The sequence below is a fragment of the Natronoarchaeum sp. GCM10025321 genome (assembly GCF_042663585.1).
Taxonomy (GTDB): Archaea; Halobacteriota; Halobacteria; order Halobacteriales; family Natronoarchaeaceae; genus Natranaeroarchaeum.
Genome location: NZ_JBHTAN010000006.1, coordinates 1,459,638 through 1,898,918, shown reverse-complemented (window position 1 = coordinate 1,898,918; position 439,281 = coordinate 1,459,638). Strand labels below are relative to the sequence as shown.

At 62.7% G+C, this 439,281-nt stretch carries 460 protein-coding genes, 8 tRNA genes, 3 rRNA genes and 2 pseudogenes (2 of these 473 running past the window's edge); 251 read left to right on the top strand and 222 right to left on the bottom strand.

All coding sequences use genetic code 11. The annotated features are described in order from the left end of the window. Both nreA and ACFQL3_RS12540 read right to left on the bottom strand, forming a co-directional pair. Nucleotides 1–621: the start of a DNA repair protein NreA gene (gene nreA, locus ACFQL3_RS12545; protein ID WP_377054781.1), read on the bottom strand. 720 nt of this gene lie to the left of the window's left edge; only the first 621 of its 1,341 coding nucleotides appear in the window; the start codon lies at nucleotides 619–621; its stop codon lies off the left edge, out of view. A gap of 165 nt (nucleotides 622–786) precedes the next feature. Next, complete coding sequence (locus tag ACFQL3_RS12540) at nucleotides 787–1,752, bottom strand: transcription initiation factor IIB (RefSeq protein ID WP_377054779.1); 966 nt, start codon at nucleotides 1,750–1,752, stop codon at nucleotides 787–789. A gap of 175 nt (nucleotides 1,753–1,927) precedes the next feature. Between ACFQL3_RS12540 and rnhA the strand changes: the two genes are divergently transcribed. After that, on the top strand, nucleotides 1,928–2,521 hold the full coding sequence (rnhA, locus tag ACFQL3_RS12535) for a ribonuclease HI (RefSeq protein ID WP_377054777.1): 594 nt from the start codon (nucleotides 1,928–1,930) through the stop codon (nucleotides 2,519–2,521). Continuing rightward, a complete protein-coding gene (locus ACFQL3_RS12530) occupies nucleotides 2,514–3,068 on the top strand; it encodes a DUF7108 family protein (RefSeq protein WP_377054775.1) in 555 nt (184 codons plus the stop codon). The genes rnhA and ACFQL3_RS12530 overlap by 8 nt, the downstream gene beginning before the upstream one ends. Here ACFQL3_RS12530 and ACFQL3_RS12525 read toward each other — a convergent pair. Beyond that, a complete protein-coding gene (locus ACFQL3_RS12525; protein WP_377054771.1) occupies nucleotides 3,065–3,421 on the bottom strand; it encodes a PadR family transcriptional regulator in 357 nt (118 codons plus the stop codon). The genes ACFQL3_RS12530 and ACFQL3_RS12525 overlap by 4 nt on opposite strands. A gap of 210 nt (nucleotides 3,422–3,631) precedes the next feature. Here ACFQL3_RS12525 and ACFQL3_RS12520 point away from each other — a divergent pair, with 210 nt between their 5' ends. From ACFQL3_RS12520 to ACFQL3_RS12510, 3 genes are all read left to right on the top strand, one after another. Continuing rightward, nucleotides 3,632–4,177 (top strand): inorganic diphosphatase, encoded by a 546-nt coding sequence (locus tag ACFQL3_RS12520; protein WP_377054769.1) that lies wholly within the window; start codon nucleotides 3,632–3,634, stop codon nucleotides 4,175–4,177. A 127-nt stretch (nucleotides 4,178–4,304) separates the two neighbouring features. Beyond that, nucleotides 4,305–4,460, top strand: coding sequence for a hypothetical protein (locus tag ACFQL3_RS12515; protein ID WP_377054767.1), 156 nt, complete (start codon nucleotides 4,305–4,307; stop codon nucleotides 4,458–4,460). A 119-nt stretch (nucleotides 4,461–4,579) separates the two neighbouring features. Further along, a complete protein-coding gene (locus tag ACFQL3_RS12510) occupies nucleotides 4,580–5,923 on the top strand; it encodes an alkaline phosphatase family protein (RefSeq protein WP_377054765.1) in 1,344 nt (447 codons plus the stop codon). Between the two features lie 33 nt (nucleotides 5,924–5,956). Here the strand turns inward: ACFQL3_RS12510 and ACFQL3_RS12505 are convergent, their stop codons facing one another. Beyond that, nucleotides 5,957–7,036: a tubulin/FtsZ family protein gene (locus tag ACFQL3_RS12505; protein ID WP_377054763.1), complete on the bottom strand. Its 1,080-nt coding sequence runs from the start codon at nucleotides 7,034–7,036 to the stop codon at nucleotides 5,957–5,959. Nucleotides 7,037–7,147: 111 nt separating this feature from the next. Between ACFQL3_RS12505 and ACFQL3_RS12500 the strand changes: the two genes are divergently transcribed. From ACFQL3_RS12500 to ACFQL3_RS12465, 8 genes are all read left to right on the top strand, one after another. Further along, nucleotides 7,148–8,008 (top strand): DUF7310 family coiled-coil domain-containing protein, encoded by an 861-nt coding sequence (locus ACFQL3_RS12500; protein WP_377054761.1) that lies wholly within the window; start codon nucleotides 7,148–7,150, stop codon nucleotides 8,006–8,008. A 2-nt stretch (nucleotides 8,009–8,010) separates the two neighbouring features. After that, on the top strand, nucleotides 8,011–9,966 hold the full coding sequence (locus ACFQL3_RS12495; protein ID WP_377054759.1) for an ATPase, T2SS/T4P/T4SS family: 1,956 nt from the start codon (nucleotides 8,011–8,013) through the stop codon (nucleotides 9,964–9,966). Continuing rightward, complete coding sequence (locus ACFQL3_RS12490; RefSeq protein ID WP_377054757.1) at nucleotides 9,963–11,672, top strand: type II secretion system protein; 1,710 nt, start codon at nucleotides 9,963–9,965, stop codon at nucleotides 11,670–11,672. The genes ACFQL3_RS12495 and ACFQL3_RS12490 overlap by 4 nt, the downstream gene beginning before the upstream one ends. A 43-nt stretch (nucleotides 11,673–11,715) precedes the next feature. Next, entirely contained in the window at nucleotides 11,716–12,174 is a 459-nt protein-coding gene (locus ACFQL3_RS12485) for a DUF7283 family protein (protein ID WP_377054755.1), read from the top strand. A gap of 48 nt (nucleotides 12,175–12,222) precedes the next feature. Beyond that, nucleotides 12,223–12,651, top strand: coding sequence for a DUF5791 family protein (locus ACFQL3_RS12480; RefSeq protein ID WP_377054753.1), 429 nt, complete (start codon nucleotides 12,223–12,225; stop codon nucleotides 12,649–12,651). Between the two features lie 56 nt (nucleotides 12,652–12,707). Continuing rightward, entirely contained in the window at nucleotides 12,708–13,595 is an 888-nt protein-coding gene (locus tag ACFQL3_RS12475) for an SDR family oxidoreductase (RefSeq protein ID WP_377054751.1), read from the top strand. A gap of 96 nt (nucleotides 13,596–13,691) precedes the next feature. Further along, nucleotides 13,692–14,849, top strand: coding sequence for a DHH family phosphoesterase (locus ACFQL3_RS12470; protein WP_377054749.1), 1,158 nt, complete (start codon nucleotides 13,692–13,694; stop codon nucleotides 14,847–14,849). A 33-nt stretch (nucleotides 14,850–14,882) separates the two neighbouring features. Continuing rightward, nucleotides 14,883–15,971: an aldo/keto reductase gene (locus ACFQL3_RS12465; protein ID WP_377054747.1), complete on the top strand. Its 1,089-nt coding sequence runs from the start codon at nucleotides 14,883–14,885 to the stop codon at nucleotides 15,969–15,971. Nucleotide 15,972: 1 nt separating this feature from the next. On the opposite strand, the gene ACFQL3_RS12460 is transcribed toward ACFQL3_RS12465, so the two are convergent. Beyond that, nucleotides 15,973–16,143 (bottom strand): HVO_0758 family zinc finger protein, encoded by a 171-nt coding sequence (locus ACFQL3_RS12460; protein WP_377054745.1) that lies wholly within the window; start codon nucleotides 16,141–16,143, stop codon nucleotides 15,973–15,975. 129 nt (nucleotides 16,144–16,272) lie between these two features. Between ACFQL3_RS12460 and ACFQL3_RS12455 the strand changes: the two genes are divergently transcribed. From ACFQL3_RS12455 to ACFQL3_RS12445, 3 genes are all read left to right on the top strand, one after another. Continuing rightward, on the top strand, nucleotides 16,273–17,400 hold the full coding sequence (locus ACFQL3_RS12455; protein ID WP_377054743.1) for a glycosyl transferase family 2: 1,128 nt from the start codon (nucleotides 16,273–16,275) through the stop codon (nucleotides 17,398–17,400). A 52-nt stretch (nucleotides 17,401–17,452) separates the two neighbouring features. Then, nucleotides 17,453–17,929: a DUF7109 family protein gene (locus ACFQL3_RS12450; protein WP_377054741.1), complete on the top strand. Its 477-nt coding sequence runs from the start codon at nucleotides 17,453–17,455 to the stop codon at nucleotides 17,927–17,929. A gap of 77 nt (nucleotides 17,930–18,006) precedes the next feature. Continuing rightward, entirely contained in the window at nucleotides 18,007–18,591 is a 585-nt protein-coding gene (locus ACFQL3_RS12445; protein ID WP_377054739.1) for an NUDIX hydrolase, read from the top strand. Nucleotides 18,592–18,597: 6 nt separating this feature from the next. Here ACFQL3_RS12445 and ACFQL3_RS12440 read toward each other — a convergent pair whose 3' ends face one another. From ACFQL3_RS12440 to purH, 3 genes are all read right to left on the bottom strand, one after another. Then, on the bottom strand, nucleotides 18,598–19,362 hold the full coding sequence (locus ACFQL3_RS12440) for a hypothetical protein (protein ID WP_377054737.1): 765 nt from the start codon (nucleotides 19,360–19,362) through the stop codon (nucleotides 18,598–18,600). 43 nt (nucleotides 19,363–19,405) lie between these two features. Next, nucleotides 19,406–20,482: a two-component system sensor histidine kinase NtrB gene (locus ACFQL3_RS12435; RefSeq protein WP_377054735.1), complete on the bottom strand. Its 1,077-nt coding sequence runs from the start codon at nucleotides 20,480–20,482 to the stop codon at nucleotides 19,406–19,408. A 276-nt stretch (nucleotides 20,483–20,758) separates the two neighbouring features. Then, a complete protein-coding gene (gene purH / locus ACFQL3_RS12430; RefSeq protein ID WP_377054733.1) occupies nucleotides 20,759–22,375 on the bottom strand; it encodes a bifunctional phosphoribosylaminoimidazolecarboxamide formyltransferase/IMP cyclohydrolase in 1,617 nt (538 codons plus the stop codon). A 168-nt stretch (nucleotides 22,376–22,543) separates the two neighbouring features. On the opposite strand from purH, the gene purB reads away from it, so the two are divergent. Further along, nucleotides 22,544–23,926 (top strand): adenylosuccinate lyase, encoded by a 1,383-nt coding sequence (gene purB, locus ACFQL3_RS12425; protein ID WP_377054731.1) that lies wholly within the window; start codon nucleotides 22,544–22,546, stop codon nucleotides 23,924–23,926. An 18-nt stretch (nucleotides 23,927–23,944) separates the two neighbouring features. On the opposite strand, the gene ACFQL3_RS12420 is transcribed toward purB, so the two are convergent. From ACFQL3_RS12420 to dapA, 6 genes are all read right to left on the bottom strand, one after another. Next, nucleotides 23,945–24,718 (bottom strand): SIMPL domain-containing protein, encoded by a 774-nt coding sequence (locus tag ACFQL3_RS12420; RefSeq protein WP_377054729.1) that lies wholly within the window; start codon nucleotides 24,716–24,718, stop codon nucleotides 23,945–23,947. 79 nt (nucleotides 24,719–24,797) lie between these two features. Beyond that, a complete protein-coding gene (locus tag ACFQL3_RS12415) occupies nucleotides 24,798–25,877 on the bottom strand; it encodes a M20 family metallopeptidase (RefSeq protein ID WP_377054727.1) in 1,080 nt (359 codons plus the stop codon). 3 nt (nucleotides 25,878–25,880) lie between these two features. After that, the gene (lysA, locus tag ACFQL3_RS12410; RefSeq protein WP_377054725.1) at nucleotides 25,881–27,110 is read right to left on the bottom strand and encodes a diaminopimelate decarboxylase; all 1,230 of its coding nucleotides are present in this window, start codon (nucleotides 27,108–27,110) and stop codon (nucleotides 25,881–25,883) included. A gap of 52 nt (nucleotides 27,111–27,162) precedes the next feature. Further along, complete coding sequence (locus tag ACFQL3_RS12405) at nucleotides 27,163–27,993, bottom strand: 2,3,4,5-tetrahydropyridine-2,6-dicarboxylate N-succinyltransferase (protein ID WP_377054723.1); 831 nt, start codon at nucleotides 27,991–27,993, stop codon at nucleotides 27,163–27,165. Beyond that, nucleotides 27,990–28,763, bottom strand: coding sequence for a 4-hydroxy-tetrahydrodipicolinate reductase (gene dapB, locus ACFQL3_RS12400; RefSeq protein WP_377054721.1), 774 nt, complete (start codon nucleotides 28,761–28,763; stop codon nucleotides 27,990–27,992). Before dapB ends, ACFQL3_RS12405 begins: the two co-directional genes overlap by 4 nt. Beyond that, nucleotides 28,760–29,677 carry a 4-hydroxy-tetrahydrodipicolinate synthase gene (gene dapA, locus ACFQL3_RS12395; RefSeq protein WP_377054719.1) on the bottom strand — a complete coding sequence of 306 codons (918 nt, stop codon included), beginning with the start codon at nucleotides 29,675–29,677 and terminating at the stop codon, nucleotides 28,760–28,762. The genes dapB and dapA overlap by 4 nt, the downstream gene beginning before the upstream one ends. A 335-nt stretch (nucleotides 29,678–30,012) precedes the next feature. Between dapA and ACFQL3_RS12390 the strand changes: the two genes are divergently transcribed. Both ACFQL3_RS12390 and ACFQL3_RS12385 read left to right on the top strand, forming a co-directional pair. Beyond that, complete coding sequence (locus ACFQL3_RS12390; protein ID WP_377054717.1) at nucleotides 30,013–30,840, top strand: M48 family metalloprotease; 828 nt, start codon at nucleotides 30,013–30,015, stop codon at nucleotides 30,838–30,840. Nucleotides 30,841–30,891: 51 nt separating this feature from the next. Further along, complete coding sequence (locus ACFQL3_RS12385; RefSeq protein ID WP_377054715.1) at nucleotides 30,892–31,389, top strand: NYN domain-containing protein; 498 nt, start codon at nucleotides 30,892–30,894, stop codon at nucleotides 31,387–31,389. A 20-nt stretch (nucleotides 31,390–31,409) separates the two neighbouring features. Here ACFQL3_RS12385 and ACFQL3_RS12380 read toward each other — a convergent pair whose 3' ends face one another. After that, nucleotides 31,410–31,586, bottom strand: a complete 177-nt coding sequence (locus tag ACFQL3_RS12380; protein ID WP_377054713.1) for a hypothetical protein — start codon at nucleotides 31,584–31,586, stop codon at nucleotides 31,410–31,412. Between the two features lie 144 nt (nucleotides 31,587–31,730). On the opposite strand from ACFQL3_RS12380, the gene ACFQL3_RS12375 reads away from it, so the two are divergent. Next, nucleotides 31,731–32,225 carry a PUA domain-containing protein gene (locus tag ACFQL3_RS12375; protein ID WP_377054711.1) on the top strand — a complete coding sequence of 165 codons (495 nt, stop codon included), beginning with the start codon at nucleotides 31,731–31,733 and terminating at the stop codon, nucleotides 32,223–32,225. Between the two features lie 88 nt (nucleotides 32,226–32,313). Continuing rightward, on the top strand, nucleotides 32,314–33,375 hold the full coding sequence (locus ACFQL3_RS12370; RefSeq protein ID WP_377054709.1) for a DUF5787 family protein: 1,062 nt from the start codon (nucleotides 32,314–32,316) through the stop codon (nucleotides 33,373–33,375). Nucleotides 33,376–33,457: 82 nt separating this feature from the next. On the opposite strand, the gene ACFQL3_RS12365 is transcribed toward ACFQL3_RS12370, so the two are convergent. Then, complete coding sequence (locus tag ACFQL3_RS12365) at nucleotides 33,458–34,375, bottom strand: DUF4397 domain-containing protein (protein ID WP_377054707.1); 918 nt, start codon at nucleotides 34,373–34,375, stop codon at nucleotides 33,458–33,460. A gap of 186 nt (nucleotides 34,376–34,561) precedes the next feature. Here ACFQL3_RS12365 and ACFQL3_RS12360 point away from each other — a divergent pair, with 186 nt between their 5' ends. Next, the gene (locus ACFQL3_RS12360; RefSeq protein WP_377054705.1) at nucleotides 34,562–34,864 is read left to right on the top strand and encodes a winged helix-turn-helix domain-containing protein; all 303 of its coding nucleotides are present in this window, start codon (nucleotides 34,562–34,564) and stop codon (nucleotides 34,862–34,864) included. Between the two features lie 6 nt (nucleotides 34,865–34,870). Here the strand turns inward: ACFQL3_RS12360 and ACFQL3_RS12355 are convergent, their stop codons facing one another. After that, complete coding sequence (locus tag ACFQL3_RS12355) at nucleotides 34,871–35,368, bottom strand: DUF5797 family protein (protein ID WP_377054703.1); 498 nt, start codon at nucleotides 35,366–35,368, stop codon at nucleotides 34,871–34,873. Between the two features lie 118 nt (nucleotides 35,369–35,486). On the opposite strand from ACFQL3_RS12355, the gene ACFQL3_RS12350 reads away from it, so the two are divergent. Then, nucleotides 35,487–35,744 carry a hypothetical protein gene (locus tag ACFQL3_RS12350; protein WP_377054701.1) on the top strand — a complete coding sequence of 86 codons (258 nt, stop codon included), beginning with the start codon at nucleotides 35,487–35,489 and terminating at the stop codon, nucleotides 35,742–35,744. A gap of 1 nt (nucleotide 35,745) precedes the next feature. Here ACFQL3_RS12350 and ACFQL3_RS12345 read toward each other — a convergent pair whose 3' ends face one another. From ACFQL3_RS12345 to ACFQL3_RS12335, 3 genes are read right to left on the bottom strand one after another with little or no spacing between them, the layout of a single operon-like run. Further along, nucleotides 35,746–36,870 carry an ABC transporter permease gene (locus tag ACFQL3_RS12345; RefSeq protein WP_377054699.1) on the bottom strand — a complete coding sequence of 375 codons (1,125 nt, stop codon included), beginning with the start codon at nucleotides 36,868–36,870 and terminating at the stop codon, nucleotides 35,746–35,748. Nucleotides 36,871–36,898: 28 nt separating this feature from the next. Next, nucleotides 36,899–37,606: an ABC transporter ATP-binding protein gene (locus ACFQL3_RS12340; protein WP_377054697.1), complete on the bottom strand. Its 708-nt coding sequence runs from the start codon at nucleotides 37,604–37,606 to the stop codon at nucleotides 36,899–36,901. A gap of 1 nt (nucleotide 37,607) precedes the next feature. Continuing rightward, the gene (locus tag ACFQL3_RS12335; protein ID WP_377054695.1) at nucleotides 37,608–38,918 is read right to left on the bottom strand and encodes a CARDB domain-containing protein; all 1,311 of its coding nucleotides are present in this window, start codon (nucleotides 38,916–38,918) and stop codon (nucleotides 37,608–37,610) included. 144 nt (nucleotides 38,919–39,062) lie between these two features. Between ACFQL3_RS12335 and ACFQL3_RS12330 the strand changes: the two genes are divergently transcribed. Then, nucleotides 39,063–39,374, top strand: coding sequence for a transcription factor S (locus ACFQL3_RS12330; protein WP_377054693.1), 312 nt, complete (start codon nucleotides 39,063–39,065; stop codon nucleotides 39,372–39,374). 81 nt (nucleotides 39,375–39,455) lie between these two features. Further along, complete coding sequence (locus ACFQL3_RS12325) at nucleotides 39,456–40,025, top strand: hypothetical protein (RefSeq protein WP_377054691.1); 570 nt, start codon at nucleotides 39,456–39,458, stop codon at nucleotides 40,023–40,025. Nucleotides 40,026–40,035: 10 nt separating this feature from the next. Here ACFQL3_RS12325 and ACFQL3_RS12320 read toward each other — a convergent pair whose 3' ends face one another. From ACFQL3_RS12320 to ACFQL3_RS12300, 5 genes are all read right to left on the bottom strand, one after another. Continuing rightward, entirely contained in the window at nucleotides 40,036–40,761 is a 726-nt protein-coding gene (locus tag ACFQL3_RS12320) for a methyltransferase domain-containing protein (RefSeq protein WP_377054689.1), read from the bottom strand. Beyond that, nucleotides 40,758–41,141: a nascent polypeptide-associated complex protein gene (locus tag ACFQL3_RS12315; protein WP_377054687.1), complete on the bottom strand. Its 384-nt coding sequence runs from the start codon at nucleotides 41,139–41,141 to the stop codon at nucleotides 40,758–40,760. The genes ACFQL3_RS12320 and ACFQL3_RS12315 overlap by 4 nt, the downstream gene beginning before the upstream one ends. A 75-nt stretch (nucleotides 41,142–41,216) precedes the next feature. Continuing rightward, nucleotides 41,217–41,411 carry a DUF7333 family protein gene (locus tag ACFQL3_RS12310; RefSeq protein ID WP_377054685.1) on the bottom strand — a complete coding sequence of 65 codons (195 nt, stop codon included), beginning with the start codon at nucleotides 41,409–41,411 and terminating at the stop codon, nucleotides 41,217–41,219. Between the two features lie 50 nt (nucleotides 41,412–41,461). Next, nucleotides 41,462–42,202 carry a hypothetical protein gene (locus tag ACFQL3_RS12305; protein ID WP_377054683.1) on the bottom strand — a complete coding sequence of 247 codons (741 nt, stop codon included), beginning with the start codon at nucleotides 42,200–42,202 and terminating at the stop codon, nucleotides 41,462–41,464. 47 nt (nucleotides 42,203–42,249) lie between these two features. Continuing rightward, on the bottom strand, nucleotides 42,250–43,077 hold the full coding sequence (locus ACFQL3_RS12300; RefSeq protein ID WP_377054681.1) for an aldo/keto reductase: 828 nt from the start codon (nucleotides 43,075–43,077) through the stop codon (nucleotides 42,250–42,252). A 216-nt stretch (nucleotides 43,078–43,293) separates the two neighbouring features. Between ACFQL3_RS12300 and ACFQL3_RS12295 the strand changes: the two genes are divergently transcribed. Beyond that, nucleotides 43,294–44,805 carry a hypothetical protein gene (locus ACFQL3_RS12295; protein WP_377054679.1) on the top strand — a complete coding sequence of 504 codons (1,512 nt, stop codon included), beginning with the start codon at nucleotides 43,294–43,296 and terminating at the stop codon, nucleotides 44,803–44,805. Here the strand turns inward: ACFQL3_RS12295 and ACFQL3_RS12290 are convergent. Then, entirely contained in the window at nucleotides 44,802–44,954 is a 153-nt protein-coding gene (locus ACFQL3_RS12290) for a hypothetical protein (protein ID WP_377054677.1), read from the bottom strand. The genes ACFQL3_RS12295 and ACFQL3_RS12290 overlap by 4 nt on opposite strands. A gap of 71 nt (nucleotides 44,955–45,025) precedes the next feature. On the opposite strand from ACFQL3_RS12290, the gene ACFQL3_RS12285 reads away from it, so the two are divergent. Beyond that, nucleotides 45,026–45,682 (top strand): DUF6517 family protein, encoded by a 657-nt coding sequence (locus ACFQL3_RS12285; RefSeq protein ID WP_377054675.1) that lies wholly within the window; start codon nucleotides 45,026–45,028, stop codon nucleotides 45,680–45,682. 31 nt (nucleotides 45,683–45,713) lie between these two features. Continuing rightward, entirely contained in the window at nucleotides 45,714–46,235 is a 522-nt protein-coding gene (locus tag ACFQL3_RS12280) for a DUF7097 family protein (RefSeq protein ID WP_377054673.1), read from the top strand. Nucleotides 46,236–46,248: 13 nt separating this feature from the next. Here the strand turns inward: ACFQL3_RS12280 and ACFQL3_RS12275 are convergent, their stop codons facing one another. Both ACFQL3_RS12275 and ACFQL3_RS12270 read right to left on the bottom strand, forming a co-directional pair. Beyond that, nucleotides 46,249–46,707: a HalOD1 output domain-containing protein gene (locus ACFQL3_RS12275; protein ID WP_377054671.1), complete on the bottom strand. Its 459-nt coding sequence runs from the start codon at nucleotides 46,705–46,707 to the stop codon at nucleotides 46,249–46,251. A gap of 247 nt (nucleotides 46,708–46,954) precedes the next feature. Continuing rightward, complete coding sequence (locus ACFQL3_RS12270) at nucleotides 46,955–47,158, bottom strand: DUF5800 family protein (RefSeq protein WP_377054669.1); 204 nt, start codon at nucleotides 47,156–47,158, stop codon at nucleotides 46,955–46,957. A gap of 107 nt (nucleotides 47,159–47,265) precedes the next feature. Between ACFQL3_RS12270 and ACFQL3_RS12265 the strand changes: the two genes are divergently transcribed. Then, nucleotides 47,266–48,120 (top strand): polymer-forming cytoskeletal protein, encoded by an 855-nt coding sequence (locus tag ACFQL3_RS12265; RefSeq protein WP_377054667.1) that lies wholly within the window; start codon nucleotides 47,266–47,268, stop codon nucleotides 48,118–48,120. Here the strand turns inward: ACFQL3_RS12265 and ACFQL3_RS12260 are convergent, their stop codons facing one another. Further along, the gene (locus tag ACFQL3_RS12260; protein ID WP_377054665.1) at nucleotides 48,121–48,294 is read right to left on the bottom strand and encodes a hypothetical protein; all 174 of its coding nucleotides are present in this window, start codon (nucleotides 48,292–48,294) and stop codon (nucleotides 48,121–48,123) included. Nucleotides 48,295–48,426: 132 nt separating this feature from the next. Between ACFQL3_RS12260 and ACFQL3_RS12255 the strand changes: the two genes are divergently transcribed. The 7 genes from ACFQL3_RS12255 (at nucleotide 48,427) to ACFQL3_RS12225 (ending at nucleotide 56,362) form a co-directional block, all read left to right on the top strand. Then, complete coding sequence (locus tag ACFQL3_RS12255; protein WP_377054663.1) at nucleotides 48,427–48,756, top strand: 4Fe-4S dicluster domain-containing protein; 330 nt, start codon at nucleotides 48,427–48,429, stop codon at nucleotides 48,754–48,756. A 51-nt stretch (nucleotides 48,757–48,807) separates the two neighbouring features. Continuing rightward, nucleotides 48,808–49,680: an electron transfer flavoprotein subunit beta/FixA family protein gene (locus ACFQL3_RS12250; protein ID WP_377054661.1), complete on the top strand. Its 873-nt coding sequence runs from the start codon at nucleotides 48,808–48,810 to the stop codon at nucleotides 49,678–49,680. A 2-nt stretch (nucleotides 49,681–49,682) separates the two neighbouring features. Next, entirely contained in the window at nucleotides 49,683–51,353 is a 1,671-nt protein-coding gene (locus tag ACFQL3_RS12245; protein WP_377054659.1) for an electron transfer flavoprotein subunit alpha/FixB family protein, read from the top strand. Continuing rightward, complete coding sequence (locus ACFQL3_RS12240) at nucleotides 51,346–53,007, top strand: FAD-dependent monooxygenase (protein ID WP_377054657.1); 1,662 nt, start codon at nucleotides 51,346–51,348, stop codon at nucleotides 53,005–53,007. Before ACFQL3_RS12245 ends, ACFQL3_RS12240 begins: the two co-directional genes overlap by 8 nt. After that, nucleotides 53,007–53,399: a hypothetical protein gene (locus tag ACFQL3_RS12235; protein WP_377054655.1), complete on the top strand. Its 393-nt coding sequence runs from the start codon at nucleotides 53,007–53,009 to the stop codon at nucleotides 53,397–53,399. Before ACFQL3_RS12240 ends, ACFQL3_RS12235 begins: the two co-directional genes overlap by 1 nt. Before the next feature lie 76 nt (nucleotides 53,400–53,475). Next, nucleotides 53,476–54,282 carry a class I SAM-dependent methyltransferase gene (locus tag ACFQL3_RS12230; protein WP_377054653.1) on the top strand — a complete coding sequence of 269 codons (807 nt, stop codon included), beginning with the start codon at nucleotides 53,476–53,478 and terminating at the stop codon, nucleotides 54,280–54,282. 94 nt (nucleotides 54,283–54,376) lie between these two features. Next, nucleotides 54,377–56,362, top strand: a complete 1,986-nt coding sequence (locus tag ACFQL3_RS12225; RefSeq protein WP_377054651.1) for a hypothetical protein — start codon at nucleotides 54,377–54,379, stop codon at nucleotides 56,360–56,362. Between the two features lies 1 nt (nucleotide 56,363). Here the strand turns inward: ACFQL3_RS12225 and ACFQL3_RS12220 are convergent, their stop codons facing one another. The 3 genes from ACFQL3_RS12220 to ACFQL3_RS12210 all read right to left on the bottom strand — a co-directional run bounded on the left by ACFQL3_RS12220 (nucleotide 56,364) and on the right by ACFQL3_RS12210 (nucleotide 61,329). Then, nucleotides 56,364–57,023, bottom strand: coding sequence for a DUF7095 family protein (locus tag ACFQL3_RS12220; RefSeq protein WP_377054649.1), 660 nt, complete (start codon nucleotides 57,021–57,023; stop codon nucleotides 56,364–56,366). 70 nt (nucleotides 57,024–57,093) lie between these two features. After that, nucleotides 57,094–58,683, bottom strand: a complete 1,590-nt coding sequence (locus tag ACFQL3_RS12215) for an ABC transporter substrate-binding protein (RefSeq protein WP_377054647.1) — start codon at nucleotides 58,681–58,683, stop codon at nucleotides 57,094–57,096. A 48-nt stretch (nucleotides 58,684–58,731) separates the two neighbouring features. After that, complete coding sequence (locus tag ACFQL3_RS12210) at nucleotides 58,732–61,329, bottom strand: methyl-accepting chemotaxis protein (protein ID WP_377054645.1); 2,598 nt, start codon at nucleotides 61,327–61,329, stop codon at nucleotides 58,732–58,734. A gap of 430 nt (nucleotides 61,330–61,759) precedes the next feature. Between ACFQL3_RS12210 and ACFQL3_RS12205 the strand changes: the two genes are divergently transcribed. Next, the gene (locus ACFQL3_RS12205) at nucleotides 61,760–62,473 is read left to right on the top strand and encodes an alpha/beta fold hydrolase (RefSeq protein ID WP_377054643.1); all 714 of its coding nucleotides are present in this window, start codon (nucleotides 61,760–61,762) and stop codon (nucleotides 62,471–62,473) included. Nucleotides 62,474–62,500: 27 nt separating this feature from the next. Further along, nucleotides 62,501–63,514, top strand: a complete 1,014-nt coding sequence (gene ncsA / locus ACFQL3_RS12200) for a tRNA 2-thiolation protein NcsA (protein ID WP_377054641.1) — start codon at nucleotides 62,501–62,503, stop codon at nucleotides 63,512–63,514. A 4-nt stretch (nucleotides 63,515–63,518) separates the two neighbouring features. Here ncsA and ACFQL3_RS12195 read toward each other — a convergent pair whose 3' ends face one another. The 4 genes from ACFQL3_RS12195 to ACFQL3_RS12180 form a co-directional block, all read right to left on the bottom strand. Next, a complete protein-coding gene (locus ACFQL3_RS12195) occupies nucleotides 63,519–63,893 on the bottom strand; it encodes a hypothetical protein (RefSeq protein ID WP_377054639.1) in 375 nt (124 codons plus the stop codon). A gap of 63 nt (nucleotides 63,894–63,956) precedes the next feature. Next, nucleotides 63,957–65,150, bottom strand: coding sequence for a cell division protein FtsZ (gene ftsZ / locus ACFQL3_RS12190; RefSeq protein ID WP_377054637.1), 1,194 nt, complete (start codon nucleotides 65,148–65,150; stop codon nucleotides 63,957–63,959). Nucleotides 65,151–65,153: 3 nt separating this feature from the next. Beyond that, complete coding sequence (locus tag ACFQL3_RS12185) at nucleotides 65,154–65,330, bottom strand: ribbon-helix-helix domain-containing protein (protein ID WP_377054635.1); 177 nt, start codon at nucleotides 65,328–65,330, stop codon at nucleotides 65,154–65,156. 218 nt (nucleotides 65,331–65,548) lie between these two features. Further along, nucleotides 65,549–66,070, bottom strand: coding sequence for a double zinc ribbon domain-containing protein (locus ACFQL3_RS12180; protein WP_377054633.1), 522 nt, complete (start codon nucleotides 66,068–66,070; stop codon nucleotides 65,549–65,551). A 146-nt stretch (nucleotides 66,071–66,216) separates the two neighbouring features. Here ACFQL3_RS12180 and ACFQL3_RS12175 point away from each other — a divergent pair. The 8 genes from ACFQL3_RS12175 (at nucleotide 66,217) to ACFQL3_RS12140 (ending at nucleotide 73,298) form a co-directional block, all read left to right on the top strand. Further along, nucleotides 66,217–66,290, top strand: a tRNA-Tyr gene (locus tag ACFQL3_RS12175). Between the two features lie 162 nt (nucleotides 66,291–66,452). Then, on the top strand, nucleotides 66,453–66,704 hold the full coding sequence (locus ACFQL3_RS12170; RefSeq protein WP_377054631.1) for a DUF7563 family protein: 252 nt from the start codon (nucleotides 66,453–66,455) through the stop codon (nucleotides 66,702–66,704). Further along, the gene (locus ACFQL3_RS12165) at nucleotides 66,701–66,907 is read left to right on the top strand and encodes a sigma factor-like helix-turn-helix DNA-binding protein (protein WP_377054629.1); all 207 of its coding nucleotides are present in this window, start codon (nucleotides 66,701–66,703) and stop codon (nucleotides 66,905–66,907) included. Before ACFQL3_RS12170 ends, ACFQL3_RS12165 begins: the two co-directional genes overlap by 4 nt. Then, complete coding sequence (locus ACFQL3_RS12160) at nucleotides 66,904–67,215, top strand: hypothetical protein (RefSeq protein ID WP_377054627.1); 312 nt, start codon at nucleotides 66,904–66,906, stop codon at nucleotides 67,213–67,215. The genes ACFQL3_RS12165 and ACFQL3_RS12160 overlap by 4 nt, the downstream gene beginning before the upstream one ends. Further along, complete coding sequence (locus ACFQL3_RS12155; protein WP_377054625.1) at nucleotides 67,212–68,834, top strand: hypothetical protein; 1,623 nt, start codon at nucleotides 67,212–67,214, stop codon at nucleotides 68,832–68,834. The genes ACFQL3_RS12160 and ACFQL3_RS12155 overlap by 4 nt, the downstream gene beginning before the upstream one ends. A gap of 712 nt (nucleotides 68,835–69,546) precedes the next feature. Further along, the gene (locus tag ACFQL3_RS12150) at nucleotides 69,547–69,996 is read left to right on the top strand and encodes a hypothetical protein (protein ID WP_377054623.1); all 450 of its coding nucleotides are present in this window, start codon (nucleotides 69,547–69,549) and stop codon (nucleotides 69,994–69,996) included. A 92-nt stretch (nucleotides 69,997–70,088) separates the two neighbouring features. Further along, nucleotides 70,089–72,038 (top strand): MrcB family domain-containing protein, encoded by a 1,950-nt coding sequence (locus tag ACFQL3_RS12145; protein ID WP_377054621.1) that lies wholly within the window; start codon nucleotides 70,089–70,091, stop codon nucleotides 72,036–72,038. A gap of 6 nt (nucleotides 72,039–72,044) precedes the next feature. After that, nucleotides 72,045–73,298, top strand: coding sequence for an McrC family protein (locus tag ACFQL3_RS12140; RefSeq protein WP_377054619.1), 1,254 nt, complete (start codon nucleotides 72,045–72,047; stop codon nucleotides 73,296–73,298). A 39-nt stretch (nucleotides 73,299–73,337) separates the two neighbouring features. On the opposite strand, the pseudogene ACFQL3_RS12135 reads toward ACFQL3_RS12140, so the two are convergent. After that, nucleotides 73,338–73,811: pseudogene (locus ACFQL3_RS12135) on the bottom strand (tyrosine-type recombinase/integrase). A 241-nt stretch (nucleotides 73,812–74,052) separates the two neighbouring features. Between ACFQL3_RS12135 and ACFQL3_RS12130 the strand changes: the two are divergent. The 4 genes from ACFQL3_RS12130 to ACFQL3_RS12115 all read left to right on the top strand — a co-directional run bounded on the left by ACFQL3_RS12130 (nucleotide 74,053) and on the right by ACFQL3_RS12115 (nucleotide 76,887). After that, on the top strand, nucleotides 74,053–74,379 hold the full coding sequence (locus tag ACFQL3_RS12130) for a hypothetical protein (RefSeq protein ID WP_377054617.1): 327 nt from the start codon (nucleotides 74,053–74,055) through the stop codon (nucleotides 74,377–74,379). Nucleotides 74,380–74,694: 315 nt separating this feature from the next. Next, nucleotides 74,695–74,976 carry a hypothetical protein gene (locus ACFQL3_RS12125; RefSeq protein WP_377054615.1) on the top strand — a complete coding sequence of 94 codons (282 nt, stop codon included), beginning with the start codon at nucleotides 74,695–74,697 and terminating at the stop codon, nucleotides 74,974–74,976. A 59-nt stretch (nucleotides 74,977–75,035) separates the two neighbouring features. Then, entirely contained in the window at nucleotides 75,036–76,106 is a 1,071-nt protein-coding gene (locus ACFQL3_RS12120; protein WP_377054613.1) for a S8 family serine peptidase, read from the top strand. Then, on the top strand, nucleotides 76,096–76,887 hold the full coding sequence (locus tag ACFQL3_RS12115; RefSeq protein WP_377054611.1) for a hypothetical protein: 792 nt from the start codon (nucleotides 76,096–76,098) through the stop codon (nucleotides 76,885–76,887). The genes ACFQL3_RS12120 and ACFQL3_RS12115 overlap by 11 nt, the downstream gene beginning before the upstream one ends. 59 nt (nucleotides 76,888–76,946) lie before the next feature. Here ACFQL3_RS12115 and ACFQL3_RS12110 read toward each other — a convergent pair whose 3' ends face one another. The 6 genes from ACFQL3_RS12110 to ACFQL3_RS12085 all read right to left on the bottom strand — a co-directional run bounded on the left by ACFQL3_RS12110 (nucleotide 76,947) and on the right by ACFQL3_RS12085 (nucleotide 82,436). Then, nucleotides 76,947–77,330, bottom strand: coding sequence for a hypothetical protein (locus ACFQL3_RS12110; RefSeq protein WP_377054609.1), 384 nt, complete (start codon nucleotides 77,328–77,330; stop codon nucleotides 76,947–76,949). 142 nt (nucleotides 77,331–77,472) lie between these two features. Further along, nucleotides 77,473–78,639 carry a hypothetical protein gene (locus tag ACFQL3_RS12105; protein ID WP_377054607.1) on the bottom strand — a complete coding sequence of 389 codons (1,167 nt, stop codon included), beginning with the start codon at nucleotides 78,637–78,639 and terminating at the stop codon, nucleotides 77,473–77,475. Next, nucleotides 78,636–79,436 carry a hypothetical protein gene (locus tag ACFQL3_RS12100; RefSeq protein WP_377054605.1) on the bottom strand — a complete coding sequence of 267 codons (801 nt, stop codon included), beginning with the start codon at nucleotides 79,434–79,436 and terminating at the stop codon, nucleotides 78,636–78,638. Before ACFQL3_RS12100 ends, ACFQL3_RS12105 begins: the two co-directional genes overlap by 4 nt. After that, nucleotides 79,433–80,005, bottom strand: coding sequence for a hypothetical protein (locus ACFQL3_RS12095; RefSeq protein ID WP_377054603.1), 573 nt, complete (start codon nucleotides 80,003–80,005; stop codon nucleotides 79,433–79,435). The genes ACFQL3_RS12100 and ACFQL3_RS12095 overlap by 4 nt, the downstream gene beginning before the upstream one ends. A gap of 2 nt (nucleotides 80,006–80,007) precedes the next feature. Then, nucleotides 80,008–81,999 (bottom strand): hypothetical protein, encoded by a 1,992-nt coding sequence (locus ACFQL3_RS12090; RefSeq protein WP_377054601.1) that lies wholly within the window; start codon nucleotides 81,997–81,999, stop codon nucleotides 80,008–80,010. Nucleotides 82,000–82,010: 11 nt separating this feature from the next. Next, on the bottom strand, nucleotides 82,011–82,436 hold the full coding sequence (locus ACFQL3_RS12085; RefSeq protein WP_377054599.1) for a hypothetical protein: 426 nt from the start codon (nucleotides 82,434–82,436) through the stop codon (nucleotides 82,011–82,013). A 113-nt stretch (nucleotides 82,437–82,549) separates the two neighbouring features. Between ACFQL3_RS12085 and ACFQL3_RS12080 the strand changes: the two genes are divergently transcribed. The 3 genes from ACFQL3_RS12080 (at nucleotide 82,550) to ACFQL3_RS12070 (ending at nucleotide 84,326) form a co-directional block, all read left to right on the top strand. Then, a complete protein-coding gene (locus ACFQL3_RS12080; RefSeq protein WP_377054597.1) occupies nucleotides 82,550–82,765 on the top strand; it encodes a hypothetical protein in 216 nt (71 codons plus the stop codon). Between the two features lie 206 nt (nucleotides 82,766–82,971). Continuing rightward, nucleotides 82,972–83,484, top strand: coding sequence for a hypothetical protein (locus ACFQL3_RS12075; RefSeq protein ID WP_377054595.1), 513 nt, complete (start codon nucleotides 82,972–82,974; stop codon nucleotides 83,482–83,484). Nucleotides 83,485–83,534: 50 nt separating this feature from the next. After that, a complete protein-coding gene (locus ACFQL3_RS12070) occupies nucleotides 83,535–84,326 on the top strand; it encodes a hypothetical protein (protein WP_377054593.1) in 792 nt (263 codons plus the stop codon). A gap of 274 nt (nucleotides 84,327–84,600) precedes the next feature. On the opposite strand, the gene ACFQL3_RS12065 is transcribed toward ACFQL3_RS12070, so the two are convergent. Beyond that, entirely contained in the window at nucleotides 84,601–85,188 is a 588-nt protein-coding gene (locus tag ACFQL3_RS12065) for a tyrosine-type recombinase/integrase (protein WP_377057096.1), read from the bottom strand. A 1,109-nt stretch (nucleotides 85,189–86,297) separates the two neighbouring features. Beyond that, nucleotides 86,298–87,095 (bottom strand): hypothetical protein, encoded by a 798-nt coding sequence (locus ACFQL3_RS12060; protein ID WP_377054591.1) that lies wholly within the window; start codon nucleotides 87,093–87,095, stop codon nucleotides 86,298–86,300. A gap of 233 nt (nucleotides 87,096–87,328) precedes the next feature. Between ACFQL3_RS12060 and ACFQL3_RS12055 the strand changes: the two genes are divergently transcribed. From ACFQL3_RS12055 to ACFQL3_RS12045, 3 genes are read left to right on the top strand one after another with little or no spacing between them, the layout of a single operon-like run. Further along, entirely contained in the window at nucleotides 87,329–87,784 is a 456-nt protein-coding gene (locus ACFQL3_RS12055; RefSeq protein ID WP_377054589.1) for a type IV pilin, read from the top strand. Further along, entirely contained in the window at nucleotides 87,781–88,359 is a 579-nt protein-coding gene (locus ACFQL3_RS12050) for a type IV pilin (protein WP_377054587.1), read from the top strand. Before ACFQL3_RS12055 ends, ACFQL3_RS12050 begins: the two co-directional genes overlap by 4 nt. A 30-nt stretch (nucleotides 88,360–88,389) precedes the next feature. Then, the gene (locus ACFQL3_RS12045) at nucleotides 88,390–88,881 is read left to right on the top strand and encodes a type IV pilin (protein WP_377054585.1); all 492 of its coding nucleotides are present in this window, start codon (nucleotides 88,390–88,392) and stop codon (nucleotides 88,879–88,881) included. A gap of 40 nt (nucleotides 88,882–88,921) precedes the next feature. Here the strand turns inward: ACFQL3_RS12045 and ACFQL3_RS12040 are convergent, their stop codons facing one another. Both ACFQL3_RS12040 and ACFQL3_RS12035 read right to left on the bottom strand, forming a co-directional pair. Beyond that, entirely contained in the window at nucleotides 88,922–89,194 is a 273-nt protein-coding gene (locus tag ACFQL3_RS12040; protein WP_377054583.1) for a hypothetical protein, read from the bottom strand. Between the two features lies 1 nt (nucleotide 89,195). Beyond that, complete coding sequence (locus tag ACFQL3_RS12035; RefSeq protein ID WP_377054581.1) at nucleotides 89,196–89,510, bottom strand: ArsR family transcriptional regulator; 315 nt, start codon at nucleotides 89,508–89,510, stop codon at nucleotides 89,196–89,198. Between the two features lie 217 nt (nucleotides 89,511–89,727). Between ACFQL3_RS12035 and ACFQL3_RS12030 the strand changes: the two genes are divergently transcribed. Genes ACFQL3_RS12030 through ACFQL3_RS12015 form a run of 4 tightly spaced genes read left to right on the top strand, consistent with a single transcriptional unit; the run spans nucleotide 89,728 to nucleotide 91,491 of the window. Further along, a complete protein-coding gene (locus tag ACFQL3_RS12030) occupies nucleotides 89,728–90,018 on the top strand; it encodes a hypothetical protein (RefSeq protein ID WP_377054579.1) in 291 nt (96 codons plus the stop codon). Continuing rightward, nucleotides 90,015–90,221 carry a hypothetical protein gene (locus ACFQL3_RS12025; protein ID WP_377054577.1) on the top strand — a complete coding sequence of 69 codons (207 nt, stop codon included), beginning with the start codon at nucleotides 90,015–90,017 and terminating at the stop codon, nucleotides 90,219–90,221. Before ACFQL3_RS12030 ends, ACFQL3_RS12025 begins: the two co-directional genes overlap by 4 nt. Next, nucleotides 90,218–90,448, top strand: a complete 231-nt coding sequence (locus ACFQL3_RS12020; protein ID WP_377054575.1) for a hypothetical protein — start codon at nucleotides 90,218–90,220, stop codon at nucleotides 90,446–90,448. Before ACFQL3_RS12025 ends, ACFQL3_RS12020 begins: the two co-directional genes overlap by 4 nt. Further along, on the top strand, nucleotides 90,445–91,491 hold the full coding sequence (locus ACFQL3_RS12015; protein ID WP_377054573.1) for a site-specific integrase: 1,047 nt from the start codon (nucleotides 90,445–90,447) through the stop codon (nucleotides 91,489–91,491). Before ACFQL3_RS12020 ends, ACFQL3_RS12015 begins: the two co-directional genes overlap by 4 nt. A gap of 237 nt (nucleotides 91,492–91,728) precedes the next feature. Here ACFQL3_RS12015 and ACFQL3_RS12010 read toward each other — a convergent pair whose 3' ends face one another. Both ACFQL3_RS12010 and ACFQL3_RS12005 read right to left on the bottom strand, forming a co-directional pair. Continuing rightward, complete coding sequence (locus ACFQL3_RS12010) at nucleotides 91,729–92,694, bottom strand: phosphotransferase family protein (protein ID WP_377054571.1); 966 nt, start codon at nucleotides 92,692–92,694, stop codon at nucleotides 91,729–91,731. Beyond that, complete coding sequence (locus ACFQL3_RS12005) at nucleotides 92,691–93,371, bottom strand: HAD family hydrolase (RefSeq protein WP_377054569.1); 681 nt, start codon at nucleotides 93,369–93,371, stop codon at nucleotides 92,691–92,693. Before ACFQL3_RS12005 ends, ACFQL3_RS12010 begins: the two co-directional genes overlap by 4 nt. A gap of 91 nt (nucleotides 93,372–93,462) precedes the next feature. Here ACFQL3_RS12005 and ACFQL3_RS12000 point away from each other — a divergent pair, with 91 nt between their 5' ends. Beyond that, nucleotides 93,463–94,497 (top strand): Gfo/Idh/MocA family protein, encoded by a 1,035-nt coding sequence (locus ACFQL3_RS12000; protein WP_377054567.1) that lies wholly within the window; start codon nucleotides 93,463–93,465, stop codon nucleotides 94,495–94,497. Nucleotides 94,498–94,573: 76 nt separating this feature from the next. On the opposite strand, the gene ACFQL3_RS11995 is transcribed toward ACFQL3_RS12000, so the two are convergent. From ACFQL3_RS11995 to ACFQL3_RS11975, 5 genes are read right to left on the bottom strand one after another with little or no spacing between them, the layout of a single operon-like run. Continuing rightward, a complete protein-coding gene (locus tag ACFQL3_RS11995; RefSeq protein ID WP_377054565.1) occupies nucleotides 94,574–95,824 on the bottom strand; it encodes a Gfo/Idh/MocA family protein in 1,251 nt (416 codons plus the stop codon). A gap of 44 nt (nucleotides 95,825–95,868) precedes the next feature. Continuing rightward, complete coding sequence (locus tag ACFQL3_RS11990; protein WP_377054563.1) at nucleotides 95,869–96,924, bottom strand: ABC transporter permease; 1,056 nt, start codon at nucleotides 96,922–96,924, stop codon at nucleotides 95,869–95,871. Beyond that, nucleotides 96,921–98,054 carry an ABC transporter permease gene (locus tag ACFQL3_RS11985; RefSeq protein WP_377054561.1) on the bottom strand — a complete coding sequence of 378 codons (1,134 nt, stop codon included), beginning with the start codon at nucleotides 98,052–98,054 and terminating at the stop codon, nucleotides 96,921–96,923. The genes ACFQL3_RS11990 and ACFQL3_RS11985 overlap by 4 nt, the downstream gene beginning before the upstream one ends. Then, nucleotides 98,051–99,631 carry an ABC transporter ATP-binding protein gene (locus tag ACFQL3_RS11980; protein WP_377054559.1) on the bottom strand — a complete coding sequence of 527 codons (1,581 nt, stop codon included), beginning with the start codon at nucleotides 99,629–99,631 and terminating at the stop codon, nucleotides 98,051–98,053. Before ACFQL3_RS11980 ends, ACFQL3_RS11985 begins: the two co-directional genes overlap by 4 nt. Before the next feature lie 30 nt (nucleotides 99,632–99,661). Further along, complete coding sequence (locus ACFQL3_RS11975; protein ID WP_377054557.1) at nucleotides 99,662–100,759, bottom strand: BMP family lipoprotein; 1,098 nt, start codon at nucleotides 100,757–100,759, stop codon at nucleotides 99,662–99,664. Nucleotides 100,760–100,904: 145 nt separating this feature from the next. On the opposite strand from ACFQL3_RS11975, the gene ACFQL3_RS11970 reads away from it, so the two are divergent. From ACFQL3_RS11970 to gfcR, 3 genes are all read left to right on the top strand, one after another. After that, nucleotides 100,905–101,456 (top strand): DUF6663 family protein, encoded by a 552-nt coding sequence (locus ACFQL3_RS11970; RefSeq protein ID WP_377054555.1) that lies wholly within the window; start codon nucleotides 100,905–100,907, stop codon nucleotides 101,454–101,456. Nucleotides 101,457–101,628: 172 nt separating this feature from the next. Beyond that, nucleotides 101,629–102,687 carry a glucose 1-dehydrogenase gene (locus ACFQL3_RS11965; protein WP_377054553.1) on the top strand — a complete coding sequence of 353 codons (1,059 nt, stop codon included), beginning with the start codon at nucleotides 101,629–101,631 and terminating at the stop codon, nucleotides 102,685–102,687. 155 nt (nucleotides 102,688–102,842) lie between these two features. Then, complete coding sequence (gfcR, locus tag ACFQL3_RS11960) at nucleotides 102,843–103,487, top strand: transcriptional regulator GfcR (protein ID WP_377054551.1); 645 nt, start codon at nucleotides 102,843–102,845, stop codon at nucleotides 103,485–103,487. A gap of 21 nt (nucleotides 103,488–103,508) precedes the next feature. Here gfcR and ACFQL3_RS11955 read toward each other — a convergent pair whose 3' ends face one another. Further along, nucleotides 103,509–104,150 carry a bifunctional 4-hydroxy-2-oxoglutarate aldolase/2-dehydro-3-deoxy-phosphogluconate aldolase gene (locus ACFQL3_RS11955; protein ID WP_377057094.1) on the bottom strand — a complete coding sequence of 214 codons (642 nt, stop codon included), beginning with the start codon at nucleotides 104,148–104,150 and terminating at the stop codon, nucleotides 103,509–103,511. A 166-nt stretch (nucleotides 104,151–104,316) separates the two neighbouring features. Here ACFQL3_RS11955 and ACFQL3_RS11950 point away from each other — a divergent pair, with 166 nt between their 5' ends. The 7 genes from ACFQL3_RS11950 (at nucleotide 104,317) to msrB (ending at nucleotide 110,583) form a co-directional block, all read left to right on the top strand. Next, complete coding sequence (locus tag ACFQL3_RS11950; RefSeq protein WP_377054549.1) at nucleotides 104,317–104,904, top strand: DUF7110 family protein; 588 nt, start codon at nucleotides 104,317–104,319, stop codon at nucleotides 104,902–104,904. An 80-nt stretch (nucleotides 104,905–104,984) separates the two neighbouring features. Further along, nucleotides 104,985–105,320, top strand: coding sequence for a DUF7577 domain-containing protein (locus ACFQL3_RS11945; RefSeq protein ID WP_377054547.1), 336 nt, complete (start codon nucleotides 104,985–104,987; stop codon nucleotides 105,318–105,320). A 95-nt stretch (nucleotides 105,321–105,415) separates the two neighbouring features. Next, nucleotides 105,416–106,390, top strand: a complete 975-nt coding sequence (locus ACFQL3_RS11940; RefSeq protein WP_377054545.1) for a phosphoadenosine phosphosulfate reductase family protein — start codon at nucleotides 105,416–105,418, stop codon at nucleotides 106,388–106,390. A 132-nt stretch (nucleotides 106,391–106,522) separates the two neighbouring features. Then, the gene (locus ACFQL3_RS11935; RefSeq protein ID WP_377054543.1) at nucleotides 106,523–109,090 is read left to right on the top strand and encodes a calcium-translocating P-type ATPase, PMCA-type; all 2,568 of its coding nucleotides are present in this window, start codon (nucleotides 106,523–106,525) and stop codon (nucleotides 109,088–109,090) included. Nucleotides 109,091–109,197: 107 nt separating this feature from the next. After that, the gene (locus ACFQL3_RS11930; protein ID WP_377054541.1) at nucleotides 109,198–109,491 is read left to right on the top strand and encodes a DUF211 domain-containing protein; all 294 of its coding nucleotides are present in this window, start codon (nucleotides 109,198–109,200) and stop codon (nucleotides 109,489–109,491) included. A gap of 13 nt (nucleotides 109,492–109,504) precedes the next feature. Further along, a complete protein-coding gene (locus ACFQL3_RS11925; RefSeq protein ID WP_377054539.1) occupies nucleotides 109,505–110,074 on the top strand; it encodes a VIT1/CCC1 transporter family protein in 570 nt (189 codons plus the stop codon). Between the two features lie 92 nt (nucleotides 110,075–110,166). Further along, nucleotides 110,167–110,583, top strand: a complete 417-nt coding sequence (gene msrB, locus ACFQL3_RS11920) for a peptide-methionine (R)-S-oxide reductase MsrB (RefSeq protein WP_377054537.1) — start codon at nucleotides 110,167–110,169, stop codon at nucleotides 110,581–110,583. A gap of 62 nt (nucleotides 110,584–110,645) precedes the next feature. On the opposite strand, the gene ACFQL3_RS11915 is transcribed toward msrB, so the two are convergent. Continuing rightward, nucleotides 110,646–111,083, bottom strand: a complete 438-nt coding sequence (locus tag ACFQL3_RS11915) for a bis(5'-nucleosyl)-tetraphosphatase (RefSeq protein WP_377054535.1) — start codon at nucleotides 111,081–111,083, stop codon at nucleotides 110,646–110,648. Between the two features lie 166 nt (nucleotides 111,084–111,249). On the opposite strand from ACFQL3_RS11915, the gene ACFQL3_RS11910 reads away from it, so the two are divergent. Continuing rightward, a complete protein-coding gene (locus tag ACFQL3_RS11910; protein ID WP_377054534.1) occupies nucleotides 111,250–111,579 on the top strand; it encodes a 30S ribosomal protein S10 in 330 nt (109 codons plus the stop codon). A gap of 52 nt (nucleotides 111,580–111,631) precedes the next feature. Next, on the top strand, nucleotides 111,632–112,933 hold the full coding sequence (locus ACFQL3_RS11905) for an amidohydrolase (protein WP_377054532.1): 1,302 nt from the start codon (nucleotides 111,632–111,634) through the stop codon (nucleotides 112,931–112,933). A 60-nt stretch (nucleotides 112,934–112,993) separates the two neighbouring features. Here ACFQL3_RS11905 and ACFQL3_RS11900 read toward each other — a convergent pair whose 3' ends face one another. Continuing rightward, on the bottom strand, nucleotides 112,994–113,500 hold the full coding sequence (locus ACFQL3_RS11900) for a cupredoxin domain-containing protein (protein WP_377054530.1): 507 nt from the start codon (nucleotides 113,498–113,500) through the stop codon (nucleotides 112,994–112,996). 13 nt (nucleotides 113,501–113,513) lie between these two features. Further along, nucleotides 113,514–114,884 carry a geranylgeranyl reductase family protein gene (locus ACFQL3_RS11895; protein WP_377054528.1) on the bottom strand — a complete coding sequence of 457 codons (1,371 nt, stop codon included), beginning with the start codon at nucleotides 114,882–114,884 and terminating at the stop codon, nucleotides 113,514–113,516. Nucleotides 114,885–114,987: 103 nt separating this feature from the next. On the opposite strand from ACFQL3_RS11895, the gene ACFQL3_RS11890 reads away from it, so the two are divergent. The 4 genes from ACFQL3_RS11890 (at nucleotide 114,988) to ACFQL3_RS11875 (ending at nucleotide 117,953) form a co-directional block, all read left to right on the top strand. Further along, a complete protein-coding gene (locus ACFQL3_RS11890) occupies nucleotides 114,988–115,386 on the top strand; it encodes an acyl-CoA thioesterase (protein ID WP_377054526.1) in 399 nt (132 codons plus the stop codon). A 69-nt stretch (nucleotides 115,387–115,455) separates the two neighbouring features. Then, nucleotides 115,456–115,791 carry a 2Fe-2S iron-sulfur cluster-binding protein gene (locus ACFQL3_RS11885; protein ID WP_377054524.1) on the top strand — a complete coding sequence of 112 codons (336 nt, stop codon included), beginning with the start codon at nucleotides 115,456–115,458 and terminating at the stop codon, nucleotides 115,789–115,791. Nucleotides 115,792–115,794: 3 nt separating this feature from the next. Then, nucleotides 115,795–116,136, top strand: coding sequence for a DUF192 domain-containing protein (locus tag ACFQL3_RS11880; RefSeq protein ID WP_377054522.1), 342 nt, complete (start codon nucleotides 115,795–115,797; stop codon nucleotides 116,134–116,136). A 308-nt stretch (nucleotides 116,137–116,444) separates the two neighbouring features. Then, entirely contained in the window at nucleotides 116,445–117,953 is a 1,509-nt protein-coding gene (locus ACFQL3_RS11875; RefSeq protein WP_377057092.1) for a (R)-citramalate synthase, read from the top strand. A gap of 16 nt (nucleotides 117,954–117,969) precedes the next feature. Here the strand turns inward: ACFQL3_RS11875 and ACFQL3_RS11870 are convergent, their stop codons facing one another. Then, nucleotides 117,970–119,058 (bottom strand): GNAT family N-acetyltransferase, encoded by a 1,089-nt coding sequence (locus ACFQL3_RS11870; protein ID WP_377054520.1) that lies wholly within the window; start codon nucleotides 119,056–119,058, stop codon nucleotides 117,970–117,972. Nucleotides 119,059–119,183: 125 nt separating this feature from the next. Here ACFQL3_RS11870 and ACFQL3_RS11865 point away from each other — a divergent pair, with 125 nt between their 5' ends. Next, nucleotides 119,184–120,125: a polysaccharide deacetylase family protein gene (locus tag ACFQL3_RS11865; RefSeq protein WP_377054518.1), complete on the top strand. Its 942-nt coding sequence runs from the start codon at nucleotides 119,184–119,186 to the stop codon at nucleotides 120,123–120,125. A gap of 12 nt (nucleotides 120,126–120,137) precedes the next feature. Here the strand turns inward: ACFQL3_RS11865 and ACFQL3_RS11860 are convergent, their stop codons facing one another. Together ACFQL3_RS11860 and ACFQL3_RS11855 are read right to left on the bottom strand one after the other, a co-directional pair. Then, on the bottom strand, nucleotides 120,138–120,503 hold the full coding sequence (locus ACFQL3_RS11860; protein WP_377054516.1) for a hypothetical protein: 366 nt from the start codon (nucleotides 120,501–120,503) through the stop codon (nucleotides 120,138–120,140). 289 nt (nucleotides 120,504–120,792) lie between these two features. Further along, nucleotides 120,793–120,878: transfer RNA gene (locus ACFQL3_RS11855), tRNA-Ser, on the bottom strand. 96 nt (nucleotides 120,879–120,974) lie between these two features. Here ACFQL3_RS11855 and ACFQL3_RS11850 point away from each other — a divergent pair. Continuing rightward, the gene (locus tag ACFQL3_RS11850) at nucleotides 120,975–121,934 is read left to right on the top strand and encodes an AAA family ATPase (RefSeq protein ID WP_377054514.1); all 960 of its coding nucleotides are present in this window, start codon (nucleotides 120,975–120,977) and stop codon (nucleotides 121,932–121,934) included. 25 nt (nucleotides 121,935–121,959) lie between these two features. On the opposite strand, the gene ACFQL3_RS11845 is transcribed toward ACFQL3_RS11850, so the two are convergent. Further along, complete coding sequence (locus ACFQL3_RS11845) at nucleotides 121,960–122,319, bottom strand: winged helix-turn-helix transcriptional regulator (RefSeq protein WP_377054512.1); 360 nt, start codon at nucleotides 122,317–122,319, stop codon at nucleotides 121,960–121,962. 217 nt (nucleotides 122,320–122,536) lie between these two features. On the opposite strand from ACFQL3_RS11845, the gene ACFQL3_RS11840 reads away from it, so the two are divergent. Both ACFQL3_RS11840 and ACFQL3_RS11835 read left to right on the top strand, forming a co-directional pair. Then, on the top strand, nucleotides 122,537–123,052 hold the full coding sequence (locus ACFQL3_RS11840) for a redoxin domain-containing protein (RefSeq protein ID WP_377054510.1): 516 nt from the start codon (nucleotides 122,537–122,539) through the stop codon (nucleotides 123,050–123,052). A gap of 254 nt (nucleotides 123,053–123,306) precedes the next feature. Further along, nucleotides 123,307–123,576, top strand: coding sequence for a hypothetical protein (locus tag ACFQL3_RS11835; RefSeq protein ID WP_377054508.1), 270 nt, complete (start codon nucleotides 123,307–123,309; stop codon nucleotides 123,574–123,576). A gap of 20 nt (nucleotides 123,577–123,596) precedes the next feature. Here the strand turns inward: ACFQL3_RS11835 and ACFQL3_RS11830 are convergent, their stop codons facing one another. From ACFQL3_RS11830 to ACFQL3_RS11820, 3 genes are all read right to left on the bottom strand, one after another. Continuing rightward, complete coding sequence (locus ACFQL3_RS11830) at nucleotides 123,597–123,995, bottom strand: hypothetical protein (protein ID WP_377054506.1); 399 nt, start codon at nucleotides 123,993–123,995, stop codon at nucleotides 123,597–123,599. A 76-nt stretch (nucleotides 123,996–124,071) separates the two neighbouring features. Continuing rightward, the gene (locus ACFQL3_RS11825) at nucleotides 124,072–124,416 is read right to left on the bottom strand and encodes a thioredoxin family protein (protein WP_377054504.1); all 345 of its coding nucleotides are present in this window, start codon (nucleotides 124,414–124,416) and stop codon (nucleotides 124,072–124,074) included. A gap of 219 nt (nucleotides 124,417–124,635) precedes the next feature. Then, nucleotides 124,636–125,202 carry a SprT-like domain-containing protein gene (locus ACFQL3_RS11820; protein ID WP_377054502.1) on the bottom strand — a complete coding sequence of 189 codons (567 nt, stop codon included), beginning with the start codon at nucleotides 125,200–125,202 and terminating at the stop codon, nucleotides 124,636–124,638. A gap of 82 nt (nucleotides 125,203–125,284) precedes the next feature. Here ACFQL3_RS11820 and ACFQL3_RS11815 point away from each other — a divergent pair, with 82 nt between their 5' ends. Further along, the gene (locus tag ACFQL3_RS11815; RefSeq protein WP_377054500.1) at nucleotides 125,285–125,704 is read left to right on the top strand and encodes an RDD family protein; all 420 of its coding nucleotides are present in this window, start codon (nucleotides 125,285–125,287) and stop codon (nucleotides 125,702–125,704) included. Here ACFQL3_RS11815 and ACFQL3_RS11810 read toward each other — a convergent pair. Together ACFQL3_RS11810 and ACFQL3_RS11805 are read right to left on the bottom strand one after the other, a co-directional pair. After that, nucleotides 125,701–125,946 (bottom strand): hypothetical protein, encoded by a 246-nt coding sequence (locus ACFQL3_RS11810; protein ID WP_377054498.1) that lies wholly within the window; start codon nucleotides 125,944–125,946, stop codon nucleotides 125,701–125,703. The genes ACFQL3_RS11815 and ACFQL3_RS11810 overlap by 4 nt on opposite strands. A gap of 198 nt (nucleotides 125,947–126,144) precedes the next feature. After that, nucleotides 126,145–126,960, bottom strand: coding sequence for a high-potential iron-sulfur protein (locus ACFQL3_RS11805; protein WP_377054496.1), 816 nt, complete (start codon nucleotides 126,958–126,960; stop codon nucleotides 126,145–126,147). Between the two features lie 288 nt (nucleotides 126,961–127,248). Here ACFQL3_RS11805 and ACFQL3_RS11800 point away from each other — a divergent pair, with 288 nt between their 5' ends. The 9 genes from ACFQL3_RS11800 to ACFQL3_RS11760 all read left to right on the top strand — a co-directional run bounded on the left by ACFQL3_RS11800 (nucleotide 127,249) and on the right by ACFQL3_RS11760 (nucleotide 136,765). Continuing rightward, on the top strand, nucleotides 127,249–129,612 hold the full coding sequence (locus tag ACFQL3_RS11800; RefSeq protein WP_377054494.1) for a type II/IV secretion system ATPase subunit: 2,364 nt from the start codon (nucleotides 127,249–127,251) through the stop codon (nucleotides 129,610–129,612). Continuing rightward, nucleotides 129,605–131,506 (top strand): type II secretion system F family protein, encoded by a 1,902-nt coding sequence (locus ACFQL3_RS11795; RefSeq protein ID WP_377054492.1) that lies wholly within the window; start codon nucleotides 129,605–129,607, stop codon nucleotides 131,504–131,506. Before ACFQL3_RS11800 ends, ACFQL3_RS11795 begins: the two co-directional genes overlap by 8 nt. Continuing rightward, nucleotides 131,506–132,255 carry a DUF7289 family protein gene (locus tag ACFQL3_RS11790; RefSeq protein WP_377054490.1) on the top strand — a complete coding sequence of 250 codons (750 nt, stop codon included), beginning with the start codon at nucleotides 131,506–131,508 and terminating at the stop codon, nucleotides 132,253–132,255. Before ACFQL3_RS11795 ends, ACFQL3_RS11790 begins: the two co-directional genes overlap by 1 nt. Then, nucleotides 132,248–132,697: a DUF7266 family protein gene (locus ACFQL3_RS11785; protein WP_377054488.1), complete on the top strand. Its 450-nt coding sequence runs from the start codon at nucleotides 132,248–132,250 to the stop codon at nucleotides 132,695–132,697. The genes ACFQL3_RS11790 and ACFQL3_RS11785 overlap by 8 nt, the downstream gene beginning before the upstream one ends. Beyond that, entirely contained in the window at nucleotides 132,697–133,374 is a 678-nt protein-coding gene (locus ACFQL3_RS11780; RefSeq protein ID WP_377054486.1) for a DUF7263 family protein, read from the top strand. Before ACFQL3_RS11785 ends, ACFQL3_RS11780 begins: the two co-directional genes overlap by 1 nt. Further along, nucleotides 133,367–133,777: a DUF7262 family protein gene (locus ACFQL3_RS11775; RefSeq protein WP_377054484.1), complete on the top strand. Its 411-nt coding sequence runs from the start codon at nucleotides 133,367–133,369 to the stop codon at nucleotides 133,775–133,777. Before ACFQL3_RS11780 ends, ACFQL3_RS11775 begins: the two co-directional genes overlap by 8 nt. Beyond that, the gene (locus tag ACFQL3_RS11770) at nucleotides 133,774–134,304 is read left to right on the top strand and encodes a DUF7261 family protein (RefSeq protein ID WP_377054482.1); all 531 of its coding nucleotides are present in this window, start codon (nucleotides 133,774–133,776) and stop codon (nucleotides 134,302–134,304) included. Before ACFQL3_RS11775 ends, ACFQL3_RS11770 begins: the two co-directional genes overlap by 4 nt. 215 nt (nucleotides 134,305–134,519) lie before the next feature. Continuing rightward, the gene (locus ACFQL3_RS11765; protein ID WP_377054480.1) at nucleotides 134,520–135,293 is read left to right on the top strand and encodes an SDR family oxidoreductase; all 774 of its coding nucleotides are present in this window, start codon (nucleotides 134,520–134,522) and stop codon (nucleotides 135,291–135,293) included. A gap of 65 nt (nucleotides 135,294–135,358) precedes the next feature. After that, entirely contained in the window at nucleotides 135,359–136,765 is a 1,407-nt protein-coding gene (locus ACFQL3_RS11760) for a carotenoid oxygenase family protein (RefSeq protein ID WP_377054478.1), read from the top strand. Between the two features lie 6 nt (nucleotides 136,766–136,771). Here the strand turns inward: ACFQL3_RS11760 and ACFQL3_RS11755 are convergent, their stop codons facing one another. The 5 genes from ACFQL3_RS11755 to ACFQL3_RS11735 form a co-directional block, all read right to left on the bottom strand. Then, complete coding sequence (locus tag ACFQL3_RS11755; protein ID WP_377054476.1) at nucleotides 136,772–137,347, bottom strand: DUF1684 domain-containing protein; 576 nt, start codon at nucleotides 137,345–137,347, stop codon at nucleotides 136,772–136,774. 144 nt (nucleotides 137,348–137,491) lie between these two features. Continuing rightward, nucleotides 137,492–138,157: an NAD-dependent epimerase/dehydratase family protein gene (locus ACFQL3_RS11750; RefSeq protein ID WP_377054474.1), complete on the bottom strand. Its 666-nt coding sequence runs from the start codon at nucleotides 138,155–138,157 to the stop codon at nucleotides 137,492–137,494. A 42-nt stretch (nucleotides 138,158–138,199) separates the two neighbouring features. Next, on the bottom strand, nucleotides 138,200–138,655 hold the full coding sequence (locus ACFQL3_RS11745; RefSeq protein ID WP_377054472.1) for a molybdopterin-dependent oxidoreductase: 456 nt from the start codon (nucleotides 138,653–138,655) through the stop codon (nucleotides 138,200–138,202). 100 nt (nucleotides 138,656–138,755) lie between these two features. Next, a complete protein-coding gene (locus ACFQL3_RS11740) occupies nucleotides 138,756–140,183 on the bottom strand; it encodes a DASH family cryptochrome (RefSeq protein ID WP_377054470.1) in 1,428 nt (475 codons plus the stop codon). Nucleotides 140,184–140,237: 54 nt separating this feature from the next. Next, nucleotides 140,238–140,834 carry a class I SAM-dependent methyltransferase gene (locus tag ACFQL3_RS11735; RefSeq protein WP_377054468.1) on the bottom strand — a complete coding sequence of 199 codons (597 nt, stop codon included), beginning with the start codon at nucleotides 140,832–140,834 and terminating at the stop codon, nucleotides 140,238–140,240. Nucleotides 140,835–140,910: 76 nt separating this feature from the next. On the opposite strand from ACFQL3_RS11735, the gene ACFQL3_RS11730 reads away from it, so the two are divergent. Continuing rightward, entirely contained in the window at nucleotides 140,911–141,951 is a 1,041-nt protein-coding gene (locus ACFQL3_RS11730) for a zinc-dependent alcohol dehydrogenase family protein (RefSeq protein WP_377054466.1), read from the top strand. 4 nt (nucleotides 141,952–141,955) lie between these two features. Here ACFQL3_RS11730 and ACFQL3_RS11725 read toward each other — a convergent pair whose 3' ends face one another. The 6 genes from ACFQL3_RS11725 to ACFQL3_RS11700 form a co-directional block, all read right to left on the bottom strand. Beyond that, nucleotides 141,956–143,149 (bottom strand): GNAT family N-acetyltransferase, encoded by a 1,194-nt coding sequence (locus ACFQL3_RS11725; protein WP_377054464.1) that lies wholly within the window; start codon nucleotides 143,147–143,149, stop codon nucleotides 141,956–141,958. A gap of 101 nt (nucleotides 143,150–143,250) precedes the next feature. Continuing rightward, complete coding sequence (gene dhaM, locus ACFQL3_RS11720; RefSeq protein WP_377054462.1) at nucleotides 143,251–143,631, bottom strand: dihydroxyacetone kinase phosphoryl donor subunit DhaM; 381 nt, start codon at nucleotides 143,629–143,631, stop codon at nucleotides 143,251–143,253. Then, nucleotides 143,628–144,356, bottom strand: a complete 729-nt coding sequence (gene dhaL / locus ACFQL3_RS11715) for a dihydroxyacetone kinase subunit DhaL (RefSeq protein WP_377054459.1) — start codon at nucleotides 144,354–144,356, stop codon at nucleotides 143,628–143,630. Before dhaL ends, dhaM begins: the two co-directional genes overlap by 4 nt. Nucleotides 144,357–144,399: 43 nt before the next feature. Beyond that, the gene (dhaK, locus tag ACFQL3_RS11710; RefSeq protein WP_377054457.1) at nucleotides 144,400–145,401 is read right to left on the bottom strand and encodes a dihydroxyacetone kinase subunit DhaK; all 1,002 of its coding nucleotides are present in this window, start codon (nucleotides 145,399–145,401) and stop codon (nucleotides 144,400–144,402) included. Between the two features lie 83 nt (nucleotides 145,402–145,484). Beyond that, on the bottom strand, nucleotides 145,485–146,054 hold the full coding sequence (locus ACFQL3_RS11705) for a hypothetical protein (RefSeq protein ID WP_377054455.1): 570 nt from the start codon (nucleotides 146,052–146,054) through the stop codon (nucleotides 145,485–145,487). After that, nucleotides 146,051–146,824 (bottom strand): AAA family ATPase, encoded by a 774-nt coding sequence (locus tag ACFQL3_RS11700; RefSeq protein ID WP_377054453.1) that lies wholly within the window; start codon nucleotides 146,822–146,824, stop codon nucleotides 146,051–146,053. The genes ACFQL3_RS11705 and ACFQL3_RS11700 overlap by 4 nt, the downstream gene beginning before the upstream one ends. A gap of 112 nt (nucleotides 146,825–146,936) precedes the next feature. Between ACFQL3_RS11700 and ACFQL3_RS11695 the strand changes: the two genes are divergently transcribed. Genes ACFQL3_RS11695 through ACFQL3_RS11665 form a run of 7 tightly spaced genes read left to right on the top strand, consistent with a single transcriptional unit; the run spans nucleotide 146,937 to nucleotide 152,694 of the window. Then, nucleotides 146,937–147,578 carry an HAD family hydrolase gene (locus tag ACFQL3_RS11695; protein ID WP_377054451.1) on the top strand — a complete coding sequence of 214 codons (642 nt, stop codon included), beginning with the start codon at nucleotides 146,937–146,939 and terminating at the stop codon, nucleotides 147,576–147,578. A 2-nt stretch (nucleotides 147,579–147,580) separates the two neighbouring features. After that, the gene (locus ACFQL3_RS11690; RefSeq protein WP_377054449.1) at nucleotides 147,581–148,495 is read left to right on the top strand and encodes a CobD/CbiB family cobalamin biosynthesis protein; all 915 of its coding nucleotides are present in this window, start codon (nucleotides 147,581–147,583) and stop codon (nucleotides 148,493–148,495) included. Next, nucleotides 148,483–149,277, top strand: coding sequence for an adenosylcobinamide-GDP ribazoletransferase (gene cobS / locus ACFQL3_RS11685; RefSeq protein WP_377054447.1), 795 nt, complete (start codon nucleotides 148,483–148,485; stop codon nucleotides 149,275–149,277). The genes ACFQL3_RS11690 and cobS overlap by 13 nt, the downstream gene beginning before the upstream one ends. Further along, complete coding sequence (locus ACFQL3_RS11680) at nucleotides 149,277–149,918, top strand: NTP transferase domain-containing protein (protein WP_377057090.1); 642 nt, start codon at nucleotides 149,277–149,279, stop codon at nucleotides 149,916–149,918. Before cobS ends, ACFQL3_RS11680 begins: the two co-directional genes overlap by 1 nt. After that, on the top strand, nucleotides 149,915–150,940 hold the full coding sequence (gene cobT, locus ACFQL3_RS11675; protein WP_377054445.1) for a nicotinate mononucleotide-dependent phosphoribosyltransferase CobT: 1,026 nt from the start codon (nucleotides 149,915–149,917) through the stop codon (nucleotides 150,938–150,940). The genes ACFQL3_RS11680 and cobT overlap by 4 nt, the downstream gene beginning before the upstream one ends. 1 nt (nucleotide 150,941) lies before the next feature. After that, nucleotides 150,942–151,949 carry a threonine-phosphate decarboxylase CobD gene (cobD, locus tag ACFQL3_RS11670; RefSeq protein WP_377057088.1) on the top strand — a complete coding sequence of 336 codons (1,008 nt, stop codon included), beginning with the start codon at nucleotides 150,942–150,944 and terminating at the stop codon, nucleotides 151,947–151,949. Next, entirely contained in the window at nucleotides 151,942–152,694 is a 753-nt protein-coding gene (locus ACFQL3_RS11665) for an adenosylcobinamide amidohydrolase (protein WP_377054443.1), read from the top strand. The genes cobD and ACFQL3_RS11665 overlap by 8 nt, the downstream gene beginning before the upstream one ends. Nucleotides 152,695–152,703: 9 nt before the next feature. Here ACFQL3_RS11665 and ACFQL3_RS11660 read toward each other — a convergent pair whose 3' ends face one another. From ACFQL3_RS11660 to ACFQL3_RS11635, 6 genes are all read right to left on the bottom strand, one after another. Beyond that, nucleotides 152,704–153,402 carry a TOBE domain-containing protein gene (locus ACFQL3_RS11660; protein ID WP_377054441.1) on the bottom strand — a complete coding sequence of 233 codons (699 nt, stop codon included), beginning with the start codon at nucleotides 153,400–153,402 and terminating at the stop codon, nucleotides 152,704–152,706. After that, complete coding sequence (locus tag ACFQL3_RS11655) at nucleotides 153,395–154,222, bottom strand: ABC transporter ATP-binding protein (protein WP_377054439.1); 828 nt, start codon at nucleotides 154,220–154,222, stop codon at nucleotides 153,395–153,397. The genes ACFQL3_RS11660 and ACFQL3_RS11655 overlap by 8 nt, the downstream gene beginning before the upstream one ends. Next, on the bottom strand, nucleotides 154,219–154,941 hold the full coding sequence (locus ACFQL3_RS11650) for an ABC transporter permease (RefSeq protein ID WP_377054437.1): 723 nt from the start codon (nucleotides 154,939–154,941) through the stop codon (nucleotides 154,219–154,221). The genes ACFQL3_RS11655 and ACFQL3_RS11650 overlap by 4 nt, the downstream gene beginning before the upstream one ends. A gap of 1 nt (nucleotide 154,942) precedes the next feature. Beyond that, nucleotides 154,943–155,851: a substrate-binding domain-containing protein gene (locus ACFQL3_RS11645; protein WP_377054435.1), complete on the bottom strand. Its 909-nt coding sequence runs from the start codon at nucleotides 155,849–155,851 to the stop codon at nucleotides 154,943–154,945. 109 nt (nucleotides 155,852–155,960) lie between these two features. Beyond that, a complete protein-coding gene (locus ACFQL3_RS11640) occupies nucleotides 155,961–156,848 on the bottom strand; it encodes an ABC transporter substrate-binding protein (RefSeq protein ID WP_377054433.1) in 888 nt (295 codons plus the stop codon). Continuing rightward, complete coding sequence (locus ACFQL3_RS11635; protein WP_377054431.1) at nucleotides 156,845–157,969, bottom strand: PGF-CTERM-anchored ABC transporter substrate-binding protein; 1,125 nt, start codon at nucleotides 157,967–157,969, stop codon at nucleotides 156,845–156,847. The genes ACFQL3_RS11640 and ACFQL3_RS11635 overlap by 4 nt, the downstream gene beginning before the upstream one ends. 61 nt (nucleotides 157,970–158,030) lie before the next feature. On the opposite strand from ACFQL3_RS11635, the gene cbiE reads away from it, so the two are divergent. From cbiE to ACFQL3_RS11615, 4 genes are read left to right on the top strand one after another with little or no spacing between them, the layout of a single operon-like run. Further along, a complete protein-coding gene (gene cbiE / locus ACFQL3_RS11630; protein ID WP_377054429.1) occupies nucleotides 158,031–158,756 on the top strand; it encodes a precorrin-6y C5,15-methyltransferase (decarboxylating) subunit CbiE in 726 nt (241 codons plus the stop codon). Next, nucleotides 158,753–160,090 (top strand): cobyrinic acid a,c-diamide synthase, encoded by a 1,338-nt coding sequence (locus ACFQL3_RS11625; RefSeq protein WP_377054427.1) that lies wholly within the window; start codon nucleotides 158,753–158,755, stop codon nucleotides 160,088–160,090. The genes cbiE and ACFQL3_RS11625 overlap by 4 nt, the downstream gene beginning before the upstream one ends. After that, nucleotides 160,087–160,749 (top strand): cob(I)yrinic acid a,c-diamide adenosyltransferase, encoded by a 663-nt coding sequence (locus ACFQL3_RS11620; protein WP_377054425.1) that lies wholly within the window; start codon nucleotides 160,087–160,089, stop codon nucleotides 160,747–160,749. The genes ACFQL3_RS11625 and ACFQL3_RS11620 overlap by 4 nt, the downstream gene beginning before the upstream one ends. Before the next feature lie 4 nt (nucleotides 160,750–160,753). Beyond that, nucleotides 160,754–162,301 (top strand): cobyric acid synthase, encoded by a 1,548-nt coding sequence (locus ACFQL3_RS11615; protein WP_377054423.1) that lies wholly within the window; start codon nucleotides 160,754–160,756, stop codon nucleotides 162,299–162,301. Nucleotides 162,302–162,520: 219 nt separating this feature from the next. On the opposite strand, the gene ACFQL3_RS11610 is transcribed toward ACFQL3_RS11615, so the two are convergent. Then, nucleotides 162,521–163,132 (bottom strand): translation initiation factor IF-2 subunit beta, encoded by a 612-nt coding sequence (locus ACFQL3_RS11610; protein WP_377054421.1) that lies wholly within the window; start codon nucleotides 163,130–163,132, stop codon nucleotides 162,521–162,523. Between the two features lie 165 nt (nucleotides 163,133–163,297). Here ACFQL3_RS11610 and ACFQL3_RS11605 point away from each other — a divergent pair, with 165 nt between their 5' ends. Continuing rightward, nucleotides 163,298–164,536, top strand: a complete 1,239-nt coding sequence (locus ACFQL3_RS11605) for a mandelate racemase/muconate lactonizing enzyme family protein (protein WP_377054419.1) — start codon at nucleotides 163,298–163,300, stop codon at nucleotides 164,534–164,536. 807 nt (nucleotides 164,537–165,343) lie between these two features. Here ACFQL3_RS11605 and ACFQL3_RS11600 read toward each other — a convergent pair. Continuing rightward, entirely contained in the window at nucleotides 165,344–165,589 is a 246-nt protein-coding gene (locus ACFQL3_RS11600; protein WP_377054417.1) for a response regulator of citrate/malate metabolism, read from the bottom strand. A gap of 88 nt (nucleotides 165,590–165,677) precedes the next feature. Between ACFQL3_RS11600 and ACFQL3_RS11595 the strand changes: the two genes are divergently transcribed. Continuing rightward, a complete protein-coding gene (locus ACFQL3_RS11595) occupies nucleotides 165,678–167,153 on the top strand; it encodes an RNA-guided endonuclease TnpB family protein (RefSeq protein WP_377054415.1) in 1,476 nt (491 codons plus the stop codon). A 194-nt stretch (nucleotides 167,154–167,347) separates the two neighbouring features. On the opposite strand, the gene ACFQL3_RS11590 is transcribed toward ACFQL3_RS11595, so the two are convergent. From ACFQL3_RS11590 to ACFQL3_RS11580, 3 genes are read right to left on the bottom strand one after another with little or no spacing between them, the layout of a single operon-like run. Continuing rightward, on the bottom strand, nucleotides 167,348–167,920 hold the full coding sequence (locus ACFQL3_RS11590) for a hypothetical protein (RefSeq protein WP_377054413.1): 573 nt from the start codon (nucleotides 167,918–167,920) through the stop codon (nucleotides 167,348–167,350). Continuing rightward, the gene (locus tag ACFQL3_RS11585) at nucleotides 167,917–169,008 is read right to left on the bottom strand and encodes a DUF3179 domain-containing protein (protein WP_377054411.1); all 1,092 of its coding nucleotides are present in this window, start codon (nucleotides 169,006–169,008) and stop codon (nucleotides 167,917–167,919) included. Before ACFQL3_RS11585 ends, ACFQL3_RS11590 begins: the two co-directional genes overlap by 4 nt. A gap of 47 nt (nucleotides 169,009–169,055) precedes the next feature. Continuing rightward, a complete protein-coding gene (locus ACFQL3_RS11580) occupies nucleotides 169,056–169,691 on the bottom strand; it encodes a rubrerythrin family protein (RefSeq protein WP_377054409.1) in 636 nt (211 codons plus the stop codon). Nucleotides 169,692–169,769: 78 nt separating this feature from the next. On the opposite strand from ACFQL3_RS11580, the gene ACFQL3_RS11575 reads away from it, so the two are divergent. Next, nucleotides 169,770–170,282 carry a GNAT family N-acetyltransferase gene (locus tag ACFQL3_RS11575; RefSeq protein ID WP_377054407.1) on the top strand — a complete coding sequence of 171 codons (513 nt, stop codon included), beginning with the start codon at nucleotides 169,770–169,772 and terminating at the stop codon, nucleotides 170,280–170,282. Nucleotides 170,283–170,285: 3 nt separating this feature from the next. On the opposite strand, the gene ACFQL3_RS11570 is transcribed toward ACFQL3_RS11575, so the two are convergent. After that, complete coding sequence (locus ACFQL3_RS11570; protein ID WP_377054405.1) at nucleotides 170,286–171,152, bottom strand: 2-oxoacid:ferredoxin oxidoreductase subunit beta; 867 nt, start codon at nucleotides 171,150–171,152, stop codon at nucleotides 170,286–170,288. After that, nucleotides 171,149–172,903 carry a 2-oxoacid:acceptor oxidoreductase subunit alpha gene (locus ACFQL3_RS11565; RefSeq protein ID WP_377054403.1) on the bottom strand — a complete coding sequence of 585 codons (1,755 nt, stop codon included), beginning with the start codon at nucleotides 172,901–172,903 and terminating at the stop codon, nucleotides 171,149–171,151. Before ACFQL3_RS11565 ends, ACFQL3_RS11570 begins: the two co-directional genes overlap by 4 nt. 194 nt (nucleotides 172,904–173,097) lie before the next feature. Between ACFQL3_RS11565 and ACFQL3_RS11560 the strand changes: the two genes are divergently transcribed. Further along, nucleotides 173,098–173,727, top strand: coding sequence for a ferredoxin--NADP reductase (locus ACFQL3_RS11560; protein WP_377054401.1), 630 nt, complete (start codon nucleotides 173,098–173,100; stop codon nucleotides 173,725–173,727). A gap of 290 nt (nucleotides 173,728–174,017) precedes the next feature. Here the strand turns inward: ACFQL3_RS11560 and dnaK are convergent, their stop codons facing one another. Both dnaK and grpE read right to left on the bottom strand, forming a co-directional pair. Next, nucleotides 174,018–175,910 (bottom strand): molecular chaperone DnaK, encoded by a 1,893-nt coding sequence (dnaK, locus tag ACFQL3_RS11555; RefSeq protein ID WP_377054399.1) that lies wholly within the window; start codon nucleotides 175,908–175,910, stop codon nucleotides 174,018–174,020. A gap of 177 nt (nucleotides 175,911–176,087) precedes the next feature. Then, a complete protein-coding gene (gene grpE / locus ACFQL3_RS11550; RefSeq protein WP_377054397.1) occupies nucleotides 176,088–177,224 on the bottom strand; it encodes a nucleotide exchange factor GrpE in 1,137 nt (378 codons plus the stop codon). 102 nt (nucleotides 177,225–177,326) lie between these two features. Here grpE and ACFQL3_RS11545 point away from each other — a divergent pair, with 102 nt between their 5' ends. From ACFQL3_RS11545 to ACFQL3_RS11530, 4 genes are all read left to right on the top strand, one after another. After that, nucleotides 177,327–178,673: a DEAD/DEAH box helicase gene (locus ACFQL3_RS11545; protein WP_377054395.1), complete on the top strand. Its 1,347-nt coding sequence runs from the start codon at nucleotides 177,327–177,329 to the stop codon at nucleotides 178,671–178,673. Between the two features lie 55 nt (nucleotides 178,674–178,728). Beyond that, nucleotides 178,729–179,610 carry an alpha/beta fold hydrolase gene (locus tag ACFQL3_RS11540; RefSeq protein ID WP_377054394.1) on the top strand — a complete coding sequence of 294 codons (882 nt, stop codon included), beginning with the start codon at nucleotides 178,729–178,731 and terminating at the stop codon, nucleotides 179,608–179,610. 60 nt (nucleotides 179,611–179,670) lie between these two features. After that, the gene (locus ACFQL3_RS11535; RefSeq protein WP_377054392.1) at nucleotides 179,671–181,173 is read left to right on the top strand and encodes a DUF790 family protein; all 1,503 of its coding nucleotides are present in this window, start codon (nucleotides 179,671–179,673) and stop codon (nucleotides 181,171–181,173) included. A gap of 114 nt (nucleotides 181,174–181,287) precedes the next feature. Continuing rightward, the gene (locus ACFQL3_RS11530; RefSeq protein WP_377054390.1) at nucleotides 181,288–181,734 is read left to right on the top strand and encodes a universal stress protein; all 447 of its coding nucleotides are present in this window, start codon (nucleotides 181,288–181,290) and stop codon (nucleotides 181,732–181,734) included. A gap of 3 nt (nucleotides 181,735–181,737) precedes the next feature. Here the strand turns inward: ACFQL3_RS11530 and ACFQL3_RS11525 are convergent, their stop codons facing one another. From ACFQL3_RS11525 to ACFQL3_RS11515, 3 genes are read right to left on the bottom strand one after another with little or no spacing between them, the layout of a single operon-like run. Then, nucleotides 181,738–181,968 carry a HalOD1 output domain-containing protein gene (locus ACFQL3_RS11525; protein WP_377054388.1) on the bottom strand — a complete coding sequence of 77 codons (231 nt, stop codon included), beginning with the start codon at nucleotides 181,966–181,968 and terminating at the stop codon, nucleotides 181,738–181,740. 2 nt (nucleotides 181,969–181,970) lie between these two features. Beyond that, entirely contained in the window at nucleotides 181,971–182,555 is a 585-nt protein-coding gene (locus tag ACFQL3_RS11520) for a DsrE/DsrF/DrsH-like family protein (RefSeq protein WP_377054386.1), read from the bottom strand. Next, entirely contained in the window at nucleotides 182,552–182,797 is a 246-nt protein-coding gene (locus ACFQL3_RS11515) for a sulfurtransferase TusA family protein (protein WP_377054384.1), read from the bottom strand. The genes ACFQL3_RS11520 and ACFQL3_RS11515 overlap by 4 nt, the downstream gene beginning before the upstream one ends. A gap of 239 nt (nucleotides 182,798–183,036) precedes the next feature. Between ACFQL3_RS11515 and ACFQL3_RS11510 the strand changes: the two genes are divergently transcribed. The 3 genes from ACFQL3_RS11510 to ACFQL3_RS11500 all read left to right on the top strand — a co-directional run bounded on the left by ACFQL3_RS11510 (nucleotide 183,037) and on the right by ACFQL3_RS11500 (nucleotide 185,376). Next, complete coding sequence (locus ACFQL3_RS11510) at nucleotides 183,037–184,230, top strand: MBL fold metallo-hydrolase (RefSeq protein WP_377054382.1); 1,194 nt, start codon at nucleotides 183,037–183,039, stop codon at nucleotides 184,228–184,230. 6 nt (nucleotides 184,231–184,236) lie between these two features. Then, on the top strand, nucleotides 184,237–184,794 hold the full coding sequence (locus ACFQL3_RS11505) for a YeeE/YedE family protein (protein ID WP_377054380.1): 558 nt from the start codon (nucleotides 184,237–184,239) through the stop codon (nucleotides 184,792–184,794). 120 nt (nucleotides 184,795–184,914) lie between these two features. Further along, nucleotides 184,915–185,376: a YeeE/YedE family protein gene (locus ACFQL3_RS11500; protein WP_377054378.1), complete on the top strand. Its 462-nt coding sequence runs from the start codon at nucleotides 184,915–184,917 to the stop codon at nucleotides 185,374–185,376. On the opposite strand, the gene ACFQL3_RS11495 is transcribed toward ACFQL3_RS11500, so the two are convergent. Beyond that, a complete protein-coding gene (locus ACFQL3_RS11495; protein ID WP_377054376.1) occupies nucleotides 185,373–186,170 on the bottom strand; it encodes a ZIP family metal transporter in 798 nt (265 codons plus the stop codon). The genes ACFQL3_RS11500 and ACFQL3_RS11495 overlap by 4 nt on opposite strands. 61 nt (nucleotides 186,171–186,231) lie before the next feature. Next, the gene (locus ACFQL3_RS11490) at nucleotides 186,232–188,091 is read right to left on the bottom strand and encodes a bacterio-opsin activator domain-containing protein (protein ID WP_377054374.1); all 1,860 of its coding nucleotides are present in this window, start codon (nucleotides 188,089–188,091) and stop codon (nucleotides 186,232–186,234) included. Nucleotides 188,092–188,435: 344 nt separating this feature from the next. Between ACFQL3_RS11490 and ACFQL3_RS11485 the strand changes: the two genes are divergently transcribed. Genes ACFQL3_RS11485 through ACFQL3_RS11465 form a run of 5 tightly spaced genes read left to right on the top strand, consistent with a single transcriptional unit; the run spans nucleotide 188,436 to nucleotide 195,868 of the window. Continuing rightward, the gene (locus ACFQL3_RS11485; RefSeq protein ID WP_377054372.1) at nucleotides 188,436–189,470 is read left to right on the top strand and encodes a 4Fe-4S dicluster domain-containing protein; all 1,035 of its coding nucleotides are present in this window, start codon (nucleotides 188,436–188,438) and stop codon (nucleotides 189,468–189,470) included. Between the two features lie 4 nt (nucleotides 189,471–189,474). Continuing rightward, nucleotides 189,475–190,746, top strand: coding sequence for an NrfD/PsrC family molybdoenzyme membrane anchor subunit (gene nrfD, locus ACFQL3_RS11480; protein ID WP_377054370.1), 1,272 nt, complete (start codon nucleotides 189,475–189,477; stop codon nucleotides 190,744–190,746). Next, entirely contained in the window at nucleotides 190,743–193,997 is a 3,255-nt protein-coding gene (locus ACFQL3_RS11475) for a molybdopterin-dependent oxidoreductase (protein WP_377054368.1), read from the top strand. The genes nrfD and ACFQL3_RS11475 overlap by 4 nt, the downstream gene beginning before the upstream one ends. 5 nt (nucleotides 193,998–194,002) lie before the next feature. Continuing rightward, entirely contained in the window at nucleotides 194,003–194,773 is a 771-nt protein-coding gene (locus tag ACFQL3_RS11470) for a TorD/DmsD family molecular chaperone (protein ID WP_417579698.1), read from the top strand. A gap of 12 nt (nucleotides 194,774–194,785) precedes the next feature. Further along, on the top strand, nucleotides 194,786–195,868 hold the full coding sequence (locus tag ACFQL3_RS11465) for an Mrp/NBP35 family ATP-binding protein (RefSeq protein WP_377054366.1): 1,083 nt from the start codon (nucleotides 194,786–194,788) through the stop codon (nucleotides 195,866–195,868). 139 nt (nucleotides 195,869–196,007) lie between these two features. Here the strand turns inward: ACFQL3_RS11465 and ACFQL3_RS11460 are convergent, their stop codons facing one another. The 3 genes from ACFQL3_RS11460 to ACFQL3_RS11450 all read right to left on the bottom strand — a co-directional run bounded on the left by ACFQL3_RS11460 (nucleotide 196,008) and on the right by ACFQL3_RS11450 (nucleotide 198,229). Next, the gene (locus ACFQL3_RS11460; protein ID WP_377054364.1) at nucleotides 196,008–196,433 is read right to left on the bottom strand and encodes an OsmC family protein; all 426 of its coding nucleotides are present in this window, start codon (nucleotides 196,431–196,433) and stop codon (nucleotides 196,008–196,010) included. Between the two features lie 92 nt (nucleotides 196,434–196,525). After that, the gene (locus tag ACFQL3_RS11455; RefSeq protein WP_377054362.1) at nucleotides 196,526–197,278 is read right to left on the bottom strand and encodes an SDR family NAD(P)-dependent oxidoreductase; all 753 of its coding nucleotides are present in this window, start codon (nucleotides 197,276–197,278) and stop codon (nucleotides 196,526–196,528) included. A 105-nt stretch (nucleotides 197,279–197,383) separates the two neighbouring features. Next, on the bottom strand, nucleotides 197,384–198,229 hold the full coding sequence (locus ACFQL3_RS11450; RefSeq protein ID WP_377054360.1) for a universal stress protein: 846 nt from the start codon (nucleotides 198,227–198,229) through the stop codon (nucleotides 197,384–197,386). Between the two features lie 341 nt (nucleotides 198,230–198,570). Here ACFQL3_RS11450 and ACFQL3_RS11445 point away from each other — a divergent pair, with 341 nt between their 5' ends. The 8 genes from ACFQL3_RS11445 (at nucleotide 198,571) to ACFQL3_RS11410 (ending at nucleotide 206,129) form a co-directional block, all read left to right on the top strand. Beyond that, the gene (locus ACFQL3_RS11445; protein ID WP_377054358.1) at nucleotides 198,571–198,720 is read left to right on the top strand and encodes a DUF7512 family protein; all 150 of its coding nucleotides are present in this window, start codon (nucleotides 198,571–198,573) and stop codon (nucleotides 198,718–198,720) included. Between the two features lie 3 nt (nucleotides 198,721–198,723). Next, a complete protein-coding gene (locus ACFQL3_RS11440) occupies nucleotides 198,724–199,749 on the top strand; it encodes a sulfite exporter TauE/SafE family protein (RefSeq protein WP_377054356.1) in 1,026 nt (341 codons plus the stop codon). Between the two features lie 100 nt (nucleotides 199,750–199,849). Beyond that, nucleotides 199,850–201,703: a cation:proton antiporter gene (locus tag ACFQL3_RS11435; protein ID WP_377054354.1), complete on the top strand. Its 1,854-nt coding sequence runs from the start codon at nucleotides 199,850–199,852 to the stop codon at nucleotides 201,701–201,703. 74 nt (nucleotides 201,704–201,777) lie between these two features. After that, nucleotides 201,778–202,191 (top strand): helix-turn-helix domain-containing protein, encoded by a 414-nt coding sequence (locus tag ACFQL3_RS11430; RefSeq protein WP_377054352.1) that lies wholly within the window; start codon nucleotides 201,778–201,780, stop codon nucleotides 202,189–202,191. Beyond that, complete coding sequence (locus ACFQL3_RS11425) at nucleotides 202,188–203,420, top strand: M20 family metallopeptidase (RefSeq protein ID WP_377054350.1); 1,233 nt, start codon at nucleotides 202,188–202,190, stop codon at nucleotides 203,418–203,420. Before ACFQL3_RS11430 ends, ACFQL3_RS11425 begins: the two co-directional genes overlap by 4 nt. A 97-nt stretch (nucleotides 203,421–203,517) precedes the next feature. Next, entirely contained in the window at nucleotides 203,518–203,880 is a 363-nt protein-coding gene (gene trxA / locus ACFQL3_RS11420) for a thioredoxin (protein WP_377054348.1), read from the top strand. Continuing rightward, nucleotides 203,877–204,941, top strand: a complete 1,065-nt coding sequence (locus ACFQL3_RS11415; protein WP_377054346.1) for an NAD(P)/FAD-dependent oxidoreductase — start codon at nucleotides 203,877–203,879, stop codon at nucleotides 204,939–204,941. The genes trxA and ACFQL3_RS11415 overlap by 4 nt, the downstream gene beginning before the upstream one ends. Nucleotides 204,942–205,022: 81 nt before the next feature. Next, nucleotides 205,023–206,129: an aminotransferase class V-fold PLP-dependent enzyme gene (locus ACFQL3_RS11410; protein ID WP_377054344.1), complete on the top strand. Its 1,107-nt coding sequence runs from the start codon at nucleotides 205,023–205,025 to the stop codon at nucleotides 206,127–206,129. A gap of 15 nt (nucleotides 206,130–206,144) precedes the next feature. Here ACFQL3_RS11410 and ACFQL3_RS11405 read toward each other — a convergent pair whose 3' ends face one another. Both ACFQL3_RS11405 and ACFQL3_RS11400 read right to left on the bottom strand, forming a co-directional pair. Beyond that, a complete protein-coding gene (locus tag ACFQL3_RS11405; RefSeq protein WP_377054342.1) occupies nucleotides 206,145–206,660 on the bottom strand; it encodes a DUF7122 family protein in 516 nt (171 codons plus the stop codon). Then, on the bottom strand, nucleotides 206,657–207,589 hold the full coding sequence (locus ACFQL3_RS11400) for an RsmB/NOP family class I SAM-dependent RNA methyltransferase (RefSeq protein ID WP_377054340.1): 933 nt from the start codon (nucleotides 207,587–207,589) through the stop codon (nucleotides 206,657–206,659). Before ACFQL3_RS11400 ends, ACFQL3_RS11405 begins: the two co-directional genes overlap by 4 nt. A gap of 114 nt (nucleotides 207,590–207,703) precedes the next feature. On the opposite strand from ACFQL3_RS11400, the gene ACFQL3_RS11395 reads away from it, so the two are divergent. The 6 genes from ACFQL3_RS11395 (at nucleotide 207,704) to ACFQL3_RS11370 (ending at nucleotide 212,241) form a co-directional block, all read left to right on the top strand. Continuing rightward, entirely contained in the window at nucleotides 207,704–208,447 is a 744-nt protein-coding gene (locus tag ACFQL3_RS11395) for a proteasome assembly chaperone family protein (protein WP_377054338.1), read from the top strand. Between the two features lie 129 nt (nucleotides 208,448–208,576). Further along, a complete protein-coding gene (locus ACFQL3_RS11390) occupies nucleotides 208,577–208,813 on the top strand; it encodes a UPF0058 family protein (protein WP_377054336.1) in 237 nt (78 codons plus the stop codon). 109 nt (nucleotides 208,814–208,922) lie between these two features. After that, nucleotides 208,923–210,044 (top strand): pyridoxal phosphate-dependent aminotransferase, encoded by a 1,122-nt coding sequence (locus ACFQL3_RS11385; RefSeq protein ID WP_377054334.1) that lies wholly within the window; start codon nucleotides 208,923–208,925, stop codon nucleotides 210,042–210,044. Nucleotides 210,045–210,146: 102 nt separating this feature from the next. Continuing rightward, complete coding sequence (locus tag ACFQL3_RS11380) at nucleotides 210,147–211,043, top strand: DUF7351 domain-containing protein (protein ID WP_377054332.1); 897 nt, start codon at nucleotides 210,147–210,149, stop codon at nucleotides 211,041–211,043. Nucleotides 211,044–211,145: 102 nt separating this feature from the next. Further along, entirely contained in the window at nucleotides 211,146–211,334 is a 189-nt protein-coding gene (locus tag ACFQL3_RS11375; RefSeq protein ID WP_377054330.1) for a hypothetical protein, read from the top strand. A 55-nt stretch (nucleotides 211,335–211,389) separates the two neighbouring features. Then, a complete protein-coding gene (locus ACFQL3_RS11370; protein WP_377054328.1) occupies nucleotides 211,390–212,241 on the top strand; it encodes a UbiA family prenyltransferase in 852 nt (283 codons plus the stop codon). A 26-nt stretch (nucleotides 212,242–212,267) separates the two neighbouring features. Here ACFQL3_RS11370 and ACFQL3_RS11365 read toward each other — a convergent pair whose 3' ends face one another. Further along, nucleotides 212,268–213,449, bottom strand: a complete 1,182-nt coding sequence (locus ACFQL3_RS11365; RefSeq protein ID WP_377054326.1) for a redox-regulated ATPase YchF — start codon at nucleotides 213,447–213,449, stop codon at nucleotides 212,268–212,270. Between the two features lie 194 nt (nucleotides 213,450–213,643). Between ACFQL3_RS11365 and ACFQL3_RS11360 the strand changes: the two genes are divergently transcribed. Further along, a complete protein-coding gene (locus tag ACFQL3_RS11360; RefSeq protein WP_377054324.1) occupies nucleotides 213,644–213,913 on the top strand; it encodes a hypothetical protein in 270 nt (89 codons plus the stop codon). A 36-nt stretch (nucleotides 213,914–213,949) separates the two neighbouring features. Here the strand turns inward: ACFQL3_RS11360 and ACFQL3_RS11355 are convergent, their stop codons facing one another. Both ACFQL3_RS11355 and ACFQL3_RS11350 read right to left on the bottom strand, forming a co-directional pair. After that, nucleotides 213,950–214,156, bottom strand: a complete 207-nt coding sequence (locus tag ACFQL3_RS11355) for a helix-turn-helix transcriptional regulator (RefSeq protein WP_377054322.1) — start codon at nucleotides 214,154–214,156, stop codon at nucleotides 213,950–213,952. Continuing rightward, complete coding sequence (locus tag ACFQL3_RS11350) at nucleotides 214,153–214,563, bottom strand: DUF2178 domain-containing protein (protein ID WP_377054320.1); 411 nt, start codon at nucleotides 214,561–214,563, stop codon at nucleotides 214,153–214,155. Before ACFQL3_RS11350 ends, ACFQL3_RS11355 begins: the two co-directional genes overlap by 4 nt. Nucleotides 214,564–214,809: 246 nt before the next feature. Between ACFQL3_RS11350 and ACFQL3_RS11345 the strand changes: the two genes are divergently transcribed. Genes ACFQL3_RS11345 through ACFQL3_RS11325 form a run of 5 tightly spaced genes read left to right on the top strand, consistent with a single transcriptional unit; the run spans nucleotide 214,810 to nucleotide 220,184 of the window. Further along, a complete protein-coding gene (locus ACFQL3_RS11345; protein ID WP_377054318.1) occupies nucleotides 214,810–215,274 on the top strand; it encodes a DUF7311 family protein in 465 nt (154 codons plus the stop codon). 51 nt (nucleotides 215,275–215,325) lie between these two features. After that, nucleotides 215,326–215,835, top strand: a complete 510-nt coding sequence (locus tag ACFQL3_RS11340; protein ID WP_377054316.1) for a DUF7283 family protein — start codon at nucleotides 215,326–215,328, stop codon at nucleotides 215,833–215,835. After that, nucleotides 215,813–216,271 carry a DUF7285 family protein gene (locus ACFQL3_RS11335; RefSeq protein WP_377054314.1) on the top strand — a complete coding sequence of 153 codons (459 nt, stop codon included), beginning with the start codon at nucleotides 215,813–215,815 and terminating at the stop codon, nucleotides 216,269–216,271. The genes ACFQL3_RS11340 and ACFQL3_RS11335 overlap by 23 nt, the downstream gene beginning before the upstream one ends. After that, entirely contained in the window at nucleotides 216,268–217,233 is a 966-nt protein-coding gene (locus ACFQL3_RS11330; RefSeq protein ID WP_377054312.1) for a DUF7284 family protein, read from the top strand. Before ACFQL3_RS11335 ends, ACFQL3_RS11330 begins: the two co-directional genes overlap by 4 nt. Then, nucleotides 217,230–220,184: a DUF7286 family protein gene (locus tag ACFQL3_RS11325; protein WP_377054310.1), complete on the top strand. Its 2,955-nt coding sequence runs from the start codon at nucleotides 217,230–217,232 to the stop codon at nucleotides 220,182–220,184. Before ACFQL3_RS11330 ends, ACFQL3_RS11325 begins: the two co-directional genes overlap by 4 nt. 3 nt (nucleotides 220,185–220,187) lie before the next feature. Here ACFQL3_RS11325 and ACFQL3_RS11320 read toward each other — a convergent pair whose 3' ends face one another. The 4 genes from ACFQL3_RS11320 to ACFQL3_RS11305 form a co-directional block, all read right to left on the bottom strand. Beyond that, nucleotides 220,188–220,925 (bottom strand): GNAT family N-acetyltransferase, encoded by a 738-nt coding sequence (locus ACFQL3_RS11320; RefSeq protein WP_377054308.1) that lies wholly within the window; start codon nucleotides 220,923–220,925, stop codon nucleotides 220,188–220,190. 124 nt (nucleotides 220,926–221,049) lie between these two features. Continuing rightward, nucleotides 221,050–221,787, bottom strand: coding sequence for a GNAT family N-acetyltransferase (locus ACFQL3_RS11315; RefSeq protein WP_377054306.1), 738 nt, complete (start codon nucleotides 221,785–221,787; stop codon nucleotides 221,050–221,052). Between the two features lie 75 nt (nucleotides 221,788–221,862). After that, entirely contained in the window at nucleotides 221,863–222,690 is an 828-nt protein-coding gene (locus ACFQL3_RS11310) for a deoxyribonuclease IV (RefSeq protein WP_377054304.1), read from the bottom strand. Nucleotides 222,691–222,756: 66 nt separating this feature from the next. Next, nucleotides 222,757–223,572 carry a lipoate--protein ligase family protein gene (locus ACFQL3_RS11305; protein WP_377054302.1) on the bottom strand — a complete coding sequence of 272 codons (816 nt, stop codon included), beginning with the start codon at nucleotides 223,570–223,572 and terminating at the stop codon, nucleotides 222,757–222,759. Nucleotides 223,573–223,749: 177 nt separating this feature from the next. On the opposite strand from ACFQL3_RS11305, the gene ACFQL3_RS11300 reads away from it, so the two are divergent. Further along, complete coding sequence (locus ACFQL3_RS11300; protein ID WP_377054300.1) at nucleotides 223,750–224,658, top strand: serine/threonine-protein kinase RIO2; 909 nt, start codon at nucleotides 223,750–223,752, stop codon at nucleotides 224,656–224,658. A 363-nt stretch (nucleotides 224,659–225,021) separates the two neighbouring features. On the opposite strand, the gene ACFQL3_RS11295 is transcribed toward ACFQL3_RS11300, so the two are convergent. The 6 genes from ACFQL3_RS11295 to ACFQL3_RS11270 form a co-directional block, all read right to left on the bottom strand. Then, nucleotides 225,022–225,486 (bottom strand): PTS fructose transporter subunit IIB, encoded by a 465-nt coding sequence (locus ACFQL3_RS11295; protein ID WP_377054298.1) that lies wholly within the window; start codon nucleotides 225,484–225,486, stop codon nucleotides 225,022–225,024. Further along, nucleotides 225,483–227,171 carry a phosphoenolpyruvate--protein phosphotransferase gene (gene ptsP, locus ACFQL3_RS11290; protein ID WP_377054296.1) on the bottom strand — a complete coding sequence of 563 codons (1,689 nt, stop codon included), beginning with the start codon at nucleotides 227,169–227,171 and terminating at the stop codon, nucleotides 225,483–225,485. Before ptsP ends, ACFQL3_RS11295 begins: the two co-directional genes overlap by 4 nt. Next, nucleotides 227,168–227,437, bottom strand: coding sequence for an HPr family phosphocarrier protein (locus tag ACFQL3_RS11285; RefSeq protein WP_377054294.1), 270 nt, complete (start codon nucleotides 227,435–227,437; stop codon nucleotides 227,168–227,170). Before ACFQL3_RS11285 ends, ptsP begins: the two co-directional genes overlap by 4 nt. Then, nucleotides 227,434–227,901 (bottom strand): PTS sugar transporter subunit IIA, encoded by a 468-nt coding sequence (locus ACFQL3_RS11280; RefSeq protein ID WP_377054292.1) that lies wholly within the window; start codon nucleotides 227,899–227,901, stop codon nucleotides 227,434–227,436. The genes ACFQL3_RS11285 and ACFQL3_RS11280 overlap by 4 nt, the downstream gene beginning before the upstream one ends. 33 nt (nucleotides 227,902–227,934) lie before the next feature. Beyond that, on the bottom strand, nucleotides 227,935–229,086 hold the full coding sequence (locus ACFQL3_RS11275) for a PTS fructose transporter subunit IIC (RefSeq protein ID WP_377054290.1): 1,152 nt from the start codon (nucleotides 229,084–229,086) through the stop codon (nucleotides 227,935–227,937). A 385-nt stretch (nucleotides 229,087–229,471) separates the two neighbouring features. Further along, the gene (locus tag ACFQL3_RS11270) at nucleotides 229,472–229,663 is read right to left on the bottom strand and encodes a DUF1328 family protein (protein ID WP_377054288.1); all 192 of its coding nucleotides are present in this window, start codon (nucleotides 229,661–229,663) and stop codon (nucleotides 229,472–229,474) included. 325 nt (nucleotides 229,664–229,988) lie between these two features. Between ACFQL3_RS11270 and ACFQL3_RS11265 the strand changes: the two genes are divergently transcribed. After that, nucleotides 229,989–230,579: a 50S ribosomal protein L15e gene (locus ACFQL3_RS11265; protein WP_377054286.1), complete on the top strand. Its 591-nt coding sequence runs from the start codon at nucleotides 229,989–229,991 to the stop codon at nucleotides 230,577–230,579. A gap of 25 nt (nucleotides 230,580–230,604) precedes the next feature. On the opposite strand, the gene ACFQL3_RS11260 is transcribed toward ACFQL3_RS11265, so the two are convergent. Beyond that, complete coding sequence (locus ACFQL3_RS11260; protein ID WP_377054284.1) at nucleotides 230,605–231,327, bottom strand: SDR family oxidoreductase; 723 nt, start codon at nucleotides 231,325–231,327, stop codon at nucleotides 230,605–230,607. A gap of 98 nt (nucleotides 231,328–231,425) precedes the next feature. Between ACFQL3_RS11260 and ACFQL3_RS11255 the strand changes: the two genes are divergently transcribed. Both ACFQL3_RS11255 and ACFQL3_RS11250 read left to right on the top strand, forming a co-directional pair. Then, on the top strand, nucleotides 231,426–232,250 hold the full coding sequence (locus ACFQL3_RS11255) for a VOC family protein (protein ID WP_377054282.1): 825 nt from the start codon (nucleotides 231,426–231,428) through the stop codon (nucleotides 232,248–232,250). 72 nt (nucleotides 232,251–232,322) lie between these two features. Beyond that, entirely contained in the window at nucleotides 232,323–232,952 is a 630-nt protein-coding gene (locus tag ACFQL3_RS11250; RefSeq protein WP_377054280.1) for a DsbA family oxidoreductase, read from the top strand. A gap of 20 nt (nucleotides 232,953–232,972) precedes the next feature. Here the strand turns inward: ACFQL3_RS11250 and ACFQL3_RS11245 are convergent, their stop codons facing one another. Beyond that, complete coding sequence (locus ACFQL3_RS11245; RefSeq protein ID WP_377054278.1) at nucleotides 232,973–234,136, bottom strand: site-2 protease family protein; 1,164 nt, start codon at nucleotides 234,134–234,136, stop codon at nucleotides 232,973–232,975. Nucleotides 234,137–234,254: 118 nt separating this feature from the next. Here ACFQL3_RS11245 and thiD point away from each other — a divergent pair, with 118 nt between their 5' ends. Then, the gene (thiD, locus tag ACFQL3_RS11240; protein WP_377054276.1) at nucleotides 234,255–235,553 is read left to right on the top strand and encodes a bifunctional hydroxymethylpyrimidine kinase/phosphomethylpyrimidine kinase; all 1,299 of its coding nucleotides are present in this window, start codon (nucleotides 234,255–234,257) and stop codon (nucleotides 235,551–235,553) included. Between the two features lie 50 nt (nucleotides 235,554–235,603). Here the strand turns inward: thiD and ACFQL3_RS11235 are convergent, their stop codons facing one another. Next, on the bottom strand, nucleotides 235,604–238,396 hold the full coding sequence (locus ACFQL3_RS11235) for a methyl-accepting chemotaxis protein (RefSeq protein WP_377054274.1): 2,793 nt from the start codon (nucleotides 238,394–238,396) through the stop codon (nucleotides 235,604–235,606). 176 nt (nucleotides 238,397–238,572) lie between these two features. On the opposite strand from ACFQL3_RS11235, the gene mutS reads away from it, so the two are divergent. The 4 genes from mutS to ACFQL3_RS11215 all read left to right on the top strand — a co-directional run bounded on the left by mutS (nucleotide 238,573) and on the right by ACFQL3_RS11215 (nucleotide 246,168). After that, nucleotides 238,573–241,275, top strand: a complete 2,703-nt coding sequence (mutS, locus tag ACFQL3_RS11230; RefSeq protein WP_377054272.1) for a DNA mismatch repair protein MutS — start codon at nucleotides 238,573–238,575, stop codon at nucleotides 241,273–241,275. 90 nt (nucleotides 241,276–241,365) lie between these two features. After that, the gene (gene mutL, locus ACFQL3_RS11225) at nucleotides 241,366–243,540 is read left to right on the top strand and encodes a DNA mismatch repair endonuclease MutL (protein WP_377054270.1); all 2,175 of its coding nucleotides are present in this window, start codon (nucleotides 241,366–241,368) and stop codon (nucleotides 243,538–243,540) included. Nucleotides 243,541–243,715: 175 nt separating this feature from the next. Continuing rightward, nucleotides 243,716–244,669 (top strand): bifunctional 2-dehydro-3-deoxygluconokinase/2-dehydro-3-deoxygalactonokinase, encoded by a 954-nt coding sequence (kdgK1, locus tag ACFQL3_RS11220; protein ID WP_377054268.1) that lies wholly within the window; start codon nucleotides 243,716–243,718, stop codon nucleotides 244,667–244,669. 89 nt (nucleotides 244,670–244,758) lie between these two features. Further along, complete coding sequence (locus ACFQL3_RS11215; RefSeq protein WP_377054266.1) at nucleotides 244,759–246,168, top strand: FAD-dependent oxidoreductase; 1,410 nt, start codon at nucleotides 244,759–244,761, stop codon at nucleotides 246,166–246,168. A 36-nt stretch (nucleotides 246,169–246,204) separates the two neighbouring features. Here the strand turns inward: ACFQL3_RS11215 and ACFQL3_RS11210 are convergent, their stop codons facing one another. Then, nucleotides 246,205–246,975, bottom strand: coding sequence for an MOSC domain-containing protein (locus ACFQL3_RS11210; RefSeq protein ID WP_377054264.1), 771 nt, complete (start codon nucleotides 246,973–246,975; stop codon nucleotides 246,205–246,207). Nucleotides 246,976–247,128: 153 nt separating this feature from the next. Between ACFQL3_RS11210 and ACFQL3_RS11205 the strand changes: the two genes are divergently transcribed. The 4 genes from ACFQL3_RS11205 to ACFQL3_RS11190 all read left to right on the top strand — a co-directional run bounded on the left by ACFQL3_RS11205 (nucleotide 247,129) and on the right by ACFQL3_RS11190 (nucleotide 250,700). Next, entirely contained in the window at nucleotides 247,129–248,004 is an 876-nt protein-coding gene (locus ACFQL3_RS11205) for a basic amino acid ABC transporter substrate-binding protein (RefSeq protein ID WP_377054262.1), read from the top strand. 96 nt (nucleotides 248,005–248,100) lie between these two features. Further along, on the top strand, nucleotides 248,101–248,847 hold the full coding sequence (locus ACFQL3_RS11200) for an amino acid ABC transporter permease (RefSeq protein ID WP_377057085.1): 747 nt from the start codon (nucleotides 248,101–248,103) through the stop codon (nucleotides 248,845–248,847). An 11-nt stretch (nucleotides 248,848–248,858) separates the two neighbouring features. Next, nucleotides 248,859–249,638: an amino acid ABC transporter ATP-binding protein gene (locus ACFQL3_RS11195; protein WP_377057084.1), complete on the top strand. Its 780-nt coding sequence runs from the start codon at nucleotides 248,859–248,861 to the stop codon at nucleotides 249,636–249,638. A 15-nt stretch (nucleotides 249,639–249,653) separates the two neighbouring features. Then, on the top strand, nucleotides 249,654–250,700 hold the full coding sequence (locus ACFQL3_RS11190; RefSeq protein ID WP_377054260.1) for an amino acid ABC transporter permease: 1,047 nt from the start codon (nucleotides 249,654–249,656) through the stop codon (nucleotides 250,698–250,700). 7 nt (nucleotides 250,701–250,707) lie between these two features. Here ACFQL3_RS11190 and ACFQL3_RS11185 read toward each other — a convergent pair whose 3' ends face one another. The 6 genes from ACFQL3_RS11185 to ACFQL3_RS11160 form a co-directional block, all read right to left on the bottom strand. Continuing rightward, nucleotides 250,708–251,112 (bottom strand): DUF5518 domain-containing protein, encoded by a 405-nt coding sequence (locus ACFQL3_RS11185; protein WP_377054258.1) that lies wholly within the window; start codon nucleotides 251,110–251,112, stop codon nucleotides 250,708–250,710. Between the two features lie 67 nt (nucleotides 251,113–251,179). Then, nucleotides 251,180–252,421 carry an RNA-guided endonuclease InsQ/TnpB family protein gene (locus ACFQL3_RS11180; protein WP_377054256.1) on the bottom strand — a complete coding sequence of 414 codons (1,242 nt, stop codon included), beginning with the start codon at nucleotides 252,419–252,421 and terminating at the stop codon, nucleotides 251,180–251,182. 128 nt (nucleotides 252,422–252,549) lie between these two features. Continuing rightward, complete coding sequence (locus tag ACFQL3_RS11175) at nucleotides 252,550–252,867, bottom strand: DUF7344 domain-containing protein (RefSeq protein WP_377054254.1); 318 nt, start codon at nucleotides 252,865–252,867, stop codon at nucleotides 252,550–252,552. A gap of 91 nt (nucleotides 252,868–252,958) precedes the next feature. Continuing rightward, nucleotides 252,959–253,759, bottom strand: a complete 801-nt coding sequence (locus ACFQL3_RS11170; protein WP_377054252.1) for a helix-turn-helix transcriptional regulator — start codon at nucleotides 253,757–253,759, stop codon at nucleotides 252,959–252,961. Between the two features lie 51 nt (nucleotides 253,760–253,810). Then, nucleotides 253,811–255,628, bottom strand: a complete 1,818-nt coding sequence (locus tag ACFQL3_RS11165; protein WP_377054250.1) for a MutS-related protein — start codon at nucleotides 255,626–255,628, stop codon at nucleotides 253,811–253,813. 84 nt (nucleotides 255,629–255,712) lie between these two features. Beyond that, complete coding sequence (locus ACFQL3_RS11160) at nucleotides 255,713–255,952, bottom strand: glutaredoxin family protein (RefSeq protein WP_377054248.1); 240 nt, start codon at nucleotides 255,950–255,952, stop codon at nucleotides 255,713–255,715. A gap of 84 nt (nucleotides 255,953–256,036) precedes the next feature. Between ACFQL3_RS11160 and ACFQL3_RS11155 the strand changes: the two genes are divergently transcribed. The 6 genes from ACFQL3_RS11155 (at nucleotide 256,037) to ACFQL3_RS11130 (ending at nucleotide 260,541) form a co-directional block, all read left to right on the top strand. Continuing rightward, nucleotides 256,037–256,588 carry a metal-dependent hydrolase gene (locus ACFQL3_RS11155; RefSeq protein ID WP_377054246.1) on the top strand — a complete coding sequence of 184 codons (552 nt, stop codon included), beginning with the start codon at nucleotides 256,037–256,039 and terminating at the stop codon, nucleotides 256,586–256,588. Between the two features lie 136 nt (nucleotides 256,589–256,724). Further along, on the top strand, nucleotides 256,725–257,765 hold the full coding sequence (locus tag ACFQL3_RS11150; RefSeq protein WP_377054244.1) for a hypothetical protein: 1,041 nt from the start codon (nucleotides 256,725–256,727) through the stop codon (nucleotides 257,763–257,765). Nucleotides 257,766–257,814: 49 nt separating this feature from the next. After that, entirely contained in the window at nucleotides 257,815–258,273 is a 459-nt protein-coding gene (locus ACFQL3_RS11145) for a CopD family protein (protein WP_377054243.1), read from the top strand. 54 nt (nucleotides 258,274–258,327) lie between these two features. Then, nucleotides 258,328–258,768 (top strand): hypothetical protein, encoded by a 441-nt coding sequence (locus tag ACFQL3_RS11140; protein WP_377054242.1) that lies wholly within the window; start codon nucleotides 258,328–258,330, stop codon nucleotides 258,766–258,768. 107 nt (nucleotides 258,769–258,875) lie between these two features. Continuing rightward, on the top strand, nucleotides 258,876–259,769 hold the full coding sequence (gene gnd, locus ACFQL3_RS11135; protein ID WP_377054240.1) for a phosphogluconate dehydrogenase (NAD(+)-dependent, decarboxylating): 894 nt from the start codon (nucleotides 258,876–258,878) through the stop codon (nucleotides 259,767–259,769). Nucleotides 259,770–259,962: 193 nt separating this feature from the next. Next, on the top strand, nucleotides 259,963–260,541 hold the full coding sequence (locus ACFQL3_RS11130; protein ID WP_377054238.1) for a 2Fe-2S iron-sulfur cluster-binding protein: 579 nt from the start codon (nucleotides 259,963–259,965) through the stop codon (nucleotides 260,539–260,541). A gap of 24 nt (nucleotides 260,542–260,565) precedes the next feature. On the opposite strand, the gene ACFQL3_RS11125 is transcribed toward ACFQL3_RS11130, so the two are convergent. Both ACFQL3_RS11125 and ACFQL3_RS11120 read right to left on the bottom strand, forming a co-directional pair. Beyond that, nucleotides 260,566–261,387, bottom strand: a complete 822-nt coding sequence (locus ACFQL3_RS11125) for a hypothetical protein (RefSeq protein ID WP_377054236.1) — start codon at nucleotides 261,385–261,387, stop codon at nucleotides 260,566–260,568. Nucleotides 261,388–261,424: 37 nt separating this feature from the next. Further along, nucleotides 261,425–261,943 (bottom strand): hypothetical protein, encoded by a 519-nt coding sequence (locus ACFQL3_RS11120; RefSeq protein WP_377057082.1) that lies wholly within the window; start codon nucleotides 261,941–261,943, stop codon nucleotides 261,425–261,427. Between the two features lie 82 nt (nucleotides 261,944–262,025). Between ACFQL3_RS11120 and ACFQL3_RS11115 the strand changes: the two genes are divergently transcribed. Then, nucleotides 262,026–262,589 (top strand): hypothetical protein, encoded by a 564-nt coding sequence (locus ACFQL3_RS11115; RefSeq protein WP_377054234.1) that lies wholly within the window; start codon nucleotides 262,026–262,028, stop codon nucleotides 262,587–262,589. 3 nt (nucleotides 262,590–262,592) lie between these two features. Here ACFQL3_RS11115 and ACFQL3_RS11110 read toward each other — a convergent pair whose 3' ends face one another. Further along, nucleotides 262,593–262,886 (bottom strand): hypothetical protein, encoded by a 294-nt coding sequence (locus tag ACFQL3_RS11110; RefSeq protein ID WP_377054232.1) that lies wholly within the window; start codon nucleotides 262,884–262,886, stop codon nucleotides 262,593–262,595. 152 nt (nucleotides 262,887–263,038) lie between these two features. Between ACFQL3_RS11110 and ACFQL3_RS11105 the strand changes: the two genes are divergently transcribed. After that, nucleotides 263,039–263,758: an SOS response-associated peptidase gene (locus tag ACFQL3_RS11105; protein ID WP_377054230.1), complete on the top strand. Its 720-nt coding sequence runs from the start codon at nucleotides 263,039–263,041 to the stop codon at nucleotides 263,756–263,758. Nucleotides 263,759–264,354: 596 nt separating this feature from the next. On the opposite strand, the gene ACFQL3_RS11100 is transcribed toward ACFQL3_RS11105, so the two are convergent. The 4 genes from ACFQL3_RS11100 to ACFQL3_RS11085 form a co-directional block, all read right to left on the bottom strand. Continuing rightward, nucleotides 264,355–265,071, bottom strand: coding sequence for a 5-formyltetrahydrofolate cyclo-ligase (locus tag ACFQL3_RS11100; RefSeq protein WP_377054228.1), 717 nt, complete (start codon nucleotides 265,069–265,071; stop codon nucleotides 264,355–264,357). A gap of 34 nt (nucleotides 265,072–265,105) precedes the next feature. After that, complete coding sequence (locus tag ACFQL3_RS11095; protein WP_377054226.1) at nucleotides 265,106–265,609, bottom strand: metallophosphoesterase; 504 nt, start codon at nucleotides 265,607–265,609, stop codon at nucleotides 265,106–265,108. Nucleotides 265,610–265,717: 108 nt separating this feature from the next. Continuing rightward, a complete protein-coding gene (locus ACFQL3_RS11090) occupies nucleotides 265,718–266,005 on the bottom strand; it encodes a hypothetical protein (protein WP_377054224.1) in 288 nt (95 codons plus the stop codon). Between the two features lie 215 nt (nucleotides 266,006–266,220). Beyond that, nucleotides 266,221–266,715: a deoxyuridine 5'-triphosphate nucleotidohydrolase gene (locus tag ACFQL3_RS11085; RefSeq protein ID WP_377054222.1), complete on the bottom strand. Its 495-nt coding sequence runs from the start codon at nucleotides 266,713–266,715 to the stop codon at nucleotides 266,221–266,223. A 62-nt stretch (nucleotides 266,716–266,777) separates the two neighbouring features. On the opposite strand from ACFQL3_RS11085, the gene ACFQL3_RS11080 reads away from it, so the two are divergent. Beyond that, nucleotides 266,778–267,188 (top strand): ribbon-helix-helix protein, CopG family, encoded by a 411-nt coding sequence (locus tag ACFQL3_RS11080; RefSeq protein WP_377054220.1) that lies wholly within the window; start codon nucleotides 266,778–266,780, stop codon nucleotides 267,186–267,188. Here ACFQL3_RS11080 and ACFQL3_RS11075 read toward each other — a convergent pair. Further along, nucleotides 267,185–267,640, bottom strand: a complete 456-nt coding sequence (locus ACFQL3_RS11075) for a DUF5814 domain-containing protein (protein WP_377054218.1) — start codon at nucleotides 267,638–267,640, stop codon at nucleotides 267,185–267,187. The genes ACFQL3_RS11080 and ACFQL3_RS11075 overlap by 4 nt on opposite strands. 129 nt (nucleotides 267,641–267,769) lie before the next feature. On the opposite strand from ACFQL3_RS11075, the gene ACFQL3_RS11070 reads away from it, so the two are divergent. Together ACFQL3_RS11070 and ACFQL3_RS11065 are read left to right on the top strand one after the other, a co-directional pair. Beyond that, nucleotides 267,770–267,842, top strand: a tRNA-His gene (locus tag ACFQL3_RS11070). 235 nt (nucleotides 267,843–268,077) lie between these two features. Then, a complete protein-coding gene (locus tag ACFQL3_RS11065; RefSeq protein ID WP_377054216.1) occupies nucleotides 268,078–269,220 on the top strand; it encodes a PAS domain S-box protein in 1,143 nt (380 codons plus the stop codon). A 7-nt stretch (nucleotides 269,221–269,227) separates the two neighbouring features. Here ACFQL3_RS11065 and ACFQL3_RS11060 read toward each other — a convergent pair whose 3' ends face one another. The 3 genes from ACFQL3_RS11060 to ACFQL3_RS11050 form a co-directional block, all read right to left on the bottom strand. Next, nucleotides 269,228–270,421 (bottom strand): CBS domain-containing protein, encoded by a 1,194-nt coding sequence (locus tag ACFQL3_RS11060; RefSeq protein ID WP_377054214.1) that lies wholly within the window; start codon nucleotides 270,419–270,421, stop codon nucleotides 269,228–269,230. A gap of 69 nt (nucleotides 270,422–270,490) precedes the next feature. Next, nucleotides 270,491–270,910 (bottom strand): Hsp20/alpha crystallin family protein, encoded by a 420-nt coding sequence (locus tag ACFQL3_RS11055; RefSeq protein ID WP_377054212.1) that lies wholly within the window; start codon nucleotides 270,908–270,910, stop codon nucleotides 270,491–270,493. A gap of 203 nt (nucleotides 270,911–271,113) precedes the next feature. Beyond that, nucleotides 271,114–272,496 (bottom strand): D-aminoacyl-tRNA deacylase, encoded by a 1,383-nt coding sequence (locus tag ACFQL3_RS11050; RefSeq protein ID WP_377054210.1) that lies wholly within the window; start codon nucleotides 272,494–272,496, stop codon nucleotides 271,114–271,116. A gap of 95 nt (nucleotides 272,497–272,591) precedes the next feature. On the opposite strand from ACFQL3_RS11050, the gene ACFQL3_RS11045 reads away from it, so the two are divergent. The 6 genes from ACFQL3_RS11045 to ACFQL3_RS11020 are packed head-to-tail and all read left to right on the top strand — an operon-like array spanning nucleotide 272,592 to nucleotide 277,657. Next, complete coding sequence (locus ACFQL3_RS11045) at nucleotides 272,592–273,392, top strand: shikimate dehydrogenase (protein ID WP_377054208.1); 801 nt, start codon at nucleotides 272,592–272,594, stop codon at nucleotides 273,390–273,392. A 60-nt stretch (nucleotides 273,393–273,452) separates the two neighbouring features. Then, nucleotides 273,453–274,094, top strand: a complete 642-nt coding sequence (locus tag ACFQL3_RS11040; protein ID WP_377054206.1) for a helix-hairpin-helix domain-containing protein — start codon at nucleotides 273,453–273,455, stop codon at nucleotides 274,092–274,094. A gap of 57 nt (nucleotides 274,095–274,151) precedes the next feature. Next, nucleotides 274,152–275,714, top strand: a complete 1,563-nt coding sequence (gene pabB / locus ACFQL3_RS11035; RefSeq protein ID WP_377054204.1) for an aminodeoxychorismate synthase, component I — start codon at nucleotides 274,152–274,154, stop codon at nucleotides 275,712–275,714. Continuing rightward, nucleotides 275,714–276,385 (top strand): anthranilate synthase component II, encoded by a 672-nt coding sequence (locus ACFQL3_RS11030; RefSeq protein WP_377054202.1) that lies wholly within the window; start codon nucleotides 275,714–275,716, stop codon nucleotides 276,383–276,385. Before pabB ends, ACFQL3_RS11030 begins: the two co-directional genes overlap by 1 nt. A gap of 4 nt (nucleotides 276,386–276,389) precedes the next feature. Further along, nucleotides 276,390–277,250 (top strand): aminotransferase class IV, encoded by an 861-nt coding sequence (locus ACFQL3_RS11025; RefSeq protein WP_377054200.1) that lies wholly within the window; start codon nucleotides 276,390–276,392, stop codon nucleotides 277,248–277,250. 50 nt (nucleotides 277,251–277,300) lie between these two features. Next, nucleotides 277,301–277,657, top strand: coding sequence for a DUF5830 family protein (locus ACFQL3_RS11020; RefSeq protein ID WP_377054198.1), 357 nt, complete (start codon nucleotides 277,301–277,303; stop codon nucleotides 277,655–277,657). Here the strand turns inward: ACFQL3_RS11020 and ACFQL3_RS11015 are convergent. Beyond that, the gene (locus ACFQL3_RS11015) at nucleotides 277,641–278,834 is read right to left on the bottom strand and encodes a DUF7115 domain-containing protein (protein WP_377054196.1); all 1,194 of its coding nucleotides are present in this window, start codon (nucleotides 278,832–278,834) and stop codon (nucleotides 277,641–277,643) included. The two genes, ACFQL3_RS11020 and ACFQL3_RS11015, sit on opposite strands and share 17 nt — an antisense overlap. A gap of 127 nt (nucleotides 278,835–278,961) precedes the next feature. On the opposite strand from ACFQL3_RS11015, the gene ACFQL3_RS11010 reads away from it, so the two are divergent. The 4 genes from ACFQL3_RS11010 to ACFQL3_RS10995 all read left to right on the top strand — a co-directional run bounded on the left by ACFQL3_RS11010 (nucleotide 278,962) and on the right by ACFQL3_RS10995 (nucleotide 281,179). Further along, nucleotides 278,962–279,111 (top strand) — tRNA-Met (locus ACFQL3_RS11010). Between the two features lie 492 nt (nucleotides 279,112–279,603). After that, nucleotides 279,604–280,194 (top strand): PepSY domain-containing protein, encoded by a 591-nt coding sequence (locus ACFQL3_RS11005; protein WP_377054194.1) that lies wholly within the window; start codon nucleotides 279,604–279,606, stop codon nucleotides 280,192–280,194. A 96-nt stretch (nucleotides 280,195–280,290) separates the two neighbouring features. After that, nucleotides 280,291–280,587 (top strand): hypothetical protein, encoded by a 297-nt coding sequence (locus ACFQL3_RS11000; RefSeq protein WP_377054192.1) that lies wholly within the window; start codon nucleotides 280,291–280,293, stop codon nucleotides 280,585–280,587. A gap of 52 nt (nucleotides 280,588–280,639) precedes the next feature. Then, nucleotides 280,640–281,179, top strand: coding sequence for a winged helix-turn-helix transcriptional regulator (locus ACFQL3_RS10995; protein WP_377054190.1), 540 nt, complete (start codon nucleotides 280,640–280,642; stop codon nucleotides 281,177–281,179). Between the two features lie 361 nt (nucleotides 281,180–281,540). Here ACFQL3_RS10995 and ACFQL3_RS10990 read toward each other — a convergent pair whose 3' ends face one another. From ACFQL3_RS10990 to ACFQL3_RS10950, 9 genes are all read right to left on the bottom strand, one after another. Beyond that, nucleotides 281,541–282,941, bottom strand: a complete 1,401-nt coding sequence (locus tag ACFQL3_RS10990; RefSeq protein ID WP_377054188.1) for a DUF4397 domain-containing protein — start codon at nucleotides 282,939–282,941, stop codon at nucleotides 281,541–281,543. A gap of 261 nt (nucleotides 282,942–283,202) precedes the next feature. Beyond that, nucleotides 283,203–283,448 (bottom strand): hypothetical protein, encoded by a 246-nt coding sequence (locus ACFQL3_RS10985; RefSeq protein ID WP_377054186.1) that lies wholly within the window; start codon nucleotides 283,446–283,448, stop codon nucleotides 283,203–283,205. A gap of 51 nt (nucleotides 283,449–283,499) precedes the next feature. Next, a complete protein-coding gene (locus ACFQL3_RS10980) occupies nucleotides 283,500–284,012 on the bottom strand; it encodes a hypothetical protein (protein ID WP_377054184.1) in 513 nt (170 codons plus the stop codon). 45 nt (nucleotides 284,013–284,057) lie between these two features. Further along, nucleotides 284,058–285,236 (bottom strand): MFS transporter, encoded by a 1,179-nt coding sequence (locus ACFQL3_RS10975; RefSeq protein ID WP_377054182.1) that lies wholly within the window; start codon nucleotides 285,234–285,236, stop codon nucleotides 284,058–284,060. A 110-nt stretch (nucleotides 285,237–285,346) separates the two neighbouring features. Next, entirely contained in the window at nucleotides 285,347–286,594 is a 1,248-nt protein-coding gene (locus ACFQL3_RS10970) for a Coenzyme F420 hydrogenase/dehydrogenase, beta subunit C-terminal domain (RefSeq protein WP_377054180.1), read from the bottom strand. A gap of 1 nt (nucleotide 286,595) precedes the next feature. Next, complete coding sequence (locus ACFQL3_RS10965) at nucleotides 286,596–289,010, bottom strand: rhodanese-like domain-containing protein (RefSeq protein ID WP_377054178.1); 2,415 nt, start codon at nucleotides 289,008–289,010, stop codon at nucleotides 286,596–286,598. 339 nt (nucleotides 289,011–289,349) lie between these two features. Beyond that, complete coding sequence (locus tag ACFQL3_RS10960; protein ID WP_377054176.1) at nucleotides 289,350–290,273, bottom strand: DUF7260 family protein; 924 nt, start codon at nucleotides 290,271–290,273, stop codon at nucleotides 289,350–289,352. A 103-nt stretch (nucleotides 290,274–290,376) separates the two neighbouring features. Beyond that, nucleotides 290,377–290,622 (bottom strand): HalOD1 output domain-containing protein, encoded by a 246-nt coding sequence (locus tag ACFQL3_RS10955; protein ID WP_377054174.1) that lies wholly within the window; start codon nucleotides 290,620–290,622, stop codon nucleotides 290,377–290,379. Between the two features lie 239 nt (nucleotides 290,623–290,861). Next, on the bottom strand, nucleotides 290,862–292,037 hold the full coding sequence (locus ACFQL3_RS10950; RefSeq protein WP_377054172.1) for an NAD-binding protein: 1,176 nt from the start codon (nucleotides 292,035–292,037) through the stop codon (nucleotides 290,862–290,864). Nucleotides 292,038–292,139: 102 nt separating this feature from the next. Here ACFQL3_RS10950 and ACFQL3_RS10945 point away from each other — a divergent pair, with 102 nt between their 5' ends. After that, entirely contained in the window at nucleotides 292,140–292,418 is a 279-nt protein-coding gene (locus ACFQL3_RS10945) for a ubiquitin-like small modifier protein 1 (RefSeq protein WP_377054170.1), read from the top strand. Here the strand turns inward: ACFQL3_RS10945 and ACFQL3_RS10940 are convergent, their stop codons facing one another. The 3 genes from ACFQL3_RS10940 to gatD are packed head-to-tail and all read right to left on the bottom strand — an operon-like array spanning nucleotide 292,419 to nucleotide 295,395. Beyond that, entirely contained in the window at nucleotides 292,419–293,180 is a 762-nt protein-coding gene (locus tag ACFQL3_RS10940; RefSeq protein WP_377054168.1) for an enoyl-CoA hydratase/isomerase family protein, read from the bottom strand. It lies immediately after the preceding gene. A gap of 60 nt (nucleotides 293,181–293,240) precedes the next feature. Continuing rightward, a complete protein-coding gene (locus tag ACFQL3_RS10935; protein ID WP_377054166.1) occupies nucleotides 293,241–294,149 on the bottom strand; it encodes a GNAT family N-acetyltransferase in 909 nt (302 codons plus the stop codon). Nucleotides 294,150–294,153: 4 nt separating this feature from the next. Continuing rightward, a complete protein-coding gene (gene gatD, locus ACFQL3_RS10930) occupies nucleotides 294,154–295,395 on the bottom strand; it encodes a Glu-tRNA(Gln) amidotransferase subunit GatD (RefSeq protein WP_377054164.1) in 1,242 nt (413 codons plus the stop codon). Nucleotides 295,396–295,491: 96 nt separating this feature from the next. On the opposite strand from gatD, the gene ACFQL3_RS10925 reads away from it, so the two are divergent. Next, the gene (locus ACFQL3_RS10925; RefSeq protein ID WP_377054162.1) at nucleotides 295,492–295,977 is read left to right on the top strand and encodes a hypothetical protein; all 486 of its coding nucleotides are present in this window, start codon (nucleotides 295,492–295,494) and stop codon (nucleotides 295,975–295,977) included. Here the strand turns inward: ACFQL3_RS10925 and ACFQL3_RS10920 are convergent, their stop codons facing one another. Together ACFQL3_RS10920 and ACFQL3_RS10915 are read right to left on the bottom strand one after the other, a co-directional pair. After that, nucleotides 295,978–296,634, bottom strand: coding sequence for a metalloregulator ArsR/SmtB family transcription factor (locus ACFQL3_RS10920; protein WP_377054160.1), 657 nt, complete (start codon nucleotides 296,632–296,634; stop codon nucleotides 295,978–295,980). Between the two features lie 85 nt (nucleotides 296,635–296,719). Further along, nucleotides 296,720–297,424, bottom strand: a complete 705-nt coding sequence (locus ACFQL3_RS10915) for a hypothetical protein (protein WP_377054158.1) — start codon at nucleotides 297,422–297,424, stop codon at nucleotides 296,720–296,722. A gap of 233 nt (nucleotides 297,425–297,657) precedes the next feature. On the opposite strand from ACFQL3_RS10915, the gene ACFQL3_RS10910 reads away from it, so the two are divergent. Together ACFQL3_RS10910 and ACFQL3_RS10905 are read left to right on the top strand one after the other, a co-directional pair. Beyond that, nucleotides 297,658–298,047 carry a DUF5802 family protein gene (locus ACFQL3_RS10910; RefSeq protein ID WP_377054156.1) on the top strand — a complete coding sequence of 130 codons (390 nt, stop codon included), beginning with the start codon at nucleotides 297,658–297,660 and terminating at the stop codon, nucleotides 298,045–298,047. A 47-nt stretch (nucleotides 298,048–298,094) separates the two neighbouring features. Further along, the gene (locus ACFQL3_RS10905; RefSeq protein WP_377054154.1) at nucleotides 298,095–298,385 is read left to right on the top strand and encodes a transcriptional regulator; all 291 of its coding nucleotides are present in this window, start codon (nucleotides 298,095–298,097) and stop codon (nucleotides 298,383–298,385) included. Here ACFQL3_RS10905 and ACFQL3_RS10900 read toward each other — a convergent pair. From ACFQL3_RS10900 to aroA, 3 genes are all read right to left on the bottom strand, one after another. After that, nucleotides 298,382–298,801, bottom strand: coding sequence for a Rieske (2Fe-2S) protein (locus ACFQL3_RS10900; RefSeq protein ID WP_377054152.1), 420 nt, complete (start codon nucleotides 298,799–298,801; stop codon nucleotides 298,382–298,384). The genes ACFQL3_RS10905 and ACFQL3_RS10900 overlap by 4 nt on opposite strands. 185 nt (nucleotides 298,802–298,986) lie before the next feature. Next, nucleotides 298,987–299,436 (bottom strand): hypothetical protein, encoded by a 450-nt coding sequence (locus ACFQL3_RS10895; RefSeq protein WP_377054150.1) that lies wholly within the window; start codon nucleotides 299,434–299,436, stop codon nucleotides 298,987–298,989. A gap of 58 nt (nucleotides 299,437–299,494) precedes the next feature. Then, the gene (gene aroA / locus ACFQL3_RS10890) at nucleotides 299,495–300,784 is read right to left on the bottom strand and encodes a 3-phosphoshikimate 1-carboxyvinyltransferase (RefSeq protein WP_377054148.1); all 1,290 of its coding nucleotides are present in this window, start codon (nucleotides 300,782–300,784) and stop codon (nucleotides 299,495–299,497) included. Nucleotides 300,785–300,869: 85 nt separating this feature from the next. Between aroA and ACFQL3_RS10885 the strand changes: the two genes are divergently transcribed. Next, nucleotides 300,870–301,091 (top strand): hypothetical protein, encoded by a 222-nt coding sequence (locus tag ACFQL3_RS10885; RefSeq protein ID WP_377054146.1) that lies wholly within the window; start codon nucleotides 300,870–300,872, stop codon nucleotides 301,089–301,091. 351 nt (nucleotides 301,092–301,442) lie between these two features. After that, entirely contained in the window at nucleotides 301,443–302,615 is a 1,173-nt protein-coding gene (locus ACFQL3_RS10880) for a M24 family metallopeptidase (protein ID WP_377054144.1), read from the top strand. 42 nt (nucleotides 302,616–302,657) lie between these two features. Here ACFQL3_RS10880 and ACFQL3_RS10875 read toward each other — a convergent pair whose 3' ends face one another. After that, nucleotides 302,658–303,800 carry an acyl-CoA dehydrogenase family protein gene (locus tag ACFQL3_RS10875; RefSeq protein WP_377054142.1) on the bottom strand — a complete coding sequence of 381 codons (1,143 nt, stop codon included), beginning with the start codon at nucleotides 303,798–303,800 and terminating at the stop codon, nucleotides 302,658–302,660. A gap of 109 nt (nucleotides 303,801–303,909) precedes the next feature. Between ACFQL3_RS10875 and ACFQL3_RS10870 the strand changes: the two genes are divergently transcribed. Continuing rightward, entirely contained in the window at nucleotides 303,910–304,734 is an 825-nt protein-coding gene (locus ACFQL3_RS10870) for an RIO1 family regulatory kinase/ATPase (RefSeq protein WP_377054140.1), read from the top strand. An 88-nt stretch (nucleotides 304,735–304,822) separates the two neighbouring features. After that, nucleotides 304,823–306,334 carry an aldehyde dehydrogenase family protein gene (locus tag ACFQL3_RS10865; protein WP_377054138.1) on the top strand — a complete coding sequence of 504 codons (1,512 nt, stop codon included), beginning with the start codon at nucleotides 304,823–304,825 and terminating at the stop codon, nucleotides 306,332–306,334. Nucleotides 306,335–306,591: 257 nt separating this feature from the next. On the opposite strand, the gene ACFQL3_RS10860 is transcribed toward ACFQL3_RS10865, so the two are convergent. From ACFQL3_RS10860 to ACFQL3_RS10780, 17 genes are all read right to left on the bottom strand, one after another. Continuing rightward, a complete protein-coding gene (locus tag ACFQL3_RS10860; RefSeq protein ID WP_377054136.1) occupies nucleotides 306,592–307,395 on the bottom strand; it encodes a carbon-nitrogen family hydrolase in 804 nt (267 codons plus the stop codon). Continuing rightward, nucleotides 307,392–307,826, bottom strand: coding sequence for an SRPBCC family protein (locus tag ACFQL3_RS10855; protein ID WP_377054134.1), 435 nt, complete (start codon nucleotides 307,824–307,826; stop codon nucleotides 307,392–307,394). Before ACFQL3_RS10855 ends, ACFQL3_RS10860 begins: the two co-directional genes overlap by 4 nt. A 49-nt stretch (nucleotides 307,827–307,875) precedes the next feature. Then, on the bottom strand, nucleotides 307,876–308,100 hold the full coding sequence (locus ACFQL3_RS10850) for a DUF7123 family protein (RefSeq protein WP_377054132.1): 225 nt from the start codon (nucleotides 308,098–308,100) through the stop codon (nucleotides 307,876–307,878). 55 nt (nucleotides 308,101–308,155) lie between these two features. After that, nucleotides 308,156–308,353: a DUF7525 family protein gene (locus ACFQL3_RS10845; RefSeq protein WP_377054130.1), complete on the bottom strand. Its 198-nt coding sequence runs from the start codon at nucleotides 308,351–308,353 to the stop codon at nucleotides 308,156–308,158. 232 nt (nucleotides 308,354–308,585) lie between these two features. Beyond that, nucleotides 308,586–309,617 (bottom strand): PhoU domain-containing protein, encoded by a 1,032-nt coding sequence (locus ACFQL3_RS10840; RefSeq protein WP_377054128.1) that lies wholly within the window; start codon nucleotides 309,615–309,617, stop codon nucleotides 308,586–308,588. A 125-nt stretch (nucleotides 309,618–309,742) separates the two neighbouring features. Beyond that, a complete protein-coding gene (locus ACFQL3_RS10835) occupies nucleotides 309,743–310,846 on the bottom strand; it encodes an ATP-NAD kinase family protein (protein WP_377054127.1) in 1,104 nt (367 codons plus the stop codon). A 42-nt stretch (nucleotides 310,847–310,888) separates the two neighbouring features. Then, on the bottom strand, nucleotides 310,889–311,704 hold the full coding sequence (locus ACFQL3_RS10830; RefSeq protein WP_377054125.1) for a YihY/virulence factor BrkB family protein: 816 nt from the start codon (nucleotides 311,702–311,704) through the stop codon (nucleotides 310,889–310,891). Between the two features lie 201 nt (nucleotides 311,705–311,905). Continuing rightward, nucleotides 311,906–312,604, bottom strand: coding sequence for a competence/damage-inducible protein A (locus tag ACFQL3_RS10825; RefSeq protein ID WP_377054123.1), 699 nt, complete (start codon nucleotides 312,602–312,604; stop codon nucleotides 311,906–311,908). 81 nt (nucleotides 312,605–312,685) lie between these two features. After that, nucleotides 312,686–314,521, bottom strand: a complete 1,836-nt coding sequence (locus tag ACFQL3_RS10820) for an acyl-CoA dehydrogenase family protein (RefSeq protein ID WP_377057080.1) — start codon at nucleotides 314,519–314,521, stop codon at nucleotides 312,686–312,688. Nucleotides 314,522–314,574: 53 nt separating this feature from the next. Next, nucleotides 314,575–315,369, bottom strand: coding sequence for a CBS domain-containing protein (locus ACFQL3_RS10815; RefSeq protein ID WP_377057078.1), 795 nt, complete (start codon nucleotides 315,367–315,369; stop codon nucleotides 314,575–314,577). A 5-nt stretch (nucleotides 315,370–315,374) separates the two neighbouring features. Then, entirely contained in the window at nucleotides 315,375–316,145 is a 771-nt protein-coding gene (locus ACFQL3_RS10810) for a DUF5803 family protein (protein WP_377054121.1), read from the bottom strand. 7 nt (nucleotides 316,146–316,152) lie between these two features. Continuing rightward, entirely contained in the window at nucleotides 316,153–316,821 is a 669-nt protein-coding gene (locus ACFQL3_RS10805) for a DUF2110 family protein (protein WP_377054119.1), read from the bottom strand. After that, nucleotides 316,821–317,351, bottom strand: a complete 531-nt coding sequence (locus ACFQL3_RS10800; protein WP_377054117.1) for a transcription factor — start codon at nucleotides 317,349–317,351, stop codon at nucleotides 316,821–316,823. Before ACFQL3_RS10800 ends, ACFQL3_RS10805 begins: the two co-directional genes overlap by 1 nt. A 51-nt stretch (nucleotides 317,352–317,402) precedes the next feature. Then, nucleotides 317,403–319,925: a DNA topoisomerase I gene (locus ACFQL3_RS10795; RefSeq protein ID WP_377054115.1), complete on the bottom strand. Its 2,523-nt coding sequence runs from the start codon at nucleotides 319,923–319,925 to the stop codon at nucleotides 317,403–317,405. A 114-nt stretch (nucleotides 319,926–320,039) separates the two neighbouring features. Further along, a complete protein-coding gene (locus ACFQL3_RS10790) occupies nucleotides 320,040–320,366 on the bottom strand; it encodes a HalOD1 output domain-containing protein (protein ID WP_377054113.1) in 327 nt (108 codons plus the stop codon). Between the two features lie 140 nt (nucleotides 320,367–320,506). Continuing rightward, complete coding sequence (gatB, locus tag ACFQL3_RS10785; RefSeq protein WP_377054111.1) at nucleotides 320,507–321,997, bottom strand: Asp-tRNA(Asn)/Glu-tRNA(Gln) amidotransferase subunit GatB; 1,491 nt, start codon at nucleotides 321,995–321,997, stop codon at nucleotides 320,507–320,509. Between the two features lie 67 nt (nucleotides 321,998–322,064). Continuing rightward, complete coding sequence (locus tag ACFQL3_RS10780) at nucleotides 322,065–323,258, bottom strand: DUF7345 domain-containing protein (protein WP_377054109.1); 1,194 nt, start codon at nucleotides 323,256–323,258, stop codon at nucleotides 322,065–322,067. A gap of 181 nt (nucleotides 323,259–323,439) precedes the next feature. Here ACFQL3_RS10780 and ACFQL3_RS10775 point away from each other — a divergent pair, with 181 nt between their 5' ends. The 6 genes from ACFQL3_RS10775 to ACFQL3_RS10750 all read left to right on the top strand — a co-directional run bounded on the left by ACFQL3_RS10775 (nucleotide 323,440) and on the right by ACFQL3_RS10750 (nucleotide 331,077). After that, entirely contained in the window at nucleotides 323,440–325,098 is a 1,659-nt protein-coding gene (locus ACFQL3_RS10775) for a PepSY domain-containing protein (RefSeq protein ID WP_377054107.1), read from the top strand. A gap of 63 nt (nucleotides 325,099–325,161) precedes the next feature. Further along, nucleotides 325,162–325,914 carry a DUF7345 domain-containing protein gene (locus ACFQL3_RS10770; RefSeq protein ID WP_377054105.1) on the top strand — a complete coding sequence of 251 codons (753 nt, stop codon included), beginning with the start codon at nucleotides 325,162–325,164 and terminating at the stop codon, nucleotides 325,912–325,914. A 67-nt stretch (nucleotides 325,915–325,981) separates the two neighbouring features. Further along, nucleotides 325,982–326,200, top strand: a complete 219-nt coding sequence (locus tag ACFQL3_RS10765) for a hypothetical protein (protein ID WP_377054103.1) — start codon at nucleotides 325,982–325,984, stop codon at nucleotides 326,198–326,200. Between the two features lie 83 nt (nucleotides 326,201–326,283). After that, entirely contained in the window at nucleotides 326,284–326,589 is a 306-nt protein-coding gene (locus tag ACFQL3_RS10760) for a DUF7518 family protein (RefSeq protein WP_377054101.1), read from the top strand. A gap of 29 nt (nucleotides 326,590–326,618) precedes the next feature. After that, entirely contained in the window at nucleotides 326,619–330,203 is a 3,585-nt protein-coding gene (gene smc / locus ACFQL3_RS10755; protein ID WP_377054099.1) for a chromosome segregation protein SMC, read from the top strand. Further along, nucleotides 330,196–331,077, top strand: a complete 882-nt coding sequence (locus tag ACFQL3_RS10750) for a segregation/condensation protein A (protein WP_377054097.1) — start codon at nucleotides 330,196–330,198, stop codon at nucleotides 331,075–331,077. Before smc ends, ACFQL3_RS10750 begins: the two co-directional genes overlap by 8 nt. A 3-nt stretch (nucleotides 331,078–331,080) precedes the next feature. Here the strand turns inward: ACFQL3_RS10750 and ACFQL3_RS10745 are convergent, their stop codons facing one another. Beyond that, a complete protein-coding gene (locus tag ACFQL3_RS10745) occupies nucleotides 331,081–331,788 on the bottom strand; it encodes a phosphoribosyltransferase (protein ID WP_377054095.1) in 708 nt (235 codons plus the stop codon). A 117-nt stretch (nucleotides 331,789–331,905) separates the two neighbouring features. Here ACFQL3_RS10745 and ACFQL3_RS10740 point away from each other — a divergent pair, with 117 nt between their 5' ends. Next, complete coding sequence (locus ACFQL3_RS10740) at nucleotides 331,906–332,817, top strand: PhzF family phenazine biosynthesis protein (protein WP_377054093.1); 912 nt, start codon at nucleotides 331,906–331,908, stop codon at nucleotides 332,815–332,817. A 36-nt stretch (nucleotides 332,818–332,853) separates the two neighbouring features. Here the strand turns inward: ACFQL3_RS10740 and ACFQL3_RS10735 are convergent, their stop codons facing one another. Continuing rightward, nucleotides 332,854–333,387 (bottom strand): hypothetical protein, encoded by a 534-nt coding sequence (locus tag ACFQL3_RS10735; RefSeq protein WP_377054091.1) that lies wholly within the window; start codon nucleotides 333,385–333,387, stop codon nucleotides 332,854–332,856. 123 nt (nucleotides 333,388–333,510) lie between these two features. On the opposite strand from ACFQL3_RS10735, the gene ppsA reads away from it, so the two are divergent. The 9 genes from ppsA (at nucleotide 333,511) to ACFQL3_RS10690 (ending at nucleotide 345,775) form a co-directional block, all read left to right on the top strand. Beyond that, complete coding sequence (gene ppsA, locus ACFQL3_RS10730) at nucleotides 333,511–335,865, top strand: phosphoenolpyruvate synthase (protein ID WP_377054089.1); 2,355 nt, start codon at nucleotides 333,511–333,513, stop codon at nucleotides 335,863–335,865. 99 nt (nucleotides 335,866–335,964) lie between these two features. Further along, entirely contained in the window at nucleotides 335,965–336,792 is an 828-nt protein-coding gene (locus ACFQL3_RS10725) for a pantoate kinase (RefSeq protein WP_377054087.1), read from the top strand. 245 nt (nucleotides 336,793–337,037) lie between these two features. After that, nucleotides 337,038–340,847, top strand: coding sequence for an ATPase, T2SS/T4P/T4SS family (locus ACFQL3_RS10720; protein ID WP_377054085.1), 3,810 nt, complete (start codon nucleotides 337,038–337,040; stop codon nucleotides 340,845–340,847). Beyond that, on the top strand, nucleotides 340,847–342,904 hold the full coding sequence (locus ACFQL3_RS10715; protein WP_377054083.1) for a type II secretion system F family protein: 2,058 nt from the start codon (nucleotides 340,847–340,849) through the stop codon (nucleotides 342,902–342,904). Before ACFQL3_RS10720 ends, ACFQL3_RS10715 begins: the two co-directional genes overlap by 1 nt. Before the next feature lies 1 nt (nucleotide 342,905). After that, the gene (locus tag ACFQL3_RS10710) at nucleotides 342,906–343,424 is read left to right on the top strand and encodes a DUF7287 family protein (RefSeq protein WP_377054081.1); all 519 of its coding nucleotides are present in this window, start codon (nucleotides 342,906–342,908) and stop codon (nucleotides 343,422–343,424) included. Between the two features lie 2 nt (nucleotides 343,425–343,426). Further along, on the top strand, nucleotides 343,427–344,023 hold the full coding sequence (locus ACFQL3_RS10705; RefSeq protein WP_377054080.1) for a DUF7288 family protein: 597 nt from the start codon (nucleotides 343,427–343,429) through the stop codon (nucleotides 344,021–344,023). A 2-nt stretch (nucleotides 344,024–344,025) separates the two neighbouring features. After that, the gene (locus tag ACFQL3_RS10700) at nucleotides 344,026–344,475 is read left to right on the top strand and encodes a DUF7261 family protein (protein ID WP_377054078.1); all 450 of its coding nucleotides are present in this window, start codon (nucleotides 344,026–344,028) and stop codon (nucleotides 344,473–344,475) included. Further along, nucleotides 344,475–344,978, top strand: a complete 504-nt coding sequence (locus ACFQL3_RS10695) for a DUF7266 family protein (protein ID WP_377054076.1) — start codon at nucleotides 344,475–344,477, stop codon at nucleotides 344,976–344,978. Before ACFQL3_RS10700 ends, ACFQL3_RS10695 begins: the two co-directional genes overlap by 1 nt. After that, nucleotides 344,978–345,775 carry a DUF7289 family protein gene (locus tag ACFQL3_RS10690; RefSeq protein WP_377054074.1) on the top strand — a complete coding sequence of 266 codons (798 nt, stop codon included), beginning with the start codon at nucleotides 344,978–344,980 and terminating at the stop codon, nucleotides 345,773–345,775. The genes ACFQL3_RS10695 and ACFQL3_RS10690 overlap by 1 nt, the downstream gene beginning before the upstream one ends. Before the next feature lie 13 nt (nucleotides 345,776–345,788). Here ACFQL3_RS10690 and ACFQL3_RS10685 read toward each other — a convergent pair whose 3' ends face one another. Then, a complete protein-coding gene (locus tag ACFQL3_RS10685; protein ID WP_377054072.1) occupies nucleotides 345,789–347,021 on the bottom strand; it encodes a HEAT repeat domain-containing protein in 1,233 nt (410 codons plus the stop codon). Between the two features lie 76 nt (nucleotides 347,022–347,097). Then, a complete protein-coding gene (locus tag ACFQL3_RS10680) occupies nucleotides 347,098–347,817 on the bottom strand; it encodes a protein sorting system archaetidylserine synthase (RefSeq protein WP_377054070.1) in 720 nt (239 codons plus the stop codon). A gap of 131 nt (nucleotides 347,818–347,948) precedes the next feature. On the opposite strand from ACFQL3_RS10680, the gene ACFQL3_RS10675 reads away from it, so the two are divergent. Next, nucleotides 347,949–348,365, top strand: a complete 417-nt coding sequence (locus ACFQL3_RS10675; RefSeq protein WP_377054068.1) for a cupredoxin domain-containing protein — start codon at nucleotides 347,949–347,951, stop codon at nucleotides 348,363–348,365. A gap of 45 nt (nucleotides 348,366–348,410) precedes the next feature. Here the strand turns inward: ACFQL3_RS10675 and ACFQL3_RS10670 are convergent, their stop codons facing one another. The 5 genes from ACFQL3_RS10670 to ACFQL3_RS10650 all read right to left on the bottom strand — a co-directional run bounded on the left by ACFQL3_RS10670 (nucleotide 348,411) and on the right by ACFQL3_RS10650 (nucleotide 351,349). Next, on the bottom strand, nucleotides 348,411–349,046 hold the full coding sequence (locus tag ACFQL3_RS10670) for a 30S ribosomal protein S3ae (protein WP_377054066.1): 636 nt from the start codon (nucleotides 349,044–349,046) through the stop codon (nucleotides 348,411–348,413). Continuing rightward, nucleotides 349,043–349,294, bottom strand: a complete 252-nt coding sequence (locus ACFQL3_RS10665; protein ID WP_377054064.1) for a KEOPS complex subunit Pcc1 — start codon at nucleotides 349,292–349,294, stop codon at nucleotides 349,043–349,045. Before ACFQL3_RS10665 ends, ACFQL3_RS10670 begins: the two co-directional genes overlap by 4 nt. Next, on the bottom strand, nucleotides 349,291–350,457 hold the full coding sequence (locus tag ACFQL3_RS10660; RefSeq protein WP_377054062.1) for an exonuclease RecJ: 1,167 nt from the start codon (nucleotides 350,455–350,457) through the stop codon (nucleotides 349,291–349,293). The genes ACFQL3_RS10665 and ACFQL3_RS10660 overlap by 4 nt, the downstream gene beginning before the upstream one ends. Further along, a complete protein-coding gene (locus ACFQL3_RS10655) occupies nucleotides 350,458–350,919 on the bottom strand; it encodes a 30S ribosomal protein S15 (RefSeq protein ID WP_377054060.1) in 462 nt (153 codons plus the stop codon). Nucleotides 350,920–351,043: 124 nt separating this feature from the next. Beyond that, nucleotides 351,044–351,349, bottom strand: coding sequence for a hypothetical protein (locus tag ACFQL3_RS10650; protein WP_377054058.1), 306 nt, complete (start codon nucleotides 351,347–351,349; stop codon nucleotides 351,044–351,046). A gap of 233 nt (nucleotides 351,350–351,582) precedes the next feature. Here ACFQL3_RS10650 and ACFQL3_RS10645 point away from each other — a divergent pair. The 7 genes from ACFQL3_RS10645 (at nucleotide 351,583) to ACFQL3_RS10615 (ending at nucleotide 358,013) form a co-directional block, all read left to right on the top strand. Further along, nucleotides 351,583–351,654, top strand: a tRNA-Ala gene (locus tag ACFQL3_RS10645). Nucleotides 351,655–351,914: 260 nt separating this feature from the next. Next, nucleotides 351,915–352,712, top strand: coding sequence for a 5'/3'-nucleotidase SurE (gene surE, locus ACFQL3_RS10640; RefSeq protein ID WP_377054056.1), 798 nt, complete (start codon nucleotides 351,915–351,917; stop codon nucleotides 352,710–352,712). A gap of 176 nt (nucleotides 352,713–352,888) precedes the next feature. Beyond that, nucleotides 352,889–354,784, top strand: coding sequence for a 2-oxoacid:acceptor oxidoreductase subunit alpha (locus ACFQL3_RS10635; protein ID WP_377054054.1), 1,896 nt, complete (start codon nucleotides 352,889–352,891; stop codon nucleotides 354,782–354,784). A gap of 16 nt (nucleotides 354,785–354,800) precedes the next feature. Next, the gene (locus ACFQL3_RS10630) at nucleotides 354,801–355,742 is read left to right on the top strand and encodes a thiamine pyrophosphate-dependent enzyme (RefSeq protein ID WP_377054052.1); all 942 of its coding nucleotides are present in this window, start codon (nucleotides 354,801–354,803) and stop codon (nucleotides 355,740–355,742) included. A gap of 255 nt (nucleotides 355,743–355,997) precedes the next feature. Next, complete coding sequence (gene lrpA1 / locus ACFQL3_RS10625; RefSeq protein WP_377054050.1) at nucleotides 355,998–356,426, top strand: HTH-type transcriptional regulator LrpA1; 429 nt, start codon at nucleotides 355,998–356,000, stop codon at nucleotides 356,424–356,426. A 72-nt stretch (nucleotides 356,427–356,498) separates the two neighbouring features. After that, nucleotides 356,499–357,005, top strand: coding sequence for an SRPBCC family protein (locus ACFQL3_RS10620; RefSeq protein ID WP_377054048.1), 507 nt, complete (start codon nucleotides 356,499–356,501; stop codon nucleotides 357,003–357,005). A 111-nt stretch (nucleotides 357,006–357,116) separates the two neighbouring features. Then, nucleotides 357,117–358,013, top strand: a complete 897-nt coding sequence (locus ACFQL3_RS10615) for a DMT family transporter (RefSeq protein ID WP_377057076.1) — start codon at nucleotides 357,117–357,119, stop codon at nucleotides 358,011–358,013. Between the two features lies 1 nt (nucleotide 358,014). On the opposite strand, the gene queC is transcribed toward ACFQL3_RS10615, so the two are convergent. Next, nucleotides 358,015–358,743, bottom strand: coding sequence for a 7-cyano-7-deazaguanine synthase QueC (gene queC, locus ACFQL3_RS10610; RefSeq protein ID WP_377054046.1), 729 nt, complete (start codon nucleotides 358,741–358,743; stop codon nucleotides 358,015–358,017). A gap of 455 nt (nucleotides 358,744–359,198) precedes the next feature. Continuing rightward, on the bottom strand, nucleotides 359,199–359,558 hold the full coding sequence (locus ACFQL3_RS10605) for an ArsR/SmtB family transcription factor (protein ID WP_377054044.1): 360 nt from the start codon (nucleotides 359,556–359,558) through the stop codon (nucleotides 359,199–359,201). Nucleotides 359,559–359,668: 110 nt separating this feature from the next. Between ACFQL3_RS10605 and ACFQL3_RS10600 the strand changes: the two genes are divergently transcribed. The 8 genes from ACFQL3_RS10600 (at nucleotide 359,669) to ACFQL3_RS10565 (ending at nucleotide 368,581) form a co-directional block, all read left to right on the top strand. Then, nucleotides 359,669–360,229: a chemotaxis protein CheW gene (locus tag ACFQL3_RS10600; protein WP_377054042.1), complete on the top strand. Its 561-nt coding sequence runs from the start codon at nucleotides 359,669–359,671 to the stop codon at nucleotides 360,227–360,229. A gap of 168 nt (nucleotides 360,230–360,397) precedes the next feature. Then, nucleotides 360,398–360,760 (top strand): chemotaxis protein CheY, encoded by a 363-nt coding sequence (gene cheY, locus ACFQL3_RS10595; protein ID WP_377054040.1) that lies wholly within the window; start codon nucleotides 360,398–360,400, stop codon nucleotides 360,758–360,760. After that, nucleotides 360,757–361,932: a chemotaxis-specific protein-glutamate methyltransferase CheB gene (gene cheB, locus ACFQL3_RS10590; protein WP_377054038.1), complete on the top strand. Its 1,176-nt coding sequence runs from the start codon at nucleotides 360,757–360,759 to the stop codon at nucleotides 361,930–361,932. Before cheY ends, cheB begins: the two co-directional genes overlap by 4 nt. Continuing rightward, complete coding sequence (locus tag ACFQL3_RS10585) at nucleotides 361,925–365,362, top strand: ATP-binding protein (protein ID WP_377054036.1); 3,438 nt, start codon at nucleotides 361,925–361,927, stop codon at nucleotides 365,360–365,362. The genes cheB and ACFQL3_RS10585 overlap by 8 nt, the downstream gene beginning before the upstream one ends. Before the next feature lie 15 nt (nucleotides 365,363–365,377). Beyond that, a complete protein-coding gene (locus ACFQL3_RS10580; protein ID WP_377054034.1) occupies nucleotides 365,378–365,983 on the top strand; it encodes a chemotaxis protein CheC in 606 nt (201 codons plus the stop codon). Between the two features lie 5 nt (nucleotides 365,984–365,988). Next, complete coding sequence (locus tag ACFQL3_RS10575; protein ID WP_377054032.1) at nucleotides 365,989–367,254, top strand: chemotaxis protein CheC; 1,266 nt, start codon at nucleotides 365,989–365,991, stop codon at nucleotides 367,252–367,254. After that, on the top strand, nucleotides 367,251–367,775 hold the full coding sequence (locus ACFQL3_RS10570) for a chemotaxis protein CheD (RefSeq protein WP_377054030.1): 525 nt from the start codon (nucleotides 367,251–367,253) through the stop codon (nucleotides 367,773–367,775). The genes ACFQL3_RS10575 and ACFQL3_RS10570 overlap by 4 nt, the downstream gene beginning before the upstream one ends. Beyond that, entirely contained in the window at nucleotides 367,772–368,581 is an 810-nt protein-coding gene (locus ACFQL3_RS10565; protein ID WP_377054028.1) for a CheR family methyltransferase, read from the top strand. Before ACFQL3_RS10570 ends, ACFQL3_RS10565 begins: the two co-directional genes overlap by 4 nt. 82 nt (nucleotides 368,582–368,663) lie before the next feature. Here the strand turns inward: ACFQL3_RS10565 and ACFQL3_RS10560 are convergent, their stop codons facing one another. Together ACFQL3_RS10560 and ACFQL3_RS10555 are read right to left on the bottom strand one after the other, a co-directional pair. Beyond that, nucleotides 368,664–369,626 carry an asparaginase gene (locus tag ACFQL3_RS10560; RefSeq protein WP_377054026.1) on the bottom strand — a complete coding sequence of 321 codons (963 nt, stop codon included), beginning with the start codon at nucleotides 369,624–369,626 and terminating at the stop codon, nucleotides 368,664–368,666. A gap of 45 nt (nucleotides 369,627–369,671) precedes the next feature. Then, nucleotides 369,672–372,155: a methyl-accepting chemotaxis protein gene (locus tag ACFQL3_RS10555; protein ID WP_377054024.1), complete on the bottom strand. Its 2,484-nt coding sequence runs from the start codon at nucleotides 372,153–372,155 to the stop codon at nucleotides 369,672–369,674. Nucleotides 372,156–372,402: 247 nt separating this feature from the next. Here ACFQL3_RS10555 and ACFQL3_RS10550 point away from each other — a divergent pair, with 247 nt between their 5' ends. From ACFQL3_RS10550 to ACFQL3_RS10480, 15 genes are all read left to right on the top strand, one after another. Further along, the gene (locus ACFQL3_RS10550; RefSeq protein ID WP_377054022.1) at nucleotides 372,403–373,611 is read left to right on the top strand and encodes a 5-(carboxyamino)imidazole ribonucleotide synthase; all 1,209 of its coding nucleotides are present in this window, start codon (nucleotides 372,403–372,405) and stop codon (nucleotides 373,609–373,611) included. Nucleotides 373,612–373,683: 72 nt separating this feature from the next. Further along, nucleotides 373,684–374,325, top strand: a complete 642-nt coding sequence (locus ACFQL3_RS10545) for an AIR carboxylase family protein (protein ID WP_377054020.1) — start codon at nucleotides 373,684–373,686, stop codon at nucleotides 374,323–374,325. Nucleotides 374,326–374,417: 92 nt separating this feature from the next. Next, nucleotides 374,418–374,825, top strand: coding sequence for an NADH-quinone oxidoreductase subunit A (locus ACFQL3_RS10540; protein ID WP_377054018.1), 408 nt, complete (start codon nucleotides 374,418–374,420; stop codon nucleotides 374,823–374,825). Continuing rightward, the gene (locus ACFQL3_RS10535; RefSeq protein ID WP_377054016.1) at nucleotides 374,822–375,529 is read left to right on the top strand and encodes an NADH-quinone oxidoreductase subunit B; all 708 of its coding nucleotides are present in this window, start codon (nucleotides 374,822–374,824) and stop codon (nucleotides 375,527–375,529) included. Before ACFQL3_RS10540 ends, ACFQL3_RS10535 begins: the two co-directional genes overlap by 4 nt. Then, nucleotides 375,526–377,208 (top strand): NADH-quinone oxidoreductase subunit D, encoded by a 1,683-nt coding sequence (locus ACFQL3_RS10530; protein ID WP_377054014.1) that lies wholly within the window; start codon nucleotides 375,526–375,528, stop codon nucleotides 377,206–377,208. Before ACFQL3_RS10535 ends, ACFQL3_RS10530 begins: the two co-directional genes overlap by 4 nt. Further along, a complete protein-coding gene (locus tag ACFQL3_RS10525) occupies nucleotides 377,205–378,293 on the top strand; it encodes a complex I subunit 1/NuoH family protein (protein WP_377054012.1) in 1,089 nt (362 codons plus the stop codon). The genes ACFQL3_RS10530 and ACFQL3_RS10525 overlap by 4 nt, the downstream gene beginning before the upstream one ends. After that, nucleotides 378,290–378,751, top strand: coding sequence for a NuoI/complex I 23 kDa subunit family protein (locus tag ACFQL3_RS10520; RefSeq protein WP_377054010.1), 462 nt, complete (start codon nucleotides 378,290–378,292; stop codon nucleotides 378,749–378,751). The genes ACFQL3_RS10525 and ACFQL3_RS10520 overlap by 4 nt, the downstream gene beginning before the upstream one ends. 830 nt (nucleotides 378,752–379,581) lie before the next feature. Beyond that, the gene (locus tag ACFQL3_RS10515) at nucleotides 379,582–379,857 is read left to right on the top strand and encodes an NADH-quinone oxidoreductase subunit J (protein ID WP_377054008.1); all 276 of its coding nucleotides are present in this window, start codon (nucleotides 379,582–379,584) and stop codon (nucleotides 379,855–379,857) included. A 29-nt stretch (nucleotides 379,858–379,886) separates the two neighbouring features. Then, nucleotides 379,887–380,228 (top strand): proton-conducting membrane transporter, encoded by a 342-nt coding sequence (locus ACFQL3_RS10510; RefSeq protein ID WP_377054006.1) that lies wholly within the window; start codon nucleotides 379,887–379,889, stop codon nucleotides 380,226–380,228. Continuing rightward, a complete protein-coding gene (gene nuoK, locus ACFQL3_RS10505) occupies nucleotides 380,225–380,530 on the top strand; it encodes an NADH-quinone oxidoreductase subunit NuoK (protein ID WP_377054004.1) in 306 nt (101 codons plus the stop codon). The genes ACFQL3_RS10510 and nuoK overlap by 4 nt, the downstream gene beginning before the upstream one ends. A gap of 3 nt (nucleotides 380,531–380,533) precedes the next feature. Further along, nucleotides 380,534–382,570 (top strand): NADH-quinone oxidoreductase subunit L, encoded by a 2,037-nt coding sequence (nuoL, locus tag ACFQL3_RS10500; protein ID WP_377054002.1) that lies wholly within the window; start codon nucleotides 380,534–380,536, stop codon nucleotides 382,568–382,570. Beyond that, the gene (locus ACFQL3_RS10495; RefSeq protein WP_377054000.1) at nucleotides 382,567–384,108 is read left to right on the top strand and encodes a complex I subunit 4 family protein; all 1,542 of its coding nucleotides are present in this window, start codon (nucleotides 382,567–382,569) and stop codon (nucleotides 384,106–384,108) included. Before nuoL ends, ACFQL3_RS10495 begins: the two co-directional genes overlap by 4 nt. Then, the gene (locus ACFQL3_RS10490; RefSeq protein ID WP_377053998.1) at nucleotides 384,108–385,610 is read left to right on the top strand and encodes an NADH-quinone oxidoreductase subunit N; all 1,503 of its coding nucleotides are present in this window, start codon (nucleotides 384,108–384,110) and stop codon (nucleotides 385,608–385,610) included. The genes ACFQL3_RS10495 and ACFQL3_RS10490 overlap by 1 nt, the downstream gene beginning before the upstream one ends. Nucleotides 385,611–385,709: 99 nt before the next feature. Beyond that, on the top strand, nucleotides 385,710–387,218 hold the full coding sequence (locus ACFQL3_RS10485; RefSeq protein ID WP_377053996.1) for a DHHA1 domain-containing protein: 1,509 nt from the start codon (nucleotides 385,710–385,712) through the stop codon (nucleotides 387,216–387,218). Nucleotides 387,219–387,259: 41 nt separating this feature from the next. Beyond that, nucleotides 387,260–388,057 (top strand): CBS pair associated ParBc domain-containing protein, encoded by a 798-nt coding sequence (locus ACFQL3_RS10480; protein ID WP_377053994.1) that lies wholly within the window; start codon nucleotides 387,260–387,262, stop codon nucleotides 388,055–388,057. A 73-nt stretch (nucleotides 388,058–388,130) separates the two neighbouring features. Here ACFQL3_RS10480 and ACFQL3_RS10475 read toward each other — a convergent pair whose 3' ends face one another. Further along, nucleotides 388,131–389,387, bottom strand: a complete 1,257-nt coding sequence (locus ACFQL3_RS10475; RefSeq protein WP_377053992.1) for a Glu/Leu/Phe/Val family dehydrogenase — start codon at nucleotides 389,385–389,387, stop codon at nucleotides 388,131–388,133. Nucleotides 389,388–389,576: 189 nt separating this feature from the next. Beyond that, on the bottom strand, nucleotides 389,577–390,401 hold the full coding sequence (locus tag ACFQL3_RS10470; protein ID WP_377053990.1) for an HpcH/HpaI aldolase/citrate lyase family protein: 825 nt from the start codon (nucleotides 390,399–390,401) through the stop codon (nucleotides 389,577–389,579). A gap of 121 nt (nucleotides 390,402–390,522) precedes the next feature. On the opposite strand from ACFQL3_RS10470, the gene ACFQL3_RS10465 reads away from it, so the two are divergent. The 3 genes from ACFQL3_RS10465 to ACFQL3_RS10455 all read left to right on the top strand — a co-directional run bounded on the left by ACFQL3_RS10465 (nucleotide 390,523) and on the right by ACFQL3_RS10455 (nucleotide 391,559). Continuing rightward, nucleotides 390,523–390,693 carry a DUF7331 family protein gene (locus ACFQL3_RS10465; protein ID WP_377053988.1) on the top strand — a complete coding sequence of 57 codons (171 nt, stop codon included), beginning with the start codon at nucleotides 390,523–390,525 and terminating at the stop codon, nucleotides 390,691–390,693. 75 nt (nucleotides 390,694–390,768) lie between these two features. Then, a complete protein-coding gene (locus tag ACFQL3_RS10460) occupies nucleotides 390,769–391,080 on the top strand; it encodes a DUF7322 domain-containing protein (RefSeq protein WP_377053986.1) in 312 nt (103 codons plus the stop codon). Between the two features lie 50 nt (nucleotides 391,081–391,130). After that, a complete protein-coding gene (locus tag ACFQL3_RS10455; protein WP_377053984.1) occupies nucleotides 391,131–391,559 on the top strand; it encodes a DUF7346 family protein in 429 nt (142 codons plus the stop codon). Nucleotides 391,560–391,585: 26 nt separating this feature from the next. Here the strand turns inward: ACFQL3_RS10455 and rad50 are convergent, their stop codons facing one another. The 3 genes from rad50 to ACFQL3_RS10440 all read right to left on the bottom strand — a co-directional run bounded on the left by rad50 (nucleotide 391,586) and on the right by ACFQL3_RS10440 (nucleotide 396,008). Then, nucleotides 391,586–394,264, bottom strand: coding sequence for a DNA double-strand break repair ATPase Rad50 (rad50, locus tag ACFQL3_RS10450; RefSeq protein WP_377053982.1), 2,679 nt, complete (start codon nucleotides 394,262–394,264; stop codon nucleotides 391,586–391,588). After that, nucleotides 394,261–395,646, bottom strand: a complete 1,386-nt coding sequence (mre11, locus tag ACFQL3_RS10445; RefSeq protein WP_377053980.1) for a DNA double-strand break repair protein Mre11 — start codon at nucleotides 395,644–395,646, stop codon at nucleotides 394,261–394,263. Before mre11 ends, rad50 begins: the two co-directional genes overlap by 4 nt. Nucleotides 395,647–395,738: 92 nt before the next feature. Beyond that, entirely contained in the window at nucleotides 395,739–396,008 is a 270-nt protein-coding gene (locus ACFQL3_RS10440) for a MarR family transcriptional regulator (protein WP_377053978.1), read from the bottom strand. 168 nt (nucleotides 396,009–396,176) lie between these two features. On the opposite strand from ACFQL3_RS10440, the gene pan1 reads away from it, so the two are divergent. Next, nucleotides 396,177–397,391 carry a proteasome-activating nucleotidase Pan1 gene (pan1, locus tag ACFQL3_RS10435; RefSeq protein ID WP_377053976.1) on the top strand — a complete coding sequence of 405 codons (1,215 nt, stop codon included), beginning with the start codon at nucleotides 396,177–396,179 and terminating at the stop codon, nucleotides 397,389–397,391. A 106-nt stretch (nucleotides 397,392–397,497) separates the two neighbouring features. Here the strand turns inward: pan1 and ACFQL3_RS10430 are convergent, their stop codons facing one another. Continuing rightward, on the bottom strand, nucleotides 397,498–397,878 hold the full coding sequence (locus ACFQL3_RS10430) for a cyclic nucleotide-binding/CBS domain-containing protein (RefSeq protein ID WP_377053974.1): 381 nt from the start codon (nucleotides 397,876–397,878) through the stop codon (nucleotides 397,498–397,500). Between the two features lie 105 nt (nucleotides 397,879–397,983). Further along, nucleotides 397,984–398,124, bottom strand: coding sequence for a hypothetical protein (locus ACFQL3_RS10425; protein ID WP_377053972.1), 141 nt, complete (start codon nucleotides 398,122–398,124; stop codon nucleotides 397,984–397,986). Nucleotides 398,125–398,314: 190 nt separating this feature from the next. On the opposite strand from ACFQL3_RS10425, the gene ACFQL3_RS10420 reads away from it, so the two are divergent. Beyond that, a complete protein-coding gene (locus ACFQL3_RS10420) occupies nucleotides 398,315–398,866 on the top strand; it encodes a GMP synthase subunit A (protein WP_377053970.1) in 552 nt (183 codons plus the stop codon). A 237-nt stretch (nucleotides 398,867–399,103) separates the two neighbouring features. Here the strand turns inward: ACFQL3_RS10420 and ACFQL3_RS10415 are convergent, their stop codons facing one another. The 10 genes from ACFQL3_RS10415 to pth2 all read right to left on the bottom strand — a co-directional run bounded on the left by ACFQL3_RS10415 (nucleotide 399,104) and on the right by pth2 (nucleotide 405,877). Continuing rightward, nucleotides 399,104–399,346, bottom strand: coding sequence for a DUF3194 domain-containing protein (locus ACFQL3_RS10415; RefSeq protein WP_377053968.1), 243 nt, complete (start codon nucleotides 399,344–399,346; stop codon nucleotides 399,104–399,106). 9 nt (nucleotides 399,347–399,355) lie between these two features. Further along, nucleotides 399,356–399,739 carry a prefoldin subunit beta gene (locus ACFQL3_RS10410; RefSeq protein ID WP_377053966.1) on the bottom strand — a complete coding sequence of 128 codons (384 nt, stop codon included), beginning with the start codon at nucleotides 399,737–399,739 and terminating at the stop codon, nucleotides 399,356–399,358. 95 nt (nucleotides 399,740–399,834) lie between these two features. After that, nucleotides 399,835–400,104: a KEOPS complex subunit Pcc1 gene (locus tag ACFQL3_RS10405; protein WP_377053964.1), complete on the bottom strand. Its 270-nt coding sequence runs from the start codon at nucleotides 400,102–400,104 to the stop codon at nucleotides 399,835–399,837. Nucleotides 400,105–400,125: 21 nt separating this feature from the next. Beyond that, nucleotides 400,126–400,260, bottom strand: coding sequence for a DNA-directed RNA polymerase subunit P (locus tag ACFQL3_RS10400; RefSeq protein WP_377053962.1), 135 nt, complete (start codon nucleotides 400,258–400,260; stop codon nucleotides 400,126–400,128). A gap of 2 nt (nucleotides 400,261–400,262) precedes the next feature. Beyond that, the gene (locus ACFQL3_RS10395) at nucleotides 400,263–400,529 is read right to left on the bottom strand and encodes a 50S ribosomal protein L37ae (RefSeq protein ID WP_377053960.1); all 267 of its coding nucleotides are present in this window, start codon (nucleotides 400,527–400,529) and stop codon (nucleotides 400,263–400,265) included. Between the two features lie 273 nt (nucleotides 400,530–400,802). After that, nucleotides 400,803–401,012: a hypothetical protein gene (locus tag ACFQL3_RS10390; protein ID WP_377053958.1), complete on the bottom strand. Its 210-nt coding sequence runs from the start codon at nucleotides 401,010–401,012 to the stop codon at nucleotides 400,803–400,805. Nucleotides 401,013–401,480: 468 nt separating this feature from the next. Continuing rightward, on the bottom strand, nucleotides 401,481–402,692 hold the full coding sequence (locus tag ACFQL3_RS10385; RefSeq protein WP_377053956.1) for an orc1/cdc6 family replication initiation protein: 1,212 nt from the start codon (nucleotides 402,690–402,692) through the stop codon (nucleotides 401,481–401,483). A 620-nt stretch (nucleotides 402,693–403,312) separates the two neighbouring features. Continuing rightward, entirely contained in the window at nucleotides 403,313–404,032 is a 720-nt protein-coding gene (locus tag ACFQL3_RS10380; protein WP_377053954.1) for a DUF2103 domain-containing protein, read from the bottom strand. Nucleotides 404,033–404,198: 166 nt separating this feature from the next. Further along, on the bottom strand, nucleotides 404,199–405,539 hold the full coding sequence (gene truD / locus ACFQL3_RS10375) for a tRNA pseudouridine(13) synthase TruD (protein WP_377053952.1): 1,341 nt from the start codon (nucleotides 405,537–405,539) through the stop codon (nucleotides 404,199–404,201). Beyond that, nucleotides 405,539–405,877, bottom strand: coding sequence for a peptidyl-tRNA hydrolase Pth2 (gene pth2 / locus ACFQL3_RS10370; protein WP_377053950.1), 339 nt, complete (start codon nucleotides 405,875–405,877; stop codon nucleotides 405,539–405,541). The genes truD and pth2 overlap by 1 nt, the downstream gene beginning before the upstream one ends. A gap of 150 nt (nucleotides 405,878–406,027) precedes the next feature. Here pth2 and dcd point away from each other — a divergent pair, with 150 nt between their 5' ends. The 4 genes from dcd (at nucleotide 406,028) to ACFQL3_RS10350 (ending at nucleotide 409,123) form a co-directional block, all read left to right on the top strand. Continuing rightward, on the top strand, nucleotides 406,028–406,615 hold the full coding sequence (gene dcd / locus ACFQL3_RS10365) for a dCTP deaminase (RefSeq protein ID WP_377053948.1): 588 nt from the start codon (nucleotides 406,028–406,030) through the stop codon (nucleotides 406,613–406,615). Nucleotides 406,616–406,810: 195 nt separating this feature from the next. Then, nucleotides 406,811–407,053 carry a FeoA family protein gene (locus ACFQL3_RS10360; protein WP_377053946.1) on the top strand — a complete coding sequence of 81 codons (243 nt, stop codon included), beginning with the start codon at nucleotides 406,811–406,813 and terminating at the stop codon, nucleotides 407,051–407,053. A 1-nt stretch (nucleotide 407,054) separates the two neighbouring features. Then, a complete protein-coding gene (gene feoB, locus ACFQL3_RS10355; protein WP_377053944.1) occupies nucleotides 407,055–408,956 on the top strand; it encodes a ferrous iron transport protein B in 1,902 nt (633 codons plus the stop codon). Next, nucleotides 408,953–409,123 (top strand): hypothetical protein, encoded by a 171-nt coding sequence (locus tag ACFQL3_RS10350; protein ID WP_377053942.1) that lies wholly within the window; start codon nucleotides 408,953–408,955, stop codon nucleotides 409,121–409,123. The genes feoB and ACFQL3_RS10350 overlap by 4 nt, the downstream gene beginning before the upstream one ends. Nucleotides 409,124–409,464: 341 nt before the next feature. Here the strand turns inward: ACFQL3_RS10350 and ACFQL3_RS10345 are convergent, their stop codons facing one another. Both ACFQL3_RS10345 and ACFQL3_RS10340 read right to left on the bottom strand, forming a co-directional pair. Further along, nucleotides 409,465–410,358: an ABC transporter permease gene (locus ACFQL3_RS10345; protein ID WP_377053940.1), complete on the bottom strand. Its 894-nt coding sequence runs from the start codon at nucleotides 410,356–410,358 to the stop codon at nucleotides 409,465–409,467. Then, on the bottom strand, nucleotides 410,355–411,416 hold the full coding sequence (locus ACFQL3_RS10340) for an ABC transporter ATP-binding protein (RefSeq protein ID WP_377053938.1): 1,062 nt from the start codon (nucleotides 411,414–411,416) through the stop codon (nucleotides 410,355–410,357). The genes ACFQL3_RS10345 and ACFQL3_RS10340 overlap by 4 nt, the downstream gene beginning before the upstream one ends. Nucleotides 411,417–411,579: 163 nt before the next feature. On the opposite strand from ACFQL3_RS10340, the gene ACFQL3_RS10335 reads away from it, so the two are divergent. The 3 genes from ACFQL3_RS10335 to ACFQL3_RS10325 are packed head-to-tail and all read left to right on the top strand — an operon-like array spanning nucleotide 411,580 to nucleotide 414,616. Next, nucleotides 411,580–412,476, top strand: a complete 897-nt coding sequence (locus tag ACFQL3_RS10335; RefSeq protein ID WP_377053936.1) for a thiamine-phosphate synthase family protein — start codon at nucleotides 411,580–411,582, stop codon at nucleotides 412,474–412,476. Next, nucleotides 412,477–413,181: a class I SAM-dependent methyltransferase gene (locus tag ACFQL3_RS10330; protein WP_377053934.1), complete on the top strand. Its 705-nt coding sequence runs from the start codon at nucleotides 412,477–412,479 to the stop codon at nucleotides 413,179–413,181. It abuts the gene before it with no gap. Between the two features lie 49 nt (nucleotides 413,182–413,230). After that, a complete protein-coding gene (locus tag ACFQL3_RS10325) occupies nucleotides 413,231–414,616 on the top strand; it encodes a hypothetical protein (protein WP_377053932.1) in 1,386 nt (461 codons plus the stop codon). Between the two features lie 39 nt (nucleotides 414,617–414,655). On the opposite strand, the gene ACFQL3_RS10320 is transcribed toward ACFQL3_RS10325, so the two are convergent. Both ACFQL3_RS10320 and ACFQL3_RS10315 read right to left on the bottom strand, forming a co-directional pair. Next, entirely contained in the window at nucleotides 414,656–415,468 is an 813-nt protein-coding gene (locus ACFQL3_RS10320) for a DUF7001 family protein (RefSeq protein WP_377053930.1), read from the bottom strand. A 12-nt stretch (nucleotides 415,469–415,480) separates the two neighbouring features. Next, nucleotides 415,481–416,416: a sulfide-dependent adenosine diphosphate thiazole synthase gene (locus ACFQL3_RS10315; protein ID WP_377053928.1), complete on the bottom strand. Its 936-nt coding sequence runs from the start codon at nucleotides 416,414–416,416 to the stop codon at nucleotides 415,481–415,483. A gap of 190 nt (nucleotides 416,417–416,606) precedes the next feature. On the opposite strand from ACFQL3_RS10315, the gene ACFQL3_RS10310 reads away from it, so the two are divergent. Beyond that, on the top strand, nucleotides 416,607–417,539 hold the full coding sequence (locus ACFQL3_RS10310) for an AMP-binding protein (protein WP_377053926.1): 933 nt from the start codon (nucleotides 416,607–416,609) through the stop codon (nucleotides 417,537–417,539). A 32-nt stretch (nucleotides 417,540–417,571) separates the two neighbouring features. On the opposite strand, the gene ACFQL3_RS10305 is transcribed toward ACFQL3_RS10310, so the two are convergent. The 4 genes from ACFQL3_RS10305 to tatA all read right to left on the bottom strand — a co-directional run bounded on the left by ACFQL3_RS10305 (nucleotide 417,572) and on the right by tatA (nucleotide 419,355). Continuing rightward, the gene (locus ACFQL3_RS10305; protein ID WP_377053924.1) at nucleotides 417,572–418,330 is read right to left on the bottom strand and encodes a 4-phosphopantoate--beta-alanine ligase; all 759 of its coding nucleotides are present in this window, start codon (nucleotides 418,328–418,330) and stop codon (nucleotides 417,572–417,574) included. A gap of 47 nt (nucleotides 418,331–418,377) precedes the next feature. After that, nucleotides 418,378–418,614 carry a DUF1508 domain-containing protein gene (locus ACFQL3_RS10300; RefSeq protein WP_377053922.1) on the bottom strand — a complete coding sequence of 79 codons (237 nt, stop codon included), beginning with the start codon at nucleotides 418,612–418,614 and terminating at the stop codon, nucleotides 418,378–418,380. A 348-nt stretch (nucleotides 418,615–418,962) separates the two neighbouring features. Next, a tRNA-Arg gene (locus ACFQL3_RS10295) sits at nucleotides 418,963–419,035 on the bottom strand. A 26-nt stretch (nucleotides 419,036–419,061) separates the two neighbouring features. Beyond that, nucleotides 419,062–419,355 (bottom strand): twin-arginine translocase TatA/TatE family subunit, encoded by a 294-nt coding sequence (gene tatA, locus ACFQL3_RS10290; RefSeq protein ID WP_377053920.1) that lies wholly within the window; start codon nucleotides 419,353–419,355, stop codon nucleotides 419,062–419,064. Nucleotides 419,356–419,493: 138 nt separating this feature from the next. Between tatA and ACFQL3_RS10285 the strand changes: the two genes are divergently transcribed. Genes ACFQL3_RS10285 through ACFQL3_RS10275 form a run of 3 tightly spaced genes read left to right on the top strand, consistent with a single transcriptional unit; the run spans nucleotide 419,494 to nucleotide 421,143 of the window. Next, nucleotides 419,494–419,985, top strand: coding sequence for a redoxin domain-containing protein (locus ACFQL3_RS10285; RefSeq protein WP_377053918.1), 492 nt, complete (start codon nucleotides 419,494–419,496; stop codon nucleotides 419,983–419,985). A gap of 54 nt (nucleotides 419,986–420,039) precedes the next feature. Further along, nucleotides 420,040–420,846, top strand: a complete 807-nt coding sequence (locus ACFQL3_RS10280) for an HD domain-containing protein (RefSeq protein WP_377053916.1) — start codon at nucleotides 420,040–420,042, stop codon at nucleotides 420,844–420,846. A 3-nt stretch (nucleotides 420,847–420,849) separates the two neighbouring features. Continuing rightward, nucleotides 420,850–421,143, top strand: a complete 294-nt coding sequence (locus ACFQL3_RS10275; protein WP_377053914.1) for a hypothetical protein — start codon at nucleotides 420,850–420,852, stop codon at nucleotides 421,141–421,143. 667 nt (nucleotides 421,144–421,810) lie between these two features. Here ACFQL3_RS10275 and ACFQL3_RS10270 read toward each other — a convergent pair. Then, nucleotides 421,811–421,915, bottom strand: a tRNA-OTHER gene (locus ACFQL3_RS10270). A 102-nt stretch (nucleotides 421,916–422,017) separates the two neighbouring features. On the opposite strand from ACFQL3_RS10270, the gene ACFQL3_RS10265 reads away from it, so the two are divergent. Further along, nucleotides 422,018–422,215 carry a XapX domain-containing protein gene (locus ACFQL3_RS10265; protein ID WP_377053912.1) on the top strand — a complete coding sequence of 66 codons (198 nt, stop codon included), beginning with the start codon at nucleotides 422,018–422,020 and terminating at the stop codon, nucleotides 422,213–422,215. Nucleotides 422,216–422,240: 25 nt separating this feature from the next. Here ACFQL3_RS10265 and ACFQL3_RS10260 read toward each other — a convergent pair. From ACFQL3_RS10260 to ACFQL3_RS10240, 5 genes and pseudogenes are all read right to left on the bottom strand, one after another. Next, a pseudogene (locus ACFQL3_RS10260) lies at nucleotides 422,241–424,080 on the bottom strand (FAD-binding protein). Between the two features lie 9 nt (nucleotides 424,081–424,089). After that, nucleotides 424,090–424,968 carry a succinate dehydrogenase iron-sulfur subunit gene (sdhB, locus tag ACFQL3_RS10255; protein ID WP_377053910.1) on the bottom strand — a complete coding sequence of 293 codons (879 nt, stop codon included), beginning with the start codon at nucleotides 424,966–424,968 and terminating at the stop codon, nucleotides 424,090–424,092. Further along, nucleotides 424,965–425,336 (bottom strand): succinate dehydrogenase hydrophobic membrane anchor subunit, encoded by a 372-nt coding sequence (locus ACFQL3_RS10250; RefSeq protein WP_377053908.1) that lies wholly within the window; start codon nucleotides 425,334–425,336, stop codon nucleotides 424,965–424,967. The genes sdhB and ACFQL3_RS10250 overlap by 4 nt, the downstream gene beginning before the upstream one ends. After that, the gene (gene sdhC / locus ACFQL3_RS10245; protein WP_377053906.1) at nucleotides 425,336–425,728 is read right to left on the bottom strand and encodes a succinate dehydrogenase, cytochrome b556 subunit; all 393 of its coding nucleotides are present in this window, start codon (nucleotides 425,726–425,728) and stop codon (nucleotides 425,336–425,338) included. The genes ACFQL3_RS10250 and sdhC overlap by 1 nt, the downstream gene beginning before the upstream one ends. 93 nt (nucleotides 425,729–425,821) lie before the next feature. Then, the gene (locus tag ACFQL3_RS10240; protein ID WP_377053904.1) at nucleotides 425,822–426,406 is read right to left on the bottom strand and encodes a hypothetical protein; all 585 of its coding nucleotides are present in this window, start codon (nucleotides 426,404–426,406) and stop codon (nucleotides 425,822–425,824) included. A 604-nt stretch (nucleotides 426,407–427,010) separates the two neighbouring features. Between ACFQL3_RS10240 and ACFQL3_RS10235 the strand changes: the two genes are divergently transcribed. The 4 genes from ACFQL3_RS10235 to rrf all read left to right on the top strand — a co-directional run bounded on the left by ACFQL3_RS10235 (nucleotide 427,011) and on the right by rrf (nucleotide 432,153). Next, nucleotides 427,011–428,480: ribosomal RNA gene (locus ACFQL3_RS10235) — 16S ribosomal RNA — on the top strand. Nucleotides 428,481–428,624: 144 nt separating this feature from the next. Next, nucleotides 428,625–428,696: transfer RNA gene (locus tag ACFQL3_RS10230), tRNA-Ala, on the top strand. Between the two features lie 255 nt (nucleotides 428,697–428,951). Beyond that, nucleotides 428,952–431,873: ribosomal RNA gene (locus ACFQL3_RS10225) — 23S ribosomal RNA — on the top strand. A 158-nt stretch (nucleotides 431,874–432,031) separates the two neighbouring features. Then, nucleotides 432,032–432,153, top strand: a 5S ribosomal RNA gene (rrf, locus tag ACFQL3_RS10220). Together the 16S, 23S and 5S rRNA genes with 1 tRNA gene alongside form the textbook arrangement of a ribosomal RNA operon. Before the next feature lie 70 nt (nucleotides 432,154–432,223). Here rrf and ACFQL3_RS10215 read toward each other — a convergent pair. Then, a complete protein-coding gene (locus ACFQL3_RS10215) occupies nucleotides 432,224–432,535 on the bottom strand; it encodes a hypothetical protein (protein ID WP_377053902.1) in 312 nt (103 codons plus the stop codon). Between the two features lie 103 nt (nucleotides 432,536–432,638). Then, nucleotides 432,639–433,718: a succinylglutamate desuccinylase/aspartoacylase family protein gene (locus ACFQL3_RS10210; RefSeq protein ID WP_377053900.1), complete on the bottom strand. Its 1,080-nt coding sequence runs from the start codon at nucleotides 433,716–433,718 to the stop codon at nucleotides 432,639–432,641. Nucleotides 433,719–433,832: 114 nt separating this feature from the next. Between ACFQL3_RS10210 and ACFQL3_RS10205 the strand changes: the two genes are divergently transcribed. Continuing rightward, the gene (locus ACFQL3_RS10205; RefSeq protein WP_377053898.1) at nucleotides 433,833–435,170 is read left to right on the top strand and encodes a RimK family alpha-L-glutamate ligase; all 1,338 of its coding nucleotides are present in this window, start codon (nucleotides 433,833–433,835) and stop codon (nucleotides 435,168–435,170) included. Here ACFQL3_RS10205 and ACFQL3_RS10200 read toward each other — a convergent pair whose 3' ends face one another. Together ACFQL3_RS10200 and ACFQL3_RS10195 are read right to left on the bottom strand one after the other, a co-directional pair. Beyond that, nucleotides 435,171–435,764, bottom strand: coding sequence for a DNA-3-methyladenine glycosylase family protein (locus ACFQL3_RS10200; RefSeq protein ID WP_377053896.1), 594 nt, complete (start codon nucleotides 435,762–435,764; stop codon nucleotides 435,171–435,173). Nucleotides 435,765–435,834: 70 nt separating this feature from the next. Then, nucleotides 435,835–436,986 carry an acyl-CoA dehydrogenase family protein gene (locus ACFQL3_RS10195; RefSeq protein ID WP_377053894.1) on the bottom strand — a complete coding sequence of 384 codons (1,152 nt, stop codon included), beginning with the start codon at nucleotides 436,984–436,986 and terminating at the stop codon, nucleotides 435,835–435,837. Between the two features lie 115 nt (nucleotides 436,987–437,101). Between ACFQL3_RS10195 and ACFQL3_RS10190 the strand changes: the two genes are divergently transcribed. Further along, complete coding sequence (locus ACFQL3_RS10190) at nucleotides 437,102–439,075, top strand: 3-hydroxyacyl-CoA dehydrogenase/enoyl-CoA hydratase family protein (protein ID WP_377053892.1); 1,974 nt, start codon at nucleotides 437,102–437,104, stop codon at nucleotides 439,073–439,075. Between the two features lie 24 nt (nucleotides 439,076–439,099). On the opposite strand, the gene ACFQL3_RS10185 is transcribed toward ACFQL3_RS10190, so the two are convergent. Further along, nucleotides 439,100–439,281, bottom strand: the 3' end of a protein-coding gene (locus ACFQL3_RS10185) for an enoyl-CoA hydratase/isomerase family protein (RefSeq protein ID WP_377053890.1). It continues 580 nt past the right edge of the window; the window shows 182 of its 762 coding nt (coding positions 581–762); its start codon lies off the right edge, out of view — the gene reads right to left on this strand; it ends in the stop codon at nucleotides 439,100–439,102.

The window sequence follows — 439,281 nt, the reverse complement described above, 5'->3', positions numbered from 1 at the left end:
CTCGGCCTGCCAGTCGTCGTCTTCGAGGGTCTTCTTGACCGGTCGCGGGACGTAGGGGTTCTCGGTGAGGTCGACGGAGTCGGCGGCGACGTTCGGGCCGGTCGGGGCCGCGATGTCGTCGACATCGACGCCGAGGTCCGGCCGACCGTCGAGGCCGATTTCGACGTCGACCGGACGGTCCGCGATGGCGACCTCGCGCTGTGCTCCGATCATCCCGTCCCAGGCGTCGGCGACCGAGGGGGTCGTCTGCCCGGATCGGCGTCCCGGCGCGTCCACGTCGACGGTCTGCTGGGAGTTCATCAGGCCGGTGCGGCGCTGGAAGACGTCGTCGATGGAGTAGCCCTTCTGGTACCAGCTATCGTCAGTGACGTAGTCGCCCGCGTGTTCCTCGTCGCCGACCGGCGAGAGCACGCCCGTCGAGACGGATGGGTAGTTCGAGTGCCCGACGAACACCGATGGAGACGTGCTGCCGACCATCGTGTCGTCCTGGATGACGTCCTCGAAGCGGTCCTGCACCCGGTCGAGGTACTCCGTGATCTCGTAGGACTTCTCCTCGGCGAGACGGCGACGCTCCGCACGCTCGTCGCGCTCTAGCCCGTCGATAAACTCGTCGAGGCGCATTCGCTCGTAGTTCGTGTGTCCGCGCAAAGAATCTTCGTTTCACGGATCACCTACACCCGCCGTCAACGGCGGGACTCCCTCGCTGATTTGGGTGGCAGCCACCCGCCGGTCCGACCGAGTAGTCACTGGGAATCAGCGGTCGAGAGCGAGGGAGTCGCTCCGTTCCTAGCTGTGGATGCCCATCGCTTCGATCTGCTCTTGATAGCGGTTCCGGATCGTCACTTCGGTCACTTGCGCGACGTCGGCGACTTCTCGCTGGGTCTTCTTTTCGTTACAGAGCAACGAGGCGGCGTAGATGGCCGCGGCGGCGTAGCCGGTCGGCGACTTGCCCGAGAGGAGTCCTTTCTCGGCGGTCGTTTCGATGATTTCGTTTGCTTTCGTCTGTACCTCTTCACTGAGTTCGAGTTCAGAACAGAAGCGGGGAACGTATTTTTTCGGGTCGACGGGTTTCATCTCCAGGCCGAGTTCCTGGGAGATATATCGATATGTTCGGCCGATCTCCTTGCGCTCTACCCGTGAGACCTCCGAGATCTCTTCGAGACTGCGGGGGATGCCTTCCTTCCGGCAGGCGGCATAGAGTGCACTCGTCGCGACGCCCTCGATGGAGCGCCCGCGGATGAGGTCCTCTTTGAGCGCGCGCCTGTAGATGACCGACGCTACCTCGCGTACAGAGCGGGGGACGCCGAGTGCCGAGGCCATGCGGTCGATCTCGCTGAGTGCGAACTGCAGGTTTCGCTCGCCGGCATCCTTGGTTCGGATCCGTTCTTGCCACTTCCGGAGCCGGTGCATCTGGCTCCGTTTCTTCGAGGAGATGGATCGACCGTACGCGTCCTTGTCTTTCCAGTCGATGGTGGTCGTCAGTCCCTTGTCATGCATCGTCTGGGTTGTCGGAGCGCCGACGCGCGACTTCTCTTGGCGCTCCTGATGATTGAACGCCCGCCACTCCGGACCCGGATCGATCTTCTCCTCCTCGACGACGAGACCACAGTCGTTACAGACCAGTTCTCCGCGATCAGAGCTCTTTACGAGGTTGTCAGAGCTACACTCCGGACACTCCCGGACGCCCTCGCTCTCCTCCTCCCCATTCTCCGTCTCTCGTTCGCGCTCCCGCTGGCGGGTGGACCGTGTCATCGCATTTTTATAGTAGTACTACGAACATACTTAAACCCTTGGTGGGGCCCTTGAGGCTATCGGCCAGGTAGTCCCCCGCAGATTCGGCTATCCCGACGCCGTATGGTGAATACCGATAGCAGCTACTGGACCGAAACGGAAACACATATAACTCGAATAGGCTGACCTTGCGTCAATGCCAGTTCACGAGTGTGACGTCGACGAGGCGCGCGAACGGCTTCGAGAGGAGGGTGTCGAAATCGTCGATGGGAACACGGATCACGAGCAGTGGCGGGCCTCGACGGACGGCGCAACGGCAGTCGCCTACGACGAGAAGGTCGTCGTTCAGGGTTCGACCCCCGAAAAGATCGAAGCGATTCTCAGAGACGAGAGCGGTCGCGCGCACGTCTACTTCGATGGGGCCTGTCGGGGGAACCCGGGCCCAGGGTCGGTTGGCTGGGTACTCGTGAATAGCGACGGAATCGTCGCCGATGGGGGCGAGCGGATCGGAGAGACGACGAACAACCGCGCCGAGTACGAGGCGCTGATTCGGGCGCTGGAAGCCGCTGACGAGTTCGGCTTCGACATCATCGACGTCCGCGGCGATTCGGAACTGATCATCAAACAGGTCAAGGGCGAATGGTCCGCAAACAACCCCGAACTCCGCGAACTGCGGGTCACGGCCCGCGAACTGCTCGAGAAGTTCGACTCCTGGTCGCTCGAACACATACCCAGAGAAGTCAATAGCCGGGCGGACAAACTGGCAAACGAGGCGCTGGACGATGCCTGAACTACCCGCTGCTGTCGTCGAAGAAGCCGAACGGCTGACTCGGCTGGCAAGAGAAGCCAGCGTCGAGCGCGAACAGGCGGCGTACCTGTCGCGGCGGGACGACACGCTCGCGAACCACGAGTTCGAGGCCCGCGTCCGGTCGGAGGATACTCGCGACGTACTGGTTCTCTACCCGACAGAGTGGCTGGACGACGATATGATACGGCCGGACCGGATCGAGGACACCGACCGTGCCGTCGAGATTCCCCTCTCCGGGCCCGGTGATCCGGACGACTGGGACGAAGTGCGAGCCCACAACGACCGGATCGTCGAGCGCGTCCGCGAGGAACACGGGGACGTGCACGGGGACAACGCGCGGGCCCTCGCCGATTTCATGCAGAACCACTACGCGCGCCGGGTCGAGGCGGCGACGGCCGCAGAGCTATCGGAGTTTCGGACGGAGTACTATCTACGGAATGCCTGGCCGTCGGAAGAACAGAGAAGGGCCGTAGATCGGTCGATATCGCTCGTCTTCGAGACGACCGAGACGAGAGTACCGGAGTACTAGGCCGATCCGTCGACGATGGTTTGTAGCTTGGCTCCTCGTCCGTCTGTCGCCCCGAGTTTCGAGAGCGACCATTCGAGCTGTTCGAAGATAGCGTCTTCTCCGTCCGACGTAAGCTCGTACTGGTTCGTCCGTTTGTCTAGCTCGCTCTTTTCGACCAGTCCGAGTTCGACGAGTTCGTCGAGGTTCGGGTAGAGTCGTCCGTGGTTGACCTCGTCGTCGTAGTACGACTCGAGTTCGCGCTTGATAGCGAGCCCGTACATCGGCTCCTCGGAGAGTATGATCAGTATATTTCTCTGGAACGCGGTCAAATCGCGCACTGTTCCTACATCGGCAACTGTCTGTGCCTCTGACATGGCTGGACGTGAAAAAGAAGGCTGGATATTTAACACTTCTTAACCATTGTGCGATATTATTAGATTATATCTTCAGAATATTACGTGGCTGTGGCTCTGGCGTCCTCAGTACGCGGAAAGCTGACGGCGGATCACGAGACGACGTTCTCGGTTACTAGCGTCGAGAGGATCCCGAAAGTACTTTTTGGCCGCCGGAGCAGTCTACGGTGTATGACGAATCTCTGGGAAGACCTCGAAACCGGCCCGAACGCGCCGGACGAGATCTACGCAGTCGTCGAGTGTCTCAAAGGCGAGCGCAACAAGTACGAGTACGACAAGTCCGTTCCGGGCGTCGTCCTCGACCGTGTGCTTCACAGCAACGTTCATTACCCGAGCGATTACGGCTTTCTGCCCCGCTCGTACTACGACGACGAGGACCCGTTCGACGTGCTTGTCCTCGTCGAGGACCAGACGTTCCCCGGGTGTGTGATCGAGGCCCGACCGGTCGCCATGATGAAGATGGACGATGACGGCGAGCAGGACGACAAAGTGATCGCCGTGCCGACGGAAGACCCCCGCTACGACCACATCGAGGATCTGCAGGATCTGCCCGATCAGTTGCTCGACGAGATCGACGAGTTCTTTTCCACCTACAAGAACCTCGAAGCCGGCAAGGAAGTCGAGACGCTGGGCTGGGAGGACAAAGCGGCCGCCAAAGAGGCCATCGAGCACGCGATGGATCTGTACGACGAGAACTTCGACAGCCCTCGTAACTGACTGCGGTTCTTTTCACCTCTTTTCGTCCCGACAGTGCTGGCCGATACTCCGGAGTTATTCTCCGCTCCGGACCCATTCGTTATGAGCATGAGTAATTTTTTACCGATAGAGCGGGTAGTCTCAGGTGATGGCTACCAGTAATTCCGCTCCTGCCGACGTCGACGAAGGGATCAACGGTGACTCGTCGTCCGAGCGGAGTCGCCCGGAGATGTCCTTCGGAATCGACCATCTGACGGTTGTCCCGGAGAACTTCGATCCGGAAACCGGCCGAGTCGAGCAGTGATTGGTTCCCGGAGCATCCGGACCGACCGAGACGACCGCAAGGATTGACGCGATCCGTGACGAGCGGTTGCACTGACAGTGAAAAGAACCTTCTTGTAGCAGTCCAATCTAACCTATCGTATGGGTCTATTCGATCGGCTACGCGGTGACGACGTGCCGCGGGTCGCGTTTTTCGGCATCGACGGCGTGCCGTACAGTTTACTCGCGGACCGCTACGACGAGTTCGAGAACTTGGCAGCGATCGCAGAGGAAGGCGCTGGTGGACCGATCGACAGCATCGTCCCGCCCGAATCGAGCGCCTGCTGGCCGAGTCTGACGACCGGGAAGAACCCCGGACAGACCGGCGTCTACGGCTTTCAGGACCGCGAGATCGGTAGTTACGACACCTACGTCCCGATGGGGCGTGACGTCCAGGCCGAGCGCGTGTGGGACGTCGCCCAGGAGAACGACCGGAAGGCGACGGTGATGAACGTTCCCGTCACCTTTCCTCCCCAGCGGAACGTCCAGCGGATGGTCTCGGGCTTTCTCTCACCGAGCATCGACAAGGCCGCGTATCCGGAGGAACTCGCGACCTATCTCGACGGGATCGACTATAGGATCGACGCGAACGCAAAACTCGGCCACAGCGAGGACAAAGAGGAGTTCATCGAGAACGCCAACGAAACCCTCGACCGTCGGTTCGAGGCGTTCTCACACTACATCGAAGAGGACGACTGGGACCTGTTTTTCGGCGTCTTCATGACGACCGATCGGGTCAATCACTTCCTGTTCGAGGACTACGAACGCGACGGCGAGTACAAAGAGGAGTTCCTCGACTTCTACCGCAAACTCGACGACTACCTCGGCCAGTTACGTGAGATGCTCGCCGACGACGTCACGATGGCCGTCGCCAGCGATCACGGCTTCACGACACTGGACTACGAGGTCCACCTCAACGCCTGGCTCCAGCAGGAGGGCTGGCTCTCCTTCGAGGACGACGACCACGACGAACTGGGCGACATCGCGGACGACACCACCGCCTACTCGCTGATCCCCGGTCGGTTCTACATCAATCTGGAGGATCGGGAGCCACGCGGGAGCGTCCCCGAAGCGGAGTACGAGGAGGTCCGACAGGAACTCAAAGCTGAGCTCGAAGGGCTCGAAGGCCCGGACGGCGAACCGGTTGCAAAACGCGTCGTCGAGAAAGAGGACGCGTTCCGGGGCGACCACGACGACATCGCGCCGGACCTGGTCGTGATTCCGAACGACGGCTACGACCTGAAATCGGGGTTCAAAGGACACGGCGACGTGTTCGGAACGGGGCCACGAAACGGGATGCACACGTTCCAGAACGCCTGTCTGTTCATCGACCACCAGGACGCAGAGATCAAGGACGCCGACCTGCTCGATATCACGCCGACACTCCTCGAACTGCTCGATATCGACTTCGACCGTCCTGACTACGACGGCGCGAGCCTCGTGTAGGAGCAGGTATCGGTTTTGCGGTCGGCCTGACGCTCAGAACAGGTCTTCCAGTTCGTCGTTCTGGAACTGATCGCCGGGAGCTCCCGGCCGCTCCGTTTCGCCGCTGTTCGCCTCTTTTGCGCGCTGCATGAACTCCTCCATTCGCTCGGAGCGCTCGACGCCGGACAGCAAGACGAGCGCTGCAAGCCGGTCCGACTCCAGCGGGAAGTCCCCGCCCCGGACCTGCAAACTCCCGGTCTCGTCCTCGACCATTCGCCGCGCCCGTTCGACGCCCTTCCGGGGGAGCGCCTCCGGCTTGCCGGCGACGACCAGGAGTGCGGCGTCCGCCGTCCGCGCATCGGGAAGGCTCGTCCCGGTAAACAGCGCCTGTCGGGCGGTGCTCATCGCCGTGTTAATGTTGTCGGCGCTGTCCTCGCTTGCGGCCGCACTCGCGTAGCCGAGCGCCGAGATTTCGCCCTCCCGGAACGTGTTGATGACCTCGCTGGAGTCGACGACGCTTTCGCCGACTCCATCGACTGCCTCGCCCGACGCCAGCAAGAGGCCGACGCGCTGTGCGATGGCGTCGTTGATGGCGTCGAAGGCGTCGCCGACGCTGTCGCCCGAGCCGTGCCATGCGTCGTTGTCGACCAGCAGCGTCGACTCCGCCTCCCGGACGAGCGTCTTGAGCGACCGACCGGCGTTGGCCTGATAGAGCGCTCCTTCGTCGCGCCCCGGCAGAACGCCGAGGGCATAGACGGGGACCGAGTAGATCCGGCTGAGTTCCCGCGCGAGCACCGGCGCACCGCCGCTCCCGGTCCCGCCACCGAGCCCGGCGACGACGAAGATACCCTCCGCCTCTGCGGTAATCCGGCCGTCGAGTTTGCCCATCACCTCGCCGACGTCCTCCTGCATGATCTCCGCACCGAGTTCGTTGTCGCCCCCGACGCCGTGTCCGTTTACCCGTGCCTGCCCGACCAGACACGTATCGATCGAGAGCGACTGTAGATCGGCTTTCGCACTGTTGACGGCGAGCGCGCCGCGAACTGCGCCAAAGCCCATTCGTTCGTCGAACTCGGCCAGCGCCTGGGTAACTTTGCCCCCGGCCTGTCCGACCCCGACTAGTACGACCTTCATGACATCAGGGTGTTACTGGACCGGTATCAACCTTCCCCCGCTCCGGATACCGCCGCTGTCCGCGACATCGCTTGCCACAGATTTATACCGCAACGGGCGGCCAACACCGCCGTGACCGACATCGACACCGTCGACGAGCGGCTTCGCGCCGTCGAGCGAGCGATTTCGGACGGCGACGCCGACGTCGAACTGACCGACCCGACGGGCGAACTGGGGGAGCGAATCGAAGCACTCGAAGCCGAGGTCGCAGACCTCGACGCTGCCGTACAGGCCATCAGAGGCTATGTCGGCCACGTCCGGTCGGTCGACGAGTCAGTCGAGCGCGAGGCCGACACGGCGCTCGCCGCCGTCGACGACCTCCGGGACCGAGTTGACCGGCTGGAAGGTGGCAACCGCACCGGAAGCGACCGCTCGCACTCTTCCGAACCCTCGCAGCCAACTGATCCCTCGCAGTCGGCTGACCCCGCCCCTGCAGAGCGACTGTCGGAGGGCCCGGATGAGACCGAACGCGGCGTTGCAGACGGGCCGGGTGCTGCCGACCGCGGTGCTACTGCTCCCGATGCCGATGGCCTCGATGCTGCTGATCCCCCCGCCGAGACGCCCTCCGACCGATCCGAGACGCCGCCCCGCCGGGACGTAGCTGATCGTTCGGAGCCGTCCGGATCACGCGGCGCGCCGACCCGTTCACGCCGGCCTGCCGCGGCGGACGGCGGGGCTATCGACCAGCGACGCCCAGCGCCGGCATCGTCAGGGCGGGGCTCTCCAGCACACTGTCCGTACTGCCAGCATCCACGACAGCCCCCGAAGCGACGCCCGAGAGGCCCAGGGTCGACTCCGGAGCGGGGACCGGAACAGAAACGGGAACGAATTTCCAGCGGGACCGAGGGTAGCGGAGCGTCGGAGAGTACGACCGATCCGGTCGAGGATGTCGACGAAGACGGACTCGTCGACCGACTCCGGGACAGGCTCTGACGATGGGGTCTGACGTCGAAACGACCGTCTCCGCGTTGCTCGACCGAGTGCGTCGGAAGCGGAACGAGGATGGGGAGTCCGCCTGTGGCTGTTGCCCCTCGTTCGAGGCCGACCGACTCGTCCTCGATGCCGCGGATTGCCCGGACGAGGGCCGACTCGCCGGGAGCGAGGCGTGTCGGGCAACGGCAGTCGACGCCCTCACCGACCGTGATGTCGAGACCGTGCTGGCGCGCTCGGACGGCGTCGACCGGATCTACGACGGGCGTGCCGCCGCACTGCTCGTCGCCGCCGGTCGGTTCGTCGAGCGAGTCGCGGTCCACGATGCCGCACTGGCAGATACCGGCCGGTCCGATCCGATCCGGGCGTGCCGGGCGGCGATGGCGAGAACACCCCCCGTCTCGCAGATCGCGGCCGAGACCGGTCTCGCGGCGGTCGTCGAGTCGGTCGAGGGCTACGAGGACGCACTCAGGCCACACCTTCGATCCGTGGTTGCCCGGGCCCGCGTCGAGGCGCGACCGCCGCCGGGCATGGCCCTCGCCGAGACGCGCTCGCTCGGGACCGAGAGCAGGGCCCGCATCTACCGGGACCGGGCGACGGGTAATCGTCGGTATCATCTGGTACCTGCGGCGACGGAGCTCTCGCCTGCCCGGAAGCGGTGCCTCGCCGAGGCCTACGATCGGCTGGCCGCGGGTGCCATCGAGGGCGGTGATCGCGCACCCGGGCGGGCCGTTCGAGCAGTGAGCGAGAGCGACGACGATATCGCGCTCCTCTCGCAAATCCTGACCAAACACACCCGCGAGTTCGGCGTCGTCACCGATCTGCTCTCGGATCCGGCCGTCTCGGACGTGTTCGTGACGACGCCGGTCGAGTCGACGCCGATCAGGGTGCTGTACGATGGAGAGCGACTGGCGACGAACGTTCGGCTTACCGAGGACGGCGCGGCCGCCTTCGCCTCGCGCTTCCGCCGAGCCAGTGGTCGCGCCTTCTCTCGGGCGAGTCCGACGCTTGCGGCCACGGTGTCCGCCGGCGAGTCCGCAGGCTCGGTTCGTGTCGCGGGCGTCACGGACCCAGTCAGCGACGGAACTGGCTTCGTCTTCCGGGATCATGGCGACGAGGCGCTAACGCTCCCAGCGCTCGTCCGAAACGGGACGATGCCGGCCGATGCGGCCGCGTTGCTCTCGGTCGCCGTCCGTCGTTCGGCGGCCGGACTGATCGCCGGAACCCGCGGTGCTGGCAAGACGACCACGCTCGGCGCACTCCTCTGGGAACTCCCGGCTGGGACCCGAACCGTCGTCATCGAAGACACGCCAGAGCTACCGGTCGAGCAGTTACAGGAGACGGGTCGTGACGTCCAGGCGCTCGAAACCGCCGTCGACGTCGAGAACGGTCCCGGAATCTCGCCGAGCGAAGCGTTACGAACCGCGTTACGGCTCGGCGAAGGAGCGCTCGTCCTCGGCGAAGTCCGGGGCGAGGAAGCACGCGTGCTCTACGAGGCGATGCGAGTGGGCGCAAGCGGGAGCGCGGTGCTCGGAACCATCCACGGCGACGACGGCGAGTCGGTCCGCGAACGGGTCGTCTCCGACCTCGACGTCCCGGAGTCTTCGTTCGCCGTCACAGAGTTCATCGTCACGCTCGAACCGTATCAGGGACCGGATGGGCGGGCGCGTCGCGTTCGCTCCATCGAGGAGTTGCTCGTCACCGATGACGGCGTGGCGTTCGCGCCGCTGTACGAACTCGATGCAGGAACGCTGGAACCGACGGGACGGATCCAGAGAGGCGAGAGCCGACTGGTTGACAGTCTCGCCCGCTCGGACGAGTCATACGCGAATATCCGGACGCTCCTCGATCACTGGGAGACTGTCCTTCGAACGCTCGCCGAGGGCAACCGGACCCGCCCGCAGGACGTCGTCGACGCATACGCCCGTCAATCGCCATCGCCCGGCCGTGGTGACGGATGATGTGGGTCACGCTCGTGCAGGCGCTCGCACGGCTGTATCCCCCCTCTGTCAGCGCCGGCGAGGAACTGCGACGCTCGCTGTCGTTTCTGGGCGATCCCGTCGCGCCGGAGACCGTCGTCCGGGCGGGCTACGGTGGTGCACTGCTCGTCGCCTGTCTCCTGACGCCGGTCGGCGCGGCTCTTACGGGGCTTCCCGTACCGGTGGTAGTGCTGGTCGCTCTGACGGCGGCGCTCGGAGTCGCACATCTCGTCCACGAGGGGCCGACGCTGTTGGCGGCCGCCCGCCGCTCGCTCGCACTCGGTGCCGCGCCGGGCATCGTCGCCCGTGCGGTGCTCCGGATGCGGATCACGCCGACCACTGAATCCGCGGCGACGTTTGCGGCGTCGACCGGCGAGGGGCCACTGGCCGACAGCCTCGCGGAACACGTCCGGCGGGCACGAGGCCATCCCGGTTCGGGCTTCGAGTCGTTCGCCGCCGAGTGGGACGACTGGTTTCCCGAACTCGGTCGAGCGGTGACGCTCGTCGCCACGGCGGCGGACGCCCCGCCGGGCGAGCGGCCCCGTTCGCTTGACCGATCGCTCAGGACGGTGCTCGACGGGACACGTGATCGGATGGCTGCGTTCGCAAACGAGATCCAGGGCCCGGCGACCGGACTGTACGCCTTCGGCGTCCTGTTGCCACTCGCACTGATTGCGGTCCTCCCAGCGGCGGCAACGGCCGGTGTCCCCGTCACGGCGACGATGCTCGTAGTCGTCTACTGGCTGGTCCTGCCCGGCGTCGTCCTGCTCGGTTCGGTCTGGCTACTGTTGCGGCGACCCGTCGCGTTTCCACCCCCAGTAGTCGATCGGTCACATCCGGAGGTCGACGGCGAGTGGTGGCTACCCGTGCTGGCGGCTCTCGGAGCCGGTCTCGCCGTCGGCTTCGTCGGTTCCATCCTGCTCCCGCCGTGGTCGGTCCCGCTCGCCGCCGTCGTCACCGGTATCGGCTCCGGACTGGTCGCGTGGTTCCGGCCGGTCGTTCGTGTCCGGAACCACGCTCGGGCGGTGGAGTCGGGCCTCGTCGACGCCCTGTACCTCGTCGGGCGCGAAGTCGGAACAGGGAGCGCAGTGGAGACGGCCATCGCTCGCGCCGGAGAGACGTTGGACGACGAGACCGGTGCGGTGCTCGCGGACGCAGTACGCCGACAGCGCCAGCTCCGCATCGACGTCCGGACGGCCTTTCTCGGCGAGCAGGGCGCTGTCGCCGACGTGCCGAGCCCCAGAGTACAGAGCACGGCAACACTCCTCGCGCTCGCGGCGCGGGAAGGGCGTCCCGCGGGCGGCGCTATCGTCTCGATGGCGTCACATCTGGAGGAGCTCCAGTCGGTCGAGAGCGAGGCGAAACGACAACTGGGCCGGATCACCGGGACGCTCCGAAGCACGGCGACCATCTTCGGCCCGCTCGTCGCGGGCGTCACCGTCTCGCTCGCTGGCGAGATGGGCGGACTCGGCGCGACGAATAGCCAGAGCGCCGCCGTTCCCGTCGCGGTGCTGGGTCCGATCGTCGGTACGTACGTGATCGTCCTGACGACGATTCTGACGGCGCTCGCTGTCGGGCTGGAGAACGGCCTCGACCGTCCTCTGGTCGGCTATCGCGTCGGTGGCGCCCTGCTCTGTTCGGTCTGGGTGTTTCTCGCGGCGTACGTCGCCGGCGGCCTGTTCGTCTGAGCGGTCCGCGGGTTTATCTACGAAGCCGCGGCGATGGCAGGCCATGATCGAACTGGCCGGCGACCTCTGGACCGCGGGAGCGCTCCCCGCGACGGCACTGATCGGACTAGCAGCACAGTCGCGTGGACGCACAACCCACGACGCGAGCGGGCTAGCAGCGGCAGTCGACGTCATCAGTGAGAGTCCGCAGGTCTCGACGGGGACGTACCCGGTGTCCGCGGATGCGATCCGGATCGAACCCGACCGGATAGCAAGCAGACGGGCAGCGACTGTGACCTGCGAGCAGGTTTCGGCCGAGATGACGCCCGTCCGTGACGGGACACTGCTCTGGGAGCTACTACAGGGTGCACGCCCGGACCACCTGTTCGACACGGCCTCGGCGTTCGAGGCGAGCGTCGAAGCGGCCCAGGATCGGACAGCCGAGTGGCAGATGGATGTCGACGAAGTACGCGTCAGACCGGTCCGATGGCAGGGTATCGAGGTGACACTGGTGGGGACCTGAGCGTCCCGAGAGACAACGGCTATGTGCGCCCGGCCGTACCGATCCGATATGTTGCAGGACCAGCGCGTAGACGTCGAGGGGCTCTCTGTCGAGGGGCTTCGGGCGGAGTACGACGAGGAACTTCGAGCCGTCATCGAGAGCGTGGGACGCGACACAGTCGTTGCGGAGACCGAGGTCGACCCCGATACGGTGGCGGCGCTCGCTGATGGAGAGTCCACGTCGATCGCACTTCCCGACGCCGCCGCGATACTCGCACTCGGCGAGGCGTATCCTGACGCGGAGACCATCGAGACGATGGCGTGTGAACATCTGTTGCTCGGGATGTCGATGGCCGTCCTCGACGTGGATTCGCTCGCGGGTGAACTGTCGCTCGACCTCTCCGCAAAAGAGATCCAGCAGAAACTGGAACGACGCGCGCCGATGACGCTTGACGAGTTCGTCGCGATCGAGTACGTCATCGCGGATCGACAGGTCTGAGAACCAGCACTCGCACCAAAACGTGGGATTAACACGTCGTAGCCCGAAGCACCCGTATGCGCGTTGCGATTCTCGGATGTGGTTACGTCGGGATCGAACTCGGTCGACAGCTTTCGACGTCGGGCCACGAGCCGTTCGGCGTCAGGCGCTCGGACGAGGGGATCGATGCCATCGAAGCGGCAGGCTTCGAGGCGGTCCGGGCGGACGTGACCAGCCCTGATGAACTGGCGACCGTGCCGGACGTCGATGCGCTCGTCTTCGCCGCGAGTTCGGGCGGACGCGGTGCCGACGCCGCCCGCGACATCTACGTCGATGGGCTCCGGACTGCGATCGAGACATTCGGTGAGCGCGACCGATCGCCGGAACAGCTCGTTTACACGTCGAGTACCGGCGTGTACGGCGACCACGACGGCGACTGGGTCGACGAGACGACGCCGCTCGATCCGACGACCGAAAAGACCGAAGTGCTTGCGGAGGCCGAAAGGATCGCGACAGAGGTCGCCCGAGAGTACGGAATCGACGGGACTGTTGCCCGGTTCGCCGGGCTCTACGGACCGGACCGGTACCGACTGCAACGATATCTCAACGGTCCCGTTACCGAAGGGTATCTGAACATGGTACACCGGGACGATGCCGCGGGTGCCGTGGCATACCTGCTGGAGACCCGGCCGGCGGCGGACACGTTCGTCGTGGTTGACGACGAACCGGTCTCGAAGTGGGAGTTCGCGGACTGGCTGGCGGCGGAGTGCGGGGTCGACGCCCCGCCGAAACGGACGAAAGCGGAGCGACTCGACGATCCGGGGCTCTCCGAGGCCGCACGGCGACGCATCCTGACGAGCAAGCGCTGCTCGAACGACCGACTCCGCTCGTCGGGCTACGAGTTCGCGTACCCGACCTATCGGGAGGGGTATCGGGCCGCAATCGAGGCGTATCGGGCCGACTGACTCTCCTCGGTAGCGTCGCCAAGATACTTGCTCGAAGCGGATCGTACATATACCCTTGGGCGAACTTTCATGCCCGGTCGGGGTCTCACAACGACTATGCGGTACGCCATGGTCCGTCGTGGCGTCGTTGACGACGCGCTCCGTGCCGTCGACGTTGACACGACGCTCCTGCTCGGCGGTGCCGTCGTAGTGACGCTTTTAGGTCTGACATGGCTGCTGATCCGCTGGTTTCGACGCTCGCCCGGCTACCGCTTCCAGCGCATGCTCGGGGGATACGACAGCGTCGACGTGTTGATGCACCCGAACCCGGATCCCGACGCGATGTCCTCCGCGCTGGCGGTCTCCTTTCTCGCAGACACCGTCGATACCGACACACGACTCCTGTTTTCGGGCCAGATCAGACATCAGGAGAACCGGGCGTTTCGCACTGTTCTCGACGTCGATCTGACGCGGATCGAGTCCGCCGAGGAGATAGAGAGTGAGGGACTCGTCCTCGTCGATCACAACCGCCCACGGGGTTTTTCCGGGGCAGAAGGGCTCTCTCCGGATGCATTGATCGATCATCACCCCGGCGGCGGTGAAGCCGAGTCGTTCACTGATGCGAGGACGAACTACGGTGCCTGTGCGACGATTATGGCGGAGTACATACGTGGGATCGGTGCCCAACCCGATGAGGACGACGACGAGGTCGACCTCCCCGTCCCCTGGGAGGTCTCGACGGGACTGCTGTACGGCATCCAATCGGATACGGACCACCTTACGAAAGGCTGTACACCGTCGGAGTTCGAGGCAGCGGGCTACCTGTTCCCGGGAATCGACGAGGACGCGCTCGACCGGATCGCGAACCCGGAGGTGAGCGCGGAGACCCTCGAGATCAAAGCGCGGGCGATCCGCGAGCGGACAGTGAGGGGGTCGTTTGCGGTCGCGGACGTGGGCAACGTCTCAAATATCGATGCCATCCCCCAGGCCGCTGACGAACTGCTCACGCTGGAGGGGGTGACGGCGGTCGTCGTCTACGGCAACCGTGATGGAGAACTCACACTTTCGGGGCGTTCGCGCGACGACCGGGTCCACATGGGCGATGTCCTCTCCGCGGTCACGTCGGACATTCCCATGGCGAGCGCCGGGGGGCACGCACGCATGGGCGGCGGCCAGATATCGATCGCACATATGGAAGGCATCGGGCCGTCCGAAGGGATCTCGGAGGAGCAGTTCACCGATCGCCTGTTCAGTGCGATGTCGGGCGACATCTAGTGTACTTTTCGGGCCCAGGCCCCAACGTTGGGTATGGCAACGAGCACAGGAACGTGGTCGTACCGCGACCGGTTTCACGAGTCGTTCGGCCGGACGTATTTCCGGCGGTTCGGCGACGGGCTAGTCTCTTCGATCGGGATCGGAACCTATCTCGGTGACCCGACTGACGACGTCGACGAGCGCTATTACGAGGCGATCCGGACGGCGCTGGAGGGGGGGATCAACGTCGTCGACACCTCGATCAACTACCGCTGCCAGCGCAGCGAACGGGTCGTCGGAGACGCACTGGCTGACGCTGACGTGGACCGCGAGGCGGTCGTCGTCGCGACAAAGGGCGGGTTCGTCCCGTTCGACGGTGACCGACCCGACGACCCGGGCCAGTACGTCCTCGAGGAGTACGTCGACAGTGGACTCGTCCCGCGGGACTCGCTCGTCGGCGGGCAACACTCCATCCATTCCGACTTCCTCGACCACCAACTCGACCGGTCTCTGGAGAATCTGGGGCTCGATACGATCGATCTGTACTACGTCCACAACCCCGAGACACAGCTAGCCGAGCACTCGCAGTCAGCGGTGTACGACCAGCTAGAGGCCGCCTTCGAGCGTCTCGAAGAGCGTGCGGCGGCCGGCGATATCCGTCGGTACGGCGTCGCCTCGTGGGAGTGTTTCCGGGTTCCGCCGGACCACGAGCGCTATCTGTCCCTGTCGGAAGTGATCTCGCGGGCCCGGTCGGCGGCCGAGACGGTGGGCAACACGGCGACGCATCTCCGGGCGATCCAGTTGCCGTTCAACGTGGTGATGGCTGACGCGTTCAGCGTCGAGGCGCACGACTCGCCGGACGGCCGACAGAGCGCGCTCTGGTTCGCCAAGGAGGCTGGACTGGACGTCTTCACCAGCGCGAGCATCGCACAGGGAGAGCTAGCTGATAGTCTCCCGGAGGATATCGCGGCCCGTCTCGATGGCGACACGACGGTACAGCGAGCGATCAACTTCGCCCGAAGCGCTCCCGGCGTGACGTGCTCGCTCGTCGGCGCGAGTTCGCCAGCACACGTCGAGGAGAACCTCGCGGCCGGAAGCTACGATCCGCTCGGTGCCGACGCGTTCGACGCCGTCTTCGAGTAACTCAGCGGATCTCCTTCCAGCGGCCATCACAGTCCGGACAGACGCGAACGGAGCCGATCTCGTCGGGATCGTTCTCCGTCTTCAACTTCTCTTCGCAGTCACCGCAGACGACCCGCTCGTACGTGTCCTTCTCCAGACTCCCGTCACGTAACGCTTTGCGGACCGATTTCATACTCCCAACAGATGTAACCAACCTGCAAAAAGACCGGGGGTTGGTGTCACAAAACCGTCCTGACCGGCCTGTCCGGAAACGACGGCCGGAAACGCCGAGGTTTTGAAGCCACAGACCAACTAGGGTTTGATGGAATACGTGCAGGAGCGGATTGCAACGGTGCACGACTTCACCGGTCCCAGACCGACGGCTCCGACGGATAGCAGTGCTGTAGTCGTTCCCATGACCCATCGTGAGTACGGAGCACCCGCCGCCGAACACATTCTCTCGACGCTCGCAACCGTCGGCCCCGACCGTGTCGTCGTTCCGCTCAGATCGCCCCCCGAGCGTGTCGAGCAGTTCCGATCCTGGCTCGACGGGTTCGACCTCGACGGGTTCGACCTCGACGTTCGACTCCTCTGGTGCAACAGTCCTCCCGTCGAATCACTACTCGCCCGGAACGGCATCCCGACCGACCGAGGGAAGGGTCGGGACGTCTGGCTCGCGCTGGGCGTAGCGGCCGCCAACCACGAGTACGTGGCGGTCCACGACGCCGATGCGACGACCTACTCGGACGCACACGTCCCCCGCCTCCTCGCGCCGCTTGCCCAGGGCTACTCGTTCTCGAAGGGCTACTACGCCAGAATCGAGGATGAGCGCCTGTACGGCCGGCTGTTCCGCCTGTTCGTCGCGCCGCTGGTCCGCGCGCTCAGTGATCGACAGCAAGCGCCAGTGTTGCGATATCTCGACGCCTTCAGATACGCACTCGCCGGCGAGTTCGCGATGACCGCGGAGTTCGCCCAATCGATCCGGGCACAGCCGAGTTGGGGGCTGGAAATCGGGACGCTCGGCGAGGCGTTCGACCACTCCGGCTTCGACGGGACGGCCCAGGTCGATCTCGGCTACCACGAACACGACCACCGAGCAGTCGGCGGCAACACCGGTCTCGCCGACATGGCCGAACACGTCGGAGCCGCCCTGTTTCGGGTCCTCGCCGACCACGACATCGACGTCGCGTACGAATCCCTGCCCACAGCGTACCGGACGGCAGCAAACCGGCTGGTCGACCAGTACGCCCTCGATGCCTCGCTCAACAACTTAGAGTTCGATGCCGAGGCCGAGCGCGAACAGATCGAAGCCTACGCCGGAGCCGTGGGGCCGCCGGATGTCGACGGTCGCCTTCCCGCCTGGAACGACGCGCCGATCTCGCCAGCAGATGTCGAACGGGCAGGGCGAAGAGCGCTCGATCGGCCCGCCGTCCCGTCCGGCGAGGAATGAGATCCGAGAAGACAGGGAAACGACTAATGGCCCGCGCGACGGGCCATCGACTATGACTGCAACGCTCGACGACCTCGCAGGCGTCGTCGACCTGTTCGATGGCCTGACGCGGGCCGAACTGGCACAGGCGCTCGTCGAGCTCGGCGCTCGGCGGGGAGACACACCCGACGAGGAGGCGATCGATGCGACGATTCAGGAGGCCGTCGACGCGTACTATCTCGTGCGGTACGAGGGAACCGACGAAGAGCGTCTCGTGACCGGGCCGGCCGCGTTCCCGACGCTTCCCGACCACGCCGAGGACCTGCCACACATCATGGAGGTTCCCGACCGGTCACTGGACCGTGACGATCTGGGCGATATCGTCGCCGATCGTCTCCAATCGGACGCCGACGCGGCCATCGACGCCGGGGACACCGACCGGGTCGAGAGCCTGATCGACGTCAGTTACGACGTCGAGGCGTGGGCTCCAGTCGATCTCGGCGGCGTCCGCGACCGACTCGACGAGCACGCCACGACGACTGCGGAGTAGCCACTGGCGGACGGGGACAGGACGGATTCTGAAACGCTATACATCCGGAGTCCGTATCGAACGGTAGCGACCGATCGATGCAACTGGATCTGGACCGCGTCGCGGCGTACGAACCGTGTGCGATCACCGACGAGCCCCACGATGCGGCAGTGCTCGTGCCGGTGATCGAGCGCGACGGTGAGAGCTATCTCCTGTTTACGAAACGCGCCGACCACCTCGGGGAGCATCCGGGCCAGATGAGCTTTCCCGGTGGCGGCCGCGAGCCAGAGGACGCCGATAGCCGCGAGACGGCGCTTCGGGAGGCGAACGAAGAGATCGCACTCGACCCGGCCGACGCCAGTATCGTCGGGCGACTCGACGACATCCGGACGATCACTGAGTACGCGGTCACCCCCGTCGTCGCACGCGTCCCGGATCGCCAGTACGTTCCCAACGAGTCGGAAGTCGCCGAGATCATCGTCGTGTCGGTCTCCGCACTGCTCGCCTCGGAGAACTACGAAAGCGAGTTCCGCGATCACCCACATTACGGGGAGATCGTGATCCACTACTTCCACGTCGACGGCTACACGATCTGGGGGGCGACCGGCCGGATCGTCGTCGACTTCCTGGAGCGAACGACTAACTGGCGCGCTCCCGAGCGGATCGACCGCGATCTGGCCTGACTGGTGCTACGTTCCGTCCGGTTTCTGCAACATTCCGCTACTCTCGGCCAGTTCGCCACGGTGAATCGCATAGTCGATCACGCGCTCACACTCCCCGGGCGTGACCTCGTAAGCCGAACTGGCCAGCGTCTCGAACTCCGAGCGATCGACCGGAAACTCACGGTTCTGTAGCAGTCTGACGACCCTGTTGTACGTCTCCGTGTCAGGACGTTCAGGGGTGCTCTCCGCTGTCGGGTCTTCGCATGGCTCGTCGGCTCTCTGAGACTCACCCGTATTCTCCGGAGCGGCTATCGGGTCGTCGTGCGCACCTGTGGGCTCGTCATCGACCACTGGCTCGGATTGCTCGTCGGCGTCTGCCGGCGGTATTTCGATCCCCTCGTCGAATCCTGTGGACTGGCTTCCGGTCGAGGCCTCTGCGTCGGCTGTGACAGCCTCGGTAGCGCTTGGAGACGTCTCGTCGGGATTGCTGTCGTCTCTACTCCGCACCGTGGTTGGCTGCCCCGTCGACTGTTCGGCGGCGACTTCGTCAGTATGGCCTCGTGATCTGGTGCTTTCGTCTGCCACGTCGAGCGTTATCTCTGTCTCTGCACCCGGCCAGTCGAGTCTCCGGAGTGCGGGTTCGAACACCTTCTCTAGCTTTCCCTTGCAGGAGGGACACAGCGCCGCAGTCGGCCCCGCCTCGTCGCTCACTGCGCCTGGAACCACGTCGTAAGTGGCTATCGGAGCGTCCACGGCGGTACCGCAGAAGTAACACGCGTCGAAGTCGGACATAGGGGTGACGTGGAGGGAGAGCGACAAGAAACTCCCGGTCGACCTACTCGAACGTGACGCCAGTGAACTCGAATCTGGCTCCGCCGTCGCTTCCGTCGGAGACGTTGATCTCCCATCCGTGACCGTCAGCGACGCTCTCGACGATGTACAGTCCCAGACCGGTCCCCAGTTCATCGGTTGAGGTGCCCGGACTGAAGATATCGCCCTGTACCTCCGCGTCGATTCCCGGGCCGGAGTCCTCGACGTAGAACCCAGCCGGTAGCGGCCCGACTCGAACGGTGACTTCCTCGCCGCCGTGCTGGATCGCGTTCCGGAAGACGTTCTCCAGTAGCTGTGTGATCCGGTCGTAATCGGCGTGGATTACGCAGTCACACTCCGTTTCCAGCGTTCCCTCGGCGGTTTCGGTCGTCTGCCACGCGTCCTCGATGACCGCCGATAGCTCGATCGACTCCTCTTCACCGACCTGACGACCCCTCCGTGCGAGCCACAGCAGGTCGTCGATGATCCGCTCCATTCGGTCCAGCGACTGCTCGACCTCGTGAAGCTCCTCGACGGCTTCGGTATCGCTCTGCTGTGCCAGGCTAAGATACGCGGTCGCGACGCCAAGCGGGTTCCGAAGGTCGTGCGAGACGACCGACGCGAAGCTCTCGAGCCGTTCGTTCTTTTCTTCGAGTTTCCGTTCGCGCTCTCTTCGCTCGGATATATCGGTGAATATGCCGGTGAACAGCTGCTCGCCGTCGTACTCGTGTTCCCGGAAACTGATCGAGACGATCACTTCGTGACCGTCCTTGTGCTGTGCTGGGAGTTCGACGCCGTCCCAGTCGATATGTCGCTCGCCGGTCGCCAGATACTTCTCTAACCCTGCCGCGTGATCGGATCGGAGCCGCTCCGGGATGATCTTCATTTTGGAACTGCCGACCAGCTCCTCCGGACTGTACCCGAGAATCCGCTCGATGGCGGGGTTCGCGAACACGACGGTGCTGTCGCTATCGATCGTAAGTAGCCCCTCGGACGTGTTCGACACGAGCGTCCGGAAGAACCCGGCGTCGTCCCCGGCGACGAGCGACGGATCCACGGCTGGATCGGCCTCGTCTTCGTCACTCGACCCTGGCTCCTTCACAGGAACTCGTAGGACGTGGCTCCGGAATAATGTTCGGATACGACCGGGGTCGATAGCCAGTAAACATGGCGTAACACCATCGTAAAGAGCAATTACGGGTCCGGGCTGGACTCAGGTAGCGGCGACTTCGACGTGCTTGCGGAGTCCGTCTCCGTCGCGGATCAGCGAACTCCCGTCGGAGGAAGCTCTGATGAGTTTCCGACAGTAATCGTGACGGAAACACCGAAAGACTCCCTCTGGTCGTCTTTCCAGCTTTAGACAGTCCTTCGCTGCCGCTCAGTCGTGCCTAAAGCACCGCTGGCCGGTCATCACCATCGCAATATCGTTCTCGTCTGCGGCCTCGATGACGTCCTCGTCGTTGACCGAACCGCCGGGCTGGATCACAGCCTCGATGCCCGCTTCTGCGGCCTTCTCGATGCCGTCCGGGAACGGGAAGAACGCGTCCGAGGCCATCACCGCTCCCTCGGCGGACTTACCGTCCGCGTCTCGGTCCGCTTTCATCGTCGCGATCTCGACCGCGTCGACGCGGGAGACCTGCCCCGCGCCGACGCCGACGGTCTCGGTACCGGTGGCAAAGAGGATCGCGTTCGATTTGACGTGTTTGATCGTCTGCCAGGCAAAGAGCATCGACTCGATCTGCTCGTCGGTCGGTTCCCGCTCCGTGACGACTTCGAGGTCCTCGGCGGAGAGCGTCTGGTCGTCGCGCTCCTGGATCAGCCGTCCACCGACGAGGTCTTTTTGCGTAAGTGGCTCGTACTCGTCGCCGAACTCGCCGACATCGAGCACGCGGAGGTTCTTCTTTTCGGTCAGCACGTCGAGTGCGTCGTCAGTGTAGCCGGGCGCGACGACGACTTCCTTGAACGAGTCGACGACCTTGTCGGCGGTTGCGGCGTCGCAGGTGCGGTTCAGAGCGACGATGCCGCCGAAGGCGCTCTTGGCGTCCGTCGACAGGGCGCGCTCGTAGGCGTCTGCGAGGGTGTCAGCAGTTGCACAGCCCGCCGGGTTGGTGTGTTTGATGACCGCACAGGCTGGCTCGTCGAACTCCTTGACCATGCCCAGCGCGGCGTCGGTGTCGTTGTAGTTGTTGTACGACATCCCCTTCGCGCCCTCGTTTCGCTGTGGCGCGCCGACGACGCTCGCTTCCTCACAGGTGTTGTCGACGTAGACCGCGGCGTCCTGATGCGGGTTCTCGCCGTACCGGAGTTCGGTGTCGCGGTCGGCGGTTTCGACGTGTCGCTCCGGAAGCTGTTCGGCCGTATCCGAATCGACGGTGACCTCGCCGGCCTCGTAGTCGATGTGGACGTTCCCTTCGGCGAACCAGCGCACTGCCCGTGGGTACGCCGCGAACTCGCCCTGATAGAGGATTCGCTCGGCCAGGGTGTCCTCGTCGTCGCCCTCGTAGACGGGCACCGGCTCCTGCGTGACGACGGGCCCGCCGTCGACCTCGCTTTCGATGATTTCGCCCTCGGCGTCCGTCGCGTCCGTGACGACGTGGACCGTACAGCCCGAGACCGAGACGTCAGCTGCCAGCGCGTCGCCCCAGGCGTCCATTCCGGGGAACGAGGGGAGCAGGGAGGGGTGGACGTTCAGCGTCGTCGGCTGTACGCCGAGGAAGGCGTCCGAGAGGATCCGCATGTAGCCATCGAGACAGACCAGATCGAACTCGTACTCGGCCAGCGCGTCGTTGACCCGTGCCTCGTGTTCCTGTCGGCTCTCTCCCTCTTCGCGCTCTACGACTTCGGTGGGAACCCCCCGCTCGGCGGCTTTCTCCAGCACCGGCGCGTCGGCGTCGTTCGTCAGGACGACCGCGAACTCCGCGCCGCCGGGCGCGATGTCCGCGACATGCATGAGGTTTCGGCCCCGATTGCTCGCCATGCCCGCGATCCGTGTCATGACTGAGACGCCGCGCGCATCGACAAAAGTAGTTGCGATACGATCGAGCAAAGTATGCACAAATATGTATATGTGCCGCGTCAGTGTCGGGTAACTGCCTCAGATCTATCCATATCCGTGGCTCATAGTTCCGACACGCTTTTGATCTCAGCCGCGCCAGCATTTCTCATGACAGAATCCCTCTACGCCGTCTCGCCACTCGACGGCCGCTACGCCGGTCGGACCGCATCGCTCTCCCCGTACGCGAGCGAAGCGGGACTGATGCGGGCACGGGTCCGCGTCGAAATCGAGTATCTCGTGACCCTGGCCGACACGGACGGGATCGACATCGAACTCGACATGCAGGAACGCCAGCAGCTCCGCTCGCTGTACAAGAACTTCACCGAGGAGGACGCAAACGTCATCAAGAAGCTCGAAACCGAGGGCTACGCCGGCTACGACGCGACGAACCACGACGTCAAAGCCGTCGAGTACTTCATCCGCCACGAACTGCCCGAGGGGCTCGACGGGCTCTCGCCGTGGATCCACTTCGGACTCACCAGCGAGGACGTCAACAACCTCGCACACCGACTGCTCGTGCGTGACGCCATGGAGGACGTCATACTCCCGGAGCTACTGAGCGCCCGCAACGACCTGACGAAACTGGCCCGCGAGTACCGCGACCTTCCGATGCTGGCTCGGACCCACGGCCAGCCAGCGACGCCGACCACGTTCGGCAAGGAGATGGCGGTCTACGCCGCGCGTCTGGGTCGTGCGAATGCCGAGGTCCAGCGGGCGACCGAAAACCTCGCGGGGAAACTCGGCGGCGCGAGCGGCACCTTCGGCGCTCACGTCGCCGCGTATCCCGAGATCGAATGGCGGTCGGTCGCGGAGGAGTTCGTCACCGGGCTGGATCTGGAGTACGTCTCGCCGACGACGCAGGTCAACCCCTGTGACGACCTCGCGACCCTGTTCGACGCTCTGGGACGGACGAACAACATCATCCTCGATCTGGACCTCGACATGTGGCTGTACATCTCCGACCACTATCTCGGCCAGGAGACGACCGACGGGGAGACTGGCTCGTCGACGATGCCACACAAGGTCAATCCGATCGACTTCGAGAACAGCGAGGGCAACCTCTCGAAAGCCAACTCGGATCTACAGTTCCTCGCCGATTACATCACTACCTCCCGGCTCCAGCGCGACCTCTCGGATTCGACGGTCAAGCGCAACATCGGGGTCGCACTCAGCCACTGCCTGATCGGCTACAGCAAACTGCAGGACGGCCTCTCGAAGGTCGTGCCAAACGAGCAGGTCATGCGCAATGAACTCCGGAACACGCCGGAGATCATCGGCGAAGCCGTCCAGACGATTCTCCGACGGGAGGGTCACGAGGACGCCTACGAGCAGGTCAAAGAACTCACCCGCGGCGAGCGCGTCACCATCGAGGACTTCCGTGCACTGTTCGAGGACCTCGACGTCGACGACTCGGTCGAAGCCGAACTGAAAGCGCTCTCGCCGGAGACCTACGTCGGCATCGCCAGCGAAATCGTCGACGACATCGAGTAGGCGCGCCGACGCCGGATGTCATTCCATCGTGTACCGGACCTCGACCGTGGCGCTCACCGTGACGTCGCCCGGTTCGAAGGAGGTTTCGGGTGGGGACGCCGCTCCGTCTGCCATATCGAACTCTTCACGAACGGGGCTGACCCGACCGCCCGACGTGTCGACGTGTTTCGCCTCGACGATAGTGGCGTCGACCTGTCCGGCGACGAACTCGGCCTCCGCATCGGCGTCCGCCAGCGCGGTTTCGAGGGCGTCCTGTCGTAGCGCTTCGCGTTTCTCCTCTGACAGGGTGAACCGGATACTGTCGACCGTATCCGCGCCGGCGTCGACCGCGGTATCGACGACCTCGCCAGCGTTCTCGACTGCCTGCACTTCGACACGGTAGGAGTGGGTGCCCAGATAGAAGATGTAGGGTTCGAGATCCTCTTCGGAACTCGGTTCCACGCCCTCTGCCCGCATCCGTTCGCGGTCGACCCGCTCGCGGATGCGGAACCGACTGGTCGTGATGTCGTCTTCGTCGATCCCATACTCGACCAGCGCATCGTAGAGCGCGTCGCCACGCTCGGCGAGTTCGTCACGGACCGCGCCGGGGTCGTCGCCGGTCGCCTCGACGCCGACCTGGAGGACGGCCATGTCGGGTTCCGCACTCACTTCGCCCGATTCGGAGACCGTGATTGTCCGCTCGGAATCACTGTCGTCGCCGGGGTCGGTCTCCTCGTCCGCGCTGCCGAGGCAGCCGGCGAGGGCGGTCGATGCAACTGCTCCGCTCGCAAGGAGGACGTTTCGTCGTCGCATACGCGGGGAGAGGAACGGATATACGGTTAAGTTACCGTAAACTAAAACGGCAGTTGTAGTTTTCTGGCGCGGGATCCCGTCACGTATCGAGCACGGACTGTGCCGTCTCGGTCACCGCATCGGCTGCCGCCCGGACCGAATCGAGTCGGACGTACTCGCGCTCGGAGTGGGCGACTGCCCCCTCCTCGTCGGCGAGGACGCCGGGCCCGAAGACGACCGTTGGCGCGTCGCTCGCGAAGTACGAGGCCTCGGTCGCCGCGCCGAATGGCCGGACATCGCCGCCGCTCGCGTCCCGAAGTCGGTCGACAAGCGGAGCCGTCTCGTCGGTGACGAACGGATCGGGAAACGGCGTGTCGGGCCGGATCAGTTCGACGCTCGCGGTGATCGTCTCCGGGACGTTTCGGTCGAGGTGGCTCTGGAGACCGGCCGCGAACGACTCGCTGGTCTCCGGCGGGACGCTCCGCCGGTCGAAGGTGATCGTCGCCCTCCCGGGGACGCGGTTCGGCGCGTCGCCGCCGCCGAGCGCCGTCGGCGTGAGTTTGGGACTCCCGAGGACACTATCCTCGCCCGGCCCCTCGGTCTCGTCGTACGTCTCCATCGCCCGGAGCACCGTGCTGACGGCGTGGATCGGGTTCCGGGACCGGTCGACGTCGGCGGCATGACCGCTCTCGCCCTCGATCACGACCCGCCCCTCACACTGGCCGCGAGCGCCGATACAGACGTCCAGCCCGGTCGGCTCCCCGACGATGTAGCCGTCCGCAGCGAGTCGCTCGCTCAGGGCTTTCGCCCCGGTCTGGGTGGTCTCCTCGTCCGGTGTGATCGCCAGCGTAAGCCGTCCCTGACCGATCTCCGCGCCGAGGAAGGCCGACAGCAGTGCGGCGAGCGGCCCCTTGGCGTCACAGGACCCTCGCCCGCGGACGACCTCGCCGTCGCGTTCGTAGGGGAGATGCGGCGGGACCGTGTCGATATGCGTGTTCAGAACGAGATGTGGGCCGTCGTCCTCGCCACGCGTCGCGACGACGCTGCCGCGGTCGTCGACCTCCGTGTCGTAGCCCTCGCTCCGAAGTCGCTCGATCAGCAGGTCGCGCATGGCGTCGACGGACTCGTGAGAGGGCGTCTTCACCGCGTCGGCGTGGAATTCAGTCAGGTCGAACGCCATCGTTCACTGCTCCACGCGGGTCACGTCGTCCAGCGTCTCACGGCGTCGAACGACGCGGGACTCGCCGTCTTCGAGCGCGATTTCGGGCGGCCGTGGCTGGGAGTGGAACTGACTCGCCAGTTCGTAGCCGTAGGAGCCAGCGTTGCCGATAGCGAGCACGTCGTCGCGCTCGGGCCGCGCGATGGGGCGGTCGTGAGCGAACACGTCCGCGCTCGTGCAGACGGGGCCGCCGACGGTGACTGGATGTGGGTCGCGCTCCGGCGCGGAGACGTTGTACATCGGGTGATACGAGCCGAACATCGCCGGCCGGATCAGCGTCGCAAGGCTGGCATCGACGCCGACGACCGTCGTATCGGGCGCTTCCTTGATCGTGTTCACCGTCGTGAGGATCAGGCTGGCGTCGGCGACGATATACCGGCCCGGTTCGAGTTTGAGCGTCGCGTCGATATCGCCGACGGCCTCGCGAACCATCTCGCTGGCGACGTCGAGGTCGAGCGGCGGTTCGTCCTCGTGATAGGGGACGCCGTAGCCGCCGCCGACGTCGACGAACTCCAGGTCGCCGACGCGGCGGGCCATCTCGCCGACGCGCTCGATGGCCTTGCAGTGCTCTTCGAGGCCATCCGTGAGGACGCCACTGCCCGCGTGGGCATGCAGGCCGACCAACTCGAACTCCTCGCGGACGCGCTCGGCGACCTCGGGCACTCGCTCGTAGGGGATGCCGAACTTCGCGTCCGCGCCGGTGGCGACCTTCTCGTGGTGGCCCGTCCCGATGCCGGGGTTGATCCGGATGGCGATCCGGCCATCGTAGCCGCGCTCGGCCAGTCGGTCGAGCGTGTCGGTCGCGCCGATGGTGATGGTGAGTCCCGGCGCGTCCTCGGCGAGGTCGACCGCGTAGTCGAGGTCGTGGTCCGGTGGGTTGACCGCGGTGTACTGGAGCGTGTTCGGGTCCGCACCCGCCTCGACCGAGCGCTGGAGTTCGCCCCACGCGGCGCACTCGATGTCCGCGCCGGCGTCAAGCAGGGCTTCGAGGACTGCTTTGCCGGTGTGGGCCTTCGCGGCGTACATGACGTGGGCGTCGGGAAACGCCGCAGAAAATCGTGTGTAGTTCTCCGTGACGCGATCGAGATCGATCACGTACTGGGGCGTGCCGTGCTCCGCTGCGAGGCTCTCCAACCGGGCCATATCCCAGTCGGCAAGCCGACGGACGGGCGGCGAATCGGCGAGGTCGGTCATTACCCGGTCCATGGCCGTCGCGGCCCTGAATGTTCTGGTTCGGGGCGGCCGATTACTCCCGTAGCGCGTCCTCGCGCTCGGTCGCTTCGAGCGTCTCCTCCTCGATGTGGGTCGCGACGACTGCCGGCTTGAACGCGCCGCCGTCGATCATCTCGTGGTCGCTCACAGAGGACTCGACGAAGCGCTGGAACGCACGCCGGTTCGCGGGCAGTTCGCCGTAGAGCACTTCCTCTTCGACGAGGTCGTAGACCGGAATCCGCGGGGTGAGTAGCGTGTTCTCGCCGACGACGCTGTTCTCGCCGACGACGAAGCCGCTCGTAACCCGACAGCCAGCACCCAGCGAGACGCCGTCCTCGACGATGACGGGGGCGTCCTCGACGGGTTCGAGCACGCCGCCGATCAGCGTGTTCGCGCCGAGTTTGACGTTCTCGCCGATCTGGGCACAGGAGCCGACGGTGTCGGCGGAGTCGATCAGGGTACCGTCGCCGACGTGTGCGCCGATGTTGACGAAACTCGGGGACATCATGATGCAGTCCTCGCCGAGGTATGCGCCCCGGCGGATCGTCGTCCCGTCGGGCGTGTTGCGCGTGCCGCGCTCGCCCAGGTCGTCGGTCTCGCGTAGTGGGAGGACGTCGTGGTAGGTGACACCGCCGTGGTCGCGGGGGCTGGTGTGGCGAAGGCCGAAGTTGAGCAGGATACCCTGTTTGACCCACTCGTTTGCCTCCCAGGAGTCGCCGTGTTTCTCGGCGGCCCGGATGTCGCCCGCTTCGAGTGCAGCGAGGAACTCTTCGAGGACGGCCAGGTCCTCCGTGCTCGCGTCGTCGGCCGTCAGTCCGTCCTGTTTGCGCTGCCAGAGAGCTTCGACGTCTGTCTGCAGACTCATGAATCGTCGATTACCGCTCCGAAGGTATACCAGTCCGGATTTCGCCCGGCAACCCACGCCGCGGCGTCGATTGCGCCCGCGGCGAAGACGCCCCGGTCCTCGGCGCGATGGGACAGCGAGAGCACCTCGTCGTTGCCCGCGAGCACGAGTTCGTGCTCGCCGCGGATGTCGCCCGCCCGCCGCACGAGAACGCCGATTTCGTCCTCGTCACGGGGGGCGTGGCCCTCGCGTCCGTACACCGGTTCGACGTCACGCTCCTCCTGGACGGTCTCCAGAATCGTGTTTGCGGTGCCCGAGGGCGCGTCTATCTTCTCGTTGTGATGGGTCTCCATCAGTTCGAGGTCGTAGCCGTCGAGCGCGCCGACGGCCTCGCCCACGGTTCGGAGCAGCACCTGAATCCCCCGCGAGAAGTTGGTCGCTTTCAGGACAGGGACGTGCTCGCTCGTCTCGCGGAGGCGTTCCAGTTCGTCCTCGTGGAACCCGGTCGTCCCGACGACGAGTGCGACCTCGTGCTCGGTGCAGGCGTCGAGGACGCCCAGCGTCGCTTCGGGGATGGTGAAGTCGATGAGTGCGTCGGGGGTATACTCGGCGAACGCGTCGGTGGCCTCGTCGGGTGCGACGACTGGCACGCCGTCGACGGCCTCCGCGTCCGCGACGTCGATGCCGACGACGGCCTCCAGATCCGCCCGGTTGGCCACCGTCTCGATGACGGTCTGGCCCATCCGACCGGCCGCGCCGTTGACTGCGATCCGTGTTACGTTCTCGGTCATCGGTCTGCCTCCGCGACGTCGGCCACGGTCTCGCTGTCGAGATCCGCCAGAATCTCGGCGAGTTCGTCCCGATACTCCGCGGACAGTCGCGTCAGCGGCGAGCGGACGACCGGCTTTGCGTGTCCGCGGATATTCATCGCCTCGACGACCGGGATCGGGTTCGTCTCCGTGAACAGCGCCCGAACCAACGGAGCGAGTTCGTGGTGTAGCGCTCGCGCTCGCTCGAAGTCGCCGGAGAGCGCCGCGCCGACCATCGCGCAGGTGCGTTCGGGTTCGAGATTTGCGACGACGCTAACCCCGCCGCTGGCGCCGATAGAGAGCATCGGCACCGTCAGTCCGTCGTCACCCGATAGAACCGTGAAGTCCTCGTCCTGTGTTCGCTCGATGACCTCCGATATCTGGTTCAGATCGCCGCTGGCGGCCTTCAGGCCCGCGATGTTCTCGTGGGATGCGAGTTCGACGACGGTGTCCGGTTCGATATTCTGCCCGGTCCGCGAGGGGACGTTGTAGACGAGTTGTGGCAGGTCGACGGCGTCGGCGACCTGGGTGTAGTGCTCGACGAAGCCGCGCTGTTCGGGCTTGTTGTAGTACGGCGAGATGAGCAGTAGGCCATCGGCACCGGCGTCCGCAGCGCGTGCGGAGAGTTCCAGCGCCTCGCGGGTGTTGTTGCTCCCGGTTCCGGCGATGACGGGCACGTCCTCGACAGCGTCGACGACAGTCTCGACGACCTCGACGTGTTCGTCGTGGCTTAGCGTCGCGCTCTCGCCGGTCGAGCCGACGGGAACAAGCCCGTCGACGCCGGCGGTTTCGAGGCGCTGTGCGTCCGCCCGAAGTCGTTCGTGATCGATGCTCTCGTCCTCGTTGAACGGCGTCACCATCGCTGGCAACACGCCGTTGAAGGGGTTCGTTGTCATGTCTGGTATGTCGTGATCGGTCGGTATCAATCGATCCATCCGCGGCCGGGATCGGACCCGCGACGAGGGTGCCACACTCGCCGGGAGTCCCTATCGGCCGCGTTTTTTAGAAAGGGCTACGGAGCACTCGCTCGGGGATCCGGCACGCAGGTCGATCCGTCGAGCGAGTCCGTACACAGTAGAGACTGTCCGAGCGGCCGAACTTAGGGTTTGTGTTCTCGCCGACGATGGCTGCTCCGTGGATGGCGAGATGCATGGTACGCAATACATGTCGTCTGTTAACACGCATATTCTCTGCCATACGACTTATCAGTTGCCGACAGTTATCGGTAGGCATGCGACATGTAGGTCTCAAGATCAGGATGGCGATCGTCAGCACCATCCTGTTTGCGTTCTTCTCGCTGGCCGCGCTGGTCGCAGTCGTATCGTTCGGCTGGCCGCTCTGGCTGGTCGGCATCCTGACAATAGCCTTCATCGGGATCCAGTATATTCTGGGGACGAAGTTGGCGCTCCGGAGCGTCGGTGCCGAAGACATGTCCGAAGAGAAATACCCACAGATCCACCAGACCGTCGAGTCCCTCTCGCGGGACATGGGGATCAAAAAGCCACGGCTGATGGTCGCCAGCATGGGCACGCCGAACGCCTTCGCGACCGGCCGGAAGGGCAAGGGAACCGTCGTCGTCTCCACCGAACTGATACAGGTCCTCGACCGGCAGGAACTCAACGGCGTGATCGCTCACGAACTCGCGCATATCCGGAACCGCGACGTCGTGACGATGACGGTCGCCCAGTCGGTCGCCGCCATCGTCGGCATCGCGGCCCAGTGGATCGTTCTGCTCACTGGCGAGCGTAGCATCGCTAACTTCGTGCTCGCCTTCGTCGTCGGCATCGTCACGCAGATGCTCGTGATGGTCTTCGTCATGGCAATCTCGCGGTACCGCGAGTACGTCGCCGACAGCGATGCCGCGGACGCCATCGGATCGGGCGAACCGCTCGCGCGAGCGCTCGAAAAAATCCAGCGTAGCGCAGAGGGAACCGACGTCGAGATGGACGATTCGGTCGCCGCACTCTGTATCTTCGGCACCGGCGACGGACTCAAAAAACTACTCTCGACGCACCCTTCGACCGAGGAGCGGATCGCGCGCCTCCGGGATCACCGATAGCACCGACGGCCGACTCCCCTTCTTTATGTACTGGCCCGCATAATACCCGGCATGAGCGAGATCCATCCGGGTCAGCGCGTCGCCGTTCTGGTCGACGCCCAGAACCTGTATCACAGCGCCCAGAGCCTGTACACGAACAACATCGATTACTCGTCCCTGCTCGAAAAGAGCGTCCAGGGCCGCGAGTTGACGCGGGCTATCGCCTACGTCATCCGTGCGGATTCGCCCGAGGAAGAGAGTTTCTTCGAGGCGCTAACCGACATCGGCTTCGAGACGAAGATCAAGGACATCAAGACATTCAGCGATGGCTCCAAGAAGGCCGACTGGGATCTCGGGATGAGCCTCGATGCCGTCACGCTCGCCGAGCACGTCGACACCATCGTCCTCTGTACCGGTGACGGCGACTTCTCGCGACTTTGTTCGCATATGCGCCACGAGGGCGTTCGCGTCGAGGTGATGGGCTTCGAGTCCTCGACTGCCGAGGAGCTAAAAGAAGCCGCAGACTCTTTCGTCGACCTGAGCGAGCGGACGGAGACGTTTCTGCTTTAAGCGGGAACTCGGAGTCGGTCCTATACCGCAGGCCCGTCGCCCGACGTCCCAACTAGCAGGGAGCCAGCGGCCATCAGTATCGCTGCCACGCCTGCCAGCATCACGGGAACGCCCGAATCGGTCGATCCAGTTGCGAGGAGTATGACGCTACTGACCGCGATCAGCACAGCCCCTGCCGCCACTTTCGTAGTATCCATCTGTATATCCCAGATTTTGCGCTTCTAGTTTATATGTTTCTCTCTTTAGTCGACAGTTTGTTACATGGTAGCGTCACACGAACGTCGACCAGCGACTCACTGAATGTCGAAGCGCTTTCACCCGCTGGGACCCAGTAGCCGCCAATGAGCGACGCCGAGGATACTGGACTGGAAAAAGACGAAGCGGGCCTCCGAACCGTCGCCGACTATCAGTTCGGCGGCGATGCGGGCCACATACTGTTCCCGGAGGGCAATCGGTTTACGATCAAGCGAAGCAGTTCGGGCCGTCCACAGCAGGTGCTCGTCGACGCGGGTCGACTCGTCTCCCTGAACGTCGACGGCCGGTTCACCCTCGGGATCGAGGGTGGGCGACGGCTCACTGCGCTCGACGAGCCACGGAACCGGGTCGTCGTCGGCGACGAGAGCGAACCGTTCGTCCGCGACGGCAAGAACGTCTTCGCCAAGTTCGTCACGCACGTCGACGAGGAACTCCGCCCCGGCGACGAGGCCCTCGTCGTCCACGAGAACGGCGACCTGCTCGCGGTCGGGCGGGCGGAGCTGTCCGCCGACGCGATGCGCGACTTCGAGACCGGGATGGCTGTGAAAGTCCGGGAAGGGGCTGACGGCGACGAGGCGTGATGGGTGGGTTGGTGGCCTGCAGGGCGCTCGCCCGACGCCGGTGGACTGTGCACATCGTTTTTGACCGACTGGGCGCATCTCTCTAGCCGTGCCCGACAGCCACCGATACGACTCGGAGTTCGCTTTCGAGCTTCGCGTCTGTTACTGGGCCGAGCGGGACTGGCCGCCAACCGGGTCGCTCGACGACGACACCGTCGTGCTGGTTGCCCGTCAACTCGGGACGAAACGGCGTCGCTGGGACACCATCGTGATCGAGACCTCCCGCGAGGCGCTCGCCCAGCGAGCGAACTTCGGGACCGATCGGCTGGACAGCGACCTCCTCCACGTCGTTCGCTCGGCCCCGGACGAGTGGAGCTACTACCGCGACGCACTCCCCGATCCCGGCTACCCGTGGCGATACGTCCGCGAGACGATTCACGAGGCCGACGACAGGGGTATCCTCGACGTCAGGAAGGCAGGAAATCGGATCGAGATCCGGCGGCGGTTCCGCTACCCCGACTGGGTCGACCGGATCGTCGCCGTCGAGAACAAGCCGGATCTCGACGCCAGTGCGGCCAGGGTTCTCCAGCCACAGATCGAACGCGACGTCGCGCTCGGTCTGGCCGACGAGGCGTGGGTCGCGACCCGGCCGACTGACGACTCGGTGTCGCCGGCCCTGTTCGAGGACCTGCCCGTCGAGGCTGGCGTCCTCGAAATCGATCCGGCCACGCTCTCGGCCTCGGTCGCGTGGCACGCACAGGGGCTCGATCCGGCAGCACCGGGAACGAGAATCACCGATCGAGGTGGCTCGGACTCGTCCTTTGACCACTCCGCCGCGACGTTCGAGTACGTCCCACGCGAGCGGAAAGCGGATCTACGGCTGGCAATCGCGGAGCGCGCATACGAGCGCGGCTGGCGGTCGTTCGTCGACGTGATGCGCTCGGACTGTCGCTGGTTCGGCGCGCGCGAGCAGGCGGGACAGCTACTCCCCTGGTGTGGGGCACACTGTCGGACCCAGACCAGTAGCGAGTGTTCTGGCTCCTGTCCGGAGTTCGAACCGGAACCGCCGGCGTGGCGACAGCGTGGCTGGCCGATCGAGGGCGGCCCCGGTAACGGGATCACGCAGTTGCTCGCCGCTCGCCGTGCACGGACTCGCTCGACGAAAAAATAGCCCGGAAGCAGGCACGTCCGAGCGCGACTCGTATCTCGTTGCCGGTTACTGACGACGAGCGTCGCTAAGGATGCAGTTTACTTCAGCTATCGTCAGTCTCGTTCCCGCCACCGTTTTCTTCACCGTTCTCCATCCCGCTATCCATGCCTTCGTTGTCGACAGTGAGGAGGAGGTCAAAGGCCTCGTCGGCAGGAGCCTCTCCTGGTGCGAGATAGCCGACGGCAAAGGCCGAGTAGACCATCCCAGCCTCGACTGTGGCCGGGAACTCGGCGACTGCTTCCTCCGCGCCGGTCTCCCGGATTCCGAGGGTGTACTCGCCGCCCGGCACTTCGACCGCGCCGGCCTCGCCGAACGCGACGTCTTCGAGCAGGACGTCTCCGCCTGCCGCGATATCGACGTTCGGGGCGTCAGGCGACGCGTGGACGGCACGGATCCGTGCGTTCTCGCCCGGATCGGAGAGGTCGTCCTCGTAAACCTGTACTGCAAAGGCCTGGGACGCGTTCTCTGCGAGTTCGCCGATTGCGGCCGCGGTGAACGCGCCTGCGGTAAGTTCGACGGATTCGTCGAAGACGACTGTCTCCTGGTCGCCGGCCGCAGTGATCTGGATCGCGTAGGAGGCTGGCGATAGTTCCAGATAATCACTGACCCCGCCGAACGGAACGTCTTCGAGCGTCAGTTCGTCGTCGACGTAGACGTCGACGTTCGGAGCGTCGGGCGAGAGGTGCGCCACCCTGAGCATCGCCGTCTCTTCTTCTCCGCCGTTCTCCTCTTCGCCGTTCTCCTCTTCGCCGTTCTCCTCGCCGTTTTCTTCCCCGTTCTCCCCGTCGGTTTCGTTGCCGTTCTCCCCACCGTTGGTTTCGTTGCCGTTCTCTCCACCGTTCTCCTCGCCGTTCTCTCCGCCGTTCCCATCGCCACCGTCGGTACACCCTGCGAGGGTACCGAACAGTACCGCTCCACCGGTCGCTTTTAGAATCGTACGTCTTCCTCTATCTGGTTTCATAACGACGTATACACGTGGGAAATGCGTACGTTTCAAGCATTTCCGAACTCTGCCCCGTTTCTCTCCTAATTCTCTCCGGTATGATTGGCTTGTCCTCACAAACCCTGGCCTACGGAGCAGGCGGCTCTGCCCCGGATCGAGTATTCAGTTTGTACTTATGTCGGATCACCCACTAACTCGCGGCAGATGAACTCCGAGCTCTGGTACGTCTTCGGCAGGAGTCGTGGTGGCCCAAACCGAATCCGACTCGTTCAGGCACTCGACGACCGGCCGAGAAACGCGAACCAGCTCGCGGAGGCGCTTGATCTCGATTACACGACCGTGAGACATCATCTCGACGTCCTCCTGCAACACGATGTCGTCTCCAAGACCGACGACGAGTACGGCGCGGTCTACGAGCCGAGCGACCCCGCCAGAGAACACTGGGAGACCATCGAGCAGATCCGCAAGGAGAGCAACGAGGTTGGTCCGCCGGAGAAAACGTTATAATCGGGCTCAATCGGATTGTTCGACATCTAGTTCCTCACGGTCGAGCGCCAGCCGGAACGTCGGGACACTCCGGTAGATGACGTCGACGACCCCCTTACGCCGCAGACTCTGCAGAGCCGAGCGGACCGCTTCGGTGTCCGGATCGACATCGTGGGCGTCCCGGACCGCATGGAGCACGGACACGACGCTCTGTGACCGCTCGTCGGGGCCTGCCAGCACGTCGAGGATCTGCGCCTGCAGTTCAGGGACCCGAACGAGGCTCGGTACGTCGTCCTCGTCCGACTCGATCCCCGGTTCGACGTCGACGAGGTCGTTTGCCTCGCTCGTCGCGCGGATCAGGCTGTTGTCGTCGCGGTAGTAGTAATCTGATAGCTCCGATTCGAGATAGCTGTGCACCTCGCTGCCGCTTTCCATCCCCCAGCGCTCCTGTAACTCACCGTTCTTCGTCGGCTGTAGCTCTACAATATCAGCCAGACGGTCGCGAGCTTCCTCCGAAAGCGTCATCGAGTCGTGCTATCGATGCCGTGGTACTTGCCAGTTCTGAATCTCACCCCCTGGCTCCGACGGAACTGTCATGCATCCCAGCATATAGACGTATGTCACTCGGTCACGTCCACCATCTATGGGACGCGAGGTCCGACTCAGTCATCTTGACGAACTGCTCGACGAACTCGACTATCCGGTGACGCCGGCGGAGGCGGCGGCCGAACTCGACGACGTCACGCTCCAGCTTGCAGACGGCGAGGAGAACCTCGGTGACCTCGTTGCCGGGATGCCGGGAGAGAGCTATGAGTCGCCGGATGCACTGACGACCGGGCTTCACAACACGCTGCCACGGGGCGCAGTCGGCGAGCCGTTTCAGTCGGAGGGCGACGGCTAGCTTAATCCCGGAGGGCGTCGACCGGGCGCTCGCTCGCCGCCTTCCAGGCAGGATAGAGGCCGCTGAGTAGACTCACCGCAATACCGAACGTGAACGCCAGCGCGAGATAGAACAGGTTGGTCGGGTCCAGCAGGATATCCAGCCCAACGGTCGTTCCCAGATACAGTCCAGCGGCCAGCAGTATCGAGACGACGACGCCGCCGACCGCGCCGACCAGCCCCAAAAGCCCGGCCTCGATCAGCATCATCCGGAGCACCTCCCCTTTCTTGACGCCCACTGCCCGCATGACACCGATCTCCTCGCGGCGCTCGACGGTGCTCATCAGCATGACGTTCAGGATGCTCACGCCGGCGATCACCAGCGATATCGAACCGATCCCGAGCAGGAAGCTCTGTAGCAGCGAGAAGAACTCGTCGATCTCGTCGGTGATTTCCGATAGCTCGAAGACGTCGATCCGCTCTTCGCGGGCGTTGAGTTCGCCTCTGACGGCTTCGGCCGCGCCCGACGTTGCGCCAGCCTCCCCTCCGCGGAGGACGACCTGTTCGTAGCCACTGCCGCCGACGGCGCTCTCGGGCAGCAAGACGGCGTCATCCGCCGAGAGCGGGCCGAACGATTCGACCGGTTCGAGCACGGCGATCACCCGGTAGGTCGTCTCCTCGATAGTGACGACGTTGCCCTCGCCTGCCTCCAGTTGCTCGGCGACGCTGCTCCCGAGGATCGCTCCCTGCGTGTGTCTGTCCGGCAACCGTCCCTCCGCGGCCTCGTAGATAGCGGCGGGATCCTCGATCCCGAACAGTTGCGACGCGGTCGATGCCGTGCCGCGGGTAACTAACCCTCGCTGCGTCTTGATCGGTGCAACCGTCACGTCGTCGGTGACGCGCTCGATCGACTGGACCTGCCGCTGACTGATCTCCTCGTACCCCTCGTCGGCGTTCGGCGTCACGACGACTTCGTTGCCGATGTCGCCGAGCGCGTCGGCCGCACCCAGTGAGAGGACGTTCCCGAAGATTCCCAGGGCGGCGATAGCGACGACGGCGATGAGGATGCCGAGGCCGGCCAGGATCGATCGGAACCGGTTCCGCGAGAGGTTCCGGCGTGCGACGAAGATTGCGGGGAACTTCACCACACGGACTCACCTCCGGTGTGAGCCTCGATCATCGTACTCGTCCGTCGAACAACTCGACGGTTCGGTCGGTGTAGTCTGTGACGAGTTCGTCGTGTGTCACCGCGATCACGCTGACGCCGTCGTTCGTGATCGCCGAGAGTTCGTCGAGCACCTGCCGACTGGTGTCCACGTCGAGGTTGCCCGTTGGCTCGTCGGCCAGCAGGATCCGTGGCTCGTTGATCAGGGCGCGGGCGATTGCGACCCGCTGTTGCTGGCCGCCGCTTAGCTCCGTCGGCGTATGATCGAGTCGGTCAGCCAGTCCGACGCGTTCGAGGAGGTCGATCGCTCGCTCGCGGCGGGGCGGCCCGTCGCCGAAGATGGTCGGAAGCGTGACGTTCTCGACCGCCGACAGCGTCGGCAGGAGATAGAAATCCTGAAACACGAAGCCGAGCAGTTCCTTTCGCATCGTCGTCCGCCGGTCGTCCGCGAGGTCCCCGGTCAGTTGCCCGTCGATTTTGACTGTGCCGGTCGTGGGTTCGTCAAGCAAGCCGAGCACGTTGAGCATGGTCGACTTCCCGCTACCGCTGGGGCCCATGATGGTGACGAACTCGCCGCGTTCGACTTGCAGGTCTACGTCGTCGAGAGCGATGACCGTCTCTGCGCCGCTCTCGTAGCGTTTCGTCACCGCGTCGAGCGCCAGCGCCGGCACGCTTTCGGGATCCGTAGTCGCGGACTGTGGGGCCTCAGTTGCGTCCATTCTACTGCCTCCAGACGAGTGCGCCGCCGCCGAACACCAGGAGGGCAGCACTACCTGCGAGAGCGAACGGCCAGAGAGTCCGTCCGTCCTCGCCGGACGCCTGCTCGCGCGGCACGTAATCTAGCTCGACAGTTCGCTCCTGTTCGACGCCGTCATCCAGATACGTCACCGTGATGGGGACGCTATCGGTCGCGTTCGCGTCGACGCTTGCGGTCAGATCGAATCCGACGAAATCGCTCTCGGGGACGGCACCGACGAAGTAGCTACGCTGGGGGTAGATCGGGTCGACCCCCTCGCTCTCTTCGACCGCGACGACAGCGCCGCTGGCTCCTGCCGTCCCGACGTTCGCGACGTTGCCAGATATTTTGACGACGTCACCGTCGGTGACTAGATCGAGATCAGTGAACTGGAGCGCCGCGGACGGAACCTGCTCTGGCGCGTACTCGTAGGCCGTTGCACTCGTGAGACGCTCCGTTCCCAGCGTGTACCGCGCGGTCACGTCCACGGTGCTTGCCTTCTCGATCCGAGCGAGGTCGACGTAGACTATCTCCTGCTGGCCCGGTTCGAGATCCGCGACCGGGAGTCGCGGCAGGTCGCTCTCGTTCGCCGCCGGTTCGACGACGACCGAGCGGGCAGTCGCGGTCCCGAAGTTCGTCACTTCGATCCGTAACAGCCGGTCACCGACCCTGTCGGCCGAATCCTCTTCCTCCTCTCCGTCGTCCGGTTGCTGAATGTTCGCCCCGCCGAGCGCGCCGCCGAGGTCGCCGACGTTCAGGTCGACCCCTGCTGCGGGCTCTTCCTCGTCGTCCTCGATGCTGCTCGCGTCGACTGCCTGCGCGTCGACCTGCACGTCGTCCTTGATGCCATCGGCGTCGACGCCGCCGACCACGACGGTCACCGGGTAGGTGATCGTTACCGTTTCGGTGATCTGCTCACCGTCGTCGTCGGTGTCGGCATAGGAGCCGTTCACCGTGGCCGTCAGTTCGTGGACGCCGGCCTCATCGAACGCGGTCGATAGCGGCACTGTGACGCTATCGCCGGGCGAGAGGGCGCTCACGTTTTCAGCGGTCGCGTACACCCGTTCCTCGTCGCTGAGAGTGACGCTGTCGATGGTTACGGGCTCCCCGCTTCCGGCGGAGTTAGAGACGCTCAGGTCGACGGTCGTCGTCTCGCCGGGATCGGGGGTCTCCGGCGTCACCGTGGCGTCGTCGACGATCAGGCGCGCGTCGGGGACGGCCGTGGCCAGACCTAACCCCCCAACGAGGAGAACGAGAACGATAAAGACGGATGCTACTGTCCGAAGTCTATCCATAATTACGCTCAGGAGTGAATAAGTAAAGGGGTGTCGGAGGGTTGTCGTTTGCTATCAGAACACAAGAGCGACGACAGGTCTCCGTCGCTGGAACCGGCCAAACGCCGGGCTTATCACTCGTCACTGGTGTAGTCCTGTGTACCAATGGAGTTCTGCGACGAGTGCGGTTCGATGATGAAAGCCGACGAGGAGTTGTGGATCTGTGATAGTTGCGGGAACAAACAGCCGAAGAACCCCGATGCGAACTACGTCGTCACCACCGATCAGGAGGTCAGCGAAGTGATCGAAACGGGCGAGGGCGAGAGCGGTCTGCCGACGACGGACGCCCGGTGTCCGAACTGTGAGAACGACCGTGCGCACTGGTATATGCAGCAGATCCGGGCGGCCGACGAGTCCGAGACGCGCTTTTTCGTCTGTACCGAGTGCGAGCACAAGTGGCGCGAAGACGACCACTAACGCATCGACTTCTCGACGCCTCCTGCGACGGCGATCATAGCCGCGCCAATCCTCAAGTAGGTAGGGAGAAAACTACACTCGATGGCAGATCCGCCGCCGCCCACGGTCCCGGCCGACCGACTCGAAGACGACGGGTGGGAACAGATCGAAGACACCGTCGAGACCCGGTTCCGCATGCCGACGCTGACCGTCACCGGGCGAACGCTCGTCTACGAGGATGCAGATCTGCGCGAACGACTGCGCGACGCGTTCGGCGACGCGACAGTCCGCTTTTTCTTCGCGACACGACTCTCGTTCTCACCGTCGCTCGGACCGGGGTTGGGACAGATGGTCCGGCCGACGGTGATCGCAGAAGCGAAACGGGCGTTCGCCGCCGACCTGGCCGAGCGCGGCATCGAGGATGTCGACCGGACGACCCGCCAGCGCATGCGCGTCGAGAGCGGCGACCGTGCCACGCTACTGGGCTATCGGGGTCGGTATGACGGCAAGAGCGACTCGGTCGGCGTCGAGGGCTGGCTTGCCATCTGGCTCGGTGACGGCTTTCGGATCGCCGGCGGTGCACACCCACGGACTGCCGATCTGGACGGGGTCGAGGCTACGCCAGCGAAGTGGCGCGACGAACTGCTGGATCTGATCCGCTCCGTAGAATGAGTGCGGTCGCTCAGACGTTGCGCGCGAACGTCAGATAGCCGGTGTGACCGACACCGGCGGTCGAGGGCCGGGAGCCGCGGTCGTCGAAATCCATCTCGCGCTGGATGGTCTCCTGCGTGACGACGTCGGAGAGGCCGACCTCTCGTGCAGTGCGACAGGCCTCGCGAGTGTTCTCGACGAACGGCGAGTAGACAGCGAGGTACCCTCCCTGTGCGAGTAGCTCCGGGGCTTGCTCGACGACCGTTGGGGCGTCCTCCGTGTCGAGCGTGATGATGTCGAATCGCTCCTCGCAATCCGTCATGAACTCGGTCACGTCGCCCGCCCGCACTTCGACGGTATCGCTCACATCGGCCAGTTCCATGTTTTCGCGGGCCACTTCGGCGAATCCGGGATCCTGCTCGAACGTCAGGACGTCCGCACCCGCTCGGCCGAGATACGAGGCGAGTACGCCGGTTCCGGTCCCGGCGTCCAGCACGCGGTCGCCCCTACCAGCGCCGACGTGGCCCATGATCAGCCCGATATCCCGGGGCATCATCGGCGCGCCGGTGCGCTCCATGTGGTTGAACAGGTCAGGGCCGCGCAGACGCCGGACCTGAAACTCCTCGTCGAGATGCGTCTCGATCGTATCGCCTGGCTCGACGTCTTCCGGCACCGCCAGTACGCCCAGATCGGTGCCTTGCTCCTCGCCGGGTTCGACGAGGAACTGTCTGCTCCCGCGAACGACGAGAACGGTCACTCTAGCTGGTCGACTGCGGCAGCGAGGTCACCGTCGTTGTCCTCGAGCGCTTCGCGAGCGTCGTCCTCGCTCGCACCCGTGCGCATCGCGACGATTTCGACGTCCTCCTCGGGGACGCCGCTTGCGTCACCGCTCTCGACGGCTGGCGCGTCGCCGCCGGCAGTGCCGGGTTCCTGTTCGTCGGGCGAACCGACGATCTGGTAGGTTTCCTGGCCGCGCGCGTCGATCTTGTTCACCTCGGCGTCGGTGAAGACGAGATCGGCGTCGGGGGTCTGAATGATCACTTTTTCGGCGTCCAGGTCTTCCATGTTGACGCCCATCTGTTCCATCATCTGCTTCATCTTGCGGGGGTCCATGCCACCGCCACCTCCTCCGAACATACTCCGAGGGTGGCTCTACGCGGGGAAATAATTGACGGGATCAGGTCCGCTGATAGACACTCTCGGTCGCGAGAATCAGGCCGTAGTCGCCCGGTACTCGCCGTACTTGACGCCGAGGGAGAGCGTGATCGCACCGAAGGCGAGCATCGAGGGCAGTACCATCATCAGGATCGTGTCCGTTTCCATCATCGGTGCACCGATCAGCGCGCCGACGCCGATCGCGTTGATCAGGAGGAACGCTGCGACGGTCTTGGTCAGATCGAACTCCATACTGGGGCGTCAGTACTGCTGCCTCCTAAGCATACCGAGACAGGGAGGATTCAGGACGGCCGGACGAGTTCGGCAAGCGTCACCATCGAGCCGATTACCCAGCCGAGCGGGACGGCGATACCGAACCACATCCCGAGATAGGCCGCCCCGGCGAGCGTATACTGCTCGGAGAGCCACTGGTCGATCCCGCCGACGCTAAGGACGGTGTCGAGCAGCCAGATCGCGAGCGAGTCACTGCCCGACAGGATGACATCACCGATCGTCGGCGAGAACAGCGCGGCGACGACCGGCGGGAGAAAGAGCGCGGTCATCGCGGCGGGGTACGCGAAGACGACCGAGACGGGGCGGCCGCCAGACTGCGAGGTGACGACGGCGAGTCCTGCGGCGACTGTCGCGACGATTCCGGCCGCCAGTACCGCCAGAAAGCCGTCGGTGCTGAACGCCTGGTGGGCGAGGACTGTCAGCACGCCCCAGACCAGCGCCGCGATGACGACGACGCCGACGACGCCGAGCCCTGCGGCGACCCGATCGATCCGGGTCGAGTAGAATCGGAGCATGAAGCCGAACAGCGCCAGCGGGTACAGCACCGCGACGATCGGCACACCGATGGCGGACCAGAGCCGGTAGCCGATCCAGCCACTCGTCGTGTTCGGCGTCCACTTCCCGAGCACGGAGTGGCCGGTCCCCCGCTGGCGCGGGAACAAGAGTTCCATCCAGCTTTCGTGTAACCGCTGGAGGTCGATCCTGATCGCACCGACTAGCCCGCCACCTCCTGACAACCGCGTACTCATACGGAATACAGAACGAGCGATCCGGTTTCAAGCTTCCGGCTATCGAACTAGTTCCACGGCGCGAAATCGGGATCGACCTTCCGGTCGACCGCCTCGATGGCGTCGATGCGGGCTATCTCCTCGTCGCTCAGGTCGAGCGCAAGCGCGCCCCAGTTGTCCTCAATGTGCGCGCTGCTCGTCGCCTTCGGGATCGGCGTGACACCCTTTTCGAGTAGCCACGCGAGGCTGACCTGCGCTGCGCTGGCGTCGTTTGCCTCGGCGATCTCGGTCAGCGTCTCAGACTCGAAGACGGCCCCGCGAGCGAGCGGCGAGTAGGCGACGACCTCCATGTCGAGTTCCTTTGCTTTCGCCCGGACCTCCTCCTGCGGGAGGAACGGATGGCACTCGACCTGGTTGGCGAAGATCGGCACGTCACAGACCTCTGCGGCCGTCTCCATGTCTTCTGGCTCGAAGTTGCTGATTCCGACGCGTTCGATCAGGCCGCGCTCGTGGAGTTCCTCGAGAGCGAGGAACGTCTCCTCGGGATCGTACGTATCGACCGGCCAGTGGATGTACAGCATATCGAGATAGTCGACGCCGAGTACGTCGAGGCGCTCCTCGGTCGACGCGAGGGCGTCCTCGTACGAGAGGTCGTCGTACCAGAGTTTCGTCGCGAGGAACACGTCCTCTCGGGGAACATCGGCCTGAGCAAGCCCCTCGCCGACGGCCTCCTCGTTGCCGTACAGGTGCGCGGTATCGATATGTCGATAGCCCGTCTCCAGCGCCGTTCGGACGCTCTCGGCGCACTGCTCCGGGTCCTCGTTCTGCCACGTTCCGAGACCGAGCATCGGCATACCGTTCGTGCGCGGACACTCGTCGCTAGTCAGTTGCAACATGGCCGTATATGGGGGCTCTCTCCGGAAAGGGGTTGGGAAATCACCGTGAGGGCATCCCGCCTCCCTCGGTCGGTTATCTCACTATATGGCGGGCCTTCGAGAGCGGATAGATGAGCGCTGGCGGCGCGACAGACTGTGGCTTCGAGTGGACTGTCCGACGTCCGGCCGTCGCGCCGATGCCGAAGGGCTATGACGTGGGCGTCCAATACGACCACAATGACTGATCACACCGATCTGATCCTGCGGTCGCTCTTGCCGGCGACCGCAGAGACGTTCGACGAGCGCGTCGAACGACAGGCGTCGACGGTTGCCGACATGCTGGAGGGCGGCGACCTGAACAATCCGGGTTTCGCGCTCGGTATCGAGATAGAGGCGTACGCGATGGACGATGGCGGGCTTGTTCGGCTTCCCGACGACGTGTTCGACGCGCCCTGCGACCGCGAACTCGGCCTCCACAACGCCGAACTACATACCGATCCGACGCCTTTTGACGAAGACGGGATCGCGGCACAGGCGGACCAACTCCGCTCCAGTCTCGAAGCCGCACGCGCTGTGGCTCGCGAATCGGGGGCCGAAATCGTGCTCGACGCGATGTGGGCCGTCCCGCCCGCCGAAGGGACCCGCTCGTACCTCGGCGACGTGGCCTCCGAGGACGGCGTGACGATAGCCCGAAACATGACTGAATCGACTCGCTACTACGCGCTTGACAACGAGATACTCCAGCAGACCGACGGGAGCGTGCCGATTTCCGTGCCGGGCGCGGACGTGGAGTTCCCGTCGATCCTCTGTGAGTCGCTGACGAGTTCTATCCAGCCCCATCTCCAGCTACCGGACGCCGACGACCTGCCGGCCTACTACAATGCCGCGATCCGGACCCTCGGGCCCGTGCTGGCGCTGGTGACGAACTCGCCGCTGCTGCCCGTCGATCTGTACGACGTCGACGACCCCGAACGCCTGCTCGACGAGACCCACCACGAACTCCGGATCCCGGCCTTCGAGCAATCGATCAACGCCGCCTGGAACAAGGTTCGGGTCCCCGGCGATATCGGAACAACTGCCGACACGCTGGAGTACCTCCTCGACGATCCGACCTGTGCTCCGTTCCTCCGCGAGTGGGTCGCGGACGACGACCGGACGACCATCGACGGTCGGCTCTGGGAGTTCGACCACAAGCGCGGAACCTACTGGCGCTGGGTCCGCTCGGTCGTCGGCGGCCAGCCAGTCGGCGGCGGCGACCGTCGGTCGATCCGGATCGAGTATCGTCCTCTCCCCACCCAGCCAACCGTCGCGGGCAACGTCGGCCTGCAAGTGCTCGTCGCGGGCCTGCTCCGCGGTATCGTCGCGACCGACCACCCGCTCGCGACGCTTGATCACGAGGCCGCCGAAGAGAGCTTCTACGCGGCGGTCGCCGACGGAATCGATGCCGACCTCGCGTGGGTCACTGCCGATGGGGAGCGCACCCAACAAAAAGACGACATCTACGACGAACTGTTCTCGCTCGCTCGGGCAGGGCTAGCGGCTCAGGACGTCCCGAAAGATGTCGTCGAACGCTACATCGATCCCCTAGAAGCGCGCTGGGAGCAACGGACGACACCGAGCACGTGGAAACTCGACCGTGTTCGGGCAGAACTTGCGGGCGGGGACTCCTTCGAGGAAGCCGTCAGCGCGATGCAGCGAGCCTATCAGGAGTACAGCCGATCGGAGACGCCCGTCGTCGACTGGGACTAAAGGTCCTCGTTGCTCCGCATCTCGTTCCGGCGATATCGGTCGGTACGCCCGTAGCCGACCACGTCGCCCGCGTCGTTGAGTTCGATCTGACCACCGATACGGTGACAGTCGAAACGCTTGACAGCGAGCAGACACGTCTCGACTGACATCGCGGATCAGTGCGCTTTACATCAGTTTTGTTGCCAGAAAGGATTTATATACTGACCGGCTTATTACCACTATGAAATTGGGACGACGCGCCGTACTGACGGGAGCCGCGGTCGGGCTGGCTTCGATGGCGGGCTGTATGGACCTGATCTCCGGCGATACCGTCGAATTCACCGCATCGGAAGCCTCCGTCAGCGATAACGGACTTGAGGAGACGGAGTACAGCCACGCAAATACGGAGGAGTTGACGATAGACGAGACCGTCGAAGCGGCAGGAGTCGAGCGCCGGGTAATCGTCGGCAACTGGATCAACACGTACCAGAATGATCTGACCGTTCAGGGTGACTCCCAACAGGCGGCGACGTTCGCGGTCGTGTCGACGCCGAACGCCGAGATAGCGGGCCAATCGCTCAACCCGATCGGCCAGCTATCACACGACGAACTCCTCTCGGAGTTCCAGGGCCAACTCGGTGACGAGTACGATGGGCTGGACGACGTCGAACAGGTCGACAGCAGGGAAGAGGTCGTGCTCGGCGAGGAAGTGAGCATCAGCACCTTCGAGACCACGGCCGAGTTCGAGGGCGAGCAGGTCGACATCTACATCCACGTCACCACCGTCGCGAGCGGCGACGACCTGATCATCGCGGTCGGCGCACACCCCGCCGCGCTGGGTCAGGAACGGTCGAACATCTACACGCTGATGCAGGAGATCGAACACGTCGGGGAGTAACGTTCAACAGTGTTCGCCTCCGACCGGTGATATGGAGAAGACGCCCGCCGGGACGTCAGTCGGCGTCGACGACCCGTACGAACACGTCGAGATCTGTGACTTCGTCACCGACGACGGCCGCTGTCGGTACGCCTTCGAGTATGCCGAACAGGACCCCGAGTTCGCACGGGAACGACGGGCGGACGATTTCGCCTGCCCGGTTGCCGACGGCGACGACTGGGACTGGGCCGATTGTCCACAGTTCCGATCCAGAAACCACGACCGCGAGTGTCTTCGCTGTGGCCTCGAAGAGCGGCGGGTCGCCCACGACGACGAACGCCCGCTACTGGAAGAACATCACCTCTCGTATGCAGGCGATGGGGAGGAGCTACGCCACGAAATAACGGTGTATCTGTGTCGGTGGTGCCATGCGAAGGTCCACGACTCGTGGGCACGGGTCACCGACGACGTCTCGCCGGATCCGGAGGCGCTCGTCGAAGCCGAAGGACGTCGGAGTAAAGAGCGCGACGAACTGGCCTTCGAGTCGGCCGCCGACCGCTACGACGACCTCTAGGCGTCGGAGACACTCATTCGTCGAGCGCCTCGGGCGGGCGAACGCTGATGTGGCCGTGTTTGTGGACGTGGATGTGGTGGCCCTCGAACGTAAACGTCACTTCGCCGACTGCGAGCGTCCCGTCCGACCGCGGACTAAACAGCGTGTCCAGTAGCTCCGGATCGAGCGAATCGTAGAGCGGCGAGAGCTTCATCGGGTCCGTCCCCTCCAGATCGGCGACCACCATGACGATGATCATGCTCATCGGCATGGCGTCGCGCCAGTCGTACTCGATGTGATACGTGCCCGTCTCGGCGTCGAAGCGCGTTCCCGACGCCTCGTCGCCGGCGAGCGAGACGAGTGCGTCCGATTCGATCCAGGCGTCCTCCTCGTCCGGATCGAACAGCGTTCCGGTCTCCGTTCCGTCCTCTCTCACCGCGACGTATTCGACGTCATCGTCGTCTCCCGTCCGGCCACCAAATGAATCGTTCATATATGTCTGTACAGTCTCTCCAACATCATCCAACCTCCCGAGATAAAGAGGCAGTGGTTTCGACTGATCTTTATTCACACTCGTTCCGACAGGACTCGTCGCAGAACGGTTACACCCGAAACTCTCCGTCGTTACCGTCGTCGGCGACAAAGGCGTCCAGTTGCTCCGCGTCGACGCTGCCGTCCTCGCGGACGACGATCCGATAGCCCCGGACGGCGATAATGAGTCATTCCTGTCCGGCCCGGTCTCAGCGGTGGTCGACGACGTCGCCGATCCGCCGTGGCTCGCCCTGCAGGTCCGGGTTCGAGGCGACCATCTGAAGCACCTCGTGATCGGTTACGTCGAAGTAGCTCTTTTCGGTCGCTTTCTCGATCAGTTCCCGCTCCAGTCTGAACTCGGTGCCCTCGTAGACGACGTCGACACCCTGTTCGTCGAACGCGAGTGTAGTCATGAGAACAAATCGGGGCCTCGAAGGTAAAAGTGTGCAGAATGGCGTCTGTCTGACGCCCGTCGGACGCCCGCCGTGGGTTTAATATTCGTGGGGGGAAACCAGGTGGTGTGTCGCTGCGATCGAATCCGCTGGACGAACTATCCATCCCCGACGGTACCACCGTCGAAGAGCATGATCTGGTAACAGGCGGGGACGTCGTCGTCGGGGGGCGGAGTACGGTCGAGTTCGGTGTCCGCGGCCGGAACGTCCTCGCGGGAGAGGGGGTTCGTTTCGGCGGGGATATCGAGGCGGAAGCGGACTGCCGACTCGATATGTGGTGTGACGTCGCCGGCAACGTCCTCGTCGGCCGCGACGCCTATCTCGGCGAGCGGGTCCACGTCGGCGGTCAGTTGATGGTCAGTGGTGACCTCGATATCGGCGACGACGTCGACATCGAGGAAGGGTTCGAGGCGAACGGATGGATCGTCATCCGCAATCCGATGCCGACCATCGTGTTCCTGTTTATCTACCTCTCGCAACTGCTCCGACTCGGCGAGGAGGAAGCCGCCGAGGAGCTATTCGGCGAGTTTGCCGAGAGCGAAGACCCCGATCAAGACCCACTGCTCGTGCCCCGGAACGCGACTGTCAGCGACGACGCCTGGCGCGTCTCGACGCCGGCACGGATCGGCGACGACTGTCGGCTCCACGGAAACGTTCGCGCGGAGTCGATCACCGTCGGCGAGGAGAACAACGTCTTCGGCAGTTTGCGCGCGCGCGAAGATATCCTCATCGGGTCGGGCACGCGGATCCACGGCGATGTGACCACCCGAAACGGCACTGTCGCCATCGCTGACGACGCCCGAGTGCTCGGCGACGTCTCCTGTGGCGACCTCGAACTCGAATCGGGCGCCACTGTCGACGGATCGATGCGGGCAAGCGGGCAAGTAGAGTTGAAACAGGACGTCTCGCGCGACCAGGAGTGACTACTGCCAGTCCTCCGCGGCGTCCTCTATTGGCTCTGCGACGACACCGTCCTGTCGGGCGAGGACTCGCGCATGAGCCGTACAGACGGCCCTGTTCTCGGCCCACGGGATGTGGAGCAACACGGCAGCGGGCCGGTCACAGCCCGCTTCGCTACAGACCTCACGGTCGTTCATCGGCTACACCGACGGGTGCATCACGCACAAACGTTCGGGTCGGCCGTGTACCACTGGACTAATACCCGCCCGGAATATGTTGGTCTTTAATCTAAGATTTAAGTAACCACCACAACTCCATACTAGATAGCAATGGCCATAGATTCAAACTTCGAGCAGAACCGGGACGTGGTCGACCAGCACAATGACCACGACGTCTGGGGACCAGTAGAGGAACCCGACCAGTTAGGAATCCACGGTACACACGTCGCCGTCGACTTCGACATCTGTCTCGCCGACGGTGCGTGTCTGGAGGACTGTCCGGTAGACGTCTTCGAGTGGGTCGACACGCCGGGCCATCCGGAGAGCGAGATCAAGGCAGATCCAGCACAGGAAGAACAGTGCATCGACTGTATGCTCTGTGTCGACGTCTGTCCTGTCGACGCAATTGACGTCGACGCCGGGCGTGCCGGCCGGTCGTAGAACCGATTCGCGGGGGACTCAGAGACGCATCTGACACGGTAATAGATACCAATGTACACACTAACGCTAACCAAGGGAGTACCGGATTTTAGTGAGGGAGCGGTTTCGTTCGACGAGGACGGCCATCTCGAACGTGGAGATACGCCGACAGTGATGAACCCGAACGACGAGTTCGCACTGAAAGCCGCCCTCCAGACGAAGGTCAGAAACGGCGGAACCTCTGCGCTGATGAGCATGGGGCCGCCAGGCTACAAGGACATCCTCCGGGAGGGGATGGAGTCGGTGTACGCCGACGAACTGTTCTTGCTCTCGGACCGAGAGATGGCGGCGGCCGACACATGGGCGACTGCGATTACGGTCGCGACCGGGATACAGAACCTCGACGAGCAGCCGGATCTGGTCTTTGCGGGGTTCAAGACCGCCGACGGAGAGACGGGCCACACCGGCCCCCAGACCTGCTGGGCGCTGGACTGGCCGCTAGTTACGCACGTCATCTCGCTCGAGGTCTACCCCGACGAGGGACGGGTCCGGGCGAAACGCCTCGTCGAAGGCGACATCGAAGAGATCGAGACTGTCGAAGCGCCGATGCCCGCAGTCATCGTCACTGACCCCGAGTTCGAGCCAGTGTATCGCCGGGCCGAACATCGGCTGAAACACCGGGATCTCCGCGAGGAGACACAGGAACGTGCCGAGACCTTCGAGGATCACCTGACGGTCTGGGATCACGAGGAACTGAACCTCGATCCGGACTATATCGGGCTGGATGGCTCGCCGACGATCGTTCAGGGGGTCGATCCGATCCCGAAAGCGCCCTCCGAACGGGAGGCCAAAGAGATCGATCCGGCCGAGGAGGAGTCGATGGACGAACTGCTCGAGGAACTGCGTCCCCATGCGGCCGCTACCGCAGAGGCGGGAGGTGACTGATCATGGTAGAGATAGATCCAACCGAACACGACATCTCCGAACTCGGACCGAAAGTCAACGACATCGAGGACGTCGACGAACTGGAGGCGATGCTCGAACTCGAAGGGGAGGGCGAGGATCGCGTCCCGGTCAAGACGCTCATCGAGAGCCGAATCGAGACGCTAACCGAGGACACCGGGGACGGCGACGAAGACGTAGACGTCACCGAGCTAAGTACGGCCGATGCGGCGAACCTGATCCGCGATATCGACGATCCCGAACGGCTCGAAGAGCTTCGCGACGCGGAGGAAGCCGCCGAGGAGCGCGATACGGTGCTCCGTCTGATCGAACAGCAACTCGACTCCGTGCTGGGCAGCGAGCAAGCAGAGATCGAGATCGAGCCACCGGAAGAGGCCCATCCCCATCTCGATCATCCGACGGCGGACAAGGAGTACGTCCACTCGGTCGAGGACGGCGAGTATCGAGACATGTGGGTCTACTGCGAGACGCAGGGCGGCGAACTCGTCGACGTCTCGAAGGAGTTGCTGGGCAAGGCCCGCGAACTGATGGACGGCTACAACGAAACGTACGACGAGGACGAAAACGTCGTTGCGGTCGTGATCGGCTCCGATATCGAGGGGATCGCGGAGGAGGCAATCGCCTACGGCGCGGATGTCGCCATCTACTACGACGACTCCGAACTAGAACGGTTCCGTCACCAACCCTATACCAAGATCTACTGCGATATGGCCCGGCGTGCGGGTCACCCCTACGTCCGCGAGGACCGCCACGAGGAGGAGTGGCGCGACTACGACGAACCCCGGTACGTCGTCTTCCCGGCGACGAACAACGGACGGGACCTCTCGGCGCTGGTACAGGCCGAACTCGACTCGGGGCTGGCCAGTGACTGTTCGGACCTGTATATCGACGACGTCGTCATCAGCAACCCCGCCAAGACCGGCGGCGAGGGGGGCAAGAAACGGTTCGAGCGCGTCCTGCACATGCCCCGCCCGGACTTCTCCGGGTTCGAGTACTCGACGATCCTCTGTCTGGACTCGCCACGCCGCGAGTTCCACCCACAGGGCGCGTCGGTGATCCCGGGCAAGTTCGAGATACCCGATCCCGATTACGAGCGGGAGGGCGAACTGATCGATCACGACCTCGAACTCGACGACGACTGGCTACCCGTCGAGGTCGAGGAGTACGATCAGCTAGAGAGTGGTGTCGACCTCACCGATCACGAAGTCGTCGTCTGCGTCGGTCGTGGGATCGGCCGGGATCCGACGCGCGGCATCGAACTCGGACTGGAGTTGACCGACGCCTTCGAGGACGCCGCCTTCGGACTGACGCGGGGGATCATCACCTCCTCGTTCCAGTTCGAGGGTCACGTCGAGAGCTACACCGGCGAGGACCGCCAGATCGGTGAGAGCGGTCAGGAGGTCGAACCGGATCTGTACATCGCCGCGGGCGTCTCGGGGGCGATTCAGCACAAGGTCGGCTGTGACGAATCGGATACGATCGTCGCGATCAACACCGATCCCGACGCGGATATCCGTGACTGGTCGGACTACTTCATCCACGGCGATCTCTTCGAGGTGCTTCCGAACCTGATCAACGCACTGGAGACCGGCGACGCCGCCGAGGCAATCGTCGATGCAGGCGTGCCGGCCACTGGGGGTGAGACCGATGACTGAAGACTACGAACACTACGAGGCCATCGTCGTCGGCGCGGGACCGGGCGGTGCCGCGGCGGCGGCCGCCCTCGCCGAGCAGGGTGTCGAGACGCTCGTACTGGAACGCGGCGTCGATGCTGGCTCGAAGAACGTCTCCGGCGGGCTGATCTACGCCGAAGAGTCCGCGCCGTACACTATCGACAGCCTGTTCCCCGACTTTCGCGAGCAGGCGTCCGAACGTCCCGTCGACGAGAACTACATCCACAACATCGCCGGGAACAAGGTCAAGACGTTCGATCTGGGGGGCGTTCACGAGCACGACACGGCGTGGTGTGATTCGGTGCTGCGACGGGAGATGGACTCGTGGCTCGCAGAGCGGGTGCACGAGAAGACTAGAGAGACCGGCGGTGGAGTGCTCACGGAGGTGCGAGTCAACGGACTGCTCCGCGAGAACGGACAGATCGTCGGTGTGACCTGTGACGAACTCGATCCGATCACGGCCGACGTCATAATCGCGGCCGACGGCGTCAATTCCGAACTCGCTCGCGACGCGGGACTGATGGACTGGGACGAACCAGATGAGTGGTTCCAGGGCGTCAAAGCCGTCGTCGACATGGAGCCAGAGGTGATCAACGAGCGCTTCGATATCGACGAGGACGAAGGCGCAGCACACCTCTTCTCGGGCGACCTGTTCGAGGGCGTCCGGGGCGGCGGGTTCCTCTACACGAACGAGGACTCGCTATCTATCGGGACGGTGTTCCACCTCGACTCGCTCGCCGCCGAGGAGGCCGAACCGCACGAACTGCTGAATAGTCTGCTCACCCATCCCGTACTGGACCAGTATCTCCAGGGCGAGTACGAGGAACGGGAGTACTCGGCCAAACTCGTCCCCGACTCGAAGAAGGTTGCCCATCCGTCGCCTCACCGGGGTCGACTGTTGCTGGTCGGCGACGCCGCCGGGCAGATGCAGGCCCAGGGGCCGATCATCAAGGGGATGAACCACGCCGTCTCGGCGGGTGGACTGGCCGCCGAAGCCTTTGCCGAGGCGCGAACCCGCGGCGACGCCTCGCAGGCGGGCGCACTCTACGAACAAAAACTCAACAGCGAGGGCGTGATGGACAAACTTCGCCCGACTCGCTATCGACTGACCAGTGCGGTCTCCGAGAGCGATTTCGTCACCTCGGTCGGCAACAAACTGTTGAACTCGCCGATCGGCCGGGCCGGGATCCGCGCGTTCGACGACACGGCCGAACGGCTGTTCAACTCCCCGTTCGTGCTCGGGATGATCCCCGACACCCGAACCACATACGTCACGGTGCCGACGATCATCGGCGAGGAACTCGGGACGCCGGTCGAGGCCGAAGACGAGATCGAACCGCCCGAACTCGGTGATCGGATCGGCGATCTGACCTACAACGTCGGTGACCCACATATCGAACTCATCGATAGCACCTTCGAGGCCAGCGGCACCGCCGTCACGGCCTGTCCGGTGAGCGCGAAGGACTACGGTGGCGGCTGTTACCGCGAGGAGGAGATCAAAACGAACGGCGACACCGAGAAAGTCGTCAGCCTCGACACCCAGCCCTGCGTCGAGTGTGGGACCTGCGCCATCGTCGCCGATACGGAGTGGGAACACCCGAGCGGCGGCAAGGGCGTCGAGTACAGGGAGGGCTGATGGCGTCCGAACATCGCGAGCGTATCGAGCGGTTGGCCGGGCGTGCGCGCCGTGAGCGCGAGACGTTCGCCCCGCCGACAACGGTACCAGCGCCGGAGCAGGGCCAGGAGTACCTGCGGGACGGCGTCGGCGAACTCGTCTCGCTGTACATCGACGGACGGAGTGGTGGGAAATTCGCCGCGTTCTCCGAGCGGGAGTGGGAACTGCTCCACCGAGCGCTCGACGATTGGCTACAGCTATACGCCCGGTGTTACGGGCGAGAGCTAGAACGCGGCTTTCAGATTCGCACGCTGACAGAGCTAGTCATCGATACCCACAACCTCCACGACGCCGTCGTGATGGCGACCAAGGTGCCGGATCCGAAACGGGAACGGGCAACCGAATCGGTCTGACGGGGACCGGGAGGTTCGCTGTGCGCCCGCGGTCCGGATCGGCCCGCTTTTTACCCTGCCCGGCCCAGTACTCCCCGTGCGCGAGTTCTCCGAGTCGTATCTGCGGGATACCCGTGCGGGGATGTGGGACGACTCACGGCAGGCGCTGGCGGACCTCGACCTGCAGGACTGCGACCGGATCCTCGACGTCGGCTGTGGCACTGGCGAACTGTCGCGTGTCCTCGCCGAAGAGAGCGGTGCGGAGATAGTCGGTCTCGACGCCGACGTCTCCCTTCTTGCATCCGCACGCGAGCACGCCACGCCGGTTACCGGCGACGCGACGCGACTCCCCTTTGTCGACGACGCCGTCGACCTCGTCGTCTGTCAGGCGCTCCTGATCAATCTCCCCGAGCCAGCCGTCGCAGTCAGGGAGTTCGCCCGTGTCGCCAGCGAGCGCGTCGCGGCGGTCGAACCGGACAACGGTGCGGTGACGGTCGAATCGAGCGTCGAGTCCGAGGCCCGACTCGCTTGCCGCGCTCGCGAGGCGTATCTCGACGGCGTCGGGACCGACGTCACGCTCGGCGGGAGCGGGACCAGTTCGCTGTTCGAGCAGGAGGGCCTCGCCCGGGTCACGACGACGCGCTACGACCACGAACGGACCGTCGCCGCCCCCTATTCCCAGCGCGACCTCGACGCCGCGAAGCGCAAAGCGACCGGGGACGGGTTGGCGGCCGACCGCGCCGAGATGCTGGCCGGGGGACTGACCGCCGAGAGCTACGAACGACTCCGAAACTCCTGGCGCGCGATGGGCCGTGACGTCATCGAGCAGATGCAGGCGGGCGAGTACTCTCGTCGCGAGGTCGTCCCGTTTTTCGTGACGAGCGGGCGCGTCAGCGAGGAGTAACTACCCGAAATGTTATATTAGATGCCGCGGCGACCCTCTCTCGTGCTCCTCAGCAGGGCAACATTGACGGTGGATGGTGGCGATAGCCATTTCAATGACAGGAACAGTGTTCGCGCTCCTGGGGGGACGCGACCGGATCGGAACGACAACGGCGGCCGCGTCGGTTGCAGGCTCGATGGCCGAAACCGCGACGCGCGTTGCGGTCGTCGACGCCACCTTCGCCGGTAGCGGCGTTCAGGACGTGCTCGACCTGCCGGAGGGGGGAGCGGGCCTCAGAGACGTACTGCGCGGCGATGCCAGCGTCGACGAGGCGATGATCGACGGGCCACACGGCGTCGAGTATCTACTGGCCGAGGAACTCCCGACGACGACGGACGTCCGAACCCACCGACTCGTTCGGGCGGCGAACACCCTTCGCGAGCGCTACGACTTCGTACTGCTCGACCTCGGGCACGGCGGCGGCGTCGAGGTTGCGATGGGGCTCGAACTGGCCGACGAGGCCATCCTCGTCTCGGGATCGGCCGAGGAGGACCTCGCTGAGACGGCGAAGACAGCGACAGTCGTCCGATATCACGGCTGTCGGATCCGCGGGACAATCCTCTCGCGCGTGCCGTCGGTACAGGCGGTCGACATGGTCGGCGTGACCGAACGACTCCAGACCGAAACGCTCGCGGTCGTCCCAGAGGACGACGCGGTCCGGGAGGCCGCGGCCGATGGCCAGTCCGTGCTCCGGTACGACCCCGACAGCGACGCCGCCATGGTCTACTGGCAACTCGCCGGGAGCCTCTCCGGATCTGGCGGGCTGACCGGGCCTGTACTGCCCGCCAGCGCGACGTCCGAAGCGGCTGTCGAAGAGGAGTCAGAGGCGTCGGACAGCAGGGGGGAAGCAGAGTCGGCGGCAAACGAGGAGACAGAGCCAGTGATAGATGAGGAGGGAGAGCCAGCAACAGGTGAGGCTGACGACCCACTCCAGGACGACGGTAGTGCGAAAGCCGCCCACGCCGGGGACGACGCAGTGAGCGCCCAGCCAGCACCCGAATCGGCCACCACGGAGTCCGAACCGACCGATGCAGTCGCTCGGGGGCCTGCCGAGGAGTCTCCGGAAGAGGCGTCAGCCGAGCAAGCGGACGGGCATTCGACCGCCACCAGCGACAGGGACGGGACGCAGAGTGCGGAGGCGGTAGCCGCTCCCCCCGTGTCGGAGGAGAGCGCTGACGATAGCGACGCGACCAGAGACCAGTCGGTCCGGGAGGAGGACCCCGAGCAGGACGAGAGAGACGACCAGCCGTCACAGTCGGCCGATCAGGACAACGTCTCGGCTGAGGAGCAGGAAGCGGACCTCGACGGGACCGACTCGGAGACGTCGACGGCCGATCCTGCATCCGGCGAGTTCGAGATGGGCGTGGACGACTCGGAATCGGAAACTGGCGGGTTCGAGATGGGTGTAGAGGATTCCGCATCGGAAACTGGCGGGTTCGAGATGGGCGTGGACGACTCGGAATCGGAAACCGGCGGGTTCGAGATGGGCGTGGACGACACTGCTAGCGAGACGGGACCGATGAGCACTGAGAAGCAGGACGGGGACGCCGATGCGGAGGGCGACGAGTTCGAGCTACCAGGGTTCGAGTCTGCGACTGGGGCGGAAGACACGGGAAGCCGGACCGTCGACGAGAGTGCTGGTTTCGAGACTGCGGGGGACGCCGAAGCAACCGATCAATCGGACGAGACGGATGAGGATGCGGAGGCCATCGGAGACGACGCCGAGGCTGAAGAAGACAGCGCAGGGGTGGGTGACGAAGAGGACACGGAAGTTGGAGAATCTGCAGATGGCGACGGGGTCGATCCGGAGGAAGCCGTTACAGATGTCGAAGAGGCTGTTCCTGAGAAAGGCCAAGAAGCGGGGCAAGCGGAGGAGCCGACGCCGGACCCGGACGGCGAGGACGACCCAATGTTCGAGGGAGTCTCGCCCGACCCCGACGACATCCTCGACGACGAAGATTCTGAAGACGACGACGAGATCAACGCCCTGTTCAAAGAGACGATGGACAAGGTTACTGAAGAGAAAGACGACGACGAGTAGCCTAGACGACGTCGCCGCGTACCGTCGTGCCTTCCTGCTCGGTGCGCCACGCCTGGATGGCGTCGGCCGCTTCCTCGGCATCGGCCTCGTCCAGTCCGATCATCGTCAGCGCCTCGGGGAGCGTCGGGAAGGGTAACTCGCCGTTTCTGAGTTTCTCTAGGGCGTCCTCGCTTCGTCTGCCCTCGCCGGTGCCGTCACCGACCCAGAGGCAAGCACCGCGCGGATCGAGCAGTTGTTCCCACGCCCCCCGGGCTTTCGCGCCCTGCATGCGCTGGGTGACGTTGTCCTCGAAACTCGCGTTACAGACCTCGAGGTGGATCGGTTCGTCGTCGTCGAGTAGGTGGGCCGCCAGACACTGCTCGGGCGCGGCGTGGCCGTTCGCGTTCGCTCGCAGGTGCTCCCGATGCTCGTCGGCCCAGTCGGCCCGAACGGTTCGGCCGACACCCTCGACGCCGTGGCTGTCGACGAACTCGGCCTCGCGGTCGGGGGTGCCGTCCAGCAGGATATCCTTGGTGACGTAGACGTCGAGCCGATCGATCGGATCGAGTCCCAGCGCGACGTCGCCGTACACCCAGACCTCGCGGACGGGGACGGGCATGCGCTCGTTCTCGACGGTGTCGACGATCTCCTCGGCCCGGTCGAGTGCCGTACTGCGATCCATCGAGTAAGGCTACTGGCTGCGGGCGCAAAACGGATTCGGTGAGCGCTCGGTCCCGCTGTGCTGGCTCGATTCAGTCGAGATACAGATCGGGGATCTGCTTTGCGTACTCGGTGATCGTCGGTGCGGCCTCTTCGAGCGCGGCCGTCGGCTCTTTGACGCCCCGGACGACGTTGTTCATCGCCACGGCGGCCTCGGTCATGATCGGCATGTTCTGTGGCGTGTCGACCGGTATCGCTGGCGGATCGGTCGGGACCTTGCTCATTCCCTCGATATGGGCGTCGAGGAAACTCTGGGTGATGCCGGGGTGGGTCTCGTCGAGACCGACCGTGTCGTTAAGGTAGTTGAGTCGGGCGGTCCCCGCACGCGGGCCGTGGCCCTGCCACTGCCTGGCAGAGAGCATGTAATTACCCAGTCGGGAGTTGGCCCACTGGATGAACAGCCAGGCTGCCTCCGGGTTCTCCGAATACTGGCTGATCCCGGTCGCCCAGACCCACGTGGCGACTTCCGGATCGCCGCCGTCCGGAGCCGGAAGCGGCGGGATCCAGTGGGTCCGTTCGATCTGCTCTTCGGTGATTGCACCGGACGTCGATGGCGTAGTGTAGACCATCGCGGTCTCGCCCGCCGAGAGCGCGTTGTTCGCCCGGTACCAGTTCTTCTGCCCCGGGTTTTCGGGGCCGTAGTCGCGCATCAGGCGGCCGAACAGTTCGAGCGACTCGACGCCGCCGCTGTCCGGATCCGCGAGCGTCGCTTCCTTTTGTTCCCGGTCGATCCAGTTGCCGCCATGCGTTTTGAACATCGTCGCCCAGTTTGCGCTCGACAGCGTCGTCGTGCTGGTACGGGACGTGATGCCGGCCCGCGGTTCGTCGTCGTACTGACTCGTCTGCTCCGATTCGTGGATCCGCTTGGCCGCGCGTTCGAGGTCCGAAAACGTGGCTATCTCGTCGGCCGGGTCGTCGGCCACATCGTCGACGGCCTCGAACGTCGGGACGTCACAGCCGACCGCGCCGTAGGCCTCGATCCCGTTCGGGAAGCCGGTGAGTTCCGGCCGGCCGTCCGCGTCGGGGAACGACATGAGTTCGATGGTATCGTCCAGGAAGTCGTCCATGGCGAGCCAGTCGCGGTCGGTCAGGTCGTCGTTCTCGATGAACTCGGTGAGGTCGCGCACCCAGCCGTTCGCGTGGAACTCAGCGGCCTGCCAGAGCCCGGTCATCATGCCGTCGTACTCCCGCCTGTTCTGCAGGTCGTCTCTTGCTTCGAGCCAGTAGCGATCCTCGGGGAAAATCTCGTACTCGACGTCGATTCCGGTCAGTTCCTCGAACGCGGGGATCACCGGCTGGGTCACCGTCGAGTAGGGGTGGAGCCCCATCCCGAAGGTGAGCGTGATGTCGTCGTCCGCGAACTGTTGCCAGTCGATATCGGCTCCTGCGTTATCGTAGGGTACGTTCCCCGGGTCGTAGAGCACCTCGCCGTCGGCGTCCGGATCGTATCGGTCGCCGCCATCGGCGTGATCGTTGAGTATTTTCCCCCAGACCTCGGCACCCTCGTCGGCGGGCGGGTAGCCGCTTCCAGTATCCTCGTCGCCGTTGCCGCCGGCCCTGTTTGTGACGGTATCCAGACAGCCGGCGAGGCCGGTGACGCTGGATGCGCCGAGCAGTTTCATCGCGTTTCGTCGTGAGATCGATTGTTCGGGTCTCATTGATAAGGTGTCTCAGTCTTCGTCCCGTGTCGTGTCCTCGACGAACGCGAACATGTCGTCGTCCGTATCGTCGGTAGTGTCGAGGCTGTCGTCGTTCGTGTCCGTCTCCGTGTCGTCCGCATCGACGGCCGCCTCCTCGTCAGCCTGCTCCGACAGCTCCTGGTCGTCCGAGCTACTCTCGGCGTCCTCCGGTGGCAGTTCCCCGACCGGGTCGTCGTCGAATTCAGCCGCGTCCCGGGGAGCCACTTCTGTGTCGAGCGTCGCGGGGTCCCCCTCGTCGCTCAGTCCAGTGGTCTCGATGTCCTCGCCCGTGACGAACCGATCCAGTGCGGCCGACAGCTGTGACGCCCGCATCGAGAGGTCGCCTGCAGAGCGGGACATCTCGGTCAGTGCGGTCGTCTGCTGTTCGGCGGCGGCCGCGACGTTTTCGGACTCGGCGCTGGTCTCCTCGCTGATCGTCGCGGTCTCGTCGAGCACCGAGACGACCTCTCGGGTCGCCGTTGCCTGCTCTTTCGTCGCGCTATCGATGGCCTGAACGCCCTCGTTGGTCTCGGTGGCGTACTCGGCGATCTCTTCGAGCGCGTCGGCGGCGTCTTTCACCGATTCGGTCTGGCTGGAGACCTGCTCTCTGGTCGTCCGGACCTCCTCGGCGGTCCGGTCGGTCTCGGCTTTGACACGCTCCAGTCGCGTCTCGATGTCTTCGGCGGCGTCTTTCGTCTCGGCAGCTAGCTGTTTGACCTCCTCGGCGACGACGCCGAACCCGTCGCCGCTGCCGTTGGCGGCCGAGCGTGAGGCCTCGATGTTGGCGTTCAGCGCCAGCATGTTCGTCTGGGAAGCGATCTCCGTAATGAACTCCAGTAGCTCGTCGATCTGGGTGATCTCTTCCTGGAGGCGCTCCATCGCCTCGACGGTGTCTTCGCTCTCCGCTTCGATCTGGCTCATTCCCTCGATCGCGTTCTGGGCCGCGGACTGTCCCTCACGACCGGTAACTGCGGTCCGCTCAGCGATCTCCGCGACGTCCGTCGACGTCGTCGAGATATCGTCGACAGCCGTCGACAGTTCGCTTAGCTGTACGTTCGCCCGCTGCAGGGCGTCGTTCTGCCGGTCGGCACCGTCGGAAATCTCCTGGATCGATTCGGTGACCTGTTCGCTTGCACCGCGGACCTCCTCGCTGGAAGCGGTCACCTCCTCGCTGGCGGTGGCGACCTGCATCGCGAACTGTTTCAGTTCGCCGATGGTGCCCTCGATCTCGTCGAGCATCGCGTTGAAATCCTCGCCGATGCCGCGCATCTGCCCGTTCTCCGTCTCGACGTCTGCCCGGACCGACAGATCACCGTCCGCGGCCGCTCCCATCACCGCACAGTACTCTTCGGCCGCTGTCTCCAGGTCGTCGTTGATCCGCTCGACCCGTTCGCGCTCTTCCTCCGCTCCTTCACGAGCGGTCTGAGCCTCTCGGATCTGATCCCGGAGCGCGTCGCGCATGCTCCCGAACGCCCGAGACAGGTCACCGATCTCGTCTGCACGGTTCATCTCGAAGTCCTCGTCGAGATTGCCGTTTTTCAGTGCCTCGGCTTTCGTACTCAGTTGGTTGATCGAACGGACCGTCCCTCGGCCGAACGTCACTGCGATCGCACCGAGACCGACGAACGTCGTAAACATCAGCAAGAGCAGGCTCGACGTGATCTCCGATTGCAGTGCAAAGGCCTGATCGCTGGGGACGTGGACGGTGACGAGGAGGTCGACCGTCTCCCCGCCATCGACCGGGGCGAACGCTGTGACGTAGTCCCGGTCGAGTCCTTCTTTTTCGGTTCCGTCGACGAAGCCAGTTTCACCGGCAAAGCCGCGCTGGACGATCTCCGAGTCCGCACCGAGTGGCGAGTACGCGGGGAACTCGCCGAGATTCGCCTCGAGTTGGGTCTGTTCCTGTTCGCCAGCAACGATGTTCCCGTCCCGATTGACGACCTGCGTGAAGACAGCGTCATCATCGTAGCCCTCGGTCACGGTTCGGAGGTTCGTCGTGATCACCAGCGCCCTGTTGGTGTCCTCGCCGGGTATCGGACTCACGAACGAGACGGTCGGTGCACCCTGGATCTCCTCGACTTCCGAGACGTACACCTCGTCGTTTGCGACGTCGAACTCCTCCCAGGCCCACGGCGCTTCGACGATGTTGAGCTGTGTCCCCTCGCGGGCGTTCTCGCTGCTGTTTACGATCTCTCGCTCGTCGAGGTCGACGAAGTGGATCGCTCTGATGTCGGCCGGTAATCGTTCCACTTCACTGCTGAGAAACTCGGAGACGTCTGCGCTCCCGCCTTCCTGAAACCGGTTCAGGTCGGCCGTGCTCCGGACGTTCGCCGATCGTTCGGACTGCCAATCCTCGATCGAGTCGGCGTACCGATCTGCGACGCCGGTGTATTCTGACTCGACGTCTTCGGACAGTTGGGCCGACGTTTGTGCGTATGCCACGGCGCTGACTGCGCCCACGACGACCAAGACGATCAACAGCGTTGCCACGAACTTTCGGACGAAACTACGGCGGATGAAGGCCGGGACGATTTTCCCCGCGAGACCGGGCTTTTGTCTGTTTTCTGGACTATTGCCGCTATCTTCCATAGGCCCGAACCTATCCGTTTGTTATTATACTTTTTGGCTTGTATCTACTATTGAAACTAGTAGCAACAGTAAATATAATGAATGTATGTGAAACTACTTTTTGAGTAAATATAGGTTTAGGTAGCCGGTGTTTTCGAATAGTGGATCTGCTAATACTGCGTTTTAATTCTCTGAGACGGCATAAATGGCACATTACAGAATTAAAATGAACGATAATAAAGGACCGGGCCGCTATTTACTTGATGCGTTATTAGTTACTATGCTTATCTATCCGGATTTTTTGCCTATTGACGATAAATAAGACAATTATTAATTATATATCTATAGTTATACTACATCCGGGGTGCGAAAACCGATCGTACACATCGCACAGCCCAGCCGTTCCTGCCGACAGCTAACGCTTATACTGTTCGTCGATGAAGCTACGCCCGTGCGCCGACAGACTTTCGAGGGGGAATCTGACGACGAACTCGTCTTCGTCCTCGGCTGGGGCAACAGGATCGACCACGAAAACGTCCAGTGGCTGATCGACGAGTTGCGCAGTGAGTATCGTGTGAGCGTCTTCGAGCTCCCGGACACTATCGACGATTTCGTCGAGGAGTACGTGGTCCCGGTAGAGCGGTACGTCGACGGACTCGACTCGTTCCGGCTACTGGGTCACAGCACCGGCGGCCTGATCGGACCGTATATCGAGGGCGCAGAGACGCGGACGTATCTCAGCCCGTGGTGGGGATACGACGAACGCCAGCAAGGCCTCGCCCTGACGCTGCTCCGAAAGCTACCGCTCTCGGTCCCCATCGTCCCGACAGAGGCGAACGACCGGGACGTGATCGGGGAACTGGCGACCGATCGCCAGCTAGCGGAGGAGGGTGGCCGGGCGGCACCCTCGTTCCTCCGTGAGGTACTGTACGCGCAGCGAGCGCTCCCCCCCATCGCGGAGGATACTGTCGTTTTCTGTACGCTTCGTGATCGGCTGGTCAGCACGCGAGCGATCGGGGAGCGAGTCCCGCCGGAGCGAATCCACCTCTACGACGGCGGTCACGAACTGTTCTCCTCGCCCGAGCGCGAGCAACGCCTCGACGCGCTCCTCGACGCCGTCCGGGACGGTCCGGGCGCGCTCGAACGTGTCGAGCCGAAACGGTGATATCGGTCACGCGGCTACGATTCCGCAATGGATTGCACCAAATGCGACCGCGAGGCCGTGATGCACGCGGCGTACTCAGGTTCGCATCTCTGTGAGGAACACTTTCGCGGCTCCGTCGAGAGTCGGGTCCGTCATCGTATCCGCGAGGACAGCCTCGTCCCGCGCTCTGCTACACCCGAGACCCCGGAAACGTGGGTAATCGGCCTCTCCGGCGGCAAGGACAGCGTCGTACTCACACATATCCTCGACGAGACGTTTGCGGAAGACCCCCGAATCGAACTGATCGCACTGACGATCCACGAGGGCATCGAGGGCTATCGCGACAAGAGCGTCGACGCCTGTGAGAAACTGGCGAGCGACCTCGACTTGCGCCACGAAATCGTCAGCTACGAGGAGGAGTTCGGCGTCCAGATGGACGATGTCGTCGAGAAGGATCCCCAGAACATGGCCGCCTGTGCGTACTGTGGCGTCTTCCGGCGTGACCTTCTCTCCCAGTACGCCGCGGATTTTGGTGCGGACAAACTGCTGACCGGCCACAATCTGGACGACGAGGCCCAGACCGCGCTGATGAACTTCCTCGAAGGCGACGTCGAGCAGATGGCGAACCACTTCGAGGCCAGCCTCGGCGACTTCGAGGACCGTGATCTGCCGGATGACGCGGGAGCGGACGGCGAACTCGGCACGCGCTCCGAGCAGGACACCTTCGTCCCCCGGGCAAAGCCGCTCCGAGATATTCCCGAAAAGGAGGTCGCCCTCTACGCCCACCTGACCGACCTGCCCGCACACATTACGGAGTGTCCACACTCCAGTGAAGCCTACCGCGGCGAGATTCAGGAACTACTCTACGACCTCGAAGAGCGCCACCCCGGCACCCGCCACTCGATCATGTCGGGCTACGAGGAGATGGCCGCACTCGCCGCCGACAGCTATAGCGACGACACTGGCGGTGTCGAAACGCAAGAGTGCGTCGAGTGTGGCTCGCCGACGACCCGCGAGCGCTGTCGGAAATGTGCACTGGTCGACGCCGTCCAATCGGTGTAAGACATCACTCGCAGTTGTCGGCGTCGAACTCGACGGCGTCCTCCCCGATCCGTATCCGTAGCTCCTGATCCTCACAGCCGTTCCGTTCGAGTTCGTAGGTCGACGCCTCGCTCTCGACGTTCATCTCGATATCGTACTCGACGCCAGCCAGTACGTTCTCTTCCCGACGTGACGCGCCGGCCCCGAGTTCGTACTCCTGTGCGAGGACGAGTTCACTGTTCGTATACACCCTGAAGTCAACAAGGACGTCGCTCGATCGCTCGTTTGTGATCTCGTACGTCGTATGGCCGTTGTCGGTGTCAGAACAGCCAGCCAGTGCAGTGGCGGCAAGCGCACAGCCACCGGTCAACAGCCGCCGTCGATCGAGGTCGAAAGTCACGGTGACCAAATCTTGTCGTCGCGCACAAATCAGCGTTTCCGAACCGATCGAAAAAGGGATTGGCTACCGGATGACGTCGAGACCGTTCTGCTTCTCGACGGTGCTTTTCCCGCCGTCGCTCTGGGTACCGTAGTTCTGCTGGCTCCCCGAGTCCTCGAGGTTCTGGCTGGCGTCGAACGACGCTTCGTCCGCGCCTTCCAGACTCTGTCGGGACTTGTTGGCCTGCTTCTGGGTCGTCGGCCCGAGCACCTGCGCGCTCTGGACGCCGGTCATGATCGCCATGACGCGGACTTTACCCTTGTACTCTTCCTGGATCCGGGCGCCCCAGATGACATTTGCGCTGGCATCCAGCCGCTCGGTGATGTTGTCTGCGATTCCTTCCGCCTCCTTCAGAGTGAGGTCGGGTCCACCGGTAATGTGGACGAGCCCACCGGAGGCACCGCGGTAGTCGACGTCGAGCAGCGGGTGGTTCATCGCGTCTTTGACCACCTCTTCTGTCTTGTTCTTGTCCTGTGTCTCGCCGACGAGCATGACCGCGACGCCGCCCTGATTCATGATCGTCGTCATGTCGGCGTAGTCGAGATTGATCAGGCTCGGCTGGGTGATCGTCTCCGAGATTCCTTTGACCGTCTCGGCGATGATCTGGTCCATCACCGAGAACGCCTTACCGATCGGGAGGTTCGGGACGTACTCCAGCAGACGGTTGTTGTCGAGGACGATGATCGAGTCTGCCTCGTCGCGGAGTTTCTCCAGACCCTCTTCGGCCTTGACCGTCCGCGCGCGCTCGACGTTGAACGGCGTCGAGACCATCCCGACGACGATTGCGCCCTGCTCTTTGGCGATCTTCGAGACCACAGGCGCCGCACCCGTGCCGGTACCGCCACCCATCCCCGCGGTGACGAAGACCAGATCGGCGTTTCCGAGCACTTCCTTGATGGTCCCCTGGGCCATCTCGGTGGCTCGCTCGCCCATCGACGGATCGCCACCTGCACCGAGTCCGTTCGTCAGGGATTTGCCGACGAGGATCTTCGTGTCGGCTTCGATCATCTTCAGGTGTTGCTTGTCAGTGTTGATCGCAATCGTCTCGGCTCCCTCGACGCCAATGTTGTACAGCCGATTGACCGTGTTGTTACCGGCACCGCCAGCACCGACGATGACGATCCGGGGATCACCGAACTCGTCGTCGTCGGCCGCGGCGTCCATCTCACGCTTCTCCTCCTCGGCGTTTTCAAGTGCGTCTTGAACGATATCTTGCATGCCCTACACCTTGGCCCAGGTTCGTTTGTTGGAGTTCCCGGATGTCTCCTGTTGTTCGTCGACCATCTCCCGGACGGCAGCCCGAATCGCTTCGCTGCGGTTCGGGTACTGTCCGGAGTCGACCATCTGTTCAACCGCGTCGATCTGCTGTTTCGGAATTCGCAGTGTCACACGCTCCATATATTGTATTCCCCTTGTGTAAGACGGCCGTCGTATTCGGATTCTTTCCCCCTGTGTCTTACACTGGACACCGCCCGACAACGTCGAGCAAGGGGGAATCCACCCCATCGTGTAAGACAACCGTCTTACGCGACTGGTACCTCTCGTGCATACATAATAAATGTAACGCCGACCGTGATACAAACAAGTAAATGCCGCGTACGGTCGTGTGTGACTTCCTACCGTGGATCTAGCACGTCTGCAGCGGGCGTTCGGCGGCCACAGCCCGGGCAGAACGCCCAGTCGGACCGGATCTCGTCGCCACACTCACAGAACGCTCGTTTCGAGGCTTTTTCACCACAGTTCGGACAGTAAACGTGGTCCTCGCCCACCTCATCGCCACATTGAGCACACTGCCGGCCCTCGGAGTCACTGTCCTCCCGCGTCACGTCTTCTTCGTCTGTCTTACGTTCCGCGCTCGTGCGCTCGTCGTCGATCGAGACGTTGACTGTAACGTCTTGCGGGTGCGCTCGGGCCTCCCGCAGTCGCTCGTCAAGCCGTTCGTCGATCAGTTCGTCGACGCGGTCGGCCACCAGCGCGTCTAGCGAGTCCGCTGTCGGGGGGGACGTCCCTGCGGAGCCTGATTGTCGGTCCTCGATGTAGCTCCGCAGCGCCTCCCGCAGGACCTCGCTTTTCGAGGCATCGAACGACTCGATCTCCTCGACGAGGTCGTCATCCGCCCGGAACGTTATCTTGCTCATTGCCCGCTCGTCTTGCTCTGTGTCGCCTTTCCATATCAAACTTCGCACCTGTCTGACGCTCGTCTGTCGCAGGCTGGTGCACACTGGCACGGCGCCCGTCGATAATAACCCTTAAGTCCAACAGTGAACGATTCGTAATCGCACGCCCGCCCTTAGCTCAGACTGGTAGAGCAGTCGACTGTAGATCGACTTGTCCCCCGTTCAAATCGGGGAGGGCGGACCTACTTCCTACCCGAATTGCAGTGGACAGCCAAACGGCTGTTTACACTGCTTTTAGAGCCTCTAACCGAGGATATAGACTTTCGAAATCGCGGCGAAAATCTGGAGTTCAGGTGGTAACCAGTCGGGGGTCCGCGCGTTCTTGCGAAATTCACAGTGCAAAATGGAGGTGGTCGTCGTGTTGAAACTCGTCGATAGCGACGAGTCTCCCACCTGCCGGAACTGTGGCGCCCACGTCTCGGCAGACTTCCGGCGCGTCTACGGTGACGAGTCCGACACCGTGCATCGGTGTCGCGACTGTGACACCATGCGGCGGCTCACTCGCGGTAGCGCGGCCGGACTCGACCTCAATATCCCCGATCCGAGCGCAGACGGCCACCACACGGGAAAGGCTGAGACGGGGAGGTCGGCATGAGCCAAAGCCAGCTCGCCGAGTTCGTCGGCGTCCGTCGCGACGATCTCGACAAGCTCACCGAAGCCGAGCGGAAGGCGTACGTCGCCTGCCGGATCAACGGCGTCGGCGTTCGCGAACAGGCTCGTTTCAGTGGTCGATCACCCGGAACGGTGGGGAACCTGCTCCGCCGCGCCGAGGACAAACTCGACGGAGGTACCCGATGAACCGCGAGCGTGGGCTGTGGGCGACACTCGTCGGGCTGGCGGCCGGTGACGCCGCAACGACCATCACGGCGCTGGCGCTGGGCCTGCCGGAAGCGAATCCGCTCTTTGAGGCGCTGATGGGTTCTCTCGGCATCGTCGCGGTCCCGCTGTCGCAAGTCCTGTACGTTGGGCTGGCGAGCGCCGTCATCACCGCGGTCGAGCGTGGCCGCCGGACGCCCGTGTTGCTCGCTGGTATTCTCCCGAGCGCCCTGGTCGTCGCGAACAATCTCGCCTGGATCACGGTGACAGTCACGGGGTGGTCGGCGTGACCCACGTCGCGACGTCTCCCCACGAACTCGAAGGCAACCTGAATTTCTTCGAGAACGGGCTGAGTCCGTACTGGGCTATCTCGAAACTGCTGTTCCACGGTTTCGACGGCTACTCCGGGGAGATGGTCAGGGAGATCGCCGGCGAGGAGTGGACGATCAACCTCAAGTACCAGAAAAGTGGGATCGCCCCGCGCCCTCAGGACGACGTCGAGGAGCGACTGTACGAGTTCCGGATCGGAGCGTACGGCGACGGCGAGCGAAAAGCGAACTTCCACGTTCGACCGCGGTTTGCCGGGATGGAGCACTACGAGGACGGCGATGAGATCACGTCCCCGTGCGATAGCGACGACCTCCCGAACGAGGCGACGAACGTGAAGCTCTCGGGAAGTAATCTGGAGCCCGAGACCTACCCGGTGCTGCTCCGGAAGGTCCTCCAGGAGCTCGCGGACGAAGCCGGGATGGGCATCAATCTGAACCACTTCACGACGATCCACCCGACGAGCAACATCACGACCTACGAACGGTATGTCCGAATACAGCGGTCGATGGCCGAGAAGTACGTCCGATCGACCGGATCGCTCCGGCGGCTGTTCGAGCTACTCGCCCAGCGGGAAGGGTCGAGCGTCGTCTACAAAGCCGACAACAGCGGGCCGAACACGGATATCGTGGGCTACAACCACCGGCTGATTATCCCGAAGGCGGACGCCAGAGAGATGATCCCGATGCACTCGCGGGGCAAGCAGCTGAAACACTACCATCCCGAGTACGTCCACGGTGACGAGGAAGACGCCATGCACCACCCGAAGGTCGGCGTTCTGCTCAAGAAGTCGCTGAACAAGAGCCGGTCGTTCGCCTGGAGCGACCGCGAGGGTCTCCGGCGGGAGATCGACGAGACGCTCATCAACACGCTCCGGTGGTCGGATATCCCGGTCGGTGCTGGCGGAACGACCTTCATCGCCGATGATCACTTCGACGCCGCGCCCGCCGAGGAGGACGTCGAGTTCTTCGAGGATCCGACGCCGGAGATCGAAGCGAAACAGGACGCCTTGCTGATCACGACGCTTCGAGACATGACCGAGGCGGATGTCGATTTTATGGAGGCGCTGGTCGCTGACGGAAGCGGCCAGCATCCCGAGGACCTGGCGAGCAACGCCGAGCGCGGTATCTCGACGCTGTACCGGTTCCTCGACCGACTCGACGGCCTGGTTCGGAACGACAACGCCGCGGTCGAGTTCACCAGCCGGAAGATCGAGCAGGAGATTGCCGGAATCGTCGAGAGCGCCGAGCACCGGATCGAGAACGCAGCAGACCGAGCGGCGAAGCTGATGAACGTGAATGTCCGGCAGTCGGCGTCGAGCGCGTTCCAGAAGTGGATGCAGACGTACGCCGCCACGTTCGATTTCGACCCGGACAGCGACGAGACGACGGTCCGGATCGACACGCGACTCGGGGAGTTCAAATCCTCGTCGTACCCGCGCGTCGAGGACGTCCTCCAGGAGGCGAAGACCGCCTGGGTGAAGGACAGTCGCGACGTCGCCGACCTCCTGGAGGCGAGCGTCGAGTGGCTGAACGCTGACGGTGATCGTCGACGCGGGCGGGTGCGTTCGCTCACCCGGTAGCGCCCGACAGTCGAGTGGCAACGCTATTCTTCGACCCCGACAGTTCAACTGGAGTTGCAGTTTTTAGGTACTTAGGTATAGTTTACTTTACTTGCAGGCAGTGGCTACGCGGTGATCGGGCCGATCGGGAGAGAGTCCGGGACGGGGGTGTTCCCACCGAGCGGGACACACCCCTTAGGGAGTGTGCCTAAGGGCACTTGCGAAAAAAAGTACCCCGCTCCGCAGAGTTCCAGTTGATCCACTGGAAACGGGGGTTGTTCTGTATTGTTGACTTAATTGAAGCCATCAAACAGTTCAGTCTCCCGTGTTCAACTCCACGAAAGTCCGTCTGTAACGCAAGTGGATGACCCTCTGGGACGATCGGCTTCTCGAAATAATCCAGCAGGAAGGTGCTGGATCTCGGGAAAAGCACTCTGAGTAGGAAGAAATTTGCGTGACTAAGTTACACGTCTCTCGAAGGCTCAGCAAGCTCGCCGATCACGATATGCTGAAACACCTCTGTAATCGTGTTTACGTGTGCCGAAGAACGTGCAGTGTCACCTTCTTCTGTATCTCAGTCTCGTCGACGGTCCGCGTCACTCGATTCGGCTGCATCTCGTATTCGCTTGTAAAGCTCACGGCTGACTTAGGGGAACAGAATTTGGATAACGACACGTCGTAATTCTGGCAACATTTTTGTAGCCGGTCTCCATTGTTAGCGGCACCACTATCGATGGATATCGAAGATTATGTCGTTGACAGCGAACGCATCGTAACTGGAACAAAAGCAAAGAAGGGAATGTCCCCAGGAAAGGAATCGGGGAAAGGTAATATCGCTTGTACGACGAACCGAGTCGTCTACGTCGAGGGAAAAGATGTCGTCGACATTTCACTAAATGCAGTGAATTCCGTCGAGTACGAGGCACCAGCGTACCCCGTCAAGATACTCTACCTCGGCGTCGCGCTCGCTTGTATCGGGTTCTTGGGAATCTTCTTCCCGTCTGAATCAGTGTCGACTGCCGGTGGATTTTTTATTGGTAGTGGTGTGCTGACCCTCTTAGCTGGATTGTACTACAGGAGCAGTACACTGAGACTCCACACGCCAAACAAGAGCTACGAGTTCAGCACCCGAGACGACTCGATACAGAACGTTGCTCACGCGCTCCGTGGGTACGAAAACTGAAGACAAAAACATCTCGTAGACACTAACCGGACACTATGTCTACGACCAATTGAGACAATTATACTTACAGTCTAAGAGTTCACTTTGTCAGTATGGGAAAATGGCGGTCACGCGTTCGAAAAGAACTTAGGCGATATCAGGAACAGATTGAAGCGGATCAGATCTCTCTACAAGAACTTGAGAAACAGGTGTTGCCGACGGTTCAGTCCGATTTCCCCGACAATGACAATCCGGATGCTGCTTTTCGTCGCACCTTGCAGGAGCTACGAGATCAAGGAGATGTCGAATTTCTTGGGAACGGAGAATACATTCTCGACTTTGATAGCGACCTTAATCTCAAGGAGGCTTTTTCGACCGTCCTTCGTGATTATAAAGAGGCCAAAGAGAGAGGTGATCAAAGTCACCATGCTGCAGAACTCATCAAAGACGAAATTCCTAGTGAATTAAAACAGCTACTTGCCGATGATCATCTACTATTCAAAGGGTCAGTCGGTGCTGGGACAATGGCTAATATCCCCTGGATTGGCATTTTCGATACCAGAGTCACACAGAGCCCACAGGAAGGATTGTACGTAGTCTACCTGTTTGATACTGATTCGGAAACCGTGTTTCTCACCCTAAACCAGGGGATGACCGATCTTCAAGACTCCTTCGGTACCAAAATCGCCCGTGAAGTTCTCGCAGCACGGGCTGAGGCGCTCCGTGATGTCGTCGACGTAGAACGATTCGAGAATAGCCGTATTCATTTACCCGATAAATTTCTAACCTCTCGAAATAGCCTATATGGTATTTCGACTATCTGTCACCGTGCATACGATCTGGAAGATATGCCTTCAACTGACGTTCTCCGTGAGGATGTCCGCCGACTGGTAGACACCTATCAAGATCTTATTGAGAGTAATGATTATCAGACACTACTCGATGCGTTTGATCCAGATGAACAAGAGCAGCTGAATCCGTTTGAAGGATCTACGGAGGGTGGAAACGACGGCACGTCTGTGCAGGTTCCAAATCCCAAGGAGGCACCGCGCCGTGCGAGCGAAATTGCGGAGCAGCTTGAATCAGTTGGACAGGTAGTTTTGCATGGACCGCCAGGTACCGGGAAGACCTACACTGCACGTCAATTCACTAAGTGGTGGCTTCATGAGCGGAACGAAAACCCGACCACAGATCAGTTCCGTGAGGTAACGTTCCATCCTTCGTTCACCTACGAGGACTTTATCGAAGGCTTAGCGGCTCACACGCAGGGTGGTGACGTCGTATATGAGGTAGAATCCGGTATATTCAAGCAGATTTGTGAGGATGCAAGACGGGAGTATCAGGAGGCTCTTTCAGAAGACCGCACTCCTTCACCGTACGTACTGCTCATTGATGAGATCAACCGTGGAAACCTTGCAAAGATTTTCGGAGAGGCAATTACGCTACTGGAAAAAGACAAGCGAGGTGCTGATCCTCAAAACAGTTCGGTGAGTTTAGCCCACTCGGGAGAGCCATTCGTAATTCCACCGAATCTCTATCTGATTGGGACGATGAATACCGCAGACCGTTCGATCGCGCTGGTTGATGCTGCGTTACGTCGTCGTTTTAGCTTCCACTCTTTTCCGCCCGATTATACGGTACTGTTGGAAGAATATGATTACAACTGGGGTTCAATGCAGGCAGTACAACAAGAGGCCCTACAAGCGGAGTCAGTTACACACCGAACACTACTTGCAGCCTCGATTGCAGCATTGAGTATTATCAATAAACGGATTCTAGATACGGGTGACCTCGGAAAGGGAAAGCGAGTCGGGCATTCATATCTATTGGGGACGAAAGATATTAACGACATTGTCAATGCCTGGAAATATCAGATTCTACCTCTTTTAGAAGAATACTATTTCGAGGATCTCGATCGGCTTCAATCGGACCTTTTCGGCACACCTGTTCCTTTCCTCTTTGATTCGGATCAGTACGAGATAACACGTTTTGAGGCAGGAGAACTGCAAGAGACGCTTACTGATCTTCTAGCTCAGTCAGGTATTGGAAGCCAAGGGCTGTAACAAAGCATGAGTCTATCCGTCAAAGATCCAGAAGAAGCGATCATCCTTCAGGAGAGACAGGAGTTGCGCCTACGGTTACCTAAGAACGATATTGACCGTCTTCAAGAGATCAACCAATTAACCGTAAACCGGGAATCCGCTGAAATAGCAATTGTTGAGTCAAAAGGCTACGTTGGAGCGATCGGTCTCCCAAGCGGTCAGCTTTTAGAAATCTGGCCTAAAGTCGAGTGCAATCTTCTATATCTCTTGGCATATGATGATCGTCTGGATAATGAGTTAGTCTACGGTGATGCCGCTGGCTTCGAGATCGGAGAATCCTTCGTCGAAATCATCGCTCGGCTCTATATACGAGAGCTAAAGCGTGTTCTCAAACGAGGTCTCTATCGAGACTATCGAGAACATACAGGCCGCGAGAAGCATCTACGGGGACGGCTTGACCTTCACCGTCAACTTCAACATCAAGAACCACACGGTACAGAATTTGAGGTTGAATACGATGACCTCACATATGATCTCCCAATAAATCAAGTGATTCTTCGGGCGACCACGATGCTACGACGTCTCGTCAATGATCAGTCTCTCTTGAGCGAACTAAACCGATATCATGGGATGTTACACCAGCGATTAGAACCTCGTGAACTAACTCGGTCTGAGGTTGAGAACATTAGTTTATCCCGACTGAACAGCTATTATCAATCACTTCTTGAGCTTGCTCAGATGATTCTTGAACATAGCTTTATTAATGCGATTGGGACGTCGCAAACTCAATTTCGCACGTTCCTTATCGACATAGAGCAGCTCTTTGAGAAGGTTGTGCAACGATCAGTTCGCGAAACGCTTGGACAAAACTACTCTATGAACACTGGTCAAGTAGGTCACCTCGCGGCGAACACAAACGGCGAAACTATCCAGGGACTTGAACCGGATTTCACGCTCACAAATAAGAAAAGCGGAGCGGTGGTACTTGTGGGTGACGCGAAATGGAAGAGTGATTCCCAGCCTGCTCGTGGTGATCTGTATCAGATCAGCACATATATGGCGAAGTTCGACGCTCCCGGCTTGCTAGTCTATCCAGATCAAGGTGGAAAAGCTACTGACCGATATTCATTCGATACTGACGACGCCGCAAATCCTCACCGCCCACTGCATACGATAGAACTCCCGTTCGACGCAAAGAGTTATGAAGACTTTCCCAAATCCGTCGAAGCCGCTATTTCTAACCAGATACAGCAAATTATGGAAGCCACCTACAATTCCTAACCCCACACGTCACTCGCTTCCTCATTCAGTTGTACACCACTATACTCGATATAGGTACGCACTCGACAGATCGGCGTGGCCCATCGTCTGCCGAATGTACTGCGGCGTCGCTCCCTTCGAGGCGATGAGCGTCCCGTAGGTGTGCCGAAGAACGTGCGGTGTCACCTTCTTCTGGATCTCAGTCTCGTCAGTGACGCGCGTCACTCGGTAGTAGACTGCCTATCGGCCCACGCCCACGGCTTCATTTAGCTTGAAGAACTCGCGGATCACTCGAAGCGTATCGGGATCTCGAACCGGTATCGTTCGAGCAACGTGCTCGGTCTTGGGCGTCCAGTCGTCCTGTTCGGCAGGCACTCGTAGCTGTTCGTTTTGCCAGTCCATCCAGTCGCTTCGGAGCTGCGAGAACTCGCCCGCTCGAAGGCCGGTGTGAACCAGCGTCCGGATCGTGAAGTCATGGGCCAGGTCGAACGTCTCGACGACGTCAAGCAGCTCGGTCAGTTCGTCTTTCTCCAGGGGCTCGCGTTTCCATGTAATTGTACTTCGACGCGAGCGGTGTGCAAAATGATCTACAAAGAAGCTTGGGATTGGGGGGTTTCGAGGAGATTTGACGGCTTCCGTTTAACAGACTTGTAAGACTGTAAACTGACGGTTGGTGATCAATACAGATGGAGCACATGTTGCTCAGTCTACTGGGTCGCTGGTGGTTACCGCGCCGAAATGCTCATGATGTTGCGTTTTTACAGTTGTGAGTGATATGTTAATTGAGTCGCTTCCTGAGTTTCTCATCGTGCATTTGGGGGTGTTTGGTCTGATCATTACAGGATTTCTCGTCGAAAAGCACTACGTAAGCCGGCCAGCGATGTTCGCTAACGGGATCGCGTTGAACGTCCACGTATACGAGTTTCCGATGCCGCCAGAATGGCTGATTTTATATGCCGATGTCGGGATTGCCGTGAGTGTAATAGCGATTTTGTCGTACGCAATGGAGGTCAGACTTCCTGAAGGATATTACAATGTTATCTGGTATACATACTCCTCAATCGCCGTGGGAGGTGTAGTTCTACTTACAATTCCCGCTTAGGTACTGACGGCTAATAGAATAAAAATTATACACGCATCGGTTACCATTCCCCTCATCGAAGGCAGAAATATCTATAGAGTCTACAAACTTGCAGGACTGTAGACGTAGGAGTGCTTTTGTTTATTCAAGATGCTCTATAGGCCACAGAGCCAGATAGTTCATTAACTACGTTTGGGAAAAATAGATACTATAGCACTATTTCGAATCTTTTCAATTTGCCATTGTTATTGAGTCCCCCTGAGTATCACCCCCGTTTTCAATCTGTCTCATCCATAGGTTTCATTACGGAGGCAGTTTTCTATTCAATTGAACACGATGAGCGTCTCCATTGAGAAAGGGGTCAGAGATAGGATTGAGAATCCTACCCCGTCTGAGGAAGTCAAACTCATCGTTGACCTTGACGAGGTTAATAGCCCTGAAAAAGTTGTTGGCGATGTAGAGGCTGTCGGGGAATCCGTCAAGGTTGAGGAGACGCTTCCCTTCCAATGCTTAGCAGTCTCCGCTAGAGAGGACGATCTCGAAGCGCTGAGTGAACTCCGATGCATCTCCCGCATTGAAATTGAAGGTTCGGGTAAGGTGCTCAATTCGGGAAACTGACAATTCCCCGAAGGTTCAATTCCTTCGCGGATCTTAAAGGAGAGTATCTAAACTCCCTTGTGGAGCATTATGAGCTCTTAGAGGGCGGCCCTATAGAAGGAGATACTGCTGACATCGCTATCTTAGACTCAATTAGTGAAGCCAGTGAAGAATTTAGAGAGTACAATACAATTGGAAGAGAACTGGACGCAATAAATGCTGGAGACAGTAACACTCACGGACACGGCGTTGCTCACATCATAGGACGGTATGCAGATAATACCAAATTTCATTTTTATCAAACAATCCATCCAAATGGAAATTTTAAGGATCGAGACTTGTTAAAAACTTTTGGAATTATACAACATGTTATTGGTGAGATAGACGTAATAAACTTTTCTGCCGGTCTTGATCATGCTGCTAACCCTCATAAAGACTGTGACCGGAGCGGGCCGAGTTGCAAAGTGTGTCGTGTTTTAGAAGACCTTCTTGACGATCATACTGTATTTGTTGCAGCCAGTGGCGATCAACTTCAAACAGATGGGTTGGTCTGTCCTGGTTTGTCTTCTGAAGTCCTTTCTACTGGGGGTGTTACTGCTAAATGCACTGCAGAAATCAAACAAGAAGATAAGACAATATCTATTGGACCAGGTACTGATCAGCCCGCACCTAATGCTTTTTGGATCAAGCGATCTGATAATGATGGTGCTCAGGGCACATATTGTACCAACCGAGGATGTTACCCTGGAACGTCTTGTATAGAAAACCGACGGTATGAGCAGTGGGAGCACAATCACGAGCCAGCTGAGAACAGTCCAGATGTGCTAGCACCAGTACATTTGCCTATTGAAGATGAAATTGGGCCGTTACTCGCTCAGGGATCTAGTTTCTCCGCGCCCATTGTTTCTTCTCAAATAGCGAACGTGATTAGCGGTCTTCAGTCTGTCGGCGTGTCGACCACCCGGCAACGAATAAAACAGAATATTATTGAGCATACAAAAGGAGCGTTTTCTTCAGGACCGGGTATGCTATGTGGAGTTGATTTTGCTACTGAAACAGGAAATTCGTACGATCTTGATCTTGAATTTGAAGATACTACTGACTTATTTTTCACCACAACTGGATCAGATTGTAATTGGGATGATTCCTGAGGCTTCGGCTAGTTCACGGTTGAAGATTGAATCTATATTGTCGGAAAAGAATAAATTTACATTTTATTGGGACCGAATTAAAGACTTAGACATCCCAATTCCAAAAACCGAAATAATATTCTTGGAAGAAAAAGATGGTCAATTATGGTGGGATACCAGTGAGATAATATCTACATTGAATACTTGGGGTGCTGAAGAGGCGTTTGTTCGGTCTAATTATAAATCCGCCCCTCACCGCTTAAGAAGCGGGTCTCACATCTCCAAGCGTGAACCAAGTGAGATTAATAGAACTATTGAATCACTTCTATCACAACTGTCTGCTTCCAACTGGGAACATGGTGGGGCTCTTGTTTTGCGCCAGTGGCTTGATTTGAACTTTTGTATGCGCGCAGAGCATCGGGGTTGCCATCCCGAAGTCCGGTTCTTTATTGAAGATGGAGAGATACTGAGCTTTACTCCAAGAGAAATTGGCTCTGAAGATATTTGTGACATGCAGTATGATCATTTAGAAAGAATAATCAATTCCGGCACTAACGAGATACCATTACGTTACGCTCACAGAGTCGCAAAAGAGTTCACGGAGTATACTTGGGCTGTTGATTTTGTAATGGATACGAACGGGAATTGGTTTTGTACTGAAATGGGGCTTAACGCCATTTACTGGAATACGGAAAGTGCGGACTGGTTAAATCATTGTGATCATAATGATTTAGAGGCTTTGAGCCCTCGCGAAATACATTCGTGTGCTCTTTATTATGGTCGCTTGCCTGAGACTCACTGATTACAATTCTTGGATTTAGATCACTCCTATCGAGAACGCGAGATACATCTCTAAAATAGCTAAAAAACCTCTTTAATCGAGATTTTTCCCTGTTTGGTATCACGGTGATCACCGCCCCCATGCCACCGTAGCAGCGGGAGATCGCCCGCTCGAACCATCCTGTCGTCGAGGACGGTACACCCCGATCGCCCGTGTGGCCGATACACTACGAAACAGTACCAGCCGTCGTGCCGTCGAAGCTTCTCGTGGTACTGCCGATACACTTTGAAGTTCCCCGGCTGACCGTCCGAGTGCTCACGCATCGTCGATTTGATCTCGACAGGCGTCCCGTTCCCGAACCGGGCATCGTACCAGCTCGCCCGCTCCAGCGAGAACCGACGCTTCCGCGCCATCCGCTTCTCGCAGAGGGTGCCGAAGTGGTTCGCTCGCTTCGAGCGATTCACGCACACCACGCGCGTCGCGCGCCGATATATATACTCCGCGCCGCCCGCCCATCGGTCGCCCCGCTCCCTCGGAGCGGGGCAGGCTGTGGGCCTCTACTAAAGGGGTGTACGTTGGGGTTGCCACCCTGCCACCGTACCGGAGTCATCCGATTACCTCCTCGACTTTGGCAAGGGTCTCGGAGTGTTTCCCCTCGTCGTGGTACTCGTTCCAGCGCGTTCGCACCCACTCGCGGCTGTACGGGACGAATTTCTCGACTTCACGGTTTGCCATCCCCTCCTCTTTGCATCGGATGGTGGTCCAGATTGCCGTCTGCCGGGCCGCCTCGTCGGCGTCCATCTCGTCGGTCTCCTCGCCGTACTCGGACCAGCTCCAGGCGCTCGCTTCCTTCGTGTTGAACCGCCAGTCGGTCGGCGGGATCCCGTCGATCTCGAACTCGACGTCGGCGAGCTGGCCGCCGCGGATCGCATCCGCGACGACGGCCTTCTTCTTCGAGGTCTTCTTGACGATCGTCCCGACGCGCCACATCATCGGGTGGATCGAGCGCTCGCCGTGGGCGATGTAGATCATCGCGCCGCCGTATTTGCGGATCTTGTAGATGAGCGGGGCCATCTTCTGGGCGGTCTCGTAGCCCTGCTTGCCGCGGCCCGACGCCGCCGAACTGAACTCGTCGCCGATGAACAGCTTCGAGCGCTGGGCGTGATCGAGCGGGTCGCCGTCCTGCTCGACCCACTCGCAGAGGGTGCCGTAGTCGCCGATCCAGCCGTCCCGGACGTCGCCATCGTCGTCGACCCAGCGCGTCTTCTCTTGGAGCGACTGGATGTTAGTGCCGATCAGGCGGTCCTCGGGCTGGTGGTGGTCCCAGCGCTGGCCCAGCAGCCCAGCGAAATCCGTCTTCCCCGCGCCCATCTCGCCGAGCAGCACGATGATCGGCGCGGGACCAGTGATCAGGTCGTCGACCTTACCGATGGCCTTGATCCCGCTGACGTCCGCCCGCTGGTTGGTGTCGCCGGTGAGGTGTTTGAGCGTCGCCATGTCGCCGTTTTCGAGTGCTTCCCGACCGGTCTCGGTGCCGGCAACCCGGCGGATCGCCCGGTGTTTCCGGAGGTCCTTCGACTGGGCGGGCATCTGGTCGGGGCGGTCGGTCTCCTGTGGGTCGTACGCTGTCGCCCGGATCGCCAGCGCTCGCGAGACCTTCTCGTCGCGAACAATCCCAGTGTGTTCGTGGACGTCGTCGTTGCTCCGCTCGAGGAAATCCTCCTGGTACTCGCGGAACGTCGCCGCGGTGAACAGTTCCTGCTCGTCGGTCACTCGTCGACACCCCCGTCAGTGGCGGCCTGCTCGGGCGGGCGGTCCGGTCCGACTGGGTCGGGCGACCAGCTAGCATGCTGTCGCTCGGAGTAGGATTCGAGGTCGTCGACGTCGAGATGGTCGTCGTCCTGTTTGACCTGTTCGAGTGAGTCCTCCCACGCCTCTTTGACCGCGAGTTGGGGCTCCATAAGCCCGCGCTCGTCTGCTTCGGCCTGGGCGTTGATCACGTCGTCCTGGACCTGGAGCCCACGCTTGCTGTCCCGTGCCCGGAGTGCGTTCAGGTCGAGCCACTTCTCGACGAACGTCTCGTGCAGGTCGTGTGCGAGCGTGCGGAAACTGACCAGTGCCGAGTCCTGCATCTGCGAGAGGTGGCTGCCGCGAACCCGGAGCTGGTCGAGTTCCTCGTCGTACTCGAACTCGCGCACCTCGAAGTCCTCGTTCTCGTTGACCCGGTACGGACTCGGCCCGTCGACGTCCTTCTCCGACCAGATATCCGGTGAGACGAGGTACTTCTGGCGGGTATCGGTCGCCGCGTTGATGTGGTAGACGGTGGTCCAGTTGCGGGTTCGGAGCTTCCGAACACCGCTGATGAACACGGCGAACAGCGGCGGACCGAGCAGGAGCAGTGCCGCGAACATCCCGCCAGCGATCGGGGGGATACCCGGCAGACTCGGACGGAACCAGACCAGCGCCAGCCCGATCGAGACCGCGACACCAGCCACGATCAACTGGCCCTCTGCAAGGATGTACGTGATACGATCCGACCAGCCGCCGAAGGTGCCACTCGTGTCTGTCATACTCCTGCCTCCACGACGCCGTTCGCTTCCTGCCTGAGCACGTACGCCGCCGAGAGTGCCGCCAGTACCACGCTCATAGTGACGCCCGTGAACAGGCCACTCGTGCCGCCGAACGCCTCGAAGGGATCCTGCGCTTGCCCGCCAGTCGAGAGGTACGCCCCGCCACCCTGTGCGAGACTCTGCTGGGTGGAGATCGTGACCGCCGTCCCTCTCTGCTGAGCATCCCGTGTGGCAAACGTCACGACTGACTCGCCCTCTGGAATCTCGAACCGATTGTAGTTGAACGCTCCCGACCCTTCCTGGAAGCCGCCCGCTTCGGTGACTGCTACCTTCGTCGGCGCGTCGGCGTCGAGCGTGATCGTGAACACTCCGCTATCATACGACCAGTCCATTACCCGCGTCTCGGTGTCGATCACCTGCTCGGCCTCGTCGCCGAGGTCGTCGTCGAGCGGCTGCGTCTCGTTCTCGGTCTCGTTCGTCGGCGTCTCCTGTGCCGCGACGCCCATCCCGCCCATGCCCACAGCCAGCGCTACCGTTACCGTCAGTAGCACGAAAAAGAAACGTCGCATGGTCAGTTCCCGAGGAACGGAATCGCGTCACTCAGTACGCCCCAGATCACCGAGACTACTACGACCCCGATCACCGCGATCCCGGCGAAACTCCCGCTCAGATCAGGAGCGGATGGCACACCTGGAAGCCACGCACCACCATCATCATCTAGCGACTCTTCCAGGTCGTTGATGAGTTGTGTCTGTTTCTCCAGCCGGTCTAGCGTTGCCTGAGTGTCTACCGTTGTCGCGTCACTAACGTAGTCGTGGCTTCGCTCGTAGTTGACCGGCGGCACTATGTCGATGCTGTCGATTGTCTCACCTTCCGCGAGCGTGGTGGTACTCAGTACGTATTCGGTTCCGTCTTCGGTCACGTTCCCGATGGGTTGGGTGTCGTTCGTCACGTCACCTTTCACCTGCACGGAGTATCCCGAGTGGTCTGCCGGGTACTTTAGCGGGTCCGGTGCGCCGTCACCTGACCAAACGACCACCCGACCGCTCGCGCCAGCCTCCGCGCCCCGGCTCTCGCTGTCCACTGTCTCCTGATTTTTGACACCCTGAACGTCGATTATCTCCAGCGGGTCACTCCCACTCAGGACCATGGTTTCGAACTGAGTTTCTCCGTCTGTGTCTGCTAGCTCAGACTCATAGCCGAAGTACGCTAGATCGTAGTCGCTCGCGGCGATTGTGGTCCCCGGAGAGATCGAGGGCGCAGGGTCTACCGAAAACTGGGGGAAAACCAGCCCCGTGAGTTCGTCGGCCTGAATGTCAGGATGCGAGACCGTCGCCTCGTATCCTGCCGCCTCACTGTCCGGCACATCCGCTCCGATTGCGACCAACTCGGTTGCGAGTCGCGTCATCTCGTCCGAATCGCTGAACTGGTCGATGATCTCTTGCGGGCCGAGAATATCAGCCGGGTCAATCGCCCCCTGCTGAATCCCATCATACAGTGTGCTAACGTAGGTACTCAGGTCCGTGGTGATCTCGTTGTAGGCGGTGTGAATCCGATCGATGATCTCCTCATACGTGCCGACAGACAACCATTCCACGTCTGCGAGGTCCGTATCAGTGACGTAGTAGCTTCCTGAGGAATCATCTCCGGTCGATTTGTTGAGGAAGCCGTTACCCCACGCGATAGGCTTCACCTTGTAGGTGGTCCCGCTAATGTCGATCCCACTAACGAGCATCTTTAGCTCAGATTCTCGCCCGTCGAGATTTGACGCCGGGACCGGGAGGTTCGGTATTGTCCACTCCCACAAAAGGGATTGGGACGTGGTTGCCGCGTCCGTTTGTCCCGCGCTGACCATGCTCGCGTTTGTCTCTGCGGAGAGGTCGAGGAGCGAGAGAGAGTAGTTCGACGATCCGCTAGAGATAGAGCTAAGACCGTTATTCTCGTGAGCGACCATCTGCTCTATCATCGCGTTCATACCGGTATTGTACCGCTCGACGATATTCACAACACTTCGGGTCGTCTGCTTGTCGAGTGCATCCTTCGCCGCCGCGAGCGCCGCCGATTCACTGTTTCCATTGGTGATCTCCCTGACCGCCGCAACCCGCACCTCTTGCCATGCAACACGCCCGTACGGCGTGTTTTGTGGGTCGGTCGGGTTGAGATATTCCTGTTGTAGCTGATTCACGAACTCGTCTCGACCCTGAGACACTGCCGACGCCGCTTGATAGATCTGATTTTGTAGAACGTCGTCCGGGTCGAGTTCCGTATCGCCGTCGACGCGCCACGACTGGATACCAACGCCTGCCGCCGCTCCAGCCGCAAAGAGCGCCGCGCCACCGACTGCTAGCGAGATACCGATAGCCTCACTCTCGCCGGTCATGTGACCACTGCCGAGACCTACTGCCGTCGCCCCAGCCGCCGCAGTCCCTCTCAGGAACATCCGCCGATCGAGCGACCTGTTTGGAACCGGACCTGGGACGTCTTTCTGAGCGCTGGGCGTTGGGCTGGCGTCAGTCGTCGCACTGTCCTGCTCGGTCGCATCGTGAGAGGTTGTTGTTGCCATGTTCGAGGACCTCACTTGTAGGCGATCAGGTAGAACGCGGCGCCGTTGAGCATCACCAGGAACCAGCCGAGGAACCACTGGGAGACGACGGCTCCAGAGACCACCGGAACGAGCGCCATACTGATGTTCAGCACCACGGCGAGCAGGAGCACGATCGTCTCCATATCGGTAAAGTCGTCGACCGACGTCTGGCCGTTGGTCACCCACGCGGTGACGATCGTGATCATCGTAATCACGAACCCGAGGGTGATCTCCGAGCCCCCTGCGGCGTACAGCACGTCCTCGAAGCCCCAGTTGATCGGATCGTAGAGCTGGACCGTCCCGACTGCCGCGGTCGAGAACGTCGCCAGCACGAACAGTGGAGCGAGTAGTGCGTCGATCAGGTCGATACCGTCCTCACGTCGGACCCCGTCAGGGATCCAGTTTGCATAGGACATTGCGATCAAGGCGGCCACACGCGCCCGCTTGAATGTCCGGAATCTGCTACTACTGGGGCCACACTATGTACACAGTATAAACAACTAAGTGGCAAGGTGTGGCCGAGGCTATCATGTTCCGAAAACTAGGAGATCACAGCGGGACGCCAACCGTCTCTCTCAGCAAAGATGAGTTGCAACTCGACGGGATCGTGACCGACGACGGCGAGATTCCCGACGATCAGGAGATGTACGTGAACCGCATCGGTGAGGGTGCGTACCTCGTGCGCGCTGTTGAGGACGGCGAGATTCCCAATATCGATTTGCGAACCAGCCCGCATAATGAGTGATAAAACCTTATTGACCTAATATAATCGCAAGTAAAAATGATCCAAAATAAGTTTAATGCCGTAATACAAACAAGCCAATATGCCAATTTGTCCAGATTGTAAACCGGGAACAGACGTAGAAAATTATAGAAAATCAAATAATACTGACAGCTCAGGTTTGACTTGGAAAACCTGTGATGAGTGTGGGACTCTTTTCATTCCGTGAGATGACTGATGATCAAGACTCCGATCAAGAACCTGCTTTACAAGACGCAGAGTTCCCTTCTAGTACATCTGGACTGGAAGAGGCCCGAAGAAGATTTGACTTAGAACAAGAGAGGAGCGATGTCATCGAAAATAAGGCGGGGACAGTATTTGCACTTAATGCGATTATAATCACTGTTACATCAATAATTGAAGGTCTGTCGAGCCACTCTACAGTAATCATAATTTTCCTATCTATGCTCTCTGCAGGTCAAGCCCTTCGTGTTTTAAGCGTCTATGACTATCAGAGACCTATGCAGAACGCTCGAAATATATCCAGATATATTAACTTCTCAAAAGAAGAGTTTGATAGAAAATTCATAGAACTTTATATAGAAAGCACGGAGAACAATAGGTCGATAAATAATGAGCGCGTGAAAAAATACCGTATTTCTCTATTTCTAATTATACTTGCAGTCACAGTGCTTGCACTACTCACTGTTGAGGCCCAGTTGAACCTATGTTCAGCGATTTAACAAAGAGATGTTACCAAGCCTTTATAACCAATCTACAATGATTATGCTCCATGACAATTTGTATATCTGTCCTGTGTGAAGACCAGGAAGCGGCAGTTGTTGGCGCGGATCGTATGGTAACAGATAGAACACTGCCTATTGAGTTTGAGTCAAGTGATTCCAAATACCAACCATACCGATCCGAAAATATTAGGCTAGTAATATCTTCTGCTGGTCCTGCTTTGGCACCTGCTACGATCAACCGTGCAGTTGAGGATTCTATTGACGATATTGAGAGCGTTCAGCAAGCCGTAGAAATAGTCAAGAATGTGTATATCTCTATGAAGCAGACCAAATTTGAGGAAGAAATCTTGTCCCAGCGAGGAATTAGCTTTGATGAGTTCTACGAATCAGGTATGTATAACTCCGGTAGAGGTGAGGCTTGGGATAAAATGTACAGTGAATTTGAGCTTGGTTTGGATGTAATAGTAACTGGGCATGATGTAAATGGTTCTCACACATACCGCGTATCAGATAAAGGAGGGTACAATGGATTAGTAGAGTCTTTTGCTAACATAGGGTTTGATACTGTTGGAACTGGATCAAACTTAGCTCGTGATACACTCACTAGCAGGTATTCTAGAGACTTAACGATAGAAGAATGTCTTTATGTTGTTTATGCAGCATTGATGAATTCAGCACAAGCGCCAGGTGTTGGAAATAAATTTGATTTGACGATTGTTGACGGAAGTGGACCTCGCGAAGTTTCTGAGCAGACACTAACTGCTATACAGAAGTTGTTCTATGATAACGAAGAAGCCAATCGATATCCGCAAGAAGTCAATAGCAGTATAGAAATTTAATCTCGAATCGATTCCTGAGTGGTGTTGGTGAACGGATTCTCTATATCAACATCTGAGGTATCCGACTCCCTGTTTGCGTCTTCACGACGCAGCTCTTTGAGGGACTTACTGGCATCATTCCCTCTGTGGGGTGCACTGTTCATGACATGTACTTCTTTGCTAGCTCCATAATAAAACTTGGTGTCTTAAGCAGAGCTTGCATGTACATAAAACGTCCTTCACGGGCAAGAACGTGGTGAATAGCCTACAGAGGCTACTGATAGAGCACGGACAGCTAAAGCCAGTCAACCTTTCCTCTTTCTCGCTCTTGGGCTTCGGGCGAGTACGTCCCCCGATAGTGCTCCAGAAAGGTCTCCAGATCGTTCCACCCTCCCCAGTCGCAGACCAGCAGGGCGTCGACGTCGGCACTGGCAAGCGCGGTCGCCCAAGTCCGCCGGAGATCGTGAAAGCCGAGGTGATCCCAGCCGACCTCTCCGGTTTCGTCCTGGAGGCGATCGGCGGCGGTCTGAATCCAGCGCCGAAGTGAGCGCGTCGAGGTGATGTCGAGCAGCGACGAGCTGGCGCTGGCGTCGCGTACGTCGTCGATCGTGCGGATGGTCGTGGCGAGATCCCGCGGGACCGGCGTCTCGCGGTACTGGTCGCCTTTGCCGTGCCAGACCCGGAGCATCGTTCCGGCGTCAGTGTCGACGACGTCCTCGGGAGCCACGTTGAGGACCTCGTGAGAGCGGAGCCCGCAGCGAGCGCCGAGCGAGAACGCGATCCGCTGCTGGGTGCCGTCCGCCTGAGCGATTAGTTGATCAACTTCGGTCTGACTCAGCCAGACCTTCATGTCGTCTCTGTGAGCGTGGGCTTTCAGGTTCATGTCCGAGTAGCCTGTAACCCGGACGGCCACACGGGAGGTAAAGGGGTTTTCGGTGGGGGTGGGAAGGGTGATCGGGGCCGAATCCGTCCGACTTTCTCCTCATTTCCGGACGCTATTTTCGGGCCATTCGGACTGAAATACGCAGTAAGTAGGTTTGCGTGTGAACTATCCTTTTAGTACCATGATTGACCATGCGCAGATTTGAACCGCAGGGCCGATGAACACATAGTTGTGATGAAGACTAATCCTAGCCCGTCTGGAACGGGACTATATGTTTGTCAAGATTGTGGAGATGGGTTCGAGAACCCCATGAATACGAGCGAATGTCCCACGTGTGGTGGACCACTAAGGAACACGACCTACCCCCACGACTAATATGGAATATTCCAAAATAAGGCAGGTAATCGACCAATCGGTTGAGTTTCCAATCACGCAAGAGAACTTGGTTGAACAATTGGGGACAGTAGAGTTAACGCCCCCTACAGGCGATCCAGTTCCTCTCAGTGAGATACTGACACAAGCTAACGAACCGACATATATCTCAGCTGAGATGCTCTATACGACGATTGTTGGAAACTTGGATGAATCATTCATCGGACGCAAATACTACGATGACCGAAGTGGATCCAATACTCCTCCAGACAAGAGACGCTCTACACAGCAATCCTTCTGATAGTTACAAACTCTGTACGTATCGAAGCCAACTTCCCGACTTTCTCCACATTTCCGGACGCTATTTCCGGGTCGTTTGGACTGAAATACGCAGTAAGTAGGTTTGCGAGTAGCTCATCACCACCACACTGAGTGTGAACTACTGTGAATCCACAGACCGTTCGAGCGCTTTGAGACCAAGATAGACGACTGCTCCGACGAAGAGACCCTCTATAGCTACGCTCGCCACAGTAGATTCGATTGAAGTTATATGTACTATTTGAGCGATTGCTACCCCAAGAGCCGCAAAAATACCGGCGGCAAACGCAAACTTGACTCGGCTCATATTCTAGTTAGAGAATATACTCGAATGATTGTTTCGGTGGTAGACAGTACTCAGTATATTTCCTGTACGTACCGAAGCCAACGTCCCGACTTTCACACTCTTTCCGGACTGCTCACAACGACCGGAACTTTCCGTACAGCGCGTCGGCGGCCTCACTGGAGAGGTAGATGTTCTTTTCGCTGACGGTGACCGGCTCGCCTGCGACGTCTTCGATTAGATTTGCTAACTCCTGGAGGTATGCCTCAGATCGTTCCTCACGAAAGCCCATCATGAAACGCTCGCCTTGGGGTGTCTGTCGGTTCCGAATGTAGACGTCGACGAACTCGTACCGGAGTTCGTCCGAGACGTCGTCGAGATACTCCGGCAGCGAAAACTCCGATTGGTCGCTCTTGTCTCCCTGTGGCGCACCGAGTACGACGAGCGCCCGCCCGAGGACGCTGGCGTGGTCCGTGGGCACGATCTCGGTCGCTCTATCGGATTCATCCGCTCGCTCGCGTCGCCAGTCGATCCCGAGCGTGTCCAGCGCGTCGGTCACGCGCGGTTCGGTCGCGTCGTCGACGGCGAAATGCGGGACGTAGGTCCCCGTGGAGATCGAGCCCCCCGAGAGGATCCACGCGACGAGCTGGTTCAGTGCCGCGAACTCGTCGGAGTCAACGCCCTCGAACCACCCGCGCTGTTCGGCGACTTCGACGGCGCGGGCGGGATCGGGCTTTGCGCCGTTCTCCCACGCGCGGATTCGACCGCGCGGCATCTCCAGTTTCGACGCGAGCGCGCTCGATCCGCTGTCGGGATGCCGGGCGGCGACGTCGAGATACTCCTGATAGTCTTCGACGGCGTCCCAGGGGTCCGCCCGGTTCTGTACGTTATAGGTCCTCGCAAGCGATTTCGGAGTTAATTTAGTTGTTATCATTTACTTATAATTTACATGCAAACTGGGTTACAACTGTGATGTAATATTTCATATCTGGCTTAAGTTTTATTACGGATGAATGTATTCTCTTGTGTAACGCCGACAGCACGCGAAAGGACAGGCGAGGAGGGGTGTCAGATCCCATGAACCCCTTGCCTCATCGTACCCCACGCAAGTGTACGATATTAATCCTTTGGCGGAAATCGGCGCAAACAAGCTACAAAGGATATACAATGGATTTCAAGAAACTACTCGAAACGGACGACGACGAACGCGCGGTCTCGCCGGTTATCGGCGTGATCCTTATGGTCGCGATAACGGTGATTCTCGCGGCCGTTATTGGGGCGTTCGTGATTGGTATCGGTGATGATCAGCAAGAGGTCCCGACTGCTAGCTTTAATTTTGATCAATCTGGTAGCTCTCCGGTAGAGGTAGATGTCACTCATCAATCGGGAGATACCCTTCAACAAGGAAATATAGATGTCACCGTAGATGGAGATCAAGCAGAATCCGGTAGCGGCAATCCCGTTTGGGCCAGCACCGGAGAGATTACCGCTGGTTCTTCTGTCACAGTGGATCACAAAGACGGATCGCAACTGGCCGGTGGCGAAACGATTCGTATAGTTTGGACCTCCGACAGCGGAGGAGACTCCAGTGTCCTAACCGACTACGATGTGCAAACGCCATGAGACTGAATTCCCTAGTCAGTGATGACGCTGCAGTCTCCCCAGTTATAGGGGTTATTCTAATGGTTGCAATAACAGTCATTCTTGCCGCTGTTATTGGTGCATTCGTGATCGGAATCGGTGACGATCAATCAACAGTTCCGCAGGCCAGCTTGGACTTCAGTCAAAGCACGGTGAATTTCACAGATGGAACTGCACCTCCCCACTCATCGAATTTGACCGTTGTCGACATTTCTCACCAGACCGGTGGTACACTTGACGAAGGTAACATCGATATTACCGTAGATGGTGATACGGCATACGGTATTACGCCACAGACTGGTCCTTCAGACGATGATGTTGAGGAACTGTGGTCAAGCAGTGGTGAAATTAGTGCCGGGAACAGTGTCCGTGTTGTCTTTGGATCTGTAAACGACTACGATAATACGGACTCAGTCAACTACGTAGACGCAGCAGACGAAATTAATGAAGTGAACAACCCTGAGGAGGGACTCTCGTCAGGGGATACCATCCGCGTAGTGTGGACAGCTGACGATGGCAGCGACTCCAGCGTCCTGCAGGAGTATACCGTCAACTAATCGGACCCACCACAGTCCGTTCACACGCAAATGACTCACTTTCTTTCAGATGCCGACGCCCAATCATCAGTCATCGGTACGATCCTACTCGTCGGAATAGTGGTGATCCTCGCTTCAGTACTCGGTATCTTCGCGATCGACCTGTACCAAGGTGCGGGAGACGCCGAGCCCTCGCCCGACGTGCGCTTCGACGTCGAGCAGTACGGCAACGGCGACCAGCAGGTCCGCCTGTACCACATGACTGGGAACACGATTGAGGAGGTCGAGACGATCTCGGTCGTCATCGACGGCGAGACGGTGAGCGACACCGGCGCGGACTGGTCGGACTCAGCCGAGGGCTTGCGCTCGCAGAGTTCGCTGTACATCGCCGCCGACGGCAGTGGGAGCTACCTGACTGACGACAAAGCGTCGATCAGTGGGTCGGAAGCCCTTGACGCAGGCACCGAGATATCGGTGATCTGGAACAGCGCCGACACCGACTCGTCGGCGACGCTGTTCGAGTACGAAGTCGAGAAGCGATAGCGCTCCTTCTCTTTACTCTCTCAAAATCCGCAAGCTACAGCTATACTCGCCGGGGACGTGGCTGATGCTCGGCGTCGAGGTCGCCAGCGAGATACCGCTGGCCTTCGCCGGTTAGCTCGAACGAACTCATCCCGACGCGGTGGACTAACCCGGCGTACTCCAGTTTCGCCAGTCGCTCGGCGACGTGATCGGGCGAGACCTTGCGGAACACCTCGCGGGAGATCAGCTCCGCGGTAGCCATATCTTCGGAGTCGAGAAATTCGAGGATACGCTCGTCCTCGCGTTTCATCCAGTGGGCGGACTGTCGGTTCATCTCACACCCCTCCTGGTGACGTGACACCGTCGTCAGTGTCCTCGCTCTCTTTGATCTCGTCGGGTTCGTCCTCGTAGGTCGAAATCTCGCCGTCGAGATATCCCTCTCCCCGTTCCGTGATGATGTAGACGCCGTTGCCGAGATGCTGTACCAGCCCACGCTCGTTTAGTTTCTTCAGTCGTCGCGAGACCTGTGGCGGTTGTACTCGAATCTGTTCACGTTCGGCGAGTTTCGAGGGCGTACCGGAATCCTCGTCCCGGAGGATTTCGAGAATCCGATCATCCCAGATCGTCATCCACGCACCAGACCGTCTCATTGTGCATACAGATGTAGTCTACGTACGTAATTCACGGGTATGTTTCTTTAGTAGAAATTAATGTGCTCGAAGGATGGTCGTTGCATTTATGTAATGGCCATTCTTTGTGTGTCTCACGGGATCACCCCCACCTAGGCTACACCCGTAGCTGAAAGAGGTGGGATACCGGGACGGCGCTAGGACGCCGCCCCGGAGAAGGTGGTTCCGACTGTGTGTGATGAGCGAAACCACGTTCACGGGCGATACTGCCCGCACGAGCAGTGAGGAATCGCTGACTGATAAGTATCCTGTCCTTGAGATCCTCTCGGAGGCGGAACTCGAAGCCTACGAGACGGTCGAACTCGGGACCAGCGGCGTCCGCGAGTTCGCACGCCAGACTGACCGGAAACCGGGGACGATCTCGACGCTACTCCGACGCGCCCGCCGGAAGATCAAACTCGAAGTGCTGGAGGGTGACGGCGACGCGGTGCCGTTCGAGGGTGGCGACGTGCCGGAGGGATCGGCATGAGCCTGATCGGCGAGTGTGACGACTGTGGTATCGAAGGTGCCCAGCTCCGGTACAAGCCGGACGTCCCTGCCGATCGGCAGACCCGCCCGTCGATCTGTTCTCGCTGCCGTCACGATCGGGAGGCGCGGATCGCCGAGCAGCGCCGTGAGCGTGGGCTGGAAATCCCGCCCCACGTCGACGCCAGCGGAGGTGTCGAGAAGTGAACCCGCTCGACAAGCGCCACTGGACACGGGTGCAGACGATCGCCCGCGCGGCGGCCTACCAGCTCGCCAGTGGCGCGGCCGAGGACCCGGCGAGCGCGGTCGCGCAGGTCGACGACTCGGTGAGTCCGGCTCGCCGTGCTGATGCCGAGTGGCTGGTCGACCAGTTCAAAGACCAGATCGCCGAGGACGACTTTCCGGCGGCGAGCGTCGGAGGTGGGTCAGCGTGAGTGAGGACCTGGAGCCGATTGCCCCGAACAAGGCGGTCGATCTGTATCTCGAAGCCCGTGATGACACGTCCGAGAAGACGATGGAGACGCAGTATTACCGCCTTCAGGCGTTTCTGGCGTGGTGTGACGAGGAGGGCGTTGCGAACCTCAACGACCTCACGGGACGTGATATGTACGCCTACCGCATCTGGCGTCGAGAGGGTGGCTACAGTGATGTAGACGAAGAACTCGCCCCGAGTACGCTTCACGGCGACATGGCGACGATGCGCGCGTTTCTACGGTTCTGTGGAGAGATCGAAGCCGTCCCGAAGCAGCTCTACGAGCAGGTGCCGCTGCCGAGTGTGGACGGCCATGACGTGAGCAAGTCCACGCTCGACCCGGACCGAGCGGTCGAGATCGTTGACTGGCTTGGTCAGTACGAGTACGCGAGCAAGAAGCACGTGATCATGCTGGTCCTTTGGCACACCGGGTGCCGGACCGGTGGATTGCGTGGGCTGGATCTTGGAGATCTCGACCTGGACGGGAGCCGTCCCGGCGCGAGTGGTCCGGCGGTCCATTTCGTTCACCGGCCGGAGACGGGGACGCCGCTGAAGAACAAGGAGAAAGGCGAGCGCTGGAATGCGATCAGTGCGTACGTCGCGACGACGCTACAGGACTTTATCGACAGTCCACGGAAAGACGTTGTCGACGACGAGGGGCGCCAGCCGCTCCTGACGACGAGACACGGTCGAATGAGTCCGTCGTCGATTCGAGACGCGGGGTATCGGACTTCCCAGCCGTGTTATCGGGGGAAACCCTGTCCGCACGACCGTGATCCGGAGACCTGCGAGGCGACGGACTACGCGAAGATCAGCACGTGTCCGTCGTCCCGGTCGCCCCACGATGTCCGCAGTGGCCGGGTGACCGCGCACCGACTGGCGAATGAGGACCGATCGCTCGTTTCGGATCGGTTGAACGCGAGCGAGGATATCCTCGATAAGCACTACGATCGACGAACTGAGCGGAAGAAAGCCGAGCAGCGACGCGACTTCTTGGAACTATGAAATCGACACACGATAAGCCGAATGCAACGACGACGACGTACCGTAATACGGGGAGGGCGGACTTTTCTTGCGAATAACGTGAGCAGTGAAACGTCCAACCGAGCCGATTTGAGCAGCGAGTGGGAGGTGAGCGAACGGGAACGAGTGAGTTCAACATCGGGGAGGGCGAACTTTTCTCACACTCGAACTGCAAATAGACCGAGCGAGCAGACCCGCGTTCACACCTGCCACGCCCCCTCACACTCCCGCCAGCACGTCCTCCAGCGTCCCCCGGTGAAACGCCACGGCTTCGTCCCTGCCGACGGGCGGATAGCGCGGGTTCGTCACCCTTCCCGAGGAATCGACGGCGCTCTCGGCGATGGCGGCGGCGCGATGGACCGGACGGATCGACGGGTAGTCGTTGACAGCGGTGTATCCGTCCCGGAACGCCTGCCGGAGCGGTTCGGGGTCCTCGACGTACCAGTCGGCGATGAGATACTCGGATTTTGCGACCGAGAGCGCAGGGGCGGCCGCAAGCGGCGCTTCCCAGTCCAGCACAGCGGTAATCGAGCCGTTGGCGATCAGCGCGTTACCGGGGCGGAAGTCCCAGGGGAACAGGCGTGCCGCGGGGTCGGCCTCTGGCGGGGTCGCGAACAGGTCCCGCAGGTCGCTCCGGAGCGGATCGAACGCCGGTGGAAGCCGGTCGATGGCCCGGCGTCCGTACTCCTGGAACCACGTCTCCCAGTCGTCGTGCTGCGCGGTGAAGGAGCCCTCAGTCAGCACGAGCGTCCCGTAGGCATCGAACTCGAACGCCTCGTGAAGCCGTCCGAGAGACTTGCCGAACCACCGGGCGATCTCGCGTCGCGTCTCACCGTCGACTGTCGTAAACTTCTCGTGGAGGTCGTCGCCGGCGACGTAGGCGGTGAGCATGTACGCGACGCCGTCGTGGGTGCCCGCGGCCAGTACGGGCGGGACTGGCACGAAGGTTCGTTCTCTGATCTCCTGCAGGAGGGCCGCCTCGGTCCGGAGCCACGTCCGCTCGTCACAGACCTGCACCACGACCGGCCCGCGCTCCTCGAATCGGGCGACTGCGGTCCGCTTGCGGCTTCCGCGGCGAATCGGCTCGACGTCGACTGGCGACTCGTCGAGCGTACAGAGCGCAACGGCCCCTGCGGCGCGCAACGACCCGCTCTCGAAGGCATCCGCCAACAGCGTCTCGCTCATCGCTCACCCCGCAGGATCGACGGGAGTTCCTCGATGGAGTCGACCACGTATTCGGGTTCGTAGGACCCGGCCGAGTCCCCGCTGTTCTCGCGGAGCCATACGGCGGACAGCCCTGCGTTCTGTGCCCCGGCGACATCGTAGGGGAGCGAGTTACCGATGTACAGGGCTCGTTCGGCGGGAACCCCGAGTTCCTCGAGGGCACGGTCGAACGGTAACGAGTGGGGTTTCGCCCGGGGGAGTTCCGCGCCGTAGACGAACGAATCGAACCGATCCGTGATGCCGAGCGTGTCGAGTTTCGTCCGCTGCCCGTCTTTCGGGCCGTTCGTGACGACGGCCATCGGGCCGCATGTCGCGGCGCTCTCCAGGGCCGCCTCCGTACCGGGGAGCAGCGTCACTGCCCGATTCTCGATCACCGATGCCAGGCTCCGGCCGAGCGCGATCGGATCGACGTCGGTTCGCCCGTGCTGGGCGGCTACTCGCGCGAACCCCGCGCCGAAGTAGCCGATCCGGTCGTCGTGGTCCGGCGGCCCCTCCAGAGCCGACCAGAGCGCCGCTGGCTCGCCGAAAGGCGTCTCCCCGACGAGTTCGAACGCCCGCTCGTACATCGCCTGGGTGTCCTGCGTGCGACGGCACAGCGTGCCGTCGAGATCGAACAGTACCGCATCGAACTCTGCCACGTTCGGTAGTTGGTCCTGCCGCACAAAAACCCCGCGTCGGGGGAGACAGTTGGGGGATACGTTCTTGTCCCGTCGCTCGGAGGTGTAGCGTATGTCGTGGACGTTCGTCTGTGCGAACTTCGATCAGATGCACATGAACAGAAACATCGAGTGGGTAGCGGACCACCCTGACGCCGAACTCGTCGGCGTCTGTGACGATACGCCGCGCACGTCGACGGGGTCGATGGCCGAAGCCGTGGGCGATCTGGGCATCCCGGACGATGCCGTGTATGACGACCTCGATGCCTGTCTGACGGCGACCGATCCAGATGTGCTCGTCGGCTGTCCGCGCAACTCCGAACACGCCGCCTTCGTCGAGCGCGTCGCGCCGTACGACGTTCACCTCGCGATCGAGAAACCGATCGCGACGACCCTCGACGGTGCGGATCGGATGCTCGATGCGCTGGCCGACTCGGACCGACTGTTCGTCATCAACTGGCCGGTCATGTGGCGGCCCGTGATGCACGAGGTTCGACGGCTTGTCGCCGAGGGGACGATCGGCGACGTCATCGAGGTCCAGTACTACGGCGGGAACTCGGGTGCGCCGCCGGAGGATAGCTGGTTCTACGACCCGGAGGAGGGCGGCGGTTCGATGCTCGATTATCTCGGCTACGGTGCGACGTTCTCGACGTGGTTCCGGGGCGGCGACCTCCCCAGTGCGGTCACGGCCGAGACGTACGTCCCCGAGGAACTGGACGTCGACGTCCAGTCCTCGACCATCTGCCGGTTCGACGAGGGGCTCTCGACGTTCCAGACGTCCTGGCGGATGCTCACCGATCCGTGGGAGATCCAGCCCCACCCACCGAAAGGCTACGAAATCGTCGGCACGGAGGGCGCGATCAGCACCAGAGAGCGTGGCGCGCCGATCCGCGTTACGACGGAGTCAGCCCCCGATGGCTACGAGGTCGAGCCCTCACCCCTCCCGGAACGGTTCGAGAACCTCGTCACCTACGTCGTCGATCTGCTGGAGACCGGCGACGAACCGGCCGGACCCGCCGATCCCGGGTTCTGTCGTGCCGCCCACCGGATCGTCGAGACGGCGCGTCGCAGCGCTGCTTCCGGCGAGACCCTCTCGCTGATCGAGTAGTGCTGATGGAATGCTGGGTCGCGAGCGCCAGTCCGCCACTCCCGCGCAGGCATGCCGGCCCGCGGGTACCAGTCTACTACTCTCGCGCTGGCGGCGGCGTATACCCCTCTAGCTCCGCCGTCTGCAGGTCGAGGTCCTCCCCCAGTTCCGCGGCCCGGTACGCCGCCATACAGAGCCGTAAGACGTCCAGTCCGTCGTACAGGTCGAGGGCAGCGTTCTCCCCCTGCTCGAACGCGTCGACGGCGTCGCGGTTCTCGGCGACGTATCCGCCGTCGATCACGCTCGCAGCGGCGATCGGAATCCGCCCGCTGGTGGCGGTCTGTTTCTCGGCCCAGCCGTCCTCGCCCCCGATCGCATCCGAAACGAAGACGCTGGATGACTCCTCGTCGGTGACGACCTGGCCCGAGTACTCGGGGCCGAGCAGTTCGATCGACCGGCGAACGCCCGCGCCGACGTAGCACCACGACCCAGTCGCTTCGGAGAGCACCCGCTCGCCGTCTGCACTCTCGTAGTGAACCGTTGCCCGTGCGTAATCCTCCGCCGGATCGGTCTCGTAGTCGACGCCGTGCTCTTCCCGGAGTTGCCTGGCGTACTCCTCTTTGTCCCACTTCAGCGTCGCCGTATCGGCCGAGACCGAGACGGCGTCGAGGCCGCCGTCCGGGCGCTCCGGGTCGGACAGCAGGACGTGGTTGCCGGCCAGCGCGTGACAGAGCATATCGGTGAGCGCGCCGCCGCCCTGTCGGGTGCCGTCCCAGAACCAGGCCGAGTGTGGCCCGGCGTGTTCTGCCTGCGACCGGGCGACGTACGGTCGGCCCGCCTCGCGGCCGTGTTCCCAGAGCAACGCCCGGAGCTTTCGGATGTCCGGTTCGTGTGGCCAGTTCTCCAGATAGGCGTGTGGCAGGCCGACGCTCTCGATACGGTCGACGATCCGTCGCGCTTCCCGGAGATTTCTGGCGACGGGCTTCTCCATCGCGATACCGTCCAGTTCGGCACCGTCTTCGACTGCGTCAACGGCGGCGTCGACGACATCTTCCCGCGTGAAGTTCGGGCTGGTGACCCATAGCCCGTCGACCGACTCGTCCGCGACGAGCGCGCTGACCGCGCCCTCGCCGTAGACCGTCGGATCGCCCAGCCCTTCAGTCCGGCAGCGCTCTGCGACGGTCTCAGCGTTCTCTCGCGTCCGGTTCTGGATGGCGGCGACGTGGACGCCCGGCAGGTACTCGACGCTCGGGACGTGTGCCTCGCGGGTGATGAACCCACAACTGATAAAGCCAATACCGAAACTCTCCCCCATGTGTGAGACGCCGTTGCGGGACACATAGTTCATCGGTGTCCCCGGGACGGAAACGACGTGTCCCCGGGATGGGCGCGTCACTCCTCGCTCTCGTACGGTTCGCCGACGCGCGAGGGCATCCGCGTCGAACCGTAGAACGTCAGCACGACGATCACCACGACGTAGGGGAACAGATCCACCAGACTGGACGGCAGTGGTACGCCGATCGTCTGGAACTGGATCTGTAGCATGTCCATAGCCCCGAACAGGAGTGCGGCCAGAAACGCACCGATCGGGTTGTAGTTCCCGAAGAGGTACGCGACGATGCCGATCCAGCCCCGTCCGTCGACGATTGTCATCCCCGACCCGATGAAGTTGCCCGTGACGCCGAGAGTCAACACCGCGCCGGCCAGGCCGGCCATCGTCCCGGAGAAGATCACCGCGGCGTAGCGAACGCGGTTGACGTCGATCCCCGCCGTGTCGAGTGCTTCGGGGTTCTCTCCGGCCGCCTGGAGCCAGTAGCCGTACCGGGTCCTGTAGAGGAACACCCAGGCCCCGAGCGCGATGGCGACGGTCAGCAGGACAAACGGCGATGCGCTGAAGAGGACGGGACCGAGCACCGGAATCCCGGAGAGTACCGGGAGATCGAGACTGCCGATCCGACCGACCGTCCCGCTGTTGCGGCTTCCCCAGATCAGGATCGCGGTGAACGGGCCGAACCCGAGACCGATGAACCAGACCGCGAGGCCGGCGACGATCTGGTCCGCCTCGTACCGGATCATCAGCACCGCAAACAGCGTCGTCAGCAGGGCGCTGATCAGCACTGCGACGACCAGCCCGATCCAGAGATCGAACTGCGTCACCGCGCCGCTCCCGGAGACGAGCGACGCCGCCGCCAGGCCATTGACCGCGCCGAAGATCATGAACCCCTCGACGCCGATGTTGAAGACGCCGCTCTTCTCGGCGAACAGGCCGCCGATTGCGACGAGCGCGATCGGGGTTGCCGCACTTAAAGAGCGGTCCAGATAGCCGAGCGTGAGCAGTCGTGCCAGCCCTAGATCCTGCCAGACGACGACCGCCCCGGCGGCGGCTATTACCGCGATCAGGCCAGCGATACGGACCGGGTGGCGGGTCAGGTAGCCGGCGACGCTCACTGGCGCTCACCTCCGAGGCCGGTCCGCTTTGCGGCCATCCGGAACAGTTCGGGTGCCGCGACGAACAGCACCACCAGGCCGATGACACCGTCGATCAGTTGCGGTGGGACGTCCGAGGCGACGTTGATGTACTGGCCGCCGGCATCGAGGCCGCCGAACAGCGCGCCGGCAGGGATCACGCCGAGCGGGTGGTTCGCCGCAAGCAAGCTTACCGCAATCGCGTCGAAGCCGTAGGTGTCGATGCCGTTTGCGTTCGGCGTCGCGTTCGCGTGCATGACGATGAAGAGCGCGCCGAGGACGCCCGCGACCATCCCCGAGATGGTCATCGTCCGGACGATGGTTCGCTTGGCGTCGACGCCCGAGTAGACGGCCGCAGACTCCTGATGGCCGCTGGTGACCATGTCGTAGCCCGCTCTCGTGCGCGTGAGTAGGACGTAGATGAGCACGGCGATACCCAGCGTCGCCACGAGGCCGAGCATCGAGAAGTCCGAGCCATCCAACAGAACTGGCGGGAGTTCGGCGTACTCCGGGATGGATGCGGTGCGCGTCGCCGACTCGCCCTCCCCCCGGAACGGCCCGTCGACGAGGAAAAACACCACCCCGATGGCGATGAAGTTCAGCATGATCGTGGTGATGATCTCGTTGGCGTCCGCGTAGGCTTTCAACACGCCCGGCAGGGCGCCGTAGGCACCGCCCGCGGCGACGCCGCCAAGCGTCCCGACGAGTAATAGGCCGATGCCGCCGAGGCGGTTCGCCGGGAGCAACGGCGTCAGCCAGAGAATGGTCATCGTCGTCGCCAGCATGCCGACGATGAACTGGCCCTGAACGCCGATATTGAACACGCCGGCGCGGAACGCGACAGCGACCGCCACGCCGGCGAGGATGAAGTACGAGGTCTCTCTCAGCGTGATCGTAAGCCGTCGCTCCGTCCCGAAGGCACCGTAGAGCATGTCGTTGACGAACATGAGCGGGTCGTAGCCCGCCGCGGTGACGACGACCAGACCGATCAGCAGCGCCGTGACGGTCGAGGCCAGCGCGAGTGCGACCCGTTCGATGGGCGTGGCGCTGAGTAGCCGCGCGGCGACCCCATCGAGCGCGTCCCGGGCGCGGCCGGACTCCGCGTCGCTCATGTATCACCTCGAACGTCCGACCGGCGTTCCAGCGATTCGTCCGATCCGTCGAGCGTGTTGCCGGTCATCAGCAGTCCTAGCTCCTGGTCGGTCACATCCTCCGGGTCGACGGTGTCGACCACCCTACCCTCGTACAGCACTGCGATCCGATCCGAGAGCTTCTGTATCTCTTCGAGTTTCGAGGAGACGAACACGACTGCGACCCCGTTCGCCCGCAGTTCCAGCAGTCGATTGTGGATGAACTCGACGGAGCCGATGTCGACGCCGCGGGTCGGGTGAGATGCGACCAGCACGCGTGGCTCGTGGTTGATCTCTCGGCCGACGACGAACTTCTGCTGGTTGCCGCCGGAGAGCGAGGCCGACCGCGCGGTCGGTTCCGGCGGTTCGACGTCGTACTCCTCGACGATGTCGCGTGCGTGATCGTGGACCGCCGTCCAGTCGACGAACCAGCCGTCGACGAACGGCGCGAGTGTCTGATTCCCCAGCAGGGCGTTCCGGACCAGATCGTATTCGAGGACGAGTCCCTCGCGCTGTCGGTCCTCCGGGACGTAGACGATCCCTCGCTCGATCCGGTCGCGGCGGGACGTCTCGGTGATATCCTCACCCGCGAACCGGAGCCGTCCCGAGTCGACGGGACGGAGGCCGGTCAGCGCCTGCACCAACTCGGACTGGCCGTTCCCCTGGACGCCGGCGATGCCCAGGATCTCGCCTTCCCGAACCCACGCGTCCACGTCCGTGACCTGTTCGAGACCCCGATCACCGCCGACGTGAAGCCCGTCGACTTCGAGAATGCGCTCTCCGGTCGTCGCGTCGCGTGCTTGCCGGTCGAACAGCACCTCTCTGCCGACCATCATCCGCGCAAGTTCCTCTTTCGAGGTTCCGTCCGCATCGACGGTGCCGACGGCCTCTCCGTCCCGCAGCACCGTGATCTCGTCGGCGATTTCCATCGCCTCGTCCAGTTTGTGCGTGATGAAGACGACCGAGCGACCCTGTTCGGTGAGTTCGGCCATCAGGTCGAAGAGCCCCTCGACCTCCTGTGGTGTCAACACGGCTGTCGGCTCGTCGAAGACGAGGCTCTCCGCGCCGCGATACAGGCTCTTGACGATCTCGACGCGCTGTTTGACGCCGATATCGAGGTCCTGTACTGGCGTGTCGAGATACTGATCGACGTCGAACTCGTACCGGTCACAGAGCGCCTTGATCTCCGCTCTGGCCCCCTCTTTGTTCACGAGCCCCCGGTCTACCGGTTCGTGGCCGAGGACGACGTTCTGGAGGACCGTCATCGGCTCGACGAGCTGGAAATGCTGGTGGATCATCCCGATACCGGCGTCGATAGCGTCCCGAGGGCTGGTGAACTCCCGGCCTTCGCCCTCGACGACGATCCGTCCGGCGTCCTGATCGTACAGCCCATAGAGCACGCTCATCAGCGTCGTCTTCCCCGATCCGTTCTCGCCCAGCAGCGCGTGGACGGTGCCGGCTTCGAGCGTGAAATCGACCTCGTCGTTGGCGACTACGTCACCGAAGCGCTTCGTGATGCCGTCGAGACTGACGACAGTCCTCGTATCGTTTCTGCTCATTGTAGTGTGAAAGCCGATAGTGTACAGCGACTAGCAGCCGTCGGCCTCACACGGGACGTCGATATCGCCGTCGACGATCCCCTGTTTCGCCTCGTCGAGGTTCTGGCCGACCGCATCGGGAAGGTTGCCCTCGAAGGCCTGCCCGATCACGGCGTCGACCGCCTCCTCTTCGAGTCCGAGGAGGTTGTGTTCGCTCGCGATACTGTCGAAGTCGTCCTCGAAGGCGGCCTGAGCGGCCTCGTTGGTCCCCTGGTCGATGTACTTCACTGCGGAGCCGATAATGACGTCCTGGAACTCCGGGAGCGTCTGTGACTGGTCGGCGTCGACACCGATTGCGAACCTGCTCTCTTGCTGTGCGGCCTCGATCGCGCCAGCACCCGCCGCCGCTGCGGCGTGATAGACGATGTCCGCACCGTCCTGGAACTGTGAGGTCGCGATGTCGTTAGCGACGCTCGTGTCGCTGAAGTTGCCGATGTAGCCGGTGCTGATCTCGATGCCCTCCTCGACCCACTCCGCACCGGCGATGTAGGACTCCTCGAAGGCGTTGATCAGCGACCCGTCCTGGCCCCCGACGAACCCGACGTGGGCGTTCTCCGGATCGTTCGAGCTCCCCCCGTTTTCGAGTTCACGTGTCGTCATCGTCCCCGCGAGCACGCCGGCGAGATACGACATCTCGTGGTTTGCCCACGTGTACGACGCGACGTTTGGCTCGTCGAGCGGGTCGTTGATCAGCATCCAGTTCTGATCCGGATACTCCGGCGCGTTCTCCTCCAGCGGCGAGGTGTGCTGGAATCCGACCAGTACGATGAGTTCGGGGTCGGTCTCCGCGGCCTCCACCTGCACGTCCCCGAACGCGGTGGTGTCCGTCTCCTCGATCCGGTTGATCTCGAAGTCGTAGTCGTCCTGGGCGTTCTCCAGGCCCGATAGCGCCATGTCGTTGAACGCCTTGTCGTCGAACCCTGCGTCGCTGGAGATGATCGCAATCTCGTCCCCCCCGCTGTCGTCGCCCAGGCAACCCGCTAGCCCGACGCCCCCAATGGTGGCGCTCGCAGCGAGAAACGCCCGGCGATCGACAGTTCCTGTAGTTCGTCCCCCCGAGTCGTGATGGCTATCTGACCTTTGAGCCATAGTTAATGTATTTTCGTACTGGTATATAACCCTAACAGCGGCCTTTCCCCGAATGATCGCTCACTACCGTCCGTCGACCCGGGGCAGGCGTCTCACCGGCCCGCTTTCTCAACACTAATCAGCGCGGAGCGACCAGTACTACCCAATGCGACAGACGACCGAGGGCCGGTTTCGCGTACTCCCCGGCCGTAGCGACGACGAACTGCTCTTTCTCGACGTCAAATCAGCCGATCCCAGCTACGTTCCGGCGGTCGATGCGCTCGCGGTCGGCAACCTCGTCGAGGCGACTTTAGAGTGGGAGGACAACACCCCGTCGATCACCGAGTACAGCGTCGTCGAACCGACCACGTTCCGGTTCGTCCGGACACACGAGACGGCCTTCGAGGCCGCGCGGGAGTGTTTCGACGCCGCCCGCGCGGAAGGAGAGGCCATGAACTCGCGGATCACTCGGGACATGGATAGCCAGCCAAACGGCGTGGTCTACACCTTCGCCGAGCAGTCCGGCGAGCGCGACCTGTTCGGCGAGTTTCGGGACGGCGTCAAGCCGCTCGAACCGCTGGTCGCGCGTGCCGCCGAGGCGGCCGATCCGCCCTTCTCGGTCTGGGTGCTCGACCCGGCAGAGCCGTTCGTTCTCGTCTATATCGTTCTCGGCCCGGACAGCCTGCTCGAACAGACGATGCAGGACACCTATCTATAGAGTCGTGATGACGAGCGGAGTCCCCCCGTGTGGGGATGAATCCGGTTGCGCTCGGCCCCGCGATCAGGTACGCGATACGGGAAGAAGAGGAAGCCCCGGGGGCCCGACCACCGTCAACTGCCCCCAATGACAAAAAAGAAATTATTTGCGCCTCGATACCATCCCCAGAGACATGCAAGCGATAGCGGTCCGACGCGGTGAGGACCAGCCCACTATCATCGAGAAACCCAGACCTGATCCGGGCGAGGGCGAAGCGCTCGTCCGTACTCTCCGCGTCGGCGTCGACGGTACGGACCACGAAGTGATCAGCGGCTCTCATGGCGGCCATCCACGGGGCGAAGACCATCTCGTTCTGGGACACGAGGCCGTCGGCGTCGTCGAGGAGTCGGGCGACACCGACCACGAGGTGGGCGACATCGTCGTCCCGACAGTCCGCAGACCGCCGGGTGAGACGAACGAGTATTTCGAGCGTGACCAGCCGGATATGGCACCCGACGGCGAGTACTTCGAGTGTGGAATCGTCGGCGCACACGGCTTCATGTCCGAGTTCTTCACCGCCCCCGGCAAGTATCTGATCGAGATTCCCGAGTCGCTCGCCGAACTGGGCTTTCTCGTCGAACCGATCAGTGTCTCGGAGAAGGCCTTCGAGCACGCCTACGCCTCGCGCTCGGCGTTCGAGTGGTCGCCCGAGAGCGCGCTAGTACTCGGTAACGGCAGTCTGGGACTGCTCACGCTCGCGATGACGATTCACACCGAGGAGTTCGATCGCACGTACTGTCTCGGTCGGCGCGACCGGCCTGACCCGACCGTCGACATCATCGACGAACTGGGCGCGACCTACGTCGACTCGCGCGAGACGCCTGTCGACGAGGTGCCGGCCGCCTACGAGGGAATGGACTTCGTCTGCGAGGCGACGGGCTACCCGCCCCACGCGTTCCAGACGATCGACGCCCTCGCGCCGAACGGTGTCGGTGCCCTGCTCGGCGTCCCGGATCCGTGGGAGTTCGAGATCGACGGCGGCGCGCTCCACGAGGAGTTCGTCCTGCACAACAAGGCGCTCATCGGTAGCGTCAACTCCAACGTCGACCAGTTCCGGTCGGCGATCGAGACGCTCGAAGCGCTCCCCGACTGGCTGTTCGAGGACCTCGTTACCGGCGTCTACGGCCTCCCGGAACTCGAAGACGCCTTCGAGGACGGGGACGACGTAATCAAGACCGCAATCGAGTTCTAGGGCCGATCGCCTCTTTCTGTCTTCCGTGGTTCTCTCTCCGGATGCCGACGGACCAGCAGCGACGACGGCGAGTCCTATCGTCGGGATCGGTCGTCAGAACGTCCTGGCGGTCACCCCCTCGCAGTATTTATAAAATACGGTCACGAAGAACGGATATGAAAAACGTTGACGATCTCATCGAGAGCGCGGCAGAGCTTGCGGACCGTGGTCTCTCGAAAGGAGAGATCGCAGACGAATTGAACGTCTCACGGGAGACCGCGAGCTGGTTAGTAGAACGCAGCGGTACCGGCTCGGAGGCGACCGACACCACTGCGCCGGCACAGGCGACCGGCGGTCCGGCCGACATCCACGTCGACTGGAGCGCGATCGGCCGTGATAGCTCCCGGCTTGCCCACATGGGTTCCGCGATGGCCGATATGCTCGAAAAACACGGCGAGGACGTCGATCTCACTATCGGCATCGAGAAAGCAGGCGCGCCGCTCGCGACGACGGTCGCCGGCGAACTCGACACCGATCTGGGGACGTACGCCCCCCGCAAGCACCAGTGGGAAGAAGGCGACATCGAGGACCTCGGCGGTAGCTTCTCGCGGAACTTCGCCCAGATCCGCGACCGGCAGTGCTACGTCGTGGACGACACCATCACCAGCGGGACGACGATGCGCGAGACCGTCGCCGCGATCCGCGAAGAGGGTGGCGAGCCGGTCGCCTGCATCGTGCTGGCGGACAAACAGGGGATCGACGAGATAGAGGACGTTCCCGTCTACTCGCTACTCAAGGTCATCAGCGTCGGCGAGGAGTAGTCTGCCTAGTCCGTCGCTCCGTTACCGTGCGTCTTCGACAGCCGCGACGAGCGCTTCCGCGTTGTCGGTGAGCACATCGTAGTCGCCGGCCGCGATTGCTTCGTCGTCGATCAGCGACCCGCCCGCGCCGACGGCGCAGGCACCGGCCTCGATAAACTCGCCCGCGTTGTCCGGTCCGACCCCACCAGTCGGAACGATCGGAATCTGACCGAGCGGTCCCTTGATGCTTCCGAGATAGCTCGGGCCGAGATCCGAGGCAGGAAACAGTTTGACGAGATCCGCGCCGGTCTGATAGGCCTCGATGGCCTCGGTCGGTGTTGCGACACCTGGCGCGACGACTGCGCCGTAGCGGTTACAGGTTTCGACGACGTCCTCGTGAAAGCTCGGGGAGACGACGAACTCCGCACCTGCAAGCAGTGCAGCGCGGGCCGTTTCGGCGTCTAGCACCGTTCCTGCGCCGACGAGGACGTCATCGCGGTCCGCGTACGTCGTCGCGAGATCCTCGATCATCTCCATCGCGCCGGGCGTGTCGGCTGTGACCTCGAGCGTCGTGACGCCCCCCTCGATCAGGGCCTCTGCGACCTGTGCGACATCATCCTGTTCGACGCCGCGTAGCACTGCGATTACTCCACTATCGACCAGTTGTTGCATGTCCTCGTGCATACTCATGGCTCGGGCTTCTCGATCCGTCCGCATAACTGCTTTTCTTTGGCAGTCACTGGATTGTTCCTTTCGGATACCTTGCGAAAGAATGAAACGAAAGGCCATATAAGCGACGGGGCCCTACTTAGTAGTAACCGAGCGGCCGTCGTAATCCCTCGACACCACCATGTCAACAGATAATTCCAGCCACGTATATCGGCTCCACTCGACACTGGAACTGCCACTCGAAGATGTCCACGACTTCTTCGACGACCCAACGCTACCCGAAGGCATCGAGGACGTCGATATCACTCGTCGCAATAATACGTTGATTCTGAAAGCAGTCGCGACCGACAAGTCGCTGAGCAAATATACACCGACAGCACAACTGAAAGCCAGCGTTACCGAGAACCGCGTCTACGAGGAACCCGAGGAGGTCCGCCGCCAGCGGGGCGGCCCGTCGTGGGGCGACGAAGAGGAGGACGAACCGGAGTCCGAACTCGTGGAGTTCGCCGCGTTCAAAGGCGACCGCGAGACCGTCCTGCAGAACACCACCCTGCAGTACGAGATGTTCCTCGTGCTCTGCGAGATCGCAAAACAGTCCGAGAAAGGGACACTGACAGCGATCACCGAGAACGACGGCGATCTCGAAGCCACCCGAATCGTCGACGGCGACCCCCGGCCGAGTTCGATCGAAGTCGTCGAAGGCGCGGGCGAGGGCGATTCGAGCGGCGGCGGCGTCAACTGGCGCGACAACAAGTTCATATCGGAATAAGCGCGTCGCTACCGCACAGCGCGATGTCCTGTCACACACTCGAAAATAAACGTATTTTTGTCGCACCGTTACAGGTTCGCATGGAGGAGCCGTCGACGCTCACAGTCCTGTGGCGGCTCGCGGTCACGGTGTTCGTTATCGTCGCGCCGACGCTCATGTTCATGGGGCTTTTGCGAGGCCTGGAGATACTTCGTGACGACGAACTCATCAACAAGTACGTCGAGGGCGATACTCTCGACGTCGAGGACACTGACGAACTGCTGGAGGTGCTCGCCGAGGACACTGCCATCGACAGCGACGGCGAGCCGTCGATGGACGGGTTGCGAGACGACGAGACCATCCGCTGTCAGCACTGTGGCGCGCCGAATGGGACGACTGCGACCTACTGTAGCGAATGTCTGGAACCGGTCGACTGATCGATCCCATCAACCACCAAGTGTTACGTCAACGACCACCACACGGTCAATGACCCATAAGCACTTTACCGATCCTAATTATATCTAATTACACGATGAGTCAGAACGACGTTCCCGAGTACGCCGACGTCGACTACGACGACGGTACGGACGAGACGCCCGAGGAGTACGGCACCCTGCAGGACAAAATCGAGAAGGCGATCGAGGTCACTCGACGCGGACTCGAAGAGTACGAGAACCCCGCCGTGATGTGGACCGGCGGCAAGGACTCGACGCTCACGCTGTATTTCATCAAAGAAGTCGCCGAACGGTACGACCTCGAGGTGCCGCCGGCGGTCTTCATCGACCACTTCCAGCATTTCGACGGTCTCCACGACTTCGTCGACCACTGGGCCGAGGAGTGGGACCTGGACGTCATCTACGCGCGTAACGAGGACGTCGGCCAGTACGTCGAGGAGCACGGCCTCTCGCCCGGGGACGACATCCCGATCGACGACCTCTCCGAGCACAACCAGCACCACGTCCGAGAGATCCTCGAGTACGAGGAGGACTCCTTCCCGTTCCTGCTGGACACCTACGTCGGCAATCACCTGCTCAAGACCGTCGCGCTGAACGACGCGCTTGAGGAGCACGACATCGACGGCGTCATCTCCGGCGTGCGCTGGGACGAGCAGGAAGCCCGCGCCGACGAGACGTTCTTCAGTCCGCGCCACGACCCGGACATCTACCCGCCGCACGACCGCATCCAGCCCATCCTCCAGTTCGAGGAGCGCGCAGTGTGGGATGCCTTCTGGCACTACGTCGTCCCGGACACGGTCGAAGGGTTCCCCGAGGAGGGCTACATCCCCGAGAGCGCCGAGGATCTCCCCGAAGGCATCGAGACTGACGACGTGCCCATCTCGCCGAAGTACTTCGCCGGGTTCCGCTCGCTCGGCAGCGAAGTATCGACCGAGAAGACGACAGAGGAGCCTGCATGGCTGCAGGACCTCGAAGACACGACCGAACGCGCCGGCCGCGCCCAGGACAAAGAGGACCTGATGGAGCGCCTGCGCGACCTCGGCTACATGTAGATTCGGTCGACGGTCTCCGGTAGCGACTCCACCCCTTTTCGACGGCCGACACCAGTCCCGACCAGTGGGTCTATCTATCAGAACTCAAACTGGTCACATACGATTTTGGATCCGCGTACAGTAGTGTAAACTGTGTCCGATCCAATCCACGCGACGCCACCGGAACGCGTCCTCGCGGACTGCGATTCGCGACCGGAGGGGCTGACCGATGACGAGGTCCAGCAACGTCGCGAGGAGTACGGCGAAAACGAGATCGTTCGGGGCGGCGGCCGCTCGCCGTTCGGGATCTTCCTCGCACAGTTCGATAGCGTCCTGATCTGGGTGTTGCTCGTCGCGGCCGGACTGTCGATCTGGGCGGGCCACGCCGTCGACGCGGTCCTGATTACGATCATCGTCGTGGCCAACGGGCTCTTCGGTTTCGTACAGGATTACCGTGCCGAGCGCAGCCTCGAATCGCTTCGTGAACTGACCACGCCGACGGCGACCGTTCGACGCGAGGGAGAGGAGCGCGACGTCGACGCCACGGCGCTTGTCCCCGGCGATATCGTCGTTCTGCAGGGCGGCGATGTCGTTCCCGCCGACGGACGGCTTCTCGAGGCAACCGATCTGGACGTCGACGAGGCGGCGCTGACCGGTGAGAGCGTTCCGGTCTCGAAAGCGGCGTCCGCAGTCGAGCGGGACACCTCTCTCGCCGAACGCGTCTCGATGGTCTACAAGGGGACGAACGTCACCCGCGGAAAGGGCGTCGCTGTCGTCACCGGAACGGGGATGGAGACCGAGGTCGGCGAGATCGCACAGGAACTCGCGGCGACCGAAGCGACGCGAACGCCGCTACAGGACGAACTCGACGAACTGGGCCGGACGCTCGGTCTGGGCGTCCTCGTCCTCTCGGTGCTGGTCGCACCGCTGTTGCTACTCCGGGGCACGCCAGCGGTTCAGGCCGGGTTAACCGCCGTCTCGCTTGCGGTCGCCGCGATTCCGGAGGGGTTGCCGGCAGTGGTCACGTTGACGCTGGCGCTGGGCGTCCGCCAGATGTCGGCGGAGAACGCGCTCGTGCGACGGCTTCCAGCGGTCGAGGCCCTCGGTGCCGTCGACGCCGTCTGTACCGACAAGACGGGAACGCTCACGAAAGGGCAGATGACCGTCAGCACCCTGTGGACGAACGATAGCGTCCTCGAAGTCGACCAGGAGACGGCAGCACTCTCCGAGCGCGAGCACCTGCTGCTACGGATCAGTGCGCTCTGTAACGACTCGACGCTCGACGACGACGGTGACCCGACCGAACGGGCGTTGCTCGAAGCGGCCGACCGTCACGACCTCGATATCGACGCTCTCCGGGAGGAGAACCCCCGGACCGACGAGGTGCCGTTCTCGTCCGAACGGAAGTGGATGGGAACCGTCCACGACGACGTTGGCTACGTGAAAGGCGCACCGGAGGTCGTCGTCGACCACTGCGATCGGATCCTGACCGACGACGGACCAGTGGCGCTCTCCGCGGACGCCCGCGACCGGATCGAGTCGATGGTCGGGGAGTTCGGCGACGACGCGCTTCGCGTCCTCGCGATGGCCTACCGCGAGGAGCCTGCGGACGCCGAGGATCTCGCCGAGGGCTTGACGTTCGTAGGGCTGGCAGGGATGATCGATCCGCCACGGGAGGAGGTCGCTGATGCCATCGCGGCGACCCAGCGCGCCGGCATCGACGTGAAGATGGTGACCGGTGATAACGTGAGGACGGCGCGAGCGATCGCCGAATCCCTCGGGATCGGCACGCAGGCCCTCGCCGGCAGAGAGATCGAGGGAATGGCCGACGACGTGCTTCGCGAGCGAGTCGACTCCGTCGACGTCTTCGCCCGAACGTCACCGGAACACAAGGTTCGGATCCTGCAAGCGCTCCAGGCCGAGGGCCACGACGTCGCGATGACGGGCGACGGCGTCAACGACGCCCCGGCACTGAAAAACGCCGACGTCGGCGTCGCGATGGGGGAACGGGGGACCGACGTAGCACGGCAGGCGTCCGACATCGTGTTGCTAGACGACAACTACGCGACGATCGAACGCGCGGTCGAACGCGGGCGAGCGATCTTCGACAACATCTGGAAGTTCGTCGCCTACCTGCTTAGCGCGAACGTCGCCGAGGTGGCTATCGTCTTCGTGGCCTCGCTGTACGGCTACCTCATCCTGCCGGCGGTCCAGTTGCTATGGATCAACCTGCTAACCGATGGACTCCCGGCGCTCGCCCTCGGTGCCGACCCCGAGAGCGGCGACGTGATGGAGCGGCCACCGCGCGATCCCAGTGGCGGGATCATCGGCCGCCAGATGATCGGACTGATCGGCGGCATGGGTACCGTGACTACCGTGACCCTGCTCGCGCTCATGTTTTACACGCTGGAGGGTGCGGCCGCAATCACGCCGTACACGATGACGATGGTGTTTACGGGATTCGTCTTCCTCGAGTTTGCGGGGCTCTACGTCATCCGCTGGCTACGGGAGACGCCGACGCTATCGAACCCGTGGCTGATAACCGCCGTGGCGGCGTCGATCATCCTCCAGCTTGCCGTCCTGTATACGCCGCTCAACCGCTACTTCGGGACGGTGCCGCTTGGCACGGCGGACTGGGGGCTTCTCGCAGTCGTTCTTGGCATCTGTCTCCCGGGGTATTTCGCCGTCGCCGCGCTCGTCAAACGGATGGAGCGGCAGTGATGCGGCCGACGCTCTGGGGTTTTCCCAGGCACTCCTCGCGCTGTTCGGGTATCTCGATGGATCACGCTCCCCCAGCGATAAGGCCGCCGATGGTGTTACTTTGGAGCATGACACCACCATTACGGCGTCTCGTCCTCGACGTCCTGAAGCCGTACGACCCGGATATCCTGGAGTTCACTGCCACTATCGCCGACTGCTCGGGAGTCACTGGTGCCAACACCGTCCTGGTCGAGACCGACCGGAACGTCCAGACAGTCAAAGTGACTCTCGAGGGCGACGACCTCGACGCTGACGCCGTCGAAGCGACCGTCGAGAGGATCGGCGGCGCGGTTCACTCGATCGATCAGGTCGTCTGCGGCGACCGCCTGGTCGAACAGAGCGGGACGCCACAGGATCGGTGAGTCGGTGTCGTTCGTGGATTCCCTCCGTAGCCTCCTGGAGGACGACGAGGTTCGCTCGATCTCTCGGCGCTACCTGATCTCGAACGGGTTCGACGGTACCCTGACGTGTATCGGCGTCGTCGTCGGCGCGTACCTCTCCGGCGTCTCAGACGGCATCACCGTGTTCATGATCGGCATCGGGGCGGGCGTCGGACTGGGAACCTCCGGCGTCTGGAGCGTCTGGGAGATCGAACGCGCCGAGAAACAGGCCGAACAGTTGCGGATCGAACGCTCCATGTTGACCGACCTCGACGGGACCATGGTCGAGCAGCGACGTCGGAGCGCTCGTGCGATCAACGCGGTGGCAAGCGGGATCGGGCCACTCATCGGAATCATCCTGCCGTTGTTACCGTTTCTCGCACACGACGTCCTCTTCTCGCTGCTCGAAGCGACGCTCGTGTCGATCGGTATCGGCGTCACCGTACTGTTCGGGTTCGGCGCCTATCTCGGATCGATCTCGAAACAGAACTGGATCGTCGCCGGCATCCGAATGGGACTCGCCGGGATCGTTGTCGCGGTACTCAACCTGTTTGTGCCAAGCTAGGAGCGATCTGTCGGGGGAATCCAGCGGCACCAGTCTCCGCGCCGGTCGCCGCCGTCGACAGCCCTTTTCACCTCGCGACCCTGCGTAGAGACATGAGCGATCAGCAGACCGACGACCTGCCGGAGACCGACGCCGAATGGCGTGACCGCCTCACCGACGAGGAGTACGAGATGCTGCGAGAAGCGGGGACGGAGCCTCGTTTCAGCGGCGAGTATCTAGACGTCAAAGAGGACGGCGAGTTCGCGTGTGCCGGCTGTGGGCTGACCCTGTTCGAGGCCGACACGAAGTTCGATTCGGGGAGCGGGTGGCCGAGCTTCTACGACGCCGTCGACGAGGAGAACGTCGAGACACGGGTCGACCGAAGCAACGGTATGAATCGAACCGAAGTCGTCTGTGCCCGCTGTGAAGGCCATCTGGGCCACCTGTTCGACGACGGGCCGGAGCCGACGGGCCAGCGCTACTGCATCAACTCGGCCTCACTGGAGTTCGATCCCGACGCGGAAGACTGAGGAGAGACGCGCCGCTGTGGGGATGCTCCCCGAGGGTATACTGTCGCCGTGGAGCGGGGGCGTTACTTTTCGTCGTCTTCTTCGCGTTCGTTCAGGAACTCGTGGGCCTGTTCGAGAATCTCCCGTGGGCCGTCCTGAGTGATCGTGTTGATCGCCTGCTCGTAATCACGCCACTGGAGGTCGCGGTGCTCGTGGGAGAGCTCCGCGCTGGCCTCGAACGACCTGGCGATGAACAAGTGGACAGTCTTGTGAATCGTGTTGCCGTCGGCCTCGAAGACGTAATCGTAGTCCTCGCGGAACCCATCGAGTAGTCGGAAATCGGCGATACCTGCTTCCTCTTCGACCTCACGGATAGCCGTCTGCTGGAGCTCTTCGGTCCCCTCGACGCCGCCTTTGGGGAACTCCCAGTCCCCGGGGCGGCTTTTGAGGAGGAGATACTCCCGGCGGCCCCGCGTATCCCGAAAGAGGATCGCGCCCGCGCTCGTCGCTTCAACCGTCATTGAACTAAAGTAAACGGCCACCCGTTAAGAGAATATCGGACGACGGGTGTCTTGGGGTGTTCACCGACACCGATTCGCGAGCCCCATCGTGAGGGCCACACACATGTGAAATCGATAGGGACGGCTTTTTACCCCCGGAGCGAGCATACATTATCCAACCCCCAGCATGACCTTCATCACGAAACTAATCCTGCAGAGCGGCGATCGGGCGGTCCTCGACAGCGTCGTCGAGGATATCCGCTCGACGACCGAACGAAAAGGCGTCGAAATGAACGGTCCCCACTCGAAATCCCCCGAGCGGCTTCGAGTCCCGCAGGCCAAGCGGACGACCGGCGGCGCGGAGTTCACCTCCTGGGATTACACCGTCTACACCCGCGAGATCGAGATCGTCGGCCACGACGACATCGCCCGAAAGATCGCGGCAAAGCAGTTCCCGAACTCCCTCCACGTCGAGGTCGAGGTCAAGCAGATCAGTCAGGTCGGCTCGGGATCGTAGCTCAGTTTTTTTCGCGGGAGCCATTAAGTAACCGCTCTCCCAAGGCATCGGTATGTCACAGACCAGTCGGTACGATCACTTTGTCGAACTCCGGCGCGACCTGCACAGACGGCCAGAACCCGCGTGGCGGGAGTTCTACACCACCGCACGGATCCTCGAAGAAGTCGAGCGGATCGGCGTCGACGAACTACACGTCGGCGAGGACGCGCTTTCGAGCGAGGACAGAGCGGCGGTACCAGACGACAGGGAGATCGATAGCTGGTTCGAGCGCGCTCAGGAGCTACTTTCCGACCGTGAGGGAAGCGACCCGGACGTGCTCGAACCGATGGCCGGCGGGCACACCGGCGCAGTCGCAGTCCTCGAACGCGGCGAGGGGCCGACGGTCGGCCTCCGCGTCGACATTGATGGCCTACCGCGGCCCGAAGCCGACGACGAGAGCCACGTCCCCGCCGCGGAAGGATTCCGCTCGGAAACCGGCGCGATGCACGCCTGCGGACACGACGCCCACGCGACGTTCGGCGTCGGCGTGCTGGAAGCCATCGCTGACAGTGACTTCTCGGGGACGTTCAAACTCCTCTTCCAGCCAGCCGAGGAGGTCATCGGCGGTGGCCGGGCGATGGCAAAGAGCGGCCATCTCGACGACGTGGATTACCTGCTCGCGGCCCACGTCGGACTGAGCCATCCGACCGGTGAAGTCGTGGCGGGCATCGGCGAGTTCCTGGCCGTCACGCAACTCGAAATCGAGTTCACGGGCGACTCCGCTCACGCGGGCGCACAGCCACAACTGGGCAACAACGCCAATCAGGCGGTCGCCGCGGCCGTCCAGAACCTCTACGCCATCCCCCGCCACGAGAACGGTGGGACGCGAGTCAATGCCGGCGTCATCGAGGGCGGTTCCGCCTCGAACATCGTCGCCGAGCAGGCCCGCATCGAGGGCGAGGTCCGTGGCGACACGACCGCGCTCCGCGACTACATGCTCGACCGGGCCTACGACGTGGTCGACGGGGCCGCCACGATGCACGGCTGTGAGGTGTCGATCGAGAAAGGAGCGAGCGCACCGAGCGCCGACAGCGATCCGGAGATCGCCGAGACGGTCGCGGACGTCGCAGACAGCGTCGACGGCGTGGAGTCGGTCGTCGAACACGCCGCTCTCGGCGGGAGCGAGGACGCCACGTATCTGATGCAGGAAGTGCAGGACAACGGCGGCCTCGCCTGCTACGTCGGCATCGGCACCGACCACCCCGGCGGCCACCACACCGCGACCTTCGACGTCGACGAGGCAAGCCTGCCGATCGGTGTCGACGTCCTGTCCGGAGCGATCACGCGTCTGAGCGACCGCGAGCCGACCAGCTAGCTGGTCACAGAACGACAGGATCGAGAACCCCCTACCGGGGTCCCAGAATTCGTTGCTAACTCACTCCTCGACGACGAGGTAGCCCACCATCTCCTCGTGTTCCTCGCGGACGTAGCGGTACTCGCCCGGCGTCTCCGGAACGAACTCGAACTCGAAGCCGCCGTCTTCGACCGACTCGCTTCCCTCGAATCCGGCGTCCGAGGGCTGGTGGGTCGGAACGACGCTGTGGCCGTCCGTCATCCAGACCCAGCGAAGCGTCGTTCCGGTCTCGACGCGAACGGCATCCGGCACGAAGGCGTCCTCGCCGCCCTGACCGACCTCGATGGTCGCGCGGGATTCGTCGGTCCAGTCGACGGGGGCGGGAATCTCCAACTCCTCCGACTCGTCCTCCTCGCCCGTCGGGTCGTCTTCGGTGCCCTCGTCCTGTTCGCCGGTTTCACCCTCGTCACCGTTTTCCGCTCCGGTGCCGTTTTGGGGGTCGTCCCCATCGCCGCCGAAACAGCCAGCAAGCGCGATGGTGCCGGCTCCAAGCCCCTGCAGCAGTCGCCGACGAGTGTTCGATCCCATGAGCGTGTGCGGATCAGTACTTGCGATCCGCGCCCGTGGTCTCGTAGATCTGATCCATTAGCTCGTCACGACGGGATTGCCAGGCATCGAACCCCTCGGGCGAGGAGGGGTAATCGTCGTAGTGTTCGAGCAGTTCGTCGGCGAGTTGTTTGGTCTGATACAGGGTGTAGATACTGCCCCAGTGGCCAAAGCTCTTGTAGGCGGTCTTGAGCTTCACCGACAGGGGGATCGACGCCGACCCGGAGTAAAGCCCCTCGGCGATCTGTTCGCCCGGCAGGGCCGCCAGCAGGCTGGTCAGTTCGTCCAGTTCGCCGCCCGTGATGTGGATGTTGTAGACGTCCAGCGCGGCGTAGCGCCCGCCGAAGTGGTCCATCACTCGCTCGTTGTACTCCCACAGGGCATCCTCGGTCGGGCCGCCGTTCGAGAGGGCGTCGACCGCCGCTTCCGCGGCGTACTGGCCGGCGTAGGCCGCGCCGGCGATTCCGCCCCCGGTCGTCGGATTGACGTGAGCAGCGGCGTCGCCGACGGCCACGTAGCCCGGCGCGACTGCTGAGTCGTAGGGCCGTCGCGTCGGGAGCGCCGCGCCGAGTTTGTCCTCGACCTCTGCGCCGTCGAACTCCTCGCGTTTCTCCAGATCCTGCTTGAGGTCGTCGACGAGTTTCATCGGCTCCTCGTTCATCTGGAAGCCAAGCCCGGCGTTGATCTCCGTCTCGGTCCGCGGGAAGTACCAGAGATAGCCCGCGGCGCGTTCGGTCGGTTTGAACACGAGGGCGTCGTCCCACTCGACTGGCTCGTCGACGTGGATGATCTCGCGGTACGCCGAACAGAACTGCGAGTAGGTGACGTTCGTGTCGAACGTCGCATCGCCCAGGTCCGCGAAGTCCTGAAGCACCGATAGGGCGCCAGCGGCGTCGACGACGACTTCCGCCTCGTACGTTCTGGGCTCGTCTTTTCGGACTGCCTCGATACCCGTGACCCGGCCATCGTCGGTCTGTGTGACGTCTTTGACGACCGTGTCGTAGTGGATATCGGCACCGGCTTCCTCGGCACCCTCGATGAGCAGTCGCCCGAACTCCAGCCGGTCGATCACCGCGAGTTCGCCGGGGACGGGAATTTCGAGAACCGTGTCCTCCTGCGGGATCTCGAACCGCCCGTGGTCGACCCCGGTGTTGGTAAAGGAGGGCTCGATCTTCGATCGCGGGATGGATTCGGGGAACTCCGACGCACCCTTCAAAGCGTCTCCACAGGCGATATGTCCTGCTTCCTCGGCGTCCTTGCGCTCGACGATGACGGCGTCGAGGCCGGCGTTTGCCGCCGTTGCAGCGGCGTAACAGCCGGATGTACCTGCCCCGACGACGACGACGTCGTGCTCCGATGTAGTCATAAAGACGGGTCGTACCCCCACGGTCAAAACGTTTTACTTCGGATTCGGCCGCTGGCCCCCCGCGACGACAACATACTTGTCCCGAAGTAGCCTCACGGTAGACGTGAGCGAGTACGGCTACACGACGACGATAGAGAAGCGATACAACGACTTCGACACCTACGGGCACGTCAACAACGCGGTCTACGTCACCTATCTGGAGTCCGCACGGATCGACTTCTTCCGCGACGTGATCGGCAACCGGGACATCTCGACGGTCATCGCCCACGTCGAGGTGGACTACGAATCGCCGATTCTCGTCGACCACGAGGTCACCGTTGCGATCCGCGTCGCCGATATCGGCACGACGAGCGTGACGCTGGACTACGAAATCCGTGCTAACGGCGACCGCGCGGCCAGCGCGCAGACGACGCAAGTGATCCTCGACGAGGACGAGAAGCCGCGGCCAGTGCCCGAGGCGTGGGCCGAACGACTGGGCGTCGAGACGGGGAGCGCGGATTGATCAGGTCGCCGGCGCGCGGCGGACCAAGGGAATAAAGAGTTTTATCAAGGTCGTTCGTAGCAGAGGAGTATGACCGAGTACACCGTCGAGTTCGTCGGCCGTGACGAGGAGATCACGGTTTCGGACACGGAGACGATTCTCAGCCGCTGCCTCGAAGAGGGGATCGCACAGGAGTACTCCTGTCGTGTCGGGATGTGTCTGGCCTGTACCGCCGAAATCGTCGAGGGGGAGGTCACTCAGCCCGCCGCCCGTGGGTTCACCGAGGAAGAAGCCGAGAACTACGCGCTGACATGCATGGCTCGCCCGCAGTCGGACGTGACACTCGATCGCGGCAAGTATCCGCCGAGCATCGGCGACGATGTCGCCGCCGAAGCAGGTGCGGGCGACGCGACCGCCGACGACTAAGCCGTGCGGGTACGCCACGAAGACAGCGGGGAGACGCTGGCCGCCACCGTCGACCGCGCGACGGGCATCGTCTCGCGCGGCCGCGGCCTCATGTTCCGGCGTTCGATCCCCGACGACTACGCGCTCGTCTTCGAGTTCGACGGCGTGGGGGCTCGCAGTCTCCACATGCTCTTCGTCCCCTTTTCGCTCGATGCCGTCTGGATCGCCGACGGCGAGGTGACACTAAGCGAGACCCTCTCGGCGTGGACCGGTCTCGCCAGCGGGGAGGCCGATCTGGTGATCGAACTGCCGGCGGGGGCCGCCGAAGCGGTCTCGGTTGGCGATCGAGTGACCGTGGCGCCGTGAGCGGTTATGTTCTCGGGAGACCGCTCATTGAGTCGAAACGTCTCCGCTCGAACTCGGCTGCCGTGCCGGGATCTGTCCCTGCCCCCTCCCGGAATCAGGGACAGAAACTGTGGAACCGTGAAGTTTATCTGCCGTGTGCGCTTTTACCACGATGGATATGACACGAGAGGATTCCTCTCAGTCGGATTCCGAGGATAGAGGAAGTCGGGGCAACCTGGCTGGCCGAGAAATTCTCGGGGACGAGTGACTCACGCGTGCAACCGGGAGACACGCAGGGCTTCTTCGGTGGCGACCCCGCCACGAATCCGCTGTACGACGACGAGACAGAGGTATCGCTTCTGGACACGACGCTGCGAGACGGCGAGCAAGCGCCGGGCATCTCGCTGACGCCCGACGAGAAGGCCGACATCGCCCGCGCGCTGGACCGGGCACAGGTCGACGTGATCGAGGCCGGCAGCGCCTGTACCGGCGAGGGCGAGCGCCGAACGATCCGGAAAGTGACGGATCTGGACCTCGACGCGACGATCACGAGTTTCGCTCGCGGCGTCAAAAACGACATCGACCTCGCGCTCGACTGTGACGTCGACGGCGTCACCATCGTCGTGCCGGGGAGCGACCGCCACATCGAGACCAAGGTCGACACCACCCGCGAGCAGGTGATCGCCGACACCGCGGAACTGGTCGAGTACGCCCGCGATCACGGTCTCTGGACCGAAGTGATCGCCGAGGACGGCAGCCGCGCCGATCTAGCGTTCTTAGAGGAGCTGATGGCGACGGCCTTTGACGCCGGAGCCACCCGGGCGTGCTACGCCGACACCGTCGGCCATGCAGGTCCGGAGCGATCCTACGAGGTCGTCTCCGCGCTCGCGGAGTACGGCCCTGTCAGCACTCATACCCACGACGACCTCGGGATGGGGCTGACGAACGCGCTGGCGAGCGTCGCCGCGGGCGCGGATCTCGTCCACGGGACGATCAACGGCCTCGGTGAGCGCGCCGGCAACGTCGCACTCGAAGAGGTCGCTATCGCACTCGATCACAACTACGGAATCGAGACTGCCGACACGACCCAACTGTACAGCCTCGGCCAGGCAGTCGCACAGGCCACAGGTGTACAGCTACCGCCGAACAAGGCGGTGACCGGCGAGAACGCCTTCACCCACGAGAGCGGCATCCACACCGACGGGACGCTCAAGGACGACCGGATGTACGAGCCATACCCGCCGGAGAAAGTGGGCCGCGAACGACGGATCGTACTCGGCAAGCACACCGGTCGCGCCGGCGCACGCGCCGCCCTCGAAGAACACGGCGTCTCGGTCGACGACGAGGAACTCACCGAGGTCGTCAAGCGGGTCAAGGAGATCGGTGACCGCGGCAAGCGAGTCACCGATGCTGATCTGCTGGCTATCGCCGAGGACGTCAAGGGCACCGACCGCGAGCGCCGCGTCGAACTGCTCGATCTCACCGCGGCCAGCGGGGGCGGCATCCCGACCGCGAGCGTCCGCCTGCGCGTCGACGACGAGGAACGGGTCGCCTCCGGAACCGGCAGTGGCCCGGTCGACGCCGCCGTCAGTGCGGTCCGAGAGGCGCTCGGCAAAGCGGCCAACGTCACGCTCGAATCGTACGAAGTCGATGCGATCACCGGCGGTACCGACGCCGTCGTCACGGTCGAAGTCGAGATGAGTCGCGGCGACCACTCCGTGACGGTCGCCAACAGCGACACGGATATCACCTCCGCGTCGGTCAGTGCGATGGTCGACGCGATGGATCGACTCCTGTCCGTGTCCGGCGACGGACCGGTCGTCCTGGCCGACGACTGACCGCCCGTTCGATTTTTTAGCTGGTGTCCTGCTCGGCGAACGTGATCTCCCAGTTCGAGAGCGTCGCCGCCGACCGGACCTCGGGCGACCATGCGTCCGGATCCAGTGCCGCCGGTCTGACCGCGAGCATCGTCGGCGAACTGACCCTCGAAAGCGGGAACGCCGTGTCCCCATGGAACCCGAATGCCGAGAGAACGGATGTCGGTAGCGTCGACGGGGCAAGGATCGCGTTGTGATCGGCAGTGTCCGAGATGATCGCCTGCAGCAGGGCGACCGTGGGGTCCGGTTGCAGAGTGACCGGCAGGATGTCCGTGAGTCGTACCGCGCCATTCCGACCGGTCCTCCTACCGACGATAGCAGCGCCGACGGGGTCGCCGTTCCGTCGGGCGACGTAGTACCGATACCACCAGTCCGGGTTCTCGTAGCGCCAGTGACAGAACTCCCGGTCCCGCGGCGTGTGGATTCCCGACGGCACTGCCTCGGTATACAACGACGCGAGCACGTCGGCTGGCACTCGGTCGGTTCGCGTCACCGTGATTCCCCCGGGCGCGTCGGTGAGCGACGTCCTGATCCCCGCGTATCCACGTGCAATCGCATCCGCCGCCACGCCGGCGGCGTTCCGGACGAGCGAATCCGTCGAGAGCCACGCCGAGGGGTGCTGAAACCGGTAGTACGTCGGGACCTGTCCGAGCACATCCCACCCCAGTTTCTCGTTACCGGCCCTGGTGTACCGGTTCGGAAAATTGAAAAACAGCGCCGCCTCGTGATCGGCGTACCGCTCGATCACCCGCTCGGTCATCCGCGTGAACAACCCCTGCCGTCGGTGGTCCGGATGGACCATCGTATCGCACGGCTGTAGTGCCAGTACCCGCTCGGCGTCGATGGATAGCGGCAGAGCGAACACCGGCCGTGCGCCGACGATAGTTCCGGTCCCGTCCGTCGCCACCTGGATCGGCACCCCTTCGACGTACGGGTTGTTGCGATACTTCCAGTCGAACCACTCGTCGCTCCGCTCGTCGCCGAACACCGTCTCGTACAGATCGAAGAACCCCTGGAGGTCGCCGGATTCGAATAGCCTGACTGCGTACTCTGCTGTCTGTACCATCCCTCTGACGAACTACGACGACGACGTATGAATACGTTCGTGGGGACGGTACGTGGCCAGATAGTAATTGACTGGATACTAACTGGCAACAACGGGCTTTCCGCCTACGATCCAGTACATAGACGATGACCGGAACCGTGACATTGAGCGTCGAAATCGAACTCGGCTGGGGCGTCCACGATATCGGCGAGTACGGCCACCTCAGCGAGGACGGCCGGGCCGAACGAGAGTTCCTCCGGCAGTTACTGGACGTCTGTGACGAGACGGAGATTCCCATCTCCTTTGACGCCGTCGGCCACCTGTTTCTCGCCTCCTGCGAGGGGTCACACGACGGCCCGTATCCCGACGGCTGGTTCGACGCCGACCCCGGGACAGACGTCGCAGTCGATCCGCTGTTTTACGCGCCGGATATGATCGAGAACGTGCGGACACGAGACACTGACCACGAACTCTGCACACACACGTTCTCACACACGCCCCACGGGACCGTGAGCACTACCGCGGCCGATGCCGACCTCGACCACGCCCAGCGCGTCCACGAGGATATCCTGGGTGAACGCACTTGCTCGCTCGTCCCGCCGCGTCATATGACGCCACCGAGTCACGTCCTTCGGTCGAACGGGATCGACGTCGTTCGGGAGGCCGCTAACAGGCGCGCGAGCAGTCGGCTCGGCCGGGCGAAAGAGCTACTTCTCGGGCCGCCGCCGATGGGCGATCCGACCATCGAAGACGGCGTCTGTCGGACGCTGAGCACCACGTACCCGAACCTCGCTGCGGCGTCGCTTCCCTCCGGAAAGCGCCCAGCAGAGCCACTGTTCCGGGCAGTCCCGACGCGGATCCGACAGCGGTTCCACCGCCAGTATCTCGAGCGGGCGACGATGCACGCCATCGAGCGGGACACGCATCTCCACCTCTGGTGTCACCTGTACGACATCGCAAACCACGCACAGCTCGCGCCGCTCGCAGGCTATCTCCGCACCCTCGAACGGTTGCGGGATCGCGGCCGCGTCGATATCGCAGTGATGGAGCGACTTTCCGAGCGAGTACCGGTCAGTCGCACGGCCTGACTCGTCGCCCCGTCACGGGAGTGCTCGATCGGATCGTAACAGTGCCAGATATACGACGCCGACCGCAGCGAGGCCGAGACCTATCGCAACCTCGAGCGACAGGACGTTCCTGCCGAGGTTGACGTACCGCACTGCGAACACCGCGAGTATCGTCATTCCGAACGCCGCGTAGGCAGTTGCCGCTCGACGAACGCCGACCGGTAGCTCGTCGAACGATCCCCCCAGCCACACAGTAACGATGATCCCGGTGATCACTCCGACCGGAAGTCCGACGAGCGCCGAGAACTCGATCTGGAGCAGTTCGATAATCACCACTGCAACGAGCAACGCCGTCGTCACGCCCGCACCCACCGCAGTGAACAGTTTCCAGGCGTTCATACGCCATCTTCGACGGCTATGGTAATTACCCTTACAGAAGGTACAGGCGAAAGCCCACGGCTTTAGCCGTGGGAGGAGGTCAACTGTAGTGGTTCGGTTTCTGAGAGCGCGGGCCAGTGGGGAGCGTTGCTCGCGTAGAAGCGCCAAGGAGGAGATTGTGAACCACGCGAAGACGGTCGCTCCCTCCGGTCGGGCTGCGTCTTCTCTCGTTCAAATCTCCGCGTGAGGTTTTCACGCTCACGAGTACGAGAGACACGGAGGTCTCTCGCGGATTTGTTCGCGAGAAAAACGCCGAGGAGGAGATTTGAACTCCTGTGTCCTTAGCGGACAGTTGCTCTCGAAGCAACCGCCTTGGCCAGGCTAGGCTACCTCGGCTCATTAATCGATTCAGGGGCTACCAGTTTATCCGTTTCGGTTCACCACACGAGTGGCATCGGTACACATATGTGGGGCGACTGTTCGTACCAAGTCATGGACGTAGCTGAAGCGAGCGAGGAGTGTGAAGCCGTCCTCGACTCCATTTCTGGTGCCGTTATCGCTGATAGAGAGTTTCTCGAAACCGTACTGCTGGGCGTCGTCTCCCGCGGGCACGTCCTGCTGGAGGACGTACCGGGGACCGGGAAGACGCTCACCGCGAACAGTTTTGCATCCGCACTCGGACTTTCCTTCTCCCGTGTGCAGTTTACTCCCGATCTGCTGCCGACTGACGTGACCGGGACACACATCTTCAACGAGGAGGACGGGAGCTTCGAGTTCAGCAAAGGGCCGATCTTTGCGAACGTGGTGCTGGCCGACGAGATCAACCGTGCGCCGCCGAAGACCCAGGCCGCACTGCTCGAAGCGATGGGCGAGGGACAGGTCACTGTCGACGGCGACACGCACGAACTCCCGGATCCTTTCTTCGTCATCGCGACGCAGAACCCCGTCGATCAGGAAGGGACGTTCCCGCTCCCCGAGGCGCAGGTCGACCGCTTCCTGGTGAAAAGCTCTATCGGCTACCCGGACGAGGCAGGCGAGGAGGAACTGCTCCACCGCCGACTCGGCCGCGTCGAACAGGCTCCGAGCGTCGAGCGCGCAATCTCCGAACAATCGGTGATCGACCTCCGACAGGTCCCCGAAACCGTCCAGGTCACCGATGACGTCGTCTCCTACCTCGCCGAGATTGCCCGTCGAACCCGCTCGCTACGGCAGGTCTCGGTCGGCGTCTCGCCGCGCGGGACCCAGAGCCTGCTCGAAGCCGCCCGGGCCCGGGCGGCGATGGTCGGCCGCGATTACGTGACGCCGGACGACGTGGCCGAGGTCGCCGAACCCGTGCTTGCCCATCGCCTCGTACTGACGCCGGAAGCGAAAGTGGACGGCGTCTCGACGGCCGCGCTCGTCACCGACGTGCTCGATGCAGTAGCCGTGCCGACGGTCCAGTCGGTCCCCTGATAGCTGTTTGACTCCCGCACCCCGTTCACTCGTCGGTGGGTGGAGCCAGGTGCTCGCGACCCCAGTCGCGCATGGCGACGATCACCGGTTCCAGGGATTCCCCACGACCGGTGAGGGAGTACTCCACGCGGAACGGTTTCTGGCTAACTACTGTTCGGTCGACGAAGCCGTGTTCTTCCAGATCCTCTAGCACGTCGGACTGGACTTTACTGGATATCCCGTCGACTTCCTCTCTCAGTGCGTTGAATCCGAGCGGGCCGCGTTCGAGTAATCGATGAATCACGACTGGATGCCACTTCTTGCCGATCAACGTCGCTGTCGACGTGATCGGACACCATTCCGCCCCCGCACACCAGACTTCCAGTCGATCGTCCTCAGCGCTCATACAAACCGTACGTTCACTTCTCAAATAAGGGTTACGTATAGTAAGCTAGTAACTAATAGTAATGTAGGTTCCATTTCTGGCTCTCCCCGTTTGCAGGGCACACTGTCCGGTTCCGCGCCAGTCTTTCCCTCCTGTTCGTCTTCGCATACCAAGTGCGGTGTGCAAACACGACACACGGTCGAGGGCGACTGATATGTCTCCCCCACCGACTTCGAATATGCTTCAAACTGGACAGCGCGCACCCACCTTCGACCTCCCCGGCGCGGGTGGCGGTCGAATAGACAGACATCGTCTCACCGAGTACACGGACAACGGATGGGCCGTCGTCCTAGTGTTTTATCCGTTCGACTTTCATCCCGTCTGCACGTCACGGATGTGTACGCTCAGGGACAGCGAGGCACTGTCACTGGTCGAGAACACCGTGGTACTGGGAATCTCGACGGATAGCGTGTACTGCCATCGAGAGTTCGCCGACGAACAGCGGATCGACTTTCCACTGCTGTCGGACAGCGACGGGAGCGTCGCCGAGGCATACGGTGTCCTCGCGGACGAGTTCGACGATCATCGGGGGGTCGCCTGCTCCGCCCTCTTCGTCGTCGACCCCGACCGCCGTATCCAGTACACCTGGCTAAGTGACGACTCCGAGGACGACCCCGATCTGGCCGCTGTTGAAAAGGCGGCCCACTGTCATGGGGACGAATGTACCGTTCCAGATGACAAATCGTATCTCTGATCTATTTTGAACTGGGACAGCCGTCAGGCCGATTTCCACAAACCGTTTCGTAACCCGGTGAATACACGGTTCGCTTACGATTATGTGCATTGCGGGCCACTACGTTACTGTGGGAAACCTCGTGTCCTCTCATTGCAACCACATGTAATGATACACATAAGAATCAAAAATATAACCGGGCTGGTTGCACAGGTCGGACAGGTCAAGCGGCGTTCGTCGACGACCCTGGCGCTACCACCGGACGGGTGTGAGCTATGACGACGGATAGCCGCTTGATCAACCATCCCGATGACGACCACCCCGTACATCGGTATACGGCGGCCGCAGGGGCCGTATTCCGTCGTACACTCGAACTGATCGTTCGTCGCGCGGCGTTATGGGCCGCGGTCGTGTTCCCGGCCGTCTACCTCGCCGGCGCAGTTGGTGAGATGGCCGGAGGACTCCCAAAGAGCTGGTTTCCCGTCGCCATCGGGGTTCACCTGCTGGTCCTCTGGGTTGGACACGACGCACATCATCCCACGTGATGTACTGATCGGAGGCTGTCCTACTTTTGCGAGACTGACTCCAACTCCCGATACGTACAGTGGAAGCCAGCGGCGTACTGATAAAACGTCGGAACGACCTGCGTTCGAAGGTCGGCATCCTGCTCGTCGGCGAAGTCGATAGCGGTCCAGGTCCGGGCGTCGTCGATGGCCGGTGCGACGTCGGCTGGGAGCGAAAACTCTCCAGTAGCCGTGAGATACGAGCGCATGAACGCGTCGGCCAGTCGGTCGAAGAACCGGTCGGTTGGCTCGAACGTCCCATCGTCGTCTGCTGCGAGTCGGTCGTACGTCTGCCGTATCAGGTCGCTACCGTCGTCGACGCCATGATCGTCAAACGACGCCGTCGTCGTACAGTTTCCATCTATGTCTTCGTCTCGTTTGTCCGTGTTACTATTTCTCATGAGACAAGCTACGGTCGGTTACCATATGTAACCAAGCCGGTCGTGCATCGTCGAAACAACACCGGAGGTGGACCGGCTATTCCAGCGCGTGCCGAATGGTATCGCCAGCGGTGATGCCGACGAACCGTTCTACCTCCTCGCCGGACCGGTAGACTACGATCGTCGGGATCGACCGGACACCCGCCTGTGCGGCGAGCGACTGAAACTCGTCGGTGTCGACGCTCAGGATCGGGGCGTCGACCCTGCCGGCAAGTTCCTCCATGATCGGCGTCTGCTGCTGGCACGGCCCACACCAGTCGGCGAAGAAGTCGACGATCACTTCGTCGTGTTCGGCCAGCGTGGTCCGCAACGTGTCCTCGGTCTCGATATCGATGAGGCCGCCAGTCCTCTCGGGGGCGATCGGTGTTCTGTCGAACGACATATGAAATGTACCGAACGGCCGATAAAAGCGCTTCCCGAACCAACCGGTAATCCGGTTACTGTCGAGTAAGGCTGGTCGGAGACGATGCCATACGGTCGACCCGCGAACAGTCCGATCCGTCTCGACCGTCGACGAGAGCAGTCCGATCCGTCTCGACCGTCGACGAGAGCAGTCCGATCTCCATCTGACAGCGCCATCACACTCACGGAACGGCCCGGATCACCACTCCTCACCGATCTCCTCTCGCGCCCGTTCGTAGCCATCCTTCGTCCGCCAGCGTCGGCCGGTAGCGACGTGCTCGGCGACGTAGCGCGCACCACACACCCCACAGCGTCGTGTGTTCGGTTCGGTCACCGTTTTCGACGCGCGAAACCGGCCAGCCGACCAGTCGCAGTCGCCCGCCGTACAGAGCAGTCTCACTCGCGGTTCGCTGAACGGAGTGCAGTGCCGCGGGGCGTCGAGCGCCGCTGCTTTCTCGTAGAACCGCTCGCTGTGACCCGATTCGCCGAACTGCTGGAACTCCCAGGCGTGGACGAGTTCGTGGCGGACGACATCCATAATCTCGTCCCACCCGTGTCGCTGGTAGGCCTTCCACGCGAGCCGGATCGTGACTGTCTGTTCTCGGCCGTCGTACCGACACGATCCGGCGCGGCGCTTTGCGCGATGGGACACCTCCCACTCGACGGCCGACAGATCGACGTCGATGGTGACGGAGCAAGCGTACTCCCGAGCACGGTCCAGCAGGGCAGATTCCGACTGTATCGGCGGTGTGCCGTCTGATTGCATTCGTCCTCGTTAGCGGTCGGTTGGTCTCGGGGAGCAAAAGTTTCAGGGGTACGCTGAAGGGAATCCGGCTCTCCGTACGAACGTGACTCCAGTTCCCGCCCCGCTCACGATCAGGACGCCCGCGTTCCTCCTCGATCAGGTCGTCGTCACCTGTCTCGTCGTCCCGCCGGTGCTAGGGCTTGGCGTCGAGTTCGGGACCATTGTCTCGCCAGGAGAACCTCGACAACTGGTCTTCGTCGCGCTGATGGCCGTCGCCTTTGCCTATCACTTCCTTGCGGAGTGGCTCACCGGCCGGACGCTCGGCAAGGAACTGTTCAATCTCCGGGTCCTCGCGGACGACGGGAGCGCTCTGGGGCTCCGGGGCTCGTTTCTCAGGAACGCGCTCCGGCTGATCGACGGCCTTGGCTACTGGAGCGTCGCAGTCTTCGTCATCCTCCTCCGGGGCGACGGCAAACGGATCGGCGACGTCGTCGGCCGGACGCTCGTCGTCCAGAGCGACTAGTTGCCGCGTTTCCGATACCAGACCCGCTCGCCCACTGGCGATTCGTCCTCGTCGATCTCCAGACGGCTCATGAACAGATCGCGGATCGCAAACGTGACGACGAGTTCGACGCTTTCGCCCCCCTCAGTACGGACATCGACGACGCAGTGGCCGTCCCGCTCGCCGACCCGCTCGATGATGCCCTCCGACCACCGCTCGATGTCGTGTGTCGGTCGCTTCGAGTGAATACGGTCGTGTGCCACGGCCGAGGCTATGGTCGCCCGCGTCTTGTGCGTGCTGTCTAGCGGTAGGGCATCGGGTCTCACAACACTCCGGAGAGGAGTCCGCTATCGTCGAGCATCGACCGGTCCAGTGAGAGTCACAACCGGCGGCACAACTGTGAGACGATCCAGAAGGGTAGAGCGCCTCTGTGGCGACGACAGCCTGTCCAGGGGCCGAGCTTACACCTCTTCGCCAATGGATTCCCAGATGACACACCAGTCTTCGACTGCAATGTACCCCTCGACCGCAGCACAGGCCCCCCACGTGTCGCCGTTCTTGTCAGGGATGAACTCCGCACAGTTTCCACAGGCCTGTCCCGGCTGAGCAGTGCCCTCCGCGATGGCCTCGACGGACTCCATCAGGTTGACGTCCGCCTGCGTCTGCAGTTCGTCGGGATTGCGCTCCTCATCAGCCTGTGAGGCTGCTGTACGGTACTCCTCTGGGACTTCGGCCGTCGGCAGCTCTTCTTCGGACAGCCCTTCGGGAACCTCGGGTTCGGGCAGTTCTTCGTAGATCGTACACCAGTCTGCACCGTCGATGTACCCCTCGACCTCCGCGCAGGCGCCGAACTCGTCGCCGTTCTTGTCCGGGATGTAGTCGGCACAGTTCGTACAGCACCGCCCCGGTTCGTGCGCAGCGTTTTCTAGCGCCTCGTCGTACTCGGAAAACTGGACGTCAACTTTCGTCTGCAGTTCGTCGGGATTCCGCATCTCGCCCCCGAGCGACGTGGCCGACATGTACACGTCTGGTACGGGCCCGGTTTCGAACTCCTCCTCCGATACCCCCTCAGGTAGTTCCTCTTCTTCCTCCCCGTTTTCCTCCACCCCGTTCTCCTCCTCCCCGTTTTCTTCCCCGTTCTCCTGTCCGGGGTCCGTACCCTCGTCGCTTGTACACCCACTCAATGCCACGATCCCGGCCGTTGCAACGACGTAATGGCGTCGACTCCACAGATCGTAGGTGGACGGTCGGTCACGCCGTGGATTCTTTTCGGACATGTCCTGAAATTCACACAGCGAAAATAAATTGAGAATGGGTATTTCCCAGTATATAAGAAAAGACCGTGTTATTTATTAAACAGGAATATTTGACACACTAATTAATAAACCACACTCTATTACGGAAGAGATACACGTATACGAGCTATTACCGCTAAAAATTTCATATAGCCCGATATAGTCTTCTTCAATTCCAGCAGTTGTATGAAATATTGAGATAGCTCATAGAGCAATTAATTCTAATCTAATACCAAAAATTTAAACCAAGTGAGGGAGCGATTCTTGTTCATGACCGATGGGGCGTCGCTTGAACTGACGACGGAATCCAGCGAGCCACGGACACGCGCTGACGGAACCGTTCCTCCACCGTTGCCGCCCGACGACCCCGAGGCGTGGTACGCGCCCGACGTCCGGGAGCAGTACGAGATCCACCCTGGCGTCGTCGCTACGATCAGCGAACGCGACGACGGGTTCGAGTACGAGATTCGGGAACCGCTGCTGTCGAACGATGACGTTGAGAACCTTGCCACCGTCCGGTCACACTTCGAGGACGCCAACCTCGGGCGGCCAATGACCCGGGAAGGAACGATCGAACGGATGGATCGGGGGTTCGATCCGAAGTACAGCGAGGTCCTCCGGAGATTACTGGACTGTTCGACCGCGGCCCGCCGCCGGATCACCTATCGAGTGCTCTGCGAACTGCGCTGTCTGGCCGACCTGACCCCGTTCGCGCTAGACGAGCGGATCGAGGTGGCAGATACGGCCGGGGACCGGCTGATCGTGCACACTGAAAACTACGCACCCGCCCGGACCGCGGTCCCATCGACGCCGGAGTATATCGACCGCTTCGTCAGCGAGCGCCTCACGAGCTATCACGTCGAGTTCAACGGCTTCGATATTCCGGTCGTGATTTACCGGGAACATCTCCTCGGGCGGGACGCGTTTACGACGAAATACGCCGTCCAGGAACCCGACCTCCTCCCGGACGACGAGGCGCTCATCGCGGAGTGCAAAGAGCGCATCTGGGAGGCGAACGTCGACGGCCTCGTCGAGGACCGCGAGCGGTTCGTCCGGAACCGAGCGCAACGAGTGCTCTCGCGACAACTCACTGCGCGGCGGACCCGTGCGTGGGCCGACGCCATGCGGTTTCGGGCCCGGAACGCCCTCGCCGAGTACGATCTGGCTGTCCCGCCGGTCGACGGTCGCTACTCGGACGATCGGCTCTCGGATCTCGTCTACTACGTGCTCCGGGATTACGTCGGCGAGGGGAAGCTCACGATTCCGATCCGGGACCGCCATCTCGAAGATATCGAGGCCAACCGCGTCGGCGAACGGATCAAAGTGGTCCCCCGCGCCGACGTCGGTCACGGGGATCGGATCCCGACGAACCTCCAGTTCGAGGATGAGACCAGTTTTGTCAACGTCGTTACCCAACTGGCGGCGGCCGACGGGACGGATCTGAACGCCTCGAACCCGAGCGCGAAGGTGAACCTCTCGCCTGACGGCGTCTCCGACGGCGTGACGATCCGCTGTGCCGTTGCACTCGGCGTCATCAGCGAGGACGGTCCACACATCTCGATCCGTAAACAGGCACCCGAGGCGCTGACACCGATCGATCTGCTGGAGCAGGGAAGCATCTCGACCGAACTCGTTGCCCTGCTGTGGATGCTGTACGAACAACACTCGGTGGTGCTTTACTCCGGAGCGACGGGCGTGGGGAAGACGACCCTGATGAACGCTCACATGCCGTTCGTCCCGTTTCGTGACCGACCGATCAGCATCGATGAGGGCTCCCGCGAGGTCCGCCTCCCCCACGAGACCGGCGTCTCGCTGACCACCCGCGAGCACGAAAACGAGTACAAGGAAGTGACGATGGCCGATCTGATGACTGAATGTAACTATCTGAATCCGGACGTCGAAGTGATCGCCGAGATCAACACCGCGGCCAGTTTCGAGACGTTTGCCGAGTCGCTGAACACCGGCCACGGTATCATCGGAACGACACACGCCGAAGACGTCGAAAAGCTCGTTAATCGGGTCGTCGAGCAGGGCTTACCCCCGTATCTGCTCCGAGAGATCGATCTGGTCGTCTTCCCCAAACACGTCAACGGCGACCGCTACGTCGGGGACGTCATCGAGTTTCTCACGCCTGCCGAGTACGAACACGTGGACGGGGACTGTGGCGTCGTCGAGAAGGAGGGCACGCAGATCCACTGGAACCGTATCGGCGGCCGTGACGAGACGGGCCGGTTCACGTTCGAGTACGCACATCCGAAACTGGAGACGACGCCGGAGCGTACTCCCGAGGAGTGGCCAGGACGGGGCCGGCGACACCAGCAGGTGCTCGACGATTCCAGTTTCGACGTCGAACAGGAATCGACCGATGGATCGGCGTCCACGTCCGATCAGGACGCCTCACGCACGCGGGAGTGTGGTTTCCGCGTCTTCCACTCCATGGCCCGCCGATCCGACCGCCCGGTCGCGGCCGTCGAGGCGGAGTTCCACCGCAAACACCGGTACGTCAGGTATCTCCACGAGGACGGTATCGACGACTTCACCGAACTGTTCGAGTTCCTCGCGGACCTCCAGACGAACGAGGCCGCGACAGTCGAACGGGCAAGCACCGACGACAGGATCGGTGACGATGCATAGCTCGTCGACGGAGTCGGATGGTCGCCCTAGACCGACTACGGGGACACTGCCGACTCTCGACAGGGGGTTCTACGCGCTTTTCTCCAGACACGCGGACGCCCGACGACACGAGGCTGACCGGCGCTATTACCGGGGGACGGACGTCCAGACGAGTTTCGGCATCTACATTTCGCGGGTGTACGCGCTCTCCTGGCTCGTCTTCGCGGTCGCAGCTCTCCTCACGACGACGGTCGTGTTATTCATCTCGCCCGGCACCGTGTTGGGACGGATCGCCGAGCTAACTCCGGGCGCACACGCCGTCACGGAACTCCCGAGAGGGTATCTGGCCGTCGTCGTCGCCGTCCTCGTCGGTGGGCTTTCCAAACACCTCGTTGTCCGGTCCGGGGGGCAGTATCTCCAGTGGGCCGCCAGTACACGACGGGCGGAGATCAACCACACACTGCCTGGAGCGGTGCGATATCTCCGGGTCCTCTCGACGGGGAGCGACGATCGCCGCGGCATGCTTCGGAAGGTCGCCGCAAACCGCGAGGCGTACGGCCAGACCTCGGTCGCGTTCCGAAAAGCGCTGAACAAGGCGGCGTTGACCGGGAGTCTGGATCGGGGATTACGGATCGTCGCGCGGGATACGCCGTCCCGTGACGTGCTCGCGCCGTTCGTCCTGAAGTTCCGCGAGCACGCCGATCAGGGTGGCGACGAACTGACGAGCTATCTCCGGATGGAGAGTCGGATGCTCTCTCACCAGCAGTCCCGAGCACGTGACAGGGCCGAGTCGTTTCTCGAACTACTGGCCGAACTGTTCATCGTCCTGCTGGTGCTGCCCGCGCTGCTCGTCATCGTTGTCACCGTCCTCAGTGTGCTCTCGCCGGGACTCTCCGATCCGATCGGACTCCCGGTCGGAACCGTCACAGCGCAGCAACTACTGGTCTACGGGAGCGCCGCGTTCGTCCTCGTAACGGGCCTCGTCGCCGCAGTGCTGGTCGATCGGGTGCGACCACACGACCACGCCGAGCCACAGTACAGTCGGCCGTCGAGCATCGTCGGAACGGCCGTCACAGCCGGATCAAACCCCGCCAGCGCCGTCGTCGTCGCCGCCCCCGTCGCCGTTCTGTTCGGCGGCGCGATCCACCTGTCCGGCGTCGCGCCCATCGACGTTATGCTGTTGAGCTACGCGGCGTGGGCTGTCCCCATCGGACTCGTTTCGGTTCGCCGCGCCCGACTCAACCAGGCGAAAGACCGGGAGATCAAGGACTTCGTCCATGCGGTCTCCGGGCACGTCAAACTGGGCCGGCCGTTTCCGGAGGCGGTCGAGCGCGTTGCCGGCGATGTCGACCTCGGCGCACTCGACAGCGACGTCAAGACGCTCGCGTTCAACGCAAACCTGACGACGCGGGACGGAAACCTCCGGACTGACGCGCTCGATGCGTTCGTCGAACGGGTCGGAACGCCGCTGGCCGAGCAGACCATCGGACTCGTGACCGGGGCGCTGGAGGCCGGCGGCGACGCCGAAGACATCTTCGAGACCCTGCAGACCGAGGTCGGCCGACTCCACCACGAGAAACAGGCGCTCAGAAACGCGATGCTGGTCTACGTTACTGTCGGCTGGACGACTGCGCTGTTGATCATCGGCATCATGCTCGCGGTCGATGGCTACGTTATCGACGGGTTTGCACAGCTCTCCGCCGTCTCTGAGCCGACAGCGGGCGTTGCGATGGACGCCTCAACGGTCGACCCACAGCGCGAGCGCTTCCGATTCTACGTCGTGACGCAGGCAACCATGCTCGCGTGTGGCTGGTTCGCCGGTGTCGCCAGCCGCGGGCGCTACGAGGCGCTGTTGCACTCCGGTGCGCTTGTGCTCATCGCGTATGCGGTGTTCTCGGTGGTGGGGATGGCGTGATGCCGTCCACCCCCGACTCGGCTGGTAGTCGCGGCCAGTCGAACGTCATCGGCGTCGCACTGTTGCTCGCAATCACCGTCATCGGCATCGGCGGCATGACGGCCGGAATCGGCGCCGTCATCGAGAGCAACGCGGCCTCGGCCGACGCGACGAGCGTCGCGGACGGCTTCGACGACGTGCTCCAGCCGAGCGCGACGACCGGTCACCGAACTGGGGAAGTCCGGTTCACCGACGGACAGCTCTGGATCAAGCCGCGACGACTCCGTCTGCTGAACGACTCCGGACCAATCGAGACGGTCGCGGTCGACGCACTGGTCTACGAGTCCGGGGACAGCCGGGTTGCGTATCACGGCGATGCGGTGGTCCGCGGCTCGGCGGGCAGCGCGTGGTTCAGGTCTCCCCCGGCGATCACGGTCGACGGGGACGTCGGCGGCCCGCTTCTCGTCAACGCGCCGCGGCTCAACGCCAGCCACGTCGGTATCGGCGGGAACTCGGGACGCCCCATTCAGCTAGGGACAGACGTCACGCACGAGCGCCAGTCGCTTGGCACCGACAGCTATCGCATCGCTGTCGAGACGTCCACGCCGGGGCCGTGGAAGCGATACTTCGAGGACGTCGGTGCGACCGTCGAGACGACCGACCGGGCCTTCCCGGGCGACCGGGAGACGAGCGTCGTCGCCCGAATCGACGGCGACCGGACGGCATATCTGGTCACGCACGACCTGCGACTGGAGGTGGGCTATGGCTGACAGGGCCGTCTCCGCGGTCGTCGGAAAGGCGCTGGAGGCCTCCATCGTGATCATCTACATCGGCCTGCTGACGACGACGCTGTACGCCGGCGTCCTCCCGGAGTATCGGACTGGAGCGGCGACCGAAGTGGCCGATCGGACGCTGGCCGACGCGAGCGGCGAACTACGGACGGCCGTTCCGTCGACAGCGGAGACGGGCGAAACGGAACGGCAGGTCGACGTCCCCACGACGATCCGCGGGGAGACCTACTGGATCCGCGTGCAGGACGATGATCTCGTACTCGATCATCCCCATCCGGACGTCGGGGAACGGGTACCCCTCGTACTGCCAGCGTCGGTCTCGTCCGTCGATGGGGAGTGGCGAAGCGACGACCGGACGGTCGTGACGGTCGATCGAACCGACGAGGGGTTCGCAGTCGTTCTCGAATCAGGTGATCCGTGATGCGAGGACAGGCGAACCTGATCGCACTGGCGACGGCCGTTGTCGTCCTCACGGCCGCCATGCTGGTCGGCCTCGGAATCGCCGGGGCGGCCTTTGACGACGCCGAGCGCGACGCGACAGAACGGACGACAGCAGTGAATCTGGCCGAAAGCCTGACCCATCCCGATTCGCCTCTCACCACGCGCAAGAACGTTCTGAACGCCACGGCAGTAGCGCGATTTGACGGAGCGAGTCTCGACTCGCAGTACGCGTCGCTCGACGATCACGAGGCCACAGTGGGACTCGACGGCGTACCGGTAGCCACGACCGGCGACGCGACGACCGGTGCGACCATCCGTCGGATCGTGCTCGTCGAAGAGCGCCAATCAGTGACCTGGACGCCATCGATGTCGGAGACGGCCGATAACGCCGTGACGCTCCCGCGACGTACCGATCGGATCGTGGTAACGCTCGACCCTGACGACACCACGACAGTCACGACCGTCCGGATCGACGGGCGCGTCGAACTACGGAACGGCTCCGGAGTCACTGGCGAACACGCCCTCGACGTCTCGCCGCTGGAAACCGAATCACTACGCTTTGAGGCGTCCGGTGAACTCTCGGACGGCGACATCGAGATAGTGTACTTCCCGACGCGGACGCGGTCGGCGGTGCTGGAGGTGTCGGTCGATGGGTGATCGACGCGGCCAACTTTCGACGCCCGTGGTCGAGGCTGGTCTCGGGGTGATCCTGATCTTCGCTGTCGTCTCGACGTTCGCCCTAGGCGTGCCAGGGCCCGACACTCAGCAGGCCCAACTCGGGATCTATGCGGAAGACACGGCAACGGTACTCTCCGGTGAGTCGCCACAGCATCAGGACGCGACGCGTCTCACCGAACTCGCTCGAAGCGAGGCGGCGTTCGACCGGGAGCACGAGCGCCTCGACCGTCGACTCGATCGATTACTGCCCGACAATCTGTTGTATCAGGTCGAGACCGAGCACGGGGTCGTCGGGATGCAGCGCCCGAGCAGCGTCTCCTACGGCAGCGCGACGGTCCCCACCGAATACGGCGACGTGACGGTCAGGGTGTGGTACGCGTGAGCGACGATGCGACAGGCACGCGAGGACAGTTGGTGTTGCTGGCAGCGGCGGTGATCGCGTTCGCACTCGCGACCGGCGCGCTGGCGTATCTGCAGGTCGGCACACATCCCGACGTGGAGCAACGTATCGACGATGGCTCGCCGGATCGGGTCGTCAACGCGCTGGAGCGCAGCGTCCACGACGCCGCGAGTCCGATTCCCGCCGCCTACGACTGGGACGAACGCGAGGCGGCGGCAGCAGCCATCGAGGACAGTCTGGAGCCCCGCATCGAGACGCTTCGCGTATCGGAACTCGAGCATTCGGTCGTCCACGACATCTCCTACGACGAGAGCGCGGCCGCGACGTGGGCGGACGAGAACTGCCCGGGTGGCCCGGATCGGCAGTTCGGCGAGTGCGAGGCGCTCGGCGGCGTCGTCGTGCAGGAGCGCGCCGGCGAGACCCACGTACTCGGCGTCGCTATCAGGATCCGGACGACCACTGATCGGACACAGCGAGAGACAACCGTTCGGGTGACGGACCGGGGGTGAACTATCATATAGACGAACACTGGCGTGCTGGCGATCAACGGGCCTACCGAGCAAGGGACCGAGGCGATCTTGGGGCTGTCGAGGCCGGGGACGAGGCGCTTGACTGCTGAACGCAGTCTATAACATCGAGAGATGGTGACGAACCGAAGACGAGGGACCTCTTTCGTGTAGCACCTACTAGACTTATTATTCATAGTTTTCTATATACAACTGCAATGACACTCTTGCTCGAAGACAAGACGGCGGTCGTAACTGGGGGATCGAGCGGAAACGGGCGTGCGATCGGACGGGCGTTTGCCGCGGAGGGGGCGGATATCGTCGTCGCGGATATCCAGGAGACGCCTCGGGAGGGCGGGGAGCCGACACACGAACTGATCGAATCGGAGAGCGACTCCAGCGCGACGTTCGTCGACTGTGACGTGACGAGCAAAGACGATCTGGACGCTGCCGTCGAGGCTGCCGAGCAGTTCGGCGGCGTTGATATCATGGTCAACAACGCGGGGATCTTCCACGGCGAGGAGTTCCTCGACGTCGACGAGGCGGCGTTCGATCAGCTGATGGACATCAACGTCAAGGGCGTGTTCTTCGGATCGCAGGTGGCCGCAGAGCGGATGGTCGAAAACGGCGGGGGATCGATCATCAACCTCTCGTCGGTCGCCGGGCTGGAGGGATCGGCAGACTTCATTACCTACTGTACGTCGAAGGGCGCGGTACGGCTGATGACGTACTCGCTGGCCGCGAAGCTCGGACCCGAGGAGATCCGCGTCAACGCGATCCATCCGGGCCTGATTGAGACGAAGATGACGACCGAGGATGTCCCGATCATCGGAGGAGAGGGCGAAGACGAGTTCCTCGAGGGCATCCCACTGGGACGGGCCGGACAGCCAGAAGACGTCGCCGACACCGCGCTGTACCTTGCCAGCGATCTGGCGAGCTACGTCAGCGGCGAATCGCTCGTTCTCGATGGCGGGATGACCAACACTCAGTAGCCGGCTACCGCGGAGCCGGCATTTTACTCGCTGGATTGATTAGCCGTCCGTCCCGATAGAAAGGCGTGACAGGTTCCTATGGCCCCGGCTTTCGATCGCTGACGACGGAACTCCACGATCATCGGCCGACTGTCGAGGGATCGATTCCCGAGTGGCTCTCGGGAACGCTCGTCCGGAACGGTCCCGGCCGCTTCGAGGCCGGCGAGCGCCGCGTCAACCACTGGTTCGACGGACTGGCGATGTTGCGCCGCTACGCGTTCGACGACGGCGAACTTAGCTACTCGAACCGGTTTCTCCGGACCGAGGCCTACGCCGACGCGATGGACGGCCGGCTTACGGGCCAGTTCGGGACGGACACGCGGGGCTGGCGGCGCATCCTCGATACGGTCCGCTCGCTCGGCCTGCCGGAACCGACCGACAACACGAACGTCCACGTGGTCCGGGTCGACGGCGAGTACGTCGCGCTGACCGAAGCACCGCGACGGGTTGCGTTCGATCTCGACACGCTGGAGACGCTCGGCGGATTCCGGTTCGAGGACGACCTGCCAGAACATCTCACCGCGGCCCATCTGGTCGACGATCCGTATCGTGACGAACTGATCGGGTTCACGACGCAGTTCGGCCGGACGCCCCAGTACCACGTCTATCGCGTTCCGGACGGGACCCGGAGTCGGGAGCGGATCGCCTCGCTCGATGCGAACGGCCCGGCCTACATCCACGACTGCAGCGTCACGGCGGACCACGTCATCCTCGTCGAGTCGCCGCTCGTGCTCTCCGCGCTGCGGGCGCTCAATCCGTTCTCACAGGGCGTGACCGATATGCTGGACTGGCAGCCTGATCGGCCGACGCGCGTGCTCGTCGTCGACCGGGAGAGCGGCGACCTCGTGGCCGAACCGACGCTCGACGCCACGTTTACGTTCCACCACATCAACGCCTACGTCGAGGACGTGAGCGTCGTGCTGGATCTCGTCGAGTTCCCCGACGGCGATATCGTCGACGCGATGGCGATGGACGAACTCGATGGTGTCGGCTTTCCGGAGGTCCCCGATGGGCGACTGGTCCGGTACCGGATCGATCTGGAGCGAAACAGCGTGAACCGCTCGTCGCTCTACGACGGCGGGATGGAACTGCCCCGGATCGTCAGATCGAAGACCGGTCGAAAGCACCGCTACGCCTACGGACAGGCGACGGATCGGGACGGCGCGAACGGCCTGGTAAAAGTCGACTGCGAGACGGGCACTGCCCAGGAGTGGTGGGAGCGATCGGTGTTCGTCGAGGAGCCACTCCCCGTACAGCGTCCCGACGCCGATAGCGAGGACGACGGCGTCGTGCTGGCCACGGCGCTCGACGTCGAGCGCGAGCAGACGATGCTGATGGTGTTCGACGCGGCGACGCTCACCGTGGAGGCGCGGGCGTTTCTCCCCCACCCGGAGCCGTTTGGCTTCCACGGACGGTTCTTCCCCCACACGTAGGGGCAGTCAGTGATCGTGGGAGTGGCCCGCAGTTTCGCCGGGGAACTCCTTCTCGCCGGCCTCGATCCGGACGTCGAGCCAGTTCTCGGTCGGGATCATCGGACACTCGTAGGCAGCGTTGTACGCACACGTCGGGTTGTACGCCTGATTGAAATCGAGCACCCATTCCCCGTCGATCTGATGGGTGTCGTGTTCGAGGTCGAGATACCGGCCGGCACCGTAGGTCTCCTCGCCGTTGGTCTCGTCCCGGAACGGGACCCAGAGCCGTTCGGTGGTGTGGTCGGGGCGATAGGCCTGTAGCGTGTGCTCCTCGCCGTCGAGTTCGAACCGGAACTCGCCCCACCGGAGGTAGGTCTGTTCGCCGCCGGCGGTCGTCTCCACTGTCACCTCCGTCTTCTGCTCGTGCTCGTGCAGCGCCAGGACGAACCGGTACTCGGGGTCCGGATCGTAGTATGCCAGTCCCGGGAAGTCGTCGCCGCGCAGTTCGGGCGGAAGCGGGGAGCGTGGGGAGTCGCGGAAGTGTTCGATCTTTGTCTGTCGTCCCTTTTCGATCTGTTCGGCCCACTCGTTGGTGTCTGTCATTGGTGATTACTCGCTAGTGTATTGATGGCATGGGACAGTAATATCCCGGGTCGGTGTATGGCATGGGGGTTCTGCTCGGCCCGCTCTCGCCCACCGGAATCGACTGTCGCTCGTGGTCAATGATCTCCTGGGTAACGACCCTCCTCAGCCCGACAGCGCGATCAGGGTATCCGCTGTCACCGGGGTTTCCGGGAGGTCCTCGGTGACTGCCAGCCGATAGACAGCACGGCCCGCCGCCTCGACGGAGAACGGCCGATCCTCGCCGAGACGGCGTGCGATCGGTTCGACGCTGCCGACCGCCGTGAACAGCCAGTTTGCAACGGTGGGGAAGTGTGGCTGATCTGGGCCGTACACCGGCCCGAAGCGGGGGACGACGACATCTAGCTCCAGATCGGAAATCGCGTCTTCGGCCCGTCGGCGGGCGGTCAGATAGGCGTCTCGAACCAGCGGCGGCTTCGTCGAGGAGGAGATGTAGACGAACCGCTCGACGCCAGCGCGTTCGGCCTCCAGCGCGACGAGAATCGCCGAGTCGCCGTTGATCCGCTCGAACGTGACCCCGTCGTCCGGCGCGTCCGAGATGGTGCCGATAGAGTGGACGACGCAGTCGACGCCCGATAGCGCCGAGCGCCATTCGTGCGGACTGAATACGTCCGCAGCGATCCACTCGACGTGCTTGGTCCACGAACCGGTTTCGTCGGCCGGTGGCGGGCCGCTTCGGGCGACGCTCGTCACGTCGTGGCCGTCCCGAACGGCAGCAGCGCAGACTCGCCGGCCGATAAAGCCGTTCCCGCCGGTGACAAACAGATGCATACCTCAATTCCGGGTTCGCCGCGGAAAACTGCGTCGCCGGGCTCAGCCCTCGGACGCGGGACGGTGGGCGTACTCGCTGGCGTCCTCCTCGGGGTCGAGACGAACCGTCTCGATCTGCTTGACGCGGGCAACGGACTGTTGCCCGTCTATCTTGTCGCCGATGAATCTGGGCAGGGCACCGTCCGTCTCGACGTCCTCCCGAGCGACTGCCAGCATCGCATCGAACGCTTTCCTGATCGCTACGCAGGTCCGGTAGCCGTCCTCTCCGGTGACGAGAAGGTGCGTCGATCGCTCGTCGGCATCGACACGTGACAGGAGCGACTCGATGGGAACGCCACGCCAACGGCCTTCCTCGTACTCGCCGGTGGCACAGGTAACTGCGTGCTGTTTCGTCCGCAGATCGAACTCCTGGAGATACGACGGGTTCGACGGCAGGACGAGTTGGCGGGTGCTAGTCACCAGCACACGCCTCGTCTCGTCGTCGGCAGCTGCAGCCACTATGCTTCTATTCAATGGGAAGTGGCAGTTAAAGCGCTATGAAAGTAGGCTGAGAGAAACGACCGGGACTGACGGCATCTGCTCGTTCTTGACCGTGTGCTCACTGATCGCGCAGTTCCGAAAACCGCTCGGTCACGTCGATCATCGGTTCGGGATAGTCGACACCGAGCACGACGTCGTACGTGGACTCGGCGTCAGCGTTCATCTGCCACGGGCGATGGGCGTACTCCGGGGGAAGGGGGTCGAGTTCCGGCAGCCACGTCTGCACGTACTCGGCGTCGGCGTCGTACCGCTCCGCCTGTGCGAGGACGTCGAAGAAGCCGTCCCGCGAGTCGTTGCCGACGCCGGCCTGATACGCCCAGTTCCCCCAGTTCGAGGCGACGTCGTAGTCGATCAGTTGCTCCTCAAAGTAAGCCGCCCCCCAGCGCCAGTCGATGCCCAGCGCGTCAGCGAGAAACGACGCGACGTTCTGCCGGCCACGGTTCGACATGTACCCCGTCCGGTTCAACTCGCGCATGTTCGCATCGACGAAGGGAACCCCCGTCTCGCCGGCGGCCCACTGCCGGAAGGCCTGTCGGTCCTGCTTCCAGTCCGGTTCGACGTCGCGAATGCCGGACTGAGTGAAGAAGTCGTCGCCGTGTTTGAGAAACTGGAACTGGAAGAAATCCCGCCAGAGCAACTCGAAGACCAGCCAGTAGGTGTCCTCGTTGGAAACGCGCTCGTCCTCGTACTGTTTCACCTGCTCGTGGATCCAGCGCGGCGAGAGACAGCCAGCGGCGAGCCACGGCGAGAACTTCGAGGAGTACTCCGACCCGAGCAGGCCGTTCCGCGTGGATTTGTACTCCCGGAGTCGATCCTCCTCCCAGAGATAGCGGTTTACCCGCGCTTTTCCGGCGGTTTCGCCCCCCTCGAAGGGGAGGACTGCCCGGTCGTCGGTCGGTGGCTCGTCGATCCCCATCGACGAGAGCGTCGGTATCTCGCCGGCGTCGACATCGGGCGTCGAGACGCTCTCCGGGGCCGGAACCGGCTCTCGGACTGGCGTGGTCTCCTCGACGTTCTTGCGCCACGGCGTGAACGTATCGTCGATCCGATCGTACGGTGTCGGTAGATCGTTGATATGGTAGAGGGTATGCGTGAGCCGGCGATGAAACGGAATATCGTCGCCGAGCGCGTCGCGTACCGCGTGTTCGCGGCTGATCTCTTCGGTTGCCGGCTTGGTCTGTGCGAACACGGCGTCGGCGTCGACCGCGTCGGCAACCGACGGCACGACGTCCTCGACGTGGCCCTCGCGGACGAACAGTTCTCCCCCGCGCTCCCGTACCGATTCCCGCAGGTCGGCGACGCTTTCGCGGCGAAAGCGGGCCCTGTGTGCGCCTCGTTTCTCGGTGTCGTATCTCGTCTCGCCGCGACGGCGTGGGTCGAACACGTAGACCGGGACGACGTGCTCGGCCTCGTCCACTGCGTTGGCGAGGGTGGGGTTGCCCTCGACACGCAGGTCGTCACGGTACCAGACGACGGCGGTATCCATACTCCCCCTTTCGACCCCAGCGGTAAATATCGACTGCCGGGGAGGTTCGTACAGTCAGCTCCGGGTCGCGAAGACGTACTCGCTGGAACTGCCAAGCGGGTCGTCGACCGTCGCGGTTCGGAGGTCCTCGAACCCGGCGCTCCGGAGTTGGTCGAGTGTCCGGTCTTTGCCGGGCGCTGAGAAGAACATCGAGCCACCCATCCAGCCGCGGCGCACCGTCTCGAAGCGCCCGCCAGGCAGGGTCATCAGTAGTTTCCCGCCCGAGTCGAGCACGCGATAGAACTCCTCGTACACCGCGGGCTGTGCCGTTCGCGGGACATGAAAGACGGCATGGTAGGCGGTGATCGCGTCCACGGAGCCATCGGCCAGCGGGAGCGACTCCATGTCCCCCTGTACCAGTCGCCCTCCGGCGACTCTGTTGGCCGCCAGCAAGAGCCCCTCACGAGAGATATCGAGGCCGATAGCGTCCGGCGGAAGGTTTGCGAGCGTCCGCGCCCCGTCGCCACAGCCGACATCCAGCACGAGCGGATCGGGCGGACAGGCATCGAGCAAGTCGTCGGTCAGATCGGCGTCGGAACCGGCCGGATCGCGCCGGTTCGCGTACGTCTCGGCGATCTCGTCCCACGCTTGTCGGATCGCGGTACGGTCCATACACCGTGTTAGAGCCTGTCCCACATGACCCTTCGCCTGAGCGAACCGTTTTGTGAGACGGCCACTAATACAGACTATGCGCGCAGCCATCTACCGCGGCCCCGGCGAAATCACGGTCGAAGAGGTACCGGACGTCGAACTCGACTCGCCGAACGACGCCGTCGTTCGGGTGACACACACCGCGGTCTGTGGCTCCGATCTCTGGTTCTATCGCGGCGAGAGCGACCGCGAGGACGGGTCCCGCGTGGGCCACGAGCCGATGGGAATCGTTGAGGACGTCGGCGAGGACGTCACATCGGTCGACGTTGGGGACCGCGTGTTCGCCCCCTTCGTCATTAGCTGTGGTCGCTGTGAGTTCTGCCGGAAGGGACTGCACACCTCCTGTACGAACGGGGACTCCTGGGGCGACGAGAACGGCGGCTGTCAGGGCGAGCAGATCCGCGTTCCCGAGGCCGACGGGACGCTCGTCCGGGTCCCCGACCGCCACGCCGACGATGAGGACACCCTCGAATCACTGCTTCCGCTCACCGACGTGATGGGCACGGGCCACCACGCCGCAAAAAGCGCCGGCGTGGGCGAGGGCGACACCTGCGTCGTAATCGGTGACGGCGCGGTCGGCCTCTGTGGCGTCCTCGCCGCTCGCCGTCTCGGTGCCGAACGGATCATCGCGATGGGCCACCACGAGGACCGTCTCGCTCTCGCCGAGGAGTTCGGCGCGACCGAAACCATCGCGGCCCGCGGCGAGGGGGCCGTCGAACGCGCCCAGGAACTGACCTACGGCGGCGCGAACCACGTCATGGAGTGTGTGGGCGCGGCGTCGTCGATGGACACCGCAATCGAAGCCTGTCGCCCGGGCGGTACAATCGGCTACGTGGGTGTCCCCTACGGCGTCGACGACGCCGGCCTCGAGCTACAGTCGCTGTTCAGTGACAATATCACGCTCCGGGGCGGCGTCGCGCCGGTCCGGGCGTACGCTGACGAGTTGATGGCCGACGTGCTGGGTGGTACGCTTGACCCATCGCCGATATTCACGAAAACAGTCGACCTCGATGGCGTCCCGGAGGGCTATCGCGCGATGGACGAGCGCGATGCGATCAAGGTACTGGTCAAACCCTGAGCGGCTAGAAGAACTCCCGGAGGCCGACGGTACGCGGTCGGAAGACCGTAGCGAGCGGGTCGCGAACCGATTCGTCAGCGATCCGCAGGTCGCCAAACCGCTCGGCATCGTCGATTCCGTAGGTTCCGACCGCTAACTGAGAGAGCGTCCCGATGCCCACCGTCGCATTGACAGCGTCAGCCGACTCGGCGATCGGTTCGACGGTCGCCCTGCCGTCTGCGACGGAGAGTCGGACCCCTCCATTGTTGTCAGCGACCAGCGGATCCGACACCGAGAGCGTACACTCGACCTCGCCCGCTGGCCACTCGACCGCTTCGAGCGCCGTGACGTCGGTAAGCCGTACCATCGGCCCCGATTCTACATGACAGTCGACCGCCGCCGGATCGTCGACCCGGGCGAGCAGGTCCGTTCCGAGTGCGCGCTCGACGACGATCCGCTCGATCTGTGCGCCGTGCCCCGCGAGGAAGTCGAGCAGGGCGCGGTAGGCCTCCTCGTCGGCGGCATCGAAGCCACTGACCGAGAGCGTCCCCGAGTCGTCGTCGGCGACGGTGTAGACCAGATAGCCCTGCAGGTCCCCGTCGCGTTCGTAGCCGTAGCAGTACGACTCGCCGTTCCCGTTCCAGTTCGATAACGTTCGCTCGCGCCACCACGCCTCGGAGCGACGCAGTGACAGGGAAACGTCGCGGTTGGCTCCCTGCTCCACGCGGACGAGCGCCTGCCAGTCCTCGCCGTCGATGCGACGCATCTGCCCGACGGTTTCGACAGTCGGCAACGCCCGCGGCGGCAGTTCGTACCGGGTCACATCGTTTGCAGTCCCCCAGCCCATCCGACGGTAGAACGGCGTCGAGAACGGCCAGAGCGTGACGAGACCGATCTCTCGCTCACGGTACTCGGCCAGCATCCGCTGACACAGTTGCTTGCCGTAGCCCTGCCCGCGGAACTCGGGGCGGGTCGCAACCGCTCCCAGGCCACCGATCGTCGTGATTTCATCGCGAACGCGTGCCTCGGGTGCGTAGAGTTTGCACCCGCTGACGAGGTCGTTGCCGTCGTAGAGGCCGTATCGGTCGAACAGCGTCGGTTCCTCGTCGTCTTCGGTGTCTTCGTCATCGGTTGGGCCGCTCTCGGGAGTGAATGCGTAGCGAAGCATCGAGCGGAACTGCGGACGATCCGTCTCCGGGAGGGGTCGAAACTCCGTCATTGCTCCCCGTTTTCGTGCGGATCAGTATGAGTGTGTGCCATCTCGTCCGGCGACAGCCTCGCCGATTGCGGGGGGCCGGGAAGGGTCCCGGATCACCGCCGTCAGTCCAGTTTCCGGTACTCGCGCGCTTCTTCGGCCCGTTCGACGACCGAGTCGAGTGTTGCCTTCTTGTTGGTCGTCTCGACACCGGCGTTGACCGCACCCTCCAGGACGGGTGCGTCGGCGATCCGCGCGTCGGCGTCTGCCATCTCGATTGCTAACTCGGTGTTCATCACTGCGCTGCCGAGGTCAACGAGGACGACCACGCCGTCCCCGTCGTCGGCGGCCGCGATGGCGTCCTGAATCCGACCCGCGTCGGTGCCGAGGCCATCGGCCTCGCCCCCGGCAGGTTCGATCCGTGCGTCGCCAGCCATCTCCCCCGCGACCTCACAGATCCCCTCGGCGGCGCGGGCGCTGTGTGAGACCACGACGAGACCGATCATTTCTCTTCGCCCTCTGCGACCTCGTCGGGCATCTCCTCGGGTGCTTCCTCGGCCTCGGCAGTCGCCTCCACCTCGCCGTTGAGGATGTCCTGGGCGGTCGCCAGCAGTTCCTCCATGATGTACAGCGTCGACGTCGCACCGGGGTCCTGATGGCCCACCGAGCGCCAGCCGAGATAGGACGCCCGTCCCTTCTTCGCCCGGATCGGCGTGGTGAACTCGACGCCCCGCTCGGCGGCGTCAACCGCCTTCGCCAGCGCCTCCAGCGGTTCCAGATCGTCCGTCTCGATCGACTTCTTGTAGGTGTGGACTGCGGGCGTCAGGGCGTCGACCATCGTCTTCGACCCGACCTCCGCGCCGCCGCGGTCCTGGACCTTCTCCAGATATGCCTCGGCAAAGGCGATGCTCGTCTCTGCTGTGATCCCGTCGTCGGCGAACTCCTGGCTCGCGGACATGATCGACCCGCCGTAGAGCGGTCCGGACGCGCCGCCGACCTCCGAGACGAGCGTGACGCCGATGGTCTTCACCAGTTCCGCGGGGTCGTCTTCGTCCATCGCCTGGACTTTCTCGTTGGCCTTTCTGAACCCGCGGGTCATGTTCGCCCCGTGGTCGGCGTCGCCGATCGCCGAGTCCAGATCGGTCAGATGAGTCTTCTCCTCGTCGAGTCGCTCGGTGACGTTTTCGAGTGCCTGTTCGACCGCTTCTCGTTGGTGCTCTGTGTTACTCATGTAAAAATGCGGATGCAGGGGAAGCGCAAATCGTTTGTGGCGTTTACTCCCTCACTGTCAGCCCTGGCGTGTCAGCCGGTGCCGACAGGAGCTCTTTGAGCTCGTCGTCGACCGCACAGACGGTGATCGACGCGCCGTCCATGTCCAGCGAGGTCATGTAGTCGCCGACCCACGCGTCCCAGGTTTCGAGCCCGTGGTCGTCCATCAGTTCCTGCAGGCGTTTGTTGACGACGAACAGCTCCATCAGCGGGCTACCGCCCATCCCGTTGACGATGGTGACGACCTCCTGTCCCTCGTCGAGGTCGAGGTCGTCGAGTACCCGTTCGGTGAGATGTTCGGTAATCTCGTCGGCGCTCATGATCTCGGTCCGTTCCGTGCCCGGTTCGCCGTGGATCCCGATGCCGAGTTCGATCTCGTCCTCGCCCAGATCGAACGTCGGTTCGCCCTTGTCCGGCGTGATACAGGAGGTCAGCGCCATCCCCATCGTCCCGACGTTGTCGACGACCTTCTCGGCGACGCGGCTCACTTCGTCGAGCGACGCGCCCTCGGCCGCCTTCGCACCGGCGGCCTTGTGGACGAGGATGGTCCCTGCGACGCCGCGGCGACCGGAGGTGTACAGCGAGTCCTCGACGGCGACGTCGTCGTTGACGACGACCTGTGAGACCTCGGTGTCTTGCATCTCGGCCATCTCCGCGGCGGTGTCGAAGTTCATCACGTCGCCCTCGTAGTTTTTCACCACACAGAGGACGCCCTCGCCGCTGTCACAGGCCTGGATCATCGATTCGAGTTGATCTGCGGTCGGGGAGGTGAACACCTCGCCGGCCGCCGCGCCGTCTAGCATCCCCTCGCCGAGGTACCCGGCGTGGGTCGGTTCGTGGCCGCTACCACCACCAGAGACGATTCCCACTTTCCCATCTATCGGGGCGTCAGCGCGTACGAGCACCTCCGCATCGTCGAGGCGCCGGAGTCGGTCAGGGTACGCTGCTACCATTCCGTCGAGCATCTCGTCGACGACATCTTCTGGCTCGTTGATGAGTTTCTTCATGGTTCATGATAGTGTTTAGCCGGATGGAACATATAGATGAGTGCTCGTTTGCGGGGCGTTGGCACCGTTTGTTCGATCATCCACTACTTGCGCCCGTCGTCGTCGACCAGTTCGTCTTCGAGTCCCCACTCACTGGCCTGTCGCTCGGCCTCGGCGCGTGCCTGTCGCTTGATCGCCTCGATCCGTTCTTCGTCGTCGAGAAACGAGGCGACTGCATCCTCCTCGCCGGCCAGAGCGTCCTCGTCAGGCATCAGGCCGTGCTCTTGCGCCCGGGACCGCGTCCGGTCCGCCAGTCCGGAATCCCCGGCGACCCGCTGGGCCGGGACGCCCGGCCGAACGCGAAGCGACTCCGTCTCGTGGAGTTCCTCGATCCGTCCGGCAGGGAGCGAGAAAACGTCGACCTTGTACGGGCCGGGGACGGCCAGATCGGCGAGGCCGTCGACGCCGCCCCGGTCGGTGCCAGTATGGTAGACGAGCATCGGGACGCCCTCGCGGAAGGTCACGACGCCGCGTCCGTCGACGTCCAGCAGCAATGCGTCCTGTGGCTCGAAGACGACGTAGCCAGTGAGTGCTCCGTCGAGCACCGTCGAGAGCGCCGTTCCGGCAGCGGAGACGACTCGTGAGCGGAGCAATCGACCGCGTGGAAGTTTCATGGCCGGTCGGGGACGACGGCGCTTCTGAATCGGTTGGCGACTGCCGCCGAGTCCCGCGGTTCGGGCGTTAACTCGGCGGCGGCGTCGACGAACGCGGTCGCCGCCGGCGACTCCGGCGCGTACGAGAGCAGAGGTTCGCCCGCCGCCCTCGCTCGATGTGCGGCCGAGCACTCGGGGACCGCTCCGATGACGGGGCCGTCGAAGTAGCGCTCGGTCCGATCGGTGACGGTGTCCATCCGGGCGTCGTCGCGGACCTTGTTGAACAGGACGCCTGCAGTATCAGTCCCGTAGGAACTGGCGTACTCCTGTACTTTCAGCCCATCACTCAGGGCGGGAATCGTCGGTGACAGTACGGTGATGACCCGGTCGGCGAGGACAATCGGCAGGACGGCGGTTTTCGAGCCCAGCGCGGCGGGCGAATCGAGCAGGAGGATGTCGGTATCAGCGGCGAGCGAGGCGACCACGTCGCGGAGCCGTCCCGGTTCGGCGGCCTCGAAGTCGGTCAGGCTCGTGCCACACGGCACGACCGAGAGCCCGTGTCGCTCGTACACTGCGGCGTCGACCGACGCCTCTCGTTCTTCGATCAACAGATCGTGGAGCGTCGTCTCGACGTCCTCAAGCCCCGCGTGAAAGAGGAGATTCGCCATGCCGGTGTCGGCGTCGACGATAGTCACGTCGTGTTCCTCCGCGAGCGCCATCCCGAGGGCGAGCGTCGCTGTCGTCTTGCCGGTCCCTCCCTTCCCGCTCGCGACGGCGAAAGCCTCGACCATTAGCTGCGCATACTCTCGCACCAGTGAAAAATTTTGTTTATTCACTTCGGAATATATGATCCCCCGGAGTCGGACCGTCGTGTTCAAGTGAGCTTGCAGTAATACGTCGATAGTGGCAGTTTCGTTCGATCTCTTCGGAACGCTCGTCTCGGTCGACCGACCGGAATCGCCGGCAGACGCCGTCGGGTCGGCGCTCGCGAGCCGCGGCGTCGACGTCCCCGCCGACTTCCCGGCGGCCTATCGGGAGGTCCATATCGACGCTCCCGACGGGGCAGAGGTTCCGCTCCCGGCCCACGTCGCCGCCGCGCTCGCCAGTCTGGGCGTCCGCCCCGAGAACAACGTCGTCCGGCGGGCGGTCGTCGCGGCGTTCGATCCGGAGGTGGAGACGCGCTCCGGCGCGGTCGAAGCAGTCGAGGCCGCCGCCGAACGCGGGCCGGTCGGCATCCTCTCGAACTGTAGTGTCCCCGAACTCGTCCCGAAATCCTTGCTTCGCTCGGACGTCGACCGCTCGACCTTCGACGTGGTCGTGTCGAGTACTGGCTGTGGCTGGCGAAAGCCCGACTCCCGTGCGTTCGAGTCGTTCGCCTCCCGCCTCGACATCGACGTCGAGACGGTGACACACGTCGGCGACGATGCGGCGACCGACGGCGGTATCGAGTCAGTCGGCGGCCGGGCGCTCCTGCTCGACGAGCACTCGCTCGCGGATATCCCGGCCCTGCTCGATTCGGACGGACGACTCGACGAGGTGGAGTAGCGGTGTCGCTGACGATTACGCTCGCGGTCTGTCTGGCCGCCGCCCTCGACCGGACGGTCCGCGAGCCTCCATCAGCGATCCACCCGGTCGCCCTGTTCGGCAGCCTCGTCGGCCGGTTCGACAGGGAGTGGCCAATGGCGCGATTCGTCGGTATCGGCGTCGCGCTGGTTCTCCCGGTCGCCGCAGGGCTTGCAGTGGGCGGAGTGGTGTTTCTCGCGTCGCTCGCCCATCCGGTGGCGGGCGGCGTCGTCGCCGGTCTCGCGCTCTTTACGACGACCAGCCTGCGGATGCTGCTGGACGAGGCCGCGGGCGTCATCGAAGCCAGTGCGACCGATCCGGCGGCCGCCCGGGAGCGGCTTCCGGCGCTGGCTGGTCGTGATCCAACCGATCTCTCCCCGGAACTACTGCGCAGTGCTGCGGTCGAGAGCGCGAGCGAGAACCTCGCGGACGGCCTGGTCGCGCCCCTGCTTGCCTTCTCCTTGCTCGCACCCGTCTCGCTCGCGGCGGGTGTGGCTGGCGCGGCGTGGATCAAGGCCGTGAATACGCTCGACTCGATGCTGGGCTACCCCTCGAAACCCCATGGCTGGGCGAGTGCGCGACTCGACGACCTCGCCATGTGGGTGCCCGCCCGGCTTAGCGCCCTCTTGCTCTCTGTGGCCGCCCGCTCGCCCGACCCGCTCCTGACCGCGCGGCGGTGGCGTACCGCCACGTCGTCGCCGAATTCGGGCTGGCCGATGGCGACCGCCGCCGGTGCGCTTCAGGTCCGCCTCGAAAAGCCCGACACCTACGTCCTCAACGAACTCGCGTCGCTGCCGACCGTCGAACAGGCCCGCCGCGGCGTGCGACTCGTCGGGACTGCGGGCCTGCTGGCGTACGCCCTCGCCGCCCTGCTGGGGGTGGTCCCGTGGCTCCTCTAAGTGTCGCCGCTCTGCGCGGGGCGGTCGGCTTCCTGACCCGGTTTCCGGTCGGACACGACGAGAGTGGCTGGCGGGCGTTCGCCGCGACGCCCGCGACCGTGCCGCTCGTCGGCTATCTCGTCGGCGTGCTCGCCGCACTCGCCTTTCTCGTGCCCGCACCGCCGACCGTGACGGCGTTTCTGTACGTTCTCGCGCTGTACGCCATCACCGGCATCAACCACGCCGACGGCGTCGCCGATATCGGGGACGCAGCAGTCGTCCACGGAGACCCGGACCGACGCCTGAGCGTCCTCAAGGACAGCAGCGTTGGCGTCGGCGGAACGCTCGCCCTGATCGGTCTGGTTGCCGGTCTCGTGCTCGCAGGTATCCCCCTCGCGGACGCGCCGCTCCTCGTCGCGGTCAGCGTCGTCGTAAGCGCGGAGGTCGGCGCGAAACTCGGGACGGCGGCGCTCGTCTGTCTCGGCACCGCGCCACACGATGGGCTGGGAAGCCAACTCACCGGCGTCAACGGGCCGCGGAGCCTCGTCGCGCCCGTCCTTGTCGCGCTGCCTGTTGTCCTGTTGGCTCGCCCGCCCTACGTCGCCGCCATGGCTATCTTCGGCGCGCTCACAGTCGCACTCTTGCTCCGACGGTGGTCCAGCAAAGCGCTGGGCGGCGTCAACGGCGACGTCCTCGGCGCGGCGACCGAACTCGGTCGGCTTGGTGGTCTCTACGCGGGCCTGCTCGCGTGGACGCTCACCACCGGTAGAGTACCGGAGGTGACCGCATGGACGCTCTCGTGATGTGTGGCGGCGAGGGAACGCGACTCGCCGACTCGCTACCGGCCACGGACTCCGCCTGGGAAAAGCCGCTCTACCGGATCGGTGGGGTGCCGATGATCGACCGTGTGCTGGGAGCGCTGACGGAGAGCCGCATCAAGCAGGTCCACGCCGTCGTCTCGCCAGCCAGTCCCGAAACACACGCACACCTCGCCGGACGGGTCTCGCTGATCGAGACGCCCGGAGAGGGCTACGTCGCTGATCTCTCGGTGGCGCTCGACGCCGTCGAGCAGCCAGTACTGACTGTCGCGGCCGACCTGCCGTTGCTCACCGGCGATACGGTCGACGACGTGCTCGAAACCTACGCGGATGCGGGCGACATCGACGGGGAACACGGCTCGATGACGGTCGCCGTCCCCGAATCGCTCAAAACGGATCTCGGCGTCTCAAGCGACACCGTCGTCGAGCGGGGAGCAATCGAGGGCGAACTCGTCGACGCGAGAGACGACCCTGCAGGACGTCCGGACCGGATCGCCCCGACCGGCGTCAACGTGGTCGGGGATCCGAGAGGGAGTACTGATAGAATGTACCTGACAGCCGACAACCGACTGGCAGTGAACGTGAATCGAGCGCGTGACGCCCGAGTTGCGGAGGCGATGCTGTGAGGGTCGTCCTCGCTGCCGGAACGACGGAGACGGCGACGATCGACGGAATCAGCGCGGCCGGAGCCTCGCCGGAGCTGATGACGCATACGCCCGCAATGGACGCCGAGATCCTCATCTACGGCGAGCCAGTGTCGAGCGATCTGGTCCCGGTGAGTCCGACTGGCTGTCCGACACCTGCGGTGATCACCCGCGCCGTCCGCGAGCAGGTCGGGTTCGACGTGACAGTGATCGACGCCGGACTCGCTGCCGAAACCGACGCGCCGACCGTCGCGGTCGGCGCAAAGCCAGGTCGGGACATCCGGAAAGAGCATGGCGTCCCGTCCGCCCGGGCGACGTTCGACCGGGCGCGTGCGTTCGGACGCTCGCTCCCCGACGACGAACTGTTCGTCGGCGAGACGATTCCCGGCGGGACGACGACGGCGGCCGCCCTGCTCCGCGCGCTTGGGACGGCTCTGGGCGTCTCCTCCTCGCTCCCGGAGAACCCCCTGGCGCTGAAAGAGCAGGTGGTCTCGGCGGCGCTCGATGCGAGCGCCATCGCACCGGGCGAGATGGCCGACTCGCCAGTTGCCGCAATCGACGCGGTCGGCGATCCGGTCCAGGCGACCGTCGCGGGCCTGACCGTCGGGGCGCTCGAATCCGGCACCGAGGTGACGCTCGCTGGCGGGACCCAACTCGTTGCGACGGCCGCGCTCGTCCGGGCGTTCGGTATCGAGAAGTCGCTCTCGCTCGCGACGACGTCGTTCGTCGCGGCGGATCCCGCGGTCGACCTCGACGCCGCCCGGGCGACGCTCTCCCTCGACGTGACGGTGACTGACCCCGGCTTCGAGCGGAGCGAACACGTTGCGATGGCGCGCTACGTCGCCGGCGAAGCCAAGGAGGGCGTTGCGATGGGCGGCGCGCTTGCTCTCGCCGCGCAGGGGGGCGTTTCCCCGGAAGCAGTCAGAGCGCAGATAGCGACGGTCCACGACCGGCTAGCTCCCCCGAGTAAAGTCGCCGGCGACGATACCGAGGGTGAGCGCTGAGATGGACCCGGACGCAGTCAAGTGGACCGATCGGGTCCCCCACGGCGGGAGTGACGATCCGGACCTGCTCGACTTCAGTGCCAACACCAACACGGAGATCCCGCCGGGCGTCGAGGCGGTCTACCGCGAGGCGTTCGAGCCCTCGCGGCGGTACCCGAACGACGGCTACCCGGAGTTTCGCAATGCCGCCGCGGAGTACGTCGACTGCGATCCGGAGCGGGTCGTCCCGACGCCCGGTGGCCTCGCGGCGATCAGACTCGCCATCGAGACGAACGTCGCGCCCGGCGACAGCGTCCTCGTCCCCAGACCGAGTTTCGGCGAGTACGCCCGCGAAGTCGAGTTGCAGGGCGCGACACCGGCGTTCGTTCACCACGACCGGATTCTGGATACCGATCCGACAGAGCACGCTCTCGCAATCGTCTGCACGCCGAACAACCCCACCGGGGACGCCTACGACCCGGCGGCGCTCCGCGAGTTCGCCCGGCGCTGTCGCGACAGTGGCACGACGCTGCTCGTCGACGAGGCGTTTCTCGGCTTCACCGACAAGCCATCGCTGGCGGGGGTAGAGGGCGTCGTCGTCGCGCGGTCGCTAACGAAACTGTTCGGTCTCCCCGGGATCCGGGCGGGCTTTGCGGTGGCGAAACTTGAGACGCTCGACGCCCTGAAAACCGCACGACGAGCGTGGAACCTGGGGACCCCGGCGGCGGCAGTCGGTGCCCACTGTCTCCAGTGCGAGGAGTTCATCGCCGAGACACGTCAGCGGATCGACCACGAGCGCGAGCGTCTGCGTGACGGGCTTGCCGAGGAGTTCGACGTGTATTCCTCCGACGCTCCCTTCCTCCTGCTGGACGCGGGCGAGGATGTCGACGAACTGCTCGCACACGCCCAACAGCACGGCATCGTGCTCCGGGACGCGCGGAGCTTTCGCGGCCTCGACTCACACGTCCGCGTCGCCGTGAAGGACGCCGCCGCCAACGACCGGCTACTGGAGGTGCTCGCCGGTGGCTGAGCCCCGGGTCCGCGACGGCGTACTCCAGCTATCCGCCCCCGGGACGACGTGGCTCTCGACTGGCTGGAACGGCGGCCGAAGCCGTGCCGACGCCGCCTATAACTGCACGGTACCGGAGGGCTGGGAGCGCACCGATCTGGACAGATACATCGCCGAGCGCCGCTCCGGTGCCGGCTTCGAGCGGGAGGGGCCGACCCTGCTCACGGGCGTCGAGATGCGAAACGCGCGCTGTGCACGAATGACTGCTGAGCGGGACGGGACGGGCGCTATCGACGTCTTCGCGGTCGCTACTGCGGGTGTCTCGAACCCAGCCGTGCTGTTTCCCGGCGCGGAACCGGACTCCGATGCGCACCGCACGTCGGACCTGGAGGATAGCCCCTCCGAGACCGGGACGGTGAACCTGCTCGTTCACGTCGACCAGCCTGCCACTGAGGGCGCGCTCGCCAATCTGGTCGCGGTCGTCGCGGAGACGAAGACGGCGACGTTGTTGCGCGAGACGGGCTTTCCGGGGACGACGACCGACGCGGTGGTCGTCGGCGCGACCGAGCGCTCGGAGCGTACGCCCGATCCGCTACAGTTCACCGGCAGTGGAACACCCACTGGTGCGGCGGTCCGGGCTTGCGTCCGGGACGCGCTCCTGGCCGGTCTCGCGGCGAGATACGCGGACGGAACAATGCCTGACACCGTCGCCGATGCCGAGCACGGTGTGGTCGCCGACGGCTCTCCGAACGTATTTCGACCCTGAGAACGGCGGTTACTCCCGCTCCCGAACGATTCGCGTTGCCGTTGCCTTCCACGTGAGCGTCACCTCGCAGTCCTCTCGGAGTTCGAGGCGTTGCTCGCTGTCGGCCGTGAGCAGGGCCTGAAACGTCGGTCCGGCCACGTCGACGTCGATAGTGACCACCGCCGAACCGCGTTCGACGTCGGAGACCGTGCCGGAGAGTCGGTTTCTGGCGCTCGTCGAGTCGGGATCCGGCTCTACCGCCTCGTCAAGCACCGTGATCGCGTCCGCACCGACCCGCACCTGAACTTGCTGGCCCTGCTCGACGCCGTCGTGGAGCCCCCGGATCGGGCCGACTGCCGTTTCTACACTCGCCAGCGCGCCGTCGACCGCCGTGACGGTCCCGCCGAGCACGGTCTCGGGCACCTGGGCCGTGGCGTCGAGGGCGACCTGTAGCCGCTCGTACCGATTTAGCAGCGTCGTCGCGTTCTCAGTTAGCCGACTCCCGCCGCCGTCGCTTCCGCCACGTCGACGCTCTACCAGCGATCCGAACGCGGCTTCGAGCGTCTCGATCCGGTTCAGCGCTCGTGCCCGCGACCGACCGAGTTCCGAGGAGGCCTGTGCGACCGATCCAGTACGGTCGATGGCACGGAGCAACGCGGCGTCCCGGACGTCGAACTCGACGCTTCCCTCGACGAGCGCCGCCTCGCCGTAGCCGCCCGTCCTAGGCACCGTTCTCACCCGCCGAGTAGACGAGTTCGCCGTCGATAAACCGCTGAGCGCGCGGGTCGTCGGGATCGGAGAACACCCGCTCGGCCGGACCGACCTCTATCAGTCTCCCCTCGATCAGCACCGCGACCCGGTCGGCGAGACGTTCGGCCTGGTGCATGTCGTGGGTCGCGACGACGACGCCGAGGCCCCGGGAACGGGCTGTTTCGACCGCCTCCTCGATCACTGCGGTGTTCCGCGGGTCGAGATCCGAGGTCGGTTCGTCCAGCAGGAGGAAGTCGGGGTCGTACGCGAGCGCCCGGGCGAACGCGACCCGCTGGGCCTCGCCGCCCGACAGCGCCGCCACGGTCTGCGTTTCCGCATCCGCGAGCCCCACGGTCTCTAGCGCCTCTTTCACCGATTGGCGCGTCTCCCCGCCGAAGAGTCTGGAGCGCCACTCCCGCACCCGCTCGCGCCAGCCACGGCGGACGTGGAGGCCGTAGCTCACGTTCCGACGTACCGTCGCGTCGAAGAGATTCGCCTCCTGAAAGACCATCCCAAGCCGGCGACGGGTCGCGAGCCGTTCCCGTTCTGAGAGGGTCCACACGTCAGTCCCGTCGATCCGAACGGTCCCGTCCTCGGGCCGATAGAACGCGGCGAGCAGTTCGAGCAGGGTCGTCTTTCCCGTGCCGGAGGGACCGATCACCGCGAGGATCTCGCCACTCTCGACCGAGAGCGAGACGTCCTCGAGCACGCCCGCGCCGTCGAATCCGTGGCTCAGGTTCGAGACGGCGATGCCGTCGTCCAGAGACCGCTGGTCCGCCCTCGCAAGTCGACCGCTCATATGCGACCACCGCCGAACCGGAGCACGACCGCGTTTACCAACAGCACGAGCGTCAGCAGTATCGCGCCCAGCACCAGTGCCAGTTCGAACCGACCCTGTCGGGCTTCCAACTGGATCGCCGTCGTCAGCGTCCGCGTGATGGCGGTGCCGTCCGCCCCGGCGATGTTGCCGCCGACGATGAGCACCGATCCGACCTCGCTGATCGCCCGTCCAAGCCCCGCCAGGACGCCCGTCACGATGCCGTAGCGGGCCTCCTTGATCGTGACGAGTGCGATATCTACCCGCGTCCCGCCCATCGCGTAGGCGGCGTCCCGGACCCCCTCCTCGACGCTGGTGACGGCCGCGAGGCTAACGCCCGTGATCACCGGGGTCGCGAGGACGAACTGGGACATGATCATCGCCTCCTTGGTGAAGACGAGTTCGAGCGAACCCAGCGGGCCCTGGTTCGAGACGGCAAAGAGGACGACCAGTCCGACGACGACGCTCGGAAGCCCCATCCCGGTGTTGACGAGGGCGATGGCGAACCGCTTGCCGGGGAACTCGGCGAAGCCGACGAGCATCGCTATCGGGAGGCTCACCATCGTGCTCAACGCTACTGCCGTGAGGCTGACGTAGAGCGAGACGTAGACGATGCTCTCGACGTAGTTGCGCTCGAACGGGAACTCTATCATCGCCGGATCGAGCGCCTGGAGCGTCTCTGCGGCGATAGAGGCTATCATATCACTCCTCCTCGGGCGTCCAGCCCTCCGGGACGTACTGCTGGAAGTTCGGGTCGTCGGAGAGCGCCTCGGGGAAGAACAGTTGCTCGCCGTCGACGGTGTACGACCCGATGAGTTCCTGACCCTCTCGGGACGTGAGAAAGCCGATGTAGGCAAGCGCGAGGTCGTAGTTGACGTTCTCGTGGACGGCGGGGTTGACGGCGAGGATGCCGTACGGGTTCGCAAGCAACTCTGGACCCCCCTCGAGGGGCCCCTCGACGCGAATACCGATCGAAAGCTCCGACCGCATCGAAATAAACGTCCCGCGGTCGGCCAGCGTGTAGCCGCCGCTCTGGTCGGCCTGGGTGAGCACCTGCCCCATCCCGCTCCCCGCTTCGCGGTACCAGTCCCCGCCGGGGTCGCTCTCTGTCTCCTCCCAGATGGCGAGTTCTTTCGTGTGTGTCCCCGACGAATCGCCGCGGGAAACGAAGACTGATCCGGACTCGGCGATGGCCCGAAACGCTTCCGTTGCCGACTCCGTCCCGTCGATTCCGGCCGGGTCTTCTTCCGGGCCGACAATGACGAAGTCGTTAAACATCAGATCGCGCCGGTTGACCCCGTAGCCCTCCCGCAGGAACTCGTCTTCGAGCGATCGGGCGTGGACCAGCACCACGTCGCTGTCGCCGCGGCGGGCGCTTTCGAGCGCCGCGCCAGTCCCCTGGCTGACCGCCTCGACTGTGACGCCGTACCGGTCCTGGAAGGCGGCGTCTACTTCGTCGACGAGGCCGGTGTCGTAGGTGCTCGTCGTCGTCGTAAGCGTGAGTGTTTCGCCGACTATCCCCGCCTCCGCGTTCTCGTCGGTATCGCTACAGCCAGCGACTGTGACCGCTCCCCCACTCGCTAGCGCAGCGACGAACTCGCGCCGATGCATCGTATATGATACAACGGTCATCGGCTACATAGTTAATGATTATCCCTGTTGCGTAACTGATAGCGGTTACGTATTCCAAGTAGACAGCCATCACCGAGTCGATAGGCCGTCACACCAGCCGTCGAACGTCATCGGGAAGCGACGCATCGCGTGCGAGGAGCCGTTCGAGACGCTCCAACGAGTCGATCAGCCGTGGCGTCCAGCGGTTAAAATACGCCGCGCCGTCGACCGCGTAGACGCGCCCCTGCTCGACTGCCGGAAGCGCTTCCCAGCCCTCACGGTCGGCGAGTTCGTCGATCCGTTCCTCGGTCCGCTCGACGCCGAAGCCACACGGTGCGACGACGATCACCTCGGGCGCCACGTCGACCAGCGTCTGCCAGTCGAGTTCCGTGGTCCGCTGGCCAGGGTCGACGAGCAGCGGTCGCCCGCCCGCGCTCTGTATCAACTCCGGCACCCAGTTGCCCGCAAGCCGCGGCGGGTCCATCCACTCGAAGACTGCGACTCGGGGCGTTGCCGCCCGGTCGGCGACGCGCGCTTCGGTCGCCGCGACGCACTCGCGGAGCGAGGCCACGAGCGACTCCGCCTGCGTCTCTCTGCCCACCGCCGCGCCGACCCGTTCGATACATTCGTACAGATCGGCAAGTCGACTGGCGTCGAGCGCCAGCACGTCCGGATCGATGTCGAGGCCGGCCAGCGTCTCGGCGATCAGCGATTGGTCGACTGCACAGACGCCACAGACGCCCTGCGTGAGGACGAGGTCGGGGTCGACGGAGCGGAGCACCTCGGAATCGATCCGGTAGACGCCGCCGTCCTGAGTCGACGCTGTGACCTGTCGGTGCCGGTCGACGCTCGCGCCCGCGTCGACGCGCGAGACGTCGATGGTCGGCAGGTCGTCGACGGCTGGCGGGTAATCACACGAATGGGAGACTGCGACCGGTTCGACGCCCAGCGCGTAGAGGATCTCCGTTCCCGAGGGGGATGTCGAGACGACGTTCATTGGTCAGGTTTCACCCGCCCGAGGAGGGCGAGGGCCGACAGCGCGAGTGCGGCGACAGCGACTCCGAAGCCGGAGAGTTCGTCGTCCGTATCGGACGGGTCGGGCTCATCGCTCTCCTCGCCGTTGTCGTCGTCCACACTCTCTTCATCGCCTTCCTCGATTTCGTCGGTCTGTTCTTCGTCCTCGGCCGCCTCGAGGGCTTCCTCGTACGACTCCCCGTGGAACGCTTCGGCCATCGCAGTCACGCCGTGGACGACGCGGGGAGCGGGGCGATTGAGGTGGTTGATATCGACGATTATCACCTGGTCTTCCTGAACAGCCGTCGTCTGCTCGTAGCCATCGCCCTCCGGAATCTCGGGCGAGTTCGAGTTCAGGACGATCCAGTCGGGATCCGTATCGACCACGGTCTCCTGACTCAGCGGCTGATACTCCTCGATCCCTTCCTCGGCGGCGACGTTGGTCCCGCCGGCGGCCACGATCAGTTCGTCGATGAAGGTGTCCTGCCCGGCAGTGTAACCGAAGAAACTGTAGAGTACGTCCGGCGATTCCTCGTTCTCGACGGCGTCGGCGACTACGCCGAGTTCTTCGTCCATCCAGTCGGTCGTCTCCGCGGCACCCTCACAGTTGCCCGAGAGCCGACCGATGGTCTCGACGCTACTGTAGACGTCATCGAGCGATGCTGCAGAGTCGAAGCGATACACGGTCACGCCGAGTTCGCGGAGTTGGTCGACGGTCTCGTCGTCGCCCGAGCCCGGCGCAAACACGATGTCCGGTTCGAGGCCGACGACTGTCTCGGTGCTGACGGCCGCCTCTTCCTTGGAGATCGACTCGATCTCGTCGGTGTCGTTCAGGTTTTCGGCGAACTTGGTAACGCCGACCACCTGCTCTTTACCGCCGATCTCCCAGAGCGTCTGTGCGGCGCTCGGCCGGAGTGTCACGATCCGTTCCGGTTGTTCTTCCAGAGTCACTTCGGTTCCGGAGTCGTCTTCGACGGTCACCGGAAACGTACAGTCCGTGTCGGCCGACGCCGCATCCTGGCTAATCGGCGCTCCGACAGCGCCAGCAGGAGCCACGAGGCCGATCACCAGCAATGCAACGACGATTGATACGCGTATTTGCATCACCAGGAGCCTGCCGGCGGTGCAATAAATATTTAACTAATGCAAGTCCACTTGTTATTCGATGGCAACTGACGACGCTTCGGCCGGGACGGCACAGCGGGTGAGCGCGGTCGGCATCGGGCCGGGGAGCCCGCGGTATCTGACAGAAATCGCCCGACAGGAACTGGCGCGTGCCGACGTGATCGTCGGGTTCGAGAGCGTCGTCGGCTACGTCGAGGCGGTCATTGGCGGGGATGTGCTTACCTGTGGCTACGACGACGAGGCAGCAACGCTGGAACGGTTCGGCGAGCGGGTCAGAGAGGGCGAGCGCGGCGTCGCCGTCCTGATGGGCGATCCGAACGTCTCGGGCCATCAGTTTCTCGATTCGGTCCGGAACGTCGTCGACCGGCCTCTCAGGGTGATCCCGGGCATCTCCTGCATCCAGGTCGCCGCGAGCAGGGCCGTCGTCCCCTTCGAGGAGACGACGTTCGTCACGCTGCACAGGCGCGGACCGATCGAGTCGGAACTCGCTCGGATTGCCAGCGCAGTGGGTGACCGCCACCTGCTCGTCCTGCCCCGACCGTACGACTGCATGCCAGAGGACATCGCGGCATACCTACTCGGCGACGCCGCGCCGGGAGCGCGCGCCGCCCGGAGCCAACTGTCAGCGACGGTCTTCGAGCACCTCACCCACGACGAGGAGCGGGCCACTGAGACGATGCTCGGCGACCTCGCAGGCGGCGACCGGCCGGAAGACTCAGCCTTCTCGGATCTCTCAGTACTACTCGTGCGAGGTGATCATGAATGAAGGGGTTCGTCCTCGGCGGGACGGCCTCCGGCGTCGGCAAGACCGTCGCGACGCTCGCCACGATCCGGGCGCTGGAGCGGGCCGGCGAGACAGTACAGCCAGCCAAGGCCGGCCCGGACTTCATCGATCCGAGCCATCACGAGGCGGTCGCCGGTCGTCCCTCCCGGACGCTCGACCGCTGGCTTCAGGGCGAAGACGGGCTTCAGCGGAACTACTACCGACCGACAGCGGGAGGGGGTGATGCGCCCACGACCTGCGTCGTCGAGGGCGTGATGGGGCTGTACGACGGTGATTGCTCCTCGACGGCGATGGTCGCCGAGGCGCTCGACCTGCCCGTCGTGCTGGTAGTCGACGCCCAGGCGGGCATGGAAAGCGTCGCTGCGACGGCCTTTGGCTTCCGGCAGTACGCCGAGCAGGCCGGTCGCGATATGCAGGTCGCAGGAATCATCGCCCAGCGCGCTCACGGGGGGCGACACGAGGCGGGGATCCGCGACGCCCTCCCGGAGTCCATCGAGTATCTCGGTCGGATCCCGCCGAACGAGGATCTGGCAATCCCCGACCGACATCTCGGCCTGCAACTGGGCGAGGAGGCGGCCCTCCCGACCGAGGCGCTCGACGCCGCTGCGGAGACTCTACGGACGGATCGCCTACTCGATATCGCGCAGACGCCGCCGTGCCCCGAGCGAGGAGCATCGGTGAAGGCTGACAGCCGCGAGTCCACCGACGCTACGGTCGCCGTTGCGCGAGGGATGGCCTTCGCCTTTGCCTATCCAGCGACGCTCGAACGCCTCCGCGAGCGGAGCGAGGTGGTGCCCTTCTCGCCGACTGCTGGCGACGACCTGCCGCCCTGCGACGGCGTCTACCTCCCCGGCGGCTATCCTGAACTGCACGCCGAGGCGCTCGCGGAGAGCCAGGCGCTGTCGACGCTCGCCGAGCGGGCCATGGAGGGGCTTCCGATCCTCGGCGAGTGTGGCGGCCTGATAGCACTGTCCGAGTCGCTGACGACGACCGACGGCGAGCGCCACGAGATGGCTGGCGTCCTGCCGGCCGACGTGACGATGCACGACCGGTATCGGGCGCTCGACCACGTCGAACTGGCGGCCCGCGGCGACGCGCTGACTGCGGAGGCTGGCGAACGGCTTCGCGGCCACGAGTTCCACTACTCCAGCGCCGACGTCGCCGCCGACGCCCGGTTCGCGTTCGACGTCGTCCGCGGCGAGGGCATCCACGACGAGATGGACGGGCTGACGGAGTATCGAACGCTTGGGACGTACGCACATGTTCATCCCGAGAGCGGCGCATTCGACGCGTTTCTCGACGCACTCGACCCATGACAGAGAACACACAAACCGACGACAAGGCGGATAGTGCGGCAACTGAGGACGCGGTCGGCGGGCGGAGACCGACCGCTCAACCGATCGAGCCGAGCGATCCCGAGGAGTTCGGCCTCCTGCAGGTGTGGTGGGGCGATGGGAAAGGCAAGACCACTGCCGCGATGGGAATGGGGCTGCGCGCGGCGGGGCACGGCTACCGCGTCCACATGCTCCAGTTCATGAAAGGCGGCACCGACACCGTCGAGGACGTCCGGGGCGAGTACAACGCTATCGAGCACGTCCCGGGCTTTACGTACGAGAACGCCGGTCACTACGGCTGGCACGGCTTCGGCGCGGCGGGCGACGACCCGGACCACGAACAACGCGCACAGGCCGCTTTCGAGCGCGCCGAGGAACTCGTCGCCGCGGGAATCGACGGCGAGGACCTGCACATGCTGATCCTCGACGAAGTGCTGTACGCCGCCGACCGCGGGCTAGTAGAGCCAGAGCAGGTGCTCGCCCTCGTGGAGGACGCACCTGATGACCTAGAACTCGTGTTTACGGGTAGTCACGAAGAGCCGACGTATCTGCTCGACCACGCGGATCTCGTGACCGAGGTCCGGAAGGGGAAACACCCAATCGACGCCGGCCAGCCAGCACGGAAGGGCACCGAGTACTGAGCCGATGACTGCCACCGGCAACGATCCGCCCGCCGAAACGCCGACGCTACTCGTCGCGGGAACCGCGAGCCACGTCGGCAAGAGCACGGTAGCAGCGGGGATCTGCCGCCTGCTGTCGGACCGCGGGGTCGATGTCGCGCCGTTCAAAGCCCAGAACATGAGCAACAACGCTCGCGTCGTCCCACACCCGGAGTCCATCGAAGACGGTAGCGCGGGAAGCGGCGAAATCGGCGTCTCCCAGTACGTCCAGTGCCGGGCGGCGCGTCGCCCGCCGACGACCGACGTCAATCCGGTCCTGTTGAAACCCCGCGGCGACGGCGAGAGCCAGATCGTGCTCGACGGCGAGGCGGTCGGCCACTACGCGGCGGGCGAGTACTACGACGAGCACTGGGAGCGAGCGCGCGACTCGGCAGTCGACGCTCACCGTCGACTCGCTGCGGACGCCGACATCGTGGTCGCGGAGGGGGCCGGCGGGATGGGCGAGATCAATCTCCACCACAGGGATCTCGCGAACGTCGAGACGGCCCGCTTCACCGATGCGACCATCCTGCTCGTCGCCGATATCGAACGCGGCGGCGCGTTCGCCAGCCTCGTCGGGACGCTGACACTCATGCCCGACGACCTCCGCGAGCAGGTGGGTGGGGCCGTCATCACGAAGTTCCGCGGCGATCGATCGATCCTCGACCCCGGAATCGCGGAGTTCGAAGAGCGGACAGGCGTGCCCGTGCTCGGCGTGGTTCCCTACGACGATCCAGGCCTGCCCGCGGAGGACAGCGTCTCTTTACCCGCTCCCGGCGAGCGATCTGTCCGCGGCGCGGACGATGGCGTTCCCGACGATGGGGCAGTGACGGTCGCTGTCCCCCGGCTTCCGCGGATCTCGAACTTTACCGATCTGGAGCCACTGGCACGCGAACCGGGTGTCAGGGTGTCGTATTGGTCTCTCGATGCCTCCGTCCGGGACGCCGACGCACTGGTATTACCCGGTACAAAGAACACCGTCGACGATTTGCTTGCGCTTCGCGAGGCGGGATTCGACGAGGAGATCAGGCAGTTCGACGGTCCAATCGTCGGCCTCTGTGGCGGCTATCAGCTACTCGGCGAGCGGATTACGAACGCCGCTGTCGAGGGCACCGGCGAACAGACGACCGTCGAAGCGGTCGGGCTTTTGCCGGTCGAAACCGCGTTCTCACCCGAAAAGCGACTCGTACAGGTCAGCAAAGATATCGCTGGCGTCGGCCCGCTCGACGGGGCGACCGGGCGGGTCTCGGGCTACGAGATCCACATGGGGGAGACGGCGCTAACGGAAAGCACGGACCGGCCCTTCGCCGGGAGCGGCGCGGCCATCGAGCAGGTCCTGGGCACCTACCTTCACGGACTCTTCGAGAACGGGAACGCACGAGAGGCGTTCCTCGAATCGGTCTTCGAGGCGGCGGGGACGGACCGTCCGGACCGGGACGGTTCGGCTGGGAGCGCCTACAACCGAGCGGGAGCGCTGATCGACGAGCACGTGGCGCTCGACCGGCTTGATCCTATCCGGGTAACCGATAGGTAACCGCCCAGAGACCGCTATATGACGGGGTCTGTGTTCTGAAAGGTCGCAAGGTTTAGTAGGATACGCCGGCAGTATATCGTGTGGTCGTTCGCAGTTCCGTCACACGAGACGGCCACGCTCCGTATGCCGACAGTTCCCCACCGATTTCGCGGGTCACACGCCCGTGAAATCATCTCTTAAAATCGCTCAAAAAGCGACGCCATAGAACCGAGAGAGCCGTCAGTTCGCCAGTCGCGAGAACGCGAGCGTCCCGCTGATGTTCTTGATGTACACTTCGACCACATCGCCTTCCTCCGCGCCGGGGACGAAGATGGTGTACTTGCCTTTCTCGGCGACACCGTCGCCTTTGCGGCCTGTTCCAGTGATCTTGACCTCGTAGGTCTTGCCCTCCTCGACGGCGGCCGTCGAGACGTTCTGGGTTTTGTTGGAGCGCTTTGCGACCGGGCGGAACGCGCCACAGGCGTCACAGCGAAGCATCGGGGTGCGGTCCTCGCGGACGAGTCGCGTGTCCGGCAGGCCACATTCCGTACAGGAGACGTACTCGTCGGTGTATTTCGCAACTGCGGCGTCGAAGTCTCCGCCCGAGAAGCTACCGTTATATCGGCCGCGGCCCTCCTCGAAGGTCCCGCTGGTTCCGAGTTCGCGCTGGACGAACCGGTGAAGATGCTCGGGGTCGCGAGAGAGGGTATCTGCGATCTCTGAGAGGTTCGTAAATCGGGTGAACGCACCGTCTTTCTGGGCCGTCGCATCGGGGGTGGAGAGCCGCTCGTCGCTACCGCTAATATCGGGCGTCTCGGCGATGGCCCGATCCAGACTGTCTTCGTAATCCATGGTCGAAACCAGCGCGTCGAAACGTAAAGCGCGTTCGATACAGGGAACGACTGTGGGGCCTACAGCCGCCGGAAGGCGGAGTGAGGTGTGTTGACAGACCATCTGTTCATGCCGTCTCACGGGCATATCTCAAGGTTTTACTGTTTGCTTAGTAAAGAGGATGGCATGGGAGTCAACTACGCGGATCTGCACGATCCGAACGCGGAGTATACCATGCGGGAACTCTCCTCGGAGACGATGGGTGTGACGAATACGCGCGGCGGCGGGCGCGACGTCGAGATCACCGATGTTCAGACAACGATGATCGACGGGAACTTCCCGTGGACACTGGTCCGGATCTACACCGACGCCGGAATCGTCGGCACCGGCGAAGCCTACTGGGGCGCGGGCGTTCCAGAGCTTATCGAGCGGATGAAACCCTTCGTCGTCGGCGAGAACCCGCTGGACATCGATCGGCTCTACGAACACCTGATCCAGAAGATGTCCGGCGAAGGCTCGGTCGAGGGGATTACCGTCACCGCTATCGCCGGGATCGAGGTCGCGCTGCACGACCTCGCCGGCAAGATCCTCGACGTACCGGCGTACCAGCTACTGGGGGGCAAGTACCGCGACGAGATGCGGGTCTACTGTGACTGCCACACCGAATCGGAAGCCGACCCCGAAGCCTGCGCCGACGAGGCCGAACGCGTCGTCGACGAACTCGGCTACGACGCCCTGAAGTTCGATCTCGACGTCCCGAGTGGGTTGGAGAAAGACCGCGCGAACCGACACCTTCGCCCCGGCGAGATCCGCCACAAGGCCGAGATCGTCGAGAAAGTCACCGAGCGCGTCAAGGACAAGGCCGACGTGGCCTTCGACTGCCACTGGACGTTCTCGGGTGGCTCGGCGAAACGGCTCGCCGACGCCATCGAGGAGTACGACGTCTGGTGGCTCGAAGACCCCGTCCCGCCGGAGAACCTCGAAGTGCAAGAGGAGGTCACCAAGTCCACCGTGACGCCGATCGCCGTCGGCGAGAACCGCTACCGCGCCACCGAGGAGCGACGCCTGATCGAGAACCAGGCCGTCGACATGATCGCCCCCGATATGCCGAAAGTCGGCGGCATGCGCGAGACGCGCAAGGTCGCGGACGTCGCCAACCAGTACTACATCCCGGTCGCGATGCACAACGTCTCCTCGCCGGTCGCGACGATGGCGAGCGCACACGTCGGTGCATCGATCCCCAACTCGCTGGCCGTCGAGTACCACTCCTACGAACTCGGCTGGTGGGAGGACCTCGTCGAGGAAGACGTCATCGAGGACGGCTACATCGAGATTCCGGAAGAACCCGGCATCGGTGTCACGCTCGACATGGACGTCGTCGAGGAGAAGAAGGTCGAAGGGGAGACGGTGTTTGACGAGGCCTGAGCCTCGTCGGGTTCGTGGAGCTTCGCTCCACGGTATTCGATCCGGCGTAAGACGGATCGTGCTCGGAAATCTTCGATTTCCGGTGTTTGACGAGGCCTGAGCCTCGTCGGGTTCGTGGAGCTTCGCTCCACGGTATTCGATCCGGCGTAAGACGGATCGTGCTCGGAAATCTTCGATTTCCGGTGTTTGACGAGGCCTGAGCCTCGTCAGGCCAGCAAACGCAGAGCGTTTGCGCTGTTTGACGAGGCCTAGCCGAAGTCAAACTCGCCGGACGCGGTTTGTCCGGCGGTGTTCGATCCGGCGTAAGGCGGATCGTGCTCGGAAATCTTCGATTTCCGGTGTTCGACGAGGCGTAAGCCTCGGCGGGTTCGTGGAGCTTTGCTCCACGGTGTTCGATCCGGCGTAAGACGGATCGCGCTCGGAAAGATGCGTCAGCGAAGGTGTGGGTTCGTCAAGTGACACAGTATCAGCGGAACCCCACGGCTTTAGCCCTGTCTCTTACCCACAAATCGAGTCGCTGCCGAGGTCAATAAACCCGATCGAAACCTCGATATCTACAGATGTAACACTCCTATGGAACGATTTTGCTAATCTCGTTTACCACATTCAGCACCCCCCACCGCCGAGATCATCGCCCGGATCACTCCTCACCTCGATCTTCCGATTGCAGATTGGGGTCGAAAGCGTCTGAAACGTCTGTTTGTGACTCCGTGAACTTATGGGTAAGAGACAGGGCTTTAGTCGTGGGTCCAAGCGGTAGGCAAAGTTACACAAACCACGTGACTTACTCAGGCCGTGATTCCCACGTTACTCCGACTCGTCGACAACCCACCATACGACAGCCCGAGCGCCAACGTTCAGCTTTCCAACACACCCCTTGTCATGCAACTTCCGTAACCGATAATACACAGCTTTCGATGTCACAGGCAACTCCTCAGCCACAAGACCCGCCGTTAACACGGGAGTCTCAGCGTCCTCTAACACTGCAAGTACGTCCTCATCCGTGACTTTGGATTCAAACTCACCGCTGCTCTTCCGTCCTTGGTCAGTCATTGCGGATACGTACGGTTCAAGCCGTGTTATTCGTTTCCTCGTAGATAACCGGAACCTTCATATCCGTTTACTACATAGTAAGCGATAGATGACGCGTTGTGATACGTTCGAGGTGAGACCGCTCTCGCACCGCGACGAGCTGCTCCTCCTCGAACTCCTCGACGCGTCAGCAGCCTGTAACAACCAGGTCAACTACGACCGCCGACAAACACTCTTCAATACGCAAAACGACGCGGATTCCCGTGTCCCAGTCAGCGAATTGAAGTCCACGGTGAAACACGCGGTCACCCAAGAGCAATACCGCCAACAGTATATCCAGCGGCTCAGTTCCAGCACGCCCCAGCAACTCGTCCAGAAGAACTGGGAGCCGTGGAAAGCGTACTTCGCCGTCCTCTCAAAATACCGAGACCCTACTAACAACAAGGTCACGGACAGGCCCAATCCACCCGGTTACTGGAAAGAAAACGGCAACCGCACGCCGCGAACCGTCATCCGCAACGACCAGTACACCCTTGAACTCGGCGACCGCAGCCGACTCGGAATACCCGTGGGAAAAGAACTGAAAGAGAAATACGGGCTTGGATACCACGAACGGTTGCGCTTGGAGGTTGCAGGACAACCCCGTTGGACGGGCAAGCAGGGTCGCCTAGAGATCGTGTACGACAGAGACACCGAAACGTTCACTGCATATCGAACCGTCGGCGACGAGGACAACTCTCCACGCCGACGAGACTCTATTGAACCATCACTGGCCACTACTGGCAGCGGCGAAGAGGTAGTGGCAGCGGTGGACATCGGTGCGAACAACCTCGCCGCCGTCACGACCAGTCAAGGGGACCACCGTCTGTACCACGGGAGGCCCGCATTCCACACGTTCCACACTCACACCAAACAAATCGCCGAGTTACAATCACTACTTGGAGACGGCGACTGGTCAAGCAAACAGATTCGGCGTGTCTACCACAAGCGCGGTGAACAACGCAACCACGCCATGGACGCGTTGATTCGAGATCTCGGCGAGTGGCTCGCCGAGCTAGGTGTTACAGAACTCATCGTCGGCGCGTTAAGCGATGTGAGGGAGAAACACTGGTCCGCCACTATTAACGAGAAGACGGACCTGTTCTGGGCTCACGGACGCTTCCGACGACGACTCGGCGAAGTGCTGGAGTTCGAGTACGGCATACCCGTCACCGAGAAGTCAGAGGCTGGTACGTCGTCTCAGTGCCCAGCGTGTGAGAGTGAGGATGTGCATCGGCGTGGTGATTTACTTCAATGCCACTCGTGTGGACGTGAGGGTCATTCGGATGTTGCAGGATCGGCGAATTTCCTGCGGAAACACGCTGGTGAGAGTATAGAGCTTCAACCAAGTGGGTCGATGGCTCGGCCCGCGGCCGCCCGAGAGAACACGACGGCGGATGGACATCACAGTCAGGTACCATGCCTTGAGTGGGACGACTATGAGTGGACGGTGAAACACTCTGGTCTTTCGACCAAAGAGGCACCCGCGAACCAGAGTACCAGTAGCGAGACTGGGAACGTTGCCCCCGGTGTTTCAGACGACTGAATCACGCGTCAGCGGAGGGGAAGCCCACGAGTTTGCTCGTGGGAGGACGTCACCGACATCTACCACAGTACGGGGCTGGGTCTCTGGCTCGTCGACTGGGCGGTCGACCTCTCAGATGGCCATATTTCGTTCGAGCGGACGGACTCCGGCAATGCGATCAGCCTTCGATTACGGCGGGCGGAAAGCGCCTGAGTTCACGCCGGTGTCGGATCGATTCGCCCCCCGAGATAGACGAGCGAACCGATGAGGAGGACGATACCGACCGGCAACAACCACGTCAGTGCGGTCAGCAACAGACCGCTGGCCTGAATCCCGAGGACGAGTAACACGACTGGCGCACAGCAGGCACTCCCCGAGAGCAGTGCGGGAACCGACGCCAGAACGCCGGAAGTCGCCCCGAGACCACAGGATCGCGGCTGCGTGACGGCGAGGTAACTCATCGCGATATTGATACCGACTAGCACTGCGAGACCGACGCCCAGAAGCGTGTTCAGCGGCGAGAACAGCAGTCGGAGGGGTTCGAGATCGACGATAGCGATCGCCTCGAACGACACTGGCCCGGTCCGACCGAGCATGTGCGTCAGCGGGTCCGCGACTGGCATAGCCACGCCCACGCCGACGCCCTCCCTGACGACCAGATCACCAATCGCATACAGGTAGCCGAGCAGATACGCGACACCCACGGCAACAGCGAGAAGGAGCGGGCCCGGCCGGGTGAGCGCCGCCCGCATCGCAGTAGCGGTCCGCGAAAGTCTTCTGCCGATCACTGGTCGTACACCTCCGTATCGGGATAGATAGCCGACCATGCGAACCACATCGCGTCGAGGCGGAGGACCCGGTCCAGCGGGAGTTCGTCCGGCGCGTACGTGGTTCCGTCTACCTGTAGTTCACCGTCAGCATACTCGACCGAGCGCCCGTCCGGGTTCGCGTAGACGTAGCCGGTGTCCAGGCGTGGATCGTAGACCGCAAGATAGCCCTGGCCATCGACGACCGGTTCCACTACAGATTCCTCTCGCAGGACGGACTTTTTGATCGCGAGGGGGCCGTCCGGCGTCCGTGCACAGATGAACACGGCCTTTGCCTGATGCCGGTCGTCGTCGACGAGCGGCGCGAACAGGGGCGAACCGTCCTCGTAGTAGCCGGTTCGGGGGTTGTACCCCCCGTTGTACGGATCGGCCCCGTAGTCCCGGACGTGTCCAGTGTCTTCGGTGAGTACCTGCGTCTCGGGATACTGTTCGCGCCACTGCCCCCACGTCGTCCATGTCACGGGGAACTCCTGCAGGGAGTGGCCGGTGTGAACGCCGTCGATCGCAACGGCCGGCACCTGCGGCCACCAACTATCCGACTCGCGGTCGTATATGATCAGATTGCTGTTGACCAGTCGTCCGGAGACGCCGAACTCGGTATCCCCGCGATAGAACCCCTGTGCCGTGCCGGTGAGGGGACAGTAGGTAACACTGATCTGCTCGCCGCCGGCCTCGGTGTTGACTATCTCGTGGTAGACCAGGACCTGTCGGGGGTAGGCCCGTGCATCGCCATCGATTTCGACGCCGAAGACTATCTCGTCGTCGTCGGGCGCGTCTCCGCCACCAGCCTCGGTGTATACGGGATCGTCGATCGACGGGATCCCGTCTCTCGGGACGCCGCCGCTGACCACTTGATCCAGTAGCTCTTCGGCCGAATGGCCCATACTGATCGGTGCTTCTGCCGTCGGTGGATCGTCCGGCGGTTCCTCGTCGCCGTTGTTCGGATCGCTGTCCCCATTACCCGTCCCTGAATCCTGGTCTAGGCAACCGGAGACCGCAATCAGGGCTCCTGCCGCGAGGGCCCGCCGTCGTGTGAGACCAGGTCGCATACACCATAGTTAGACGTTCATCATTATGAACCGTCTCCGCGCGTGCGTCAGCGATGCATATCCGACCGGTCGCTCGCCAAGCCGTCGGACTCGAGTGCCGAGATAGAGTCGGTGTAGTCGTCGTGTGCGACGCGGATCACGTACTCCGCGACCATCTCGGCGTGCTCGCAGTCGTCGCCGGTACAGCGAGTTTCGAGCAGCGACAGTCCCTGTTCGAGCGTCTCCTCGGTCTCGGTCCGCAGGTCGCGGAACAACTGCTCGCGCTCGGCGTCGAAGAACTCGATCAGCCGTGCGTGGGTCCGGAGGCTAACGACCGACCGGCCGACCATCCCCGCGGCGACGCGCTGGATCGTCGCCTTCTGACCGCGGAGATAGGCGTGTAGCGGGCCGCCATCGGCCGGTTCGAACGACGCCGGTAGCTCCGCGGCCACCTGCTCGTAGTGCCGTCGCTCCTGCTCGGCCGTCGACTCGAACACCTCCCGAGCCTCGTCGTCGGGTTCGTCGGCCGCCCACTCGTCGAACGTTCGACGTGCGGAGTACTCGCTGTTGGCCGCCGCTTCGAGTAGCGATTGCTCGTCGACGTCGCCGCCGCTCAGCGCGAGCAGGAGGTCGGGCGAGCCCAGTTCGTCCAGTCGCTCCGCGTGCTCTCGTTCGAGCCGGTCCCGAAACGTCGTCCCGTCCATACGCTCGGCTATGGTGTGGGACCGTTTGAACGTTCGTGACCGCCCTAGGGTTTTGCCAGTGGAGCCTGATCTGCCGGTATGGAGGACCTGATGGTCCGTGATGCGGTTCTCGGGGATGTCCAGAGCATCACCCGCGTCGCCGAGGCGGGATGGGTAAGCGCGTACCAGGACGTGCTCGCAGAAACGACCATCGAGGCGGCGCTGGCGGAGTGGTACAGTCCGACGCTCACTCGCGAGCGCATCGAGGACGACGCCGTGACCTACCTGATCGCCGAGCAGGACGACACCGTAGTCGGGTACGCGAGCGGCGCTGCGGCCGACAACTCTGTCGTCGATCTCGGTTCGATATACGTCACGCCGGACCGCTGGGGGGAGGGGATCGGGACGGCGCTGCTCGACACGTTCGAGACGCGCTGGTCGACCCGCGGATACGACGCCGTCCAACTGCTCGTGCTCGCGGACAACGAGGTCGGCCAGTCGTTCTACCGTGCCCAGGGCTACGAGGCTGTCGGGGAGCGAGAAACGGAGCTGTTCGGGGAGACGGTCAGGGAACGTCGCTATCGCAAAGAACTGGGATCGGGGCGGCGGTAGTCGTCAGTAGAACTCGCGGACGAGGTCCATCGCATCGTCGGGTGCGCCGTCCGGAATCTCCGATTTGTTCGCCTCGACGGCGTGGCGCTCGTGATACGGCACCGAGTCTTCGTCCTGATAGAGGACGCCCATATACTCCTTGTCGCCGTCCATTACGGCCTCTTTCGCTTGTTCACGGTCCGTCGGATCGTAGTCGTCGTCCTCGGCGACGTCGACCAGCGAGCCACGGAAGTAGTCGTAGGTGTCCACGTCGTTGAACGTCACGCAGGGGCTGAAGACGTTGACGAAGCCGAAGCCGTCGTGCTCGACGGCCTTCTGAACGATTTCGGCGTGTCGGAGTGCGTCGGAGCTAAAGGACTGGGCGATGAAGGTGGCGCCCGACGCCATCGCCAGCGCGAGCGGATTGACTGGCGGCTGTTTCGGTCCCTCGGGGGTCGTCGACGTCTCGAAGTCCTCGCGGCTGGTCGGCGAGGCCTGTCCTTTGGTCAGCCCGTAGATGCGGTTGTCCATCACGATATAGCTCATGTCGACGTTCCGACGAACGGCGTGGACGAAGTGTCCGGCACCGATGGAGTAGCCGTCGCCGTCTCCTCCTGCGACCATCACTTCGAGGTCGGGGTTGGCGAGTTTGACGCCGGTCCCGACCGGGAGTGCGCGACCGTGGACGCCATGGAGCGCGTAGCTGTGCATGTACGTCCCGATTTTGCCGGAACAGCCGATCCCGGCCACGATGAACGTGTTGTCCGGGTCGTTGCCGGTGTTGGCCAGCGCTTTCATCATGCCGTTCATCGTGCCGAAGTCCCCGCATCCGGGGCACCAGGTCGGCTGTTTGTCGGATTTGAAGTCTGTGAATCGAACGTCGGAACTCATGCTGTTACCTCCGTGTCGGCGGCGATTGCAGCCTCGATCTCTTCCGCGAGTTTGTTGGCCTTGAATCGTACGCCAGTGTATTTGTTGATCCGTTTCACTCTGGAGAGGACGTCGTGCTCGATCAGATCGGCGAACTGGCCGGTCTTGTTACACTCGACGACGATGACGTCGTCGGCGTCCTCGACGGCGGGCGTGAGATCGGGTCGCGGGAAGAGGTACGGTACAGAGAGCACCCGGACGTCGATCCCCCTGTCGTCGAGGATGTCGAGAGCTTCGACGAGGGCACCCTCGTTCGATCCCCACGAAATGACGAGCGAGTCGGCGTCCGCGTCGCCGAACTCGCGGTAGTCGAACGCCTCGCGTTCGCGGGCCGTCTCGACTTTTCGCTGGCGCTTGTCGACCTGCGTGACGCGCATGTCCGTGCTCTCGGTTCGGCGACCGAGTTCGTCGTGTTCGAGGCCGGTCGACATGTGTGCGCCCTCGGCCGTGCCGGGGAACGCACGCGGACTGATCCCGTCCTCGGCGTCGGCATGGGTCCGGAACCGACCCTTCGAGTCGAGCCAGTCGTCGATTTCGTCCTCGTCGACGACCTTTCCGCGGTCGATCTCGACCTCGTCCATGTCGAACTCGGACGGGTCGAACGTCTCCTCGGTGACCGCAAGCGCGAGGTCCGAGACCAGATACACCGGTAGCTGGTACTTCTCTGCGAGGTTGAACGCCTCGATAGTCCGGTGGAAACACTCGGAAATCGTCGTCGGGGCGACGACAAACCGTGGCACTTCGCCGTGCCCGCCGTACAGAGTCATGTTGAGGTCACCCTGCTCCTGTTTGGTCGGCATCCCCGTCGAGGGGCCCGACCGCATCACGTCACAGATGACCAGCGGCGTCTCGCTGGTCGCCGCAAGCCCGAACGTCTCGGACATTAGGTCGATCCCCGGACCGGAGGTCGCCGTCATCGAGCGGGCACCGGCGCGTGCCGCGCCGAGCGCCATGTTGATGGCCGAGAGTTCGTCCTCGGCCTGGATGACGTGACCGCCGTACTGCTCGATCCGGCCGATCAGGTACTGCATCACGTCGGTCGCGGGCGTGATCGGATAGCCAGCGTAGAACCGACAGCCAGCCGCGATTGCACCCATGCCGATCGCCTGGTCGCCGTTGAGCAGGACGTAGTCGTTGTCGGTCGTCTCCAGTTCGTAGTCGAACTCGCCGTAGTTCTCCTTGACGTGATCCCGACCGAGTCGGGCGGCGTCCTTGTTGTTTTCGACGATCTTCGATCCCTTGTCCCCGAACCGCTTTTCGAGGGACTCATCGAGGTTTTGGATCGGGAACGAGGCGATTTCGCAGGCGGCCCCGAGCGCCACGGTGTTCGCCATGATTGCGCCGCCTGCCTCCTCGGCCAGCGTTTTGAGCGGAACGCTCACACCGGTGATCGCTTCCGGGATCTCCGCGTCCCACGAGCGCTCGCCGTCGTAGATGATGACGCTATCCTCGTGGAGTTCGTCCAGGTTCTCATCGATTGTGCGCTGTGTCAGCGCTACCAACAGATCCAACCGATCGACGACACTCTGGACCTTCTCGGTCGACGTTCGGATCTTGTAGGCGGTGTACCCACCGCGAATGCGGGATGCGAAGTCTTTGGAGGTAAAGACGTGCCGTCCCGCACGCGACAGCGCCTGAGCGAAGATCTTTCCGGTAGAGTCGATCCCGTCACCGGCTTCGCCGCCGATCGCCCAGTTTAGATCTGATGGCATGTATTGGTCAGCGGGTTATCTTCGACACGTCAAAAGCCTTCTGAAATACCTACCTGAAAGTTTGTATAAAACCCCGAAGCGAGTTTCTTCCCGTTCATTTTGGCGGTATAACGGAACGAGAGTCTTCGGACTCTGCCTGGATCGAGCGGGTTACGAACGCAACCCCTTAGGGAGCCAGCAGCCTACTCTACTGCATGGACGAGACCGAGGTAACGGTTCGCGCGGTGGCGACTGTCGGACCGGGCACGATTACCCTAGAGCTAGAAACGCCCGCCGATTTCGATGCGAAACCCGGCCAGTTCGTCAGATTGCATGCAACGGTCGACGGCGAGGAGATCGCCCGCTACTACACCCTCTCGTCGCCCGACATCGAGGAGACCTTCGAGATCACCGTCGGCGTCGATCCCGAGGGCGATCTCTCTCCCTGGCTGGCCGACCGCGAATCCGGCGACACCGTGACGATCGAAGGCCCGTTCGGCAACGTCGCCTACGACGAGGGCGACGTTGCCGTCCTCGCTGGCGGCCCCGGCGTCGGGCCGGCAGTCGGCGTCGCCGAGGCGGCCGTCGCGGAGGGCTCCGAAGCTACAATCGTCTATCAGGACGATGCACCCGCCCACGAACAGCGCCTGGACGCGCTTGTCGACTCCGGTGCAACCGTTCGGATCGTCGAGAACAAACAGGGCCTTACCGACGCCGTCAGGGAGGTCGTCGACGATGGTCAGATCTACGTCTTCGGCTTTCAGACGTTCGTCGAGGACGCCCGTGACGCCGTCGAGGCCGGCGGCGGTGACTTCTCCGAGGCGGAAGTCGAATCGTTCGGGTAGCCGGACAACCGACTCTTCGTGAGTCGATAGTACTCTCCTGCCGTTCGGTTGTCTCCGCCCGTTCGTAGTCGTGGCTATGAGTGTCTCTGTTCGCCTTTCGGTCATCGTCGAGCGGACGATTCTAAATCGCTGGTAGTGGTCTTCGTCGTATAACTAAAAAGTTCGCTTCGCTCACGTTTTCAGACACAGGCACTCCGATGGAGTGTCTGGCCTCTGCTCACTGTGTTTGCGGAGACACCGGGAGAGTTCACTTCGTTCGCCTCCCGAGCTGACGAGAGCGATTCGTCGTGTTACTCCTCGTCGGTCTCGTCCACGTCTTCGAAGTCGGCGTCGACGAACTCGTCTCCCTCGGCGTCAGGACCGGGCCCTGCAGCGCCGCCGGGGCCGCCCGCCGCCGCACCGCCCATGCCGCCTGCGCCTGCTGCGCCGGCCTGGGCTTCCTGCTGGTACATCTGTTTGCCTATCTCCTGGAGCGCGTCGCTGAGGCTCTCGGTGGCCTCCTCGTACTCCTCTTTGCCGGCGTCCTCGTCTTCGAGCGTCGCTTCGACGTTTTCGATTTCGGCCTCGATATCCTCGATCAGGGCCTCGTCGAGTTCCTCCTCGTTCTCCTCGAGCAGCGTGTCCGCTCGCTGGATGGACTCCTCGGCAGCGTTGCGCGCTTCGATGCGCTCGCGACGTTCCTGATCTTCTTCGGCGTGCTGTTGGGCTTCCTGCTGCATCTCCTCGATCTGGTCGTCGGAGAGGCCAGCGCCGCCTTCGATGGTGATCTCCTCGGCGTTGCCGGAGCCTTTGTCCTCGGCCTGCACGTTGACGATGCCGTTCTCGTCGATGCTGAAGCCGACCTCGATCTGGGGCGTTCCGGCCGGTGCCGGCGGGATGCCGGTGAGGTGGAACTCGCCGAGCATCTCGTTTTCGTTAGCAATCTCTCGCTCGCCCTGGAAGACCCGGACCTGCACGGAGGTCTGGTTGGCCGCGGCCGTGGTGAAGATCTTCGACTCCTCGGTCGGGATGGTCGTGTTCTTCTCGATGAGTCGCTCGAAGAGGCCGCCTTTGACCTCGATACCGAGCGAGAGCGGCGTCACGTCGAGCAGCACGATGTCGTCGACCTCGCCGCCGAGCACGCCACCCTGGATCGCCGCACCGAGTGCGACGGCTTCGTCCGGGTTGACGTTCTTTTTCGGCTCCTTGCCGGTCATCTCCTCGACTTTCTCCTGGACCTGTGGCATCCGCGTCGAGCCACCGACCATCAGCACTTCGTCGATGTCGTCTTTGGATTTGCCGGCGTCTTCGAGCGCCTGTTCGGTCGGTGCGACAGTCCGCTCGATCAGGTCGGCCGTGAGCGACTCGAATTTCGCACGCGTCAGGCTCTCTTCGAGGTGGATCGGACCGTCGTCGGTCGCGGTGACGAAGGGCAGATTGATCTCCGTCTCTTTGCGCGAGGAGAGTTCGATCTTGGCTTCCTCGGCGGCGTCTTTCAGTCGCTGGAGGGCCTGTCGGTCGTCGGTAAGATCGACGCCGTGTTCGTTCTCGAAGTTCTCCGCGAGCCAGTCGATGATCGCGTGGTCCCAGTCGTCGCCACCGAGGTCGTTGTCCCCGTTCGTGGCGACGACCTCGTAGACACCGCCTCCGAGGTCGAGAATCGAAACGTCGAACGTCCCGCCACCGAGGTCGTAGACGAGGACCGTCTGGTCCTGGTCTTCGTCGATCCCGTAGGCCATCGACGCGGCGGTCGGTTCGTTGACGATCCGCTCGACTTCGAAGCCGGCGATCTCGCCGGCGTCTTTCGTCGCCTGGCGCTGTCGATCACTGAAATAGGCAGGGACCGTGATGACTGCCTTCTCCAGTTCCTCGCCGAGATACTCCTCGGCATCGTGTTTGATCTTCTGGAGGATCATCGCCGAGACCTGCTCGGGCGTATACTCTTCGTCGTCGATCTGGACGGTATAGTCCTCGTCGCCCATGTGGCGCTTGATCGACTCGATCGTCCGGTCCGGATTCTGGATCGCCTGGTTCTTCGCCGGTTTGCCGACGAGCCGCTCGCCGTCTTCGGTAAAGGAGACGGCAGAGGGCGTCGTCCGCTCCCCTTCGCCGTTTACGATGATCTCGGGGTCACCACCTTCCATAACAGCGAACGCGCTGTTCGTCGTACCAAGGTCGATACCGAGAATCTTGTTACTGGCCATCTTGCAAGAGGATTGTAGACTGTTCCGTATAAACCTTTCTACACAGCGACAAACGCACGAATTAAAATCCGGGGAAGCGGTCGCTACGCAACTTATTTCGGTCGCCGTGTAGCGGTGCTTTTAATCAGAGACCGTGGTATTCTCTCGATCAAACACGTTTGGTTCGAGGGTCCCGAACTACTCCTCGTTCGCCGCGACGTCCGCGTCCCGTTCGTGTTCGTCTTCCGGTTTCTCGTCGCCGTCTCCTTCCTCCTCCGCTTCGTCAGTGTCCTCGGCTTCAGTATCGTCTTCTTCGACTTGGTCGTTATCAGCCTTTTCCTCGTCGGGTTCGGCTTCGGCATCCTCGGCCTCCTCGTCCTCCCTGTCGTCGACTTCGGCAGCATCCTCGCTGGACTCCTCAGTTTCAGGTTCGGCCTCACTTTCGTCCGCGACCGCCTCGACGGCTTCAGCGTCTTCATCTTCGTCTACGGTCGCTTCGACCTCTTCGTCGTCCTCCTCTCCGCTGTCCGCGTCAACCTCGACGTCTTCGATGGCCTCGTCCTCACCTTCGCTCTCTTCAGGGACCTCTTCGCCGGCCTCGGTGTCCGCGTCGGCCTCCTCCTCGTCGTCCTCGCTTTCCTCGACCGGGGCTACACCCGTGCTGACGGTGACCTGGGCCGACTGGAGCAGTTTGTCCGCGATCTCGTAGCCGGGACGGTACAGATCCGCGACTGTCCCCTCCGGTTCGTCGCTGTCGACGCGCATCATCACCTCGTGTTTGTTGGGGTCGACCTCCGCACCCGCTTCCGGTTCGACCGGCGCGACGTTCTCGTCTTCGAGGATCCGATCGAAGCTCTTGAGCGTCATCTCGACGCCCTCGCGGATACTCTCGACGTCGTCGTGGTCCTGGTCGACCGCCCGGAGCAGGTTGTCCCGGACCTCGACGAGTCGCTCGACGACGTCTTCGGCCGCTCGCTCTTTGATCCGCTCTTTCTCCCGTTCCTGACGTTTCTTGTAGTTCTGGAACTCCGCCTGTTTCTTCTGGAGTTTCTCCTCAAGCGTCTCGATTTTCGCGTCCCGTTCTTCGAGCTCCGACTGCACCGTTTCGAGTTCGGATTCGGTCTCCGCTAGATCGTCCCGTACCGCCTCGAGGGTCTCTTCGAGGTCGGCGACCGCGCCGTTGAGTTCGATTGCGATCTCGGCCAGTGATTTCACTTCCTGGCCTAGCTCCGGATCGCGTTCTGCGACCTGTGCGACCAAGTCCTCGCGGATCTCCATATCGATGTCCGCATCCGGGTCCGGCGCTTCGGCCTCGGCTCCCTCGTCTTCGGTCATGCCCGGTACAAGCCGTCCGGCAAGTATAAGCGTTCAGGAAACCGCTCGCGGCAAGGGGTGTCTCCGGAACCGTTTTTCCGTTCCCCGCCCCTACGCAGTGACGTGACGACGAGGCTCAGTTTCGAGGACGGGACGCTTCGGCTCACCGGCGAGGACGTCGGCGACCTGCCGGACGTCGAGTTCGATCCGCGCTCGGAGAGCTATCGTGCACCAGCCCATCGGTACGCGACCCTCCGTGACGCCCTCGACAAGCGAAGCGAGGAGGTCGTGGACGACGTGCTGGATCTCCAGTCCGTGCCGTCGCTCACATCGAGCTATCAGCTCCGCGAGTACCAGCGCGACGCGCTCGACGCCTGGCAGGCCGCCGACCGCCGTGGCGTCCTCGAACTCCCGACCGGGAGCGGCAAGACCGTCATCGGCGTCGCCGCCATCGCGGCGCTGTCGACGCCGACGCTCGTCGTCGTTCCGACCATCGACCTGCTCGAACAGTGGCGTGCCGAACTGGACGAGGAGTTCGGCAACGATATCGACCTCGGACAGCTCGGCGGCGGCGTCCAGCAGGTCGGCCCGCTGACGATTGCTACCTACGACTCGGCGTATCTCCGGGCCGCCGCGCTCGGGGACCGGTTCGGCCTGGTGGTGTTCGACGAGGTCCACCACCTGGGCGGCGAGGGGTTCCGACAGATCGCCCGGTTGCTCGCCGCACCCGCTCGACTCGGTCTCACGGCGACCTTCGAGCGACCGGACGACGCCCACGAGGTCGTCGAGGAACTGGTCGGAGAGGTCGTTTACTCGCTGGTACCGGACGATCTGGCTGGCGAACATCTCTCCGCCTACGAGGTCAAGCGCCGCTCTGTCTCCCTCACTGACGAGGAGCGCGCGGAGTACGACGAGCAACAGGGAACGTTCACCGACTACCTCGCGCGCTCGAACATCCAGTTACGCAGCGGAAGCGATTATCAGGAACTCGTCAAGCGGTCGGGACGCGACCCCGAGGCCAGAGACGCGCTCCTCGCGAAGCAACGTGCCCGCGAGATCATGATGAGTAGCGATGCCAAGGTCGACGCCCTCGCCGACATCCTCGACCGCCATCGCGGCGAGCGCACCATCGTCTTCACCGCCCACAACGACTTCGCCTATCGGATCGCCGACCGGTTCCTGATCCCGCCGATCACGCACCGAACCTCGACGAGTGAGCGCCGGGAGATTCTCGATCGGTTCCGCGCGGGCGAGTACACACGCGTCGTCACGTCGAACGTGCTGGACGAGGGAATCGACGTCCCCGACGCCAGCGTCGCGGTCGTCCTCTCGGGGAGCGGGAGCGAACGCGAGTTCACGCAGCGACTCGGCCGGATCCTCCGTCCGAGCGAGGAGACCGACCGCGCCCTCCTGTACGAAGTCGTTGCCCGTGACACCGCCGAAGAGGGCGTGTCGAACCGCCGGCGGTGACGGTTCAGCCCCGCCTGGGCGGTTAGCTATTTCCGATCACATGTGGTTAGTTAACATGATGGCTACGGAGCACACTGACGCACTCGAACCGCTCGATATGTGGATCGACGTTGGCGGGCGGCACCTCCACTACGTTACGGCCGGTAGCGGCGCAACTCCGGTCGTGTTACTTCACGGCGGCATCATCGATGCCGCCACGCTCTCGTGGGGCGGCTCGATTGCCCCGTTCGCCGACGATCAACGAGTTATCGCACTCGACCTGCCGGGCTACGGTAGCAGTAGCCGTCCGGACGCGGAGTACACGACAGCATATCATACCGAGGTTCTCGGGGACTTCCTCGACGCCCTGAACCTTTCCTCGATCAGTCTCGTCGGCGTCTCGATGGGGGGCGGGATTGCGCTCCGATACGCGTTACATAACCAGTCTCGCGTCAAGAGTCTCGTTCTCGTCGACAGTCACGGACTCGGTCGACAGCTCCCCAACGGCTATCTTACGTACGTCCTGTCGCGGCTTCCGAAACTGAACGAGCTATCGATCTCGCTCCTCAAACGAAACCGTCGGCTTGCAAAACTCGCCCTTTCGGGGATTGTCCACGACCCGGATACGCTGTCCCGGTCGGTCGTCGACGAGTTCTACCGCCTCCTGCAGCGGCCGGATGCGGGGCGGGCATACCGGCGCTGGCGAGCATGTGAAGTCGAACGGGGCGGTTTCCGGACCGACTTCTCGGATCGGCTTGAGGATCTGGAGGTCCCGACTCTGCTCGTCCACGGCACCGAGGACCCCATCTTCCCGGTCAGGTGGTCGCGCCGAGCGGCGGACCGGATCCCCGAAGCCAGCCTCGAAATCCGCCCGGAGTGTGGGCACTGGCCCCAGCGCGAGCAAACCACCGCGTTCAACGAGCGAGCGATGGAGTTTCTGGTCCGGTACGGTCAGTGATCGACGCGAGAGAACGCCGTCTCGAATGGGTTTTTATCGCCACCCACCGTAGCCCGCATCGTGCTGACGAAGGAACTGCTCCGCGTCTCCCGGGCCGGTGGGGGCTACCATCCACAGTTTGCCAGACGGGAGCACCGCCCGCTGGCGGCGAAACTACTCGGCACCTATCAGGGCCACGTCGGTCACACGGCCGGCGAACTCGAGGATGCACTCACTACACTGGAACGCGATGCGGAGGATTTCAAACTCGTTCGGGGGGTCGCCAAACTGCTAGAGCACGATGCGACCTTCGAGACGCAAGCGCCAGTGGACCCGGAGCGGGCGCGACGGAGCGCCTTCGAGACCGCAGAATCCGTGGGCGTCGTCCGGCCGGAAGAGCGTGCGGAGGCTATCGAGCAAGCGTCGACCGGTCTCGCAGTTCCGACTGACGACCTCGAAACCTCGCTGTTTGCCGACCTCGACGACAGGCAGGTGCTCACGTCGTTCGACGCCCGCTGGGACCCCGATGGGCTGATCACACAGTACAACCTCTCGCTCGCCCAGACCGCGCTGTTCGATGCGACGGAGATCCGGGTCCGGTCGTCAGATCCGAAGGGCCTCGTCTCTGCAGTGAAGCGACTCGGCCTGCTTTACGAGGTGCGAAAGACGGGCGAGGGACGAGAGTTGGTCGTCACCGGCCCGACCGGGCTCTTTCGAGCGACGCGGCGGTACGGCACCCAGTTCGCACGATTGCTCCGGAGCGTCGCGAAGACCGACGAGTGGCATCTCTCGGCGACTATCGACGACCGCGGCACCGAGCGCGAACTCCGCCTCTCGGACGACGATCCAGTGCGCGTGCCGGGCGTCGAACCACTCGTTGAGGACCGCTACGACAGCGGCGTCGAGGCCGACTTCGCCGCCCGGTTCGAGGCGCTGGATCTGGACTGGGAGCTCGTCCGGGAGCCGGAGCCACTGGCCGCCGGGGCGAGCGTGATGATCCCCGACTTCGCCTTCGACTACCGCTTCGCAGACTTCCGCATCTTCTTCGAGATCATGGGCTTTTGGACGCCGGAGTACGTCGAGACCAAACTCTCGAAACTCGATAGCGTCGAGGACGTCGAACTGCTGGTCGCCGTCGACGAGAGTCTCGGCGCGGGCGAGGAGATCGAGGCCCGCGACCACCGGGCGATTCCCTACTCCGGAACGGTACGGATCAAGGACGTCCGCGACGCTCTACGCCGGTACGAGACGGACCTCGAATCGGCCAGCGCGGCCGACCTGCCCGACGAACTCGTTCCCGAGGCTGACGCCCTCACGCTCGACGAACTGGCCGACCGCCACGGCGTGAGCGTGAGCGCTATCGAGGAGCAATCGTTCCCCGAGCACGAACGTATCGGACGGACGCTGGTGCGTCCGGCGGTGCTCGACGCACTGGCGACCCGACTTGACGCCGGGATGGACTTCGCTGATGCCGAGGAACGGATCACCGAGGCGGGCATCGACGACGCGAGCACCGCCCTCTCGCGTCTCGGCTACCGCGTCGAGTGGGAGGGGCTAAGCGGCGGGACGGTTCGCGAGCAGTAATCGACCGTTCCCGAGGCTCAGCTGTACTGAACGAAGTATTCTGCGACTACTGTCGACGGGAGCGCGTTCACAACACCCGGAACCGTTAACTGATGAGCCACATAGCATCCCGCTATGGTACTGCTGGTTCCGTTCGATGGGTCCGACCTCTCCACGGCCGCGCTGGAACGCGCCCGAGAGTTCGGCGAGTTCACCGACGAGGAAGTCGTCGCGCTCGCGGTCATCCCTCCGGACCCCGAGTTCGCACGAGACCGTGGCTGGCTAGCGCCTGATGAAGCGTTCGACGCGGAGATGATCTGTACGCGTATCCGTCATCAACAGGAGGACGTCGCTCCCGACGCCACCTTCCGCTGCGAGGAGACCGCAGAGACGGATTACCGCGCGACGATCACGACCGATATCACGCGAACGATCCGCCAGGTAGCGGCAGAACTAGAAGCCTCTATCATCTTCATCGGTAGCGAAAACGCCGGCCGTGTCTCGACGCCGCTGACCAGCGTCGGCAATCCGATTTCGGAGGACCCGCACTACGATATTCACATCGTTCGCCACGCGGAGTAATCGTTACTCGATTGCGACCCGTCCGTCAGAATAGAGACTCACTTCGTGGCCGCAGTACACGAACGACACCGAGCAATGTCGCGACGATTCGTCGGTGCGGGTGTTCTCGAACAGTTGGTTCAGGGCGTCCGGATCAATCGCGGTGGCGAGTGGGGGTGATAGATCGCTCGGCCGGGTTCCCTCGCGATCAGCCACGGCTTCGATGATGCGGATGCTCGGGGGCTTGCCGGACACCGCTAGATCATGAGCTGCACGTCCGATTCGGACATGTGCTGAAGCGCGGTTGCAGCGCCAACGCCAGTGGTCACGCCGTCGTAGAAGTCGTCATCGTCGTAATCCATCAGCTCGATCGTCATCTGACAGGCCTGCAGATCGACGCCCTGTTCGAGCGAGAGATCGATCAACTCTTTGATCGTCGCGGTGCCGTTCTCGTCGATCTTGTTGCGCATCATACGCGTCGCCATCGCGTCCATCCCGGGGAGGGCGGCGACTGCGTTCGGCATCGGCATGCTCGGGTTGCCGACCGCGCTCAGTTTGAGGTCTTCCGATTTCTCCTCGTGGAGGATGTCGAGTCCCCAGAACGTATGGAAGACGACGACGTCCCAGCCGAAGGCTGCGGCCGTACTCGCCAGAATCAGCGGCGGGTACGCCATGTCCAGCGTCCCTTTGGTGGAGACGATTGTCATCTGCTTCGTATCGTCGCCCTCGTCGAGGTCGGCCAGAGACTCCTCTAGCTCGCCGACGCGCTCGCGAAGGGCTTCCATCTCCGCGGGATCGGGTGTCGTCTCGTCACCGGACGGTGTGGTGCTGTCGGTACTCATGCAGTCTGTTTCACGTAGTGTTTGTACACGTCGTCGGCCTCGACCTGTTCGAGCAGTTCGACACCCGGCGTTCCCTCTGCCCAGCCCTCGATGTCGCTCATGCTACCGGAGTCCGTCGCGAGGACCTCGAGGACCTCCCCCTCGGCGAGGCCGTCGATGGCCTGTTTGGTCTTGACGACCGGCATCGGGCAGGACTCTCCTTTCACGTCGAGCGTCTCGGCGATATCGTATTGTGAACTCATAGTTGATCTGCTCTGTATTGGAGCTATTACACAATATCAGACAGATGGATATAAAAGCTCCGGTAATTGTATGCGATATGAACAGCCGCTATTCCAAGGCTATGGAATTATGGAGTGAGATGGCGTATCCTAGCGTAGAAGTCCTCTTGAGCAAAAACCGCAGATTCTCATATTGTATAGTAACTGCACTACTATGCAAACCCTTATGAGGAACCACCCAATATTCTACGGTGTACAACATGGACGACATGGACTTTCCAACGCCGGACGTCGAAGTCGAATCGGTCGACCCCACTGAGTTGAAAGCACAGATCGACGCGGGCGAGTCAGTCACCCTCCTCGACGCGCGTATGACGAGCGAGTACGAGGAATGGCGGATCGACGGCGAGAACGTCGAATCGATCAACATCCCGTACTTCCACTTCCTCGACGACGAGATTCCCGAGGACGTGCTCGATCAGATTCCGGACGACCGCGAGCTGACCGTTCTGTGTGCCAAGGGCGGCGCAAGCGAGTACGTCGCGGGATCGCTGAAAGAACTCGGATACGACGTCGACCACCTCAACAACGGAATGAACGGCTGGGCGCGCGTCTACGAGGCCGTCGAAGTCACCGACTACGACGGTGCGGGGACGCTCCTGCAGTATCAGCGCCCCTCCAGTGGCTGTCTCGGCTACTTCGTCTACGACAACGGCGAAGCCGCCGTGATCGACCCGCTTCGCGAGTTCACCGACCGGTATCTGGAGGACGCCGAGGAGTTGGGCGTCGAACTTCAGTACGCCATCGACACGCACGTGCACGCGGACCACATCTCGGGCGTCAGGAATCTGGCTGACGAAGGCGTCGAGGGCGTCATCCCCGAGTCAGCAGTCGAGCGGGGCATCACCTACGCCGACGACATGACTCTCGCCGCGGACGGTGACGAGTTCGAGGTCGGCGACGTGACCATCGAGACGGTCTACACGCCCGGCCACACCTCCGGAATGACTTCGTACCTGATCGACGACTCGCTGCTCGCGACCGGCGACGGCCTGTTCATCGAGAGCGTCGCGCGGCCGGACCTCGAAGAGGGCGACGAGGGCGCACCCGAAGCCGCGAGCCAGCTCTACGAGTCGCTTCAGGAGCGTGTTCTCACGCTGCCCGACGAGACGCACATCGGTGGCGCGCACTTCAGCGATGCGGCGGAGCCAACCGAGGACGGCACCTACACCGCGCCGATCGGCCAACTCGTCGACGAGATGGACGCGCTGACGATGGACGAAGACGAGTTCATCGAGCTGATCCTTTCGGACATGCCGCCCCGCCCCTCTAACTACGAGGACATCATCGCCACCAACCTCGGCCAGCAGGAGGCCAACGACGAGGAAGCCTTCGAGCTAGAACTCGGCCCGAACAACTGCGCCGCTAGCCAGGAATCGCTGGCGGATGACTGATCGGGGATGGTAACCGAACTCGTCGCTCCGGCACTGCTCGAAACACCGTTCCCGGAGGGGATCAGTCGCTACGCCGTCGGTGGCCTGTTCGTTGGCCTCGGCGCGCTCGTCATCTACCTCGGGACCGGGATCAGCGCCGGCGCGAGCACCTTCCTCGAATCAACGCTGTCGTACGTCTCGGATCAATCCCGATTCCAGCAGTATCGGCGCTCGCGGGACTGGCGGATCGTCTTCACCCTCGGGATCATCTCCGGGGCGGCAGTCTACGCGCTCACGTTCCAGTCCGGACTCGTCACGAGTTCGTTGTACACGCCGGGGACGACCGGCACGCTCCGAGAGATCGGCGGTGTGACGGTCTGGCTCACCGACGTCCAGCCGTGGCGGCTGTTCCTCGGCGGTATCTTCGTCGGGGTCGGCACCCGCATCGGGAAGGGCTGTACCTCCGGTCACGGCGTCTGTGGCGTCGGTTCGGCCTCGAAAACGTCGATCATCGGCGTGGCGACGTTCATGCTCGTTGCGATCGGGACCGCTCAGCTAGTGATGGCGCTGGGGGTGAGCCCGTAGTGAGCGAGACCCAAGCGAAGCGCGGGTCTCGGAATTGCGAACGGCGAGGTGACGAGTCGGGAGACGCGAGAGCCGACCACAGAGAGGGTCTCGGAATTGCGAACGGCGAGGTGACGAGCCGTGAGTAGTGCCCGCCACCCGCTGTTCATGCCGCTGATCTACGTCGGTGGCCTGATCTTCGGCTTCGGCCTCGGTTTCAGTCATATGGCCCAACCGGAGGTCGTGTTGAACTTCCTCCAGTTCGAGGACTTCGGCCTGATCTTCGTGATGTTCGGGGCCGCTATCGTCACCGGACTCGGCTTTGCGATCATCCCGCGACTGCTCGACAGCGCACCGCTGACCGGCGACAGCTACGGTCGGCGGCTGAAGTCGTTCGATCGGAACGTCCTGATCGGCGGCTCGATATTCGGCGTCGGCTGGGGCCTCTCGGGGATCTGTCCCGGCGCGGCCTACGCCAGCCTCGGCGTCGGCAACGTGACGATCCTCTGGGCGCTCGCCGGCATGTTCGTCGGCGCGTACCTGCAGGGTGTCTGGCGCAGTCAGAGCGCCGACACCGACGGAGTCGCGACCGGTGCAGATTAAATGAACGCGAGGGGGATCATCACGAGGACCCCGATGACGATACCGGTTCCGAGTTCGACTTTTCCGCCGTACTGAAACTCCGATCCCAGATCCAGCGCCTCCGGAATGAACTCCGTCAGAACGAGATAGATCATCGCACCGGCGGCGAAGCCAAAGCCGAAGGGGAGGAACTGCCGCGCGTAGCGGACGAACGCGAACGCGATGACGGCCCCGATCGGCTGTGGCAGACTGGAAAAGACCGCCCACCAGACCATCTTCCACTCCGAGATGCCCATCGATCGGAGCGGGATGGAGATGGCCGTCCCCTCCGGGATGTTGTGAATCGAGATGGCGATGGTCATGAAGACCGCCAGCAGCGGGACGGTAAAGCCGAGGATCTGCAGGCCGCCTTCGAGGCCGAGGTCGGCAAAGGAGACGCCGACAGCAACGCCCTCGGGGAAACTGTGGACCGTCAAGATCCCGAGGATGAGCACGAGCTTTTTGAAGTCCGCTTCCTCGTACTCCTGGGGATCGATTTCCGCGTCCACGAGCACGTCGTGTGCGACGATGACGAGCAGGACGCCGACGCCCATCCCTGCGATGATTTCCAGTGGGGTCCCCTCCCTGAGTCCCTCTTCGATGAGTCCGAACAGCGACGCCGACACCATGATCCCGGAGGCCAGGCCCCAGAGAACGACGTTGTATCGGTCGCTAATATCGTCGAAGAAGAAAAACGGGATAGCGCCGAGACCCGTCGCCAGCGCGGTGATGAACCCGGCGACAAATACCAACACGAGGTTTTCTACGAGGGCCATTGACACGTTACCTGTCGGACTGACAGTATAAATCGGCAGCGGAACCGACGTGAACGCTCGGTCAGAGCGGTCGATCCAACCGATTCGGCATCGTCTCGTCGAACAACTCGGAGAAGAGTTTCTTCTCGGCGGCCCGGAGATGCTGTGTGAACGTCGTCTGTGAGATGTCCATCATCGATGCGACCTCCTCGCCGCTGTGTTCACGGGGCCAGTCGAAGAAGCCGGAAAAGTACGCAGTCTGGGCCGCTTCTCGTTGCCGATCTGTCAGGGTCGAGGCTAGCTGTTTCCGGAACGCCGCTTCAGTCTGAACGTCTCGCTCGCGCTCGCGCTGTGCGACCAGTGTCAGATCGTCGTATGTCGTCTGGAGTGCGTCGACGACAGTTCGGATGTCGTTCGAACTGCTGACCTGTGCGACTAGCTGGCCACCATCTGTACCGGAGATAGAAAACGACTCGACGCTGGCACCATACTGGGCCAGCGTTGCGACGATGGACCGATCATCGATCATCAGTCGGAACAGCGCACAGTCGTCGTGCGTGTATACGTGCTGGACCGAGCTAATGTGATCGGCCTCGGCCGCATAGGCGGTGACGGTTTCCGGTGTGGTGCCAGTGACAGTGACATACTGGATACGGTCGCCGTCGCCATCACCCACGATCTGTTCTACGGCAACCGTACAGTCTAGTTCGGCTGCCAGCGTCGCGAGCGGATCGTCGATAGCGTTCAACTGGAACTCGAGTTCGGTCACGCTGTCGGAGGCGAGTGTCTGCTTGCTTTCGACGGCGCTGATCGCGTCCGCGACCGTCCGGCCGAGTTCCGCGAAGATATCGTGCTTGATCAGGTCGAACGCCTCCGTATCACTGGTCTCTACGACGAGGACACCGTACTCCGCGCCGCGATAGGCGAGCGGCACCACGACGCTCTGGGTCTTTGCTGTCGTTTCCAGCAGGTCGCTCTCGGTGGTGGTGAAAACCGGTTCCTGACTGTCGAGTGCGGTCTCGACCGGCGTTGGCGTCGACGCACACAGCCTCTCGATGTGGTCGTCGAGTGTATCCACGTCGGTGCCGGCCCACGCCCGTGGACTGATCGTCCCGTCGACGAGCCCCCGGTTGCCGATCCACGCGGCATCGAAGAGGTCGGCGCGAACGAACTGCTCGCACACCGCCCGTTCGATCTCGTCGCGGGTCGACGCGGCCACCAGTTCGCGGTTGACGTCGCGGAGGACCCCGTTCGTGTTGTTCAGTAGGGTCAGGCGCTCGTTCTGGTCTTCAATACGGATCTCGCGTTCCTTTCGTTCGGTAACATCGCGCTCGACCGCGACGTAGCGCTCCACCTCTCCGTCGTCGGTGATGGGGGCGATCGTTGTATCGACCCAGCAGAGCTCCCCCGACTTCCGTCGGTTGGTGAGTTCACCCTCCCAGACGGAGCCGGATTCGATCTGCTCCCACAGGTCCGCGTAGAACTCCTCGTCGTGTGTTCCGGACTGCCAGAGCCGCGGGTTCTCTCCGAGCACTTCGTCCGGTTCGTACCCCGTAACCGATTCGACGGCCGGATTCGCGTACTCGATGGTGCCGTCCGGATCGGTAAGAAAGATCGCGTGCCCAGCATGTTCGATAGCTTTCCGATAGCCACGCAGGCGGTCGTTGGCCGTCTGTAGCTGTGTTTTGATGGCTTCCTCGCCCTCGACGTATTCCGCGAGGTAGTACACTGTCAGGATAGCGAGGACGCTCACGATGAGGCCCGGGAGTTCTTCGAGACCGGTACTGGCGGTCTGTACCGTGAGGATCTGCCGAAGCGTCATGAAAGACAGTAGAAGCGTCAGAAAGCCAAATCGACGGTCGCGGCTACGAGAGAGCAGCAGAACCGAGTAGCCGACACCGAACAGGCGCAGTCCGATCGATAGGAGGATGATCCAGTTCATCTGTGTCTCCGTGTCCGACTATCGCTCGGACGTAGCCCGTTGATTGTCCGGGTATCTCTTGGTGACACGTTCATTATAAAGGGTGTGCCGGCCTCCTGAATAAATATCTGTGGTCTCTGGCCCGCAGCGCGACACGCCCCGATTCGACGTCTGACACTCCCAACCCAAACAGTATTGGCATCCCCGATATGGGGTGTATAATCAGTCACTACCCGGGTCAATCTGTATTGGTACTGTTCTTTCCATCGGTGTCTGCGTACCTCTACGTGTATGAACCCCAAAACTAACCGGTCGATATTGACCCGGACTGCTGATAGTGTGGCAGCCGGCCACGGGTGGTGGCAATGAGTGGCGTAGACGAGGGAGAGACGCTCCCGGGGATCCCGAACGTGGAGAAAACAGATCTGAACCAGATGGTGGAAAACGAGCGTGTCGACCCACGCGAGGAACTCGCGGACGTCGACGCCGACACCGACCTCGGGATCGCAATGGCCGAGGACGCACAGGCCGTCGCACGCGGTGAACTCACCGGCGACGAGTACTGGGACAAGTACGACGAGGCCGCAGCCCAGGAGTTCGGCACGGCGTATCATGAGACACCGAACCCCGCGGTCGACGCAGGCGATCAGACTATTTCGACGGAAACCGCTGAATCGCTGAGCTGTTCCGTTGGGTCGATGGACACCGTCTCGAAGCAATCAGCGCAGGTCAACGGCGACGAGTCGGACGGGGGAATCGGCGAGGGCGACGAGAAGTGGGGCATGGTGATCGACCTGCAGAAGTGCGTCGGTTGTGACTCGTGTACCGTCGCCTGCAAGGCCGAAAACCGGACTCCTCCGGGCGTCTCGTACAACGTCGTGATGGAAGAGGAACACGGCGAGTTCCCGAACGTGACGCGGACAAACGTGCCTCGTCCGTGCATGCAGTGTGATAACCCACCCTGTGTTCAGGTATGTCCGGTCTCGGCGACGTACAAGATGGACGACGGCGTCGTCAACATCGATTACGACCGGTGTATTGGCTGTCGATACTGCAATATCGCCTGTCCGTACGGCGCGCGGTACTTTGACTTCGGCGAGAACTACGACGACGAGGTCGATGAAGCGGGCGAACTGACGAGCCCGGAGTACGGCGTCGACAGAGGAGCACGTGAAGAGGGCGAATCACCGATCGGTAACATCCGCAAGTGCAGTTTCTGTACGCACCGGCTGGAGCGCGGCGAAGAGCCGGCCTGCGTCGAGACCTGTATCGGGGACGCCCGCAATATGGGCGACCTGGACAACCCCGACAGCGATGTCGCGGAAATGGCCGACTCGTCACGGGCGTTCCAACTGAAAGAAGAGGAGGGGACCGACCCCAACGTCTACTACCTCAAATAGCACGATGGCAACAGAAAGTTCAAACTTCGATTTCGCTCCAGGCTTCGAAGACAGCCGACTACGAATCGCCTGGTACGTCTTTATCGGCGTCCTGCTTACTGGTGGTGCCTACGCGACGTATCTGCGTATCACACAGGGAATGGCGAGCACGAACCTCACGAGTATCGTACCGTGGGGCGCGTGGGTCGCGTTCTACATCTACTTTGTCGGTCTCTCCGCGGGCGCGTTTCTCGTGAGCACGCTGGCGAACGTCTTCGAGATCGGCATGATGCACCGGATCGATCGGGACGCGCTGTTCGTGGCCATCATCAGCATGGCCGTAGCGTTGCTCTTTGTCTGGATCGATCTCGGGCGGATGGACCGGATGTACTTCCCGTTCTTCTGGCGCCAACTCACGTCGGCGCTCTCGTGGGAGGTCCACGCCTACGTGGCGTACATCGGGATTCTCGTCACGGAGCTCTACTTCTCGATGCGGGTCGATCTCGCCCGACTCGCGACCAGGTTCGGCGGGGCTCGGGGTGTGCTGTATAGACTGCTCGCGCTCGGGCGAGTCGACACGAGCGAGGCCTCGAAAGCCTTCGACCAGCGATGGCTCAAGCGCGCCGGCATCGTCGGCATCCCGCTCGCCATCTTCATGGTGCACGGCGGAACGGGTGTGCTGTTTGCAGTCTCGAAGGCCCGTCCGTACTGGAACAGCGGACTCTTCCCCGTGATCTTCATCATCTCGGCGCTGTTGAGCGGGACGGCGCTGGTGATGATTATCTACGTGCTCCGAACGCGACTGTTCGACGGCGAAGCCGTCGATCCCGACCTGCTCGACCAACTCGCAAAGCTGTTGATGGGCTTCATCATTATCGACGCCGCCCTCACGGCCATCGAGGCACTGATCGCATTCGCGAGTCTTCATCCACACGAGGTGGAGACATGGCTCGTCGTCCTGTTCGGCGAGATGTCGTGGTCGTTCTGGTGGTTCATGGTCGGCGCTAGCTGGGTGTTCCCCATGGTCCTGCTCAGCAACCGATCCTGGCGTCGAACCCCGTCAGTGATGGTGCTCGCAGGGTTGAGCTCCGTCATCGGAATCGTGGCGGTACGGTTCAACATCGTTATCCCGGCACAGATTATCCCCGTGATGGAGGGCTTACCACACGGATCGTACTTCCCCACACTCGTCGAGTGGGGAACGAGCATCGGCATTATCGGCGTCGGCTTCCTGCTCTTCACGCTCGGTGCGGAGCTGCTTCCGCTGACGCCGCTTTCTGGAGGTGACCACGAATGAGTACCAACGATTCGGAAGACCGCGCCCAGGTTTCACGGCGTGACTTCTTCAAGGCAGCCGGGAGTATCGGCCTCGTCGCAGCAGCCAGCAACGCTGCGGTGAACGTAGATATAGATGACCTGTGGACGGACGACGAGCACCACTACGTCGGCGACGAGTACGGCGAGTACGGTGCGAGCGACGTGATCCATACGACCTGCGGCCAGTGTAACACGTTCTGTCCGATCAAGGTGCAACTCGCGGACGGGAGCGGCACCGGCGAGTACAGTTCACTGGTCCGGAAGCTTGCCGGGAACCCGTACTCGTTCCTCAACACGCAGCCGTTCTCGCAGGTTCCCTACGGAAGCGACCCCGAGGACGTGGCGATGGGCGACGTCGAGGGGAGCGGCGATGTCGACGAAGACCGGTGGTCGCTGTCCGGCGGGCGGATCTGCCTGAAAGGACAGGCCGGCATCCAGACGGCCTTCGACAGCTACCGCGTCCGCGAGCCGATGAAACGCGTCGGCCCGCGCGGTTCCGGAGAGTGGAAGACGATCTCGTGGGAGCAGGCCGTCGAGGAGATCGTCGAGGGCGACGACGACCTCGGCCACCCCGGAGTACGAGAGATGTGGTCACACGCCCCTCAAGACGAGGTCATGAGCGACTGGGAGGCCGTCAAGAACGACGAGATGGCGAAAGCCGACTTCGACGAGAAGTGGGACCACAGCCTCATCGACACCGACCACCCCGACCTCGGGCCGAAAGCCAACCAGATCATCGATGTGGGCGGCTTCCGGCGCAACTTTATCCGCAAGCGACTCTGGAAGCAGGGTCTTGGTTCGGTCAACAGTTTCCACCACGCGGGGACCTGTGGGTTCTCCAGTGTGATGGGCAACGTCCGGTCGTACAACAGCAAGAAGAAACGCCAGTACCCCGACATCGAAGAGGCCGAGTATATTCTGGTGTGGGGGACGAACCCGCTGGTCGCCAACAAGGGACCGACGTGGCTCGCCCCGAAACTGACGAACGCCATCGAAGCCGGCACACGGATGGACGTGGTCGATCCGCGGCTCTCGAAGACAGCCGAGAAGGCCGATACCTGGGTTCCCGTCGAGCCAGGTGCCGACGGCGCTCTGGCACTCGGGATGGCCCGATGGATCCTCGAACACGACCGCCACGATCTGACCTACCTCCAAAACCCCTCTGAGGGCGCCGCACAGTCCGACAACGAACCGACCTGGAGCGACGCGACCCATCTTATCCTCGTCGACGAGGAAGGTGCCCCAAAGGCGAGTGCCGCCGACCTCGGCCTCGTGGCAGCCGATGCCGAGACTGCCGACGACTTCGTGGTCGTCGACGCCGAGTCCGGCGAAGCCAGGCCCGCCAGCGAAGTCGAGACCGCCGTGCTCGATGCGGATGTGACAGTGAACGGTGCCAGTGTCGAGAGCGTCTGGAGCCAGTACCGCGACCGCGTCTACGAGCACACCCTCGAAGAGTACGCCGAGATGGCCGGCGTGTCGACCGAACGGGTCGCGGAGGTCGCTGACGAGTTCACCAGCCACGGGAAGCGGGCGGCCATTATGGCCTACCGCGGCCCGGCGAAACATACGAACGGCTTCCACAACACGCGGGCCATCGCAACGCTCCAGCATCTCATCGGCAACTACGACTGGAAGGGCGGGCAGATCACCCCCTACGCCGGCTACGACACGATGTCCGGCCGGTACCAGCTGGGCCAGGTGCCGGACGGCTACTCGCCGTGGGGTATCCCCCTGACCCGTGGCGGTATCAACTACGAGGACACCACGCTGTTCGACCGTGACGACGGCTACCCTGCTAAACGGCCCTGGTTCCCCGCGGCACCGGCACAGGCCACCCAGGAAATCTACGGCAGTGCGGCCGACGAGTACCCATACGGCATCAACGCGCTGTTCATCCGGCCGTACTCGAACAACCACGTGATGGCCGTCGCCGGCGGCGACCAGATCCCGCCGATCCTGCAGGACACCGACACCATCCCGCTGGTCGTCGCCTCGGATACGGTGATCGGCGAGACCAGCAAGCACGCCGATTACATCCTGCCGGAGCCGACGTATCTCGAACGCTGGGAGAACTTCGGAACCTACCCGAACAAGCGACTGGCCGACGAGAAGATCAGCCAGCCCGCAATCTCGGTCGTCCCGGACGCCCGGCCGTTCGAGGACGTGCTCATCGACATGTGGAAGAAGCTTGACCTGCCCGGCGTCGGCGAGGAATCGATCCCGGACGCCGACGGCGACCTGTGGCCGCTCCATCAGGCCGAGGACTTCTACCTCAAACTGGCGGCCAACATCGGCTACTCCCGCGACCCGGTTTCGGACGCCACCCCGGACGAACGACGGGTGTTCCGTGAGAGCCACGAGAAGGGCCTCGGTGAGGCGTTCGACCTCGGGCGCTGGCAGCAGGCGGTCACCGACGAGGAGTGGGCGAAGGTCGTCACCGTGTTGAACCGCGGCGGTCGGTTCGAGGAACCGACCGAGGACTACGCCAGTGCGTTCGAGGAATACGGCCACGACTACGACTACGCCGGCCGTCGTGACGACACGAACGCCTACGACGGCGAGCACATGCGGTACAAACTCGGTTCGCGGGTGAACTTCTACAGCGACGCCGTGGCGACGGGGAAACACTCCTTCACCGGCGATCGCTTCGATCCGCTACCGAAAGTCGACGACGTGAAACACTACAACGGTGACGTGCAGGCCGCCGTCAGCGGCGACGAGGAGAGCGATCGACCGCTACAGTTGATCAACTGGAAGCCGCGAACACAGGGAATGCACCGGACACAGAACAGTCCGTGGCTGCGCGAGACGCGTCCCGAGAACCCGCTGTGGATCAACTCGCAGGACGCCGACGAGCGCGGCATCGAGAACGGCGACGATATCGTCATCGACGCCGGCCGCAAGACTGTCGAAGGAATGGCAATGGTCACGGGCGGTATTCGGCCCGGCGTTGTCGGTGCGATGTGGGGCTGGGGTCGGACCGGTGACGGGGCGACGGCCGAAACGGTCGACGGCGAAACGCGGTCGCCGGCAGAGGCCGACGGTCACAGCTCCTACCAGTTCGACGAACCGATGGTCGAGGAGGCCGGATACGCGAAAGGCCGTGACGCCGGCTTCGCGATCAACCATCTCCAGCCGTTAGACGAGGAACTCGGTGATACCGGGCTCTCGGATCTCGTGGGCGGGAGCAACGCGCAGTACGACGCCTTTGTCGAAGTGGAGCAGCGGTGATTCGGATGCCCGAAAGCACCGATATCGACGACGGCAGTGAGTCACCGCTGGCGGCCGACGATTCGACGGTAGCTGACGACCCGGACGCTCCCGCCATGGCGACGGCACGCGCTCGCCTGTACGGCCTGCTGGCCGCGACGTTCGACGGCGAGACGGAGACGACCGCGACCGCGCTCGAACAGGAGACGTTCGCGGCCGTCGCCGACGTGTTCCCGGTCGACATCGAGACGGCCGACCTGCGCGGGAACGACCACGACGCCGACTCGCTAGCCATCGGCTACGACAACCTGTTCGTCGTGCCGGGGAGTCACTACGTTCCCCCGTTCGCGTCGGCCCACGCGACCGACCCGAGCGAGGAGTTCGAGTCCGACTCACGCCATCATACCGCCGGCGAGGCGGGTGAACTCCTCGGCGACCCGGCCGCCGAGATGGCGCAGTTGTACGCAGCCGTCGACTTCCAGCCCGAGCGTGGCGGCGACATTCCGGACCACCTCTCCGCCTACTTCGAGTTCATGCGAGCGCTCTGTGAGCGCGAAGCGACGCTCGTCGAGGACGGGCATGAGCGCGACGACGCCAGCCTCGACGCCGTCCGTGAACTCCAGCAGCAGACGCTCTCACGACTGGGGTGGCTCGATCAGTTCGAGGAGGCCGTCGCGACCCGTGACTCGGCCGAAGGCGTCTTCGCCGCGATCACTCGTCTCGCCCGGACGTTCACCGCGTGGGACGCCCAGGAGGGCGTCCAGACCGACCGACAGACATCCGAAACACCCTCGTAATCCAACAGTTCAATGACATCCACTGATATCTCCGAAGCCGACCTGCGTGATCGCCTCCGAACCGTCGAAGATCCGGCGCTCGACACAGACATCGTCAGCGCTGGACTCCTCAGAAACCTCTCCATCGAGGACGAAACCGCGTCCATCGAACTGGCACTCGGCGCACCGCACGCGCCGGACGAGTCCGCCATCGCGGACAGCATTCGAGCGGTCGTCGACGAGGCAGGGCTCGACGCAGCGCTCTCGGCCAACGTCCCCCTCTTCGACGAGGCGGAGTCGTCGGTCTTGCCGGGCGTCAGAAACGTGATCGCCGTCGCATCCGGAAAGGGCGGCGTCGGCAAGAGTACCGTCGCGGTCAACATCGCGGCCGGACTGTCCGACCGCGGTGCGAACGTCGGACTGTTCGATGCGGACGTGTACGGGCCGAACGTCCCGCGGATGCTCGGCGTCGACACGGATCCCACGGCGACGACCGTCGACGGTGAAGACCGGATCGAACCGCCGACTGCCCACGGACTCGAACTGATGAGCGTCGGCCTGATGATCGACGACGACGATCCGGTGGTCTGGCGCGGTCCGGTCGCCCAGAACACGCTTACCGACCTCTTTACCGACGTCTCGTGGGGATCGCTCGACTATCTCGTCGTCGACCTTCCGCCGGGGACGGGCGACGTACAACTGACCGTGCTCCAGCATCTCCCCATCACGGGAACGGTCGTCGTTACGACGCCCCAGTCGGTTGCTGTCGACGATACCCGTCGCGGCGTCGAGATGTTCGCCGAGTACGAGGCCAACGTGTTGGGCGTGGTCGAGAACATGAGCGGATTCGCCTGTCCGAACTGCGGAGACACCCACGACATCTTCGGCGACGACGGCGGTCGGGAACTCGCCGACGCGGTCGACGTCCCATATCTCGGCTCGCTCCCGCTCGATCCGGCGATCCGGGCCGGTTCAGATACCGGTGAACCGATCGTTCGTCAGGACACCGGCGAGACTGCGGCGGCGTTTCGGGATCTGGCAGCAACCGTGGCCAACAAAGTCGGTGTCTTGCGCCGCCATCACCGACAGCAGTCGGCTACTGGGGCCGGTGACTGAGCCTGCAGACGGCGGGCAGTGACGATGCGCTCGCGGCGCTGCCTCTGGTCGTTCTCCCCGCGGGACACAGTCGTCGGTTCGGTATCGTCGGCGCTGGTAGACGGCGAGAAGAGGAGCCACAGCGGTTTCGAGCCCCCGATCAGGCTGATTCGACGGCGACGTCTATCGGCGTCTCGTTGACGACGTTGTCGGTGATGGGACAGCGCTCCTCGATCGCGGCCATCCACTCGTCGAGCGTCGCCTGATCGGCATCCGAGACGACAGAGACCGTGACGTCGAGATCTTGCAGGCCGGGGCGGGCGTCGGATTCCTCGCCGCGATAGGTTGAGTAGTCGACGCCGCCTTCGAGTTCGACGGTCATCTCCTCGATGTCGATATCCATGTCCCGGGCGACCATCGTCCCGGTCGAGTTCAGACAGCCGATGATCGAACCGAGGAAGTACTCGACGGGGTTGACGTCCTTCCCGACGACGAACTCGGCGTCGCCGGTGTCTACTTCGATCCGCTTTGGGCTCATTCGTGTGCCGGTCAGTTTGTACGTGGATAGCTCGTTTGAGTCTGTCATCGATCTACTGGTTGTTCAACCGTCTGTGGCTTAAGTCTTGTCCGAATTACACAATTCTGACAACGGCCGATGGGCTGGTCCCGTTCGACCGCTCAGACCAGGGTGATCCCCCCGTCGACGACCAGCGATGCGCCCGTAATGAACGCCGCCGGCTCCGACGCGAGGTAGGTGATCGCACTCGCCAGTTCTTCCGGGTCGCCCTGTCGGCCGACCGGCGTCATGTTCACGGCGGCTTCGATCTCCTCGTCGGCCGAGACGCGCTCTGCGGCACCGGTATCGATCATGCCGGGCACGATGGCGTTCATCGTGATCCCGTCCGGGCCCAGATCGATCGCAGCGCTTCTGGTAAAGCCCACGACACCCCCTTTGCTGGCGGCATAGTGTGAGAGGTCGCCGGACCAGCCAACGCGGCCGCCGGCCGCCGACGAGACGTTGACGATCCGGCCGTACTCCTGATCGCGCATCACCGGCAAGACTGCTTTCGTACAGTTGAACGTCCCCGTGAGGTTGATATCGATCACCTGCTGCCAGTCTGCGGGCGTCATCTCGTCGAGCCCGGCCGTCGGGAAGATCCCCGCGTTGTTAACGAGCACGTCGACCCGGCCGAACTCGTCGAGGGTGTCCTCAACGACAGCCTCTGCCTGCTCGTAGTCTGTAACGTCCAGTTCGCGCACGAGCGCAGTGCCTCCGTTCTCCTCGATTGCCTCGCCGACCGTCTCGCGCTCGTCGATGACGTCCGTGACTACGACGCTCGCGCCCTGCTCGGCGAGCAACATAGCAGTCGCTTCACCGATTCCCCGTCCTGCTCCCGTTACGATCGCTACCTGGGTATCGAAATCGAGCATTGTGTTCGGAGCTACGACGGGTCCCAGTATAACCGCCTGGGGCGGGTCGTCGGTCCGGACGGAGAAACCGCTCGTTACGGCTGTACTCCGGAAAAAACGTCCCGATCAGGCGGTGCGGTCCGGCGGAACGAGCATCACGTTTCCGTCCGCACGAGCGACGATGTCCTCGGAGACGCTCCCGAGCAGGAGTCGGCGCAAGCGGCTATGGCCACGCGAACCAAGCAGCGTCGTCGTCGGCCGATACTCGTCTTCGGCGGCGAGAATCTCGTCGGCGGGGTCGCCCTGTCTGAGGTCGGTTCGGGTTTCGATTCCCCAGTCTTCAAGGCGCTCGGCGAGCGCCGCGAGTTCGGCTTCCGGATCCTCGCCCTCGCTGAGTCCGGGGTCTTTCGGCGTCCCGACGTGGACGAGCGTCGCCTCCTGAGTAGCGTGGCGAAGGTACGAGAACGACTCGAAGGCGCGCTCGGCGTTGGCGGAGAAGTCCGTCGCGAACAGCATGCGCTGGAAGAGGTGTTCGCGGAGCACTTCGGGGTCGTCCGCGGCGCGTTCGATCCGGTTGACGACCAGCGGGACGACGGTCGTGCGGGCGAGGTTCCGGGCCGTCGAGCCGATCACGCGGTTTTCGAGCGGGCTTTTCCCCCGCGACCCGACGATGGTCAGGCCCGCGCCGACGGTCTCGGCGACGCCGTTGATCCGCCGGTGTGGCGTCCCGCGCACGACGTGGGTTTCGACGTCGAACCCGGCCGACTCGATCACGCTCCGATAGCGGTCAAGGCCCCGCTTTCGCCGTTTCTCAAAGTCGATCCCGGGCATCCCCGCGTGGACGTTCGCCGGGATGACAGTTACGAGATGCATCTCCTCGACGCCGATCCGGCCGAGACAGTTCAGACAGGTCTCGCTCTCGATCGTCGCCTCGCTCGCCGCAGAGAGGTCCGTCGCAAGTACCGCTTTCATACCCAGTCATACGGATGGCGGGTATAATATTGTTTGGTTTAACCATTATTGTGGTTCCTGTGGGATGCCGAATGAGACCCGTGGGTGTGGTAATCGGCCCGTGGTAACAGGACACACGGGTGTTGGTTCGCGCCTATGGCGCGCGGTTTCGACTGACAGGCTCCAGTGTGCTGGTGGGCTATGCTGTATATTTGCATACGTTATCAAAATATATGCGTTGGTTAGGCGTCGGATAGCTGGCTGTAATATTGTATGGATATCCCACAAGCGTTATACACTCCCTCCGAGTAGAGGGTATTGAAGAGAATGACCCGAACACGCGAAACACAGGGGTGGACGATATGATCGACGTGATCACACTTCCCGAATACGTGCAGGCGGCGATACTCATCGGGGTAGTACTGGCAGAGGCAGTTGCGTTCTATGCTGGCTACGGAGCGCTCGAAGACGTACTCGCTCCCGCGATAATCGAAACTATAGAGCAAATCTAACCTATGGAGGTACTCGGACTCGGACTCGAGTTGCTGGTCCTGTTTGTCGGCTTCGGCTTCATGGTCGGGGTCTTCTTCGGTTTCTTCGGGATGGGCGGCTCGTTTCTGGTCACGCCGGCACTACTGATCCTCGGCTATCCGGCGCCGGTAGCGATCGGTAGCTCGATGGCGTTCGTCTTCGGGACGGCTGTCATCGCGACGATGAAACACCACGACGTCGGCTCTGTCGACTACAAACTCGGAGCGCTGATGTTCGTGGGTATCGCCGTCGGGATCGAGATCGGCAAGTACGGTGTGCTGGCACTAGACGCGCTCGGACAGGCGGAACTGGTCGTGGGCAGCGTCTACATCCTGTTGCTGGCCGCGATCGGCGTGCTGTTCGTGCGGAGTGCACTCCAGCAGGACGACGACGGCGACGACGAAGCGGAGTCCGATCCCGACGATATACCCGAGATAGCCAAGACGATCAAGTCCTACAACATCCCGCCGATGGTGACACTCACTGACGGCTCTAAAGCGTCCATGTGGACGATCACCGGCGTTGGCGGTGGTGTCGGCGTCGTCTCCGGCTTTCTCGGGGTCGGCGGCGGCTTTATTCGGATGCCCGCAATCTACTACCTCATCGGCGTCCCGCTGGCGGCGGCCGTTGGGACGAGCCTCTTCGGTGCGCTGATGTCGGGCGCCGTCGGTGCCTTCTCGTACGGACTAGACGGCGTCGTTAACCTCGGTGTCGTCACGGCGCTACTGGCGGGGAGTGCCCTCGGTGCTCGGATCGGATCGGCGTCGACCGCCTACGTCGACGAGAGCGACGTGACTATCTACTTCGGCATCATGCTGTTGCTGGCGAGCGTCGCGGTCGCCTTTGGCGAACTCGCCTCCTGGCTCTCGATACCGATCCTCGATACCGTGAGTTTCGTTCTGCTCCTCGGCTCCTCGGCGTTTGTCACCGTCGTGATCTTCTACTACGGTGCACAGGCGATCAGGGAGAACGGCCGAACAGCAACAGCCTCGCCGGGAGGGAACGATTGATAGGCTTGGATTACCCAGACACATTAGCGATGTGGGCTCCGCTCCCTCGAAACCCGGACGCGCTGCGACTGTCGATAGCCGTTTGCTCGGGTGAACGACGATGAGTCTCGTCCCAGTGGTCGCTCTCGTCCTCGCTCTTGGGGTTGCGTCCCGTGTGCTTGGAGACCACTTTCGACTTCCAAGTGTCCTGTTTCTGATCGTGGCTGGCGTCCTGATCGGCCCCGAATTCCTCGGGATCGTCTCACGCGAGACGTTCGGCGGCGGCCTCACCACGATGGTCGGTGTTAGCGTCGGGATTATCCTCTTTGAGGGAGGGTATCATCTACATCTGGACAAAATCCGGGAAGCGCCGGATGCGCTGTTGCGATTGATTACTATCGGTGCGGCGATCACGTGGTTCGGCACTGCCGCGGCCGTCATCGTGTTTCTCGACACCAGCATCGAGGTCGGCCTGCTCGTCGGTGCCCTGCTGATCGCCACCGGCCCCACGGTGATCGGCCCGATTCTCAACGTCGTCACCGTTCGTGGCCACGTCGGTGCGCTCCTCGAAGGGGAGGGTGTTATCAACGACGTCACGGCCGCAATCCTGGCTGTCGTCGTCTTCGAGGTGCTCGTACTTGGCGACGGTAGCCTGTCCTTCTTCCTTTACGACTTCGGGCTACGCCTCCTGGTCGGCTTTACGAGTGGCGCGCTCGTTGCAGGCGCGATCTGGGTGTTGCTCACCCGGAGTGATATCGGCCCGGATACGGCCGCGTTGCACGCCAGGCTGATCGTACTCGCCGGAATCATCGTCTCGTACGGCGCTGCCGAGGTCGTCGCCAAGGAGACCGGAATCGCCGCTGCGGCGATGGCGGGGTTCATCCTCGGCAACGTCGATCTCCCCCACCACGAGGAGGTCATCGACTTCCTCGACGATCTCTCGGTCGTCGTACTCTCGTTCGTGTTCGTGGCACTGGCCGCCCTGATCGACTTCGGCGACATACTCGCGCTAGGGGTGGCGGGCATCGCCATCGTCGTGGCGATCACGGTGGTGTTGCGGCCCGCGGTGATCTACCTATCGACGACGAACGAGCGGTTCACGCGCAACGAGCGAATGTTCCTGAGCGCGGTCGGGCCGCGTGGCATCATCCCGGCAAGCGTTGCGACGCTGTTTGCCCTCGAACTAGAAGTACTCGGCCAGGGAGAGGCGGCCCAGTTGCTGGCAGGTACAGTCTTCCTGATCATCTTCGCGACGGTGATCCTGCAGGCCGGGCCAGCACGACAGATCGCGGACTACCTCGACGTATCACCAATGCGCACCATCATCATCGGCGCGGGACGGGTCGGCCTGTCCCTCGCAGAACGACTCGAACAGGACGGAGAGAACGTACTGGTTATCGACAACGATCCCGACGCTGCCGAGCGATCACGCGAGAGAGGCTTCCGGACTATCGAGGGCGACGGCACCGATTCGGCGGTCCTCCGGAAAGCGGACGCCAACCGCGCGAAGACGGTCGTCGCGACGACGCCCGACGACGACGTCAACCTCCTCGCGTGTCAGCTTGCGAAGACGACGTTTGACGTCGAAAAAGTCGCCTCGAGGGTCAACCAGCCGGACAACGTCGACGCCTTCGAGTCGCTCGGCGTCCGGGCAATCGACCTCTCGATGGCGACGGCCTGGTCGCTCGAAAACGTGCTCGAACGACCGTCGTTGTCGGGCTGGATGAACGAACTCGGCCGGACCGGCGACGTTCAGGAGATCGAGGTCACGGCCCAGGATCTGGTCGGGAAGACCATCGCGGAACTCAACGCGCAGATCCCGGAGGGCTGTATCGTCGGCCTCCTGACCCACGCGAACGGAAAGACGGAGGTTCCGACGGGCGATCACGAACTCGCCAAGGGTGATCTGATCACGTTCCTCGGTCAGACGGATGCGGTCGACCGTGCAGTCAAGCGGTTCCACCCCCACGACTGAGCGGTTCAGGGTCGCTCATTGGGATTGTACAATATTCACAAAACCTTATGTCCGTCCGGTCCCATCCTACTGATATGCCTAACTCGATGGCGGAACAGCTTCAGCAGGATATGGCGTGTGAGGGCCTGCTAGAGTGCATTCACGGGCTCAAGCAGCTCGACAAGGACTGTTACAGAGAGCTAGTAGAGAGCGAGGAACCGCTGACGATCGACGAGATCGGCGAGCGCGTCGACCGCGAGCGCTCGACGGCGTACCGCTCGATCCAGCGGCTACTCAAGAGCGGTTTCATCCAGAAAGAGCAAGTAAACTACGACGACGGTGGCTACTACCACGTCTACTACCCCACCGATCCCGAGAAGATCGCTGACAACATGCAACGGATGCTCAACGACTGGTACGCGAAGATGGGCCAGCTCATCCAGGAGTTCGAGGACAAGTACGAACACGCCGCCGATGAGCCGGTTGTGACGAGCGAAAGCACGTCGTGACCGGCACGTCCGAATCGGTCCCACGAACAGAACTCGTAGCGACGACGCTCGAACTCGTCGCCCACGACACCACCAATCCGCCGGGAAACACTCGTGACATCGTCGAGTGGATCGAGACTGAGTTCACCGATGCCGGCATTCGGACCGAGCGGTTCGCAGTCGACGACCGGAAACCGAACCTTCTCGCAACGATACCCGGTCAGAGCGAGACGACGCTTCTGTACAGCGGTCATCTCGACACGGTGCCGTACGATCCGGACGGCTGGTCGTTCGACCCCCACGGCGAACGTGTGGACGACCGGCTTTACGGCCGCGGGACGACCGATATGAAGGGATCCGTCGGAGCGATGATCGCCGTCGCACGCCACTATGCTACCGCCGAGACGCCGCCACCGGTGACGCTTTCGTTCGCGTTCGTCAGTGACGAGGAAGTCGCAGGCGACGCGGGCGTAACCGCTCTTCTCGACGCCGATCGGCTAGACGCGGACGCCTGCGTGATCGGCGAACCGACAGCTACGGGCGGCGTCCCGTCGATCACGGTGGCCGACCGCGGGAGCATCTGGCTCACGCTCGAAGCGGTCGGCGAAGCGGCCCACGGCTCTCGCCCGATGCTCGGCGAGAACGCTATCGACCGACTCTGGGGTGCGATCGAGTCGGTTCGAGGGGGACTCTCGGAGCGCGAGTTCGATCTCCCGTCCGGCGTCGAACCGATCGTCGCCGAATCGATCGAGTATTACGCTGAATCGATGGGGCGACAGACCGCGCAGCGCCTGTTCGAGCATCCGACCGTGAATCTCGGGACGATCGATGGCGGGGAGAACGTCAACAGCGTGCCGCGTGCGGCGAGCGCACAGTTAGACGTACGGCTTACCGCGGGCGTCGAGACGTCCACCGTCCTCGACGAGATTCGGGACTGGATCGGCGACCACGAGGGAGTACAGATTGCGGACGTCTCCTGGAGCGTCGGAAGCTACGAGGCACCCGACACCCCGCTGGTCGGGGCAGTCGGAGACGTCGCCGAAACAGTGCTCGGCAGGCGGGTCTATCGGCGGAGCGCGACGGGCGGCGGCGACGCGAAACAGTTCCGTGAGGCTGGCATCCCGACCGTCGAGTTCGGCGTCGGAACCGACTCCGTCCACGGCTGTGACGAGTACACGACAGTCGAGGCGCTCTCCACGATGGCCGAGACGTATCGCCGTCTGCCCGCGGCGTACGCCTCTACCGAGTGAGTCGCCTGTACACTGGTATCTTTTCACACGCCGGCGCTTATAGTATTGTACAAGATTTGCAAAACACTTATGTCCCGGTGACCCGTACATATTGTTGATGACAACAGACACACGAAGTGAAACGGATACTGCGTCACCGAGTGAGCCGGTTCAGATCGAGGGAACGAGCCACCTCGACGAGCTCGTTGCGGAGCAGGACGTCGTTCTCGTCGACTTCTACGCGGACTGGTGTGGCCCCTGTCAGATGATGGAGCCGTCGATCAAGAAACTCGCTGCAGAATCCGACGCGACGGTCGCGAAGGTAGACGTCGACGCCCGGCAGCAGCTAGCCAGCGCCTACGGCGTCCGCGGCGTTCCGACGTCGGTGCTGTTCGCAGACGGTGAGCAGGTCGACCAGCAGGTCGGAATGATCCCCGAAGAACGACTCTTCGATCTGGTCGAAGGCTACACCGACGAATGAGCGAGGTTCAGGACGTCGTTATCGTCGGCTCAGGTGTCGCCGGACTCTCGGCGGCGGTGTACACCGCTCGTGCCGACCTCGATCCGCTCGTCCTGGAAGGGCCAGAGCCGGGCGGCCAACTGACGCTCACGACTGACGTCGAGAACTATCTCGGCTTCCCCGAGGGCGTCGGCGGGATGGAACTGATCCAGAACGGCAAAGAGCAGGCCGAGCGCTTCGGCGCGGAGTTCGAGCACGGCACCGTCGAGACCGCCAGTGTCGAGGACCGACCGATCGAACTGGGACTCTCGAACGGCGACGTGCTCCGAACGCGCTCGCTGGTCGTCGCGACCGGTGCGAGCGCCCGCTGGGTCGGTGCCGAAAACGAGGACGAACTGATGGGCTACGGCCTCTCGACGTGTGCGACCTGTGACGGTGCCTTCCACCGGGGCGACGACGTGCTCGTGATCGGTGGGGGCGACAGCGCGATGGAGGAGGCGCTCTTCCTCGCGAAGTTCGCCGACACCGTCACCGTCGTCCACCGGCGCGGGGAGCTACGTGCCTCCGACATCATGGCCCAGCGCGCCCGTGAGAACGAGAAGATCGAGTTCCGCTGGAACGCCGAACTACTGGCGATCCATGGCTCGCAGGACGATGGTGTCACGGCGGCGACGCTCGTGAGCCACCCCGACGGTCACCCCACGGAGAAACTCGGCGACGGCGTCCGCGAACGCGCCGCCGCTGGGGAACCCCTGCACGCGCTCGGGGACGTCCAGGCCGAGCGCGTAGACGTCGGCGGCATCTTCTACGGCGTCGGTCACGTCCCGAACACCGACTTCCTCGCGGATACGCCGGTCGACCTCGATGCGGACGGCTACGTCGAGACGACGGGCGGGATGACTACCGACACCGGCGTCGAGGGCGTCTTCGGCGCGGGCGACGTGATGGACCCCGAGTACCGGCAGGCGATCACGGCGGCAGGGACCGGAAGTATGGCCGCGCTGGACGCCGAAACATGGCTCGAGAGCGAAGCCGTCGCAGAGGCCGACCCCCAGCCAGTCGAAGTGCAGGCGGACGATTAGACCGGCCCGCTCGATACGGATTCGGACGGTCGGAGAGATCCGAGCGGTAACCATTAGACGGCGGCCCCGAATTATCGGACCATGGACTACGACACACTCCGGGCGGACATCCCCGCTCTCGAACGCGGCATCTACTTCAACACTGGCGCGGGGGGGCCCAGCCCACGCCGCGTCGTCGATGCCGTCGAGTCGGCACTGGAATCCCACGAGTACGAGACGCCGGTCTCGAAGGGGATGTACGGCCCGATGGGCGAGCGACACGAGTCGACGAAGTCGGCCGTCGCCGACCTGCTTGGCGCGACCCCCGAAGAGATAGCGCTCACCCAGAGCACGACCGACGGGATCAACCGCGTCGCGGGCGCGCTCGACTGGGACGAAGACGACGTCGTCGTCCGGACCGATCTCGAACATCCGTCGGGCATCCTGCCGTGGCGGAAACTCGAACGCAGGCACGGTGTCGACGTCAGAGTGCTCGAAACCGAGGCCGGCCGACTGGATATCGAGGCGGTCAAAACCGCCGCAGAAGACGCGACGCTGTTCGTTCTCAGTTCGATTACGTGGACTCACGGCACCCGCCTGCCGGTCGGAGAGATAGTCGACATCGCTCACGACGCCGGTGCGGCAGTGCTGGTCGACGCCGTCCAGTCGCCGGGCCAGACCGTGGTCGACGTCGAGGGGTGGGGTGCGGACTTCGTCGTCGGTGCCGCACACAAGTGGTTGCTCGGTCCTTTCGGGGCCGGCTTTCTCTACGTCCGCTCCGGCGCGGAACGCGACATGCTCCCCTCAGCGATCGGCTACCGGAGCGTTACCGAGGCAACGGCTCACGATTACGAATACCACACGGGCGCAGGGCGCTTCGAGGTCGGGACCACGAGTCCCGCGCTGTACGCCGGACTCGAAGAGGCGATTGCGCTCCACAACGAGTTAGGGGTCGACGCCATCGAGTCACGCATCGAGACGCTCACCGACCGCCTCAAAACGGGACTGCCGGACGAGCGCTTACTGAGCCCCCGAGCGTTCGAATCCGGCTTCGTGACGGTCGCCACAGACGACCCCGAACACGACGTCGAGCGTCTGGCAGAAAAGGACATCCGCGTTCGTGACCTGCCCTATCCCGAGGCAATTCGGGTGTCCGTCCACGCGTTCAACACGCGCGATGAGATCGACCGACTGCTCGAACTATTATAAACCGACTCCTCGCATTCACCGACTGTTCTGGAGTTCGCGCTGCCGGCCTTTCGGCATCATCGAGCGGAACTCGTCGTGGACGTACAGGCCCACACCGAGCGGTTCGCGTTCGTCCGCGACCTGGTGGGCCGCGATCAGATATCCCCAGTCACCGTCCCAGTCGAGTTCCTGATCCTCGCCGGTGAGAAACGCGTGTGCCGCCTCCTCCGAGAGTTCGATGACGTTCTTGGTCGCCGCGCGTCCGAACCGCTGTGCGGCGTCTGTCGTCGGTTTCCAGTGTTCCTGTCGGGTCCGTAGAAACGTCATCCCGAGCCCTTCGATGCGGGTGGGCGACGGAATGTCGTCGGCAAAGATCCAGATCTTTCCGGCCCCTTTCTCCCAGAAGGTGTACGCCTCGAAGGTCCCGGCTGGAAGGTCAAAGCGAGTCTGCCACCAGTCGATGACCTCCTCGCGGGTGGCCCGTCCCTTGACCTCCCGTTCGTCTGCCGTCGCCGGGAGTCGGTCGAAGCGGTCGCCGACGTTCTCGCTCATCGGCCCACCTCCAGCGTCGCACAGAAGAACCCGCCAGTGTCGTTGTGATGCGGGTAGATCCGGGCGGCCTTCGCGACGTCCGGATCGAACTGCTCGCCCTCGAACTCGGTGACACCGGGGGCGTACTCCAGCGGGATGTCCTGCTCGACGATCCGACAGTCCTCCTTGTCGAGGACCTGATCGAGGACGCGCTCGTTCTCCTCGGGCGCGAACGTACAGGTCGAGTAGACGACCCGCCCGCCGGGGGTCGTCGCCTGAATCGCGCGCCGGAGGATCCCCTGCTGGATGCCGGCGACGCTTTTGACGTGGCCCAGCGACCACTCGTCGAAGGTATCCGGGTTCTTCCGGATCGTTCCCTCACAGGAGCAGGGTGCGTCGACGAGCGCGCGGTCGAACGCGTCGACGCGCCGGTCGTCCTCGCTCCCCTCGCCGAAGGGCTTCAGCGAGAAGTTTCTGGCGTCCTGATTCGTTACGGCCATGTTCGTCACCCCGAGTCGTTCGGCGTTGAATCGGAGCGCCGAAAGCCGACCCAGGTTGTTGTCGTTCGCCACGACGAGTCCGCGGTCCTCCATCAGTGCCGAGAGTTGCGTCGCCTTGCTTCCCGGTGCGGCGGCGGCGTCCCAGACGCGCTCGCCGGGTTGCGGGTCGAGTACCATCGCGGGCAGGGACGATACCTCCTCCTGGCCGTGGATCCAGCCGTGGACCGAGGGCCACGTGGTTCCCGGCGAGGTAGTCTCCAGGCGGAAGATACCCTCCGCCCAGTCGGCCCGTTCGTAGCCGATCCCTGCCTCGTCGAACGCGGCCATCACCTGTTCGGGCGTCGTCTTGATCGTGTTGACCCGAACTGCCGACGGCAACGGGCGCTCGCAGGCGTCGATAAACGCCTCGAAGTCGTCGATCAGCGGCCGATATCGCTCCAGCGGTTTCATTACCGCCGCTTTCGCCCGGGGAGCGTTTGTCGGTTTCGGAGTGCCGCCCCGCCACGGAACCGGAGTCTCCGACTGGGGCCGGATTTACTATCTTGGCGCATGAACACACAACACATGGGACACATCCAACGGCACGAGGAAATCGAACTGGACGCGCCGACGCTCGTCGAGGGGATGCCGGGTATCGGCCTCGTCGGGAAGATTGCGACCGATCACCTGATCGAGGAGTTCGATATGTCCTACTACGCGAGCATCCACTGCGAAGGGATCGCACCGATCGGCGTCTACGAGGAGGGAGACCGTACAGTGCGGCCGCCGGTTCGCCTGTATGTGGACGAGGAGCGCGACCTGCTGGCGCTCCGGAGCGACGTCCCGATACCGGCCGATGCGACTTCGGAGTTTGCGACGTGTCTCACGGGCTTGATCGAATCCGAGGACGTCGATCCGCTCTATCTGAGCGGCTTCCCGGCCGAAAAGGACGACGAGCCACCCGGCCTGTTCGGCGTCGCGACCGGCGAGGCGGCGGCCGATAGGTTGGACGATCACGGGATCGACCTCCCGGACGAGAACGGTGCAGTCGCCGGACCCGCAGGCGGCCTGCTCAATCGGGCGGCACAGACCGGCCTCGCCTCCACCGTGCTGGTCGTCGAGAGCGATCCGCAGTTCCCCGACCCCGAGGCGGCGCGGATTCTGATCACGCGCGGAATCGAGCCACTGGCAGGGATCGATGTCGAAGTCGAGGGACTCGTCGAGCAGGCGGACTCGATCCGTGAGCAGAAAGAACAACTCGCCCAGCGGATGCAAGAGGCCGACACACAGGAGAGCTCACAGGCCCAGCGGATCAAGATGTTCCAGTGAGTGACTCGCGATAAATTATAAAATCTCCATCACATACTTACCGGGTGACATGGTGCATCATGCAACGCGATCTAACACATATCATATATTGTAAAATAGTATATTTGTGAGGGGATTGTAGCTGATGTTGTGCGAAGCCAAGAGCTAATTCACCTCCACGCGTTGCTGGTTGAGGTACGAGGATATCTAGAACGCGAGGAGAGGCTACCTGCTGGTGCGTTCGCTGCCTACGATGCACAACAGACAGGCCCGTTTCACATTCATCAATCAAAGGAAGAACACAAACAGGCAATCAGCTTGCTAGTCGAAGGTATCGATCGATCGATACAATCGGATCCGCCGCGGGAGGAAGCGTCGATACAGTAACCTCGTCGCTTCGTCACAGAATATCGACATCCTCCCGTGGCTCGCGATACGTTCTCGTTGCGGACTCTGAACATCAACAGTTAACCCGGATCGGCCCCCCCACATTTGTATGACTGAGTTCGCAGCACGGGTCGAAGGAATATCGATTAGCGGGATCCGCGAAGTGTTCGAGGCCGCGGGCGAGGACGCCATCAACCTCGGTCTCGGCCAGCCGGACTTCCCGACGCCGGAGCACGCCCGGTCGGCCGCCGTCGACGCGATCCAATCGGGCAAAGCTGACGGTTACACCTCGAACAAAGGAACCGAGAGCCTCCGCGAGGCTATCAGCACCGCGTACGACCGTGATCACGGGATCACCGTCGAACCGGGCAACGTCATCGCCACCGCCGGTGGCAGCGAGGCGCTCCATCTCGCGGTGGAAGCCCACGTCGATCCGGGGGAGGAAGTGATCTTCCCCGATCCGGGCTTCGTCTCCTACGATGCCCTGACGCGACTGGCCGACGGCGTGCCCAAGCCCGTCCCACTGCGCGAGGACCTCACACTCGACCCGGCGACGGTCGAGGAGGCCATCACCGAGGAGACTGCCGCCTTCGTCATCAACAGCCCCGCGAACCCGACTGGCGCAGTACAGGACGAGGCCGACATCCGCGAGTTCGCCCGGATCGCCGACGAACACGACGTACTCTGTATCTCCGACGAGGTGTACGAGCATATCGTCTTCGAGGGGGAGCACCACTCGCCGATCGAATACGCGGAGAGCGACAACGTCGTCGTCGTCGGCGCATGCTCGAAGACCTACTCGATGACTGGCTGGCGACTCGGCTGGGTCACGGGATCCAACCGCCGCGTCGAACGGATGCTCCGCGTCCACCAGTATATGCAGGCGTGTGCGAGCGCCCCGGCCCAGTACGCCGCCGAAGCCGCACTGAACGGCCCGCGGGAGCCAGTCGAGGAGATGGTCGCGGCGTTCGAGGAGCGCCGTGACGTCGTGCTTGACGGGCTTGACGATGCCGGGCTTGCGGTTCCCAAGCCCAGCGGCGCGTTCTACGTCATGCCGAAAGTGCCCGATGGTTGGGTCGACGAACTGATCGATAGCGGCGTCGTCGCCGTACCGGGCGATGCGTTCGGCGTCCACGGCGACGGCTACGCCCGCCTCTCCTATGCGACGAGCATGGAAGAGCTAAAAGAGGCGCTGGAGATCATTCGGGACGTGACCGCGCGAGTCGAGTAACCAGACGGTCGGCTCTCTTTGCCGACGCCGCCAACTTCTAATCGTATTTACAAAAATCGATTGATCCTACTAATTATACCGTATGCGGACGAACAAGGCCGTATGAGCGAGGCCATAGCCGACCGAGAGTTCGGTGGACTTCCAGAAGCAATCGATCCGTCCGACGCCTTTGCCCTGCTCGGGAACGAACTCCGCATCGATATCCTCCGCGCAATGTGGGCGGAAGACGGTGGACCCGTTGCGTTCTCGGATCTCTACGGCGCGGTCGGCGTCGACGATAGCGCACAGTTCAACTACCACCTCAAGAAGCTTACTGACCACTTCGTTCGCCACGCCGACGACGGCTACGAACTCCGCCACTCGGGGGAGAAAGTCATCCAGGCGGTCCTGGCAGGGTCGTTCACCGGACACCCGCAGACGACCATCGACACCGTGGATCCGTGCACGCAGTGTGGAGCGGAACTCAGGGCAGTCTACGCCGACGAGCAACTGCGCATCCGGTGTCCCGAGTGTGAACACGAACACGGCAAGTACTCCTTTCCGCCGGGCGGACTGATCGACCGCACCGACGAGGAGGTCTTGCGAGCGTTCGACCAGCGTGTCCGCCATCTTCACTGTCTGGCCAAAGACGGCGTCTGTCCCGAGTGCAACGGTCGAATGCAGACGACTATCGAACGCGAGGGCGATTGCTGTCTGAGCGCGTCGGTCCGGGTCGAGCACGTCTGTGACTACTGCCAGCACTCGCTGTGTTCGGCCCTCGGACTGGGACTGCTCGATCAGTCCCCAGTCGTCGCCTTCTACGACGAGCACGGAATCGACCTCGCCGCGACTCCGTACTGGCGACTGGAGTGGTGTGTCAGCGACGACCCCGTCACCGTCCGATCGCACGACCCCCCGCGCGTGGCGGTCGATCTGATCGTCGACGACGACACGATGACCGTCGTACTCGACGAGGACCTCGAAATCATCGATACCGAGCGCCCGGATATTTCTGCATAGCCTGCCGACCCCGCTCGTTCCTGAAATCGATTTAAGTAAACGCGGTTACAGAAATGTATTTCAGATTATACTTATGGCGGTACAGGCCGTAGCAATACGTGTATGAGCCAAACACCATCGCTTCACACCGCACGTCAGTCCCCGTCTGCAGATCCGTTCGTCGCCGCTCTGTTGACCGCTGGCGTGTTCGCGCTGATAATCGCATTGTCATATCCAGTACTGTCGTTCGCAGTCTTCGCCGGCGCGCTCACGACACTGCTTGCCCGTCGTCTCGCGACACAGTTGGGCTGAAACCGGTGTCGCGCCGGACCCTGACTATATGTAAGTACCGTCCATACCGTGGTGTATGTCGCTCGCACGCCACGGGGCGGGACACGACGCATCCGTACGCGCCCTGCTCTCCCAGGTACACCCCGTATTCATGCTCCCACCGATTGCCGCCGCGCTCTTTGGCGGCGTCCTCGCCGGGTCGTTCGACCCGTCCCTTGCGGGGATCCACGCTGTCGCGGTCTTTGCCGCCGTCTACACCGCTCACGTCAAGGACGGCTACGTGGACTTCCACATCCGCGGCGAGGACGACGACCACCCCCTCACTGTCGGTGGCTGTCGTGCCGCACTCGCCGGAGCGACGATCCTCTTTTTCGCCTGCACAATCGCGCTGGCCCTGCTCGTCGACGCCGCCGCCGCGCTGGTGACCCTGCCGTGCTGGCTGATCGGCTACCACCACGCACCCCAGCTAGATACCAATCCGTTCACCACGACGACCGGCTATCCCGCCGGAATCGCGTTCGCCCTGCTTGGCGGGTTCTACGTGCAGGCCACGACCGTTGCTCCCGTCACGCTCGCCTTCGCCGCCGTCTTTCTCGTCCTCCTCTCGGGCGTCAAGGTGATCGACGACATGCAGGACTACGAGTACGACCTGTCGATCGAGAAACGTACGGTTGCGGTGTCGCTCGGCCCCGACCGCGCGATGTCGCTCGCCTACGGGCTGATGCTGGTCGCGCTCCTCCTGGTGCTTGCGCTGGCCGCGCTCGGCCCGTTTCCGCCGAGTTCCGTGCTGGCCGCCCTCGCCTTCGGCGTCGTCGCCGGATTCGCCCGGCGCGGCGACCCCGAAATCGCCACGATGTTGCTCGTCAGGGGCAGTTACGTCTTTCTCGCCGTCCTCGTCGCGGCGGTGTGGTGGCAGCCGCTGGTCTGACAGAGATTGGGGAGACGCCCGGCCGGTCAGGACGCCGTGCTGACGATTTTGATGACGTCGCCCTCCTCCAGTTCGTAGTTCTCGCTGATCTCGCGGCTGGTCTTCGCGTTGACGGCGTGGAGGTAGCCGTCGCCGATATCGGAGTGGACGGCGTAGGCCAGATCGACCGGTGTCGAGCCACGCCGGAGCAAGAAGGCGTCCGGGAGCACGTTCCCCTTCGCGTCGGTCCACTTGCTGGCGTCCTGCACGGGATAGGCCGTGATCCGGTCGAGCAGGTCGTAGACCGCGTAGTCGAGCGCACCCTGGATTCCGGTGCCGTCCCAGCGGTCCATCGCGCCGCGGAGGCCGTCGAGCGCCTCGCGTTGTTGCTCGCTGACGCTCTCGCCGATCTCGAACTCGGCGTCGCCGGGGTCGTAGTCGACGAGGCCCGCGTCGGCGGCGTTGCGCAGGGCGAGTTCGCCCTCCGCCGTCGTGGGGATCACCGGCTTGTCGAGGTCGAGTAGCTTCTCGACGTTCTCCTCGGGCGCGATATCGATCTTGTTCGCCGCGACGATGATCGGCTTGGTTCGCTTGCGGACGTCTCGTGCGAGGGCTTCGCGGTGCTCGTCGGTCCAGTCCGCCGGGTTCTCGGGGTATTCGACCTCGCGCAGGCTTGCCGCGACCTCGGCCTCAGTCGCACCGAATCCGGTCAGCATGTCGGCCAGCGCCTCGTCGATATCGAACCCCGGCGAGCGGGATTTGCGTTCGATGGACTCCCAGTTGCGGTCGACGATGCCCGCCAGCCAGAGATCCATCTCCTCCTCGATGAAGTCGATATCCTCGATCGGATCGTGACTGCCGGTCTCGACGGGTTCACCTTCCGCGTTGGTCCCACCGGACGCGTCGACGACGTTGACGATGGCATCGGCGTTCGTGAGTTCGTCGAGGAACTGATTGCCCAACCCTTTCCCCTCGTGGGCACCGGGGACGAGGCCTGCCACGTCGAGCAACTCGATCGGAACGTAGCGCTTGCCGTCGTGACAGTTGTCGTTCCCACAGCGCTCGTCGCGGGTCAGACACGGACACTCGGTCCGGGCGTGGGTGACACCCCGGTTTGCATCAATCGTCGTAAACGGGTAGTTGGCGACATCGACGTCCGCCCGCGTCGCCGCGGTATAAAACGTGGACTTGCCGGCGTTCGGTTTCCCGGCAAGCGCGATAGAGATCATTGTACGTGCTTTCTCGGGTCTCCGAAAACTGCCTTTCGGTTCGAGGGTTCCGAACGATCCGTGAACTGCGACCGATTAGTCCGCTGAGCGGGCCGAGTCGCATCCGTGCGAGAGCAGAACGTTCTCTGGGCTCTCGGCCCCGCATCTCCGGTCGACACACCGCATTTTACGTACCCGGCGGAGTAGTTGGATATATGACAACAGAAGCGGCGTCGAGGAGCTCCGACGTGCCGTTCAGAACGCGTCTCGTGAGAGTCGTCGTCTCGGTGGTCGTCCTGACTGCCGTGACGGTCGTTCTCGGGTACGGCGGCTGGATCGTCCTGACGCTCACCGCCAGGATCGGGGGCTACGATCCGAAGACGGACGAGGGGGAGTTGCTTCGTGATCGGTTGCTGGAGTGGCCCGACCGCAACAGGGAGGTCATGCGCTCGAACGGACGAGCCGACCTTCCGTTGCGGCCATAGCGGAACTGTCCGTCTCCGTCGACGCTGGCCATCCGGCTACGAATCCTCATCCAGGGCAGGATCGAACAGGTCTTCGATCGAACAGTCGAAATGCTCCGCGAGTTTGAACGCGAGTTCGAGCGACGGATCGTACCGATCCCGCTCGATGGCGTTGATCGTCTGTCGGGAGACGTCGAGTGCGGCAGCCAGGTCGGCCTGACTCTCCCCGCGCTCGTTGCGCCGTTCCCGAATATCACAGTTCATCTGTCCCGGTAGTAGCCGAGAGCGACCCCGTAGGTCATGTAGACGATGGCTGTCGTCCAGGCGACCGTTACGGAGGCGGGTCCCCATGCGAAGTGGTCAGTCGCCGAAAGGACGACCAACGAGGGGAAGACGAGTGCGGAGAGCCAGCCGAACGCGGCCATCGTGAACCCGCTTGCGCGCCGGTGGATGGTATCGTCGCGTTCGTCGAACAGCAGGTGGTCCGTCGTGTACGGAATCGACACTGCAGCAGTCATTCCGACGACGTAGAGCCCGACCGCAATAAACGGTCGCTGGAGAGCAGAGCCAACGCCGAGGGAGACGCCTGCAAACACGCCGAGGGCAAGCATCAGTCGCTTGTACGTTTTCGGGGATCTGTTCTGGGCGAGACCGGTCTGAGTCTGTGTCATGAGTCGTGGCACCTCTCTGGTTCGTAAAGCAGCCTTTCCGTAAAGTACGCTTTACAGTAAAGTCTTGTTTACACCTGAGACATAAATCCACCGATCGATGAGAGAGCAGAACCCGCGAAATCGGAAGTCGTAGTCAAAGATACAGAGCAGACAAGACCGGATCCGGCCAGAACCCATCCGCATCGACGGATTTCCCGACCCGTGGGTCTCCACAGGTTCAAGAGACATAGCGCGCCCATCGTCGCCGTGATCCGCGTCGTACTCGCCGTTCTGCTGACGACCTCATTGCTCGCCATTGCACTGCCCGCCATCGACCGCGGAGCGGCTACCAGGACCGAAGGGACACTCGACCGTGCTGCCGGCGATATCGAGACCGCCGCAACCTCGCTCGTCGACGACGAAGAGCCACCGCCGGCCGGCGTCGACGGCGCGAAGCGAAGCCTGACGCTGACGCTTCCGCGCGAGTCGTTTACCAGCCGACCGGTCGACCGGTTCGAGATCCATCGCGTAACCGCGAACCGGTCAGTGATCCGCTACGCGGTCGACGGTCGCCATACGACGACAGTCCACGTCGATGCCCCGATCGTCGACGCCGCGAACCCCTCCGGCGACAGTCTCGAACTGCGGGGCAGTGGCGAGCGAATAGTCGTCCTGTCGCTCACCCGCGAGCGCGGCACTGGCGAACCGCTCGTCGTGCTTTCCCGCCGATGAGCCACAATCTCCCCCGACGGTTTAAGTACTATCCCGCGGCCAGCGCGGGCCATGGATACCGAGACACCGGTCGATGGCTGGTACGTCTGGCTCGGCGTCGGCGTCGTGAGCGTCGCGCTCGCCGGCCTGGCGCTGGGTCTGCCGTCGACGCCGCCGCCGGACGCCACCGCGGCGGCAAACACCATCGAGGAGACGGCCAGCACCCCCCACGAAGCGACGGGTAGATACGCTCACGACGCGACCGAAGCGCGGATCGGCGAACGACGACTTTGGCTCCGGGCCGACGACTGCGAGAGCACTGCACGGATCGCATACGGTCGGATGGTTCCGGTCGCCGAGGACGAGCAGTTGCGGGCCGTCCTGGACGGTGACGACCCGCGAACGCTCTACGATCACAACACAGAGAAAGAGGCCTGGGCGGCCTTTCACGCGGACGTCGAAGCCGGCCGGAGCCGGGCCGGGAATCCAGCGTGGCGACCCGCCGATGGCACCCTCCGCGTGCGAGCGTTCGACTATCCCGCACCCGGAGGTGAGAGGCGTGTCACGCTCGTTGCGGCCTGAGAAACGCGGTCAGACGGAGCCAGTCGCCGCGCTCGTCGCCGTCGCGGCCGTCTGTCTCGCCATGAGTCTGTACGCGGGCTACGCCGGCGACACACTTTCCGGCACCAGCGACCGGAGCGTCGAGGAGACGGCACTCGATGCCGTCTGGACCGAACTCAGTAAGGACGGCCTCTACACACCTGGTGAGGACTCGCTTCGGGCGCTCCCCCGCAGAGCAGTTCCCGAGGGCTATCACGTCCGCATCGCTGTCTCTGTTGAGAGCCCACTCGGGGAGCAACAGGTCGTCGAGAGTACCCGAGTCGATGCTCACGGTGATGGTGATCCGGGCGCTCCGCCGGATGACGCCCGCACCGCGAGTCGACCGATCCCGGTCGTCAGCGAGGAACTCCCCGGCGACGTCAAGATCGGCCGGCTACGAGTGGAGGTCTGGCAGTGAGCCCTGATCGGCGCGCCATCAGCACCGTTATCGACGTTACGCTCTGTCTGGCGCTGGTCAGCGCGGCGGTGCTGACGATTGCCGTCGTCGCGGAGACCGACGAGGCCGACCCCGGGCCGGAACGTGCAGAGCAGACGGCCGAACTGCTCGGAGCGACGACCACCTCCGTCGAGTACTCGGTCCGGCCGGTGACGGCGCACGACGAGTTCGACGCCGATCCGATCGGTACGAGCGCCGCGTACGAGCGGACCGACCACGGGCCAGTGGCGGGACTGCTGGCGTCGGCCGCCGTCGCGAACGCCGAAATCGACGGCTATCGACTCACCCGCGCCGGTGAAGACTACGAAGCCGGTCTCGATGGGGTCCTCTCGGAGACGTCGGCGACGGTCGATGGCACCGTCCACGTGACCGCAGTCTGGCAGCCCTACGAGGGCTCGTCGATCCGTGGCGAAGCCACGGCCGGACCGGAGCCTCCGGCCGAGGCCGACGTCAGCAGCGCCACGATAACCGTCCCATCGGGGGTCGACCAGCCCGACGAAACCGAGCTACGTGAGGCCTACGCCCAGGAGTACGAGACGCTCGCACAGGTTGTCGCAAGCGCGGTCGTGGAGGGGTACTTCCCGCCGGAGGAGACACAACTCACCCTCGAACGGCAGGGTGTCGAGCGCCAGCTAATCGAGTATCGCTATCGGCGGGCTGTCACGGCGCTCGACGGCATCGAGCGCTACGACGTCGACGACGAGATCAGCCGAACGGACGCCGACGCGACGGCAGCGAACGACGAGATTGCGGCCGCGCTTGCCGAGGAGGTCGTCGCTAGCGAGCTATCGGACGCGCTCGACCGGGAGATCGATAGCTCGGTCGAGACGAGTCGCAGCGACGCAGATCGGATCGCCCAGGCGACCGACGAACTACTCACGAGCGGTGAAGTGACCATCGTCGTCAGGACGTGGGGAGCATGAGATCGAAGCCCACCCACTCGATCCGCGTCGACGACCGGGCGCGAGTCCCCTTCGCCATGCTCGGTGTGCTGTTGCTCGTCAGCAGCGTCGGGGTCGTCGCCACGCTAGAGACGCGGCCCGAACCCCACATCGACGACGATCCGTCCGCCGCCCTCGACCGGACGACGGCGGCCTCACAGACGGCGGTCCGGGCGGCCGTCGTCGATGCGACCGAGACCGCCGCACAGTCGCCACTCACCGAGGCGGACCCGAACAGCAGTATCGGTGCCGCGCTCGCGGGGCGGGAGGACGACCCGCTCGACGCCTACCTGGCGCTCCTGATCTATCTGGAGACGGGAGAGCGCCTGGAGCACACCAGCCAGGGGATCGGTGGTGAGACGACCGCGACGGCGTCGCTCCCCGCAGTTGATCCGACAGCCGAAAGCGTTGATCGCGCTCTCGGCCGGATCGACCTGCAGACGCCGGCAGAGCCCGGTGTCGAGACTGGCACTCTGCGCGTGACCGTCGAGGACGTCTCCTTCGAGGTCGAGCGCCGTGGAGAGACGCTCTCACACCGGAAACAGGATCTGACCGTCACCGTCGCTTCGACCCTACACGAACTCCACGAGCGGACCGACGAGTACGAAGCGCGGCTGAACACCGGCATCTTCGACGAGACGACCGGCTACGACGGGTTCGGCCGTCGGCTTGCCGCACGGCTCTATCCCGTGGCCTACCTCAAGATCGCACAGAAATACCGGAAGCCCGACGACTTCGGGAACATCACCCCCAACGAGCACACCGAAGTGCTCGCCAACCACGCCGCGTTCTCGATCCAGAAATCGACGTTCGGGACGACCGATCCGCACGGCGAGCGAACGATGCGCGGCGCGTGGGCCTGTATGGGGGCCGATATCGGCGAGGAACTGATGGCATCGAAGAGTAACTCGGAGGACGGCTACGACGCCGCGCAGTTCTGCAGTGATCTGGAGTACGTCTACGGCGATCAGGAGGGCGAACTTCCGGACGCGCCGACACTGACAGAAGTCGCCGAGGACGAAGTCGTGGGGTCGAAGTTTGCCAACGCCACGGTCGAAATTCCTATCGACGAGTTCGCCGACCTCGCGTACTACGACGTGGTTGGAGAAGACGTCGGCTGGGACGAGGACGATCCGATGAGCGGCGACGCGTTCGAGGGGAGCGAAGCGATCGATTCGGAGGATACGCCGGACTCTCTCGACACGCTGATCGATACCGCCAGCGGGGAGATTCCGGGTGTCGTCGACTCGGTGTACAGCGCATCGGTCCGGGCCGAGGACGACGTGGAGACGAGCGGAGCGCTGCCGAGCGCCGACCCACCGAAGCAGGTCGCGAACAACCTCGGCAACTGGACCGAAGCGTACGCCGACCGCGAGACGCTTGTCCTCAACAGCGAGACGTGCGTCGAGGGGGAGACACTTTGGCGGGACTCGACGGACCAGCGCCGCCCGCTCTACGAGTACGAGGTGACCCTCGTCAACGAGTACGAGCAGACCCGCACCTGGGACTGGAACGGGACGGAGGGGACGAACCGGACCGAGATGACTGACGATCACAATCGAACCGGGTCGATTACGAGCACCGATCGCTCGACCAGACGTTTCGAGGTGACGGTCAAAATCGAGGGCAGACACAGCCACGGAGCGGCCCTCGACGGTGCAGGCTACGACGGGCGGATCGACCACGCGTTCCGACCCGGCGGGTCGGTTCGGCCCAGTCCACAGCGACAGCGCGTCGGGAATTTCGAGGAGATCCACGACGGCGCTATCGAGCGCATCTTCGGCGCACACACCGATCCCGACGACCTCCCGTCGACGCTGGCACAACGAATCGATCCCGAGGCCGTCTTTCGGGCTGAGCAACTCGTCTCGACGCTGGCGTACGAGGACGAACGCTGGATCGACGTCCCCGTCGAACCGGACGACGAGGCGGCGCTAGAAGCGTGGCTGGAGGCCGAAGCCTACGACGTGCGGGCCGACGTAAAGAGACAGATCGGGCCGCTCTCGGTCGAGCGACATGAGCTACTCACCGCCGACAACAGCCCAATCAAGCGGTATACCGATGCGCTACGCCGCAATCGGGCGTCGCTCGTCGTCGATGGCGAGCAGGGCGGCTACGAGAACGCCCCGGCGAAGGCCAGAGCGGAACTGCGCCTGGCCTACGTCGAGAGCGTCATCGACGCCGTCGAAGCCGTCGGTGACAGCCACGAGGGGCTTCGCGACGGTGTCGAACAGGAGGTCACAGACCACCTCGGCGAGGACGCCGCGGCAGCCAACGACGTCCTCGATACCTCGCTTGGCATCGGACAGGACGCGCTGAACGGCGATATCGAAGAGAACGCTGGCTCGCTCGATGGCTCTCCGCTGACAGGGAACGCCCGGTTCGACGTCCGGGGAGCCCCAACGTATCTCTCGCTCGATACGGTCGAGCGCGAGGACGTGGCTGCAGTGCGACCGGCCGGCACACCGCCACTCGAGACTGAGGGTGCGACCCACGCGCCGCTGACCGCCCGGTACGCGAATCCGATCGGCTACCCGGGGGTTCCGGTCGTTCCGTACCCGGGCCTCTGGTTTGCCTCGGTTAGCGTCTGGGACGTCGAAGTGAAAGGGGAATACGCTCGGTTCGAGGTGAGCGCGGCGGACGGCGCTCCGGACTCCCCATCCGGAACGACCTATATTCGCGAGGACAGACGGGTCAGCGTCGATATCGGTGGCGAGCAGTACGCCCTCGGACGCGTCGATCCGATCGAGTTTTCGAGTCGAACGCTGGTCGTCGGCGTCGTCCCCGGGGGATCACCGGGGGTCGGGGACACTGATCAGTGGTTCGACTGCGCCGACTCGTGGGACAGTGTCGGGCCCGGGTTCGATCCTGATGGGCCAAACATCGAATGCCCGGGAGACCGAGACGGGAACCCCACACACGATAGCGAGTGATTCCTACGGTTCGATACCGAGCATCACTTCGTCGACATACTCGTCGTCGATCTTGTAGTGGTCCTCCCGAATCGCCTCGACTTCCCAGCCGTTCTCTTCGAGGAACTCGATAGCCGGTTCGTTGCTCGCCGGAATGCTCTGATACACTTTCTCGTAGTCGTGTGTCGAGGCCCACTCAAGTCCCCGTTCCAGAAGGCGGTTGCCGAGCCCCTGATCGCGGTACTCCTCGAGGACACCGAGCGTTAGCTCTGCCGTGTGTCGGAGTTTGGCGATCTCGGCCGAGTTGAGATGGACCCAGCCCACTACCTCGTCGTCGACCGTCGCGACGAAGAACATCCGCGACTCGACGTCGTTGTGTCTGAGCAACGCCTCGTCCCGGTCGAGTTCCTGAGCGACGGTTTCGGCGACGATGTGGATCCCCGGCGCAGCGACGGATTTGATCGCGCTGATGATGCCAGAGAGGTCCTCTTGCCGTGCGGGGCGGATGACACACTCGACGCCGTCGGCCATCACCTCCTGTTCGCCACCGGCCTCGATGGCTACCCGCAGGTCCCCGTCTTCCGTCTGTGTCAGTATGCCGTCGCGCCTGAGCACGGAGACGTGATGTCGAAACCCACGACTGTCGGACGGAAACAACTCCGACCGCACGGCCTGGGGGTCGACGGCCCCCTGCCGTTCGACGAACTCGAAGATACGCTGTCTATCCCGATGGTCGAACGAAACAGGATTCGAGGAAGTCATATCCGAAAAAGTAGGAGATGGGGACATTTACTACTTTTCCAACTGCCAGTGCTCGTTCTATTAGTTTTTTCGCGTGATCCTCCCGAGAGATGATGAATAGGATCTGCAATGCCCCTCTGTCCGATCAGAGTTTGATCGCCATCATCAGTTCGTCGACGTATTCGCCATCGATCCGGTAGTGATCCCGTCTGATCGCTTCCGTCTCCCAGCCGTGGTGTTCGAGGAACTCCGCGGCCGCATCGTTGGTCGCGGGAACGCTCTGGTAGACTTTCTCGTAGCCGTTCGAGGCCGCCCATTCGAGGCCACGCTCGAGCAGGTGACTGCCCAGTCCGTTGCCGCGATACTCCTCGATTACGCCGACGGTGAGTTCGGCCGTATGGCTCAGTTTGTCGAGTTCGGGAGCGTGGACGTGAACCCAGGCAACCACCTCGTCTTTGACTGTCGCGACGAAGAACATCCGTGACTCCAGTTCGTTCTGCCTGAGCAGGACGTCCTGATGGTCGAGTTCCTGGGCGACTGACTCGGCGACGATGTATCGCCCCTCCTGTGCGACCTGTCGGATCGCACCGACGATGCCCGTCAGATCGCTCTGGTTCGCCGGTCGGACCTCGAAGCAGAACTCGTCGCCGGTAAACTCCTCCGTACCGTCGACGTCGAGTGCAACCGAGAGTTCTCCATCGGCCGACTCCTCGAGGTAGCCGTTCCGTTTCAGGATCCCGACGTGGTGGCGAAAGCCGCCCGGATCGTGCGGCAACACCTCCTCCTGGGCCTCGCTACGGTCTACCCTTCCCGCCCGTTCGACGTAGTCGTAGATCGTCTCTCGGTCCGTGTGCTCGAACTCGAGGCTCTGCGAGCTATTCATGAGTGTCGGTACCACGACACAACGTATCAACTTTGCGGTGAAAATACCCACTCTACAGCCTGAAACGGATGGTCCTCAGTTCCGGAGTTCGTGAACGCGTTCGATGTTCCACTCGAACCCTTTGCCGTTTTCGGATGGCGTCTCCAGGACGAGCGGGACGTCCGCGACGTCGTCGTGGTTGATGAGCGTCCGCATTCCCTCTTCGCCGATCAGTCCCTCGCCGATGTGGGCGTGCTCGTCCTTGTTCGTCCCGCAGTCGTGCTTGGAGTCGTTGAGGTGGATGTATTCGAGATGCTCCAGTCCGACCACGTCATCGAACTCCGTGATGGTCTCGTTGACGCCCGCTTCCGTCGAGAGATCGTAGCCCGCCGCGAAGGCGTGGGCCGTATCGATACAGACATCCAGATCCTGCCCGCTCCGGTCGATAACCGCTGCAAGGTGCTCGAACTCGCCGCCGAGTTTCGTCCCACTGCCGGCGTCGCTCTCGATCAGGACGGTCACGCCGTCGGGAATCTCCAGTTCGTCGAGGGCGCTCGCCGCGTTGTCGAGGCCACCGTCGACACCCGCGCCGGTGTGTGCGCCGAGATGGACGTTGACGTAGCCGATATCGAGTGTATCGGCGGCGTCGACCTCCGCCTGCATGCTCTCGATGGATTTCCGACGCAGATCGTCTTTCGGCGTACAGAGATTGACGAGATACGACGAGTGGATGACCCACGGCCCGTCGAGTTCCTCATTGGTATCGTCGCGGAACCTCGCCGCTTCGTCGTCGTCGATGTCGGGGTGTTGCCAGACCTGTGGTGAGGTCGTGAAGATCTGTCCACAGTTTCCACCGACGTCCAGTTCCCGCTCGACGGCGTTGTCGACGCCGCCAGCCACGGATACGTGTGCTCCTACTCGCATAGCACAATCGAGGGATTGGACTGTCAAAGTAACTTCGAACAGCGACCGCCTCAGAATCGATAGTTTTCAGTCTTCTTCGGGCTCGACCCGATCACGGACCCACGCTTCGGCGCTGTATTTCTGTGCTACGAGCGACTCGGCGTCTTCGCGCTCCGCCGCTGTCCACTCGCCATCCTCGGCATCGGCCCACTCCCGCAGCGCGTCTTCGAGATGGCCGACCGCCGTCTCACGTGAGATGTCTGCGTGTTCGCTGATCGCGGTGACCCGCTCCTCGAACTCCTCGGGCGATGTCCCGGGGTTCGAGAAGACGCCCAGATGGGGCTCCGGATCGAGGTCGAACGAGAGCGATCCGTGCTGGATAACCGCGTCGCGCTGGCGGTACTGGGCGTTGCCGCTGATCTTCTGTCCGTCGACGAGAATATCGTGAGCCGGATCGATCGCCCGGAGATAGCAGGCTGGCCGGTGAATCTCGGGATGCTCGTCGTCCGCGAAGGCTGCCGAGACGCCCATCCGATCGAAGGCGTCGAAGATCGGTTCACAGAGGAGTTCGTACGTCTCCATGAGGTCGCCGGGAACGTCGTCAGCGGGGAGGACGATCGAGTAGGAGATGTCGCCGTGAATGTCGTGATAGATCCCACCGCCGCCGGTCTGTCTGCGCGTCACGTCGATCCCCCCGCGGTCACAGAACTCCCAGTCGACCGACCCCGGTGCCTGTCCGTAGCCGAGCGAGAGCGTCGACGGCTCCCAGGTGTAGACGCGCACAGTCCGTCTTCCGTCTCGTACCGCGGTTTCGGCGGCAATCTCGTCGAGTGCCATCGCCATCGCTCCGGACTGGCGTTGCTCCGGAATCGAGCGCCACGCTCGGTCGCTGAGGTCGGTCATAGCCGCAGTTGGTGGCCGGACCGCAAAGGGATGTCGGGAGATAGAGCGCGCGAGGATGGACTCTCCAGTGTGAGGACCCTACCTCCGACAGACATGTTCTATATCGCAATTATCGGTTTACTTCTCCTATATCGACCAACGCGCGGGGCTTTTACACACGCGGGCGATAGAGCCTCTATGGTGCAGAACGTCGCCGGTATACTTCCGGATCTCGAACCCGAGGACTTCTATCTGCTGTCGGGGATAGAGCAGGGAATGCGATTTTCCGAGTGGGTAGCGCGCGAGAAGCTGCCGGAGTTTTCCGATCTCACCCCCGAGGAAGTGGACTATCGACTCGACCGCTGTCTCGACTGGGAACTGATCGAGCGAAAAACGATCCAGTACGAGGGCTACACGCTCACGTTCGAGGGCTACGACGCGCTGGCGTTGCATACCTTCGCCGAGCGCGAGACGGTCAGCGGCTTCGGCGCGTCGCTTGGCGTCGGCAAGGAAAGCGACGTCTTCGAGGTTCAGTCCTACGAACCGATGGCGCTGAAGTTCCATCGTGAAGGCTACACGAACTTTCGGGAAGTGATGAAAGAACGCGATTATACGTCTGATCGCCAGCACGTCTCCTGGCTCTACACCGCCCGGAAAGCGGCCGAGCGCGAGTACGATGCGCTCGAAACGCTGTATCCCGACGTCTCGGTCCCACGGCCGATCGATTACAACCGGCACGCCATCGTGATGGAGAAGATCGACGGCGTCGAACTCTCGCGGACGGGACTCGAAGACGAACAGGTCGTACCGATACTGGAACTCGTGTTGCGCGAGATGCAAACCGCTTACCGCGAGGGGCGGGTCCACGCCGACATGAGCGAGTACAACGTGTTCGTCGGTACCGACGGAGTCACGATTTTCGACTGGCCCCAGGCGGTACCGGCCGACCACGAGAACGCCGAGCGCTTTCTCGAACGGGACGTCGACAACATCGTGAGCTTCTTCAAGCGCAAATACCCCCAGCACGTCGCCGAGTACGACGAGAAGGCGCTGGCTGACGCACTTGCAGAGGACGAGTTCGACGACATCGCCGAGTACACCGCGTAACGGCGTTTTAGATACGTTTTTGCAGTTCGTGGGATAGCCGCCCGCCTGTGTCTATAAATTGCATATTGCGATATCAAAGCCTTCAGGACGTCACGCAGGGCGACGGTCCTAACGCCCGAAACTCCCCCGGAGCCAGTTCGACTCCAGAGGCTCTGTTCCGGTTGATACCCTGCTTCGGCTGGTCGACATAGATCGGAGAGTCAAGCTACCTGTCGAGCAAGAACCCGTCGAGTATCAGTCAGCGGTCGAGTCCTGGAGAGTACGAAGAAGAGTAGCGGAAGATCACTGGTCGGTGAACGAACAACAGAGCATACCTATCGAACAACGAGCGGAACGGGATTTAACACCGTTCCGAACTCGTCCTTACGAGAAGATGTCTTTGATCGCCCCGAGCAATCCGCCGCTGCTGGATGTCTCACGTTGCTCGGTCCGCTCCGTGGACGTCTCTTCGGACGCTGTCTCGGTTGCTTCGGCTTCGTCTTCACTCTCGTCCTCGGTCACCGCTTCGTCATCGCTGGCGTCGCCACCGGCTTTTTCGATGGCCTCGTCGATCAGCTCGTCGGCGTCGTTGACCGCGGCTTTGATGTTCGACTTGACGAGGGGCTTGCCCTCGAAACGGCCTCGGCTGACGGACGTGTCGGCTGCGATGATCACTGCGTCGGCCGCGTCGATGGCCTCGGCCGTGAGTTCGTTCTCGGTACCCATCGCGCCCTGCACTTCGACGTCGATGTCGTGGCCGCGCTCCGTCGCGGTATTTTCCAGGTTCTCCGCACCCATCTGGCTGTGCGCGATACCGGTCGGACAGGCTGTGACTGCTACGAATTTCATTGGCTATCAGTTATCGTTTCACGTACTTCTAGTTTTGTACTGGCGCCCAGCGCGCGCTCTGCGAGTTCCTCGGCCGACTCCGTGTCGGTCTCCGTGATCCCGGCTTTGACCTCGGGAATCGTCACCGCGCTCATACTGAGTTCGTCGAGACCGAGGCCGACGAGCAGTTTCGTCACCGACGGATCACCGGCCATCTCGCCGCACATACCGATCCAGGCATCGTTGTCGTGTGCGGCCTCGACGCTTCGATGGATCGCTCGCAGCACGGCAGGGTGGAGCGGATCGTGCAGGTGAGCTACGGCGTCGTTTTCGCGTGAGGCGGCCATGACGTACTGTGAGAGATCGTTCGTCCCGATGCTGAAGAAGTCGAGGCGACTCGCCAGTTCGTCGGCCATCATCACCGCGGCCGGCGTCTCGATCATCACGCCGAGTTCCGGACGCTCGTACTCGATACCCTCCTCGTCCAGCGACTCGGCCGCGGCGTCGACGGCGTCGAGCGCCGCATCAAGTTCTTCCGTCGTCGAGACGAGCGGGAACATCACTGAGAGCCGGCCGTCACCCTCTGCGGCGGTGCGCAGGAGTGCGCGAAGCTGACTCTCAAACAGGTCGCTATCCTCGTCGAGCGAGCGGCGGATCCCTCGGTTGCCCAGGAAGGGGTTTTCCTCCGCTTCGGCGTCGAGATACGGGATCGGCTTGTCGCCCCCGATGTCGAGCGTCCGAACCACGACCCGGCCGTCCGGGAACGCTTCAAGAGCGTCGACGTAGGACTCGAACTGCTCGTCCTCGTCCGGAGGCTGTTCCCGGTCGAGAAAGAGGAACTCCGTGCGGTAGAGGCCGATACCGTCCGCACCTTGGTCGACTGCCCCGTCGAGTTCGGCGGTCGTCCCCAGATTGGCGGCAACCTCGATTTCGACGCCGTCGGCGGTCTCGACAGGCTCCGACCGAACCTCGATGTCACGACTGGTCGTAACTCGCTCTCTGGTCTCCTCGTCCGGATCGACGATGACCGCATCGTTCGTGGCGTCGATGGCGACGTCCGCCCCTTCGTCGATAGCGAGCAGGTCCTCGCCTACGCCGACGACGGCGGGGATGCCGAGCGAACGCGCGAAGATGGCGGCATGAGACGTCCGGCCGCCCGTCGCCGTCGCAAAGCCGGCGACGCGCTCGGGATCGAGCTGTGCCGTATCACTCGGTGTGAGTCGCTCCGCGAGCAGGACGGTCCCTTCCGGGAGCGTTTCGAGGTCCATCCGCTCGCCGCCCGAGAGGATACGGAGCAGTCTGTCGCGGATGTCCCGCATGTCGTCGGCCCGCTCGGCCATCATGCCCTCCATCCCCTCGAACTGTTCGATGGCACTACCGTAGGCGCGGGCGACGCCGGCCTCGGCGGCAGCGCCGTCCTCGATGGCTTCGTCGACCCCGTCAGTGATCTGGGGGTCGTCGAGGAACTGGAGGTGGGCGTCGAAGACTGCTGCTTCCTCCTCGCCGACGCGCTCGGCGGTGTTCTCGCGTTCGGTCTCGATCTCCTCGCGTGCCTGTGCCTGTGCGTCCGCGAACCGTTCGCGTTCGGTCTCGGGAGCCGCGGCCTCGACCGATTCCGGGTCCGGTCGCTCGTCGGGCCGGTACCAGCGGGCAGTGCCGAGGCCGGACAGCGGCGTCACGCCGACGCCCGGTAGGGGTTCGCTCATAACTCTGATTCTGGTGTCGTGAGGACGGTTGCCACCGCCTCCATGGCCTCTTCTTCGTCGGGCCCGTCAGTCGTGAGAGCGACGTCGTCGCCGGACTTGGCGCCCAGTCCGGTGACCGCGAGCATACTCGCCGCGTTGACGGGGTCTCCGTCGGCCGGTGCAACGGTGATCTCGCTGTCGTACTCGTTTGCCGTCTCGACGAACTTCGACGCCGGGCGAGCGTGGAGGCCGTCTTCCGGGACGATGGTAACGGTGCGCTCGATCATTCGTTGATCGCCTCCAGAATAATCTCCTCGACGTGCTCTGGCGATTCGGCTTCGTGCAACGCGTCGCGGTTCTCCTCGTGCATCAGCGAGCGCGAGAGCGAACTCAGCATCGAGAGATGTTCCTCGCCACCCTCTTCCGGAACGAGCAGCATGAAGATCAGGGTTGCCGGTTTGTCGTCCATCGCATCGAAGTCGATACCGTCGTCGATGCGCGTGAACGCTATCGTTGGGGAGGCGACACCGGCGCTTTTCGCGTGCGGAATCCCGATCCCCATCCCGACGCCTGTGGTGGCGTCTTCCTCTCGCTGAAGGAGATCTTCGAGTGCCTGTTCGCGATCCGTGACGCGGCCGGCGTCGACGGCCAGATCCAGCAGGAACTCGATACACGGTTCTTTCTCGGTGGGCGCGCCGTCGAGAGCGATCAGATCAGTCGTCAGCGGTGTGTGGTCACTTTCAGTTGTCATCGTATGTAAATAGGTTGCAAAGGGGTTAGTCGTTTAGTCGGCGGCTTCGGCTGCCGCTTCCTCCATCGAGTCGACCGCTGCCTGGTCGGGTTTGAGCAGCGTGACCAGTCCGGCAGTCACGAGCGTTCCAAGCGCGATGGCTCCAAGGAATCCAAGGATGTTGCTGGCCAGCAAGACGACGAAGATACCGCCGTGCGGTGCGGGCATGCCGACGCCGAGCGTCATTGCAGCGGCACCAGCGGTTGCACTGCCGACCATGATACTCGGAATCACACGGAGCGGATCAGCAGCGGCGTACGGAATCGCACCCTCGGTGATGAACGAAAGGCCCATCGGGATCGCAGCGATGGCGTTCTCTCGCATCTCGTCGGGGTATTTGTTGGGGAACGCGAGGTTCGAGAGGGCCAGGCCGAGCGGCGGGGTCATCCCCGCGATCATCACGGCGGCCATCGGATCGGTGATACCCTCGGCGACCAGCGCGACGCCAAAGACGTATGCGACCTTGTTGACGGGGCCGCCCATGTCGAAGGCCATCATCCCGCCGAGGACGACGCCGAGCAGTGCCGCGTTGGCGCCCTGCATCCCTTCGAGGGTCGTCGTCAGCGCGTCGTCCAGCAATGCGATCGGAACGCCAAGGCCGAATACGACGATCGGAATCAACAACGCCACCGTCAGCACCGGAATGACGAGGATCGGCATCATCGGCTTCAATGCGCCGGGAACGCTCCAACCTTTCATCCACCGGGCGACGTACCCGGCGAGCAGACCGGCGACGATAGCGCCGAGGAACCCTGCGGTAGCCCCATCGGCGGCGAACCCGACAGTGTTACCAGCCGCCTCGATGATCTGGGGCTGCTGGATAGCGTACGCCAGAATGAAACCCGGAGCGAGACCGGGTTTATCAGCTATCGCGTACGCGATGTATGCCCCCAAGATCGGGATCATTATGGTCAGTCCGAGGACACCGATTTCGGCGAGATACCAGCCTATTGAGCCGGTCGTCTCGAAAACGGTCTCGGTGTTGCCATCGGTAAACGGCAGTTCGGCGACCATGAACCCGATTGCGAGGAAGATACCTCCAATTGTCACGAACGGGATCATGAACGAGACCCCGGTCATCAGATTTTCTTTTGTTGTCGTTAGATGCGAGCGAAGCGCGCTCTCCGTCTTTTCTTTGGTGCCCATAGTTGCGACTACTAATATTCACAATACCGTTAAATGGGTTCGGGAATTCGTTTGTTTCTATCGTTATTTGATGATATTATAATTAATAATCGACGAGAAGAGTTATGTAATAATATAACATGGTTGCAGATGACTTTTAGACCCCCCCCTCACGACGGTTTCGGGATATACGGGTTTCGAGGCAGTAATTGCTATGTTGTTTATTTTTGAATATACATATCGTACTCAACCACATAACGATTATTCACGTCAATTAGACAGTGAATATTTCAGGAGTAGTATCAATGCTCAATGATCTGTGCTGACAATACTATATTTCGATTAGAATAAAATTTCGCCAGGATCTGCTTTCATCTTCCAAATGAGACTACGGGTCAGCGCCCAGTCACAGCAACAGTGAAATAATCGCCAACACGAGAAAGACGAGGATGAATATCCGAGCAATCTCCATAGAGATCCCTGCCACACCGCGAGCGCCGACAGCGGCGGCGACGACTGCGAGGATAAAAAACAGGATCGCCCATCGCAGGAAATCCCCGGTGAGCTGCAGCGGAAAGAACTGGAGGCTCTCGATCATCAGCACCTACCTCGTGTATGATATGAGTTGAGCGGTTGCTCGATGTGGCCCATAGCTTGTAATATGCCCGTTACATACTTTGTAAAGAGACTGCTATCTGCGGTACTACAAGCTTTCGTCGCCGAACAGCGACGTCAGCAACGGAAACCGTAGCTTACCCGCCAAGTGACGGACGGGACGACACGTCTTTCGAAGGCCTTAAGCACCGAACACGGGTATTTCGGGGTAACTCGCTGGACGACGGGCACCAGCGGGCACCTGTCACCGACAGGACGGAATGTGGCCGGACTCCCGGCTGAACCACCCAACGCCCGTGGTGAAACATATGGCACGAAGTTTCTACTCACACATCAAGGAAGCCTGGAAGAACCCGGGCGACGGCAAACTTGCCGAACTCCAGTGGCAGCGCAAACAGGACTGGCGGGATCAGGGAGCGATCGAACGTATCGATCGACCCACCCGTCTCGACAAAGCACGCGAACTCGGCTACAAGGCCAAGCAGGGCGTCGTCGTCGCACGCGTATCGGTCCGGAAAGGATCGGCCCGCAAGCAGCGACACAAAGCCGGTCGCCGGACCAAGCGACAGGGCGTCAACCGGATCACGCGCCGGAAGAACCTCCAGCGGATCGCCGAGGAACGCTCCGGTCGCAAGTTCCGCAACCTCCGCGTCCTCAACAGTTACTGGGTCGGGGAAGACGGCAGCACAAAGTGGTTCGAGGTAATTCTCATCGACCCCGAACATCCCGCAATCGAGAACGACGACGACCTCAACTGGATCTGCGACGACACCCACCAGGGTCGGTCCTACCGTGGCAAGACCAGCGCCGGTCAGCGCGGTCGTGGCCAGCAGAACCGTGGCAAGGGTACCGAGCACACGAAGCCGTCGATCAACAGCGACAGCGGCCGCGGCAAGTAACGTCGCCTCGCAGTTCGACTCGTTTTTATTCGACAACTCGCTCAGTAGCCTCCGGCACGCGCCAGTCGACGTCGACCAGGCCGGACGGATCGCCCCGTGCACCCGCTTCACTGACGACCTCGAAGGTGCGGTCTCGCGCCGCCGATGTGAACAGTGCGGCGACCATCACTCGTGCGACGTCCGCACGTGGGATCGATCCTTTGACCGTATCGCCACCCGCTCCCACGAGCACCTCGCCCGTCGCCAGGTCGTTCGTCAGTCGACCCGGTCGCAGTATCGTGTAGGTCAGTTCGGACGTTCTGAGGGCGTTCTCGGAGGCGAGTTTCGCCCGGAGCGACCGCCAGATGAGGAGACGGAACGGAAGCGCCACTCCCGGCTGTGAGCTACCGACTCCGATAGCGCTCTCGTAGACGAAGTGCTCGACCCCTTCCCCGATAGCCGCCGTGATCAGGTTCGAGACGCCGGTTCTGTCGACCAACGGTCCCGTAATCATGCGCGGGCCTGGCGCGGTACCGACCGCACACAACACCGCGTCACAGCCCGAAACGCCGTCGACGGCGTCGGTCGGTTCGAACAGGTCGCCGACGACCACTTCGTCCACGCCGCGCCGTTCGAGTTCGACAACGTTGCCCGCCGACCGCGTCATCGCACGGACGGTGACGCCCGTATTCCGAATCTGTGTGAGTAGCTCTTGGCCCGTACCGCCGGTTGCACCGGCCACGAGCACGCGCTCGATCTGAGGTGTCATGTGATACAGTACCACGTCACGGATAATACACGTTAACGTGATTGCTCCAGTCGCTGCAACGCCAGTCCCTTTTTGCTCCTGCCGCGAGAGAAGAGGGTATGACCAGCACGCTCTCCGGGGAGACGACGGTCGGTCGCGTTCGGCTTCGCGTGAACGATATCGACCGCGTCGCCGAGTTCTACGAGTCCGTCGTCGGACTCGACCGTCTGCGTCGATCCGACGAGTATGCGGCACTCGGCGCTGGTAGGCAGGTACTGCTCGAACTCGACGCCGATCCGAACGTCCCTCCGAGGCCCGCCGCCGCGGCGGGCCTGTTCCACGCCGCCGTTCGCGTCCCTGACGAGAGGACGCTCGCGGACGCGCTGGCCCGGATCGAGCGGGACTGGCGACTGGACGGCGCGTCAGATCACCTCGTCAGCCGAGCGCTGTATCTCTCCGACCCGGAGGGCAACGGCGTCGAGATCTACTGCGACCGTCCGAAGCCGGAGTGGCCGAGGGATTCGGCGGGCCGTACAGAGATGGACACGCTCCCGCTGGATCGTGGCCCCTTGCCCGAGGGCGAGCCCTCACGGCCGGTTCCCGACGAGACGGATCTCGGCCACGTCCATCTGGAAACGACGGACGTCGACCGCTCACAGTCGTTCTACATCGACGAGATGGGATTCACCGTCTCCGCCGCATTCCCGGGGAACGCGGCCTTTCTCGCCGCTGGCGACTATCACCACCATCTCGGTATCAACGGCTGGAACGGGCGACAGGAACCGTCGGGCGACCACTGTGGCCTCGAACACTTCGAGCTACTCGTCCCCAGAGGGACGCTGGACAGCCTCGCGGACGCGCTGGCCGAAGCGAGGTGGGTCGACGAGACGCTGGCGGTCGAAGACCCGGACGGAATCGAGGTTCGCGTACGCGCTAACGAGTAGCAGGGAGTCGACATAGCGGTAGTCCGGAGGGCCCACAGTCACCCTCTTGTGTCCCAAGCGACTACAGCGCCTATGAGCAAGACTGACGAGCGACTGACGATCTACTCGGATTACGTCTGTCCGTTCTGTTATCTCGGCCGGAAATCCCTCTCGCAGTATCAGGCCGACCGCGAGGAGCCAGTCGAAATCGATTGGCACCCGTTCGACCTCCGTGCGGGCAAACGCGGGCCGGACGGCGAGATAGACCAGAGCGTCGACGACGGCAAGGACGAGGCGTACTTCGAGCAGGCCAAAGAGAATGTACAGCGACTCGCAAAGCAGTACGACGCCGACATGGCGCTCGATCTCTCCCGAGATATCGACTCGCTGAACGCCCAGATCGCCTCCTATCACGTGAAACACGAGCACTCCTACGAGCAGTGGCTAGCGTTCGACCGCGGCATCCTCGATGCGCTCTGGGAGGACGGCCGCGACATCGGCGATCCGGACGTCCTCGCCGACATCGCAGAAGACGTCGGACTCGATTCCGACGAGATCCGGTCGGCAATCGAAGACGAGGATCTGGCCGAGACGGTCAGCCAGCAGTTCCAGACCGCTCATCAGCGTGGCATTACGGGCGTTCCGACCTTCGCGTACGACGGCCACAGCGCCCGCGGAGCCGTCCCGCCGGAACAGCTAGAACGGCTGATCGAGGGCGTTTGAGAAGTCGCACAGCCGGGCGATCAGGCGTAGCCGTCGGCGTCTATCTCCGTTTGTGACAGGTCGCCTAGCCCCTGCATCGCCTCCAGTGCGGACATCAGGTCGCGCTGTGAGATCGTTCCGTAGACCCGACCGTTTTCGGCGACGACGATTCTGTCGGTGCGTTCTTTGCTGATAAGCCGCAGCGCCTCGAAGGCATCCGCGTTGGGGGAGATCGTCGGCGGATCGGTCTTCATCACCTCCGAGACACGACGGGTGTCGCGCTCGCTCGGTGGGACGTCGCGCAGTTCTGCCAGTGTGACGATACCCACTAGCTCCGTCCCCTCAACGACGGGGTAGCCGTTTCGCCGCTCGGCGACGATCCGTTCGAGCAGCGACTGGACGGTCGTGTCGGCCTCGACTGCGTCGCCCCGGTCAGCGAGGAGATCGCTGACGGTGATCCCGCGTAGCATGTCCCGGACGACTGTCGTCCGAGACTCCGCGGCCGCGGCGACGTAGATGAACATCGCGATCAGGAGGAGCAGTAGCGCGCCCGAAAGGACGGCAAAGATCGCCATCAGGACCGCGAAGCCCTGGCCAACAGTGGCTGCGGTCTGCGTCGCGGAGGCGTAGGTACGTGACCGGGCAAGTAGCGCACGCAGCACTCTGCCGCCGTCCATCGGAAAGGCCGGAAGCATGTTGAAGATGGCCAGCGAGATGTTCACAACGGCGAGCAGGCCCACGACGTAGAGCACTACCGGTGCCGACGCGGGAACGACCTGCAGGGCGCTGAAAAAGCCGCCAGCGAGTAACAGGCTGGTGATCGGGCCGGCGATGGCGATCCAGAACTCGACGTTCCAGTCCTCGGGCAGGTCCTCCATGTGTGCCATCCCGCCGAAGATCCAGAGCGTGATCGAAGTGATGCCGACGTCGAAACGGCGCGCGGTCCAGGAGTGGCCGAGTTCGTGGAGCAGCACGCTGACGAACAGCCCCACTGCGGCGGCGGCACCGAGCAGAAGCGGCGTCCGGCCAGCCCCGACGGCTTCGGCATCGACTGCGTGTGGCGAGACCAGATCGATGGCTGTCGCATATGCGGCTAGCTGTTCGGGACGACTGATCAGCCACGCCAGCAGCGGCAGGAAGACGACGAGCGTGATATTCAGTCGTATCGGTATCTGCGTTACCGATCCGATCGTGAAATTTCGCATACTGAATCGTTGGGTCGAGAGGTCATATGTCGTCCGGGTCGACCGATCCGAGGAGCCACGGCTACGGTCGGTTGGTCGTTCCATCACCGATTTGTATCTCGACGTTATATTTCGGTACATGAAACCAGCAGCAGCCGAACGACGGCCCGTCACGCTGACAATCGCGGGCAGCGACTCCGGCGGCGGCGCGGGGATTCAGGCGGATCTGAAGACGATGGAGGCGACCGGCGCGTTCGCGACCAGCGCTATCACCGCCGTGACGTCGCAGAACACGGTGGGGGTGGACCGCTCGCACGTCCTCCCGACGGCGGAAATCGAGGCCCAGTGCGACGCCGTTTTCGATGACTTCGAGGTCCAGGCGATCAAAACGGGGATGCTCGCGACGGCACCGGTCATCTCGCTCGTCACCGACCGCGTCGCGGCCCACGACGCGCCAGCAGTGGTCGATCCGGTGATGGTCGCGACGACGGGCGACCGGCTACTCGATGCCGAGGCGGAGGACGCCTACGAGGCGCTGATTGCCGAGAGCACGCTCGTGACGCCCAACGCCGACGAGGCCGAGGTGCTCACGGGCGCGGCTCTGGAGACGACCGCGGACGCCCGGGCCGCCGGCGAGGAACTCGTCGCGATGGGAGCAGCGGCAGCGCTGGTGAAAGGCGGTCATCTCCACGAGGACGAGGGGACCGTCATCGACGTGCTGGTCACCGAGGAAACGGTCGAGGAGTTCGAGCATCCACGTGTCGAGACGGCCGCTACCCACGGTTCGGGCTGTACTCTGTCGAGTGCAATCGCCGCCCGACTCGCCCGTGCCGACAGCCTCGTCGACGCTGTCGAGTGGGCCACCGATTTCATGCACAGCGCCGTCCGATATCACCACGATGTCGGGCAGGGACCGGGTGCAGTCCATCACCTGGTCGACCTCCGTAACCGTACAGATCGACACCCGACAGTGAAACGACTCGACGCGCTCGTCGAGCAGATCCGCTCGGCGTCGACGGCGGTAGAGGGCCGACACATCGATCTCGCCGTTGGGACGGCCTACGCGGAGACTCTCGAAGACGTCGCGACGACGACGGTCGGGTCCGATGGCGGCGCAATCGACCACCAGCCGGACCGCCGCTTCGGAGCGGATGAGGCGGTCGCTCAGCGGCTACTCGGCGTCCGGGACGCCAAACCGTCGGTACGGTTCGCTGCGAGCATGGCGCTTCCCGAGGAGACGGCGCGTCCCGAGACAGTCGACCTCACGTATCGGGCCACCGCCGACACGCGTGCGGCGTGTCGCCGGAGCGCCGAAGCGACGGCCGAGTCGCCGATCCTGCTCGAAGAGCAGTCCGGCGACATGACGGTGTACACCGCACTCGGGAGTGACACCGCGGCAGTGAGCAAACGGCTCCTCGAACTCAGTACAGGCGAGTGAAAACGGCAGTATAGTCAAAAAAGCAACTCAGGGCTCCCGAACTACTTCGCTCAGTCGTCGTCGTCCTGTCGGTTCTCCGAGCCGGATTCGACGAACGAGAACATGTCGTCGCTCTCCTCGTCAGCGTCGCCGCTCTCCTCGTCAGCGTCGCCGAGGGTTACCGGGTCGTCTCCAGCGTCTTCGTCGTCTGAAGCCGGTTCTGCGAGCGGGTCCTCCGTCGCCGCCTCGGCGTCCGGCGCTGATTCGGAGTCCGCGTCCATCTGCACGCCAGTCGTCTGTTCGTTGCCGGTCCCAAACTCGATTGCGTCGTCGGATGCCGACTCGTCGGTCGGACTGGTGCGGTTCAGCGCCGCCGGATCCGCATCGTCGGTGCTGTCGTCGGTTCCCTGATCGATCTGCGTTTCCTCGGGGGCTTCGTCGGCCGCGTCAGCCGGTGATGCGTCGGTGTCGGGCGTCGACGCCGTCTCCTCGGCGTCCGGGGTATCGTGATCCGCGGCCGGAAGCGCGCTGTCCGCGTCTTCGTCCACGCCGAGGCCCTCGTCCGGATCGGCGTCGGTTTCGAAGCGGTCGAGCGCTTCGGATAGCTGTGAGGCCTGATTCGCGAGGTCCGATGCAGAGCGTGAGACCTCGGTGAGTGCGGTGGTCTGCTGTTCGGCGGCGGCAGCGACGTTCTCGGATTCGGCGGTCGTTTCCTCGGAAATCGTCGCTGCTTCGTCGACCATCGCGACGACCTGCTGGGTCGAGGCGGCCTGCTGCTCGGTCGCCGCGGAAATCTCTTGGACGCCCGTGTTCGTCTCTTGGGCGTACTCGGCGATTTCGTCGAGTGCGGACGCGGCGTCGCGGACCGAATCGGTGTGATCGGTGATCTCCGCGCTCGTTTTGCGGACCTCCTCTGCGGTGGTGTCGGTCTGGGCCTTGATCCGTTCGAGGCGGTCCTCGATGTCCTCGGCCGCGTCCTTGGTGTCGGCGGCTAGCTCTTTGACCTCCTCGGCGACGACGGCGAACCCTTCGCCGGATTCACCGGAGCGGGAGGCCTCGATGTTGGCGTTCAGTGCGAGCATGTTCGTCTGCTCGGCCACTTCGGTAATGAACTCCAGTAGATCGTCGATCTGACCGACTTCCTCCTGCAGAGCCTCGATCTCTTCGACGGCAGTCTGGCTCTCGGCTTCGATCTGGTTCATGCCCTCGATCGCTTCTTGAGCGGCCTTGCGACCTTCGCGTCCGGTCTCGGCGGTCCGTTCGGCGATGTCGGCGACCTCGTTCGACGAGGAGGCGATCTCCTCGGTCGTCGTCGAGAGGCCGCTCATCTCCTGGCTCACCGACTGCAGGGAGTCGTTCTGGCGCTCCGCGCCGTCGGAAATCTCCTGGATCGATTCGGTGACCTGTTCGCTGGCACTACGAACCTCCTCGCTGGAGGCGGTCACTTCCTCACTGGCGGTCGCGACCTCGGTCGCGAACCGTTTGAGCTGTTGGACGGTCGCCTCGATCTCGTCGAGCATCGCGTTGAAGTCCTCGCCGATGCCACGCATCTGCTCGTTATCGGCGTCGACCGTGGCTCTGACCGAGAGGTCCCCGTCCGCGGCTTGGCCCATCACGGCACAGTACTCCTCGGCGGACGCTTCGAGATCCTGATTGATCCGCTGGACGCGTTCCCGCTCGGATTCGGCCTCCTCGCGGGCCTGCTGGGCGTCGCGTATCTGCTCTCTGAGCGCGTCGCGCATGTTAGCAAACCCGTCGTAGAGTCGACCGATGTTGTCGATCCGTTTCGTCTCGAAGTCGACGTCGAGGTTGCCCTGCTCCATCTCCTCGGTCTTCCCGGTCAGTCGGTCCATCGCGACGGCGGTGTTCCGCCCGAGTGCGAGTCCGACGATGCCGATGAGCAGCACGCCTCCTGCGGTAGCGAAGGCACCGTACGTGGTCAGCGTTTCCGCGAAGCCGTAGGCAAAGCTGGTCGGCGCGTGAACGACGACCACGAAGTCGGCGTCGCGGGGGGTCGCATAGCCGACGGCGTGATCCTGATCACCGACGCCCGACTTATCGGGGACGAACTGTGAGCCGACTTCCATCGCTCCGGCGTCGTTCCGGCCCATCTGTCGCAACTCGTTCAGTACCGGACTGTCACTGGGATAGCTCTGACCGACCGTCTCGCCGACGTTGTTGTCGTCCATGACGATCGTATCTCGCTCGTCGATCACCAGTCCGTAGGTGCCGTCACCGGCACTACCGATGGTGTTTCCAGTGAGGATGTTTTGGCCGACGGGTTCCATGTCGTGGACGGCGACCATAATCCGGTCGTCGTCACCGACCACGTTACGGAAGAACGCGATCTTCTGTGTGCCATCTATCTGATACATCTGCGTGACGTCGACGTTTCGGTGCGCGAAGTCTCCCTCGCCGAGCCACGGTCGTTCCTCCGCGGCGTACGTCTCACCGCGTTCGGAGGGATCCGACGATGCAATGATTTCACCGCTCGAGCTGTCGACGAGGTGTATCTGAGTCAGCGTGTTCGCGCTGTTTGGGTCTCCCCGGTCGGCCCTGAACGTCTCCAGATATCCGTTCAGTCCATCGTCGCTGGTGTCAGACTGGAGTCGGTCCTCTCTGGACACTGAGAGCACCTCGATGGCGCTCTGTTCGAGCCAGTTGTCGACGCTCTTGGCGTCGGACGCTGCCGTCGATTCGAGGTCATTGAGAGAACTTTGTTCAACTTGGTTGGACATCAGCGCCGTTGCGACGCCGCCGACAGAAGCTACAGAGATTCCGAGAACAATCACGACGATTGCGAACTTCGCCGCGTAGCTACTGCGTATCCGGCTAGGCACGATCCGTCGGAGAGAATCCAGCATACTGGTCACCAATTCTCTGAAGTAATATAAGTTCATTCATTATTTACCGACAGGACAGTATCAATAATTAATAGTAATAAACCGGCAACAGCGGTCGGCCAGCACAGACGACTGGTTGATCCAATGGATCGGGGCAAACCCGCAGTATTTTATTCGCGAGAGGACGTGCTACGAGCATGACCGAAGCCGAAGGGATCGTCGGCGAGTTCAAGTCACTGAAAGCCGACAGTGATGCCGACATTCTCGCGATGCAGGTCGGCGATTTCTACGAGTTTTTCGACGGCGACGCCGAGACGGTCGGCGAGGAACTGGATCTCAAGACGTCGAAGAAGTCCTCTGCCGGCGTCAAATATCCGATGGCCGGCGTTCCTGTCTCGGAGCTAACCCCCTATCTCAAGGCGCTCGTCGAACGCGGCTATCGCGTCGCCGTCGCGGACCAGCGCGAGACCGAATCCGGCCACGTCCGCGAGATAACGCGCGTCGTCACCCCGGGGACACTGCTCGACGTGACCGATGCCGACGCCCGGTACGTCGCAGGACTGGTCCTCGACGACGGCGTCTACGGTCTCGCCTTCGCGGACGTCACGACCGGGCAGTTCTCCGTGACGACGGTCGATGGCGAGGACGCCCGCGACGGGGCACTCACCGAACTCTACCGGTTCGACCCCGTCGAAGTACTCCCGGGGCCGACGGTTCGGGAGGACGACGACCTCGTCGCGACGGTTCGCGACCGGACCGACGCGACGCTCACGCTCCACGAGTCGGGCGCGTTCGCGCCGGGCCACGCGAGACACGCCCTGATCGAGCAGTTCGGCGCGGAGAGCCTCGATAGCGTCGGCGTCGAGGCGAGTGCGACGATAGCGGCCGCCGGGGCCATCGTCGATTACGTCGAGGAGACCGGTACCGGACTACTGGCGTCGATAACACGACTCCAGCGCTACGGCGACACGGAGTTCGCCGAACTCGACGCGACGACCCAGCGCAACCTCGAACTCACCGAGACGATGCAGGGTGGGACCGATGGCTCGCTGTACGCCGTCCTCGATCACACCGTCACCAGTCCGGGCGGGCGGACGCTCAAGTCGTGGCTCCAGCGCCCACGCCAGTCCGGCGACGTGCTCGACAAGCGCCTGGCGTCCGTCGAGGCACTGACCGAGGCCGCGCTCGCACGCGAAGAATTACGAGAGCAACTCGACGGCGCCTACGATCTGGAGCGCCTGGCGAGCAAAGCGACTTCAGGGAGCGCCGACGCCCGGGATCTGCTGGCGGTTCGGGATACGCTCGCCGTCCTGCCCGCCGTCGAGGAGAGCATCGAGAACGCCCCACGGCTGACCGGGACGCCACTGGAAAGCATCGTCGAGCGGCCGGACTGCAAGCGGGCCGCCGAACTACGCGAGACGCTCGACGAGGCGCTCGCGCCAGACCCACCGAGTACGGTCCAGGAGGGGAGATTGCTGACTCGCGGCTACGACGAGGAACTGGACGAACTGATCGAGCGCCACGCGGAACTCGAACAGTGGTTCGACAGTCTGGAGGAACGCGAGCGACGGCAGTACGACCTCCGACACGTCAGCGTCGGGCGGAACAAGACCGACGGCTACTACATCCAAATCGGCAAGTCGGCGGCCGACGACGCGCCAGAGCACTACGAGAACGTCAAGACGCTGAAAAACTCCGAACGGTTCCGCACCGACGAACTCGCGGAGCGCGAACGCGAGATCATGCGGGTCGAGGAACGCCGCGGCGAGTTGGAGTACGAACTGTTCTGTGACCTGCGCGAGACGGTCGCCGACTGCGCCGAGACGCTGCAGGACGTCGGGCGGACGCTCGCGGAGATAGACGTCCTCGCGAGTCTCGCGGTCCACGCCGTCGAGAACGATTGGACCCGACCGACGCTCGCTGCGCCGAGCGAGGGCATCGATATCGACGCGGGCCGACACCCCGTCGTCGAGCAGACGACCGACTTCGTCCCGAACGATCTCACGCTATCGGACGACCGCGCGTTCCTGATCGTTACCGGCCCCAACATGTCCGGCAAATCGACGTACATGCGACAGACGGCGCTGATCGTCCTGCTCGCGCAGATCGGAAGCTTCGTCCCGGCCACATCGGCGACGGTCGGGTTAGTCGACGGCATCTACACGCGGGTCGGCGCGTTAGACGAGTTGGCGCAGGGGCGCTCGACGTTCATGGTCGAGATGCAGGAACTCTCGAAGATACTCCACTCCGCAACCGAGGAGTCACTGGTCATCCTCGACGAGGTGGGACGTGGAACTGCGACCTACGACGGCATCTCCATCGCGTGGGCGGCCACCGAGTACCTGCACAACGAGGTTCACGCCCGAACGCTGTTTGCGACGCACTACCACGAACTGACGACGCTCGCGGACCATCTCGACCGGGTGGCGAACGTCCACATCGCGGCGGACGAACGCGACGGCGAGGTCACCTTCCTCCGGACAGTGCGGGACGGCCCAACCGACCGGAGTTACGGGATCCACGTCGCCGGACTGGCGGGCGTTCCCGAACCGGTCGTCGACCGATCGAAGACCGTCCTCCAGCGCCTGCGCGACGAGAAGGCTATCGAAGCGAAAGGCGGGGGGTCGGGCGGCGGGACGAAACAGGTCGTCTTCGACGTGGGAAGCGGACAGATGACGACGGCGTCGGCAGACGGCGGTAGCGACCCTGACGCGGGGAACGCCGAGGACGCCGAGGGCTCCGCCGCCGGCGGTACCAGTGAAGTCGACCCGATCACCGACGAGTTCGGCGACGACGCCGCCGCCGTGCTCGACGAACTGAGCGACGTCGATATCGCCGAAACGTCGCCGATAGAGTTGATGGGCGCAGTCCAGGAATGGCGCGAGCGACTCGACGACTGAGGCGAGTTCGTCAAGCAACAGGGTTCTTGAGGGGCCAGTGAGTAGGAATCTGGCAACGAACGACGCCGCGCTTGCGGCGCCGAACACACCATGACAGACACGGAGATCAAGCAGTTAGACGAACGCACCGTCCAGCGGATCGCTGCGGGCGAGGTCGTCGAGCGGCCCGCGTCCGCCGTCAAAGAGTTGGTCGAGAACAGTCTCGACGCCGACGCCTCGCGCATCGACGTCTCGGTCGAGGCGGGCGGCACCGAGTCCATCCGCGTCCGGGACGACGGGAGGGGGATGAGCGAGGCCGACGTCCGCGCCGCGGTCCGCGAGCATACGACGAGCAAAATCGACGACGTCTCGGATCTGGAGGCGGGCGTCGCCACCCTTGGCTTCCGGGGCGAGGCCCTGCACACCATCGGTGCGGTCGCCCGGCTAGCGATCACGACCAAACCGCGGGGCGAAGAGGGTGCAGGCACCCGACTCACCTACGCCGACGGCGAGGTCGAGTCCGTCGAACCGGCAGGCTGTCCCGAGGGAACGACCGTCGAAGTTACGGATCTCTTTTTCAACACGCCCGCCCGGAAGAAGTACCTCAAGACCGACACCACGGAGTTCACCCACGTCAACCGCGTCGTCACGCAGTACGCGCTGGCGAACCCCGACGTGGCCGTCTCGCTCGAACACGACGGCCGCGAGGTGTTCTCGACGACGGGCCGCGGCGACCTCCAGTCGACGCTCCTCTCCGTCTACGGGAAAGACGTCGCCACGGCCATGATCGACGTCGATGCCGAACCCGCGGTTGGCTCCGAGTTCCCCGAGGGGCCCCTCGACGGAATCAGCGGCTACGTCAGCCATCCCGAAACCAACCGGAGCACCCGTGAGTACGTCTCGACGTTCATCAACGGCCGCTACGTCACCTCCGGCGCGGCGCGCGAGGCGATCATGGACGCCTACGACGGCCAGTTGGGCAACGGCCGGTACCCCTTCGTCGTGCTCGACCTCTCGGTTCCGGCCGAGACGGTCGATGTCAACGTCCACCCGCGCAAAATGGAGGTTCGCTTCGACGACGAGGCCGGATTCAAACGACAGCTACGAACGGCCGTCGAGGACGCCCTGCTGGACCACGGTCTGGTCCGATCCTCGGCACCCAGAGGGCGATCCGCACCCGACGAGACGGAGGTCGATCCGGGGTCGGCGTCGACGCTTTCGGACGCCGACGGCGGGGATAGCGAGGACGCCGGACCTCGGGCATCCGCCGACTCGACATCGGCGTCGAGCGATTCCACTTCGGCGTCGAGCAGCGCCGGTTCGCACCAGTCCGAATCGTCGGAGCCGACCGGTGCCGGCGCCACAACCGATACCCCCGACTCGGGAGCGAACGCGACGGCCTCGGAGTCGACCGATCCCCCGACGGACCGAACTCGGACCGATTCCACGTCTGGCTCCCGAGATTCGACAGCACGGAGCGAGTCGGCGAAGGTCAGCGATTCGACGTCAACAACCGACACGACCCCCCGACAGAGTGAGGATCGTAGTGCCAGAGACGGATCAACTGGAGCGCCGACCCATACAGCCGACAGCGGCGCTACTGCCCCAGCATCGAAGTTCACCGGCCCACACGATCAGGAGACCCTGTCGGGCGACCTCGCCACCGCCGAGGCGTCCTACGGTAGCCTGCCACGACTGCGAGTGCTCGGTCAGCTACACGGGACATACATCGTCGCCGAGACCGACAACGGACTGGTGCTGATCGACCAGCACGCCGCCGACGAGCGGGTGAACTACGAGCGCCTGCAGGAGGCGTTTGCTGGCGATACGACAGCTCAGTCGCTCGCTCAGCCCGTCGAGATCGAACTGACGGCGGGGGAATCGGCGCTGTTCGACGCGTATCAGGAGGCGCTGGCGTCGCTCGGCTTCTACGCGAACCGGGAGGGCCGAACCGTCAGCGTGACGACGGTACCGACGGTGCTCGACGAGACGCTCGCACCCGAACGGCTCCGGGACGTCCTGTCGTCGGTCATCGACGCCGACGAGAGCGCGGGTGAACAGGCCGTCGAGTCGCTCGCGGACGGCTTCATCGCGGATCTGGCGTGCTACCCCTCGATCACGGGCAACACCTCACTGCAGGAGGGGTCGGTGATGGACCTGCTCGAACGACTCGACGACTGTGAGAACCCCTACGCCTGCCCGCATGGCCGGCCGGTCGTCATCGAAATCGACGGCGAGGAACTGGAGGACAGATTCGAGCGGGACTATCCGGGCCACGCTGGCTAGGAAACCGTGTTACTAGGGCACAAAGCATATAGCAATGGCGGTCGGTAATCAAAGTGCGGTGGTGTCCACTGCGCCGCGCCGGCTCTCCACTGGTCAACCCTGTCGGGTGGTGAGCCGCCCCTCCGAGTTTTCGTGAGTAGGTGAACTTATACTACGTCCGGTCGTTGGCCGAGCCATGAGTGATCTCGTCACGTTTGGCGAAACGATGCTTCGGCTCTCGCCCCCACAGGGCGAGCGCGTCGAGACGGCTCGTGAACTAGAATTTCGTGCCGCGGGCGCCGAGAGCAACGTCGCGATTACCGCGGAACGGCTGGGTGCCGTCGCGACGTGGCTCTCGAAGGTACCGGACTCACCGCTCGGCCGCCGAGTCGTTTCGGGACTACGACAGCACGGACTCGATGTGGACGTCGTATGGAGCGACGGTGGGCGACAGGGGACCTACTACCTGGAGTATGGCGGCGATCCACGGGGGACCAAGGTCATCTACGACCGACAGGGGGCAGCGGTCCAGACGACTCAACCGCAGGAACTGAACCTCGCCGCGATCCGGAACGCTCGACTGTTCTACACGAGCGGTATCACGCCGGCGCTCTCGAACCAACTCAGGGAGACGACCGCACAGTTACTGAAAGTAGCCAAGGAAGCGGGTACGAAGACGGCTTTCGACGTCAACTACCGGTCGAGCCTGTGGTCGCCCGATGAAGCCCGACAGACGCTGACGCGGCTGTTCCCGGCCGTCGACATTCTGGTGATCCCGTTCCGTGATGCCCAGACAGTCCTGAACTACGAACGGGACCCGCGCCAACTGGCCCACCATCTGGCGGCGGAGTACAACCTGCAGACGGTGATCGTCACGAACGGCGAACGTGGCTCGCTGGCCTGGCACGACAACACCGTCCACGAGCAGGATATCTACGATGCGGACACTCACGACGCCATCGGGACCGGCGACGCGTTCGTCGGCGCCTTTCTCGCCCGGCGCCTCGCAGGCGACGGGGTAACGCGAGCGATGAGATACGGCGCGGCGACTGCCTCCCTCAAGCGGACGATCGCGGGCGACATCGCTACGGTGACGAAAAGCGAAGTCGAGTCCGTGATCGGCGACGACATGGAAGAAATCTCGCGGTGACACTGCGAGGTCCTGAGCGTCTCTATCGGTTGTGCACCGATCCGTCTCACCGGAGCAAACACTAAAACCGTCCCGACCCGTTGTCGGGTATGGTACACGTAGCGATCGTCGGCGCGTACGGCAGCGCCGGTGTCGCAGTCGCTGGTGATCTTGCAGACGTCGAGGATATCGAACTCACGCTGATCGACGACGGCGACCCGGGCGGCGGACTCTGCATTCTCCGTGGCTGTATGCCCTCCAAAGAAGTTCTGTCGGCCGGTGCGGCCCGGTTCAAAGCGGACCACGACGACCGTGTTCGGGGCACGCCCGAGATAGATATCGACCGGGTCGTCGCCACCAAGAACGAGCACACTCTTAGCTTCGCCGAGCACCGCCGTGCCGCAGTCGAGGACCTCGCTGAACGTGACAGCGTCGAGTTCATCCACGATACCGCCCGATTGGTCGATGACCGTGTGATCGAGGTGGCCGACCGGATCATCGAGCCGGATTACCTCGTCATCGCGACGGGATCGACGGTCAACGTCCCCGATATTCCGGGCATCGACGCGGTCGACTACTCGACGAGCGCCGACGCGCTGGACGCCACCGAGTTCCCCGACTCAGCAGTCGTCATGGGCTTTGGCTACGTGGGCCTCGAACTCGTTCCGTATATCGCGGAGGCCGGCGGGACCGATCTGACGGTGATCGAGCACGACGCCGCGCCGCTCGACGAAGCCGACGCCGACTACGGCCCGCGGATACTCGACATCTACGAGGAGAACTTCGACATCGACGTCCGGACACACAGCTACGAGCGACGGGTAGAACCGACCGACAACGGTCGTGTTCGACTGCACATCGATCACGAACCGCCTCACGAACCGGTATCGAGCGAGAGTATCGAGGCCGACGAACTGTTCCTGTTCACCGGCCGCCAGCCAGCACTGGACCGACTCGGACTCGAAAACACCGTACTCGATCCGGGGCCCGGCTGGGTTCGGGATACGATGCAATCGGAGACGGATCCGCAGACGTTCGTCGTCGGCGACGTTAACGGTCACGAGCCGATTCTGCACGTCGCCAAGGAACAGGGGTTCAAAGCCGCGGAGAACATCCTCGCGCACTCCCGGGGGGACCCGACGGAACCGTACGAGAACGTCCACCACCACGTCGTCTTCTCCGGGCTTGGCGTCTACCCATACGCCCGGGTCGGCCACTCGGCGGAGAGCGCCGAGGCCGCCGGGATCGATCACGTCGCGGTGACGCGAGAGGCCAGCGACGACGGCGTATTCAAAACGAACGCCGTCTCGGAGGGGCTGGCAACGCTGGTCGTCGGGACAGACGGCACTGTCCTGGGCTATCAGGGGCTTCACTACCACGCCGACGTGATGGCCAAGACGATGCAGGTGGCCGTCGAGATGGGTCTGGACGTCCGAGAGATCCCCGACCGCTCGTATCATCCGACCACGCCGGAGATCATCGACGGCTTGCTCCGGGAGGCGAGTGCAGCGATCGAGTAGGATCGACGAGAAGCGACTGCCACGCAAGTGCAGCGATCAATCGTCCAGAACGGACACCTCGTCGCCGACGCGAAGGCTCTCCTCGCTGTCGACCCGCGTGTTCACCATCAGACGGAAGTAGTGGTCGTACCAGTCACGGTCGACCCACCCGGGGAGCGTCGCCTTTCGCCGCTCGACGAACCGTTCACGAAAGCCCTCGGTCTCCGCGCCGGTATCGGGGTCGCGCGTCGGGACGACACAGCGCTGGCAGGGGTTGACGCCCGCGAGCGTGGCCTCTCCCATGCGGAACGGAACGACCGAGTCCCGGTCGGCGTACAGCCGATCCTCCCAGAACGACTCGCCCGCCTCGATCACGACGTTCGGGCGGAGACGGCGACGCATTTCCGTGGGGCCGATCCCGTCGAACCAGCCCGCGACGGCATTGATCGTCTCCCGACTGATGACCGTCGGCCCGGCGGCGTCGGTGTCGTCGGGCATCCCGGTCGGGTCACGGATCACGCTCACCGGGTAGTCGAAATACTCCGAGAGCCACGCGTTCAGCGATCCGCGTTCGGCGTCGAGACTGAACGTCTCGGCGTCTCGGTCGGGCACACTGATCGTCAGCGCGCGCGTATCCGGATCGAACGCCGAGTCGAGGCGATGGACTGCCGGTTCGCGCTTACCGTTGACGTAGTCGCGCTCGGCGTCGACGATGGCGTACTGCCGGTCGCCATCGAGCGCGCCGCTCGCGCGGAGGCCTGCCGACTCGACGCGTGTCGCGTCGAGAGACTTGACCGGGTAGACGAAGAGATCGACGATCTGCGGCATGGGTCGGTCTCACGCTCCGATGGGAAAGTATGTTGCCTTCGCTGCAATCGTGGACGTGTTAGCTACTCTGAAAATAAATACAACATAATTAATAACTACACGGATAGATAAATATCTTAACTCCTAATAGGTACCACGTTGCTTACTGTACACATGGATTCGGAACAGCAGTCGTTAGATAGACGTACGTACATGAAGATCGCCGGAGCCGCCGGCGTGGTCGGCACGGTTGGGCTGGCAGGCTGTCTGGAAGGCAACGGCGAAAACGGAGACGAGGAGAACGGCGGCGCCGAGAACGGTGACGAGGAGAACGGCGGCGCCGAGAACGGTGACGACGAGAGCGGTGCGAACCAGATTGTCGCAGGAACGGCACCCGGGTTCGCACCGTTCGAGATGGTCGAGGACGGCGAACTGGTCGGCTTCGATATCGACCTGCTCGAAGCGGTCATCGACGAAACCGAGTACGAACTTAGCGGCTGGGAACAGCTAGAGTTCGCGTCGCTGATCCCCGCGCTCGATAACGGGAACATCGACGTCATCGCCGCGGCAATGACGATCAACGAGGAACGACAGGAACAGATCGCCTTTAGCGAGCCGTACTACAGTGCGAATCAGTCCGTGCTGGTCGCGTCCGGCGGCGATTTCCAGCCGGAGTCACTTGAGGACCTCGCCGACCGGACCGTCGGCGCACAGAGCGGGACGACCGGCGAGCAAGTCGTCCGAGACGATGTCATCGATGCCGGGATCATCCCCGAGGGGAATTACACCTCGTTCGACAACTACGTCCTGGCCGTCGAGGACCTCGAACGCGGGGTTATCGACGCTGTCGTGATCGACGAACCGGTCGCCCAGACGTTCCAATCGAGCCGCGACGTCGAAGTCGCGTTCATTTACGAGACCGGTGAGCAGTACGGCTTCGGTGTCCGGCAGGATGCCGAGGACCTGCAGTCCGCTCTAAGCGAGGGGATTACTGCGGTCGAGGAAAGCGGCGAGTACGAGGAGATCACGTCGACCTGGTTCGACCAGTAGGCCCCAGCATAGATGGACATAGCAGCGTTTCTTTCGACGGTGTCGTGGGTGGCCGCAGGAGAGTCGTTGCCGCATCTCGCGGAGTCGATCTGGTCGATGCTCGGCGAGGACTGGCAGTTCGTCCTTCGGAACGCGGATTACCTGCTCGGGGGTGTCGTCATCACCATCGTGCTGACGATTACGAGTATTCTACTTGGCTTTCTGCTCGGCTTTCCCGCCGGCGCAATCGAGGTGTACGGTAGCGGCTACTCGAAAGCTGCCGTACGGAACCTGGGCATCCTGTTCCGTGGGACGCCGATCCTCGTGATCATGCTCTACATGTTCTTCGTCGTACCGATCGAGTACTTGCTCGGACCGCTCAATACGCTGATCGGCGGAATAGACCTCCTGCTCGGACCGACGCCGTTTACCGCACCCGAGGAGATCGGAGGGGCGTTTTTCGCCGCGACGCTCGCACTCGGCCTCCGGAGCGCAGCCTACCAGTCACAGATCTTCCGGGGGGCGCTCAGCAGTATCGACGACGGACAGATGGAGGCCGCCCGTTCGATCGGGATGAGCAGGCTCGAAGCGATCCGCTACGTGATCGTTCCACAGGCGCTTCGGCGGAGCGTCCCCGGGTTCCAGAACGAGTTTACCATCGTGCTGAAGGACACGTCGATAGCCTTCGCAATCGGACTCGGCGAACTGCTGAAACGGAGCGACGACCTGTTCATCCAGCAGACGACCGCGATACTAGAGATCATGCTCTTTGCCAGCCTCATTTACTTCGTCCTGACGTTCAGTACGAATCGTACGCTCGATTTCGTCGACAATCGCTTCGCAATTCCAGGTGAATCGTCGTGACAGACTCTCGCATCGACCGATCCAGTCGTACCGACCGGGGCACTGACGCCGAACCATCGCCACTGCTACGGATCGAAGACCTCCGGAAGTCCTACGGCGACGAGGAGGTGCTTCGCGGCGTGGATCTGGAGATAGAGCGCGGTGACGTCGAAGTGCTGGTCGGCCCCAGTGGGAGCGGCAAGTCCACCCTGCTACGGTGTGTGAACCGGCTTACCGAGGTCGACAGTGGGCACATCTACCTCGGCGACGTCGACGTCTGTGCGCCCGACACCGACCCGAACGAGATTCGCCAACAGATCGGAATGGTGTTCCAGGACATCAACCTCTTTGCCCACCTCACCGCTATAGAGAACGTCATGCTCGGCCTTCGCAGGGTCAAAGGAATGGACAAAGAGCCTGCGCGTGAGCGCGCAGAGGAGGAACTCGACCGGGTCGGACTCGGCGATCAGGTCGATTCGTATCCGGCACAGCTATCCGGTGGCCAGAAACAGCGCGTCGGCATCGCCCGGGCGCTTGCAATGGACCCCGAACTGATGCTCTTCGACGAACCGACGAGCGCGCTCGACCCCGAGTTGAGCAACGGCGTCCTCGAGGTAATGAGCCAGCTAGTGGCCGACGGAATGACGATGCTCGTGGTCACTCACGAGATGCGCTTTGCCCGCGGGGGCGCGACCGGGATCACGTTCCTCGACGAAGGCGAGGTCGTCGAGCGCGGCCCGCCGGAGAAGTTGTTCGAGAACCCCGAGAAGGAGCGAACCGCAGAGTTCTTCCAGAGTATCAGTCATGAGTGACTCGAGAGGGCGACGATGAGCGAGGCCGAAACCACGGCATCGCCGACCGGCCGGTTCCGCACCAGTTCGGTCGATACCAGCCACGCCATCAGCATCTTCGCTGGTATCGTGTTCTGGGGCTGGCTCACGACGCGCTGGCTCAACGACTGGGTGCTCGCACGCCTCGGCATCGGTCCCGGTGCGGGCGAGAACTTCATCCCGCGAGAACCGTTCGACGCGGCGGCGGCCTCTGCCATCGAGGCGGCCGAGCGGTTCAGCATCGTCGGGCTTCCGTTCGAGTGGCTCAACTCGCTTCTCGAAACCGCCGGCGTCGCGGTGCTTAGCTGGCTGGGAGCGCTCCTCGACACCGCTGGCGTCGCGGTCGGCATCGCGCCCGCGCTGGCCGGTGCGGCGTGGTACACGATCCTCCTGACGGTCATAAGCATCGTTCTCGGCTTCTCCATCGCGGTCCCGCTGGCGGTCATCCGTGTCTACGGCGGGCCGCTCAAGTGGCCCGCGCTGGCATACACCGAGTTGATCCGCGGGACGCCCCTGATCGCCCAGTTGTTCGTCCTCTACTACGGCCTCCCGCTCGCGGTCTGGCTACAGGATACCACGCTGATCGGCTACGGTACGATCCCAGAGCAGGCGTTCTGGATCGCCATCATCGGCTTCACGATCAACGGCTCGGCCTACCAGGCCGAATACATCCGCGGCGCGCTCGAAAGCGTCGACGAGGGCCAGCTAACCGCGGCGCGGGCGCTCGGCCTCTCCCAGATAGACGGGATCCGGTACGTCGTCCTGCCGCAGACGCTCCGGTACGCGATTCCGGCATGGACCAACGAACTCGTCTATCTGCTCAAATACTCCTCGCTCGCCGGGTTCATCACGGTCCCGGAACTGTACAACGTTGCCAGTGACATCGCCAACAGCACGTTCGAGTTCACGGCCATCTTCGGCCTGCTTGCGGTCGTCTATCTCGGCCTCGTACTGACGGCGACGAACATCATGAGCCGCGTCGAGTCCTACGTCTCGATTCCCGGGATCGGTGCCGTCGAGGGGCGTCAGCAGGGCGATAGCTGACTCGTTTTCACAGTTCGTGGTGGACGTAGATGCCCAGATAGCCGCCGAGGACGCTAAGCCCGACAGTGTACACTGAGCCAAGGACCAACACACCGACGACGAGCAGTCCGAACGCGGATTCGACGGCCGCTCCCGTCAGAATCACCAGCAAAAACATGCCTGCAAAGGCGTAGGGCAACAGCATGATCAGCCCGGCAAGCAGTCCAAGCCGTAGGCCGTCACTCGTTTCGCCGCCCTGGAGATACGCCGCAAGCCCGCCACCGAGCAGTGGCGCAAACGGAACGAACGAAAAGACGATGCCGACGACGGCGCCGATAATCGCGTTGGCGATCGGGTTCGAAAAGTCTTCTGTCGACCTCGAGTCGGTCTCAGACGATGGCGTCGACGTGGTGTCGAACGAATCGGAGCTCATAGCTATGGATACTGCTGTTTGCCTGTTGAATGTTACCTCGCGCACGGTGGCGCGGGGAATCCTGCTCTTACAAGGGCAGGCTTCCTGTTTCGAGGACGTGACTTGCAGACACGCGCTGAAAGTCAGCGGTGTCCGTAGCGGTCACAGTCTCCACAGGCGTTGATTCGGGCCATCCCAACCCTAATTCAGAAAAGCCACACTTGAGAACGTTCATCGCCGCGTTTGCGTCTCTATCCGTCTCGAATCCACAACTCGGACAGGAATGTTCCCTGACCCAGACGGGTTTCGCCGTCTCCACACCGCACGACGCACACTCTTTCGTTGTGCCTCGCGCTTCGACCTGAACGACGTGCGTTCCGTGCAGGTCGGCTTTGTATTCGAGCAGGGTGATGAATTGTCGCCACGCCGTGTCCTGCTTGTTACGGGCGTTCCCGTCACCCTGAAGCATACTCTGGACGTTCAAGTCTTCCACGAACACGGCGTCGTACTCCTTGACGAGCCATGTTGTGATTTTGTGCTGGTAGTCCAACACCTTCCGCTTGATGTGGCGCTTCACCTTCGCCACCTCTCGACGTTGTTTCTCGTAGTTGTTCGACCCCTTCTCTTTCCGAGACAACTTGCGTTGCTCACAGCGAAGACGTTCGTAGTCGTCTTCGAGGTCGAGCCAATCCACGGTCTTGCCGTCGCTGGTGTGGATGTAGTTCAGGATTCCGAGGTCAATCCCGACGCTGTTGCTCGCGTCCAGCGAGTCCACGTCGGGTTTCTCGGGTAGGTTGGCGTTGTCGGTTTCCAACCCGAAGGAGACGAACCATTCGCCGGTCGTCTCTTTCTTGAACGTGACTTCTTTGATGGTGGCGTGGTCGGGAATCGGTCGAGAATACCGGATTTTTACCCACCCAATTTTGCTGAAGCGCACGTAGGCGTACTTGTCGTGGCCCCTCTTTTCATCGAGGTCGAAACCAGACTGACTGTACGTCACGCTTCGGTACTCGGTGGGTGATTGCCGTTTGAGCCGACCAACGTTGTATCCCTTCTCTTTCTTTTTGCGAAGGTTTGAGAGGTTGCGGTGGAAACGGGCGACAGTGGCTTGGGAGGCTTTCGAGTGCAGTTCACTGAACACTGGCCATCGTTGTTTCCACTCGGGGAGTTTGTTGTTCTGGTCGTATTCACTCGGCTTGTCATCCCCCAGAGCTTGTTGGTAGTCCCAGCGAACGTGGTTGTATAGCTGGCGATGAACATTCAGATGGTGTTCCAGTCCGTCCGCTATCTCTTGTGTCGGATAAGCGTGATAACGGTGACTGTATTCCAACGGTGTCTATTGATTAGAGATATGTTCACTTAATGGTTTGTATCAGCGAGTGTCGGCTTCATCCCCGACCACGGTGGGTCGGGGTATTCGCCTCGATGACCAGTATAAAAGACCCTGGTCGGGTATGTTTAATTCGTATCGCCGAGCGAGAGTTGCTCGAACTGCTGAAGCCGTTCCAGCGGTCTGACAACGCCGAGGTCCGCGTCGAACTCGATACAGTTCTCGGCCTGGAGCATCGGCAGGTGCCTGTGATACAGTTCGATTGCAAGGTGATCCGATGTCGCTCGTTCGGAAGCCGGTTGTATCTCGTCGCGAATCGCCTCGACCAGTCCGTCGACTGTCGTTGTGCCCTCCGTGCGCAGTAACGCCGTGACAAGTGCCCGTCTGGTCGGATCTGCCGCGATCCGGTACAGTTCGTCGATAGACCCCCGCTTCAGCCTCGACATGCTACGTTTGCCCCCTGCGTAGCAACTGTAACCGTCAGGGAAACATTATTGCACCCCATGAGATCGTTGCAGACGTTGCACGACCCACGCCTCAGATATCTTCGGGGCGTTTGATCGTTGCCGCCTCGCGATACTCGCGGTAGATCTCGTCAGCCCACTCCAGCAGGGAGTCGTCGGTCGATTCTAGCAACGCACGGGGGAAGCCCTCGTCGTCCTCGACGCCGATCTGGACAGTCTCTTCGTCGCCGATTCCGAGATAAAACGGGGGGTCGTTGTCGGCGACGCGTACTGTCAGTCGCCCGGTCTCCAGTTGTTCGGCGAACAGCGGCGCGAACGCTTCGGTTTCGATCGTTCGGTCGACGTCACTGGAGACGGTTATCTCGGCCTCCAGCGTCCCGTTTACGACCTGTTCGTGGACGAGTTTCGTCCCCTCCAGATCGAGCGACGAGAACAGTCCCCGGAACTGTTCTGTCCTGTTCAACAGTTCGGTCTGAGCTCTTCCCGGGGCGTACGGATCACCGGGAGTGTGTGGGACGATGTCCGCGGAACGTAGCTGTCCCGGTTCGACGCCGTACTCCGACATCGGAAACCACTGCAGAAACTCCGATAGCTCGTCGGTGAGCCGGACGGTCTCTTTCAGATCGATGAAATCCCTGATGACGAGTTCGCCGACGGGCGTGATCTGATACGTCCCGGAATCGCGCCGTACCCAGTCGCGTTCCTCGAATGCAGTAAGCGCTCGTGCAATCGTCGACCGGGAGGCGTCGATGCGATCCCTGAGACTGCGCTGGGTCGCAGGACCGGAGTTCAGGAGTTGGCGCAACACGTGTGTCCGTGGCTTCGAGCGAGCGAGAAAGGCGATCCGGTCGATCGGGTCGGGGTCGTCAGCCATCTACAGAACCATGACATTTCTATCGGTATAATTGATTTGGGTGGCCCAACGCTATCCGGTCCACTTGGCGTCGGCCAGCGTCCGCTGGACGACGTCGTGACCGACTGCCTCGGCGAGCGTCTCGAAGCCGGCGCGTTCGCTCCGGTCCTCGGCGTTGGCGACCAGACGGGAGACGATGAACTCCGGCGTCGACCGGCCCACCGTCCCGAACCGGGGCTGGTAGTCCACCTGTAGTTCGAGATCGGGCGAGAGACCCTCCGCGAAGATGCCGTCGGTCCGGGCGGCGTCGGGGAGCGGTGCGAGGTCGTCGGCGAGGTGCGTGACGAACGCCCCGAGTGCGCCCCGCTCGACGGTCAACCGGACGAGTCCGTGTAGCAGGTCGGCGGCACTGCCCGGTTCCGTGATCGCCTCGAACTCGTCGACGAGCATCAGCGTTCGCTCGTTCGTCGAGACCGGTGGGACGATGTTTCGCAGGGTGGATTCGAGCACGCCAGCGTTGAAACTCGCGTGGCGGCGGTGGAAGACGAGCGAGTCGAAGACCGAGACCTGTGCTCGACTGGCCGGCACTGGGAGGCCCATCCCCGCCAGCAGGACAACCTGACACAGCGTCTCCAGCAGCGTCGTCTTCCCGCCGGAGTTCGCCCCGGTGACGACGGCAACGCGGTGGTCTGCCGGCGGCGTCCGGTCGTCAGCACGCGGCGGAACGTCGTCGTACTCGGGAAGCGTATGCTCGCCGATAGCGTAGGTGATCGGCTGGACCGAATCGGCGTCCTCGGCCGCCAGCGAGAGGTTGGTGGCGTCGACGACAGCCACCGTATCCCGGCCGTCGGTGACGTACTCCGGCCGACACATCTCGTGGGCGAGCGCGAAACGGGCCAGCGAGAGATAGAACGCGATGTCGTCGATGGTCTGGACGGCGGCGTCGACGTCCTCGCGGGCCGCCGCGACGTCCCCGCGCAGGTCGCTCGCGACCAGTTCGCGGCGCTCGGAGACGGCGCTTCGCAGGTCGTTCGAGAGTTCGCGCAGGGTCGTCCCGACGAAATCGGTCGCGTCGATGGCGTCGTCCGGCATCGCCGCCCGTACACGATCAATCGTCACGTCGGCCTCCGTCCGGACGTGTTCGATAAAGGTCGTCCGGAAGTCCTCGGTGCCCTGCACGCCGTCCTCGCGCAGGCGCTCGATGACGTCGAGCGCGTTCGCGTCCAGGCGCTCGACGGTGGCAAGCGAGTCACGGAGGCCGTCGAGTTCGTCGTCGATGCCCTCGACTACGCTCCCATTGCTTAGCCCTGCGAGGGCGGCGCTGGCGTCGGCGAGTCCGTCGCGGTCGAGTTCCCCGAGTGGCGCGAAGACGTCCTCACCCTCGTCTGCGGTCGTCTGTTCGCTCGCAGCGACGACGCCTGCATCCAGTAGCGCCAGCGTGGCCTCGACCGCGGCGCGTTCGCCGGCCGCGGCGTCGTCGTAGGCCGCGAAGGCGTCGAGCACGGCCTCGCGGTCGCTCTCGTCGAGCGCCGTCCAGACGTCCCGCGTCGCGAGCACGGTGTCGAGTCGTGCCGCCATCCCGTCGGTATCGAGCAATGGCGTCAGGACTCGAATCCGGTCGGCCGCGCCGCGAGTCACCGCGTGGGCCTGGATCAGGTCGAGCAGTTCTTTGTACACGTCCCGCGAATCGCCCGTGGCGAGCACGTCCATCCCATCGCCGCCGTTCGCGCGGCGGAGGATTCGCGTCGCCCGGCCGCGGGAGAGTCCCGCCTCCGTCAGCGTGCGGACGTCCCCGCTTTCGATGGCTCTAACGGCCGTCTCGACGCCGATAGAACCCGTCAGCACTTCGCGAGTCTTCGGTCCGACGCCCCAGTACTCCTCGAGTTGCATACATCTACGTCTCACGGGGTGGGTATGAGTGCTGTGCTCCGCTCCCGCCTCGCCAGAGCACTCGCCGGGGGCGACCGACCGCGCTCAGGCGTAGGTTCGCTCGATCAGATCCAGAATGTTGTCGGATTCGGACATCGTGATTCCGCGGTCTTCATCGATAAGCACCGGCACGCCACGCTGGCCGGAGACCCGCTTGACCTCGTTCCGGTCCGAGTGCATCGCGTCGACCCAGACCGAGTCGTAGTCAACGCCGACGTCGTCGAGGCGGTCGGCCACTTTCTCGCAGAACGGACAGCCTTCGAGCTGGTACAGCGTGATGCTCATGTCCGTCCTTGCGGAGGGACGCTCAAAGAAGTTACTCCGGCGAGGACACAACACATATATCGCGCATCGACTAACCCCCGGTCGATGATGGCGACCACCCACGGCTTCGTCGGGCTAGCGCTGACGACCGTGGTCGCGGCGTTCGCTCCGGAACTCGCGGTCCCCGCCGCTGCCGGCGGGATTGCGGGCGGGATCTTCCCCGATCTGGACGTCGCTGCGGAACACCGCCGAACACTCCACTTTCCTGGCTACTACACGATAGGGGCGCTCCCGGCAGTCGGATTCGCTACTGTTGCGCCCGGGCCTGTCACCGTCGGCGTGGCGACGTTCCTCCTCGCCGCGGCAGTCCACTCCGTCAGCGACATCATCGGCGGGACGCCCTCCGCAGTCCCGTGGGAGTCCGAGCGGGAGCACGCCGTCTACTTCCACGCGAGCGGGCGATGGCTTCGTGCGAAACGGTGGGTCCGCTACGACGGTGCGCCCGAGGATTTCTTTCTCGGTGCCGCCTTCGCCTTGCCGAGCCTCGTCCTGTTCGAGGGGACGATACGACGACTCGTGCTCGTCGGACTGGGCGTCTCGCTGGTCTATTCCCTCTTCCGCCGACCCATCGGCCGGATCGCCGCCCGGTGGGAGTGAGCGGCGGGCGTCACGGCGGCCGTATTGACGTGTACCACGATCCGGCACGGACAGCCGTTACGGCCGGAGAGCGGGTAAGAGCCCAAATCCCTGCGTACGGAAATTTATTTGTACGTGGCGAATCGTGCAATAGATCATGGAGCGGAACCAGTCTGGGGGCGGAGATCCGTACGTCGAGGCAACACTGCCCCGAGAGCTACACGACCGTGTAGAGCGACTGTTCCGCGAGTATCGGGGCTACGAACCCACATCAGTCCAGGAGAGCCTGAGCGTCATCTGCGATCTGGCGGAAGCACAACTCGACACCGACGCGTCGGACGCTACGAGCGAGCGGGCCAGCAGCGGGACCGCCCCTTCGCCAGTTGCCGATGACCCCGTCGACGATCCAGCGCCGTCTACGCAGGAGGCCTCTGCAGAGCAGACGGAGACCCTGGAGTCGAGGTCTTCGAGCGAACAACAGAGTCCGAAGCCCGATTCCTCGGGGACGATCAGGGCCGCAATCGACGAGGTGTTCCCGACCGACTGGGCGACCGAAGCGGACACCGCAGAGCGGCTTCCGCTGATCGTCGGCCACTACCTCACCGCGGAGGGATCGACCCGTATCGAGCGCGAGAACAGCGCGCTCGCGGCAGTCGGGACGAGATACGGGACGAACCCCGAACGACTCCGCACCGAGGTCGTCGAGGATATCTACGGGGCGGACACACTCCCGGGGGAACTCGCCTCGGAGTTCTTCAGCGAGGCTCTCGGGAAGGTCGAACAGCGCCTCGAACGGGCGGAAACCGACGTGCTGTCGGCAGTCGAACTCGTCGGCGGCGACTCCGAGCAGTCCTCCGAGGCACGCACGGACGAGACGGGACCGACCACCACTGAAAGCACCGGATCGACTGACTCGCCGCTGGATCTCGGGAGCGGGAGCACCGACCTCCCGGCCGGGCTAGCGGACGACATGGCCAGCGACGGCGGGGCCGTCCAGAGCGTCGACGAGCGGATCGACAACCTGTTTACTGAACCGAACGGCCTCACGGAGATCGGGATCGAGTCGCTGGTCGACGGCGCGGCGACCGACTGTGAGATCTGTGGCGAGCGTTATTCGGTCGTCGATCTGCGGACGACGACGGAGGCGAGCGACGACCGGCGGGTCAATCTGGTCTGTGACGACTGCGCCCCGGAGTAGCGAGCGCGGAAAGCAAGCCTGATAGCCCCCCGCTCAATACATCTGTTTCATGACGTTGGTCGACGCGGTATCGATCACCCTTCATCAGGTGTTCGCCGCCGTCTGGGTCGGTAGTGTCGTATTCATGACTGTTGGCGTGTTACCACTGGCGAGGGAGGGCCATCTAGAGCCCGAACCCGTCGAGTTAGCCACCGGAACACTTCGGACTGTTTCCCGGCTCAGTGCGGTTGTACTCCTCCTCACTGGCGGATATATGACCAGTAGTTTCTACGCGACGGCCGATCTGACCGGGACGGCGAACGGCTGGCTCGTCCTTGCCATGCTCGGCCTGTGGCTCGTCCTGATCGGACTGATCGAAGTGAGTGGCAGTCGACTCGTCGACGGTCTACAGGCAAAGAAGGTCCGCGCACCCGCTGACGAGACGCTTGGCTGGTTCCGTGCCGCATCGGTAATCGGGCTCCTTCTGCTGGTTATCGCCGGCATCGTCTCCTCGGGCGCGCTGGTCTGAGCAAGCGCGAGGAAGTTAGAAAAATATTTACAACAAACAATCATAGGGTGAGGTATGTCCTCACACGAACGGGTCACCTCGATCCCATCCGGGATCCGCGCAATCTGTGTCGTCGACGGGTATCTCGTCCTGCTCGGAATGGCACTGGCAATGATCGGACTAGCCGATCTCGACAGTTCTCCATGGCTCGATTTCACCGTCGCCGGCGTCGAGGGTATCTCGTGGATGATCCTCGGAATGCTGGTGCTGGTCGCCATCCAGATGTACGTCATTCAGGGCGTCTGGAACATCAAGTCGTGGTCGTGGACCGCGATGCTCGGCGTACTCGTCGTACAGATAGCCATCCTTGCGGGCCTGATCGGATGGGTAGTGACCGGCGACAATATGCCAATCAGTTACGCCGATGGCGTCGTCCGCTGGGCGCTTCCGCTGATCGTGCTGCTCGGCTCCGTGGTGTACCTGATCGACAAGCGCGAATGGTTCACTGACCTATAAGCACGCGCTTCCGCTCACTCTTTTCCGTTCTCGCAGTGCTATCCCTCTGACCAGTTGATCCCGTCCGAATCGCAACGCATAGGCCCCCCGGGCGTCCACCGACTACTATGCAAATAGGCGTTGTCGGACTCGGGCGTATGGGACAGATAGTCGTCGACCGCGTGCTCGACGCCGGCCACGACGTCGTGGCGTTCGACCTGGACGAGACGGCCGTTGCGACGGCGGTCGAGGACGGCGCCGAAGCCGCGGCGTCGGTCGTCGATCTGGCGGAACAGCTCGGCTCTAAAAAACGCATCTGGCTGATGGTTCCTGCGGGGGAGCCAGTCGACGCCGCACTCGACGATCTGGAACCGTATCTCGACAGCGACGCTGTCGTTGTCGACGGTGGCAACTCCTACTTTCAGGACTCGGTCCGCCGTGCAGACGCGACCGACGCCGCGTATCTCGACTGCGGGACCAGCGGTGGCCCCGCAGGAGCCGAACTCGGCTTCTCCCTGATGATCGGCGGCCCCGAGTGGGCCTACGAGGAGCTAACGCCGGTGTTCGACGCCGTCGCGACGGGACCGGACGGACACGATCGGATGGGTCCAGCAGGGAGCGGTCACTACGTCAAAATGGTCCACAACGGCGTCGAATACGCGCTCATGCAGGCCTACGGCGAAGGCTTCGAACTGCTCGCGAACGGACGCTACGACCTCGACCTCGAAGCCGTCGCGAACACCTGGAACAACGGTGCGGTGATCCGCTCGTGGTTGCTGGAGCTCTGCGAGGAGGCGTTCCGCGAGGAGGGCAACGACCTCGACGATGTCGCCGACCACGTCGCCGGTGGATCGACGGGCACGTGGACGGTACAGGAAGCGCTCGAACAGGAAGTCCCGACGCCGCTGATCTATCAGGCACTGGCTGAACGGTTCGGTAGTCGCTCCGATCGGTTCTCCCGCCGCCTTGCTAACCGGCTTCGGTACGGCTTCGGGCGTCACGAGGTCGCTCGCGAGGAGTAACGCACGAATCGTCTGCGACGTTCGTTTCACGCCCCGAGCGTAGCGAGCGGTCGCTTTTTCACCCACTGTGTTCGAGGAGTAACTCCTGCGGCGGGCTCTCGTCGCGGAGACCTCGAACCGGACCCCCCGACGGGCCCGTTGCCCCGCCAGTAATCACAATACAATTAAACCCACAATCCGAACCCCCTCACATATGTTTAACGAGCTGGGGCTTGCGATCGGGGGTAGTCTAACCCTGATCGCCGTACTCATGCACTTTTCCCGTGGGACGGGATGGACGTCGAACGAGGACATTTCCCAAGAGGTGCTCGAACGACGCGCGGAGTCGGTTCCCGAGACAGACTTCCCCGAGCCGATGAACCGGTCGATCGGCGGCGGCGCACCCGCCGGAGCGATCGGCGGCGGCGAGGCGGGCGGCGAACTCGCTGAGGGTGGCGAAGCGGTCGAAGAGGAGAGCGGACCGGGTGACATCCCCGAAGACGAGATCGAGTATTACGAGATCGAGTTCGTCAAGGAAGGCGAGACGGTCGAGATAGCCAACAACGAGACGATCCTCGAAGCCGGCGAGGACGAGGGCTGGGATCTGCCCTACGCCTGCCGCGAAGGCTCCTGTGTCTCGTGTGCCGGAAAGATCGACGGCAACACGAAAGAGCTCGTCGAACACGACGACCAGTCGATGCTCGGTGACGCCGAACTCGAAGAGGGCTATACACTCACTTGTGTCGGCTATCCGCGCGGGGAGTTCTCGATCGAGACTGGCGAACAACCCTGACGGCGGCCCACACTCTTTTGCGGTTCAGTGGTCGGTGGTCGGTTCGAGAAACTCGTTGATCCGTGCAGAGAGCTGCGACCGTACCGGTGTCAGATCGACGTCATCGCCGACCAGCGTCCGGTGAAACCGTCGGAGCAGTTGCTCGAAGAGGTGGTCGAACAGCGTGTCGGCATCGGGCGACAGGCCCTGTGCTGAGAGTTCTCCGGCAGTCCGTTCTAGACGCTCCGGAGTGACGAACTCGTCGACGAGTTCGGCCGGGTCGGGGCCCTCAGAGTCCAACTTCGAATCCATCCCTTCGGCACGCATCGTTGCCCGGTCTCCGTTTTTCGAGCGGAGCACGACGCCGTAGGCCTGACCGTTGTACCAGTTCGACTCGGGTACCGTGTACGAGTCCGAATCGAAGTCTACTGCTCTGACCTCCTTCGCGAACGTGTTGACCGGTGTGAGACCGATCCGCTCGAACGCCTGTTCGACAGCATCCGGCGGCAGGAACCGGTCTCCGTCCCAGATGTCGATGCCCAGGACAGCGGGCGTTCGATCCCAGTCGTAGTCGATGGTCTGCTGGTGCATCGCGACGCAATAAAAGACGACCGACTCCAGATCCGCGCCCAGAACGGCGTCGTAGTCCAGTGCACGCTGGACGAACCGCGTCGCGTGGCGATAGCCGACCGGGACGTCACCGGGCGGAAAGACGGTCGTCCGGTCGCCAAAGCGGACGCCGCCCGAGTCGTCGATACGAAACCGGAGCAATGTCCCGTCGAGCAACTCCTGAAGCCAGAGATGCCCGCCGTCGAGAAGTTCGTCGGGGGCCGAATCGACCGCTGGGATCGACGGATACGCTTTCATGCGAGAGGCGACGGTCGCCCGCCCCTTTACTGCTCGGTCAGTGTAGCGTCCCCTCGCGCTGTTCGACGTCGTATGCGAACAGTGCGTAGCCGACCTCGGCGGCCGAGTAGCCGGTATCGGCCGCGATGTCGCGGATCGGCGCCATCATCGTAACGTAGTCGTCGGCGTCGAACGACTCCTTGCGGCCATCGAGATAGCCGAGTCGGTCGAGCGACGCCCAGACGCGCGTGTCGACGACGGCGTGGCGCTCCGGGTCGAGCGCCGCGAGGATACAGGAAGCGGTCGGCGCTTTGAACCCAGACAGCCCCGAGAGTAGATGGATCTGCGAGAAGTCGTCGTCTAGTGCGAGCACGTTCGCCGTGACCGTCTCGCAGCGCTCTTTCGGGTTCGATTCGACGTGGTAGGCACTCCGAGTTGAGGACTCGTACGCTATCTCGTAGAGTTGCTCGCGCGTGAGATGCCCCTGCCCCCGGTACGCGTCGCCGAACTCTGCCAGTCGCTCGGGCAGTACGCCTTGCGTCTCTGCGTAGTGATCGAGATACGTTTCGACGTCCATGCGGACCCGTTGTTGGCGGTGGGTTTCATTGGTTTCGGTCCGGGGCAACAGGTATTTTGCCGAGTGGGGTTCCACTTGATGCATGGCTCACTCCGAAAGCAGCCTCCAGAATGTACCACTGGTCCAGGGCAGTGTCGTCGGATTTCTGACCTGGGTGCTCGGCTACCTGTTCACCTATCTGATCGCGAGCAGCGAGATCCGCGACTCACAGCTCAGTCGGTTCCTCGAGTTCCTCGGCGAGGATCCAGCCACCTTCGAGATGGTCGGCTGGGTGTTCTACAACGCCCACTTCGTCGATGTCGTGTTCGAGGGCGTTCCCTTCTTCGGCGCAGAATCCTTCCTCGGCGGCGAGGAGGGGTTCACCATGCTACTCTACGCCATCCCGCCGCTCCTGCTGATCGGCGCGGGACTGGCAATCGCCAGATACGGTGGTGCCAGAGACGCTAGCACCGGAGCAGTCGCCGGGCTTACAGTCGTCCCGGGCTATCTAGTTCTCTCGATAGCGGGCGTCTTCCTGTTCGAAGTCACACTCGGCGATGCGAGTGGGGCACCCGACCTCGTCGCTGGCATCTTCCTCGCTGGACTCGTCTTCCCGGCACTGTTCGGGGCGCTCGGCGGCGTCCTCGCCGGGTCGACCGCCGACTAGCGGTCAGATCGTATCGATTCCGGGAAACGACCGGTCCGGATGGGTTGCCGGGAGACGTTCCTCCGAATCGTCGTCCACGATGACGAAGCCTGTATCCTCGGTCTCCTCGCGTTCTTCGACGAGCACGAAACCGGTCTCGCCCAGCGCGTCGACCGGCCGGAGCCCGGGATAGCGCGCGTCCGCGTCCGGAACCGCGACGAGGTCGGTCTCCGTCTCGTCCTCGTCGACGAGCACGAAGTCGGTCGGCTCTTCCTCCTCGAGTAGGACGAATCCCGGATCTGTGTTATCCGATACCATACGTAGTACTTCGTGCTAACACGACATTACTCTACTGCCGACTGTGTCGTTCACGTCCGAAGTCGGCACGGCTGGTGAATAGTGGCCTCGAACCCGGGCGCGGATTGCTCATCGCCGATGGGTTTTCGACACTCCGATCCTTAACCCTGGGCATGTGTGGCCGTAGCTCCCTGTTCGCGTCGTCCTCGGTGATCGGTGAGCGCTTCGACGTCTCTCCTCCCGGGGCGTTCGAGCCGTCCTACAACATCGCACCGGAGGACGACATCCCGGTAATCCGCGACGAGACGCCCGGACGCGCCGAACTGCGCTCGTGGGGTTTCGTCCCCCACTGGGCCGACGACCCCGGCGACTGGAACGGACTGATCAACGCCAGAACCGAGACCGTCGACGAGAAGCCAGCGTTTCGGGACGCATTTCGCCGGACGGAGGACGATGGGGTGACCCGCACCTGCGGCCACTGTCTCGTGCTCGCCGACGGCTTCTACGAGTGGCAGGAGCGCACCGATGGGAAGCAGGCATTTCGCATCGAGCGATCGGACGGGGAGCCGTTCGCAATGGCTGGTCTCTGGTCGCGCTGGTCCGACGGTGACCACTCGCTGGTCACCGTGACGGTTCTCACGACGACACCGAACGACCTGATGGAGCCACTACACCACCGGATGCCGGTCGTCTTCGACGCCGATGAGGAACGCGAGTGGTTGGGCGAATCGCCGCCAGGGAAAGAAGAACTCCTCGCCCCGCATTCGGGGGATGGCTTCGAAAAGTACCCGATTTCCGCGGACGTCAACAACCCTCGAAACGATTCGCCTGATATCATCGAACCGGTCGACGCACCCGAGAGCGACCCCCAGACCGGGCTAGATCAGTTCTAATACGGGGCCACTGGACTGCGCTTGAGCAGCCCTGACAACTGCTGGACTGCTCGTTCTCACACAGGTTTATATCCGAAGGCGAGCCAATCCGGCGCTATCCGCAATCGAGTTGCCCGCTGTGGACTGCCGTAGCGCGACACACCACATCGGGTCGTCGTCGGGCCGTCGTCGTGTCGCCAGTTCGCCAATTCGGAACGCACGTGAAGTACCACGGGCACGGTGGCCCGTGGCGTCCGGGTTTAGGGCTGCACTGCACCAGCACCAGACTTTAATCCCCCTCGCACTCGCCTTACGGCTCGTGCCCGGCACGGGTAAACACTCGAAGCGAACGTTGCTCCGTGAGGGTCGGTCGCTCCACCACGACCCGACAACTCCCGTCTCACCGCCTCGTGACGGGTTTTGAGAGGAGCCGCATTTTCATGCCATCGGACGACCAGCAAAAGAATTGAGGTCTTCAATCCCATACTTTGCGTATCGTTTTCTGGTCGTTCTCGAACAAACGTGTACGAGATACTTAATCATTTGGACAATAGTTGACGCGCTTCACCCACGGGTGCGGTGACCCGTGGTACTCGCGCTGCTCTCTTTTATAGACGTCAGAACGTCCCGCCGTCTCGCAGTTCCTGGAGGACCGGCATCTCCTCGATCCGCTCCTCGTCGAGCGCGGACCAGTCGATACCGTCCGATCGGTCGTACGGCGTCTCCGTTTCGATTGTGCGTTCAGGCGTTACGACAACATCGAGCGGAACGTCGTGGTCGTCGATCGCGACCTGCACGTCGACGACCTGGGATTCGTGTACCGTCGTCGCAATCGGCGTCGTCTCGTCGACCAGATCTAGCGTGTCGAGGAGCGCGTACTCCAGGTCACTGTACCCTTCTCCTTTCCCGATTCGCGCCCCGTCTTCGGTGACGGCGACACTCCCAGAGACGATCAAATCGACCGAATCGACCTCGTCGGGTCCGACCTGGACGCCGAGTTCACTCGATCCGGAGAGAGTGGTTGCCCGGTCGTAGTCGTCGATCTCACGGGGATCGAGCCGGAGAAAGCAGTCGGCATCTCGGAGCCGCGGAACCGCCATGTACAGCGTCTTCCCGGCTTCGAGCGCACGCTTTCGGACGGGACGCTGTGGGGAGTCAGGATTGATCTTGATCGCGTCCGCCTTCATCCACTCCGGTCGCTCCGCAAGCCGCTCTGCAGCGGCATCAGCGCCGGCGAAGTTCGGGATCCGTCCGTGCGGCGGGAACGGGAACCGTGCCTCGCCGCTCTCCTCTATGCCGTCCCAGATGCGGTCGCGAAGCTCCTGTTTGTCCATGGTCGTGCCTCGGGCGGGACGGCTGTGAGTGTTTTCACTCCTCGACGGGGACGAACTCGACGTCGCCGCTGTCAGTGTCGACAATCGCAATGCTGTGTTGCTCGTCCGGTACTGTGGGGAAGTGTGCGCCGGGGTTGAGAACGGTCGTTCCGTCGACCTCCCGCTCCTCGGCGACGTGATGATGGCCGTAGCAGACGTACTCGTACTCGCCGGATTCGGCGTGCGCTTCGACGTCGTCGAGGTTCTCCCCGTGCAGGACGGCAAACGCCGTGTCGTCGATCTCAAGTTCGGCAAACCGGCCGTGGAGTTCGCTTCCGTTCCCGAGTCGGCGAAACGCCGATTCGAGGCCGTCGAGTTCGCCATCGTTGTTCCCGAGGACGCCGTGTACTTCTAGCCCCTCGAAGTGCGGGACGACGGGCGGCGCGATGACATCGCCACAGTGGATCACGGTCTCGACACCGCGCTCCTCGAAGATCGAGACGGCGCGGTCGACGGCCGACACGTTGTCGTGCGTATCGGAAATGACACCTACGAGCATGGTTCGTTCGAACCCCTATACACGGCGAAAATCAAAGTGTTACTGGTCATGGGAGTCGCTCTGGCCACAAAAGTGCCGAATCGTCACCGAGAACCGGGGGACCTCTATTCAGGTGCGGGACTCGATCAGCTCTTCGATGGTCTCACGAACGTTCCCGGCGGAACTCGTGAGAGGGATTGACTGGATCTGCTGTTCCATATCTCGCTGCTTGAAGTGGTTCGAGAGCGTTAGTATCGTCGGCGCCCAGAGGCCGACGAAGATGCCCAGTTCTCGATCACCTCGTGCAAAAAAGGTGTACAGCGCTAATCCAACCGATACGACTGACGCTATCAGGGCTGTGTCTGCTCCAGCCTCCATAGCGGTGTTTGACTCTTCCGTCGAGATAGTTTGGCTCATTGGATCGTCCGGGCTGAAAGTACCGTCGCAGGGGTCTTAATGACCGATAACCGTTCACGGGCGTGTTCGGAGAGTTGTAACCGTATTATTGCAGAGTAGGAGGTTCCTTCTCCTACAGATCAAGAGCGTTCTCCGGTAAGGCGGATTCTTTAGCTCTCGGACAGAGCTAGATGTCCGGTGCTGTGCCGCCGACTAACGTCTCTGTTAATATATTCTTACAGATTCTCTTCCTGATAGGATCCCTCGTACGACCCCTCGTGCTCGGCCCGCGAGAGGACGATCTGAGCGATGCGAGCGTCCCGCTGGAGTTCGAGTTCGTGATTGACCTCGAGAAGCCCTTCACCGCGTCCGGTGTAGCCGGCGTCCCAGACGGCCGTGTGGAGCATCGCGGAGTTTCGCATGAGCGACGAGCGGGGGAGGACGAAGCCGACATGCCCCTCCGGGATCGAAATCGTTTCTCCGTATCGGGCGATATATCCGCCCGGTGAGAGGCGGTAGGTAGTATCGTCTCCCGAGGGGTCCAGTTCGCGTCGCTCGCCGATCGATTTTCCATCCTGGTCGATCCGTCCCGTCCCCGTCTGCTCGAACACGCTCTCGACAGTCAAATCGACACCGTTGGGCTGGACCTGCTCGTCGGACACCGCCGAAAGCTGTTCGGCGACGAACGCACCTGATCGGAACATACTGAGAGAGGCACGGACTGAGCGCAAAAACCCTTCGCGTTCGCCGCGGACGAATCATTAAGTATCTCGGCCGGAAACTGGGCGGTAGTATGGGGAACAAGAACAAAACTATCTCGTTCCGGGTCAACGAGGACGCCTTCGAGACGCTCCGAGAGATCGCAGAGGAACGCGACATCTCCCTCTCGGCGGTCTTCCGGGATTACGTCGACCAGCTCGTCGCCCACGACGGGCAGGTACAGGTCGTTCCCGACGAAGAGCTCGGTCCGACCGTCGAGGACGGAGAGTTCCCGCCGAAGGTAACAGTCCCGAAGAGCTTCATTCGCGAGCACGAGCGCCTCGAACTCGAAGCCGAACATCTCCGCGAACAGCTCGACGAGTACCGGAGCTACGTCACGCATCTCCGCGAACAGGTGGACGAAGAGGAGGCTGAGGACGTGGTCTACCTGGAAGACCTCGACGACGAAAACACCGATTCGGACGAGACGCTCCGGCTTGGCTAGCGCGACAGTTCGCGTTTGGCCGCCCGCGCGGCCTCCTGGGCCTCTCTGTTTCCGTCGACTTTCGCCAACTCTTCTGTCGCTTCGAGCGTCCGGACGCCCTGATCGAGAAACGAGAGGATGTCGCCGGGATAGGCGTACAGCATGTAGTCGTTGCTCATCACGTCGACGATGGCGTCGGGGCCGAGCCCCTCGGCCCGCAACTCCAGCAGATACCGGATGAACTTCCGCTCGGGACAGCCACAGTAGGGGTTGTTGTCGCAGTCACAGTCCAGGAAGTCCTCCGCAAACTCGAGCACGCGGTCCCGCGTCGCGTCGTCGAGTTGTTCGAGTCCACCGCCCTGAAAGAGGATATCGAGCGTCGCCCCCTTGAACGCACCCTTGGGAATGTTGGTGTCTAGCTGGGAGCTAAGCTGGCGGTGGTTCTTGACGTAGATTTTGTCCGTGATCGCCACAGTTGAATCGTTCTACGCCGCTGTGGGGCAAAAGCCTCCCGGTGTCCGACAGGTGAGTGTGAACGCCCCACGTAGCGCCCCCGAGGCGTAACGTATTTTAACTGAGGGTCGACTATTTCGTTGTACGTGTCCGGGTTGGGGTAGTGGACTATCCTTCAGCCTTGTGGAGGCTGAGACGCGGGTTCAATTCTCGCACCTGGACCTTTTCGCTGGGAACGGACGTGACCAGCGTAACGTCCATCCAAGAGAATTGAAGCTTGCTAGTCGTGCGCAGCGAAGCGAGCACGTCTGTCTCCGGGTTAATCCTCGCAATCTCGTTCGATTCTCACACCATTCACAGTTGTACCGCCTCCTCAACGTCCCTCACCGTCGATGCAGCCATCGATTTCGACGACAGCGCCGCAACGATTATGATACCGGCCCGAGGAAACCGGGTAATGGCTTCAGGATCCGGCCCCCCTCTCGAAGTTCTCGTCGTCGACGACAATCCACGGTTCGGTGAACTGGCTGAGATGTTCCTCGAAGACGAGTTCGAGGATATTGCTGTCGAGACTGCGACGAGTGCGGGCGAGGGAGAGCGACTGCTGAACGAGCACGACATCGACTGCGTGGTCAGCGACTATCAGATGCCAGAGCGCGACGGGATCGAGTTTCTGCAGGCGGTCAGGGAGGAGTCTCCGGACCTTCCGTTCATTCTGATGACCGGAAACGGCGACGAGACGGTGGCAAGCCGTGCGATCACGGCCGGAGTCACTGATTACATCCCGAAAGAGGCCGGGAGCGAGCACTACGACCTGCTAGCCCACAGGATCCGGAACGTCGTCGAGCGACAGCAAGCCGAAGCGGCGAAGAAGGCCCGAAATCGTCGTATTCGGCGGGTGTATGAGCGGATCAACGACGGATTCGTCGCTCTGGACACGGAGTGGCGGCTGACGTATATGAACAGCCACGCAACGGAACTGCTCGGCCGAGAGCGCGAACAACTGCTCGGTAAGGAGTTATCCGAGGTGTTTCCGGGAGTTCGAGAGACCGAGTTTTACGACGCTGCAACCGACGTCGTCGCCGAGCAGGAGGTGATAGCCGTCGAAGAGCAGGTGGATCTCATCGATGCCTGGATCGAGGCGCGCATCTTCCCGGATGTCGACGGCCTCTCGATCTACTTTCGCGAGATCACCGGCCGGAAGGAGCGCGAGCGGTCGCTGGAGCGGTCCAGAAAACGCTATCGCGCGCTCGTCGATGCCGCGCCGGCGGCAATCCTCGTCACCGATGCAGAGAGCGGCGATATCGTCGAGGCGAACCGGGCCGCCGAGGAGTTGCTCGGTCGCTCGGCAGACGACCTCACAGGAGAAAACCACAGTGCGATCCACCCGGCTGAGGACAAGAAGCTATACGACTCGCTGTTTCGTGAGCGAGTCGACAGCGGTTCCGGGCTGGTAAACCGCCACGCCGACGGCTCACAGATCTACGTCGAGACAGCAGCAGGCGATCGGATTCCGGTCGAAATCACCTCACAGGTGATCGAACTCGAAGACGAGCGACTGATCCAGAGCGTCATCCGTGACGTCGTCAAGCGATCCTGAGCAGGTGCTAGCCCGAGAGCTCTCGCTGGGCAGTCGGCGCTTCGGTGCCGGAGGACCGAATGACGTCGAGCGCAGTCATCAGGTCGGTTCGTGAGACGAGTCCGACGACGTCGCCGTAGTCGTCGACGACGAGCAATCTGCCGATACCCTCCTCCTGTATCGTCGAGATCGCTTCCATCGCATCCGCGTCGGGCGATATCGTCCGGAGTTCGCTCGTCATGACGTCCTCGACGGTGAACGCGTCCCGCTCGACCGGTTGGACGTCTCTGGCATCGTCGAGCGTCACGATACCGATCGGTCGCCCGTTCGACATCACGGGATAGCCGGTGTGGCGCTGCGAGAACATCATCCTGATGAGTTCGTCGACGGTCGTATCGGGTGAGACGGTGTGTAGTCGTTCGGCAGGCGTCATCACGTCGCTGACGGCGACGCCTTCGAGAGCCGCCTTCATAGTGACCCGCTTGGCCTCCGAGGAAGCGGCGATGTAGATGAAAAAGGCGACACCGATCATAATGACGTTGGTTGGCGGGAACAGTCCGAAGAGGCCGAGCAGGACCGCGAAGAACTTCCCGACTTCGGCCGCAATCTCGGTGGCCCGCGCGTAGGGCCGATTCCGCGCGAGAAACGCGCGCAGGATCCGTCCCCCATCCATCGGGAAGGCCGGAAGCAGATTGAAGATCGCGAGGACGACGTTCAGGATAGAGAGATAGCCGAGGACGAACAGCGATCCGAACGTCACCACGGGATACGTCTCGACCGGATCGAGGAACAGGACGCCGGTGAACAGTCCGTAACATCCAAGCCCGACAATGACGCTGACGATGGGGCCCGCGATGGCGATAGTGAACTCCTGTTTCCAGTCTTCGGGCATCTCCGAGAGCGCGGCGATGCCGCCGAAGATCCAGAGCGTGATAGAGTCGATGGGGTAGCCATACCGCATCGCGACGAAGGAGTGGCCGAGTTCGTGGAGTACGATCCCAACGAATAGCCCGACAGCAGCGGTAAAGCCGAGGATCCACGGCGTCAGGCCGCCGGTGATCGCGCCGGCCTCGATGCCAGCAGCCATCAGGTCGTTCAGTAGCTCCGCGGTCAGCGAGATCTGGGAGCCGATGAGATACGCGAACAGCGGCAGTACTAACAGGAACGTAAGATCTAGCTTGATCGGGATACCGAACGCGGAACCGATCCGGAAACTTCTCATACCAGTATTTGGAGTGGAAGGGCCTTGAATCTCCGGACGAAAGCGGCTCCAACCCACTAATCGACCGTCTCAGGTCTCGACGTCGACCGATTCGTCAGTTTCACTGTCCGCTCCCTCGACTTTCGGAACGTGGACTTCGAGCGTCCCGTTCTCGGTAATGGTCGCCGTCGCGGCCTCCGGATCGACCGCTGCGTCTGCCGGAAGGTCCACCTTACCGTCCAGCGAGAGTCCCCGGCCGGGGAACACCGTCTCGAACCCGCTGTGCGGTTCGCGGAACCGCTCGATCCGGACGTGAAGGGTACCGTCGCTGAACCGGACCTGAACGTCGCTCTGGGTCGCACCTGCGGCGTCGAACACCGCGAGGAGGGCGTCGTCGCTTTCGAGCAGGTCGACGGGGATCGGCCGGTTCTCCTGGACGTTGCTAGAGACCCGTCCGACGCTCCGAAGTACGGTGTTGCTGACGGACCGACCGATCTCGCGCAGGGTCATAATTCGATCGCCTCGAGGCAGCTAGTTCCCTGACAGTACGGACAGACGAAGTCCTCGACGCCAACGCCATCAGGCATGTCGTAGGTATAATGTAGCTCGAACATATCCATCTCACAATCATCGCTAGTACATTCTACTTCCAGAGTTGCCGGCATACTACTCTGTTGGGGCGACAGAGAAAAACCGTTTTCGGCGTCGGCGCTTCAGATCGGGAACTCCTCGGTCCGTGTCGACTCGACCGCTTCCGGGCTAATCGTCCGCCCGTCGACGGAGACTGACTCGCCGTTCGAAAGCCGACCGAACGCTGGGCCTTCCGGGACCCCAGCGTCGTGAGCACGTCCGGGATCGAAGGCGGTAACCTCCGCGACGATCCGTCCGTCCCGGCGGTTGACGGCATCGTACTTCTCGGCGAGCATCTCGGCGAGCGCGTCGATCAGGGCATCGTACCGGTCCGAATCGGCAACGGCGGCCTGGCCGCGTACTCTGTTGCCGTTTTCGACGGTCTCGAACGCGAGCGTCGTCCGCTCGACGGCGTCCCGCACCCTTTCCGAGGCGATTCCACGCACCTCGTCGAGGAGCGCTGTCGGGAGGTCGACGACGGTGTAGCCGTCCTCGTCCGAGACGGTTCCGAACCGCAGGCCCTCTTCCACGGACGAGAGCGTCGATTCGAGATCCGCGGCGAGCGAGAGCGGAACGTCGTCCACCTCGCGGAGCCACGTCTCGCTGACGACGCGATGGCCCGACTCCTCGACGATCTGCTCGACATCGTCCAGGTCGCGGTCGGTGTCCGCGACGAGTGCGAACGCTGCCTCGCTCTGCTCGAAGGCCTCGACCAGCACGTTCCGGTGTCGGGCGGGCGATCCCATATCTTCGAGCGTCCAGTCGGCGGCGACGTGGCCGACGCGCCAGTCGGTCTCACGGATCACTCGCTCGAACCGCGGCGCGTAGTGGCCGCCGCCGATCCCGACGAGGTGTCTGCGGGGTTGCCGGCCGTCCTCCGACGCCGAAGCGATGGCGTCTCCCGGATGGCGCGCCGCGTGGGGATCGACGCCGCGGAGAGCGAGAATGGATCGGGCGACCGCCCGTGCGCCCGCCGGATCGGCCCACTCCTCCTCGCCGCTGCCCAGTTCGACGAACATCGACGGGACGCCGACCTCGGTTGGTCCGTGGTGGGTGCACTCGATTCCGGTCTCGTACTCGGCGGGCGCGTACTCGTCGAACGCGCCGAGGATCGACGAGAGCGCGTTCGGACACGTCGCCGCGAGCGAGCGGTCCTCGCCGCCGAACTCGGCGGGGCCGAAGTTGCCGGTGAAGTGGGCGGTCAGGAGCGGTCCCGTCTCGCCGGAGTGTCGGGAGGCGAAGACGAGCAGTTCGGGGTCGTCGAACGGTTCGGCGGCGTCGTCGAGTTCGAGATGCCAGTCGTCGAAGGTTCGAAGCTCGAAGCCGTCGGTCCGGAACACCTCGCCACCACCCTGTCCGTCTGCACGGCTGGCGTCGACCGTTGGGTCCCAGTCCTCCTCGGATAGTAGCTGCTCAAAAACGTGCTCGGATGCGGAATCCGCCCTGCTGACGACGATCGCGATCACATGCGTTCGAGAGGCTCGGGCGATTAAAACGCGTCGACACGGGCCCACGACCCGCCTCCGAACCGCTTATACGCCACGGACGGGTTCTCCCGCCCATGGACGTCTACGGACTCCTCGGCAACCCGGTCGGCCATTCGCTCTCCCCGCCCATGCACGAGGCAGGCTACGAAGCGCTCGGCATCGACGCCCGGTACGTTACGTTCGAGCCCGAACCGTCTGATCTGGAGGCCGCAATCGGCGGCGCACAGGCGCTCGGCGTCGCCGGACTGAACGTTACGATCCCGTTCAAACAGGACGTACTGGAGCACGTCGACGCCGACGAGTTGGCGCGGCGCATCGGGGCGGTCAACACCATCGACTTCACCGGCGAGAGGCCGACCGGCCACAACACCGACGCGGCCGGAGCGCGTCGAGCGTTCGAGCGCTACGATGTGCCCCTCGACGGCGAGACGGCCGTAGTCGTTGGAGCGGGCGGTGCCGGGCGGGCGATTTCGTTTATGCTCGCGGACGCCGGAGCAACGGTCCACATCGCGAACCGGACCGAATCGAGCGCGCACGAACTGGCGTCAGCGGTTCCGGAAGCCACCGGACACGGTCTCGACTCCCTGGCGGCGTTGCTGGACGACGCCACGGTTCTCGTCAACGCGACGAGCGTCGGTATGGAGGAGGACGCAACGCCGGTGCCGGCGGATGCCCTCCACGGCGATCTGGCGGTGCTTGATGCGGTGTATCGGCCCCTCGAAACCCGGCTACTGCGCGATGCCGCGGACCGCGGGGCGACGACGATAGACGGCGCGTGGATGCTCCTCTATCAGGGCGTCGAGGCGTTCGAGCGGTGGACCGGTCGGGACGCCCCGGTCGGTGCGATGAACAAGGCGCTCCGCTCGGAACTGTAACATAACCAACTCCGACATCGTCGGACGGCTTTAAGTGTGCCGACTGTCAATTATCAGGCAATGTCACTACTGGATAAGCTAAAGTCGCTTCTCGGACTCGACGAAACTAACGAGGAGCCGCGCCAGGATGTCGGCGTGACAGTCGAGCGGGACGTCGACGAGAGCGCACCCGCAACCGACACCGAACGCGCGGTCAAAGGGACCGATATCGAGCCCACCGACGAGTCTGTCGAAGAGTCTACTGCGGAAGACATCGAGGCTGACGCTACCGAGGAACCTGAATCGGGCGTCGCCGAGGAGCCAACAGACGAGGAACCGATCGATGAGGACGAGCTAATCGACGAGGCGGAACCCGACGAGGGCGTCGAACCGGAACCTGAAACTGGGGAAGACGTCGAACCGGAACCTGAAACTGGGGAAGACGTCGAACCGGAACCTGAAACTGGGGAAGACGTCGAACCGGAACCTGAAACTGGGGAAGACGTCGAACCGGAACCTGAAACTGAGGAGACAGGGACCGAGCCTGATGGCGACCTCGAAGACATCAAAGGGGTCGGCCCGGCCTACGCAGAGCGACTCGCTGATGCCGGAATCGAGACGATCGGCGATCTTGCGGCCGCCGACGCCGGCGACATCGCGGCGGAGACGGATCTATCGGAGACGCGAATCGAGAACTGGATCGAACAGGCAAAACTGCGATAACCCGCAGACACTGATTGAACCGGAAGATCATTATTCGGTGCGTTCCTTCCTGCAGACATGTGCACACCGTCGGTCGTAACTACCAGAGAGGAGTTCCGAGCGACGGCGATGGGCGTCGACGCCGGAACGCGAGTCCCGGTCGAAGTCCGGGTGACCGTCGACGACCCGTTCGAGGCCTATCGACGAGCGCGAGATGGACCGGACGGCGTCTTTCTCGAAACGACGGGCGGCCAGCCCGGCTGGGGCTACTTCGGCGTCGAACCGGTCGAGACGGTAACTGCGCGCCCCGACAGTACGGTCTGGGACGGGTCCGATGACGACCACGGCGTCGGCGTCTTCGGTCGCGATTCTCCATCGCTCGCCGCGTTGCAGGGGCTCCTCGACGGCAAGTCTCTCGTCAGAGGCGAGTGCGAGGTGCCGTATCCGTGCGGCGCGTTCGGCTGGTTCTCCTACGACCTCGTGCGGGAAATCGAGGACCTGCCAGAGCACGCGGTCGACGACCGGTCGCTCCCACAGCTACAGATCGGCGTCTACGACTGTGTTGCGGCGTGGGAAGAGCCCCGGGAGGGAGAGACGACTCTCAGGGTGACGGCCTGTCCGCAGGTCGATCCGGACGCCATCGGAGAGGCCTACGCGAGCGGTGAAGCGAAGGCAATAGCACTGGCGAGCGCCGCCCTCGACGGCGATCCTTCAGTGAGTGCGCCGCCCGTAGCGAGCGATACGGCGGAGTTCACGAGCGACTGCGGAGAAACGGCGTTCGCCGATCAAGTCCGGACGATCAAGGAGTACATCCGGGCCGGCGACACCTTCCAGACGAACGTCTCACAGCGCTTGAGTGCTCCGGCGGCGGTGCATCCGGTCGACACCTACGCCGCCGTTCGTACGGTCAATCCGGCACCCTATTCAGCACTACTTGAGTTTCCGGCCGCCGACCTTGTCAGCGCCAGTCCGGAACTCCTGTTAGAGCGCGACGGCGACCGCATCGAGACGGAACCGATCGCCGGAACGCGACCGCGCGGTGCGACCGAGGAAGAGGACGAACGCCTCGAAGCCGAACTCTCTGGCGACGAGAAGGAGCGGGCCGAACACGCGATGCTCGTCGATCTGGAGCGCAACGACCTCGGCAAAGTATCACGCTACGGCAGTGTCGAGGTGCCGGAGTACCGGCGCGTCGACCGCTACTCCGAGGTCATGCATCTGGTCTCGCACGTCGCCGGTGAGATCCGCGAGGAGGCCACGCTCGCCGACGCCATCGCGGCCGTCTTCCCCGGCGGGACGATCACCGGCGCACCCAAGCCGCGGACGATGGAACTGATCGACGAAGTCGAGGAGACGAGACGGGGCCCCTATACGGGCTCGATCGGCGTGCTCGGTTTCGACGGGCAGGCGACGCTCAACATCGTCATCCGGACGCTCGTCCGGCACGCCGAGGAGTATCACCTCCGCGTCGGTGCCGGAATCGTCCACGACTCGGAGCCAGAACGGGAGTACGCCGAGACACTGGACAAGGCACGAGCGCTGGTCAGAGCCCTGGACGAGGCACTCGGCGAGCAGGCGGCCATTGGCCTCGACACCAAGGCGGAGACAGTACAGTCCTCGCGGGACGGTGATCGGTCGTGATGCTCGTGATCGACAACTACGACTCGTTTGCTTACAACCTCGTCCAGTTCGTCGCGGAGGCAACCGCAGGTAGTGCCGGCGATATCGACACAGACAGCGTCGTTGTCCGACGGAACGACGAAATAGATATCCCGGGGATCCGCGAACTCGATCCCGAGGGAATCGTCGTCTCACCCGGCCCCGGAACGCCCAGGGACGCGGGCGTCTCGACTCCGATCTTCGAGGAAACCGAGATTCCGACACTCGGCGTCTGTCTCGGCCACCAGGCGTTGTGTGCGGCCCACGGCGCACCGGTAATCCAGGCCCCGGAGGTCGTCCACGGGAAGCCCTCGACGATCGGTCACGACGGCGAGGGAATCTTCGAGGGCCTCCCCAAACGGTTCCGCGTCGGTCGATATCACTCGCTGGCAGTCGAGCGCGAAGACCTCCCAAATCCGCTGTCGGAGACGGCATGGACCGACGACGAGCGCTCGATCCTGATGGCCGTTCGGCATCTGGAACGCCCACATGTCGGCGTCCAGTTCCACCCCGAAAGCATCCTGACGGGACCGGTCGAGCGCGACGGGGAGGGCACCGCGCTCTCGCTGTCGGTCGGCAAACGCCTGATCGAGAACTTCTGCTCGTTCGCGAAGCGTGCCGACAGAACCGAAGGCGGAATCGGGGGTCGATAGATAGATGCAGTACCACGTAAACGGGAACCTCGTCTCCGCCTCGGAGGCCACCGTGAACGTCCGCGACCGAGGGTTCATGTACGGAGACGCGGCGTTCGAGACGATGCGCGCGTACGGCGGTTCGATCTTCGAGTGGGCGGCCCACGCCGACCGACTGGCGAACACCTGCGAGACGCTCGGGATCGATCACGGACTCGGTGAGGACGAACTCCACGAACGGGTACTCGACACCCTCCAGGCCAACGAACTGGAGGACGCCTACGTCAAACTCTCTATCTCGCGGGGCGTTCAGCCCGGCAAGTTGACGCCGGGTCCCACCACGAACCCGACTGTCGTCGTGATCGTCTCCGAACTCCCGCGCGGCGGTCTCGAAGGGAGCGACGTCTGGGACGGCCCGGCGACCGTCCAGACGACGAAGACGCGACGTGTGCCGGACGCGGCGATTCCGGCGGACGCCAAGACGCACAACTACCTGAACGGGATCCTCGCCCGGAACGAACTGATGGAGTCCGCGGACGAGGCACTCCTGCGCGACGCCGAGGGCTACGTCGCCGAAGGGGCGACGAGCAACCTGTTTTTCGTCGGCGAGAGTGGCCTCTACACCCCGAGTTTAGACGGCCCGATCCTGCCGGGGATCACCCGCTCGGTCGTGGTCGAACTCGCCGACGACGCCGATATTCCGGTGTACACCGGACAGTACACCACTGACGACGTCCGGTCGGCAAAGGAGGCGTTTCTGACGAACTCGACGTGGGAGCTCCGACCCATCGAGAGCCTCGATGGGATCGAAATCGGCAGCGGACCCGTGACGACGCTGCTCTCGCGGCGATTCGACAGGCGCGTTGAGCAGCGTCACTACGACTGATAGGCTGTCCACGCAACGTTTAATCCACTCGGCCGAGGAGTCGGAGGTAGATGCAGGACGACCGAATCGCGCTCGGCCTCGATCTCTTGCGCTCGCTGGAGCACGCCGAGTTGAGCGTCGCCGACGCCGTCGACCGCCTCGAAACCATCTCGACGCATCCGAAAGTGACCAGAGAGATCCTCGATACCGCCGAGAAGCGCGGCATCATCGAGCGCGAGGACGGGATCATCCGCCCGAAAAGTAGCGAGTTCGTCAGCTACGAGAGCCAGGTCATCCAGAAAGACGGGGAGTTCGAGTGCCAGCGCTGTGGTGCCGGGCTATCGACCGGCCACTTCATCGAGTACGACTCGGGCGAACTCGGCCCCTTCGGCTCTTCGTGTATCCGGAAGGTCACCGGCCGCGACTGAGTTCTTCGATCAATCGCTCGATGGCCTCTCGCTGTTTGTCCAGGCGCTCGTTCTGATGCTCGACGACGGTCCGAAGTTCCGCGAGTTCGTCGGCGACATCATCCGAATTCGGGTCGTCATCCGCTGGCTCGAAGCCGACGTTCTCGAAGTCGAAGCCGTCGTCATCCGACTCTGCATCCGATTCTTCGGTCTCGGCCGATGGCTGGGCCTCGCTCGATTCGGCAGTCGACGCGGTCCCGGCCTCCGCGTCGCTCGAAGCCGTCGACCCCCGTTCGAGCGGGTCGTCGCTCGGGTCGGCAGTCGTCGTCTGCCCGTCGTCGATATCGGCTGTAGCGGCCTGGCCCGTAGCCGCATCCGCGGTCTGTGCCTGCGCTCCACTCGACTCGGCCGCTACTTCTGTCGCTTCGTTGTCGATCACCTGCTCTGCGGATAGCCCCTCCTCTTCCTCCGCAGACGGCGGGTTCGCTTCGAGCGGGTCGACGCCCTCGCCGAAGGCAACGCCGGCGGTCCCCTGCGTCTCCGCTGGCTCCTCCTCGTCGGACGCGTTCGCGGCCCGGAGCTCCTCGATAGAGTCGACGCCGTGGTACGCGGTTAGCGCCTCCGAAAGCTTGCTCTCGACCTCGCTGGCCTGATCGTTCGGGGCTTTGATCCGCTGCTGGCGGCCCTCTATTGCGAGGACGATCTGCGTCGCGACGCTTCCCTCCTCGAACGTGAGGTCGGTGACGTCATCGTAGTGAAACTCCTCGTAGTCCTCGTCCCAGACTGCTGCGCCGATGTGCTTGACGAGTCGCTCGCTCGTGACGACCAGCGTTAGCTCGCTGAACCGATAGGTCGACAGCACCGTCTCGCCTGGATCGGTGATCCCGCCCGCGTTCATGATCCCCGCGAGAACGGGATGCAGTGCGTCGTCGCCCCGGTTCGATGGGAGTGTGAACTCCCGCGTTCCGTCGACGGGATATTCGAGGCTGAACCGCGTCTTCCGACGGCCTTCGGAGACCGTCAGTCGTTCAGCATCGTGCGGGTACGCCTCCACCGACTCGTCGCTCAACAGGCCCTCGGCCCGGTAGATCAGCGTTCGGGTCGGCGTGATGTACAGCTGGTCCTCCCCACCCAACGGGACTGTTGCGGCGACCGTTTCCCCATTGAGGGTGGATTCCACGACACCGGGTTCGCTCATGCACGGTTGTTCTTCCGGCATGGCTTAAAACCGCGGGCTCCGGCCGAACAGCGGCTGTGAACCAATGACACACGTAGCCGAGTCAGATGAGAAGGTTAAAGATAATCAGCGGACAACTCGGAGACGAGCCCGGGTGGCTTAGCTGGACATAGCGCCGCACTCATAGGGTTCAGAGATTCGGTGCGGTTCCTTGGAAACCTCTCATGTCCGTACGAGGACTGCCGAGCCTCGAACCTGGGACATGCGGAGATCGAGGGTTCGGAGCCCTCCCCGGGCACTTTCTCACAGACGTCGCGAACATGGGTGAGCGACAGCACCGTGAGAAAGTGTACGATACGCTCCGAACCCGCAGGATCTGCGCGAGCGTATGCGAGCGCAGAGGAGAGAAGAGCTTGCTCTTCTCGTCGTTCGAGCCCTCCCCGAGCACTTCTTCGACGACGAGTTACGAGCCGTGTGAGTGACGAGTCCGGAAGAAGCGGCCGGGACAAGCAAAGATTCCGTCGGTCTCATGCGAGATGCACGAGCGTAAGCCAGGAACGACTCGTTGGCGAGTCGTTCCGTGGTTCAGAGCCACCCCCGATTCTCATACGTCGGGCCTTGTGGAAACCCTCTGAAGTTGATGGGAACAGCGTGCTGAATACAGAGCGTGAATTCATCGGAATGCGAAATCTGCTATATGCAGTCGTTAGAGGCGCGTACCACTGCTAGACTCATATACCAAACGACACTTTACCGAGAGCCACTAACCCGTATATGCAGTCAACCACCAATGAAACGCAATCGTCGAACGCTGTTTGGAGTAGGTATCGTCGCACTCACACTACTGGTCACCGCCGCCGGCGGCTTGGCACTTGCACAGGATTCCGGGTCGTCCCCACTAGATTACGGCGATGATGACGACTCGATTGCGGAAAGCGACGTCTCACTCTCCGAGGAGGAAGCGATCGATATCGCAACCGCCGAGGCTGACGGAGACGTCGAGGAAGTCGAACTCGAAAGCGAGGATGGCACACCCGCCTACGAGGTCGAACTCGTGGCATCAAACGGCGCGGAAACCGAAGTCGCTGTCCACGCGAACGACGGCACGGTCCTCGAAACAGAGTCGGAAGACGAGGACGATGAGATGGAAGACGAGGACGAGGAGTCTGTTGCGCCCGGCGATGTCAGCCTCTCCGAGGAGGAAGCGACCGATATCGCAACCGCCGAGGCTGACGGAGACATCGAGGAAGTCGAACTCGAAAGCGAGGATGCCACACCCGCCTACGAGGTCGAACTCGTGGCATCGAACGGCGCGGAAACCGAAGTCGCTGTCCACGCGGACGACGGCACGGTGCTGGAGACCGAGACTGAAGACGAGTAGTCTGGCGACATAGGTGACCGGGTCGCACCGCCGCTTGGGTGACATACCGATCGACACGCCAACCATTTAGGTGGCTTCCACATACCCCTACATCCTATGACGGAGATCGAACTGTTCGAGCCTGAGACGTTCATCCGGGCTCTCACACTCCTGGTTACGACGGCGGTGTTCATCGTCACCGCGCTTGCCTACTACCGCACCCGGATGCGTCGCGTCCTGATCCTCGCGCTGCTCGCTGCATTACTCGCGACCGATCTCCTGCTGGAAGTCGGTGACGACCTCCTCGAGGAGGGCATCCCTCACTTCGAGTTGCTCACGAGCCTGTTCGCACTCGGAATCGCACTCCTCCTGTTGGCGACTGTGGTACGGCGCTTCGAGTGGCGACCACCATGACTCTCCAAATCCCCCGAGTCGGCTCACACAAACGGAACTGAGGACATGCACGATGGCTAGACGCCGCCCCCACGACGACGAAGACGATATCCTTGAGTTGGAGACGCGCAAGGAAATCTTCGAGTACGTTCAGGCAAATCCAGGGGTCCACTTCAGTCAGCTCAAGCGCGACCTCGATATGGAGACGGGACTCGTCCAGCATCACCTGCGCACTCTCGAGAACTATGACGTGCTCACGAGTCAGGATCACCAGGGCAAACGCCGACTGTTCGTCGCCGAGGAACTCGATGAGGAGGAGCGTGCGATCCTTTCGTCGCTTCGGTACGAGACGACACGTCATATTCTGCTGTTCTTGCTGGAGGAGGACACGGCCCGGAACCGAGCGATTGCCGAGGAACTCGGCGTGGCACCGGCGACGGTGTCCTGGCACGTGTCACGCCTCATCGAGAACGGGATTGTGTCCAAGGTTCGGGATGGCCGGACCACGTTCTATACCGTTACTGACGACGAACTAACCATGCAACTCCTGGTGCGATATCAGGAAAGTTTCGTTGACAGAGCTGTCGATAACGTACTCGATTTCTGGGGCTGACCAATCAGGCCGAGCGGTGAATATGCATGCGGAATACCGACCGGTTTCGGTGGTTCCGTCGCAACATACGGGCCCTGTGTTCAGCACAGCCGCTGAAATCTGTCACCGCTTGAGGATTTCAACAAGGCCACATGTCGGGAACGTCGGTGAGCGAACGCTCCGTGAGGACGTGCGCGATTCGCGTCGAAGCCGCGGGTTCACGTAAGTGAGCGCAGCGAACGGTCGAGAGTTCGGGAGAGCGTTGCTCTCTCGGTGGTTCGGAGCCTCACCGTTCACGCAGTCCGAGCAATGAAGACGGATCCAGTCAAGAAGGAGGTCGACTGTGAGGGGTGGGGCCGGTCGAGGCTGGCGAACACCCGACTCAGTCGGCGTCGACAGCGACTTCCAGATCGAAGGGGACGTCGGCAGGGGCAGCATCCGGAGCGAGGTAGCCGACGGCGAACGCAGTGTACACGGTCCCCGCCTCCGCCGGGAACTTGAACGTATCGACGACATCGCCGTCGTTGTCCTCGGTTGCGGGTCGGACCTGGAGTTTGTAATCGCCAGCAGGGACTTCGACCGTCCCGGCGGCACCGAACGGGACGTCCTCGAACAGCGGGTCGCCGCCGACGGTCACGTCGACGTTCGGTGCGTCCGGGGAGGCGTGAACGAGCGTGACCCGAGCATCGCTGCCGGGATCTGAGCGGTCGTCCTCGTACAGTTCAACGCTGAACGGCTGGTTTTCGTCGGCCAGTTCGCCGAGCGCCGCTGCGGTAAATGCACCGGCAGAAAGCTCGAGTGTCTCGTCGAAGACGACCGTGTCCGGATCGCCAGCCGCCGTGATCTTGATGTCGTACGTCCCCGATTGAAGACCGAGATAGTCACTCACCGTGCGGAACGGGACATCCTCGAGCACCGCGTCGCCATCGACGTAGACGTCGACGTTCGGAGCGTCCGGTGAGAGATGCGCAACGCGGAGTGCCGTGTCCTCCTCCTCTTCGTATCTGGCATCGACGGAGACTTCCAGATCGAAGGGGACGTCGGCAGGGGCAGCATCCGGAGCGAGGTAGCCGACGGCGAACGCAGTGTACACGGTCCCCGCCTCCGCCGGGAACTTGAACGTATCGACGACATCGCCGTCGTTGTCCTCGGTTGCGGGTCGGACCTGGAGTTTGTAATCGCCAGCAGGGACTTCGACCGTCCCGGCGGCACCGAACGGGACGTCCTCGAACAGCGGGTCGCCGCCGACGGTCACGTCGACGTTCGGTGCGTCCGGAGAGGCGTGAACGAGTGTGACCCGAGCATCGCTACCGGGATCTGAGCGGTCGTCCTCGAACACTCCGACATCGAACGGCTGGTTTTCGTCGGCCAGTTCGCCGAGTGCCGCTGCGGTAAACGTACCGGCAGTGAGTTCGAGCGTCTCGTCGAAGACGACCGTGTCCGGATCGCCGGCCGCCGTGATTTTGACGTCGTAGGTGCCCGTTGGCAGGTCGAGGTAATCGCTGACCGTGCGGAACGGAACGTTCTCGAGTACTGCGTCGCCGTCGACGTACACATCGACGTTCGGAGCGTCCGGCGAGAGGTGTGCAACGCGGAGTGACGAGTCCGCCTCCGGTTCGTCGGTATCGTCCGTCTCGTCGGTGTCATCGTCGTCATCGTTGTCATTACTTGCAGATGGTTCTACCTCTTCCTCAGGATCATCGCTGACACATCCAGCAAGGGAACCAACCACCGTGACTCCACCAACCGTCTTCAGCACCGTCCGCCGTCTGGGATCAGACATGTTCGTTTAGCGGAAAGGGTAGAGAGTGTATGAACAATTCCCCAGATGTTTCCAGTAAGAGACCCAGTTTAGTCCAAAATATTTCCAATATTTTTCCAGAATTGTTAGGAACGGCCGCACGCTGAGAGTCTCACGAACAGGCTACGGTTATCCGCCTCATCGTCGCACTCACAGCGCTGGGCACGAGCATCTATTCGACGACTCGGGGGCAATATCCCGCTTCGCCAGCACTGCGAGAACAGATCGAACTATCGCGCTGACTTACTCGCTGCTGTCGTTATCCTTCTTGCCGGTGACTCCGTACTCGCTGACGCTCTCTTTGAACTCGGTGAACGCGTTTTCGGCACTGACACGCGTCTCGCCGAGGGTCGCACCGAGGAGTCCGCCGATTGCCCCGCCCGTGCTCGCGGCGTTCCGACTAACGACGCCGCCGACCGCGGCACCGATTGCCGCACCGATCGCCGCGTACTTCGCCCGATTGAAGATCAGGTTGAGTTTGTCTTTCATAGCCGTAAATCAGGGAGATGTCATATAAAACCAACCGTTCGTACAGTCGTCTCAGTACTGATACACGGCGTTGAGGATGCCTGCCGTCTGGCCAATGTTGACAAGTATAAGCCCGAGGATGGCGGCCCACTCACCCGCAATCGCCGTCCCGCCGGCGACGTACACCAGCGCGCCGACGATGCTCAGAGCGCCGCCACCGAGATAGATGGCGGGTGCTCGCGTTACCTGTCGGCCCGTCTCTACAAGTCCGACGCCCGGAACGACCATCCAGCCAACGATGCTGAGGGCGAACAACGTGCCTGACAGGGAATCGACGAAGAAGCCAGCGACGCCGGCCGTCGTAACGACGAAACCGACGACGAGGACGCGTCGCCAGATCAACAACACGCCGTCTGCCATCTCCGACCACGAGAGGAGCGTGAAAACGGCAACGATGGTTGCCATCACCAGATTCGAGACGAACAGTGCGTGCTCGCTGGCCAGATCTAGATGGACGGCGGTCACGAACGTCCAGGCAAGCGGAACGAGCAGGGCGGGGCCGTTCTCCCGAAGGCGTCGGAACATACATACACCATTTCACGGACAGGTAATGAGGGTACTCCCGGGTGCTCAGTCGGCGGGCGCCTCCCGGTCGACCTGCGAGCCGCTCCGTGTCGCCACCCAGGTCACGACAGTCAGGACGAGCAGTGCGACTGCAAGCACGAGCGAGAGGTACATCGCCGTCCTGATATCGGCGAGTTCGGCGACGACCCCGACCACGAGCGGTGCGATGGCGAGGCCTGTGTAGGTTCCGCCGGTGGTCATTGCGCTGATCGGCCCGCTGTACTCGGGGTTAGCGTCGACGCCGTACGACAGCAGGGTCGGAAAGAGCCCGGAGATCAGGAAGCCGGCGAGAAAAACGAGGGCGAACAGGGGCCGGCCACTGATTCCGCTAAACGTGACGAACAGCACCGGAATCGACGCCAGCGTGAAGCCGAAGGCGAGATATAGATACCGGACGCGCTCGATCACCCAGGTGTTCAACAGCCGTCCGGGGATGTACGCCAGCAGATACGTCGAGAGTAACAGATTGGCGAGATTTCGGGAGAGGAGCGTACTCGCGTAGTAGGGAAGCCACGTAAAAAAGATGCCCTCGATACCGCCGAGCAGGGTCATACAGCCCACCGCACCGAGAACCGCGGGCCGGCGCACCAGCATGCGGAGAGCGTCGAGCGAGAGCGACCGTTCGTTGTCGGTGCTGGCCGGGAGCTCCGTGCGCCAGATAAGCAGGCCGACCGGAACGAAAAAGAGACCGAGAATAGCGTAGGTGACCCGCCAGTCCGTCACGGAAAGCACGGCGTTGACGAGGACCGGCCCCGTCACGGCACCCAGCGCCCACGCCAGCGAGTAGAGGGCAAAGATTCGCCCGCGACGACTCGGATAGAGATGGGACAGGATCGGTCGGTCGACGCCGCGGAAGGCACCGACTGCCGCGCCCTGCCCAACCATCACCGTGAGAAACAGCCAGTACACCGGGGCGGCGCTCATCACGAGGAGCGAGACAGTCGTCGCCGCGACGCCGACCAGAAGGGTTCGCTTGAGGTCGATCCGACCGGAGACGAAGCCGATGGCGACGATTGCGACGACGAAACCCACCGTGCCGGCGGGCGCGACCAGTCCAAGGAGCCCCTCGGAGACGCCAAACGAGGTCTGGAAACTCTCCAGAAGCGCCCCGCGTATCTGGGTCGCGACGGCATCGCCCATCACGAACAGGAAGATTGCGACGACCCAGACGCGGCGGGAGTTCATCTATCTGCCGTCGCGGGCGTCAGGAAAAGGAGGTTTCGGAATGGTCGACCCACTTCTGGCGTCGAAGAGGGAGTTGCGACGGTCGAGACGACGCTACGCCCGCACCCGGATCAGCACCACTCCTCGTACTGGTGAACCCGCGCGGGATTGAGCGGCCTGGGCTCCCGGTCGGTGTCGTCGTAGGCGTCGTGGTGATCCGTATGGGAGATGTCCAGGCCGCCTTCGGGGTCGTACTCCCGGGGCATGATCGACCGGGCGCGCTTCTCGTTCCACGAACTCACTTTGTCCAGGACTGGCTCACGTTCGAGGTCGCCGAGTTCGAGCGCATCACTGGCCTGTTCGACGGCGCGTTCGCCGCGTTCGGTCCGGGCGATCAGCGTCGTCTTTCCGTCCCCGCTACCGACGCTTCCGGCGGTGATGTCGGCCGCGCCGCCGACGAAGTCCGTACACTCGTCACAGCCGTCCAGCCCGGCCTGTCCGAACTCGTCGACGTCCTCGCCGAACAGCGTCTCGCCGTCGGCGTCGTAACCGATGAGGGTCCCGCCGTTGACGTCGAGTTTCTCGACTGCGGCAGGTTCGACGCCCAGTTCGGCGATGGCGTCCCGAAGCCGTCGAGACTCGAAGGCGCGGGTACACATCAGCGAGACGGTCAGCGCTATCTCGTCGAGTTCGCCGTCGTAGCCGTACTCCCCGAGCGCCGTCGCGCCCTCGATGACACAGGGCGTCCCGACGACGGCGATATCCGGATCGTCGAGGTCGGCGGCATCGAGTAGCTCCTCGATCCGACCGACCTGCATCGTCTGGTTGTAGAAGCTTCCGGCGTTGTCGACCAGTTCCTCGCGGCTGGTAGCCAGGAACGCCTCGCCGTGGAGCGGTTCGTCGCCCTCGGTGGCGACTATCGCGCCGTCGATCTCCCCGGCGTCGAGCAGTTGGGCGAGCAGCGTCGTGACCGCGCCACCGTCCTGTCCGGCGTCGGCCGTGGCTGCATCGACAGCCTGCGCGCTGTAGGTGCCGCCGACGTCGTCGGGAATCGACGACTGGACGTCCTTGACCAGTCGTTCGTAGCGCATTCCGCTGCGCGGGCAGTAGTCCCAGCACCGCGAACAGCCGGTACACATCTTCACGAGCGTCGGGCGCTCCATCTCGCTGTCGATGCCGATGGAGTCGGCGGGACAGGCGGCAACACAGGTCCCACACTGCGTACAGCGGTCGGACTCGATGACCGCCTCGTCGAGGTCGCGGAACCAGGTCTTGCCCGGCGGTGCCGTCGATTCCGCGGCGGTCTCGCGGGGGTCCTGACCCTTGGTCGGAACCGTTCGGTTGGTGGTTTCGGGAACGCCGGGCTCTCGTCGTGACATATCAGTTTACCTCCGGTACTGCGGGGTCGCCGTCCTGTGCTATCGCCTCCGCGCAGGCGTCGCCGTCGATCAGTGTCCGCAGGTCTGCATCGGGGACGCGCTCGGCCCACTCGGAAAACGCCTCCTCGCCGGCATCGGTCGCGTAGGCCGTTACGAGACGTTTGATCCCTGCGGGAACGTCATCGAGCGTCACCGATCCGGCGATCCAGTCAGCGAACCTGTCGCGCCCGAGGTCGCCGCCCAGACCGATGTCGGCGGCGTCTTTGGTCCCATCAGATGTTCGTTTCGCCTCGCCGCGCATGCCGATATCGCCGATCTGTGGCTGTGCACACGAGGCCGAACAGCCGGACATGTGGATCCGGACGGCGTCGGGGAGGTCCGACTCGTCGAACCGGTCGGTTTCCACGACCCACTCGTCGAGCGCTCGTGCCCACTCCATCGCGCGGGATTTCGTCTCGACGACGCCGTAACTACAGAACTCCGCGCCGGTACAGGTGACGACGCCCTGGGTGAACGGCCCCGGATCGGGGCTGTATCGCTCCAGAAGGGGTTCGGCCAGCAGGTCCTCGAGTGCGCCCTCGCGGACGCCGGCGACGAGCACGTTCTGGTTCGCCGTCAGCCTGAGTTCGCCGCTACCGTACTGCTCTGCGAGGTCCGCCAGTTCTGTCAGGTCCTCGCCGAGCATCCGGCCGGTCGGGAGAGTGAGACCGACGTAGTACCGGCCATCCGCCTGCTCGTGGACGCCGACGTGGTCGCCGCGATAGCTCGTGGTGAGTTCCTCGCCCGGGCCCTCGAACCCGAAGTCGACGTACCGCTCCAGTTCGTCGCGGAAGCCGTCGGTGCCGTACTCCTCGACGATGAACTTCAGTCGGTTGACCGCCGTGTCGATGTAGCTTCCGTGGTCGATGAACAGGTCGGCGACGGCGAGGGTGAACTCCTCGACCTGCTCGGGGTCGAGAAACACGCCGAGGTCAGTCGCCGCACGCGGGCCGTCCGAGAGGCCGCCGCCGACTTTCACGTGGAAGCCGTCGCGACCGTCCTTGACCGCGGGCGTGAAGCCGAGGTCCTGGATCTCGCTGCGCCCGCAGTTCTCGTGACAGCCGCTGAGGCTCACTTTGAGTTTGCGGGGTAGATTGGCGTATCTCCTGTTGCCCTCGAAGGCGTCTGCGATCCCTTCTCCAAGCCCCCGGACGTCGGTGATCTCGTCGCCGAGTCCGGAGGCCGGACAGGCAACGACGTTCCGGAGCGTGTTACCGCTCGCCTGGATGGTCGTCAGTCCGACCTCCTCGTACCGGTCCCAGATCTCGGGCATGTCCTCGACGCGGATCCAGTGAGCCTGAAGCCCCTGTCTCGTCGTGACGTCGAGAAAGCCGTCGCCGAACTGGGGGTTCTGTTCCGTGCCGCCGTACTCTTCCGGTGCCCTGGCGAACTCGTCGACTATCTCGCCGTAGGTGCGGGCCTGCTCGGCGGTCAGGACGCCGTTCGGTACCTTCGTCCGCAGCATGAAGTAGCCGTCCTGCTTTTGCGTGTACAGTCCGATCAGGTGCAGGCGGCCGAAGACGTCCTCGCCGAGTTCGCGGGGGAGTGCCTCGAACCCCGCCGGCGCGACCTTCCGGACGCCCTCGTAGAGCCGTTCCGGGTCCCAGTCGGAGGACTCCGCTCGAACCCAGTCAGTCAGGCTTCCCTCGTAGAACCGGACGTTCTCGTAGCCCAGGTGCGTCAGAACGGCAGCGGTGTGACTGAGTCGGCGGGCCGTGTTACAGTAGAGGACGACCGGGGTCCCGCGCGAGATTCCCTGCTCGTCGAGCATCGATTCGATCTGCTCGTCCGGCCGGAGGCGACCGTCATCGTCGACGAACGCCTCCCAGCTAAGTTGGACCGCGCCGGGAACGTGGGACTGTTTGTACTCCGCGAGGGTGCGGGTATCGACGACAGCCGTCTCCCCGTCCTCGACTGCACGTTCGACGTCGTCACGATCCGCGAGCAGTGTCTCGTCAGGCGCATCGGGGTCGTACTGGACGAAGTCGGTCTCGACCGGTTCGGTCTCGACCGGACGCTGCCCGCGCAGCGCATCAAACCCGCCGTCGGCCAGATAGAGGTTCCCGCCGTGGCCGTACACTGCGGCGGTGAGCAGAAACCGGGCCGCGTAGACGCCATCCCCGCCGTCGTAGGCGACGAGCGTGTCGTCGTTCGTGATACCCGCTTCACCGAGGAGTTCGCCAAACCTCTCCCGACCGGGTAACATCCCCGTCGCGACGCTCGACGGATCGCGAAAACTGTCGAACGGGACGTTTACCGCGCCGGGCGCGTGACCCATATCGGTGTACTCCCGTTGGTCTCGTACGTCGACGAGGGTGACGTAGTCGTGTCGCTCGACCCACGCCGGATCGACGAACGCCGGACTGTCGAAACTCATCTCTGGCCCTCCCAACGGCGTTCGATAACCGAGCGCCGTTCCGTACTGCCTCGCTGTCGTTTCATGGCTTGTCGTACGTTTGGTTTCCGGGCCTACTTTGTAGCTCTCGTAACGGGAATCCCTTCCCCTGCTCCGGAAAAGATGCACGATTCCGAGCTACCCCTGACGGTCGTTCATCCCTCAGTACGACCCCACTTTACGCTCGCTTCTGGAGAGAATCGCCAGAAGTGATCGGTGTCGCCCAGCCTGACGGCTCCTCGTTGATCGTCCCAGCATCCGGCAAGAATTTCTGGATCGTCGTCGGTGGGCAGACAACGCCCACAAATGGGGGCAGCGCGGTCAGACGCGCCGAGTCAGCGACTCGGTGAACTTGCGCTTCGTCGTCTTGATGCGGTCGTAGAGCAAGGCCCCTTCTGCCAGGGCTGGATACTCGACTGGGAGTGAACTGTAGAGGTACGCACAGAGTCCGTGGCCATCGCCACGCCAGTGAGAGGCAGGCGATCCGGACCGGACTTGCTGTTGCCGGCGTTCGAGTACGGACTCGCACTCCTCTTCGAGCGCATCTAGTTCCCACCAGTGATGTTCGAGTTCGTCGAACGACTGGCGTAGTCGTCGAGAGTCCTCCAGGTCGTCGATGCGCTGATCGATATTCGCTAGCGCGTCGTTGGTTTCCTGAAGCGAATCGGATTCCGCTTCGAGCGTCCGGAGAAAGCGCTCTCGGCTGTTTTTCGTCTCGGTTCCTTTCTGTACGAGGGCCTGTTTGATCTGAGGGGTAAATCGGGACGTGGTGTCGAGAGCCGTAGTGACTTCTTCACCGAGTTCGATCGCCATGTTCTCCCGCAGGGGTTCGCCGTAGTCAACCTCGTAGTGTGGCACCTCCATCACGGTGTTCTCGTAGAGTTTGTAGACGTCGCCGACCTGCGAGGTGGCCGGAGAGTTCGTCCGCTTTACCATCGCTCCGCCTTCGGTGGCGACCTGTGGCTGAACGGTCGTCGCTTGAAGCCGACCGATCCCTTGCACGAACTGCTCGAACGCCTTCTTCTCGTCTCGGACACGCCGTTGCTCTTCGGAACACTCCCTGCGAGCGTTCGCAAGGTAGGTAAACGCAATGAGAGCGACTGCAGCGAAGACGGCAACCGTAACCAGAAGTAACTCCGATGAGAGTAGCTCACCGATGGTACATTCGATGCCTGAACAACCCTGCTGTAACTGTGGCTCCCCGATTCGGTAGTGGCCCGCGTTTGCTACCAGTAGAGAAGCCATGCCAGTTTTTACCATGCGGGCAGGAACTATAATCGTTGTGTCTGCGAGTTGAGACGATGCTGCCGAAAATTGCCTTGGAAACCCTATCGGCAATGAAATCCGCTCAGAAATCGGGTTCTAGCTCGACCAGTTCGATGCGTCCGGTGCCGGAGACGCTTACGCCACACCCTTCGTACTGGAACGAAATCTCCAGCGGGTTCTCGGTCTTCGACCTGTCACAGAGTGCATCGATCGCGTCCGGATCGATTGTTTCGTACAACGGATCGAGTTCGGTAGCTGTCACGTCTCGAATCGACGCGACGGCCTCGATCAGAACGGTCGACATCCGCTCTGAACTGTCCCGTTCCATCGTGAGTGTGTTCTGTTGCTGCCCTGTACGTACCTTCTTGTTACACTTTTGCTCAACCATCTTTGGAATCCCTCAATTTGCCACATCCCCATGTGGCGTACCGATCGTATGTAGTGCTCCAAGATCCCGATATAAAAGCGTGTCCAAACCTGAACTGTGTTGTCTTTCGTTTTATCACCAGTTTGGGGCGGTGCAGTCTGGCGATTCAGGTGGTCGATCCACCGTTCATGTTTTTATAATTATGTAGAATCGGACCTGCTCGACCCGAGCAGTTCTGAGAGGCCGGGTGTCTCGTCACCATCCCCTTCCAGTGCGGATTCGACGAGCATCTGGCCGCCGATAGTCGCTGGACTGATCACGCTGTCCGCTCCCGCGTGTCGTAGCTTTGCGACGTTCTCGCGGTCCGTCGCTGCCGCGACGATCCGGATGTTGGGACGGAGTTGTCGGGCAGTCAGGATCGCCAGTGCGTCCTGTGCGTCGTCTTCCGTCGCGACGACCAGCGCACGAGCGGATCCGATCTTTGCCCGTTGCATCGGTTCCTCGTCGCTCGGATCCGCGGCGATAGCTTTCAGCCCACGCTCCGAGAGGTCCGACACGCGCTCCCTGTTGGCAGTGATTACGACGAAGTCGGTATCGCTGTCGGTCAGTCCGACCACTACCGGTTCGGTGAGTTCGCCGTCACCGAGAATAAGCACGTGGTCTTCGAGGAGTTCGAGTTGTGAATCGGTCATGTTTCCAAGCGCCTGACTGAGTCTGGCTTCGATGGCTGGCCCCAAAAGTGATCCGAGAGCGACGGCGAAACTCGCAGTCCCGAACACGACGACGGACATCCCGAACAGTCGCGCTTCCGGGCCGGCGGGATAGGCGTCGCCGTATCCCACCGTCGTCGCCGTAACGATAGTGTAGTAAAACGCGTCGAGGATCGTGTTCACCCCCTCGAAGTCCTCGCGCAAAATGTACGACCCGACGGTGCCGTACGCCTGGGTTCCGATCAGCGCGAGCGCTGCGGCCATCTGTGTCGTCGATAGCGAGAGCTCCCGACTGAACTGCTCACGGTGAACCGCGACGAACGGGATCGAAAGCAGGGAGAGAACGACCAGGGGAAGCGAGACGGGACTTGACTGGACGAGCCCTTGCAGTGCTGTCACCGGCAACAGCACGAGGACGGCGTACCACGCGACCCGGAGTCCGCGTTTGAGTCCGTACACCGCGGCGATCATGAGGAATCCGGTCAGGGTTCCGGTAAAGCCGGCAGTTCGCTGGACCGCTGTCGGAATGTACGCCTCCAGCGGAAGGACCGTTACGAACCGGATGTTGCCGATGTGGAGGAGACCGGTTACGACGGACAGAACTGCGACGATCGTCGTTAGCCCGACGGCCGCGCGCGTGGCGAGCAGTTTCCGACTCCAGGTCATATACGACTCGTAACGAGACTGCCGTATAAACACACATCGGAGTCGCTGTTCGTCCGTGGCGAGGCGCAAGCTACTTGCTGACGGGGCATTGATCGCTCGGATATGGAGTGGAAACTGTTCGCGGACCTCGCGGAGCACGCTGGCGGCAAGCACGTCGGCGTCGATGTCGACCCCGGCGATACCGTCGGCGATGCGCTCGACGCCTTGCTCGCGGACCGCCCCGAACTGGAGTCGCGGGTGCTGGCTGACGACGGGAGTGTGCGAGAGCACATTAACGTCCTCCGGAACGGAAACGACGTGAACGCCACTGGCGAAGGCCTCTCGACGACGCTCGAATCGGGCGACGAACTCGCATTGTTCCCGCCGGTCAGCGGCGGGTAGCTAGAACTCGGGGTCCCGTCCTTCGAGGAACGCGGCGACACCCTCCTCGTGTTCGGGCGTATCGCGGGCGAGTGCCTGAGTGGTGTTCTCGTGGTCGAGCGCCTCCCGCCAGTGTTTGCCCGCGTTCTCGTGGAGCGCGCGCTTGGTCAGCCCAACGGTCTTGGTCGGACGTTTGCGGAGCGTCGACAGCAGTTCGTCGACGCGCTCGTCCAGTTCGCCGTCCGGTACGGCATCGTTGATCAGGTCGATATCGGCGGCTTCGTCAGCCGAGATGAACTCGCCAGTCATCGCTAGCCGCTTTGCGGTTCGGAGACCGACCAACTGTGGAAGCAAGAAGGTACCACCGGTGTCGGGTATCAGGCCGACGCGCACGAACGCACAACTGAAACTGGCGGAATCGGCGGCGTAGGCGAAATCACTGAGGGCGGCGAGTGCAAGCCCTGCACCGACCGCGTCGCCGTTGACTTTGGCCACGATGGGTACCCGCGAGGTAATCGCGGCTTCGACGACGCGCCCGAACGTCTCCGCGATGCCGTCGAACGTCTCGACTGCGTTCGCCTCGGTATCGACCATCGTCTCGATATCGCCGCCCGCGCTGAAGGCCGCGCCCTCGCCGGTCAACACCACCGCGTCGTGTGTTTCGGCGTCGACATCCTCGATGGTCTCCGCCAGTTCGGTCGCCGTCTCGACGGTGACGGCGTTCATCACTCCGGGTCGGTCGAACGTGACGGTCCGGACGCCGTCGACATCGCTGATCTTCATGCGTCGAACGCACAGCGTAGAGGATAATGAAGGTACGGCCTGCGAAGGTGCGGACGGCCCTCAGTTCCGTGCAGAGAGGTCGGCTTCCATGACGAAGTCCGGATGCTCACTTACCTCGACGCCGATGTGGACGGCGTCGGTGACGTGTCGAGGTGTCTCGGGAAGCAGCACTCTCGTTCGGTCGGCACCGACGCTTGCGGCGTCCCGTCGGATCGCAGCGAAAAGCGCCCGTGCGGCCGGCACGTCGGCCCACGCGCCGACGCCGTACTCCGCCCACGTAACGGTCTCGCTGTCTTCTTCCCGGTCGTAGGTGCGCAGTCGGAGCGTGAGTGCTTCTGTGCCGTCGCCCTGCACCGCCAGTACCCGTTCGGCGTCGTCAGCGAGGCGTTCACGCGTCAACGCGGCGAGCGCCCACGCCTCGTCGACGTCCAGTGCGAGTCCCGAGAGCGCATCGTGTGCGTCGCTGCGCGTCCAGTAGGTCCACGCCGCATCGGGTGACTCGGTGATTCGATGACCGGTGTCGGCCGCCGCGTTGGCGTCCGGCGTCGGGAGCGCCCAGCGGAACTCCGTCCCGGCGTCGAAGCCGACCGCTCGGCTAGTGCCGAGACCGGCCATGTTCCACGAAAAGACCATATTTCGACAAAGTGTCCCGCCGCGTTCGGCCGCCCAGTCGAACAACCGATCGTTCATAGGTTTGCTCGCGCCGTGGCCGCGTGCGGCGGGTGCGACGCGCATCCCCTGTGCCCACGCCTCGTACTCGGAAAGCATCACGCCCTGGAGGATTCCAGCCACCTCGTCGTCCGCTTCGAGCACGAAGGTTCGTTGCTCGGGGCCGTCGCTCTCGACCCATTGCTCGAAGATGTCGGGGATGTAGTCGCCGGTCTCCTGATCGGGCCACGTCTCGGTCGTGAAGGACGTGACGGCATCGTGATCCGATAGTCGGGCCTGGCGGACGCTGAAGTCCGTCATCGGGCTACTCCCAGGGGACCGACCGAGCGGTTATCTCGCCGGCCGTCGGTTCGGCCATCACTGTTTCGGGGTGGTCGCTGTTCGCGAGCGCCCACATCAGTTTTACCTTCGCAGTTCCGGGTAGCATGTCCTCGCCCTCGACGACGCCGGCGTCGAGCAGGTCCCGGCCGGTGTCGTACACGCGGTCACAGACACGCCCATCGAGACACTGGCTCGTCATGACGACCGGGGTGCCCTCGTCGACGATGTCACCGATCCGGTCGATGAGGTCCGAGTGGACGTGACCGAGGCCCGTCCCTTCGAGGATGATGCCGTCATTCTCTGCCGCGAGGTCGAGAATGCCCTCGTCGAAGCCGGGTGTGAACTTCACCAGCGAGACGTCGGCGTTCAGGTCTGCCGAGAGGTCGAGTTCGACATCCCCGCGCTCTGCGCGTTCTCGCCGCCACTCGATCGCCAGGTTCTCGTACTCGATCTCACCGAGCGGCTTCGCGCCGACCGTCTCGAAGGCGTCGCGTCGCGAGGTGTGGTTCTTGCGGACGCGGGTCCCGCGGTGGAGCGCGCAGGCCTCGTCGGATTCGTCGGCGTGCATGCAGACGAGCACCTCCGCACAGTCGCTTTTCGCGGCTTCGACCGCACAGACCGCGTTCATCACGTTGTCGCTGGACGGGCGATCGGCCGAACGCTGGCTTCCGGTGAACACGATGGGAACCGGTGTGTCGAGCATAAAGGAGAGTGCGCTCGCACTGAACTGCATCGTGTCGGTGCCGTGCATCACGACGACGCCGTCGGCCCCGGCTTCGATCTCCTCGTGGACGGCCTCGGCGAGTTCCTGCCAGACGTCCGGCGTCATGTTCTCGCTGAGGATGTTCGCGACGACCCGTCCACGGTAGTTCGCGAGTCCTGCGAGATCCGGCACTGCGCGGAGGACGTCCTCGGCGTCGAACTGGGCCGTGACCGCACCGGTCCGGTAATCGACCGTCGAGGCGATGGTTCCGCCGGTGGAGATCAGCGATATCGTCGGCAGGTCCTCGTCGAACTCCACCGTGGAATCGGACGTGTCTCCCGATTCTTCGACGTCGTGGACGTCCGATTCGATGACCTCGACGGCGGCGTCCTCGCGGTCGATGCCGACGTTGTACCCTCCCTCGAGTTTGAGTACCAGATGCTCGTCCGTTGTCGAGGGGAGCAACACGCCCTCGTAGCGCTGCCCGTCGCGCTCGATCCGCACGTGATCGCCTGCGTTCATACTCATCCGTTCAGACCGGCGGGACTTGAACCCACTCTTTCGTCCGCTCGCGAACCGGGCGAAAAACCCATGCCTGTCGCGGCCGACTCGGTATATATGAGCGAGCGCACCGATCAGCTCTCCAAGAGCCGTGATTCCGAGGTCGATACCGGAAGCTTCGACGAGAGCCTCCTCGACGACTCGACCGAGCGGCGAGAGCCCGATCCTCCGGCGGAATCGAGCGATGGCTCGCGTCTCGCGGAGTACTTCGCCCCGAAAATATTTCTCGTCGTCTTCGCGCTGTTGGCCGTACTGGGCCAACTCGGCAGTACCTTCGTCCCCCTCGTCGGGGGGCCGCTCGGCGTGTTTGTCGGTGCGTTCGCCGTCGGGCTAGCCAGCAGTCGTCGTCGCTACGGGGAGTCGCTCGTCGCCGGCGGCCTCGTCGGTGCGCTCGGCGTCCTGATCGGTAACATCACGCTCGCGGCCGTCACCAGTTCGATGCTGACGCTGACCGGCGTCGGGGCTGGGGCTGGCATCGTCCTCGGTCTTCTCGGCGTCTACTTCGGGCGCGACCTCCGCAACGGTCTCACAGAGGACATCTGATTACTCGTCGAGCGCCCAGCCGTCACCGACCCGTTCGACCAGGTCGTGTTCCGCCATCTCCGCCAGCACCTCCTGGACCATGCCCGGCGGCGCGTCGACGGCCTTGCTGATCGACTCGGTCTCCGCCGGGCCGTCGGCCAGTTCGAGCAATACGTCGGCGTACAACCGGCTGTTCTCCGTGGCATCGAGTTCGTCGGTCAGTCGGTCGAGGACGTCCGTGATCCGACCCTGGACCCAGCGCTGAGCCATCGAAAGCTCGTTTTCGAGTCGTTCGAGTTCACGAAGCTCTGCCGCCATCGACTGGCTGTCGTCGCCCTCCTCGCTAGCCCGCACGTCGAGCGAGAGATAGCGCCACGTGGTCACATCGAGCTTTCGGCTCCGCGGATACGCGCTTTTCGTCCCGAACTCGTAGGGCGAGACGTTGACTTCGAGCCGGAGGTTCCGAGAGATGTGGAAGTACTTTCGTCGCTGGCTGTCGGTCCGACTCTCGATGATTCCGGCCTCTTCGAGTTTCCGCAGATGATCGATCACTGCCTTGGGGCTGACGTCGAGATATTCGCTGATCTCGGTGACGTAGCAGGGCTTGTGGGCGAGAAGGCGGAGAATCCGCCGACGGTTTTCGTTGCCAAGGAGATCGAGCAGGGCTGCAGAGTCCATCTATAGGTAGTTATTCGTCTGCGATGAAAAGCATGTCTGCTCGGGTATTTCGGCTACTCGCGGGCCGTCCGATAGAAACGAGGGGCTACGCCGATGCCAGGGAGAGAGCCCTACTGGAGTCGTCCTGTGCGCTATCAGGCTGCTTACCCTGACTGTCCTTGTCCTGAGGGCCCTGTTTGCGTTCCGAGCCTTTCTCGTCTGAGGGGCCGGTGTCATCCCCCGCGCCGGGCACACTGTCAGGTGGACCGACCTCGCTTGGTGCCGGACCGCCAGGGATTGCACCTGCCGCCTCTGCGACTTCGGGACCGCGCAAGTCGGCGACGCCCTTCGAGAGGTCGTCGAACGGTGCTCCGGAGTGACCGGCCTTTTTGGCAAGGCTGGCGGAGTTGTTCACTTCGCGTTCCAGCGAGTGGATCTCGCTAGCGATCCGGCTCATCCGCACTTGTGTGCTGACATCGTTTTCCGCGTCTTCGAGCTCTGCTTTCTGCTGTCTGAGCGCGGTCAGCCTGGCTTCGAGGTCAGCCGCCCGATTGTCGAGCACCGCGGCCCTGTCGTCTGCCTGCTGGTACTCGGCGTCGAACATTCCTTCGCTGACCGCGCTCTCGGTGTTCGTGCTACTCGACTGCATGAACGAACCCATCTGAACGCCGAGGCTGGCGTTCCCTGTGGGTTCCGTTTCGGACTCCTCGTCGAGCACCCCTATCGCTCCCGACGCACCGGCGAACGAAGCGAGAACGGCAAGCCCGACGATGGCAACCGTAGCGAACGCCACAACACGAAGGGGTCTCATTGAAACTCACTACCACTACAGATCTTAAAAAAGCGCAGTTTCGTTCGTTCCGTTCATTCGGCAGAAATATCTGTTTAAAACTGCTTTGAGCGTTTAAAGCCAGCAGAGAATCAGTAAATAGTGTTTTTGGATCTCATACCGGTCGACCACGATGGGCCGGGACTTCGGGCGGTGACGACGGTCCGGACCGGCGGAACTTTTATACTATGACGAGGCCCTTGTTAACGTGTAGCATGTTCGAGGAATTCTCCAGCGGCTACTACTTCGGTCGTCTCTACGTCGAACCGTTCGACGGTGATAAAGCCGTCATGCAGCGAGAGCAACACGAACGCGTCAACGAGGAGCTCTACGCGACCGGAGAGGGGATCGAGCGACTCGATTCGCCACTGGTGATGAAACTCGACCGCCAGCACTTCTCGGTACACGGCGAGTCCGGAATCCCTCCGGACACGATTGCGGTACCGGAGTCGATCATCGACGAGACAGACATCGACAACCCACCGACAGTGCGGGAAGTGTTCCTGGCCAAGCGCGACCACGCCCGCAAACTGCTCGACATGTTCGGTCAGCATTCTCAGCCCGCATCGGATGCGTCAAACAACGGCTCAGCCACCGGCCGGTGATCCCTCCGACCGGTAGGACTTTGCGAACATAGGGACATCCTACGACCATGCGCGAAGCAGAGGAAACGACCCGACAGCGCATTGCCCGAACCCTTCGGAACGAGACCGAGACGCCCAGTGGCCTCGCCGCGGAGTTCGACGTCTCCGTCGGCGCTGCACTCGATCACGTCACACATCTCGCTCACTCGCTGGACCCAACGGACGAAGAACTGCTCGTCGCCCCGCCGACCTGCCGGGAGTGTGGGTTCGACGAGTTTGACGATCCGGCGAACGTTCCCTCCCGCTGTCCGGAGTGCAAACACGAAGGGATCGAAGAACCGGCGTTCAGAATCGACTAGAACTCGACGTTCGACGTCGACGTCCGGTCGAGGTCGTCCGTCTCGATACCACCCGTAGCGACGAACTCGTACTTCTCGTCGGTAAGGTAGACGTTGCCGTCTTCGGCGGTGACGTCGATCCCCTCCAGAAACGCTCCCTCACACGGTCCATAGGTACATCGTCCGCTGTCGGACTCGAAGTACGCCCCATGGTTCGCACAGATGATCTCGCCGTCCCGCATCGGTGCACCCGAGCCCTTGTCGAGTGGGATGTGGGTCAGATGCTGGCAGTAGTTCATCCACCCGGCAACGCCGTCCGCAAGTTCAGTCAAAACGGCCTCTCGTTTCTCCCCCGATTCGACGTCGCGAACGGTGAAGATTAGCGTCGTCTCCCGTGGCACCTCCTCGACCGACGTAATACTCGTTCCCGAACTCATCGTGTACCGAAAGTGACTGGCTGATGTATAACGTTCCGGTTCGACCGATGGCAGGAGAAGGGGTAGCTTCGAGCACCGCGCTGGCGAGGCCGTACATCGTCTCGCTGTCGCACGATACAGTGCGTTTATACAATGCGACACGCCGAATCAGTAGGCAAGAGACCGTATAGGGGGCCGGAGTGGTGCTAGAAGTCCAGTAGCGTTGACCCGACGAGGTAGATCACGAGCGTCACCGCGATAGCGGCCCCCGCACCGATGCCCGGATCCGGTTCGGCGACCGAGAGGCCGACCGCAATCGCGACGATGGAACCGGCTTCGAGTCCCAGGCCGAGCACGCCCATCTGCGCGCTCGACGAAACACGCTGACTCGCATCCGCAAATCCGAGTTCCTCGTCGGACTGCTCCTGTACCGTCGAGAGACCCATGAACCACGGCAGGAACAGATACGATCCCACGCCGCCGAACGCACCGACAATCGCACCGTAGACGGCACTCTCCAGGAGCATATAGCCGACCACACCGTACGCGACGACGGTCGTCACCGCCGCCACAGCCCCGAACAGGGTGAACAGGCGCTCGTTGGCATCGACCTCCGATTCGGTATCTCCCTCGAACTGGACCGCACTATCTTCCATACAGAATAGCAGTAGATATTAGATAAAAAGTATCTTGGGTATCCGTCGTATCGTCAGCTCACTCCGCCTGGGAGACGGCCCCACCCAGCCCCGCCAGCACCTCGAAGAAGTCGGGGAAAGAGACGTCGACGTGCTCCGCGCCGGTGATCGTGGTCTGACCGTCGGCGACGAGGCCGGCTACTGCCAGCGACATAATGATCCGGTGGTCCGCACAGCCGTCGACCGTCGCGCCCGAAAGCTCGGTTTCGTCGCCGTGGATCGTCAGCACGTCGTGTTCCTCCGTTACTTCGGCCCCCATCTTCCCGAGTTCCTCGGCCATCGCGCTCACGCGATCGGTCTCCTTGTACCGGACGTGTTCGCAGTTCTCGATCCGGGTGTCGCCGTCGGCTATCGCGCCGAGCGTGGCGATGGTCGGCAACAGGTCCGGCGTGTCGCCAACGTCGACGGTTGTCCCCGATAGCTCGCTGCGCTCGACGGTAATCACGCCGTCCTCGCGGTTCCAGTCGATGGCCGCGCCCATGTCTTCGAGGATCCCCAGGATGGCGCTGTCGCCCTGTGCACTCGGATAGGCTCCCTGAATCTCGACGGCGTCGTCGCCTGCCACCGCACCGACCGCGAGCAGGTACGACATCGAGGAGAAGTCACCGGGCACCGAGTACTCGCCGCCCTCTGGGGCGTAGGACTGGCCGCCCTCGACCGAGAAGCCCCGCTCGGTCCGGCGAGCGTCGACACCGTAGTCGGCCATCAGTTCGGTCGTGATGTCGACGTAGGGTGAGGACTTGAGTTCCGTCTCCAGGTCAATGTCGATGCCGTCCTCGGTCACCGCACCGGCAAAGAGCAGCGCGGAGATGAACTGCGAGGAGACATCGCCCGGAATCGAGACGGTGCCGCCCGAAATCGGCCCCTCGATGACCAGCGGTGCCTGTCCGTTTCCGCGGGTGCTCCGTGCACTCCCGCCGAGCTGGTCGATGGCGTCGAGCAGGGGGCCATGTGGGCGTGACCGAAGGGATGCGTCGCCGGTCAGAACGGTCATCCCGTCGGCCAGCGCGGCCGTCGCGGTGACGAGTCGCGTCGTCGTCCCGCTGTTGCCACAGTCGATGACGTCGTCGGGAACCTCGGGGCGGCCATCGAACCCCGCCACGTCGAGTGTTCCGTTCGTCTCCGAGACGTCCCCGCCGAACGCTTCGACTGCTCGCATCGTGGCCCGGATATCGGCACTTTCGAGCGGCCCGTGGACCAGTGCGCCGTCCGCGTAGCCCGCGGCCAGCACTGCACGGTGCGTATAGCTCTTCGATGGCGGCGCGCTCGCGGATCCGCTGACGGTCGATGGCGTGATCGTGACGTTCATATCGGCCCTGATGGCCGGGAGTGGTATCACAGTACCGGAACGTGCCACCCGAACAGTAAGGAGGGTGCCGCACAGAGATGCGGCTATGGGACTTCTCTCTCGACTGCGTTCCTGGTTCGGCGGTGGCTCCGATACAGAGAAGCGAGAAGGCGAGGCCGATGCGACCGAGACCGACGCTACAGAGTCGGGGCTCGACCCCGACAACGTCACCGAGGTCAGAACGGGATCCAGTGACGACGCCGCCGACAAACTCCGGGAGGTTTCGGGCCGGCGGGCCGAGGATTCCGAGGAGCCAGCAGACGGCTGAACAGGACGGATCTGTCGACTGGTAAACTTTTTACTGGAGAACGAGAAACGACGAACTACGCCCACGCTGCCCGAGGATTCCGCCCTCCGCCACCGACGGTCTGGGATGGCGAGACGGTCTACAGCGTCGGTAGCGGCTGTACGGTCCTCGCCGCCGACGGCGACGGCGAGCGCTGGCGACGCGAACTCGACTTCGAGAGCTGCTCGATTGTCGACGGCTGGGTCGACGGTAAGACGGTCGCCTTCCTGTTCGAGTCCGGCGAACTCCGCTGGCTCAGACGGACCGACGAGGAACCGGGCTTGCTGTGGTGAGTCCCCGAATTATATACTCCACCGCGCCCGAGAGGAGGGTATGGAACCCGACCTCTCACGACTCGCCGACGTCATCGACGACCGGGGTGCGGACGGCTACCTCTTCGACGGCCACGACGACTCCGACCAGTACTACGTCTGTGGCTTCGACGCGCCGGATCCCTTCGTCGCGCTGTACGACGGCGAGGGCGCACATCTGCTGGTGTCCGGACTGGAGTACGGCCGTGCCGTCTCGGAGAGTCGAGCAGACAGTGTCTCCAGATACGAGGAGTACGACTATCAGGAGCGTGCAGCCGAGGACGGTCCACGAGAGGGGCGGCTGGCGACGATTGCCGCCTTCCTCGCGGACAATCACGTCGAGTCCGTGCTGATCCCCGGCCAGTTCCCAACGGGCACCGCCGACGGCCTGCGCGAACACGCCATCGACGTCTCGGTCGAGTCAGAGGACGTGATCACGGAGATCCGCTCGGTCAAGACCGACGAGGAGATCGAACACGTCCGGACGGCCCAGCGCGCCAACGAGGCCGCGATGGCCCGCGCCGAGGAACTGATCGGTGGCACGACGGTCGAAGATGGCCAGCTAGTCCACGACGGCGAGGTGCTGACGAGCGAGCGCGTTAAGCAGGCTATCGAGATCGAACTACTTCGGGAGGGCTGTGCGCTCGACGAGACGATAGTCGCCTGCGGCGCGGACGGTGCGGACCCGCATGACCGCGGAAGTGGCCCGCTCGACGCCGAGGAATCCATCGTCGTCGACATCTTCCCCCGTGACAAGGAGACGGGCTATCACGCCGACATGACCCGGACGTTCCTCAAAGGCACGGCAAGCGAAGAGCTTCGTGACCGCTACGAGATCACTCACGAGGCACACGGGGCCGCGCTCGACGCCGTCGAAGCCGGTGCCACCGGCGCGGACGTCCACGACGCGGTCTGTGACGTCTACGAGGAAGCGGGCTACGCCACGCTCCGTGATGATCCCTCGACGGAGACGGGATTCATCCACGGCACCGGCCACGGCATCGGGCTGGACGTCCACGAACTCCCGCGGCTGAACCCGACCGGCGGCGAACTGAAGGCTGGCCAGATCATCACTATCGAACCCGGCCTCTACGATCCCGACGTGGGCGGTATTCGGATCGAAGATCTCGTCGTCGTCACCGAAGACGGCTACGAGAACCTCACCGACTACCCGAAAGGGCTAGAACTCGCCTGAGAAGCGCTCGAACCGGTAACCGAGATCTGAGGGAAGCCACGCTTACAGTCCTAACTCCCGACCGATCACGAGTTCCTGGATCTCGCTCGTTCCCTCGCCGATCTCCATCAGTTTGGCGTCGCGGTAGAACCGTTGTGGCGCGAAATCCGTCGTGTATCCGTAGCCACCGAGCGTCTGGACGGCCTCTTCGGCGACCTCGCGGGCCGTCTCGCTGGCGTCGAGTTTCGCCAGCGAACTCGCCTTGGTGACGTCCTCGCCCTGGTCGTACATCCACGCGGCTTTGTGGGTCAGTAGCCGCGAGCGCTCGATCTTCCGGTCCATCGCCACGATCTTGTTTCTGATAGCGTCGAACTCGGAGATCGGCTGGCCGAACTGCTCGCGCTCCGTGGCGTAGGATTTTGCGGCCTCGTAGGCACCCTGCGCCAGTCCGACCGAGAGCGCTGCGATGGAGATACGACCGCCGTCGAGGGTTGCTTTGGTCTGGTCCCAGCCCTCGCCCGGGTCGCCGAGCAGGCGGTCCTCGGGGAGGCGGACGTCATCGAGTTGGATCTCACAGGTCGGCGAGGCGTTCAGGCCCATCTTGTCCCAGACAGTGGTGACCTCGAACCCGTCGTCCTCGGTCGGGTCGACGATGAACGTCGAAATGCCATCGTAGCCTGCGCCGGGATCGGTCACTGCCTTGACGAGGATGGAGCCAGCGACGTTCGCGTTCGTGATGAACTGCTTTGTCCCATTGAGCACCCACTCGTCGCCCTCCTTCTCGGCCATCGTGTCCATGTCGCTGGCGTCGCTCCCGCTGGAGGGTTCCGTGAGCGCCCAGCCACCCATGTGCTCGCCCTCGGCGAGCGGGCGAAGCCAGCGCTCTTTCTGTGCTTCCGTTCCGAACGCTTCGATCGGTTTCGAGGCCAGACTGACGTGGGCGGCGTAGGAGAGTCCGATCGCACCCGAGACCCGGCCCAGTTCCTCGACGATCAGGGCGTACATCAACTGATCGCCGCCGAGTCCGCCGTACTCCTCGTCGACCGGCACGCTCATGACGTCGAGTGCGGCGAGTTCGTCGAAGACCTCCTGTGGGAAACGGTGTTCTTCTTCGATCTCTCCTGCTATCGGCTCGATTTCCGCCTCACAGACCTCCCGGACGGCCTCTCGCATCATCCGGTGTTCGTCGGGAATCCGAAACTCCATGCGGGGACGTAGAGCGAGGTAGGTGATAAATACGACGAACGATCATGTTGGATGTCTTGCTCGTGACGGCCCGAGAGAAATTTAAGCGTCGCTGACGTTCGTCGTAACAATGGATTTGCGTGGTCTCGTTCGGGGCACCGTCGACTGGGCTGACCTCGAAGGGGTCGGCCGCAGGCTTGCCGAACGGTCAGACGAAGAGTCGGTCCGGATCGAGTTTCTTGAGGCGGACAACTGGCTATCGACGCCACTGATCGTCGACGAGCAGTGGTTCGTGAAGATCATCTCGCCCCAGAACGCCTTCGTCCACGCGGTGCTCACCGGGGCACGCAACATCGGTGCGTTTTCGAGCGGAACGGCCGGCTTCTTCGAGCGGTTCGAGGGGCCAGTCGAGATGGGCCGACACGAACTCGAAGCCAACGAGCGCATGGGCGAAATCGGCCTCAACACGCCGGCCCCGGTCGGCGTCTTCGAGTACGAACAGTTCGGCGTCGTCGTTCTGGAGTATCTGGACGACTTCCGATCGCTGGGCGACCTCTCGCCGATGGAGAAGCTTTCTTACACGGACGAACTGTTCGAGTCTCTCGCCAGGATGCACGAACACGGGCTAGCACACGGTGATCTGCGGGCCGAGAACGTCCTCGTAGTCGACGGGGAACTTTACTTCATCGACGCGACGAGCGTTCGCGAGGACGGGATGGACGGGGCACGGGCGTACGATCTATCCTGTGCACTGGCGGTCCTCGCACCTGCCATCGACGCCGAGACTGCCGTGGAGTACGCACTCGCACACAACTCCATCGAGGACGTACTCGCGGCACGCGAGTTCCTCGATTTCGTCAAACTGCGACCGGACCACGACTTCGACGCCTTGCGAGTCAAAGGCGAAATCGTGAAGGCCGCCGACGCGCCAGCACGGTCGACGACCGGCCAGTAATCAGTTAATTTTCCCGACACACGTCAACATGCCTCACGGCAGAGGTGCTTTTTTCATGATAGGCGGCCTACTTTCATCAGGTTCGACCATGACACACAACCACTACATCGACGGCGAGTGGACCGACGGACACGGCGACGAAACCTTCGAGAGTACCGATCCGGCGACCGGTGACGTGCTCGCCGAGTTCCACCAGGGGACCGAGGCAGACGTCGAGACTGCCGTCGCAGCCGCAGACGAGGCCTTCGAGGAGTGGCGAGACCTCTCGTACATCGACCGTGCGGAGTATCTCTGGGAGATCTATCACGAACTCCGTGAGCGTACGGACGAACTCGGCGAGATAGTCACCAGGGAGTGCGGGAAAGAGATCAGTGAGGGTCGTGCGGACGTCGTCGAGGCCGCCCACATGGTCGAGTGGGCGGCGGGCAACGCCCGCCATCCGCATGGTGACGTGGTACCGAGCGAAATCGGTGCAAAAGACGCGTATATGCGCCGGAAACCGCGGGGAGTCGTCGGCTGTGTCACGCCGTGGAACTTCCCGGTCGCGATCCCGTTCTGGCATATGGCCGTCACGCTCGTCGAGGGCAACACGGTCGTCTGGAAACCCGCCGAACAGACGCCGTGGTGCGGCCAGATCATCGCCGAGATGTTCGAGGAGAGCGGCATTCCGGACGGCGTGTTCAATCTGGTACAGGGGTTCGGCGACACCGGGGCCGCCATCGTCGACGACGACCGCGTCGACACCGTACTGTTCACTGGCTCCGCCGAGGTCGGCCACGAGATATCGGATCAGGTCGGCGGCGAACCGGGCAAGACCGCCGCCTGCGAGATGGGCGGCAAGAACGCCATCGTGATCACCGAGGAGGCGGATCTTGACATCGCGGTCCACAGCGCCGTGATGTCGAGTTTCAAGACGACCGGCCAGCGCTGTGTCTCCAGCGAGCGCCTGATCGTCCACTCCGACGTCTACGACGAGTTCAAAGAACGGTTCGTCAGCCTCGCCGAGGACGTCTCGGTCGGCGATCCGCTCTCGGAGTCGACGTTCATGGGGCCGCTCGTCGACGAGGACGCCGTCGAGAAGTTCCACCGGTACAACGACCTCGCCCGCGAGGAGGGCGCAAACGTCCTCGTCGACCGGGCAGACCTCGACGAGGACGCGATGCTGGACGCCGACGGTCACTGGGTCGGCCCGTTCGTCTACGAGATGGAGTACAGCCCCGAGTACCGCTGTCTCCGCGAGGAGGTGTTCGGCCCGCACGTTGCCCTGATCGAGTACGAGGGCGGGATCGAGCGCGCAACGGAGATCCACAACAACGTCCCGTACGGGCTTGCGGGCGCGGTCATCTCCGAGAACTACCGGCAGCTAAACCACTACCGTGATCGGGCGGAAATCGGCCTCGCCTACGCCAATCTGCCCTGTATCGGCGCGGAGGTACAGCTACCGTTTGGCGGCGTCAAGAAGTCCGGCACCGGGTCGCCGAGCGCCCGTGAAGTGATCGAATCAGTGACCGACCGGACGGCGTGGACGCTGAACAACAGCAAAGAGATCGAGATGGCACAGGGTCTCTCGGCGGATATCCACACCAGCGACGAGGAGTAGCGTCGGCTAGCGAGTCGGTATCTCGAAAGTGAGAGGGGGTGGAGCCGAGGAGCATCGAGCCGTGAAACCGGGGCCACCTAGGACGGCCCCGGTGTGGACGGGTCGAGCGCGACGAGCGTTTGCCGGCGCGACGTGAAAAGCGTCGATGTGCCGGCAACAGTCTTTCGGCCCGTCTCCGTATAAATGCACTGTTCTGGGCACAGAGATCCCGTCGCCCGCTGGAGGGTATCGACGCCTGGATCGCTCCCGGACAGCGGTCAGTGTCGACGGTCACGCCACGCGGGGAACTCCTCTCGAACGCGCTCGACGACGCCCGGATCGATCTCTGCGGTCACCAGCCTCGGCTGGTCGCTCGACGATGCGAGCGTCGTCCCCCAGGGATCGTACACCGTCGAACGGCCCAGGAGCGTCGCGTCGTCGAACTCCCCAGAGCCGTTGACCGTGGCGATGTACTGCTGGTTCTCTATCGCCCGGGCCCGTGAGAGCGTCTCCCAGTGCTCGACCCGGGGGTACGGCCACGCGCTCGGCACGACGATCAGGGTCGCGCCCTGCTCCGCGAGGCGACGGAACTGCTCGGGAAAGCGGAGGTCATAGCAGGTCGTCATCCCGACCGAGAACCCCTCGAAGTCGACGACGGTGTCGCGCTCGCCGGGGACGAGCAGTTCGGCCTCGGCGGAGTCGTAGCCGAAGAGATGGCGTTTGCGGTAGACGCCTTGCCGGCGTCCCTCCCGATCGAAGAAGACGGTCGTGTTTGCGAGTCCCGACTCGGCGGGCGTCTGTGCGGTTTCGGTGGCGGCCAGATCCTCGACGATGCTTCCGGCGACGACTCCGATGCCGTGTTCGGCGGCCGAATCGGCCATCCGCGTCAGCGTCTCGCCGTCGAGTGGCTCTGCGAGTCGCTCGTAGACGTCGAACGCGAAGTAGCCGACGTTGAAAATTTCGGGGAGCGCAACGATGTCCGCGCCTTTCGCCGCCGCAGTAGCGATGGCGTCCTCGGCGCGTCGCCGGTTCTCCTCGACGGCGGCGGCTTCGATTCCGAGTTGTGCCAGCGCGAGTTTCATTCTTCAGTTCCGGTATCGCTCCGGAGTGCGGCCTCCAGATTACCGAGTTCGGCGTCGAGGTTCTTCTCGAAGTAACGCTCCACGCCCGGCAGTCGGCCATCGACAACGAAGCGGTTTACGACGCGGCTTCCCCCATCGATCGCTTCGATCTCGTGCTCGCCAGTGACCCGCATCAGTTTCGAGCGGCCGACGAACTTGACGTAGTTCGGCGGTTCGCGGGTCACGTCCTCCGTTTCGACGGAGGCAGTGCGGTTCACGATCGGGATCGGAAGATCGACTTGCCACGTCGCCTTCCGGCCGTCTTCGTCGTTCAACGTGAATTCGGAGACGACACTGATCGCGCGAGCGCGTTGCTCCGGGCTGGCGATGAACTCCCAGACGCGCTCCGGCGGCACGGCCAACTCGAACGTACGCTCAACCCGGACGGTCATATAATACTCTGACGACCACGGGGGTAAAAGTCCGCTGGAAGCGGCGTAACTAGCTGACCGTTACTCTCCAAGTCGTCGACCGTGCTCGTCCCCACTTCTCGATATCGACTTCCTCGGCCTTTTCGGCCAGCATCGGAAGCCGCGACCCGACCTGTTTTGCTGTCAGTCCCAGCGACTCGGCGATGTTTTTTGCTCTGAAGTAGCCTTCGCCGCCGGAGGCGCTCTCGCGCAGGTACGAGACGATACGGCGTTCTTCCTCCGTGTACTCGGTCATCCTATCGCGCGCTAGGGGGTCCACGCGCTTAACACTTTTCGAGGAGGAGTGTCCCTCAGCCGTAAATCTGGATCGAGAGGATTGTGAGCGCGCCGAAGACGAGCACTGCGGCGAACCCGAACGCGCCGACGAGTTGGGGCGCAAGCGAGGTCGCCCCGACGTACATTACCGCCGCACTGATCGTCGCGAGAACACCGAACAGTATCGCGTAGCCGGTCTCTTTGTCCGTCGGTCCCGCCGACTGTGTAGACATGTATCCTCGTTTCAACGGGGGAAACTTAGCTCTTGTTAGATCTCACCACGCCGGTTGTATCCACATCGGTGTCGACGGTCGAAGGTGGATGTCACTCGTCATCCTCAGAACCGCACTGTCCGGGAGCAAGCTACGGATTGCCGCCGTCACACTGGTCGAACTCCTCGGGACGGTCGTCGTCGCCACGAGAGTGGGTCTCGGCGGCGTGCCGGTGATCACTGAGGAACGAGGACTACTTGATGGTCGTGTGCTCGGACTCCTCGTTCAGTGCGAGGTTTGCGGCGATTTCGGCGTTTCGCATCGCGTACTCGGCGGTCTGTTTGAGGCTGACGAGCACTTCCCGCACCTCCAGCAGGTCCTCGTTTTCCATCTCGGGGAGGTCGGCGAGGATCTCCTGTTCGCGGTCGCCGATCTCGTGGAACCGTTTGCGGGCCTCGATCGTCTTGTCGTAATCGCGCTCGACGGCGCTTTCGACGCCGAGTTGGGTTAGCTCGTCGACGTCGTCGGTAAACTCGCGGATCCGACGCATGGTGTCGCTGTCGACCTGCAGGGAGTGGTCGTCGCTCTCCATGACGATCTCTGCGATATCCTCGGCGTTGTCCGCGGTCAGTTCGAGGTTCTTCGCGATCGACCGGTAGCCGATCAGTGGGAAGCCGGATTCGAGTCCGACCGCCCGTGCGAGGTTGGGGTTCTGGTAGGCAGTGAAGATCAGACGGAGCAGGAGGACAAAGATCTTGTTGGCCTGCCGTTCGCGGTTCAGGGCGCGCTGTGCGAGGTCGGCGTTGCCGTGGGCGAGCGCCTTGATCCCCTCGCCGCGCATCGTCGACCCGGTCGACTCCAGCCGTTCGAGCAGGTTGTCGAGCGTGAAGTCCTCGGGATCGACCGAACAGCGGATGGCGATACTCTCGGGGGTCTCCTCGATCACACCCAGTCCCATCAACTGCGTCTCGGCGCGGTAGACTGCGTTGATGTGGTCGCTCGACAGCGCGCCTTCGGTCTGGTCGATCCGGATGACACGCCGCCCGAGCACGTACTGGGCGACGATCGCTCGCTCGACGGCGTCGGCGTCGAGGTCGTCGGCTCTGATGATCGCTTCCGATTCGTCGGTGTTTGCCGACTCCGACAACACCGTTAGCGTCCCTTTACCACTCATTCGCAGGGAGACTTCGTCGCCCTTTTCGACGTCGTGTTCGGACGCCCATTCCGCGGGCAACGTCATCGCGAGCGTCGACGGCCCGAGCCGCTGCACCTTTCGCGTTTCCATGCCCCCATATAACATTGAGGTCACCTTAATCTTATCCATACGCACATCATTCTAGATGATGTCATAATATATTCGACAGCGTCTTTATACAATATTCGCAGAGAGATAGTAGACCGCACCTGACCTCACCGGACCTGCATCATCCGCCGCTCGAACCGGCCGACACGTACTTTCATCCAGCCACGTAGCGAGTCGTCGACGGCCTCGTCGCCAGTGTCTACGCGGAGCACGTCGAGGTCGTCGAGTTTCGCCTTCGAGGCGACGACTTCGACCTCACAGCGTTCCAGCACCGCCGGCGAGATCTGGTCGTTCCCGCGGCCGAAAATGAAGCCCTGTCCGCCGATCGGCGAGACGACAGCCACGTTCGACTCACCCAGCGCCGCCAGGATTTCCGCCTCGCTCGCGTCCTCGACGAGTACTTTACCCTCGGGCGTATCGCCGTCACGCCCGACCGCACGCCAGACGTCCACGCCGAGCGGCGAGCCATCGAAACCGAGTTCGCGTTTGATCGCGCCGAGCGTGCTGCCGGGCCCGAGAACGTAGGTGGTGCCGGAGTCGACGCTGTCCGCAAAGCCTGCCGCCAGGGTCTCGACGCTCCCGCCGCCGATCTGTTTGCTGGCCTGTAGTTCGTCGGCGACTGGCACGGGCCGAACCGCGCGCAGTTCGGTCTCGACGTCGCCGCCGCGGTAGGCGTCCTCGTCGATATCGTTTATTTCGCGTGGCTCGACTCGGTCGTAGGTCGCGGCGATGCGGCCGGCCTCTTTCGGTGTAACGCCGAACACCGACGAGTACACTTTGACACCGGCAGGGACGCCGAGCATCGGCGTCGTCACCTCCTGGCGATCCAGCACCTCGGCGACGTCGACCGCCGTGCCGTCGCCGCCCACGAATAGCACGAGATCGACGTTGGCTTCGACGAAAGCCCGTACTGCCTCGCAGGTGTCGGCGGCGCTCGTCTCACCCGGTGTCTCTCCGTCGGGCCGAGTGACGACCTCGGGATCGAAGCCAGCCTCGCGAGCGGCGTCGGCACCCATCACGCCACCGGCAACGAGCAACTCGATATCCGAGTCGTGGCGGGCGAGGGACTCCAGGGCCGCGACTGCCCGGTCGAACGACCGCGGTTCGGCACCACGGTCGATCGCCTCGTCGACCTTTCCGTCGGTACCCTTGAGTCCGACGCGCCCGCCCATGCCAGCAACCGGATTCACGACGACGCCGATACGACGCATGCTCCGACGTAGCGGGGCGACGGTTAAAAACGCGGCTGTCGGTCACTCGGCGGGTGCCGCCGTTTCCGCTTCGGCGGTCTCCGTCGCATCGTCTGCGACGACGGCGTTCACCACGGCCCCGAGCAAGAGCAAGATTGCGCCGAAGTAGAGCCACGTCAGAAAGAGCAAGACGCCGCCGAGTATCCCGTAGGCCTCGAAGCTCGCAGCATAGGTGGTGTAGATCTGGAAGCCGATCTGCAGACCGATCCAGCCGATCGTGGCCACAACGGTTCCGGGTAGCGCCTCCCGAACGGTCATCGCTGTCGGCGGCATGGTGTAGTACAGTGGCAGGAACACGATCGTCAATCCGACCAACAGGGCGACCAGACCGAACAGGTCGACGAAGAGTGGGCCGACGATGGTCGCTCGCCGAATGAACGTCCCAACGCCGAGCATCACGACGATGCCGAGACCGACCAGCAGAAGGACGGTTAGCCCGTTCCGGATCTGACGGGGCAGAGAGGTCGTGACATCCGATACGTAGATCCGGTCGAACGACGTGTCGACCGCCCGGAACACCTTGATCGCTGACCAGGTCAACCCGACTAAGCCGACGATCGATGCACCAGTGCGTCCGTCGGGGTTTTCCAGTGCATCGCTGACGAGCGACTCGCCTGACGAGGAGAGTTGGTCCCCGACGAGGGAGACGATACGTTCGGCGAACGCCTCGCCGCCAACGAGTGATCCGACAGAGAGCGTCAACAGCAACAGCGGGACGACCGAGAAGAACGCGTAGTACGCGATACTGGCGGCCAGGAAGGTGACGTTGTTCTCACTCATCCGATCGATGACGGAGCGAGCGGTCGCCTGCGGGTCCATATTCACAGTATAGGGTTTCTGGATAGTAAATCGGATGCAACCGAGGCTTCTCAAAGTTTAAGAGCACACGCCGGAAAGAAGCCGATATGACGCCGATCCCTCTCGAAGCCGGACTGCCGATGTGGGAGACCAGTCTCATCGTGCTCGGCGGGAGCATCCTGATAACGCTCGCGTGGCTGTTTTCGCTGTTCCGGTAGCCGGCTACTCCGTGTCCCGAACGTCGACCCGCTCGTGGAGCCAACCGGCCGCCGATTCGACGGCCCCGGGGTCGGTTCCGGTAAGCTTCACCCGGACGTACTCGCCGGGATAGACGCCGACACCGACGTCGAAGCGACCGCGTAGCTCCTCGATCCGGTCGAGGAGGGCACTTTCGGGTTCATCGATAGTGACGGTCCTGGCGTAGCGTTGCTCGCCGACAAACTCGTCGGCGATGGACTCGAACATCCCGCGCATCTCGGCGGGGACGCCCGGCAGGACGTACACCTCCTCGTCGACGACACAGCCAGGTGCAACGCCGACCTCGTTGTGAAGCGGGCGCGCACCGGCAGGGATGTGACTCGTCCCCTCGGCCAGGTCCTTGCGGGCGTAGCCACCCTCCTCGACGATCCACTCCAGGGCTTCCTCGTTCGATTCGACCGCTCTACCGTACGCGGCGGCGACGGCCTCCATCGTCATGTCGTCGTGGGTCGGACCCAGCCCACCGGTGACGATCAGGGCGTCGTACTCGACGCGATACTCGTTGACCACGCGGGCGATTTCACCGACGCGGTCGGGGATGACCGTGATCCGCTCGACGTCGACACCGCGCTCGTCGAGACGCTCGCAGAGCCAGGTGGCGTTCGTGTTCGTCGTGTCACCCGACAGTATCTCGTCCCCGACGTTGACTAGTGCGACGTGCATACCGGCTACTTGCGGCGTGGAGAATAAAAACGCGCCGGGAGTGCGGGAGCGTCTGCGAGGTCCGACCCCCGAACGTCGTGCTCAGTCGTCGTCGGCCGCCGCCGCTTCCGAGTCGGCGAGGTCGGCAAGATCCACTGACGCGAATCGAACGATCGGTTCGAACCGCTCGACTGCGAAGCGGCTTCCGTCGGTGATGTTGCGAGCCTCGCTCTCTGCGAGGCGTCGGTCGACGAACCGCTCGGCGACCAGAGCCAGGCGACCGTCGCCCTCCTCGATCCGCTCCTGTGCCTGTGCGAGCAACAGGCTGGCGGTGAATACGTCGAAGATGTAGTGCGCAAGCCGCTTGGCGGACAGTTGAGCGTACTCGCCGTCCTCCGCGGCAAGCGTCGCCGCGGCCGCGGTCAGATCGTGGAACTCGTCGGTGACGGTCGCAACGCTATCGGCGAGCGCCGGATGTGAGACGGCGTCGAGACGCTCCTGTACGACCGCGGCGAAGGGGTTGAACGCGTCCTCACGGTCGAGCGCGCGCAACACGTCGAGCGAGAGGATGTTCTCGGTCCCCTCCCAGATGGGCAACACCTGTGCGTCCCGCAGGAGTCGGTTCGTCACGAAATCGTTCACGTAGCCGTTGCCGCCCTGGATCTCCATGCCGTAGGAGGCGGTATCGACCGCCAGCCGGCCCGTCCGGAGCTTTGCGATGGGTGTCAGCAGTCGCATCAGCCGGTAGGCTTCGTCGTCGGACTCGCCCGCCCGCCGAGCCGTGACGTGCTCGGAGAACAGCCGTGCGGTCTCGAAGGTAAATGCCGTCGCTGCCTCGTGATCGACCGCCATGTCGACGAGATCCTCGCGCATCAGTGGGTACTGATCGATGGTCTGGCCGAACGCCTCCCTGTTCGCCGCTTTTACTTTGCTCTCCAGCAGTACCCGCCCCATGATCCCGCAGGCCGCGGCGGCGTTCGAGAGCCGTTCGAGGTTCAGCATCTGGGCCATCTGCTTGAACCCGGCCTCCTGCTTGCCGACGAGGAACGCCTTCGTCTCATCGAGTTCCACCTCGCCGGTCGGGACGCTGATCGTGCCGAGTTTGTCCTTTAGCCGCCGGTAGCGCTGGTCGTTGAGACCGTCCTCGACCGTGGCGTCGGACCGCTCGGCCCGCCGCTCTTTTGTCAGAACACCCTCGCCGTCGCCGTGGGGCACCAGAAACATCGAGAGTCCCTCGGTTCCCGCCGGCGCGTCCTCGGTGCGAGCGAGCGCGAGCGTCCCTTCGGCGTCGATGTTCGAACAGAACCACTTCTCGCCGGTGAGCCGCCAGCATTCGGCGGATTCGTCGTACTCTGCGGTCGTCTCGGTCGCGCCCACATCGCTCCCACCCTGCTCCTCGGTCAGGAACATCGCGCCCTCGATCAGGTCGTCGTACTCGCGGCTGGTAAGCGCGGAGAAGTACTCGGCAAGGTCGCCGTCGTCGAACCGTTCGAGGACGAGCGCCGCGCCGCCCGTCATGGCGACGGGACAGGCGAGTCCCGGATCGCTGTACGAAAGCAAGTAGAGCATCCCGAGATTGTGACTCATCGGCATCGGTTCGTCCCGTCCGGGGGGTGCCTGAAACGCGTCGGCGACGACTCCCGAGCCATAGGCTAACCGTTCGTTCTCGAACTGCTCGGCGACGTACTCGACCCGGTTTACGATATCTCCGTATCTGTCGTGTGACTGCAGTTCGGGACCGTGGTCGTCGACGTAATCGGCGTTGTCGGCTATCACGTGGCCCGAGGCCGCGCCGAAGGCCGAGAGCCGTGGCTGGGCCCACTCGAACTCGCCCTCGTCGTAGACCCGCTCCAGTTCCCGCCGGAGCGTCCCGTCGAGTTTCCAGTAGTTCAGATTCCGTCCCCGGTCGTAGACGCCGTAGTCGAACCCGTCGGTCATGAGCGACAGTTCCTCACGGACGATCATAATAGTATCTCGGCAGACTGTACCGCTCAGATGTTCGGATCGGTCTTCTCGATGAGCGGGTGCTGGACGTAATCGTTGACCGAGATATCGTCGAGCGAGTCGAGGCCGGCGAGTCGCGCGGTTTCGAGAAAGCCGAGTTCGTCGACCTCCTCTGGCGAAACGGAGAGGACGTGCGCCCGCATCCGGTCGATGTCGACTCCGTCCGCCGCGCATGCCCTGTGGTGGCCGTCGATGATCAGCATCTTCTCTCCGTACGAGACGACGATGATCGGTTCCGCAAGCCCGTTTCTGAGTTCGTACTTGCGTCCCTCGAGTTCGTCCGCGTACACCTCTTGCTGGGTCGGGATCAGTGAGGCCACATCGACCTCTCGCTCGGTGACGTCGGCGTCGACGCCATGAGTCTGTTCGAGTATCCCGCATGTGCTCTCGACCTTCGCGGGCGTGGTCCGCTCGATCTGACTTCTGACGGCATCACCGTTCGAGAAGACGCCGAGCAGTACGCCATCCTCGTCGACGACCGGGAGGAACTGGTGGCCAGTTCGGAAGATGACGCGCGCAGCGTTCTCTATGGTCATCTCGGGGCGGACCACCACGAGTTCGCGGCTCATAACTTTTTTGACATGGGTGTCGCCAGGGATTTCCAGGAGGTCGGGCGCACCGACGAAGCCCAGTAGCTGACCCTCCTCGCCACAGACCGGCAGGCCACCGTACTGTGTCCCTGCTTTCAGTCGGTCGACGACGTCGGCGACCCACGCGTCCGGACCGACGGTGTTCAGGTCGGTGGTCATGTACTCGTCGACGCGAATCTCGTCGAACTCCATCAACGTCATTGTAGCCCTGGCGGCGGTTCGTCGTCGTCGAACTCGTCAGGCTGCTCGACGTTCAGGCCCAACTCCTCGCGTTTCTTCTGGATCTGCTGGATCTGGCGGTTGTAGTAGAAGTAGCCGCCAAGAGCGATGACGGAGAACACCGCAACGGCTCCCCAGAAGAGATACTGGTTCCGTGCGTTGTAGAACTGCACGGAGATCGCCGTCGAGACGTCGTCCCAGACGATTTGGGTGCGACCGTCAATCTCCTGGCTCTCGGCGCTACGCGGGCTGACGTGGCCGATAAGGAAATCGCTGGCCTCGTAGCCCTCGGGCAGAATCACGCGGTAGGAACCGGAGACGTAGGCGGGCTGGCTGAGCTGTTTCGATTCCGCGTTCGCGGTGAAGGCGAGTTGGCCTTCAGTGTCGTCGGGCAGATTGATGACGGTGCTTTCGTCGCCGTACTCGATATCCAGATCGGAGCCGTTGACGAACTCGTCGTCGCCGGATCGGTACTGTACGGCCCGGATTCGGACGGGACTATCCGAAGTGATCCCACGCTGGTAGAGCGTTAGCTGATCCTGACCGGTGACGTTGTAGACCGCCTTGTACTCGCTATCGCTGATGAAGCCACCGGCCTCGTAGATATCGATAACGACGTCTTCCTCGGTATCCCAGTCGTACTCCGCTTCTTCGTCCAGTTCGTCGTCCGAAATGCCGCTTCCGAAACACCCGGCGGTAACCGCGAGCAATGCGACGACAACGGTAGCGACGGCCAGACGTCGGTTCATTATGACGTTATGGGACGACTGCGCGGAGTTCGGAGGGGAGATAGCTGCCGATGCTAGAGAGCAGGCCCGGCGGGTCAGTCGATTCGGGGCAGACGATACTCTGTTCGAGCAGGCCGAGACGCTCAACGGTGATGATGTCCTGTGCGTGACCGGCACGGTTGACGGTCGCCCGTACCTCTGCACGGGTCGCGCTGTTGACGTTGACGCGACCGTCGCCGCGGGTCCACTCGTAGAGGCGGTCTATCTCCTCGTCGGCGAGTCGTGGCGACGACTCGTCGTAGACGAACCGGAGCGGCATGTGCTGGACGAGGCCGAACCGTTCGCGAACCTGCTGGGGGCTCCCGCGGCCGAGGTCGATGTGCTCCGCCGGGATCTGGATTTCGCGGCCGGCGTCGAGCACGAAGCCATCGTCGTTCCAGCCTTCGAGCGTTCCGACGTAGATCTCGCCCTCCTCGAACGAGTCGGTGATCTGTCCCCACTCCTCCGCGAGGACGTTCCGGGCCGCCACGGCGTCCGGTCCCTCGATCGTTACCGAGGGGAAGTCGTCGTGACGAATGCCGATCTCGAACTCGACATCGAGGTCACCGATGTCGTTGTTGACGAGCGATCGCAGTGAATCGAGTGCTCTGTCCCGCGCGTCGCCGCTGATGTACAGCTTCGTTGCGAGAACGACCATCAGGCCTCTACCTCGTTTTCGAGGTTCAGTTCGTCGCGGAGGGAATCGAGTCGCTGATCCATCGCGTCGACCAGGTGGGTGTTCTCCATCGCTTCGAGCGGCGAGCCACACTCGGGACACTCGAAGCCGAAGTCCATCGCTTCGCCGAACTCGAACCGGATCGAACAGACCTCACAGAGATAGAACTCGTGGTTACGCTCGTACTCCCGACGGTCGTCCAGTGCCTCGAACAGTCGGTGCATCTCCTCCTCTAGGTTCTCCGGAATCTTGTCGTACTCGAAGGTCCACAGATAGGTTAGCCAGCCGGAGTCCTCGTCACGGAGTCGCCGATAGGTCGCCAGGTCGTTCTCGTAGAGAATAAACAGGGCCCGGCGGACATCGTTGAGTTCCATGTCGAGTTCCTCGGCTAGCTCTTCGTCGGTCACTTCGCCGTCCGGAGGTGCCGCGGCGACTGGCATCCCCTTCGGGCCGACCAACTCGTGCAGGTACTTCTGGATGACGGGATCCTCGAGGAGCTCCTCAAAAGCCATTGTTATAGTTGGAACGGGCCGTGAGTTTAAAAGTACTGTTGTCGGCGTCGGTCAGGCGTCTGTCTGCCACTTCCGGATCCGATCCGCGCTGACGCCGTCTATCTCGCTGGCCACGTCGTCGGGCTCGGCACCGGTCAGGTCGTCGATGCTTTCGATGCCCGCTGAAGCAAGCTTCTCTGCGGTCTTCGTTCCGAGCCCATCGAGCGCCTCCAGATCGCTTCCGGACTTGCTCTCACGGGCCTGATACTCGCGGTAGTTACAGATCGGACAGCCGAGTTCCCACGGTTCGTCGTCGTCGTTGTGGACGTGCAGTTCTGGCAGGTCGTGTTCGTCACAGTACTCGTCGGTGACTTCGATCTCGCCACGCCGTGGCAGGGGAAGCGAGTAGTCGCAGTCGGGATAGCGGTTACAGCCGACGAGTCTGGAACCGTTCCGGAGCTGTTTGATGACCAGTTCGCCGTCGTGTTCGTCGGAACACTCGGGACAGTCACCGATGACCGGCCCTTCACCCGCCTCGTCGGCCTTGCACTGCGGGCAACCGTGGACGAACGTACTCCGCCCGGCGAGCATCTTGACGTGGTTCAGACCGTGTTCCTCGCAGACGTCGTCGAGGATGAGCGGCTTGCCCGTACTCGGCAGCGGGAGCGTGTACTCACAGTCTGGATAGCTGTCACAGCCGACAAAGGAGGAGCCGCCGCGACTCCGGCGAAGCAGGAGGTCTTCGCCACACTCGGGACAGGGGCCCAGCCGTTTGTCGGCTTTGAGCGACTCCTGGAGATGGTCGCCGATCTCTTCCCGGGAGTCGGTGAGATCCTCGAAGACGCGTTCGAGCATCTCGCGCGATTCGGCAGTCACGTCGTCGATCGTCGCCTCACCCTCCGCGATGGCGGTCATATCGGCTTCGAGTTCGCTCGTCATCTCCTCGCTGACGACGCGGTCGGCGTACTCTTCGGCGGCTTCGACGACTGCCATCGCCAACTGTGTCGGCCGCGGCGGGTCGTTCTCGATATAGCCACGGTCGTACAGTTTCTCGATCGTGTGGTGGCGGGTCGACTTGGTCCCGATACCGAGTTGCTGCATGGTCTCGATGAGCCGGGACTGGCCGTAGCGTCGTGGCGGTTGGGTCTCCTTTTCCTCGATACGGCTATCGACGATTTCTAGCTGTTCGCCCTCGTCGAGGTCGGGAACGTAGTTCTCGCTCGTGCTGAGGTACGGGTAGACGTCGTGATAGCCCGCTTCGAGCAGGCGTTTCCCGTTGGCCTTGAACGTCACCGCCTCGGTGTCGTGGGGGAGGGAGACATCGATCTGGCCCTCGAGTTCGGAGACGACTTTGAGGTGTTCCCACGTTGCGGCCTCGGCGAGGGTGGCGAAGAAACGCCGAACGACGAGTTCGTAGATCTCCCACTCGTCGTCGGAGAGGTCGCTCTTTTTCGGGAGTTCGTCGGTCGGATGGATCGGTGGGTGGTCAGTCGTCTCCTCGTCTCCCTCAGTCGGTTCGATGGCATCTAGCTCCAGCAGCGATTCGGCACCCTCGCCGAACGTGTGGTGGCCGACGAACGAATCCAGTAGCGCCTCGGGATCGAGGTCGTCCGGATACACCGTGTTGTCCGTCCGGGGGTAGGTCATATAGCCCGCCGTGTAGAGGTCTTCGGCGATGCTCATGGCCCGTTGTGCGGAGTAGCCCAGCGACCCGGCCGCACTGATGAACTGGGTCGTGTCGAACGGTGCGGGCGGCGTGTCAGTGCGGGTCCGCCGCGAGACGCTGTCGACCGAGACGCTCCCGTCGTCGACGGCGATCCGATCGTAGATCGCTTCGGCGACCGGCCCGTCCCAGACGCGTTCGGCCTCGTTGCCGTCCTCGTCGCGGTAGAAGTACTGGGCCTCGAACGTGGAGCCATCCTTTTCCAGATCGGCGAAGATCTCCCAGTACGATTCGGGATCGAACGCCTGAATCTCGCGCTCGCGGTCGACGATCAGTTTCAGCGTCGGCGACTGGACCCGACCGACCGAGATGAAGTCCTGGCCGAGTTGGCGCGCCGACAGCGAGAGAAAGCGTGTGAGCGCCGCCCCCCACATCAGGTCGATGACCTGTCTGGCCTCGCCCGCGGCTGCCAGATCGAAGTCGAGTTCTTCCGGCTCTGCGAAGGCGTTCTGCACCTCGTTTTCCGTGATCGACGAGAACCGAACGCGGTCGATCGGCACCGACTCGTTGACCTCGCGGACGAGTTCGTAGGCCTCCTTGCCGATCAGTTCGCCCTCGCGGTCGTAGTCAGTCGCAATCGTCACGCGGTCGGCCCGGCGTGCGAGCGAGCGAAGCGAGGCGACGATCGATTCCTGTGTCGGCCGTTTCTCGACGTCGGCGTCGATCAGTTCGACCGGTTCGACGTCGCGCCAGTCGCTATACTCCTCGGGGAAGTCGACGCCGACGACGTGGCCGGAGAGCCCGACACATCGTTTCCCGCCCCACTCGTAGACGTTGACGCCGTTCTGTCGCGAAGACGACGCAGTGCCGCCGCTGAGAATATCAGCGATCCGACGCGCTGCGTTGTTCTTCTCTGTGATTATCAGTTCCAAGTAAACCACCTCCGACACCTGGGTGCCGGTCGTTGTCAGGAATAGGACAACGCTGCTGGTAAAGCTTTCGGGGTGAAGAATCGCAGTACTCCGTCGGGGTCGATGGCTCGGCGACTACTCTTCGTCGAGCAGATGAACGATTCCGCTCCCCTCGACGAGAACGGTAAATCCGGCGTAGTTAAACGAGACGCGGAGGTCGGAATCGGAACTGCTCATACAGAGCTGATTGAGTGCCTCCGGATCGACCGCCTCGTACAGTGGCGGCAGTTCGAGCGGATCACGGCCGTCGGTTTCGGCGACGATCGAAATGATCGCCTCAGCGGTGGAACCGGTCGCATCGGGTTCGAAAATCGCCTTCGGGCCATCAGCGGCGAGCGATGTGCCGTCGAGTGCCGGTTCGGAACGGTCTGTAGAGAACTCGTGAAAACTCTGTTTGTCCATACGTACTCTGCAAGACGCACAAACTTGAATCATCCCCCTAGTTATCAGCGCTCGACATGTCGGTGACGGTGAACTTCTCCCGCTGCGGACGCTTATAACGGGCCATAGAGCGCCTCAAACGCCCGATCTGTCCCCAATGGTTATCTGTCCAACTCTTCGCGTAGTAGCTGATTGACCGTCCCGGGATCGGCGCTTCCGCCAGTCGCTCCCATCACCTGTCCGACGAGGAAGTTCAGCGCGTCGTCCTGACCGTCGTAGTAGTCCGCGACGGCGTCGGGATTCTCCTCAATCGCGGCCGAGACCGCTTTCGCGACCGCGTCGTCCCCCGTCTTTTCGAGGCCCTCCCGCTCGACGATCCTATCCGGATCGTCGCCGTCGTCGAGCATCGACCGCAGCACGATCTCTTCGGCGTTCTTGGACGTGATCTCGTCCTCGTCGACGAGTTCGATCAGTCGGGTAAACTCGTCGAGTCGAGCCTCGATATCCGTGACGGCCATGTCCCGGTAGTGGAGTTCGCCGAGCAGGTTGTCGGCGACCCAGGTCGCCGCCAGATCGGGGTCGAACTCCTTGGCGACGTGCTCGTAGAAGTCCGCGACCTGTTTCGTCGAGGTGAGTTTGCTCGCGGCTTCTTCACCGAGGCCGTACTCCTCGCGGAAGCGCTCCCGCCGGGCCGCGGGCAGTTCGGGAATGTCGATCTGCTCTTTCCAGTCCGACACTCGCAGCGGTGGGAGGTCCGCCTCCTCGAAGTAACGGTAGTCTTTCTCCTCCTCTTTGGATCGCATCGAGACGGTGATCCCCTTGGACTCGTCCCAGTGGCGGGTCTCCTGCTCGACGCCGCGCCCGCGCTGGATCGCGTTGCGCTGGCGAGTGACCTCGTAGGCCAGCGCTTTCTCCGCGCCCTTGTGACTGGAGATGTTCTTGACCTCCGTGCGGTTGGCCGCCGCGAGCGCCTCGTCGCTGATCTCGCCGTCGGTGTCCCGTTCGTCGGCTTCGATCAGCGAGATGTTGGCGTCCACGCGGAGACTGCCGTCGCGCGTACTGTCGAAGACAGCGAGATACTCCAGCACTTCCTCCATCTTCGCGAGGAACGCGCGAACCTCGTCAGGGCTGCGGAAGTCCGGGCGCGTGACGATTTCGAGCAACGGGACGCCGGCGCGGTTGTAGTTGACCAGTGTGTAGTCGGCCGTGTCGATAGAGCCGCCGACGTGCTGGAGGCTGCCGGGGTCCTCTTCGAGGTGGGCGCGCTCGATGCCGATAGCGCGGCGGTCGCCCTCGACGGTGACCTCCAACTCCCCGCCCTGACAGATCGGTTCGTCGTACTGGGTGATCTGGAAGTTCTTGGGCAGGTCGGGGTAGAAGTAGTTTTTCCGGTGAAAGCGCGTCTCCTCGGGGATCTCGGAGTCGAGCGCCTTACCCACCTTGACGGCGGCCTCGACGGCCCCCTCGTTCAGCACCGGCAACGCGCCGGGCAGCCCCAGACAGACGGGACAGGTGTTCGTGTTCGGCCCGCTGTCGTCGGCGTCGGTCGAACAGCCACAGAAGATCTTCGTCTCGGTTTCTAGCTGGACGTGGACCTCGAGACCGATTACGACGGTGAGGTCGGCGTCCTGCTGGGTCGCCTGCGCAGTCATTGCGAGTCGGTTCGGGGCCCGACTGCTAAAGGCTAACGACACCGAAACGGCTCGACGCGCCGATTGCTCACTCCGCGTCGCCGCTATCGCGGTCGGCCAGATCGATCACGTTCTCCCGTCCGATGCGGAGTTTCTCGACGGTGCCCTCGTCGGCCATCGACGACAGGACGCGGGACGTCTTCGAGTCGGACCACTCCAGTTGGGCGGCGATCGCCGACTGTTTCAGCCGCCTGTCGTTGTCGGCGAGCAACGTCCGAACGCGATCCTCGTCGGTTACTGGTATCGTCGTGGCGGCGACGCTCGCGGACAACTCACCAGTCGCGCTCGCTTCGGACCCGGGACTGGTGTCCGGCGGCGAATCCGCTGTCTGGCCCTCGTCGGGCGATGACGGCGAATCCTCGGCCTGAGCCCTTTCGAACCGCTCGAGGACGGCCCTCACGCTACCTCGTTGCCGATACAGCAGGACGAGAGCAGCGACGAATACGACGCCGACGAACACGATGACCCCGGCGTCGCCGAGACCGTCGGAACTCGTGCCCTGCGGGGTGGTTCCGTCGTCCGTCGGCGTCAGTCGAACCGATGGGGTCCTGTCGGCGAAGTCCTCGCGTCCGCGCCACACCAGTTCATCCCCGTCGACCTCCTCGGGGGAGGGCTCGACAGCGGTGTGCTCGTATCCGGCCGGAGGTTCGAAGATCAGTGCGTCGTCGGTGTCGAGGTAGAACCCACCGGCGAAGACGTCGCCGACGAGGACGTCACCGTCATCACGCTGTGCGAAGCCGTCCCAGCGAAACGAGTAGGTGACGACGCCCCAGCGACGTGGGAACTCCTGTATACTCGTCCTGGCGTCGAACTCGGTCGTCGTCATCTCTCGGCCGGTCGTCGCCGCGGCGTTCTCGACCACACCGCTCATCCGGTCGCCGAACTCCTCGATCCGTGCGTCCCGGTCGTCACGGAACTGCGTCTGGAACTCCTTGTACTCCTGTACTCGCTGCTCGGTGTCGAGGCGCGTCCGTACCGAGAGCTCCCAGGTCGCCGAGCCGTTCTCGTGGACGGCGATCCTGGTCACCGTGCTATCAGCCGCTGGCTGCGCCGCGGCGACCTCTGTCGGTGACTCCTCCTGTGTGACCGATAGCGTGCCCGCCCCGATATCTGCTGTGGACGCGCTCATGGCGGGCGCCGCGCCAACTGGGACGATGATCCCCGACATGGAGAGGAGGATCACGATAATCGCGACGAAAACCCGGTCTGGGAGGTGGTTCACGGATAGCGCCTACTCGCTGTTCGGCAGTCATAAATCGTTCGGGCGAGCAGCGACCGACCGTCGCAAACCGCCGCAAAAACGGCTGCAAACGGCTGCAATGATCTGCAAACGTCCGAAAGCGAGTAGGAACTGCCGCAACTATATCACCATCTTATCATGTTAGGGGTCTTGGCAGTAACTGATGACGAAGCTACGAACTACGACAGTGGTCGCGGTCACGCTACTGCTGTGCGTGGGGATGGTGGCCCCCGTAACAGCGGTCGGCGGCGCGACGAATGCACAAGCGATACAGGAAGAATCGACCGACGAGACGGCGGACCGGACGAACGCGAGCGTCGGCGGACAGCTGAGTACCGTCGTGGCCGCGACGAACGGCGAGGTTCAAACGGAGTTCGAAAACGTCGCCTTCGAGATCGAGTACGAGAGCGGGGACGAGACCGAACGCGTCACCAGCGTCGCCGAGCGGACGGAGACGTTGCGTGACCGTGCGGCCACGATCCGCTCGGAGTACGAGACCGCGACCGAGGCCTACCGGAGTGGCGAGATAACCCGCGAGCGCTACGCCCAGCGGATCGCTGTGCTCAACGGGCAGGCAAGCAACGTCCAAGCCGCTCTCGACCGCGTCGAAGAGCGCGCCACCGAGGTCGACGAGGTTGATCTGGCCGCTGAGGGGACTACCCAGAGCCAGTTCGACGAAGCCAGAGCCGACGTCAGAGCCGTCACAGGCTCGGGCGCGACGGCCCTGTTCCAGCAGTTCACTGGCGAACAGAGCGGCGAGTTCTCGGTCGAGGTCGAGAACGGCCTCGAAATCGAGGTCGAGAACGAGGACGGCGACCGCTCGCGCGAGTTCGAGCGGCCGCGAACCGGTGACGGCTCGATACAGGTGAGCCAATCCGAGGCGCTCGACACCGCACGCGGCCTGCTGAATGAGACCGACGGTACGTGGCGGCTCGTCGACACCGAGATCGATACCGACGACGGCGTCTACGAGTTCGAGTTCGAGCTTCGCGGCAGCCAGAGCGGCGAGAGCGGCGAGGCCGAGGTCTCGATCGACGCCTCGAACGGCGAGGCGTTCGAGTTCGAGGAGGAGATCGAACGAGCGGACGAGGATGCGGATGACGCCGACGATGCGGACGACGCTGAGGAAGACGACGAGGAAGTCGAAGTGAGCCTACTCGTCGCAGAGGGTACGCCCGCGGTCGGCGAGCAGATCACGCTGTTGGTGCTCGTCGACGGCGAACCCGCCCCTGACGTCGATGTCGAGGGCGAGGATGGGGTCGTCGGCACGACCGGTGCCGACGGCACACTCGTTGTCACTGTCTACGAGGACTCGGAGTTCGAGGTCGAACAGGGCGACGCGGACGCCAAAATCGAGTTCGATCTGAGCGGCAACGATGACGACGAGGCTGAGGAGGGGACACTCGATGTCAGTCTGACGAGCAACGATGACGGAACGGCGACGCTGACTGCCACGTACAACGATCAGCCGGTCAGTGACGCGACGGTCGAACTCGACGACCAGCAAGTCGGAACGACCGACGCCGACGGAAAAGTCACCGTCCAGCTCCCCGCAGACGGGGAGTTCGGCCTCGAAGTCGAGCGCGGTGAACTAGAGTTCGAGAACGAGTACGCACTCGTCGACGGGACGCTCACCGTCGTCGACGACGAGGGCGAAGACGCCGAAGACGAAGACGCCGAAGACGCCGAAGACGAAGCAGACGAGGCAGAGGAAGCGGACGACGAAGACGGGGAAGAATCCGATGACGACGATGAGGACGACGAAGAAGATGATGAAGAAGATGACGAGGAAGAGACTGACGACGACGATGACGAAGAGTAACGCTCCGGCTCCGGGATCGGACACAGAGTGTGGCCGATGGACCGGTAGCACAATCGGGCAACAATGAGGAAGGGAAGCGACTCTACCCGGCGGCCGGTCTGGGTACTGGCACTCTGTGTCGCTGTCGCTGTAGCGACGGTCGGTGCGACGGTCGCCCCAGTCGGCGCGCAATCGGCGGCCGATGACGGTGCCGAGAGTACGTTCGTCGTCGATGTCGAGGAGTCCGGTGATGCGGAGCTGCGACTCGTCACCGAGTTCGATCTGACGACCGACGCCGAGCAGGCGGCGTTCGAGGAACTGCAGTCGGACACAGGGCGTCAGCAGGAGCTACTTGACGAGTACGAGACCCGGATGGACCGGATCGCGACCCGCGCCGACGCCGACGTCGACCGGAAGATGGCAGTGAGCGATCCGCGCAGCAGCGTCGAGACGAACGACGAGGGGACACGCGGCGTCGTCACGCTAGCCGTTCGTTGGTCGGCCCTCGCGGAGGCCGACGGCGACGAGCTAACGCTCGAAGAGCCGTTCGCGAGCGGCTACCAGTCCGACGGTACCTTCACAGTCGTTCCGCCGAAAGGCTACGGGATCGACAGTACGACGCCCGGGCCGGATGCAGTCGATGGCACCACCCTGCGCTGGGACGCCGGGACCGACCTCTCGGCGTTTTCGGTCGTGTTGACGCCCGACACAAGCGGAGCGGAGTCCGGCGCGACCGCCGGTTCGACCCCGGACTCCAACTCCCTGCCGGGCTTCGGATTCGCCACGGCGCTCACGACGCTCGGTCTGCTCGCGCTGTACTCCGTTCGTCGGGAGTAGCTGACGGCTCCGTTACGCTGTTTCGGTTTCCACAACCTATTTGCGCCCCGCCCTGATGGGTTTCGCTATGAGCGACTCGAATCCGACCGATATCCCGTTCGGACTGTCCCCGACACAGCTCCAGTCGCTCGGACTGGTACTGTTCGGTATCGGCTTCTTCTCGCTGATACTGTACTTCGCCGAGGACGTCACGTTGAACAACGCCCTGTGGATCGTCCTGTTCGTGTTCACTGGCGGGATCATGATCGGGTATGGCTCGGCGAAACACAACCCGGACGGCTGGTAGCGCACGCGAACTACGTATTCCCATCAACGAACTGTCCATTGTCTGACGCGGATTTATGAGGCCGGGGCGTTCGTGTCATTAATATGTCGAACGAGCGTGTAGAGGAACTCGAAGCAACGGTGTCGGAGCTGGAATCGACGATCCGCGGGCTCACCGAGGAGCTAGTGGAGACCAAAGAGCGCATCCGGATGCTGGAGAACGAACTCGACCCCGAACCCGCGAGCACTGTGGGGTCGCCGGACCGGGACGACGATGGGGTCAAGCCCGAGTCCGAAGCCGCGCCGGAGGAAGTCAAAGAAGCCGCAGCCGAAGCCGATAAGGGGGATCAGGACGACGCTGAGGACGAACCGGACGACTCCGGGCTGGGCGACGACATCATCGTCGCCTGAGCCGGGCCGTCACGTCCGCGTCATACATCATGCATATACAAGAGCTCGTACTAGACAACTTCAAGAGCTTCGGCCGGAAGACGCGGATCCCGTTCTATCAGGACTTCACGACCGTTAGCGGCCCGAACGGTAGCGGTAAGTCGAACATCATCGATGCCGTACTGTTCGCGCTCGGACTGGCTCGGGCCCGGGGCATCCGCGCGAAGAAACTGACCGACCTCATCTACAACCCCGGTTACGAGGACGGCGAGGCCGCGGCCGGACCCAAGGAAGCCAGTGTCGAGGTCGTGCTGGACAACTCCGACGGAACGCTGGTCCGGAACCAGGTCGTCAACGCGGCGGGATCCGAAGACGTCGGCGACATCGAGGAGATCACGATCCGCCGGCGCGTCAAGGAGACCGAAGACAACTACTACTCCTACTACTATCTGAACGGTCGATCGGTCAACCTCTCGGACATTCAGGACCTGCTCGCACAGGCCGGCGTCACGCCGGAGGGGTACAACGTCGTCATGCAGGGCGACGTGACCGAGATCATCAACATGACACCCCACCAGCGCCGGGAGATCATCGACGAGATAGCGGGTGTCGCGGAGTTCGACGCGAAGAAGGAGGACGCCTTCGAGGAACTCGAAGCCGTCGAGGATCAGATCGACGAGATACAGCTCCGAATCGACGAGAAGGAAACCCGGCTCGACCAGCTTAGCGAGGAACGGGAGACCGCCCTCGAATACCAGTCCCTCCGCGACGAAAAAGAGGAGTACGAGGGGTATCTCAAGGCCGCGGAGCTGGAGGACAAACGCGCGGATCTGGCGGGCGTCGAGAGCAAAATCGAGGACCTCGAGGCCGAACTCGAAACGCTCCAGCGCGAACTCGACGAGCGGCAGGGCCGCGTCGTCAGGCTAGAAGAGGATCTGGACGATCTGGACGCCGAGATCCAGCGCAAAGGCGAGGACGAGCAGCTAGAGATCAAAAGCGAGATCGAGGGGCTCAAAGGCGACATCGCCCGGTTAGAGGACAAGATCGAAGCGACCGAAGAGAAACGCGAGGACGCGGAGAACAGTCGTCGCGAGGCCTTCGTCCAGATCGATCGTAAACAGGAAGAGATCGACGAACTCGAGGGGAAGATCCGTGAAACCAAGGTCACGAAATCCTCGATCGCCGCCGATATTCAGGCCAAAGAGTCGGAACTGGCCGAGGTCGAAGACGAAATCGACGCGATCGACACCGAGTTCGACGAACTGAAAGAGGAACTCGCGGAGCGAAAGAAAGCCCGCGAGTCGATCAAAGAAGACCGCAACGAACTCCAGCGCGAGAAGGATCGCCTGCTCGACGAGGCACGCCGGCGCTCGAACGAGATCACCGAACTCGAAGGCGAACTCGACGACGCCGAAGAACGGATCCCGGAGCTAGAAGCCGAGATCGCCGATCTGGAGGACGAACTGCGGAAGGCGACGGCCAACCGCTCGAACATCCAGGAGGTCGTCGACGACCTGCGACGGGAGAAACGCTCGACGCAGGAAGAGCTCTCGGAGATCGAAGACGAGATCCAGGCCAAACAGCAGGAGTACGCCGAACTCGAAGCCCGTGCCGACGAGAGCGGCGACTCCTCGTACGGCCGCGCCGTCTCGACGATTCTCAACGGCGACCTCGACGGGGTTCACGGCACGGTCGGCCAACTCGGCGGCGTCGCCAAAGAGTACACGACGGCGTGTGAAACTGCGGCAGGCGGTCGGCTGGCGAACGTCGTCGTCGACGACGACGGCATCGGCCAGCAGTGTATCGACTATCTCAAATCGCGCAACGCGGGGCGGGCGACGTTCCTCCCGATGACGGAGATGCACAGTCGAAGTCTGCCCTCGAAACCGTCGGATCCGGGCGTCGTCGACTTCGCGTACAATCTCGTCGACTTCGATTCGGACTACTCGGGCATCTTCTCGTACGTGCTCGGTGATACGCTGGTCGTCGAGGACATCGAGACTGCCCGGGAGTATATGGGCGACTACCGGATGGTGACGCTATCGGGCGAACTGGTCGAAAAGAGCGGCGCGATGACCGGTGGCTCGACGAGCGGTTCGCGGTACTCGTTCACAAAGAGCGGCAAAGGACAGCTAGAGCGGGTCGCAGAGGAGATCAATCGACTGCAGGACGAGCGTGCCTCGCTCAAAGAGGACGTCCAGTCAGTCGAAGAGCGCCTCGACGATGCCCGGGATCGACAGACGAAAGCGGCCGATCAGGTCCGCTCGATCGAGACGAAGATCGAATCGACCGAGGCCGAAATCGAGGAGACGCGGGCCGAAATCGAGCGCAAGGAAGACCGTCTCGACGAACTCCGCGGCGAGCGGGAGTCCGTCGACGAGCGGATGACCGAGATCGAAAGCGGGATCGACGAGCAGGAGACCGAACTGGCCGAGATCGAGGCCGACATCGACGACCTGGAGACCGAGCTAGCGGATTCGCGGATCCCGGAACTGACCGCCGAGATCGAGGCGATCGAAGCCGACATCGACGACCTGGAGGATCAGCGAGACGACCTCGACGCCGACCTCAACGAGTACCAGCTAGAGAAAGGGTACACCGAAGACGCCATCGAGGAGCTTCAGGAGACCGTCGAGACGGCACAGAACCGCAAAGCCGAGTGCCAAGAGGACATCGCCGAGTACGAGGAGCGCATCGAGGACAAAGAGAGCGCGCTCGAAGCGAAGCGTCAGGAGGTCCTCGAACTCGAGGACGAACTCGCCGACCTCAAAGACGAACGCGAAGACCTCAAAGACGAACTCCGGGAAGCGAAGTCGGCGCGCGACGAGCGGGCCGACGACGTGACCCGCGTCGAGAGCAAGCTTTCGGAGAAACGCGAGGCCGCAGAACGCCTCGACTGGGAGATCGACGAACTCGAAGCGGCGGTCGGCGAGTACGACCCCGAGGATATCCCCGACCACGACGAAGTGACCGAGACTGTGGACCGACTCGAAGCCGAGATGGAGGCGCTGGAGCCAGTCAACATGCTGGCCATCGAGGAGTACGACGACGTGGAGGCCGCACTCGACGAACTACAGGATGGCAGGGAGACGCTGGTCGAGGAACGCGACGGGATCGAAGAGCGCATCGACTCCTACGAAGCCCAGAAGAAGGCGACCTTTATGGACGCCTACGAGGCAATCGACCGGGAGTTCCAGGACATCTTCAGTCGGCTCTCGAACGGCACCGGCACCCTCCATCTGGAGGACGAGACTGATCCGTTCGACGGCGGGATGACGATGAAGGCCGAACCGGCCGACAAGCCGATCCAGCGCCTCGACTCGATGTCGGGGGGCGAGAAGTCCCTGACCGCACTCGCCTTTATCTTCGCCATCCAGCGGTTCAACCCCGCACCGTTCTACGCGCTCGACGAAGTCGACGCCTTCCTCGACGCCGCGAACGCCGAGCGGGTCGGCGAGTTGGTCGACGAACTCGCAGGTGACGCGCAGTTTATCGTCGTCTCGCACCGCTCGGCCATGCTCGACCGCTCCGAACGCGCCATCGGTGTCACGATGCAGGACGACAACGTCAGCGCGGTCACCGGAATCCAACTCGGCGAGCTAGATGGTGACACCGAGGTGAGTGCGGATGACTGAGGAGGACATCCCGCTGGACATCACCGGTCACGACTCGGGGGCGGGCGAGTCCGGTCCGCCGGAGGCGCTGACTGGCGACGAGAGTGACGAGGAGGTCGAACCGGTCGAACTGCTCGTCGGGATGGCAGAGGACGGCGAGATAGATCCGTGGGATATCGACATCGTCGCGGTCACCGACAAGTATCTCGACCGACTCGACCAAGCGGATCTGCGAACCTCGGGCCGGGCGCTCTTTTACGCGAGCGTACTACTCCGGATGAAGGGCGACCGACTGCTGGACGGCCCGCAGGAAGACGACCCAGAGCCCGAGCCCTGGGAGACGGCGTTCGAGGAAGCCCCCGCCGAGGAGTCCGGCGCGGTCGACCCGGTCGCGGGACTGGAAGCCGAGATGGAGCGTCGACTCGACCGGAAGAGCGCGCGTGGTAACCCCGAGACGCTGGACGAACTGGTTCGAGAACTCCGGGAAGCCGAGCGGGATTCGTGGTGGAAAGAGTCCCGCGAGTACGACACCAGCGGTTCCCCACAGGGGTTCCAGCGCGGTACCCAGACGCTCGATTACCACTCCGGCGACGACTTCCGCGCCGACGAGGAGCCGACGGAGGCCGACGTGACAAGCAACACCCACGGCGAGGACATCGAGACGGTCATCGAGGACGTCCACGGCGTCCTGCGCGAGCAGTACGAGGCGGGCCGTGCCGAGGTGCTCTACGCCGAGATTGCGACGGCTGGCGGGAGCCGCGTGATGACGTATCTCTCACTACTGTTCCTGGCGAACCGCGGACACGTCCGACTACAGCAGGACGAACTCTTCGGGGATCTGTGGGTGAGAGATCCGAACGCGGCGCGGGGAAGCGAAGAAGCGGTGGCGGACTGAGACTCAGGCCAGTCGCCAGCGGTCCTCCCCCCCGTCAGCCGTTCCGGCGTGTTCGATCTCGTCCCGGCGCTCCATCTCGGTGAGGACCTCGTCGAGGCGTCCGGGCTGGGCGATCTCCATTTCGATCCGATCCACCCCGTGGTACGCAGCGAGGTAGTGGCGTAGTGCATCCTCGTCGAAGGTCTCCTGATCGGCTTTCTCCATGACGCCAGTGAGCAGATCGATCATGTCCTCGATGAAGTTCCACGGGTAGACGACCCACGCCCATTCTTCGAGTTGCTCGCCGACGAAGTCCGGCTGGAACTCGCTGGTGCCCAGTAGCTGAAGCGTCGCCGTGCGGACCTCGCCGGGGTTGCGCTCGGTGACGTACTCCTCGGCGCGCATGATCGAGCCGCCGGTGTCGGCGATGTCGTCGATGATCAACACGTCCTTGCCCTCGACACTGCCCTCGGGCATCGGATAGCGGACCTGCGGCTCGTCGGCTTTCTCTCCGGTGCCGACGTAATGTTCCATCTTCAGACTGGCGAGGTCGTCAAGCCCGAGGAAGTCACAGAGACATCGGCCGGCGAACCAGCCACCGCGGGCCAGCGCGACAACCACGTCCGGTTCGAACTCCGCGGCCTTGATGTCCTCGCTGACCTCGCGACAGAGGCTGTAGATGTACTCCCAGTCCGTTATCGTGCAGTTGAACTCGTCCGGAAGATCGGACATCGGTATCACCTGAACGGTCTCGGCGCAGTATCTAAAGCGATTGGGTTTGGTGCGACTGCCTCGGCCGGCCGATTTCGTGGCGTCACCACTAATGCAGTGCCCACCATGGGTGCTGATATGAACGACGAGGAGACGGTCGAACTCAGTCTGGTCGACGCGTTCACCCGGGAGCCACTCGCCGGCAACGCCGCCGGCGTCGTCAGGGCGGCCGACGACCTGGGCGACGAGCAGATGCAGTCAATCGCCCGCGAGCTATCGGTGAGTGAGACGGCGTTCGTTCTCGAGAGCGCCGACGCCGACCGCGCGATCCGCTATTTTACGCCCCAGCAGGAGGTCGACCTCTGCGGGCACGCGACGGTTGCGTCGCACGCACGACTGGTCGAGACCGGCGTGATCGATCCGGGCACTCACTCGCTCGCGACGAACGTGGGCGTCATCGACGTCGAGGTGACCGAAGACGGCGTCGTCTGGATGGGCGGCGACTCTCCGACGGTCCAACCCGTCGACGTCGGCTACGATCGGCTGTCCGACGCGCTGGGTATCGACGAAATCGCGCTTTCGGAACCCGGCGTCGAGCTACCGGTCGCGGTCGCCTCGACGGGTGAACCGTTCCTGATCGTCCCAGTCACGTATCTGCAGGCATTGCTGAACGCCGATCCGGATGACGACGCCATCGATGCGATCTGCGAGGAGGTCGGGGCGACCGGTATCTATGCGTTCACGTTCGACGCGCTGGATCCCGATTCGACGTTACATGGCCGGGCGTTCGCGTCGCCGGTCGGCATCTCCGAGGATCCCGTGACCGGGACGGCGAGCGCCGCCGCCGGTGCGTATCTCCGACAGATGAACGCGTTCGGGGGCGAACTCCCCGAGGAAATGCTGTTCGAGCAAGGCCACGTGATGGACCGACCGGGAACGGTTCGGGTCCGTGTCGGCGACGGCATCTCGGTCGGCGGGCGGGCGGTCACCGCCCTCGAAGGGAGAATAGCAGTACCGTCGATCGAGGACGACGAGATTCTGCAGGCCTGAGCAGTTCGTCCGGCCGTTCGCGTCCCCGCTCTCTGACTACCGGTCGCCAGTCGCCGGGTCGGGTTCAGTGTCCGGCATATCGGACGGATCGCCGTCTCCGGGGCGCTGGCTTCCTGTCGCAGATCCGGCTCTTCCGTCGATCTGATCGCTGGTCAGCGAGTCGGCGTGGTCCTCGATACCGAGGCGGTCGATCTGCTGGCGGGTCGTCTCGACATCCGTGTGGATGTCCGAGAGCCGATCGTCGAGTACTTCCAGGATTTCGCTTTTGACCGTCTGCGTGTCGAAGCGGTCCGCCATCTCGTTCTCGGTTGCCTCAGTGAGGGTCATGTAGAACGCGGCGGTCTTCCCGACCTGCCAGACGACGAACCCGAGAAGAATCAACGCAGTGCCAACTACGAGACCTGTCACGTCCACCGTTGCATTGCCGGCGGTTCCCGGAAGCTGATTCAGTACGATATCGACGAACCCGTACCAGACGCCGACGGCCGCGAGTGCCGTCCCGAGGAGGAACGATACCAGCGCGATACCACGGTAGTAGATGGTCCACCGCAACGCTTCTGTCAGTTGCATTGGCGGACACCAGTGCCCCAACTGATATAAATATTGGTCGGGAGAGGTACTCGTATGTGAGTCATATTCTTAACTATTAATCCGGTAGGTTCTTTAGTTGCGTCGTAAACTGTTCCAATACAGATGCCAGTACACTGGCTGGAAGAAATCGGATCGGACGACATCGAAGACGTCGGGGGAAAGGGCGCGTCCCTCGGGGAACTGACGAACGCTGGACTGCCCGTTCCACCCGGGTTCGTCGTCAGCGCTGGCACCTACCGCTCTTTTATCGAACGTGCCGGTATCGACGAGGAACTGTTCGACACCGTCGACGTCGACGTGGAGGATTCCAGCGCGCTGGCGGCGGCCGCCGAGCGTGCGCAGACCCTGGTCGTCGAGAGCGATTTCTCCGAGGACGTTCGCTCGGAGATACTCGACGCCTACCGGTCGATCAGCACGGATGACGCGGGCGGGGAGCCGTTCGTTGCGGTCCGGTCGAGTGCCACCGCTGAAGACCTACCGGACGCGAGTTTCGCTGGCCAGCAGGAGACCTTCCTCAACGTCCGCGAGGAGCGTCTCCTCGAACGGATCCGTGAGTGCTGGGCCTCGCTGTTCACGCAGCGGGCGATCTACTACCGGCAGAAACAGGGGTTCGATCACAGCGCGGTCAACATCGCCGTCGTCGTCCAGCGGATGGTCGACGCGGATCGAAGCGGGGTACTGTTCACCAGTCACCCGTCGACTGGAGATCAGCGGATGATTATCGAGGCCGCGTGGGGACTAGGCGAGGCGGTGGTCTCCGGCGCAGTCTCCCCGGACAACTACGTGGTCGACCGATCCGAGGGCGAGATTCTCACGGCGACCGTTACCGACAAGACGGTGATGCAGGTCAAGGATCCGGAGACCGGGGAGACCGTCGAGAAGTCGGTCCCCGACGAACGCCGCGAGCAGCGCGTCCTCTCGGAAGCGGAGATACGGGAACTGGTTGCTCTCGGCGAGCGCGTCGAAAAGCATTACGAGACCCCACAGGACGTCGAATGGGCAATCGTCGATGACGAGGTGTATATGCTCCAGTCCCGGCCGATCACGACAATCGACACCGGGAGTGGCGACGCGTTCGGGACTCCGGAGTCACCGGCCGAGGAGCTTTCGGGCGGTGCGACCGCCGAAGGGAACGTGACCGATGGTAGCGGTGCCGTCGCCGAGGGTGAAGCCAGCGGCGGTGCCGGTGACGACGTACTCGTCGGCGGACTGGGCGCGAGTCCGGGTACGGTCTCGGGGGCCGTTCGGATCGTCGACAAACTCGACGAACTCGACAAGGTCCGGGAAGGGGACGTGATCGTCACCGAGATGACGACGCCGGATATGGTCCCGGCTATGAAACGGGCATCCGGAATCGTGACGGACGAGGGCGGGATGACGAGTCACGCCGCGATCATCTCGCGCGAACTGGGCGTTCCAGCGGTCGTCGGGACACAGAGCGCAACGACTCGTCTCGACGACGGGCAGGTCATCACGCTCGATGGCAAGCGAGGAACGGTGACAAGTGGGGCCTCTACGACCAGTTCGGAACCCGAGACCACCCCCGCCCCGACACCGTCGGCCGCCAAACCGATGACCGCAACGGAGGTGAAGGTCAACGTCTCGATTCCTGATGCCGCGGAGCGTGCCGCTGCGTCGGGCGCGGACGGCGTCGGACTGCTGCGGATCGAGCACATGGTGCTGTCGCTGGACAAGACGCCCGAGCGATACGTCCAGGATCACGGTGCCGATGCATACGTCGACGAACTGATCGACGGGATCAGGACGGTCGCCGACGAGTTCTATCCCCGTTCCGTCCGCGTTCGGACACTCGACGCGCCGACCGACGAATTCCGCGAACTCCAGGGGGGTGGCGACGAGCCTGAAGAACACAATCCGATGCTTGGCTACCGCGGGATCAGACGAAGTCTCGACCGGCCGGAGGTGTTCCGTCACGAACTCGATGCCGTCCGCCGCCTGTTCGAGATGGGCTACGACAACATCGAGCTGATGTTCCCGCTCGTCAACGACGCCGAGGATGCCCGCCGCGCTCGCGAGCAGATGGTGGAGGCAGGGATCGATCCGGACAAACGCGATTGGGGCGTAATGATCGAGACGCCTGCGAGCGCGCTGAGCGTCGGGGAGATGGCCGAAACCGGGATCGACTTCGTCTCGTTCGGGACGAACGATCTCACCCAGTACACCCTCGCCGTCGACCGGAACAACGGTGCTGTCGCGGACCGCTTCGACGAACTGCACCCCGCCGTCCTCGAACTGATCTCCTCGACGATCGAGACCTGTCGCGACCGAGGGATCGAGACGAGCATCTGCGGGCAGGCCGCCTCGAAGCCGGATATGGTCGAGTTCCTCGTCGAGGAAGGTATCTCCTCGCTCAGCGCGAATATCGACGCCGTCCGGGACGTCCAGCGCGAAGTGAAGCGAGTCGAACAGCGTCTGCTACTCGATTCGATCCGGTAGCCGGCGCTCCAACTCGGACGGCCTCGAAACTGTACGTTTATGACCGTCGGGGCGAAACACGGCGGTCATGAGCGACGCGGACTTGCGGAGGAGAGTTCGGTGAACGACGAGGCGACGGTGTTCGTCCCGGGACATATCACTGGATTCTTTACGATATCCGAGGACGACGACCCGACGAAAGCCGGGTCGCAAGGGGCCGGACTGGCGCTCTCGGACGGCGTAACGGTCACCGTCCGAGCGGCCGACGAGCGTGCTATCTACCTCGACGACACCAGTATCGAAGTGGAGGCAGTCGACCGCGTGCTCGACGCGCTGGCTGCCGACGTGCTCGTCGACGCGGAGAGCGACCTGCCGCTCGGGGCCGGGTTCGGGGTATCGGGAGCGCTCGCGCTCGGAGCGGCGCTGGCGACTAACCAGGTGCTGGATCGGGGGCTCTCGGAGAACGAACTGATAACGATCGCACACGGCGCAGAAGTGCAAGCGGGAACCGGCCTCGGCGACGTGGTTGCCCAGGCAAAGGGGGGGATCCCAATCAGGCTGGAACCGGGTGGGCCACAGCACAACGTGCTCGATGCTGTACCTTCGCGCGTGCGCGTCGAGTACATCCATCTCGACGAACTCTCGACCGAGTCGGTGCTCGAAGAGAGCGGCGAACTCCTCAACGACGCGGGCGAGAAAGCGCTCTCGCTGCTCGTCCGGGAGCCGACACTGTCGAGTTTCATCTACGCCTCTCGCGGGTTCGCAAGGGAGGCAGAACTGTTGACTCCCCGGGTCGGGGAGGTTATCGACGACGTCAGCGCGGCCGACGGACAGGCCTCGATGGCGATGCTCGGCGAGACGGTGTTCGCGCTCGGAACGGGCCTTTCGGACGCTGGCTACGAACCAGAGCACTGCAACACGTATCCTGCCGGTGCAGTTTTCAAATGAGAGAACCGGCGGTCTGTCTGTACCCTAACCTGCTTTTCAACCCTCTTAATCCCGACATAGTTTCTTTTCTCATCCGCGTGCATATAATGGGTAAATTGACTGATCTATCAGTAGAAAATCATTGGCAGCGGTCGCACAGCAATGTTTAAGAGCCGTATTATCAGAGTACTGTCATTTTTGTTGCAGTTATCATTATTAATAATTGCCGGAAGGTTTTTTGATTGATCCAGTAAAGGGTGTAGCGAATGGCAATTGATGATGCCGACCAGTCGGGGTCAAGTGGATTCGAGTCCGCCGATGAGTCGGCCACTCCCGACGAAGACGATTCTTCGTCTTCGGACCCGACCCGGGTCGGGGAGTACACGTGGGCCGATTTTATGGAGGAGTTCGGGTATGGCGACGAGGTCGATGCTCTCTATCCGGATCCGCCCGAAGAACAACTGGGATTGGACAGCGGGCAGGACGGAGAGGAGGTCGAACCACCCAAGCCCTCCGGTGACGACTGGCAGAACACATCTCTAGATCCGTCGACATATCTGGGTTTCCACCCCGACGGATTTGCCGAGGTCGTCAGCGATTACGCCGCACCGTGGGGGAAAGACTGGGACAGAACGCTCTGGGAGTATATCGATCCGGTCCAGACTGCGGTAGTCAAAGACGAGTACGAGTGGGAACATTTCAAACAGGAGTTCTACTACGAGGGGCGCGGGACCGACGTCGAAGCCCCAGAGGATTCGAACGGCGAGCCGATTCCATGGGAACCGGCCGAGTATCTGGGGTTCGAGCCTGAGACTGTCGAAGGCAGATTGCACGCGGCAGGGGACCGAGCGGAGATACTCTCCGACCTCGTCGACGAGCGGACGGTCAATATCCGCGACGAAGTCGACGAGGACGACTTCTTCACGACTAGCGAGGGCCACACTGCGGTCGTCAATCGGTACGATCTGGAAAAGTCGGTGCCGATGGCGAAGAAACTCCACTTCCGGGAGGAAAACCGGTACTGGGTGAACAAACCCTACGCCTTCGTCATCCTCTTTCACTCCGAAAAGGAAAACGAAAAGAAATACTACCTGATCGAACCGCACCAGAACGAGATAGAGGAGAACCTGCGCGAGTTCCTGACGGGAAAACTCAGAACGGCGATCAAGTACGCCGACGACGAAATCGCGACCGCTGGCGACGAGGAAATGCGAAAAGGCGTGCTCGACAGAGAGACGAAACGCCTGCTCAGACGGTACGATCTCTTTAGCGCTACCGATGGGCAGGAAAGCGGGATCGTCGACGAACTCAAGAAACTGATGGGACAGGACGTCGAGGAGCCAGAGGACGACGGCGCACTCGATGGGATCAAAGCGCGTCCGGAGCCGTCAGTCCTCGGCGACGATCCCGAGTCGCTAACGGAGTACCAGGTCGAGAAACTACTCTACCTGCTGAAGCGGGATTTCATCGGCTACGAGCGGATCGACGGGATCAAACACGACATCAACGTCGAGGACATCTCCTGTGACGGCTACAACTCCCCCGTCTTCGTGTATCATACCGACTACGAACAGATCATCTCGAACGTCTACCACGGGAAAGAAGAACTCGACGACTTCGTCGTCAAGCTTGCCCAGCGCTCCGGGAAGGGGATCAGTAAACGGCGGCCACAGGTCGACGCCACGCTGCCGGACGGTTCGCGCTCACAGCTAACGCTCGGCCGTGAAGTGTCCGACCACGGGACGAACTACACGATCCGGCAGTTCAAAGACGTCCCCTTTACCCCGATCGATCTGATCAACTGGAACACGTTCAGCCTCGACGAGATGGCGTTCCTCTGGCTCTGCATCGAGAACCACAAGAGCCTGATCTTCGCCGGCGGTACGGCGTCCGGGAAGACGACAAGCCTGAACGCCGTCTCGCTGTTCATCCCATCGAACAGCAAGATCGTCTCCATCGAGGACACGCGGGAGGTCGAGTTGCCACAGCGAAACTGGATCGCCAGCATCACTCGACCCTCCTTCTCCGACGACGACGAGGGGGACGTGGACGAGTTCGATCTGCTGGAGGCCGCACTGCGACAGCGCCCCGACTACATCGTCATGGGCGAGATCCGTGGCGAGGAGGGTCGAACCCTGTTCCAGGTCATGTCGACCGGTCACACGACCTATACCACCTTCCACGCCGACAGCGTCGGCGAGGTGCTCAAGCGATTTACGACTGACCCGATCAACGTCTCGAAGACGATGTTCACGGCGCTGGATCTGGTCTCGATCCAGACCCAGACGCGGGTGCAGGGCCACAAGGTCCGCCGGAACAAAGAGTTGACCGAGGTCAACCACTACGACGCCGAGAACGACGAGATCAACGTTCAGGACGTCTACCAGTGGCAGGCAGAGACCGACGAGTTCCTCAAGATGGGCGAGTCGAACACCCTCGAAGAGATCAAGTTCGACCGAGGGTGGGGACAGGAACGACTCGACCGTGAACTCCAGGAGCGACGGACGATCCTTGCGTACCTGATCCAAAACGACCTCAGCGAGTACAGCAAGGTCGCGGCGACGATTCAGGCGTACATCAACGATCCGGATACGATCCTGACGCTGATCGCGAACGGCCAACTGGAGGACAGCCTCGAGGACCTCCGCGAGATGGAGAGCGTTCTAATCGACGTCGATCCGGAGAAGGAAGCGCTGGTCCCACGACCGACCGCCAACGAGGAGGGAATGAACGAGGCGACGGATATCCTCGAACGCGCACAGGAGTCGATCTTCGAGGAGTACCGCGGCGAGACGCCGAGTGGCCTCTCCGGTGCGTTCGAGGCGGACTCCGAAGCGGACGAGGCCGAGGACGACGAGGAGGATACCGACGAGTTCTCGTTCGATGCGTCGGAGGACGACGCGTTCGGCGTCGACGAGGAGAACTTCTCGTTCGGGACGGAGGAGGTCGACGACCCCGACTGGCTCTCCGGAGACGACGGGTTATTCTTCGGCGGCGACGGCGACGAGTCGACGGCCGAAGCGAGCGCGGAACCGGGCGAGTCGGAAGCCGTCGCTACAGGTGCCCGCGACGCCATCGAGAACCTCTCGACGGAGTCAACGGATGCGGCGGACACAGTAGAGACGCCGGCCTCGCAAGGTGGATCCGACCTACCGGCTACCGTGTCGAACGATTCGGCCGGGGGCGAGGAAGCCACTACCGCCGAGCCGGCAGAGACGGGACCGTCCGGCGCGGAGTCACCGGAGCCAGACCCTGCCCCTGAGACACCTGCCGATACCGAGGGGGAGGTCGATGACGAGACGAGCGGCGAGGAGACTGATGATGCACCGGGTGACACTGATTCGATCCAGACCGCCGATGCCGCCGACGGGACAGTTCCGGACGGCGAGAACGAGACGCCGGCAAGCCCGACGTGGGACGACGAAAGCACGGAGTCGTTCGAGGGCACCGACGAGACGGACAGTCCGGCTACCGACACCGGCAGCGTCTTCGGCGAGACGACCGACGACGGCGGCGTATTCAGTGATAGCGACGACGATGGAGACGATGGGTCCCTGTTCGACGACCGGGACGAAGGGATGTTCGGCGAGGCCGAACCGGAGAGCGAGTCCGACTCCGAACGGGCGTCGAACGCTGAGACCGACTCGGCGGGCGCGACTGAGGCGGACAGTCCGGACGACGGAGACGCGTCTTCGCCTGACGAGCCGGAGATAACGATCGAAGTGCCGGACGAAGAGGAACTCTCGAGCACGGAGACCGACGACGACGGTGACACTGAAACGGTCAATACGTCTGCACCGGAGCCTCCAGAGACGCCCGAGACGGACCATCCGGAGCGTCCTGACGACGACCCGTCGACGGGGTCGGAAGCGGACGAGTCCACTGATCCGGACTCCCACTCTGACGATGCCGATGACAGCGGTGACGAGACTGTCTTCGACGAAATCGATAGCGACGAGGACGGCAGCGCCCTCACTGAAATAGACGAAGAGGATGACGACGACGGTGGGATCGTCGACGAGCGGATAGAAGGGTTCGAGTACGTCGACTTCGGGCCCGAGGACGGTGAGGACTGATGAGCCTCGACACGACTGGTGGGCCGAGCGGTGGCGGCGGGTTCGGTTCCGGCGACGGTCTCGGCGACGCGTTTTATCCGCTGTACGAGCGATTGTTTGCGGACGATAGCGATTTCGTCGCCGACGTCGAGCAGAAACTGGCCGAGGCGCGGATGCCCGCGACCGTCGAGATGTATATCTCCCGGGCGCTCGCGATCGGCGTGATCAGCGGCGTCATTCTGTGGGCACTCGGAACGTTGCTCGGCTACTCGCTGGTCGCGATGGGGCTGTTCGGCCAGGAACCGCTTCTGGGGATCCCGATCTCGAACGATGCATTGCTGGAGCTAGTTGTCAGCCTTCGCATCCCGCTGGTCATCGCCGTTACGGGGCTGGTGTTCGGAACGGTCGGCTTTGCGGTCGGTTTCGGTGCGCTCGTCGCGGTACCGTACTCTCGCTCGTCGGCACGGAAACGCGAGATCAACATGCTGTTGCCCGACGCGGTCTCGTTCATGTACGCGCTCTCGGTCGGGGGGCTCAATCAACTGGAGATCCTGCAGGCAATGGCGAACGCCGAGGACACCTACGGCGAAGTCGCCCGCGAGTTTCAGAGCCTCGTCCAGGAGACTGAGTACTTCGATACCGACTACCGGACGGCGATCCGCAACCAGGCGATGACGTCGCCGAGCAGTGAGTTGAGCCAGTTCATGACGGATATGCTGTCGATCGTCAACAGCGGCGGTGACATGCAGAGTTTCCTCAACGACAAGAAGGAAAAGCACATGCGGACCGCGAAACAGCAACAGGAGATGACCCTCGAAACGCTGGAACTGTTCGGGGAGATGTACATGACCCTGTCGCTGTTCCCCCTCTTGCTCATCATTATCCTCGTCATCATGGAGATGATGGGCCAGGATCAGACGACGATGCTGTACGGGACCGTCTACGCGCTGGTTCCGCTGACCGGCCTCGGTTTCCTCGTCCTGATCTCGACGGTCAAGGAGGACGACCCCGGAGACGGCTATCTCAATCCTGAAGGATCGAGTCAGTGGGTGAAGGTCGACACTGATACCGGTCTCCTCAATCTCGGCCTCGTCGAGGAGTATACCGGCGATTTCGGCGTGTTCGACCGGATGAAAGACCGGGAGGGAACCTACGAGACGCTCAAGATAATCCGTCGGCCACACATCTTCTTCAGAGATAACCCCCTGATGACGCTCGTACTGACTGTCCCTGTCGGACTCGTCGTTATCGTCACGGCGCTTGCCTCCGGTTCGGTTCCGACGTCGTGGGGCGGATTACAGGAGAACGCGATCTGGGGGACGTTCGTCTACGTCTACCTCCCCCTGTACATCGTGCTGTTGCCGCTGACGGTCTTCTACGAGTGGAACACCAGACACCGCAAGAAGGTCCTGAGTGATATGTCCGACAGCCTCCGGAAGCTTTCGAGCGCAAACGACACCGGCATGACGCTGCTGGAGTCGTTCAGCACGGTTTCGGACACCTCCTCGGGGAAGCTTTCGACGGAGTTCGAGACGATGTACGCGAAGGTCAACTACGGGATGAGCCTTCGCGACGCACTGGTGGAGTTCAACAACAAGTACCACATGCCCCGGATGGCACGGACGATCAAACTCATCAGCAAAGCCCAGGAGGCATCCAGCCAGATCACGGACGTCCTGACGACTGCTGCGCAGGCGAGCGAGAATCAGGACGACATCGAGCGCGAGCGCAAGTCCCGGACCCTGATGCAGGTCGTCATCATCATCATGACGTATCTGACGCTGCTGGCCGTGATGGCCATCCTCCAGACGCAGTTCCTCGACGTGATGGCTGGACTAACCGAGGGGGCGGCCGAGTCCAGCGGAGAACTCCAGGGGGGCGGTGGCGGACCGGAAGCGCTCGGATCTGATCTCGACACCCAGCTAATGTCGATGCTGTTCCTCCACGCCGTAACGATGCAGGCGGTCCTCTCGGGGATGATCAGCGGTTACATCCGCGACGCGGAGATCCTCAGCGGGATGAAGTTCGTCATCGTCCTCATGACTATCGCACTGGTAACCTGGATGATCATCGGCTAACATGGAGCGTAACAGCATCTCCGTTGGCGGTCTCTGGACCGATGAGCGCGCCCAAACGGCTCAGGACTTTGCCATCGGTATCAGCATCTTCCTGCTCGTCGTCGGCGCAGTCTTTGTGTACTTTCCGACGCTGTTCACTCCCTACGGACAGGCGATCCAGGGCGAAGACACGAGCGCGCAGGCCGAGCGCGTCGGGATGTTGATCGTCGACGGTGGGGACGAGCGGAACATGATGACAGAGGTAGATATCGATCGATGGTTCGAGGACGACGATCCGGAGGTACTGCAGGCGGAGGCCGGGCTGGCGTCGACATCACAGGTCAACGTGACGATTACGCCGTTGTCGCCTGACGAAACCGATCCGATTGAACTGCAAGATCACGGCGACGCGGTAGTCGGTCACGAGTACCGTGGGCAGGACTCATCGTCGGTCTCGCGTATCGTACAGATCGACGATGGTGAAATCGACGCTGCTGACCAGGGCGACGTGGCGTATCGACTCACAGTGAGGGTATGGTAATCATGTCTGACAAACGCGGCCAGGCGTTCACGCTCGAAGGCGTCATCGGCGCGATGATCCTGCTAACTGCCGTCCTCTTCGCGCTGAACTCCGCTGTCTTGCTCCCGTCGACCGGCGAAACCGGGAATCAGGCACAGATCGAACAGGAGGCCAAAGACGTCATGCAGATCGCCGCCGACGAGGGGCACCTTACTCAGATGGCGCGGTGCTACAATACGACCGAAGAAGAGTGGTTTGGCCAGGAAGGGACCGCGACGGCACCGCCCAATGATACGGAACTCCAGACACTCCTCGATGACACGTTCGGAGACCGGGACCGGTCGTACAATCTCGAGATCAAGTACGCTACCGATACCAGCACGGAACGAGTCACCTACCAGGGTGCGTCGACGCGTAACGGCGTGACAGTGAGCCGAACAGTAACGCTGTACGAAGACGAGCCGCTCCTTCGCGAGAGCGGGAGCGGCACCTCCTGCGCCGACCCTGAAGAGGAACTCAACACGTTATCCGACGATGGAGACAACTACCCCGTTACGCGAGGTGCTACCAGCAACGATTACATATACAACGTCGTCGAGGTGCGACTGACGATCCGATAATCATGACTGGAACCACACGCGACGACCGCGGCCAGTTGATCCTTGTTGGAGCCGTCGCTCTCTCACTAGTGCTGATCGGTATTGTCGTCGTCTTTTCGACGACGCTTTTTACCGCAAACATGGCGGCGAGTTCGACGAATGCAGGCATTTCGGATGGGTCGGCGGTCGAGTCAGACGTTAACCGGACGGTCGCCAGCCTCGCCCAGCGGGCCAACAACGACTCTGCCAACGGCAATTACAGCGAGCGTACGACCGCGTTCCATAACTCGATCAAAGAGTATGATCGACTGATCGCCGAGCGATACGGCGACTCGGGACCAACTATCGTCTCGATCCCACCCGATGAGGTTAGCACCACAAAGTCCAGCGATAAGATCGATACGGTCCAAGTGACAGTGATATACGAGACGCGCTCGGTGACGAAAGAACGAACTATCGAGGTGACCGTCTGATGAGCCGAAAACGATCACTTCCGGCCGACCGCCGCGCCGTCTCGGTGACGATCACGCACGTCCTCACGATTGCGATCACGACGATCCTGATCTCCGGGCTGTTGATCGGGACGGGGACGCTACTGGACAACCAGAAGGACCGGGCGACCTACGACGAGAAGTCGACGATCGGCGATCGGCTGGCAACAGAGATTACGGCCGTCGATCAGGCCGCTCAGCGCGCGGACGGTGATCCGGACCCTGCTACAGTGACAGTGCAAACCGAGCATCCGCGACGGCTCTCAGGGGGACAGTACTTCGTCACTCTGTACGACGACGATGCAGGCGAGTGCGATACGTGGGATCCAGACCAGTGTCTCGTGATCGAATCCGGGCAAACGGACAATGTCGAAGTACCCCTGACCGTCGAGACGGATATCGATACCTCGACGACCGTGCAGGGCGGCGATATCTGGATCCACTACAACGGGAGCAAGATTACCATCTCACAGGAGCGGCCATAATGATCGGACCAGAGCGGACCAGCGACGAGACGACCTCGGCCCGTGACCGCGCAGTCAGCGACTTGCTGGCGTTCGTGCTCGTCTTCGGCGTCATCATCACGTCGGTCGGCGTCGTCTACGTCTTCGGTATCGGCGCACTCGGCGACGCCCAGGCGGCACAGCAGGACCAGAACGCAGTCCATGCCTTCGAGTCGATGGGAGCGTCGTTCAACGACCTCCAGACGAACCGCGGGCAGGAGCGACTGAGCGAGTTGAATCCGCGCGGTGCGCGGATGAGTATTGACGAGGACGCACCAGAGCTAACGATCAATGGAATCGATGAAAACGTCGACCAGCCAGTCGGCGCGATGCACTACGACAACGACAATACGCGGATCTCCTACGAACTGGGCGCGGTGTTCCGCTCCGACGACGAGAACAGCGTGATGATTCGCGAACCCGAGTTTGTCTGCCGGGATGCCAGTGGCGAGACTCGCGCGATAGTCTCGTTCGTCGACATCAAGCGTGATGGCCCCGTAGCCATCGGCAGCGACAGCACGATGCAGATCGGTGCGATTCAGAACGGTCAGCAGGCGTATACGCACGATAGTGACGAAAACATCGAGCTCACGATCAGGGATTCCTCGCACGCGGATGCGTGGGCACGATACTTCGACGAATCCGGCTGGTCGGTGACCGATCCGGACACTATCGACACAGGTGACGACTTTACTGCAACCTGTGCCGTGGGCTCGGACAACAGCGTCGTCGTCCGCAGCACCGACGTCGAACTGAGTCTGGAACGCAGCGAGAGTTAAAACGAGTCGTCGATCAGACCGCTTTTTCCGCTTCCGCCTGCACGAGGTAGGCTCTGTCGTCGCTGTACTGGCTGACCTCCTCCAGCGCGGCTTCGGTGCCGATCTGGTTGAGTGCCCACGCCGCGCTGGCGCGGACGGTGTCGGAGTCGTCCTCCGCGAGGACGTCTGCGAGCGGGTCGATAGCGCGGGTGTCGCCGATCAGGCCGAGTGCGCGTGCGCCGCGACTGCGGAGTTCCTCGTTGTCCGAGTCCAGTTTCTGTGCGACGCCCTGGGTGGCTTCTTGAGAGCCGATCTCGCCGAGGGCCTTGATGACGACCTTCTGGAGTCCCGGGTTCCCGTCGCCCTCGATGTATTCGAGGAGCATCTCCACCGGTTCCTCGGAGCCGATCTTGCCGAGAATACGAATGGCGTCCTGGTCGCGCTTCTGGGCGCGCTCCATCATCGGCTCGACGGCTTCCTCGCGGGCCATCCGTTCGAGGGCTTCGAGACAGTGCTCTTCCATGAAGTCGGAGTCGAGCATGTCAAGCGCGATCAGGATCTTGTCGACGTCGCCGCGTTTCTCGAAGACCTTCAGCGCGTGCCACTCCGGCGGGAAGTCCTTGCGGTGGTCCAGCACGTCGTAGAAGCCGTGGTGATCGAGCTTCTCCCGGACGGAGAGATCGTCCCACGTCTCGGCCGCGTCGAGGTCGTCGACGAGCTGTTCGGCGGCGTCGAGTAACGTTCCGATGGCCTCTGCGTCGTCGTCCGCGTCGAGGCCTGCTGCTTCGATCGTCTCGGCGGCGTCTTCAAGCGTCGCGACGAAGTCCTCGATCTCCGGGTCTGCGGCGAGTTCGACCGAGGAATCGAGTTCGTCGTTGACGCTGCCGACGAAGGTTTCGATGGCCGTCGCGACCCCGTCCAGGCCGGTTTCGGTCCACTCGGCGGTCTCGATCTCGTCGATCGCGACCTCTATCTCCTCGACGACATCCTCGTCGTACGGACCGCGTGCTTCTTCGAGTTGTTCTTCGAGGTCTTTTTTCTCGTCTTCGATCTCCTCCTCGGGCGGATCCTCGTCCTCGTCGTCCGGATCCGGGAGATCGGCGGCTTCCAGATCCGTTTCGAGTGCGTTCAACTCGCTCTCGACCTCGTCGAGATCGATCTCGGTTTCGGCCTCGTCAAGCTGTGATTCGATCGCCGAGAGCCGTTCCCGGAGCGCGTCGATCGTAAGCTCTGCCTCGCCGTCGTCGCCGTTATCGTCGTCACTCATGTAGACCCTCCATGCCCTGCCCGCTACGCCGGAGCGTGACCGGACTCATATAGTCTTATCTCTTACCGTACGCCTCCTAAGCGTTTCCTTTCGTGCTCAGCGACGGAACACCATCACGCCAGTAAAACCGCGGACCGAGAAGCATGTATGCGAATGCGAGCGAAAGCAGCGCGTACGGGAAGGTTCGCCCGGCCCACGTCGGGATCAGGATCGCAAGCGCGTGCGTAACGCCCATGATGAACGCGTCTCTGGCGAGCAGATCCGGGTACTCGACCGGAGCGACCATGAGATAACAGAACAGTGCCGTCGCGCCGAGCAGGTAGTACGGATCGGCAACGCCCGCCAGGATTCCCGCACCGATGACCGTCGCCGCGAGCGTAGTCTGGATCCCTTCCGTGTACGAGTCCCGCGTGTCGTAGGCGGTGTACATGCCGAGGCGGAGGACCGCCATCGCCACGAACAGGGCGGGAATCCCCAGTACGAGTGCGGACTCCACGGTCAGCGCCGGCACCGTAACCCCCAGACCGTCCCGCGCGACGACGAAGACGATGACTGCGGGCGCGATGGCGAACGATGCCACATCTGCGAGCGAGTCGAGATACGGACCGGCGGGCGAACCGCCGTACTTGCGGGCGACGACGCCGTCCAGACCGTCGGCGATTGCCGCCAACAGCAGTAGCCTGGCCGCGGCCAGCGGATCCGCAAACGCCACTATTACGGTCAGAAAGCCCAGGCCGGCGTTCGATATCGTCACTGCGTCGGCAAGGCTCATCCGACCGACGAACCGTGGCTGCATATGCCCGTGGAATGCCCACGCGAGACTTACGTCTTTACATTCGACTCGTACAGTCGCGTGGGACGTTCCAACTGCGAACCGTTCGCTTGCGGATCGCGGCACCTATATTCGTGAAGTCCTGACACGCATCTATGGATCGTCGCACGTATCTCGCCACCCTGGGCGGTGCCACTGTCGCCGGGTTGGCCGGCTGTACGGTCTTCGGCGAGCAGGAGTACGACGTCGGGATGACCGCGAACGCGTTCAAGCCAGACGAGTACGAGGTGTCCGTCGGCGAGACCGTCGTGTGGCGAAATACGAGTTCGCGAAGTCACACCGTCACCGCCTACGAGAATGCGATCCCCGAGGATGCCGAGTACTTCGCCTCGGGCGGGTACGAGAGCGAGCAAGCGGCCCGCGACTCATGGGAGAGCGGTCTCGGCGGGAACATCGAAGTACAGGAGACGTATAGCCACACCTTCGAGACGCCCGGCGAGCATCACTACGTCTGTATCCCACACGAACGCCGTAACATGACCGGCGTCATCGTCGTCACTGACGAGGAGTAGCGACTCGGCGAGAAGCGCACGAAAGAAATCGGTCGAACTGCGCGTTCAGACTTCGACGTCTTCTTCGTCCACGTCGACGGAGGTCTCTTCTTCTGCAGCGACCTCTTCGGGACGTGCTTCGAGTCGGGTCTTCTGGATCTCGACGCGGCGGACCGGGTAGATGGTCTTCGCTTCGCCGTAGATCGCACTGGAGAGGCGCCCCTCGACGATGCTGTCGAGTAGCTCCTCGAAGGAGCGCTCTGCGCCCGCTTCCTCGACGATGTCGATCATCTCGCGGCGGATCGCCTGCTCCTGGCTGGCGTCTGCCTTTTTCGTCGTGAACGCGACTGGCTGGACCTGTATGCGGTAGTCGTCGGTCGTCAGGACCGTGATGTAGGCCTCGATCTTCGAGGCGCCGCGGCGGACCAGCGAACGCAGGTAGTCCCGCGTGAGTTCGTGTTTGATGAACTCGGTGTACGCGGCGTCGCTACCGACGTCGTTGATCTTGAATTTCAGTTTCGTGTTGTTCTCGCTGGCGTCGTTACGGATGTCGCCCAGCGTGGTTTCGATGTTGCGGCCGAGAACCTGTTCGGGTTCGTCGGCGGGTGTTTCACCGAGCTCCTCGCGGTCGAACTGTTCGGGAGCGTGGACGGTGTACCACCGCTTTTCCTGTGCCTGCTTGGATACGGATCGTTCACTCATGATTGTGTGTTGGTGTGTCGTTCTGCGTGCTGTACGATCTGCGTTGCGACGTCTACGTTGACGACGTAGTCGTCGACGTTCGTCTGTAGTCCACCCGTGGTCTCGCGTTCGATAGTCGTTTCGACGCTTGCGGGGTCGCCCGTCTCGGGATCGACGCGCGTCTCCATCTCGTCGGTGTTGTCCGGCCGGATCGATCGTGCGATCATCTCGGCATCGGCCAGTTCCGTTCGGATGGTCGCGCGTTTCATAGCGCCTCCCTGAACGCGGCGATAAACGCCTTCGTATCGCCATCGAATCTGGCGTAGCCCCGTTGCGAGGTGCCGGCGAACTCGCCGCCGATCTCCGCGACAGCGCGTTCGAGCGCTCGGTCGACTCCGGAATCGTCGGCGGCGGTGACGCCTGCCTCGTCGTCGGAGACGACCATCGCAACCGGTTCCGGCGAGCGATACTCCCGCAGGAGCCGTGCGGTCGTCCTGACTGGGGCGTCGTCGACGCGCGCGACGAACAGGCCGTCGTATCGGCCAGTCGTCCCGTCGCGCAGTCCCTCGTGGGCGCCCGCGGCGTGAGAACGCCACGCCGATAGTGCGTCCGCGCGAGCCTCGTAGCCGAGTGCCAGCGCGATACCGGTGCCCGGCGCATCGCATGCGACAGCCGAGAGGACGTCGGCGTACCCCTCGACCGTCGAAAACGGGCCGTCAGGGATCGCGTGTGGCGACAGCGCGCGCTCGATTGCTTCGGCCGCGCGCACGTCAGCCGTACCGACATCCGTCGCGTCTAGCGCGACGAGCGAGGCGACGCGTCGATACGCGTCGGCGTCTAGCTCGGCGGGCAAGTCGATCTCTGCAAGCGCCGCCTGCACCGCTCCCGGATCGCCCGAAAACGGCGCGTGAAACAGCGTCGAGTGGGCAAGCCCGTCCGACAGATCGTCGACCGGGCTCCCCACGCCGGGGCGTCGTTCGACGCCGTTCTCGCGGGCCGCTTCCAGCAGCGGGGCGGTCTCACCTGCGCCGACTGTCTCGCTCGAAGCGGCACCGGCGAGCGCAAGGACGGCATCGGCTGTCGACCCGAGTTCGCGTGCGACGTCGAACGCCGTAACGCTCGCCGGGCGATCGGTAGCCCGGATCGTCGGAGCGGTCTCGGCGGTAGAGCCCTCAGCACCGATCCCGACAGACACGACGAGCGTCTCGTCGTTGAGTCGGTCGCGGCGGCGGGCGTACGCCTCGCGCGTCTCGACAACGCTTACCTGAAACGGCGAACTACGGTCATCGAGTGCCCGGGCGAGGACACCGCTCGCTGCCAGCGAATCGCCATCAGCATTCGCGAACAGCCGGACGAAGCCGGCTTCTCGGAGCTGAGCGGCGATGTCACTTGCGGCGTCGGCGTCGGTCGGTGCTCGCCCGGTTGTAGACATCTAGATTAGCTCGACAGCGTTCTCGTAGGTGTAATCGAAGTCTTCGTCGATCTTGTCGCCGCGATAGTAGTTGGCCAGACGGCGAACCTTCGACTCGGTGTTCTGTAGCGCACGCTTGTTCTGGTGGTCTTGCGGGTTCTCTTCGACGTGTTCGTAGAGCCGCACGGCGCGGACGAGAAGATTGTACAGGTCCTCGGGAAGATCCGGGTCAGCGTCGTTCTCCTCGAGAATCTCGGATACTTTCTTGTCGGTCGCGAGCTTGACGTTCGGGATCGGCGTCCCTTTGACGCCTTCGTCGCGAAGGACGAGACCGATCTCGCTCGCGCTGTGTCCCTGTTCTGCCAACTCGACGACGCGCTCTTCGATTGCGTCGGCGTCGACGTCGCTCCACTCCGGGGGTTCGTCTGCCGCCGGGTGATCGGAACCGGCCGATCCGCGGCGACTTGTATGCATTCGTGCCATAGTTTGAGGATAGGAACCGCACAGACCGCTCAACGATACTCCGGCCGGTGGGCCGGGTTCACTTCCGCAATCCCAAGCCGCCCAAACGGACGGCGAGTCAGATTTGCGGCCGTGTTGTTCCCACCTAACCCTTGCTCGTGGTGCTCAAAAGCATTGCGACCTCTTCTCGCCGGGGCGTCAGGGCGTCACACGGAGACCGACCGTAGAGGCTCAGGCGTGCCGGCGAATCGCGGTCGGCCGACCCGTTCGTCACGTCGGACTCGCACTCTTCGGCTTTCCCCTGTCGCTGACGGAACGTCTCCGAGCGCTCCGCCAGTCGGGCCCGCGTGTCCGCGTCGGGCGCACATCCTCTAAAACCGATGAGGAAGGTCGTGATCAAGTCCCTTTCCGCGTAGGGGTTGAGAAAGCCCGAGTAGATCTCGACGGCCATCCCACCGACGTATGGCCCAGCCGAACGGTTCGAACGCCAGCGATAGCCCGCTCAGTACGGCGACGAGCCTCGTCAGCAAGAGGAAAGCATCACCACCAGAGCGTATATCGTGCCGACGAGCAGATTCGTCGCCTGTTTGCCGTTCTCTATCGTGCCGCCCGGCGACGAGTCCTCCCGCTCGAGTAATTCGAGGGGTTTATTTATCCCCATCGGGAACGTCTCATCGTCGACGCGGGCTCGTAGATCAGTGGTAGATCATCCCCCTGGCACGGGGAAGGCCCCGGGTTCAAATCCCGGCGAGTCCATTTCCATCCTCACATCGTTCGTCAGTCTATGGTCTCGCCGACCCTCGCAAACGCTGCGCGTTTGCTCAGTCCCGGCGAGTCCACTATTTTAGGTCGCGAACAAACTCGTGAGCGCCGCAAACCGGCGTCACTTCGTCGCCTGTAGTGGGGTTGATCATTAGCCTGTTGAGTTCCTATTGCCTGGTTCCAGAAAGTCGGTTCAGACATCTCTCGATGTCGCTACCGGAGTGCTTTTCGCTCCCGCGTTCGACGCTATGTGCATGAACGGGAACGACGAGCTAGAGATCTTGCTGACGAACGACGACGGGATCGGTAGCATCGGCATCCGGGCGCTACACGACGCGCTGTCGGATGTCGGCAACGTCACTGTCGTCGCGCCGGCAGACGATCAAAGCGCTGTCGGGCGAGCGATTTCGACGGAAGTCGAGATCGAAGAGCACGAGTTGGGCTATGCGATCCGCGGAACGCCGTCGGACTGCGTCGTCGCAGGACTGGAGGCCATCGGGCCGTATCCCGACCTGGTGGTCTCGGGCTGTAACCGCGGCGCAAACCTTGGTCAGTACGTCCTCGGTCGGTCGGGGACGGTCAGCGCCGCCGTCGAGGCGGCCTTCTTTGGCGTTCCCGCTATCGCCGTCTCGCTGTACGTTCCGACCGGTGATCTGGCGTTCCACGAGGTCGAGGTCACGCGCGAGGACTACGGGGAGGCGGTCCGGGCGACGGAGTATCTCGCGGACCACGCCATCGACGCAGGCGTCTTCGATCAGGCGGACTACCTCAACGTCAACGCGCCGATTCCGGGCGACGACACTGTGAAGATGGAGGTCACCCGTCCCTCACACGTCTACGACATGGATGCGACTCATAACGGCGATTCGATCCGACTACACGACCGGATCTGGGAACGGATGGCCGAAGCGGATATCGAGGACCCAGAGGGAACCGATCGGCGGGCAGTCGTCGACGGGAACGTCAGCGTCTCGCCACTGACTGCACCACATACGACCGAGCATCACGACTCGCTGGAGGGTTTAGCGAGTGAGTTCAGTCCAGTAAATTAACCGACAGGTAATCGAACGTTTGGTGAATATCGGGTTCCCAAATGATTATTTATAATGGATAAAGGTTTATAATCGAATCTTCATAATAATTCCTTGGCAAAGGATAGCAAAGGCTTTAGTTCGGGTCACTCCAAATCTTTAGACACTGCTGGCCTGCGGTGGGCCGGGTATGAATTATGACTAACGACGAACTCATCTGGCGAATCGCGGGAGGTTCCGGAGACGGAATCGACTCGACAAGTCAGAACTTTGCAAAGGCCTTGATGCGATCAGGGCTGAACGTATTCACGCATCGTCATTACCCGTCGCGAATCCGCGGTGGCCACACGTACGTCGAAATCCGGGCCGCTGAGGAAAACGTCAAATCGCGAGGGGACGGCTATAACTTCCTGCTTGCACTGGGTGACTCCTTCGCTCGGAACCCGAAGGAGGACGCCTATTACGGCGAGGAGGAACTCAAACCGCTTGAAGAAAACCTCGACGAACTACGAGAAGGTGGCATCATCGTCTACGACTCGGGAATGCTCGACAAGGACGATATCCCCGAGTTCGACGAGCGTGCCGAGGAGAACAACTGGCACGTCTTCGACATCAATCTCCGCGAGCTCGCCAAAGAACACGGCCGAGAAATCATGCGCAACACCGCCGGTGTCGGCGTCACCGCGGCGCTACTCGACATGGAACTCGACGAAGTCGAGAACCTCATGTCGGACGCTATGGGCGGCGACATGCTCGACGCCAACCTCGACGTGCTCCACGACGCGTACGAGATGACCAACGAGGAGTACGAGTTCGAGCACGACCTCCGCGTTCCGAAGGGCGAGCACGAGGAACAGCAGGTACTCGTCTCCGGGTCTAACGGCGTTGCGTACGGTGCGCTCGACGCTGGCTGTCGGTTCATCGCGGGCTACCCGATGACACCGTGGACAGACGTCTTCGCGATCATGTCCCAGAACCTGCCGGACTTCGGCGGTATCGCCGAGCAGGTCGAAGACGAGATCGCGGCAGCGGCGCTCGCAGTCGGTGCGAGCCACGCCGGTGTCAAGTCCATGTCCGGATCGTCCGGCGGTGGCTTCGCGCTGATGTCCGAACCGCTCGGACTCGCGGAGATGACCGAGACGCCGATCGTCCTGATCGAAGCGATGCGCGCGGGCCCGTCGACGGGTCTGCCGACCAAACCCGAACAGGGCGACCTCGAACACATCCTGTACACGAGTCAGGGTGACTCCAACCGCGTCGTCTTCGCACCGGCGGATCCCGCCGAGGCGTACGACCAGACGCGACTGGCGTTCAAGATAGCCTACGACTACCAGATCCCGGCTATCGTCATCATCGATCAGAAGCTCTCCGGCGAGAACCGCAACGTCGCCAAGAGCTTCTTCGACCGACCTGTCGATGCCGACCCCGGCAGCGTCCTCTCCGAGGAGGAACTCGCCGAGGCGGCCCACGACGCGTCGGGCAAGTTCAACCGCTTCCTCCACGACACCGACGACGGTGTCAGCCCGCGCTCGCTGCCTGGGCAGAAGGGCGGTCGCTATCTGGCAACCGGTAACGAACACAACAAGGCCGGTCACATCGACGAGGACCCCGACAACCGCGTCGCGCAGATGGGCCGTCGGATGCAGAAACTCGAGTCGATCCGAGAGGAACTCGACGACGAGCACGAGTCCACCCAGAGCTATCGCGGGCCGGAGGACGCTGACTACGGCCTCATCACCTGGGGGACTCAGCAGGGGACCGTCGAGGAAGCCGTCGACCGTCTCAACGAGAACGGCGTCTCCGTCAAGTCGATCGGCGTCAGCGACATGATGCCGTATCCGGCCGCAGAGATGACCGAGTTCCTGGAGAGCGTCGACGAGGCGATGATCGTCGAGATGAACGCCTCCGCACAGTTCCGCGGCCTCACTCAGAAAGAGCTCGGTCGCTTCGGCGAGAAGTTGACGAGCTTCCTCAAGTACGACGGGAACCCGTTCGAACCCGAGGAGGTCGTCGAAGCATTCGAGGCACAGATCAACGGCGCGGACGAATCGCCGGTAAACCGAACCGAGATTCGTTCCGCGGCGGGGGACTAAACGAGGAGATTCACATATGAGTGCATTCAACGCAATCGGTGAAGAACGCGAAATCGAGCGAGAGGAGTACACGCCCGGCATCGAGCCCCAGCCGACGTGGTGTCCTGGCTGCGGTGACTTCGGCGTCCTCAAGGCGCTGAAACAGGCACTGCCGGAAGTCGGTCGTACGCCCGAAGAGACGCTGCTTTGTACAGGTATCGGCTGTTCCGGGAAACTGAACAGCTATCTGGACAGCTACGGGTTCCACACCATCCACGGCCGTTCGCTGCCGGTCGCCCGCGCGGCAAAGCTGGCGAACCCCGGCCTCGAAGTCATCGCCGCTGGCGGTGACGGTGACGGCTACGGTATCGGTGGCAACCACTTCATGCACAGCGCCCGCGAGAACCACGATATGACGTATATCGTGTTCAACAACGAGATCTTCGGGCTGACGAAGGGACAGACGTCCCCGACCAGTCCCAAGGGCCACAAATCGAAGACCCAGCCCCACGGTAGCGCGAAGACGCCGATCCGACCGCTCAGCCTCTCGCTGACGTCCGGGTCGTCCTACGTCGCGCGAACGGCTGCGGTCAACCCGAACCAGGCCAAGGAAATTCTCGTCGAAGCCATCGAGCACGACGGCTTCGCACACGTGGACTTCCTGACCCAGTGTCCCACCTGGAACAAGGACGCAAAGCAGTACGTCCCCTACATCGATATCCAGGACAACGACGACTACGACTTCGACATCACGGACCGTCGCGAAGCGTCCGAGATGATGTACGAAGCAGAGGACGCCCTCCACGAGGGCGAAGTTCTCACTGGACGCTTCTACGTCGACGAGGACCGACCGTCCTACCAGGAAGAAAAGAAGGCTATCGGCGAGATGCCCGAGGAACCGCTCGCAGAGCGGTACTTCGACGAGGACTACGACTGGGACGACCAGCGGTCCTACGACCTGCTCGACCGACACGCCTGATCAGTTTAGCAACGGCCATTTTTTGCGCGTCCACCGTAGAGAAGCATTGCTCCTATCGTGTCGACACACCAACATCACTGGACTGTGTTCGTGCACCGCTACTGTCGGGGTAGCTACCGATCAATGGCCCGTAACAGACGCCGTCGTATGGTTACATTGGCAGATTCTACACTTCTTGGAATCGTCCACTCTTTGCAGCGAAGGTCCCTTAACGGATTCAAAAGATATTTTCCCTCTGCCGCAAAATATGTACGTATGAGTAGCGAGTCGACAGCAAACCGTATTCTCTCAGTTCTCGAAGAGGACGCCAAAGCGTCCTATGCGGAGATAGCGGAGCGGGCGGATGTCTCGAAGCCCACGGTTCGGAAGTATATCGATCAGCTCGAGGAGGACGGCGTCATCATCGGTTACTCGGCTGACGTCGATCCGAAGAAACTGGCGAGCAAGAGCATCGCGCTCGTGGGGCTAGACGTCGAGAGCGACGAGTACGTCGAGGCGACGCGTGAGATCAAGGAACTTGAGGAGGTAGAATCGCTGTACAGTTCGAGCGGCGATCACATGCTGATGGCGGAAGTCAGAGCCGCCGACGGAGACGATTTGGCGGACATCATCAGCGACAAACTGGTCGAAATCGAGGGCGTCACAGCCGCCCACCCATCGTTCCTGCAGGAACGACTGAAGTAACGCGACTCTCCGGGACGCGTTCGGGCCGTGGACGACCACGGGTGTTTTGCTGTCAGGCTCCCAAGCGTGGGTATGGCCGAATTTCGACGCGAGGTACGCGTGCACGCACCCCTTTCCGACGTCTGGGAGTTCCACTCGACCGAGCAGGGGCTCCTCGCACTGACGCCCGACTGGATGCACCTCGAAGTCGAGTCGGTGATCGGACCGGACGGCGAGCCGGATCCTGATATACTCGAAGCCGGCTCGGAGTTGCATATGTCCGTCCAGCCGTTCGGCGTCGGGCCGCGCCAGACCTGGACCTCCGTGATTACCGAACGCGAGGAGCGAGACGGTGCGGCCTGGTTCACCGACACGATGGAGGGCGGCCCGTTCGAATCGTGGGAACACACGCACTCGTTTTTCGCCGATGGAGAGACGACACTGCTCCGGGACAACGTCGAGTACGAACTGCCTTTCGGGGCGCTCGGCCGCGCGATAAGTCCGCTGTCGGGTATCGGCTTCGTGCCGATGTTCCGCAAGCGCCATCAGTTGACGCGAAACCTACTGGAGAGCGGTAGCTGGCGACAAAATCGGGAGTAGCGGCCGGTCGGGCAGTCGTCCCACTCGTCCACAATCTGTAAGCCGCTCCGACACGCCAGTCAATCCGTGTACCGGCGCGTGACGGACTGGACTGGCAAACACGTGTCGCCGATGGCGGCGCTGGCCGGAGCAGTCGTCGCGATGAGCGCCGCATCGATCCTGATCCGCTGGAGTGCCGCGCCGTCGAGCGTCGTCGCCCTCTATCGGGTGCTGTTCACGCTGGCGTTCGTCGTCCCCTTCGCCCTCGGCGAGCGCCGGGCCGAGTTCCGTTTGCTCTCCCGGCGGGATCTGCTCTCGGCAGTCGTCGCCGGGGTCGCCCTTGGCATCCACTTTGCGGCGTGGTTCGAGAGCCTGGAGTGGACGAGCGTCGCGGCCTCGGTTACCCTCGTCCAGACCCAACCGGTCTTCGTCGCCGTCGGCGCGTATCTCCTCCTCGACGAGCGGATCGACCGCCGGATCCTCGGCGGCGTCGCCCTGACGGTCTGTGGCGCGGCCGTGATGACGCTCGCTGACCCCGGCGCATCGGTGGCCGTCGAGGGGGACGCCCGCCTCGGGAACACGCTGGCGCTGGTGGGCGCAGTGAGCGCGGGCGGCTACGTGCTCGCCGGGCGCTCGATCCGCCAGCGTGTGTCCGTCTTTCCGTACGTTACCGTCGTTTACGCCAGTTGTGCGGTCACGCTACTCGCGGTCGTCGGCGCACAGGGCGCCCCGCTGCTCGGCTATCCGCCTCGGGAGTGGGTACTCTTTCTGGCGCTCGCGGTGGGGCCGGGACTGCTCGGTCATACGGTCGTCAACTGGGCGCTCGAACACGTCCGCTCGACGGTCGTCGGTATCACCATGCTGGGGGAACCGGTCGGCGCGACGCTCCTTGCGGTGCTCTTCCTCACGGAAATCCCCGCCGTGGGGACGCTCGTCGGCGGCGCGGTCGTTCTCGGCGGAATCTACCTTGCGAGCACGTCACGACGCAGTGACGGGGAGAGCGAGACTGTGACCGCGGGGATGGACTGAATCAGTCGGCGTACTCCGGGCGCTGTTCGTACTCGACCGGATCCCGGACGCCGATCCGCTGGAACGCTTCCAGGCGGAACTTGCAGGCATCACAGGTGCCACAGGCAGGCGCGTTTTCTCGATAACAACTCCAGGTGTCTTCGTAAGGAACGTCGAGTTCGACGCCGCGTTCTGCGATGTCAGTTTTCGACCACTCGACGAACGGCGCTTCGACGGTGATATCCGTCTCGGGTTTCGTTCCCGTGTCGACGACCGACTGGAACGCCTCGAAAAAGGCAGGACTGCAGTCGGGATAGCCGGAGAAATCCTCGCTGTGAGCGCCGATGAAGACGGCTTCGCAGTCGTTGGCCTCGGCGTAGGAGACCGCCATCGAGAGCAGGTTCGCGTTCCGGAACGGAACGTAGGTGTCGGGAATCTCGTCGTCTGGCGTCTCGACGGCGTCCTCGACGTCGATATCGTCGTCGGTGAGAGACGACGCACCGATGCGTTCGAGATGGCTCGTCTCGATCGCGAGAAACGCCTCGGCGTCGAGGCTCTCGGCGAGCGATTTTGCACACTCCAGTTCGCGGTCCTCGGTTCGCTGCCCGTAGGAGGTGTGAAGCAAGTAGAGGTCGTACCCGCGGTCACGGGCCTCGTAGGCGGCAGTCGCACTGTCCATTCCGCCGGAGGCTAGCACGACTGCTCCGGGGGACGATTCCGTGCTCTTCGAATCAGCAGTGGTCTCAGTCATGGTTGAGTGGGCGTATCGCAGTCGGCGTGAGCGCGACCCAGACACTGGCTTTCGTTGACCTTCGCCAGTTTGGGGACAGTCTCCGGGCGCTCTCGGTAGCGTCGACGCGGTCGAGGCGTTCGAGCAGAACATATACTCACATGCCAATAATACCTCGGTAATATCTATATCGTCTGTAACCCATCTCTCGTCGAAGCGCTCACCGCACAGCTTGGCCATGACCTCGTAGTCGTGCCCATGCAGACGGCTACATTTCTGGTCGTGATTGGGGAGCTATTGCCCGGTAATGTGCCGCACTGGTCCGTTACATCCGACATAGGATTCGCGGGTAAAATCCGTCACCATACTCACCGACGTCCCCGGCCGATCGGATACACTCGGACGTATCTCGAGCATATTGGAGTATTATATCTCTGAAAGTCGAACCTATTGGCTCGCTCTGGATCTCCCGCCTGTTACTCGTCGAGTTGGTCCTGTAGTTTGTTTTTCGCCTCCGAGCGCTTCTTGTACTCTACCGTCGGCGTTTGATCGGTGAAATCGAACGTCATGGTGTCGACTGTTCGTCGGTAGACGTTAGTCCGTCGACCTTCCTCGGACAACTGTCTCCCTTCACACCGCAGGAGTCCAGCATCTTCGAGGTCCTCGATCCGGCGGTAGCAAGTGGCGATCGGAACGTCGATTGCCTCGCCTAACTCCTGGGCGGAGGTCGGGGTTCGCGTGGCATTCAGGATCTCTACACTGTACTTTCCGCCGAGTGCCGAGAGGAGAACGTCCGGCGGGATCATTTCGCCGTCCGCGGTGTCGATAGACAGCATGCTAACCTAACTATCGCGTTATCAGATTTGAAGCTTGTGGCAAACAAGAGTGTCTAAACGAAGCCGGTGGTCAACGTTTTTAACGCTCCGGTGTGGATACTCTCGAAAGAATGTCGACGGAACTACCCGACAAGCTATTAAATATCGATGGGAAGGGTACCGACGACCGGGATCCCGAACCCGACGACGAGGGTGAGGACGAAGAGGAAGCACGCTTCGTCGTGTTCCGCATCGGTGGGACGGAGTACGGTCTCGAGGTCGAGCAGGTGCTGAGTGTGGTCGAGAGCGACGAATACACTCGACTGCCGCGCTCTTCCGAGGCTATCGATGGGCTGATCGACCTCCGGGGATCGATCACGGCAGTAATCGACCTGCGTATCTATCTTGATACTCATAACCGGGAGACAGAAGACCGGGATAGCCGGGTCATCGTGCTGGACCGTCCTGGCGATCAGCAGGGGGCCGGTCTCAGAGTCGACGAGGTGCTGGGTGTGGAATCCATTCCAGTGAGCAGTATCTTCCAGAAACCGTCGCCGGATGCGGACGTCGACGCGACCGCATTGTCGCACGCGCTGGTGAAAGCGGTGATCGCGCCCGCCGAAAGCAACCGAGACGAGCAGGTGTCCCTGATCGACCTCGAAGGGGTGATCCAGACGGCAAGCAGTAGTTGACAACGGCCGTGGAACCCGGTACTGGTGAATCGCACTATTTTCCGGTATCTACCTGATTTTCGGCGTTTGCGAGCATTAGCGTTCGGAATAGTCCGTTATCAAATCTGATAATATAAGAACAGCATTTATGTTGGTACTTCGCCAAGCCGTGCGTGGTGTATCAACTGAATGTCGACAGGGGTGCTCATCGTGGACGACTCTCATTTTATGCGGAATCTACTCAGACAGATTCTGGAAGAAGACTACGACATCGTGGGAGAGGCGTCCAACGGTGCTGAGGCGGTCAAGTTGTACAAAGAGCAGGAACCGGACATCGTGATGATGGACATCGTGATGCCGAAATGTAACGGGATCAAGGCGACGGCCGCGATCAAGAAGCTCGATCCCGACTCGCGCGTGATCATGTGTACGAGCGTGGGACAGCGTGAGAAAATGAAACTGGCCGTCAAAGCCGGCGCCGACGGCTACGTGACGAAACCGTTCGAGGAACCAAGCGTCAAAAAGGCGCTTAGAGACGTCGTTCCGGCATGACAAGCGTGCTCGTTGTCGATGACTCGCAGTTCATGCGGACAGTCATCGGCAGCATCCTCGCCAATCACGGCTACGACGTTAGCCGTGCGAGCAACGGCGAGCGGGCGGTCGACGCCGTCCGAGAGTACGAACCGGACATCGTGACGATGGACGTACAGATGCCGCAGATGGATGGCATCGAGGCAGTCGAACGGATCATGGCGGAGCATCCGACCCGAATACTGATGCTGAGCGCCCACACGGCCGACGGTGCAGACGCGACGCTACAGGCGTTATCGTCGGGCGCAATCGACTTCCTCGAAAAGCCAAGCGGTGAAGTATCGACCGATATCGCGGGGCTGGAGGATCGACTCATCGAAGCGATCGATGGGGTCGAAACCGCTGACATCTCCGCGATAGCTCGCTCACGGACGGCCGCCTCGGCACAGAGAGTCGGCGGTGCGGGCGAGGCGACGACCGGAGCCACCGGCACGGCGAACGCCCAACAGTCCGCAAGTCCCCGCCCTACCGATCCCAAGAGCGATCGAGCGGTCGGACGGGACGACGAAGCAGTTCCCGACGAGGACAGAACGTATCAGGAGCACCCCACGATCGTCGTCGGGGCTTCGACTGGCGGGCCGAAAATCATCGAGCAGTTGCTGTGCTCGCTGCCAATCGAACTCGACGCCCGCGTGTTGGTCGTCCAGCATATGCCCCCGGAGTTCACGGGGCGACTCGCCAAACGGCTCGACGACCTCTGTCCGTACCGCGTCAAAGAGGCCGAGGACGGCGACAGGATCTCCGGCGGCGAGGTGCTGGTCGCACACGGCGACCGACACATGCGGGTCGCGAACTCGGTTGCGGGCCGCTTGAAGATTCGACTCACTGACGAGGACCCCGTTCACGGCGTCAGGCCGTCTATCGACGTGACGATGCAGTCGGTCGCCGAGACCGTTGCGCAACCGGTCGTCGGTATCGCGCTCACGGGGATGGGAAAGGACGGCGCTACAGGGATCAGCGCCATTCACGAGGCAGGCGGGACGACGATAGCACAGGACGAGGAGACGAGCCCTGTGTTCGGCATCCCGAGACAGGCGATAGCGACTGGGGCAGTCGATCACGTGGCTCCCGCCGAGGGAATCACCGACCAGGTGGTCGACAGCCTTTCGACGGAGGTGACAACACATGGATGAGTACGTACGGGAGTTCGTTCAGGAGAGCGAAGAAGAGATCACGGAGTTGAACAACGCCCTGCTCACGCTAGAGCAGAACCCGGACGATGGCGAGGCGATGGATCTGATCTTCCGTACGGCCCACACCCTCAAGGGCAACGCCGGAGCGATGGGGTTCGACCGTGCGGAAGCGCTCGCTCACGTCCTTGAGGACCTTCTCGATGCAGTGCGGCGGGGCGATATCGATGTCTCCGCGGAGCTGATGGATCGGATCTTCGATGCCGTCGATCGGCTCGGCGAGATGATCGATGAGGTACCCGAACACGGATCGCCGCAGACCGATCCCGTCGAGACGATAGCGATGCTTCGGGAGCAACTCGAAGCCGCCGACACGCTGTCGACGCCGACCGACGGCGAGATCGATCGACTCCTCGGAGAATCGGCGTCGCCCGCTGACGCCCAGCACAACCAGTTCCACGTGCGACTCGACGTCGCCGAGGAACGCGAGCAACACGGCATGCTGGTCGTCGAAGCGCTGGAGGACGCCTTCGACCTCCTCGGTACGGCACCGCCCGAAGACGAGATCAGCGACGGCGAGTACGGCGGTAGCTTCGATGCCGTCTTCGCCAGCGCGGTCGGCGAGGAGTCGATCGCGGCCGCACTCGATCCCGTCGACGCGGTCGAAGACGTGATCATCGAGGACGTGACCGGCCGAACCGTCGCGGAACCGGCCGATAACGCTGATTCGACGAGCGGAAGCCCGATCGAGGAGGAGGCCGATCCCGACGATATGGAGGTTGACGATCTCCTCGACGAGTTCAGCGAGTACGACGACCTGGACGGGATGGTCGAAGAGATCGAAGACGTCGAAGGCTTCGACGACCTCGGCGATGCCGGCTCGTTCGACGACATCGAGGTCGGCGAAATCGAGGCCATCGACGATCCGGAAGAGCCCGATACGTCGGACGTAGCGGACGAGGAGGCCGAAGCGGACGCATCCGAGCCCGCAGACGAAGTCGAGGACGCCTCGGACACCTTCAAAGAGCTGAAAGCGGAGGTCGATCCTGTCGGCTTCGACGAACTGCAGGCCGAACTCGACGAACTGGAGTTCGAGGAGCTAGACGACGACGAGGTCAGTTTTGACGAACTCCTCGACGAGGAGGACCTCGGCGGCGACGATCCGTTCGCTGCAGGCGAGTTCGAGGACGACGATCCGTTCGGCGCTGGCGACGAGAGCGACGAACCGGGCGTCGACGAACTGCTTGACGAGGTCGAAGACCAGCCCGCAGGAGAGAACGACGAACCCACGGCTGATGTCGACGAGCCAGCAGTAGAGGCCGAAGCGCCTGCGGGTGAGGAAGAGTCGGCGCCTGCGGGGCTCGACGATGCAGACAGCGACATCGTCGATGCGGTCTCGGAACCGGAAGCAGGCGATGTGGAAGCGGAAGCGGGCGATGGAGAAGTGGAGGCAGGCGATGTGGAAGCGGGTGACGCAGAAGTGGAAACCGGTGATGTGGAAGCGGAGAGTAGCGAACCAGAAGCGGAGACCGCCGAAGCGGAAGTCGATGCTGACGACGAGACTAGCAAAGTATCACCCGACGACATGGGCTCTCTCGACGACGAGGAACTGTTCGCGGAGGGCGAGGCGGACGAGCCGGTCGCCGAAGAAGCCGGTCTCGACGACGTCGAAGTCAGAGACGTGGACGACACCGGGGAGAGCCCCGACCTCGATCTCGAAGATCCGTTTGCGGCACCGTCTGCGGATACCGAGTCGGAGCCAGCGGCTCCGCTGGACGCCGAAGACGATGCTGAGTCCGCTGTAGATGCCGGAACTGACGATACGGAAGTCAGCGAGGCAGGATCGTTCGGCGATCTCGACTTCGGCGATCCGGCCGATCCCGAAGCGGAACCGGAAGAGCTAGACGATGGCGGCTTCGGCTCCGCCGACGAACTCGATCTGTCGATGGATCTCGAAGAAGCCGAGGACGAACCGGCAGACGCCGAAGACGAGCCAGGGGACGCCGAAGCCGACTCGGCAGACGCGTCCGCCACCGTACCGGAGACGACGGCCGAACCCGAACAGTCGTCCGAGACGGCTGCTGATGCGGACGGATCGGCGACCGCCGAGGCATCAGTCAGTACGGAGCCGTCGGACGAAGCCGTCGAAGCGTCGGTCGAGTCCGTCGATCTGGATTCGGATGCCGACGCGGAAGAGGGCCCGCCGACCGAGATCACGGAGGCGGTCAAGGCCGACGACGCGACGGCCGACTACTCACAGCCGTCGGCCGCCGCAGGCACGGCCGTCGATACCGAAACGGTCCAGTCAGTGCGAGTCGACGTGGATCAGGTCGATCAGCTAATGAACCTCGTCGAGGGCCTCGTCTCGACGCGGGCGCGACTGCGACGCGCGGTCGACGCCGAGGAATCCCGCCGGGTCATCGACAGCGAAGTGGACGAACTAGACGCACTCACCTCCGAGCTACAGGATACGGTGATGGACGTCCGACTCGTTCCGCTGCAGAAGGTCGTCAACAAACTCCCACGCCTCGTCCGGGACATCTCCCGCGATCAGGACAAGCGCGTCACGCTCGATATGGAGGGCGAAGACGTGGAAGTCGACCGGTCGATCCTCGACGAGATCGGCGATCCGCTGATGCATATCGTCCGCAACGCTATCGACCACGGTATCGAACCGCCCGAGGAACGGGAAGACGCAGGCAAAGAGCCGAGCGGCACGATCGAACTCAGCGCCTGGCGCGAACGCGATCAAGTCGTCATCGAAATCGAGGACGACGGTCGCGGGATCGATGCCGACGAACTGGGTGACTCGGCAGTCGAGCAGGGAATCATCGGACGTGACGACCTGCTCGCGATGGAGGAGTCGGATATCTACGAACTCGTCTTCCATCCCGGCTTCTCGACGAGCGAGGAGGTAACCGACGTCAGCGGCCGCGGCGTCGGGATGGATGTCGTCGCCAGCACCATCGAGAGCCTCGACGGCGACGTCGGTATCGAGAGCGACCCCGGCGAGGGTACGACAGTCCGGATCGAGGTGCCGATCTCGCTCGCTATCGCCGACGTGCTGTTCGTCGAATCCGGTGGCGAGGAGTACGGCATCCCGACGCGGGTCGTCAGCGAGATCGGTCCGTCGGGATCGGTGTCGGTCGAAGACGGCCGCGAGGTCGTCACACGCGGCGAGACGGCCTATCCGCTGATCCGGCTGGACGAAGCCCTGGACACGCCCGAGCGCGGGCAGAACGGGGACGGGATGCTTGTACAGGTACGCGACGATGTCCGGCCGGTAGCGGTCCACTGTGATCGCGTCCGCGGACAGCAAGAAGTCGTTGTCAAACCGTTCGAGGGGTTCATCGGAAACATTCCCGGCCTCAGTGGCGCGACCGTGCTCGGGGAGGGCGACGTGGTGAACATTCTCGACGTCGAAACACTATGAGATACAGGTGACATTATGACTTTAATGGTCGACATTCGGAAGTTGAGCTTCATTAACGAGATGGCCAAGGTCGGGACCAACGGCGTGGCCGACAACATGGGCAAGCTGACCGGTGAGGACGCGAAGATGGAGGTCACGAAGACGAACTTCATCGACGTGGATGACCTCACCTCACAGCTCGACGAGGACAAGCGGGTCGGCGTCCGAGTCCGGCTCATGGAGCCGCCACACGGTCACATCCTTATCCTGTTCCCCGAGCAAAGCGCAAAGAAGATCACGGCGCTCATGCTGAACGACATGGTCGACGACATGTCGTCGGTCTCGGGCGAGATGGCTCGAAGCGCCGTCGAAGAGCTAGGTAACATGATGGCCAGCGGCTTCATCGACGGCTGGGCCGACGTACTGGGCACCACTATCGACATCGCCACTCCACAACTGGTGTACGCACCGGCCGCGGAGATCGTCGGACGGACGGCGAGTCTCGGCGAGGAGGATCTGGCGCTTTTCTTCGACTCCAGTCTCAATGTACCGAGTTACGAGATCGAAGCCGAGATCTACGCCTTCCCCGATCTCCAGGAGTTCGTCGAGATGGTCAACAGCATCGAAACGTCTTACTCGTAATCCCTATGAAACTCGACGTAACAGCACTTGGAACGTTCTATCAGATGGCTCAGGAGGGTGCCGGACTCGCGGCGGGGCGTCTGACCCGTATGACTGACGTAGATACCCGCGTGGGAGTGACGAAACTCAACTTCATGCGAGGCTCCGATATTCGCTCGGAACTCGGCGATGGCGTCCGAAAAGTCGGCGTTCGCGTCGAACTAACGGGCGCTCTCAAAGGGCACGCCGTCATCGCCTTCGACCGCGAGAGTGCGGCACATCTCGTCCAGACGCTACAGCCCTCCGCCGGCGACGGATCGCCACCTGGGGATCCGGACGCGGAGTTCGACGAGATGAACCGAAGCGCGATTACGGAAGTCGGCCAGATCATGCACAGCGGCTTCATCGACGGCTGGGCCGACGTGCTCGGCAGCGCAATCGACGTCTCGACGCCGGAGTACGTGGACGGCAATTCGGCCGAACCGTTTCTCGACGGCGTCGACACGGCGCCGGGGACGGACGATCTGGCACTGCTCTTTCAGAGCCAGATCGAAGCGATCGATACCGAGATCGAGTTCAGGTACTACCTGTTCCCCGGTCACGACTCGATGGAAGACGTTCTCGACCAGCAGGGTGTATCGAGCGACGACGGTATCGAGTACGACAAACTGGCCGGCTTCGACCGACTCGCACAGCGCGGCGCGGACGAGGTCGCCTCGAACGTCTCGACGATGACCGGGATCGATACCGACGTCGAGATCCGACGGCTCAACTTCGTCCCGCTGGAGGTACTGCCCGAGGAGATCGACGACGAGATGCTGGTCGGCGTCGCCTTCGAGTTCGATGGCGTGCCGAGCGGCTATCTCCTGTTCCTGTTCGACGAGGCGTCGGCCCGCGAGGTAGTTACTGCGATGCTACCGACGGCTCCGGACGACGAGTTCGACGCCATGGGCCAGAGCGCCATCAAGGAACTTGGCAACATCATGGCCAGTGGCTTCCTCGACGGCTGGGCGAACGTCCTCGACACGACGATAGATCACTCGCCGCCGGAGTACAACCACGATATGGGTGCGGCCGTCATCGATCCCGTCGTAATCCAACTGGGCGAGGAACAGGAGTACGCGTTCGTCTTCGACACCTCGGTCCAGGCTGCCGACCGAGAGTTCGACTGTAACATCTATGCGATCCCGAACGAATCCGACCTCGAACGGGCGATCAACGACCTGCCGATGGATCGGATCGAGGAAGTGCCGACGAAAGCAGAGATCGAAGAGGTAGAGACGGACTCATGAAGACGTATGGAAGCGAACCTGGTGCGCCCGAACCGGATCCCGTCCGGGTCGGCATCTCCGAGTTCGAGATCAGCGACAGCGGCCAGCGGCTCAAGTCCTACGGCCTGGGCTCGTGTGTTGCGGTCGCGCTGTACGACGACCAGTCCGCAGTCGGCGGGCTTGCCCACGTCATGTTGCCGGACGGCGACGAGAACGACGACATGAGCGAGCGAAAGCCCGGCAAGTTCGCCGATACGGCGATCCGGGCGATGCTCCGACAGATGGTCGAGACCGGCGCGAGCTACACCGACGTCGAGGCGAAACTCGCGGGCGGCGGCGACATGTTCGAGTTCGAGAGCTTCGGCGACGGCGTCGGGCAGCGAAACGTCGTCGCGGCACAGGAAGAACTCGACAAACTCGGGGTCCCAGTCGTCGCCGAAGAGGTCGGTGGACAGGAGGGGAGGACTGTCGAGTTCGATACCGGAACGGGCGTGCTCTCGATCCGGACGGCGGACGGCGAAGGAACGATCGAGGAACTGTGAGTCGTGACGAAACGACCGGTTTCGAGGCGCTAACGACGTTCGTCGAGGCGCATCTCGACTTTGCGACGAGCCACTACAACGATAGCTACCTCGACCGGCGCTTTTCTTCTCGGCTTCGACGTACCCGTTCGGACGACTACGAGGAGTATCTGGACCTGGTCCGCGAGGACTCGGACGAGCAGGAGGCGTTACTCGACGCCCTATCGATCAACGTCACCGGCTTCTTCCGCAACCCGGACGTCTGGGAGGGGATCCGATCGGTGCTGCGGACACTCAGCGACGAACAGGAACGGATCCATGTCTGGAGCGCGGCCTGTGCCGACGGCCGAGAGCCGTACTCGCTGGCGATGCTCGCGCTCGACGACCCGCGGACGGCCGGTGACAAACTCTCGGTTCTCGCGACCGACATCAGCGATCCGGCGCTCGAAACGGCCCGCGAAGGCCTCTACGAGAGCACCCGAACGATCGATATCGGCGACCAACTCACGTTCCTCTCGAACTACCACCGCTACATCGACCAGTCTGGCGACCAGTTCACGGTACGTGATCCAGTCAGAGAGATGGTCTCCTTCGAGAATCACGACCTTATCAACGATGGCGCGAAATCCGGGTTCGATCTGGTTGTCTGCCGGAACCTCTTCATCTACATCGACAACGGCTACAAGGAAGAAATGCTGGAGACGATTTCCGAGTCGCTCCGGCCGGGCGGCTACCTGGTCATCGGCAAAGCGGAAACGATCCCACCGAACCTGAAGTCCGATTTCACGATTCTCGATGGGCGGATGCGGATCTACCAACGAGAATAGCGAGACGCCACGCGTCTCGAATATGTGAGCGGCGAATGCCGCGAGAAGCGAGACGTTATACGACTCGAAACGACGTGCCCCCTCAGAAGGCGTCTCGAACTGCTTTTTCGTCGTCGAACGCCGATAGCGCGAGACCGAGTTTGATCCGGGCTTTCCAGGGTGGGAGATCGCCCGCCGGAATCGCGCCGTGTTCGTGAAGCGTGTAACTGCCCCCGCGGTCGCCATACTTCGCCGCAACCTCGCCCCGGTAGCACCGCGTTGCGAGAACGATGGGTAGTCCCCGATTGATCGCTTCGCCAACGGTATCGCCGAGACGTCGTGACGTATTCCCGATTCCGCTTCCCGCAAGGACGACGCCGCCGACGCCGTCGACGATTGCGTGCCGGAGCAGTGTGTCCTCAACGTCCAGTCCACTGTGAAGCGTCTTGACCGTCTTCGTGAGTTCCGTGGTCGGCAACGTCACCGACTCGCTTCGTGGGGGGCGGCGGAGCGAGATGCCATCGGCGGTCAGTTCCGCGACCGATCCGGCCGCGGGCGAGGAGTAGGCGTCAGGCGCACTGGCGTGGGATTTGGTCACCCATCGGGCGGCGTGGACGGTGTCGTTAAAGGCGACATAGACCCCCGTCTCGAAGCGTTCGTCGGCCACCGTCCTGATCGCGGCCAGCAGGTTGGCAGGGCCGTCCGGGCTCACCGCGTCGGCCGGCCGCTGTGCGCCGGTGAACACGACCGGGATGTCGGTGTCGAGAACGAGGTCCAGATAGTACGCCGATTCCTCCATCGTGTCCGTGCCGTGGGTGACGACGACGCCGTCGATACCCTCGTCCTCAGCGCGTTCGACTGCCCGCGCGAGGTCGGCGACCTGATCGAAGCCCAGATGAAAGCTCAGTTCGTCACAGACACGCTCGACATCGACGTCTGCGTACGACTCGATCTCGCCGACGGCATCGACAAGGTCCTCGCCGGTCAGGGTTGGAGTGGCACCGGCCTCTCCCGCTGTTGCCGCGATCGTGCCACCGGTCGCGAGCACGCGAATCTGTGGGTTCATAGCTACAGATGATCGTTGACGGCGTTAGGATGTGTCGATCAGCGGTTAGCCGCCGTCGGGCTTGTCGACCGTCTGATCGAATCGGAACGCCTCTTCGGCAGCCGACTCGTCGGGATCGTCATCCGGATCGCTAGCGCCAGCATCCGGTTCGTCGGAACCAGTTGGTGGTATCTGAGTCGGATCCTCCTCCACGTCCGTCGGCGAGGGGATATGAGCCCCGTCAGCAGCGTCTGTATCGAAGCGGTCGAGCGCTTCGGATAGCTGTGCGGCCTGGCTCGCCAGCTCCGAGGCAGATCCTGAAACCTCCGTGAGTGCGGTGGTCTGCTGTTCGGCGGCGGCGGCGACGTTCTCGGATTCGGCGGTCGTTTCCTCGGAAATCGTCGCTGCTTCGTCGACCATCGCGACGACCTGCTGGGTCGAGGCGGCCTGCTGTTCGGTCGCCGCAGAGATCTCTTGGACGCCCGTGTTCGTCTCCTGGGCGTACTCGGCGATCTCGTCGAGCGCGGCCGCCGCCCGTCGAACCGCCTCGGTGTGGTCAGTGATCTCCGCGCTCGTCGTGCGAACCTCCTCGGCGGTGTCATCGGTCTGGGCCTTGATCCGTTCGAGGCGATCCTCGATGTCTTCGGCGGCCTCTTTGGTTTCTGCGGATAGCTCCTTGACCTCCTCGGCGACGACGGCGAAGCCGTCCTCGGAGTCGCCAGAGCGGGAGGCCTCGATGTTGGCGTTCAGCGCGAGCATGTTCGTCTGTTCTGCGATCTCGGCGATGAAGTCCAGTAGCTCGTCGATCTGGGCGACCTCCTGTTGGAGTGCCTCGATCTCGTCGACTGCTTCCTTGCTTCCGGCTTCGATCCGGTTCATCCCCTCGATCGCCTGCTGGGCGGCTTTGCGACCCTCGCGGCCGGTTTCGGCGGTCCGTTCGGCGATGTCGGCGACCTCGTTCGACGAGGAGGCGATCTCCTCGGTCGTCGTCGAGAGGCCGCTCATCTCCTGGCTCACCGACTGCAGGGAGTCGTTCTGGCGCTCCGCGCCGTCGGAAATCTCCTGGATTGATTCGGTGACCTGTTCGCTCGCTCCGCGGACCTCCTCGCTGGAGGCGGTCACTTCCTCGCTGGCGGTCGCGACCTCGCTTGCGAACCGTTTGAGCTGTTGGACGGTTGCCTCGATCTCGTCGAGCATCGCGTTGAAGTCCTCGCCGATGCCACGCATCTGCTCGTTATCGGCGTCGACCGTGGCTCTGACCGAGAGGTCCCCGTCCGCGGCTTGGCCCATCACGGCACAGTACTCCTCGGCGGACGCTTCGAGATCCTGATTGATCCGCTGGACGCGTTCCCGCTCGGATTCGGCCTCCTCGCGGGCCTGCTGGGCGTCGCGTATCTGCTCTCTGAGCGCGTCGCGCATGTTAGCAAACCCGTCGTAGAGTCGACCGATGTTGTCGATCCGCGTCGTCTCGAAGTCGACGTCGAGGTCGCCGGCCTCCATCGCCTCCGTCTTGGCAGTCAGCCGATCGATCGATCGAGCCGTGTTGCGCCCGAGCACCGCGCCGATCAGGCCGACAAGGAGCACTCCACCTGCCGTGGCGTAGGTTCCCCACGTCGAGACTGCGTCGACGAAGCCGTACGCATTACTTTCGGGCTGGTGGACGAGCACAACCCAGTCGGTATTCTCGACCTGCTGGTAGCCGACGACGTAGCCCTCTTCGGGGAAGCCGTATGCCTCGCCGGCGAGCACGCCGGTCGGTGATTCGTTGATATGATCGACAGACGGGTTTCCGGGGCCGGCCTCACGCGCCGCCGATCCCAGATCACCGTGGCCGTCGTACGCCGTCAGGAACGCCGACCCGTCCTCCCCGAAGCCGGCGTCATCGAGCATGACGTCGTCGCCGCCGTCGAGGACGAGCGTCGTCCTGTCGTCGTCGGCGCTCTGGAAGTTCGGCGAGTACTCTGCCAGGTTTATCGTCACGACTATCGCGTGGTTCGGATCGTCGACGACCTGACGCATGTACGTCATCGCCGCCATACCGTCGTCAGTTCGATACGGATCGGTCCGATAGGCCTGTTCGCGCGGAACGTCCGGCAGTTGTGCGCGGTCATCTTCGGGTACTTCCAGCGCATCTACGGGCTGACCGGCCAGTCCCGTCGAACTTGCGACTACCTGGCCCTCCTGGACGTCCACGTAGTGGATGCCAGCGACGTAGTCCTCCTCGTTGCGGCCATTGAACGCGACGTTCCAGCGTTCCACGTACGGTTGTATCCGTTCGACATTGCCCGACCGGATGATTGCCGACTCGGTCAGCATCCCCGTGACCAGCCGTTGTTTATCATCCCAGGATTCGAGGGCCGCCGCTTCCTGTTCGGCCATGTTGGCGTACTCCTCCTCGACGTTATCCTCGACGCCTGCCTCGATTTCTGCGGTTGCGACGAACCCGATCGAGGCCACCGACAGGCCAAGGATGAGCAGTGCAATACCGAACTTTACTGTGTACCGCCGCCGGATGAAGTCCGGAACGACGTATCGTAATCCCCCTAACATATTTTCTCTGTTAATACAAACCCATTTATGATTTTCGCCCGTTATCAGGATGGATAACTCGTTTGAAACCCTTCGCTGAAACGAGGAGCAGCACCCACGAGAGAGGAGTCGGAGAGGGCTCAAGCGGTAGTAATGAGGAAACCACGAGGTAGTTCGTATACGTTTCCTGGACCGGGAGTTGCCTGCTACTCCTCGAATCAGCCAGTTGGTAACGTTTAACCTCCGGCGAGCAGAATCGACGAGCAAGATGACACCACCGCTTTCGACGCCCGGCCCGACCGTAGGGGTCGTGGGAGGGGGACAACTCGGTAGAATGCTCGGCGAGGCGGCCGGACCGCTCGGTATCGAGGTAGTCGTCCTCGATCCGACGCCGGACTGCCCAGCGTCACCCGTCGTGAAAGATCAAATCGTCGGGGGCTTCGACGACGAGGAGACAGTCCGAGAACTGGCCGAACGCGCTGACTTCCTCACCTTCGAGATCGAACTGGCCGACCCCGACCTGCTCGAACGCGTCAAGTCGGACTTCGACGTGCCGGTCCATCCCTCCCCGGAGACGCTCCGGATGATCCAGGACAAGCTTGGGCAGAAAGACGCGCTGGCCGACGCAGGCATCCCAGTCCCCGAGTATCGCGCGGTCGACGATGCCGCGGAGCTACGGAACGCACTCGACGAGTTCGGCACGCCAGCGATGGTCAAGGCTCGCGAGGGGGGCTACGATGGCCGTGGCAACGCACCGATCGAATCACCGGACGAGGCAGAAGCAGTCCTCGATTCCGTGGGCGGGTCGGCAATGGTCGAGGAGTTTGTCGAGTTCGAGCGCGAACTCTCCGTGATCGGCGTCAAAGGTGAGGACGGTATCTCGACGTTCACGACCGGTGAGAACATCCACCGCGAAGAGATCCTTCGCGAGACGGTCGTCCCCGCCCGCGCGTCCGAGGACGTCCTGGAGCAGGCACGGTCAGTCGCCCGTGACGTTCTCGACCTGATGGATGGCCGGGGGGTCTACGGCATCGAACTGTTCGAGACGAGCGAGCAGGATGCCGGTTCGGAAGCGTCGAGCGGTGATAGCGCGCGAGACGGCGATATTCTCGTCAACGAAATCGCGCCACGACCGCACAACTCGGGGCACTGGACCATCGAGGGCGCGGTCGCCTCGCAGTTCGAACAGCACGTCCGGGCGGTCACCGGGCGACCGCTCGGATCGACCGAACAGCGCGATCCCACGGTGATGACGAACATCCTCGGCGATGTCGAGAAAACACAGCCAGCCGAGTTACGGGAGCTCGACGAAGTGTTATCGACGCCGCGGGCGGCGCTGCACTGGTACGGCAAGCGGGACGTTCGGCCGCTCCGGAAGATGGGCCACATTACGCTGACCGGTCCGGACGACGACCTCGACACGCTACTGGTTCGCGCGCGAGAACTCCGAGATGCGGTGACGTTCACCGACGACTGACGGCAGTTCCTCCCGGTATCCCTACGGACCGTTCCAAAACACACATTGGACCCTCCTGCGTCGATATACCTAATGGTAGACCAAGTCGAGAAGCTAATCGAGCAGTTAGAGGCACAGGCGACACAGGACCGCGACCCGGAGACAACGCCGGATATCGGGATTGTCATGGGAAGCGATTCCGACCTCGACGTGATGGCCGGCAGCGAGGAGGGGCGAGCGGGGGCGTACGACGCCTTCGTAGAGGAACTTGGCTTCGAGGAGCAGACCGATTTCGAGAACCCGCCAGAGAGCCGCTTCACGTTCGAGACCTTCGTCGTCTCCGCCCACCGAACGCCCGAGTTGATGTACGCGTATGCCGAGACGGCCGCGGATCGCGGCATCGAGGTCATCATCGCGGGTGCGGGCGGGAAATCCGCTGACCTGCCGAACATGACGGCGTCGATCGCCTACCCGCTTCCTGTCATCGGCGTCCCAGTCCAGGAGAAGTCGGTCGACTCGGTGATCGGGATGCCCACCGGCGCGCCGCTGGTAGCTGTCGACGCGGGGAAGTCGTTCAACGCCGCGCTGTCGGCAACGCAGATCCTCGCCCGCGAGCACGAGGAACTGCGCGAGCGCCTGATAGAGTATCACGAGGAGCTACAGGCAGCAGTCGGCGACGTCTCCACTGACCTCCACGAACTCGGCACACCCGGATTTCGTAACCGCGAGGAATAGGCCCCCGAGACGGCCGTCATGACGGTAGAATCGCAAGAATCAACCCTTATATGGGTGGGTTCCCAACTCTCGCACGTTACGGAGAATACGGTATGTCATGGATCGCAGTTGGCGCGTTGGCGTTGGTTGCAATCGTGATCCCGCTAGCGATGATGGCGGCGTCGTGGTTGCTCCGACCCAGCGTGCCAGAAGACAGTAAGCGCGCCACCTACGAGAGCGGTGAGGTGCCGACCGGCGGGACGCGCATCCGGTTCAACATCCAGTACTACATGGTCGCACTCCTGTTTGTCGTCTTCGACGTCGAGACCGTGCTCATCTTCCCCTGGGCTGTTGTGTACACGGATGCGATCGGACTGGTCGGGCTAGGGGCAGCCCTGGCTCCGATGCTCGTGTTCGTCGGCATCCTCGTCGTCGGACTCGCGTGGGCGTGGCGCAGTGGCGTAGTTGAGTGGGCACGCAGTTCCCGCGTACAAGAACGGACCAAACGGATAGAACAATGAGTAGTGACAATCCACGGGATGCGATTACGGAAAGCACAGCCCCGATAACAGACACGCGCGAGTCAAGATCCGGTCCCGGTGCCGACGACCGGTTCAACTCGAAGCTCCGAGAGGCGTTCGGTGCGTCACCGTTCATCCTTACGAAGTTCGATAGTTTCATGAACTGGGTCCGCGGCTCCTCTATGTTCATGCTGCAGTTCGGGATCGCGTGTTGTAGCATCGAGATGATGCACACCTACGCGGTCAAACACGACCTGGACCGCTTTGGCTCGGGCGTACCCCGGGCGTCGCCGCGCCAGGCCGACGTGATCATCGTTCCCGGGACGATCGTCTCCAAGTTCGCCCCGCGGATGAAGCGCGTCTACGACCAGATGCCGGAGCCGAAGTTCGTCGTCGGGATGGGTTCGTGTACGATCTCCGGCGGTCCGTTCCAGGAAGGCTACAACGTCGTCAAGGGAGCCGAGGAGGTCATCCCGGTAGACATCCATATCCCCGGCTGTCCTCCCCGTCCAGAAGCGCTCGTCTACGGCGTTGTCAAACTCCAGGAGCGCGTCGCCAACGGGGAGACCGCACCGGTGACGGTCAAACCGTACGAACTCCAGCAGTTCAACGACCTCGAACAAGACGAGGTCGTCGACAAACTGGCAGACCAGATCGACGAGGAAGATCTCGTCATGCGGTACAACTGGGCTGATTCGCCATGAGCAAACAGGAAAAACCCGTACCGGCCGACATCGGCGTCGACGAGTCCGGCGAGGTCGACTACGACGAAATCGAGGCGCTACTCGGCGACCTCGTCCTCGACCGCGAGGAACATATCAACGCCGAGGGCTTCGTCATCCGCCCCGACGAGGTGCAGGAAGCGCTCTTCCGACTCCGCGACGAAGCGGAGTTCGATCATCTCTCGTGTGTCACCTCACAGCAGTACGAGGACCGTTTCGAGTCGATCTACCACCTCAAAAAGTACGAGGACCCCACGCAGGAGGTCAGCGTCGTCGTCCCGACCACTACTGACAACCCGGTGAGCCAGAGCGCGGAACCAGTTTACCGGACCGCGGAGTGGCACGAGCGCGAAGCCTACGACCTCATGGGAATCGAGTACGAGGGGCACCCGGATCTCCGACGTATTCTCCTTCCCGAAACCTGGCAGGGGCATCCCCTCCGCAACGAGTATGATCAGGACCGACCACAGATCGTCTCGCTGACCGAACACGCCAACCCGCTACAGGACGACCACCGCGGTAACGAGGAGCAGTCGGACACGATGTTTCTCAACATCGGTCCGCACCACCCAGCGACCCACGGTGTGTTGCACCTGAAGACGGTCCTCGACGGCGAACAGGTCGCCGACGTCGAACCCGACATTGGCTATCTCCATCGCTGCGAGGAGCAGATGTGCGAGCAGGGAACCTATCGCCACCAGATCATGCCGTATCCCGACCGCTGGGACTACATCTCGGCCGGTCTGCTCAACGAGTGGGCGTATGCCCGCGCGGCAGAGGATCTGGCTGATCTCGACGTCCCGGAGTATGCACAGATCATCCGCACGATGGGTGCGGAGATGTGCCGGATCGCCTCACATATGCTCGCGCTGGCGACGTTCGCTCTGGACATCAACGGCGACTTCACGGCGACGTTCATGTACGCGATCCAGGACCGCGAGCGAGTGCAGAACCTGCTCGAGGACCTGACCGGCCAGCGACTGATGTTCAACTACTTCCGGCTGGGTGGGGTCGCATGGGATCTGCCCGAACCCCGCGAGGAGTTCTTCGAGAAGACGCGGGACTTCCTCGACGACCTGCCCGAATCCGTCGCGGAGTATCACAACCTGCTGACCAATAACGAGGTCCTACAGGCTCGAACGATCGATACTGGCGTCCTTAACCACGACGTCGCAAAGCAGTACGGGGCAACTGGCCCCGTCGCTCGTGGCTCCGGCGTCGACTACGACATCCGTCGTGACGACCCCTACGGATACTACGACGAACTCGACTGGGACGTCGTTACCGAAGACGGCTGTGACAACTTCTCGCGCCTGCTCGTCCGGATGCAGGAAGTCGAGGAGTCCGCAAAGATCATCGACCAGTGTGTCGACCTGCTCGAGGACTGGCCCGAGGAGGACCGCACGATCCAGAGCAACGTCCCGCGCACCCTCAAGCCGGACGCTGATACCGAAATCTACCGGTCCGTCGAAGGTGCGAAGGGCGAACTCGGCATCTACATCCGTGCGGACGGCACAGACAAGCCGGGACGGTTCAAGATCCGTAGCCCGTGTTTCTCCAACCTGCAGCCGCTACCGGAGATGTCCGAAGGGGGCTACATTGCCGACCTCGTCGCCACGCTCGGTAGCCTCGACATCGTGCTCGGCGAGGTGGACCGATGATATCGGGACCACTGCAGACTGAAGTCTCGTTGATGCCCGACCAGCTCGCGGACCTGCTGGGTCTCGACGCGCTGGGAATCGCCGGCGACTTCGTCGGCGCGCTGATCGCCGCGGCACTGGTCGCGACGATCATGCTGACTAACGCCGCGCTCGCAGGCCCGTGGGCAAAGCGGAAGATCACCGCCGCGTTCACGGACCGGATCGCGGTCAACCGTGTGGGCCCGTTCGGGCTGTTCATTATCATCGCCGACGCAGTCCGCCTGCTATCGAAAGAGCTCATTATCCCGGAGGGCGCTGACCGGCCAGCCTACGACATCGGCCCGCTGCTGGTCGTTCTCTCCGCACTGGGTGGGTTCGCCGTGATCCCGCTCGGCTCGCTCGGCCCGCTCAACTTCCAGCTTGCAGATCCGGAGATCGGGCTGGTCTACGTGTTCGCCGTGGCGTCCATCGCCAGTCTCGGACTGGTGATGTGTGGCTACGCGTCGGACAACAAATACTCGATGCTGGGCGGTCTGCGCGCGGTCGCGCAGAACCTCGCCTACGAGATCCCACTGATCGTCACCGCGATGTCGGTCGTGATCTTCGCAGGCACACTCCAGCTTTCCGAAATCGTCGCCGCACAACAGGAGACGCTCGTGACGGTCGCCGGCGTGGCGATCCCGACGTGGTTCGCATTCGTGAACCCCTTTGCGTTCGTCCTGTTCCTCACGGCGAACCTCGCCGAAGTCGGCCGGAACCCGTTCGATACGCCCGAAGCCCCGACCGAGATCGTCGCGGGATACCAGACTGAGTACTCTTCGGTCTACTTCGTATTGATCTATCTCGGTGAGTTCCTGCACATCTTCCTCGGCGGTGCGATCATCGCCGTAGTCTTCCTTGGTGGGGCATCCGGTCCGGTACTACCGGGGCTCCTCTGGATGATCATCAAGATGTGGGCGGTGTTCCTGTTCACGCAGTGGGCCCGCTCGGCGATCCCGCGAGTGCGGATCGACCAACTTATCGAAATCGGCTGGAAGGGACTACTGGTCCTTTCCTTCGCGAACCTGATCCTCACGGCAGTGATCGTGGGGGTGCTAACAGTATGATCGGAATCATGAAATCGATGGCGACGACGATGAAACACGCTCTCGACGGCAACACGTTCACCGTCGAGTATCCCGACGAAGCGCCGGAAGTGAGTCCGCGATTCCGCGGCGTTCACAAGTTCAGTCAGGAGCGGTGCATCTGGTGTCGGCAGTGCGAGAACGTCTGCCCGAACGACACGATCCAGATCGTCACCGACGACAAGCGCAACGGCGAGCAGTACAACCTCCACATCGGTCAGTGTATCTACTGCCGACTCTGCGAGGAGGTCTGCCCCGTCGACGCCATCCTGCTGACCCAGAACTTCGAGTTCACCGGCGACACGAAAGACGACCTCGTCTACAACAAGGAGCAGTTGAAGTCCGTCCCGTGGTACAAGGACATCGATCCGCTCAACTCGCGCGAACCCGACCGTGATGCGTGGATCGGCGAGGGCGAAGGCGAAGCGGACTACCAGTAACTCGTTGTACCGGCCGCGAACGACGTGAGCGGGCGGCCTTTTGGCCCAGATTTTTCGGTGAGTGGTGGCTGAGCACAGCGAAGCCATCCCGAAGAGAAAAAGGTGGCGGCCCGAGGGCGAAGGCGAAGCGGACTACCAGTAACTCGTTGTACCGGCCGCGAACGACGTGAGCGGGCGGCCTTTTTGGCCCAGATTTTTCGGTGAGTGGTGGCTGAGCACAGCGAAGCCATCCCGAAGAGAAAAAGGTGGCGGCCCGAGGGCGAAGGCGAAGCGGACTACCAGTAACTCGTTGTACCGGCCGCGAACGACGTGAGCGGGCGGCCTTTTTGGCCCAGATTTTTCGGTGAGTGGTGGCTGAGCACAGCGAAGCCATCCCGAAGAGAAAAAGGTGGCGGCCCGAGGGCGAAGGCGAAGCGGACTACCAGTAAATCGTTGTACCGACCGCGAACGGAGTGAGCGGGCGGCCTTTTTGGCCCAGATTTTTCGGTGAGTGGTGGCTGAGCACAGCGAAGCCATCCCGAAGCGAAAAAGGTGGCGGCCCGAGGGTGAAGGCGAAGCGGACTACCAGTAACTCGTTGTACCGGCCGCGAACGACGTGAGCGGGCGGCCTTTTTGGCCCAGATTTTTCGAGGAGCGGTTCGCGAGCGATTTCGTGACGGACCGAACCGCGCCATTATATCCAATTTCTGGGACGAATTGTTCTGCACGGGGTATTTTGTGATAGCATGCGGCTATCTACGGGTGTGTGGATCTAGGAACGCGGTCAAATCCGCCGTTTTGACGGAACAGTCTCGAAATCTTCAAAGGGTATCCACAACGAGGAGATACTAATGGCACTTGAACACATCGCGTTTGCGCTGTTTGCATTCGTTACGCTTGCGAGCAGCGCCGGGGCCGTGCTGGTGCGGGATGTCTGGCACGCCGCACTACTGCTCGGCGTCGCGCTGACCAGCGTCGCGGCGCACTACGTGATGCTGCAAGCGGAGTTCCTTGCAGTGATCCAGATTCTCGTCTACATTGGCGGGGTTCTGGTCCTCATCACGTTCGGCGTGATGCTGACACGTGGCGGCGAAACACCCGAGGAGGTGGTTCAGTATGGTAGCTGAATCACGTCGCTTCTTCATGGGGGGTACCGATGAGTAGACCGCGGCTTCGCCTGGGCAGACATCTACTGCCGGGTGTGATCGCCATCGCGCTCTTCGGTGTGATGGCGTCGGTGTTTCTCACGGCGTCGATCGGCGACCCGGCCGGGTTCGGCGACGCATCAGTGATGGAGAGTCTGGGTTTCGCGCTACTCGACATTGCGAACGTTGAGGGAACGATCCCGACCGAGGGCTTCCTCGCCGCGTTCATCATCATCGCACTCGCGCTCGACGCGGCACTTGACGGATCGATCATGCTCGCGCGGCGCGAGGAGGGCGACGAAACTGGCGTGCGGGCTGACGGTGGCGACATGCAGGGGGGTGACGACGAATGACCGTTGGGACAGAGCTCTATCTGCTCCTCTCGGCAGGAATGTTCTGTATTGGCCTGTTCGGCGTTCTGACGCGCCGGAACGCCATCATGTTCCTCGTCTCCGTCGAACTAATGTTGAACGCCGCGAACATCAATCTGGTCGCGTTCTCGTTCTTTTACGGTAACGTCACCGGACAGGTGTTCGCCCTGTTCACCATCGGTCTGGCGGCCGCAGAGGTGGCGATCGGTATCGGTATCATTCTGGTACTGGTGCGGAACTACGGCGACGTGGACGTCGAGAACGCAACGACAATGAGGTGGTAACAGATGGCGATATTCGAAATCTCACCGGCGATTGCGCTGCTGCCGTTCGTATCGTTCCTGCTCGCGCTCGTCGCGGGCAAGTATATGCCGAAGAAGGGGGCGATCGGCGGCATCGTCGCGACCGGTGGTTCGCTTGTCCTCTCGGTGCTGGCGGTCATCGCTGTCGCGGGCGGTAGCGAGTACCAGCACACCTACTGGATGTGGACCGACTCCGCGCCGATCGATCTGAGCTTCGGGATCCTAATCGATCCCCTGTCGTCCCTGATGCTCGTGATAGTCTCGCTGGTCGCCTTCCTCGTCCATATCTTCAGTCTCGGGTATATGAACGCCGAGGGCGAGACCGGCCTGCCGCGCTACTACGCCGAACTCGGTCTCTTTACGTTCAGTATGCTCGCGTTCGTCTACGCGGACAATCTGCTGATGGCCTTCATGTTCTTCGAACTCGTTGGCCTCTGTTCGTATCTGCTGATCGGCTTCTGGTTCCGCACCGACAGTGCAGCGAGCGCCGCAAAGAAGGCGTTCCTGGTGACGCGATTCGGTGACTACTTCTTCCTCATCGGCGTCGTCGGCATCCTCGCCACCTTCGGGACGGCGCAGTTCGCGTCCGTAGGCGGCACGGAGTCGTTCGCCGCGGTGGCCGAATCGTCTCTCTCCGATTCAAGCGCCGCCCTGTGGATCCCTGATGCTGTGAGCGCACAGCAGTGGATCACGGGCCTCGGTCTGCTCGTTCTGGGCGGCGTGATCGGCAAGTCCGCACAGTTCCCGCTACACACCTGGCTTCCCGACGCGATGGAAGGTCCGACGACGGTCTCGGCGCTCATCCACGCAGCGACGATGGTCGCGGCCGGCGTCTATCTCGTCGCGCGGATGTTCGCGTTCTACGCGCTTAGCCCGACCGCACTGGGGATCATCGCCTTTGTCGGTGGCTTTACTGCACTCTTCGCGGCGACGATGGGGAGTGTGAAAAACGACGTCAAGCAGGTACTGGCGTACTCGACGATCAGCCAGTACGGCTACATGATGCTCGGTCTGGGCGTCGGCGGCTACGTCGCCGGCGTCTTCCACCTGATGAACCACGCGTTCTTCAAAGCGCTCCTGTTCCTGGGTGCCGGTGCGGTCATCATCCTGATGCACCACGAACAGGATATGTGGAAGATGGGCGGTCTGAAGGACAAAGCGCCTGTCGTCTACTACACGTTCCTCGCGGGCGCGCTCGCGCTTGCAGGAATCATCCCGTTCTCGGGCTTCTGGTCGAAAGACGAAATCCTCTTCGACGCGATCATTCTGGGACTCGACGATCCGGTGTTCCTCATGGCATACGCGATGGGGTTAACAGCCGTCTTCTTCACCGGCTTCTACACCTTCCGGATGGTCTTTCTCACGTTCCACGGTGAACCGCGCTCCGAAGCGGCCAGGGATCCCCACTCGGTCGGTTGGGCAGTCAAGGTCCCGCTGATCACGCTCGGCGCGCTCGCGACGGTGGCCGGCGTGGCGAACCTTGCCCCGGTCGAAAAGCTAACCGGGATCGGCAATGCGACGCTCCTGACCGACTGGCTCGACGGCGAGTACGGTGGCTACGACGCCCTGACCTACCACCAGTACACCGACACGGCGGGCCTCGGCTACGAGTACATCGCCGGGTCCGAGGGAACGACCGTGCTGATCGCCGGCGCCCTCGCGCTCGGACTTGCACTTGCTGGCGCTGGCCTCGCGTACTACCTGTACAACGTCCCGCGCCCCGAGCCACACGTCGAGAACCTCGGCTCTGTCCGCGATGTACTGTACAGCAACTACTACCTCGACGAGTTCCAGGTCGCACTCGCCGAGCGCGTCACGATGCCTATCGCTCGCGCCGCAAACACCTTCGACCAGAGCGTCGTCGACGGCGTCGTCAACGGCTCGGGCAGTGTGAGCCTCTTTAGCGGTGACCGACTCCGCCGGATCCAGACCGGCGCAGTCACCGATTATGCCGCGATGCTCGGGATCGCACTGGTCTTGCTTCTCGTTGGATTCGGCCTGTATGGAGGGTGGTTACTATGATGATCGAAGCGCTCATCGCGCTATGTCTGGTCGGTTCGCTGGTCGTACTCGCGTCCCCGAACAAGTACGCCGGCAAACTGGCCTTCGGAATCAGTCTGCTCTCGGTCGTCGGGGGCGTCTGGATGTACAGTGCGTTCGATGGTAGCGGAAACGCCCTGCTGGCCGATCCCGCGGAGATAGCGTTCTACACGCGTGAAACGTGGATCGAACTGGGCGGCCTCTACACGATCGACTGGCACGTCGGGCTAGACGGTATTAGCCTGCCGCTGGTCGCTCTGACGACGATTCTAACGACGCTGGCAATTGTCAGTGCGTGGACGCCTATCACCGAGCGCCAGTCCCAGTTCTACGGGCTCGTCCTGTTCCTGGAAGCGGCGCTGATCGGCGTCTTCTCCGCGCTCGATTTCTTCCTGTGGTTCGTCTTCTGGGAGGCCGTGCTGATCCCGATGTACTTCCTCATCGGCGTCTGGGGCGGTTCCCGCCGGAAGTACGCCGCGATCAAGATGTTCGTCTACACGAACGTCGCGTCGCTGGTGATGTTCATCGGCTTCGTTGCACTCGTGTTCGGTCTCGGACTGGACACGTTCAACCTGGCTGATACGGCACAGGCTCTGGTGTTGGAGGGCGCTGAACCCGATGCTGCGCCGTGGATCGATGCGAGCACCCTGAAGATATTCGCCTTCTTCGCCATGTTCGCTGGCTTCGCGGTGAAGGTGCCAATCGTACCGGTCCACACGTGGCTGCCGGACGCTCACGTCGAAGCGCCGACGCCGGTGTCGGTGCTGCTGGCAGGCGTCCTGCTGAAGATGGGCACCTACGCCCTGCTCCGGTTCAACTTCACGATGCTGCCCGACGTTGCAAGGGACTTTGCGGTGCTGATCGCCGTCTTCGCGGTCGTCTCAGTGATCTATGGTGCGATGCTCGCGCTCGCCCAACAGGACCTCAAACGGATCGTCGCATATTCGTCTGTCTCCTCGATGGGCTACGTGATCCTCGGTCTGATCGCGTACACCGTCTACGGGGTCGGTGGCGCGACGTTCCAGATGATCAGCCACGGCCTGATCTCCGGGCTGATGTTCATGACGGTCGGCGTGATCTACAACGCCACTCACACGCGGATGGTCACCGACATGTCCGGCATGGCAGACAAGATGCCGGTCGTCGTCGGCATCTTCATCGCCGGTGCCTTCGGCTACATGGGGCTCCCGCTGATGAGCGGCTTTGCGGGCGAGTTCTTCATCTTCCTCGGCTCCTTCGGGGCGGTCGACGCTATCGGTAGCCTCGCACCGGTGTTCACCGGGCTGGCGATGTTCGGTATCGTCATCGTCGCTGGCTACCTGCTCTACGCCATGCAGCGCACCCTGTTCGGTCCGTACCAGCTCGATACTGACTACGAGGTCGGGCGTGCGCCGCTGCACGACGTCTTGCCGTTGTTCGTCCTCCTCGGATTGATCATCCTGCTTGGCGTCTCGCCGGAACTGATCTTCGAGATGATTACCGATGCGATCAGTCCGATCCTCCCCGGAGGTGGTATCTGATGGCTGAATTCGGTGTGCTCGACATTACGACCTACCGAGCGCTCGCCCCAGTGTTGATCCTCGCCGGAACGGCGCTGCTCCTGTTCCTGGTGGATAGCATCGACACCGAAACGACGGCCCACGAACTGATCGCGGGGACGGCGGTCGGCGGGACAGTGATCTCGCTTGCCTTCTCCGTGTGGTATCTGCTCGAAGGCGTGGGCGAGACGCCGTTCCTGCTGTTCGATTCCGCACTCGTCGTCGACGAGATGGCGCTGTTCATCACGTTCGTGGTGCTCAGTGTCACCTCGCTCGTGCTGATCGCGAGCTACGATTACGTGGACGAGATGGCCCACCGCGGGGAGTACTACTCGCTGGTGTTACTGGCCGCGACCGGGATGCTCACGATGGCGTCGGCAAACAGCCTGGTGACAGTGTTCATCGCGTTCGAACTCGCCAGCCTGCCCTCGTACGCGCTCGTCGCGTATCTCAAGCACAACCGTGGAAGCGTCGAAGCCGGTCTGAAGTACTTCCTGATCGGCGCGGTCTCCTCGGCGGTGTTCCTCTACGGGATCAGTCTCGTCTACGCCGCGACCGGATCGCTGTTGATCCCCGAAATCGCGGGCTCGCTCGATACCGTCCTCGATCAGGGGATCCTCGGAATCGGGATCCTGCTGATGGTCGCTGGCGTCGCGTACAAGACTGCCTCCGTCCCGTTCCACTACTGGGCGCCGGAGGCCTACGAGGGTGCGCCCGCACCGATCAGCGCGTTCCTCTCTTCGGCCTCGAAAGCGGCCGGGTTCGTGATCGCGTTCCGGATCTTCGTCGACGCGTTCCCGGTTGCGACGATGGCCAACCTGAACGTCGAATGGATCGTCGTCTTCCAGGTGCTCGCGGTGCTGACGATGGTGCTCGGTAATCTCGCGGCCGCGGTCCAGACCAAAGTCAAGCGGATGCTGGCGTACTCGTCGGTCGGTCACGCCGGCTACGCGCTCATCGGACTGGCCGCACTATCCAGCACCGGCGGCGCGAACGAACTCGTGCTCGGCGGTGCAATGTTGCATCTGCTGGTCTACGGCTTCATGAACACGGGCGCGTTCCTGTTCCTGGCGATGACCGAACGCTGGGAGATCGGCCGCGACTTCGAGGACTTCAACGGCCTCGCGACGCAGGCACCGATCGCCTCCGTCGCGATGTCGGTGTTCCTGATCAACCTCGCCGGCCTGCCGCTCGGCGGGGGCTTCTGGAGCAAGTACGTCCTGTTCGCGGGTGCAGTGAACAACGGCTTCGTCTGGCTCGCAGCGGTCGGTGCCGGTGCCAGCGCGCTGTCGCTGTACTACTACTCGAAACTGCTGAAAGCGATGTGGATCGAGGAACCGGCTGACGACCTTGCCATCCCCGACGCCCCGATGGGGATGTACGTTGCCGTCGTCGGTGCTGCAGTCGTGACGGTGGGACTGCTTGGCGCGTTCGGCCCCGTTGCCGACATTGCGGTCAACGCGGCGGCGGCGCTGCTGGCGTAATCACCGTTCCCTTTCTTTCTATTGGATGCCAGTTGTCTGACGTTGTTTGCATGGCAAGAAGACGGTAGCTTTTACCTTACTGGATTAATAGGTGAATCTATGACCTCCCGGCTGATGCTAGGCTGTGGGGCGGTTGGCCAGACGCTGGCCAGTCGCATCGCCGGGGAACAGGGCGGCCTGACCGTCATCACAGACGATTCCGGCCGCATCGATGCACTTCGTGGGCCCAACCGGACCGTGACGGACGGCGACCCGACAGACCCGGAACTGCTGGCGGAGGCCGCCCCGTCAGCCGATATCGTGGTACTCGCCGACGACGACGCGGAGCGAAACGCGGCGATGGCCGTCACCGTCCGCGACGTGTATCCGGATGCCTTCGTCCTCGCATACCCCGGGGAGTACCCCTCCGAAAACAGTTTATCGACGCTACGTGAACGGGTCGACCAGTTGATCGAACCGAGTGCCGAAATCGCTGATCACGTCCTCGGATTCGTCACCGGGAAGGGAGCGACCCGGACCCGCCGACTCCGACAGACGCTTACCTCGGTCGACGGAACGGTCGCCGTCGTTGCCCACGACAACCCTGACCCGGACGCCATCGGGAGCGCCGTGGCACTCGCACAGCTTGCAGAGAGTCTCGGCGTCGACGCGGTTCCCTGCCACTACGGCGATATCACCCATCAGGAGAACAAGGCGATGATGAACCTGCTGGATCTCGACCTTCGCCAACTCGATCCGGAAGATCCGGACGAACTGGGCGAGTTTTCGGGCTTCGCACTCGTCGATCACAGCAGACCCGGCGTCAACGATCGGCTACCGAAAGGGCTGGCGGTCGATGTAGTCATCGATCACCATCCACCTCGAGGCCCAGTCGGCGGCCGCTTCGTCGACATCCGGAGCGAGGTCGGAGCGACATCTACGCTACTGGCCGATTACTTCTCGCGGTTCGACATCGAACTCGACGAGACCGTCGCCAGCGCCCTCCTCTATGGCATCCGGATCGATACGGACGACTTCGAGCGGGAGGCGTCGGAGTTCGACTTCGAGGCCGCGAGTGAACTGGTCGAGTACGCGGACATCTCGCTGCTCGAACGAATCGAGTCCCCCAACATCTCGGCCGAGACGCTTGAGACGGTCGCCCGAGCGATCGAGAACCGACAGCTAGACGGCTCGATACTCACGACGAGCGCTGGCGAGATCAACGAGCGGGACTCGCTCGCGCAGGCGGCCGATCAGCTACTAGCGATGGAAGACGTCTCGACCACGCTGGTGTTCGGTGTGCTCGATGACACGGTCTACGTCTCCGCGCGCTCACGGGGTGCAGGGCTCGACCTCGGAGAGACGTTACGGCTGGCATTCAACCGTATCGGGAGCGGTGGCGGCCACTCGGATATGGCGGGCGCACAGATCCCGCTTGACGTACTCGGCACGGTTGACGATACCGGAGAGACAGTGCAGTCGGCCGTCGAAGACGTCGTCAGGGATCGGTTCTTCGAGGCGTTGCGCGAACGGCCCTTCGAACTGCCGGACGAGTACGTCTCGGAAGTCACTGAGTTCGAGTTCCCGATGCTGTCCGGCGATCGGTCGACAGCGACGGACGAAGGATAGGAACGAAATAGCTTTTCCCCACAGCGACTCGAGATGTGGGTATGGATGTGAGCGGGGTCAGTGCGACGGCGCGAGTGAACGAGTACATGACCCAGGAGGTGGTGACGGTAGCCCCGGACGCTACCGTCGCCGAGGTCGCTCGCAAGATAGCCGAAACCGACGGCCACAACGGATTTCCCGTCTGTGAGCGCCGCCGAGTCGAGGGGTTCGTCACTGCACGCGACCTCCTGTTGGCCGACGAGTCGGAGCCGATTTTTAAAGTGATGACGTCGGATCTGGTGGTCGCACATCCGGAGATGAAGGTGAACGACGCGGCCCGCGTCATCCTTCGGTCCGGGATCCAGAAACTCCCCGTCGTCGACGACGCTCGTAACCTCGTCGGGATCATCAGCAATACGGACGTGATTCGCAGTCAGATAGAGCGCGCAACGCCGGAGAAGGTCGGCAAACTGCTCCGCACGCTGGAGAACATTCACGACGTGACGCTACGCCAGGAACGGCGGATCGTCCCGCTGGACCGGTTGACGCCGACACAGTCGAAAGTGTACGCCGACGAATTAGACGGCCGGCAGTACGAACTGGACCGTGGGCTGGCAGAGCCTCTCGTCGTTATCGATAACGCAGGAGAGTATCTGCTTGCAGACGGCCATCACCGCGTCCTTGCAGCGCGCCAACTCGGCGTCGAAGAGATGGAAGCGTACGTCGTCGTCGTCGATCAGGAACTGGAGTTGGGCATGCAACAGACGGCCGAGAACAACGGACTCGAGAGTCTCGAGGACATCGAAGTCGTCGATTACGCCCGCCATCCGCTCGTCGAGACGACCGAACGGCTACAGTAAGACGGGAAGAGACAGTAGCTGTCGAGAGCAGAAAAATCGCGAGTGAAGCGATCGTTTTCGATCGAACCTAGCTTCAGGGCCAGACGCCGCCTTCCTCGAAGGAGTTGGCGACGCGCTGGATGGAGACGACGTAGGCGGCGACCCGCAGGCTCGGCAGGTCGTGTTTCTCGTAGGCTTCGATGAGATTGTCGAAGGAGTTGACGATGATCTCTTCGAGCTGTTCGTTGACTCGCTCCTCGGACCAGTAGAACCGCTGGCGGTTCTGGACCCACTCGAAGTAGCTGACGGTGACGCCGCCGGCGTTCGCGAGGATGTCCGGTACGATGATGACGTCTTTTTCCTCGAGCACCTCGTCGCCTTTCGGCGTGATTGGCCCGTTGGCTGCCTCGCTGATCACGTCCGCCCGGATATTCCGGGCAAGCTCTTCGTTGATAGCGTTCTCGAGGGCGGCCGGGATCAGCAGGTCGACGTCGAGAGTGAGCAGTTCGTCGTTCGTGATCTCTTCGTCCCCATCGGCGTAGCCGACAACACTACCGGTCTCGATTTTGTGTTCTTTCGCAGCGACGGGGTCGAAGCCGTCCTCGTTGTAGATCCCGCCGGTGGAGTCGCTCGCCGCCACGACAGTCGCACCCATCTCGTCGACGAGTTTCGCGGCGATCCAGCCGGCGTTGCCGTAGCCCTGGACGGCCACGGTCGCGTTCTCGATGTCTCGGTCGAGATGGTTGAACGCCTCTCGGGCCGCGATGACGGTCGAGCGGCCGGTGGCCTCGACGCGTCCCTCGCTTCCCCCACTGGAGATGTCTTTACCCGTGATGACGCCGGGTTCGGTCGTGTTCTCCAGGGTTTCGTAGGTGTCCTTGATCCAGTTCATTTCCCGCTGTCCAGTGTTGACGTCGGGCGCGGGGATATCTCGGTCCTGGCCGATCATCGGGCGAAGTTCGCGAGCGAACGACCGCGTGATCCGTTCGAGTTCGGCCTCGGAATACTCCGAAGGGTCGATTATGATACCGCCTTTGCCGCCGCCGAGTGGAATGCCAACAGTCGCACACTTGTAGGCCATCCAGCCCGAGAGTGCTTTGACCTCATCCCGCGAAACGTTTGGGTGGTAGCGGATTCCGCCCTTGTACGGGCCACGGTCCCCGTTGAACTGCGAGCGGAAGGCGCTGAACATTTCGATGGACCCATCGTCCATCTCGACGGAGAGGTTCGTTTCGAGGACGCGCTCGGGTAGTTTGAGGCGGGCCAGTACGTCGTCTTCTACGTCGACGTACGCTCCAGCGTCGTCGATCTGTTCCTGTAGGCTCTCGAATGGATTTACGCCGTCGGACATACTCTCGTTTTTTCCGACCGGTAGTTTAAGTGTAGCGATATACCAAGGGACTGTAAGACATTATACAACTGTTAACACTGGGTGAACAGTCAGTTCTCATGTGACAACCACTCTAAATACGAGGGACGTTCGTGATAATTAGTTTCAGGGACCGTGGCTAGCCTCTCACGCTCCGCTAACCGTACGGTCCTACTCGTCCGCACGGTCCAGGAGACGATGGGCCTGTCTGATCAGTGGGCCGTCGATCATCTGACCGTCTATCGCAAAGACGCCGTCGTGTCGCTCGCTGGCGGCGACGACCCGACGGGCCCATTCGATCTCGTCTTCGTCGGGGGCGAACGCATCGTGAATCGGATCGATCTGGTCGGGGTGGATCGCCATCTTGCCGTCGTAACCGAACTCCACTGCGCGTTCGGCCTCCGTGCGAAGTCGGTCGTGGTCGCTGATATCGGGCCAGATCGTATCGATGGCGTCGATGCCGCCCGCTCGTGCGGCCAGCACGACGTGCTGTCGCGCGTAACTCACCTCGTCGCCGTCCTCCGTTCGGGTCGCGCCGATATCGGCCGCCAGGTCTTCCGCGCCGAAGACGAGCGCATCGGTAGCCTCTACGGCGGCGATCGACTCGGCATGAAGGACGCCCGCCGCCGTTTCGACGAGCGCGAACACCGGTAGCTCATGGCCCCGCTGCTCGACCACGTCGGACAACTCGCGGACGTCGTCCGCAGTGCGAACTTTCGGGAGAACCAACCCGTCAAGCGTCGCTGGGGCGGCGAGAACACTGTCGAGGTCCTCCTCGCCCATCGGCAGTTCGTTCACCCGTACGAAGACTTCAGATTCCGTGTCGAACTCCGGTTCTGAGAGGACCTCTGTAACCGTCTCCCTGGCCGCGGCTTTTGCGTCCGGGCCCACGGCGTCTTCGAGGTCGAAGACGACGATATCGGCTCCTGATCCCGCCGCTTTCCGGAGCATTTCTCCACGATTCCCCGGTGAAAAGAGTACAGTTCGCCGTGACATACTATCATTTGTTCACGGATCAACAAAAACACCCGCACCAAGTTGTGATCGGACTGAGTATAGCCGCGGTAACAAAGCATATAACTTGGTAACACATACCACAGGCGTAGAGGTGACGAACGTGTCCGACCACGCAACATCCGGCTGGCAGGATAGTACGACGGAACGAGCGGACGGTCTGGAAACGGTCGAACGGTATGAGACGGACGAGGGCGTCGTCTTCTTCGACGCCGACAACCCACTTGCGTGGGTCGAAGCGACACGGACGGTACGACTCGACAATCAGGTCTGAGCGGCCCGGTAGCACTCTCGATAGTCGCACTCTCGGACGGGGCGCTTTTTGCATTGAAACTCCAAGCCTTCATCAGTGCCTTCCGAGGACCCTCTCGACGTCGACCCCAACGGATCGGAGCCCGAGAAAGATCTGGATTTCGACGTTCTTGACGCCAATGAGGATCTGGCTCCGGATCTTCCCGATCCGGAGAACGTCTCGTCAGAGGTCAAAAACACGTTCTGGAGTGTGTTCCTGCTTGTCAAACTCGGGGTTCTCGCGACCAGCATCGGCGCGCTACTGCTGACGCTGACACCGTATATGCAGGCCGGTGCCGTGGCCCTGCTCGTCGGCCTGTTCTCGCTCGGCCACGCCTACCTGAAGTACCGGTTCTCGGAGTTCGGCTAGCCGGGAGACTGATCGCCGCGATTATGCGCTTCGGTGGCGTAGAGCCGAGCATGCGAACCGTACGCGACGAGTCCGGGAAACGCTACATCGTCGTCAAATCGTCCACGGACAGCAGCCTCGTCCGGGACCCGGAGGACGGTAGCGAACGCTACGTCGAGAACGACCGCCTCGAGACGCTCGACGGGACGCCACCCCTGGAGACGGCTGCAAGCGGCATTTCAGAGCCTGTTCGGCGGCTACTCCGGGGGGTTCACGACGACGCCGCACTCGGCCTCCTCGCGGATCTGGTCGACCGCGGACCGGTCCCCGTCCGCGACATGATGCGCGAGTACGACCAGTGCGAATCCGATCTGCACGGCCGACTGGCGGAGCTACGGGCGGCCGGACTGATCGAAGAAGCAACGATTGCCGGCGAGCGTGGCTACGACGCGACCGAGGGCACCGTCGAAGTGCTCTCCATACTTCGTGACGACGACTGAGAAGATCTGCTTGCCCCGAGAGTCAGTTATTCGGCGAACGCGGTGGTACCGATCTCCTCGCGACGCTCGACTGTCGACCGATTCGAGGTCGGATCCTTCCGCACCTCGACGACGTCGTCGGCCGCGACGACGAGTTCGTCGTCGTGGCTCACTACGACTATCTGTTCGACGCCGAGTTCACGCATCGAGTCGATCAGTTCGACTAGCTGAGAGACGTGCCCCGAGTCGAGGAAGACGGTCGGTTCGTCGAGGATCAGCGGCGGCATCGGCGCGGCCCCTTCGATACCTTCGGCCAGCAGGCGGTAGATCGCACAGCGGAGGCTGAGGTTGAACAGTGCGCGCTCGCCGCCGGACAGTTGGTCCGGATCGAGCGGTGCGCCGTCTTTCTGGAAGACCGTTAGCTCGTACTCCCCGTCGAGTTCGATATGCGAGTACGAGTCGTTCTGGTAGACCAGATCGAACGTCTCGTTGAGCAGTCGTTCCAGCCGTTCGACGTTCTGTTGGCGTAGCTCCGCCCGCAGGTCGCCGTAGGTCTCCTGTAGCCGCTGGGCCTCGTCGTACAGCGACTCCAGGGCATCGCGGCGCTCGACGAGTTCGTCATGCTCCTCGCGCAGGTCTTCGAGTTCGCTCAGTTCGGCCTCAATGCCACCGATCCGGCCTTTCAGGTCGTCCCGGTTCTCGCGCTCTTCTTCTAATGCCGGTTCGGCCTCCTCCAGATACTCTGTGGCACGCGTTCGATCCGCACGCGCTTCCTCGATACGCTCCTCGTCGAACTCCGATTGCAGTTCGTTCTTGCGCTGGCGCTTCTCGGCCAGTCGCTCGCGGCGCTCCTCGTTCAACTCGGCCTTGTCAGCCCGGCTTTCGCGGCGGTCCTCGATTCCGTCTTCTGCGTCTTCGATGGCTTCAAGCGTTTCTTCGAGCGATTCGAGCCGTTCGCGCCGTGCTCGGATCTCGCCGCGCTCGGCGTTGATCGTGGCAATCTCCTCGCGGCGGTCGTCAGCCTGCTCGTCGGCCTCGGTCGCCACCGCCCGTTTTTCCTCGGCGCGCTCGTCGAGCGTCTCGGCGCGCTCTTCGAGGTCAGTGATGCGGTCGCGCTTGTCAGAGAGCGTCGCCTCGCGTTCTTCGACCAACTGCTCGACGTTCCGGCGGTTCCCGCGCAGTTGCTCGACGCTCGCTTCGGCCTCGACCAGCGTTTCGGCGTCGTCGAGGCGCTCGCGGACGGCCGAGCGCTCGTCTTCGAGGTCGTCGCGGCGGGATTCGAGTTCTGCAACCCGCTCGCGGTCGTCGGCGAGCGCGTCGACGTGTGGGGAATCCTCGACTGCCTGCCCACACTCGGGACACTTCCCTTGCTCCAGGAGCGCCTCGGCTTCCTCGACCGAGGATTTCGCGGATTCGAGCTTCGTCCGGACATCGGTCAGTGCCTCGCGTAGCTCCTCGGCCTCGGCTTCGAGCGATTCGTGGTGGTCGTCGGCCTCGCCGAAGGCTACCGGCGCGTCCTCGAACTGTGCTTTCGCCGTCTCTATCTCGTCGTCGATATCGCCCAGTTTCTTGCGGCGGTCGTCGAGTTCCGCTTCGGCCTCGGCGAGTTCCGTCTCGAGTTCCTCGGCGTTCTCCCGGGCCGTCTCGGCTTCGGCCTCGAGTTCGTCGGCGCGTTCGCGGGCGTTTTCGGCCTCTGAAGTGTACTCCTGGATCTCGATATTGATCGATTCGAGTTCGTCTCGGAGTTCGTCGTCCCGCTCTTCGAGGTTCTCAAGCGTCGTTTCGACCGCCCCGAGACCGGCATCACTGTCGAGTTCGGAGTCAGCGAGCAGGTCGTCCCGTTTCGTCTCCAGTTGGTCGAGGCGCTCACGGCGCTCCGTGATCTCCTCTTTGAGTCGGTCGCGTTCCTGTTCGGTCTCGCTGATCTTCTCCTGTAGCGTCTCGATCTCTCCTTCCAGATCGTCGATCCGGTCGCGTTTCTCCTCGTACTCGTCGAGGACGGATTCGGCCTCGTCTCTGGTGTCGCGGGCCGCTTCGATCTGGCCCTCGAGGCGCTCGATTTCGGCGTTGCTCTCGGAAAGCTCGGTTTCGAGTTCGTTTAGCTGGGCGTGAAGCTCCTTGTCTTCTTTCGCCGCGATCTTACTCTCGAGGTTCTCGATGACGTCCCGCTGGCCGTCGAGCACCGTCTTGATTCCCAGTCTGGCCTTGCTCGCCCGCTCGCGGTACTCCTCCAGTTTACCGAGTTGGAGCAGGTCGTCGATCATGTCCTGTCGGTCGCTCGGCGAGGCGTGGATGAGCTTGTTCACTTCGCCCTGCCGGACGTACGCGCAGTTGACGAACGCTTCGGCGTCCATCCGCAGTAGCTCGGTGACGTACTCGCGCACCGCACGGGCACCGTCGACGCTCCCATCGGGCGTCTCCAGCACGCATTTCGCCGTCTGGGCGCGCTCGCCGGTGAGCCGAAGGCGGCGCTCGATCCGGTAGGACTCGCCCGCGTGATCGAAGACGAGTTCGATCTCGGCGTCCTCGGCACCGTTGGTGATCACGTCGTCGAGGGTGCGCTCGTCCAGCGCCTTCGAGCCGTAGAGCGCAAAGAAACAGGCTTCTAGCAGCGAAGATTTCCCGCTCCCGTTGACGCCGTGAATCACGGTAACGCCGGTTTCGAGGTCGAGTTCGGCGTCGGCGTAGCACTTGAAATTCTCCATCCGGACGTGGCGGAACCTCATAGGAACTCCTCCACGGAGCGCTGGGAGTCGGTCTCCTGTGCTGTGTCAGGGTCTGATTGGTGGCTGTCGGCATCGGTCTGGTCGTGTTGGCTCTCGGCATCGGCTTGGTCGCTTTGGCTCTCGGCATCGGCTTGGTCGCTTTGGCTCTCGGCATCGGCTAGGTCGCTCTCGGAGTCGGAACCCGAATCGATCCCGGCGTCGTCCGGGTCGGCATCGGATTCGCCCGCTGCGCTGTCGGCCGCATCGTCGCCCGCTTCGTCTTCGTCGGCGCTCTCGAACGCCGACAGTCCTTCGTCAGCGCGCTCGCGGACCAGCGATTCGACGGTCTCGCGGACGTTCGAGTCAGCAACCTTGCTCTCGCGGACGGTTTCGTCGATGTCACGGGCCGCAGGGCTCAGGCCGAGGTCGCGCAGGCGCTCGCGGACGGCGTCGTCGGGGTCGGCAAAACTGACGCTCACATCGTCCTCTCTCTCTATCTCGCGGCGGTCGTTCACCCGTGCGATCAGCGCGCCGTCGTCGACCGCCAGTTCCTCGACGCTCGCGGGTGTCACAGGTTCACCGTCACCCTCTATCGTGACGATGACCACGGCGTCCTCGACATCGTACTGGCGGACGCGCTCTCGGACCCGATCGGTTCCCTCGCCCTCTGCGAGTTCGACGTCGACGAAGCAGAACTCGCGGGTGTCCGCGACGGCCCGGCGTGTGATCGTGACCTCGTCGTCGACGGTGACGATATTGTAGCCACGATCATCGCGCTCCGAGGCGCTCGCGCGCTCAGTCGATCCACAGTAGGTCACCCACGTGTCCAGCATCTCCCGTTTTCCGGGGGCGTGGTTGTCACCGAGCAGGACGGCGTCGAACTCGACTGTCGATTCAGTCAGTAGTCGCTCGGTGTCCCAGTCGGCGTGCGCGAACGGTTCGAAGAGGCCGTGGCTTACGAGCGCTGCATAATCGGCCTCCTCGGTCGGTTCGTACCCGTACTCCAGGCTATCCCGCTGGGACTCGGGCACGAAGTCGAGGCCGTAAAACGCGATATCTCCGACGACCTCCGGCGTCGATCCGAGTCGGGTGGTAAGGCCGAGATCCTCGAACAGGTCGAGCCACTGGCCGTCACGTTTCGTCTCGTGGTTCCCGACGACTGCGAGGAACGGAATGTCGGCGTCAGCGAGTTCGCGCAGTGCCGCGACCGTGCCCTGAATATCTGGAAGGTCGGGCCGGCGGTCGTGAAAGAGGTCACCCGCGTGTACGACGGCGTCGACGTCCTCCGCGATGGCGTCGTCGACGACCTGCTGGAACGCGTCGAGGAAGTCCTGACGACGCTCCGGCGAGTGGTACTGTCGATACCCGATGTGGGTGTCGCCGGTGTGAATCACCCGTGTCATGGCAAGCAATTATGCTGGCTCTCTTAAGACGGTTCCGCGACCGGAGTGAAAGTAAAAGGCCTGCCTCACGAGAAGGGGTATCCACAGGTCGGCTACTCGATATCGAGCGTGTAGAGACGCTTTCGCGCATCGGAGAAGGAAAACCGCGAAGCGACGACGTCCTGTTCCTCAAGTCGGTTCAGCGCATAGCGAACAGTTCGTGCGGGCAGCAACGTCTCCTCGGCTAGTTGGCTCTGAGTCAGGGTATCGTTGTATTCGAGCACTTTCGCGACGAGTTTGGCGCTCGGCGGCAGGTCACGGACGTCGTCCCAACTCGCGTCGGCGTCCGGTGCTTCTACGCTGGCAGGCTCTGGTGTACTCATCGTTATCTCCGCTTGGACATACAAGCTAATAATATTGTCCCTTTCGAATTATTACTAGATGGAATATTGTGGAGGCGATCTATAAGCCATTTTCGGCCGCGGTCCGCTTTGCCGCTCCGGATTTGGCTGACCCGAAGCCTCTTATGAACCAACGCCCTAACATCGACAATGACCGATACTGTGGAGGACGTCGACCTTCCTTACGATGAGGAGGAGGCGTCACAGCGGGAGAAAATCGAGGCACTACGAGAGCGCCTCGAGGTCCTCGAGTCACAGAACGAGGAAATGCGGGATAAGCTACTGGACGCGAACGCTGAGAACAACAAGTACCAGCAGAAACTCGAACGGCTCACTCACGAGAACAAGAAACTCAAGCAGTCGCCCCTGTTCGTCGCGACGGTGCAAGAGCTCTCCGAGGACGGCGTCATCATCAAACAACACGGCAACAACCAGGAGGCTCTGACCGAGGTCACCGAGGAGATGCTTGACGATCTGGAGCCCGACGACAGGGTCGCTGTCAACAACTCGCTCTCTATCGTCAAAAAGCTCGACAGCGAGACCGACGTTCGCGCACGCGTGATGGAAGTCGACGAGTCGCCCGACGTCACCTACGAGGACATCGGCGGCATCGAAGAGCAGATCAACGAGGTCCGCGAGACCGTCGAGATGCCGCTCAAAAAGCCCGACGCGTTCGACGACGTCGGTATCGAGCCGCCGAGCGGCGTTCTGCTTTACGGCCCACCGGGGACCGGCAAGACGATGCTCGCGAAGGCAGTGGCCAACCAGACCGACGCCACCTTCATCAAAATGGCCGGCTCCGAACTCGTCCACAAGTTCATCGGCGAGGGGGCGAAACTCGTGCGTGACCTCTTCGAGGTCGCCCGCGAAAACCAGCCAGCCGTGCTGTTCATCGACGAGATCGACGCGATCGCCTCCAAGCGAACCGAGTCGAAGACCTCCGGCGACGCCGAGGTCCAGCGGACGATGATGCAGTTACTGAGCGAGATGGACGGCTTCGAGGACCGCGGCGACGTTCGGATCATCGCCGCGACGAACCGCTTCGACATGCTCGACCGGGCGATTCTGCGCCCCGGCCGGTTCGACCGCCTCATCGAAGTGCCAAAGCCCGATACCGAGGGCCGCGAGATCATCTTCCAGATCCACACCCGCGACATGAACGTCGCCGACGACGTCGACTTCGGCCAGCTAGCCGAGATGGCCCACGAGGCAAGCGGTGCGGACGTCAAGGCGATCTGTACCGAAGCCGGGATGTTCGCTATCCGCGAGGACCGAACGGATATCCGAATGACGGACTTCGAAAGCGCCTGGGACAAAATCCAGAAGGAAAGCGAGAACGACGACGTCTCGAAGACGTTCGCCTGATCTGGCCGGTTCTGCGTAGCAGCGGATCGTTTTTTGTCGACCTCTCGACCGATATACTGGTAGCCGGAAACGCCGCAGTTCGGGAAATTTCCTAGACGATAGCCGATCAGTCGGGGCGAGTATCCGTTACTTTGATAACTCGTTCCGACTGGTTTCTGGCGATATCGGTCAGTGTCACTATCCCGACAAGTTGGGTTCCGACCACCGGTAGCTTCTTGATTTCGTTGGCTTTCATCTTGTGAAGCGCTCTATCAACTGAATCCGTCGGACCGATGGTAACCAAATCCTCGCTCATCGTCTCCTCGACCGCTCGTTCCGTGACCGTGGATCCATCCTGGTAGATCGATCGTAACACGTCAGAGCGTGTGAGGATGCCGACCGGTTCTGTCCCCGTCACAACGACGCTTCCGATACGGTTCTCCAGCATCGTACCCATCGCCTCGTGTAAGGTCGCGTCCGGATCGACCGTAACGACTGGCGATGTCATGCACTTTTTTACCTGCATAAGTGTCCGTTCGAGAACCTACGTAATAGCTTTTATTCAGGAAAAGAGTATGAATCGCAAACCTCCCGTCCCTTCGGTCGCCACCCCTCAGAGTAGCGTCACGACGAGATATGGGACAACGAACAGGACCACGAACACCCCAAGCAGGATAACGCCCCACGCGATCAGTGTGCTGGCAGCGGTGAGCCACGCTGGATGATCGAACCGAGAGAGCCGCTCGGATATCATATCTCAGGGATAGTCGTCCACCGTGTTAATGGTATGGACACTGAGGACAACTGACACGGTGTTTCAGACGTGGACGGTCCTGAAGTGTTGTATCTGCTCGGGCGTCGGTGGCACCGCGTCTGTCGAGACGCCCTCGCCAGTCTAACCGTATTCGGACGCCTTTTATTCGCTGCGCGAGTACCGCCTGCCAATGACGAAGATCGACGTGGTCGACAACCACGGCCAGTTCACCCATCTGGAGCAGCGCGCGCTCCGGGACATGGGAATCGACACGGAAATGATCGACAACACGACGCCACCCGAAGAGATCGACGCCGACGGACTCGTCCTCTCGGGCGGCCCCGACATCGACGACATCGGACGTTCGGTCGAGTACCTGGAGATGGATCTCCCCGTACTGGGGATCTGTCTCGGCATGCAGATCATCGCTGACGAACTCGGTGGCCGCGTCGGTGGCGGCGAGTACGGCGGCTACGCAGATGTCACCGTGGAACTGCTCGACGAAGAGGATCCGCTAGTCGGATCGCTTCACCCGGAAACTCGCGTCTGGGCTAGCCATGCTGACGAGGTCAAGGAACTACCGGACGGGTTCGAGTTGACGGGCAGAAGTGATGTCTGTGGCGTCGAATCGATGAGCGATACGGATCGGGATCTCTACGGCGTTCAGTGGCATCCGGAGGTCGCTCACACCGAGGAGGGCGAAGAAGTGTTCGAGAACTTCCGCGCGATCTGCGAGGAGTAACGCACCACGCGCTTCGAGAGGACCGTTCTTTTCGACGTATTTCCTCAGGACGAGATCTCTCTCACACGAGAGCAGGAAATCCTACTGTTCAGCATCTCCCTCGTCTCGGCCCTGGGTGGTACTACTCAGGCCCGAATGCTGGTGATGGTCATATGGTCTGCGGAGAAGCACCGTGCTGAAAGAGAGATCTGCTCCGAAAAGATCCACGAAGCGTCGGGTCGGCGGGAGGCCCGTACGTCACGACGCTTCGTCGAACAGTTCGTCGACCGCAGAACGAGCGGCGAGCGCGGCCTCGTCCGCGACAGCCTGCTCGTCCTCGCCTGCTTCGGGTGCATTGAGATAGACATCGACATCGAGGACGCCGTCCTCGAAAGTGACCGTCACATCGACGTCTTTGACGTTCGAGTTCTTGAGCCGCGAGAAGATCAACCCCTCAGCGGCTTCAGCGGCCGTCTGAACGACCTCCTCGTCGGTTGGCATCGGTGTCGCTTACGCGCCGCCGGGGCCGCCCATCGGTGCGCCGCCGGGGCCGCCGCCGAGCATCTCTTCGAGCTCTTCCTGCATTTCCTCGAACTGCTCCTGAACGCGCTCTTCCTGTTTGGTCAGGGTTTCGACACGAATTTCGAGGCTGTCGACCTTCTCTTCGAGGTCCTCGTTTGCGGTCTCGTAGTCCGTCTCGACGAGTAGCTCGCCGACTTCTCGGTACATGACGGTCTCCTCGTCGATGTCTTCGAGCTCGTCGAGCGCCGTCTCGGCCTCGTTGAGCTGTGACTCGGCTTCGTTCTTCTGAGCGGCGACCTGCTGTGCGGTCTCCTGAAGGTCCTGTAGCTGTTCGAGTTTCTCTTGTGCTTCCGGCGGTAGGTTGCCTTGCATACTTCTGAGGTAGTGGTCCGGACGGAAAAACCCCGTCATTGTAACTGCGCGCCAATATCCGGCTTCTACGCGGGGACTGGGCCTGATTTGCGTCGTTATCCGTTCGGAGTCGGTTGGCCACAGCCTGCACTGGATTCAGCCACGTCGATGAGCGTCAGCCAGGTGTTCGAGGCTGCCCGGAGTGCAACCAGATCGGCCGCTTCGACAGCGACCTCGAGGGTGGCTTCCTCGCGGGTAAGGGCGACGGTCGACCGGTCGTCTTCGATATCTCCGATTTCGGGGCGGACGCTCCGCTCCACGAGCGTTGCAGTCGCAGTCGACTCGTACGCAAAAGTGTACGTCGCCTCGTGCACGAACGCGCCCATCGATAGTTCCGTGGACAGCGTTTATTTGACGCTTACTTCCTTCAGATCGCGGCTCCGCTCTTTGAGAAGTACACGGTGCCCGCAGTAGGGACAACGGACCCCCCCGTACTCGTCGAGCTCGACGTCACGCTTGCAGCGCGAGCACTTGTACGACATCGTTACTCGTCCTCGGAGAGTGCAGCGCGGATCGATCGTTTCACGCCACGACCTGCCGGCGTGTCGGGTCGGTACGCGCCACCGGTGAACTTCTCGCCGGTTTCCTCGTTGATCCAGATACCTGTACCGACGCGCTTGACATCGTCACCGTCGACGGTGGCGTTTTCCATATCGGCTTCGATTTCGGAGACGCGTTTCCGTGCGACGCGACCGTACCGAGCGCCGAAGCGTCCGGCACTACCGGTTTGTCCTCGTTTGCCTTTGGCCATAGTGTCGATTTATAGTTCGAGCGACCTGATAAACCCTTTGAGTTGGGCTGGTGCGGCCTCCTGCTGGGCGGTCTGGCACTGTGGTTCGCGGTCGATGTTCTGCCGAGCAGAGGTGACCGGTGGTTGAGGTTCCGCCATGCAGAGGTGACCGGTGGTTGAGGTTCCGCCAAGCAGAGGTGACCGGTGGTCGAGGTTCCGCCAAGCAGAGGTGACCGGTGGTTAACGTTCTGTGATTGGTGGTTAACGTTCTGCCGAGCACAGCAATCCGGGTTCTCAGTGGTTTTCTACTGGCGGGTCGACGAAGACCTCGTGACATACCAACGACAGGGCGGCGAGCAGGCCGATGAGAACCAGCGGCAGTTCCAGCACGCCGGTCCTCACACCGACGCTCGATTTGAGCAGGCGGGCAACACCCTCGACGATCATGCCGCTAACCGCGAGCGCTGGCAAGGTACCGAGCACGATATCGTATCGTGAGGCCACGATCTAATTATATATAATTACGCACTCGCCTGTAAATGTCGTGGATCCAGAACGGCGGATAGATGCTTTGTCTCCCGAACGAACCACAGAGTCCCCCCACTTTGTCGAGTGTTCGCACGGGTGAGGGTGGTGTGTGATTGGACCGATATCCCGACCCTCCCACCCCACCTTGTCCAGTGTTTACTTGCAGAGGTGGGGGTGGGGTGTGAACGACCCCGAATCGGGTCGAGTATTCGTCGATAAAAAGTCATTTTACTGATGGATACTAACACCCCCACCCCACTTTGTCGAGTGTTCTTGGGAACAGGCGGGGGTGGGTGGGGTGGGTGGGGTGATTGGGCTGATGGCAGATGAGGACAGGGTGGTAGGGATGATATGGAATGAGGGTAGAATCAACTCAGGCGAAAGGCGAAAAGCGACGAGAGTAACAGTCGAATGCGCTCGAAGATGACGTGAGCACCGACAGGATCAGGGCGCCTGCCGAAGCACGTCGGGCGGCAGGTCAACCGTCTCCAGGTCCTCGATTACGTCTAGTACCATGTCGACTGCGACGTCGAGATCGTAAACGTAGTACTTCCCTCCGGCCCGTCCTTCGTTGCGCGTGTTTCGTGAGAGGATCCCCTGCATAGCGAGGTCCGAAAGGTGGTCGTGCATACGTCGTCGAACCAGTGGGTTCGTACCGACGTACTCGGCCGCTGAACGGTACCGTGGATAGATCTCGCGTACACGTGCGGGCGTCTCCTCTTCGAGAGCAAGACTCAACACGGCGACGAGCGAGAGGTGACCGTGCTGGGTGAGGTCGACCATCCCCTGTTTGATCCGACCGCGTTCGAGCGCTCGCTGGGCGTCCCTGACGTGTTTTTCCTCGACTCCCTCGACGTCTTGCGAGCGAGCGAGATCGCCCGCCTTGTACAGCAGATCGAGAGCCTGGCGGGCACTGCCGGTATCTTGTGCGGCGAGGGCGGCACACAGTGGCAGGACGCCGTCGGCAAGCACGTTTTCGTGAAGCGCGTTCTGTGCACGCTGCTGGAGGATCGATTCGAGTTCGTTAGCGACGTAGGGCGAGAAGTGAATCTCCTCTTCACACAGCGTGTCCTTGACCTTCGGTGAGAGTCCCGTTCGGAAACTAAAATCGTTGCTGATACCGATGATTCCCGGCTTTCCCTGTGAGAGGTAGCCGTTCGCACGAGCGCGCGGCAACTCGTACAGTAAGTCGTCGTCGTCACCGATATGGTCGATTTCGTCGAGGACGATCAGTACGGTCTCACCCAGCGAATCCAACTCGCTGTAGAGCATGTCGAAAATCGTTTGCTGGGGGTAGCCTGTCGTGCTGATCTGCTCGTTCGGCCCGCGGAGTTCGTTGACGAGGTTGGCGGCGACCTGATACGACGACGTCAGATTGTTGCAGTTCAACCAGACGATCGATAGATCGACGTCGTCGTACTCGGCGACGTCTCGCTGGAGGTGGTCCAGCAGGTACCGCGTTGCAACGGTCTTTCCCACGCCCGTCTTCCCGTACAGGAAGATGTTTCGGGGCTGGGCACCGTTCACCACAGGTTGCAGGGCGGTCTTGTAGGCGTCGAGCTCCTCGTCACGCTCCTGGATCGAATCAGGCTGATAGTCCTCTCGGAGGACATCTTCGTCCTGAAAGATAGTCGTATCTCGATCGAAGAGCGGCATTGAACAAAACATAGAACAGGTGGCACATAAAACCACCGTGTCGAGTGCGTCCTGTGATATACAGATTTATATATGATGACTCCCCCGCAGTGTCGAGTGTTATCCCCCCGGGTGTCCTGTAACCGCTCTGACGGCACACCACCTTGTCAGGTGTTTCGATCCGGCCGTGTGACATAAACACGTTTCGGTATATAGTCATGGTTTTGCTGATGTTCTTTTCCGAAGTGCGGCTAGTCCCGCTCTCGTAGCGATTTTAAGACTGTTTATAGTCCGTAGAACCTATCGAAGTCGTCTCTCGAATCTACCGACACAATCGTGGATCACGGGGGTTGGGGGGTGTCTTCTCACCCAGAACACTCGACAGGGTGGGGTGGGAGGGTCCAGATATCCACCCCTCGCAACACTCGACAGAGTGGTGTGGACCGATCCGGATCGAATCACTCCTCTCGTTGTTCGCACTTGCGCCACCCCCTCCCCACCCCATCCCACCCAAGACGAGTTACACTCGACAGTGTGGGGTGGGAGGGTTTGCCAGTCGACCCATCAGGCTGTCTAACGCCCAGGAACACACGACAGACTGGTGTCTTTCCTCGACAGACGTACGATCCGACTGGCTGTCCTTAGTAGAGGTTCGCCTCGTCCAGTGCGTCGTTGAGGTCTTGACGAACGTGCTCGCCGCCATCGTTGTCACGGGCCGTGGTGACGATCCGGTTCTCCTGGACGCTGGACCCGTCCCGAAGGAGCAGTCTGACGTTGCCGTTCGTATCGGCACGGGTCACTTTCGCCCGGAGGCCGGACTGTGACCCGGTTCCGCCGGCGTCGATCGGTCCCGGAATCACCTTCTTGACGTGGGGATGACCGGCGACCGTCTGGATCGCCCGGCGGCCGTCGCGGTCGCCGATTAGCGTAGAGTGTGATCCGCCCAGTTTTTCCCTTGGGGCAAGATCAACTACGTCGAGCGCGCGATCCCCACGGCGATCGATCACGGCCTCGACCGGATCGTCGTCGTTCACGCGGTAGAAATCGTGGTGGAGTTGGGCACGAGTCGCACGCACCACTTCCCTGTTCCCCGTTGCGTACACCTCCTCGGGACGCTTTCGAAGCACTTCGTCTGCGATCTTCCCCCCGAAGTTTCGGAGCTCGATCACTTCTTCCTCGTCGCCGTCTTCGGGTTTCGTTGTTACCGTCGTCTCCCCGAGCACCTCGTCTTCTGCCAGCATCGTTACGGTTGCCCGGTCGCGGTCGATGTCGAGTACGACGGTGTCGGCGGCCGCGGTGTGACAGACCAGACAGTAATCGCCCGGTCGGTCCAGCGGGGTCGCACAGCGCCGACACTCCATACCCTGAACTTACCGTGCGACGTGTAAAACTGGCGTGCTTTCGGGATCTACTCTTTCGGGCATCGTTTCCCTGTCCGAGACCTGCTTTCGCCGTCCGCAGTCGATTGGGGAGATCGGACAACGCAGTGGCAATCCCTCTCAATCATCAACGCAGTGGCAATCCCCCTCAACCCATGTCGATCGGGTCCGCCTTCAGGAACTCTCTGAGTACCACGGTCGCATAGCTCCCTTTCGGCAGCGCGAACTCGAAGGTCACCTCTTCGTCTGCCGTTGTGACGTCCAGATCGGTCCGCAGGAGGACCGCCCGACGCGTCCCGGTCGAGTCGAACTCACCCGGCAGATCGAAGTCGCCAGGAGCAAGATCCAGTTCGTCCAGCACTGCGCGCTCGATTTCACCCTGCTCGCCGTCAGCGAGTTCGGTCTCGGTCCCCACGAGCGGCGCGGTGACGAACGCACGCCCGCGCTCGCAGTGGCGCTCCATCGTATCGACGCGCTCGGCGGTGACTCGCTGGAGCCGATCGGTATCAGGCACGACTAGCTCCGAGGGTGCGTCCCGATCAGAGAAGCAGGCGACGTCGCCTGCAACCGGCCGACCGAAGGGCAAGCCACGCTCCAGTCGCTCGCTCAGCATCAGGTTGAACGCGTACGACTGGGCGGCGTGGACGAACAGTCGCTGGAGGTTACTCGGGACCGTCTCCAGCGCTTCCCGGAAGTCTTCGGGCTCTTCGCCGCCGTTCTCTGCGAGGGTGTGGAGCATTGAACGCTCGAACCGGAGCCGTCGGGGATACTCCTCCAGCACGGCTGCCCAGTCTCTGTCGCCGCTCGCCGCGTCGTCCGCACGCGCTCGCGCCTCGCGCGTCCCGTCGGACTCCGCCTCGTAGGGGTTGCCGACGTAGGACAGGACTGCTTCCTCCCATTGCCCGCGAGCGACGTTCAGGCCCACCTCGTGGGTAACCGGGCGCTGGCTCCCGAAGCGCTGCTGGCCGAACAGATTCGGCACCGCGGCCGTCCTTCCCCCGAACTCCTCTAACTCCGCCAGGATCTCTTCGGCTCGCTCGGGTGCTGTGGCCTCGCTCACGACGATCTCGAACTCGTTGCCCGCGAGGTCGCCGAACTCGATCGGCCGCCCGGCCCGACCGATGAGCTCTATGTCGGCCTTCGAGATTTCGGGGAACTGCTCGTGATCGACGCCCCGTACGCTGAATAGCTGTGTCGTGACGGCGTACTTGTCCTTCGTCCCGGCCCACGAGATCCGTTCCCGGCTGATCCCGAATTCGTCCGATAGCTGGGAGACGAAATCGTTCGTGTCCCAGCCCCGGAGCGTCGCCCGAAAGACGACGTCCGGGTAGGCGTCGGGAGTCGCAGAAAGCGGCTGGGTTTCGAAGTTCTCGATCTCTCGGACACGGAAGTCCTCGTTTCGCCCGCGGAGGCGGCCACCGATCCCGTCGGTCTCCGTGAGGTACCACTCGATGCCTACCTCTCGTTCGGTCGGGTGTGCTTGCCGCATTAGTAGAGCGAGAGGTCGCCGGTCACTTCGTCGACGACGCGCTCGTCACCGGGGCCGATGGCCAGCGCCGTCACCGTTCCCGGCTCAAGTTGCGTATGCCCGGCGTCCCGAATAATCGCGGTTGGGAGCCCCTTTCGCTCCGCGATATCGGCCAACTCGAACAGCATCTGCTCGCCGTCTGCTTTCAGCACGACCTTCTTTTGCCCCTCGCCTTTCCACTCTCTCCGGCGTGGCCCCTCAGTGTCCTCGTAGGCCGACAGTGATGCATGTGCGACCTGCGCGGCAAGCTTTCCTTTCCCCATCCCGATGTCCGTCCGCGCGACGATGGCCTGTTTCATACCCAAACGTGCGGGCGAAGCGCTATAATCGCTGTCGTTCGACCTGTCCGGTATCCGTTCGACGGTCGCGTCGGTAGACGTCTCGGCATCGGTCGATCTCCTGCGCCCGAAGTCGGGGGATATTTTATCTCCCCACTGTTCGTACCGGCTATGATCCTCTCCGACGCGGATATCCTCGACCGCCTCGAAGCGGGCGACCTCGTGATCGACCCGCTCGACGACCTCGACCTGCAGATCCAGCCAGCCAGCGTCGACCTCCGACTCGGCCGCGAGTTCCTAGAGTTCCAGCGTACGAACATCCCCTGTATCCATCCCGACAGCGAGCAGGAGATCGAGGAGTACGTCGACGAGACGGTCGTCCCCGAAGACGACGAGTTCATCCTTCACCCCGGCGACTTCGTGCTCGGCACCACCAAAGAGCGGGTCGAGATCCCGGACGACCTGCTCGCACACGTCGAGGGGCGCTCCTCGCTCGGACGCCTCGCCATCGTGGTCCACGCCACGGCCGGTCTCTGTGACCCGGGCTACAAGGGCCAGATCACGCTCGAACTCTCGAACCTCGGTGCCGCGCCGGTCGCGCTCGCGCCCGGAATGCGGATCTCACAGTTGACCTTCACCGAACTCTCTTCGCCCGCCGAGCGCCCGTACGGCGAGGAACGTGGCTCGAAGTATCAGGACCAGTCCGGCCCGCAGGCCTCGAAGATCGGCGGCGACCGCGAGTTCGGCGGCGACCAGTAACCCGCCCGGAAGTCATCCGTAAGCCACGCCCGGAAGTCATCTGCGAGACCACATCCGGAAGTTCTGGGAGCGGGTTGGTGAACTATGATGGCCGCGACCGCGAAGCCAAACTAATATATAACTCTGTTGCTGGCTGCAGAAACGATAGAACGTCTTGCCCCGTTTAAATACTACAATCGTTTAGGTCTACCTAAGATGGCAAGCACAGTGACAGAACGGCGGCTATCCGGGGTAAACGGCGGACAGCGGATCCGGATACGCGATGTCCCGGACGAGGACGTCCGCGCTCATCTTCTCAGGATCGGGATGCTCGACGGGCCGGTCCAGTGTCGAACTCGAATATCCAACGGGCCCGTGATCGTCGAACGTAACGGGACGACGATGGCACTGGGCGACTCCGTCGCGGAAGAGATCACCGTTTCCATAGAGGGCGAGTGAGATGAGCGGTTGTCACGACGACGGCACTGATCCGACGGATCTACCCGGAGAAGACGCCGACACAGTCGCCCTCGTCGGCGCGCCGAACGTGGGAAAGAGCGCGGTGTTCAATCGCCTCGCGGATCGTGAGGTCGACGTCTCGAACTATCCGGGCACGACAGCGGCCGCGACTGTCGCCGAATTCGACGGCAAACAGCTAGCGGACGCCCCCGGGACGTACGGTATCTCCTCGTTCTCCGAGGAGGAGCGGATCGCCCGCGAGGTGGTCTTAGACGCCGACGCCGTGATCAACGTCGTCGACGCGACCCAGCTAGATCGTGACCTGTTCCTGACTTACCAACTTCTAGATATGGGCATCCCGACGGTTGTCTCGCTCAACGTAATGGACGAGATGCGTCGGGATGGCGACGAGATCGACGTCGACGCGCTAGAGGCGGAACTCGGCGTTCCGGTCGTGCCGACGGTCGCTGTCGACGGCGAGGGGCTGGACGACCTACGCGACGCAGTCGACCGGGCCAGCGCCCCCGACGAGACGCCGGTCGAGCAGTGGTACGACCAGCTACCGGATGTCGAGGCCTCCCGCGCGGAATCCGTACTCCTGCTCGAGGGCGACGAACCGACGCTCGACCGGGCGATGGAGTCCGAGATCCTCGCCGACGGCGGCACCGCGGAGATCGAACTCCCATCGTTGCGGGACACGGTCTACGAACACCGGCGCCGGCGGGTCGACGCGACTGTCGAGACGGTGCATTCGACCGGCGATTCGGATCGAAGAGTGGCCGACCGGATCGACGACCTGCTGTTGGACCCGCGAACCGGAACGCCGCTCGCACTGCTCGGCGTCGGACTGATCTACCTGCTGATCGGCGATCTGGTCGCCCAGCGACTCGTCGACTTCCTCGAAATCGAGGTTCTGGGCGAGTACTACGTCCCGTGGATCGTCGACGTCGTCGACGCGACGGTGCCGGCCAGCGGCCTGCTCGAACCGATACACTTCGTCCTCGTTAACGACAACCTCGGGCTTCTCACGGTGACGGTCCAGTATCTCTTCGGGGTGCTCGTGCCGCTCGTGGTCGCGTTCTACCTGCTGATGGGGGCACTGGAGGACTCCGGCCTACTGCCACGGCTGGCGGTACTCACCGACCGTGGGATGTCCCACATCGGTCTCAACGGTCGGGCCGTGATCCCGATGATCGTCGGTCTCGGCTGCGTGACGATGGCTGTCATCTCGACGCGCATCGCCGGGTCGCGCCGAGAGCGCCTCATCTCGACAGCGTTGCTCGGGCTTGCAGTCCCCTGCTCGGCACAACTCGGGATCATTCTCGGGTTGCTTGCGGCGCTCGGATTCGGCTGGTGGCTCGCCTACCTCGGCGTCATCCTGCTCGTGTTCGGCATCGCTGGCGTCTTTCTCGACCGGACGCTCCCGGGCGAAAGCGAGGGGCTGGTCACCGAACTCCCGCGGCTTCGCCGCCCCCGTCTGGACAACGTGGTCCAGAAGACGGTGACGCGGACCAGGGGCTTTCTCAGCGAAGCGGTCCCGCTGTTCGCGGTCACGGCCGTGTTCATCTCGGTACTGGATTACGCCGGCTATCTCGCCGCGCTCGTCCGCGGATTGCGGCCGGTGACGGCCCTGCTTGGCCTGCCCGCCGAGTTCGGTCAGGTGCTCGTCCTCGGTCTGGTCCGGCGTGACTTCGCCGCGGCCGGCATGACGGATCTGGCCCTCTCCTCAGCACAGGTCTTCGTCGGTCTAGTCGTGATCACGCTCTTCGTCCCCTGCGTGCTCGCGATGGCGATGATCGTCAAGGAACGCGACCTCAAGAGCGGACTGCTGATGTGGGTCGGCTCCTGGGCGGTTGCTCTACTGGTCGGCGGCGTCCTCGCACTGGTGGTGAGCCTGCTATGAACTGTCCAACCTGCGACTACGACCTCGATCCGCTGGACCACGAGAAATGCCCCCGCTGTGGGAGCCTGTTGACCTGTTCGACGATAGATTGTGGGAGCTGTGACGCCTGTGGAGGCTCCCTGGCGAGCATCGGTCGCGGTATCTTCACCCGCTCGGAGGACGAGTAGCGAACCGACCGGTAGATGGGTGAGGCGCGGTCGGAGGATTGGCGAAGTATGAGTGGAGGACGGGTGAGGCATGATTGGATGACGGGTGAGGCGCTGATCGGGGGACTGGTGACATACCGTTGTGAGGGCGGATGCGTGCAGGAAATACCCTTTTTCGATGTCGGAGGGCCGAATCAGCGGGCTTCAGGGATTGGCTGGTGGAGAGCCGAATCAGCAGGCTTCAGGGTTCGGCTGGTGGAGGGCCGAATCAGCAGGCTTCAGGGTTCGACGTTGGAGGGCCGAATCAGCGGGGTTCAGGGCTCGGACAGTGGAGGGTCGAACCAGCAGGGGACCGGATCGTCTCAGTTCAGATCCGCAGCTTCGAACTGCCAGTAGCCGATCGCCAGCGGGACGATTGCCCACACGAGCAGGACGGCGACGCTCGCCCACTCGGTGAGGTAGAACGGCAGATCGCCGCCGACGCGGTTCGTGAGCATCAGCGCCTCGGGCGTCGCCTCCTCGGCCGACAGGTCTTCCAGGATTGAGGACCCGATCATCGCCCAGATGTAGTTGTCTGTCAGGAGGATCAGCGCCTCGCGGTAGGCCGTCAGCGGATTGAGCCGCTGCAGCAGGAAGTACCACGTCGGGGCTTCGAGTCCGGGGAAGTGGCCCTGTGTGACGCGGAACAGGATGGCGACGAGGGTGTCCCAGATCACCATGAACAGGACGTAGACCCCGATGACGCCGCCGAGGGCTCTCGTCCGGCTACCGGTCATCGCCGAGATACCGAGTGCGATGCCGACGAAGGTAGCCGAGAACAACAGCGTCAACCCGGCAAACTGGACGAACAGTCCGAGGTCGATACTACCGAAGATGTAGAAGATCACGCCGGCGGTGATCGACAGGAGGACGACCGTCGCGAACAGCATCGTCGCCAGTCGGCTACATAGCTTCCCGAGGAAGACGCTCCGGCGGCCGTGCGAGAGCCCGAACAGGATCCGGAGGCTACCGGACTCGCGCTCGCCGGTGATCGCCATGTATGTGACGATCAGTGCCGCCAGGGGGATCAACAGCTCTCCGCCGAGCGTGTTGAACAGGTCGTAGACGAGTGCCGACCCGCTCTGGGCCGTGTCGTTCGTGTCCGCGCCGATGGCGACGACGCCCATCATCAGCGCGAACACGCCGAGGATCGCCCACAGCATCCACGACCGAATGACGTCCTCGAAATCCTTTCGCGCGACAGTTTGCCACGTCATCGTTCACCCCCGTCCTCGACGATAGCGGGTTCACCAGTTCTCACGGTCGGATCACCGCTGTCGGCCGTATCGTCGGCAGGCGGCGTCTCCGAGTCCGACGTGGTACCGTCGCCGTCTGCGACACGCCTGGCCTCTGTGACGGCTTCGGCGTCAGTCTCGGTGAACGCGTCGAAGAGGTCCTCCAGCGTGGCCTCCTCGGTCTCGAAGTCTCTTACCGCGGCTCCCGACTCGACGACTTGATGGATGATCTGCGCTTTGGCCGCGTCCGTCGCGTACTTCACCTGGAGGCGGTCGTTCTCGAACGAGACGTCAGTCACGCCGTTGAGGTCCTGCAGTGCAGATGCGTTGACGGCCGCCGGCGCGTCGACGTCCAGCAGTAGCCGGGAGCCGATCCCGGCAGTCTCTCTGAGCCCTTCGATCGAGTCGACAGTTACGAGTTCGCCGTCGTCGAGGATGCCGATCCGATCACAGACCGCGGACACCTGGCCGAGGATGTGACTGGAGAAAAACACCGTCGTCCCCGAGCGGGCCTCTTCGAGGACGATCTCCTGCATCTGCCGGATGCCGTGCGGATCGAGTCCGCTAGATGGTTCGTCGAGGATCAGCAGTTCAGGATCGCCGACGAGTGCAATCGCCATTGCGAGGCGCTGGAGCATCCCCTTCGAGTAACCGCCGACGTTTCGCTCGGCGTCGGCCCTGTCGAGACCGACGCGGTCGAGCAGTTCGTCCGGGTCCTCGCCGTTCCCTTTCGACTCGATCGCGAACTCCAGATGGCTGTATCCCGACGAGCGCCCCCAGAGGTCGAAGCCGTCGGGCAGGATACCGACTCGCTCTCGGACTTCGCCTGGCTCCTCGTGGGCATCGTAGCCCAGCACCGTTGCTGACCCCTCAGTCGGGCGAATGAAGTCAAGCAGCAGGTCGATCGTCGTGGTCTTCCCGGCACCGTTCGGACCGAGGAAGCCGAACACCTCCCCCTCTGCGACGTCGAGATCCAGCGATTCGAGCGCTGTCTCTGATCCGTACCGTTTTGTGAGGCCGTTCGTCTCGATGGCTGCCATAGCAACTCTACAAAGTACACCCATCATAATAGAGGGGTGACGACAGTTTCAGGCTCTGAAACTGCGATGGGTCCCAGACCGACTGCTCCGCAACAGATAGCCTGCCCGCTCTGTCCGGAGAGCCGCAGAGTTATCTCCCTGCGGGCCGAACGCTCCTGCAAGAATGCGATTTATCGAGGAGATCGTCGTCGACGAATTTCTACCGACGTTTCGGTCCATGCTGGCGGAAGAACTACGGGAACGGGATCTGACCCAGAACGAGGTCGCGGATGTGCTCGGCATCAGCCAGAGCGCCGTCTCGAAGTACGTTCACGGCGACGTGAGCCGGAACGAGCGCATCGAGACGGACGAGCGCGTGATCGAACTCGTCGGGGAGACCGCTGACGGGCTTACGAGCGGGGACATGCACGCCGTCCAGGCGCTGGTCGAGGCGGAAGTGCTGATCCGCCAGCTAGAGGACGGCGATGTCCTGGCGAAACTGCATCAAGAGGACGTCCCGGCGCTCGCAGAGTACGATACTACGGTACGGATCCACGACCCGGACAACGAGCTTCGGTCTGCCGAACGCGTCCTGACCTCGGTCCGCCGTGGGCTCCGGATGCTCGAAAACGCGAGTGGCTTTGCGAGCCTGATTCCGAACGTCGGCTCGAACCTCGTCGTCTGCTTGCCGGACGCCGAGAGCGTCGACGACGTCGCGGGCGTGCCCGGCCGGATCTTCGACGTCAAGGGCCGAGCGACTATCCCGGGTGAACCGGAGTTCGGCGTCAGCGAGTACGTCGCCTCCGTCCTGCTGGCGGCCCGTCGACACGGTAGCCCGGCACGAGCGGCCGTGAATCTCCGGTACGACACCGAACTCGTCGAGCAGTTCGCCGAAGCGGGCTACGAGACGGTCGAGTTTGAGGCCGAGGGCGAGACCGACGCGGCAATCGAAGCCGCGCTGGCTGATGGCGACGACCCGACGATACTCTACCAGACGGGTGGCTACGGTATCGAACCGATCATCTACGTCCTCGGCGAGGACGCCGAAACCGTCGCTGGAATCGTCCGCGAAACACTGTAGATGGCACCGGACTCGACCGCCGACGCGCAGGCGTTCTACGGCCAGTGGGCGAGTCTCTACGACGTGATCGCCCGGTACACGCCCGGGATCGGACGGCTTCGGGAGTACGCGGCGACCGCGCTCCGCCTCGAACCGGGTGATACGGTCGTCGAGATGGGCTGTGGCACCGGCGCGAACCTGCCGTACCTCCGCGAGCGCGTCGGCCCGGCGGGGACGGTGGTCGGCGTCGACTACACCCGGGGGATGCTCGTGGAAGCCGACGCCCTCGTCAGCGAGTACGACAACGTCCATCTCGTCCACGGGGATGCGACCGCACCACCGTTCGCCGACCCGACGGTCGATGCTGTGGCAACCGCAGAGATCGACGCCGTGCTGGCTACCTTCGTCGTCGGGATGCTCGACGACCCCGGAAGGGCAGTCGACAACTGGTGCGACCTGCTGACCGACGGTGGGCATCTCGTGCTCGTCAACGCGGCGCGGAGCGACCAGTGGTACGCCCGACCGCTGAACGCGCTGTTTCGGGCTCTCGTCGTGCTCTCGACGCCCCCGACGACGAAGCTTCGATACGACACCGACCCCCACGGTACGCTCGACCGGCGGATCGACGCCGCCCACGGACGTCTTCGAGCGCGTGCGGCGGCAACCGCGGACGAGACGTTTGCCGGCGGAATCGTTCGACTGACCGGTGGTCGGGTTCGCCAGTAATGGATCCCACCGACAGCATTTATTTCGCCGCAGTCCTTTCTACTGTAATATGGTATCCCGCCGAGCGGCACTAACCGTGCTCGCGGTCGCCCTCCTTTTGTTTGCTGGCTGTACGGCCCCTTCGGCTACTCCCGACGTGGACGACAGTTCGGAGGTCGAAGCTGGTGACGTGCCGGACGAGGACGGCGAGAGCGACGACGAACAGACGGACGCCGACAACGACGACGAACAGACGGACGCCGACAACGACGACGCATCGGGAGAGCCTACGGACGCGACGGACGACGGGCCCGACGACGCGAACGAGGACGTCGAGCCATCCGACTATCCCGACCTGGATCTGAACGAAAACGTGGTCTGGAACGACGTGACGGAACTGATCGGGTCCGACGCGCCACAACCGAACCTGTTCGTCGACGAGATGCCGCCCGGTACCAGCGATGCGTTCGAGCCCCAGCAATCCGACTTTCAGAAAGCGCTGAACGCGACGGAGACCGCGTCAGGGGGTAACGGCACCAGCGGGCTTGCCACTCCAGGCAACGTCTACGTCTTCCCGGACGGCCCTGACGAGGAAGTCGAGCAGGTGCTCGTCCACGAGTACACCCACACAATCCAGTACGCCGAGGGGATGTTCGCTAGCTGGCTCCGAAGTCCGCCAGAAACGACTGACGAAGAACTGGTTCAGACTGCACTGATCGAAGGCGGTGCAGTCTACGTCGCCGACGAGTACACTGACGAGCAGCTCGATAGCGTCCCGCTCCAATCCGAGCAGATGCAAGCCACGTACGAGGCCGCGCCCGTCGGTGATCGCCTCCTGTTCGCGCCCTACTATTTCGGTGCCAAGTACATCCACGACGACATCGATAGCGCGGAGGAGCTACCCGAGGTGTACAGTTCGCCGCCCCTGACGACGTCCGAGCTCCTCGACCCCGACCGCGAACCGCCAGCGACGGATCTGACCGTCGACGTCGAAAACACCGAGTCCGACTGGTCCGTCACCCGAACCGACCGGCAAGGCGAACTCTATACCCGGATCGTCCTCGATACTGAACTTTCGAACGACGAGGCGGTCGAGGCGGCTGCGGGCTGGAGCGACGACGAACTCCTCGCCTTCACCGACGCGGGCCAAGACGGCTTCGCCTGGACGACCCAGTGGGCCAGCAGCGATGACGCGGACGAGTTCGAAGCCGCCTTCGAGTCCAAACTCGATCAGCGGACCGACGAGTGGGTCGACCGAACCACCGTCGAGCGCGTCGACGACCGCACCGTCGCCGTTGTGATCGGTCCCGAGCGGTTCCGGGCCGCGGTCGACATCTCCGCGTCGGGTGACGGCGTCGACCTCGTCGTCACGGAACCGACCAGCGCGGCGGAAACGACCATGACCGAGCCATCGCTCGCCGGCCCCACGGTATCTGGTACTCGGGTTGCAGCATGATCGCCGACAGGTAGCTACCGTGCCGTCACCGCCGGCCTCTCACTGAGACCGCTCCTCCGGCAAGTCCTGACCGGACAGTTCCGACTCTCGCCCGTACAGTTCTCGATGGGTATCACAGAACTCCGAGCCGCGTAGTTGTGCCTCCACCACGTCCTCCTGATAGTGTGCGTTGAACAGCCGACAGCCCCCCTCGTCACAGAAAGGTTCGCCGTGGTCGAGATAGTTGATCGCTTGCAGGACGTATCCTTTCAGCGCCTCGGTCGTCCGGGGGTCGTCCTCGACGAGGAACGCGCCCTCGACCTGACTCTCCAGTACCTCTCTGGGCGGCGTATCGCCGGCGACCATCGCGTGTTTCTGCTTTGCTTTGTAGTAGCTCTCGGGCTTCGCCGGGGCCTCGTAGAGTCCCGGGACCGATATCAACGCTGGCTGACCGAGTACGAGTACGCGCTTGTGCCAGCGCCCGTCGTGGTCGCCCCACGTCCCGAGTGCCCTGTCGAGCAGGACGACGTGGGCATGGTCGAGAGTGGCTTCGTCGTCGGGAAGCGCGGCATTGAGCGTCCGCTGGACCGCGAACCCGCCGTACAGGACGCCGCCTTCGCGCGCTGGATCCGCCAGTGCGCGCTCCTCGTAGCGGACGATTCCCATCATCGTGTTGCCCGTGTCCCTGTCGTAGGGGTCCAGCACACGCGCCTCGGCGAACTGTTCGGGAAGGGAATCTGTTCGCCAGCGGGCGAGAAACCGCTCGCGGACCTCGACGGTGGCGTCGATCCGACCGCGTAGCCACTCCGCAATCTCGTCGGCGTCCGCGACCGACGAGTCGGGTGGCCGGTACAGTGAGACCCGCTCGACCATCGTGTGTCCCCCTCAGTCGTCGGCGGGCGTCGCCGACCGCGAGGTCACGTCGACTGGTTCGGCGTCGACGCCCAGTTCGTCGAGTGCCTCCTGTGCAGCGCGCTTGCCGGAAACCAGCATGGCACCGAACGTCGGGCCCATGCGCGGCAGGCCGTAGGTGGTTGCCGTCGCCATCCCGGTGGCGATCAGGCCGTCGTGGACGAGGCCGGTATGTTCGACGACGGCGTCCTCGCTCTTGCCGACCCACATCGAGTCGTGGCCGGGCGAGTCGTGGCCGGGTGCGCCATAGGTGTCGTCGCCGGTACTGTCCATGCCGGTCGCGGCTTCCTCCGCGTCGCCGATACCGGGTGCGTCGAGCACGCCGCGCTCGTCGAGTTTCTTGACAGCCATTGCCTCGTGGCCCGTTGCATCGATAACGAGGTCCGCCTCGACGGCGATGGGGTCAACGCAAGTAATCTCGCGCGGGAGCGCGTGGACCGGCGTCCAGTTCATGACGATGCCGCCCACACGGTGGTTCTCGCGAATGACGATATCGGTGAACTCGGTCATGTTCTGCATCTTCGCGCCGGCGTCACAGGCGGCCTTGATCAGACCGGAACAGGCCTCGGGCCCGTTTGCGATATAGAGCCCTTCGCTGTCCTCGGACTGTTTGTAGGAAACGTCCAGTTCGTCGAGGATCTGCTGGGCCGGATCACGAACGGTGACTTTGTTCATCAGGAAGCCGCCGAGCCAGAACCCCCCGCCGAGATAGTTGTTCTTCTCGACGACCATCGTCTTTACGCCGCGCTCGCTGAGTTCTTTCGCCGCTGTTAGCCCCGACGGGCCTCCACCGACGATGATCACGTCGCTATCGGAGAAGTCCATGAACTCCTGGGTCCATTCCTGTCCGATCGCTCGGGTGACGTCCGCCTCGCCGACGTCGCTGAATTTCTCGAAGTTGTCGCTCATACCACTAGGTAGTACCACTAACTAGTTAATATGATTTATGATCCAGGGTCGCTCTCTCCGGGGCGATCTGGCTCGATATTACTGGCTGATTGTCCAATATATTAGCCTGATAGTAGACGTAAGCGTTGCTAACACTGATGAAAGTATTTATTACTAATATCTTTATGATGTGATGGCTATCCGGTAGTTGATGAGCAATATCGTCAATGAACTGCACTCGACCGTGATGGACAACCGGGATTCGCTCGCCGTCGACGCCGAACAGGAGCTAACGTTTTCGGGGCTCTGGTCGCTCACCGACAGGTTCGCCGGCGGCCTTCGGGCCCACGACATCAACAAGGGCGAATCGGTCGGCATCTGTCTGACCGATCCGACGGACCTGCTGGTAGCCGTGTACGGAACCCTCCGTAACGGCTGTGTGCCAGTGGTCTTTCCCCCCGACCTGTTCGACTCGGGGGTGGCGGAGGGACTCGACGAAGTCAACGCCCCCGCACTGATCCTCGACGAGCGCTCGCCCGTCTCGATGATATCGCTATCGTCCTCGATGCGATTTATCGTCACTGTCGACATGGACTCGTACTTCGGGATGACCCACGAGGAGTTCCTTGACAACAGCGGGATCAACTCTTCTGGCTCCCGAACCGGTCTCGAACTGATCGAACGCACCCAAGACGACACCGCGCTGATCGCGTATGGGAAACGAGATGGCGAGGTGGCTAACCGCCGATACAGCCACGGCGACGTCCGCGAGGCCGCAGATGTCGGCTCTGATCTCGTCGCTGGCGACGTCGACCGCCATCTCGGCTGTCTGCAACCGTTCCGGCCGATGGGCCTCATGTACGAAGCCAGCGCAACCATCCTCGATGGGGGCTGTTACGCCCCGCTGTCGGACTGGAATCCGGAGCAAGTCGCTACCAACTTCCTCGACAGCGGGCAGGACCGCGCGTACGTCACCCCTCAGCAGTGTGTGGACCTCAGAGAGGAGGGGGTCGATCCCACTCAGCAGTCACTCGCCGTTCTGCATCCAGTATTCTCACCGATCCGGTCGGAAGACGGCGCAGAGACGCTCCTCGACGGCATGCCGGAGGTGCATCCCTCGCCGCCGACGGAACGGACGACGTGACGCGAGCACGTCGCCTCCGCACTGCGGTAACCTCAGTGCTCCCCGCGTTCCGGCTCCCGGATCTTCCCTTCGGCTTCTCGCAGCGCGGCGTCGGAATCGAACGATTCGACGATTCCGGTCAGTTCTTCGTCTGACGCCTCCGCTAGCTCGCTTGCGTGACGTGTAATGTTCGGCACTGCGCGCATCACGTTGTCGATGATCGGGATCGCTGCGACCTGCGGGGAGCGCGAGAGCGGGTTCAGATCGATCACGATCTCCGTCTTGTCCATCTCCCCCAGCGCTTCCGCGCGGTCGCCGTCCTCCAGCGGGACGACGACGACGTCGGCGCTGTATATCCCGTCGGCGTCGACTTTTGCTCGCTCGTGATCGATCCCGGGGATTCGGGCGTCGGCAGTCAGCCCTTTGACGTCCGTCGCGCCGTGCTCTTCGAGGTGATCGGCGATCCGCTCGATCCGTTCCTCGGTTCGATTGAACAGGTTCACCTCTATATCGGCGTCGACGACCTCTGCGAGTTCGACTGTCTCTCCGGGCACCAGCGCCGCGACGTTGCCGTTGACCGAGAGCACGGACTGGTCAGCACCGAGCAACGCCGCGGCCGCCGCGCGCGCCGCCTGGTCGGCACTCGGGATGGTCTCTTCGCCGAGCAAGTAATCGAACGCCTCACCCCGGCCCTGTGCGATCAGCCCTTGCTGGCTCGTGATCCCTTTCTCGACACCGTCCTCGATCCGGTGTCGCGTTAGCAGGGAGTGGTACCGCGGGTGGCTCTCGGGAATGTCGAGGTCGTCGCTCATCGTTGAGCAATCCGCAACGACGCGTGAAAACGGCGTCGGCTTCGTTCCTACCCGGCGACCGGCATCGATCCGGCAGGTGCCTGCTCTTTGAGCGTATTCATCCGCTCTCTGGCGCTCGAGCGCGTTGGGTAGGTCTCCGCGCTCTCTGCGAGTCCGACACCGTTCTCGTCCACGAGCAGCCAGATCCACCCACCCTCCTGCGGGTGTAGCTCGAACGTCGGATCGTCGATTTCGAGGATGCTCGCATCGACCAGTAGCTCCCTGACGCCCGTGATTGCGTCCATAAGTGCGGAGCGGTCCTCGTGGGCCGTTGCACTCGACGCGACGACCTCCTCGCTCCCGTTCAGTAACGTCCAGTGCCAGCCGTCTTCGTCCTCGTTGATCTCGATACCTGCCGTCTCGAAATCGAGGAACTCGGCCTGCTCCGCCTGTAGACCCTCTGGCAGTTCGGGGTCGGGACTCTTCTGCTATCGCTGGGAGAACCGGGATGGCGTGTCTGAACTGACGCTCTTCGTGTCTGACTTAGCCACCCCAGCAACCGGCGTGAGCGGCCGCACCCGGATTTGAACCGTGTCAAAAGACTCGCTTCGCTCGTCTTGTCCGGTTCGCTTATCGCTGCGCTCCTCGCTGAACGGGCGTGACGGGATTTGAACCCGCGATCGAAAGGTTAGGAACCTTTCGCCCTATCCGCTAGGCCACACGCCCAGGGCGACGTGGCTCCGTAAAAACGACTAGTTGTCGGACGACTCGGTCTCGGTGTCGACGCTCGACGTACTCGTGTCGGTGTCGAGGTCAGTATCGATGTCCGTATCGATATCGGTGTCGACGTCAGCACCTTCGCGGATCTCTTCTAGTTCCTGTTCTACTTCTTCTCGGCCCTTCTGGAACTCGCCCATCGCCTCGCCGGTCGAACGAGCCAGTTTCGGAATCTTGTTAGCGCCGAACAGAAGCACGGCGATGAGTAGAACCACCACCAGTTCCATCCCACCGGGCACGGCAAACAGCGGTGTAATTTCAACTGCCATCTCTATACGTTGATTGCTCACTCGCGATTATAGGCTTTTTGCATAGGTTTTCGATGACTTGAGACGCCAATCGGCGCTCCGGGTGGCGTTCTGCCCCAAACGCAACGCATTTCCAAGAAACTCGACAACGACCGAGTAATGGTAGACAAGGGAGACGACGCGCCCGACTTCACTGCACCGCTCGCGAACGGCGACATCGAATCGCTGACGCTGTCGGAGGAACTAGCGGACGCACCGCTCGTCCTCGCGTTCTTCCCGGGAGCGTTCACGCGCGTCTGCACCAACGAGATGTGCGCGTTCCGCGATCAGCTATCGGAGTTCGACGACATCGGCGCGACAGTGTACGGACTCAGTCGAGATACGCCGTTCACACTCAACGAGTTTCGCAGCCAGAACGACATCAACTTCGGCCTCGTCAGTGACCTGAACGGGGAGATAATCGAGAGCTACGATATCGCGATGGACTTCGTGGAGTCGGGCGTCTACGGCGTTGCCAAACGTGCCGTCTTCGTCGTCGACGACTCCGGCGAGATCACCTACGCGTGGATCAGTGACAACCCCGGCGTCGAACCCGACTACGACGAGGTTGCGACTGCCGCGGCCGAGGCCGCCGATAGCGGATCGAACTGAGCCGCGGACCGTCTACCCGGAGCCCTTTTTTCCCTGCCTCCACTGAGTGGTTGTATGTCCAAATCCGATCAGTCATATCGAATCTACGCTCCGGGCGATGAGCACGCCTTCCCGGACGAACGACTCAACGATGTGCTCCAACTGATCCACAAGGACGTCGAGATCCAGACGTACCTCGACGCCCAGAACGTCAACCCGGTCGATCGGATGCGGTACAACGATCACGGCGCGAAACACATAGAAATCGTCCGTAACAGAAGCCTCTGCCTCTATGATCTCCTGAAAGCGGCCGGTATCGAGTTCAATGGTGCGAGTCAGCAGGGCCTCGACGAGGCCGACGAGTCGGTCATAATCGCGCTCGCGGCGACCCTTCACGATATCGGGCATGTCGTTCATCGGGACGACCATGCGTACTACTCGCTGCCGCTCGCAGCGGACATCCTCGACCGCATCCTCGACGAATTCTACGACACCGCCGAAGCGGTCCGGGTAAAAGGCGAGGTCCTCCATGCCATTCTCTGTCATCACAGCTCCGAGACGCCGTTGACGACCGAAGCCGGCGTGATTCGCGTCTCCGACGCGCTCGATATGGAGCGCGGTCGCTCGCGAGTTCCGTACGAAGAGGGCGGCCGCGGTATCAACACAATCTCCAGCCAGGCCATCGATACGGTCTCGCTTCGTCCTGGCCAGGAACGTGCTGTGCTCGTCGAAATCCAGATGACCAACGCTGCCGGCGTCTATCAGGTGGATAACCTCCTCAAGCGGAAACTGAACAACTCTCGACTCGAGGACCACATCCGGATCATTGCCGTCAACGCCCGCGAGGACGAGGACCAGTTGGTCGAACGGATAGAGCTCTGAGTGATGGACGACAGCGTCGACGACGAGCGGTCCTGGCGTGATCCCGAGCCACGGGTACGCGATTGGCAACGGATCGGTGCGCGAGTCGCCGTCTCGGCCGTTCTATCCGCTGTTGTAGTGATCGCGTTCCGCGAACAGTTGGGTGCAGTCTGGCCCCTGCTGTGGCCGCCGATGGAGCCGTATGGACAGTGGTCGACGCTCGTGCTGTTACATCTGCTTGGTATCGTCGCTCTTCCTGCAGCAGTCGGCTCTCGAATCGGTGACCGCCTCTATGAAAGTTATACCGAGATGTCGTGAGGATAGAAGCCGCGGTTCAGTTGTTGGGTTCCGGATAATAGCGTCCGTCCTCGCACCGCACGTGCCCGTCGCCGCTGAGTGACCGCAAGAGACTGTGTAGAGTAAGTTTGGTGATCCGGGCCTGAGACTGGATCTGGTCGACTGTCGCACCGTCGTCGAACTGTTGCAAACACAGATAGACGAGCTTTGCCTGCGCCGACTCTAACTCGTGAGGTAGCGGCTCGGCCTCCGCTCTCGTGCTGCGAGACGTGACTGTCATCAACAGACGCTATACATTCGACAATAATAAAACCACTCTACAACGATCGTCGAACCCCAGGCCATCTGCGGGTTTTGGGCTCTATAGCGTCTATCAGTCCGAGAACACTCACCGTCACTACCGCTTTTCGTCCCTTTCTGCCCGATTCTTTCGACTCATGTCGAGTATGATGCATGACACCGGGACACATGAAACGGGGGTGCCATCGGCCGTCTGCGTCCTGTGGGTTTGCGTGTCGTCGACGTCGCAAAAGCGGAAGGGGCGGGAGAGCAGTCGTGGCACGACTGCGAACGCTGATCGACTGCGTCGATCAGAATTTGAACCAGACCAAGACGTCGCGATGCTCGTCTTGCAGGGTCCAAATCCCTCTGTGTACGCTTTGCTCCTCGTGTCTACTCGTCGCAAAAGCGGAAGGGGCGGGATTTGAACCACGCGAAGCCTTTGAGTATTCACCGCATCGGTAAGGGAAAAACCCCACCTGACGGTGGCGCTCTACCACTGAGCTACCCTTCCTCGTCTTGGGGTAGGCTAGGCAGCCTTATAAATCCCGCTCTGCCGCGCCGACTTGCGGTTCGGGTAACTGTTTTGACCCGGGATCATCGAAGTACTGTACGAATGAATCTCACGCTGACTGGCCTGGCGCTGTTTACCGGCGTACTCGCCGGGGCGCTGTTTAGCTACTTGCACATCCCGATTCCTGCGCCACCTGAACTCCCAGGGCTGATGGGGATCGTCGGCATCTACGGTGGGTATAAACTGATTCAGTGGATGGATATCGGGTTTGATCTGCTCGCCGCCCTCGGAATCAAATAACGCCAGAAACAGTCGAGTTCGGTCCTCAGTAGCTCCGCTCTTTCGGTTCGTAGGTCTTGTTCTCGCCTTCGAGCAACACCGGTTTGTACCAGATGTCGGGCGATCCGTCTTCCCACGAGATCAGCGTGTGCTTGAGCCACTCGTCGTCTTTCCGCTCCTGATGCTCCTGTCGCCAGTGTGCACCGCGGAACTCTTCGCGCGCAAGCGCGCCGAGGGTGATCGTCTCTGCGAGATCGATGAGGTTGCGCGTCTCGATGGTCTGCTGGAGATCCGTGTTGAACGTCCGCGAGGGGTCGTCGACGTAGACGTCTTGATAATCCTCGCGAGCCTTCCGGATCTCCCGTAGCGCCGTCTTGAGTCCTTCTTCGTTCCGGAAGACGTTGACGTTCTCGGTCATCGCCTTCTGTAGTCGTTCGCGGATCTCGGCATGCTGGATGCCGTCGTCCTTTTCGAGCAGGTGGTCGACCCGGTTGCGCTGGTGTTCCACCGCCTCCTCGACGATGGCGTCCGGATCGGCGATGGTCCCGGATCCCCCGTCGGCGACCGCGCTGTCGTCCGCAGCGTCGAGCGCACCCGGTTCGACCGGTGGGTCGACCTCGCCGTCTTCGGTGTCTTCTGTCCGCCCTGTCGAGATCTTGGCCTCGCCGATATCCTCGCCGGCGGCGTGTTTTCCGGCCCGCTTGCCGAACACGATCAGTTCCGGTAGTGCGTTTCCGCCCAGTCGATTCGAGCCGTGAACCGATGCACAGGCACACTCGCCTGCTGCGTACAGCCCCTGGATGCAGGTTTCACCGTTCTCGTCCGTCTCGATGCCGCCCATCTCGTAGTGCTGGCCGGGCTTGACCGGCATCGGTTCTTCCATCCCGTCGACGCCCTCGAAGTCCTCCGCGAGATGGAGGATGTTCTCGAGGCGGTCGTTGATCCGCTCCTCGCCGAGATGGCGCATGTCGAGATGGACGTACTCGTCGTTGACGCCCCGGCCTTCGTTGATTTCAGTCAGTTCGGCCCGCGAGACGACGTCACGGGAAGCGAGTTCGCCCTCGTTGTTCGCGTATCCGCGCTCGAACATGAACCGCTCGCCGTCCCCGTTGTAGAGGATCCCCCCCCTCACCACGCACACCCTCGGAGATCAGGACCCCCGTAGAGGGGAGCGTCGTCGGGTGGAACTGGACGAACTCCATGTCCTCCATCGGAGCGCCCGCGCGATAGGCCATTGCCTGTCCGTCGCCGGTACAGGAGACGGCGTTGGTTGTGTGATCGAACACCTGTCCTGGGCCACCAGTCGCCAGGATCACGCCATCGTTCGCTTTGAAGCCTGCGACCTCGCCCGATTTGACGTCGTAGCCGACGACGCCGTGACAGCGTCGGTCCTCCGGGTCGTCTTCGTCGGTCACCGCGAGGTCCGAGACGAACCACTCGTCGTACACCTGAACGCCGTGTTTGACGACCTGCTCGTACATCGTGTGTAGCAGGTGGTGTCCCGTTTCCGCGCCCGCGTACGTCGTGCGCGGGAACGACAATCCCCCGAAGGGTCGCTGGGAGACCCGACCGTCGTCCTCTCGGGAAAACGGCATCCCCCAGTGTTCGAGGCGAATAACGTCCTCGGGGGCGTCCTGTGCCAGCGTCTCGATTGCGGGGGCATCGCCGAGATAATCGGACCCCTTCATCGTGTCGTAGGCGTGGAGTTCCCAGTCGTCACCCTCTCGAAGGGCGGCGTTGATTCCACCTTCTGCTGCGCCAGTGTGGCTTCTGACCGGATGGAGCTTCGACACGATAGCCGTGTCCGCACCAGCGTTCTGTGCGGCGATTGCCGCTCTGAGCCCGGCACCGCCCGCGCCGACGACGATTACGTCGTGTTCGTGCATGATTTGATCTTACCAGAACTTCAGGTTGTTTTTGACCGCTTCCCGCTTGAGCTCCTGAATGTGCTCGGTCAGCGGGATGTCTTTCGGACACACCTCGGTACAGGAGAACTGGGTCTGACAACGCCAGACGCCGTGTTCCTGTTCGAGGATGTTGAGTCGGTGCTGCTTGAGTTCCTCTTCTTCGCGGTCGTCCATCGCGAATTTGTAGGCCTTGTTGATCGCTGCTGGCCCGAGATACTCGTTGTCGCCCGCCGCGATGTTACACGAGGACATACATGCACCGCACCAGATACACCGCGAAGACATTTTGATCTTCTCGCGGTTCTCTCTGGTCTGTCGCTGCTCTTCGAGTTCGCTCGCTTCAGGGGTATCCTCGCTCTGGAAGTACGGCTCGACTGCGTGCATCTGGTCGTAGAAGTGCTCCATGTCGACGACCAGGTCCTTTACGACGTCCTGATGCGGGAGCGGTTCGATGCGCACCGGCTCCTCTAGTTCGCCCAACTGCGTCTTGCAGCCGAGCCGTTGTCGACCGTTCACGAAGAAGGCGTCCGAGCCACAGACGGCCTGTCGGCAGGAGTGACGGAACGTCAACGACGAGTCGTAGTGGTCGCGCGCGTAGATTAGCGCGTCGAGGACCGTCATCCCCTTCTCGAAGGGGACGTGGAAGTCGTCGAAGCGGGGTTCCTGCTTGGCGGCGACCTCCGGGTCGTACCTGAACACCTTGATCTGGACGGCGTTCTCCTCGAAGTCAGCCTTCTCGTCTGCTTCGACCTGCTCGGCTCGCTCGCGTTCCTTCTGACGTTTTTTTTCGAGCCGGCGGTCTGCTGCCGGTTTCTGTTCGGCCGTTTCTTCGTCTTCCGTCTCGACTTTCTGTTTTTGTGTGCTCATACTATCGAAACACCTGCCATGGAGTTCGCGACGCGGATCCCCTGAACGACCAGCACGAGGCCTGCAGCGGTCAGTCCCCACTTGAGTGCCGTCTTCTGGGTTCCTTCGATCCCCTGATTGACCAACCCATTGTAGACGCCGTTCACACCGTGGAACGCGGCCGTGATCAGGAACATCACCATCGTCAGGTAGTAGGCCGGGTTCTCCATCCGGGCCTGTGTCCCGGCGAGTTCGACCTCGTATGCGTGCGTGACGAAGTGTAACTGGAAGAAGTGGAACGCGAGGACACCGATCAGGAACGCTGCTGTGATCCGTTGCAGTAGCCAGGACGTCCCGCCGGGAGTGAACGAAGAGTAGCGCTCCGCCATTAGAGGCCACCCCCCAGGAACGTCGGGACGCTCGCGACGACGATGAGCGCCGTCACGAACAGTGACGCGTAGAAACTCTTGTCCTGTGACTCCAGTCCGATACCCAGGTCGACCATCAGCAGACGGATGCCGTTGAGGATATGGAAGACAGCAACGGCGAGGAGTCCGACCTCCAGTACTCGGATGATCAACAGCCCTTCGAGCCCCTGAATCGTGCTATTATACGACGCTGCTCCTTCCATTGCTGTGCTCAGAACCGCAATGTGCGTGAACAGGTACCCGATCAGTACCCAACCTGTGAACTTGTGGAAAATCCAGGCCCACATTCCGGCCGAGAACTCGCGCCATCGGCCGAAGTCCTCGACGAGCCCGCGATTGTAAGACTGACTCATACTCTCGTATTGACCGTTGGACTGCGGTGGTATAGAAGTTACTAACAATTCGTTACTCTGAACCCGTGCGTACGCGGCCGCGCAGGCACTGGACTACCGCGTGACGTCGCCGACGACCTCTGCCTGCTCCTGATACCGGTTTCTGATCGTGATCTTGCTGACGCCCGACACCTCGTGGACGTCCTCCTGGGTACACGGTTCGTCCCGTAGTTTCGCCGCGTAGTAGACGGCCGCCGCAGCGAAGCCGGATGGGGACTTCCCCGAGGCGACGCCTTCCTTGGTCGCAACAGTGACGACGTTTTGCGCTAGCTCTCGCGTCTCCTCGCTCAGTCCAAGTTTCTCACAGTACTCGTCGACGAACGGTTTCGGATTGAACGTGTCCACCGGCGTCCCGATCTCCGTCTGTACCCACTTCGAGCGCCGGAGCAGATGTGAATGCTCGATCCCGGCGGCGTCTGCGATTTCGCTCGACGTGACCGGAGCGCCCTCTTGCTTGCACGCGACGTACAGCGCTGCTGCCGCGACTGTCGTCAGTGACCGCCCCTGCTGGGTCTCCTCAGTATACACTTTGGTAAAGATCGCCCCTGCAGTCTCGAGTACGGGCTCACTCACGTTTAGCGCCGCTCCCAGCTCCTCGATCCGCTCTCGGCCTCGTTCGTGTAAAGCTTCGATGTCCATCTCTGGCGGTCGTCTCCTAGATATCGTACACTCTCGGCGGATCTCCCATGTACTTTGTGCCGGTTGAGTCGTTACGTACCTCGTTGCCCCTTCACATAGCGCTCCTGAGACGACGGCCTTTTATATTCCCGTGCCATCTGAATGTAATGCGAAGAACGATACGACGTGATCCCGGGACGTTCGATCCGTCCCGTGATCTCGGACTAAACGAACGAGATCGTCTCGGTCGATCCGAGACGATGGGTTTATCTGTCCCACTCGACTTCGTTTTGATCCGAACGGTCGTCGGCGGTTCGCCGCTGACGAATCGGATCAGACGAGCGAGGCCGGGTCGGTCGGTTCCGATCCGAAGGGGTTATATGCCCTACTCTCGTTTGTTGAGATCCGAAAGAGATGAGGATTCCACCCCTGCGGTCCGCCGTACACGATGGAATCTGATGTTAGCTTTGGTAGTTCGGCGACATCCGGGCGCTCGTGCCTGGTCGTCGCCGGATTACGGACTCATGCAATGTTACAAACGCGATCATGTTCCCCGACGGGGAACATAAGGTGACGCCATCCCTCTGGGATGGCATCCCGCCTAACCGCCCCCACCAGGGGGCACATTCCGGTTGATCCTGCCGGAGGCCATTGCTATGGGGATCCGATTTAGCCATGCAGTCGCACGAGTTCAGACTCGTGGCGGAAAGCTCAGTAACACGTGGCCAAACTACCCTCTGGACAGGAATACTCTCGGGAAACTGAGGCTAATGCCTGATACCGTTCCGCTGCTGGAACTGCACGGAACTGGAAACGCTCCGGCGCCAGAGGCTGTGGCTGCGGCCGATTAGGTTGACGGTGGGGTAACGGCCCACCGTGCCAGTAATCGGTACGGGTTGTGAGAGCAAGAGCCCGGAGACGGTATCTGAGACAAGATACCGGGCCCTACGGGGCGCAGCAGGCGCGAAACCTTTACACTGCACGCCAGTGCGATAAGGGGATCCCCAGTGCGAGGGCATATAGTCCTCGCTTTTCACCACCGTAGGGAGGTGGTGGAACAAGAGCTGGGCAAGACCGGTGCCAGCCGCCGCGGTAATACCGGCAGCTCAAGTGATGGCCGCTGTTATTGGGCCTAAAGCGTCCGTAGCCTGCCAGGTAAGTTCGTCGGGAAATCTACGTGCCCAACACGTAGGCGGCCGGCGAAACCTGCCTGGCTTGGGACTGGATGGCTCGAGGGGTACGACCGGGGTAGGAGTGAAATCCTATAATCCTGGTCGGACCACCGGTGGCGAAAGCGCCTCGAGAAGACAGATCCGACGGTGAGGGACGAAAGCCAAGGTCACGAACCGGATTAGATACCCGGGTAGTCTTGGCCGTAAACGATGTCCGTTAGGTGTGGCACAGGCTACGAGCCTGTGCTGTGCCGCAGTGAAGACGATAAACGGACCGCCTGGGAAGTACGTCCGCAAGGATGAAACTTAAAGGAATTGGCGGGGGAGCACTACAACCGGAGGAGCCTGCGGTTTAATTGGACTCAACGCCGGACATCTCACCAGCATCGACAACAGGAGTGACGATCAGTGTGATGAGCTTATCAGACCTGTTGAGAGGAGGTGCATGGCCGCCGTCAGCTCGTACCGTGAGGCGTCCTGTTAAGTCAGGCAACGAGCGAGACCCGCATCCTTAATTGCCAGCACTGGCTCGCGCCAGGTGGGTACATTAGGGAGACTGCCGTGGCTAACACGGAGGAAGGAACGGGCAACGGTAGGTCAGTATGCCCCGAATGTGCTGGGCGACACGCGGGCTACAATGGCCGAGACAGTGGGATGCAACCCCGAGAGGGGGCGCTAATCTCCGAAACTCGGTCGTAGTTCGGATTGAGGGCTGAAACTCGCCCTCATGAAGCTGGATTCGGTAGTAATCGCCACTCAGAAGGTGGCGGTGAATACGTCCCTGCTCCTTGCACACACCGCCCGTCAAAGCACCCGAGTGGGGTCCGGATGAGGCCGAGTTCCTCGGTCGAATCTGGGCTCCGCAAGGGGGCTTAAGTCGTAACAAGGTAGCCGTAGGGGAATCTGCGGCTGGATCACCTCCACTGACCGGGATCGGGGCGACGCCCCGACCCACCTATATACTCATGCACTGTCCGCACGCCGGCCGACGCCACCACGACGCGTCCGGGCGCTAACGAACTATCAAAGCTAACACTATACACGCCTCTCCGGGCTCTGCCCGGAGTGGGCCCATAGCTCAGCGGTAGAGTGCCTCCTTTGCAAGGAGGATGCCCAGGGTTCGAATCCCTGTGGGTCCATGACTCGTGCTCGAATCGCGAACCGTTGCCCTTAAGTGGGAAACGGCGCTCGGTTGGAGTACGAAGCGAAACTGATGCACCATCCCGTGTAAGCGCGGATGGGAAGGGTTGAACACTCGGCTAGACCACCCCGGGTGTGACGAGACCATGTGTACGTGCGATCCAGACGTCCACTGGACCAGTTCGGCAGACTTGCGAGTCTGCTCAACCGCAGTGGTCCAACACAGACGACACACGATTTAGACGATTAGACGACAGACGTGGCTACGACGCTGGCTGGTGAATAGCTCGGCTCGAGAGCCGACGACGGACGTGCCAAGCTGCGAAAAGCCCGAGGGAGCCGCACGGAGGCGAAGAACTCGGGATCTCCAAATAGGAATCCTCACCGCAATTGCTTTGCGCAATGGGGAACGCCGAGAACTGAAACATCTCAGTATCGGCAGGAATAGAAAGCAATCCGCGATATCGTTAGTAACCGCGAGTGAACGCGACACAGTCCAAACCGAAGCCTTCACGGGCAATGTGGTGTTCGGGCTGACTTGCAGCACTTGAACCTCGATCAGAAGTCTCCTGGAATGGAGCGTGAAACAGGGTGACAACCCCGTACGATCGAGTAGTAGAGTGTGCGTCAGTTCCAGAGTAGCGGGGGTTGGATATCCCTCGTGAATATCTCAGGCATCGACTGAGAAGACTAAACACTCCTCGAGACCGATAGCGAACAAGTAGCGTGAGCGAACGCTGAAAAGCACCCCACAACGGGAGGTGCAATAGGGCTTGAACTCAGTCAGCCACTGAGCGACGGGGCATACAAGGTCCATTGGAAAACGACCTGGGGGCGACCCCACAGTAGGACCCAATGGAAGCCGATGTCGCGTCGTGCGTTTTGAAAAACGAGCCAGAGAGTGTGTCTGAATGACGAGTCTAACCGGTGCATCCGGGAAGGCATAGGGAAACCGACATGGCCGCAGGGCTTTGCCCCAGGGCCGCCGTATTCAAGTGCGGGGAGTCATTCGGACACGACCCGAATCCGGACGATCTATGCGTGAGCAAGGTGAAGCATGGCGAAAGCCATGTGGAGGCCTGTTAGAGTTGGTGTCCTACAATACCCTCTCGTGACTCACGTATAGGGGTGAAAGGCCCATCGAGTCCGGCAACAGCTGGTTCCAACCGAAACATGTCGAAGCATGACCTACGCCGAGGTCGTTCGTGAGGTAGAGCTACCGATTGATGACCCCGCCTCCGAGAGGAGTCGGCTCATCTGTCAAACTCCGAACTTACGAACGCTGTTGACGCGTGGATTCCGGTGCGCGGGGTAAGCCTGCGTACCGTAAGGGAGACAACCCAGCGCCGGGTTAAGGTCCCAAAATGTGGATTAAGTGCAACCGAAGGTGGTCCCGAGCCCCAGACAGCCGGGAGGTGAGCTTAGAAGCAGCTACCCTCTAAGAAAAGCGTAATAGCTTACCGGCCGAGGTTCGGGGCGCCCAAAATGATCGGGGCTCAAATCCACTACCGAGACCTGGCCGCACTCTTCACAGAGTGATCGAGTAGGTTGGCGCTCCAGTTGGGTGGAAGCACGGGTGAGAACTCGTGTGGACCGACTGGTGACGACAATTCTGGCCATAGTAGCAGCGATAGTCGGGTTAGACCCCCGACGGCCAAATGGATAAGGGTTCCTCGGCAATGCTGATCAGCCGAGGGTTAGCCGGTCCTAAGATCTCTCGCAATTCGAGGAGATCGAAACAGGGTAGCAGATTAATATTTCTGCGCCACCGTACATTCAAAGGAGACGTTTCGGGGTCGCCCAGGCTGGGCTCGCGCCCAGTGTAACCGTCCAACTCCGTGGAAGCCGTAATGGCACGAAGCGGACGAACGGCGAGATACCGCAAGCTGGGTCAACCTGGAACCCGTGAAAATCTGAGTACGGTGTCCGTACCGAGAACCGACACAGGTATCCATGGCGGCGAAAGCCAAGGCCTGTCGGGAGCAACCGACGTTAGGGAATTCGGCAAGTTAGTCCCGTACGTTCGCAAGAAGGGATGCCTGCTCTTTATGGAGCAGGTCGCAGTATCTCGGACGCTCCGACTGTCTAGTAACAACACAGGTGACTGCAAATCCGCAAGGACTCGTACAGTCACTGAATCCTGCCCAGTGCGGGTATCTGAACACCCAGTACAATGGGACGAAGGACCCGTTAACGGCGGGGGTAACTATGACCCTCTTAAGGTAGCGTAGTACCTTGCCGCTTCAGTAGCGGCTTGCACGAATGGATGAACGAGAGCGTCACTGTCCCAACGTTGGGCCCGGTGAACTGTACATTCCAGTGCGGAGTCTGGAGCCCCCCAAGGGGAAGCGAAGACCCTATGGAGCTTTACTGCAGGCTGTCGCTGAGACACGGTCGCTAGTGTGCAGAATAGGTAGGAGCCGCTACACAGGTACCCGCGCTAGCGGGCCACCGAGGCAATCTTGAAATACTACCCACTAGTGACTGTGACTCTCACTCCTGGCGGAGGACACCGGTAGCCGGGCAGTTTGACTGGGGCGGTACGCGCTTGAGAGAAGATCGAGCGCGCCCCATGATTATCTCAGCCGGGTCAGAAATCCGGCGCAGAGTGCAAGAGCACAAGATAGTCTGACAGTGTCCTGCCTAACGAAGGACGCTGACGCGAAAGCGGGGTCTAGCGAACCAATCATGGCCCTCAATGGGCCAGATTGATGACAGAAAAGCTACCCTAGGGATAACAGAGTCGTCACCCGCAAGAGCACATATCGACCGGGTGGCTTGCTACCTCGATGTCGGTTCCCTCCATCCTGCCCGTGCAGAAGCGGGCAAGGGTGAGGTTGTTCGCCTATTAAAGGAGGTCGTGAGCTGGGTTTAGACCGTCGTGAGACAGGTCGGCTGCTATCTATTGGGGGTGTTTGAGTACTTGACAGGAACAAGCGTATAGTACGAGAGGAACTGCGCTTGGGTGCCACTGGTGTACCGGTTGTCCGCAAGGGCACGTGCCGGGCAGCTACGCACCACGGGGTAAGAGCTGAACGCATCTAAGCTCGAAACCCACCTGGATACGAAGTACTCTTGAGGCAACTCGTAGAAGACGAGTTCGATAGACTTGGGGTGTCCGCGTCGAGGCAACGAGACGTTGAGCCCGCGAGCACTAACATGCCAAGCCATTCACTCATATCCGAGTGTATCATCTGCACTGGTCCACAACGTAGAGCGACTCGCTCTGCTGACCTGGTCCAGGCGTAAACTGGATCGCACGTACACGAATATGGTGGTCAACTGACCAACGGACAGGTGTCCATTATTGTGGTTCGAGTCCACGAGTTGGCGTTAAGGCGGCCAGAGCGGCAGGGCAACTCCCGTACCCATCCCGAACACGGAAGATAAGCCTGCCAGCGTTCCGGCAAGTACTGGAGTGGGAGACCCTCTGGAAACACCGGATCGCCGCCTGCTATTCATAGACCCTCCGCGCCCATTCGGGCGCGGGGGTTATTTCATTCTGAAGGGAGAGCGGCGGCGCCGGTCAGCCGACGGGTGCAGCGACTGAAGACGGTTCGAGTAGCACCAGGCACGACGATTGCGTCTGGGAGTCACGGACGGTTCCAAGCCGTCCCACGACGAATCCGGCGCCCGGTTGTTCGGACTGTATCTGACAGTCCGTGCAGAAACAGCCACTGATCCGCCACTGGCCGAACTGTGGTTCCCGTTCGATACGACAGCGCACGTGCTGGCCTTCCTCTATTCGCTCCTCACAACTCTCACAGGTAGTCGACGTCTCGTCAGCGACGCGAAGCCCGGTAACGACCTGAGAGAGCGGCGCAATCGTGGGGATCATCGTAGCGCCGCCGCGCGGCTATCGAGGTGGTCACAGTTCTGCGTGTAGTTCGAGTGAGTCATCGAACAGCACTGGCCGCCCGATCACTCGAAAACGTGTGGAGTTAGAGGAACGATTCGCCTGATGGGTCGGCCGCCCGTTGGTGTTCGACGGCACGGTGGGTATCGGAGTCGAGTTTGACGAGGTGACAGAGCGGGTTTCCGGGGTAGACCACCGGATTTTCGAGAATGCCGACGAGCAAGCCGGTAAACGGTGCCTGGACGGTTTCAGTGTCCGTTTTAAATGGATTCGTGATAGTACAGACGTCCTCGCCCTCGTGAACGAGTGCGCCACGGTCGTGGTGCATATCGACGATACCGCCAACGTCAGCGCGCAGCCAGGTCTTTTCGCTGTCCTCGCTGATCACCGTTCGCCAGCCGGGCCAGTGGACAGTGCTCCGGGGGGAAAGTCCGTACTCGGCGAGTACGCTCACGACGCCGTTCAGTGCACGGTCGATCAGCGGCCGCTGAAACCGATGGGCTTCTCCCATCTCGATGGTGATCGTCGGGACGCCCGCTTCGGTAGCCTCGCGACGAAGTGTCCCGTTCGGCCCCTGAGAGTCGAGAATGACGTTCGTACTGAACGACTGTGCGAGTCGAGCCACGGCGTCGTCAGTCATGTCGGCGCGGGCGTGAAGCATGTTCGTCCGGCCGCGCGTGGAGGTGTGGAAGTCGAGTCCGTAGTCACATGGCTCGACGAAACTGCTGAATATCCGGTGTGCGATGCGCTTCCCGCTGGTCCCCGTCTCGCTACCGGGGAACGATCGGTTGAGGTCGCGATCGTAGATCGGGAGATACCGCTGCTGTGCGAGAAACCCGGGAACGTTGAGGACGGGGAGACAGACCAGCGTTCCGTTGAGATCAGTGTGGTCCCAGTCGTGAGCGACCTCCCGGACGACTGCGATCCCGTTGAGTTCGTCGCCGTGTGCAGCGGCGGCGAGAAATACCGTCGGTCCGGGGTTTGGCCCGTTAATGATCGTAACTGGCACCCTGATCGGATCGCCGAGGTATGTCTGGCTGACGTTGTGTCGGATGTAGGCTCGCTCTCCCGGCGCGACGCGTCCGCCGGGATAGCTGAACAGCTCGCCACTGGCGCCGTCGGGGTCGGCGAATCGCTGGATCGTCTGCTCCCCCTCGTCGGTCATATGGTCGATACCAGCCCACACAGAAACATAAATGAGTCCTTCGGGGAAACGCTACGATATCGCTGCAAGCATGGGAGGGCAACGGGTAATGTTTTTACAGTACTGCTTCTCTTCGTGTGTATGGAGGACGATCTTACGGTTGGAGTGCTCAGTCTCCACAACAGCAAGGAGACGAAAGCCATTCTCAATGCGGTCGACGACCTGGGCTACGGAACGGAATGGCTTCGCTCCGAGAACACGTCGGTTCGGATCGAGGATGGCACCCTCTCGATCGACCCCGACGTGGACGTCATTGCGAACCGACTGCTGCTCTCGAACACGGCACAGCCCTGTGAAGAACTCGGTATTGCGAACGTCTTCTCGCGTACGCGGCCCATACTGAACACGCCGGAGGCGACGATGACGGCGATGCACAAGTTCGCGGCGGCAACCGCGCTCACGGAGGCTGACGTGCAGGTTCCGGACGCGCTGTTAGCGCTCGGTAGCGAAACGCTCTCGCGTCGTCGCGCGGAGTTCGGCGAGGAGGCGGTGTACAAGACCTCGATCGGAACGCACGGCGGCGGGACGTGGAAGGTGGGTCCAGGGGAGTCGGTCAACTCCATGGTCGGCAACCGGTATGCGTTCTTGCAGGATCTGATCGAACGGGACGGCGAGAAACACCGTGATCTGCGCGTCTACGTCGTCGGTAGCCGGATCATCGGCGCGATGCACCGGTACGCACCGGAGGGTGACTGGCGGACGAACGTCTCGCTCGGCGGCGACGTCCGGGATGCGACCGACCAGCTAACAGAGGAGACCAGAGAGATCGCACTCTCCGCGACGGATGCGATCGGCCTCGACTACGCCGGCGTGGACCTGATCGAAGGCGAGGATGGCTGGTACGTACTCGAAGTCAATCCTACCGCGGGGTTCAAAGGGTTCTTCGAGGCGACTGGAACGAGTCCCGCCCCCTACATCGCGAAACTGGCAATCGAGCGCGCGGGCCACGAAGTCGACGACGAACTCGTCGCATCGCTCGCCCGCTCCCTCGACGATTCGGTCCCTGCCGCCCGCCCGCAGCCATCACAGGCTGGCGAACAGGAGGTCATCCCCATCGGTTACACCGAAGAGGTCCTGGTCAGTGGGACGAGCGACTCCAAGAGCGTGTACGCCAAATCCGACACGGGCGCGACGCGGACGAGCATCGACACGAGCCTCGCGGCCGATATCGGTGCGGGGCCGATCAAGAGCAAGATGCGGGTCCGCTCCGGTAGCTCGAAACAATCGAAAGTGCGGCCGATCGTCGACATCGTGATCGGGGTCGGCGGGCGACGCCACACTGTCGCGGCCAACGTCGAGGATCGCAGCCATATGGACTACCCACTCCTGCTCGGCCGGGACATCCTGGAACACTACCACGTCGACGTTGGACGGCGCGCCGACGCGGACGACGAAACCGAACTCGAGGAGTAATCAGTCCGACTCGTACGCGCGCCAGACGTACTTCGTCCCGTAGCTTCGGTAGGGACGCCAGCGTTCGGCGATCTCTCGCATCTCCCCGCGCGTCGTCGAGCCATCGCCGCTCCCGTATAGCTCGTCGATCCCGTTGCGGACAGCGAGGTCACCCAGCGGCAGGACGTCTTCGCGGCCGAGGACGAACAGGAGATACATCCGCGCGGTCCACTCGCCGACGCCGCGGATCTCGGTGAGTTTGGCGACGACTTCGTCGTCCGGGTGGTCGGCCAGTCCGTCTCGGGTGTACGCTCCACGCTGGAAGGCGTCGGCGGCGGTCTGCAGGTACTCGACTTTCTGCCCGCTCACTCCCGCATCACGGAGCGAGTCCTCGTCGACGTCGAGCATCGTGGTTGGCGTGATCGGCTCGTCGAACAGGGAGAAAACGCGCTCTCTGACGGCGTTTGCGGAGGCGGTCGAGAGTTGCTGGTTGATGATCGAGACGGCGAGTCGCTGGTACTCGTGGGTTGCTGGGTCGACATTGACGGGGCCGTGTTCGTCGATCAGGCGGGCCATGACTGGGTCGTCTCGCAGCGTAGCCAGTGGGTCGCTCATAGCCCGAACTCGTGGCCGTTCGAGTATAGACCTCACGAAGAATGGAGTCGAAAACGAACTCGCGGTCGCCTCAGAACCCTTTGCCGAGCAGTTCGCGCGCGATGATGTTCTTCTGAATCTCGGAGGTTCCCTCGTAGATCTGGGTGATCTTGGAGTCGCGGTAGAGGCGCTCGACGTCGAAGTCGTTGACGAAGCCAGCGCCGCCGTGGATCTGGACGGCCTCGTCGGCGACGTCGACGGCGATGCGGGAGGAGTACTCCTTGGCCATCGACGCCAGCGCGGTGAGGTCGTCGTCCTCGTTGGTGACGCTCCAGGCGGATTTGTAGGTCAACTGGCGTGCGGCCTCGGTCTTCGTGTGCATGTCGGCGAGTTTGTGCTGGATCGCCTGGAACTCGCTGATAGACTGGCCGAACTGCTCGCGGTCCTGTGCGTAGTCGAGTGCGCGCTCGCACGCGCCTTTGGCGATGCCGACGCCCTGTGCGGCGACCATCGTCCGGGTCTCGTCGAAGAACTGCATCAACTGCAGGAAGCCCGCCCCGCGCGTCCCGATGAGGTTCTCCTCGGGGACGCGGACGTCGTCGAAGATCAGTTCGGCGGTGTCGGAGGCGCGGATCCCCAGTTTGCCCGTGATCTTGTCGGCCTCGAAGCCGTCGCGGTCGGATTCGACGAGGACCTGCGAGAAACCGGAGTAGCGGTCGTCGACGTCGTCGGTCTTGCACATGACGACGAAGTAATCGCCCACTGTGCCGTTGGTGATCCACATCTTGTTGCCGTTGATCACCCACTCGTCGCCGTCTTTCTCGGCGCGCGTCGAGACGCTGGAGACGTCAGAGCCGGTGTCGGGTTCGCTGATGGCCGCGCCCATGATGGCCTCGCCCTCTGCGATCGGTTCGAGGTAGCGTTCTTTCTGGTCTTCGGTGCCGTACTCCATGAGCGAGTCGGCCCCGAACGCCGCGCTGGTGATGCAGAGTCCGATCCCCGGATCGACGGCGAACAGTTCCTCGGTGATAATGGACATCTCCAGAGGGGTGTACGCGGCGCCGCCGTACTCGATGGGGATGTGTGCCCCAGTTAATCCCATCTCTGCCGCTTCGTCCATCACTTCGTGTGGGAACGTTTCCTCGACGTCGTGTTCCTTGGCAACGGGCGCGACCTCGTTTTCCGCGAACTTGCGTACCTCGTCACGGATCGCTCGCTGTTCGTCTGAAAGTCCAAAGTCCATGCGTGATCTATCTATGGTGAACAATAAGTATCTTTGTAACCCGATAGAAACTAAAATAGAGTTTATATGACTCCGGAGGGAAACGTTAAACCCACTGCATGCCGTCGTTGCGTCCATGGAGATTGACGATATCAACAGTGTAACAGTTCTGGGTGCGGGTAACATGGGTCATGGAATCGCCGAAGTAGCCGCGCTCGCGAGCTATGACGTGACGATTCGGGACATCAACGAGGAGTTCGTCCAGAGTGGCTACGACGATATCGAGTGGAGCCTGAACAAACTCGCCGAGAAAGAGCGCATCAGTCAGGACGCGGCCGACGCCGCACTCGACAGTGTCACGCCGCTCGTCGACATCGAAGAATCCGTCAGCAACGCGGACGTGATTATCGAGGCCGTCCCCGAGAAGATGGAGATCAAAGAGGACGTTTATACCGAGGTCTCCGAGTACGCCCCCGAGCGGGCAATCTTCGCGACCAACACGTCGTCGCTCTCGATCACTGACCTCTCGGAGTTCACCGACCGTCCCGGGCAGTTCTGCGGGATGCACTTTTTCAACCCGCCGGTCCGGATGGATCTCGTGGAAGTCATCTCCGGGGAACACACCGACGAAGAAACCCTCGACGTCATCGAGGACCTGGCCGAGGACTTCGGCAAGACGCCCGTGCGCGTCCACAAGGACAGTCCGGGCTTCATCGTCAACCGGATCCTCGTCCCGCTGATGAACGAGGCCTGCTGGCTCGTCCACGAGGGCGAGGCGGCCATCGAAGAAGTCGACAGCACCACCAAATACGGCATGGGCCTCCCGATGGGCAGTTTCGAGCTCGGCGATCAGGTCGGCAACGACGTGAGCTATCACGTTCTCGAATACATGCATGAGGTCCTCGGCGACGCGTACGAACCCTGTCCGCTGCTCGCGGAGAAAGTCGAAAACGAGGAACTCGGCAAAAAGACCGGCAAGGGCTTCTACGATTACGAGGACGGCGGCGCGGACGTCCCGTCCGATCAGGTCAGCGAGTCGATCAGTGACCGTCTGACCGCGGTGATGGCGAACGAAGTCGCCCACCTGATCGGTGACGATGTCGCCGAGGCTGACGCCATCGACGAGGCCGTAATGCTCGGGGCCGGATTCCCGAACGGCCCGGCTAAACTCGCCGACGAGGCGGGGATCGACCACTTGCTTGATGTACTCGAAGACGCCCACGAGGAGACTGGCGCGGCTCGATACGAGCCAGCCGACTACCTCGCCGAGGCCGCCGAACAGGGCGGCTTCTACGGCGGCGACGAAGCGGAGGAGGACGGCTACGAGTTCGAGACGCTCCGCGTCGACAAGCCCGGCGAGATGGTTGGGAAACTCGTTCTCGACCGTCCGCACCGGATGAACACGATCAGCGGGGAACTCCTCGACGAACTCGACGAGGCGATCGATCTGCTCGCGGACGATGAGGAGGTTAGATCGATCCTACTTGTCGGGGAGGGCGACCGAGCGTTTTCGGCGGGCGCGGACGTCCAGAGCATGGCCGGGAGCGGTGCGGATCCGATCGAAACGACCGAGCTCTCGCGTAACGGCCAGCGGATCTTTGGCAAACTGGAGTCCTGTGATATGCCGGTCGTCGCGGGAATCGACGGCTACTGCCTCGGCGGTGGTATGGAACTGTCGACGTGTGCTGACATGCGGATCGCGACGGTACGGTCGACGTTCGGCCAGCCGGAACTGAACCTCGGCCTGATCCCCGGTTGGGGAGGCACCCAGCGTCTACAACATATCGTCGGCGAAGGGCGTGCCAAAGAGATAATCCTCACCGCGGATCGGTACGAGGCCGAGACGATGGAACAGTACGGATTCGTCAACGAGGTCGTCGAAAACGACGACTTCGAGGACCGAGCGTTCGAGTTGGCGTCTGACCTCGCCGCAGGACCGCCGATTGCGACGCGATTCGCAAAGCGCGCCATGCTGAAGGGCTGGGAGAACACCGAAGCGGGACTCGAAATCGAGAACCAGGCATTCGGTCAACTCATGGCGACCGACGACCTGATGGAAGGCATCACCGCGTTCATGGGCGACGAAGAACCGGAATTCGAGGGGAAGTAAGCGCTCCGTACCCGCCCGAACGACCTAGAACTCCGGCTCCTCGCCGTCCAGAAACGCCCGCACGCCCTCCTCGTGTTCTGCCGTTCCGTACGCCAGCGTCTGCGTATGGAGTTCGTGATCGAGCGCTTCGCGCCAGTGCCGACCCATGTTCTCGTGGATCGCACGTTTTGCGAGGCCGAGCGTTTTCGTCGGCCGTTTCCCGAGCG

Excerpts from the sequence above, each read along its gene's own strand:
- ACFQL3_RS12540 (WP_377054779.1), bottom strand. The coding sequence starts at position 1,752 with ATGACACGGTCCACCCGCCAGCGGGAGCGCGAACGAGAGACGGAGAAT.
- rnhA (WP_377054777.1), top strand. The coding sequence starts at position 1,928 with ATGCCAGTTCACGAGTGTGACGTCGACGAGGCGCGCGAACGGCTTCGA.
- ACFQL3_RS12530 (WP_377054775.1), top strand. The coding sequence starts at position 2,514 with ATGCCTGAACTACCCGCTGCTGTCGTCGAAGAAGCCGAACGGCTGACT.
- ACFQL3_RS12525 (WP_377054771.1), bottom strand. The coding sequence starts at position 3,421 with ATGTCAGAGGCACAGACAGTTGCCGATGTAGGAACAGTGCGCGATTTG.
- ACFQL3_RS12520 (WP_377054769.1), top strand. The coding sequence starts at position 3,632 with ATGACGAATCTCTGGGAAGACCTCGAAACCGGCCCGAACGCGCCGGAC.
- ACFQL3_RS12515 (WP_377054767.1), top strand. The coding sequence starts at position 4,305 with ATGGCTACCAGTAATTCCGCTCCTGCCGACGTCGACGAAGGGATCAAC.
- ACFQL3_RS12510 (WP_377054765.1), top strand. The coding sequence starts at position 4,580 with ATGGGTCTATTCGATCGGCTACGCGGTGACGACGTGCCGCGGGTCGCG.
- ACFQL3_RS12505 (WP_377054763.1), bottom strand. The coding sequence starts at position 7,036 with ATGAAGGTCGTACTAGTCGGGGTCGGACAGGCCGGGGGCAAAGTTACC.
- ACFQL3_RS12495 (WP_377054759.1), top strand. The coding sequence starts at position 8,011 with ATGGGGTCTGACGTCGAAACGACCGTCTCCGCGTTGCTCGACCGAGTG.
- ACFQL3_RS12490 (WP_377054757.1), top strand. The coding sequence starts at position 9,963 with ATGATGTGGGTCACGCTCGTGCAGGCGCTCGCACGGCTGTATCCCCCC.
- ACFQL3_RS12485 (WP_377054755.1), top strand. The coding sequence starts at position 11,716 with ATGATCGAACTGGCCGGCGACCTCTGGACCGCGGGAGCGCTCCCCGCG.
- ACFQL3_RS12480 (WP_377054753.1), top strand. The coding sequence starts at position 12,223 with ATGTTGCAGGACCAGCGCGTAGACGTCGAGGGGCTCTCTGTCGAGGGG.
- ACFQL3_RS12475 (WP_377054751.1), top strand. The coding sequence starts at position 12,708 with ATGCGCGTTGCGATTCTCGGATGTGGTTACGTCGGGATCGAACTCGGT.
- ACFQL3_RS12470 (WP_377054749.1), top strand. The coding sequence starts at position 13,692 with ATGCGGTACGCCATGGTCCGTCGTGGCGTCGTTGACGACGCGCTCCGT.
- ACFQL3_RS12465 (WP_377054747.1), top strand. The coding sequence starts at position 14,883 with ATGGCAACGAGCACAGGAACGTGGTCGTACCGCGACCGGTTTCACGAG.
- ACFQL3_RS12460 (WP_377054745.1), bottom strand. The coding sequence starts at position 16,143 with ATGAAATCGGTCCGCAAAGCGTTACGTGACGGGAGTCTGGAGAAGGAC.
- ACFQL3_RS12455 (WP_377054743.1), top strand. The coding sequence starts at position 16,273 with ATGGAATACGTGCAGGAGCGGATTGCAACGGTGCACGACTTCACCGGT.
- ACFQL3_RS12450 (WP_377054741.1), top strand. The coding sequence starts at position 17,453 with ATGACTGCAACGCTCGACGACCTCGCAGGCGTCGTCGACCTGTTCGAT.
- ACFQL3_RS12445 (WP_377054739.1), top strand. The coding sequence starts at position 18,007 with ATGCAACTGGATCTGGACCGCGTCGCGGCGTACGAACCGTGTGCGATC.
- ACFQL3_RS12440 (WP_377054737.1), bottom strand. The coding sequence starts at position 19,362 with ATGTCCGACTTCGACGCGTGTTACTTCTGCGGTACCGCCGTGGACGCT.
- purH (WP_377054733.1), bottom strand. The coding sequence starts at position 22,375 with ATGACACGGATCGCGGGCATGGCGAGCAATCGGGGCCGAAACCTCATG.
- purB (WP_377054731.1), top strand. The coding sequence starts at position 22,544 with ATGACAGAATCCCTCTACGCCGTCTCGCCACTCGACGGCCGCTACGCC.
- ACFQL3_RS12420 (WP_377054729.1), bottom strand. The coding sequence starts at position 24,718 with ATGCGACGACGAAACGTCCTCCTTGCGAGCGGAGCAGTTGCATCGACC.
- ACFQL3_RS12415 (WP_377054727.1), bottom strand. The coding sequence starts at position 25,877 with ATGGCGTTCGACCTGACTGAATTCCACGCCGACGCGGTGAAGACGCCC.
- lysA (WP_377054725.1), bottom strand. The coding sequence starts at position 27,110 with ATGACCGACCTCGCCGATTCGCCGCCCGTCCGTCGGCTTGCCGACTGG.
- ACFQL3_RS12405 (WP_377054723.1), bottom strand. The coding sequence starts at position 27,993 with ATGAGTCTGCAGACAGACGTCGAAGCTCTCTGGCAGCGCAAACAGGAC.
- dapB (WP_377054721.1), bottom strand. The coding sequence starts at position 28,763 with ATGACCGAGAACGTAACACGGATCGCAGTCAACGGCGCGGCCGGTCGG.
- dapA (WP_377054719.1), bottom strand. The coding sequence starts at position 29,677 with ATGACAACGAACCCCTTCAACGGCGTGTTGCCAGCGATGGTGACGCCG.
- ACFQL3_RS12390 (WP_377054717.1), top strand. The coding sequence starts at position 30,013 with ATGCGACATGTAGGTCTCAAGATCAGGATGGCGATCGTCAGCACCATC.
- ACFQL3_RS12385 (WP_377054715.1), top strand. The coding sequence starts at position 30,892 with ATGAGCGAGATCCATCCGGGTCAGCGCGTCGCCGTTCTGGTCGACGCC.
- ACFQL3_RS12380 (WP_377054713.1), bottom strand. The coding sequence starts at position 31,586 with ATGGATACTACGAAAGTGGCGGCAGGGGCTGTGCTGATCGCGGTCAGT.
- ACFQL3_RS12375 (WP_377054711.1), top strand. The coding sequence starts at position 31,731 with ATGAGCGACGCCGAGGATACTGGACTGGAAAAAGACGAAGCGGGCCTC.
- ACFQL3_RS12365 (WP_377054707.1), bottom strand. The coding sequence starts at position 34,375 with ATGAAACCAGATAGAGGAAGACGTACGATTCTAAAAGCGACCGGTGGA.
- ACFQL3_RS12360 (WP_377054705.1), top strand. The coding sequence starts at position 34,562 with ATGAACTCCGAGCTCTGGTACGTCTTCGGCAGGAGTCGTGGTGGCCCA.
- ACFQL3_RS12355 (WP_377054703.1), bottom strand. The coding sequence starts at position 35,368 with ATGACGCTTTCGGAGGAAGCTCGCGACCGTCTGGCTGATATTGTAGAG.
- ACFQL3_RS12350 (WP_377054701.1), top strand. The coding sequence starts at position 35,487 with ATGGGACGCGAGGTCCGACTCAGTCATCTTGACGAACTGCTCGACGAA.
- ACFQL3_RS12340 (WP_377054697.1), bottom strand. The coding sequence starts at position 37,606 with ATGGACGCAACTGAGGCCCCACAGTCCGCGACTACGGATCCCGAAAGC.
- ACFQL3_RS12335 (WP_377054695.1), bottom strand. The coding sequence starts at position 38,918 with ATGGATAGACTTCGGACAGTAGCATCCGTCTTTATCGTTCTCGTTCTC.
- ACFQL3_RS12330 (WP_377054693.1), top strand. The coding sequence starts at position 39,063 with ATGGAGTTCTGCGACGAGTGCGGTTCGATGATGAAAGCCGACGAGGAG.
- ACFQL3_RS12325 (WP_377054691.1), top strand. The coding sequence starts at position 39,456 with ATGGCAGATCCGCCGCCGCCCACGGTCCCGGCCGACCGACTCGAAGAC.
- ACFQL3_RS12315 (WP_377054687.1), bottom strand. The coding sequence starts at position 41,141 with ATGTTCGGAGGAGGTGGCGGTGGCATGGACCCCCGCAAGATGAAGCAG.
- ACFQL3_RS12310 (WP_377054685.1), bottom strand. The coding sequence starts at position 41,411 with ATGGAGTTCGATCTGACCAAGACCGTCGCAGCGTTCCTCCTGATCAAC.
- ACFQL3_RS12305 (WP_377054683.1), bottom strand. The coding sequence starts at position 42,202 with ATGAGTACGCGGTTGTCAGGAGGTGGCGGGCTAGTCGGTGCGATCAGG.
- ACFQL3_RS12300 (WP_377054681.1), bottom strand. The coding sequence starts at position 43,077 with ATGTTGCAACTGACTAGCGACGAGTGTCCGCGCACGAACGGTATGCCG.
- ACFQL3_RS12295 (WP_377054679.1), top strand. The coding sequence starts at position 43,294 with ATGACTGATCACACCGATCTGATCCTGCGGTCGCTCTTGCCGGCGACC.
- ACFQL3_RS12290 (WP_377054677.1), bottom strand. The coding sequence starts at position 44,954 with ATGTCAGTCGAGACGTGTCTGCTCGCTGTCAAGCGTTTCGACTGTCAC.
- ACFQL3_RS12285 (WP_377054675.1), top strand. The coding sequence starts at position 45,026 with ATGAAATTGGGACGACGCGCCGTACTGACGGGAGCCGCGGTCGGGCTG.
- ACFQL3_RS12280 (WP_377054673.1), top strand. The coding sequence starts at position 45,714 with ATGGAGAAGACGCCCGCCGGGACGTCAGTCGGCGTCGACGACCCGTAC.
- ACFQL3_RS12275 (WP_377054671.1), bottom strand. The coding sequence starts at position 46,707 with ATGAACGATTCATTTGGTGGCCGGACGGGAGACGACGATGACGTCGAA.
- ACFQL3_RS12270 (WP_377054669.1), bottom strand. The coding sequence starts at position 47,158 with ATGACTACACTCGCGTTCGACGAACAGGGTGTCGACGTCGTCTACGAG.
- ACFQL3_RS12260 (WP_377054665.1), bottom strand. The coding sequence starts at position 48,294 with ATGAACGACCGTGAGGTCTGTAGCGAAGCGGGCTGTGACCGGCCCGCT.
- ACFQL3_RS12255 (WP_377054663.1), top strand. The coding sequence starts at position 48,427 with ATGGCCATAGATTCAAACTTCGAGCAGAACCGGGACGTGGTCGACCAG.
- ACFQL3_RS12250 (WP_377054661.1), top strand. The coding sequence starts at position 48,808 with ATGTACACACTAACGCTAACCAAGGGAGTACCGGATTTTAGTGAGGGA.
- ACFQL3_RS12245 (WP_377054659.1), top strand. The coding sequence starts at position 49,683 with ATGGTAGAGATAGATCCAACCGAACACGACATCTCCGAACTCGGACCG.
- ACFQL3_RS12240 (WP_377054657.1), top strand. The coding sequence starts at position 51,346 with ATGACTGAAGACTACGAACACTACGAGGCCATCGTCGTCGGCGCGGGA.
- ACFQL3_RS12235 (WP_377054655.1), top strand. The coding sequence starts at position 53,007 with ATGGCGTCCGAACATCGCGAGCGTATCGAGCGGTTGGCCGGGCGTGCG.
- ACFQL3_RS12225 (WP_377054651.1), top strand. The coding sequence starts at position 54,377 with ATGACAGGAACAGTGTTCGCGCTCCTGGGGGGACGCGACCGGATCGGA.
- ACFQL3_RS12220 (WP_377054649.1), bottom strand. The coding sequence starts at position 57,023 with ATGGATCGCAGTACGGCACTCGACCGGGCCGAGGAGATCGTCGACACC.
- ACFQL3_RS12215 (WP_377054647.1), bottom strand. The coding sequence starts at position 58,683 with ATGAAACTGCTCGGCGCATCCAGCGTCACCGGCCTCGCCGGCTGTCTG.
- ACFQL3_RS12210 (WP_377054645.1), bottom strand. The coding sequence starts at position 61,329 with ATGGAAGATAGCGGCAATAGTCCAGAAAACAGACAAAAGCCCGGTCTC.
- ncsA (WP_377054641.1), top strand. The coding sequence starts at position 62,501 with ATGGATTGCACCAAATGCGACCGCGAGGCCGTGATGCACGCGGCGTAC.
- ftsZ (WP_377054637.1), bottom strand. The coding sequence starts at position 65,150 with ATGCAAGATATCGTTCAAGACGCACTTGAAAACGCCGAGGAGGAGAAG.
- ACFQL3_RS12185 (WP_377054635.1), bottom strand. The coding sequence starts at position 65,330 with ATGGAGCGTGTGACACTGCGAATTCCGAAACAGCAGATCGACGCGGTT.
- ACFQL3_RS12180 (WP_377054633.1), bottom strand. The coding sequence starts at position 66,070 with ATGAGCAAGATAACGTTCCGGGCGGATGACGACCTCGTCGAGGAGATC.
- ACFQL3_RS12170 (WP_377054631.1), top strand. The coding sequence starts at position 66,453 with ATGGAGGTGGTCGTCGTGTTGAAACTCGTCGATAGCGACGAGTCTCCC.
- ACFQL3_RS12165 (WP_377054629.1), top strand. The coding sequence starts at position 66,701 with ATGAGCCAAAGCCAGCTCGCCGAGTTCGTCGGCGTCCGTCGCGACGAT.
- ACFQL3_RS12160 (WP_377054627.1), top strand. The coding sequence starts at position 66,904 with ATGAACCGCGAGCGTGGGCTGTGGGCGACACTCGTCGGGCTGGCGGCC.
- ACFQL3_RS12150 (WP_377054623.1), top strand. The coding sequence starts at position 69,547 with ATGGATATCGAAGATTATGTCGTTGACAGCGAACGCATCGTAACTGGA.
- ACFQL3_RS12145 (WP_377054621.1), top strand. The coding sequence starts at position 70,089 with ATGGGAAAATGGCGGTCACGCGTTCGAAAAGAACTTAGGCGATATCAG.
- ACFQL3_RS12140 (WP_377054619.1), top strand. The coding sequence starts at position 72,045 with ATGAGTCTATCCGTCAAAGATCCAGAAGAAGCGATCATCCTTCAGGAG.
- ACFQL3_RS12130 (WP_377054617.1), top strand. The coding sequence starts at position 74,053 with ATGTTAATTGAGTCGCTTCCTGAGTTTCTCATCGTGCATTTGGGGGTG.
- ACFQL3_RS12125 (WP_377054615.1), top strand. The coding sequence starts at position 74,695 with ATGAGCGTCTCCATTGAGAAAGGGGTCAGAGATAGGATTGAGAATCCT.
- ACFQL3_RS12115 (WP_377054611.1), top strand. The coding sequence starts at position 76,096 with ATGATTCCTGAGGCTTCGGCTAGTTCACGGTTGAAGATTGAATCTATA.
- ACFQL3_RS12100 (WP_377054605.1), bottom strand. The coding sequence starts at position 79,436 with ATGACAGACACGAGTGGCACCTTCGGCGGCTGGTCGGATCGTATCACG.
- ACFQL3_RS12095 (WP_377054603.1), bottom strand. The coding sequence starts at position 80,005 with ATGCGACGTTTCTTTTTCGTGCTACTGACGGTAACGGTAGCGCTGGCT.
- ACFQL3_RS12090 (WP_377054601.1), bottom strand. The coding sequence starts at position 81,999 with ATGGCAACAACAACCTCTCACGATGCGACCGAGCAGGACAGTGCGACG.
- ACFQL3_RS12085 (WP_377054599.1), bottom strand. The coding sequence starts at position 82,436 with ATGTCCTATGCAAACTGGATCCCTGACGGGGTCCGACGTGAGGACGGT.
- ACFQL3_RS12080 (WP_377054597.1), top strand. The coding sequence starts at position 82,550 with ATGTTCCGAAAACTAGGAGATCACAGCGGGACGCCAACCGTCTCTCTC.
- ACFQL3_RS12075 (WP_377054595.1), top strand. The coding sequence starts at position 82,972 with ATGACTGATGATCAAGACTCCGATCAAGAACCTGCTTTACAAGACGCA.
- ACFQL3_RS12070 (WP_377054593.1), top strand. The coding sequence starts at position 83,535 with ATGACAATTTGTATATCTGTCCTGTGTGAAGACCAGGAAGCGGCAGTT.
- ACFQL3_RS12065 (WP_377057096.1), bottom strand. The coding sequence starts at position 85,188 with ATGAACCTGAAAGCCCACGCTCACAGAGACGACATGAAGGTCTGGCTG.
- ACFQL3_RS12060 (WP_377054591.1), bottom strand. The coding sequence starts at position 87,095 with ATGATAACAACTAAATTAACTCCGAAATCGCTTGCGAGGACCTATAAC.
- ACFQL3_RS12055 (WP_377054589.1), top strand. The coding sequence starts at position 87,329 with ATGGATTTCAAGAAACTACTCGAAACGGACGACGACGAACGCGCGGTC.
- ACFQL3_RS12050 (WP_377054587.1), top strand. The coding sequence starts at position 87,781 with ATGAGACTGAATTCCCTAGTCAGTGATGACGCTGCAGTCTCCCCAGTT.
- ACFQL3_RS12045 (WP_377054585.1), top strand. The coding sequence starts at position 88,390 with ATGACTCACTTTCTTTCAGATGCCGACGCCCAATCATCAGTCATCGGT.
- ACFQL3_RS12040 (WP_377054583.1), bottom strand. The coding sequence starts at position 89,194 with ATGAACCGACAGTCCGCCCACTGGATGAAACGCGAGGACGAGCGTATC.
- ACFQL3_RS12035 (WP_377054581.1), bottom strand. The coding sequence starts at position 89,510 with ATGAGACGGTCTGGTGCGTGGATGACGATCTGGGATGATCGGATTCTC.
- ACFQL3_RS12030 (WP_377054579.1), top strand. The coding sequence starts at position 89,728 with ATGAGCGAAACCACGTTCACGGGCGATACTGCCCGCACGAGCAGTGAG.
- ACFQL3_RS12025 (WP_377054577.1), top strand. The coding sequence starts at position 90,015 with ATGAGCCTGATCGGCGAGTGTGACGACTGTGGTATCGAAGGTGCCCAG.
- ACFQL3_RS12010 (WP_377054571.1), bottom strand. The coding sequence starts at position 92,694 with ATGAGCGAGACGCTGTTGGCGGATGCCTTCGAGAGCGGGTCGTTGCGC.
- ACFQL3_RS12000 (WP_377054567.1), top strand. The coding sequence starts at position 93,463 with ATGTCGTGGACGTTCGTCTGTGCGAACTTCGATCAGATGCACATGAAC.
- ACFQL3_RS11995 (WP_377054565.1), bottom strand. The coding sequence starts at position 95,824 with ATGAACTATGTGTCCCGCAACGGCGTCTCACACATGGGGGAGAGTTTC.
- ACFQL3_RS11985 (WP_377054561.1), bottom strand. The coding sequence starts at position 98,054 with ATGAGCGACGCGGAGTCCGGCCGCGCCCGGGACGCGCTCGATGGGGTC.
- ACFQL3_RS11980 (WP_377054559.1), bottom strand. The coding sequence starts at position 99,631 with ATGAGCAGAAACGATACGAGGACTGTCGTCAGTCTCGACGGCATCACG.
- ACFQL3_RS11975 (WP_377054557.1), bottom strand. The coding sequence starts at position 100,759 with ATGGCTCAAAGGTCAGATAGCCATCACGACTCGGGGGGACGAACTACA.
- ACFQL3_RS11970 (WP_377054555.1), top strand. The coding sequence starts at position 100,905 with ATGCGACAGACGACCGAGGGCCGGTTTCGCGTACTCCCCGGCCGTAGC.
- ACFQL3_RS11965 (WP_377054553.1), top strand. The coding sequence starts at position 101,629 with ATGCAAGCGATAGCGGTCCGACGCGGTGAGGACCAGCCCACTATCATC.
- gfcR (WP_377054551.1), top strand. The coding sequence starts at position 102,843 with ATGAAAAACGTTGACGATCTCATCGAGAGCGCGGCAGAGCTTGCGGAC.
- ACFQL3_RS11955 (WP_377057094.1), bottom strand. The coding sequence starts at position 104,150 with ATGCACGAGGACATGCAACAACTGGTCGATAGTGGAGTAATCGCAGTG.
- ACFQL3_RS11950 (WP_377054549.1), top strand. The coding sequence starts at position 104,317 with ATGTCAACAGATAATTCCAGCCACGTATATCGGCTCCACTCGACACTG.
- ACFQL3_RS11945 (WP_377054547.1), top strand. The coding sequence starts at position 104,985 with ATGGAGGAGCCGTCGACGCTCACAGTCCTGTGGCGGCTCGCGGTCACG.
- ACFQL3_RS11940 (WP_377054545.1), top strand. The coding sequence starts at position 105,416 with ATGAGTCAGAACGACGTTCCCGAGTACGCCGACGTCGACTACGACGAC.
- ACFQL3_RS11930 (WP_377054541.1), top strand. The coding sequence starts at position 109,198 with ATGACACCACCATTACGGCGTCTCGTCCTCGACGTCCTGAAGCCGTAC.
- msrB (WP_377054537.1), top strand. The coding sequence starts at position 110,167 with ATGAGCGATCAGCAGACCGACGACCTGCCGGAGACCGACGCCGAATGG.
- ACFQL3_RS11915 (WP_377054535.1), bottom strand. The coding sequence starts at position 111,083 with ATGACGGTTGAAGCGACGAGCGCGGGCGCGATCCTCTTTCGGGATACG.
- ACFQL3_RS11910 (WP_377054534.1), top strand. The coding sequence starts at position 111,250 with ATGACCTTCATCACGAAACTAATCCTGCAGAGCGGCGATCGGGCGGTC.
- ACFQL3_RS11905 (WP_377054532.1), top strand. The coding sequence starts at position 111,632 with ATGTCACAGACCAGTCGGTACGATCACTTTGTCGAACTCCGGCGCGAC.
- ACFQL3_RS11900 (WP_377054530.1), bottom strand. The coding sequence starts at position 113,500 with ATGGGATCGAACACTCGTCGGCGACTGCTGCAGGGGCTTGGAGCCGGC.
- ACFQL3_RS11895 (WP_377054528.1), bottom strand. The coding sequence starts at position 114,884 with ATGACTACATCGGAGCACGACGTCGTCGTCGTCGGGGCAGGTACATCC.
- ACFQL3_RS11885 (WP_377054524.1), top strand. The coding sequence starts at position 115,456 with ATGACCGAGTACACCGTCGAGTTCGTCGGCCGTGACGAGGAGATCACG.
- ACFQL3_RS11870 (WP_377054520.1), bottom strand. The coding sequence starts at position 119,058 with ATGGTACAGACAGCAGAGTACGCAGTCAGGCTATTCGAATCCGGCGAC.
- ACFQL3_RS11865 (WP_377054518.1), top strand. The coding sequence starts at position 119,184 with ATGACCGGAACCGTGACATTGAGCGTCGAAATCGAACTCGGCTGGGGC.
- ACFQL3_RS11860 (WP_377054516.1), bottom strand. The coding sequence starts at position 120,503 with ATGAACGCCTGGAAACTGTTCACTGCGGTGGGTGCGGGCGTGACGACG.
- ACFQL3_RS11850 (WP_377054514.1), top strand. The coding sequence starts at position 120,975 with ATGGACGTAGCTGAAGCGAGCGAGGAGTGTGAAGCCGTCCTCGACTCC.
- ACFQL3_RS11845 (WP_377054512.1), bottom strand. The coding sequence starts at position 122,319 with ATGAGCGCTGAGGACGATCGACTGGAAGTCTGGTGTGCGGGGGCGGAA.
- ACFQL3_RS11840 (WP_377054510.1), top strand. The coding sequence starts at position 122,537 with ATGCTTCAAACTGGACAGCGCGCACCCACCTTCGACCTCCCCGGCGCG.
- ACFQL3_RS11835 (WP_377054508.1), top strand. The coding sequence starts at position 123,307 with ATGACGACGGATAGCCGCTTGATCAACCATCCCGATGACGACCACCCC.
- ACFQL3_RS11830 (WP_377054506.1), bottom strand. The coding sequence starts at position 123,995 with ATGAGAAATAGTAACACGGACAAACGAGACGAAGACATAGATGGAAAC.
- ACFQL3_RS11825 (WP_377054504.1), bottom strand. The coding sequence starts at position 124,416 with ATGTCGTTCGACAGAACACCGATCGCCCCCGAGAGGACTGGCGGCCTC.
- ACFQL3_RS11820 (WP_377054502.1), bottom strand. The coding sequence starts at position 125,202 with ATGCAATCAGACGGCACACCGCCGATACAGTCGGAATCTGCCCTGCTG.
- ACFQL3_RS11805 (WP_377054496.1), bottom strand. The coding sequence starts at position 126,960 with ATGTCCGAAAAGAATCCACGGCGTGACCGACCGTCCACCTACGATCTG.
- ACFQL3_RS11800 (WP_377054494.1), top strand. The coding sequence starts at position 127,249 with ATGACCGATGGGGCGTCGCTTGAACTGACGACGGAATCCAGCGAGCCA.
- ACFQL3_RS11795 (WP_377054492.1), top strand. The coding sequence starts at position 129,605 with ATGCATAGCTCGTCGACGGAGTCGGATGGTCGCCCTAGACCGACTACG.
- ACFQL3_RS11790 (WP_377054490.1), top strand. The coding sequence starts at position 131,506 with ATGCCGTCCACCCCCGACTCGGCTGGTAGTCGCGGCCAGTCGAACGTC.
- ACFQL3_RS11785 (WP_377054488.1), top strand. The coding sequence starts at position 132,248 with ATGGCTGACAGGGCCGTCTCCGCGGTCGTCGGAAAGGCGCTGGAGGCC.
- ACFQL3_RS11780 (WP_377054486.1), top strand. The coding sequence starts at position 132,697 with ATGCGAGGACAGGCGAACCTGATCGCACTGGCGACGGCCGTTGTCGTC.
- ACFQL3_RS11775 (WP_377054484.1), top strand. The coding sequence starts at position 133,367 with ATGGGTGATCGACGCGGCCAACTTTCGACGCCCGTGGTCGAGGCTGGT.
- ACFQL3_RS11765 (WP_377054480.1), top strand. The coding sequence starts at position 134,520 with ATGACACTCTTGCTCGAAGACAAGACGGCGGTCGTAACTGGGGGATCG.
- ACFQL3_RS11755 (WP_377054476.1), bottom strand. The coding sequence starts at position 137,347 with ATGACAGACACCAACGAGTGGGCCGAACAGATCGAAAAGGGACGACAG.
- ACFQL3_RS11750 (WP_377054474.1), bottom strand. The coding sequence starts at position 138,157 with ATGCATCTGTTTGTCACCGGCGGGAACGGCTTTATCGGCCGGCGAGTC.
- ACFQL3_RS11740 (WP_377054470.1), bottom strand. The coding sequence starts at position 140,183 with ATGGATACCGCCGTCGTCTGGTACCGTGACGACCTGCGTGTCGAGGGC.
- ACFQL3_RS11735 (WP_377054468.1), bottom strand. The coding sequence starts at position 140,834 with ATGGACCGTACCGCGATCCGACAAGCGTGGGACGAGATCGCCGAGACG.
- ACFQL3_RS11730 (WP_377054466.1), top strand. The coding sequence starts at position 140,911 with ATGCGCGCAGCCATCTACCGCGGCCCCGGCGAAATCACGGTCGAAGAG.
- ACFQL3_RS11725 (WP_377054464.1), bottom strand. The coding sequence starts at position 143,149 with ATGACGGAGTTTCGACCCCTCCCGGAGACGGATCGTCCGCAGTTCCGC.
- dhaM (WP_377054462.1), bottom strand. The coding sequence starts at position 143,631 with ATGATCGGTCTCGTCGTGGTCTCACACAGCGCCCGCGCCGCCGAGGGG.
- dhaL (WP_377054459.1), bottom strand. The coding sequence starts at position 144,356 with ATGAGTAACACAGAGCACCAACGAGAAGCGGTCGAACAGGCACTCGAA.
- dhaK (WP_377054457.1), bottom strand. The coding sequence starts at position 145,401 with ATGAAGAAACTCATCAACGAGCCAGAAGATGTCGTCGACGAGATGCTC.
- ACFQL3_RS11705 (WP_377054455.1), bottom strand. The coding sequence starts at position 146,054 with ATGAAACTTCCACGCGGTCGATTGCTCCGCTCACGAGTCGTCTCCGCT.
- ACFQL3_RS11700 (WP_377054453.1), bottom strand. The coding sequence starts at position 146,824 with ATGGTCGAGGCTTTCGCCGTCGCGAGCGGGAAGGGAGGGACCGGCAAG.
- ACFQL3_RS11680 (WP_377057090.1), top strand. The coding sequence starts at position 149,277 with ATGTGTGGCGGCGAGGGAACGCGACTCGCCGACTCGCTACCGGCCACG.
- cobD (WP_377057088.1), top strand. The coding sequence starts at position 150,942 with ATGGACCCGGACGCAGTCAAGTGGACCGATCGGGTCCCCCACGGCGGG.
- ACFQL3_RS11655 (WP_377054439.1), bottom strand. The coding sequence starts at position 154,222 with ATGAGCGGTCGACTTGCGAGGGCGGACCAGCGGTCTCTGGACGACGGC.
- ACFQL3_RS11650 (WP_377054437.1), bottom strand. The coding sequence starts at position 154,941 with ATGATAGCCTCTATCGCCGCAGAGACGCTCCAGGCGCTCGATCCGGCG.
- ACFQL3_RS11645 (WP_377054435.1), bottom strand. The coding sequence starts at position 155,851 with ATGCATCGGCGCGAGTTCGTCGCTGCGCTAGCGAGTGGGGGAGCGGTC.
- ACFQL3_RS11640 (WP_377054433.1), bottom strand. The coding sequence starts at position 156,848 with ATGAACGTCGTCTCGACATCCCCCTCGGGAACGGAGATCCTCTACGCG.
- ACFQL3_RS11635 (WP_377054431.1), bottom strand. The coding sequence starts at position 157,969 with ATGCAAATACGCGTATCAATCGTCGTTGCATTGCTGGTGATCGGCCTC.
- cbiE (WP_377054429.1), top strand. The coding sequence starts at position 158,031 with ATGGCAACTGACGACGCTTCGGCCGGGACGGCACAGCGGGTGAGCGCG.
- ACFQL3_RS11625 (WP_377054427.1), top strand. The coding sequence starts at position 158,753 with ATGAAGGGGTTCGTCCTCGGCGGGACGGCCTCCGGCGTCGGCAAGACC.
- ACFQL3_RS11620 (WP_377054425.1), top strand. The coding sequence starts at position 160,087 with ATGACAGAGAACACACAAACCGACGACAAGGCGGATAGTGCGGCAACT.
- ACFQL3_RS11615 (WP_377054423.1), top strand. The coding sequence starts at position 160,754 with ATGACTGCCACCGGCAACGATCCGCCCGCCGAAACGCCGACGCTACTC.
- ACFQL3_RS11610 (WP_377054421.1), bottom strand. The coding sequence starts at position 163,132 with ATGGATTACGAAGACAGTCTGGATCGGGCCATCGCCGAGACGCCCGAT.
- ACFQL3_RS11605 (WP_377054419.1), top strand. The coding sequence starts at position 163,298 with ATGGGAGTCAACTACGCGGATCTGCACGATCCGAACGCGGAGTATACC.
- ACFQL3_RS11600 (WP_377054417.1), bottom strand. The coding sequence starts at position 165,589 with ATGACTGACCAAGGACGGAAGAGCAGCGGTGAGTTTGAATCCAAAGTC.
- ACFQL3_RS11595 (WP_377054415.1), top strand. The coding sequence starts at position 165,678 with ATGACGCGTTGTGATACGTTCGAGGTGAGACCGCTCTCGCACCGCGAC.
- ACFQL3_RS11585 (WP_377054411.1), bottom strand. The coding sequence starts at position 169,008 with ATGCGACCTGGTCTCACACGACGGCGGGCCCTCGCGGCAGGAGCCCTG.
- ACFQL3_RS11580 (WP_377054409.1), bottom strand. The coding sequence starts at position 169,691 with ATGGACGGGACGACGTTTCGGGACCGGCTCGAACGAGAGCACGCGGAG.
- ACFQL3_RS11575 (WP_377054407.1), top strand. The coding sequence starts at position 169,770 with ATGGAGGACCTGATGGTCCGTGATGCGGTTCTCGGGGATGTCCAGAGC.
- ACFQL3_RS11570 (WP_377054405.1), bottom strand. The coding sequence starts at position 171,152 with ATGAGTTCCGACGTTCGATTCACAGACTTCAAATCCGACAAACAGCCG.
- ACFQL3_RS11565 (WP_377054403.1), bottom strand. The coding sequence starts at position 172,903 with ATGCCATCAGATCTAAACTGGGCGATCGGCGGCGAAGCCGGTGACGGG.
- ACFQL3_RS11560 (WP_377054401.1), top strand. The coding sequence starts at position 173,098 with ATGGACGAGACCGAGGTAACGGTTCGCGCGGTGGCGACTGTCGGACCG.
- dnaK (WP_377054399.1), bottom strand. The coding sequence starts at position 175,910 with ATGGCCAGTAACAAGATTCTCGGTATCGACCTTGGTACGACGAACAGC.
- grpE (WP_377054397.1), bottom strand. The coding sequence starts at position 177,224 with ATGACCGAAGACGAGGGAGCCGAGGCCGAAGCGCCGGACCCGGATGCG.
- ACFQL3_RS11540 (WP_377054394.1), top strand. The coding sequence starts at position 178,729 with ATGATGGCTACGGAGCACACTGACGCACTCGAACCGCTCGATATGTGG.
- ACFQL3_RS11530 (WP_377054390.1), top strand. The coding sequence starts at position 181,288 with ATGGTACTGCTGGTTCCGTTCGATGGGTCCGACCTCTCCACGGCCGCG.
- ACFQL3_RS11520 (WP_377054386.1), bottom strand. The coding sequence starts at position 182,555 with ATGAGTACCGACAGCACCACACCGTCCGGTGACGAGACGACACCCGAT.
- ACFQL3_RS11515 (WP_377054384.1), bottom strand. The coding sequence starts at position 182,797 with ATGAGTTCACAATACGATATCGCCGAGACGCTCGACGTGAAAGGAGAG.
- ACFQL3_RS11510 (WP_377054382.1), top strand. The coding sequence starts at position 183,037 with ATGGACGACATGGACTTTCCAACGCCGGACGTCGAAGTCGAATCGGTC.
- ACFQL3_RS11505 (WP_377054380.1), top strand. The coding sequence starts at position 184,237 with ATGGTAACCGAACTCGTCGCTCCGGCACTGCTCGAAACACCGTTCCCG.
- ACFQL3_RS11495 (WP_377054376.1), bottom strand. The coding sequence starts at position 186,170 with ATGGCCCTCGTAGAAAACCTCGTGTTGGTATTTGTCGCCGGGTTCATC.
- ACFQL3_RS11490 (WP_377054374.1), bottom strand. The coding sequence starts at position 188,091 with ATGAACTGGATCATCCTCCTATCGATCGGACTGCGCCTGTTCGGTGTC.
- ACFQL3_RS11485 (WP_377054372.1), top strand. The coding sequence starts at position 188,436 with ATGAGTGGCGTAGACGAGGGAGAGACGCTCCCGGGGATCCCGAACGTG.
- nrfD (WP_377054370.1), top strand. The coding sequence starts at position 189,475 with ATGGCAACAGAAAGTTCAAACTTCGATTTCGCTCCAGGCTTCGAAGAC.
- ACFQL3_RS11475 (WP_377054368.1), top strand. The coding sequence starts at position 190,743 with ATGAGTACCAACGATTCGGAAGACCGCGCCCAGGTTTCACGGCGTGAC.
- ACFQL3_RS11470 (WP_417579698.1), top strand. The coding sequence starts at position 194,003 with ATGCCCGAAAGCACCGATATCGACGACGGCAGTGAGTCACCGCTGGCG.
- ACFQL3_RS11465 (WP_377054366.1), top strand. The coding sequence starts at position 194,786 with ATGACATCCACTGATATCTCCGAAGCCGACCTGCGTGATCGCCTCCGA.
- ACFQL3_RS11460 (WP_377054364.1), bottom strand. The coding sequence starts at position 196,433 with ATGACAGACTCAAACGAGCTATCCACGTACAAACTGACCGGCACACGA.
- ACFQL3_RS11455 (WP_377054362.1), bottom strand. The coding sequence starts at position 197,278 with ATGCTCGATTTCGATACCCAGGTAGCGATCGTAACGGGAGCAGGACGG.
- ACFQL3_RS11450 (WP_377054360.1), bottom strand. The coding sequence starts at position 198,229 with ATGAAAGCGGTACTTGCGACGGACCTCTCTGCGGCGAGCGAGGCGACG.
- ACFQL3_RS11445 (WP_377054358.1), top strand. The coding sequence starts at position 198,571 with ATGATCGACGTGATCACACTTCCCGAATACGTGCAGGCGGCGATACTC.
- ACFQL3_RS11440 (WP_377054356.1), top strand. The coding sequence starts at position 198,724 with ATGGAGGTACTCGGACTCGGACTCGAGTTGCTGGTCCTGTTTGTCGGC.
- ACFQL3_RS11435 (WP_377054354.1), top strand. The coding sequence starts at position 199,850 with ATGAGTCTCGTCCCAGTGGTCGCTCTCGTCCTCGCTCTTGGGGTTGCG.
- ACFQL3_RS11430 (WP_377054352.1), top strand. The coding sequence starts at position 201,778 with ATGCCTAACTCGATGGCGGAACAGCTTCAGCAGGATATGGCGTGTGAG.
- trxA (WP_377054348.1), top strand. The coding sequence starts at position 203,518 with ATGACAACAGACACACGAAGTGAAACGGATACTGCGTCACCGAGTGAG.
- ACFQL3_RS11415 (WP_377054346.1), top strand. The coding sequence starts at position 203,877 with ATGAGCGAGGTTCAGGACGTCGTTATCGTCGGCTCAGGTGTCGCCGGA.
- ACFQL3_RS11410 (WP_377054344.1), top strand. The coding sequence starts at position 205,023 with ATGGACTACGACACACTCCGGGCGGACATCCCCGCTCTCGAACGCGGC.
- ACFQL3_RS11405 (WP_377054342.1), bottom strand. The coding sequence starts at position 206,660 with ATGAGCGAGAACGTCGGCGACCGCTTCGACCGACTCCCGGCGACGGCA.
- ACFQL3_RS11400 (WP_377054340.1), bottom strand. The coding sequence starts at position 207,589 with ATGAAACCGCTGGAGCGATATCGGCCGCTGATCGACGACTTCGAGGCG.
- ACFQL3_RS11395 (WP_377054338.1), top strand. The coding sequence starts at position 207,704 with ATGGGACACATCCAACGGCACGAGGAAATCGAACTGGACGCGCCGACG.
- ACFQL3_RS11385 (WP_377054334.1), top strand. The coding sequence starts at position 208,923 with ATGACTGAGTTCGCAGCACGGGTCGAAGGAATATCGATTAGCGGGATC.
- ACFQL3_RS11380 (WP_377054332.1), top strand. The coding sequence starts at position 210,147 with ATGAGCGAGGCCATAGCCGACCGAGAGTTCGGTGGACTTCCAGAAGCA.
- ACFQL3_RS11375 (WP_377054330.1), top strand. The coding sequence starts at position 211,146 with ATGAGCCAAACACCATCGCTTCACACCGCACGTCAGTCCCCGTCTGCA.
- ACFQL3_RS11370 (WP_377054328.1), top strand. The coding sequence starts at position 211,390 with ATGTCGCTCGCACGCCACGGGGCGGGACACGACGCATCCGTACGCGCC.
- ACFQL3_RS11365 (WP_377054326.1), bottom strand. The coding sequence starts at position 213,449 with ATGATCTCTATCGCGCTTGCCGGGAAACCGAACGCCGGCAAGTCCACG.
- ACFQL3_RS11360 (WP_377054324.1), top strand. The coding sequence starts at position 213,644 with ATGACAACAGAAGCGGCGTCGAGGAGCTCCGACGTGCCGTTCAGAACG.
- ACFQL3_RS11355 (WP_377054322.1), bottom strand. The coding sequence starts at position 214,156 with ATGAACTGTGATATTCGGGAACGGCGCAACGAGCGCGGGGAGAGTCAG.
- ACFQL3_RS11350 (WP_377054320.1), bottom strand. The coding sequence starts at position 214,563 with ATGACACAGACTCAGACCGGTCTCGCCCAGAACAGATCCCCGAAAACG.
- ACFQL3_RS11340 (WP_377054316.1), top strand. The coding sequence starts at position 215,326 with ATGGATACCGAGACACCGGTCGATGGCTGGTACGTCTGGCTCGGCGTC.
- ACFQL3_RS11325 (WP_377054310.1), top strand. The coding sequence starts at position 217,230 with ATGAGATCGAAGCCCACCCACTCGATCCGCGTCGACGACCGGGCGCGA.
- ACFQL3_RS11320 (WP_377054308.1), bottom strand. The coding sequence starts at position 220,925 with ATGACTTCCTCGAATCCTGTTTCGTTCGACCATCGGGATAGACAGCGT.
- ACFQL3_RS11315 (WP_377054306.1), bottom strand. The coding sequence starts at position 221,787 with ATGAATAGCTCGCAGAGCCTCGAGTTCGAGCACACGGACCGAGAGACG.
- ACFQL3_RS11310 (WP_377054304.1), bottom strand. The coding sequence starts at position 222,690 with ATGCGAGTAGGAGCACACGTATCCGTGGCTGGCGGCGTCGACAACGCC.
- ACFQL3_RS11305 (WP_377054302.1), bottom strand. The coding sequence starts at position 223,572 with ATGACCGACCTCAGCGACCGAGCGTGGCGCTCGATTCCGGAGCAACGC.
- ACFQL3_RS11300 (WP_377054300.1), top strand. The coding sequence starts at position 223,750 with ATGGTGCAGAACGTCGCCGGTATACTTCCGGATCTCGAACCCGAGGAC.
- ACFQL3_RS11295 (WP_377054298.1), bottom strand. The coding sequence starts at position 225,486 with ATGAAATTCGTAGCAGTCACAGCCTGTCCGACCGGTATCGCGCACAGC.
- ptsP (WP_377054296.1), bottom strand. The coding sequence starts at position 227,171 with ATGAGCGAACCCCTACCGGGCGTCGGCGTGACGCCGCTGTCCGGCCTC.
- ACFQL3_RS11285 (WP_377054294.1), bottom strand. The coding sequence starts at position 227,437 with ATGATCGAGCGCACCGTTACCATCGTCCCGGAAGACGGCCTCCACGCT.
- ACFQL3_RS11280 (WP_377054292.1), bottom strand. The coding sequence starts at position 227,901 with ATGACAACTGAAAGTGACCACACACCGCTGACGACTGATCTGATCGCT.
- ACFQL3_RS11275 (WP_377054290.1), bottom strand. The coding sequence starts at position 229,086 with ATGGGCACCAAAGAAAAGACGGAGAGCGCGCTTCGCTCGCATCTAACG.
- ACFQL3_RS11270 (WP_377054288.1), bottom strand. The coding sequence starts at position 229,663 with ATGATCGAGAGCCTCCAGTTCTTTCCGCTGCAGCTCACCGGGGATTTC.
- ACFQL3_RS11265 (WP_377054286.1), top strand. The coding sequence starts at position 229,989 with ATGGCACGAAGTTTCTACTCACACATCAAGGAAGCCTGGAAGAACCCG.
- ACFQL3_RS11260 (WP_377054284.1), bottom strand. The coding sequence starts at position 231,327 with ATGACACCTCAGATCGAGCGCGTGCTCGTGGCCGGTGCAACCGGCGGT.
- ACFQL3_RS11255 (WP_377054282.1), top strand. The coding sequence starts at position 231,426 with ATGACCAGCACGCTCTCCGGGGAGACGACGGTCGGTCGCGTTCGGCTT.
- ACFQL3_RS11250 (WP_377054280.1), top strand. The coding sequence starts at position 232,323 with ATGAGCAAGACTGACGAGCGACTGACGATCTACTCGGATTACGTCTGT.
- ACFQL3_RS11245 (WP_377054278.1), bottom strand. The coding sequence starts at position 234,136 with ATGCGAAATTTCACGATCGGATCGGTAACGCAGATACCGATACGACTG.
- thiD (WP_377054276.1), top strand. The coding sequence starts at position 234,255 with ATGAAACCAGCAGCAGCCGAACGACGGCCCGTCACGCTGACAATCGCG.
- ACFQL3_RS11235 (WP_377054274.1), bottom strand. The coding sequence starts at position 238,396 with ATGCTGGATTCTCTCCGACGGATCGTGCCTAGCCGGATACGCAGTAGC.
- mutS (WP_377054272.1), top strand. The coding sequence starts at position 238,573 with ATGACCGAAGCCGAAGGGATCGTCGGCGAGTTCAAGTCACTGAAAGCC.
- mutL (WP_377054270.1), top strand. The coding sequence starts at position 241,366 with ATGACAGACACGGAGATCAAGCAGTTAGACGAACGCACCGTCCAGCGG.
- kdgK1 (WP_377054268.1), top strand. The coding sequence starts at position 243,716 with ATGAGTGATCTCGTCACGTTTGGCGAAACGATGCTTCGGCTCTCGCCC.
- ACFQL3_RS11215 (WP_377054266.1), top strand. The coding sequence starts at position 244,759 with ATGGTACACGTAGCGATCGTCGGCGCGTACGGCAGCGCCGGTGTCGCA.
- ACFQL3_RS11210 (WP_377054264.1), bottom strand. The coding sequence starts at position 246,975 with ATGCCGCAGATCGTCGATCTCTTCGTCTACCCGGTCAAGTCTCTCGAC.
- ACFQL3_RS11205 (WP_377054262.1), top strand. The coding sequence starts at position 247,129 with ATGGATTCGGAACAGCAGTCGTTAGATAGACGTACGTACATGAAGATC.
- ACFQL3_RS11200 (WP_377057085.1), top strand. The coding sequence starts at position 248,101 with ATGCTCGGCGAGGACTGGCAGTTCGTCCTTCGGAACGCGGATTACCTG.
- ACFQL3_RS11190 (WP_377054260.1), top strand. The coding sequence starts at position 249,654 with ATGAGCGAGGCCGAAACCACGGCATCGCCGACCGGCCGGTTCCGCACC.
- ACFQL3_RS11185 (WP_377054258.1), bottom strand. The coding sequence starts at position 251,112 with ATGAGCTCCGATTCGTTCGACACCACGTCGACGCCATCGTCTGAGACC.
- ACFQL3_RS11175 (WP_377054254.1), bottom strand. The coding sequence starts at position 252,867 with ATGTCGAGGCTGAAGCGGGGGTCTATCGACGAACTGTACCGGATCGCG.
- ACFQL3_RS11170 (WP_377054252.1), bottom strand. The coding sequence starts at position 253,759 with ATGGCTGACGACCCCGACCCGATCGACCGGATCGCCTTTCTCGCTCGC.
- ACFQL3_RS11165 (WP_377054250.1), bottom strand. The coding sequence starts at position 255,628 with ATGCAACTCGAGGAGTACTGGGGCGTCGGACCGAAGACTCGCGAAGTG.
- ACFQL3_RS11160 (WP_377054248.1), bottom strand. The coding sequence starts at position 255,952 with ATGAGCATCACGCTGTACCAGCTCGAAGGCTGTCCGTTCTGCGAGAAA.
- ACFQL3_RS11155 (WP_377054246.1), top strand. The coding sequence starts at position 256,037 with ATGATGGCGACCACCCACGGCTTCGTCGGGCTAGCGCTGACGACCGTG.
- ACFQL3_RS11150 (WP_377054244.1), top strand. The coding sequence starts at position 256,725 with ATGGAGCGGAACCAGTCTGGGGGCGGAGATCCGTACGTCGAGGCAACA.
- ACFQL3_RS11145 (WP_377054243.1), top strand. The coding sequence starts at position 257,815 with ATGACGTTGGTCGACGCGGTATCGATCACCCTTCATCAGGTGTTCGCC.
- ACFQL3_RS11140 (WP_377054242.1), top strand. The coding sequence starts at position 258,328 with ATGTCCTCACACGAACGGGTCACCTCGATCCCATCCGGGATCCGCGCA.
- gnd (WP_377054240.1), top strand. The coding sequence starts at position 258,876 with ATGCAAATAGGCGTTGTCGGACTCGGGCGTATGGGACAGATAGTCGTC.
- ACFQL3_RS11130 (WP_377054238.1), top strand. The coding sequence starts at position 259,963 with ATGTTTAACGAGCTGGGGCTTGCGATCGGGGGTAGTCTAACCCTGATC.
- ACFQL3_RS11125 (WP_377054236.1), bottom strand. The coding sequence starts at position 261,387 with ATGAAAGCGTATCCGTCGATCCCAGCGGTCGATTCGGCCCCCGACGAA.
- ACFQL3_RS11120 (WP_377057082.1), bottom strand. The coding sequence starts at position 261,943 with ATGGACGTCGAAACGTATCTCGATCACTACGCAGAGACGCAAGGCGTA.
- ACFQL3_RS11115 (WP_377054234.1), top strand. The coding sequence starts at position 262,026 with ATGGCTCACTCCGAAAGCAGCCTCCAGAATGTACCACTGGTCCAGGGC.
- ACFQL3_RS11110 (WP_377054232.1), bottom strand. The coding sequence starts at position 262,886 with ATGGTATCGGATAACACAGATCCGGGATTCGTCCTACTCGAGGAGGAA.
- ACFQL3_RS11105 (WP_377054230.1), top strand. The coding sequence starts at position 263,039 with ATGTGTGGCCGTAGCTCCCTGTTCGCGTCGTCCTCGGTGATCGGTGAG.
- ACFQL3_RS11100 (WP_377054228.1), bottom strand. The coding sequence starts at position 265,071 with ATGGACAAACAGGAGCTTCGCGACCGCATCTGGGACGGCATAGAGGAG.
- ACFQL3_RS11095 (WP_377054226.1), bottom strand. The coding sequence starts at position 265,609 with ATGCTCGTAGGTGTCATTTCCGATACGCACGACAACGTGTCGGCCGTC.
- ACFQL3_RS11090 (WP_377054224.1), bottom strand. The coding sequence starts at position 266,005 with ATGAGCCAAACTATCTCGACGGAAGAGTCAAACACCGCTATGGAGGCT.
- ACFQL3_RS11080 (WP_377054220.1), top strand. The coding sequence starts at position 266,778 with ATGGGGAACAAGAACAAAACTATCTCGTTCCGGGTCAACGAGGACGCC.
- ACFQL3_RS11065 (WP_377054216.1), top strand. The coding sequence starts at position 268,078 with ATGGCTTCAGGATCCGGCCCCCCTCTCGAAGTTCTCGTCGTCGACGAC.
- ACFQL3_RS11060 (WP_377054214.1), bottom strand. The coding sequence starts at position 270,421 with ATGAGAAGTTTCCGGATCGGTTCCGCGTTCGGTATCCCGATCAAGCTA.
- ACFQL3_RS11055 (WP_377054212.1), bottom strand. The coding sequence starts at position 270,910 with ATGACCCTGCGCGAGATCGGTCGGTCCGTCAGCAACACCGTACTTCGG.
- ACFQL3_RS11045 (WP_377054208.1), top strand. The coding sequence starts at position 272,592 with ATGGACGTCTACGGACTCCTCGGCAACCCGGTCGGCCATTCGCTCTCC.
- ACFQL3_RS11040 (WP_377054206.1), top strand. The coding sequence starts at position 273,453 with ATGTCACTACTGGATAAGCTAAAGTCGCTTCTCGGACTCGACGAAACT.
- pabB (WP_377054204.1), top strand. The coding sequence starts at position 274,152 with ATGTGCACACCGTCGGTCGTAACTACCAGAGAGGAGTTCCGAGCGACG.
- ACFQL3_RS11030 (WP_377054202.1), top strand. The coding sequence starts at position 275,714 with ATGCTCGTGATCGACAACTACGACTCGTTTGCTTACAACCTCGTCCAG.
- ACFQL3_RS11025 (WP_377054200.1), top strand. The coding sequence starts at position 276,390 with ATGCAGTACCACGTAAACGGGAACCTCGTCTCCGCCTCGGAGGCCACC.
- ACFQL3_RS11020 (WP_377054198.1), top strand. The coding sequence starts at position 277,301 with ATGCAGGACGACCGAATCGCGCTCGGCCTCGATCTCTTGCGCTCGCTG.
- ACFQL3_RS11015 (WP_377054196.1), bottom strand. The coding sequence starts at position 278,834 with ATGAGCGAACCCGGTGTCGTGGAATCCACCCTCAATGGGGAAACGGTC.
- ACFQL3_RS11005 (WP_377054194.1), top strand. The coding sequence starts at position 279,604 with ATGAAACGCAATCGTCGAACGCTGTTTGGAGTAGGTATCGTCGCACTC.
- ACFQL3_RS11000 (WP_377054192.1), top strand. The coding sequence starts at position 280,291 with ATGACGGAGATCGAACTGTTCGAGCCTGAGACGTTCATCCGGGCTCTC.
- ACFQL3_RS10995 (WP_377054190.1), top strand. The coding sequence starts at position 280,640 with ATGGCTAGACGCCGCCCCCACGACGACGAAGACGATATCCTTGAGTTG.
- ACFQL3_RS10990 (WP_377054188.1), bottom strand. The coding sequence starts at position 282,941 with ATGTCTGATCCCAGACGGCGGACGGTGCTGAAGACGGTTGGTGGAGTC.
- ACFQL3_RS10985 (WP_377054186.1), bottom strand. The coding sequence starts at position 283,448 with ATGAAAGACAAACTCAACCTGATCTTCAATCGGGCGAAGTACGCGGCG.
- ACFQL3_RS10980 (WP_377054184.1), bottom strand. The coding sequence starts at position 284,012 with ATGTTCCGACGCCTTCGGGAGAACGGCCCCGCCCTGCTCGTTCCGCTT.
- ACFQL3_RS10975 (WP_377054182.1), bottom strand. The coding sequence starts at position 285,236 with ATGAACTCCCGCCGCGTCTGGGTCGTCGCAATCTTCCTGTTCGTGATG.
- ACFQL3_RS10970 (WP_377054180.1), bottom strand. The coding sequence starts at position 286,594 with ATGTCACGACGAGAGCCCGGCGTTCCCGAAACCACCAACCGAACGGTT.
- ACFQL3_RS10965 (WP_377054178.1), bottom strand. The coding sequence starts at position 289,010 with ATGAGTTTCGACAGTCCGGCGTTCGTCGATCCGGCGTGGGTCGAGCGA.
- ACFQL3_RS10960 (WP_377054176.1), bottom strand. The coding sequence starts at position 290,273 with ATGGCTTCTCTACTGGTAGCAAACGCGGGCCACTACCGAATCGGGGAG.
- ACFQL3_RS10955 (WP_377054174.1), bottom strand. The coding sequence starts at position 290,622 with ATGGAACGGGACAGTTCAGAGCGGATGTCGACCGTTCTGATCGAGGCC.
- ACFQL3_RS10950 (WP_377054172.1), bottom strand. The coding sequence starts at position 292,037 with ATGACCTGGAGTCGGAAACTGCTCGCCACGCGCGCGGCCGTCGGGCTA.
- ACFQL3_RS10945 (WP_377054170.1), top strand. The coding sequence starts at position 292,140 with ATGGAGTGGAAACTGTTCGCGGACCTCGCGGAGCACGCTGGCGGCAAG.
- ACFQL3_RS10940 (WP_377054168.1), bottom strand. The coding sequence starts at position 293,180 with ATGAAGATCAGCGATGTCGACGGCGTCCGGACCGTCACGTTCGACCGA.
- ACFQL3_RS10935 (WP_377054166.1), bottom strand. The coding sequence starts at position 294,149 with ATGACGGACTTCAGCGTCCGCCAGGCCCGACTATCGGATCACGATGCC.
- gatD (WP_377054164.1), bottom strand. The coding sequence starts at position 295,395 with ATGAACGCAGGCGATCACGTGCGGATCGAGCGCGACGGGCAGCGCTAC.
- ACFQL3_RS10925 (WP_377054162.1), top strand. The coding sequence starts at position 295,492 with ATGAGCGAGCGCACCGATCAGCTCTCCAAGAGCCGTGATTCCGAGGTC.
- ACFQL3_RS10920 (WP_377054160.1), bottom strand. The coding sequence starts at position 296,634 with ATGGACTCTGCAGCCCTGCTCGATCTCCTTGGCAACGAAAACCGTCGG.
- ACFQL3_RS10915 (WP_377054158.1), bottom strand. The coding sequence starts at position 297,424 with ATGAGACCCCTTCGTGTTGTGGCGTTCGCTACGGTTGCCATCGTCGGG.
- ACFQL3_RS10910 (WP_377054156.1), top strand. The coding sequence starts at position 297,658 with ATGTTCGAGGAATTCTCCAGCGGCTACTACTTCGGTCGTCTCTACGTC.
- ACFQL3_RS10905 (WP_377054154.1), top strand. The coding sequence starts at position 298,095 with ATGCGCGAAGCAGAGGAAACGACCCGACAGCGCATTGCCCGAACCCTT.
- ACFQL3_RS10900 (WP_377054152.1), bottom strand. The coding sequence starts at position 298,801 with ATGAGTTCGGGAACGAGTATTACGTCGGTCGAGGAGGTGCCACGGGAG.
- ACFQL3_RS10895 (WP_377054150.1), bottom strand. The coding sequence starts at position 299,436 with ATGGAAGATAGTGCGGTCCAGTTCGAGGGAGATACCGAATCGGAGGTC.
- aroA (WP_377054148.1), bottom strand. The coding sequence starts at position 300,784 with ATGAACGTCACGATCACGCCATCGACCGTCAGCGGATCCGCGAGCGCG.
- ACFQL3_RS10885 (WP_377054146.1), top strand. The coding sequence starts at position 300,870 with ATGGGACTTCTCTCTCGACTGCGTTCCTGGTTCGGCGGTGGCTCCGAT.
- ACFQL3_RS10880 (WP_377054144.1), top strand. The coding sequence starts at position 301,443 with ATGGAACCCGACCTCTCACGACTCGCCGACGTCATCGACGACCGGGGT.
- ACFQL3_RS10875 (WP_377054142.1), bottom strand. The coding sequence starts at position 303,800 with ATGGAGTTTCGGATTCCCGACGAACACCGGATGATGCGAGAGGCCGTC.
- ACFQL3_RS10870 (WP_377054140.1), top strand. The coding sequence starts at position 303,910 with ATGGATTTGCGTGGTCTCGTTCGGGGCACCGTCGACTGGGCTGACCTC.
- ACFQL3_RS10865 (WP_377054138.1), top strand. The coding sequence starts at position 304,823 with ATGACACACAACCACTACATCGACGGCGAGTGGACCGACGGACACGGC.
- ACFQL3_RS10860 (WP_377054136.1), bottom strand. The coding sequence starts at position 307,395 with ATGAAACTCGCGCTGGCACAACTCGGAATCGAAGCCGCCGCCGTCGAG.
- ACFQL3_RS10855 (WP_377054134.1), bottom strand. The coding sequence starts at position 307,826 with ATGACCGTCCGGGTTGAGCGTACGTTCGAGTTGGCCGTGCCGCCGGAG.
- ACFQL3_RS10850 (WP_377054132.1), bottom strand. The coding sequence starts at position 308,100 with ATGACCGAGTACACGGAGGAAGAACGCCGTATCGTCTCGTACCTGCGC.
- ACFQL3_RS10845 (WP_377054130.1), bottom strand. The coding sequence starts at position 308,353 with ATGTCTACACAGTCGGCGGGACCGACGGACAAAGAGACCGGCTACGCG.
- ACFQL3_RS10840 (WP_377054128.1), bottom strand. The coding sequence starts at position 309,617 with ATGGAAACGCGAAAGGTGCAGCGGCTCGGGCCGTCGACGCTCGCGATG.
- ACFQL3_RS10835 (WP_377054127.1), bottom strand. The coding sequence starts at position 310,846 with ATGCGTCGTATCGGCGTCGTCGTGAATCCGGTTGCTGGCATGGGCGGG.
- ACFQL3_RS10830 (WP_377054125.1), bottom strand. The coding sequence starts at position 311,704 with ATGGACCCGCAGGCGACCGCTCGCTCCGTCATCGATCGGATGAGTGAG.
- ACFQL3_RS10825 (WP_377054123.1), bottom strand. The coding sequence starts at position 312,604 with ATGCACGTCGCACTAGTCAACGTCGGGGACGAGATACTGTCGGGTGAC.
- ACFQL3_RS10820 (WP_377057080.1), bottom strand. The coding sequence starts at position 314,521 with ATGACCGACGGGTTCGACTACGGCGTCTACGACCGGGGACGGAATCTG.
- ACFQL3_RS10815 (WP_377057078.1), bottom strand. The coding sequence starts at position 315,369 with ATGGAGTTCGACGAGATTCGCGTCGACGAGTACATGACCACCGACCTG.
- ACFQL3_RS10810 (WP_377054121.1), bottom strand. The coding sequence starts at position 316,145 with ATGAACCGACGTCTGGCCGTCGCTACCGTTGTCGTCGCATTGCTCGCG.
- ACFQL3_RS10805 (WP_377054119.1), bottom strand. The coding sequence starts at position 316,821 with ATGGTCGTTCTCGCAACGAAGCTGTACATCAGCGGCGACGCGCGGGAC.
- ACFQL3_RS10800 (WP_377054117.1), bottom strand. The coding sequence starts at position 317,351 with ATGGCTTTTGAGGAGCTCCTCGAGGATCCCGTCATCCAGAAGTACCTG.
- ACFQL3_RS10790 (WP_377054113.1), bottom strand. The coding sequence starts at position 320,366 with ATGGACAAACAGAGTTTTCACGAGTTCTCTACAGACCGTTCCGAACCG.
- gatB (WP_377054111.1), bottom strand. The coding sequence starts at position 321,997 with ATGACTGCGCAGGCGACCCAGCAGGACGCCGACCTCACCGTCGTAATC.
- ACFQL3_RS10775 (WP_377054107.1), top strand. The coding sequence starts at position 323,440 with ATGACGAAGCTACGAACTACGACAGTGGTCGCGGTCACGCTACTGCTG.
- ACFQL3_RS10770 (WP_377054105.1), top strand. The coding sequence starts at position 325,162 with ATGAGGAAGGGAAGCGACTCTACCCGGCGGCCGGTCTGGGTACTGGCA.
- ACFQL3_RS10765 (WP_377054103.1), top strand. The coding sequence starts at position 325,982 with ATGAGCGACTCGAATCCGACCGATATCCCGTTCGGACTGTCCCCGACA.
- ACFQL3_RS10760 (WP_377054101.1), top strand. The coding sequence starts at position 326,284 with ATGTCGAACGAGCGTGTAGAGGAACTCGAAGCAACGGTGTCGGAGCTG.
- smc (WP_377054099.1), top strand. The coding sequence starts at position 326,619 with ATGCATATACAAGAGCTCGTACTAGACAACTTCAAGAGCTTCGGCCGG.
- ACFQL3_RS10750 (WP_377054097.1), top strand. The coding sequence starts at position 330,196 with ATGACTGAGGAGGACATCCCGCTGGACATCACCGGTCACGACTCGGGG.
- ACFQL3_RS10745 (WP_377054095.1), bottom strand. The coding sequence starts at position 331,788 with ATGTCCGATCTTCCGGACGAGTTCAACTGCACGATAACGGACTGGGAG.
- ACFQL3_RS10740 (WP_377054093.1), top strand. The coding sequence starts at position 331,906 with ATGAACGACGAGGAGACGGTCGAACTCAGTCTGGTCGACGCGTTCACC.
- ACFQL3_RS10735 (WP_377054091.1), bottom strand. The coding sequence starts at position 333,387 with ATGCAACTGACAGAAGCGTTGCGGTGGACCATCTACTACCGTGGTATC.
- ppsA (WP_377054089.1), top strand. The coding sequence starts at position 333,511 with ATGCCAGTACACTGGCTGGAAGAAATCGGATCGGACGACATCGAAGAC.
- ACFQL3_RS10720 (WP_377054085.1), top strand. The coding sequence starts at position 337,038 with ATGGCAATTGATGATGCCGACCAGTCGGGGTCAAGTGGATTCGAGTCC.
- ACFQL3_RS10715 (WP_377054083.1), top strand. The coding sequence starts at position 340,847 with ATGAGCCTCGACACGACTGGTGGGCCGAGCGGTGGCGGCGGGTTCGGT.
- ACFQL3_RS10710 (WP_377054081.1), top strand. The coding sequence starts at position 342,906 with ATGGAGCGTAACAGCATCTCCGTTGGCGGTCTCTGGACCGATGAGCGC.
- ACFQL3_RS10705 (WP_377054080.1), top strand. The coding sequence starts at position 343,427 with ATGTCTGACAAACGCGGCCAGGCGTTCACGCTCGAAGGCGTCATCGGC.
- ACFQL3_RS10700 (WP_377054078.1), top strand. The coding sequence starts at position 344,026 with ATGACTGGAACCACACGCGACGACCGCGGCCAGTTGATCCTTGTTGGA.
- ACFQL3_RS10695 (WP_377054076.1), top strand. The coding sequence starts at position 344,475 with ATGAGCCGAAAACGATCACTTCCGGCCGACCGCCGCGCCGTCTCGGTG.
- ACFQL3_RS10690 (WP_377054074.1), top strand. The coding sequence starts at position 344,978 with ATGATCGGACCAGAGCGGACCAGCGACGAGACGACCTCGGCCCGTGAC.
- ACFQL3_RS10685 (WP_377054072.1), bottom strand. The coding sequence starts at position 347,021 with ATGAGTGACGACGATAACGGCGACGACGGCGAGGCAGAGCTTACGATC.
- ACFQL3_RS10680 (WP_377054070.1), bottom strand. The coding sequence starts at position 347,817 with ATGCAGCCACGGTTCGTCGGTCGGATGAGCCTTGCCGACGCAGTGACG.
- ACFQL3_RS10675 (WP_377054068.1), top strand. The coding sequence starts at position 347,949 with ATGGATCGTCGCACGTATCTCGCCACCCTGGGCGGTGCCACTGTCGCC.
- ACFQL3_RS10670 (WP_377054066.1), bottom strand. The coding sequence starts at position 349,046 with ATGAGTGAACGATCCGTATCCAAGCAGGCACAGGAAAAGCGGTGGTAC.
- ACFQL3_RS10665 (WP_377054064.1), bottom strand. The coding sequence starts at position 349,294 with ATGAAACGCGCGACCATCCGAACGGAACTGGCCGATGCCGAGATGATC.
- ACFQL3_RS10660 (WP_377054062.1), bottom strand. The coding sequence starts at position 350,457 with ATGTCTACAACCGGGCGAGCACCGACCGACGCCGACGCCGCAAGTGAC.
- ACFQL3_RS10655 (WP_377054060.1), bottom strand. The coding sequence starts at position 350,919 with ATGGCACGAATGCATACAAGTCGCCGCGGATCGGCCGGTTCCGATCAC.
- ACFQL3_RS10650 (WP_377054058.1), bottom strand. The coding sequence starts at position 351,349 with ATGGCCGTCGAGATCTACTCGGGCTTTCTCAACCCCTACGCGGAAAGG.
- surE (WP_377054056.1), top strand. The coding sequence starts at position 351,915 with ATGAACGGGAACGACGAGCTAGAGATCTTGCTGACGAACGACGACGGG.
- ACFQL3_RS10635 (WP_377054054.1), top strand. The coding sequence starts at position 352,889 with ATGACTAACGACGAACTCATCTGGCGAATCGCGGGAGGTTCCGGAGAC.
- ACFQL3_RS10630 (WP_377054052.1), top strand. The coding sequence starts at position 354,801 with ATGAGTGCATTCAACGCAATCGGTGAAGAACGCGAAATCGAGCGAGAG.
- lrpA1 (WP_377054050.1), top strand. The coding sequence starts at position 355,998 with ATGAGTAGCGAGTCGACAGCAAACCGTATTCTCTCAGTTCTCGAAGAG.
- ACFQL3_RS10620 (WP_377054048.1), top strand. The coding sequence starts at position 356,499 with ATGGCCGAATTTCGACGCGAGGTACGCGTGCACGCACCCCTTTCCGAC.
- ACFQL3_RS10615 (WP_377057076.1), top strand. The coding sequence starts at position 357,117 with ATGGCGGCGCTGGCCGGAGCAGTCGTCGCGATGAGCGCCGCATCGATC.
- queC (WP_377054046.1), bottom strand. The coding sequence starts at position 358,743 with ATGACTGAGACCACTGCTGATTCGAAGAGCACGGAATCGTCCCCCGGA.
- ACFQL3_RS10605 (WP_377054044.1), bottom strand. The coding sequence starts at position 359,558 with ATGCTGTCTATCGACACCGCGGACGGCGAAATGATCCCGCCGGACGTT.
- ACFQL3_RS10600 (WP_377054042.1), top strand. The coding sequence starts at position 359,669 with ATGTCGACGGAACTACCCGACAAGCTATTAAATATCGATGGGAAGGGT.
- cheY (WP_377054040.1), top strand. The coding sequence starts at position 360,398 with ATGTCGACAGGGGTGCTCATCGTGGACGACTCTCATTTTATGCGGAAT.
- cheB (WP_377054038.1), top strand. The coding sequence starts at position 360,757 with ATGACAAGCGTGCTCGTTGTCGATGACTCGCAGTTCATGCGGACAGTC.
- ACFQL3_RS10585 (WP_377054036.1), top strand. The coding sequence starts at position 361,925 with ATGGATGAGTACGTACGGGAGTTCGTTCAGGAGAGCGAAGAAGAGATC.
- ACFQL3_RS10580 (WP_377054034.1), top strand. The coding sequence starts at position 365,378 with ATGACTTTAATGGTCGACATTCGGAAGTTGAGCTTCATTAACGAGATG.
- ACFQL3_RS10575 (WP_377054032.1), top strand. The coding sequence starts at position 365,989 with ATGAAACTCGACGTAACAGCACTTGGAACGTTCTATCAGATGGCTCAG.
- ACFQL3_RS10570 (WP_377054030.1), top strand. The coding sequence starts at position 367,251 with ATGAAGACGTATGGAAGCGAACCTGGTGCGCCCGAACCGGATCCCGTC.
- ACFQL3_RS10560 (WP_377054026.1), bottom strand. The coding sequence starts at position 369,626 with ATGAACCCACAGATTCGCGTGCTCGCGACCGGTGGCACGATCGCGGCA.
- ACFQL3_RS10555 (WP_377054024.1), bottom strand. The coding sequence starts at position 372,155 with ATGTTAGGGGGATTACGATACGTCGTTCCGGACTTCATCCGGCGGCGG.
- ACFQL3_RS10550 (WP_377054022.1), top strand. The coding sequence starts at position 372,403 with ATGACACCACCGCTTTCGACGCCCGGCCCGACCGTAGGGGTCGTGGGA.
- ACFQL3_RS10545 (WP_377054020.1), top strand. The coding sequence starts at position 373,684 with ATGGTAGACCAAGTCGAGAAGCTAATCGAGCAGTTAGAGGCACAGGCG.
- ACFQL3_RS10540 (WP_377054018.1), top strand. The coding sequence starts at position 374,418 with ATGTCATGGATCGCAGTTGGCGCGTTGGCGTTGGTTGCAATCGTGATC.
- ACFQL3_RS10535 (WP_377054016.1), top strand. The coding sequence starts at position 374,822 with ATGAGTAGTGACAATCCACGGGATGCGATTACGGAAAGCACAGCCCCG.
- ACFQL3_RS10530 (WP_377054014.1), top strand. The coding sequence starts at position 375,526 with ATGAGCAAACAGGAAAAACCCGTACCGGCCGACATCGGCGTCGACGAG.
- ACFQL3_RS10525 (WP_377054012.1), top strand. The coding sequence starts at position 377,205 with ATGATATCGGGACCACTGCAGACTGAAGTCTCGTTGATGCCCGACCAG.
- ACFQL3_RS10520 (WP_377054010.1), top strand. The coding sequence starts at position 378,290 with ATGATCGGAATCATGAAATCGATGGCGACGACGATGAAACACGCTCTC.
- ACFQL3_RS10515 (WP_377054008.1), top strand. The coding sequence starts at position 379,582 with ATGGCACTTGAACACATCGCGTTTGCGCTGTTTGCATTCGTTACGCTT.
- ACFQL3_RS10510 (WP_377054006.1), top strand. The coding sequence starts at position 379,887 with ATGAGTAGACCGCGGCTTCGCCTGGGCAGACATCTACTGCCGGGTGTG.
- nuoK (WP_377054004.1), top strand. The coding sequence starts at position 380,225 with ATGACCGTTGGGACAGAGCTCTATCTGCTCCTCTCGGCAGGAATGTTC.
- nuoL (WP_377054002.1), top strand. The coding sequence starts at position 380,534 with ATGGCGATATTCGAAATCTCACCGGCGATTGCGCTGCTGCCGTTCGTA.
- ACFQL3_RS10495 (WP_377054000.1), top strand. The coding sequence starts at position 382,567 with ATGATGATCGAAGCGCTCATCGCGCTATGTCTGGTCGGTTCGCTGGTC.
- ACFQL3_RS10490 (WP_377053998.1), top strand. The coding sequence starts at position 384,108 with ATGGCTGAATTCGGTGTGCTCGACATTACGACCTACCGAGCGCTCGCC.
- ACFQL3_RS10485 (WP_377053996.1), top strand. The coding sequence starts at position 385,710 with ATGACCTCCCGGCTGATGCTAGGCTGTGGGGCGGTTGGCCAGACGCTG.
- ACFQL3_RS10480 (WP_377053994.1), top strand. The coding sequence starts at position 387,260 with ATGGATGTGAGCGGGGTCAGTGCGACGGCGCGAGTGAACGAGTACATG.
- ACFQL3_RS10475 (WP_377053992.1), bottom strand. The coding sequence starts at position 389,387 with ATGTCCGACGGCGTAAATCCATTCGAGAGCCTACAGGAACAGATCGAC.
- ACFQL3_RS10470 (WP_377053990.1), bottom strand. The coding sequence starts at position 390,401 with ATGTCACGGCGAACTGTACTCTTTTCACCGGGGAATCGTGGAGAAATG.
- ACFQL3_RS10455 (WP_377053984.1), top strand. The coding sequence starts at position 391,131 with ATGCGAACCGTACGCGACGAGTCCGGGAAACGCTACATCGTCGTCAAA.
- rad50 (WP_377053982.1), bottom strand. The coding sequence starts at position 394,264 with ATGAGGTTCCGCCACGTCCGGATGGAGAATTTCAAGTGCTACGCCGAC.
- mre11 (WP_377053980.1), bottom strand. The coding sequence starts at position 395,646 with ATGACACGGGTGATTCACACCGGCGACACCCACATCGGGTATCGACAG.
- ACFQL3_RS10440 (WP_377053978.1), bottom strand. The coding sequence starts at position 396,008 with ATGAGTACACCAGAGCCTGCCAGCGTAGAAGCACCGGACGCCGACGCG.
- pan1 (WP_377053976.1), top strand. The coding sequence starts at position 396,177 with ATGACCGATACTGTGGAGGACGTCGACCTTCCTTACGATGAGGAGGAG.
- ACFQL3_RS10430 (WP_377053974.1), bottom strand. The coding sequence starts at position 397,878 with ATGACATCGCCAGTCGTTACGGTCGATCCGGACGCGACCTTACACGAG.
- ACFQL3_RS10425 (WP_377053972.1), bottom strand. The coding sequence starts at position 398,124 with ATGATATCCGAGCGGCTCTCTCGGTTCGATCATCCAGCGTGGCTCACC.
- ACFQL3_RS10420 (WP_377053970.1), top strand. The coding sequence starts at position 398,315 with ATGACGAAGATCGACGTGGTCGACAACCACGGCCAGTTCACCCATCTG.
- ACFQL3_RS10415 (WP_377053968.1), bottom strand. The coding sequence starts at position 399,346 with ATGCCAACCGACGAGGAGGTCGTTCAGACGGCCGCTGAAGCCGCTGAG.
- ACFQL3_RS10410 (WP_377053966.1), bottom strand. The coding sequence starts at position 399,739 with ATGCAAGGCAACCTACCGCCGGAAGCACAAGAGAAACTCGAACAGCTA.
- ACFQL3_RS10405 (WP_377053964.1), bottom strand. The coding sequence starts at position 400,104 with ATGGGCGCGTTCGTGCACGAGGCGACGTACACTTTTGCGTACGAGTCG.
- ACFQL3_RS10400 (WP_377053962.1), bottom strand. The coding sequence starts at position 400,260 with ATGTCGTACAAGTGCTCGCGCTGCAAGCGTGACGTCGAGCTCGACGAG.
- ACFQL3_RS10395 (WP_377053960.1), bottom strand. The coding sequence starts at position 400,529 with ATGGCCAAAGGCAAACGAGGACAAACCGGTAGTGCCGGACGCTTCGGC.
- ACFQL3_RS10385 (WP_377053956.1), bottom strand. The coding sequence starts at position 402,692 with ATGCCGCTCTTCGATCGAGATACGACTATCTTTCAGGACGAAGATGTC.
- ACFQL3_RS10380 (WP_377053954.1), bottom strand. The coding sequence starts at position 404,032 with ATGGAGTGTCGGCGCTGTGCGACCCCGCTGGACCGACCGGGCGATTAC.
- truD (WP_377053952.1), bottom strand. The coding sequence starts at position 405,539 with ATGCGGCAAGCACACCCGACCGAACGAGAGGTAGGCATCGAGTGGTAC.
- pth2 (WP_377053950.1), bottom strand. The coding sequence starts at position 405,877 with ATGAAACAGGCCATCGTCGCGCGGACGGACATCGGGATGGGGAAAGGA.
- dcd (WP_377053948.1), top strand. The coding sequence starts at position 406,028 with ATGATCCTCTCCGACGCGGATATCCTCGACCGCCTCGAAGCGGGCGAC.
- ACFQL3_RS10360 (WP_377053946.1), top strand. The coding sequence starts at position 406,811 with ATGGCAAGCACAGTGACAGAACGGCGGCTATCCGGGGTAAACGGCGGA.
- feoB (WP_377053944.1), top strand. The coding sequence starts at position 407,055 with ATGAGCGGTTGTCACGACGACGGCACTGATCCGACGGATCTACCCGGA.
- ACFQL3_RS10350 (WP_377053942.1), top strand. The coding sequence starts at position 408,953 with ATGAACTGTCCAACCTGCGACTACGACCTCGATCCGCTGGACCACGAG.
- ACFQL3_RS10345 (WP_377053940.1), bottom strand. The coding sequence starts at position 410,358 with ATGACGTGGCAAACTGTCGCGCGAAAGGATTTCGAGGACGTCATTCGG.
- ACFQL3_RS10340 (WP_377053938.1), bottom strand. The coding sequence starts at position 411,416 with ATGGCAGCCATCGAGACGAACGGCCTCACAAAACGGTACGGATCAGAG.
- ACFQL3_RS10335 (WP_377053936.1), top strand. The coding sequence starts at position 411,580 with ATGCGATTTATCGAGGAGATCGTCGTCGACGAATTTCTACCGACGTTT.
- ACFQL3_RS10330 (WP_377053934.1), top strand. The coding sequence starts at position 412,477 with ATGGCACCGGACTCGACCGCCGACGCGCAGGCGTTCTACGGCCAGTGG.
- ACFQL3_RS10325 (WP_377053932.1), top strand. The coding sequence starts at position 413,231 with ATGGTATCCCGCCGAGCGGCACTAACCGTGCTCGCGGTCGCCCTCCTT.
- ACFQL3_RS10320 (WP_377053930.1), bottom strand. The coding sequence starts at position 415,468 with ATGGTCGAGCGGGTCTCACTGTACCGGCCACCCGACTCGTCGGTCGCG.
- ACFQL3_RS10315 (WP_377053928.1), bottom strand. The coding sequence starts at position 416,416 with ATGAGCGACAACTTCGAGAAATTCAGCGACGTCGGCGAGGCGGACGTC.
- ACFQL3_RS10310 (WP_377053926.1), top strand. The coding sequence starts at position 416,607 with ATGAGCAATATCGTCAATGAACTGCACTCGACCGTGATGGACAACCGG.
- ACFQL3_RS10305 (WP_377053924.1), bottom strand. The coding sequence starts at position 418,330 with ATGAGCGACGACCTCGACATTCCCGAGAGCCACCCGCGGTACCACTCC.
- ACFQL3_RS10300 (WP_377053922.1), bottom strand. The coding sequence starts at position 418,614 with ATGGACGCAATCACGGGCGTCAGGGAGCTACTGGTCGATGCGAGCATC.
- tatA (WP_377053920.1), bottom strand. The coding sequence starts at position 419,355 with ATGGCAGTTGAAATTACACCGCTGTTTGCCGTGCCCGGTGGGATGGAA.
- ACFQL3_RS10285 (WP_377053918.1), top strand. The coding sequence starts at position 419,494 with ATGGTAGACAAGGGAGACGACGCGCCCGACTTCACTGCACCGCTCGCG.
- ACFQL3_RS10280 (WP_377053916.1), top strand. The coding sequence starts at position 420,040 with ATGTCCAAATCCGATCAGTCATATCGAATCTACGCTCCGGGCGATGAG.
- ACFQL3_RS10275 (WP_377053914.1), top strand. The coding sequence starts at position 420,850 with ATGGACGACAGCGTCGACGACGAGCGGTCCTGGCGTGATCCCGAGCCA.
- ACFQL3_RS10265 (WP_377053912.1), top strand. The coding sequence starts at position 422,018 with ATGAATCTCACGCTGACTGGCCTGGCGCTGTTTACCGGCGTACTCGCC.
- sdhB (WP_377053910.1), bottom strand. The coding sequence starts at position 424,968 with ATGAGCACACAAAAACAGAAAGTCGAGACGGAAGACGAAGAAACGGCC.
- ACFQL3_RS10250 (WP_377053908.1), bottom strand. The coding sequence starts at position 425,336 with ATGGCGGAGCGCTACTCTTCGTTCACTCCCGGCGGGACGTCCTGGCTA.
- sdhC (WP_377053906.1), bottom strand. The coding sequence starts at position 425,728 with ATGAGTCAGTCTTACAATCGCGGGCTCGTCGAGGACTTCGGCCGATGG.
- ACFQL3_RS10240 (WP_377053904.1), bottom strand. The coding sequence starts at position 426,406 with ATGGACATCGAAGCTTTACACGAACGAGGCCGAGAGCGGATCGAGGAG.
- ACFQL3_RS10215 (WP_377053902.1), bottom strand. The coding sequence starts at position 432,535 with ATGATCCCCACGATTGCGCCGCTCTCTCAGGTCGTTACCGGGCTTCGC.
- ACFQL3_RS10210 (WP_377053900.1), bottom strand. The coding sequence starts at position 433,718 with ATGACCGACGAGGGGGAGCAGACGATCCAGCGATTCGCCGACCCCGAC.
- ACFQL3_RS10200 (WP_377053896.1), bottom strand. The coding sequence starts at position 435,764 with ATGAGCGACCCACTGGCTACGCTGCGAGACGACCCAGTCATGGCCCGC.
- ACFQL3_RS10195 (WP_377053894.1), bottom strand. The coding sequence starts at position 436,986 with ATGGACTTTGGACTTTCAGACGAACAGCGAGCGATCCGTGACGAGGTA.
- ACFQL3_RS10190 (WP_377053892.1), top strand. The coding sequence starts at position 437,102 with ATGGAGATTGACGATATCAACAGTGTAACAGTTCTGGGTGCGGGTAAC.